Origin of the sequence: Haloprofundus halophilus, from assembly GCF_003439925.1 — an archaeon.
Classification (GTDB): Archaea; Halobacteriota; Halobacteria; order Halobacteriales; family Haloferacaceae; genus Haloprofundus; species Haloprofundus halophilus.
In genome coordinates this window covers 167,722-611,605 of sequence record NZ_QQRR01000001.1, presented here as the reverse complement: position 1 = coordinate 611,605, position 443,884 = coordinate 167,722, and the positions used below count along the sequence as shown (strand labels likewise).

At 66.8% G+C, this 443,884-nt stretch carries 452 protein-coding genes and 2 tRNA genes (1 of these 454 cut by a window edge); 203 read left to right on the top strand and 251 right to left on the bottom strand.

The window, feature by feature from the left end; translation table 11 throughout:
* The 16 genes from DV709_RS03030 to DV709_RS02955 all read right to left on the bottom strand — a co-directional run.
* Positions 1–109 carry the 5' portion of a CBS domain-containing protein gene (locus DV709_RS03030; RefSeq protein ID WP_117591634.1) on the bottom strand. 674 nt of this gene lie to the left of the window's left edge, so the window shows 109 of its 783 coding nt (coding positions 1–109); its start codon is at positions 107–109; its stop codon lies off the left edge, out of view.
* 69 nt (positions 110–178) lie between these two features.
* Positions 179–1,645: a DHH family phosphoesterase gene (locus tag DV709_RS03025; protein WP_117591632.1), complete on the bottom strand. Its 1,467-nt coding sequence runs from the start codon at positions 1,643–1,645 to the stop codon at positions 179–181.
* 240 nt (positions 1,646–1,885) lie between these two features.
* The gene (locus DV709_RS03020; RefSeq protein ID WP_394338680.1) at positions 1,886–3,421 is read right to left on the bottom strand and encodes an NADH-quinone oxidoreductase subunit N; all 1,536 of its coding nucleotides are present in this window, start codon (positions 3,419–3,421) and stop codon (positions 1,886–1,888) included.
* On the bottom strand, positions 3,418–4,953 hold the full coding sequence (locus DV709_RS03015) for a complex I subunit 4 family protein (RefSeq protein WP_117591630.1): 1,536 nt from the start codon (positions 4,951–4,953) through the stop codon (positions 3,418–3,420). Before DV709_RS03015 ends, DV709_RS03020 begins: the two co-directional genes overlap by 4 nt.
* Entirely contained in the window at positions 4,950–6,989 is a 2,040-nt protein-coding gene (nuoL, locus tag DV709_RS03010; RefSeq protein ID WP_117591628.1) for an NADH-quinone oxidoreductase subunit L, read from the bottom strand. The genes DV709_RS03015 and nuoL overlap by 4 nt, the downstream gene beginning before the upstream one ends.
* Positions 6,990–6,991: 2 nt before the next feature.
* Positions 6,992–7,294: an NADH-quinone oxidoreductase subunit NuoK gene (nuoK, locus tag DV709_RS03005; protein WP_117591626.1), complete on the bottom strand. Its 303-nt coding sequence runs from the start codon at positions 7,292–7,294 to the stop codon at positions 6,992–6,994.
* A complete protein-coding gene (locus DV709_RS03000) occupies positions 7,294–7,734 on the bottom strand; it encodes a hypothetical protein (RefSeq protein ID WP_174786380.1) in 441 nt (146 codons plus the stop codon). Before DV709_RS03000 ends, nuoK begins: the two co-directional genes overlap by 1 nt.
* Complete coding sequence (locus DV709_RS02995; RefSeq protein ID WP_058581408.1) at positions 7,731–7,991, bottom strand: NADH-quinone oxidoreductase subunit J; 261 nt, start codon at positions 7,989–7,991, stop codon at positions 7,731–7,733. Before DV709_RS02995 ends, DV709_RS03000 begins: the two co-directional genes overlap by 4 nt.
* A 79-nt stretch (positions 7,992–8,070) precedes the next feature.
* Positions 8,071–8,532, bottom strand: coding sequence for a NuoI/complex I 23 kDa subunit family protein (locus DV709_RS02990; protein WP_058581409.1), 462 nt, complete (start codon positions 8,530–8,532; stop codon positions 8,071–8,073).
* Positions 8,529–9,611, bottom strand: coding sequence for a complex I subunit 1/NuoH family protein (locus DV709_RS02985; RefSeq protein ID WP_117591624.1), 1,083 nt, complete (start codon positions 9,609–9,611; stop codon positions 8,529–8,531). Before DV709_RS02985 ends, DV709_RS02990 begins: the two co-directional genes overlap by 4 nt.
* Entirely contained in the window at positions 9,608–11,278 is a 1,671-nt protein-coding gene (locus DV709_RS02980) for an NADH-quinone oxidoreductase subunit D (RefSeq protein ID WP_117591622.1), read from the bottom strand. The genes DV709_RS02985 and DV709_RS02980 overlap by 4 nt, the downstream gene beginning before the upstream one ends.
* Positions 11,275–11,973: an NADH-quinone oxidoreductase subunit B gene (locus DV709_RS02975; protein WP_117591620.1), complete on the bottom strand. Its 699-nt coding sequence runs from the start codon at positions 11,971–11,973 to the stop codon at positions 11,275–11,277. Before DV709_RS02975 ends, DV709_RS02980 begins: the two co-directional genes overlap by 4 nt.
* Positions 11,970–12,383: an NADH-quinone oxidoreductase subunit A gene (locus DV709_RS02970; RefSeq protein ID WP_117591618.1), complete on the bottom strand. Its 414-nt coding sequence runs from the start codon at positions 12,381–12,383 to the stop codon at positions 11,970–11,972. The genes DV709_RS02975 and DV709_RS02970 overlap by 4 nt, the downstream gene beginning before the upstream one ends.
* 132 nt (positions 12,384–12,515) lie before the next feature.
* Positions 12,516–13,133, bottom strand: coding sequence for a 5-(carboxyamino)imidazole ribonucleotide mutase (purE, locus tag DV709_RS02965; protein ID WP_117591616.1), 618 nt, complete (start codon positions 13,131–13,133; stop codon positions 12,516–12,518).
* The gene (locus DV709_RS02960) at positions 13,130–14,320 is read right to left on the bottom strand and encodes a 5-(carboxyamino)imidazole ribonucleotide synthase (protein WP_117591614.1); all 1,191 of its coding nucleotides are present in this window, start codon (positions 14,318–14,320) and stop codon (positions 13,130–13,132) included. Before DV709_RS02960 ends, purE begins: the two co-directional genes overlap by 4 nt.
* Positions 14,321–14,497: 177 nt before the next feature.
* Positions 14,498–16,336: a flippase activity-associated protein Agl23 gene (locus tag DV709_RS02955; RefSeq protein WP_117591612.1), complete on the bottom strand. Its 1,839-nt coding sequence runs from the start codon at positions 16,334–16,336 to the stop codon at positions 14,498–14,500.
* 183 nt (positions 16,337–16,519) lie between these two features.
* Between DV709_RS02955 and ribH the strand changes: the two genes are divergently transcribed.
* Positions 16,520–16,924, top strand: coding sequence for a 6,7-dimethyl-8-ribityllumazine synthase (gene ribH, locus DV709_RS02950; RefSeq protein ID WP_117591610.1), 405 nt, complete (start codon positions 16,520–16,522; stop codon positions 16,922–16,924).
* Positions 16,921–18,075, top strand: coding sequence for a pyridoxal phosphate-dependent aminotransferase (locus DV709_RS02945; RefSeq protein WP_117591609.1), 1,155 nt, complete (start codon positions 16,921–16,923; stop codon positions 18,073–18,075). Before ribH ends, DV709_RS02945 begins: the two co-directional genes overlap by 4 nt.
* A 138-nt stretch (positions 18,076–18,213) precedes the next feature.
* On the opposite strand, the gene DV709_RS02940 is transcribed toward DV709_RS02945, so the two are convergent.
* Together DV709_RS02940 and DV709_RS02935 are read right to left on the bottom strand one after the other, a co-directional pair.
* Positions 18,214–18,543 carry a HalOD1 output domain-containing protein gene (locus DV709_RS02940; RefSeq protein WP_117591607.1) on the bottom strand — a complete coding sequence of 110 codons (330 nt, stop codon included), beginning with the start codon at positions 18,541–18,543 and terminating at the stop codon, positions 18,214–18,216.
* A gap of 395 nt (positions 18,544–18,938) precedes the next feature.
* Positions 18,939–19,571 (bottom strand): hypothetical protein, encoded by a 633-nt coding sequence (locus DV709_RS02935; RefSeq protein WP_117591605.1) that lies wholly within the window; start codon positions 19,569–19,571, stop codon positions 18,939–18,941.
* A gap of 141 nt (positions 19,572–19,712) precedes the next feature.
* Between DV709_RS02935 and DV709_RS02930 the strand changes: the two genes are divergently transcribed.
* Together DV709_RS02930 and DV709_RS02925 are read left to right on the top strand one after the other, a co-directional pair.
* On the top strand, positions 19,713–21,623 hold the full coding sequence (locus DV709_RS02930) for a DEAD/DEAH box helicase (protein WP_117591603.1): 1,911 nt from the start codon (positions 19,713–19,715) through the stop codon (positions 21,621–21,623).
* 169 nt (positions 21,624–21,792) lie between these two features.
* Positions 21,793–22,347, top strand: a complete 555-nt coding sequence (locus DV709_RS02925) for a DoxX family protein (RefSeq protein WP_117594045.1) — start codon at positions 21,793–21,795, stop codon at positions 22,345–22,347.
* A gap of 47 nt (positions 22,348–22,394) precedes the next feature.
* On the opposite strand, the gene DV709_RS02920 is transcribed toward DV709_RS02925, so the two are convergent.
* Positions 22,395–23,711, bottom strand: a complete 1,317-nt coding sequence (locus DV709_RS02920; RefSeq protein WP_117591601.1) for an oxidoreductase — start codon at positions 23,709–23,711, stop codon at positions 22,395–22,397.
* Positions 23,712–23,990: 279 nt separating this feature from the next.
* Positions 23,991–26,129 (bottom strand): S9 family peptidase, encoded by a 2,139-nt coding sequence (locus DV709_RS02915; protein WP_117591599.1) that lies wholly within the window; start codon positions 26,127–26,129, stop codon positions 23,991–23,993.
* Between the two features lie 223 nt (positions 26,130–26,352).
* On the opposite strand from DV709_RS02915, the gene DV709_RS02910 reads away from it, so the two are divergent.
* Positions 26,353–27,150, top strand: coding sequence for an inositol monophosphatase family protein (locus DV709_RS02910; protein ID WP_117591597.1), 798 nt, complete (start codon positions 26,353–26,355; stop codon positions 27,148–27,150).
* A gap of 49 nt (positions 27,151–27,199) precedes the next feature.
* The gene (locus DV709_RS02905) at positions 27,200–27,436 is read left to right on the top strand and encodes a hypothetical protein (protein WP_117591595.1); all 237 of its coding nucleotides are present in this window, start codon (positions 27,200–27,202) and stop codon (positions 27,434–27,436) included.
* A gap of 54 nt (positions 27,437–27,490) precedes the next feature.
* On the opposite strand, the gene DV709_RS02900 is transcribed toward DV709_RS02905, so the two are convergent.
* Positions 27,491–28,378 (bottom strand): DUF4349 domain-containing protein, encoded by an 888-nt coding sequence (locus DV709_RS02900; RefSeq protein ID WP_117591593.1) that lies wholly within the window; start codon positions 28,376–28,378, stop codon positions 27,491–27,493.
* A gap of 385 nt (positions 28,379–28,763) precedes the next feature.
* On the opposite strand from DV709_RS02900, the gene DV709_RS02895 reads away from it, so the two are divergent.
* The 3 genes from DV709_RS02895 to DV709_RS02885 all read left to right on the top strand — a co-directional run bounded on the left by DV709_RS02895 (position 28,764) and on the right by DV709_RS02885 (position 31,794).
* Positions 28,764–29,549: a DUF7260 family protein gene (locus tag DV709_RS02895; RefSeq protein ID WP_117591591.1), complete on the top strand. Its 786-nt coding sequence runs from the start codon at positions 28,764–28,766 to the stop codon at positions 29,547–29,549.
* A gap of 155 nt (positions 29,550–29,704) precedes the next feature.
* Positions 29,705–30,166 carry a PH domain-containing protein gene (locus DV709_RS02890; RefSeq protein ID WP_117591589.1) on the top strand — a complete coding sequence of 154 codons (462 nt, stop codon included), beginning with the start codon at positions 29,705–29,707 and terminating at the stop codon, positions 30,164–30,166.
* Positions 30,163–31,794 carry a PH domain-containing protein gene (locus DV709_RS02885; RefSeq protein WP_117591587.1) on the top strand — a complete coding sequence of 544 codons (1,632 nt, stop codon included), beginning with the start codon at positions 30,163–30,165 and terminating at the stop codon, positions 31,792–31,794. Before DV709_RS02890 ends, DV709_RS02885 begins: the two co-directional genes overlap by 4 nt.
* 47 nt (positions 31,795–31,841) lie before the next feature.
* On the opposite strand, the gene DV709_RS17575 is transcribed toward DV709_RS02885, so the two are convergent.
* Positions 31,842–32,012, bottom strand: coding sequence for a hypothetical protein (locus tag DV709_RS17575; protein WP_157972631.1), 171 nt, complete (start codon positions 32,010–32,012; stop codon positions 31,842–31,844).
* Positions 32,013–32,100: 88 nt separating this feature from the next.
* Entirely contained in the window at positions 32,101–32,448 is a 348-nt protein-coding gene (locus tag DV709_RS02880) for a VOC family protein (protein ID WP_117591585.1), read from the bottom strand.
* A gap of 112 nt (positions 32,449–32,560) precedes the next feature.
* Here DV709_RS02880 and DV709_RS02875 point away from each other — a divergent pair, with 112 nt between their 5' ends.
* The gene (locus tag DV709_RS02875) at positions 32,561–33,130 is read left to right on the top strand and encodes a hypothetical protein (RefSeq protein ID WP_117591583.1); all 570 of its coding nucleotides are present in this window, start codon (positions 32,561–32,563) and stop codon (positions 33,128–33,130) included.
* A gap of 22 nt (positions 33,131–33,152) precedes the next feature.
* Here the strand turns inward: DV709_RS02875 and DV709_RS02870 are convergent, their stop codons facing one another.
* Positions 33,153–33,809: a bifunctional 4-hydroxy-2-oxoglutarate aldolase/2-dehydro-3-deoxy-phosphogluconate aldolase gene (locus DV709_RS02870; protein WP_117591581.1), complete on the bottom strand. Its 657-nt coding sequence runs from the start codon at positions 33,807–33,809 to the stop codon at positions 33,153–33,155.
* 106 nt (positions 33,810–33,915) lie between these two features.
* The gene (gene coxB / locus DV709_RS02865; RefSeq protein ID WP_117591579.1) at positions 33,916–34,743 is read right to left on the bottom strand and encodes a cytochrome c oxidase subunit II; all 828 of its coding nucleotides are present in this window, start codon (positions 34,741–34,743) and stop codon (positions 33,916–33,918) included.
* A 204-nt stretch (positions 34,744–34,947) separates the two neighbouring features.
* On the opposite strand from coxB, the gene DV709_RS02860 reads away from it, so the two are divergent.
* Genes DV709_RS02860 through DV709_RS02850 form a run of 3 tightly spaced genes read left to right on the top strand, consistent with a single transcriptional unit; the run spans position 34,948 to position 37,317 of the window.
* Complete coding sequence (locus tag DV709_RS02860; protein WP_394338679.1) at positions 34,948–36,348, top strand: heme o synthase; 1,401 nt, start codon at positions 34,948–34,950, stop codon at positions 36,346–36,348.
* Between the two features lie 12 nt (positions 36,349–36,360).
* The gene (locus DV709_RS02855) at positions 36,361–37,017 is read left to right on the top strand and encodes a DUF7546 family protein (protein WP_117591575.1); all 657 of its coding nucleotides are present in this window, start codon (positions 36,361–36,363) and stop codon (positions 37,015–37,017) included.
* Positions 37,018–37,074: 57 nt separating this feature from the next.
* Complete coding sequence (locus DV709_RS02850; RefSeq protein ID WP_117591572.1) at positions 37,075–37,317, top strand: SelT/SelW/SelH family protein; 243 nt, start codon at positions 37,075–37,077, stop codon at positions 37,315–37,317.
* Between the two features lie 48 nt (positions 37,318–37,365).
* On the opposite strand, the gene DV709_RS02845 is transcribed toward DV709_RS02850, so the two are convergent.
* Positions 37,366–38,382, bottom strand: a complete 1,017-nt coding sequence (locus DV709_RS02845) for an aldo/keto reductase (protein WP_117591570.1) — start codon at positions 38,380–38,382, stop codon at positions 37,366–37,368.
* Between the two features lie 58 nt (positions 38,383–38,440).
* A complete protein-coding gene (locus tag DV709_RS02840; RefSeq protein ID WP_117591568.1) occupies positions 38,441–39,430 on the bottom strand; it encodes an aldo/keto reductase in 990 nt (329 codons plus the stop codon).
* Between the two features lie 114 nt (positions 39,431–39,544).
* On the opposite strand from DV709_RS02840, the gene DV709_RS02835 reads away from it, so the two are divergent.
* The 3 genes from DV709_RS02835 (at position 39,545) to DV709_RS02825 (ending at position 42,493) form a co-directional block, all read left to right on the top strand.
* Positions 39,545–40,609, top strand: coding sequence for a Gfo/Idh/MocA family protein (locus DV709_RS02835; RefSeq protein WP_117591566.1), 1,065 nt, complete (start codon positions 39,545–39,547; stop codon positions 40,607–40,609).
* 97 nt (positions 40,610–40,706) lie between these two features.
* Entirely contained in the window at positions 40,707–41,717 is a 1,011-nt protein-coding gene (locus DV709_RS02830; RefSeq protein WP_117591564.1) for an ABC transporter ATP-binding protein, read from the top strand.
* A complete protein-coding gene (locus tag DV709_RS02825) occupies positions 41,714–42,493 on the top strand; it encodes an ABC transporter permease (protein WP_117591562.1) in 780 nt (259 codons plus the stop codon). Before DV709_RS02830 ends, DV709_RS02825 begins: the two co-directional genes overlap by 4 nt.
* A 34-nt stretch (positions 42,494–42,527) precedes the next feature.
* On the opposite strand, the gene DV709_RS17950 is transcribed toward DV709_RS02825, so the two are convergent.
* The 5 genes from DV709_RS17950 to DV709_RS02805 all read right to left on the bottom strand — a co-directional run bounded on the left by DV709_RS17950 (position 42,528) and on the right by DV709_RS02805 (position 46,519).
* Positions 42,528–42,665: a hypothetical protein gene (locus DV709_RS17950; RefSeq protein WP_198665636.1), complete on the bottom strand. Its 138-nt coding sequence runs from the start codon at positions 42,663–42,665 to the stop codon at positions 42,528–42,530.
* Between the two features lie 60 nt (positions 42,666–42,725).
* A complete protein-coding gene (locus DV709_RS02820) occupies positions 42,726–43,781 on the bottom strand; it encodes a S1C family serine protease (RefSeq protein WP_117591560.1) in 1,056 nt (351 codons plus the stop codon).
* A 152-nt stretch (positions 43,782–43,933) separates the two neighbouring features.
* Positions 43,934–45,418 (bottom strand): cysteine--tRNA ligase, encoded by a 1,485-nt coding sequence (gene cysS, locus DV709_RS02815; protein WP_117591558.1) that lies wholly within the window; start codon positions 45,416–45,418, stop codon positions 43,934–43,936.
* A 168-nt stretch (positions 45,419–45,586) separates the two neighbouring features.
* The gene (gene gvpO, locus DV709_RS02810) at positions 45,587–45,904 is read right to left on the bottom strand and encodes a gas vesicle protein GvpO (RefSeq protein WP_117591556.1); all 318 of its coding nucleotides are present in this window, start codon (positions 45,902–45,904) and stop codon (positions 45,587–45,589) included.
* Positions 45,905–46,003: 99 nt separating this feature from the next.
* The gene (locus DV709_RS02805) at positions 46,004–46,519 is read right to left on the bottom strand and encodes a DUF7523 family protein (protein WP_117591554.1); all 516 of its coding nucleotides are present in this window, start codon (positions 46,517–46,519) and stop codon (positions 46,004–46,006) included.
* A 139-nt stretch (positions 46,520–46,658) separates the two neighbouring features.
* Here DV709_RS02805 and DV709_RS02800 point away from each other — a divergent pair, with 139 nt between their 5' ends.
* The 3 genes from DV709_RS02800 (at position 46,659) to DV709_RS02790 (ending at position 49,080) form a co-directional block, all read left to right on the top strand.
* Positions 46,659–46,898, top strand: a complete 240-nt coding sequence (locus DV709_RS02800; RefSeq protein ID WP_117591552.1) for a hypothetical protein — start codon at positions 46,659–46,661, stop codon at positions 46,896–46,898.
* Positions 46,899–47,083: 185 nt separating this feature from the next.
* Positions 47,084–47,959, top strand: coding sequence for a CbiX/SirB N-terminal domain-containing protein (locus DV709_RS02795; RefSeq protein ID WP_117591550.1), 876 nt, complete (start codon positions 47,084–47,086; stop codon positions 47,957–47,959).
* A complete protein-coding gene (locus tag DV709_RS02790; protein ID WP_117591549.1) occupies positions 47,959–49,080 on the top strand; it encodes a DR2241 family protein in 1,122 nt (373 codons plus the stop codon). The genes DV709_RS02795 and DV709_RS02790 overlap by 1 nt, the downstream gene beginning before the upstream one ends.
* Positions 49,081–49,277: 197 nt before the next feature.
* On the opposite strand, the gene DV709_RS02785 is transcribed toward DV709_RS02790, so the two are convergent.
* The 4 genes from DV709_RS02785 to DV709_RS02770 form a co-directional block, all read right to left on the bottom strand.
* Positions 49,278–49,874 carry a DUF7524 family protein gene (locus tag DV709_RS02785; protein WP_117591547.1) on the bottom strand — a complete coding sequence of 199 codons (597 nt, stop codon included), beginning with the start codon at positions 49,872–49,874 and terminating at the stop codon, positions 49,278–49,280.
* Between the two features lie 104 nt (positions 49,875–49,978).
* Positions 49,979–50,164 (bottom strand): methytransferase partner Trm112, encoded by a 186-nt coding sequence (locus tag DV709_RS02780; protein ID WP_058581454.1) that lies wholly within the window; start codon positions 50,162–50,164, stop codon positions 49,979–49,981.
* A gap of 84 nt (positions 50,165–50,248) precedes the next feature.
* Positions 50,249–51,088: a phosphatase PAP2 family protein gene (locus DV709_RS02775; RefSeq protein ID WP_157972630.1), complete on the bottom strand. Its 840-nt coding sequence runs from the start codon at positions 51,086–51,088 to the stop codon at positions 50,249–50,251.
* Between the two features lie 158 nt (positions 51,089–51,246).
* On the bottom strand, positions 51,247–52,581 hold the full coding sequence (locus DV709_RS02770) for an adenylosuccinate synthase (protein WP_117591545.1): 1,335 nt from the start codon (positions 52,579–52,581) through the stop codon (positions 51,247–51,249).
* 237 nt (positions 52,582–52,818) lie between these two features.
* On the opposite strand from DV709_RS02770, the gene DV709_RS02765 reads away from it, so the two are divergent.
* Positions 52,819–53,124, top strand: coding sequence for a hypothetical protein (locus DV709_RS02765; RefSeq protein WP_117591543.1), 306 nt, complete (start codon positions 52,819–52,821; stop codon positions 53,122–53,124).
* Positions 53,125–53,132: 8 nt separating this feature from the next.
* Here the strand turns inward: DV709_RS02765 and DV709_RS02760 are convergent, their stop codons facing one another.
* The gene (locus DV709_RS02760; RefSeq protein ID WP_117591540.1) at positions 53,133–55,418 is read right to left on the bottom strand and encodes a DUF7527 domain-containing protein; all 2,286 of its coding nucleotides are present in this window, start codon (positions 55,416–55,418) and stop codon (positions 53,133–53,135) included.
* Positions 55,419–55,628: 210 nt separating this feature from the next.
* Between DV709_RS02760 and DV709_RS02755 the strand changes: the two genes are divergently transcribed.
* Complete coding sequence (locus DV709_RS02755) at positions 55,629–56,564, top strand: class I SAM-dependent methyltransferase (RefSeq protein ID WP_117591538.1); 936 nt, start codon at positions 55,629–55,631, stop codon at positions 56,562–56,564.
* A 24-nt stretch (positions 56,565–56,588) separates the two neighbouring features.
* Here DV709_RS02755 and DV709_RS02750 read toward each other — a convergent pair whose 3' ends face one another.
* From DV709_RS02750 to DV709_RS02730, 5 genes are all read right to left on the bottom strand, one after another.
* On the bottom strand, positions 56,589–57,410 hold the full coding sequence (locus DV709_RS02750; protein WP_157972629.1) for a CDP-alcohol phosphatidyltransferase family protein: 822 nt from the start codon (positions 57,408–57,410) through the stop codon (positions 56,589–56,591).
* A 111-nt stretch (positions 57,411–57,521) separates the two neighbouring features.
* Positions 57,522–57,872: a hypothetical protein gene (locus DV709_RS02745; RefSeq protein WP_117591533.1), complete on the bottom strand. Its 351-nt coding sequence runs from the start codon at positions 57,870–57,872 to the stop codon at positions 57,522–57,524.
* Positions 57,869–60,322 (bottom strand): penicillin acylase family protein, encoded by a 2,454-nt coding sequence (locus tag DV709_RS02740; RefSeq protein WP_117591531.1) that lies wholly within the window; start codon positions 60,320–60,322, stop codon positions 57,869–57,871. The genes DV709_RS02745 and DV709_RS02740 overlap by 4 nt, the downstream gene beginning before the upstream one ends.
* Before the next feature lie 136 nt (positions 60,323–60,458).
* Positions 60,459–60,902 carry a DUF488 family protein, N3 subclade gene (locus tag DV709_RS02735; protein WP_117591529.1) on the bottom strand — a complete coding sequence of 148 codons (444 nt, stop codon included), beginning with the start codon at positions 60,900–60,902 and terminating at the stop codon, positions 60,459–60,461.
* Between the two features lie 128 nt (positions 60,903–61,030).
* Positions 61,031–61,888: a cytochrome c oxidase subunit 3 gene (locus DV709_RS02730; protein WP_117591528.1), complete on the bottom strand. Its 858-nt coding sequence runs from the start codon at positions 61,886–61,888 to the stop codon at positions 61,031–61,033.
* A gap of 134 nt (positions 61,889–62,022) precedes the next feature.
* Here DV709_RS02730 and DV709_RS02725 point away from each other — a divergent pair, with 134 nt between their 5' ends.
* On the top strand, positions 62,023–63,528 hold the full coding sequence (locus tag DV709_RS02725; RefSeq protein ID WP_198665635.1) for a hypothetical protein: 1,506 nt from the start codon (positions 62,023–62,025) through the stop codon (positions 63,526–63,528).
* On the top strand, positions 63,525–63,896 hold the full coding sequence (locus DV709_RS18165) for a C2H2-type zinc finger protein (protein ID WP_117591526.1): 372 nt from the start codon (positions 63,525–63,527) through the stop codon (positions 63,894–63,896). Before DV709_RS02725 ends, DV709_RS18165 begins: the two co-directional genes overlap by 4 nt.
* Positions 63,897–64,011: 115 nt before the next feature.
* Here DV709_RS18165 and DV709_RS02715 read toward each other — a convergent pair whose 3' ends face one another.
* Positions 64,012–64,218, bottom strand: coding sequence for a hypothetical protein (locus tag DV709_RS02715; protein WP_117591524.1), 207 nt, complete (start codon positions 64,216–64,218; stop codon positions 64,012–64,014).
* Positions 64,219–64,327: 109 nt separating this feature from the next.
* On the opposite strand from DV709_RS02715, the gene DV709_RS02710 reads away from it, so the two are divergent.
* Both DV709_RS02710 and DV709_RS02705 read left to right on the top strand, forming a co-directional pair.
* Complete coding sequence (locus DV709_RS02710) at positions 64,328–64,546, top strand: DUF1918 domain-containing protein (protein ID WP_117591523.1); 219 nt, start codon at positions 64,328–64,330, stop codon at positions 64,544–64,546.
* A gap of 31 nt (positions 64,547–64,577) precedes the next feature.
* A complete protein-coding gene (locus DV709_RS02705) occupies positions 64,578–65,009 on the top strand; it encodes an RNA-binding protein (RefSeq protein WP_117591521.1) in 432 nt (143 codons plus the stop codon).
* A 214-nt stretch (positions 65,010–65,223) separates the two neighbouring features.
* On the opposite strand, the gene DV709_RS02700 is transcribed toward DV709_RS02705, so the two are convergent.
* Positions 65,224–65,649 (bottom strand): EamA family transporter, encoded by a 426-nt coding sequence (locus DV709_RS02700; RefSeq protein ID WP_117591519.1) that lies wholly within the window; start codon positions 65,647–65,649, stop codon positions 65,224–65,226.
* 85 nt (positions 65,650–65,734) lie between these two features.
* Between DV709_RS02700 and DV709_RS02695 the strand changes: the two genes are divergently transcribed.
* Positions 65,735–65,929: a DUF7501 family protein gene (locus DV709_RS02695; RefSeq protein WP_117591517.1), complete on the top strand. Its 195-nt coding sequence runs from the start codon at positions 65,735–65,737 to the stop codon at positions 65,927–65,929.
* A gap of 50 nt (positions 65,930–65,979) precedes the next feature.
* On the opposite strand, the gene DV709_RS02690 is transcribed toward DV709_RS02695, so the two are convergent.
* Entirely contained in the window at positions 65,980–66,483 is a 504-nt protein-coding gene (locus tag DV709_RS02690) for a hypothetical protein (protein WP_157972628.1), read from the bottom strand.
* A 450-nt stretch (positions 66,484–66,933) separates the two neighbouring features.
* On the opposite strand from DV709_RS02690, the gene DV709_RS02685 reads away from it, so the two are divergent.
* The 6 genes from DV709_RS02685 to DV709_RS02660 all read left to right on the top strand — a co-directional run bounded on the left by DV709_RS02685 (position 66,934) and on the right by DV709_RS02660 (position 71,779).
* Positions 66,934–67,428, top strand: a complete 495-nt coding sequence (locus DV709_RS02685; protein WP_117591513.1) for an Lrp/AsnC family transcriptional regulator — start codon at positions 66,934–66,936, stop codon at positions 67,426–67,428.
* Positions 67,425–68,564: a pyridoxal phosphate-dependent aminotransferase gene (locus tag DV709_RS02680; RefSeq protein WP_117591511.1), complete on the top strand. Its 1,140-nt coding sequence runs from the start codon at positions 67,425–67,427 to the stop codon at positions 68,562–68,564. Before DV709_RS02685 ends, DV709_RS02680 begins: the two co-directional genes overlap by 4 nt.
* A 245-nt stretch (positions 68,565–68,809) precedes the next feature.
* Positions 68,810–69,184 carry a MarR family winged helix-turn-helix transcriptional regulator gene (locus DV709_RS02675; protein WP_157972627.1) on the top strand — a complete coding sequence of 125 codons (375 nt, stop codon included), beginning with the start codon at positions 68,810–68,812 and terminating at the stop codon, positions 69,182–69,184.
* Between the two features lie 101 nt (positions 69,185–69,285).
* Positions 69,286–70,212 carry a VOC family protein gene (locus tag DV709_RS02670; protein WP_117594040.1) on the top strand — a complete coding sequence of 309 codons (927 nt, stop codon included), beginning with the start codon at positions 69,286–69,288 and terminating at the stop codon, positions 70,210–70,212.
* Positions 70,103–70,597: a nuclear transport factor 2 family protein gene (locus DV709_RS02665; RefSeq protein WP_198665634.1), complete on the top strand. Its 495-nt coding sequence runs from the start codon at positions 70,103–70,105 to the stop codon at positions 70,595–70,597. Before DV709_RS02670 ends, DV709_RS02665 begins: the two co-directional genes overlap by 110 nt.
* A 324-nt stretch (positions 70,598–70,921) precedes the next feature.
* On the top strand, positions 70,922–71,779 hold the full coding sequence (locus DV709_RS02660; RefSeq protein ID WP_198665633.1) for an MBL fold metallo-hydrolase: 858 nt from the start codon (positions 70,922–70,924) through the stop codon (positions 71,777–71,779).
* Positions 71,780–71,973: 194 nt separating this feature from the next.
* Here the strand turns inward: DV709_RS02660 and DV709_RS02655 are convergent, their stop codons facing one another.
* Entirely contained in the window at positions 71,974–72,168 is a 195-nt protein-coding gene (locus DV709_RS02655; RefSeq protein WP_117591505.1) for a hypothetical protein, read from the bottom strand.
* A gap of 373 nt (positions 72,169–72,541) precedes the next feature.
* Between DV709_RS02655 and DV709_RS02650 the strand changes: the two genes are divergently transcribed.
* Together DV709_RS02650 and DV709_RS02645 are read left to right on the top strand one after the other, a co-directional pair.
* Positions 72,542–73,387, top strand: coding sequence for a ParA family protein (locus DV709_RS02650; protein ID WP_117594036.1), 846 nt, complete (start codon positions 72,542–72,544; stop codon positions 73,385–73,387).
* The gene (locus DV709_RS02645) at positions 73,384–73,782 is read left to right on the top strand and encodes a hypothetical protein (protein ID WP_117591503.1); all 399 of its coding nucleotides are present in this window, start codon (positions 73,384–73,386) and stop codon (positions 73,780–73,782) included. Before DV709_RS02650 ends, DV709_RS02645 begins: the two co-directional genes overlap by 4 nt.
* 38 nt (positions 73,783–73,820) lie before the next feature.
* On the opposite strand, the gene DV709_RS02640 is transcribed toward DV709_RS02645, so the two are convergent.
* From DV709_RS02640 to guaB, 3 genes are all read right to left on the bottom strand, one after another.
* On the bottom strand, positions 73,821–74,420 hold the full coding sequence (locus DV709_RS02640; protein ID WP_117591501.1) for a HalX domain-containing protein: 600 nt from the start codon (positions 74,418–74,420) through the stop codon (positions 73,821–73,823).
* A gap of 121 nt (positions 74,421–74,541) precedes the next feature.
* Positions 74,542–75,615, bottom strand: a complete 1,074-nt coding sequence (locus DV709_RS02635) for a TrmB family transcriptional regulator (RefSeq protein WP_117591499.1) — start codon at positions 75,613–75,615, stop codon at positions 74,542–74,544.
* A gap of 111 nt (positions 75,616–75,726) precedes the next feature.
* Positions 75,727–77,220 (bottom strand): IMP dehydrogenase, encoded by a 1,494-nt coding sequence (gene guaB / locus DV709_RS02630; protein ID WP_117591496.1) that lies wholly within the window; start codon positions 77,218–77,220, stop codon positions 75,727–75,729.
* Positions 77,221–77,708: 488 nt separating this feature from the next.
* Between guaB and DV709_RS02620 the strand changes: the two genes are divergently transcribed.
* Complete coding sequence (locus tag DV709_RS02620) at positions 77,709–78,701, top strand: DUF5794 domain-containing protein (protein ID WP_117591493.1); 993 nt, start codon at positions 77,709–77,711, stop codon at positions 78,699–78,701.
* A 36-nt stretch (positions 78,702–78,737) separates the two neighbouring features.
* Here DV709_RS02620 and DV709_RS02615 read toward each other — a convergent pair whose 3' ends face one another.
* Positions 78,738–79,262, bottom strand: coding sequence for a metal-dependent hydrolase (locus tag DV709_RS02615; RefSeq protein ID WP_117591491.1), 525 nt, complete (start codon positions 79,260–79,262; stop codon positions 78,738–78,740).
* Positions 79,263–79,360: 98 nt separating this feature from the next.
* On the opposite strand from DV709_RS02615, the gene DV709_RS02610 reads away from it, so the two are divergent.
* Together DV709_RS02610 and DV709_RS02605 are read left to right on the top strand one after the other, a co-directional pair.
* Positions 79,361–79,582 (top strand): DUF5795 family protein, encoded by a 222-nt coding sequence (locus DV709_RS02610; protein WP_117591489.1) that lies wholly within the window; start codon positions 79,361–79,363, stop codon positions 79,580–79,582.
* Between the two features lie 45 nt (positions 79,583–79,627).
* Positions 79,628–79,802, top strand: a tRNA-Trp gene (locus DV709_RS02605).
* A 105-nt stretch (positions 79,803–79,907) separates the two neighbouring features.
* Here DV709_RS02605 and DV709_RS02600 read toward each other — a convergent pair.
* Positions 79,908–80,102 carry a hypothetical protein gene (locus DV709_RS02600; RefSeq protein WP_117591487.1) on the bottom strand — a complete coding sequence of 65 codons (195 nt, stop codon included), beginning with the start codon at positions 80,100–80,102 and terminating at the stop codon, positions 79,908–79,910.
* A gap of 314 nt (positions 80,103–80,416) precedes the next feature.
* Between DV709_RS02600 and DV709_RS02595 the strand changes: the two genes are divergently transcribed.
* Positions 80,417–80,626, top strand: coding sequence for a hypothetical protein (locus DV709_RS02595; protein ID WP_117591485.1), 210 nt, complete (start codon positions 80,417–80,419; stop codon positions 80,624–80,626).
* Between the two features lie 227 nt (positions 80,627–80,853).
* Here the strand turns inward: DV709_RS02595 and DV709_RS02590 are convergent, their stop codons facing one another.
* The 4 genes from DV709_RS02590 to DV709_RS02575 are packed head-to-tail and all read right to left on the bottom strand — an operon-like array spanning position 80,854 to position 84,159.
* Complete coding sequence (locus tag DV709_RS02590) at positions 80,854–81,948, bottom strand: glycosyltransferase family 4 protein (protein ID WP_117591483.1); 1,095 nt, start codon at positions 81,946–81,948, stop codon at positions 80,854–80,856.
* Positions 81,949–82,326 carry a 6-pyruvoyl trahydropterin synthase family protein gene (locus tag DV709_RS02585; RefSeq protein ID WP_117591481.1) on the bottom strand — a complete coding sequence of 126 codons (378 nt, stop codon included), beginning with the start codon at positions 82,324–82,326 and terminating at the stop codon, positions 81,949–81,951. It abuts the gene before it with no gap.
* Positions 82,327–82,333: 7 nt separating this feature from the next.
* Positions 82,334–83,377, bottom strand: coding sequence for a zinc-dependent alcohol dehydrogenase (locus DV709_RS02580; RefSeq protein ID WP_117591479.1), 1,044 nt, complete (start codon positions 83,375–83,377; stop codon positions 82,334–82,336).
* A gap of 2 nt (positions 83,378–83,379) precedes the next feature.
* The gene (locus DV709_RS02575; RefSeq protein ID WP_117591477.1) at positions 83,380–84,159 is read right to left on the bottom strand and encodes a GTP cyclohydrolase III; all 780 of its coding nucleotides are present in this window, start codon (positions 84,157–84,159) and stop codon (positions 83,380–83,382) included.
* 167 nt (positions 84,160–84,326) lie between these two features.
* Between DV709_RS02575 and DV709_RS02570 the strand changes: the two genes are divergently transcribed.
* The 3 genes from DV709_RS02570 to DV709_RS18295 all read left to right on the top strand — a co-directional run bounded on the left by DV709_RS02570 (position 84,327) and on the right by DV709_RS18295 (position 85,990).
* A complete protein-coding gene (locus DV709_RS02570) occupies positions 84,327–85,115 on the top strand; it encodes an HAD-IIA family hydrolase (RefSeq protein WP_117591475.1) in 789 nt (262 codons plus the stop codon).
* A 74-nt stretch (positions 85,116–85,189) separates the two neighbouring features.
* Entirely contained in the window at positions 85,190–85,786 is a 597-nt protein-coding gene (locus tag DV709_RS02565) for a DJ-1/PfpI family protein (protein ID WP_117591473.1), read from the top strand.
* Between the two features lie 72 nt (positions 85,787–85,858).
* Positions 85,859–85,990, top strand: a complete 132-nt coding sequence (locus tag DV709_RS18295) for a hypothetical protein (protein ID WP_256360025.1) — start codon at positions 85,859–85,861, stop codon at positions 85,988–85,990.
* Between the two features lie 50 nt (positions 85,991–86,040).
* Here the strand turns inward: DV709_RS18295 and DV709_RS02560 are convergent, their stop codons facing one another.
* The 5 genes from DV709_RS02560 to DV709_RS17570 all read right to left on the bottom strand — a co-directional run bounded on the left by DV709_RS02560 (position 86,041) and on the right by DV709_RS17570 (position 89,349).
* Positions 86,041–86,436, bottom strand: coding sequence for an OsmC family protein (locus DV709_RS02560; protein WP_117591471.1), 396 nt, complete (start codon positions 86,434–86,436; stop codon positions 86,041–86,043).
* A gap of 212 nt (positions 86,437–86,648) precedes the next feature.
* The gene (locus tag DV709_RS02555) at positions 86,649–87,044 is read right to left on the bottom strand and encodes an OsmC family protein (RefSeq protein WP_117591469.1); all 396 of its coding nucleotides are present in this window, start codon (positions 87,042–87,044) and stop codon (positions 86,649–86,651) included.
* A gap of 98 nt (positions 87,045–87,142) precedes the next feature.
* On the bottom strand, positions 87,143–87,877 hold the full coding sequence (locus DV709_RS02550; protein WP_117591467.1) for a metal-dependent hydrolase: 735 nt from the start codon (positions 87,875–87,877) through the stop codon (positions 87,143–87,145).
* Positions 87,878–88,017: 140 nt separating this feature from the next.
* A complete protein-coding gene (locus DV709_RS02545; protein WP_117591465.1) occupies positions 88,018–89,130 on the bottom strand; it encodes a M24 family metallopeptidase in 1,113 nt (370 codons plus the stop codon).
* A 51-nt stretch (positions 89,131–89,181) separates the two neighbouring features.
* The gene (locus DV709_RS17570; protein WP_157972626.1) at positions 89,182–89,349 is read right to left on the bottom strand and encodes a hypothetical protein; all 168 of its coding nucleotides are present in this window, start codon (positions 89,347–89,349) and stop codon (positions 89,182–89,184) included.
* Positions 89,350–89,470: 121 nt separating this feature from the next.
* Here DV709_RS17570 and hisC point away from each other — a divergent pair, with 121 nt between their 5' ends.
* The 4 genes from hisC to DV709_RS02525 are packed head-to-tail and all read left to right on the top strand — an operon-like array spanning position 89,471 to position 92,288.
* A complete protein-coding gene (gene hisC / locus DV709_RS02540) occupies positions 89,471–90,553 on the top strand; it encodes a histidinol-phosphate transaminase (protein ID WP_117591463.1) in 1,083 nt (360 codons plus the stop codon).
* Positions 90,550–91,092 carry an adenylate kinase family protein gene (locus DV709_RS02535; RefSeq protein WP_117591461.1) on the top strand — a complete coding sequence of 181 codons (543 nt, stop codon included), beginning with the start codon at positions 90,550–90,552 and terminating at the stop codon, positions 91,090–91,092. Before hisC ends, DV709_RS02535 begins: the two co-directional genes overlap by 4 nt.
* Positions 91,089–91,703, top strand: a complete 615-nt coding sequence (locus tag DV709_RS02530; RefSeq protein WP_117591459.1) for a CDP-alcohol phosphatidyltransferase family protein — start codon at positions 91,089–91,091, stop codon at positions 91,701–91,703. Before DV709_RS02535 ends, DV709_RS02530 begins: the two co-directional genes overlap by 4 nt.
* Before the next feature lie 57 nt (positions 91,704–91,760).
* The gene (locus DV709_RS02525) at positions 91,761–92,288 is read left to right on the top strand and encodes a multiprotein bridging factor aMBF1 (protein ID WP_117591457.1); all 528 of its coding nucleotides are present in this window, start codon (positions 91,761–91,763) and stop codon (positions 92,286–92,288) included.
* Positions 92,289–92,294: 6 nt separating this feature from the next.
* On the opposite strand, the gene DV709_RS02520 is transcribed toward DV709_RS02525, so the two are convergent.
* Positions 92,295–92,522, bottom strand: a complete 228-nt coding sequence (locus DV709_RS02520; RefSeq protein ID WP_117591455.1) for a hypothetical protein — start codon at positions 92,520–92,522, stop codon at positions 92,295–92,297.
* A gap of 185 nt (positions 92,523–92,707) precedes the next feature.
* On the opposite strand from DV709_RS02520, the gene tpiA reads away from it, so the two are divergent.
* Positions 92,708–93,352 carry a triose-phosphate isomerase gene (gene tpiA, locus DV709_RS02515; protein ID WP_117591453.1) on the top strand — a complete coding sequence of 215 codons (645 nt, stop codon included), beginning with the start codon at positions 92,708–92,710 and terminating at the stop codon, positions 93,350–93,352.
* A gap of 115 nt (positions 93,353–93,467) precedes the next feature.
* Here the strand turns inward: tpiA and DV709_RS02510 are convergent, their stop codons facing one another.
* The 3 genes from DV709_RS02510 to DV709_RS02500 all read right to left on the bottom strand — a co-directional run bounded on the left by DV709_RS02510 (position 93,468) and on the right by DV709_RS02500 (position 97,779).
* Complete coding sequence (locus DV709_RS02510; RefSeq protein WP_117591451.1) at positions 93,468–95,510, bottom strand: helicase HerA domain-containing protein; 2,043 nt, start codon at positions 95,508–95,510, stop codon at positions 93,468–93,470.
* An 85-nt stretch (positions 95,511–95,595) separates the two neighbouring features.
* A complete protein-coding gene (locus DV709_RS02505; protein ID WP_117591449.1) occupies positions 95,596–96,237 on the bottom strand; it encodes a hypothetical protein in 642 nt (213 codons plus the stop codon).
* 63 nt (positions 96,238–96,300) lie between these two features.
* Entirely contained in the window at positions 96,301–97,779 is a 1,479-nt protein-coding gene (locus DV709_RS02500) for a DNA polymerase Y family protein (RefSeq protein WP_117591446.1), read from the bottom strand.
* A gap of 100 nt (positions 97,780–97,879) precedes the next feature.
* On the opposite strand from DV709_RS02500, the gene DV709_RS02495 reads away from it, so the two are divergent.
* A complete protein-coding gene (locus DV709_RS02495) occupies positions 97,880–98,194 on the top strand; it encodes a hypothetical protein (protein ID WP_117591444.1) in 315 nt (104 codons plus the stop codon).
* A gap of 29 nt (positions 98,195–98,223) precedes the next feature.
* Here the strand turns inward: DV709_RS02495 and lrpA1 are convergent, their stop codons facing one another.
* From lrpA1 to aroC, 4 genes are all read right to left on the bottom strand, one after another.
* Positions 98,224–98,652 (bottom strand): HTH-type transcriptional regulator LrpA1, encoded by a 429-nt coding sequence (lrpA1, locus tag DV709_RS02490; RefSeq protein ID WP_117591442.1) that lies wholly within the window; start codon positions 98,650–98,652, stop codon positions 98,224–98,226.
* Positions 98,653–98,802: 150 nt separating this feature from the next.
* The gene (locus DV709_RS02485; protein WP_117591441.1) at positions 98,803–99,741 is read right to left on the bottom strand and encodes a thiamine pyrophosphate-dependent enzyme; all 939 of its coding nucleotides are present in this window, start codon (positions 99,739–99,741) and stop codon (positions 98,803–98,805) included.
* Between the two features lie 2 nt (positions 99,742–99,743).
* A complete protein-coding gene (locus DV709_RS02480; protein ID WP_117591439.1) occupies positions 99,744–101,645 on the bottom strand; it encodes a 2-oxoacid:acceptor oxidoreductase subunit alpha in 1,902 nt (633 codons plus the stop codon).
* A gap of 242 nt (positions 101,646–101,887) precedes the next feature.
* Positions 101,888–103,045 carry a chorismate synthase gene (gene aroC / locus DV709_RS02475; RefSeq protein ID WP_117591437.1) on the bottom strand — a complete coding sequence of 386 codons (1,158 nt, stop codon included), beginning with the start codon at positions 103,043–103,045 and terminating at the stop codon, positions 101,888–101,890.
* 123 nt (positions 103,046–103,168) lie between these two features.
* Between aroC and DV709_RS02470 the strand changes: the two genes are divergently transcribed.
* Positions 103,169–103,642 (top strand): DUF6653 family protein, encoded by a 474-nt coding sequence (locus DV709_RS02470; protein ID WP_117591435.1) that lies wholly within the window; start codon positions 103,169–103,171, stop codon positions 103,640–103,642.
* A 217-nt stretch (positions 103,643–103,859) separates the two neighbouring features.
* Here DV709_RS02470 and aroA read toward each other — a convergent pair whose 3' ends face one another.
* Entirely contained in the window at positions 103,860–105,155 is a 1,296-nt protein-coding gene (aroA, locus tag DV709_RS02465) for a 3-phosphoshikimate 1-carboxyvinyltransferase (RefSeq protein ID WP_117591433.1), read from the bottom strand.
* Positions 105,156–105,265: 110 nt separating this feature from the next.
* Between aroA and DV709_RS02460 the strand changes: the two genes are divergently transcribed.
* The gene (locus DV709_RS02460) at positions 105,266–106,444 is read left to right on the top strand and encodes a M24 family metallopeptidase (protein WP_117591431.1); all 1,179 of its coding nucleotides are present in this window, start codon (positions 105,266–105,268) and stop codon (positions 106,442–106,444) included.
* A gap of 25 nt (positions 106,445–106,469) precedes the next feature.
* Here DV709_RS02460 and DV709_RS02455 read toward each other — a convergent pair whose 3' ends face one another.
* Entirely contained in the window at positions 106,470–107,315 is an 846-nt protein-coding gene (locus DV709_RS02455) for an SDR family oxidoreductase (protein WP_117591429.1), read from the bottom strand.
* Between the two features lie 37 nt (positions 107,316–107,352).
* The gene (locus tag DV709_RS02450; protein WP_117591427.1) at positions 107,353–108,360 is read right to left on the bottom strand and encodes an NAD-dependent epimerase/dehydratase family protein; all 1,008 of its coding nucleotides are present in this window, start codon (positions 108,358–108,360) and stop codon (positions 107,353–107,355) included.
* A 103-nt stretch (positions 108,361–108,463) separates the two neighbouring features.
* Between DV709_RS02450 and DV709_RS02445 the strand changes: the two genes are divergently transcribed.
* From DV709_RS02445 to DV709_RS02435, 3 genes are all read left to right on the top strand, one after another.
* Positions 108,464–109,636 (top strand): MFS transporter, encoded by a 1,173-nt coding sequence (locus DV709_RS02445; protein WP_117594034.1) that lies wholly within the window; start codon positions 108,464–108,466, stop codon positions 109,634–109,636.
* Positions 109,637–109,943: 307 nt separating this feature from the next.
* A complete protein-coding gene (locus DV709_RS02440) occupies positions 109,944–110,750 on the top strand; it encodes a prephenate dehydrogenase/arogenate dehydrogenase family protein (protein ID WP_117591425.1) in 807 nt (268 codons plus the stop codon).
* Entirely contained in the window at positions 110,747–112,153 is a 1,407-nt protein-coding gene (locus DV709_RS02435; RefSeq protein ID WP_117591422.1) for a small ribosomal subunit Rsm22 family protein, read from the top strand. The genes DV709_RS02440 and DV709_RS02435 overlap by 4 nt, the downstream gene beginning before the upstream one ends.
* Before the next feature lie 48 nt (positions 112,154–112,201).
* Here DV709_RS02435 and DV709_RS02430 read toward each other — a convergent pair whose 3' ends face one another.
* The 4 genes from DV709_RS02430 to DV709_RS02415 form a co-directional block, all read right to left on the bottom strand.
* Entirely contained in the window at positions 112,202–112,834 is a 633-nt protein-coding gene (locus tag DV709_RS02430) for an SDR family oxidoreductase (protein ID WP_117591420.1), read from the bottom strand.
* Between the two features lie 63 nt (positions 112,835–112,897).
* Entirely contained in the window at positions 112,898–113,947 is a 1,050-nt protein-coding gene (locus DV709_RS02425) for an ABC transporter permease (protein WP_117591419.1), read from the bottom strand.
* Positions 113,940–115,847: an ABC transporter permease gene (locus DV709_RS02420; protein ID WP_117591417.1), complete on the bottom strand. Its 1,908-nt coding sequence runs from the start codon at positions 115,845–115,847 to the stop codon at positions 113,940–113,942. The genes DV709_RS02425 and DV709_RS02420 overlap by 8 nt, the downstream gene beginning before the upstream one ends.
* Positions 115,844–116,758, bottom strand: coding sequence for an ABC transporter ATP-binding protein (locus tag DV709_RS02415; RefSeq protein WP_117591415.1), 915 nt, complete (start codon positions 116,756–116,758; stop codon positions 115,844–115,846). The genes DV709_RS02420 and DV709_RS02415 overlap by 4 nt, the downstream gene beginning before the upstream one ends.
* Before the next feature lie 165 nt (positions 116,759–116,923).
* Between DV709_RS02415 and DV709_RS02410 the strand changes: the two genes are divergently transcribed.
* A complete protein-coding gene (locus DV709_RS02410) occupies positions 116,924–117,136 on the top strand; it encodes a hypothetical protein (protein ID WP_117591413.1) in 213 nt (70 codons plus the stop codon).
* A gap of 24 nt (positions 117,137–117,160) precedes the next feature.
* Here the strand turns inward: DV709_RS02410 and DV709_RS17940 are convergent, their stop codons facing one another.
* From DV709_RS17940 to DV709_RS02395, 4 genes are all read right to left on the bottom strand, one after another.
* A complete protein-coding gene (locus tag DV709_RS17940) occupies positions 117,161–117,301 on the bottom strand; it encodes a hypothetical protein (RefSeq protein WP_198665632.1) in 141 nt (46 codons plus the stop codon).
* A gap of 318 nt (positions 117,302–117,619) precedes the next feature.
* Entirely contained in the window at positions 117,620–118,204 is a 585-nt protein-coding gene (locus DV709_RS02405; protein WP_117591411.1) for a flavin reductase family protein, read from the bottom strand.
* Positions 118,205–118,690: a VOC family protein gene (locus DV709_RS02400; protein ID WP_117591409.1), complete on the bottom strand. Its 486-nt coding sequence runs from the start codon at positions 118,688–118,690 to the stop codon at positions 118,205–118,207.
* 79 nt (positions 118,691–118,769) lie between these two features.
* On the bottom strand, positions 118,770–119,192 hold the full coding sequence (locus DV709_RS02395) for a DoxX family protein (RefSeq protein WP_117591408.1): 423 nt from the start codon (positions 119,190–119,192) through the stop codon (positions 118,770–118,772).
* 146 nt (positions 119,193–119,338) lie between these two features.
* On the opposite strand from DV709_RS02395, the gene DV709_RS02390 reads away from it, so the two are divergent.
* The 3 genes from DV709_RS02390 to DV709_RS02380 all read left to right on the top strand — a co-directional run bounded on the left by DV709_RS02390 (position 119,339) and on the right by DV709_RS02380 (position 120,934).
* Positions 119,339–119,716: a winged helix-turn-helix transcriptional regulator gene (locus DV709_RS02390; protein WP_117591406.1), complete on the top strand. Its 378-nt coding sequence runs from the start codon at positions 119,339–119,341 to the stop codon at positions 119,714–119,716.
* 100 nt (positions 119,717–119,816) lie between these two features.
* Positions 119,817–120,248 carry a hypothetical protein gene (locus DV709_RS02385; protein ID WP_117591403.1) on the top strand — a complete coding sequence of 144 codons (432 nt, stop codon included), beginning with the start codon at positions 119,817–119,819 and terminating at the stop codon, positions 120,246–120,248.
* A 128-nt stretch (positions 120,249–120,376) separates the two neighbouring features.
* A complete protein-coding gene (locus tag DV709_RS02380) occupies positions 120,377–120,934 on the top strand; it encodes a response regulator (protein WP_117591401.1) in 558 nt (185 codons plus the stop codon).
* Positions 120,935–120,992: 58 nt separating this feature from the next.
* On the opposite strand, the gene DV709_RS02375 is transcribed toward DV709_RS02380, so the two are convergent.
* Positions 120,993–121,955 (bottom strand): sensor histidine kinase, encoded by a 963-nt coding sequence (locus DV709_RS02375; protein WP_117591399.1) that lies wholly within the window; start codon positions 121,953–121,955, stop codon positions 120,993–120,995.
* Between the two features lie 83 nt (positions 121,956–122,038).
* On the opposite strand from DV709_RS02375, the gene DV709_RS02370 reads away from it, so the two are divergent.
* From DV709_RS02370 to DV709_RS02355, 4 genes are all read left to right on the top strand, one after another.
* Positions 122,039–122,743: a DICT sensory domain-containing protein gene (locus DV709_RS02370; RefSeq protein ID WP_117591397.1), complete on the top strand. Its 705-nt coding sequence runs from the start codon at positions 122,039–122,041 to the stop codon at positions 122,741–122,743.
* A gap of 261 nt (positions 122,744–123,004) precedes the next feature.
* Positions 123,005–124,537 carry a COG1361 S-layer family protein gene (locus DV709_RS17565; protein WP_157972625.1) on the top strand — a complete coding sequence of 511 codons (1,533 nt, stop codon included), beginning with the start codon at positions 123,005–123,007 and terminating at the stop codon, positions 124,535–124,537.
* 2 nt (positions 124,538–124,539) lie between these two features.
* The gene (locus DV709_RS02360) at positions 124,540–127,311 is read left to right on the top strand and encodes an efflux RND transporter permease subunit (protein WP_117591395.1); all 2,772 of its coding nucleotides are present in this window, start codon (positions 124,540–124,542) and stop codon (positions 127,309–127,311) included.
* The gene (locus DV709_RS02355; protein WP_117591393.1) at positions 127,308–128,102 is read left to right on the top strand and encodes a TrmB family transcriptional regulator; all 795 of its coding nucleotides are present in this window, start codon (positions 127,308–127,310) and stop codon (positions 128,100–128,102) included. The genes DV709_RS02360 and DV709_RS02355 overlap by 4 nt, the downstream gene beginning before the upstream one ends.
* 129 nt (positions 128,103–128,231) lie before the next feature.
* Here DV709_RS02355 and DV709_RS02350 read toward each other — a convergent pair whose 3' ends face one another.
* From DV709_RS02350 to DV709_RS02340, 3 genes are all read right to left on the bottom strand, one after another.
* A complete protein-coding gene (locus DV709_RS02350) occupies positions 128,232–128,441 on the bottom strand; it encodes a hypothetical protein (protein ID WP_117591391.1) in 210 nt (69 codons plus the stop codon).
* A 126-nt stretch (positions 128,442–128,567) separates the two neighbouring features.
* The gene (locus DV709_RS02345) at positions 128,568–129,062 is read right to left on the bottom strand and encodes an SRPBCC domain-containing protein (RefSeq protein WP_117591389.1); all 495 of its coding nucleotides are present in this window, start codon (positions 129,060–129,062) and stop codon (positions 128,568–128,570) included.
* A gap of 84 nt (positions 129,063–129,146) precedes the next feature.
* Positions 129,147–129,443, bottom strand: a complete 297-nt coding sequence (locus tag DV709_RS02340) for an acylphosphatase (protein ID WP_117591387.1) — start codon at positions 129,441–129,443, stop codon at positions 129,147–129,149.
* 92 nt (positions 129,444–129,535) lie between these two features.
* On the opposite strand from DV709_RS02340, the gene DV709_RS02335 reads away from it, so the two are divergent.
* The 5 genes from DV709_RS02335 (at position 129,536) to DV709_RS02315 (ending at position 136,295) form a co-directional block, all read left to right on the top strand.
* Complete coding sequence (locus tag DV709_RS02335; RefSeq protein ID WP_117591385.1) at positions 129,536–130,900, top strand: phosphomannomutase; 1,365 nt, start codon at positions 129,536–129,538, stop codon at positions 130,898–130,900.
* Between the two features lie 93 nt (positions 130,901–130,993).
* A complete protein-coding gene (locus tag DV709_RS02330; protein ID WP_117591382.1) occupies positions 130,994–132,136 on the top strand; it encodes a BMP family lipoprotein in 1,143 nt (380 codons plus the stop codon).
* A gap of 88 nt (positions 132,137–132,224) precedes the next feature.
* The gene (locus DV709_RS02325) at positions 132,225–133,925 is read left to right on the top strand and encodes an ABC transporter ATP-binding protein (RefSeq protein ID WP_117591380.1); all 1,701 of its coding nucleotides are present in this window, start codon (positions 132,225–132,227) and stop codon (positions 133,923–133,925) included.
* On the top strand, positions 133,922–135,238 hold the full coding sequence (locus DV709_RS02320) for an ABC transporter permease (protein ID WP_117591378.1): 1,317 nt from the start codon (positions 133,922–133,924) through the stop codon (positions 135,236–135,238). The genes DV709_RS02325 and DV709_RS02320 overlap by 4 nt, the downstream gene beginning before the upstream one ends.
* Positions 135,231–136,295, top strand: coding sequence for an ABC transporter permease (locus tag DV709_RS02315; protein WP_117591377.1), 1,065 nt, complete (start codon positions 135,231–135,233; stop codon positions 136,293–136,295). The genes DV709_RS02320 and DV709_RS02315 overlap by 8 nt, the downstream gene beginning before the upstream one ends.
* Positions 136,296–136,336: 41 nt before the next feature.
* On the opposite strand, the gene DV709_RS02310 is transcribed toward DV709_RS02315, so the two are convergent.
* Together DV709_RS02310 and DV709_RS02305 are read right to left on the bottom strand one after the other, a co-directional pair.
* A complete protein-coding gene (locus DV709_RS02310) occupies positions 136,337–137,146 on the bottom strand; it encodes an alpha/beta fold hydrolase (protein ID WP_117591375.1) in 810 nt (269 codons plus the stop codon).
* A complete protein-coding gene (locus DV709_RS02305; RefSeq protein WP_117591373.1) occupies positions 137,143–138,585 on the bottom strand; it encodes an FAD-binding oxidoreductase in 1,443 nt (480 codons plus the stop codon). Before DV709_RS02305 ends, DV709_RS02310 begins: the two co-directional genes overlap by 4 nt.
* A gap of 197 nt (positions 138,586–138,782) precedes the next feature.
* Between DV709_RS02305 and DV709_RS02300 the strand changes: the two genes are divergently transcribed.
* Entirely contained in the window at positions 138,783–140,153 is a 1,371-nt protein-coding gene (locus DV709_RS02300; RefSeq protein WP_117591371.1) for a geranylgeranyl reductase family protein, read from the top strand.
* A 198-nt stretch (positions 140,154–140,351) separates the two neighbouring features.
* Positions 140,352–140,495: a hypothetical protein gene (locus DV709_RS17935; RefSeq protein ID WP_168191262.1), complete on the top strand. Its 144-nt coding sequence runs from the start codon at positions 140,352–140,354 to the stop codon at positions 140,493–140,495.
* A gap of 28 nt (positions 140,496–140,523) precedes the next feature.
* Here DV709_RS17935 and DV709_RS02295 read toward each other — a convergent pair whose 3' ends face one another.
* Positions 140,524–141,798: an amidohydrolase gene (locus DV709_RS02295; protein ID WP_117591369.1), complete on the bottom strand. Its 1,275-nt coding sequence runs from the start codon at positions 141,796–141,798 to the stop codon at positions 140,524–140,526.
* A gap of 141 nt (positions 141,799–141,939) precedes the next feature.
* Between DV709_RS02295 and DV709_RS02290 the strand changes: the two genes are divergently transcribed.
* Both DV709_RS02290 and DV709_RS02285 read left to right on the top strand, forming a co-directional pair.
* A complete protein-coding gene (locus tag DV709_RS02290) occupies positions 141,940–143,484 on the top strand; it encodes a Na+/H+ antiporter NhaC family protein (RefSeq protein WP_117591367.1) in 1,545 nt (514 codons plus the stop codon).
* Entirely contained in the window at positions 143,481–143,819 is a 339-nt protein-coding gene (locus DV709_RS02285) for a DUF7513 family protein (protein ID WP_117591365.1), read from the top strand. Before DV709_RS02290 ends, DV709_RS02285 begins: the two co-directional genes overlap by 4 nt.
* A 48-nt stretch (positions 143,820–143,867) precedes the next feature.
* Here DV709_RS02285 and DV709_RS02280 read toward each other — a convergent pair whose 3' ends face one another.
* Positions 143,868–144,200, bottom strand: a complete 333-nt coding sequence (locus DV709_RS02280; RefSeq protein ID WP_117591363.1) for an uS10/mL48 family ribosomal protein — start codon at positions 144,198–144,200, stop codon at positions 143,868–143,870.
* A 271-nt stretch (positions 144,201–144,471) separates the two neighbouring features.
* Here DV709_RS02280 and DV709_RS02275 point away from each other — a divergent pair, with 271 nt between their 5' ends.
* Both DV709_RS02275 and DV709_RS02270 read left to right on the top strand, forming a co-directional pair.
* Positions 144,472–144,936 carry a bis(5'-nucleosyl)-tetraphosphatase gene (locus DV709_RS02275; RefSeq protein ID WP_117591361.1) on the top strand — a complete coding sequence of 155 codons (465 nt, stop codon included), beginning with the start codon at positions 144,472–144,474 and terminating at the stop codon, positions 144,934–144,936.
* Between the two features lie 80 nt (positions 144,937–145,016).
* On the top strand, positions 145,017–146,039 hold the full coding sequence (locus tag DV709_RS02270; protein ID WP_117591360.1) for a DUF5787 family protein: 1,023 nt from the start codon (positions 145,017–145,019) through the stop codon (positions 146,037–146,039).
* A gap of 51 nt (positions 146,040–146,090) precedes the next feature.
* On the opposite strand, the gene DV709_RS02265 is transcribed toward DV709_RS02270, so the two are convergent.
* Together DV709_RS02265 and DV709_RS02260 are read right to left on the bottom strand one after the other, a co-directional pair.
* Complete coding sequence (locus DV709_RS02265; protein ID WP_117591359.1) at positions 146,091–147,992, bottom strand: right-handed parallel beta-helix repeat-containing protein; 1,902 nt, start codon at positions 147,990–147,992, stop codon at positions 146,091–146,093.
* 135 nt (positions 147,993–148,127) lie between these two features.
* Positions 148,128–148,625: a DUF5797 family protein gene (locus DV709_RS02260; protein WP_117591358.1), complete on the bottom strand. Its 498-nt coding sequence runs from the start codon at positions 148,623–148,625 to the stop codon at positions 148,128–148,130.
* A gap of 180 nt (positions 148,626–148,805) precedes the next feature.
* Between DV709_RS02260 and DV709_RS02255 the strand changes: the two genes are divergently transcribed.
* The 5 genes from DV709_RS02255 (at position 148,806) to DV709_RS02235 (ending at position 151,298) form a co-directional block, all read left to right on the top strand.
* Positions 148,806–149,579 carry an enoyl-CoA hydratase/isomerase family protein gene (locus DV709_RS02255; RefSeq protein WP_117591357.1) on the top strand — a complete coding sequence of 258 codons (774 nt, stop codon included), beginning with the start codon at positions 148,806–148,808 and terminating at the stop codon, positions 149,577–149,579.
* An 88-nt stretch (positions 149,580–149,667) separates the two neighbouring features.
* Positions 149,668–149,883 (top strand): hypothetical protein, encoded by a 216-nt coding sequence (locus DV709_RS02250; RefSeq protein ID WP_117591356.1) that lies wholly within the window; start codon positions 149,668–149,670, stop codon positions 149,881–149,883.
* A gap of 129 nt (positions 149,884–150,012) precedes the next feature.
* A complete protein-coding gene (locus DV709_RS02245) occupies positions 150,013–150,270 on the top strand; it encodes a DUF5789 family protein (protein ID WP_117591355.1) in 258 nt (85 codons plus the stop codon).
* A 104-nt stretch (positions 150,271–150,374) separates the two neighbouring features.
* A complete protein-coding gene (locus DV709_RS02240; RefSeq protein ID WP_117591354.1) occupies positions 150,375–150,692 on the top strand; it encodes a transcription factor S in 318 nt (105 codons plus the stop codon).
* A gap of 3 nt (positions 150,693–150,695) precedes the next feature.
* Complete coding sequence (locus DV709_RS02235) at positions 150,696–151,298, top strand: hypothetical protein (RefSeq protein WP_117591353.1); 603 nt, start codon at positions 150,696–150,698, stop codon at positions 151,296–151,298.
* Between the two features lie 7 nt (positions 151,299–151,305).
* Here DV709_RS02235 and DV709_RS02230 read toward each other — a convergent pair whose 3' ends face one another.
* The 5 genes from DV709_RS02230 to DV709_RS02210 all read right to left on the bottom strand — a co-directional run bounded on the left by DV709_RS02230 (position 151,306) and on the right by DV709_RS02210 (position 154,159).
* Entirely contained in the window at positions 151,306–151,656 is a 351-nt protein-coding gene (locus DV709_RS02230) for a hypothetical protein (protein ID WP_117591352.1), read from the bottom strand.
* Complete coding sequence (locus DV709_RS02225; RefSeq protein WP_117591351.1) at positions 151,653–151,871, bottom strand: hypothetical protein; 219 nt, start codon at positions 151,869–151,871, stop codon at positions 151,653–151,655. The genes DV709_RS02230 and DV709_RS02225 overlap by 4 nt, the downstream gene beginning before the upstream one ends.
* A 50-nt stretch (positions 151,872–151,921) precedes the next feature.
* Positions 151,922–152,821 (bottom strand): polysaccharide deacetylase family protein, encoded by a 900-nt coding sequence (locus tag DV709_RS02220; protein WP_117591350.1) that lies wholly within the window; start codon positions 152,819–152,821, stop codon positions 151,922–151,924.
* 214 nt (positions 152,822–153,035) lie between these two features.
* Positions 153,036–153,755, bottom strand: a complete 720-nt coding sequence (locus tag DV709_RS02215) for a tRNA (adenine-N1)-methyltransferase (RefSeq protein ID WP_117591349.1) — start codon at positions 153,753–153,755, stop codon at positions 153,036–153,038.
* Positions 153,752–154,159: a nascent polypeptide-associated complex protein gene (locus DV709_RS02210; protein ID WP_117591348.1), complete on the bottom strand. Its 408-nt coding sequence runs from the start codon at positions 154,157–154,159 to the stop codon at positions 153,752–153,754. The genes DV709_RS02215 and DV709_RS02210 overlap by 4 nt, the downstream gene beginning before the upstream one ends.
* A 129-nt stretch (positions 154,160–154,288) precedes the next feature.
* Here DV709_RS02210 and DV709_RS02205 point away from each other — a divergent pair, with 129 nt between their 5' ends.
* The 4 genes from DV709_RS02205 to DV709_RS02190 all read left to right on the top strand — a co-directional run bounded on the left by DV709_RS02205 (position 154,289) and on the right by DV709_RS02190 (position 158,075).
* Entirely contained in the window at positions 154,289–155,569 is a 1,281-nt protein-coding gene (locus DV709_RS02205) for a PQQ-binding-like beta-propeller repeat protein (RefSeq protein WP_117591347.1), read from the top strand.
* Positions 155,566–156,345: a hypothetical protein gene (locus DV709_RS02200; RefSeq protein ID WP_117591346.1), complete on the top strand. Its 780-nt coding sequence runs from the start codon at positions 155,566–155,568 to the stop codon at positions 156,343–156,345. The genes DV709_RS02205 and DV709_RS02200 overlap by 4 nt, the downstream gene beginning before the upstream one ends.
* Before the next feature lie 57 nt (positions 156,346–156,402).
* Positions 156,403–157,197 carry a creatininase family protein gene (locus tag DV709_RS02195; RefSeq protein WP_117591345.1) on the top strand — a complete coding sequence of 265 codons (795 nt, stop codon included), beginning with the start codon at positions 156,403–156,405 and terminating at the stop codon, positions 157,195–157,197.
* 83 nt (positions 157,198–157,280) lie between these two features.
* On the top strand, positions 157,281–158,075 hold the full coding sequence (locus DV709_RS02190; protein ID WP_117591344.1) for a DUF4397 domain-containing protein: 795 nt from the start codon (positions 157,281–157,283) through the stop codon (positions 158,073–158,075).
* 79 nt (positions 158,076–158,154) lie between these two features.
* On the opposite strand, the gene DV709_RS17930 is transcribed toward DV709_RS02190, so the two are convergent.
* Entirely contained in the window at positions 158,155–158,700 is a 546-nt protein-coding gene (locus DV709_RS17930; protein ID WP_198665631.1) for a DsrE family protein, read from the bottom strand.
* A gap of 135 nt (positions 158,701–158,835) precedes the next feature.
* On the opposite strand from DV709_RS17930, the gene DV709_RS02180 reads away from it, so the two are divergent.
* Both DV709_RS02180 and DV709_RS02175 read left to right on the top strand, forming a co-directional pair.
* The gene (locus DV709_RS02180; protein ID WP_117591343.1) at positions 158,836–160,518 is read left to right on the top strand and encodes an acyl-CoA mutase large subunit family protein; all 1,683 of its coding nucleotides are present in this window, start codon (positions 158,836–158,838) and stop codon (positions 160,516–160,518) included.
* 256 nt (positions 160,519–160,774) lie between these two features.
* Entirely contained in the window at positions 160,775–162,139 is a 1,365-nt protein-coding gene (locus DV709_RS02175; protein WP_198665630.1) for a PQQ-dependent sugar dehydrogenase, read from the top strand.
* Positions 162,140–162,157: 18 nt separating this feature from the next.
* Here DV709_RS02175 and DV709_RS02170 read toward each other — a convergent pair whose 3' ends face one another.
* Positions 162,158–162,817 carry a rubrerythrin family protein gene (locus DV709_RS02170; RefSeq protein WP_117591341.1) on the bottom strand — a complete coding sequence of 220 codons (660 nt, stop codon included), beginning with the start codon at positions 162,815–162,817 and terminating at the stop codon, positions 162,158–162,160.
* A gap of 107 nt (positions 162,818–162,924) precedes the next feature.
* Here DV709_RS02170 and DV709_RS02165 point away from each other — a divergent pair, with 107 nt between their 5' ends.
* Positions 162,925–164,082 (top strand): MBL fold metallo-hydrolase, encoded by a 1,158-nt coding sequence (locus tag DV709_RS02165; protein WP_198665629.1) that lies wholly within the window; start codon positions 162,925–162,927, stop codon positions 164,080–164,082.
* Positions 164,083–164,127: 45 nt separating this feature from the next.
* On the opposite strand, the gene DV709_RS02160 is transcribed toward DV709_RS02165, so the two are convergent.
* From DV709_RS02160 to DV709_RS02150, 3 genes are all read right to left on the bottom strand, one after another.
* Positions 164,128–164,460 carry a 2Fe-2S iron-sulfur cluster-binding protein gene (locus tag DV709_RS02160; RefSeq protein ID WP_117591339.1) on the bottom strand — a complete coding sequence of 111 codons (333 nt, stop codon included), beginning with the start codon at positions 164,458–164,460 and terminating at the stop codon, positions 164,128–164,130.
* 1,170 nt (positions 164,461–165,630) lie between these two features.
* Positions 165,631–166,068, bottom strand: a complete 438-nt coding sequence (locus DV709_RS02155) for a universal stress protein (RefSeq protein ID WP_117591338.1) — start codon at positions 166,066–166,068, stop codon at positions 165,631–165,633.
* A 119-nt stretch (positions 166,069–166,187) separates the two neighbouring features.
* Positions 166,188–166,460: a hypothetical protein gene (locus DV709_RS02150; protein WP_117591337.1), complete on the bottom strand. Its 273-nt coding sequence runs from the start codon at positions 166,458–166,460 to the stop codon at positions 166,188–166,190.
* Positions 166,461–166,656: 196 nt separating this feature from the next.
* Here DV709_RS02150 and DV709_RS02145 point away from each other — a divergent pair, with 196 nt between their 5' ends.
* Positions 166,657–168,294: a flippase activity-associated protein Agl23 gene (locus tag DV709_RS02145; RefSeq protein ID WP_117591336.1), complete on the top strand. Its 1,638-nt coding sequence runs from the start codon at positions 166,657–166,659 to the stop codon at positions 168,292–168,294.
* A 225-nt stretch (positions 168,295–168,519) separates the two neighbouring features.
* Here DV709_RS02145 and DV709_RS02140 read toward each other — a convergent pair whose 3' ends face one another.
* On the bottom strand, positions 168,520–169,473 hold the full coding sequence (locus DV709_RS02140) for a transcription initiation factor IIB (RefSeq protein WP_058581587.1): 954 nt from the start codon (positions 169,471–169,473) through the stop codon (positions 168,520–168,522).
* A 419-nt stretch (positions 169,474–169,892) separates the two neighbouring features.
* Here DV709_RS02140 and DV709_RS02135 point away from each other — a divergent pair, with 419 nt between their 5' ends.
* A complete protein-coding gene (locus tag DV709_RS02135; RefSeq protein WP_117591335.1) occupies positions 169,893–170,291 on the top strand; it encodes a hypothetical protein in 399 nt (132 codons plus the stop codon).
* Positions 170,291–170,923 carry an METTL5 family protein gene (locus DV709_RS02130; protein WP_117591334.1) on the top strand — a complete coding sequence of 211 codons (633 nt, stop codon included), beginning with the start codon at positions 170,291–170,293 and terminating at the stop codon, positions 170,921–170,923. The genes DV709_RS02135 and DV709_RS02130 overlap by 1 nt, the downstream gene beginning before the upstream one ends.
* Before the next feature lie 6 nt (positions 170,924–170,929).
* Here DV709_RS02130 and DV709_RS02125 read toward each other — a convergent pair whose 3' ends face one another.
* The 4 genes from DV709_RS02125 to DV709_RS02110 form a co-directional block, all read right to left on the bottom strand.
* On the bottom strand, positions 170,930–172,687 hold the full coding sequence (locus DV709_RS02125) for a rhomboid family intramembrane serine protease (RefSeq protein ID WP_117591333.1): 1,758 nt from the start codon (positions 172,685–172,687) through the stop codon (positions 170,930–170,932).
* Positions 172,688–172,753: 66 nt separating this feature from the next.
* Positions 172,754–173,914 (bottom strand): M24 family metallopeptidase, encoded by a 1,161-nt coding sequence (locus tag DV709_RS02120; protein ID WP_117591332.1) that lies wholly within the window; start codon positions 173,912–173,914, stop codon positions 172,754–172,756.
* Positions 173,915–173,981: 67 nt separating this feature from the next.
* Entirely contained in the window at positions 173,982–174,260 is a 279-nt protein-coding gene (locus DV709_RS02115; RefSeq protein WP_117591331.1) for a UPF0058 family protein, read from the bottom strand.
* Between the two features lie 67 nt (positions 174,261–174,327).
* Positions 174,328–174,540, bottom strand: a complete 213-nt coding sequence (locus DV709_RS02110; protein ID WP_117591330.1) for a DUF7120 family protein — start codon at positions 174,538–174,540, stop codon at positions 174,328–174,330.
* Between the two features lie 201 nt (positions 174,541–174,741).
* Between DV709_RS02110 and DV709_RS02105 the strand changes: the two genes are divergently transcribed.
* The 3 genes from DV709_RS02105 (at position 174,742) to DV709_RS02095 (ending at position 178,302) form a co-directional block, all read left to right on the top strand.
* Positions 174,742–175,335, top strand: coding sequence for a sulfite oxidase-like oxidoreductase (locus DV709_RS02105; protein WP_117591329.1), 594 nt, complete (start codon positions 174,742–174,744; stop codon positions 175,333–175,335).
* Between the two features lie 779 nt (positions 175,336–176,114).
* The gene (locus DV709_RS17560) at positions 176,115–176,699 is read left to right on the top strand and encodes a hypothetical protein (protein WP_157972624.1); all 585 of its coding nucleotides are present in this window, start codon (positions 176,115–176,117) and stop codon (positions 176,697–176,699) included.
* A 259-nt stretch (positions 176,700–176,958) separates the two neighbouring features.
* The gene (locus DV709_RS02095) at positions 176,959–178,302 is read left to right on the top strand and encodes an isochorismate synthase (RefSeq protein ID WP_117591327.1); all 1,344 of its coding nucleotides are present in this window, start codon (positions 176,959–176,961) and stop codon (positions 178,300–178,302) included.
* 41 nt (positions 178,303–178,343) lie between these two features.
* On the opposite strand, the gene DV709_RS02090 is transcribed toward DV709_RS02095, so the two are convergent.
* A complete protein-coding gene (locus DV709_RS02090; RefSeq protein ID WP_117591326.1) occupies positions 178,344–178,574 on the bottom strand; it encodes a hypothetical protein in 231 nt (76 codons plus the stop codon).
* 122 nt (positions 178,575–178,696) lie between these two features.
* On the opposite strand from DV709_RS02090, the gene menD reads away from it, so the two are divergent.
* From menD to DV709_RS02075, 3 genes are all read left to right on the top strand, one after another.
* Positions 178,697–180,472, top strand: a complete 1,776-nt coding sequence (gene menD / locus DV709_RS02085) for a 2-succinyl-5-enolpyruvyl-6-hydroxy-3-cyclohexene-1-carboxylic-acid synthase (RefSeq protein ID WP_117591325.1) — start codon at positions 178,697–178,699, stop codon at positions 180,470–180,472.
* Between the two features lie 88 nt (positions 180,473–180,560).
* Positions 180,561–181,082, top strand: coding sequence for a hypothetical protein (locus DV709_RS02080; protein ID WP_117591324.1), 522 nt, complete (start codon positions 180,561–180,563; stop codon positions 181,080–181,082).
* 78 nt (positions 181,083–181,160) lie between these two features.
* A complete protein-coding gene (locus tag DV709_RS02075) occupies positions 181,161–182,072 on the top strand; it encodes a 1,4-dihydroxy-2-naphthoyl-CoA synthase (protein WP_117591323.1) in 912 nt (303 codons plus the stop codon).
* Between the two features lie 134 nt (positions 182,073–182,206).
* On the opposite strand, the gene DV709_RS17555 is transcribed toward DV709_RS02075, so the two are convergent.
* Positions 182,207–182,380 (bottom strand): hypothetical protein, encoded by a 174-nt coding sequence (locus DV709_RS17555; protein WP_157972623.1) that lies wholly within the window; start codon positions 182,378–182,380, stop codon positions 182,207–182,209.
* A gap of 38 nt (positions 182,381–182,418) precedes the next feature.
* Here DV709_RS17555 and DV709_RS02070 point away from each other — a divergent pair, with 38 nt between their 5' ends.
* The 4 genes from DV709_RS02070 to DV709_RS02055 all read left to right on the top strand — a co-directional run bounded on the left by DV709_RS02070 (position 182,419) and on the right by DV709_RS02055 (position 187,114).
* Entirely contained in the window at positions 182,419–183,366 is a 948-nt protein-coding gene (locus DV709_RS02070; RefSeq protein WP_117591322.1) for a 1,4-dihydroxy-2-naphthoate polyprenyltransferase, read from the top strand.
* Between the two features lies 1 nt (position 183,367).
* Positions 183,368–184,438: a mandelate racemase/muconate lactonizing enzyme family protein gene (locus tag DV709_RS02065; RefSeq protein ID WP_117591321.1), complete on the top strand. Its 1,071-nt coding sequence runs from the start codon at positions 183,368–183,370 to the stop codon at positions 184,436–184,438.
* A gap of 248 nt (positions 184,439–184,686) precedes the next feature.
* A complete protein-coding gene (locus DV709_RS02060) occupies positions 184,687–186,261 on the top strand; it encodes a long-chain-fatty-acid--CoA ligase (protein ID WP_117591320.1) in 1,575 nt (524 codons plus the stop codon).
* The gene (locus tag DV709_RS02055; RefSeq protein WP_117591319.1) at positions 186,254–187,114 is read left to right on the top strand and encodes an enoyl-CoA hydratase/isomerase family protein; all 861 of its coding nucleotides are present in this window, start codon (positions 186,254–186,256) and stop codon (positions 187,112–187,114) included. The genes DV709_RS02060 and DV709_RS02055 overlap by 8 nt, the downstream gene beginning before the upstream one ends.
* 30 nt (positions 187,115–187,144) lie before the next feature.
* On the opposite strand, the gene DV709_RS02050 is transcribed toward DV709_RS02055, so the two are convergent.
* The 3 genes from DV709_RS02050 to DV709_RS02045 form a co-directional block, all read right to left on the bottom strand.
* Positions 187,145–188,365 carry a carboxylate--amine ligase gene (locus DV709_RS02050; RefSeq protein ID WP_117591318.1) on the bottom strand — a complete coding sequence of 407 codons (1,221 nt, stop codon included), beginning with the start codon at positions 188,363–188,365 and terminating at the stop codon, positions 187,145–187,147.
* A 359-nt stretch (positions 188,366–188,724) separates the two neighbouring features.
* Positions 188,725–188,880 (bottom strand): hypothetical protein, encoded by a 156-nt coding sequence (locus DV709_RS17925; protein WP_198665628.1) that lies wholly within the window; start codon positions 188,878–188,880, stop codon positions 188,725–188,727.
* A 254-nt stretch (positions 188,881–189,134) separates the two neighbouring features.
* The gene (locus DV709_RS02045) at positions 189,135–190,064 is read right to left on the bottom strand and encodes a hypothetical protein (RefSeq protein ID WP_117591317.1); all 930 of its coding nucleotides are present in this window, start codon (positions 190,062–190,064) and stop codon (positions 189,135–189,137) included.
* Between the two features lie 159 nt (positions 190,065–190,223).
* Here DV709_RS02045 and DV709_RS02040 point away from each other — a divergent pair, with 159 nt between their 5' ends.
* Positions 190,224–190,664, top strand: a complete 441-nt coding sequence (locus DV709_RS02040) for an ester cyclase (protein ID WP_117591316.1) — start codon at positions 190,224–190,226, stop codon at positions 190,662–190,664.
* A 299-nt stretch (positions 190,665–190,963) separates the two neighbouring features.
* Here DV709_RS02040 and pyrI read toward each other — a convergent pair whose 3' ends face one another.
* The 5 genes from pyrI to gdhB all read right to left on the bottom strand — a co-directional run bounded on the left by pyrI (position 190,964) and on the right by gdhB (position 196,297).
* A complete protein-coding gene (pyrI, locus tag DV709_RS02035; RefSeq protein ID WP_117591315.1) occupies positions 190,964–191,428 on the bottom strand; it encodes an aspartate carbamoyltransferase regulatory subunit in 465 nt (154 codons plus the stop codon).
* Positions 191,425–192,351 (bottom strand): aspartate carbamoyltransferase, encoded by a 927-nt coding sequence (gene pyrB / locus DV709_RS02030; protein ID WP_117591314.1) that lies wholly within the window; start codon positions 192,349–192,351, stop codon positions 191,425–191,427. The genes pyrI and pyrB overlap by 4 nt, the downstream gene beginning before the upstream one ends.
* Before the next feature lie 406 nt (positions 192,352–192,757).
* Positions 192,758–194,014 (bottom strand): Glu/Leu/Phe/Val family dehydrogenase, encoded by a 1,257-nt coding sequence (locus DV709_RS02025; protein WP_117591313.1) that lies wholly within the window; start codon positions 194,012–194,014, stop codon positions 192,758–192,760.
* A 72-nt stretch (positions 194,015–194,086) separates the two neighbouring features.
* A complete protein-coding gene (locus DV709_RS02020) occupies positions 194,087–194,932 on the bottom strand; it encodes an HpcH/HpaI aldolase/citrate lyase family protein (protein ID WP_117591312.1) in 846 nt (281 codons plus the stop codon).
* Between the two features lie 87 nt (positions 194,933–195,019).
* Positions 195,020–196,297 (bottom strand): glutamate dehydrogenase GdhB, encoded by a 1,278-nt coding sequence (gene gdhB, locus DV709_RS02015; protein ID WP_117591311.1) that lies wholly within the window; start codon positions 196,295–196,297, stop codon positions 195,020–195,022.
* A 226-nt stretch (positions 196,298–196,523) separates the two neighbouring features.
* Between gdhB and DV709_RS02010 the strand changes: the two genes are divergently transcribed.
* The gene (locus tag DV709_RS02010) at positions 196,524–196,997 is read left to right on the top strand and encodes a MaoC family dehydratase (RefSeq protein WP_117591310.1); all 474 of its coding nucleotides are present in this window, start codon (positions 196,524–196,526) and stop codon (positions 196,995–196,997) included.
* Positions 196,998–197,174: 177 nt separating this feature from the next.
* Here the strand turns inward: DV709_RS02010 and DV709_RS02005 are convergent, their stop codons facing one another.
* The 6 genes from DV709_RS02005 to DV709_RS01980 all read right to left on the bottom strand — a co-directional run bounded on the left by DV709_RS02005 (position 197,175) and on the right by DV709_RS01980 (position 204,478).
* Positions 197,175–197,555: a DUF5658 family protein gene (locus tag DV709_RS02005; RefSeq protein ID WP_117591309.1), complete on the bottom strand. Its 381-nt coding sequence runs from the start codon at positions 197,553–197,555 to the stop codon at positions 197,175–197,177.
* A 135-nt stretch (positions 197,556–197,690) separates the two neighbouring features.
* Complete coding sequence (locus tag DV709_RS02000; RefSeq protein ID WP_117591308.1) at positions 197,691–199,445, bottom strand: acyl-CoA carboxylase subunit beta; 1,755 nt, start codon at positions 199,443–199,445, stop codon at positions 197,691–197,693.
* 154 nt (positions 199,446–199,599) lie between these two features.
* Positions 199,600–201,810: a PAS domain S-box protein gene (locus DV709_RS01995; protein WP_117591307.1), complete on the bottom strand. Its 2,211-nt coding sequence runs from the start codon at positions 201,808–201,810 to the stop codon at positions 199,600–199,602.
* Positions 201,811–201,991: 181 nt separating this feature from the next.
* A complete protein-coding gene (locus tag DV709_RS01990) occupies positions 201,992–202,879 on the bottom strand; it encodes a class 1 fructose-bisphosphatase (RefSeq protein ID WP_117591306.1) in 888 nt (295 codons plus the stop codon).
* Positions 202,879–203,709 (bottom strand): class I fructose-bisphosphate aldolase, encoded by an 831-nt coding sequence (locus DV709_RS01985; protein ID WP_117591305.1) that lies wholly within the window; start codon positions 203,707–203,709, stop codon positions 202,879–202,881. Before DV709_RS01985 ends, DV709_RS01990 begins: the two co-directional genes overlap by 1 nt.
* Before the next feature lie 145 nt (positions 203,710–203,854).
* On the bottom strand, positions 203,855–204,478 hold the full coding sequence (locus tag DV709_RS01980; RefSeq protein WP_117591304.1) for a DUF7409 domain-containing protein: 624 nt from the start codon (positions 204,476–204,478) through the stop codon (positions 203,855–203,857).
* A 159-nt stretch (positions 204,479–204,637) separates the two neighbouring features.
* Here DV709_RS01980 and DV709_RS01975 point away from each other — a divergent pair, with 159 nt between their 5' ends.
* Positions 204,638–205,495, top strand: a complete 858-nt coding sequence (locus tag DV709_RS01975) for a 3-hydroxyacyl-CoA dehydrogenase family protein (protein WP_117591303.1) — start codon at positions 204,638–204,640, stop codon at positions 205,493–205,495.
* A 6-nt stretch (positions 205,496–205,501) separates the two neighbouring features.
* On the opposite strand, the gene DV709_RS01970 is transcribed toward DV709_RS01975, so the two are convergent.
* Both DV709_RS01970 and DV709_RS01965 read right to left on the bottom strand, forming a co-directional pair.
* Positions 205,502–205,867 (bottom strand): 2Fe-2S iron-sulfur cluster-binding protein, encoded by a 366-nt coding sequence (locus DV709_RS01970; RefSeq protein WP_117591302.1) that lies wholly within the window; start codon positions 205,865–205,867, stop codon positions 205,502–205,504.
* 183 nt (positions 205,868–206,050) lie between these two features.
* On the bottom strand, positions 206,051–207,346 hold the full coding sequence (locus tag DV709_RS01965) for a DUF7405 family protein (RefSeq protein WP_117591301.1): 1,296 nt from the start codon (positions 207,344–207,346) through the stop codon (positions 206,051–206,053).
* A 141-nt stretch (positions 207,347–207,487) separates the two neighbouring features.
* Here DV709_RS01965 and DV709_RS01960 point away from each other — a divergent pair, with 141 nt between their 5' ends.
* The 4 genes from DV709_RS01960 to DV709_RS01945 all read left to right on the top strand — a co-directional run bounded on the left by DV709_RS01960 (position 207,488) and on the right by DV709_RS01945 (position 210,814).
* On the top strand, positions 207,488–207,820 hold the full coding sequence (locus DV709_RS01960) for a DUF7471 family protein (protein ID WP_117591300.1): 333 nt from the start codon (positions 207,488–207,490) through the stop codon (positions 207,818–207,820).
* Positions 207,820–208,332 (top strand): winged helix-turn-helix transcriptional regulator, encoded by a 513-nt coding sequence (locus DV709_RS01955; RefSeq protein WP_117591299.1) that lies wholly within the window; start codon positions 207,820–207,822, stop codon positions 208,330–208,332. Before DV709_RS01960 ends, DV709_RS01955 begins: the two co-directional genes overlap by 1 nt.
* A 78-nt stretch (positions 208,333–208,410) precedes the next feature.
* Positions 208,411–209,454, top strand: a complete 1,044-nt coding sequence (locus DV709_RS01950) for a DUF7350 domain-containing protein (protein WP_117591298.1) — start codon at positions 208,411–208,413, stop codon at positions 209,452–209,454.
* A 58-nt stretch (positions 209,455–209,512) separates the two neighbouring features.
* A complete protein-coding gene (locus DV709_RS01945; protein WP_117594030.1) occupies positions 209,513–210,814 on the top strand; it encodes an MFS transporter in 1,302 nt (433 codons plus the stop codon).
* Between the two features lie 12 nt (positions 210,815–210,826).
* Here DV709_RS01945 and DV709_RS01940 read toward each other — a convergent pair whose 3' ends face one another.
* Both DV709_RS01940 and DV709_RS01935 read right to left on the bottom strand, forming a co-directional pair.
* Positions 210,827–211,801 carry an aldo/keto reductase gene (locus DV709_RS01940; RefSeq protein WP_117591297.1) on the bottom strand — a complete coding sequence of 325 codons (975 nt, stop codon included), beginning with the start codon at positions 211,799–211,801 and terminating at the stop codon, positions 210,827–210,829.
* Between the two features lie 77 nt (positions 211,802–211,878).
* Positions 211,879–212,154 (bottom strand): hypothetical protein, encoded by a 276-nt coding sequence (locus DV709_RS01935; RefSeq protein ID WP_117591296.1) that lies wholly within the window; start codon positions 212,152–212,154, stop codon positions 211,879–211,881.
* Here DV709_RS01935 and DV709_RS01930 point away from each other — a divergent pair.
* Entirely contained in the window at positions 212,153–213,769 is a 1,617-nt protein-coding gene (locus DV709_RS01930) for an acyl-CoA synthetase (RefSeq protein WP_117591295.1), read from the top strand. The two genes, DV709_RS01935 and DV709_RS01930, sit on opposite strands and share 2 nt — an antisense overlap.
* A 33-nt stretch (positions 213,770–213,802) precedes the next feature.
* On the opposite strand, the gene DV709_RS17550 is transcribed toward DV709_RS01930, so the two are convergent.
* The 4 genes from DV709_RS17550 to DV709_RS01915 form a co-directional block, all read right to left on the bottom strand.
* Entirely contained in the window at positions 213,803–213,973 is a 171-nt protein-coding gene (locus DV709_RS17550; protein ID WP_157972622.1) for a hypothetical protein, read from the bottom strand.
* Positions 213,974–214,311: 338 nt separating this feature from the next.
* Positions 214,312–214,506, bottom strand: a complete 195-nt coding sequence (locus DV709_RS01925; RefSeq protein ID WP_117591294.1) for a cold-shock protein — start codon at positions 214,504–214,506, stop codon at positions 214,312–214,314.
* A 132-nt stretch (positions 214,507–214,638) separates the two neighbouring features.
* Positions 214,639–217,317 carry a heavy metal translocating P-type ATPase gene (locus DV709_RS01920; protein WP_117591293.1) on the bottom strand — a complete coding sequence of 893 codons (2,679 nt, stop codon included), beginning with the start codon at positions 217,315–217,317 and terminating at the stop codon, positions 214,639–214,641.
* Between the two features lie 89 nt (positions 217,318–217,406).
* Positions 217,407–217,997, bottom strand: a complete 591-nt coding sequence (locus DV709_RS01915; protein ID WP_117591292.1) for an AsnC family transcriptional regulator — start codon at positions 217,995–217,997, stop codon at positions 217,407–217,409.
* A gap of 127 nt (positions 217,998–218,124) precedes the next feature.
* Here DV709_RS01915 and DV709_RS01910 point away from each other — a divergent pair, with 127 nt between their 5' ends.
* Positions 218,125–218,322 (top strand): heavy-metal-associated domain-containing protein, encoded by a 198-nt coding sequence (locus tag DV709_RS01910; RefSeq protein WP_117591291.1) that lies wholly within the window; start codon positions 218,125–218,127, stop codon positions 218,320–218,322.
* Positions 218,323–218,719: 397 nt separating this feature from the next.
* Here the strand turns inward: DV709_RS01910 and DV709_RS01905 are convergent, their stop codons facing one another.
* Positions 218,720–219,301 (bottom strand): peroxidase-related enzyme, encoded by a 582-nt coding sequence (locus DV709_RS01905; RefSeq protein ID WP_198665681.1) that lies wholly within the window; start codon positions 219,299–219,301, stop codon positions 218,720–218,722.
* Positions 219,302–219,379: 78 nt separating this feature from the next.
* Positions 219,380–219,889: a metal-dependent hydrolase gene (locus DV709_RS01900; RefSeq protein WP_117591289.1), complete on the bottom strand. Its 510-nt coding sequence runs from the start codon at positions 219,887–219,889 to the stop codon at positions 219,380–219,382.
* A 158-nt stretch (positions 219,890–220,047) separates the two neighbouring features.
* On the opposite strand from DV709_RS01900, the gene DV709_RS01895 reads away from it, so the two are divergent.
* Positions 220,048–220,242, top strand: a complete 195-nt coding sequence (locus DV709_RS01895; RefSeq protein ID WP_117591288.1) for a hypothetical protein — start codon at positions 220,048–220,050, stop codon at positions 220,240–220,242.
* 179 nt (positions 220,243–220,421) lie between these two features.
* Here DV709_RS01895 and DV709_RS01890 read toward each other — a convergent pair whose 3' ends face one another.
* The 4 genes from DV709_RS01890 to DV709_RS01875 form a co-directional block, all read right to left on the bottom strand.
* Entirely contained in the window at positions 220,422–221,219 is a 798-nt protein-coding gene (locus DV709_RS01890) for an aldo/keto reductase (RefSeq protein ID WP_117591287.1), read from the bottom strand.
* A 101-nt stretch (positions 221,220–221,320) separates the two neighbouring features.
* Positions 221,321–222,931, bottom strand: coding sequence for a uracil-xanthine permease family protein (locus DV709_RS01885; RefSeq protein ID WP_117591286.1), 1,611 nt, complete (start codon positions 222,929–222,931; stop codon positions 221,321–221,323).
* A gap of 88 nt (positions 222,932–223,019) precedes the next feature.
* Positions 223,020–223,976 (bottom strand): carbohydrate kinase family protein, encoded by a 957-nt coding sequence (locus tag DV709_RS01880; RefSeq protein ID WP_117591285.1) that lies wholly within the window; start codon positions 223,974–223,976, stop codon positions 223,020–223,022.
* Between the two features lie 88 nt (positions 223,977–224,064).
* Positions 224,065–224,853, bottom strand: coding sequence for a sugar phosphate isomerase/epimerase family protein (locus tag DV709_RS01875; protein WP_117591284.1), 789 nt, complete (start codon positions 224,851–224,853; stop codon positions 224,065–224,067).
* Positions 224,854–224,875: 22 nt separating this feature from the next.
* Between DV709_RS01875 and DV709_RS17545 the strand changes: the two genes are divergently transcribed.
* Complete coding sequence (locus DV709_RS17545; RefSeq protein WP_157972621.1) at positions 224,876–225,082, top strand: hypothetical protein; 207 nt, start codon at positions 224,876–224,878, stop codon at positions 225,080–225,082.
* Between the two features lie 54 nt (positions 225,083–225,136).
* Positions 225,137–225,658, top strand: a complete 522-nt coding sequence (locus DV709_RS01865; protein WP_117591282.1) for a GNAT family N-acetyltransferase — start codon at positions 225,137–225,139, stop codon at positions 225,656–225,658.
* 55 nt (positions 225,659–225,713) lie between these two features.
* On the opposite strand, the gene DV709_RS01860 is transcribed toward DV709_RS01865, so the two are convergent.
* The gene (locus DV709_RS01860) at positions 225,714–227,867 is read right to left on the bottom strand and encodes a histidine kinase N-terminal 7TM domain-containing protein (protein ID WP_117591281.1); all 2,154 of its coding nucleotides are present in this window, start codon (positions 227,865–227,867) and stop codon (positions 225,714–225,716) included.
* Between the two features lie 86 nt (positions 227,868–227,953).
* Entirely contained in the window at positions 227,954–229,096 is a 1,143-nt protein-coding gene (locus DV709_RS01855; RefSeq protein WP_117591280.1) for an acyl-CoA dehydrogenase family protein, read from the bottom strand.
* 143 nt (positions 229,097–229,239) lie between these two features.
* Between DV709_RS01855 and DV709_RS01850 the strand changes: the two genes are divergently transcribed.
* Entirely contained in the window at positions 229,240–230,037 is a 798-nt protein-coding gene (locus tag DV709_RS01850; RefSeq protein WP_117591279.1) for an RIO1 family regulatory kinase/ATPase domain-containing protein, read from the top strand.
* A gap of 60 nt (positions 230,038–230,097) precedes the next feature.
* On the opposite strand, the gene DV709_RS01845 is transcribed toward DV709_RS01850, so the two are convergent.
* Positions 230,098–230,532, bottom strand: coding sequence for a DUF4112 domain-containing protein (locus DV709_RS01845; RefSeq protein ID WP_117591278.1), 435 nt, complete (start codon positions 230,530–230,532; stop codon positions 230,098–230,100).
* 207 nt (positions 230,533–230,739) lie between these two features.
* Here DV709_RS01845 and DV709_RS01840 point away from each other — a divergent pair, with 207 nt between their 5' ends.
* Positions 230,740–232,272, top strand: coding sequence for an aldehyde dehydrogenase family protein (locus tag DV709_RS01840; protein ID WP_117591277.1), 1,533 nt, complete (start codon positions 230,740–230,742; stop codon positions 232,270–232,272).
* Positions 232,273–232,359: 87 nt separating this feature from the next.
* Here DV709_RS01840 and DV709_RS17540 read toward each other — a convergent pair whose 3' ends face one another.
* Entirely contained in the window at positions 232,360–232,503 is a 144-nt protein-coding gene (locus DV709_RS17540; protein ID WP_157972620.1) for a hypothetical protein, read from the bottom strand.
* An 86-nt stretch (positions 232,504–232,589) separates the two neighbouring features.
* On the opposite strand from DV709_RS17540, the gene DV709_RS01835 reads away from it, so the two are divergent.
* Positions 232,590–233,234, top strand: coding sequence for a hypothetical protein (locus tag DV709_RS01835; protein ID WP_137049093.1), 645 nt, complete (start codon positions 232,590–232,592; stop codon positions 233,232–233,234).
* Between the two features lie 108 nt (positions 233,235–233,342).
* Positions 233,343–234,419, top strand: a complete 1,077-nt coding sequence (gene gfo6, locus DV709_RS01830) for a D-xylose 1-dehydrogenase Gfo6 (protein ID WP_117591275.1) — start codon at positions 233,343–233,345, stop codon at positions 234,417–234,419.
* A 258-nt stretch (positions 234,420–234,677) separates the two neighbouring features.
* Here the strand turns inward: gfo6 and DV709_RS01825 are convergent, their stop codons facing one another.
* The 4 genes from DV709_RS01825 to DV709_RS01810 form a co-directional block, all read right to left on the bottom strand.
* Positions 234,678–235,484 carry a nitrilase-related carbon-nitrogen hydrolase gene (locus DV709_RS01825; RefSeq protein ID WP_117591274.1) on the bottom strand — a complete coding sequence of 269 codons (807 nt, stop codon included), beginning with the start codon at positions 235,482–235,484 and terminating at the stop codon, positions 234,678–234,680.
* A gap of 3 nt (positions 235,485–235,487) precedes the next feature.
* The gene (locus DV709_RS01820; RefSeq protein WP_117591273.1) at positions 235,488–235,925 is read right to left on the bottom strand and encodes a CoxG family protein; all 438 of its coding nucleotides are present in this window, start codon (positions 235,923–235,925) and stop codon (positions 235,488–235,490) included.
* 37 nt (positions 235,926–235,962) lie between these two features.
* Complete coding sequence (locus DV709_RS01815) at positions 235,963–236,187, bottom strand: DUF7123 family protein (protein ID WP_058581661.1); 225 nt, start codon at positions 236,185–236,187, stop codon at positions 235,963–235,965.
* Between the two features lie 71 nt (positions 236,188–236,258).
* Positions 236,259–236,444 carry a DUF7525 family protein gene (locus tag DV709_RS01810; RefSeq protein WP_117591272.1) on the bottom strand — a complete coding sequence of 62 codons (186 nt, stop codon included), beginning with the start codon at positions 236,442–236,444 and terminating at the stop codon, positions 236,259–236,261.
* A gap of 98 nt (positions 236,445–236,542) precedes the next feature.
* Between DV709_RS01810 and DV709_RS01805 the strand changes: the two genes are divergently transcribed.
* Together DV709_RS01805 and DV709_RS01800 are read left to right on the top strand one after the other, a co-directional pair.
* Positions 236,543–237,889: an LEA type 2 family protein gene (locus DV709_RS01805; protein WP_117591271.1), complete on the top strand. Its 1,347-nt coding sequence runs from the start codon at positions 236,543–236,545 to the stop codon at positions 237,887–237,889.
* 50 nt (positions 237,890–237,939) lie between these two features.
* Positions 237,940–238,338 carry a DUF7528 family protein gene (locus DV709_RS01800; RefSeq protein WP_117594028.1) on the top strand — a complete coding sequence of 133 codons (399 nt, stop codon included), beginning with the start codon at positions 237,940–237,942 and terminating at the stop codon, positions 238,336–238,338.
* 57 nt (positions 238,339–238,395) lie between these two features.
* Here the strand turns inward: DV709_RS01800 and DV709_RS01795 are convergent, their stop codons facing one another.
* The 8 genes from DV709_RS01795 to DV709_RS01760 all read right to left on the bottom strand — a co-directional run bounded on the left by DV709_RS01795 (position 238,396) and on the right by DV709_RS01760 (position 245,093).
* Positions 238,396–239,427 carry a PhoU domain-containing protein gene (locus DV709_RS01795; RefSeq protein WP_117591270.1) on the bottom strand — a complete coding sequence of 344 codons (1,032 nt, stop codon included), beginning with the start codon at positions 239,425–239,427 and terminating at the stop codon, positions 238,396–238,398.
* A gap of 123 nt (positions 239,428–239,550) precedes the next feature.
* A complete protein-coding gene (locus DV709_RS01790; protein WP_117591269.1) occupies positions 239,551–240,615 on the bottom strand; it encodes an ATP-NAD kinase family protein in 1,065 nt (354 codons plus the stop codon).
* 269 nt (positions 240,616–240,884) lie between these two features.
* Positions 240,885–241,172: a HalOD1 output domain-containing protein gene (locus DV709_RS01785; RefSeq protein ID WP_198665627.1), complete on the bottom strand. Its 288-nt coding sequence runs from the start codon at positions 241,170–241,172 to the stop codon at positions 240,885–240,887.
* 320 nt (positions 241,173–241,492) lie between these two features.
* Positions 241,493–242,200: a competence/damage-inducible protein A gene (locus DV709_RS01780; protein ID WP_117591268.1), complete on the bottom strand. Its 708-nt coding sequence runs from the start codon at positions 242,198–242,200 to the stop codon at positions 241,493–241,495.
* 97 nt (positions 242,201–242,297) lie between these two features.
* Complete coding sequence (locus DV709_RS01775) at positions 242,298–243,092, bottom strand: DUF5803 family protein (protein WP_117591267.1); 795 nt, start codon at positions 243,090–243,092, stop codon at positions 242,298–242,300.
* Positions 243,089–243,763 (bottom strand): DUF2110 family protein, encoded by a 675-nt coding sequence (locus tag DV709_RS01770; RefSeq protein ID WP_117591266.1) that lies wholly within the window; start codon positions 243,761–243,763, stop codon positions 243,089–243,091. Before DV709_RS01770 ends, DV709_RS01775 begins: the two co-directional genes overlap by 4 nt.
* A complete protein-coding gene (locus tag DV709_RS01765) occupies positions 243,763–244,287 on the bottom strand; it encodes a transcription factor (RefSeq protein ID WP_117591265.1) in 525 nt (174 codons plus the stop codon). Before DV709_RS01765 ends, DV709_RS01770 begins: the two co-directional genes overlap by 1 nt.
* 269 nt (positions 244,288–244,556) lie before the next feature.
* Positions 244,557–245,093, bottom strand: coding sequence for a tRNA (cytidine(56)-2'-O)-methyltransferase (locus DV709_RS01760; RefSeq protein ID WP_117591264.1), 537 nt, complete (start codon positions 245,091–245,093; stop codon positions 244,557–244,559).
* 196 nt (positions 245,094–245,289) lie between these two features.
* Between DV709_RS01760 and DV709_RS01755 the strand changes: the two genes are divergently transcribed.
* Positions 245,290–246,234, top strand: coding sequence for an NAD-dependent epimerase/dehydratase family protein (locus DV709_RS01755; protein WP_117591263.1), 945 nt, complete (start codon positions 245,290–245,292; stop codon positions 246,232–246,234).
* Between the two features lie 12 nt (positions 246,235–246,246).
* Here the strand turns inward: DV709_RS01755 and DV709_RS01750 are convergent, their stop codons facing one another.
* The 3 genes from DV709_RS01750 to DV709_RS01740 form a co-directional block, all read right to left on the bottom strand.
* On the bottom strand, positions 246,247–246,591 hold the full coding sequence (locus DV709_RS01750; RefSeq protein WP_117591262.1) for a BsuPI-related putative proteinase inhibitor: 345 nt from the start codon (positions 246,589–246,591) through the stop codon (positions 246,247–246,249).
* Positions 246,592–246,628: 37 nt separating this feature from the next.
* Entirely contained in the window at positions 246,629–247,783 is a 1,155-nt protein-coding gene (locus DV709_RS01745) for a S8 family peptidase (protein WP_117591261.1), read from the bottom strand.
* A 110-nt stretch (positions 247,784–247,893) separates the two neighbouring features.
* On the bottom strand, positions 247,894–249,096 hold the full coding sequence (locus DV709_RS01740; RefSeq protein ID WP_117591260.1) for a S8 family peptidase: 1,203 nt from the start codon (positions 249,094–249,096) through the stop codon (positions 247,894–247,896).
* 205 nt (positions 249,097–249,301) lie between these two features.
* Between DV709_RS01740 and DV709_RS01735 the strand changes: the two genes are divergently transcribed.
* The 3 genes from DV709_RS01735 (at position 249,302) to DV709_RS01725 (ending at position 252,231) form a co-directional block, all read left to right on the top strand.
* On the top strand, positions 249,302–250,087 hold the full coding sequence (locus tag DV709_RS01735) for a DUF2797 domain-containing protein (RefSeq protein ID WP_117591259.1): 786 nt from the start codon (positions 249,302–249,304) through the stop codon (positions 250,085–250,087).
* A gap of 120 nt (positions 250,088–250,207) precedes the next feature.
* Positions 250,208–251,620 carry an NAD(P)/FAD-dependent oxidoreductase gene (locus DV709_RS01730; protein WP_117594024.1) on the top strand — a complete coding sequence of 471 codons (1,413 nt, stop codon included), beginning with the start codon at positions 250,208–250,210 and terminating at the stop codon, positions 251,618–251,620.
* A gap of 152 nt (positions 251,621–251,772) precedes the next feature.
* Complete coding sequence (locus DV709_RS01725; RefSeq protein WP_117591258.1) at positions 251,773–252,231, top strand: hypothetical protein; 459 nt, start codon at positions 251,773–251,775, stop codon at positions 252,229–252,231.
* A 27-nt stretch (positions 252,232–252,258) separates the two neighbouring features.
* Here the strand turns inward: DV709_RS01725 and DV709_RS01720 are convergent, their stop codons facing one another.
* Together DV709_RS01720 and DV709_RS01715 are read right to left on the bottom strand one after the other, a co-directional pair.
* Positions 252,259–253,371 (bottom strand): glycosyltransferase, encoded by a 1,113-nt coding sequence (locus DV709_RS01720; protein ID WP_117591257.1) that lies wholly within the window; start codon positions 253,369–253,371, stop codon positions 252,259–252,261.
* A 72-nt stretch (positions 253,372–253,443) separates the two neighbouring features.
* Positions 253,444–254,502 (bottom strand): glycosyltransferase family 4 protein, encoded by a 1,059-nt coding sequence (locus DV709_RS01715; protein ID WP_117591256.1) that lies wholly within the window; start codon positions 254,500–254,502, stop codon positions 253,444–253,446.
* 210 nt (positions 254,503–254,712) lie between these two features.
* Between DV709_RS01715 and DV709_RS01710 the strand changes: the two genes are divergently transcribed.
* The 3 genes from DV709_RS01710 (at position 254,713) to DV709_RS01700 (ending at position 256,238) form a co-directional block, all read left to right on the top strand.
* Positions 254,713–254,994, top strand: coding sequence for a ribonuclease P protein component 4 (locus tag DV709_RS01710; RefSeq protein WP_117591255.1), 282 nt, complete (start codon positions 254,713–254,715; stop codon positions 254,992–254,994).
* Between the two features lie 84 nt (positions 254,995–255,078).
* The gene (locus tag DV709_RS01705; protein ID WP_117591254.1) at positions 255,079–255,324 is read left to right on the top strand and encodes a YhbY family RNA-binding protein; all 246 of its coding nucleotides are present in this window, start codon (positions 255,079–255,081) and stop codon (positions 255,322–255,324) included.
* Positions 255,324–256,238, top strand: coding sequence for a mechanosensitive ion channel family protein (locus DV709_RS01700; RefSeq protein WP_117591253.1), 915 nt, complete (start codon positions 255,324–255,326; stop codon positions 256,236–256,238). Before DV709_RS01705 ends, DV709_RS01700 begins: the two co-directional genes overlap by 1 nt.
* A 39-nt stretch (positions 256,239–256,277) precedes the next feature.
* Here DV709_RS01700 and DV709_RS01695 read toward each other — a convergent pair whose 3' ends face one another.
* Both DV709_RS01695 and DV709_RS01690 read right to left on the bottom strand, forming a co-directional pair.
* Positions 256,278–257,960, bottom strand: coding sequence for an NADH-quinone oxidoreductase subunit D (locus tag DV709_RS01695; RefSeq protein WP_117591252.1), 1,683 nt, complete (start codon positions 257,958–257,960; stop codon positions 256,278–256,280).
* A 263-nt stretch (positions 257,961–258,223) separates the two neighbouring features.
* Complete coding sequence (locus DV709_RS01690; RefSeq protein WP_117591251.1) at positions 258,224–259,366, bottom strand: acyl-CoA dehydrogenase; 1,143 nt, start codon at positions 259,364–259,366, stop codon at positions 258,224–258,226.
* Positions 259,367–259,485: 119 nt separating this feature from the next.
* Here DV709_RS01690 and DV709_RS01685 point away from each other — a divergent pair, with 119 nt between their 5' ends.
* A complete protein-coding gene (locus tag DV709_RS01685; RefSeq protein ID WP_117591250.1) occupies positions 259,486–260,562 on the top strand; it encodes a phytoene/squalene synthase family protein in 1,077 nt (358 codons plus the stop codon).
* Between the two features lie 73 nt (positions 260,563–260,635).
* The gene (gene mvaD, locus DV709_RS01680; RefSeq protein ID WP_117591249.1) at positions 260,636–261,607 is read left to right on the top strand and encodes a phosphomevalonate decarboxylase MvaD; all 972 of its coding nucleotides are present in this window, start codon (positions 260,636–260,638) and stop codon (positions 261,605–261,607) included.
* A 196-nt stretch (positions 261,608–261,803) separates the two neighbouring features.
* On the opposite strand, the gene DV709_RS01675 is transcribed toward mvaD, so the two are convergent.
* Positions 261,804–261,938, bottom strand: a complete 135-nt coding sequence (locus tag DV709_RS01675; RefSeq protein WP_117591248.1) for a zinc-ribbon domain-containing protein — start codon at positions 261,936–261,938, stop codon at positions 261,804–261,806.
* 456 nt (positions 261,939–262,394) lie between these two features.
* Here DV709_RS01675 and DV709_RS01670 point away from each other — a divergent pair, with 456 nt between their 5' ends.
* Entirely contained in the window at positions 262,395–263,534 is a 1,140-nt protein-coding gene (locus tag DV709_RS01670; RefSeq protein WP_117591247.1) for an NAD(P)/FAD-dependent oxidoreductase, read from the top strand.
* Between the two features lie 166 nt (positions 263,535–263,700).
* Here DV709_RS01670 and DV709_RS01665 read toward each other — a convergent pair whose 3' ends face one another.
* The gene (locus tag DV709_RS01665) at positions 263,701–264,501 is read right to left on the bottom strand and encodes a BtpA/SgcQ family protein (RefSeq protein WP_117591246.1); all 801 of its coding nucleotides are present in this window, start codon (positions 264,499–264,501) and stop codon (positions 263,701–263,703) included.
* 100 nt (positions 264,502–264,601) lie between these two features.
* Here DV709_RS01665 and DV709_RS01660 point away from each other — a divergent pair, with 100 nt between their 5' ends.
* Together DV709_RS01660 and DV709_RS01655 are read left to right on the top strand one after the other, a co-directional pair.
* On the top strand, positions 264,602–265,216 hold the full coding sequence (locus tag DV709_RS01660; protein WP_117591245.1) for an HD domain-containing protein: 615 nt from the start codon (positions 264,602–264,604) through the stop codon (positions 265,214–265,216).
* A gap of 61 nt (positions 265,217–265,277) precedes the next feature.
* Positions 265,278–265,985, top strand: a complete 708-nt coding sequence (locus DV709_RS01655; protein WP_117591244.1) for an HNH endonuclease — start codon at positions 265,278–265,280, stop codon at positions 265,983–265,985.
* Between the two features lie 46 nt (positions 265,986–266,031).
* Here DV709_RS01655 and kynU read toward each other — a convergent pair whose 3' ends face one another.
* Positions 266,032–267,309, bottom strand: a complete 1,278-nt coding sequence (gene kynU, locus DV709_RS01650) for a kynureninase (RefSeq protein WP_117591243.1) — start codon at positions 267,307–267,309, stop codon at positions 266,032–266,034.
* A 114-nt stretch (positions 267,310–267,423) separates the two neighbouring features.
* On the opposite strand from kynU, the gene DV709_RS01645 reads away from it, so the two are divergent.
* The 3 genes from DV709_RS01645 (at position 267,424) to DV709_RS01635 (ending at position 270,221) form a co-directional block, all read left to right on the top strand.
* The gene (locus DV709_RS01645) at positions 267,424–268,488 is read left to right on the top strand and encodes an AIR synthase family protein (RefSeq protein WP_117591242.1); all 1,065 of its coding nucleotides are present in this window, start codon (positions 267,424–267,426) and stop codon (positions 268,486–268,488) included.
* Positions 268,489–268,589: 101 nt separating this feature from the next.
* Positions 268,590–269,783, top strand: coding sequence for an MFS transporter (locus DV709_RS01640; RefSeq protein ID WP_117591241.1), 1,194 nt, complete (start codon positions 268,590–268,592; stop codon positions 269,781–269,783).
* Positions 269,784–269,837: 54 nt separating this feature from the next.
* Positions 269,838–270,221, top strand: a complete 384-nt coding sequence (locus tag DV709_RS01635; RefSeq protein ID WP_117591240.1) for a tautomerase — start codon at positions 269,838–269,840, stop codon at positions 270,219–270,221.
* Positions 270,222–270,289: 68 nt separating this feature from the next.
* On the opposite strand, the gene DV709_RS01630 is transcribed toward DV709_RS01635, so the two are convergent.
* The 3 genes from DV709_RS01630 to DV709_RS01620 form a co-directional block, all read right to left on the bottom strand.
* Positions 270,290–270,667 (bottom strand): VOC family protein, encoded by a 378-nt coding sequence (locus tag DV709_RS01630; RefSeq protein ID WP_117591239.1) that lies wholly within the window; start codon positions 270,665–270,667, stop codon positions 270,290–270,292.
* A 56-nt stretch (positions 270,668–270,723) separates the two neighbouring features.
* Positions 270,724–271,704, bottom strand: a complete 981-nt coding sequence (locus tag DV709_RS01625; RefSeq protein WP_117591238.1) for an alpha/beta hydrolase — start codon at positions 271,702–271,704, stop codon at positions 270,724–270,726.
* Positions 271,705–271,827: 123 nt separating this feature from the next.
* Entirely contained in the window at positions 271,828–272,043 is a 216-nt protein-coding gene (locus DV709_RS01620) for a hypothetical protein (protein WP_198665626.1), read from the bottom strand.
* A gap of 299 nt (positions 272,044–272,342) precedes the next feature.
* Here DV709_RS01620 and DV709_RS01615 point away from each other — a divergent pair, with 299 nt between their 5' ends.
* Both DV709_RS01615 and DV709_RS01610 read left to right on the top strand, forming a co-directional pair.
* Positions 272,343–272,576, top strand: coding sequence for a hypothetical protein (locus DV709_RS01615; protein ID WP_117591237.1), 234 nt, complete (start codon positions 272,343–272,345; stop codon positions 272,574–272,576).
* Between the two features lie 180 nt (positions 272,577–272,756).
* Complete coding sequence (locus tag DV709_RS01610; protein WP_117591236.1) at positions 272,757–273,359, top strand: LURP-one-related/scramblase family protein; 603 nt, start codon at positions 272,757–272,759, stop codon at positions 273,357–273,359.
* 279 nt (positions 273,360–273,638) lie between these two features.
* On the opposite strand, the gene DV709_RS01605 is transcribed toward DV709_RS01610, so the two are convergent.
* Positions 273,639–273,713, bottom strand: a tRNA-Arg gene (locus tag DV709_RS01605).
* Positions 273,714–273,810: 97 nt separating this feature from the next.
* Between DV709_RS01605 and DV709_RS01600 the strand changes: the two genes are divergently transcribed.
* The 4 genes from DV709_RS01600 (at position 273,811) to DV709_RS01585 (ending at position 276,246) form a co-directional block, all read left to right on the top strand.
* Positions 273,811–274,662 carry a geranylgeranylglycerol-phosphate geranylgeranyltransferase gene (locus DV709_RS01600; protein WP_117591235.1) on the top strand — a complete coding sequence of 284 codons (852 nt, stop codon included), beginning with the start codon at positions 273,811–273,813 and terminating at the stop codon, positions 274,660–274,662.
* A 137-nt stretch (positions 274,663–274,799) separates the two neighbouring features.
* Positions 274,800–275,402: an RAD55 family ATPase gene (locus DV709_RS01595; RefSeq protein ID WP_117591234.1), complete on the top strand. Its 603-nt coding sequence runs from the start codon at positions 274,800–274,802 to the stop codon at positions 275,400–275,402.
* A gap of 55 nt (positions 275,403–275,457) precedes the next feature.
* On the top strand, positions 275,458–275,880 hold the full coding sequence (locus DV709_RS01590; RefSeq protein ID WP_117591233.1) for a CoA-binding protein: 423 nt from the start codon (positions 275,458–275,460) through the stop codon (positions 275,878–275,880).
* 66 nt (positions 275,881–275,946) lie between these two features.
* Positions 275,947–276,246 carry a hypothetical protein gene (locus DV709_RS01585; protein ID WP_117591232.1) on the top strand — a complete coding sequence of 100 codons (300 nt, stop codon included), beginning with the start codon at positions 275,947–275,949 and terminating at the stop codon, positions 276,244–276,246.
* 32 nt (positions 276,247–276,278) lie between these two features.
* Here DV709_RS01585 and DV709_RS01580 read toward each other — a convergent pair whose 3' ends face one another.
* The 5 genes from DV709_RS01580 to DV709_RS01555 all read right to left on the bottom strand — a co-directional run bounded on the left by DV709_RS01580 (position 276,279) and on the right by DV709_RS01555 (position 280,206).
* Complete coding sequence (locus DV709_RS01580) at positions 276,279–276,944, bottom strand: hypothetical protein (protein ID WP_117591231.1); 666 nt, start codon at positions 276,942–276,944, stop codon at positions 276,279–276,281.
* Entirely contained in the window at positions 276,941–277,561 is a 621-nt protein-coding gene (locus tag DV709_RS01575) for a hypothetical protein (protein ID WP_198665625.1), read from the bottom strand. The genes DV709_RS01580 and DV709_RS01575 overlap by 4 nt, the downstream gene beginning before the upstream one ends.
* A 186-nt stretch (positions 277,562–277,747) precedes the next feature.
* The gene (locus DV709_RS01570) at positions 277,748–278,380 is read right to left on the bottom strand and encodes a GAP family protein (RefSeq protein WP_117591230.1); all 633 of its coding nucleotides are present in this window, start codon (positions 278,378–278,380) and stop codon (positions 277,748–277,750) included.
* 268 nt (positions 278,381–278,648) lie between these two features.
* Positions 278,649–279,629, bottom strand: coding sequence for a PLP-dependent cysteine synthase family protein (locus DV709_RS01565; RefSeq protein WP_117591229.1), 981 nt, complete (start codon positions 279,627–279,629; stop codon positions 278,649–278,651).
* A 205-nt stretch (positions 279,630–279,834) separates the two neighbouring features.
* Positions 279,835–280,206, bottom strand: a complete 372-nt coding sequence (locus tag DV709_RS01555) for a DUF5798 family protein (RefSeq protein WP_117591227.1) — start codon at positions 280,204–280,206, stop codon at positions 279,835–279,837.
* 118 nt (positions 280,207–280,324) lie between these two features.
* On the opposite strand from DV709_RS01555, the gene surE reads away from it, so the two are divergent.
* Both surE and DV709_RS01545 read left to right on the top strand, forming a co-directional pair.
* Positions 280,325–281,113: a 5'/3'-nucleotidase SurE gene (surE, locus tag DV709_RS01550; protein ID WP_117591226.1), complete on the top strand. Its 789-nt coding sequence runs from the start codon at positions 280,325–280,327 to the stop codon at positions 281,111–281,113.
* A gap of 106 nt (positions 281,114–281,219) precedes the next feature.
* Complete coding sequence (locus DV709_RS01545) at positions 281,220–281,675, top strand: VOC family protein (RefSeq protein WP_198665624.1); 456 nt, start codon at positions 281,220–281,222, stop codon at positions 281,673–281,675.
* 10 nt (positions 281,676–281,685) lie between these two features.
* Here DV709_RS01545 and DV709_RS01540 read toward each other — a convergent pair whose 3' ends face one another.
* Positions 281,686–282,762 carry an aminotransferase class I/II-fold pyridoxal phosphate-dependent enzyme gene (locus tag DV709_RS01540; RefSeq protein WP_117591225.1) on the bottom strand — a complete coding sequence of 359 codons (1,077 nt, stop codon included), beginning with the start codon at positions 282,760–282,762 and terminating at the stop codon, positions 281,686–281,688.
* A 128-nt stretch (positions 282,763–282,890) separates the two neighbouring features.
* Here DV709_RS01540 and DV709_RS01535 point away from each other — a divergent pair, with 128 nt between their 5' ends.
* Together DV709_RS01535 and DV709_RS01530 are read left to right on the top strand one after the other, a co-directional pair.
* The gene (locus DV709_RS01535) at positions 282,891–283,571 is read left to right on the top strand and encodes a carbonic anhydrase (protein WP_117591224.1); all 681 of its coding nucleotides are present in this window, start codon (positions 282,891–282,893) and stop codon (positions 283,569–283,571) included.
* A gap of 128 nt (positions 283,572–283,699) precedes the next feature.
* Positions 283,700–284,680 (top strand): arsenic resistance protein, encoded by a 981-nt coding sequence (locus tag DV709_RS01530; protein WP_117591223.1) that lies wholly within the window; start codon positions 283,700–283,702, stop codon positions 284,678–284,680.
* A gap of 63 nt (positions 284,681–284,743) precedes the next feature.
* Here DV709_RS01530 and DV709_RS01525 read toward each other — a convergent pair whose 3' ends face one another.
* The 5 genes from DV709_RS01525 to DV709_RS01505 form a co-directional block, all read right to left on the bottom strand.
* Positions 284,744–286,075 carry a hemolysin family protein gene (locus DV709_RS01525; RefSeq protein ID WP_117591222.1) on the bottom strand — a complete coding sequence of 444 codons (1,332 nt, stop codon included), beginning with the start codon at positions 286,073–286,075 and terminating at the stop codon, positions 284,744–284,746.
* A 226-nt stretch (positions 286,076–286,301) separates the two neighbouring features.
* Positions 286,302–287,210 carry an alpha/beta fold hydrolase gene (locus DV709_RS01520; protein ID WP_117591221.1) on the bottom strand — a complete coding sequence of 303 codons (909 nt, stop codon included), beginning with the start codon at positions 287,208–287,210 and terminating at the stop codon, positions 286,302–286,304.
* A gap of 258 nt (positions 287,211–287,468) precedes the next feature.
* Positions 287,469–288,101, bottom strand: a complete 633-nt coding sequence (locus tag DV709_RS01515; protein WP_117591220.1) for a LysE family translocator — start codon at positions 288,099–288,101, stop codon at positions 287,469–287,471.
* A gap of 50 nt (positions 288,102–288,151) precedes the next feature.
* Entirely contained in the window at positions 288,152–288,469 is a 318-nt protein-coding gene (locus DV709_RS01510; RefSeq protein WP_117591219.1) for a chorismate mutase, read from the bottom strand.
* Entirely contained in the window at positions 288,462–289,343 is an 882-nt protein-coding gene (locus tag DV709_RS01505; RefSeq protein ID WP_117591218.1) for a shikimate kinase, read from the bottom strand. The genes DV709_RS01510 and DV709_RS01505 overlap by 8 nt, the downstream gene beginning before the upstream one ends.
* Before the next feature lie 118 nt (positions 289,344–289,461).
* Between DV709_RS01505 and DV709_RS01500 the strand changes: the two genes are divergently transcribed.
* Positions 289,462–289,893: a DUF5796 family protein gene (locus DV709_RS01500; RefSeq protein ID WP_117591217.1), complete on the top strand. Its 432-nt coding sequence runs from the start codon at positions 289,462–289,464 to the stop codon at positions 289,891–289,893.
* Positions 289,894–289,959: 66 nt separating this feature from the next.
* Here DV709_RS01500 and DV709_RS18290 read toward each other — a convergent pair whose 3' ends face one another.
* Positions 289,960–290,094: a DUF7128 family protein gene (locus DV709_RS18290; RefSeq protein WP_256360026.1), complete on the bottom strand. Its 135-nt coding sequence runs from the start codon at positions 290,092–290,094 to the stop codon at positions 289,960–289,962.
* A 160-nt stretch (positions 290,095–290,254) separates the two neighbouring features.
* On the opposite strand from DV709_RS18290, the gene DV709_RS01495 reads away from it, so the two are divergent.
* Complete coding sequence (locus DV709_RS01495) at positions 290,255–292,489, top strand: AAA family ATPase (RefSeq protein WP_117591216.1); 2,235 nt, start codon at positions 290,255–290,257, stop codon at positions 292,487–292,489.
* A gap of 10 nt (positions 292,490–292,499) precedes the next feature.
* On the opposite strand, the gene DV709_RS01490 is transcribed toward DV709_RS01495, so the two are convergent.
* Entirely contained in the window at positions 292,500–293,276 is a 777-nt protein-coding gene (locus tag DV709_RS01490; RefSeq protein ID WP_117591215.1) for a class I SAM-dependent methyltransferase, read from the bottom strand.
* A gap of 149 nt (positions 293,277–293,425) precedes the next feature.
* Between DV709_RS01490 and DV709_RS01485 the strand changes: the two genes are divergently transcribed.
* Positions 293,426–293,809, top strand: coding sequence for a DUF7522 family protein (locus DV709_RS01485; RefSeq protein ID WP_117591214.1), 384 nt, complete (start codon positions 293,426–293,428; stop codon positions 293,807–293,809).
* Positions 293,810–293,917: 108 nt separating this feature from the next.
* Here the strand turns inward: DV709_RS01485 and DV709_RS01480 are convergent, their stop codons facing one another.
* A complete protein-coding gene (locus DV709_RS01480; RefSeq protein ID WP_117591213.1) occupies positions 293,918–296,785 on the bottom strand; it encodes a DEAD/DEAH box helicase in 2,868 nt (955 codons plus the stop codon).
* Positions 296,786–296,923: 138 nt separating this feature from the next.
* On the opposite strand from DV709_RS01480, the gene DV709_RS01475 reads away from it, so the two are divergent.
* The gene (locus DV709_RS01475; protein ID WP_117591212.1) at positions 296,924–297,175 is read left to right on the top strand and encodes a hypothetical protein; all 252 of its coding nucleotides are present in this window, start codon (positions 296,924–296,926) and stop codon (positions 297,173–297,175) included.
* An 11-nt stretch (positions 297,176–297,186) separates the two neighbouring features.
* On the opposite strand, the gene DV709_RS01470 is transcribed toward DV709_RS01475, so the two are convergent.
* Genes DV709_RS01470 through DV709_RS01460 form a run of 3 tightly spaced genes read right to left on the bottom strand, consistent with a single transcriptional unit; the run spans position 297,187 to position 301,114 of the window.
* Positions 297,187–297,969: a metallophosphoesterase gene (locus DV709_RS01470; RefSeq protein ID WP_117591211.1), complete on the bottom strand. Its 783-nt coding sequence runs from the start codon at positions 297,967–297,969 to the stop codon at positions 297,187–297,189.
* Positions 297,969–299,822, bottom strand: coding sequence for a hypothetical protein (locus DV709_RS01465; protein ID WP_117591210.1), 1,854 nt, complete (start codon positions 299,820–299,822; stop codon positions 297,969–297,971). Before DV709_RS01465 ends, DV709_RS01470 begins: the two co-directional genes overlap by 1 nt.
* Positions 299,819–301,114 (bottom strand): Single-stranded DNA binding protein, encoded by a 1,296-nt coding sequence (locus tag DV709_RS01460; protein ID WP_117591209.1) that lies wholly within the window; start codon positions 301,112–301,114, stop codon positions 299,819–299,821. The genes DV709_RS01465 and DV709_RS01460 overlap by 4 nt, the downstream gene beginning before the upstream one ends.
* 221 nt (positions 301,115–301,335) lie before the next feature.
* Between DV709_RS01460 and DV709_RS01455 the strand changes: the two genes are divergently transcribed.
* On the top strand, positions 301,336–301,710 hold the full coding sequence (locus tag DV709_RS01455; RefSeq protein WP_117591208.1) for a DUF7510 family protein: 375 nt from the start codon (positions 301,336–301,338) through the stop codon (positions 301,708–301,710).
* A gap of 49 nt (positions 301,711–301,759) precedes the next feature.
* Here the strand turns inward: DV709_RS01455 and DV709_RS01450 are convergent, their stop codons facing one another.
* Positions 301,760–302,785, bottom strand: coding sequence for a glycosyltransferase family 4 protein (locus DV709_RS01450; protein WP_117591207.1), 1,026 nt, complete (start codon positions 302,783–302,785; stop codon positions 301,760–301,762).
* 147 nt (positions 302,786–302,932) lie between these two features.
* Here DV709_RS01450 and DV709_RS01445 point away from each other — a divergent pair, with 147 nt between their 5' ends.
* Together DV709_RS01445 and trxA are read left to right on the top strand one after the other, a co-directional pair.
* Positions 302,933–303,595: a 2,5-diamino-6-(ribosylamino)-4(3H)-pyrimidinone 5'-phosphate reductase gene (locus DV709_RS01445; protein WP_117591206.1), complete on the top strand. Its 663-nt coding sequence runs from the start codon at positions 302,933–302,935 to the stop codon at positions 303,593–303,595.
* Between the two features lie 66 nt (positions 303,596–303,661).
* Complete coding sequence (gene trxA, locus DV709_RS01440; RefSeq protein ID WP_117591205.1) at positions 303,662–304,000, top strand: thioredoxin; 339 nt, start codon at positions 303,662–303,664, stop codon at positions 303,998–304,000.
* A gap of 20 nt (positions 304,001–304,020) precedes the next feature.
* Here trxA and DV709_RS01435 read toward each other — a convergent pair whose 3' ends face one another.
* The 4 genes from DV709_RS01435 to DV709_RS17530 form a co-directional block, all read right to left on the bottom strand.
* The gene (locus DV709_RS01435) at positions 304,021–304,818 is read right to left on the bottom strand and encodes an inositol monophosphatase family protein (protein WP_117591204.1); all 798 of its coding nucleotides are present in this window, start codon (positions 304,816–304,818) and stop codon (positions 304,021–304,023) included.
* Between the two features lie 266 nt (positions 304,819–305,084).
* Entirely contained in the window at positions 305,085–305,390 is a 306-nt protein-coding gene (locus tag DV709_RS01430; protein WP_117591203.1) for a NifU family protein, read from the bottom strand.
* Positions 305,391–305,433: 43 nt separating this feature from the next.
* On the bottom strand, positions 305,434–306,354 hold the full coding sequence (locus DV709_RS17535; protein WP_157972619.1) for a hypothetical protein: 921 nt from the start codon (positions 306,352–306,354) through the stop codon (positions 305,434–305,436).
* Complete coding sequence (locus DV709_RS17530; protein WP_157972618.1) at positions 306,351–309,692, bottom strand: PKD domain-containing protein; 3,342 nt, start codon at positions 309,690–309,692, stop codon at positions 306,351–306,353. Before DV709_RS17530 ends, DV709_RS17535 begins: the two co-directional genes overlap by 4 nt.
* A 210-nt stretch (positions 309,693–309,902) precedes the next feature.
* Here DV709_RS17530 and DV709_RS01420 point away from each other — a divergent pair, with 210 nt between their 5' ends.
* Positions 309,903–310,628, top strand: a complete 726-nt coding sequence (locus DV709_RS01420) for a ribosome assembly factor SBDS (RefSeq protein ID WP_117591201.1) — start codon at positions 309,903–309,905, stop codon at positions 310,626–310,628.
* Positions 310,629–310,671: 43 nt separating this feature from the next.
* Here the strand turns inward: DV709_RS01420 and DV709_RS01415 are convergent, their stop codons facing one another.
* Entirely contained in the window at positions 310,672–310,986 is a 315-nt protein-coding gene (locus tag DV709_RS01415) for an FUN14 domain-containing protein (protein WP_232819684.1), read from the bottom strand.
* A 175-nt stretch (positions 310,987–311,161) separates the two neighbouring features.
* Between DV709_RS01415 and hflX the strand changes: the two genes are divergently transcribed.
* Together hflX and DV709_RS01405 are read left to right on the top strand one after the other, a co-directional pair.
* Entirely contained in the window at positions 311,162–312,448 is a 1,287-nt protein-coding gene (gene hflX / locus DV709_RS01410; RefSeq protein WP_394338678.1) for a GTPase HflX, read from the top strand.
* Between the two features lie 152 nt (positions 312,449–312,600).
* Entirely contained in the window at positions 312,601–313,926 is a 1,326-nt protein-coding gene (locus tag DV709_RS01405) for a 5'-deoxyadenosine deaminase (protein ID WP_117591199.1), read from the top strand.
* Positions 313,927–314,086: 160 nt separating this feature from the next.
* Here DV709_RS01405 and moaC read toward each other — a convergent pair whose 3' ends face one another.
* A complete protein-coding gene (gene moaC / locus DV709_RS01400) occupies positions 314,087–314,716 on the bottom strand; it encodes a cyclic pyranopterin monophosphate synthase MoaC (protein WP_117591198.1) in 630 nt (209 codons plus the stop codon).
* The gene (locus DV709_RS01395; protein ID WP_117591197.1) at positions 314,713–316,161 is read right to left on the bottom strand and encodes an NAD(P)H-hydrate dehydratase; all 1,449 of its coding nucleotides are present in this window, start codon (positions 316,159–316,161) and stop codon (positions 314,713–314,715) included. Before DV709_RS01395 ends, moaC begins: the two co-directional genes overlap by 4 nt.
* Before the next feature lie 121 nt (positions 316,162–316,282).
* Between DV709_RS01395 and DV709_RS01390 the strand changes: the two genes are divergently transcribed.
* The 4 genes from DV709_RS01390 to DV709_RS01375 all read left to right on the top strand — a co-directional run bounded on the left by DV709_RS01390 (position 316,283) and on the right by DV709_RS01375 (position 322,229).
* Positions 316,283–317,473 carry an MFS transporter gene (locus DV709_RS01390; protein ID WP_117591196.1) on the top strand — a complete coding sequence of 397 codons (1,191 nt, stop codon included), beginning with the start codon at positions 316,283–316,285 and terminating at the stop codon, positions 317,471–317,473.
* A 100-nt stretch (positions 317,474–317,573) separates the two neighbouring features.
* The gene (locus DV709_RS01385) at positions 317,574–318,179 is read left to right on the top strand and encodes an ArsR/SmtB family transcription factor (RefSeq protein ID WP_117591195.1); all 606 of its coding nucleotides are present in this window, start codon (positions 317,574–317,576) and stop codon (positions 318,177–318,179) included.
* A gap of 47 nt (positions 318,180–318,226) precedes the next feature.
* Positions 318,227–319,666, top strand: a complete 1,440-nt coding sequence (locus tag DV709_RS01380; RefSeq protein WP_117591194.1) for a S8 family serine peptidase — start codon at positions 318,227–318,229, stop codon at positions 319,664–319,666.
* 232 nt (positions 319,667–319,898) lie between these two features.
* Complete coding sequence (locus tag DV709_RS01375) at positions 319,899–322,229, top strand: ATP-dependent DNA helicase (protein ID WP_117591193.1); 2,331 nt, start codon at positions 319,899–319,901, stop codon at positions 322,227–322,229.
* A 71-nt stretch (positions 322,230–322,300) separates the two neighbouring features.
* Here the strand turns inward: DV709_RS01375 and DV709_RS01370 are convergent, their stop codons facing one another.
* Complete coding sequence (locus DV709_RS01370) at positions 322,301–323,665, bottom strand: CRTAC1 family protein (RefSeq protein WP_117591192.1); 1,365 nt, start codon at positions 323,663–323,665, stop codon at positions 322,301–322,303.
* 117 nt (positions 323,666–323,782) lie between these two features.
* Positions 323,783–324,229 carry a luciferase domain-containing protein gene (locus DV709_RS01365; RefSeq protein ID WP_117591191.1) on the bottom strand — a complete coding sequence of 149 codons (447 nt, stop codon included), beginning with the start codon at positions 324,227–324,229 and terminating at the stop codon, positions 323,783–323,785.
* A gap of 273 nt (positions 324,230–324,502) precedes the next feature.
* Between DV709_RS01365 and DV709_RS01360 the strand changes: the two genes are divergently transcribed.
* Positions 324,503–324,721: a DUF7511 domain-containing protein gene (locus DV709_RS01360; RefSeq protein ID WP_117591190.1), complete on the top strand. Its 219-nt coding sequence runs from the start codon at positions 324,503–324,505 to the stop codon at positions 324,719–324,721.
* A 45-nt stretch (positions 324,722–324,766) separates the two neighbouring features.
* Here DV709_RS01360 and DV709_RS01355 read toward each other — a convergent pair whose 3' ends face one another.
* The 5 genes from DV709_RS01355 to DV709_RS01335 form a co-directional block, all read right to left on the bottom strand.
* Entirely contained in the window at positions 324,767–326,047 is a 1,281-nt protein-coding gene (locus DV709_RS01355; protein WP_117594018.1) for an amidohydrolase, read from the bottom strand.
* Positions 326,040–327,140, bottom strand: a complete 1,101-nt coding sequence (locus DV709_RS01350; protein WP_117591189.1) for a threonine ammonia-lyase — start codon at positions 327,138–327,140, stop codon at positions 326,040–326,042. Before DV709_RS01350 ends, DV709_RS01355 begins: the two co-directional genes overlap by 8 nt.
* A gap of 134 nt (positions 327,141–327,274) precedes the next feature.
* Positions 327,275–329,023: a DNA mismatch repair protein gene (locus DV709_RS01345; protein ID WP_117591188.1), complete on the bottom strand. Its 1,749-nt coding sequence runs from the start codon at positions 329,021–329,023 to the stop codon at positions 327,275–327,277.
* 59 nt (positions 329,024–329,082) lie between these two features.
* Entirely contained in the window at positions 329,083–329,322 is a 240-nt protein-coding gene (locus DV709_RS01340; protein WP_117591187.1) for a UPF0058 family protein, read from the bottom strand.
* A gap of 161 nt (positions 329,323–329,483) precedes the next feature.
* The gene (locus tag DV709_RS01335) at positions 329,484–330,287 is read right to left on the bottom strand and encodes an N-acyl homoserine lactonase family protein (protein ID WP_117591186.1); all 804 of its coding nucleotides are present in this window, start codon (positions 330,285–330,287) and stop codon (positions 329,484–329,486) included.
* A gap of 85 nt (positions 330,288–330,372) precedes the next feature.
* Here DV709_RS01335 and DV709_RS01330 point away from each other — a divergent pair, with 85 nt between their 5' ends.
* Both DV709_RS01330 and DV709_RS01325 read left to right on the top strand, forming a co-directional pair.
* Positions 330,373–330,708 (top strand): hypothetical protein, encoded by a 336-nt coding sequence (locus DV709_RS01330; RefSeq protein ID WP_117591185.1) that lies wholly within the window; start codon positions 330,373–330,375, stop codon positions 330,706–330,708.
* Positions 330,709–330,771: 63 nt separating this feature from the next.
* Positions 330,772–332,067, top strand: a complete 1,296-nt coding sequence (locus DV709_RS01325) for an MFS transporter (protein ID WP_117591184.1) — start codon at positions 330,772–330,774, stop codon at positions 332,065–332,067.
* A 13-nt stretch (positions 332,068–332,080) separates the two neighbouring features.
* Here DV709_RS01325 and DV709_RS01320 read toward each other — a convergent pair whose 3' ends face one another.
* The 5 genes from DV709_RS01320 to DV709_RS01300 all read right to left on the bottom strand — a co-directional run bounded on the left by DV709_RS01320 (position 332,081) and on the right by DV709_RS01300 (position 338,104).
* A complete protein-coding gene (locus DV709_RS01320) occupies positions 332,081–333,271 on the bottom strand; it encodes a winged helix DNA-binding domain-containing protein (RefSeq protein WP_198665623.1) in 1,191 nt (396 codons plus the stop codon).
* Positions 333,272–333,380: 109 nt separating this feature from the next.
* Positions 333,381–334,529, bottom strand: coding sequence for an acyl-CoA dehydrogenase family protein (locus tag DV709_RS01315; protein ID WP_117591182.1), 1,149 nt, complete (start codon positions 334,527–334,529; stop codon positions 333,381–333,383).
* A 192-nt stretch (positions 334,530–334,721) separates the two neighbouring features.
* Positions 334,722–336,674 (bottom strand): o-succinylbenzoate--CoA ligase, encoded by a 1,953-nt coding sequence (gene menE, locus DV709_RS01310; protein WP_117591181.1) that lies wholly within the window; start codon positions 336,672–336,674, stop codon positions 334,722–334,724.
* Between the two features lie 138 nt (positions 336,675–336,812).
* Positions 336,813–337,196, bottom strand: a complete 384-nt coding sequence (gene mce, locus DV709_RS01305) for a methylmalonyl-CoA epimerase (protein WP_117591180.1) — start codon at positions 337,194–337,196, stop codon at positions 336,813–336,815.
* Positions 337,197–337,273: 77 nt separating this feature from the next.
* A complete protein-coding gene (locus DV709_RS01300; protein ID WP_157972617.1) occupies positions 337,274–338,104 on the bottom strand; it encodes an SDR family oxidoreductase in 831 nt (276 codons plus the stop codon).
* A gap of 179 nt (positions 338,105–338,283) precedes the next feature.
* Here DV709_RS01300 and DV709_RS01295 point away from each other — a divergent pair, with 179 nt between their 5' ends.
* The gene (locus DV709_RS01295; protein WP_117591178.1) at positions 338,284–338,790 is read left to right on the top strand and encodes an MOSC domain-containing protein; all 507 of its coding nucleotides are present in this window, start codon (positions 338,284–338,286) and stop codon (positions 338,788–338,790) included.
* A 13-nt stretch (positions 338,791–338,803) separates the two neighbouring features.
* Here DV709_RS01295 and DV709_RS01290 read toward each other — a convergent pair whose 3' ends face one another.
* The 3 genes from DV709_RS01290 to DV709_RS18285 form a co-directional block, all read right to left on the bottom strand.
* On the bottom strand, positions 338,804–339,766 hold the full coding sequence (locus DV709_RS01290; RefSeq protein ID WP_117591177.1) for an acetamidase/formamidase family protein: 963 nt from the start codon (positions 339,764–339,766) through the stop codon (positions 338,804–338,806).
* 406 nt (positions 339,767–340,172) lie between these two features.
* Positions 340,173–341,411, bottom strand: a complete 1,239-nt coding sequence (locus DV709_RS01285; RefSeq protein ID WP_117591176.1) for a mandelate racemase/muconate lactonizing enzyme family protein — start codon at positions 341,409–341,411, stop codon at positions 340,173–340,175.
* A gap of 116 nt (positions 341,412–341,527) precedes the next feature.
* Positions 341,528–341,656, bottom strand: a complete 129-nt coding sequence (locus DV709_RS18285; protein ID WP_269801684.1) for a hypothetical protein — start codon at positions 341,654–341,656, stop codon at positions 341,528–341,530.
* Between the two features lie 230 nt (positions 341,657–341,886).
* Between DV709_RS18285 and DV709_RS01280 the strand changes: the two genes are divergently transcribed.
* Together DV709_RS01280 and DV709_RS01275 are read left to right on the top strand one after the other, a co-directional pair.
* Complete coding sequence (locus DV709_RS01280; protein ID WP_117591175.1) at positions 341,887–342,975, top strand: hypothetical protein; 1,089 nt, start codon at positions 341,887–341,889, stop codon at positions 342,973–342,975.
* A gap of 251 nt (positions 342,976–343,226) precedes the next feature.
* The gene (locus DV709_RS01275) at positions 343,227–344,108 is read left to right on the top strand and encodes a hypothetical protein (protein ID WP_117591174.1); all 882 of its coding nucleotides are present in this window, start codon (positions 343,227–343,229) and stop codon (positions 344,106–344,108) included.
* Between the two features lie 86 nt (positions 344,109–344,194).
* On the opposite strand, the gene DV709_RS01270 is transcribed toward DV709_RS01275, so the two are convergent.
* The 3 genes from DV709_RS01270 to DV709_RS01260 all read right to left on the bottom strand — a co-directional run bounded on the left by DV709_RS01270 (position 344,195) and on the right by DV709_RS01260 (position 346,832).
* Entirely contained in the window at positions 344,195–344,773 is a 579-nt protein-coding gene (locus tag DV709_RS01270; protein ID WP_117591173.1) for a DUF7344 domain-containing protein, read from the bottom strand.
* 342 nt (positions 344,774–345,115) lie between these two features.
* On the bottom strand, positions 345,116–345,499 hold the full coding sequence (locus tag DV709_RS17920; RefSeq protein WP_198665622.1) for a hypothetical protein: 384 nt from the start codon (positions 345,497–345,499) through the stop codon (positions 345,116–345,118).
* A 70-nt stretch (positions 345,500–345,569) separates the two neighbouring features.
* On the bottom strand, positions 345,570–346,832 hold the full coding sequence (locus DV709_RS01260) for an HAD family hydrolase (RefSeq protein ID WP_117591172.1): 1,263 nt from the start codon (positions 346,830–346,832) through the stop codon (positions 345,570–345,572).
* A gap of 175 nt (positions 346,833–347,007) precedes the next feature.
* Between DV709_RS01260 and DV709_RS01255 the strand changes: the two genes are divergently transcribed.
* Positions 347,008–347,454, top strand: coding sequence for a DUF5799 family protein (locus DV709_RS01255; protein ID WP_117591171.1), 447 nt, complete (start codon positions 347,008–347,010; stop codon positions 347,452–347,454).
* A gap of 37 nt (positions 347,455–347,491) precedes the next feature.
* Here the strand turns inward: DV709_RS01255 and DV709_RS17915 are convergent, their stop codons facing one another.
* The 11 genes from DV709_RS17915 to DV709_RS01205 all read right to left on the bottom strand — a co-directional run bounded on the left by DV709_RS17915 (position 347,492) and on the right by DV709_RS01205 (position 358,658).
* Positions 347,492–347,641, bottom strand: a complete 150-nt coding sequence (locus tag DV709_RS17915; RefSeq protein ID WP_168191266.1) for a DUF7557 family protein — start codon at positions 347,639–347,641, stop codon at positions 347,492–347,494.
* A 97-nt stretch (positions 347,642–347,738) separates the two neighbouring features.
* Positions 347,739–349,445, bottom strand: coding sequence for a phosphoenolpyruvate--protein phosphotransferase (gene ptsP / locus DV709_RS01250; protein ID WP_117591170.1), 1,707 nt, complete (start codon positions 349,443–349,445; stop codon positions 347,739–347,741).
* 7 nt (positions 349,446–349,452) lie between these two features.
* Entirely contained in the window at positions 349,453–349,758 is a 306-nt protein-coding gene (ptsH1, locus tag DV709_RS01245) for a phosphocarrier protein HPr (RefSeq protein ID WP_117591169.1), read from the bottom strand.
* Between the two features lie 306 nt (positions 349,759–350,064).
* The gene (gene leuB / locus DV709_RS01240; protein ID WP_117591168.1) at positions 350,065–351,048 is read right to left on the bottom strand and encodes a 3-isopropylmalate dehydrogenase; all 984 of its coding nucleotides are present in this window, start codon (positions 351,046–351,048) and stop codon (positions 350,065–350,067) included.
* Positions 351,041–351,670: a 3-isopropylmalate dehydratase small subunit gene (gene leuD, locus DV709_RS01235; RefSeq protein ID WP_117591167.1), complete on the bottom strand. Its 630-nt coding sequence runs from the start codon at positions 351,668–351,670 to the stop codon at positions 351,041–351,043. Before leuD ends, leuB begins: the two co-directional genes overlap by 8 nt.
* Positions 351,667–353,088, bottom strand: coding sequence for a 3-isopropylmalate dehydratase large subunit (leuC, locus tag DV709_RS01230; protein WP_117591166.1), 1,422 nt, complete (start codon positions 353,086–353,088; stop codon positions 351,667–351,669). Before leuC ends, leuD begins: the two co-directional genes overlap by 4 nt.
* The gene (locus tag DV709_RS01225) at positions 353,081–353,383 is read right to left on the bottom strand and encodes a hypothetical protein (protein ID WP_117591165.1); all 303 of its coding nucleotides are present in this window, start codon (positions 353,381–353,383) and stop codon (positions 353,081–353,083) included. Before DV709_RS01225 ends, leuC begins: the two co-directional genes overlap by 8 nt.
* Positions 353,380–354,438 carry a ketol-acid reductoisomerase gene (gene ilvC, locus DV709_RS01220; protein ID WP_117591164.1) on the bottom strand — a complete coding sequence of 353 codons (1,059 nt, stop codon included), beginning with the start codon at positions 354,436–354,438 and terminating at the stop codon, positions 353,380–353,382. Before ilvC ends, DV709_RS01225 begins: the two co-directional genes overlap by 4 nt.
* Positions 354,435–355,181, bottom strand: a complete 747-nt coding sequence (gene ilvN, locus DV709_RS01215) for an acetolactate synthase small subunit (RefSeq protein WP_117591163.1) — start codon at positions 355,179–355,181, stop codon at positions 354,435–354,437. Before ilvN ends, ilvC begins: the two co-directional genes overlap by 4 nt.
* Entirely contained in the window at positions 355,178–356,938 is a 1,761-nt protein-coding gene (ilvB, locus tag DV709_RS01210) for a biosynthetic-type acetolactate synthase large subunit (RefSeq protein WP_117591162.1), read from the bottom strand. Before ilvB ends, ilvN begins: the two co-directional genes overlap by 4 nt.
* A gap of 466 nt (positions 356,939–357,404) precedes the next feature.
* Positions 357,405–358,658, bottom strand: a complete 1,254-nt coding sequence (locus DV709_RS01205; RefSeq protein WP_117591161.1) for a LeuA family protein — start codon at positions 358,656–358,658, stop codon at positions 357,405–357,407.
* A gap of 398 nt (positions 358,659–359,056) precedes the next feature.
* On the opposite strand from DV709_RS01205, the gene DV709_RS01200 reads away from it, so the two are divergent.
* On the top strand, positions 359,057–359,347 hold the full coding sequence (locus DV709_RS01200) for a DUF5779 family protein (protein WP_117591160.1): 291 nt from the start codon (positions 359,057–359,059) through the stop codon (positions 359,345–359,347).
* Positions 359,348–359,374: 27 nt separating this feature from the next.
* Here DV709_RS01200 and DV709_RS01195 read toward each other — a convergent pair whose 3' ends face one another.
* From DV709_RS01195 to DV709_RS01180, 4 genes are all read right to left on the bottom strand, one after another.
* The gene (locus DV709_RS01195; RefSeq protein ID WP_117591159.1) at positions 359,375–359,857 is read right to left on the bottom strand and encodes a cupin domain-containing protein; all 483 of its coding nucleotides are present in this window, start codon (positions 359,855–359,857) and stop codon (positions 359,375–359,377) included.
* 52 nt (positions 359,858–359,909) lie between these two features.
* Positions 359,910–360,680 carry a VOC family protein gene (locus DV709_RS01190; protein WP_117591158.1) on the bottom strand — a complete coding sequence of 257 codons (771 nt, stop codon included), beginning with the start codon at positions 360,678–360,680 and terminating at the stop codon, positions 359,910–359,912.
* Positions 360,681–360,761: 81 nt separating this feature from the next.
* A complete protein-coding gene (locus DV709_RS01185; RefSeq protein ID WP_117591157.1) occupies positions 360,762–361,373 on the bottom strand; it encodes a TetR/AcrR family transcriptional regulator in 612 nt (203 codons plus the stop codon).
* A 94-nt stretch (positions 361,374–361,467) separates the two neighbouring features.
* Entirely contained in the window at positions 361,468–361,938 is a 471-nt protein-coding gene (locus tag DV709_RS01180; protein WP_157972616.1) for a zinc ribbon domain-containing protein, read from the bottom strand.
* Positions 361,939–362,165: 227 nt separating this feature from the next.
* Between DV709_RS01180 and DV709_RS01175 the strand changes: the two genes are divergently transcribed.
* Together DV709_RS01175 and DV709_RS01170 are read left to right on the top strand one after the other, a co-directional pair.
* Positions 362,166–362,849: a hypothetical protein gene (locus DV709_RS01175; RefSeq protein ID WP_174786386.1), complete on the top strand. Its 684-nt coding sequence runs from the start codon at positions 362,166–362,168 to the stop codon at positions 362,847–362,849.
* A complete protein-coding gene (locus DV709_RS01170; protein WP_394338677.1) occupies positions 362,846–363,331 on the top strand; it encodes a hypothetical protein in 486 nt (161 codons plus the stop codon). Before DV709_RS01175 ends, DV709_RS01170 begins: the two co-directional genes overlap by 4 nt.
* Before the next feature lie 55 nt (positions 363,332–363,386).
* On the opposite strand, the gene DV709_RS01165 is transcribed toward DV709_RS01170, so the two are convergent.
* On the bottom strand, positions 363,387–363,596 hold the full coding sequence (locus tag DV709_RS01165) for a ribbon-helix-helix domain-containing protein (protein ID WP_058581891.1): 210 nt from the start codon (positions 363,594–363,596) through the stop codon (positions 363,387–363,389).
* Between the two features lie 79 nt (positions 363,597–363,675).
* Between DV709_RS01165 and DV709_RS01160 the strand changes: the two genes are divergently transcribed.
* On the top strand, positions 363,676–364,002 hold the full coding sequence (locus DV709_RS01160; RefSeq protein ID WP_117591155.1) for a DUF5789 family protein: 327 nt from the start codon (positions 363,676–363,678) through the stop codon (positions 364,000–364,002).
* Positions 364,003–364,040: 38 nt separating this feature from the next.
* On the opposite strand, the gene aglJ is transcribed toward DV709_RS01160, so the two are convergent.
* Positions 364,041–364,997 carry an S-layer glycoprotein N-glycosyltransferase AglJ gene (aglJ, locus tag DV709_RS01155; RefSeq protein WP_117591154.1) on the bottom strand — a complete coding sequence of 319 codons (957 nt, stop codon included), beginning with the start codon at positions 364,995–364,997 and terminating at the stop codon, positions 364,041–364,043.
* A gap of 108 nt (positions 364,998–365,105) precedes the next feature.
* On the opposite strand from aglJ, the gene DV709_RS01150 reads away from it, so the two are divergent.
* Genes DV709_RS01150 through DV709_RS01135 form a run of 4 tightly spaced genes read left to right on the top strand, consistent with a single transcriptional unit; the run spans position 365,106 to position 369,650 of the window.
* Positions 365,106–366,248 carry a glycosyltransferase gene (locus tag DV709_RS01150; RefSeq protein WP_117591153.1) on the top strand — a complete coding sequence of 381 codons (1,143 nt, stop codon included), beginning with the start codon at positions 365,106–365,108 and terminating at the stop codon, positions 366,246–366,248.
* Between the two features lie 14 nt (positions 366,249–366,262).
* Positions 366,263–367,345, top strand: coding sequence for a glycosyltransferase family 4 protein (locus tag DV709_RS01145; protein WP_117591152.1), 1,083 nt, complete (start codon positions 366,263–366,265; stop codon positions 367,343–367,345).
* Positions 367,342–368,736, top strand: coding sequence for a sulfatase-like hydrolase/transferase (locus tag DV709_RS01140; RefSeq protein WP_117591151.1), 1,395 nt, complete (start codon positions 367,342–367,344; stop codon positions 368,734–368,736). The genes DV709_RS01145 and DV709_RS01140 overlap by 4 nt, the downstream gene beginning before the upstream one ends.
* Positions 368,733–369,650, top strand: a complete 918-nt coding sequence (locus DV709_RS01135; protein WP_117591150.1) for a hypothetical protein — start codon at positions 368,733–368,735, stop codon at positions 369,648–369,650. The genes DV709_RS01140 and DV709_RS01135 overlap by 4 nt, the downstream gene beginning before the upstream one ends.
* Before the next feature lie 15 nt (positions 369,651–369,665).
* Here DV709_RS01135 and DV709_RS01130 read toward each other — a convergent pair whose 3' ends face one another.
* The 3 genes from DV709_RS01130 to DV709_RS01120 all read right to left on the bottom strand — a co-directional run bounded on the left by DV709_RS01130 (position 369,666) and on the right by DV709_RS01120 (position 373,699).
* Positions 369,666–371,024 (bottom strand): sulfatase-like hydrolase/transferase, encoded by a 1,359-nt coding sequence (locus DV709_RS01130; RefSeq protein WP_117591149.1) that lies wholly within the window; start codon positions 371,022–371,024, stop codon positions 369,666–369,668.
* A gap of 71 nt (positions 371,025–371,095) precedes the next feature.
* On the bottom strand, positions 371,096–372,640 hold the full coding sequence (locus tag DV709_RS01125; protein ID WP_117591148.1) for an alkaline phosphatase family protein: 1,545 nt from the start codon (positions 372,638–372,640) through the stop codon (positions 371,096–371,098).
* Between the two features lie 24 nt (positions 372,641–372,664).
* Positions 372,665–373,699: a glycosyltransferase family 4 protein gene (locus tag DV709_RS01120; RefSeq protein WP_117591147.1), complete on the bottom strand. Its 1,035-nt coding sequence runs from the start codon at positions 373,697–373,699 to the stop codon at positions 372,665–372,667.
* A 116-nt stretch (positions 373,700–373,815) separates the two neighbouring features.
* Here DV709_RS01120 and DV709_RS01115 point away from each other — a divergent pair, with 116 nt between their 5' ends.
* The 6 genes from DV709_RS01115 to DV709_RS01090 all read left to right on the top strand — a co-directional run bounded on the left by DV709_RS01115 (position 373,816) and on the right by DV709_RS01090 (position 384,411).
* Positions 373,816–375,300: a sulfatase gene (locus tag DV709_RS01115; protein WP_117591146.1), complete on the top strand. Its 1,485-nt coding sequence runs from the start codon at positions 373,816–373,818 to the stop codon at positions 375,298–375,300.
* A gap of 81 nt (positions 375,301–375,381) precedes the next feature.
* Positions 375,382–377,001 (top strand): alkaline phosphatase family protein, encoded by a 1,620-nt coding sequence (locus DV709_RS01110; RefSeq protein WP_117591145.1) that lies wholly within the window; start codon positions 375,382–375,384, stop codon positions 376,999–377,001.
* A gap of 54 nt (positions 377,002–377,055) precedes the next feature.
* Positions 377,056–378,615 (top strand): alkaline phosphatase family protein, encoded by a 1,560-nt coding sequence (locus DV709_RS01105; protein ID WP_117591144.1) that lies wholly within the window; start codon positions 377,056–377,058, stop codon positions 378,613–378,615.
* A gap of 32 nt (positions 378,616–378,647) precedes the next feature.
* Complete coding sequence (locus DV709_RS01100) at positions 378,648–380,078, top strand: oligosaccharide flippase family protein (protein WP_232819683.1); 1,431 nt, start codon at positions 378,648–378,650, stop codon at positions 380,076–380,078.
* Between the two features lie 57 nt (positions 380,079–380,135).
* The gene (locus DV709_RS01095) at positions 380,136–383,423 is read left to right on the top strand and encodes an oligosaccharyl transferase, archaeosortase A system-associated (RefSeq protein ID WP_117591142.1); all 3,288 of its coding nucleotides are present in this window, start codon (positions 380,136–380,138) and stop codon (positions 383,421–383,423) included.
* Between the two features lie 4 nt (positions 383,424–383,427).
* Complete coding sequence (locus DV709_RS01090) at positions 383,428–384,411, top strand: DUF368 domain-containing protein (RefSeq protein WP_117591141.1); 984 nt, start codon at positions 383,428–383,430, stop codon at positions 384,409–384,411.
* A 50-nt stretch (positions 384,412–384,461) separates the two neighbouring features.
* On the opposite strand, the gene DV709_RS01085 is transcribed toward DV709_RS01090, so the two are convergent.
* Both DV709_RS01085 and DV709_RS01080 read right to left on the bottom strand, forming a co-directional pair.
* On the bottom strand, positions 384,462–385,016 hold the full coding sequence (locus DV709_RS01085) for a class I SAM-dependent methyltransferase (protein WP_117591140.1): 555 nt from the start codon (positions 385,014–385,016) through the stop codon (positions 384,462–384,464).
* Between the two features lie 221 nt (positions 385,017–385,237).
* The gene (locus tag DV709_RS01080; protein ID WP_117591139.1) at positions 385,238–385,558 is read right to left on the bottom strand and encodes an EthD family reductase; all 321 of its coding nucleotides are present in this window, start codon (positions 385,556–385,558) and stop codon (positions 385,238–385,240) included.
* Between the two features lie 155 nt (positions 385,559–385,713).
* Here DV709_RS01080 and DV709_RS01075 point away from each other — a divergent pair, with 155 nt between their 5' ends.
* Together DV709_RS01075 and cutA are read left to right on the top strand one after the other, a co-directional pair.
* Positions 385,714–385,905, top strand: a complete 192-nt coding sequence (locus tag DV709_RS01075; RefSeq protein ID WP_117591138.1) for an HEWD family protein — start codon at positions 385,714–385,716, stop codon at positions 385,903–385,905.
* Between the two features lie 21 nt (positions 385,906–385,926).
* On the top strand, positions 385,927–386,241 hold the full coding sequence (gene cutA / locus DV709_RS01070; protein WP_117591137.1) for a divalent-cation tolerance protein CutA: 315 nt from the start codon (positions 385,927–385,929) through the stop codon (positions 386,239–386,241).
* A 16-nt stretch (positions 386,242–386,257) separates the two neighbouring features.
* Here the strand turns inward: cutA and DV709_RS01065 are convergent, their stop codons facing one another.
* Positions 386,258–386,923, bottom strand: a complete 666-nt coding sequence (locus tag DV709_RS01065; RefSeq protein WP_117591136.1) for a phosphoglycolate phosphatase — start codon at positions 386,921–386,923, stop codon at positions 386,258–386,260.
* Between the two features lie 127 nt (positions 386,924–387,050).
* Here DV709_RS01065 and dhaK point away from each other — a divergent pair, with 127 nt between their 5' ends.
* From dhaK to DV709_RS01045, 4 genes are all read left to right on the top strand, one after another.
* On the top strand, positions 387,051–388,052 hold the full coding sequence (gene dhaK / locus DV709_RS01060) for a dihydroxyacetone kinase subunit DhaK (RefSeq protein WP_117591135.1): 1,002 nt from the start codon (positions 387,051–387,053) through the stop codon (positions 388,050–388,052).
* Between the two features lie 245 nt (positions 388,053–388,297).
* Positions 388,298–389,041, top strand: coding sequence for a dihydroxyacetone kinase subunit DhaL (dhaL, locus tag DV709_RS01055; protein WP_117591134.1), 744 nt, complete (start codon positions 388,298–388,300; stop codon positions 389,039–389,041).
* Positions 389,042–389,428, top strand: coding sequence for a dihydroxyacetone kinase phosphoryl donor subunit DhaM (gene dhaM / locus DV709_RS01050; protein ID WP_117591133.1), 387 nt, complete (start codon positions 389,042–389,044; stop codon positions 389,426–389,428).
* Between the two features lie 268 nt (positions 389,429–389,696).
* Positions 389,697–390,374 (top strand): helix-turn-helix domain-containing protein, encoded by a 678-nt coding sequence (locus DV709_RS01045; protein WP_117591132.1) that lies wholly within the window; start codon positions 389,697–389,699, stop codon positions 390,372–390,374.
* A 73-nt stretch (positions 390,375–390,447) separates the two neighbouring features.
* Here DV709_RS01045 and DV709_RS01040 read toward each other — a convergent pair whose 3' ends face one another.
* Together DV709_RS01040 and glpK are read right to left on the bottom strand one after the other, a co-directional pair.
* Positions 390,448–391,524, bottom strand: a complete 1,077-nt coding sequence (locus DV709_RS01040; protein ID WP_168191282.1) for a hypothetical protein — start codon at positions 391,522–391,524, stop codon at positions 390,448–390,450.
* Between the two features lie 57 nt (positions 391,525–391,581).
* Entirely contained in the window at positions 391,582–393,120 is a 1,539-nt protein-coding gene (gene glpK / locus DV709_RS01035; RefSeq protein ID WP_117591131.1) for a glycerol kinase GlpK, read from the bottom strand.
* Between the two features lie 289 nt (positions 393,121–393,409).
* Between glpK and glpA the strand changes: the two genes are divergently transcribed.
* The 4 genes from glpA to DV709_RS01015 all read left to right on the top strand — a co-directional run bounded on the left by glpA (position 393,410) and on the right by DV709_RS01015 (position 399,100).
* Positions 393,410–395,158: an anaerobic glycerol-3-phosphate dehydrogenase subunit GlpA gene (gene glpA, locus DV709_RS01030; RefSeq protein ID WP_117591130.1), complete on the top strand. Its 1,749-nt coding sequence runs from the start codon at positions 393,410–393,412 to the stop codon at positions 395,156–395,158.
* Positions 395,158–396,432, top strand: a complete 1,275-nt coding sequence (gene glpB / locus DV709_RS01025) for a glycerol-3-phosphate dehydrogenase subunit GlpB (protein ID WP_117591129.1) — start codon at positions 395,158–395,160, stop codon at positions 396,430–396,432. Before glpA ends, glpB begins: the two co-directional genes overlap by 1 nt.
* A gap of 4 nt (positions 396,433–396,436) precedes the next feature.
* Positions 396,437–397,744, top strand: a complete 1,308-nt coding sequence (locus DV709_RS01020; protein WP_117591128.1) for an anaerobic glycerol-3-phosphate dehydrogenase subunit C — start codon at positions 396,437–396,439, stop codon at positions 397,742–397,744.
* A 108-nt stretch (positions 397,745–397,852) separates the two neighbouring features.
* Positions 397,853–399,100, top strand: a complete 1,248-nt coding sequence (locus DV709_RS01015; RefSeq protein WP_117591127.1) for an FAD-dependent oxidoreductase — start codon at positions 397,853–397,855, stop codon at positions 399,098–399,100.
* A 17-nt stretch (positions 399,101–399,117) separates the two neighbouring features.
* Here the strand turns inward: DV709_RS01015 and DV709_RS01010 are convergent, their stop codons facing one another.
* The 3 genes from DV709_RS01010 to DV709_RS17910 form a co-directional block, all read right to left on the bottom strand.
* Positions 399,118–399,621 (bottom strand): SHOCT domain-containing protein, encoded by a 504-nt coding sequence (locus tag DV709_RS01010; protein ID WP_117591126.1) that lies wholly within the window; start codon positions 399,619–399,621, stop codon positions 399,118–399,120.
* A 76-nt stretch (positions 399,622–399,697) separates the two neighbouring features.
* Positions 399,698–402,868 (bottom strand): isoleucine--tRNA ligase, encoded by a 3,171-nt coding sequence (gene ileS / locus DV709_RS01005; protein WP_117591125.1) that lies wholly within the window; start codon positions 402,866–402,868, stop codon positions 399,698–399,700.
* A gap of 161 nt (positions 402,869–403,029) precedes the next feature.
* The gene (locus DV709_RS17910) at positions 403,030–403,266 is read right to left on the bottom strand and encodes a hypothetical protein (protein WP_198665621.1); all 237 of its coding nucleotides are present in this window, start codon (positions 403,264–403,266) and stop codon (positions 403,030–403,032) included.
* 69 nt (positions 403,267–403,335) lie between these two features.
* On the opposite strand from DV709_RS17910, the gene DV709_RS17905 reads away from it, so the two are divergent.
* Positions 403,336–403,491, top strand: a complete 156-nt coding sequence (locus tag DV709_RS17905; protein WP_198665620.1) for a hypothetical protein — start codon at positions 403,336–403,338, stop codon at positions 403,489–403,491.
* A gap of 59 nt (positions 403,492–403,550) precedes the next feature.
* Here DV709_RS17905 and DV709_RS00995 read toward each other — a convergent pair whose 3' ends face one another.
* Positions 403,551–404,009, bottom strand: a complete 459-nt coding sequence (locus DV709_RS00995) for a hypothetical protein (RefSeq protein WP_117591123.1) — start codon at positions 404,007–404,009, stop codon at positions 403,551–403,553.
* Between the two features lie 164 nt (positions 404,010–404,173).
* On the opposite strand from DV709_RS00995, the gene DV709_RS00990 reads away from it, so the two are divergent.
* From DV709_RS00990 to DV709_RS00980, 3 genes are all read left to right on the top strand, one after another.
* Complete coding sequence (locus DV709_RS00990; RefSeq protein ID WP_117591122.1) at positions 404,174–404,737, top strand: sugar O-acetyltransferase; 564 nt, start codon at positions 404,174–404,176, stop codon at positions 404,735–404,737.
* 58 nt (positions 404,738–404,795) lie between these two features.
* Positions 404,796–405,251 carry an acyl-CoA thioesterase gene (locus tag DV709_RS00985; RefSeq protein ID WP_117591121.1) on the top strand — a complete coding sequence of 152 codons (456 nt, stop codon included), beginning with the start codon at positions 404,796–404,798 and terminating at the stop codon, positions 405,249–405,251.
* Between the two features lie 98 nt (positions 405,252–405,349).
* The gene (locus DV709_RS00980; RefSeq protein WP_117591120.1) at positions 405,350–409,000 is read left to right on the top strand and encodes a PAS domain S-box protein; all 3,651 of its coding nucleotides are present in this window, start codon (positions 405,350–405,352) and stop codon (positions 408,998–409,000) included.
* 91 nt (positions 409,001–409,091) lie between these two features.
* Here the strand turns inward: DV709_RS00980 and DV709_RS00975 are convergent, their stop codons facing one another.
* The 3 genes from DV709_RS00975 to DV709_RS00965 form a co-directional block, all read right to left on the bottom strand.
* Positions 409,092–409,547, bottom strand: a complete 456-nt coding sequence (locus DV709_RS00975) for a bifunctional nuclease family protein (protein ID WP_117591119.1) — start codon at positions 409,545–409,547, stop codon at positions 409,092–409,094.
* A 134-nt stretch (positions 409,548–409,681) separates the two neighbouring features.
* The gene (locus DV709_RS00970; protein ID WP_117591118.1) at positions 409,682–410,296 is read right to left on the bottom strand and encodes an ArsR/SmtB family transcription factor; all 615 of its coding nucleotides are present in this window, start codon (positions 410,294–410,296) and stop codon (positions 409,682–409,684) included.
* Positions 410,297–410,393: 97 nt separating this feature from the next.
* Positions 410,394–411,743, bottom strand: coding sequence for a glycerate kinase type-2 family protein (locus tag DV709_RS00965; RefSeq protein ID WP_117591117.1), 1,350 nt, complete (start codon positions 411,741–411,743; stop codon positions 410,394–410,396).
* Positions 411,744–411,869: 126 nt separating this feature from the next.
* Between DV709_RS00965 and DV709_RS00960 the strand changes: the two genes are divergently transcribed.
* The 4 genes from DV709_RS00960 (at position 411,870) to DV709_RS00945 (ending at position 417,190) form a co-directional block, all read left to right on the top strand.
* On the top strand, positions 411,870–413,546 hold the full coding sequence (locus tag DV709_RS00960; RefSeq protein WP_117591116.1) for a TraB/GumN family protein: 1,677 nt from the start codon (positions 411,870–411,872) through the stop codon (positions 413,544–413,546).
* Entirely contained in the window at positions 413,543–414,142 is a 600-nt protein-coding gene (locus DV709_RS00955; RefSeq protein WP_117591115.1) for a metalloprotease, read from the top strand. Before DV709_RS00960 ends, DV709_RS00955 begins: the two co-directional genes overlap by 4 nt.
* Positions 414,143–414,215: 73 nt before the next feature.
* On the top strand, positions 414,216–415,616 hold the full coding sequence (locus DV709_RS00950; RefSeq protein WP_117591114.1) for an NAD-dependent succinate-semialdehyde dehydrogenase: 1,401 nt from the start codon (positions 414,216–414,218) through the stop codon (positions 415,614–415,616).
* Positions 415,613–417,190, top strand: coding sequence for an acetolactate synthase large subunit (locus tag DV709_RS00945; protein WP_117591113.1), 1,578 nt, complete (start codon positions 415,613–415,615; stop codon positions 417,188–417,190). Before DV709_RS00950 ends, DV709_RS00945 begins: the two co-directional genes overlap by 4 nt.
* 14 nt (positions 417,191–417,204) lie before the next feature.
* Here DV709_RS00945 and DV709_RS00940 read toward each other — a convergent pair whose 3' ends face one another.
* Complete coding sequence (locus DV709_RS00940; protein ID WP_117591112.1) at positions 417,205–417,456, bottom strand: hypothetical protein; 252 nt, start codon at positions 417,454–417,456, stop codon at positions 417,205–417,207.
* 347 nt (positions 417,457–417,803) lie between these two features.
* On the opposite strand from DV709_RS00940, the gene purM reads away from it, so the two are divergent.
* Positions 417,804–418,772 carry a phosphoribosylformylglycinamidine cyclo-ligase gene (purM, locus tag DV709_RS00935; protein WP_117591111.1) on the top strand — a complete coding sequence of 323 codons (969 nt, stop codon included), beginning with the start codon at positions 417,804–417,806 and terminating at the stop codon, positions 418,770–418,772.
* 201 nt (positions 418,773–418,973) lie between these two features.
* Here the strand turns inward: purM and DV709_RS00930 are convergent, their stop codons facing one another.
* Together DV709_RS00930 and DV709_RS00925 are read right to left on the bottom strand one after the other, a co-directional pair.
* On the bottom strand, positions 418,974–419,513 hold the full coding sequence (locus tag DV709_RS00930) for a CBS domain-containing protein (RefSeq protein ID WP_117591110.1): 540 nt from the start codon (positions 419,511–419,513) through the stop codon (positions 418,974–418,976).
* Positions 419,514–419,616: 103 nt separating this feature from the next.
* Entirely contained in the window at positions 419,617–419,973 is a 357-nt protein-coding gene (locus DV709_RS00925) for a DUF555 domain-containing protein (protein WP_117591109.1), read from the bottom strand.
* 282 nt (positions 419,974–420,255) lie between these two features.
* Here DV709_RS00925 and DV709_RS17900 point away from each other — a divergent pair, with 282 nt between their 5' ends.
* Together DV709_RS17900 and psmB are read left to right on the top strand one after the other, a co-directional pair.
* On the top strand, positions 420,256–420,429 hold the full coding sequence (locus DV709_RS17900) for a hypothetical protein (RefSeq protein ID WP_168191267.1): 174 nt from the start codon (positions 420,256–420,258) through the stop codon (positions 420,427–420,429).
* 184 nt (positions 420,430–420,613) lie between these two features.
* A complete protein-coding gene (gene psmB, locus DV709_RS00920) occupies positions 420,614–421,339 on the top strand; it encodes an archaeal proteasome endopeptidase complex subunit beta (protein ID WP_117591108.1) in 726 nt (241 codons plus the stop codon).
* A 63-nt stretch (positions 421,340–421,402) separates the two neighbouring features.
* On the opposite strand, the gene DV709_RS00915 is transcribed toward psmB, so the two are convergent.
* The 3 genes from DV709_RS00915 to DV709_RS00905 form a co-directional block, all read right to left on the bottom strand.
* Positions 421,403–421,906, bottom strand: coding sequence for a redoxin domain-containing protein (locus tag DV709_RS00915; protein WP_117591107.1), 504 nt, complete (start codon positions 421,904–421,906; stop codon positions 421,403–421,405).
* A 91-nt stretch (positions 421,907–421,997) separates the two neighbouring features.
* Positions 421,998–423,530, bottom strand: coding sequence for a hypothetical protein (locus DV709_RS00910; RefSeq protein WP_117591106.1), 1,533 nt, complete (start codon positions 423,528–423,530; stop codon positions 421,998–422,000).
* 68 nt (positions 423,531–423,598) lie between these two features.
* Entirely contained in the window at positions 423,599–424,360 is a 762-nt protein-coding gene (locus DV709_RS00905; RefSeq protein ID WP_117591105.1) for an FxLYD domain-containing protein, read from the bottom strand.
* 144 nt (positions 424,361–424,504) lie between these two features.
* Between DV709_RS00905 and ligA the strand changes: the two genes are divergently transcribed.
* The 4 genes from ligA to DV709_RS00885 all read left to right on the top strand — a co-directional run bounded on the left by ligA (position 424,505) and on the right by DV709_RS00885 (position 428,826).
* Complete coding sequence (gene ligA, locus DV709_RS00900) at positions 424,505–426,250, top strand: ATP-dependent DNA ligase LigA (protein WP_117591104.1); 1,746 nt, start codon at positions 424,505–424,507, stop codon at positions 426,248–426,250.
* Between the two features lie 89 nt (positions 426,251–426,339).
* Positions 426,340–427,041: an MBL fold metallo-hydrolase gene (locus DV709_RS00895; protein ID WP_117591103.1), complete on the top strand. Its 702-nt coding sequence runs from the start codon at positions 426,340–426,342 to the stop codon at positions 427,039–427,041.
* A 6-nt stretch (positions 427,042–427,047) separates the two neighbouring features.
* Positions 427,048–427,887, top strand: coding sequence for an alpha/beta fold hydrolase (locus DV709_RS00890; protein WP_117591102.1), 840 nt, complete (start codon positions 427,048–427,050; stop codon positions 427,885–427,887).
* A 117-nt stretch (positions 427,888–428,004) separates the two neighbouring features.
* Entirely contained in the window at positions 428,005–428,826 is an 822-nt protein-coding gene (locus DV709_RS00885) for a zinc ribbon domain-containing protein (RefSeq protein WP_117591101.1), read from the top strand.
* Positions 428,827–428,832: 6 nt separating this feature from the next.
* Here the strand turns inward: DV709_RS00885 and DV709_RS00880 are convergent, their stop codons facing one another.
* The 3 genes from DV709_RS00880 to DV709_RS00870 all read right to left on the bottom strand — a co-directional run bounded on the left by DV709_RS00880 (position 428,833) and on the right by DV709_RS00870 (position 433,388).
* A complete protein-coding gene (locus DV709_RS00880; RefSeq protein ID WP_117591100.1) occupies positions 428,833–429,738 on the bottom strand; it encodes a DMT family transporter in 906 nt (301 codons plus the stop codon).
* Between the two features lie 127 nt (positions 429,739–429,865).
* A complete protein-coding gene (locus tag DV709_RS00875) occupies positions 429,866–430,966 on the bottom strand; it encodes a DNA topoisomerase IV subunit A (RefSeq protein ID WP_117591099.1) in 1,101 nt (366 codons plus the stop codon).
* A 1-nt stretch (position 430,967) separates the two neighbouring features.
* Complete coding sequence (locus tag DV709_RS00870; RefSeq protein WP_117591098.1) at positions 430,968–433,388, bottom strand: DNA topoisomerase VI subunit B; 2,421 nt, start codon at positions 433,386–433,388, stop codon at positions 430,968–430,970.
* 443 nt (positions 433,389–433,831) lie between these two features.
* Between DV709_RS00870 and gyrB the strand changes: the two genes are divergently transcribed.
* Positions 433,832–435,748 (top strand): DNA topoisomerase (ATP-hydrolyzing) subunit B, encoded by a 1,917-nt coding sequence (gyrB, locus tag DV709_RS00865; protein WP_117591097.1) that lies wholly within the window; start codon positions 433,832–433,834, stop codon positions 435,746–435,748.
* Positions 435,749–435,756: 8 nt separating this feature from the next.
* Positions 435,757–438,267 carry a DNA gyrase subunit A gene (gene gyrA, locus DV709_RS00860; protein WP_117591096.1) on the top strand — a complete coding sequence of 837 codons (2,511 nt, stop codon included), beginning with the start codon at positions 435,757–435,759 and terminating at the stop codon, positions 438,265–438,267.
* Here the strand turns inward: gyrA and DV709_RS00855 are convergent.
* Complete coding sequence (locus DV709_RS00855; protein ID WP_117591095.1) at positions 438,162–439,547, bottom strand: DUF389 domain-containing protein; 1,386 nt, start codon at positions 439,545–439,547, stop codon at positions 438,162–438,164. The two genes, gyrA and DV709_RS00855, sit on opposite strands and share 106 nt — an antisense overlap.
* Positions 439,548–439,616: 69 nt before the next feature.
* Positions 439,617–440,525 carry an arginase gene (gene rocF, locus DV709_RS00850; protein WP_117591094.1) on the bottom strand — a complete coding sequence of 303 codons (909 nt, stop codon included), beginning with the start codon at positions 440,523–440,525 and terminating at the stop codon, positions 439,617–439,619.
* 132 nt (positions 440,526–440,657) lie between these two features.
* Between rocF and DV709_RS00845 the strand changes: the two genes are divergently transcribed.
* Complete coding sequence (locus DV709_RS00845; protein ID WP_117591093.1) at positions 440,658–442,016, top strand: DUF389 domain-containing protein; 1,359 nt, start codon at positions 440,658–440,660, stop codon at positions 442,014–442,016.
* On the opposite strand, the gene DV709_RS00840 is transcribed toward DV709_RS00845, so the two are convergent.
* Positions 442,013–442,930 carry an NAD-dependent epimerase/dehydratase family protein gene (locus tag DV709_RS00840; protein WP_117591092.1) on the bottom strand — a complete coding sequence of 306 codons (918 nt, stop codon included), beginning with the start codon at positions 442,928–442,930 and terminating at the stop codon, positions 442,013–442,015. The two genes, DV709_RS00845 and DV709_RS00840, sit on opposite strands and share 4 nt — an antisense overlap.
* Positions 442,931–443,132: 202 nt before the next feature.
* Here DV709_RS00840 and DV709_RS00835 point away from each other — a divergent pair, with 202 nt between their 5' ends.
* Positions 443,133–443,666: an Rrf2 family transcriptional regulator gene (locus DV709_RS00835; RefSeq protein ID WP_117591091.1), complete on the top strand. Its 534-nt coding sequence runs from the start codon at positions 443,133–443,135 to the stop codon at positions 443,664–443,666.
* Positions 443,667–443,884 lie beyond the last annotated feature (218 nt).

Here is a 443,884-nt window from a genome sequence, read left to right as displayed (position 1 = left end):
GGCCGTCGCTCTCGACGATTCGGCGGGCGACGTCGGCGACGGTGTCGTCCGGCGAGACCGTCGACACCTCTCGGGTCATGTACTCCTTCACCGTGGCGTTCCCGGACATGCTGGAGGGTACGCGAGCGGGCGGCAAAAAGCGTGGTGTCGCCCTTGTCGAGCCGTACCGACGCTCAGCTCAGTTCCGCTCGTCGATGGGAAACTCCAGCGTCAGCTCTTCGGTATCGCCGACGCCGAGGGAGGGCGCGGTGTCGAGCGTCTCGAAGAACCGACCGCTGACGATACCGCGGACCACTTCGGTTAACGGCTCCTTGGCGTCGTCTTCGACGTTCTCGAGGATGCCGAGCGGGAGCTGCGCGCCCGCCATGTCGGCGTGACCGCCGGCGCTGCCGATCTGTCCGAGGGCGTCTCTGAGCGTCTCGCCGAGGTCGATGTCCGTGCCGCGAGCGCGCCCGGAGACGTAGACTGTTCCGCCCTCGAAGCCGTAGACGAGAGAGACCTCTACCCCCTCCATGTCGAGCAGTCGCTCGGCGGCCTGCGCGAGCGCGTCGCGGTCGGTTATCTTGCCGACGCAGGAGGCGAGCGCCGTGCCGCGAACCTCGCGGTTGCGGATAGCGCGGGCGATGGTCTCGAACACGTCGGCGCTCATGCTCGGCGTCTCGACGCGCTCGAGAACCGAAGCGTCGACGCGCTCGAGCAGGTACGCCGTCGCCTCGAAGTCCATCTTCGACACCTCTCGGGTGAAGTCCTTCGTGTCGACGCGGATACCGTACAGCAGCGCCGTCGCGACCGTCCGGTCGAGGTCGCGGCCGAGTCGTTCGAGGTAGTCGGCCAACAGCGTGCTCGTCGCGCCCACCTCGCTTCTGAGGTCGACGAACCGCGCTTCGACGGGGGCCCGCGGCGGGTGGTGGTCGATGACGATGTCGACCAGCGTCTCGGGGTCGAGGCCGTCGTTGACGCCGGGGCGCGAGTGGTCGACGAGCGCGATACCGGCGTACGGTTCCAGGTCGTCGTTCGACTCCAGATTCCGGAGCTGGAGGTCCAGCAGGTTGACGAGCGCGCGGTTCTCCTGGTGCGATATCTCGCCGAAGTAGCACGCGTCGGCCTCGACGCCGACCGTCTCGGCGATCCGACAGAGCGCGACGGCGCTGGCGATGGCGTCGGGGTCGGGGTTGTCGTGGGTGACGACGGCGAGCGGACCGTCCAGTTCGCGCAGCACCGTGAGCAGTCTGCGGAGACGGCGGGCGGGTTCGTGGTCGACCATCCCGACGACGTGGTCTGTCAGCACCGACGTCGCGTCGACGACGCGGTCGGCGCTCGCGTGGAGTCGCTCGACGAACTCCGGGTCGGCGTCGACGCCCGCGTACGTCGTCACCTGCGCGTCCGGATACCGGCGACGCGCGCTCTCGACGGCGGCGAGATTTCGACCGGCGTCTTCACCGACGACGAGGATGAGTTCGGCCGTCGTCGGATAGCTCTCGGGGTTGGTCGGGTCGGCGTGTATCGCCCTGACGCCCTCCTCGCGCAACGACGTCACGCGCTCGGGGTCGTCGGTGATCACTTGAACGCGGCCGGAGCGCTCGGCGAGCATCTCGAGCATCGCGTGACCGACTGGGCCGCAGCCGAGCAGCAGCCACCTCACCATACCCGACTCTCGGTCGCCTCGGGGGAAAACCCTACCGTCCTCGCGGCGGACGGGGCGGCGATACGGGTGTCGTCGAGTCGGACGTCGGCGCGTCGGACGTCGGCGATACGGGTGCGTCGAGTCGGGCGTCAGGTCGGACGCCGGCGTCGGGTCGCGCCTCGCGCTTCGAGCGTCGTCACTCCCGGAGGCGGAACCACAGTGCGAAACGGAGAAAACGAAAACTCGGCGGTCGAGGCGAGTTCAGGCGAACAGCGTTCCGGCGACGGTCTGTGCCGTCTCGATGACCGGCGCGAAGCCGGGCAGGAGCAGCAGCGTCCCGACGGCGGCGATCATGACGGCGGCGTACAGCCCGACGGGCTGGCTGCCGAGGTCGAGCGACCCGCTCGGGTCCTCGAACCACATCGCCCGCACGACGCGGCTGTAGTAGAACAGCGACAGCACGCTGTTGAGCGCGCCGACGGCGGCGAGCCACCAGAAGCCGTTCTCGATGGCCTCGAAGAACAGGAAGTACTTCGAGAAGAAGCCGCCGAACGGCGGGAGGCCGGCGAGGCTGAACATGAAGACCGACATCGCGACGCAGGCGACCGGTGCCTGCGTCGCCAGACCGTTGTAGTCCTCGAACGTCCGGCCGATGCCCCAGCGCTCCACCATCGCGATGAAGAGGAACGCGCCGGTGTTCATGAAGCCGTAGACGAACAGGTGCGCCATGCTCGCGCCGAGCACGTTGCCGTTGGCGCTACCGCCCGCCGAGAGCGCCGCGAGGCCGATGAGCGCGTAGCCGGCGTGACCGATGCTGGAGTACGCGAGCATCCGCTTGACGTTCTCCTGTGTCGCCGCGGCGAAGTTGCCGAGCGTCATCGTGGCGACGGCGAGAATCTGGAACGCGAGCACCCAGTTGATGCCCTCCGGAACCGTCGCCAGCGGGAACGCCTCGACGAACACGCGGAAGGCGACGGCGAACCCGGCGGCCTTCGAGGCCGACGAGAGGAACGCCGACACGGGCGCGGGCGCGCCCTCGTACGCCTCCGGCGCCCAGAAGTGGAACGGGACGGAGGCGGTCTTGAACGCGAAGCCGCCGAGAACCATCAGCATGCCGAGACCGGCGAGGCCGACGAACTCTCCGCCGCTAAGAGCCTCCGCGACGTCCGCGAAGATGAGCGATCCGGTGGCGGCGTACACGAGGCTGACGCCGAAGGTGAACACCGCCGCCGAGAGTGCGCCGATGAGGAAGTACTTCAGTCCCGCTTCGACACTGCCGCGGTTGTCCTTGAGGTACGCCACGAGCACGTACGACGGGAGCGAAGCGAGTTCGAGGCTGACGAGCACTGTTGCCAGCGAGTTCGCCGACGCCATCAGCGCCATCCCGCTGGCGGCGAACAGCACGAGCGAGTAGAACTCTCCCTGGTGCTTGTGGTCGCGCAGGTAGTCGTAGCTGGCGATAGTGACCATCACGACGACGCTCGTGAAGATGGCCGTGAAGAACAGGCTCATGCCGTCGACAACGAGCGCGTCGGCGAACAGCGAGATCGCGCCGTTGTCCTGACCGACGCCGGTGGCGAGCGACCACGCGGTGGCCGCCAGCGCGGCGGCGGCACCGAGCGTCGAGACGCCCGCCAGTAGCGCGCTGTTGGTCGTGTCCGCGTCGATACTGTCGATGAGCAGGAGTACGAGCCCCGTCACCGCGAGGATGAGCACCGGCGCGAGCGCCGCCCACTCGGGCAGTTGGCCCATCTGGAGCGGCGACGCGAGCGCGGTGAGTGCGGCGGGTGCCGTCATTGCAGCACACCTCCGATGACCGGGTCGACTGCGTCGGTGATCATGCTGAAGAATATCTCCGGAGCGACGCCGAGAGCGATGATGCAGACGAGCAGCACCGCCAGCGGCAGCGTGTCGTGCAGCGGCGCCGGACCGACCTCGTAGTCGGTTTCGAGACGGAACGGTCCGAACAGCGTCCGCTGCATGGCGAACAGCAGGTAGCCCGCGACGATGACGATGCCGAACATCGCCGCCGCCGTGAAGATCGCGAGGCCGTTACCCGCGATGACCGTCGACTGGAACGCGCCGGTGAAGATGAAGAACTCGGCGGCGAAGCCGGCCATCAGCGGCAGGCCCATGTAGCCGAACGCGCCGGCGATGAGGATGCCGGTCGTGACGGGCATCCGGTCCGCCATGCCGGACATGTCGCCGACCATCCGCGTGTGGGTCGTGTTGTAGATGACGCCGACCGCCATGAACATCAGCCCCGAGATGAGGCCGTGGGCGACCATCTGGAACGTCGCGCCGCCGACGCCGTAGGCGGTGTAGGCGACGAGACCGAGGATGACGTACCCCATCGACGAGACGGAGGAGTACGCGACGATGCGCTTGAGGTCCTGCTGTGCGAGCGCGAGCATCGCGCCGTAGATGACGCTCAGCACCGCGATGGCCGCGATGAACGGCGCGTACTCGACGGCGACCTCGGGCAGCATCGTGAAGTTGAACCGCAGCAGGGCGTACGTCCCCATCTTCAGGAGGACGCCCGCCAGCATCACCGACACCGGCGTCGGCGCTTCGACGTGAGCGTCCGGCAGCCAGGTGTGGACCGGGACGACGGGCACCTTCACGGCGAAGCCGAAGAACATCGCCGCGAAGGCGACGACTCGGAGCGTGCTCGCGTCGAGGCCGTAGAACGACCCGAGTTCGCCGGCGCGCAGCGCCTGTGCGACGTCGGGCAGCGCGAACGACGACGTCGAGTCGCCGAGACCCAACACGAGCGCCATGAAGCCGATGAACATGATGAGCGACGCCGCGTTCGTGTAGACGAAGAACTTGATGGCGGCGTACTTCCGGCGTGGACCGCCCCAGACGCCGATGAGGAAGTACATCGGCACGAGGACGGCTTCCCAGAAGATGAACCAGAGGAAGAAGTCCAGCGCCGTGAACACGCCGAGCAGGTTCGCCTCCATGAACAGCATGAGGCCGAAGAACTGCGACTGGCGGTGCTGGATGGGCGTCCACGCGCTCACGATCGCGAGCGAGGTGAGCACCGTCGTCAGCACGACCAGCGGCAGGCTGATGCCGTCGACGCCGACGTACCACGAGATCTCGTAGCCCGCGACCTGGAGCCACGGGACGACTGTCTCGAACGCGGTCTGACCGCCCTGCAGGAGGGCGTTGCCGGACGCGTCGAACTGCGACCACATGTAGAGGCTCCCGACGACGGGAACCAGACTGAGAACGAACGCGCCGCGACCGGCGAGTCGGTCCGGAAGGACGAACGCGACCAGTGCGGCGACGAACGTGAATGCGATGAGCGCTTCGATTATCATACGAACCAACCTCCTTCGAGACCGAGGATGACCAGCAGTGCGACGAGTCCGAGCGTCAACAGCGCCGCGTAGTTGCTGACCACGCCCGTCTGGACGCGGCGGACGCGACTACCCGACAGCAGGCTGACGCTGGAGATGCCGTTGACGACGCCGTCGACGACGCCCTGGTCGAACTTGTCAGCACCGCGGGAGATGCCGCGGGCGACGTCGTTGGCCAGCCACACCTGGTACTCGTCCTGGTAGTAGTTGTTGAACAGTACGTCCTTGGCGCCCCCGAGGCGGTCGGTGTGCTCGACCGGCGACGGAACGTTGTACAACGAGTAGGCGAGCGCCGACCCCGCGAGCGCGAGGCCCAGCGAGAGGCCGCCCGACAGCAGTACCGTCGTCAGTTCGCTGCCGATGGCGCCCGTCGAGTAGCCCGCGTACTGGCTCGTGAGTTCGCCGTAGTGCTCGCTCGTCAGCCCCGAGGGGCCGTGCGCGAGCCAGTCGTGCAGGAACTCGATGTGCAGTCCCGTCAGTTTCGCCACCGGAACCATGTTGATGAAGCCGGCGACGACGGCGAGCACGCCGAGGACCACGAGCGGTCCTTTGACGTTCCAGCGGACGCCGTGGGGGTTGCGCGCCGTGTCCGTCCGGGGCTCACCGTGGAAGGTCAAAAAGACCATCCGGAAGGTGTAGAACCCGGTGAAGAAGACGGCGAGGAGGCCCATCGCCCACGCGGCCAACAGCAGCGGACTGCCGCCGAGGCCGTGGGCGAGCGCCTCGTAGAGCACCTCGTCTTTCGACCAGAAGCCCGAGAACGGGAAGATGCCAGCGAGCGCGAGCGAACCCGCGAGGAACGTGTAGTACGTCGTGGGCATGCGCTCTTTGAGGCCGCCCATGTCCCACATGTTCTCGTTGTGGTGCATCGCGATGATGACCGACCCCGCACCCAGGAACAGCAGCGCCTTGAAGAACGCGTGCGTCATCAGGTGGAAGGTCGCGGCGATGTAGCCGCCCGAACCCAGCGCGAGCATCATGTAGCCGTACTGGGAGATGGTCGAGTACGCGAGCACCTGTTTGATTTCGCGCTTGACGAGCCCCATCGTCGCCGCGAACAGGGCGGTGAAGCCGCCGATGAACGCGATGATGGCGAGCGTCGTCGGGGTGAGCGCGTAGAAGCCGTACATCCGCGCGACGAGGTAGACGCCGGCGGCGACCATCGTCGCCGCGTGGATGAGCGCCGACACGGGGGTCGGGCCCTCCATGGCGTCGGGCAGCCACGTGTGCAGCGGGAACTGCGCGGACTTGCCCACGACGCCGCCGAGGACGAGCAGGCCGACGACGGTGAACCACGCCTGCGGGTCGAGACCGAACAGCGTGTTCACGTCGCCCGCGCCCTCGCCCGCGAGCGCCGCTTCGGCGAGCGCCGGGAAGCTTCCCTCGCCGGCGAACGCCGCCGTGCCGAACGTGGCGAAGACGGCGACGACGCCGATGAGGAAGAAGTAGTCACCGAAGCGCGTGACGAGGAACGCCTTCTTCGCCGCGCTCGGCGGCGCTTCCTCGCGGAACCAGAAGCCGATGAGCAGGTACGAGCAGAGCCCGACCAGCTCGAAGAACATGAACGCCATCAGCAGGTTGTCCGCGACGACGAAGCCGAGCATCGACGCCGTGAACAGGCCGAGTCCGGCGTAGTACCGCGGCAGGCCGGTCTCGCCCTCGTCGTTCATGTAGCCGAGCGAGAACACGTGGACGAGGAACGCGACGAGCGTGACGATGAGCAGCATCATCGACGACAGCGGATCGATGAGCAGCCCGAACGTCAGTTCGTACGGGAGCTCCTCTGCGCCCGCCCACGTGTACAGTGTCTGTCGAAGCGTTGCGCCGCCCGCTACCGTTAGAACCGTCCATATCGAGAGCAACAGCGACCCCGCGGTGGCCGTGATGCCCGCGAGCGCCCCGCCTTTGGGCATGTACTTGCCCGCGAAGAGCGCTATCAGGAACGAGAAGAACGGCAGGAGAACGATCGCCGGAACGAAGTCGAATGCACCTACCATAGTTACCACCTCATCGACGCTGCGTCAGTCACGTCCACGTCACCGAAGTTGCGGTAGAGCGTGAGGATGATGCCGATACCGATGGCGACCTCCGCGGCCGCCAGCGCCATCGTGAACAGGCTCAGCGTCTGGCCCGTTACGTTGCCCCAGTACACCGAGAAGGCGACGAGGTTGATGTTCGCCGCGTTCAGCATCAACTCGACCGACATCAGGAACAACAGCGCGTTCCGACGCGTGAGGATGCCGAACAGGCCGATACAGAAGACGGCGCCCGCGAGGAGCAGGTAGTACTGCGGGGGCACCATCAGTGATCGCCTCCTGTCGTCGTGTCGTCCGCGACGCCACCGTCCGCTCGCGCGGCGGGCCCGCGTCCGTCGGTCGGTTCCCCGCCGCTGGTCGGGTCGTCGCTGCGAACGTCGTCGACGAGCGCGGTCACGACTTCGCCGGCCTCCTCGCGCTTTGCGAGGTAGACGGCGGCGTCGATGGCGACGTCGAGCGCGATGGCCATGATGAGAAACGCCGCGAGGAAGCCCTCGGCGCTCACGATCTGTTGCTGCAGTTGGTCCGCCGAGATGTCGAACATCGCGTAGCCGATACTGGCGACGATGCTGACGTCGGCCGGGAACCCCTGCGGTTCACCGAACTCCGCCTGCAGGAATACGACAGCCATCACGACGAACAGTCCCAGAGCCGCGAGCCCCGGGAGGAAGTTCGAATCGTCGTTCAACTGCGGTTTGGTCGTCATGTGCTACTCACCTCCGGGTCGGTCCGCGTGAGCATCACGGCGAACGTGATGAGGATGAGGACCCCGCCCACGTAGACGAGAATCTGCATCGCTGCAAGGAACTCCGCTTGCAGCATCACGTAGTGCACCGCGACGCTCAAGAGCGCGCCCCCGAGCAGGAGTGCGGAGTGCCAGATGTCCCGCACGAGGACGACGCCCAGGCTGCAGCCCACGGTGACGAGGGCGAACAGCGCGAACGCCAGGGTTTCATAAACCATTGTGTGTGTCTCCTTGAGGTATCCGTTTGAAGGTTTCGAGAACGTACGACGCACCCGACTTCGGGCGCGTCGCTCTCGATTACTGGTAGTCGACCTCGCCGTCTCCCTCGCCGACCCACGCGTCCCGGTCGGGGTTGCGCGAGTTGAGGGGGTCGATTCCTTTGTACCAGGGGACGTTCTTGAGCTGTTCCTTGTTGTAGACGAACTCGTTTTTCGTGTCCGCCGTGAACTCGAAGTTCTGCGTCAGCAGGATGGCGTCGACGGGGCAGACCTCCTCGCAGAGTCGGCAGTAGATGCACTGACCGATGTGGAGGTTGTACTGCTCGCCGTTGCGCTTGTCGTCCTGCACGATCTGAATCGTGTCGTTCGGACAGACGTTTTCGCACTGGCGGCACCAGATGCAGCGCTCCTGGCTGAACTTGTGCACGCCGCGGAACCGCGGACTCACCTCGGGGGCGACGTCCGGGTACTCGACGGTGAACGTCTGGCCGTCGAGGGCGTGTTTCATCGTCGTTGCCATCGATTTCAGGATTCCGATCATGCTATCACTCCCACGATGATGGCCGTGAGAACCAGGTTAGCGAAGGAGAGCACGAGCATCCCCTTCCAACCGATGTCGAGCAGCTGGTCGATGCGGACGCGCGGAATCGCCGAGCGCGCCCACTGCGTGAACAGGAACACCGCCCAGATCTTGATGAGGAACCAGACGAAGCCCGGAATTACGTTGAGCGCCGCGATGGGCGCGGCCGGGCCGCCGAGGAACAGCGTCGCGATGAGCGCGCCGCCCAGGAAGATGTGCAGGAACTCCCCGAGGTAGAACAGCACGAAGTAGACGCTGGAGTACTCGGTCTGGTAGCCGGCGACGATCTCGGTCGGCGCTTCCGGAATGTCGAACGGGTTGCGACCGATCTCGGCCATGTTGGCGACGAGGAACAGCACGAACGCGAACGGGTTGACGAACGCGAACCACTGCGGAATCGTCAGGCCGCCGCCGAGAGCGACGAGCGGCTCGCGCTGGACGGCCACGATCTCGCTCATCTGGAGCGTGCCGGTGAAGATGACCACCGACGCCGCCGTGACGATGAGCGGAATCTCGTACGCGATGTTCTGTGCGACGGCGCGCAGACCGCCCATGAGCGAGTACTTGTTGTTCGACGCGTAGCCGCCCATCACGAGCGACAGCGACGCGATGGAGGCGACGGCGAACGCGAACACCAGCCCCGTCTCGGGGTCGGCCAGCTGGATGCCGCTGCCCATCGGGATGACCGCGAAGCCCAGCAGCGCCGACGCCGGCAGGATGATGGGCGCGAGGTCCCACGCCGGGCGGTCGACGCCCTCGGGAACGATGAGCTCCTTCGAGAGCAGACGCACCGCGTCGGCGATGATGATGAACAGGCCGAACGGCCCGATGCGGTTGACCGCGATGCGGTCGGTGAACGCCGCCGTGATCTTCCGTTTGGCCCACGGACCGGCGACGGCGGTCATCGCCAGCATGATGTTCGCGATGAGGAACGCGGCGACGAGTCCGCCGACGACCTGTCCGAGCAGGCCGTCGCCGAGACCGAGCAGGTCCGCGATGCGCTCGGGGAGCAGTACCGGTCCTTGCTGCAGCGGCGTCATCGGTCGACCTCACCGAGTACGATGTCGAGGCTGCCCAGCGACGCGATCATGTCCGGGACGTACTCGCCGTTCGACATCTCCGGCAGCGTCTGGAGGTTCGAGAAACACGGGCTTCGAATCTTGAAGCGCCCGGGTTTCTCGGTTCCGTCGGCGCGGATGTAGATGCCGAGTTCGCCCTTCGCGCCTTCGACGGCGCGGTAGATCTCGGTGTCGTCGTCGGGGCGGAGCGTCCGCGGCACGTTCGCCTGGATGTTCCGCTCGTCCTCGGGCCAGTCCTCGAGGATGTCGATACACTGTTCGATGATCTTCGCCGACTCCTCTACCTCCAGCATGCGCACGAGCAGCCGCGAGTAGTTGTCGCAGCCGTCCTCGACGACGACGTCCCAGTCGAGGTTCTCGTAGTAGCCGTAGGGGTCGTCGCGGCGGAGGTCGTAGTCGACGCCGGAGCCGCGGAGCACCGGTCCCGTCGCGCCGTAGTTCTTCGCGACTTCCGGCGGCAGGACGCCGGTGCCGATGGTGCGCGACTGCAGAATCTCGTTGCCGGAGATGAGGTCGTGGAACTCCTCGAGCGCCGCCGGCAGCTCCTCGAGGAAGTCGCGCGTGTTGTCGAAGAACTCCTCTCGGGGCTCGGGAAGGTCCCAGACGACGCCGCCGAGCCGGAAGTAGTTGAACATCAGCCGCTGACCGGTGAGGTCCTCGAGGATGTTCTGGGCCTTCTCCCGCTCGCGGATGGCGTACATGAAGATGGCCGTGAAGTCGCCGTAAACGTCGAGAGCGAACGTGCCGACCGCCAGCATGTGGGCGGCGATGCGGCAGAGTTCCGCGCCCATCGTCCGGATGACCTGCGCGTACTCGGGTACCTCGATGTCCGCGAGGTCTTCGGCCGCGCGCGCGTACGCCCACTCGTTGAGTAGCCCCGCCGAGATGTAGTCCCAGCGGTCCGGGTACGGCATGATCTGGTACCGGTACGTACCCTGCTGGCACATCTGCTCCTCGCAGCGGTGCAGATAGCCGATGTCGGGGTCGACGTCGGCGACCTGCTCGCCGTCGAGCGTCGCCTTCAGGTGGAGCACCCCGTGGGTCGCCGGGTGGTGCGGCCCGATGTTGAGGTACATCGTCTCCGAGTCCTGGTCGTCCTTGTGGTCCTCCTGGAGCGGATTCGCGTGCTCGCGGAGGGGGACGACCTGCGGACGTTCCTGGTCGTAATCCTTCGCCAGCGGGTGTCCCTGCCACGTCTCAGGCAGCAGGATGCGCCGCATGTCGGGGTGTCCTTCGTACTCGATTCCGACGAGGTCGTACGCCTCGCGCTCGTGCCAGTCCGCCGTCCGGAAGACGGGTTCGGCCGTCTGACTGACCGGTTCGTCCTTCGCCGTGGGGACGACGACGCTGACCTCCTGGGTCGGGTCGTCGAACTTCTTGAGGTGGTAGATGGACTCGTAGCGGTCGGCGCGCTCCTCGGCGGTGACGCAGGAGAGGTGGTCGAACCCCGCTTCGCTCTTCAGAAGCGAGAGCGTCTCCTGGACCGAGTCCGGCCGGATGACGTATCCCGGCGCGTTGATGTGCTCCTCGCGTCCGATGACGAGGTCACCGAGCAGGTCGGCGAGTTCGTCGGCGCTGTGCCGCTCGACGCTCGCGCCCTCGGACGCCTCGGGACGTTCCAGGCTCATGGCGAATCAGCCCAGTTGTAGCGCATGACGAGGTCGTCGGTGTCGATCTCCTCGGCGAGTTTGTCGACGACTTCGTCGCGTTCGAGGTCGCCGAACTGTTCGAGTTCGTACGGTTTGACGACGACCGGCGAGCTCTCGCCGTTAGCGATGCGCTCCTGGAGTTTGACGACGCCGTAGATGAGCGCCTCGGGGCGCGGCGGGCAGCCGGGGATGTGGATGTCGACCGGAATGACCTCCTCGGCGCCCTTGACGACGTTGTACCCCTCTTGGAACGGGCCGCCCGAGATCGTACAGGAGCCCATGCCGACGACGAACTTCGGCTCGGGCATCTGGTCGTACACGCGCTTCATCCGCGGCGCGAACTTCGAGACGATGGTGCCCGGCACGATGATGACGTCGGCCTGTCGCGGCGACGCTCGCGGCACGCCCGACCCGAAGCGGTCGAGGTCGTGTTTCACCGCGTACGTGTGCATCATCTCGATGCTGCAGCAGGCGATACCGAACTGCAGCATGAACATCGAGGAGCCGCGGACCCAGTTCATGAACTTGTCGAACTTCGTGAGGATGAACGGCGAAGACCCGAACGCCTCCCGAAGTTTGGAGTTGAACCGGTCGTCTGCGCCCGCTAAGCGGGCGTCGCGGGTATCGGTCAGTACTTGTGAATCGTCTGTGACGAATGGCTGGTCGCTACTCATGATTGCCTCTCAGTCTTCCGACGGGTCGCGCGCGGGCTTTTAACCCACTCGACCGCGCCGTTGCGCCACGCCCAGAGGAGACCGACGACGAGGATGCCGACGAAGACGAGCATCGGCGTCAACACCGCTCCGAGACTGACACCCTGCTCCAGCGCGGAGCGATAGATGACGGTCCACGGGAAGATGAGGACGGTTTCGATGTCGAAGACGACGAACAGCAGCGCAACCATGTAGTACTGGATGTTAAACTGGATGCGCGCGCTCCCCGTCGGGATCTCACCGCTCTCGTAGGTGGCGCTCTTTCCTTGTTCCGGCACACTCGGGCGTAGGAGCGCCGACACCGCCATCATCCCAATCGGGATGCCGATGCCGACGACCGCCAGTGCGCCAATGGCTATCCATGGATTCATACCGGAGTTTCCAACGTCCGGCGGTTGGGTGTGCTACCCTATAAGCGTTGATTGTTGCTTTCTCGGGCGAAAACGAGGCCGTCGAGTCCCGAGGCCGCGATTCGGCGAGGAGTGGCCGCCGACGCGTCGGTATTAGCCCTTTCGGCCCCTGTAGCCGTCGAGGCCGAGTCGGTGGAGGTCGCGGGAGGCCTCGGCGACGTCGCTCTGGAGACCGTCGTGGTACTCGACGAGTCGGTCTACAAGTTCTTCGTGCGCGCGAGAGAGAATCTGGCCCGCCGACAGTCCCGCGTTGAACGACTTTCCGGCGTCGACGGCGACTATCGGCGCGCCTGTGGGCATGCCGATGACCGAGTCCACGGACTTCTCTTGGACCGGGACGCCGATTACGGGGAGGGGGTAGGCGATGGACGCGGTCATGTTGGGCAGGTCCGCGGACTTCCCGCCCGCGCCGGCGATGATGACTTCGACGCCGCGCGCGGCGGCCGTCTCGCCGTAGGCGTACATCAACTTCGGCGTCCGATGTGCGGAGACGACGTAGCTCTCGAACGAGAAACGCGAATCGGGGGCGTCGTCGTACTCGGTCTGCTCTTCGAACCCCAGCGTTTCGAGCGCTTCGTACGCGCCGGCCATCACGTCGAGGTCCGAGTCCGAACCCATGATGATACCGACGTCGGGCGTCTCCGCGGCCGGTTTGTTCTCTTCGGCCTCCGCTTCCAACTGGTCGATGAGGTCCCGTATCTCGTCGGTCATTCTCGCGTCTCCGTGGTGTCTCCGAATCCGCCGTCGCCGAACGTTAGCTCGTCCGCGAGGCCGCGTGCGGTTTCCAGCAGGTCGTCGGTCGTCGCGTCTCCCCGCTCGTCGTCGACGAGCGTCACGTGGCCCATCTTCCGTAGCGGGCGGACCTCGTGCTTACCGTACCAATGGAGGCTCGCACCCGGCGTCGACAGCGCCGTCTCGACGCCGCGAAGCTCGGCTGGTTGCGTCTCCTCGACGTCGCCGAGGAGGTTCGCGCTGACGGCGACACCCCGTCGGTTCGTCGCACCCAGCGGCCACCCGAGCACCGACCGAGCGTGCTGCTCGAACTGCGAGGTCAGCGCTCCCTCGATAGTCCAGTGGCCGGAGTTGTGCGGTCGCGGGGCGATCTCGTTCACCGATATCTCGCCGTCGGACTCGAACAGTTCGATGCCGAAGACGCCGCGGCCGTCGAGCAGCGACAGCACGTCGTGAGCGACTTCCTCGGCGCGCGCTCGAACGTCGTCCGTGGTCCGCGCGGGAACGACCGTCTCGCGCAGAATCTCGTCCTCGTGGACGTTCTCGCCGGCGGGGAACGTTTTCAACTCCCGGTCGCCGCGGACGGCGATGACCGACAGTTCCCGCTCGAACTCGACGAACGACTCGGCCATCGCGGGCGCGCCGCCGAGTTCCGCCAGCGCGTCTTCGGCCTCGTCGACGGAGTGGACGGGGACGTTCCCTCGTCCGTCGTAGCCGCCGGTGCGCGCCTTCAGCATCACCGCGCCGAACGCCTCGACGGCGGCCTCCAGGTCGGAGACGTCGTCGACGCGGCGGAACGGCGGGACCGGAACGCCGGCGTCTTCGAGCGTCCGCTTCTGGACGAGTTTGTCCTGAATCGTCCGCAGCGTCTCCGGCGAGGGGTGGACGGCGACGCCGTACTCGTCTCGCACGGACTCCAGAATGTCTGGGTCGGCCAGTTCAATCTCGAACGTCAGCACGTCGGCGCGCTCGGCGAGTTCGCGGACGCCCTCGGGGTCGTCGAACGAGCCGTCGACCTGTTCGGCGACGACCGACGCGGGGCAGTCCGGCGTCGGGTCGAGGACGACGACGTCGACGCCGAGGGGAGCGGCCGCCTCCGCCAGCATCCGGCCGAGTTGCCCGCCGCCGACGACGCCTATCGTCGGACCGGGAAGCGTGAGAGTCACGGTCGCTCGGTTGTGGATGTTACTGCATAAACGTTGCTCACTGTCTGTCGAAATAGACACGAACGTGTGCACCGATGCGCGGCGTACGAACGCCTGTGGTGACGGTGCGCGATGGGGCGATGCGTGTCGCAACGATGCGCGGTAAGGCGATGGTCGTCCACGCTCGCGGCGGACGCGTCACTCCTCGGGTATCGCCGACTCGTCGACGAAGACGACGACTTCGTCGCTCCAGAGGCGGAACAGATGTCTGTGTTCGGTGTACCCCGGCAACTGCTCGCGGAGGTTGTCGGCCTCCCACTCGTAGGCGACGACGACGGGCGGCGGGTTCTGTAGCTCCGTTCCGTTCTCGCTGGGCTCGGTGCTCGTCACGTTCGCGTCGACGCGTTCGAGATACCACGGCAGCGGCAGGCGGCTGTGCCACGCCGGGCCGCCGGGCGGCATCCGTTCGAGACTCTCCTCGTTCTCGACGTACAGCAGCGTCTCGTCGGTCGTCGGGTGGTAGCTGCCGTAGAACAGCACGTCGACGCCTTCGTTCGTCTCGGCGATTCGTCCGACCGTCTGCATCGTCGCCTTCAGATCGTTGTCGGGTTGCGCCCACTGGAGCACCTCCTTGTCCTCCTGACTGGTGCTGTCGATGTAGGCGGCGTTCGCCCCGACGACGCCCGACAGCGCCGCGACGACGACGATGGCGGCGAGTCCGACGCTGACGGTGTCGCGGGCGACGACGGAGGCGCGCGTCTCCCGATAGAGGTAGGCGATGCCGACGCTCGCGGGGAACGCCAGCGGGACGACGACGTGGACGGCGGCCCACGGGGCCTCGATGTCGGTGGCGATGGGGTAGCCGACGAGGCTGGCGACGCCCCAGTAGAGGCCGAACGCGACGAGCCACCGGCGGCCGCGGCGGCCGCGCCCTCCGCCGTCGCCCCCGCCGTCGACCTGTGCGCTACGACTGCCGTACCCGTCGACGGCGAGGCCGACGACGGCGAAGACGAGCGTGAGCCCCGCGCCGTAGACGAGCGTCTCCGAGAGGCCGTAGAAGAACGGTAGGTACGGGTGGTCCTGGTGGTCGCCCGACCCCCAACTGTCGTAGAACGACTCGGCCGCGCCGACCGTCGCCTCGTCGAGCACGCCGGGCAGCGCCGCCGGATTGCCGAGCGCCTGCCCGAGCTCCGGGCGCGGCGCGTAGAAGAACGCCACGATGGCGAGGAACACGAGGAGCGCGCCGACGACGTTTACGGCGAGGACGCCCGCGCCGTACTCGAACGTGTTCCACCGGCTCGTCAGCCTTCGCTTGGCCCACGCCGGTCGCGAACGGAGGTAGCTCCCGACGGAGTCGCCACGAGCGGCGAGTTCGACGAGCCGGTGGTCGAACACCAGCACCGCCGCCCCGAGGTAGCACGCGATGTAGAGAATCGCGTTTCCTTTCGTCGTGAACGCGAGTCCCATCGACACAGCCGCGAAGTACAGATAGCGGAGTCTGCCGGTGTCGACGGCGCGGACGACGAAGCCGAGCGCGAACACGGAGAACGCGGCGACGAGCACGTCGTTTCGCATGAACCGCGAGTAGTAGACGAGGAGGGGGTTGGCCGCGAGGACGAGCGCGAGGCCGACGACCTCTGTGTCGTCGAGGTGCTCGCGGAACAGCCACGCCGCCAACGGGAAGAGGCCGCCGACGACGGCGACGACGAGGCGGGCGGAGAAGTCCGAGACGCCGACGAGCGTGAACACCCAGTCGTTGACGACGGGGATGAACGGGCCGTGGATGATGGGGCGGTAGAAGAACTCGCCGTTCTCGTGGTAGCGCAGCGCCCAGTAGCCGACTCTGCCTTCGTCCCAGTGCATGATTCGCGCGCCGAGGCCGACGACGCGTGCGAGGAGGGCGAGGGCGGTGACGGCGAGGACCGCGTAGAGCGTCCGAGCGCCGGCCAGTAGCGGCTCCGGCGTCGCCGTCTCCGATTCCGAACGGCTGACGGCGTTCGTCGGTGCCGACGCACCGACCCCGTCGTCGCTAGTCATACCTCGCCTCTCGCACACGGGGCATAACAACTCTTGTGTTCGTCGCCAGACCGACCGGCCCCCGAGCGGCCACCGACCGGTCCGACGAATCGAACCGATAAACCGAGTCGACGAACCGTGTCGACCGCCGCAATCGCGGCGGCTAACGGTAGGTCTTTGGGCCGGCCTCTCCACCTCACCCGTATGGTCACACTCGGACTGGTGGCGGCGAGGTTCAACTCGTCGGTCACCGAGGAGATGGAGGCGACCGCCCGCGACGCGGCCGAAGCGCGCGGCGCGACGGTCGCCGAGACGGTCCACGTGCCGGGCGCGTACGACGCCCCGCTGGCGGCGGACCGACTCGCTCGCCGCGACGACGTCGACGCCGTCGCCGTCGTCGGCGCGATCGTCACCGGCGACACCGACCACGACCGGGTCATCGCCGACGCGACGGCGCAGGGGCTCACGCAGGTGAGCCTCGACCGCGACGTACCCGTCACCTTCGGCGTCAGCGGTCCGGGTATGAGCGGCGCCGAAGCGCGCGAACGCGTCGGCAAGGGAGCCGACGCCGTCGACGCCGCACTCGACCTACTGGAGGAACTTCCATGAGCTACGAATTCGATTTCTCTGACCGTGTCGGCCGTGTCGAACCGAGCGCGACGCTCGCCATCAGCAACCTCGCGGGCGAACTCGAAGCCGACGGCGTCGACGTCGTCGACCTCTCGGTCGGCGAACCCGACTTCCCGACGCCCGAGAACGTCGTCCAGGCGGGACAGGACGCGATGGCCGCCGGACACACCGGCTACACCTCCTCGAACGGAATCACCGAACTCCGCGAGGCTATCGCCGAGAAACTCCGCGGCGACGGCATCGACGCCGAAGCCGGGGAGATAATCGTCACGCCCGGCGGCAAGCAGGCGCTGTACGAGACGATACAGACCGTAGTCGACGACGGCGACGAGGTCGTCCTCCTCGACCCGGCGTGGGTCTCCTACGAGGCGATGGTCAAGTTGGCCGGCGGCGACCTCTCACGCGTCGACCTTTCGCCGCACGAGTTCCAACTCGAACCGGCGCTCGACGAACTTGCGGACGCTGTCTCCGACGATACTGAGCTCTTGGTCGTCAACTCCCCGAGCAACCCCACGGGGGCCGTCTACTCCGACGCGGCGCTCGAAGGCGTCCGCGACCTCGCGGTCGACCACGACTTCGCGGTCATCTCCGACGAGATATACGAGCAGATCACGTACGGCGTCGAACACACGAGTCTCGCCACCTTGGAGGGGATGGAAGACCGGACCATCACCATCAACGGCTTCTCGAAGGCGTACTCGATGACCGGGTGGCGTCTCGGCTACCTCCACGCGCCCGAAGAACTCGTCTCCGAGGCAGGAAAGCTCCACAGTCACTCGGTGTCGTGTGCGGTGAACTTCGTCCAGCACGCGGGCGTCGAAGCCATCACGAACACCGAGACGGCGGTCGACCAGATGGTGCAGGCGTTCGAGGAGCGCCGCGACATGCTCGTCGAGATGTTCGACGAACGCGGCGTCGACGTTTCCGTCCCCGACGGCGCGTTCTACATGATGATTCCCGTCGCTGACGACGACCAGCAGTGGTGCGAGGACGCGATTCAGGAGGCGCACGTCGCCACCGTCCCCGGCAGCGCCTTCGGCGCACCCGGTTACGCTCGCATCTCCTACGCGGCGAGCAAGGAGCGACTACAGGAAGCCGTCGAGCGGTTGGACGACGGCGGGATGCTGTAGGACGGCGCGCTCGACGGCGGCTCTCCGTCGTTGCGACATCCGAACGACCGACTCGACTTGTCCGGTGCAGAGCGCGAACGAGCAGTGGCGGTTCTCGATTTCGACGACTCGTAGAACGACAGCACGGACGAATCGAGGTCAGTCGCCACTCGGAGATTCGGCCACGTCGACGGCAATCGTGCCGTCGGTCGTAATCCGGACTTGGTGACCGTCGTAGTCGAAGACGAGGCGACCGTCGGTGTCGCGGGGGCGACCATCGGCGCGATTTCGAAAGAGGTTGTCGAGGGCGTCGGGGTCGACGGAGTCCGCGAGAACCGGCAGTTCGGTCGGTTCCGAGTTCGTCAACTCGGCTACTGCCTTGACGAGCTCTTCACTTACTGAGTCTGTCTGCCAGTCGAACGTGTGTCGGTAGGCGGTTGTCGATTTACATTGCTGGTCGTCGCCGTTCGGCGTATGCTGATTGGTCATAGGCAAAGCGGCGCGAGTCTGGACTGCGTGATACGCTCCATATGGGTGTAACTAACGACGCAAACGGTGAGGTCACTGTCCTACTCGTGTCGATCGAGACAATGGACGTACAGTGCGTACTTTCTCACTCGTTCGGTAGATGCTCGATAGGGAAAAGGGAGGTTTTGACCCAGTTAATCACACACAAAAACAACAGCTTCCGTTCACTTCCAGATGTCGATTTCGCAACGAGTCTGGAACTCAAACGTGCCCGTTCGACGCGAGTCCAACGTCCGGGATGCGAAAAAGCGGGCCCGCGAGAGAGGAGTCCTCTCGATTCCGCACGACAGTTCTGTTACGTTCTGAGGGCTCCTGCCCCAGTAGAGTCCTCTTTCGAGGAGCCACCACCCGTCTCGCTACGCGTCAGCGACTTCTCCGGTCGGCGTCGACGCCGTGGCACGTCTGCCCGCCACCAACCCGCCTATGCTCCCGAACACCAGCGGATACACCAGACCGAGGAACACGGACGGAAGCCCGGCGGGTGACGCGACGGTCCGCGCGTCCGCCGCGCCGACGGTGAAGACGAACGCCCCGAGAAGAAACAGCGGGAAATAGCCGGCGACGACGCTCGCCCCGGCGTTTCGCGCGCCGTTCTCGCCGGGCGTTTCGCTCGTCCGAACGACGACGTAGCCCGCCGCGAGGAGCAACAGCGGCGGCAGCAGATACAGCGCGTACAGCGGTCCGCCGAGAGTCGCCAGAAGCGAACGGTTCGTCAACCCGCCGAGTCCATTGACGGCGTCGGCGATGGGGACGCTCGTCGGGACGAGATGGGCGTTGTAGAACAGCCAACCGGAGGTGATCCACGACGCGGGGTCGACACCCAAAATCTCGCCGAGCGGGGCGGCGTCCGTCGTCTCACCAGCGACTTCGACGGCGGCGACCGCACCAGCGTATCCGGCGGTCGCAACGAGCGCCACCGCGTAACCGACCGCGTACACGACTGCACCGACCGAGGCGGAGCGGCGCAGCGGGAGGTGTGTGACGGGCATTGCTTCGACGACAAACCCGGCGAACATAGATGTTTCCCCCGAGTTGACACGAACGGCCGTCGACCGATGCGACGTTCCGAGTCGCCACACTCTCGCTCCGCGGCGTACCTTTTTACCCGAAGCCGGAGACAGAGAGTGACAATGCGAGTCCGGGACCTGCCGCTATCCGACGAGTTGGTCGCCCACTACGAAGCGCAGGGTATCGACGAACTCTACCCGCCGCAGGCGGCCGCGGTGGAGGCGGGCGTCTGCGACGGCGGCGGCGTCGTCGCCGCGATTCCGACTGCGTCAGGAAAGACGTTCATCGCCGAACTGGCGATGCTCACGGCCGACGGTCCCGGCCTCTACGTCGTCCCGCTGCGGGCGCTGGCCCGCGAGAAGTACGAGGCGTTCGCCGAACTTCCGGGAGTCGAGGCGGGCATCTCCACCGGCGACTTCGACTCGCCCGGCGAGGAGCTCGCCGACTACGACGTCGTCGTCGCCACGAGCGAGAAAGTCGATTCGGCGATTCGAAACGGCGCGTCGTGGGTCGAACGGCTCGCCTGCGTCGTCGTCGACGAGGTCCATCTGTTGGGCGCGGAGGGCCGGGGTCCGACGCTGGAAGTGACGCTGGCGACGCTCCAGCGCCGCGCTCCGGGCCTGCAGATCGTCGCGCTGTCGGCCACCGTCGACAACCCCGAGGACATCGCCGACTGGCTGGACGCCGAACTCGTCCGGAACCGGTGGCGGCCCATCGACCTCAGAACCGGCGTCTACTGCGATGAGCGAGTGAACTTCGACGACGGAACGAACCTCACCGTCGACTGCGACGCGGGGGAACTGCCGCCGAGCGCCGACGCCGACACCGAAGCGACCGCGGCCTTGGTCGCCGGCGCCGTCGACGACGGCGGGCAGGCGCTCGCGTTCGTCCGGTCGCGCCGCGAAGCCGAGTCGCTCGCGCGGCGACTCGCGCAGGATGGGTTGGGGTCGGCCTCCGGCGTCGCCGACGCCGTGCTCGACGCGGTCGCGACGGAGACGGGCGAACGGCTCGCCGACGCGCTCGACTCGGGGGTCGCGTTCCACCACGCGGGCCTGCGGAGCGACCACCGCGTCGCCGTCGAGAACGGCTTTCGGAGCCGCGAGATATCGGTCATCTGCGCGACGCCGACGCTCGCCGCCGGGGTGAACGTCCCCGCGCGGCGCGTGGTCATCCGCGACCAGAAGCGGTACACGGGTTCGGAGATGGCGTGGCTACCGGTGCTCGAAGTTCACCAGATGTGCGGGCGGGCGGGCCGCCCGCATCTCGACCCCTACGGCGAGGCCGTCCTCGTCGGCGACGAGAACACCCGCGACGAGTTGCGGACGCGGTACGTGGAGGCGGAGCCCGAAGCGGTGGAGTCGAAGCTCGCCGACCGCGAGGCGCTGCGGACGCACGTGCTGTCGGTCGTCGCAAGCGAGTTCGCCGACTCGCGCGAGAGCATCCTCGACCTCCTCGGCGCGACGTTTTACGCGCACCAGACGCCCGACATGGACCTCTCGGGCGTCGTCGACGCGGTCATCTCGGATCTCGTGGCGATGGAGATGATCGCGGACGAGAAGACGCTCGCGGCGACGGAACTCGGCGCACAGGTGTCGCGGCAGTACCTCTCGCCGGAGACCGGCGCGCGAATCGTCTCGGGGCTTCGCATCGCCGCCGGGATGGAGACGACGACGGAGCTGACGGCGTTGGAAATCGTCTGCGACACGCCCGACATGCACGGGACGTACCTCGGCAACCGCGAGCGCGCGGCGATGTACCAGTACGCGACGAAACACGCCGCCGAGTTCACGACGAAGATGGGCGAGACCGAGAACTTCGAGCGGTGGCTGGAGGCGGTGAAGACGGCGCGCATCCTCCACGACTGGGCCGAGGACGTGCCCCCCCGCGACATCGTCGACGCCTACCGGATCGGTCCCGGCGACCTCGAATCGCGAATCGAACGCGCCGAGTGGTTGCTGGGCGGCGCGGACGCGCTCTCGAACGTCGTCGGCGTCTCGATGCCCGAACTCTCGTCGGTGCGCGCGAGGCTGTAGACCGAGGCGACTTCGCAGTTCCGAGAGTTCGCTCTCGACTCTCGGACGCCGTGACAGGTGTCGGAACCGGCTGGTTCGTGCCACCCTCCTGCACGGTTCTCACTCGCCGGGAACGAGATGTCATTTATATGGGGTTGCCGGACAATGGTACAACTGTAAGGTGAAGACGATGACCCAAACGACCCAAAACACGTTCCAGAGCAGTATCGGCGGCTACACCGTGACCGGTGAAGCCCACAGCCTCAGCGCCTGGTTCGTCCTCGCGCTCCGCCTCATGATGGGTGTCGCGTTCGCGTGGGCGGGCGTCGAGAAACTCGTCGTCCCCTTCGACGCGGGCGGCTACCTGACGAACGTGGCCGCGACGAACGGCAACCCGCTGGCGGGGCTGTTCGCGTGGATGGGCAGCACGCCGTGGTTCGTCGACTTCGTCAACGTCGCCGTCCCGTGGGGCGAACTCCTCATCGGCCTCGGACTCATCTTCGGGGTGATGACCCGCCTCGCGGCGTTCTTCGGCGCGCTCATGATGCTCATGTTCTACTTCGGGAACTGGAGCATCGAACACGGCGTCATCAACGGCGATTTCGCCTACGCGCTCGTGTTCCTCGCCGTCGCGGCGTTCGGCGCTGGCCGCATCCTCGGCCTCGACGCCTACATCGAGCAGTACGAGGTCGACGGGCAGCCGCTCATCGAGAAGTACCCGAAGCTCGACTACGTCCTCGGCTGAGCGGACCGCTGGACGAACCCAGCGCCGACGTTCCCGCTCTCCTCTCGTTACTTCGGCCGCGACGGGTCGTTTCGCTCGTACGCGCCCGCTTTCCGTAACTCGCCCACTCGCCGGAGAACCGGCGGCGTTCGACAGATCCCCGGTTCGCCGGTCGCTTGCGGCACCGCGCAGTTGTTGCAGCTCTCGCAGACGACGCGAGTCTCTCTCGTCGCACCGTCGAGCAACCGCGCGGGTAACTCGGGTTCGGCGTAGAACGGCCGCGCCATCCCCACTGCGTCGCAGTCGCGACCCAGCAGTCGGTCCATCTGTCCCCGCTCTCGAATCCCGCCCTCGGCGAGTACCGGCACGTCCACTCGCTCTCGTACCGCGCGACAGAGTTCGGCGTTCCACGCCGGTTCGAAGTCGTACGCGAGCGACTCCACCCAGTTGCCGAGTTCGACGAGCGCCGCTCGCGTCCGACCGCCGAACGCCTCGGCGTATCCCTCTCGGTATCTTTCGTCGCGCCACGCTCGCGTCGGAAACTCGCCGCGGACGATGCTCATATCCCAGAACACCGAGGCGTTCACCGGAACGAGCGCGTCGTAGCCCATCTCGTCCAGTCGCTCGCAGATTCGGACGGCGTCGACTGCGGAGAGCCGATTGCGGACGAACGGCGGCGCTTCCGTCTCCGCGGGTACTTTCGTCATGAGAGGCACGTCGCCCGCTCGCTCGCGAACCTCGTCATGGACGAGTTCGAGAAAGCGCACGCCGTCCGCGAACTCGTCGGTGCGGCGGTTGTAGAACGGCGACAGGAACTGCTGGACGATGCCCATGTTCGCCCCGGCGAGGTGAACTGCGTCGTAGCCGGCGTCGACGGCGTACGCCGCCGACCGGCCAAAGTCAGCCGCCAACTCGTACACGTCGTCGGTCGAGAGCACGCGCGCATCGTAGCTGAGAAAGCCGAGCGCATCGAGCAACCGAAGCGGCCACGGCGGCCGCGAGACGGCCAGTTGTTGCAGTCCGGGGTTGGCGGCGCGGTAGCCCGCGTGCCACGTCTCCATGCTCCGCAGGCCGCCGTGTTCCAGTTGGATGGCGATGGTACTCCCGTGGGCGTGAACGGCGTCGGTGAGTTCCGAGAGTTCGGCCACGAAATCGGGGTCGTGGACGCGCGTCATCCCCGGGGCGGCGCAGCCGCCCTCGCCGCGGACGATGGTCGCGCCCTGACACACCAGCCCCGCCCCCGACGCGGCGGCGGGTTCGAGGTCAGAAACGAGTGTCTCGACGGCGTCGTCCTCGTTGCCGGCGCACTCCAGGAGCGGCGCTCGATAGAGGCGGTTGGGGAGGGTGAGGCCGCCGATGTCGAGCGGGTCTTCCAGCCGCAGCATGACTCACCGTTCCTCGGGAGGCGGCAAAACGCTGTGGTCGACGGTGAGCGCCGTCCGCCTGCTCGGCGATGCTTCAGACCGTCGGTCGCTCGTCCGAGACGACATTGCTCGCGTCGCCTCGGACGACTCGGGATTTCGTATCGCGGTCTTTGGTTTCTGTCGCAGAACTGTCGTCAGTGGTCGACTACCCCTACGCCCGATAGACGAGGAGACCGGCGGCGAGAAAGAACGCCGGGAAGCGGTACCTCGAGCGTAGCCGTCAGTGAGTCACTCGCCGAGTCACTCCGACGCCGGGTCGTGCCGCTCGTACCAGTCGAGAATCTCCGAAATCCGGTGAATCGCGCGGTCGGGGTCGCCGACGTTGTGGTGTTCGCCCGGGTAGAGGACGAACTTCGCGTCGACGCCCTGCTTCTTCGCGCTGACGTACAACTGCTCGGACTGCGACGGCGGACAGCGCCAGTCCTCCTCGCCCGCCATCACGAGAAGCGGGGTCGAGAGCTCGCCGACGTCGAGGATGCTGGAGGAGGCGTCGAGCGACTCGCCGGCCTCCCACGGGACGCCGTACTCCGTCTCGGTCCAGATGTGGCTGTCGTCGGTTCCGTAGGCCGAGCGGAGGTCGTAGAGGCCGTGCTCGGGTGCGGCGGCCGTGAGCAGATCGGTCTGCGTGACGAGGAAGCCCTGCGCGATGCCGCCGTAGGAGAAGCCGTGGCCGAAGACGCGCTCGGGGTCGGCGTAGCCGCGGTCGACCATCTCCTCGATGCCGGCGGCGATGTCCTCTACCTCGACGGTGCCCCAACGCCCGCGGAGCGTCTCGGCGAACTGCCGGCCGTAGGAGGAGCCGCCGCGGTAGTTGGGCCGGAACACGACGTACCCGCGGGAGGTGAACGCCGCGTGCGTGAAGCGGAACTCGGGTTCGTCGTAGGAGATGGGGCCGCCGTGGATGGCGACGACTAAGGGGTGTTCCTCGGGATTCTCGAAGTCGAACTCGGGTGGCGCGTAGACGATTCCCTCTATCTCCCACCCACCGGGAGACTCCGTCTCCCGAGCGTCCGAGCGTCGCTCGGACACATCCGAGTCGTACGTCACCCACCGAACCTGCGGCATCTCGTACTCCTCGGTGAACGCGCCGTTGACCCGCGAGAGGCGGGTGAACGACGCCGGTTCGGTCTCGGACTCCGCGCCGAGGTCGGCCACGTCGAGTGCGAACAGGTCCTGTCCATCACTCGGGTGCGAGAGCAGGAACCCCGCGGCGTCGCCGCCGATGTCGAATCCTTTCACCGCGCGGTCGTCGCCCTGTGCCTCGAAGGCGCGCTCGACGGTTCCGTCGGTGCCGACGCGAACCGGTCGCGTCTTGCCCTCGTCGCCGACGAGGACGTACAGCGTCTCGTCGCCGGCCCACTGCGGACTCGCACCGCGGGCCAACGTCCGGTCGAGCTCGGCGGTGAGCGACTCGTACTCGTCGCCGTCGTGGACGAACAGCTGCGAGGGAACGTACCAGTTCTCGGGGTCGCTGCCGACGAAGGCGAGCGAGTCGCCGTCGGGCGACCACGTCGGCGAGTTGATAGCGAGATCCGAGTCGGTCCACCGTTCGAGGTTCCCGCCGTCGGGGTTGACGGCGTACACGTCCCGAACCATCGTATCGTCGGGGTTGTCGAGGCGGCAGGAGGTGAACGCGATTCGGTCGCTCGGCCCCCACGCGGGGTTCATCCCCGTCAGGGGCTCGAACGCGCCGCCGCCGTAGGCGTCGTCGAGTCGCTCGCTGTCGCCGGACTCCGCGTCGACGACGAACAGGTACGTCGTCACCGAGTCCAGATACCCGACGCCGTCGGCTTTGTGCTGGAGGCGCTCGGTCTCGACCGGGCCGCCGTCGCGGCGGCGTTCGAGGTACTCCCGTTCCTCCTCGGTGGGGTCGCGCGCGGAGACGACGAGGCGGTCGCCGTCGGGCGACCAGTCGAACTCGCGGACGCCCTCGTCGAACTCGGTCACCTGTCGGGCGTCGCCGCCGAGCGAGAGGTCGAACAGCCACACTTGGGATTTGGGTTCGTCACCGTTGTCGCCGTTGTTACCGTTGCTGGCGTTGTCGTCGGCGTCGCTCTCCGTCTCCCCGTCTTCCTCGTCCTCGTCGCGTTCCTGCCAGCCGACGCGTCGCTCGGTGTCTTCCTCGCGTGCGGCGACGAAGGCGAGTCGCCGGCCGTCGGGACCCCACTTCGGCTGACTGCCGCCGGGGACGCGGGTCAGTCGGTGCGGCTCTCGGCTCCCGTCGGTCGGGACGACGAAAAGCGAGGTGAGTCGTTTCTCCTCCGCTTGGTCGGACTCGGCGGTGACGAAGGCGAGTCGCTCGCCGTCCGGCGAGACGTCGAACGCCGTCGAAATCTGAGTGAAGTCGTAGAAGGATTCGAGTGGGATGGGCTCGCTCATCGGTCGTATCTCTCCGGGGTCCCCGAAATACGTTGGCCAATCGGCACGTCGCGTGCGACGGCTGTCCGCCGCATTTCTGTAGAGATTTCTGGAAAGATATATAGATAGATATCTAAACAGCCACCCGTGCGTACGTCCGGCGGGCCACCCGTCCGTCCCGCCGGCCGGTTCGACGGCCGAAGCACTCCGAACCGCTCATACCGTTCGCCCCGCATCGGCGACCATGGAAGCAGTCGACGCCGACGACCTGGCCGCGGTGGCCGAGCGGGCGGTGCGCGCGGGCGGGGAGTTTCTCCGCGACGAGTTCCGAAACGGCACCGTCGACGGCGAGTTCGGCACCGACGACGTGAAGGCGGCCGCCGACTGCGCCGCCGAAGCGCGGGTCGTCTCCGTGATTCGCGAATCGTTCCCCGACCACGCCCTCCACACCGAGGAGGCCGGACGCTCCGGGTCGGGCCGCTACGAGTGGGTCGTCGACCCGTTGGACGGGACGAACAACTTCGCCGCCGGACTGCCGATGTTCGCCTCCGCCGTCGCCGTCGTCGACGACGGAGAACCCGTCGTCTCGGCCATCTACGAACCGCTCCCCGAGTCGCTGTATCTCGCCCGCAGGGGCCGCGGCGCGACGGTGAACGGCGAACCGATTCGACTCGGCGGCGGGAGCGACCTGCCGCTCGAACACGGCACCGTCTCGTTCGTCCTCGGCCTCCCGGCAGTCCGCGACGCTGAGTTACGTGAACGAGGCGAGGAGATGATAGACGCGCTCGACGGCGTCTGCAAGCGGGTGCTGGAGACGTGGTCGCCCTGCGTCGACTGGGGCCTGTTGGCGACGGGCCGAATCGAGGGGCTCGTCTCGTTCCACCCGGACGTGTACGAACAGTACGCGGGCTCGCTGCTGGCGGCCGAGGCGGGCGTCGAGTCGGTCGAATCCGAGCGCACGTACGTCGCGGCGGGCGACCGGGAGACGCTCGAAGCGCTCGTCGGGGCGCTCCCGCCGGCGGTGCGACCGAAATTGGAATGACGGGGCTGGGTCGTCCGCCTTTTGTCCGCCGAGCGCGTATCGTCGGCGCATGGTTCGGTCACGGACGCTGACGGCGCTTCTCGGACTCGCCGGCAGCCTCCTCGTCAGCGCGCTGCTGTGGTGGTACTTCGACAGTCTCGTCTTCTTACTGTTTCTGCCGTTCGTCCCGTTTCTGTTCCGCGGCGCGACGGCCGCGGGAGCGACCCGGCGGTGTCAGACCTGCGGTTTTCGGACGGACGACGATGCCTACGAGTACTGTCCGCGGGACGGCACGGAACTCGAGTAGCGACGCGAGCCGAGAAGGCGAAAACGGAGGGGCCGGGGACCGGTCGACGGTCGCTCAGCCGCGGACGCGTCGGTACAGGAGCGCTACCGCGCCGACGAGCGGCAAGCCGAACACCAGTAGATACGGGGCGGCGTAGGCGACGCCGACCACGAGCGCGCGGAGCGTGACGCCGACGCCGCTGACGGATTCGAGAAACGCCGCGAGCACGCCGGTGTCGTACCACGCGGCGCGGTCGTAGAGGCCCTCGGGCCGCGGCTCTTCGAGGTAGACCGTGAGCGTGGAGTACGCGACCCGCTGTTCGAGCGACTGGAGTCTCCCTTCGAGGCGCTCTATCTCCGTCTGGACGTCCGAGAGTTCGCGCTGGACGGCCAGCACGTCCTGGGTCTCGTTGGCCTGCTGGTAGAGTTCGCGGAGGCGGTCGCGCTCGGCCCGGAGGTTCTCCAACCGCGCTTCGAGGTCGACGACCTGGTCGGTCACGTCCTCGGTCGTCGTCTCCTCGAACTCGACGGTTCCCTCGGTTCTGGCGGCGTCGACCATCGAGGAGTAGTTCTCCTGCGGAACGCGGAGGACGATACGACCCTCGGACCACGTCTCGTTACCCTCGCCGCGGTTCGAGACGCTCGTGTCGCTGACGTACCCGCCGCGGGCCTCGACGGCCGCGGTGAGGTTGTCGCGGGCCGTCTCGAACTCGTCGACCTCCATCCGGAGTTCGCCGGTGCGGATTAGCTCGCGCTGCTGGGCGAACTGGGCGTCGCTGTCGGCGTTCGCCGTCTCGCCTTCGGCGGCCGCGTCGTTCGCCGACCCGCCGTCGCCGCCGCCGGCCGACGTGACGAGGTCGGTGCTCTGGCCGCCGGCGTCGCCGCCGCTGCTGGCCGAACACCCCGCCGTCACCAACAGGAGTGCGACCGCCAGCGTCGCAATCGTTCGGGAACTGATACGCATGGCGAACAGATACGAGCAACATTTAAAGAAACTTCCCAAGGGACAAACAGGTGTTTGACCTACCGCCCTCCTCTCGCGGTCGGACGCGGAGGCGGCGGGCCGTAGCAGACGTTTCGGGCGGTGGACTGCGACCCCCTCGAAACACCGTTACATGTTAGCACAGAAGGATGTATAGGTCTATAGAGCGGTAATTATTTCAATTCGACCGGTGGCCGATATTTTTATCTCGGTGGCAGGCGTTCGTGAGGGCGATGAGACGAGAGCGCGTGAGCGGCGAATATCCTTCTTCTGACGGGGGCGTGCGTATCGAACTGTCGGCGCGGACCGGGCGGTCGCGGCCCGACCGGCGGATGGCGTTCGGCACCCACACAGAGGACGTCGGGCGATGACCGAGCGGGCCCCGACGCTCGACGCCGTCGGGCACACGGTTCGAGACGCCCGCCAGATCGTTCGCAAAGAGCGTCGTCGGACCGTCGACGAGCGCGAGGCGTTTCGCGCGTTCGGCGACCGACTGGCGCAGATACAGCCGGCGAGCGCCGGCCGCACGGTTCCGGCGACCGTCAGAGGTAGCGGCGTCGGCGAGGGCGGACCGAACGCGACGCGGCGCGTCCTGAACGCCTATCAACGGACGGTGATGGCCGTGCCGCACTACGAGAGCGAGTACGGCGACACCGTGGGACGAAGCATCGTCGAGGAGTTCGGCACCGGCGTCGGCGGCGCGCTCGTCTCGACGGACGGACTGACGCCGGAACTGCAGCGCGTCGTCGCGGAGGCGGCGAAGGAGGCGGCGGCCGACCGCGAGTCGTTCGTCGCCTTGCTCGACGAGGAGGCCGAGTCGCTGGGGACGGTACTCGACGGTATCGACGCTGTCGTCGAACGACTCCGCTCGCTCGACGACCGCCCGCTCCCCGAGCGGTCGTTCGACGACCTCCACGACCTCAGAGAACGCGTTTCGGCGCTCGAACGACGGGCGGGGTCGCTCCACGCCGAGCGCCAGTCGAAGATCCGGAGCCACCGCCAGCGACTCGGCGTCACCGACGTCGACCTCCCCACGTTTCTCTATCACGACCGACCGTACACGTACCCGGCGTTGTCGGCGGTGACGACGCTCGTCGACGCGGTTCGACGCGCCCGCCGCCGCGTCGAGCGACGGCTGGCCGCGACGGCCTGACCCCGACGGGTACCGGGATTTATACTCGCTCCCTCGAAACGACCGGCGATGAGCGGCTTCCGGCCGACGGCAGCGTCGGCGAGACGACGACGGGACGACGAGGTCGAGCGAGCGAAGAGCGAACCGCACCTCCGGGGGGACGGGGTGCGTCGTCGATGATGCGACTCCACCCCCGCGTGCGACTGCTGTGGTCGCTGCGGGCGGTCGTCGCCGCCACCGTCGTCGGCGCGCTCGCCGCCGTGTTCGACCGATTCGTCCTCGAGCAGGGGCTCTGGCTTCCGGTCGCCGTCTTTCTCGCCGTGCTGTTCTTCGGAGTCACCGTCGCCCTCCTCCGGTACCGCTACTGGCGCTACGAGGTCCGCGACGACTCGCTGTATCTGGAGCGCGGCGTGTTCACTCGCGTCCGAACGGTCGTCCCGTTCGTCCGTATCCAGCACGTCGACTCCTCGCGGTCGCCTGTCGAACGTCTCGCCGGGCTGGCGACCACCGTCGTCTACACCGCCGGGTCGCGTGGCGCGGACGTCACCATCCCCGGTCTCTCGGCGTCTGGCTCGGACGACCTCCAAGAGCGTATCAAGCGACTGGCCATCCGCGCCGAGGGTGACGACGCGGTATGAAGCTCTCGCCGCTGTCGATACCGTACCGCGTCGCCCAGAAGGCGGGGAGTCTCCTGTTCTCGCTTCTCATCCTCCTGTTCACGGGGGCGACGGGACTGCTGGAGGCGTTCGGCGCGGGCGGCCTCCTCGTCGCGCTCGGCCTGCTCTTGGCCATCGGCTTCGCGCTCGTCGGGTACGAGGTAGCGTACTACCGACGCTACGAGTACGACCTCACCGCCGACACGTTCGACATCCGGTCGGGGGTGTTCTCCCGCCGGACCCGCGAGATTCCGCTCGCCCGGATTCAGAACGTCGACATCCGGCGGAACGTCTTCCAGCGGTTTCTCGACATCGCGGCCGTCGACTTCGAGACCGCGGGCGGCAGCGAGACGGAGGCGGCGATACGGTACGTCAGCTTCGCGGAGGCGAAGCGCCTCCAGCGGGATATCGGCCGCCGAAAGCGAGGCGAGACCGAGGACGCCGACGGGTCGGCGACCGACGAGACCGACCTCCTGTTCGCGCTTTCGGACCGCGAACTGGCGCTCGTCGGCCTGCTCTCGTTCGACCTCCGGGTACCCGGTGTCGTCGCCTTCCTCGCCTCCAGTTCGGTGCCGATTCTCTCCTCGCTGGTCCCGTCGCTCTCGGAGCTGACCGTGCTCGCCGTCGGCGGCGTCCTTCTGGCCGTCGGTATCCTGCTGTTCTCGTGGCTCGTCGGCGTCGTCGTCGCGGTTCTGAACTACTACGGGTTTCGGCTCTCCCGGACGAGCGACGAACTCCGGTACGAACGCGGCCTCGTCCAGCGCTACGACGGGTCGATTCCGTTCGACAAGGTGCAGACGCTCACCGTCGAGGACAACCCCCTGAAGCGACGGTTCGGCTACGCCACCCTCGCCATCGAGACGGCCGGCTACGCGCCGGGACAGGGCGGCAGCTACGGGTCGGAGGCCGCGGTGCCGCTGGCGCGCGTGGACCGAGTTCTCGCACTGGCTCGGGACATCGACGAGTTCGGCGAGTTCGACTTTCGACGACCCCCGAAACGCATCCGCCGGCGCTACGTCGGCCGGTATCTCATCGCACTCGGCGTCCTTCTCGCGGCGCTGTACGGCGTGAACTACGCGCTCGGCGGCGACTACCCGTGGTTCGTCCCCGCCGTCATTCTCCCCCTGATTCCGGTCGCCGCGCACTACAAGTGGAAACACCGCGGCTACTGGCTGGACGAACGCCACGTCGTGACGCGGAACGGCTTCTGGAACCGCCAGACGCGGATCGTCCCCTACCACCGCGTACAGACCGTCATCGACACGCGGACCGTCTTCCAGCGCCGCTGGCGGGTCGCCACAATCACTGCCGACACTGCGGGGTCGCGCTCGCTCTCGGCCCGCGACGCTGCCGCCGTCGACATCGACAGAGCGGAGGCGAAGCGGCTCCGCTCGGCGCTGGAAACGCGGTTGCAGGCGGCGCTCGCGGCGCGACGACGCGAGGCAGCCGAAGACCAGAGCGACGACGACGGGAGCGAGAGCGAGACGGCCGGGACCAGCGAGAACCGCGAGAACAGCGAGGCGGTATCCGACGATTCGGCGTACTCTGACGACTCGACGGACGCTGACGAAAGCGAGTCGCCGAACGACGACACCCCCAGTACGACTTGACGCGAAGACGAACTGCGGACTCGTCGTCACGGCGGGTCGAGACGGACTCAGTCGCCGAGGACGAGTTCGAGTGACGCGAAGGTGACCGCGAACACGACGGCGTACAGCGCGGCGCTGCGCAACCCGGTTCCCGCTCCGACGACGTACATCACCAGACCGCCGCCGACTCCGCCACCTACGCTGCCGACGAGTCCACGGCGAACCGAACTGTCGTCCATGTGGGGGAACGAAACCCGCGCGACGTTTGTTCTGCCGGTTCGTCTTCGCTCTCCCCTCGCACGACCGTTCGCGTCGGAACTCGTCGACTCACAGGTCGACGGGGTGCAGAAACGCCTGGAACTCGACGGTCCGCCCGTCGGGGTCGTCGGCGAAGAACTGGTAGATGTCGTATCTCTCGTTCTCGTGTGGTTCCTCGCGGGCGGCGTCGCCGACGGTAGCGTGCATCTCGTCGACCTCTGCGCGCGAGTCGTAAACGAACGTGAGGATGCCGCAGTCGTCGGTCGCGTCGCGGTCGCAGAAGCCGAACAGCATGTTGCCGTGCTTCAACACCGTGCAGTCCGGTTGTTCGAGCCACACCTCTGCGCCGACCGTCTCGGTGTAGAACTCGACGACGCTGTCTTGTCGCTCGGTGCGGAAGAAGACGATTCCGGACATACTCCACGCTCTCGGTCCGAGGAGATAATCGTGCCGTCTCCCCGAAGAAGTCGGAGAAACAAACACTCCTCTCTGGCGGAAAGTACTTGTGTGCAGGCCGGAGACTGAGGATATGAACCGTCGCGGGCTCCTCGCCGGTGCGGCAGCGGGAACGGCAGCGCTGTTCGGCGTCGGCGCGCTCGGCCTCCGGTCGACTGGCGGTCCGGTCGAGACCCGCGAGTTCGAGCGTCGCTCACCCGACGACGACGAACACGCCGCGGAACGACCGTCGGTGACGTTCGAGCCACAGCGGAGCCGAATCCGCGTGACCGGCGCGCTCGTCGTCGGCTCGGGCGCCTGTCTTCGCGTCGCGCTGGCGTCGGCGACGTACGACGCCGAGGGAGGGACGTTCGAGATGGTCGTCGCCGCCGAACGCGACGACGGCATCGACGGCTGTGCCGGCACCGCGACGGCGTCGGACGACACCGTCGTCACCGGCGACACGGACGAAGAAAACGGCTCGTTCTCGGCGAACTGGTCGGCGAACGACTCGAACCCGCAGTCGGTCCCCGAACGCCTGACCGTCGACGGCTACGACGCGGTGTTCGACTTCGAAGACGAACTGCCCGCCGTCGTCGTCGTCACCGAGCGCGACGAGGTGTACGGCGAGCGGACGACCCGCGTCGAGTGGGCGCTCGGCTGACCTTTCTCGTCTCTCGCGTCGATTACGAGTTGCGCGCCTCGTCGACGACGTCGCTGAAGCGGCGCGCCTGCTCGGTGATGGCCTCGAAATCGCCCTCGGCGACGGCGTCGCCGTCGACGAGCGCCGACCCCGCGCCGACGACCATCGCGCCCGCGTCGACGAAGTCGGCGGCGTTGTCGACGTCGACGCCGCCGGTCGGCATCATCGGAATCTGACCGAGCGGCCCCTTCATGCTCTTGAGGTGGCCGGGGCCGAGCGTTGACGCCGGGAACACCTTCACGAAGTCGGAGCCGGCCTCCATCGCCCGAACCGCCTCGGTGGGCGTCATGACGCCCGGCGCGACGACGGCGTTGTAGCGGTTGCACGTCTCGACGACGTCCGGTTCGAAGTTCGGGCCGACGACGAACTCCGCGCCCGCGAGCAGGGTGCTTCGCGCCGTCTCGGCGTCGAGAACGGTGCCCGCGCCCACGATGACCTCGTCGCCGAACGCGCCCGAGACGTCTCGGATCATCTCCATCGCGCCGGGGTTGTCGGCGGTGATTTCGATGGCCGAGACGCCGCCGCGTTCGAGCGCTTCGGCCGTCTGGATGAGCGAGTCGGCGTCCGCGCCGCGCATGACCGCGACGACGCCGCTGTCGACGATGCGTTCGAGATTTCGGTGTCGGTCGCTGGAACTCATTCGTGCGCTACTGCGCCGACGCGAGTAATAAAGGCCGGCACTGCGTCGCGGTTTGCGGGCGCCGACGCTCGGCGGCGGAAAGATAGAGAACGGGGGTCGTTCGTATTCAGTGCTCGGCGGCGGTCAGTTCCGCTTGGGCGCCGACTGCGGAGGCGTTCGAGGCGTTGCCGGAGTCGTTGCCGGAGCCACCCGAGTTGCTACCGGAGGACTGCTCCTGCAGCCACTGCTCGTACTCGTCCTGCGGGACGACTTTCACCTGGAAGTACATCTGCGAGTGGGCGACACCGCAGAACTCGGCGCAGTAGCCCTGGTAGACGTTATTCTCGTTCTCCTGGTAGTGGGCCACCGTCTTGATGGTCTGGTTCTGCCCGGGGAACGCGTCTATCTTCAGTCCCATCTCCGGGACGTGGAACGCGTGTATCACGTCGCGCGAGGTGACCTCGAAGTAGATGTCTTGCTCGGCCGGGATGACGACGGGGCTGGCCTCGCTTCCGTCTACGGTGACGTTCTCTTCGGGGTAGGTGAACTCCCAGCCCCACTGGTACGCCTCGGCGTGGACGAGGACGCTGTCGCCCTCGCCGGGCGCCTGTGCGCCGGGCTCTTCGGCGTACGTGACGTTGGGGTTCGCGAGCACGCCGTAGGAGGCGACGCCGACGAACAGCAGGATGATGGCCGTCGCGACGGTCCACGTGATCTCGAGCCGCCGGTTCTCTTTGGTCGGTTGCGGGTCGTCGTTGTTGCGGAACTTGATGACTGTGTAGATGAGGATGACTTCGACCAGAAGCGTGATCGGAATCCCCAGATACAGCAGTTTCCCGTTGAGCTCGTTGATGAGCTCCGCAGTCGCCGACGGCTGAGCCGCCGCCGGGACGGCGACGAGCGCCAGCGCCACTGCGGAGAACAGCGAGACGAGTGCGATGCGCGTACGCTTCATTGCTACTGCGGAGTTGGGAAAGCCGACGTAAATACCTGCTGACTCCCCGTTCGCCCGACGGGACGTCCCTCGAAGGACAGATTTCCGGGTTCGACGTTCGAACCACGAACCTCGGGGGGTTGCACGCCGCTGACCCGCCGTCGAGGCCCCGCAAAGCGCGGTGACTAAGTACCGGGCTTCCTAACTTCCGTCAGTGACCTACTAGTGGAATCGACAGACACTCCCGACCGGTTTCCGGCACTCCTCGCCGCCACCGCGATGGGCGTCTATCTCCTCCTCGCCGTCGGCGCGACGACGACGCTCACCGACGCGGCGACGGCGTGTGCGGCGTGGCCGGCCTGCGGCGACGGCCTCTCGCTGCCGTCGTCGGCGATGGGCTACGTCGCGCTCGGCCACCGGGCCGTGGCGCTCGTCGTCGGCGTCCTCGTCGCCGCCACCGGCGTCCTCGCGTGGCGACGCGGCGAGTCGACCCGCATCAAAGCGGCGCTCGGACTCTCGCTGCTCCTGTACCCCGCCCAAGCGGTTATCGGCGCGTTCGTCGCGACGAACGGGACGACGGCCACGCTGTCGGCCGTCCACCTCGTCGTCGGTATGACCATCTTCGGCGGACTGGTCGCCGCGCTCGCGTGGGCGCTCGAAACCGAGACCGGCGACCCCGACGACCGACCCGACCGGATGCCCGAGCGGGACCTCCCGCCCGCCGAGGAGCGACATCCCGAGATTCCGTCGTCGACGCTCGCCCGGGCGAAGGCGACGGCGAACGCCTACTTCCGGCTGATGAAGCCGCGGCTGATGTGGCTCCTCTGTCTGGTCGCCGGCGCCGCGATGGCGCTCGCCGGCGGCCCCGGACTCAATCCGACGACCGTCGCCGCGACGCTCGGCGGCGGCGCCCTCTCTATCGGCGCGTCGGGCACGTTCAACCACGTGCTCGAACGCGACATCGACCGCCGGATGAACCGCACCAGCGACCGACCGCTCGTGACCGACCTCGTCCCCGTCCGCAACGCCGTCGCGTGGGGCGTTCTCCTCTCGCTCGTCTCGCTGGCGCTGTTCGCGTCGGTGAACCTGCTGGCGGCGGCGCTCGGCCTCGCGGCCATCCTCTTCTACAGCGTCGTCTACACGCTCGTACTCAAACCGAACACGGTGCAGAACACCGTCATCGGCGGCGCGGCGGGCGCGCTCCCCGCGCTCATCGGGTGGGTCGCCGCCACCGGCGAGGTCGGCCTCGGCGGCCTCGTCCTCGCCGGCGTCATCTTCCTGTGGACGCCCGCGCACTTCTACAACCTCGCGCTGGCGTACAAGGACGACTACGAGCGCGGCGGCTTCCCGATGATGCCCGTCGTCCGCGGCGAGACGGTCACCCGAAAACACATCCTCTGGTACCTCGGCGCGACGCTCGTCGCCGCGGCGGCGCTCGCGGCGGCCGAGACGCTCGGATGGCTCTACGTCCTCACCGGCGTCGTCTTCGGCGGCGTGTTCCTCTGGATGGTCGTCCGCCTCCACTACGAGCAGTCGGAGTCGGCGGCGTTCCGGGCGTTCCACGCCTCGAACGCCTACCTCGGCGCGCTGCTCTTGGCGGTCGTCGTCGACGCGCTGGCGGTCTAACCCGACTGACCCATGAGTACTCTCGCCCGCTCACTTCCCCGACCCTCGCACGACACGCTCCTCTACGCCGGCGTCCTGTTCAACGTCGAACTCGCCGCGCTCCTCGCGTACGGGCTGTTGACGCCCGGAACGCTGATTCCCGCTCGGTACACAGTGTACGGGTTGCTCTGGCTAAACGTGGGTGTCCTCGCGGTGGCGAAGACGTCCGTCGCGCCCGCGTCGACCCGGACGAAGCGCCGCGCGGCCGTCGTCGCCGCCGCCTACTTCGCGGCGCTGGCCGTCGCCGGCGGACTCGTGACGCTCGCCGCACCCCACGGCGGCGCGGGCCTCCGCATCGGCTGGCTCCCGCCGGGATGGGGACCGGCGCTCATCTACGGCGGCGAGACGCTCAACGTGATTCTGATGCCCGGGCGCGTCGTCGGCTACGTCGCGCTGACGTACCTCGTCTACGCGACGGTTATCGACGCCGCGGGCGCGGCCGTCTCGGGCATCTTAGGTCTCCTCTCCTGCGTCTCCTGTTCGTGGCCGATTCTCGCCTCGCTGGCGACGGCCGTGTTGGGGAGCGGGTCGGCGCTGGCCGCGTCGACGACGGCGCTGTCGTACGACCTCTCGACGGTCGTGTTCGTCGTCACCGTCGCGCTGCTGTACTGGCGACCGTTCGGCCGATAGCCGGAGACGGCTCCCGCTCGCCGGAGATTTAACACGATAGCTGGCGAACGTGTACACATGACAGCCGTCGAAATCGAGTACTGCGTCCCGTGCGGCTACCTCGACCGGGCCGAACAGATTCAACACCAGTTGCTGGAGGAGTTCGGGCGGGAACTCGACTCGGTGGCACTCGTCACCGGCGACCACGGCGTCCTCCGCGTCACCGCCGACGACGAGGTCGTGTTCGACAAGGACGAGGGCGACGAGTACGACGTCGACGCCATCGCCGAGGGCGTCCGGAGCCGCCTCGGCGAGGCCTGAGGCGGCCGGTGCGGTCGTACGGGGACTCCGTCGGGCGAGTGCCCCGACTCAGTGGCCCCAGAGGTTCCCGCTCTCGTCGTATCGGGCGTCTCGTATCCGGTCGTGTTGCTCCCGGGTGAGACTCACGTCGACCGCGCCGAGGTTCTCTTCTAACTGCTCCTCGGTGCGCGCGCCGACGATGGGGATACAGGTGAACTGCTCTATCTGCATCAACCACCGCAGCGCGACCTGCGCGGGCGAAGCGTCGACTTCGTCGGCGACCTCCCGAATCGCGTCGAGCACCTTCCAGCCGCGTTCGGAGACGTAGTAGTCGCCGAAGCGCTCGTCGATGTTCGCCCGAGAGCCGTCCGGTCCCCTGACGGCCTGCGGGTCGTCCTCGTCGGCGCGTTCGTACTTCCCGGTGAGGAATCCCCCAGCCAGCGGCGAGTACGGACAGACCGCGAGGTCCTGGTCGGCGCAGACGTCGAGATACTCCTTCACGTCCTCGTAGTAGCCCGCGTGAAACAGCGGTTGCGTCACGTCGAAGCGCGCGTAGTCGTTGACGTCGGACTTCCACAGCGCCTTCGTCAACTGCCACGCCGCCATCGTCGACGCGCCGAGGTAGTTGACGCGGCCGTCCTCGACCAAGCCGTTCAAGGTCTGGAGGGTCTCCTCGACGGGGGTGTCCTCGTCCCAGCGGTGGATGTAGTAGAGGTCGAGGTAGTCGGTGCCGAGCCGGTCGAGCGTCCCCTCTATCTGGTTTCGGATGTGGGTGCGCGACAGGCCTCGTCCGTTGGGGTTGTCCTCGTCGAAGGGGAAGTACACTTTCGAGGTGAGAACGTAGTCCTCGCGGTCGCGCTCGGCCAGCCAGTCGCCGATCCACTCCTCGCTCGTCCCGTTGGGGTCGCCGTAGACGTTCGCGGTGTCGATGAAGTTCCCGCCGCGCTCCGCAAACGCGTCGAGCAGGTCGTGCGCCTCGCTGCGCTCGGTCTCGTTCGTCCCGTCGGTCTTGCGCCCGAATCGCCACGTGCCGTAACAGAGCGCGGAGACGCGCGTCCCCGTCGCTCCGAGCTGTCGGTACTCCATACGGAGCCTTCGGAGGCGAAAACGAAAAGTGTAGAGTCGGCGGTAACGGGTTCGGAGACTACTCCTCGTCGCCGGTGCGCGCGTCGGCGATGCGGTCGTACTGGTCGTCGGAGAGGCTCACGTCCACCGCACCGAGGTTCTCCTCCATCTGGTCGACGGTACGCGCGCCGACGATGGGGATGCAGGCGAACTCGCGCTGGTCGACGAGCCAGCGGAGCGCGACCTGCGCGGGCGTCGCGTCGACTTCGTCGGCCACCTCTCGAATCGCGTCAAGCACCTCCCAGCCGTGCTCGGAGACGTAGGCGTCCTGGAAGTAGTCGACGAGGTTCGCGCGCGACCCGTCGGGACCGACGGCGTTGCCGTCGTCGTCGCGCTCGTACTTGCCGGTGAGGAATCCCCCGGCCAGCGGCGAGTACGGACAGACCGCGACGTCCTGGTCCGCGCAGACGTCGAGGTAGTCGTCGACCTCGGTCTGCGCCGCGTGGAACATCGGTTGCGTCACGTCGAAGCGCGCGTAGTCGTTGACGTCGGATTTCCACAGCGCCTTCGTCAACTGCCACGCCGCCATCGTCGACGCCCCGAGGTAGTTCACCTTGCCCTCTTCGACCAATCCGGTGAGCGTCCGCATCGTCTCCTCGATAGGCGTGTTCTCGTCCCAGCGGTGGATGTAGTAGAGGTCCAGATAGTCGGTGCCGAGCCGGTCGAGGGTGCCCTCGATTTGATTTCTGATGTGCGTCCGCGACAGGCCTCGTCCGTTGGGGTTCTCGCTGTCGAAGGGGAAGTACACTTTCGAGGCGAGCACGAACTCCTCGCGGTCGCGCTCGGCCAACCAGTCGCCGATCCAGTCTTCGCTCGTCCCGTTGGGGTCGCCGTAGACGTTCGCGGTGTCGATGAAATTCCCGCCACCGGCCTCGTAGGCGTCGAGTAGTTCGTGGGCCTCCCCGCGGTCGGTTTCGTACTCGCCGTTGCTCTTCATGCCGAATCGCCACGTGCCGTAACAGATGGACGAGACGCGCGTTCCCGTCGCTCCGAGTTGTCGGTACTCCATACCGACCGCTCGGACCCGTCGGTCAAAAGGCTGTGAGTACCGGAAACCCCCGAGCGACTCGCTCAGTCGCGCCGACTCCGACGGATTGATACTCGCTCCCACGCTCCACCGGCCGTGAACGTCGTAGGAATCGGCCTCGGTGACCTCGGCCGCCTCGAACTCCGAACGCTCGCCGCCCTCGACGGGGTCGACCTCGTCGCCGGGGCGGACGTCTCCCCGGACGCCCGCGAGGCGTTCGCCGAGGAGCACGACGTCCCGACGTACGAGTCGTACGAGGAGCTGCTCGACGCCGAGGACGCCGACGCCGCCTGTATCGTCACGCCGCACACGCTGCACTACGAGCAGGCTCGCGCCTGTCTCGACCGAGGCGTCCACGTCCACCTGGAGAAGCCGATGGTGACCGACCTCGACCACGCCCGCGACCTCCAGAAGCGAGCTGACGAGGCCGGCCTCGTCCTCGCGGTCGGCTACCAGCGACACGTCGACTGGCGCTTCCAGAAGATTCGTCGCCTCGTCGACGAGGGCGCAATCGGCGACCTGCACATGGCCGTCTGCTTCCTCGAACAGGTGTGGATATCGTTCGCCGAGGAACAGTGGCGCGGCAACCCCGCGCTGTCGGGCGGCGGGCAGCTGTACGACTCCGGGTCGCACCTGCTCGACGCGCTGCTGTGGACGACGCGAACCGACCCCGTCTCCGTCGCCGCCGCGGTCGACGACCGCGGTCACGACGTCGACGTGAACAGCGCGCTGGCGGTGACGCTCGACCGCGACGGCGACCGAGTGACCGCGAGCGTCGGCGTTTCGGGGGCCGGCCGGAGCACGCCCGCTCCCGGCGAGGGCCTGCACTTCTGGGGGACCGAGGGCCGAATCAGCCTCGCCGACGACACGCTGACCGTCGAATCCGGCGGCGAGGTCGACGTCGAGGACGCCCACGAACCCCAGTTCGAGGAACTGACCGAGGCGAAACTGGAGAACTTCGTCGACGCCGTCCGCGGCGACGCCGAACTCGCCATCCCGGCGAGCGACGCCGTCCGCGTGACGGCGCTCACGGAGGCGGCGTACGAAGCAGCCGAGACCGAACGAACCGTCGGTATCGACGCGTTCGACGAGGACGAGGCCGCATCTCTCGCCGCTACGACCGAGGCGACGGGGGCCGTCGACCCCGGAGACGACGACTGAGCGGACGCGCCGGGCCGTGTCCGACGGGCCGCCAGCGCCGCGTCGCGTGACGAAGCGGAATCCGAATCCTTACGGCCGGAACGCTCCGAGTCCGACCATGGACGAGGTACTGGTCGCCGACGACGTACGGAAACGGTACGGTGACACCGTCGCGCTCGACGGCGTCTCGCTGTCGGTCGGCGCCGGGGAGGTGTTCGGTCTCATCGGCCCGAACGGTGCCGGGAAGACGACGCTCGTCCGCGCGCTCACTGGGACGACCCGCGCCGACGGGACGGTTCGCGTCTTCGACGGCGACCCCGAGGACGCCGACGAGCAACGCGTGAGCCTGCTTCCGCAGTCGTTCTCGCCGCCAGCGCGACTCACCGCCCGCGAACTCGTCGCCTACTACGCCGGCCTGTACGACGAGTCGCGGGACCCCGACGCCGTGCTGGCCGACGTCGGCCTGACCGACGCCGCCGACACGTGGTACGAGAACCTCTCGGGCGGCCAGCAGCGCCGCGCCTGCGTCGGCATCTCGCTCGTCAACGACCCCGACCTGCTCTTCCTGGACGAACCGACGACCGGCATCGACCCCGCGGGTCGCCGGTCGCTCTGGGCGCTCCTGGAGGGGCTCGCGGCGGGCGGGACGACCGTCTTCCTGACGAGTCACTCGATGGCCGAGGTCGAACGGCTCTCGGACCGCGTCGGCCTCCTCGCCGACGGGAAACTCGTCGCCGTCGGGACGCCCGACTCGCTGGTTGCCGAGTACGGCGGCGAGAGCCGACTCGTCGTCCGTCCCGAAACGTCGCCGTCCGCCGCGGCCGAGGCGCTCTCGAAGGCGACCCCGGCGTTCGACCTCGCCGTCGACGGCGAGGAGCTCGTCTTCCGGGACGTCGAACCCGAACGCATCGGCCCGGCCGTCGACGCGCTCGACTCCGCCGGCGTCCGCTACGACGCGCTGACGTGGAAGCAACCGAGCCTCGAAGACGTCTACCTGCACCTCACCGGCGACGAGTTCGCCGCGTTCGACCGACCGACCGCCGCGGGACGTACCGCCGACGCCGGCGGCGCGGAAGAGACTCAGACCGTCGACGCCGGCGCTCCCGCCGGCTCGGGAGGTGAGCGATGACAGCGACCGGGCGGGTCCGCGCGGAGTTCGACGCGGCGTGGAACTCTTTCCTCCGCCGGCGGACGGCGGTGTTCTTCACGTTCTTCTTCCCGGTCATCCTCGTGCTCATCTTCGGCGCGCTGGTGCAGACCCAGCCGACCGGCGGGGGCCTGTTCGCCGAACCGCAGACGTACTACGTGCCGGGCTATCTGGCGACCGTCGTGCTGTTCACGCCGCTGTCGCGCGTCGGCAGCGAAATCGCCCGTCACCGCGAGGGGAGCCGCTTCGAGAAACTGGCGACGACGCCGCTGTCGCGCACCGAGTGGTTGCTCGCGCAGACGCTCGTCAACGTCGTCATCATCGGCCTCGCGGCGCTGCTCATCCTCGCGCTGATGGTCGTCGTGACCGGCGCGGAGATTCCGCTCACTCCCGGCCTGCTACTCCTGGTTCCGTTCGTCGTCCTCGGCGTCGTCGTGTTCTGCGGCCTCGGGACGATACTCGGCAGCGTCGCCGACTCCCAGGACGGCGTCATCGCCGCGAGCAACACTATCGCACTGCCGCTTTTGTTCCTCTCGGAGACGTTCGTCACGCCGGAGTTGCTGCCGGAGTGGTTCGGGCCGATAGTGAACCTCTCGCCGCTGACGTACTTCTCGCGCGGCGTCCGGGCGCTGACGTACGAGGGCGGGTGGGAGTTGTACCAGGCACACATGACGGTCTGGTTCAACCTCGCCGTGCTCGCCGCGCTCGCCGTCGTCTTCTTCGCCGCCGGGGCGTACGCCATCCCGCGGACGGACTGACGGCCTCGGCGCCGACTCGCTCACGTCGACGACCTCAGACGCCGACTCGACTGACGCCGAGAATCGCGCCGCAGGACGAACACTCCCAGACCGTCCCGTCGCTGAATCGGAGGTCGGTGTCGCTCTCGACGAGTTCTCGCTGTTCCGTCTCGCAGTGGGGGCAGTGGCCCATGGCGCTCGAATTTCGGCCGCGAAACTGTAGCAGTTTCGAGTAATCCGGCGCTCTCTCGGCTCAGTCGATGGGGATGCGCTCGCCGCGTCCGTCGCGTCGCCGCGGGCGTCTCCCGCCCGGCGTCGGGCGCTCACCGAGAACCACGCGTAGCGTCTCCGCCTCGCCGTCACGCTGCACGTCGATTTCGACCGGTTCGCCCGGGCGCGTCTCCGTGATGAGGTAGTGCATCAACTGCTCGTGGGAGTTGACCGCGCGGCCGTTGATGCCGACGATGACGTCGCCGCCGACCGGCACTTCCCGCCCGCGGACGGTCCGCGAGTAGCGCGACCCGCGGAGCGCGTCGCCGCCGGTCGGTCCGGCGGCCACGTCGACGACGAGCACTCCCCGAGGCTCGTCGAGGCGGTTCGCCCGCGCGACGGTGGGGGTCACGTCGAGCGTCCGCGTCCGGAGGTAGGAGTGGCGGTACGAGCCGTCCTCGACGAGCCCCGGAACGACCTGCGAGACGATGGCCGGCGAGACGGCGAAGCCGATGTTGTCGCCCTGTTTGGCGCGGTTGACGCCGACGACTTCGTAGGAGAGCGTCGTCGAATCGCCGTTCTCGCCTCCGCCGTCCGACTCGCCGCGGCCGTTCAGCGCCACGAGCGGCCCGCCGCTGTTGCCGGGGTTGATGGGCGCGTCGGTCTGGACCACGTCCGGAATGGCGAAGCCGCCGGAAGTGGGCATCGACCGACTCGACCCGGAGACGATGCCGACGCTGATGGAGCCGTCGAGCCCCATCGGGTTGCCGAGCGCCGCGACGGGGCGACCGGGTCTCGGGTTCTCGGTGGCGACGGGGAGCGGTACGGCCGTCTCGGGCAAGCGCTCGACGCGGACGACGGCGAGGTCGGTGTAGGCGTCGACGCCGACGACCTCGCCCTCGCGCCACTGGCCGTCGCTGAACCGGAGTTCGACCCCGTCGCCGCCGCGGACGACGTGTTCGTTCGTCACGACGTGGTTCCGGTCGTAGACGAAGCCGGACCCAGCGCCGCCCATCGGACCGCGCTCGGCGACGTAGATGGAGACGACGGAGGGGATGACCTCCTCGTACAACCGTTCGTAGTCGATGTCTGACTTCATGGGGTGGTGCGCCGACGCCGACCGGCGACGCCCGCGCTTACCGGAGGTTAGGCGTCCCAGTAGATATGAGAATGTCGGATGTTGTCATGCCGCAATGGAGAAGAGGCTGTCGGTTCGCGTGACAGCGACACGACGAATCGAAATTTGGCCGCTCAGTACCGGAACGTCGGCCCGTCGTCGCTGTCTTGCACTTCGACGCCGATGGCCTCCAATCGGTCCCGGAGGTCGTCGGCGCGTCCGTAGTTACCCGCCTCGCGCTCGGACTCGCGGACCTCCAGGACGAGTTCGACGAGGTCGTCTGCGAGGCTCACGTCGCCGCCCGCTTCGTCGCCGAAGGCGAGTCCGAACACGCCGCCGCCGAGTTCCTCGAACGTCTCGACGGCCTCTCGCAGTCCTCGGTAGTCGTACTCGTCGTGACGCTCGACGTGGCGGTTGACGCCCGCGGCGAGCTCCAGGAGCGCCGCCATCGCCTCGCGGACGTTGAAGTCGTCGTTCATCGCCCGCGTGAACTCCTCGCGCGCCTCGTCGACCGTCGCTCGCAGTTCGTCGTCCTCGACTTTCGTCCGCGCACTGGTCGAGTCGAGGCGGTCGGTGGCCGTCTCGTAGGCGCGCTCCAGCCGCTCCCAGCGCTCTCGGGCTTCGGCCATCGCCTCCTCGCTGAACGTCTGTTTCGAGCCGTAGCCCGTCGAGAGGTAGAACGTCCGGACGATGTCGACACCGAACTCGTCGAGCGCGCCCGAGACGGTGAAGAAGTTGCCGAGGCTCGAACTCATCTTCTCGCCCTTGGTCTCCAGCAAGCCGGTGTGGAGCCAGTACCGGGCGAATTTTCTCCCCGTCGCGGCCTCGCTCTGCGCGATCTCGTTCTCGTGGTGCGGGAACACGAGGTCGTGACCGCCGACGTGGATGTCGAGCGTCTCGCCGAGGTGCGTCATCGACATCGCCGAGCACTCGATGTGCCAGCCCGGACGCCCCTCGCCCCACGGCGACTCCCACGTCTCGCCGCGGTCGGTCGAGTCGTCGACGGGGCGGTCATCCTTCCGGTGTTCGGCGATGGCGGCGTCACCGACGCCGTCGGCTTTCCAGAGCGCGAAGTCGGCGGGGTGGCGTTTCTCGCTGCGCTCGTCGGCTTCGCCCTGTGCTTCCATCTCCTCGACGCTCTGGTTCGAGAGTTTCCCGTAGTCGGGGAACTCGGTCACGTCGAAGTACACCGAACCATTGGACTCGTAGGCGTAGCCCTTCTCGACGAGCGTCTCGATGAGGTCGATTATCTCGGGGACGTGCTCCGATACTCGGGGGTAGACCTCCGCGCGCAGGAGGTTGAGTCCGCGCATGTCCTCGATGACCGAGGCCATGAAGTGTTCGGCGACCTCGTGCTCCGTGTCGCCGAGGCCCTCCTCGCCCGCGCGGGCGGCGATCTTCTCGTTCACGTCGGTGAAGTTCTCGACGTGGCGGACGCCGTAGCCCTCGTGGGCCAGCCAGCGGTGCATCACGTCCGAGTGGGTCCACACCCGGGCGTGGCCGAGGTGGGCGTCGTCCGAGACCGTCAGCCCGCAGACGTACAGCAAAACGTCGTCGGGGTCGCCCGGCTCGAACTCTTCGCGTTCGCCCGTCAGGGTGTTGGTCACGGACAGCGTCATTGGCGGGGATTGTCCGGGACGGGATTTAGACCTTTCAGAACTGTGCGAGAGGGTGGCGGCGGTGCGTGTCGTTCGGCCCCTTCGCCGAGTCGTTCGCTCGCGATTTCTCTCGGCGATGTCTCGGACGCAGTCGTACGGAGCGACGGTGCGCGCCCGGCGAAACGCGGCTCAGTGAGCGAACGAAATCCGGTCCCCGCGACGGTACCGCTGCAGTCGCTCGAACGCCACCGCGTTCCCCTGGCCGTCGAACTCGATTCTGTACACGCCCAAGATATCTTGCGTATCCGGCACCGACCGTCGCTCTACCACGTCGACGAGCGTGCGCCACCGCTCCGCCTCGTCGTCGTACTCGACCGCGTGAACGCTGTCGAGCGGACGCTCGGTGAGCGCTTCCGTGCGGCTGGCTGCGCGCTGCCGGATACCGTCGAGGTCGTACTGTCCCCGCTGTTCTGCCGTGCTGCCGGTATCTTCGCTTGTCGTGCTCATGTTCCCATCCGCGCCCCCGGGGAGAGTCAGACTCTGTTTCGATAACTGTTGTGTCGTTTACCGGTTCCGACACGTCTCCGGAGCGACGCGGACCGTCGTCTACCGAGTGTTCGCGACCGAAACCGCCTCCAGTGCCGCCTCGACGACCTGGAGCGCGTTCACGCCGTCGCGACGCCCCACGACGACGAGCAACGAACCACCCGCCGTCGCCGCCGCGTCGACCGGAATCTCGGCGGTCTGTAACCGTCCGAGCACCGTCGTCAGCGCGTCGGCGTCCACCTCGCCGGTGGCCAAGATGGCCGTCTGCGACCCGTCGCCGGCGACGACCGCTCGTCCGCCGAGCGTCAGCAACGCGTCTCCGTTCGCCGACTCCGCGTCCGCGGCGTCGACGACGCCGACTCCGCTCTGCATCGTCACGCGAGCGTCCCGTGGTTCGGTCTCCAGCGGCGGCAACTCCTCGGCGTACCGACGGAGCGCGGTGGCGATAGCGTCCGTCTCGCCGTCGACGTCGAGATGCGACGCGGCGGCGGCGTAGTTGACCACGCCCGCCCGGAGCGCGGTCAACAGAAACGGTCGCTCGCGGGCGGCGTCGCGGGCGTCTGCGGCCAGTGACATGGCCGCGGGTCACGGGGAATGTACAAAAACCCGGAGGGTCCCTGCCGCGCCGCCGACTGAAGCGAATTTCAGTAACATCGCGTACAGAAATATCATTCAGATCATCCTTATCGCTTCGGCGGTCCACTCTCTATCTGTGATGAGAACACACCCGGAACCGCTCCCGACGACGGTCGAATCGGTGGTGCAGACGTTCGTCTTCCTCCTCGTCGCGTTCGCCGCGATGGTCGTCGCCTCCTACCCGACGGCGACCCTCCTCGTGTTAGCGGGCGTCGGCGCGGCGACGCTGGTGACGGTCGCCGTGCTCGCCGCGCGCCGCTCGCTGGGTCGCCGCAGCCACGTCTGCATCCCGCGAACCGGCGTCTGCATAGAGGCCTGAACCGTCAACGGTCGACGAACCGCACGCGAACCGCACTCGAACAGCACTCGACCCGCACGCGAACCGACTTCCCGCTGACGCCTCCCCTCCCGACCGCCGCAGAACCGCACGAGAACCACCGCAACGAACCGGGTCGGACTGCCGGACCCGAAGTCCCTAAGAGCGTCGCGCCCTCAGCGTCGGACATGCAAGCGCTGGTCATCGTGGCCCACGGGTCTCACCTGAATCCGGATTCGAGCGCCCCGACCTACGACCACGCGGACACCATCCGCGACGTCGGCGCGTTCGACGAGGTGAAGACCGGTTTCTGGAAGGAAGAACCGTCGCTCAGAGAGGTCCTCAGGACCGTGGAGTCCGACGAGGTGTTCGTCGTCCCGATGTTCATCAGCGAGGGCTACTTCACCGAGCAGGTCATCCCCCGCGAGCTTCGCCTCGACGGCTGGGACGTCTCGGAGTGGGACTCCGACGGCCTGAGCGCCAGTCACGCGACGCTCACCGCCGCAGACACGAACCAGCGCGTTCACTACTGCGGTCCCGTCGGCACTCACGAGTCGATGACCGACGTGCTCGTCCGCCGCGCCGAGTCGGTGACGGGCGACCCCGAAGTGGGAGCGGGGTTCGGCCTCGCCGTCGTCGGTCACGGCACCGAGCGCAACGAGAACAGCGCGAAGGCAATCGAGTACCACGCCGAGCGCATCCGCGAGATGGACCGTTTCGACGAGGTGCAGGCGCTGTACATGGACGAAGAGCCCGAGGTCGACGACGTGACGGAGTACTTCGAGAGCGACGACGTGGTGGTGGTCCCGCTGTTCATCGCCGACGGCTTCCACACACAGGAGGACATCCCCGAGGATATGGGACTCACCGACGATTACCGGACGGGATACGACGTGCCCGCCGAGGTCGACGGCCACCGCATCTGGTACGCCGGGGCGGTCGGTACCGAGTCGCTCATGGCCGACGTGGTGCTCGAACGCGCCGCGGAGGCGGGTGCGGACGTCGGTGACGCCGTCGAAACCGTCCGGGAGCGAACGCGGGGGTCGCCCGCGGCGGGTGACTGATGCGCGCCGGACAACTCGACGCGCTCGTCGAAGCCGTAGCGGCCGACGGAGGCGTCGAGTTCGACGGGCTGAACGCGAACCACCGGGACGACGGCTACGGGTTCCGGACCCCGCACACCGAGCGCACCGGCCTCTCCGAGGCCGAGTTCCGCGAGGTGGCCGAGTCGAACCCGTGGTTCGTCTCGAACTGGTTCTACTGGACGCGCGAGGTCGGTCTCGGCGACCGGGAGACGGGTGAGGCCGATTCCGGCCGACGCGACGGCGCCAGCGCGCGCCGCGCGTTCCTCCGATGGGCCGAGCGCGCCGACGACCACGGCGTTCCGGAGCGGTACGAGGCGCTCGCCGACGGCGTCAGCCGCGAGTGGGGACAGCTCTGCGTCACCGCGACCGTCGCCGACCACGGCGAGCGTCGCTACCACCTCCGTCACGTCGCCGACGCCGACGCGGACCTCTCGTCGCTGGATGTGTACACCGACCCCCTGGAGGCCCGCGGCATCGCCACGTACGACGAGAGGGGACGGTACCGACCGCTGAAGACCGCGCCGACGCTCCGCGACGGGTGGGCGTTCGCGGACCTCGACGGTCGGGCGCTCGTCGAGGCGGTCGACGTCGTCTACCCCGCGACCGTTCCGAACTGGTACCGGGAACGGGAGGGTCGTCTCGACGTGAGCCACTGGAACGAGACGGCCGAGCGCCAGACGGGTATCTACGACGTCGTCGACGAACTCGACGAGGAGGCCGTCGAGTGGATTGCGGAGTCCTGTTGCGTCGACTCGCAGTGCCTCAAGCGCCGGATGTGGGACGCCGACGAGGAGACCGAACTCGACGCCGACCGGGGCGACGGCGTCTTCCCGTGCAGAGAACCCTGCTCGCTCGTCGTCGCCGCCGCCCGCAAGTGGACGACGCTCGAGCGCGAGGAGTCGCGGACCTACGAGTTCGAGCTCACGCCGAGCGAGAAAGAACAGGTCGAGGAGATAATCGACGCCGTCGCCGACGGCCGAACCGACGAGATTCGGGAGGCCGACGTGTACGAGGGCGCGAATCGCTACCGAGCGCGGTTCCTGCGGGCGAAGCGTTTCGACGACGAGGGAAACTTGTCGGGGACGCCGACCGACGAGTGAAGCGTTCGGCGGTTTTTGGTCCAGCTTTTCGAGGGAGCGGAGCGACCGAAGAAAAGGTGGCTGTGTGATTTGTCGGGGACGCCGACCGACGAGTGAAGCGTTCGGCGGTTTTTGGTCCAGCTTTTCGAGGGGGCGAAGCGACCGAAGAAAAGGTGGCTGTGCGATCTATCGGGGACGCCGACCGACGAGTGAAGCGTTCAGCGGAGTTCGCTCGCGGCGAAACTGAGCGCGACGCCGAGGACGACGCCGACGGCGACGAAGACCACCGGACTGTTGAGCACCAACCCGACGCCGAGCGCGACGGTCAGCGCGACGACGCCGACGCCGACGAGCGGGAGGACGCCCACGTCGCCGACGCTGTCACGGACGTCGTCGAGCGTTCCCGCACCTGTCGTCGTTCCCGATTTCGACGTCTGTTCCGCGGTCGGCGGGCGACTGAGGCGTTCGTCGACGTCGACGCCGGGGTCGTCCTCGGGCGGTTCGACCGTCACGCTGACCGTCGTCTTCTCCGCACCGTAACCCGCCGATATCTCGACGGTGTCGGTCACGCTTCGGTCGAGCGACTCGTCGACGGCGATGTGAATCGGGAGGTTCGTCCCGCGTTCGACGTAGTGGTTGCCGCCGTCGAGTCGGGCGACCCGAGACAGCGCCTCGCCGAGGCGCAGGTGGACGTGGACCGCCTCGCCGCGGTTGACGAGGTCGACGACGAACGACCCTGCCGTCGTGAACTCGCTGGGCGCGTCCACGGCGTGGAGTCGCTCACCGTTCACTTCGACGGGGAGCGTCTGTGACATGTCTCCTCACTTAGTACGCGACGGCAAAAAGATACAGGGCGTTACAGCGACGTATCGGGCGGGTTCTTCGGACGAGTGCCGCGGAAACTCCCGTCGCGAGCCGCTCAGTCGTCGCGCATATCCGGCGGCAGCAGGTTCGGGATGCCGTCCTCGATGGGGTACACCTCGCCCGTCTCCGTCCCGATGAGTCGGCCTTCGAGTATCTCGTCGTCGTCTCGCTCGTCGACTTCCAGTTCGAGGTCGCTCTTGTCGAGCGGGTCGCAGAGAATGTCCATGAGGGATTCCTTCATCGTCCGAACGGTGGGATGCGTCGGATAAAAAGCGTGCGGGTTACCCGACGTTTCTGAACGACGGTCTCGCGGAGGGTAGCGCGCTCAACGGGACGCGACGCCCGTCTTCCCACCGAGCTCCGTGACGACCACCGGAAACGCGACGACGAACCCGACCAGCAGCACGCTGAGTGCGAACACCGCCGGAAAGAGCGTCCCGACCGCCTCGGTGGCGACGCGGATGCCGACGACCGCGGGAAGGCCGACGAGCGCGAGCGTCGCCCCTTCTAGTCGAGAGGCCGGGCGCGCGGTCGGTTCGAGCGCGTACCACGCCAGCGCGCCGCCGACCGCCGCGCCGAAGACAGTCACGGCGTTGACTGTCGGCCCGGCGAGCGCGTAACCGACCGCGCCGAGACCGGCCGCGAGGACGAACGCCCGCGAGGGTTCTCTCCGGGTGATTCGGAGTGCGATCCACAGAAACGCCGCCGCCAACGCCACGCCCGCGAGCACGTCGCCGACGTAGTGGACGCCGATGACGACCCGCGACAGCGAGACGACGAGGACGAGCGCGGCGGCGGCCGCGTAGCGAACCGCGCGACGACCGGCGTCGACGAGCGCCGCGAGACCGCCGTACAGCACCGTTGCGATGACGGCGTGCCCGCTCGGGAACCCGTAGCCCGTTTCGACGACCAGCGCCGTCTCCACCGGCGGCCGCGGGAGCGCGAACGCGCCCTTCAGTCCGACGACTAGCGCCGCCCCGCCGAGAACGAGCGCCGTCAGCGTCGCCGCTCGCTCGCGGTCGGTGAGCCAGTACAGCAGACAGAGGAACCCGACCGAGAAGGCGACGCCGCCGAGTTCCGTCAGCGGGACGAACCAGTCGACCAGTTCCGGGGGAATCGCCTCCCGAACCGTCTCCGAGAGGTCGACGAGGCGAAACGCGTTCACCGTACCTCCCCGAGCGACGCCGACCCGCCGCTCGCCGTCGATGAGACGAACATAGCGGCCGGACTCCGGGAAGGAGTAAGAGCGTGTCGGTTCGGAGAGCCGTCGTGCGGTTCTACGGAGAACACGGCGGCGACGGTCGGTTCGCCGCTCTCGACCGTCTACTGCGACTCGAACGGGTTCGCCAGTTCGACCGACTGCTCGCGGTCCGGACCGACGCCGACGGCGTAGACGGGCGCGTCGACCTGCTCGCTCAGGTAGTCGAGGTAGTCGCGGGCGGCCTCGGGGATGGCCTCGTACCCCGCTTCGGCGACGTCGCTCCAGTCGACCTCCGGCCACGGCTCGAACTCCTTGAGCACGGGGTCACAGCGCGCCCACTCGTCGGTCGTCGAGGGAATCGTACGAATCTCCTCGCCGTCGAGTTCGTAGGCGTGGCCGACCTTCAGTTCGTCCAGGCCGGCGAGCACGTCGACGTGGTTGACGGCGATACCGGTGAAACCGCTCGTGCGCGAGGCGTGGCGGAGCATCGGCACGTCGAGCCAGCCGATGCGGCGCGGACGACCGGTGACGGTGCCGAACTCGCCGCCCTTCTCGCGGATGAAGTCGGCGAGTTCCTCCTCGCGCTCGTCGCCGTCGAGCTCCGTCGGCAGCGGCCCCTCGCCGACGCGCGAGAGGTACGCTTTGACGATGCCGACGACTTCGCCGCGGCCGACGACGGTCGGCCCGACGCCCGAACCGACGGCCGCGCCGCCGGCCGTCGGGTTCGAGGAGGTGACGTACGGGTAGTTGCCGTGGTCGATGTCGATGAGCGTGCCCTGCGCGCCCTCGAACATCACGTTGTCGCCCTCGTCGCGGCGGCGGTAGAGGAAGTCGCCGCAGTCGACGAGCATCCCCTCCTCGGCGAGTCGGCGGCCGTACTCGGTGCACCGCTCGTGGAGCGCGTCGACGTCGAGTTCGTCGCCGGCTTCGAGTCCGTAGACGTCCTCGACGATGGCGCGCTTCTGCGGGACGACGTACTCCAGTCTGTCGCGCAGAATCTCGGGGTCGAGCAGGTCGCCGACGCGGATACCGCGGCGGCCCGCCTTGTCCTCGTACGTCGGGCCGATGCCGCGGCCGGTCGTGCCGACCTTCACGCCCGAGTCGGCCTTCGCCTCCTCCTCGATGCCGTCGAGTCGGCGGTGATACGGGAGGATGACGTGCGCTCGCTTGGCGACGCGAACGTCGGGGTCGAGGCCGCGCTCGCGTAGCGCGTCCATCTCCTCGAACAGCGTCTCGGGGTTGACGACGCAGCCGTTCCCGAGAACGCCGATCTTGTCGCGCACGGCACCGCTGGGAACCAACGAGAGCTTGTACTCGGTCCCGTCTTCGACGACGGTGTGTCCGGCGTTGTCGCCGCCCTGATAGCGGACGACCACGTCGGCGTCGCCGCCCCAGAGGTCGACGAGCGCGCCCTTGCCTTCGTCGCCCAACTGCGAGCCGACGATTGTGACAGTCATAGTCGCCGATTCTGCGGCACTCGCTAAACCGGTTACGGTCCGTCGTCGAAAAATGAACACGGGTGCGCACAGGCGACCGCCGACCTCAGGAGAGTTGAACACGAACGTGTATCTCCCTCCGCCTCGTGGCGAATCCAAACGGTTAACAATAGACGTGTTGTACAATGACAATCCCTACCGTTCTCGCCGGACCGGACAGCAACTTTTAAAGGGAGCGAAGACAAGTTAACAAATGGCATGATAGACAGACTCGAAAAAGAGGTGGACATGCTCGAACGACACCTCCAAGTCCTGAAGATGGTCATCGAGAACGAACCCATCGGTATCGTGAAGATGTCGAACGAGACCGGCTACCCCCACCACAAGGTCCGCTACTCGCTGCGCGTCCTCGAGGAGGAGAACCTCATCGAGCCGTCGAGCCAAGGTGCGATCACGACCGAGCGAACGGCCGAGTTCGTCGACGAACTCGACGGCAAACTCGACGAGATCGTCGACAAGCTCGACACGATGAAAATCGAAGACGCGGTCGAAGTCGAAGGGTAGCTGTTCTCTCAGAGCTCCGGAACGTTCAGATGGAAGTCGCCGTTACGGGTCTCGACGAGACAGAGGTGGAATCCCCGCTTTCTGGTGAGTCGGACCAGACTCTTTCGCTTGCCGCGACTGAGCAGTCCACCGCCCGTCGCGTCGGCGGCCGTCTCTAACGCTTCCGGCTCGAAGTAACTCGTCGTCACGAGGAACGACGCGCCCAGCGAGTCGCTCGTCTCGGCGACCTGTCCGGCGTTCTGGACGAGCGAGGACATCATCGCCTCCGACGCCGCCGCCCGCGAGTCGTTGACGTCGGCGACCAGAAGCGGGTTGCCCATCCGGTCGCGCAGCACCACGTCGAACGTCCGCTGTTCGCGGTGTTCCTCGCCGTTCTCGGTGAACTGCACCGAGACATCGCCGCCGAGCTCGGCCCGGTCTATCTTCGGAATCGCGTCGAACAGTTCCTGCATCGCGGCGACGTTGCCAGTGTCGCGGATCTCGTACAGCAGGTCGTCGACGACCCACTTCACGAAACCGTGCTCGACGGTGCCTTCGAGGAACTCCTCGTAGGACTCCCCTTCGACGTGGAGTCCCTCGGTCTCGAAGCGCGTGTGGTGCTCGAGCCGAAGATTTTCGATGACCTCGGGGCGGTCGACCTCGCCCGCGTGAGCTTTCTCCAGCGTCCCGCCGCTCTTGGTTCCGTAGCGGACGAACAGGTTCGTCCCGTCGAGCGCCTCTTTGCGGCCCATCGTCCGCTCGGGCGCGGACCCGTCGTCGCTCCCGGCTTGGGCGGCTTCGAGTTTCGCTTCGAGCGACTCGACCGTCTCCTCCAACCGCTCGACCGACTCCGCGAGGCGGTCGGCGCGCTCGCGCTGCTCCTCGCGTTCGGCTTCGACCGTCGAGAGCCGCTCCAGCGCCTGTTGGCGCTCGGTCTCGGCGGTCTCCTTCGCCGCAACGGCGCGTTCGAGGCGCTGTTCGAGTTCGGCGCTCGCGGCGGTCGGTTGCTGCTTCTGCGCGGCCGCCTGCCGGGGCTGACCGCCCTTCGAGCGCCGCGCGGCGGCGTCCTCGTCGGGGGTGCGGTCGGTCTGCGCGGCCTGTCGACGACGTCTCCGCCGCCGCCGTCCGTCGTCGTCCGCGTACTCGTTCACCTCGGTCTGTTCGGGGTCCAGCGCCGGTATCGACTTCGCGTTCCGCCACTCGGCCTCCTCGGAGAACACGTCGGGGTCCACGGCACCGTCGGCCGCGTTGGCGTCCTCGCCCGCGGACACGGCCGCGGAGTCACTCGAAGGCTCGCGCGGCTCGGGGTGCGTCTGGGCGGTCGTATCGGTCCGCTGGTGGTCGCTGTCGTCGCCGTCGGCGTCGTCGTTCTCGCCCCTGCCGACTTCGGGAGTCCCCGTAGAGGCGCCTCCGGCGTCAGCATTCGTCGGTTCGTCGCTCGCCGGTTCGTCGCTCGCCTGCTCGCTGGCTGCGTGCGCGGCGGCCTCGGCTTCGGCCGGCGTCGGGTCCGTCGGCGTCTCGGTCTCGGTGGCGACCTCTTCCGTCTCGGCGATGGGTCCAGAGAGCCGGTCATCCGACTCCGAATCGACCGCCGCTCGGTCCGCGGTCGAGTCCTCTTCGGCTCCGGCGTCGGTCGCGTTCGCCGTCCCGTCCGTCGCGTTCGCCGGCTCGTCGGTCGCCGCCTCGGACTCGGCGCTTCCGACCGCGCCGAACGTCACGTCTCCCTGGTCGTCCTCCGCGGCGGACTCCTCGGGCGCTGGCTCCGGTTCCGGCTCGGGCTCCGGAATCTCGACGACGTCGACGTCGGCGGTTTTCACCTCGAAGATGCCCACCTCGTCGTCGGCGCGTTCGAACGCCTCCTCCCCCGTCAGGAGCGTCCGGTTGTTGCCGACGAACGCCGCGCTCATCGACTTGCCGCCGTGGTAGACGACGTAGTAGTCGCCCGAGAGCACGTTCTCGGAGAGTTCGATGTAGCCCGTGAACTTCCCCGACTTCAGCGTGGCGTCGGCCTCCGAGATCGACGTCTCGTTCGTGTAGTAGCTCGCCCGCGTCTCGCCGCCCTGCTCTCGCATCGTAAAGAGCAGCGGTAGCGAGGGGTCCGGTGCGGTGTAGGCGGTTCCCTCGGCGCTCTCGAAGGACTCGATGGTACCCCCGAAGACGCCGACGACGCGGCCATTGACGAAGAACGCCCACGCCATGTCGGCGCTGACGGCCCCGGTGAACCCCGCGGCCGCGAGGTCGGAGAGACCGGCGTACCCGCCGTCGAACGGTCGCTCCTCCCACCCGGTGACTGTCTCGATTACGTCGCTGTCCATTTGATGCTACTTCACCACACCCGAAGCAAATACTTTCCGGACGCGCAAGTACGTGTCAGTCAGCCGTCTGACGGCTGTCAGCCATCGGCCGACCGCCGCCTCCTTTGGGGCGGCTTTTCGGGTGACCGCTGCCGATTTTCCCTCCGGCTACGACCGCCGCTCTCTCGCCCTCGTCAGTAGCTCTTTGATTCCCGCGACCGACGTACGGCCGTGTCACGTCCCCAGTCGTACTCGTTTCAGCGCTATCTCGCGGCGAAAGAGCGCGTCGACGACCGGGCGCTTCACCGCCCGACGCTCGACGCGGTGACCGCGGACCTCGCGGCCGTCGCCGACGCCCGCGACGAGGTCCGCGTTCTCGACCTCGGCGGCGGTCTCGGCTCGATGCTTCGCCGGCTGCTCGACTGGAACCGCCTTCCCGACCGAGTCTCGTACACGCTCGTCGACAGAGACGGGACGAGCCTCGAACGCGGCCGCCAGCGGTGCGTCGAGTGGGCGTCGGAGGCGGGGTACGCCGTCGACGGCGGCGACGAGAGCGGCGAGAGCGACGAAATCGAGAACGACGCGGGACACGACCTCGTACTCTCGACCGCGACCGAGGAGATCGGCGTCTCGTTCGTCGCCGCCGACGCCTTCGACTTCCTCGAAGCCACCGAAAGGCGGTGGGACCTCGTCGTCGCCGCCGCGTTTCTGGACGTCGTCGACCTCGACTCGGCGCTCCCGGCCATCTTCTCGGCGCTCGCCGCCGACGGGCGCTGGTACTTCCCGGTCACCTTCGACGGCGAGACGGGGTTCGCGCCGACGCCGGAGCCCGAACTGGAGGCCCGAATCGTCGACGCCTACCACGCGAGTATGGACGCCCCGAACCGTCCCGGCGGAAGCCGAACGGGCCGTGAGTTGCTCGCGGCCGCCCCCGAGGCCGGCGGCGAGCTGCTCGCCGCGGGCGGCTCCGACTGGGTTGTAACGCCACCGTACGCGGGCGACGAGGCGTACTTTCTGCACCACCTGCTCTCGTTTTTCGAGGACTCCGTGGGAGAGAGCGGCGAAATCGACGGCTTCGACGCGTGGGCCGACGAGCGCCACGCGGCCGTCGAACGCGGCGAACTCTCGCTTGTCGCGCATCACCTCGACGTGTACGGTCGATGCTGAGGGAGCCCGTCGTCGCCGGACCGCTCAGTCGACGACGTGTTCGGTCGGTTTGGTCGCGCCGTCGCCGACGCGCCCGGAGACGTAGAGCCAGTCGCGGGCGAACCCGAGCAGCAGCGCGCCGCCGAACGCCACCGCACCGACGGCTCTCGCGCGCTGGTCGGGCACCGGCGACAACGCCACGGCGAGAAACGCCATCTGGAGCCCCGCGAGCAGGCGGCGACCGACGCGCGGCGGCAGGTCGTAGACGGGTGCCCCGCGGCGACGGCGCAGGTCGCGTGCGAGGCCGAACGCGTAGCGTGCGAAGCCGACCGGGAGATACCAGACGGGCAGCAGCCCGGCGGCGACACCGACCGAGCAGGCGACGAGCACGCCGAGGGCGTCGTATTCCAGGTCCAACGTGGTGCCGAAGCCGGTGACGCGGTCGTTTCGTCGCGCGAGCGTCCCGTCCAGCAGGTCGAGCGCGGCGGCGGTTCCGTAGAGTGCGGCGGGTATCCACAGCAACGCGGCGGTTTCGGCCCAGTCGACGACGACGAACGCGGCGACCCACGCCAAGAGCACGCCCCGACCGAGCGTGACGAGGTTGCCGGCTCCGAGACGAGCGAACAGCGTCTCACCCGCCCGACGGTTCCGGTCGAGCTGTCGAAGCGCCCACCAGAGTTCGACTGCGAGAACCGCGGCGGCGACGAGGAACCAGGTTCCGACCGCCGCGGTCGTCGCGGCGCGAGTCGTAGAGAGCGCGCTGGCGACGAACAGCGTCGCCAGCGCGGCGACGCTCGCGAATCCGCCGAGACGGCGGCGGAGACTGGCGAGCGCGCTCTCGCGGCGGACGCGATTGCTCCCGGACACATGCACATATGCGGTGCTCGAAATATAGTTCTATGCCGCGCGGTCGTCATCTATGCCGCGCCGTTATCTTCTATGCCGCGCGGTCGTCCGGTCGAAGCGAGGGCGTCGTGTTCAGACGAGCGCCCGAACCGCGACGGCCGCCGCGAGCGGCAGTGCGAACGCCGCTACGACGGCCAGCACGCCGATCTGACCGGTCTGGAGCGCCGTCGAGAGCGCGCCTTCGTACAGCAACCACGCGGCGAAGGCGAACAGGACGACCAGGCCGAACGTGAGACCGTTGACGACGGCGCGCGAGAGCGAGGTGGCGACGAGGCCGACGAGCACGCCGCCGACGACGAGGCCCGTCCAGTGAACCGTCGTCGCCGCGACGCCGACGGCGGTGGCGAGAATCAGCGCGAGTTCTGCGTACCGACCGGTGCGTATCGGCGCGAGCGCCGAGTCGGCGCGCGTACCGGTGCTCACGACGAACCCTCCGCGACGAACACGAGGTCGGGGTCGCCCCCGGGCGAGTCGAGCGTCATCGGTTTGTACTCACCGTCGGCCCACATATCAAGTTGGTCGTCGTACTGCGGCGACCACGGGTTACCGGAGTTGCCGCCGGGGATGCTCGCCGATGAGTCGTTCTCGAAACTGACGACCATCCGCAGACTGCTCCCGACCTGCCTCTCGGTTCGGAAGTTGAACACCGTGTCCGGCGACCCGTCCATCGCTCGCTCGGGGTAGTCGAGGAACGCCTGCCCGAACGGGTGGTTCAGGTCGAGTCGGTTGTAGTCGCCGTACGTCTCGTAGCCCCTTTCGTCGATTCGCTCGGCGGTCCGGTTCATCGCGATGGCGGCGATCTCCGCGCGCGTCTCGACCGCTCTCGTTCGATTGTCGTCGTACCAGTCGCTGTCCTCGGCGAACCCCTGCAGAACGTAGTCGCGCGGGTAGTACCCCTCGTCGAGGCCCTGCGCGCCGAACTCGTCGGCGAACGTCGCGTTCGTGAACTCCTGCATCCACACGGCGTAAATCAGCGCCGCCTCCGAGTCGGCGCGCATCGACCCGTTCCACCCGCGGAGCGTTCGGGCGTCCTCGCGTGCGGCCGCCGAGAGACCGACCGAGGCGTTCGTCGACGACAGAGCGTACTCGGTGAACGCGGCCGCTCGTTCGCTCTCCACGTCGCGTTGAATCTGCTTCATGTCCTCCGGCGTCATCGGCGTCCCCGCGTTCGCGCGCTCGTCGAGCAGTTCGTAGATTCGCTGCCCGCGATACGGGTCGGCGAACGTCATGCTCGTCCCGACGTAGAACGGCGGGTCGTCGACGACGCGCTGGTTCGCCGTGGCGACGTAGTCGGGGTTGTCGAGGTGCGGGATGGCGTCGAACGGGGCGAAGCCGGACCACGACGACGTACCGTACGGTTCGTAACCCCGCCACTCGCCCTCGCCCGCGGAGCCGTTGAAGATTCGGTTCCCGCGGACGACGTCGCCGTCGGTGCGGCGAATCGGGTACTTTCCGGCGGGGTAGTACAGCGTCTCGCCGGCGCGGTCGACGGCGACGACGTTCTGCGCCGGCGCGTCCCAGATTTCGAGCGCCTCCTCCACGTCGCTCATCTCGGACGCGTGGTTCAACCGGTAGACGCCCAGACTCTCGTTGGTCGCCGAGAAGCCGGGCCAGGCGACGCCCACCTCGACGCCCTCGCGTTCGACGACCGGCCCGTGGACGCTCTTTCGCACCGTAACCGTGCGGTCCTCGCCGTCGGCGACTTCGATGGTCTCGGTCGTCGTCTCGAACGGTCGGTACTCGCCGTCGTACAGGTACTCGCCGTCGCGGGTCTCGTAGGTGTACTGGTCGGTGAAGTCGCCGCCGACGTTCGTCAGCCCCCACGCCACGTCCTCCGTCTGGCCGATGACGACGAACGGGATTCCGGGAAAGGTGACGCCACGGACGTTCGTCTCGTCGGTCGTGAGGTGCATCTCGTACCACAGCGCCGGCACCGTCAGTTGCAGGTGCGGGTCGTTCGCCAAAAGCGGCGACCCCGACTCGGTGAGGTTCCCCGAGACGACCCAGTTGTTCGAGCCGACTCCGGGTTCCGACTCGTACGCCCGCACCCAGTCGTAGAGGCCGGCGACGTCGGCGGACTGCGATGCCGGTGTCTCGGTTCCGGCGACACCCGCCGACTCGTCACCGCCGAACGATTCGGAGACGTTCCCGTCGGGCGCGTACGGTACCGCGTCCGACTCGCCGCGGACGTTCGGCGTCTCGTGGTCGAGCGCGTCGGGATACAGCTCGGCCGCCGCGTCCGCGCCGAGGCGCGAGCGAACCGTCTCGCGGCGCATGTCGGCGAAGTTGCCCGAGAGCGTCCACGAGATCTGCTTGCCGACGAGCAGCGTGTCCACGGGCGTCCACTCGTCGGGTTCGTAGCCGAGCATCCCGAACTCCGGCGGCAGCGGTTGCGTCTCTGCGTAGTGGTTGACGCCCGCCGAGAACGCTTCGACGCCGGGGCCGGCCTCGGTGTCCCGCACCGACTCCCAGGACGCCTCCGCCGCCGCCTCGAAGTCCATCGAGCGGTGGAACTCGTCGGATTCGACGGCCGCCTCGCCGACCGCAGCCGACAGCTCACCGGAGATAAGCCGCCGCTGGAGGTCCATCGCGAAGAGGCGGTCTCTCGCCTGCACGTAGCCGACCGCGAAGTACAGCGCCTCCTCGTTCTCGGCGTCGACGTGGGGGACGCCGTACTCGTCGTACGTCACCGTCGCCTCGCCGTAGGGGTTCTCGACGCGCTCGCCGTCGCCGACGCCGCCGTCGACGCCCTCGTAGACGCTCCCGGAGAACGGGGCCGAAAGCGAGAGGTACGTCCCGCCCAGCACCGCCGAGGCGACGAGCGCCCCGGCGAGGACGACGCTGAGCGCGACTCGCCGCGGATTCGAATGCATAGTGAACGCGTGTACTGTTGCCGAATAAGTGTTACGCGGGTGATGAGAACGGCGCGTCGCACTGCCGCTCTGGTCGGAGCTAGTAACGCTGTCCGGAACTATCTGCTCTGACCGAAGCTAGTCGTTCCGCCCGGAACTACTGTCGGAGGCGGTCGGCGAGCACGTCCCGAAGAACCGTCCGATGACACCGCTTCTTCTCGGTGTTCTCGTAGCAGACGAGCGCCGCGTCGTCGCCCGCGCGGAGTTCGGCCGCGAGCGACTCCAGCGCCGCCCGCGGCTCGTCGGCGTCGAGATACTCCCGATAGCGCTCCCCGAACCCGATGTTCTCCCACGCGGCGTTGTGCGCGCCCTCGTCGCAGAGACCGGCCATCTTCAGGTCGTCGCGCTCCCGCGAGAACTCGTCTAAGAGCGTCTCCGGCGGCGCGAGCGACGGGCGGTTTTCGTCGACGGCGGCGTGAAACCACCGCGTCGGCCGGCGGACGACGCCCAGCAGACGCACGCCCTCGGGGAGTTCGACCAATCCGTGCTGGAGCGCGGCGACGTACGTGTCGTACAGCTCTCCCGTCTCCTCGCTGCTCATAGGTCACCTCCTCGCTCGTCCGTGAGAACTGTTTCGGCGAACGGCGCGCGCCGGACGGCTCGCGTCGCGCCCGCGGCCGGCGCTCGAAGATGGGATGCGAAAAACGTGTGTCGTGTGCCCGTCCGGCGTTACGCGCCGCCGACGACGGCGCCGGCGTACAGCACGACGACGAGGAAGATCCAGACGATGTCGACGAAGTGCCAGTACATCGAGGCGGTGCTGACCGAGACGTGACGGTCGGCGGAGTACTGCCCGGCGAGCGCGCGGACGAGGACGATGCCGAGGAGCACCGCGCCGAGGCTCACGTGCAGGCCGTGGAGGCCGGTGAGTCCGAAGAACGCGCTGGCGAAGATGCCGCTGGTGAGCGTGAAGCCCTCGTTGACGATGAACTCGTAGTACTCGAGCACCTGTCCGGCGATGAAGACGACACCGAGCACGAGCGTCACGACCAGACCGAGAATGAACTGGCGGCGGTTCTCGCGGCGGATGGCGACGTGCGCCCAGTGGAGCGTGAAACTCGACGCGATGAGCAGCGCCGTGTTCGCCAGCACGAGCGAACCGAGCAGGTGCGGTAGCTCCTGCGGCGGCCACGTCCCGGCGCGGATGAAGAAGTAGTACGTGAACACCGCGCCGAACGTCGCGAGTTCGGAGCCGAGGAACGCGACCATCCCCCACTTGAGCGCCATCGACCCGTTCGCGTGCGTGTCGCGCGACCAGAAGTGGCTCACGAAGGCGTGGTACACCCAGCCGTAGATGCCGACGAGGAACAGGCCGACGCTGCCGACGAAGACGGCCGGTCCGGCGATGGCCGGCAGCAGGTCGGGGTTGCCCGCCGCGATGATGTACAGCGCCGCGCCGACGTACAGCCCCGCGCCGCCGACGGCGGTGACGAACGGCCACCACGACGCCTCGCCGAACCCTCGCGGCCAGTCCTCGACGGCCGGGAGGTGGTGCCCGTGGTCCTCGTGTGATTCTTGCGTACTCATGCCCGTGAGTTGCCGTCGGTCCACTAAAAAACCTCCCTACTTGCGGCGCGGAGTAATCGCCTGCAGTTGGTTCGACCGTCGACGGGTGGCGCGAAGTCGCAACTTACTCGTGGCGACTCGCCCTACTCTCGGCGATGGCTCCACGCCCCCGCTCGGCCGGCCGTCGAAGCCGCGACGACTCCGCCCCCTGCGACGGCGACGCCGGGACGACCGACCGCAACCGCCGGTCGGCGTCTCGACTCGTCGGTTCGCTCGCTGCCGCTCTCGTCGCCGCCGCGTTCGCGCTCTCGGCGTTCGTCGGCGTCGCCGCCGCTCACGCCGGGGCGGTCCGCAGCGCCGCCCCGGGGACGCTCGAGATTCCGACGTGGCTCTTCCTGCTCACCGGCGGCGGGGCCGTCGGCGCGTCGTTTCTCCTCGCCAGTTTCGTCACCGACCGACGCTTCATCCGCTCGATTCACGACTGGGGCGGGACGCTCTCGTCGCCCGGTCGACTCCTCCGCGCGGCGGGGAGACTCGTCGGCGTGGGCGTCCTCGCCCTCACGGTGTACGTCGGCTTCGTCGGCCCGGATACGCAGCTCAGAAACCTCGCGATTCTCGTCGTCTGGGTCGGCTGGTGGGGCGGCTACGTCGCCTCCGTCTACCTCGTCGGCAACACGTGGCCGACGCTGAACCCGTTCCGCGTGCTCGCCGAACTCCTCCCGTCGCTGAACCGCGAGTACCCCGAGCGCTACGGCGCGTGGCCCGCCGTCGCCGGGCTGTTGGCGCTCATCTTCGTCGAGGTCGTCGCGCCCATCGGCGACGAACCGCGGGCGCTCGCGGCGGTCATCGTTGCCTACGCCGGCGTCTCGGTGCTCGGCAGCGTCGTCTTCGGTCCCGACCGATGGTTCGGGACGGTCGACCCCATCTCGCGGGCGTTCGAGTTCTACGGCCGCGCCGCGCCGCTCGACCGCACCGACGACGGCGTTCGATTCCGCCTGCCGGGGGCGGGCCTCTCGGAGGCGGGGCTGGTCGTCGGCCGCGACCAGGTGGCGTTCGTCGTCGCCGTCGTCTACGTCACCACCTACGACGGCTTCGTCGGGACGAACCTCTGGGCGTGGTTCGTCATCGAACTCGTCGGCCTCGGGACGCCGCCGCTTCTCGGCTACCTGCTCGTCTACCTGCTCGGGTTTCTGCTCTTCCTCCGGGTGTACTGGTGGTCGGCGCGACTCGCCCGCCGTTACGCCGAGACGTACCACAGCACCGAGTTCCTCGCCGAGCGGTTCGCGCCGTCGCTGCTCGCCATCGCGGCGGGCTACCACCTCGCGCACAACCTCGGCGTGATGCTGTCGCTGTCGCCCACGCTCCTCGACGTCGGCGGTTCGACGCTCGTCGACCTGGCGACGCTCTCGACGCTCGCGCCGCCGCAGAACCCGCTCACGCTGGCGTCGCTGCCGTCGTGGTTCGGCGGCCTCGAACTGTTCTTCGTCCTCTTGGGCCACCTCGTCGCCGTCTGGGTCGCCCACGCGGTGGCGTACGAACTGTTTCCCGACCGTCTGCAGGCCATCCACAGCCAGTACGGCGTCACCGTCGTGATGGTGCTGTACACGATAGTCAGCCTCTGGATCGTGAGCGAACCACCCGCGACGCCACCCTACATATGACCGACTCGAACTCGACGCCGCGACCCGACCGAACCGAAGACCGCGAAGACCGCGACGACAGCGGCGCGCCGAACACCGAGCCGTCGAGTAGTAGCGACGTCCCCCACGCAGCGGGCCGACGGCGCGTCGACGACGGCGAAGCCGCTTTCCGCTGTCGCCACTGCGGCGACCCGTTCGTCGAGGAGCGGCATCTCGCACTCCACCGCGGACTGAACCACGCCGACGCGCTCTCCGCGGCCGAAGTCGAAGCGTACCGGGACGCCTACGCCGCCGAGGAAGCCGACCTCAAGCGATTCCGCCTCATCTCGCTCGGTGCACTGGTCGTCCTCTACTTCGGGTTCCTGTTCGTCTACGCGGTCGTCACCTGAGTTTCGAATACGAGGACGTCCACCGGGACCGTGCGCTGCGTACCGACCGCGGTCGAACGAGGCCGGAGCGCGGCTGCCCGACCGCGGGGTGCGTCCGACGCCGGTCGCCCGTTCGCTATCGTTCGCCGGAGCCACCGCCGTGTATCACCGGAAACGAGGCGTCGCACGCCGAACACGTCGCCGTCGTCGTCTCCAGGTCCGTGCGTTCTTCGCCGTCTCCGACCCCCTCGCCGGGTTCGGCCGTCACGAACCGACGACCGGCGGGAAGCGAGACGTACACCGACGCGCCGCAGGCGGGGCAACTGACGCTGACGAGAGACACGTCTTCGGAGGGGTCGCGGCCGGTGAAACGCCTGCCGGTCCGCGCGGCGGCGCTCGACCGACGGGCGTCGAACCATCGTCCTTTTACGCCATCGACGGGAACGGAGGGTATGAGCTTCGAAAAAGACGACCGCGTGGTGTTCCACGACAAACACAGCGAGTTCGACGGCGACGTCGGTACCGTCACGCAGGTGATGGAGACGATGTTCGGCGAGGCGACGTACACGGTGAGCTTCGAGGACGGCCAGGAGACGGGCGTCTCCGCCGACTCGTTGGAGGCGACCGAGGAGAGCGACGCCGACACCGACACTGACGCCGACGAGGAGTAGGGCTTTTTTCGGTTCCCCGAGTACCCCGTCCATGGCCAGCGTTCCGTTTCACTACATCGACGTTCGGAGCTTCTGCTACGCGACCGAGGACGAAAAGCGAGTCGAGGAGGCGCTCCGGACGTTCCTCCCCGAAGAGTTCGAAGTCGAGCGCGTCGAGAACAAAGGGTATCACGGCGACCGTATCGTCGTTCTCTCGGCGCGCGTCGAGAACGCCGACGACCTCAGGCACGTCCTCTCACAGCTGAGCGAACTGGACGAACTCGACCGCCTCCTGGCGGAACTGGACGACAGAGTCGACGACAACTGCTCGTTTTTCGTCCGACTCGACAAACAGGCGGCGTTCAGAGGTGAAGTCCGCCTCGGCGAGGGAATCACGCTCCGGGCGAAAGTCGAAGCGTATCCCGCAAAACGCGACGCGGCCATCGAGAACGCGCGGAACGCACTCGAAACCGCGAGGGCGTAGCCGAGACGAGCGCGACGCTCACCCCTCGTCCACACGGCACTTTTCGACGGCGTTGGTCGACTCCGCCGGGACCTCATCGGTCCGCGTTCCCCGACGGCAATTCGAATAGCTATCTGGGTATCTATCCGGCTATCTATACGGATAGCTACACTGAGTCACCGAAGAGAGCGCCCACCGTACCGGTTCTGTCGCGTCCGGAGAGCGAGGGGCCGACTCACTCGACGGTGACGAGGTAGACGGCGACGACCGCGAGAGCGATACCGGCGGCCTTCCGGGCGGTGAACGACTCGTTGAGGAAGACGATTCCGAGTATCGAACTCGTCACGAGGAACATGCCGAAGACGGGGGTGACGACGCTCACCTGTCCCAGGGAGAGCGCCCGGTAGTACGAGAGGATGCCGATGGAGAGACAGAGACCGGCGGCGTAGATGTACGGCGACTTCGGATGGGTGATGTAGTTGACCGCGTTCTCGTTCGTGAACGCGACGAGACCGAGCGTGACGAGAACGAGAATCGTGTTCGACATCAGCGTCGCGACGTTGCTCGGGACCGCGGAATCCCCGGTCGTCGCGAAGTTCATCAGCGGTGCGACGAGCGTGTACGTCACCAGCGCCAGAAGCGCCCACGGGAGATAGTTCATGCTGTAGAAGGGTCGCTAGGGGCGGTATAACGTTTCGATGCGAACCGTCGGAGTATAACTACCCCGGGGCTGTCGTGTCGCTACCGTGTACACTCCGCACATCTCGTATCTGACGCGCGCGTGGGCGGACCCGTCTCGCTGTCCGTTCTGTCTGTCGACGCTCGACGACGGCGTCGACGCCTTCCCGGCACATCTCTCGCAGAGCCCGCACTGTTCGGTCGAGTTCGACGACTGGGAGGAACTGGTCGGCGAACTCGTCGGCGACGGGTGGGTCGCCTGAGCGGTTCGATCGCGTCCGAAAAAGAGAGTCCGACGTTCAGGGTCCGACGCTCAGGCGGGAGCGTTCGTCTCCTCGGTCGGTTCCGACTCGGTCGTCCCGCGGGCGTACGCGTAGACGCCGCCGAGGACGAGACCGTACAGCAGGTGCGTGACCACGCCCATCGGAACCACCAGCGGGACGGGGAGTGGTCCCGCGCCGACCGCGTTCGCCCAGATGGGCAGCGCGAACCAGCCGGCGACGACGGTGAGGACCGCACCGTAGGCGAGTCCGAGGCCGACCGTGCCGAGCGTCGTTCGACCGTAGCGTGACAGCGACGTGCGCGTGATTATCGCCGCGAACGTGAGCGCGAAGACGACGCTGATGACGAGGTGGAGAACCCACCCGCCGACGACGGTCGGTTGCCCGACGAGCGCCCCGATGAGAGGCATCGCGTTCATGACGAACTGCATGACGAGACCCATCGCAATTCCGGCGACGAGTCCCGCCAACGCCGACGCGGTCCAGACCCGAGAGCCTGTCTCGGTCGGCATCCGAGAGGGGTATGCTTGTGCCATCGTGTACCACCTGTCGAGTCAGTAGGTCGCACGGACGGATAGCCTCAGCGCGGTGGTGCAGTCCGGCCGCCAACACCACCTCAATACTGCGGTTTCGCGGCCTCACCGCTCGGTCGAGACTTCACAAGACCGGCGGCGCGAGCGACGGGCGTCCTCCGGCGTGATATGTGGGCCGACTCGAATCACCGTCGAAGGCGGCCTTCTCGGATGATAGCGACCCGAACCGACGCGGCCGCAGGATTTCGGCCTCAACGGTAACGGTCGCGTGCGAACTCTCGCGGAAACGTTCGTCTTAGAACCATGCGCGCGATTCGGCTTAGACACTGTACCCGACCGACTTTCGTTGCTGTCTCACCAGCTGTTGCGAGAGGACACCCAAAGTCCGTATCGCGCTATTCGGTTTATTGCGTCGGGCGTAAACCCTTACATCGATGGCGATAACGAGGCCGTATGGACCAGCGACGGAAGATTCTCGACCTTCTGCTGTCGAACGCTCGGGAGAGCACGACCGACATTGCGCGACAGACCGGTCTCGACGAGGCGACAGTCGAGGAAACGATCACCGAACTCGAAGACGATGGCGTCGTCAGGGGGTATCAGGCGGTGGTCGATTGGCAACAGTTGGCCGACGACGACGAACACGTTCAGGCGGAGGTCGAACTCAACGTCGAACTCGACCGTGAGACGGGCTACGAGGACATCGCTCGCCGTATCGTGAAGTTCCCGCAGGTGTCGTCGTTGCGGCTGTTCTCGGGCGACTACGACTTCGCAATCCTCGTGGAGGGCGAGTCGATGCACGACGTCTCGCAGTTCATCTCCGAGCAGATCGCGCCCATCCCCGAGGTGACGCAGACGGTGACGCACTTCGTGATGGAGACGTACAAGGACCGCGGCATCGTCTTCGGCGACCGAGACGACGACGACCGCCTCTCGATCTCGCCATGAGAATCGCCGACCGCGTCGAACGCGTCCCGCCGTCGGGGATTCGGCGCTTCTTCGAACTCGCCGAGGAGAAGGAGGAGGTCATCTCGCTGGGCGTCGGCGAACCGGACTTCAGCGCGCCGTGGGCCGCCAGAACGGCCGCCATCGACTCGCTCGAACGCGGGCGAACCTCGTACACGGCGAACCGCGGCATGCGAGAACTGCGGACGGAGATAGCCGACCACGTTCGGCGGTACGACCTCGACTACGACCCCGACGAGGAGATTCTCGTGACGACCGGCGCGAGCGAGGCGCTCGACGTGGCGATGCGGGCGTTCGTCGACCCCGGCGACCGCGTGGCCGTCCCTCAACCGTCGTACATCTCGTACGTTCCGGGCGTCGTCTTCGCCGGCGGTGAGCCGCTGGCCGTGCCGACGCGGGTCGAGAACGACTTCGCGCTCACCTACGAGGACCTGACGAACGCGGGGGCGGAGGACGCCGAGCAGTTGATACTCTGCTATCCGAACAATCCGACCGGGGCGACGATGAGTCGCTCCGAACTCGCCGAAGTGGCGGAGTTCGCCGTCGACCACGACCTGATGGTACTCTCGGACGAGATCTACGCCGCGCTCACGTACGAGGGCGAGCACGCCTCCATCGCGACGCTCCCCGGGATGCGCGAGCGAACCGTAGTGTTCAACGGTTTCTCGAAAGCCTACGCGATGACGGGACTGCGGCTCGGTTACGCGATGGGACCGCCGGAGGCGATTCGAGCGATGAACCGCATCCACCAGTACTCGATGCTCTCCGCACCGACGACGGCGCAGTACGCCGCACTGGAAGCGCTCAGGTCGTGCGACCAAGAGGTAGTCGAGATGCGCGACCAGTACGACCGCCGCCGGCGGTTCGTCCTCTCGCGGTTCGACGAGATGGGGCTGGACTGCTTCGAGGCCCGCGGCGCGTTCTACGCGTTCCCGCGCTGCGGCGGCGACGACGAGCGCTTCGCGGAGGAACTACTTCGCCAGGAGGACGTGGCCGTCGTCCCCGGTAGCGTCTTCGGCACCGGCGGTGAGGGTCACCTCCGCGTCTCCTACGCGACCGGTCTCGACGAATTGCGGACGGCGATGGACCGCATCGAGCGGTTCGTCGACGCTCGGTGAGCGACCCATAAACTACACTTTGCGATACCGATTCTGCCCAACCGGGATAGGCCGTACATTTTCGGAAGGCCGACGCAGGATCCGCGGGAGGTGTGTTCGACCGCGAACGGTTTCAGCACTCTCTGAGCGAGACACCGGTCCGTAGATGCGAATCGTGAGCGCACACTCTTCAACTCGTCTCGTTTCGGCACGAACCAAACCGACAGGACAGATACGTGTATATGCACGTGCCGCGTACCACCCGCGTGGACCTCTCCGCCACCAAGAACTGCCACTGTCTCGCCGCACGGAAACGAGCGCGTGAAATCACGCGGCTCTACGAGGAGAAGCTTCGTCCCCACGGCCTACGGGCGACGCAGTTCTCCATCCTCGCTGCGTTGGCACAGACAGAACCGACTCCGTTGGGGGAACTCGCCGACCTCCTCGGACTCGACCGGACGTCGCTCACCCGGAGTGCGAACCGACTCGAAGACGAAGGCTGGATCGACGAGGCAGAGTCAGACGACGACCGGATGCGCAAACTGAAGCTGACCCCGACCGGCCGCGAGAAGATCGAGCGCGCCTACCCTGCCTGGGAGGAGGCCCAAGACGAAGTCGAGGAGCAACTGGAGACGGAGTGAGACCACGAACGGAGACCAACGATGCCACCAATAGACCGTCAAGCCGAGCAGAAAACGCGAACGACCGACCCCGTATCGTCGAGATACCGGGAGGCGTGACCGTGCAGAAGATCACTCCGAACCTCTGGTTCGGCGGCGACGCGGAGGAGGCGGTGAACCGGTATACGAATATCTTCGACGACTCGTCAGTCGGCGCCATCAGTCGGTACGACGAGATGTCAGCGGAGGCTTCGGGCCGACCGGAAGGCAGTATCCTGACCATCGAGTTCGAGCTCGAGGGACAGTCGTTCCTCGCGCTCAACGGTAGCCCTCGATTCGAGTTTACCCCGGCGATCTCGTTCGTCGTCAACTGTCCGACGAGGGAGGAAGTCGACGAGCTCTGGGCAGAGCTGTCGGGGGGTGGCGAACCGCTGATGCCCCTCGATTCGTACCCGTTCAGCGACCGGTACGGCTGGACCGAGGACGCCTACGGCGTCTCGTGGCAGGTGATCCACGCCGACGACGTTCCGGACCGAACGATCGTTCCGTCCCTGATGTTCGTCGGCGAACGGTGCGGCCAGGCGGAGGACGCGATGGCGTTCTACGCGTCGGTGTTCGACGACGCCGGGGTCAACGACGTGGCTCGCTACGGCCCCGACCAGCCGCCGGACGAGGAGGGAACGGTGATGTTCGCCGACTTCACGCTCTGCGACCAACATTTCGCAGCGATGGACAGCGCTCAGGACCACGACTTCGGCTTCACCGAGGCGATCTCGTTCCTCGTCGACTGTTCCGATCAGGACGAAGTCGACTACTACTGGGACGAACTCGCCGCGAACGGCGGGGAAGAGGGCCGGTGTGGCTGGTTGAAAGACAGGTACGGCGTCTCGTGGCAGGTCGTCCCGTCGGTCCTTACCGAACTCCAGAGAGACGAGGATGTTGAGAGGGCGGGGCGGGTCACTGAGGCGATGCTCGGGATGCAGAAACTCGACATCGAGACGCTGGAGGAAGCGTACGCCGGCACGGCCGACGAGGACGTCCGAATATGACGACGGTCACGTCGGGGAGGACTGCGGAAACGCCCCAAAGAAGGCGCTCCTCAAGGAGTTCAACGTCGCGTTCGCCGAAAACGATGTCGAGTGTCTCCTCGATACAGTCACCGACGACGTCGAATGGACCATCGTCAGCGACCGAGAGATCAGCGGACGAGACGACTTCGCCGACGCCGTCGAGGAGATGGTCGACGTCGACACGACGGCGCTGACCATCGACCACGTCATCACGCACGGAGCGACCGCGTCGGTAGACGGGACGGTGAACCTCGCCGACGGCACGGTGTACGCCTTCTGCGACGTTTACGAGTTCAGTAGCCACGCGAAGGATGCGAAGATCCAGACGATGACGTCCTACGTGGTTGAGGTCGACGGTTCGTAACGCCCGAGAGCCTCGAGCAGGAGAACAGAGTCGACTCATTATTTGGACCGTCCGTCGTCGACCGTGACGGCGAAGCGTAGTTCGAGGGAAATCTCTCCATCGGTAGTTGATCTGTTGCAGGGCCAGTTGCTACTCCGGCTCCGAGCGCGACTGCAGTTCCTGTGCCCTCGTCTCACTCCGAAGCCATCTACTCATTCTTCGGGAGGCTAGCGACAAGTGCGTTCTTGCCACGTTCCGTCGGGAGACTCGGCCTAGAGCGCGTACGGGACCGCACGTCGGGTAGAGGCACGAACATACAAAGGCGAAGCTGTGGTACGCTCTTCCATGGAGATCACCCTCGTCGGGACTGGAAGTCCTGTTCCGATTCCGGAACGTGGCGGCACGAGCCTCGTGATCGACGTCGCAGGCGACACGGTGATGGTCGACTGCGGGCCCAAGACGGTCTACGGCCTGATGGACGCCGACGTCGATATGGGAGAGATCGAGACGCTGTTTTTCACTCACCATCACATGGATCACAACGCGTCGTTCTTCCACTTCGCCTTCACGAGCTGGACCGAGGCCGGTCGTGGATCGCTCACGGTGTACGGCCCGGACGGCACCGACCGGCTCGTCGACGCGCTGTACGACGTTTACGCGGAAGACATCGAGTACCGCAAGGATATCTACCCGACGGACGGCATCTCCGGTATCGAAACCGAACTCGTGACGGACGGGTTCAGTCGCCAGATGGACGGCTGGAAGATAGACGCAGTGTCAGTCGAGCACTCGGTCGAGACGTACGCCTACCGGTTCGAGGAGCACGAAACGGGGTCGTCGATCGTCTTCTCCGGTGACACACGGAAAATCCCGTCGCTCGCCGAGTTCGCCGACGGCGCGGACATCCTCGTTCAGGACTGCAACACCGCCCCAGTCGATGAAGACCGCGTCCCGAACGCGGACGAGCAGTTCGTGTGGCCACAGCATGCAGCAGGAGAAGAAGGACTCGACAGGTCTACGTTGACCGCCAATCACTGTGATGCGACAGACGCCGGTGAGATCGCGCAGGACGCCGGCGTGCAGACGCTCGTTCTCACGCACATCATGCCGTACCGCGACCTCGACGCAATGCAACGCGATGCCGAGTCGGTCTTCGACGGCGACGTAGTCGTTGCCGAAGACGGCCTCACGCTCGCACCGTAGGCTGCTGACCCAGCGACAGTCCAGAGCGGTGCAGTAGCCAGGTCCCGGTCCCGCTCGGCGTTGCCGGCTCTGGGATCGGACCGGATTTCAGTTCACACGGGCGTCGGGTCGTTGAAGTTCGACGAAACTGTGGAGGTGACGAGACCGTCGAGGCAGCCCGCATCTGCATCGGTGTCGACTTCCCGAATTCGAGGTCACTGCCAGAGTCGCATACCGATCACGACGGTGAGCACAAGCGCCGCGAGAGAAAACACGACGGCGAGAGTACTATCGCCGCCGAACTGGAGCGTCCCCACGGCGACGAGAAACGCGACGAAGAATCCGAGCGAGATGAGTCTCCGAAGTTTGTACTCACGGATCGCTTTCTGTACGCGTGCAGAGTCCTGCATGGGGCGAATCGAGACGCCGCCAGAATAACTGTTTTCGAAGCGCCGGTAGAACGACGGCGGAGCCGGCGTACGAGGAAATGCTCACCGGCTACACAGACGGCCGAACGCCGTGAAAGCAAATCGACGACGGTCGACACGAGGACGAATCCCCTTCCGAGCAGAAACAGCGTCCGGCCTCCGAGAGGAAGGGTCACCTGAGGCGGGGACGCCGTCTATCGAATTTCCACACAGATATCTGGAAATCTACCCGGATTGATTTCCAGACATATTTCCAGATATATGTCTAAGAAGGTATGAGCGGAGCTATCCAGCGGGTTTCGACGGCGCGATTGTCTGACGGAGATTTATGTACGGCTCTGCGAAAGCGCAGGCCATGAAACGGGCAGTGACGATGTGGAGCGAATCCGGCGGCGTCGGGAAGACGACGATGGCGACGAACACGGCGGCCGCGCTCGGGCGGCGGGATGCGGACGTCCTCGTCGTCGATTTGGACCCGCAACTCGGTAGCTTGACAGATCACGTCGGCTTCGGCGACCTGAAGACGACCGACGACGACCACCTCGGCGACGTTCTCCTCGACCAGGAACGCGACGCGTCCGAGCTCGTCGTCGACGCGGGTGACTTCGACCTGATTCCGTCTCACGAGGGGTTGGCGAACATCGAGAGCGAGATGGCCGCGCGCAACACCTCGCTGCGCGAGTTCCAGTTGCGCTCGTCGCTGTCGCCGCTGGCGGGCGAGTACGACTACTTCCTCGTCGACCCCCCGGCGACGCTGAACGTCCTCGTCGACAACGCGCTCGTCGCCGCGCGAGACGTGGTCATCCCCATCGAGCTCACGCGGAAGGGAAGCGTCTCCATCGACGGTCTGGAGGATACGCTCGACAGCATGGAACGCGGGTTCCGGACGTTCGACGACGCGTTCGCGCTCGGTATCCTCGCGGTCGTCCCCAACGAGGTCGGCGACTCCAACATCTACCGGGAGGTCCGCGAGGAACTGGAGACCGACGGCAAGCCGGTGACGCCGTTCGGCGTCCGCAAGCGCGACGTGCTGAAGGAGGCGTGGCGCAACCACATGAGCGTCTTCGAGTTCGCCGACAGCGCCGAGACCAGAGACCTCCGTCCGTACGAGGAGGACCTGCTCGACCAGTTCGACACCGTCGCCCGCATCGTCGAACGCGGGAGCGTCGAGGCGGCGCTCGACGTGGAGGTGGCGCAATGACCAAAGACGACCGGTACGGCGCCGCGGGCGACACCTACGGCGACGTCCCGGCGAACGTCGAGAACGGTGCCGAAACGTCGACGCCCGACGGAGAGCCGGACGCCGAAGCCGAGTCCGCTGCCGACCGAGCCGACGCGTCGGCCGGTTCGGACGCCGTCGAACTGCCGTTCATCTTCGCCCGTCGAACGGTGAAAGCCGACCGCGACGCGCTCCCCGTCTACGTCCGACCGACGACCGCCGAACGGCTCGACGCGCTCGAACGCGAACTCGCCGACCGATTCGACGGCGACGACGTGATGTCGCTGGACGTGCGCGAAGCGGTCGTCACGGCCGGGCTCAGGAACGTCGGCGACGTCGTCGACGTGATGGAAGAGTGGGGCTACGGGCGGCGATAACCGGCACCGAGGCGGAAGAACTGACCAGAGAGGGTCGATTACTCGTCGAACTCGTCGAACCCGAACGAGTCCTCGCGGTCGATATCTCGGTACATCCCGACGAAACTGTCGTGGTCGACGCCCTGTAACCGTTCGTCGAGATTCGACCGCACCTCGCTGAGTCGCGCGTCGAGTTGCCGGTACTCGGGGGTCTCGGCGAGCGTCGACTCGTCTTTTTCGGCCTCCAGTACGGCCTTCTTCGAGGCGAGCGCGAACAGTTCGCGGACGCCGTCGTCGTACTCGCTCCGAAGGAGGAGGTCCGAGACGGTCCCCAGAAGCGACTCGCGGGTGACCGGTTTGACGAGGTAGTCGTCGAACCCCATCTCGACGATGTCGAAGTCGGGTTCGACGGCGGTCACCATCGCGACGCGACAGTCGATACCCCGGTCCCTGACGGCGTCGAGAACCTCGTCGCCCGAGAGACCCGGCATCCGTCTGTCGAGAAGCACGACGTCGACGTCGTCGTCCAACTCCGAGAGCGCCTCGTGACCGCCGTACGCGGTACGGACTCGGTACTCGTCGTCCAACCACGCCACGTAGAGGTCGGCGAGGTCGGCTTCGTCTTCGACGACGAGCACCAGCGGCGGTTCGTCGGTCATCGGCCTCCCCTCGTTGCCCGGCAAACGCCCATATCACCTCCATGGCGGACGACGCTATATCAAGATACCTCTTGTGAGTGAAATAGCAGCTGCGCTGTTGTAAGAAATCTGTCCTCTTCGGCTACGGAACCGATTCGACGGTCAGCCTGTTGGCCTCGATATCCTCGACGACCGCTCCCCAGCCACCGACGGTTCTGGTCTCGCCGTCGACGTCCACCGTGAGTGCGGTTTCGCCCGCCAGCTGCGACAGCGGCGGCTCGCCGTTCGTCGACGTTCCGGCGTACGAGACGTCGACGAGCGTCCCCGTGAACGACGTCGCCTCCCCGTTCTGCGTGTCGAACCCCTCGACTCGGACCTGAATCGTCGCCCCGTCGTCGAGCAACGGCTCCATCTCGCGGACGAACCGTCGGATGTCGGCGTAGACGAGCGGCGGTTCGGTCGGGCGCGCATCGTACACTGTCTCCCACACCTCCCAGAGACACGTCTGGAAGTACCAGTGGAAGACGTACGTGAGCGTGTAGTCGTCGACGAGCACGCCGTATCGGTTGACCGAGCGCGCGTGCGGCGTGAAACAGGTCTGGCTCCGGTCGACGAGGACGATGAACGGCGCCGGCAGCCGCCGGTGGCGGACCTCCGTGGCGACTCCCTCGTACGCCCTCGCCTCGGGCAGGGCGTCGGGGGTCGTCTCCGAATCGGTGTGAAGCGAAACGCTGACGACCGCCCCGTTGTCGTACGCCGCCGAGAGCGCGGGCCGAAGCCGCCTGAACTGCTCGGCGGTCGCCGACACCTGCACCTCCGTCTCCGCCTCGCGGACGATGTCGCGGGCGCGGTCGAACACCGTCTCGAAACGCTTGACGATGCTCACCATGTGGTCGTCGACGGCGGGTTGCTCCCAGCGCTCCTCGATTTCGGCGGCGGCGGCGGTGAACCGCTCGGCTTTGCCCCGAAGCGAGGTGAGCACGGCCTGCGGTTCGTTCGCGCGGGCGTGGAGACTATCCTGCTCGTACGTCTCGATGTACCCCTTCGCCTCCAGGTCGCGGAGAACGTCGTAGATTCGGGCGGTCGGAACCGAACAGGCGTCGGCGAGTTCGGTAGCGCTGGCCGAACCCAGTCGGAGCAGCGCCGTGTACGCGTCGGCCTGGTACTGCGATAGCTCGGCGTCTTCGAGCGCTCGACGTAACTCCGCGGTGTCCATCAGAGTCGAATCGACAACATAACGATTAATAACTGTTCCTTCGTTCCGACCGACCCGTCGTAAAATCGACTTCGCCGTCCGGCGTCGAACGAAGCGCCGGCGTCCGGCCGTTTACTCCTGCGGACTGTAGTTCGGCGCTTCGTCGGTGATCATCACGTCGTGGGGGTGGCCCTCGGTCTGGCCCGCCGAGGAGACGCGGACGAACCGGGCGCGCTCTTTGAACCCGGGGAGCGTCTCCGCGCCGACGTAGCCCATCCCGGACTTCATGCCGCCGACGAGCTGGTGGAGCTCGGAGGCGAGCGTCCCCTTGTACGGGGTGGCGGCCTCGACGCCCTCGGGGACGAACTCCTCGTCCTCGTCGGCGTCTTTGAGGTAGCGGTCGCCGCCGCCCGAGCGCATCGCGCCGACGCTGCCCATGCCGCGGTACTGCTTGTACTTCTTGCCGTTCATCGTGATGACGCGGCCGGGCGCCTCCTGGGTCCCCGCGAAGTAGGAACCGAGCATCACCGCGTCCGCACCGGCGGCGATGGCCTTGATGGCGTCGCCGGAGTAGCGAATCCCGCCGTCTGCGATGACCGGGACGTTCTCCCTGCTCGCGACGTCGGCGACTTCGGCGACGGCCGTTATCTGGGGCATCCCCGACCCGGTGACGACCCGGGTCGTACAGATGGACCCCGGCCCGATGCCGACTTTCACGCCGTCGGCGAAGTCGACGACGGCCTCGGCGGCTTCTCGGGTGCCGATGTTGCCGACGACCACGTCGGCGTCGACCTCGGATTTGATGCTACGGGCGCTGTCGATGACGTTGAGGTTGTGCGCGTGCGCGCAGTCGATGAACAGCACGTCCGCGCCCGCCCCGTCGGCGGCGACGGCGCGGTCGGTCTCGAACGGGCCGACGGCGACGCCGCAGACGAGTCGCCCCTCGTCGTCGCGGGCGGCGTGCTCGTGCTCGCGGCGCTGGAGGATGCCCTGCATCGTCACCAGTCCCACGAGGCGGTCGTTCTCGTCGACGATGGGGACGCGCTCGATTTTGTAGTCGTACATCAGTTCGAGCGCGTCGCGGGCGGTCACGTCCTCGCCGGCGGTGATGACCTCGTCGGTCATCGCCTCGCGGACCTCGTCGCTCTCGCCGACTTCGAGGTACGGACGGATGTCGGTGCCGGAGATGATGCCGAGAACGATGTCGTCGTCGTCGACGACGGGCGCGCCGCTGACGCCCTCGGACTCCATCATCGCGTCGACCTCGCGGACGGTCTGACTCGGGTGCGCCGTGACGACGTTCTCGCGGCGGATGACGAGCTCGTCCGCGCGCTTGATGCGTTCGATCTCGGCGACCATCGCCTCGACGGGCATGTTCCGGTGCAGTACACCGAGACCGCCCTCGCGGGCCATCCCGATGGCCATGCCGCTCTCGGTGACGGTGTCCATCGCCGCCGAGAGAACGGGGATGTTGAGTTCGACGTTTTTCGAGACTCGCGTCGCCACGTCCGCGTCGTCGGGTTCGACGCGGCTCTCCATCGGTCGCAGGAGGACGTCGTCGAACGTCAGCGCTTCCGGTACTCGTAGTTTCTCCGAGAACGTGTCGTCGGGAACGTCGTTCGCCATGTAAGGGGTCCCGGCCGTCCGGACAAAAACGTTGCGAGATAGCATCCACTTGCGGATGTTTCTCACTGTAATCGCGAGTACTATACATCTATGTGTATATATTTGGGCGTCACGGCGGACGGTTCGCCGTTCGGTGCAATATTTACCCGATACGAAGCGGTCCGTCGTGGATACTACAGCAAAACGAGTAACTATTCGTCAAATCGTAGGTTCGGCTTATAAATTAGAGTGCGAGTACGCTGCCGTATGCACTCGCTTCCCACACAACACTTAATAGTTCTGTCCGAATTAGTTCAGCCATGAACTCCGAGAGTTCAGCCGCACTGCGCACTGCCGGTCGACCAGACTGCAACTCCGGCACCCTCTTTACAGCGATGTGGCTCACAATTAAATCGGGGTTTGTAGGCGGAGGACGACCGTGGTGGTCCGCGTCCTCGGGCTTGCGCTCGTATCACCGTCTGGCCGAAGGTGACGGCCGTTAGTCTCAGATGAGTGTCTCACAGCACCCGATTGCGCTGCGCTTAGAGCAGCAGGTCGGCGGCGCGACGCGTCTCCTGGCGACCGTGATGGCGCTGCCGCTCGTCGACGGTATCTTCCCCGCGCTCGTGTTAGCGGGGGCGCTGACGACGACGACCGCCAGCGGCGCGACGATGTTCTCACCGGTGGGAATCGTCGAGACGGGGCTTCTCATCTTCGGCGGCTCCGCGACGATGGCGGTCATCCTCGCGGAGATGGACGGGACGCGGCGCGAACAGATACAGTCGGTGCTGCTCTTGGGCGCCGTGTTGATTCCGCTGGCGGCCGTGGAGGCCGCCCTCGCGGGAACCATCGAGAGTCTGCTGAACATCGCCATCTTCGAGCGCTTCGCCGGCGTCGTCATCATCGCTATCGCGGCGAAGACGGCGAGCGCCGAGGTCGGCAAGTATCTGCCGGGTCCGGCGGTCATCATCGGCCTCGGTCTCGTGGCGAGTTTCGACCCCGCCGGCGCGCAGTTGGTCGTCGACCTCGACCCCGTGACCGTGCTCGCGGGCGCGGCCGCCGCGGGCGTCGGCGTCGGTTTCGCGCTCGGCGTCGCCGTCTTCGGCGACCACCTGCGCGGGAAGGTCGACATCGACCTGTTCCGCTTCGGGAGTTCGGTGGCGCTGGCGATGCTGGCGCTGTCGGTGCTCGGCATCATGAACACCCACTACCCAGTCGCGCTCGGCGTGCTCTGCGTGACGGCTGCGTTCTCGTACGACCCCAGCGCGTCCGACGACGCCGACGCCGCGGAGACGGGCGAACCGAGCGACTACGACGACCGGCCGCCCACCGGCCGGGTGTCCGACGACCGGCGTTCGGACGGCCGAGTCGCCGACAACCCGGTCGCCGACGGCGGCGACGCCCCGCGGTCGGCGGTCCACGGGGACGACGACCCCGAAGAAGAGTCCGGTCCCGCGTACGGCTACCCCGGCGAGGACGACTCGCGCGCGCCGTGGCTCTGAACGCCGACGGTTCACCGCCCCGTTTCGGCTCCGACGCTACTTCCGCCACCACCAGAACCCGACGTTGACCAACACGCCCGCGGCGAGCAGTCCGAAGTTCACCGGGTTCGAGTTGTAGTAGACGACGTCGATGCCGACGCTCCCCGGAACGAGCGGCCACAGCGGTTCTATCGGCTGTGAGATGTCAGGTGCCGAGAGGATGTCCCCGAACACGTGAGCGGCCCCGCCGACGAACACCGCCAATCCGGCGAACGTCGACGGTCGGTCGAGTGCGTCCGCCGCCCGCGACAGCGACCCTCGGTCGGCCAACCACGGGACGAGCGTTCGACCCAGAAGCGGACCGAGCACGGCACTTACGATACCCACGAACAGAAGCGTGTGGGTGACCCCGTGGTGCTGGACCGTCGCGACCGCCTTGCTCAGGTACAGGTCGATATCAGGTAGCATTCCGAACGGCGTTCCGAGGGCGATGAACGCCACCGCCGACTCGCGGTCGACGAGAAACCACGCCGGTGAGAGTGCCAACAGTGCGATTCCGATGTGTCCACTGACGTCAACCATAGCGTACAGTTCGCTTCGTAGATTGGTAAATCTCGGGGCCGATGGCGGTGTGTCGACGAAGACAGAGAACTTAGGTGGGTTCGTCGTCTGGGAGACGTATGAGCAATCGCGTCGTTGAAGGCCGGATGGTGACGGCCGAACGACTCGCCGAACTGGTCGAGGGCGAACGCCCGATGGAAGCCGACAGCATCGACGACGCCGACTTCGACTGCCCGGAGTGCGGCGGCAACGTCCTCAGCGTCGGGTACATGCCGAGCGTCACCGAGTTCGTCACCGGCTACAAATGTCAGGACTGCGAGTGGGCCGACGACGACCGGTAACCGAATCGAAACCCCTTTAGTGGTTTTGCGACAATGAGAAGACGAGGGGTCGTGGCCAAGCCCGGCATGGCGACTGACTCCAGAGGCGACGCCCGGGACGAAACTCCAGACTGATATACCGAGCGACCGACTGATCATCGGTTCGCGACGACGACCCTCTGGAGTTCCGAGGCGGACCGGAGATATCAGTCGATCGGGGGTTCAAATCCCTCCGACCCCACTAACTCCTCGCGACACCCACCGTCGAGCAGTGCGTGCGCACTCCCCGAAGGCGGTTTCCGGTAACCATCCGCTCCGACCGGCGCTTCTCGACTGCGGCCGGCCGCTACTCGTCGCGCGACTTCGGCTCTCTGTCGCTCCTCCGAGCGTCGACCAACCGCTGAAGCCACGCGATCTGTTCGTCGCTGATTCCGTCTTCGACGGCGGTGGTCGGCGGACTCCCCAGTTTCAGTTCCCGGCTCGAGTGCTGCGAACCCTCGCTCTGACGAGTCGACTTTCGGAACGGACCGGTCGTGGACATCAAGATACTCGGTGAACTCTCTAATAATAAGCTTTCTCCAAGTTACTACCAAAAACTGCCGAACGGTAGATTATCAGCTCTCGGCCGGCGTCTAGCGCCCGGCATCGACGCCGAAACTGTGACCCCCGAGAGCGCATCGAAGTTCGCCTCTTCGGGAGGCGTACCGACGTACCGCCGCAGTCGACAGTCGTCCGTTCGACGGGGAGAACGCGGAGCCGAGTCCGAGCCCCTCCTACCACTGAATCCGCAATCACAAAAAAGAAGGTTTACATACGGAGACACGTAGGCGTCCCCATGGACGGGAGAGAGCGGCGATGAGCGACCGACCCAGAGGCGAACCGTACAGGTACACCGGACCGTGCCCGGTCGACGGCTGTGACGAACAGTTCGTCGCCGTGGGCGTCCCGAACCTCCGACAGCACGTCCGCGAGGTACACGGTCCGCTCGCCGTCCACGAGCAGGTCCCGGAACTCGAACTCGTCTCGGGCACCGACGCGCAACGCCGCCACCGCGAGCGGAAGTAGCACGCCCGACCGCCGCTCTCCGCCGCCACCGCTCGCGGACTACTGCTCTCCGCCGTCGTTCTTCGCCGCCGCCGCTCGCCTGACTACTGCTCTCCGCCGCCGTTCTCCGCCGCCGCTCGTCCTTCGCTCTTCGACATCGACCGCGGTCTCCCGACGACCGTCCTACCGTCGTCTCACCGACGCAGCCGTTCGGCACGACCCGGCCGGCGCCGAGTCGAACCGGCCGCTCAGACCGAATCCGAACCGACGAGCGAGTCGAGAAACGCCGCGATGCGCGCGCCCGTCTCTGCCCACGTCGGGTGCGCTCCGTACGTCGCCAACGCCGCCAACCCCATCCGCGCGAGGCGTTCGCGGTTCCGACACAGCGGGGCGACGGCGTCCGTCACCTCCGTCGGGTCGGTGGGGTCGACCAGATAGCCGTTCGTTCTGTCGGCGACGAGTTCGCTCGCGCCGCCGGAGGCGGACGCGACGACCGGGAGTCCGAACCCCATCGCTTCGACGTAGGCGATGCCGAACCCCTCGTACGTCGAGGGCATCGCGAACAGGTGGCTTCGCTCGTACAGCGCCGCCAGTTCCGCGTCCGCGAGTCGGCCGGTGAAACGGACGCGGTCGGCCAGCCCCGCCCGGTCGACGGCGGCGCGGAGTTCTTCGACGTACTCGGGGTCTCCGGTGAGACTCCCGGCGACGACGAGTTCCCAGCGTTGGCGGACTCGCGCCAACCCCGCCAGGAGCGTCTCCACGTTCTTGCGTCTCGTGACGTTGCCGACGCAGACGACGCGAAGCGGGCCGTCGCGTGCGCGCTCTCGGACGCGAGCGCCGGTGACCGTCGTCCCGAAGCGGTCGCCCGCCGGGTAGGCGACGACCGACGGTTCGGTAGTCCCGGCCGAGCCGTCGCCGACGAGCGTCGAGACGGCCCGGCGCGTCGTCTCGCTGTTGCAGACGAACGCGTCGACCGACCGGAGATACGCCCGTTCGAGACGCCGAACGAGCGCGTTTCGCCACGTCGGGCGCGTCTCGTCGACGCGGAGGTGGTGGACGACGGCGACGACCGGTGCGTCGACGCCGAGTCGACGGTTGAACCACGCCAGCGACGGGTGGCAGAGCTCGTCCTGTAGCAGGACGTCGAGGTCGGCAGCGCGGATTCGGCGCGACAGCGAGGTGTCGACGTTGTCCGCCAGAGAGGGGAGATATCCGCGCTCGGGTAGCGAGAACACGACGACGTCGTCGCCGCGTTCGCGCAGGTGGTCGACGAGCCGGCGGTCGTAGAGAAAGCCCCCGGAGCGTTCGTCGAGGTCGCCGTAGACGAGGAGGCCGACGCGCATTCAGAGCGCCGTCTCGTACGCCGCCGCTGCCTCCTCGTCCTCCCACGCCGTCACGCGGACCCGTTCGGGGCCGTCGAGCGTCGCCTCGTCGACGACCGCCTCGCAGAGAATCCGCGCGAGTCGCTCGACGCTCGGATTCTCCTCCTCGAACTCCGGGAGATCGTTCAGCGTCGCGTCGCGGTACCGCTCGACGACCGGCGACAGCGCCGCCTTCACGTCGTCGATGTCGACGAGGTAGCCGTACTCGCTCAGCGTCGGACCCTCGAACCGGAGTTCGACGTCGAAGCGGTGCGAGTGCAACTCGCCCTCCGGGCCGGGGTCGGGGACCGTCAGGAAGTGCTGGGCGATGAACGACCGGCGGACGGTTACCGAGTACATACTCTCGTTACGGGTCGCGGTACGTAAAGAGGATACCCACGGCGGCTTCGGCGTTCGAATCGAGCAACTCGTAGGCGCGTTCGGCGTCGCCGACGGGAACACGGTGTGTGAGCAGGCGTTCGACGTCGAGTTCCGCGAGGTAGTCCCACGCGACGTCGAGGCGTCGGTCGTTGTCCCATCGGCCGCGAAGCGGCGGGTCGAGCGTGCTCACCTGGCTGTTTTCGAGTCGGATGCGACTGCGGTGAAACCGCCCGCCCAGGTCGAGCGTCGCCGGTTTCGTCCCGTACCACGACCCGACGACGACGCGGCCGTCGTACCCCGTCGCGCCGACGGCGGCGTCGAGCGCGGCGGGGTTCCCCGACAGCTCGAACGTCAGGTCCGCGCCGTCGCCGACGCGTCCGCTCGCACCGCCGTCCAGTGGCCCCGACGGGTCGAATCGCTCGCCGACCTCCTCGGGGGCGATGCTCTCGTCGGCGCCGAACTCTCTGGATAGCTGCCGTCGTTCGCCGATCTCGTCGACGGTGACGAGTTCGTCGAGCGGAAACGACGAGAGCACGGCCGTCGTCAGCAGACCGACCAGCCCCTGCCCGAAGACGACGACGCGCTCGCCGACCATCGGTCGGCCGTCCATCGCGAAGTTGACCGCGCTCTCGACGTTCGGCAGCAGCGACGCCGTCGCCATCGAGCAGTCGTCGGGCACCGCGTGGAGTTCGCTCGGCGAGGCGCAGAAGTGGCTCTCGTGGGGACGAAACGCGAACACGCGCCGGCCCGTCCACGCCTCGTCGACGTCGGCGCCGACGGCGGCGACGGTACCGACGGCCGCGTACCCGTACCGGAGCGGGTAGTCGAGCGAGCCGTCGAGCGCGCCGATGGTCTCGTCGGCTCTCAGCTCTCTGGGGGCGTCTCCGCGGTAGATGAGCAGTTCCGTCCCCGGGCTGATAGCCGAGTACGTCGTCTCGACGAGCATCTCGTCGGGGTCGGGCGTCGGAATCTCGGACTCCGTGACGCGGACTTCGCGCGGCGCGGTGAACGTCACGGAGCGTGCGGGCATGGTCAGTCGTCGCCGACGTGCGCCGGTGCGGCCGCGAACTCGACGTCGGTGCCGCGGTGCCGACAGTCTTCGAGCGCGTGCTTGGCCGCGAAGCCGGCGACGTGGGCGCTCTCGCCCGCGCCGACGCCGACCTTCAGTTCGACGCCGACCTCCGACTCGACGTGTTCGATGGCGCTTCGGTACTCGCTCTCCGACAGCGAGGGGCAGACGGAGATGATGTTGTCGCCGCCGACGAAGAAGGAGAGCGCGCCGTGCGCCTCGCGCATGTGGCGCATCAGGCTGGCGTAGCCCTGCTCGATGTGGATGAACGAGTCGAACTCGTTGAGGCGGTCGGTGTACTTGCCGGTGGCGTCGTTGACGTCGAAGTGGGCGATGTTGAGGTCGTCGGTGCCCGAGGAGGCGCGGAACTCGCCGCCGAGCACCTCGCGGCGGTCGCCGTCCTGGGCGCTGCCGGCGAGCTGAATCTCCTCGGTCGCCCGTTCGAGGGCCTCGACGGGCACCTCGTCGACGCCGACGCCGAGGCTCAGGGTGACTGGATAGCGGTTCCGAATCGACTCCTGCATGAGCTCGTGGTCGGCGCGATCGAGGCCGTTGGTCACCGCGACCATGTTGTCGAAGCGCGTGAAGAAGGCGTAGCCGTCGCGGCTGCCGACGAACTGCGCGAGGTCCGCAAAGAGGCGAGACTGCAGCGTCTGGAGGTCCATCTCCCGTCTCGGTTCGGGGGTGACCGTCCAGGGTCCGTAGTTGTCTATCTGGATGAGCGTCAACTGCGTGTTCGTCACGGTGTCCGATAGAGGGGTTGGGAGTACATTGTTCTTTGGTTCGACTCCGACTCTCGCCGTGAAAACGCCCCGCACGGGGACGGATGCGACCGAACGCTGTTCGTCGGCGGCGGTGCGACCGTTCGGCCACCGCCGGGTTCAACATCGCGGACGGCGTACGAGGGACGATGGAGTTTCGCGGGGCAGTACTCGACGTCGACGGGACGGTTCTCAGGGGTAACGAGCGGATACCGGGAGCGACGAGCGGACTCGACGCCCTGCGTCGGGCGGGCGTCGACCGCGTCTTCTTCTCGAACAACCCGACGAAAGCGCCCCCGGCGTACGCCGAGCGCTTCGCCCGCGCCGGCGTCGACGTCGGCCCCGACGAAGTGCTCACCTCGGGGACGGCGACGACGGCGTACCTCGAAGCCGAGCACGCGAACGACTCGCTGTTCGTCGTGGGCGAGACCGGCCTCACCGACCAGTTCGAGGACGCGGGGTTGACCGTCACGGCCGACCCGACGGCCGCCGACGCCGTCGTCGTCTCTATCGACCGCGGGTTCCACTACGACGACCTCGTGGCGGCGATGGTCGCGCTCGAAGACGAGTCGGTTCCGTTCTTGAGCACCGACCCCGACATGACCATCCCGGCGGTCGACCGCGACCTGCCGGGGTCGGGCGCGATGACCCACGCCGTCGCGGGCGTCGTCGGTCGCTCGCCCGACGCGACGCTCGGTAAACCCTCCGCGCACGCCCGCCGGTTGGCCCTCGACCGCCTCGGTCACGACGCCGAACGGTGTCTCGTCGTCGGCGACAGACTCGACACCGACATCGCGCTGGGCGCGTCGGCGGGGATGACGACGGTGCTCGTGAAGACCGGAATCGCCGACGACCGCGCGCTGGCCGAGTCGGCGGTCGAACCCGACTACGTCCTCGACTCCTTCGCCGACATCGAGCGGGTCGTCGGCGACCGGTAGCCGGACTTATCGGAACCGCGACCGGTTCGCCCCGACGAAACGTTATCTCCCTGCGTGAATCACTCTCACACGCCATGTCAGGCAAGAAACTGCTCATGATAGTCGGCGACTTCGGCGAGGACCTCGAGATAATGGTGCCGTTCCAGGCCCTGCAGATGATCGGTCACGAGGTGGACGCCGTCTGCCCCGAGAAGGAGGCCGGCGACCGGATCAAGACCGCCGTCCACGACTTCCGCGGCGACCAGACGTATCTGGAGGAGCGCGGCCACGACTTCACGCTCAACGCGACGTTCGACGACGTCGACCCCGCGGAGTACGACGGCCTCGTCGTCCCCGGCGGGCGCGCGCCGGAGTACCTCCGAACGTACGACGCGGTCCTCGACTACGTCCGCCACTTCTTCGAGGAGGGAAAGCCCGTCGCGTCGCTCTGTCACGGCCCCCAAATCTTGGCCGCGGCGGGCGTCCTCGACGGCTACGAGATGACCTCCTACCCCGCCGTTCGCGCCGAGTGCGAGGCCGCCGGGTGCGCGTGGGTCGACGAGGTGACCACCGACGGCAACCTCGTCACCGGACACGACTGGTCGGACCACCCCGAGTGGCTCTCGCAGTTCCTCGACGTGCTCGGGACGACAGTCGACCACGAGTCCGCGTCCGTCGCGGCCGACGACTGAGTCGACCGCCGAACATTCGTGGTTCGTGAGAACACCCCTCACAATTTTGTACGGGAACGACGAACGGGGGGTATGGAAGGCGACGACAGTCCCTACCGCTTCCGCGACGAGCGGACTCAGAGCCCCGTGTACGACCCCGAAGAGCGCGAGACGGTCATCGTCGACGGACAGGCGATGAGCTATCGAAGCTACCGTCGACAGTAGCGACTCTCCGCCCTCCAGTTCCGGAAAAATCGGCGTTTACGAGCGCGCGCTCAGAACGCGCCGTCGTTGACCGCGACGTCGGCGTGAAGTTCCTCGCGGAGCGCCGCGTGGACGTGGCAGATGTCCTCTGCGCGCGAGACGACTTCGTCGACCTCGTCGCCGAGGTCGGCCTCGACGTAGATGTCGAAGCGAATCGCCGTGAGGTCGTCGTCGCCGTCGAGGTCGGCCTCGGCGTCGATCTGGAGTTTGCCGAGGTCGTCGAAGCCGCGCTGGGAGCCGCCGACGCGGAACGCGGGGAGGAAACACGACGCGTAGTCCGCGACGAGAACCGAGTTCGGGTCCGGCCCCTGCTCGTTGGTGGCGTCGATGGAGAGTTCGAAGTCACCGACTTCGCTGGTGCTCGCGTAGCCCTCTTCGCTGACTGTCGTCGTCTGGATGTCCGTCATACGTACCGAACGTGGAACTGGAACGTCCTAAAGATTGCTTCATCGGCGACCAACTGATACCCCGCTCCGCCGGAAAATACTCGCTCGTTCTCGGTAACGGTTCGGCGGTTCTCGCCGGGAAATATCGCCGACGGACCGGCACCGGTCGGACCGATACCGGGCGGGGGCGACGTGACGTGACGACGCGACGACCCGGACCCGGCCGTCGCGCGTTAGTCCGACCCGCCCTCGATGGTCGTCTCCGCGTGGAGGCTCTCCTTGAGCGCGTCGTGGACCTTACAGAGCTCGAAGGCGCGCTCGAGGATCTCCTTGCCCTGGTCGTCTTCGAGCGCCGGTTCGACGCGGACGTCGAAGGCGACCGACTCGAGTTTGTCGTCGTCGTTCAACTCCCCAGTCACGTCGATCTCGATGCGCCCGAGGTCGTCGACGCCCCGCTGGCGCCCGCCGACGCGGAGTGCCGGGACGAAGCAGGACGCGTACGCCGCGAGCAGGCTCTCGAGCGTGTCGGGGGCGTCCTCGCCATTCGAGTCGATATCCACCTCGAACTCCCGTATCTGACTGGTCGCGCTGTACCCTTCCTCGGAAACGGTGTGTACCTCTTTCGCCATACATCTCTCTCAACCACTGCCGTTCACAAAAATGGTCGTTTTAGCGGGGTGAAAGACGCGAAATCCGGACAGTCGCGAACGCCGACCTTCCCGGCGGTTCAGTACCCCTCTTCGAGGGTGAACGACTCGTCGGCTTCGGGGACGACGACTTCGGCGTCGGACCCCGTCGCCTCCACTTCGCGCCGGAAGTCGTCGGTGTCCTGTTCGATGGGCGGGAACGTGTCGTAGTGCATCGGGTACGCGTAGTCGACGTCGAGCCAGTCGGCGGCGATGGCGGCCTGCCACGGGCCCATCGTGAAGTGGTCGCCGATGGGTAGCGCCGCGGCGTCGGGTTCGAGGTACGGACCGATGACCTCGCGCATCTCGGTCATCAGGCCGGTGTCGCCCGCGTGGTAGAAGGTGGTCGACTCGTCGTCGGACACCTGCGTCGGCTTGGTGTCGGAGATGACGAACCCGCCCGGCATCCCGACGTCGTACTCGTAGCCGGTGTTGACGCCGTTGGTGTGGTCGGCGCGGTGCATCGTCACGTAGGCGTCGCCGCACTCGACGGTGCCGCCGATGTTCATCCCCATGCCGCCGACGGCGTCCTCGAAGCCCATCTCCTCTTTCGCGTAGGAGACGAGCTCCGGCACCGCGACGAGCGTTGCGTCGGAGAACTCGCCGGCGTGGCCGATGTGGTCGGCGTGGCCGTGAGTGAGGAGCACGTAGTCGGGGTCGTCGACGTCCGACGGGTCGAGCGACGTCTTCGGGTTGTCGAAGAACGGGTCGATGAGCAGGTCGGTGTCGCCGACGGTGACGTACCACGTCGAATGTCCGTGCCAGGTGAGTTCCATAGCGTGCCGTTCTACGGAGCAGTTACGCATAAAAATACGTCCGGCGGTCGGACTCGCTGGCGACAAAACGATGAAAAAGGAACGCCGGCGCCGCGGTCCGACGCTCCGGCCGACGAGTCGCAGACTCGCTCCGCCGGGCGCTACAGAACTCGCAGGTCTCGCGGCGTCTCGGTCAGCACTTCCGCTCCGTCTTCGGTCAACAACACGTCGTCTTCGATTCTGACGCCGCCGACGCCGTCGACGTAGACGCCCGGTTCGACGGTGAACGCGTTGCCGACGGTGAGCGTCGCGTCGTTACCTTCGACCAGGTACGGCGGCTCGTGACCCTCCAACCCGAGGCCGTGGCCGAGTCGGTGGGGGAAGTAGTCGCCGTAGCCGGCGTCGTCGACGACCTGCCGCGCGGCGCGGTCGAGTTCCTGATACTCGACGCCCTCGGCGACGGCCTCGCGCCCGGCGCGAGCCGCCTCGCGGACGACTTCGTAGATGTCGCGGCACTCCTCGCCGGGGTCGCCGACGGCGACGGTGCGGGTGATATCCGAGAAGTAGCCGTCGACCCGGATGTAGAAGTCTATCATCACGAGGTCGCCCTCCTCGATTTCCGTGTCGCCGGTGTTCGCGTGCGGGAAGGCGGTACGTTCGCCGGCGGTGACGATGCCGCCCGCGTAGCCGTCGGCGTCGCTGTCGATGACGCGCTTTTCGATGGCTCGCTCCACGTCGCGTTCGGTCGTGCCGACTTCGATGTCCTCGAACGTCTCCTGCAGCACTCGGTCGCTGATGCGCGCCGCCTTCCGCATCGAGTCGCGTTCGGACTCGTCCTTTCTGGCCCGGAGCGCCGCCGCGGCGGGTTCGAGGTCGCGTATCGACTCGGGGTCGTGGTAGTCGGTGAGGAGGGTGTACTCCAGCACCCGGGTCGACCGAAACTCGACGGCGGCTTCGCCCGACAACGCCCTGTCGGCGGCGAGCCGGTCGAACGCCTCGCTCGCCGCCCGCGTCGGGTCCGTCGCGTCGCCGTACGTGTAGAACGGCACGTCGTCGCCGAGTGCGTCGGCGGCGCGGTCGGTCTCCAGTTCCGGGAGGACGGCCGCCGGTCCCGCCTCCCGCGAGAGCACGAGCAGCGTCGGTCGTTCGCTCTGGTGCATCGACAGCCCCGAGAGGTAGCGAAGCGTCTCGCTGGGGGCGACGTACACCGTCTCGACCGACTCGGGGAGTTCCTCGAACAGCGCCGACCGGCGGTCGGCGTATCTATCTGTCATTGGTGAGCGAGACGCACGACGCTTACTAAGTGTATGGCTTTCGGTGACCGACTACGGATTCTCGTCGGTCACCTCGACGACGACGGCACCGTCGACGTACTCCTCGTCGCCGCCCTTGCGGAGTTGCATCGTCTCCGTGAGGGGCGCACCGTACACCCGCCTCGACCCCGTCGCGGCGTAAGTCAGTTCACGGAAGCGGGTGGTCCCCTTCTCGGTCATAAACTTTCGAGGTCTCGTCCCGACCGACGGCCCCGTCTGTAGGCCGGCGGACTCCCGTCGTCGTCCCCGCCTCTCGTCCGGTGTAAGCACCCTTAAGACCCGCCACAAACACGTACCGAACATGGAACCACGGGACCTCTCCGCGAACTCACCGTACGTCCCCGGCCGGGGAATCGAGGAGGTCGCCCGCGAACTCGGTCTCGACCCCGACGACCTCGTGAAACTCTCGTCGAACGAGAACCCCCACGGGCCGAGTCCCGACGCGGTCGACGCCGTCGAAGCGGCCGCGCCGGACCTCGACGTCTACCCGACCACCTCCCACGCCGACCTCACGGAGAAACTGGCGTCGAAGTGGGACGTGGCCGCCGAACAGGTGTGGGTCAGCCCCGGCGCCGACGGCGCCATCGACTACCTCCACCGCGCGATGCTCGACCCGGGCGACGGGATTCTCGTCCCCGAACCCGGCTTCGCCTACTACTCGATGAGCGCGCGGTACGTCCACGGCGATTCGTCCACCTACGGTCTCTCGAAGGGCGACGACTTCGCGCAGACCGCCGAGAACGTCCTCGGCGCGTACGACGGCGAGCGCGTCGTCTACCTCACCTCGCCGCACAACCCGACCGGGTCGGAGTTCCCCCGCGAGGAACTCGTCTCGCTTCTCGCGGCCGTCGACGACCACACGCTCGTCGTCGTCGACGAAGCCTACGGCGAGTACGCCGACCAGCCAAGCGCGGTCGGCTTGCTCGGCGACCACGACAATCTCGCGGTCCTCCGCACGTTCTCGAAAGCGTACGGTCTCGCCGGCCTCCGTATCGGCTACGCCGTCGTGCCCGAGACGTGGGGCGACGCCTACGCCCGAGTCAACACGCCGTTCGCGGCGAACGAACTCGCCTGCCGCGCGGCGCTCGCCGCGCTCGACGACGGCGACCACGTCGAGAAGAGCGTCGAGAGCGCACGCTGGGCGCGCGAATACCTGTACGAGAACCTCGACGCGCCGACGTGGGAGAGCGCGGGCAACTTCGTGCTCGCCGAGGTCGGTGACGGAACCGCCGTCGCAGACGCCTGCCAGCGAGAGGGCGTCATCGTCCGCGACTGCTCGAGTTTCGGACTCCCCGCCTGCATCCGCATCTCCTGCGGTACCGAGGAGCAGACGAAACGCGCGGTGGAGACGCTCAACCGCGTTCTGACCGAGGCCAAAGCATGAGAGTCGCCGTCACCGGCACGCCCGGCACCGGGAAGACGAGCGCCACGGCGCTGCTCGAAGACGAGTTCGCCGTCGCCCACCTCAACGACGAGGTGCGCGACCGTGAGTTCTGGACCGAACGCGACGAGGAGCGCGACTCGCTGGTCGTCGACGTCCAGAAGTTGGCGGCGTGGGTCGACGAGGAGTACGGCGAAGCGGGCGACTCCGACGACGACGGCGGCGACGTGACTGTCGTCGAGTCCCACCTCGCGCACCTCCTGTCCGCAGACCGCGTCGTCGTCCTCCGCTGTCGGCCGGACGTGCTCGAATCTCGCCTCCTCGACCGTGGCGAAAACGAGGCGAAAGCCGCGGAGAACCGAGAGAGCGAAGCGCTCGACGTGATTCTCGCCGAAGCGGTCGAAGAGAACGGCGTCGACTCCGTGTACGAAATCGAGACGACAGACCGGTCGCCGGCGGCCGTCGCCGAGGCGATTCGCGCCGTCGTCGCCGGCGACCGCGAGCCGTCGGCCGGCACGGTCGACTACCTGGAGTATCTATGACGCTCGACCAACTGCGCCCCGTCGCCGACCGGCTGCTCGACCCGCTCGTGACGGGCGCGAACAAGTTGGGACTGACACCGGACGGCGTGAGCGTCATCGCCTTCGGCTTCGCCGTCGCCGCCGGCGGGGCGTTCTGGGTCGCGTCGCCGGACGCGACCGTCTGGTACGTTCTGGGCGCGTTCTTCGTCTTCGTCAACGGCTGGCTCGACCTGCTGGACGGCGCGCTCGCCCGCGAACAGGGCGTCGCCTCCTCGGGCGGCGACCTCCTGGACCACGTTCTCGACCGATACGCCGACATCGCCGTGTTGGTCGGTTTAGCGGCCGGAATCGGTCGCTACGGCCTCGGTCTCGCGGCCGTGACGGGCGTGTTGATGACTTCCTACCTCGGGACGCAGATTCAGGCGGTCGGCCTCGGTCGCCAGTACGGCGGCCTGCTGGGTCGCGCGGACCGACTCGCGCTCGTCGGCCTCGTCGGCGTCGTCGCCGCCGTCGTCCCCGGACCGCTCGTCGCCGGTCTCTCGCTGGTCGGGTTGCTGCTCGTGCTGTTCGCCGTCGTCGGTCACTTCACCGCGCTCCAGCGCTTCTGGGGCGCGTGGTCGGACCTGAACTGAACCGGGCGTCGACACCGCCGTCGTGTATTTTATACCACGTCGTCGTCTACGGGGCGTATGCCACAGTGCGAGATGTGTGGTGCCGAGCAGGCATCGCTCACAACCACGAAAGTCGAAGGTGCCGAACTCGAACTCTGTGAGAACTGCAAAGGGTTCGGGACCGAGGTCCGCACTGAATCCACCAGTTCCGCCTCGACGAAGTACTCCACCTCGTCGAGCGGGAAATCGGACGCTTCGTCCAGTTCCTCCTCGTCTTCGTCCTCGTCCGGAGGGTCTCGCCGTCGCCGGCGCGACATGTTCGACGATATGGACGAGATCGCCGGCGACTACGACGACCGAATCCGGGAGGCCCGCGAGGCCGAGGGTCTCAGCCAGGAGGACCTCGCCAAGCGACTCAACGAGAAGGCGAGTCTCATCCGCAAACTCGAACGCGGCGACATCCTCCCCAGCGACGCCGTGCGGAACAAGCTGGAGCGCAAACTCGACATCTCGCTCACCGAGGGCGGGAACACCGACGACGCGGACTGGTCCGGCGGCGGGTCGACGACGACGACGCTCGGCGACGTCGTCAAACGGAAAGACTGAGTCGAGTTACCGGTTGTGGCGGTGGCCGACGACGAGCGCTACCAGGTTCAACAGCAGTAAGGCGAGAAACCAGGTTCCCCGCTCTCCTTGGAGTCCGGGTTTCGTGACGACGAGTCCGATGAGAACCACCGGTATCACCACCGCCGTCCAGAACGCGACTCTCCGTACGACGGGCCCGAGCGTCTCCAGCGCCTCCAGTACCTCCTCGACCTGCGGCGAACTTCCCGTGCTCATCGTCTTCCTCCCGACATACTCTCACGTAGGACGGGAGCGAATATAGCTATAGCTCGCCTACTCGCTGTAAGTCGTGGATACCGCCGACGATAGCTCGAACCGTCCCCCGACGCAGCACCGAAGCCGGCGTTCGCTCGGTTTCGGGAAGACGAACCTATTTGCCGCCCCCGACGCCTCTTATCGGTATGTTCATCCTGGTGAACCTGAAGGCGTATCCGTGCGACCCAGTCGAAGTAGCGTCGGCCGCCCGCGACGTCGCCGACGACTCCGGCGTCCGCATCGCCGTCGCGCCGCAGGCGGCGCACCTCTCGCGCGTCGCCGAGACCGACGTGGAGACATGGGCCCAGCACGTCAGTCCCGTCGAGTACGGCAGCCACACCGGCAGCACGCTCGCGGAGGCCGTCGCCGAGGCCGGCGCGACGGGCACGCTCCTCAACCACTCGGAGAACCGCCTCAAACTCGCCGACATCGACGCGTCGATGCAGGCCGCCGAGCGCGCGAGCCTCGACACTATCGTCTGCGCGAACAACCCCGAACAGTCCGGTGCCGTCGCGGCGCTCGGCCCGGACGCCGTCGCCGTCGAACCGCCGGAGCTCATCGGCGGCGACGTCTCGGTCAGCAGCGCCGACCCCGACATCGTCCGCGACGCCGTCGACGCGGTGAACGCCGTCGACGACGGCGTCGACCTGTTCTGCGGTGCGGGCGTCTCGACGGGCGACGACGTGACCGCCGCCGCAGAGTTGGGTGCGGAGGGTATCCTCCTCGCTAGCGGCGTCGCGAAGGCTGAGGACCCGCGGGCGGCGCTCGAAGACCTCGTCTCGGAACTGTAAGGGCCGCCTAGACGGGACCGTCGTCCGGCAACGTCCGGTTATCGGCGGTCGGACCGGCGGAGAGTCGAGAGCGAATCGGTCACCGGTCGGAAACGGGTCAGCCACCCGACGACGGTCACTCGATTATCTCGGCGTCGTCGGACGGCGTCGTCTCCCCCTCGGCCGCCGTTTCGACGCCGTCGGACGCTTCGGCTTCGTCGTCTGAGAGCCCGTCCTGTACCGCCTCGGACACTTCGGACTCCGCATAGTTCTCGACGATTTCAGCGTTCTCGAGTTCGTGTCCGACGACGCCCGGCGTCGTTCCGTTTGCCGTCGAGGCAGCCGACTCCGCCGGCTCCGCCGACTCCGACGGTTCGTCGTCTTGCCGGGTGTCCGCTTCGTCGGTCGCGTTCTCGGTTGTCGTCGCAGGGTCCGAAGCCGATTCGAGGGGTCCGTCGGCGTTGCCGTCCCCGCCGACTCGACCGACCGAGAGGTCCGAAAACGACGATTCGACGGCAGCGACGGTCGCCGCGAACTCGCCCTCGGCGAGTCTGTCGGCGTACTCGTCGCGGACGAGTTCGGGGAGCGTGTACCGGTACCGACCGCGGCCGACGTGCTCGATGAACCCCGCCTTTCGGAGCGCTCGGTTCCGGCCGTAGGCGAGCTGCTGGTCGCCGGAGTGGCCCGCGCCGACGTGGGCGTCGACGGGCGTGCTCAGGTCCTTCGCCCTGTAGTACGCGAGCATCTCGCGGGTCACGTCGTCGAGCGATTCGACGACCTCCCGGAGTTCGTCGACGATGGCGCGCCGAGAGCCGCCGGACGGCCTGCCGTCACCGTCTCGGGTCGCGTCTTCGCTTGGAGCCGGTGCCGTCGATGACTCCGACGCGGGTTCGTCGGGTCGACCGTCGGCTCCGTCTCCCTCGGTCGTTTCTGCGACACTCGCTTTCGTCTCGTTCGTTGCGGACGTTTCCGCCGCCGTCGCGTCCCGCTGACCGTTCTGCGTCGCGGCCCCGGAGTCGACCGGACCGACCATCGCCGGCGTCTCGTCGGATTCGTACTCGCCGAGCGCCGCTTGCGCGTGCTCGGGCCGAGCGAAGTTCCGACCGTCGCCGCCGCGGTACGGCGCTTCTGCTTTCTGGAGCAGCGCCTGCGCGAACTGGTCGGCCATCCGACTCAGGTCCTGCGCCTCCTCCAGTTCCTGCTTGAGCCGCCGAATCTCGGCGTCCTTCTTCTCTAACTCCTGTCTGAGGTCGGCGATGGTGCTCTCTTTCTGGGCCTCCTCGTCGGAGATGTCGCGCAGTTCCGAGACGAGGTCGCCGCTAACGGATTTGAGCTCCGGGCGTTCGAAGTCGTCGAGGCCGGGCGTCGCCCCCGCGTCGAACGTCTGCTTGCGGCGGAACTGGACCCGGCGGAGCGTCTCGCTCCAGTCGGTCATCATGAACGCCTCGCCGTCGTTCATGCTCTCGATGGCGTCGGCGTACTCCTTGCCGAGGATGCGACCGACGACTTTCGTGTCGTTACCCCACGTGAGACGGTGCCACACCAGCCAGTCGCACTGGGTGATGTAGTCCTTCTTCACGTCGGCGGGGCGCTGGCTGATGCCGACGATTCCCAACCCGTGTTTCCGCCCGCGCTTGCCGATTTTGATGAGCATCTTCCCCGCTTCGCCCATCCCGCCCTTCTCCGGGATGTACTCGTGGCACTCCTCGACGAGCATCAGGAAGGGCTTCTTCAGTTTCTTCTCCTTGGCGAACAGCTGTCGCGCCGTCTGCAACAGCATCTCCTCGGCATCGTTCTCGTCGAGGTAGCCCGACACGTCGAGGATGATGGGGACGTTCTGTTCGAGCGCGAGCGTCGCTATCTTCTCGGCGTGCTCGGGACTGACGACGATGTCGCACTCCTCGTCGGCGCCGGCGTGGAGGATTTCGTACTCCTCCTTCAGCCCGTAGTACTCGCCGTCGGTGTCGACGATGAGGACGGGGAACTGCGAGTCGAGCAGCTTCTCGATGACGACGCTCGCGGTGTTCGACTTCCCGGACCCCGACTTGCCGGTGATGAAGCCGCGTCCGGTGAGAATCTCGACCGCTGGAAGGCGGACGGTCGTTCCCGGTTCGGCGTCGTCGGTCCCGCCCGGTCCGTCGCTCACGTCCGCGACGGTGATGGTTTCTACGTCCGTCATGTTGGTCGTTGGTGGCTACCTCAGAGGCGGACCCTATAGTTCCTGCTGTCGTACCCCCTCTCGGACGCGGCGGCCGTATCCCGTTTCAGGGCTGCGTCGACGCCCGTTCGACCGTCTGCAACGAGAACCCCCACCCGGTCGCGCGCCGCTCGTGGTCGTCGAAGACGAACTCGCCGCTCGTGAGCGACCCGCCGTCGATTCGGGCGGTGCGCTCCGTTCGCTGCGTCGCTCCGTTGGCGAGGCGAAGCGTCGCCTCGAACGCGATGTCGACGGCGAACTCGTGGTCGTTTCTGATGACGTAGTTGATGGACACCTCCTCGCCGGGCTCGTCGCCGACGCCCGTCGAGGTCGTGTGTACGTCTATCTTCTCGCGGAGGTTCTCCGGTTCCGTCGTCGGCTGGGACGTTGCGGGTTCCTCCGTCGTCGTCGCGGTTGTTGTCGTCGGTTCGTCGTCGGCGCTGTCCGCCTCCGTTTCAGCCTCTCCGTCGTCGACCGACTCACCGGACGACTGTCCGGCTCTCTCGGTCTGCGAGGACGACGCCGCGGGCGTCTCCCCGCTTCTCTCGTCGACGGGGGCGTCGGTATCGTTCGCCCCGTTCGTGCCGTTCGCCCCATTCGTACCGTTCGCACCGTCCGCGTCGTCGCCGCTGCTCAGAAACACGAACGACGCCGCTGTCCACCCGACGGTGGTTCCCGCGACTAGACCGAGGATCCCCCGTCGCTTCATGATTCGATTCCGAAACGTTCGCAAATAAGAGTGTCGGATACTGTCATCCGGATGGCTGTTCGGTCACTCGAACTCGGTCAGGGAGGCCTGACCGTCCGTCGATTCGGTCGATCTCTCGCCGGAGTCGGCGTCTCTCCGCCGTTTCGAGTCGGCGTGGTCGGCCGCCCAGTCGCCCAGGGTCCGCTTCGTCCGGCCGTCGTTCGTATCAGAGTCGTTCGTCTCGGAACCGTCGCTCGCGGTGCTCGTCGCGGGGTCGTTCGACCGGGACGGCGACGTTTCGGTCTCTTCGACGGCTTCGCCGGTCGCGTTCTCCCACCCGTCGAGGCTGGCCTGGTCGCCCTCGGCGAAGTCGAGGTTGGAGACGCGGACGCCCAGTTTTCTGACCCGGCTCCCGTCGAACTCCGTCAACAGCTCCAGCGCGACCGACTCGACGAGCCCGGGGTCGTCGACCGGTCCGGGAAGCGACTTCGCGCGGGTGTTCACCTCGAACGGCGGTTGGACGACTTTGATGCCGATGGTGCGGTAGAGCGCCCCGCGACTCTGCGCGCGCTCGGCGACGTCCGCCGCGAGCGCGCGCACTTTCTCGCGCATCGCCTCGCTCTCGGAGGTGGGTCTCGTGAACGCCGACTCCCGCGAGAGGCTCTTCGGGAGCCCCGTCGGCGTCACTGCCCTGTCGTCGTCGCCGCGGGCGCGGCGGTGGAGTTCGCGACCCCGCTCGCCGAACGTCTCTCCCAGGCGGTGCGGGTCCGCCGCTGCGAGGTCGCCGGCGGTGTCGATACCCATCTCGCGGAGTTCGCGCGCGGTGACGGGGCCGACGCCGTGGACTTCCTCGATGTCCAGCGGGTCGAGAAACGACCAGACCTCCTCGGGGCGGACGACGACGAGGCCGTTCGGCTTGTCGTAGTCGCTGGCGACTTTGGCGACGCTCATGTTCGGGCCGACGCCGACGCTGGCGGTGACGCCGACTTCGCGGTCGATTCGCTGCTTGACGTGGCGAGCGTACCCCTCCGCGAGGGTCCGCTCGCTTCCGTCGTCGTTACCTCTATCGCTGTTCCCTCCATCGCCGCTCCCTCCGCTCACTGTCTGCCAGGCGGTCCGCTCGGTCACGTCGAGGTACGCCTCGTCGATGCTCACCTCCCGAACCACGTCGGCGCAGTCGTGGAGAATCTCTTTGACCTGCGCGCTCACCTCCTTGTAGTACTCCATGTCGACGGGGCGATAGTAGCCGACCGCCGGCACGTCGGGGTCCGCGGGGTTGCCGTCGTCGTCCAACTCGGCGTCGGCGGCGCGGGGGAGCGCGTCGAGCGCCTGCGTGATGGGTTGGGCGCTGTCGACGCCGTGGGCGCGGGCCTCGTAGCTCGCGGTGGCGACGGCGCCGTGGCCCTCGCCGGGTTCGTACCCCATCCCGACGACGACGGGCTCTCCGTCGAGTTCGGGCTCTTTGAGCCGCTCACAGGACGCGTAGAAGCAGTCCATGTCGACGTGGAACACGATACGCTCCTCGGCGTCTCCTCTCGCGCCGGGAAGCGTCTCGCCGCTCATCGTCTCGGAGTTGACCTCGGGGCGTTCTTAGTGTTTCCCAACCGGAGTGAAACTGGTTCGGGTCCGAACGTTCATATCAGTGTGGGAACCAGTGAGGGCCATGGTCGGTGACTGGGTGACGGGAGTGACCCTGCTCGTCGCGGGCGGGTTCGTCGTCGGAGTGGGCTACCACATCGTCTTCGCCGACGGCGACGAGCACTTCCGGGACGCTCGGTCGCGGCGGACGGCCGACGGCGAGCGGGCCTCGTATCTCGCCGGTGGGTTCTCGTTTTTCGTCGGCGTCGTGACGGTGGTGTACGGCGTTCTCGAACTGACGAGCGGGCTGAATACGCCGCTGTGGGTTGGCTACGCCGTGACGGTCCTCGTCGGGTCGGCGGGCGTCGCCGTACTCGCGGGGCTCGGCCGTCGCTACTGAACGCTCGCGGGGCTCGATTCGTCAGTCGGTCACTTCAGACGCTCTTGGAGGAACGAAGGGTGAGCGGCGGTGACGCCGTCGATGCTCAGAATGTGGTCGCTGATCACGTCGCCGAGCGAGTCGCCGTCTTTCGCGCGCACCTCGGCCATCAGCATGTGGTCGCCCGACGAGGTGTACAGCGCCTCCACCGCGTCGAGGTCTTTCATCGCGCGCGTCGCTTCGACGTAGCGTTCGCTCTCTACGTCGACGCCGACCAGCGCGATCGACTGTCCGGAGAGTTTCTTCGGGTCGACGTCGGCGGAGTACCCGACGATGACCCCGCTGTCCTCCAGTTTCCGGATGTACTTCCGGACGGTCGGTTTCGACACCCCCGCTCGTTCCGCGATGTCGGCGTAGGAGGCTTGCGCATCCTGCTCCAAGACGGCGAGGATGCGGTCCTCCGTGGATGTGGCTCCCATGTGCGTTTATTTCGGTTCACGGCAAAAATATGTTGCGAACGCGAAATCAGTTCTTCGGGATGTGAAATACCGACCGAGAGACCGCTCGCTCTCGGGACGCGGTCGAAAGAAAAGACGGCGAGTCACGCGACGACGCCGCGGTACTCGCGGTTACTTGTGCTTGTCGAGGAACTGGTCGTACGAGCGCTCCCACTCGTAGCTGTCGTCGAAGTACCGCTCGGCCAGCGGTTCCTCGGGCATCTCGCCGATGCGCTGTTTCTCCTCCTGGTAGGACGGGCGGTCGCTGTCGACGTAGTAGCGGCCCGTGAGGACTTTCCCCTCGTGGAGGGCGTCCTCGGTCTCGTGCATCATCTCCGCCGCCTCGCGGCGGTCGGTGTTGTCGAAGTCGTAGTCCTCGGAGTCCTGAACGTCGATGTACGGGACGTACTGCCGGGCGTCCTTGTTCCACGTCGGACACTGGGTGAGGAAGTCGACGTGCGAGAAGCCGTCGTGCTCCATCGCCTCGACGATGATGTCTTTCGCCTGGTTCGGGTTGACCGCGGCGGTGCGCGCGATGTACGACGCGCCGGAGGTCAGCGACAGCGACAGCGGCCGGAGCGGCTGCTTGGCGCTGCCGTGCGGCTGCGTCTTCGACTTGTGGCCCATCGGGCTCGTCGGCGAGGTCTGGCCCTTCGTGAGGCCGAAGATCTCGTTGTTGAACACGATGTACGTCATGTCGTGGTTCTCGCGCGCGCTGTGCATGAAGTGGTTGCCGCCGATCCCGTAGCCGTCACCGTCGCCGCCGGCGGCGACGACTTCGACGCCAGGGTTGGCGAGCTTCGCCGCGCGAGCGATCGGCAGCGAGCGGCCGTGGATGGTGTGGAAGCCGTAGCTCTCGAAGTAGCTGTTGAGCTTCCCCGAGCAGCCGATACCCGTGACGAGCAGCATCTCGTCGGGCGACTTGCCGAGCTCCGCGGCCGCGCCCTTCAGCGCCTTCAGGACGCCGAAGTCACCACAGCCGGGACACCACGTGGCCTGCGGTTCGAGTCCGGGCGTGTAGTCGTTGCGGTCGATTTCTTTGCCTTCTCCGATTGCGCTGAATGCACTCATGATTAGTCACCCGCTGCTGGTACGAACTTCGTTCGCGTGTGGGGATGGTCGTCGTTTTCGACGATGTTCACCTCGAAGCCCTCGACGATGTCTTCGGGCTCGAAGGGGTTTCCGTTGTACTTCAGGAGACTCGAGAGCTTCTCGCCGTACTGTCCGATCTCCTTCTGGGTCAGTCCGCGGAACTGCGCGGAGGCGTTCATCTCGACGACGAGCACCTCGTCGACGCTCTCGATGAACTCCTTCACCTGCTCGACCGGATACGGCGCCATCTCGCTGACGCCGAGCGACTTCACCGAGTGGCCCGCGTCGTTGAGGCGGTCGACCGCCTCTTCGACGGTGCCCTGGGAGCTCCCGAAGGTGAGGAAGCCGTACTGCGCGTCTTCCTCGCCGTGGAGCGTGTTGTTGACGCCGTCGCCGTCGAGTTCCTCGCGGATGGCTTCGAGTTTGCGCATCCGTTTGTCCATCTGGAACACGCGGTTCTCGGGCGACTCGCTGATGTGGCCCTCCGGCATGTGCTCGTTACCGGTGGCGAGGAAGCGACCGCCCTTCTGACCGGGGATCGACCGCGGCGCGACGCCGTTGTCCTCGGGCGTGTCGTAGCGGAACCGCGAGAACTTGCCGGACTCGTCGTGCGGCGCGTCGGCGATCTCCTCCTCGGTGAGCGTCGACCCGAGCGACGGGTTCGGGTCCTCGTCGAAGTGGCTCGCCGGGACGTTCACGAGTTCGCCGCCGAGCTTCTGGTCGTAGAGCACGATGCTCGGAATCTGGTACTCGTAGGCGATTTTGAACGCTTTCCGCGTCTGCGTGTACGCCTCGGTGACCGTGCCGGGCGCGAACACGATGCGGTGGGAGTCGCCCTGCGAGGTGTACAGGACGTGTTCGAGGTCGCCCTGCTCGGGTTTCGTCGGCATCCCGGTCGACGGACCGGCGCGCATCGCCTCAACGAGGACGACGGGCGTCTCGGTCATCTCCGCGAGGCCGAGCGGTTCGGACATCAGCGCGAAGCCGCCGCCCGAGGAGCCGGACATGGCTTTCACGCCCGCGTGGCTCGCGCCGAGCGCGAGCGCCGCCGCCGCGATCTCGTCTTCGACCTGCTCGGAGATGCCGCCGAGTTCGGGCAGGTTCTGCGTCATGATGGTGAACACCTCGGTCCACGGCGTCATCGGGTAGCCCGCGATGAAGCGGCAGCCCTCGTCGATGGCGCCGTAGGCGATGGCGTCCGACCCGGACATGAGCACCTGCTCCTCGTCGTGCTCGCCCTCGGGAATCTTCACGTCGTGGGCGTCGACATCGTACTCCTCTTCGACCATGTCGTACGCCTCGTGAAGGATTTCGAGGTTCGGCTCGAGAATCTTCTCCGGCATCGCGTCGGTCATCAGCTCCTCGATCCACTCGAGGTCGATGTCCGCGAGCGCGCAGGTCGCGCCGACGCCGGCGGTGTTGCGCATGACCTCGCGGCCGTGTTCGCGGGCCATCGTGCGCAGGTCGAGGTCGTAGACGTGCCAGTTGTTCTCCTCGACGCGCTCGTCGAAGTCCTCTATCTCCGACGCGTCGAGCAGGCCGGAGTCGTAGATGATGACGCCGCCCTCGCGGAGTTCGTCCAGGTTCTCCGAGAGCGGTTTGATCTCCTCGTTGCCGTAGTAGGCGTTCTGCTGGGGGTTCCGGGCGAACGAGTCGCCCAGCGCCAGCAGGAAGTTGTAGCCGTCCCCGCGGGACTTGACGGGGTCGGCGGAGGCCCGAATCTCGGTGTACGTGTGACCGCCGCGAATCCGCGACGGGTAGTGTCGATGCGTGAAAACGTTGAGGCCCGAGCGCATCAGGGCCTTTGCGAAGTTCTGGCTCGTCGAGGCGATCCCGTCCCCGGACCCCCCTGCGATTCGCCAGATAAGTTCGTCGTTAGTCATATTTGAGTCCTGGCCCGTGTCGGGCCGCCAGTGTGCGATTGTAGCCAGCGTCGAAGTAAAGTCTTTGCTATAGGTTGTCATAGAATGATTATGAAGAATTGCAGAATCGCCCGTCGGTTGCCGGAATTTGCGGTCGTTTACAACTACGAACCGAGTTCCTTGTTTACAAATGTATTCGTCGTCCGGTCACTAGAAATATCAGTCACGGCGACCGGACGCTAAGAGCGCCGAGCGCTTCGACGCTACTCGTTCTCCGGACTGTTCGGGTGGTACTCGGTGTCGTACTCTCCCACGCGCCCGTCCAACCTGTCCGGGTTGATGCGCCCCGCGAGCAGCATGAAGTCGAGCACCGTCACCCAGAGCATCGCCTCCACGACGGGCACCGCGCGCGGCGGCAACACGGGGTCGTGGCGGCCGACGACCTGCACCTGCTTCTCCTCGCCGGTCTCCCAGTCGACGGTCGTCTGCTCCTTCGGAATCGACGTCGGCGCGTGCCACGTCGCCTCGCCGTAGATGGGCTGACCCGTCGTGATGCCGCCCTGAAGCCCGCCGTGTTTGTTCCCCACGGGGACTGGGTCGCCGTTTTCTCCAAATTCCCAGTCCTCGTTTCGGTCGTGGCCGGTCCACTCGCTGGCCTCCTTGCCGAGACCGTACTCGACGCTCGTCGTCGCCGGAATCGAGAACATCGCTCGGCCGAGGCGGGAGGGGAACGACTCGAAGCGCGGCGCGCCCAATCCTCGCGGAACGCCGCGCGCCTCGAAGTAGATGCTCCCGCCGATGGAGTCGCCCGCCTTCTGGTACTCGTCGGTGAGTTCGCGCATCTTCTCGGCAGTCTCGGGGTGTGCACACCGAACGTCGTTCTCCTCGGTGTGTTCGAGCATCTCCTCGAACGTCACCTCCGGCGCTTCGACGTCGCCGATCTTGTTGACGTGCGCCTTGATCTGGACGTCGTACTCCGACTGCTCTAACACCTGCCGGGCGACCGCGCCCGCGGCGACCCAGTTCACCGTCTCGCGCGCCGAGGAGCGCCCGCCGCCGCCCCAGTTGCGCGTGCCGAACTTCGCCGAGTAGGTGAAGTCGCCGTGCGAGGGTCGCGGCGCGGTGACGAACGGTTCGTACTTGCCCGAGCGCGCGTCCTTGTTCTCGATGGTCATGCCGATGGGGGTGCCCGTCGTGTAGCCGTCCTGCAGGCCGCTGTGGATGGACACCTCGTCGGGTTCGCCCCGACTCGTCGTTATCATCGACTGGCCGGGTTTGCGCCGGTCGAGTTCGCGCTGAATCTCCTCCTCGTCGAGTTCGACGCCCGCGGGACAGCCGCTGACGACGACGCCCATCGCGTCGCCGTGGCTCTCGCCGTACGTCGAAAACTGGAACAGTCGTCCGAAGCCGTTGCCGTTCATTACCGGGGGGTCGGTGTCGCGGCCATTTAGTGTTTGTAGAAAGGCGCAATCGTGGCGGCGAGAGGCGAGACTTCGCCCAGTGCGGGGCGAACCCTCATCTCGGCGGGTCACGTACGCTCCCGCATGACCGACCCCGCCTCGGTCGACTCGTCGAACGTCGACCAGCGCTCGCTACGTGCGCGACTCGAAAACTGGTTCTGGCGCAGACACTCGAATCCGTGGAGCGCGGGGACGCGCTTCGCCATCACGCCCGTGTTGATGTACGCCATCTACCGCCGAAAGTGGCGGCTGCTCGCCGCGGTCGTCGCGTTCACCGTCGTCAACCCGGTGCTGTTCGGCGAACCGAAGCGCACCGACAACTGGTTCAGCGAGGTCGTCCTCGCCGAAGAAGCGTGGCTGAGCGACGGAAAGGGTACGATGGATTTCGGCTATCCGAACGTGCTCAACGTAGTGAACGCGGTCTCTGGAACCGTGGCGCTCGTCTCGGCGATTCGGCGAAAGCCCGTCGGCACCGTCGTCGGCACCGCCGGGATTCTCGTCTTCAAGACGTGGTGGGTCGAAGCGATTCGGCGGCGGACGGGCGTCGGAGAGCGGTAAATCGGCTGTCTGTGGCCCTTCCACGCCCGCGTGACGACACCGTTCTCGGCCGGATCTTTTTGTACGAAAGCGGGGCCAGACCCCCCGTGATTTGACGAATCGCCGCGAACCGGCCGAGGCGGGTGTACGGCGTCCCGGTTCGCGTCAGTCGCCACATTCGACGCGCCGTCTGTTAGCCAACTCGATTACGCGACCGACTCGCCCCCACCGCGTCGCGTTACTCCCGCAGCCGAACGTCCGCGCCCAACTCGGTGAACACGTCGAAGAAGTTCGGGAAGGAGACGTCGACGTGCTCGGCGCCTCGGACGCGAGTCGTCCCGTCGGCGACGAGTCCGGCCACCGAGAGCGCCATCACGATGCGGTGGTCGTGGTAGCCGTCGACCGTCGTGCCCGACAGCGAGGTTACGTCGCCCTTCACCGTCAGCACGTCCCGTTCTTCCTCGACGAGAGCGCCCATTTCGGTCAGTTCGTCGGCCATCGCGCTCACGCGGTCCGTCTCCTTGTAGCGGACGTGCTCGCAGTTCTCGATGCGCGTCTCGCCGTCGGCGATGGCGCCGAGCGTCGCGATGGTCGGGAGCAAATCGGGCGTGTCGCCGACGTCGACGGTGACGCCCGAGAGTTCGGACTTTCTGACCGTGATGCGGCCGCTCTCGCGGTCCCACTCGATAGCCGCGCCCATCCGTTCGAGCACGTCGACGATGGCGGCGTCGCCCTGCGCGCTCGGGTACGCACCCTCGACGACGAGTTCGTGGTCCTCGTCGGCGGCGACGGCCCCCGCGGCGAGCAGATAGGAGATCGACGAGAAGTCGCCGGGGACGTGGTACTCGCCGTCGGTCGGTTCGTACGACTGCCCGCCCGCGACCGAGAACCCGCGCTCGGTCGCCTCCGCGCTGACGCCGAAATCCCGCAGGACTTCGAGCGTGATATCGACGTACGGCGCGGATTTCAGTTGCGTTTCGAGGTCGACGTCGATCCCCTCCTCGGTCACCGCCCCGGCCATCAGAAGCGCCGAGATGTACTGCGATGACACGTCGCCCGGAATCGCCACTCGTCCGCCCGAGACGGGCCCCTTCAGCACGAGCGGCGCTTGCCCGTTCCCGCGGGTGCTCTCGGCGCGGCCGCCGAGCTCCGAAATCGCGTCGAGCAGCGGGCCCTGCGGGCGCGAACGGAGCGAGTCGTCGCCCGTCAGTACGGTGATGCCGTCGGCGAGCGCCGCGCACGCGGTGACGAGACGCATCGTCGTTCCGCTGTTCGCACAGTCGATGACGTCGTCCGGAACGCCGGAACGGCCGCCGAAGCCGTCGATGTCGAGCGTGTCACCTTCGCGGGTCACGTCGCCGCCGAACGCCTCGACAGCGCGCATCGTCGCCTTCGTGTCGGCGCTGACAAGCGGGTCGTAGACGGTCGCGCCGTCGCTGTAGCCGGCGGCGAGAATCGCCCGGTGGGTGTAGCTCTTCGAAGGCGGTGCGCGAGCCGTGCCGCGCACCCGAGATTGAGAGAGTTCCGCGTCCATACTCGCCACTCTGTGCGGGCCGGTATCAGGGTACCGGACGCGGTGACATTCCGTTCCGACTCTCTTCCGGGAAGCCAACCACTTTACCGTCGCGGCGTCCCCTCGGAGATATGGAACCGAACCTCTCCTCGCTCGCAGCACACCTCGATTCCGAGGGTTTCGACGGCTATCTTCTCGACGCCGACAGCGGTGACTCCAACCAGTTGTACCTCTCGGGATTCGACGCCCCCGACCCGTTCGTGACCGTGTTCACCGGCGTCGAGACGCGCCTGCTCGTCAGTGGCCTGGAGTACGGCCGCGCGAAGAAGGAGAGCCGCGCCGACGCCGTCTCCCGCCTCGCCGAGTACGACTTCCGACGACGCGTCGCCGAGTACGGACCGAAAGAGGGCCGTGCCCGGACCATCGCGGCGTTTCTCGACGACGCGGGCGTCGAGTCGGTGCTCGCGCCCGAGCGCTTCCCGCTCGGCACCGCCGACGGCCTCCGCGAGCAGGGCGGCGACGTGACCGTCGAAGAACGCGACGTGCTCGGCGACATCCGCGCCGTGAAGACCGCGGAGGAAGTCGACAACGTCCGCGCCGCCCAGAAGGCCAACGAAGCGGCGATGAGAGCCGCCGAGGACCTCATCCGCGCCGCCGACGTCGCCGCCGACGGCACGCTCGTCTACGAGGGCGACCCGCTGACGAGCGAGCGCGTGCAGCAGGAGATAGAGATCACGCTCCTCCGCGAGGGCTGCGCGCTCGACGAGACCATCGTCGCCTGCGGCGAGCACGCCGCCGACCCCCACGACCGCGGCAGCGGCCCGCTCCTGGCGAACGAGTCCATCATCATCGACATCTTCCCGCGGAGCAAATCGACCAAATATCACGCCGACATGACGCGGACGTTCGTGAAGGGCGAACCCTCGGCGGAGATTCGCGAGTGGTTCGAGCTAACCGCCGACGCCAAGGACGCAGCGTTCGACGCCCTCGAACCCGGTGCGACCGGTAAAGACGTCCACGACGCCGTCTGCGACGTCTACGAAAACGCGGACCACGCGACGTTCCGAAGCGACCCGACGACCGAGACGGGCTTCATCCACAGCACCGGCCACGGCGTCGGCCTCGACGTCCACGAGGGCCCCCGCCTCAGCAGCGACGGCGAGGAACTGAAACCCGGCCACGTCGTCACAATCGAACCCGGCCTCTACGACCCGGCGGTCGGCGGCGTCCGCATCGAGGACATCGCCGTCGTCACCGAGGACGGCTACGAGAACTTCACCGACTACCCCGTCGAACTCGTCGTCGACTGAGACCGTTGCCGGCAAATCGCGGTAGTTACTCGCTCTGCCCGTATCTCGAATCGAACAGCTGCGCCGATGTCGGGCCGGGGTCGGCCCCATCGACGACGGCGTACCGCGCGAACTCCGAAACGCCGGCCTCGCGGAGCAGTTCCTCGTCGTAGAACTCGTTGCCCGTACACTCGGTCGGGTCGCGCGTCACCAGTTCGAGCATCGCGTCGACGACGACCTGCGGCTTGCGCCAGTCCTCGGGTCGGCCGAGTTCGAAGTGGCGCGTCGCCTCCGTCTCGATGGCGGAGACGGGCCAGACGCTGTTGACGGCGACCTCGTCGCTCCGCAGTTCGTCGGCGAGCGACCGCGCGAGAAACGTCATTCCGTACTTCGAGAGCGCGTAGGCCGCTTTGCCGGGCGCGGGTTCCATCGTCGTCGGCGGCGAGTTCATCACGACGTGGGCGTGGTCGCTCTCGCGGAGGTACGGCAGCGCCGCGCGCGTCGTCACGTACGCCCCGCGGGCGTTGACGTCCATCAGGAGGTCGAAGCGCTTGGCGGGGATGTCGTCGACGCCGCCGAACTGAATCGCGCCCGCGTTGTTGACGACGAGGTCGATGCCGCCGAACTCGTCGACGGTCTCCTCTATGGCCGATTCGACGTTCGACTCGTCTCGGACGTCGAGTTGCAGCGCGATGGAGTCGCCGCCGCGCTCGCGTATCTCCTCGGTGGTCTGCGTGACGGTTCCCGGCAGTCGCTCGTGTTCGTCCATCGTCTTGCCCGTCGAGACGACGGCGGCCCCGGCGTCGGCGAAGGCGAGCGCGAGCGCTTTCCCGATGCCGCGACTGGTTCCGGTGATGAAGGCGACGCGTCCGTCGAGCGGTTTGTCGGTCATGGGCCACGTTCACGCGGTCGCACCTTCACTGTTCGTGTCAGCGTCGCTCCAGCACGCCGTTCGTCGAACCGTCGACGGACCCCGCCCGGAGCGCGTCGAGCGTCCCGTCGCCCTGCCAGCGGTCGACGACCTGTCGGAGTCCCTCGCGGTACGTCGGATACGTCGGGTCCCACCCCGTCGACTCGCGGAAGCGGTCGTTCGTCGTCGGCATCGACGTGGTGAACTGCGAGACGGCCGCCGGGCCGACGGTCATCCGGACGACCCACGCGGGGAGCGGAATCGGTCTCGGCGCGTCCAACAGCGCCGCGAACGTCTCGAGGAACTCCCGAGTCGACACCGGTTCGTCGTCGACGACGTGCCACCGTCCGGTCGCCTCCGACTCGGCGGCGGCGACGAACGCGCTCGCGGCGTCGTCGGCGTGAAGCGGCGCGATGACGACCTCGCCGCGGCCGAGCGGCCCTCGACTGATGGCGGGTAGTCGCCGCCGCAGCAGCCGTTCGGCGTACTGCCGGGTGTGGACGGCGTCCGGCGCGTAGAAGACGCCACACCGCAGTATCGACGCCGAGAACGGCGCCGTCTCGCTCGCGGCCATCGCGATCTGCTCGGCGTCGACGGCCGACTGCGTGAGGCGCGTCGGCTGCGGCGGCGACGACTCGTCGAAGAAGTCGCCCCGAGAGTTCGCGGCCACCCAGACGACGCTCTGTTGGAGATACTGCGTCGCGCCGACGGACGCGGCGGCGGTCGTGAGCGCGCGGGCTCCCTCCCTCCGGACGCGGTCGTTTCGCTCCCACTCGTTCTCGGCCGCCAGCGGATCGGTCGGAATCGACGTCGCGGCGTGGACGACGACGTCGGCACCTTCGGCGGCCAGCGCCAGCGAGTCCGCGTCGAAGAGGTCACCCCGATACGGTTCGCCGCCGCGGTCGGCGACGAGGTCGTCGCCTTCGGCGTCGCGCGTCAGGCCGACCACCTCGTGTCCGCGGTCGGCGAACTGCGAGACGAGTCGGCGGCCCAACACCCCCGTCGCTCCGGCTACGAATACGCGCATAGGATGGAAGCCGAACGCACGGGCAAAAGTGTTTCTCAGGCAACAGTCTTCCGCCCGCTGCCGGTATCCGAACCCACTTGCTCCGGTGTCGACAATTCCCGGCGTGAACTGGCGCTACCGGAACACGGTGCTCGTCCTCTGTACGCTCGCGTTCTTCGCGACGATGGTCGCGCGCCTCGCCATCAGTCCGGTCGTCCCCGACATCACAGCCCAGTTCGAGGTGTCGAACGGCGCAGTCGGTCTCGCCCTCGCGGGGATGTGGGCCGCCTACGCGACGATGCAGTTTCCCAGCGGCGTCCTCGGCGACAGGTTCGGCGAGCGTCGCGTCATCCTCGCCGCCGTCGGCCTCACCGCGGTCGGTAGCCTCCTCCTGGCCGTCTCGCCGTCGTTTCCGACGTTCGCGCTGTTCACCCTCGCGCTCGGCGCGGGCGCGGGACTGCACTACACCGTCGCCACGACGTTCATCTCCAAGCAGTTCTCGAACATCGGTCGCGCCATCGGCGTCCACGTCGCGGGCGGGCCGCTCGCGGGGCTCTCCGTGCCCGTCGTCGCCGCCGTCGTCGCCGCCCGCTACGACTGGCGCGCCTCGATGCTGCTCGGCGCTATCGCCGCGGTTCCGGTGTTCCTCCTGTTCCAGCGGCGTATCGAACCCACGACGCCGGAGCGACCCGACCAGCCGATGCGCGAACGGTTCGCGTTCGCGTCGCTGTTCGAGCTGCTCTCGCGCCCCGAAATCGTCTATACCACGATTCTGGCCGTCGCCGGCGCGTTCACCTGGCAGGCGACGGCCTCGTTCCTCCCGACGTTTCTGGTCGCATACCACGACCTCTCGGTGGCGACGGCGAGCGCGCTGTTCTCGCTGTACTTCGTCGTCCACGGCGCGACCCAACCCGTCATGGGCTACTTGTCGGACCGGTTCGACCGCGACGCCGCCGCCTCGCTGTCGATGGGTCTCGGCGTCGTCGGCTACGCCACGCTCATCGAGGGGTCGACGCTCCCCGTCTTCGTCGTCGGCGCGTGCATGGTCGGCGTGGCGATGAGTTGGGGCGCGCCCATCCAGTCGCGCTTCATCGACAAACTCTCGGCGGAGGAGCGCGGCGCGGGGTTCGGCCTCGTCCGGACGGCGTACATGCTCCTGGGAGCGACCGGCAGTTTCGTCGTCGGCGCGCTCTCGGACGCGGCGGGGTGGGCCGTCGCCGTCGGCCTGCTCGTCGGCGTGATGGGCGTCGGCTTCTCGGTGCTCGCGGTGAATCGAGTGTTGAAGTTGGGGTTGTGAGGGCAGGAGATACGGATTGGCAAACGGTATACAGAACACGACAAACTCCGCTTTCGGTAGTAGTTGTCATCGGTTGATGGTGAGAGAAGTGGGTTGTGCTGTGGTCTCGGATTGGAGCGATTCCGGCGGGAATTTGGCCGCTGTACGCGAGCGAACGAAGTTCTCGTGAGCCGAAGGCGAACGAGAGCTCGAGAGAGCGAGCGCCTTTTTGGTCCAGATTTTTGCAAGTGGGGTGCGCGAAGCGCACCCCCGCAGCAAAAAGGTGGCATCGAACGCCTTTTGCGACGGCGTTGGCAACGAACGCGCAATGAAACTGCTCATCGTCGGTGCGGGCGCGATGGGTCGCTGGGTCGCCGACACGCTCTCGGCGGAGGTGGCGTTCGCCGACACCGACTCCGAGGCCGCCGAAGCGGCGGCCGCGGCCCACGACGCCCGCGCCGTCTCGACGGACACCGACGAACGCTTCGACGCCGTCTGCCTCGCCGTCCCCATCTCCGCGGTCGAGTCGGCCATCGCCGCGCACGCGCCGAACGCCGACAGGGCCGTCTTCGACGTGACCGGGGTGATGGCCGGGCCGCTGTCGGCGCTGCGCGAACACGCCGCCGACTGCGAACGCGCGAGCTACCACCCGCTGTTCGCCCCCGAGAACGCGCCGGGCAACGTCGCCGCCGTCGTCGACGAGGGCGGGCCGACGCTCGACGCCGTCGACGAGGCGTTCGCCGCCGCCGGCAACGACGTCTTCGAGACGACCGCCGGCGAGCACGACGGCGCGATGAAGACGGTGCAGTCGGGCGCACACGCCGCGGTGCTCGCCTACGCGCTCGCCGCCGAGGATGTCCGCGAGGAGTTCGCCACCCCGGTTTCGGCCGCGCTGGACGACGTCGTCGACACCGTCACCGGCGGCACCCCGCGCGTGTACGCGGAGATTCAGGAGACGTTCGACGGCGCGACGGGCGTCGCCGAGGCGGCGGCCCGAATCGCCGACGCCGAGGGCGAGGCGTTCGAGAAACTGTACCGGGAGGCGGGGCGCCACGAGACCGCGGACCCCGAAGAACTCGGGCGCAACGCCGGCGACGGCGACGACAGCGCCGACGACGGAGGTGAGAACCGATGACCGACCGCGAGGCCGTCGTCTCGAACGCGAAGTACCTCCGCAACGTCCGCCCCATCGACCCCGAGGAGATAGCCGAGTACGTCGAAGGCTACCCGCACCCGGCGGTCGTCAAGCAGACCCTGCGCGAGGAGGCGTTCGACCTCGGGTTGGTCGAACAGGCGGACGGCACGTTCGTCCCCGTCGACGACGCGCCGGTTCCGGTCCGCGACTGGCGGCCGACGACACTCCCCGAGGCCTACTCGTTCGCGGTCGAAGACCTGCTCGTCGGGCGCTACGGCGCGAACTGGCACACGGGGGAGTCGGGCGACGAACTCCGCGAGGCCGTCCGTCGGCTGAAGGAGGACTACTACTACCAGAACGACGTGGAGTACGACGAGACGGCCGCGCTCGGCTACGCCGTCTACCACCTCGCGGACTACTACGCCGAGGTGGGCTACGTGCTGAACGACCTCGCCGAGAACGGCCTGCTCCCGAGAACGCTCCGCGTCGTCGACGTGGGCGCGGGCGTCGGCGGTCCGGCGCTCGGCCTGCACGACTACCTGCCCGACGACTGCCTGGTCGACTACCACGCGGTCGAACCGAGCCCCGCCGCCGACGTGCTCGAACGGTTGCTCGACGAGACGAACGAGAACTTTCGGACGACGGTTCACCGCGAGACGGCCGAGGCGTTCGACCTCGACGCGCTCGGCGACGCGGACCTCGTACTGTTCGGAAACGTGCTCAGCGAGGTCGACGACCCGGTCTCCGTCGTCCGTCGCTACCTCGGCGCGCTGGCCGAAGACGGCTCCGTCGTCGCGCTCGCGCCCGCCGACCGCAACACGAGCATCGGACTTCGAGAGGTCGAACGCGAAGTCGAATCGGAGGCGGGCGCGACGGTGTACTCGCCCGAACTCCGCCTGTGGCCGGGGATGACGCCCTCGGACCGCGGCTGGTCGTTCGACGTGCGCGACGACGTGGAGCCGCCGGCGTTCCAGCGCCGCCTCGACGAGGGCGGCGCGAGCGACGGCACGTTCACCAAGACCTCGGTGCAGTTCTCCTACAGCATCCTCCGGAGAGACGGAAAACGACGCGTCGACCTGCGCGCCGACCGGAGCCGACACGCGCGGATGGCCGAGATGGAAGCCCACGTCACCGACCGCATCGACCTCCTGGCGGTGAAACTCAGCCACGACCTCGCCGACGACGAAGGCCGGAACCCGGTGTTCAAAATCGGCGACGGCAGCCAGTCGGTCGACCACTACGCCGTGCTCACGCGTGAGTCGGCGCTGAACCGCGAGCTCGCGGAAGCAGCGTACGGCGCGGTGCTCGGGTTCGAGAACGTGCTCTGTCTGTGGAACGACGACGAGGCGGCGTACAACCTCGTCGTCGACGCGGAGACGGTCGTCGAAATCGTCGCCCCCTGAGCGCGAACGGACGCGCAGCGACGCCGACCGCCCGCCGCGCCACTCCGCTCAGTCCAAGCTCTCCAGCGCCCTCTCGATGGGGTCGTCGCCGGCGAGAATCTCGAACGTCTTGCCGACGGTGTTCTCGACTTCGAACGCCGCGGCGAGCGTCCCGGCGACGTCGTCTCTCGTGATTTCGCCCGGCCCGTCGAGTCGCTCGTCAGCGACGATTCTGCCCGTCCCGTCTTCGTTCGTCAGCGCCCCCGGTCGGACGACGGTGTAGTCGAGTTCGCTCTCGCGGAGGTAGCGGTCGGCTGCGGCCTTCGCCTCCAGGTAGTCGCGCAGCTCCTCCGGGCCCGACTCGGGGTCGTCCGCGCCCATCGAACTGAGCATGACGTAGCGCGACGCGCCGAACGCCTCGGCGGCGTCTATCGTCCGAATCGCCCCGTCGCGGTCGACGCCCTCGACGTCCTCGCCGCCGGAGCCGGCGGCGAACAGTACCGCGTCGCACCCGCGGACCGCACGCTCGACGTCGTCGTCGCTCGTGAGGTCGGCGACGACCGTCTCGACGCCGTACGACTCCATCTCGGGGACCTGCGCTTCGTCTCTGACCATCGCTCTGACCTCGTGGTCGCTGTCGCTCAGGAGGTCGGTGACGCGCGTTCCGACGCCGCCGTGGGAGCCGGCGATGAGTATCCGCATGGTCGAGTAGACGAGCCGAAGTTGCAAAAAATCAGTCCCGCCGGTGCGAGTCGTGACGGCCGGTCAGACGCTCGTCGCGTCGAACCGACCGACCGCCGTGCGAACGCCGCCGTAGGCGACGACGGCGAGGACGACGTAGCCGGCGACGACGAGCGTCACCGTCGCGTCGGCGCTGCCGATGGCGAGGCGGGCGACGACGTTCGTGGGACTCAGCGGCGAGAGCGTCGCGCCGGCGAACGCGAGGAGAACGCCCAGCGAGTAGAGCAGCTGGGCGGTCCGGCGCTCGGCGGCGACGAGCGAGACGACGACGCCCAAACCGGCGGCGAGCACCGCCAGCGCGGCGACGAGCGCGAGGAGTCGTCCCGCGCCGGAGACAGCGGTGCCGTTGAGCGAGAGCACCGCGAGCCACAGCGCCGCCTGCGCGGGCGCGAGGCCCGCCGCAGCCAGCAGTTTTCCGTCGACGATGTCCGAAAGCGACAGCGGGGCGACGCGGAGCAGTTCGAGCGTGCCGCGCTCGAACTCCTCGGTCACCGAGTCGACGACGAGCGACCCGCTGATGAACACGGGGAGAAAGAGCAACAGCGGAATCAGCGCCGTGTAGGTGAAGCCGTGGTACGGGCTCGACGCCGGCGCGTCCGGTAGCTCCAGCGGAGTTCTCGACAGCGACTCCGAACGTTCGAACCGTTCGCGGCGCTCGAATTCCCGCAGCGTGTCGCGTACCTGCGTGACGGTCACCGTCGTCCGAACGTTGTCGTCGGGAACCGTCGCCGTGACGTGTACGCGCCCGCCGCGGCGGTCGGTGTGGAGAATCGCGTCGACCTGTCGACGGTCGAACGCCTGTCGGGCGGCCGTCTCCGAGTCGAAGAGAACCGGCTGCGCCCCCGAGACGCTGTGAGCCGCGTAGACGAGCTCGTAGCGAGCCTCCCCCGAGACGCCGACGTCGACGTCGTACCCCTCCGAGCTGCCGGGGTCGTACAGCGAGACGAGTCCGACGACGAGAAACGACGAGAACGCCGCGATGAACAGCTGGATGAGGAGCGCCAGCACGATAGTCTTCTCCGAACGCAGCACCGAGAGTTCGCGGCGCGCGATGGTGAGTCGTCGGTCACGCAAGGGAGACCACCACCGCGAGGTTGTAGAAGGTGTGAACGGCGACGGCGACCACCAGCGACGCCACGTAGAGCAGCCGGTTCCTGCTCGCGCCGATAGCCGTGAGGCTCGCGGTGACGACGTGCAAGAGCAGCGGTGCGAGGAGGAGGCCGACCGCGCCCGCCGGGCCGATACCGGGGAGACCGGAGGTGGCGAACGCCGCCCGTCCGAGCGCCAACTCCGGCAGGCCGACGAGTTGGACGACGGCAGTCACTTTCTCGCCGGCGAAGAAGCCGACGGCCGACAGCGAACCCAACACGACCGCCGTCGGCACCGACCGCTCGAAGCGGTTCTTCTCGAAGCCGGCGTAGACGTGGACGCTCTTGGCGAACTCCTCGACGGCGGCGATCGACGCCAGGAGAAGCGGCATCGAGAGCTGAACCGGGAGCGCGAACAGCACCGCGACCGCGAGCAGTTCGGCGACGAAGACGAACGGGATGAACAGCGCGCTCAGCACCGCGACGGAGCGCTTCCCCGAGAGGCGGCTGTCGAGCGCGTCGAGGAACTTCAGCGGGACCGACCGCTGGGTGAACAGGTCCTCCTCGCGGTAGACGCCGACGCCGAGCAGGAACAGCACGCCCGACCCGAAGTAGAACGAGCCGGTGGCGAAGGCGTACTCGCCGGCCGACACCGCCGCGCCCTGCAGGTCGCGGACGACGAGCGTCAGCGGCGAGATGAGCGCGATGGGCGTCACGTCGGTGAAGATAGCCGGGACGAACGCGTACGTCGTCAGAAACACCGACAGCGCGACGGTGACGAACGTGAGTTCCTTGAACGAGCGCGCGAACATCGCGCCGACGAACGTCGCCGCCAGGTACGCGAGCGCGAGCGGGAACACCGCGGCGACCGAGAGCAGTCCGCCGCCGACGAGGGCGGCGATGAGCGTCGTCACGCCGAGAATCGCCAGTGCGTAGGGCAGCGTCTTCCCGGCGACGATGCTCGTCGGCGACAGCGGCGCGACGAGAAGCAGTTCGCCGCGGCGGTTGATGCGCTCGTTCAGCATCGTGCTGCCGTACGACTGGACGACGAAGTTCACCGGAACGAGGAACGCGAACGCGAGCACGAGCGACCCGAAGGGAAAGGGCGGCGCGATGTCAGCCGGCGACCCGGAGCTCTGGCCGCCGAAGAGGGCACCGCTGCCGCCGACGTCGGGGACTGCGAGACCCCCGTCACCCTCGGCGTTGTCCGACTCGTCGGCTCCGGCCGACTCGCCCGTCCCGCCCGAAGCACCCGACTCGCTCTCGGCGTTCGACGACTCGTCGCCGCCCGACGACTCGTCACCGCCCGACGACTCGGTGTCGCCGCCGACGTCCGTCGCGGCCGACCCGCCCGACGCCTCCCCGCGGTCGGCGTACCGTATCTCGACCACGACGGGGAACGCCGCCGACTGGTTCTCCTCGGCGAGCATCCGGCGGTCGTTGTACGACTGCACCGCCGACCGATAGGCGGCGGCGGCCGCGCGGCCGCGCTCGGAGTCGGCGGGTTCGACTCCGTTGCCACGGACCAGCGCGTCTATCTCGCCGTCTCTCAGCGCCGCTTCGTCGGGCGGACGCGCTGCGAGCGGGGGGCTCTCCGCCACCGCGTCGTAGTAGGGACTGTCGGCCGCGATGCCGACGCGGTAGATGTTCTCGTCGAGGGCGACGCCCGCCCCGCCCGTCGAGAGCGCGGCGGCGCCGAACGCTCCGACGAGGAGCGCGGCGGCGAACGCTGCACCGGCGGTCTTCCGGTCGAAGACGCCCGCCGTCCTGGCGGCCTCCCAGCGGGCGACGCGGAGCGTCTTCCGGGTCCAGTCGACGAGTCGAGCGACCGTCTTCCGGGTCCAGTCGGCGGACCGAGCGGCGAGCGTTCTCGACGAACCGCTCACGACTCACCTCGGGCGGGCGGCGAAACGGTTCCGCCGCCGGCGATGTCGAGAAAGAGGGCTTCGAGGCTCGGTTCCTCGGTTCGGATGTCGACCACTTCGCCGCCCCTCGATTCGGCCTCGCTCCGGACGGCTTCGACGGCGACCATATCGTCGACGACGCGGCGATAGCGCGCCGCTCCGTCGGGCGCCTCCTCGACCCGGTCCGCGCCGTCGACTGCGACGGTCGTGAACACGTGGTACGCCGTTTCGCCGTGTCGCTCTCGAATCTCGGCGACGGTGCCGCGGGCGACGATCTCGCCGCGATTCATGATTATGATGCGGTCGCAGACGCTCTCGACGTGGTAGAGGTTGTGCGCGCTGAACAGCACCGTCTTGCCCGCCGCGGCGAGTTCCTTCGTGAACTCCAGCACGTAGTTCGTCGTCAGCGGGTCGAGGCCGCTGGCGGGTTCGTCGTAGATGAGGACCTGTGGGTCGTTGACGAGCGACCGCGCGATGGCGACCTTCCGTTTCATCCCCTTCGACATATCGCCGAGGCGGCGGTCGCGGTGCTCCAGTTCGAGGCGGTCGAGCGTCTCCTCGCTCCGCCGAACCGCCACCTCGCGGGGTACGTCGTAGAGGTCCGCGAAGAAGCGGAGGTACGACCGCGGCGTCATGTCCTCGTAGAGCGGCGACTCCTCGGGGAGAAAACCGAGCGACGCCCGCATCGCCGGGTCGGCGGCGTCGTAGCCGGCGACCGTCGCCGCCCCGCTCGTCGGTTCGACGAGCCCCGAGAGCATCTTCAGCGTCGTCGTCTTCCCCGCCCCGTTGGGACCGACGACGCCGAATATCTCCCCCTCGTCGACCTCGAACGAACTCCCCTCGACGGCGACGAAGCCGCCGTACTCCTTTCTGAGGTCCTCGACTGTTATCACGGGCGAGTCGAAGAACAACGACGTGATAAAATTATTGAGTATTTTTGGAGACTTCTATCGTCAGACTAGTTGAAGATAAGATACGTTCGACGGTAACTGTACCTCGATATGTCGAGTTGTTCACTCGTGCGACCTTTTACTACGCGAAAGGTCGTGGTGGGGGACGTGGCATACGGTGACGACCTAACCCCGCGCTCGACGCTGCTCATCACCGGAGCGGTCGCGCTCGTCTGCTTCGCCGCGGCGGCGACCCTCTCGTTTCTCGGACCGGGACTGCTCGGGACGACAGTTCTCGTCGGTGTATTCGTCGTCCTCGGCGTCGCCATGTTCGCCGGCGGCGTCGCTGGTGCAGTGTATCTCGTCGTTTTCGGAGAGTAAGAGAAGTTCGTCGTACTCGCGCGGTTACTCGTCGTCGCGGTCGGATTCGTCTCGGTTACCGCCGCGTCGCCAGACGTTGTCCGCGGAGACGCCGTTCGGCGCGGTGTGGCTCACGTCTTTCATCGTTCGTTTCTCTCCGTCTCGTGCGTCGGTGCTCCGTGACATCTTGGACCACGGTAGCCAGCGACCCTTCTTAACGCTTTCAGGGAGGGAATAATAACATTCAATACCACACTTACGTCCTTATATTCTCCTCCGACCCGCCGGTAGTCGCCTCCTGCGGGTCGACGACGGGACTTTCGCGCCAGCGACCGAGCGCGGGAGGCGGGCGAGACGCTAGAGGCAGGCGGGACGCGGGAGGCAGGCGAGACGCTGGAGGCAGGCGGGACGCTGGAGGCGGGCGGGACGCGGGTGACGACACGACGGACGCCGGACGAAAGCGACTCGTCGTTCGACCGACGCGCTACGCGGCGCGTCCGCGGTTCACGGCGGCCGTTCCAGCGAGAACCGCTCGTCGGTCGTCGCGTACTGACTGCCCGAGAGTCGACCTACTGCGTCGAGTTTCGTCACGTCCATCTTCCCGTCGGTGAGCAGTTCGTCGGCGACGTGGGCGTGGACGACCTCGCCGAGAATCATCGTCGACCGACCGACCTCGTGGGCGTCGTAGAGGCGGCACTCGAAGGCGACTTTCGCGTCGGCGACGCGGGCGGCGTCGACGGTCGTCGCTTCCACTTTCTCTAACCCCGCGTGGTCGAACTCGCTCTCGCCGCGTTCGAGCGTCGCGCTCGTCGCGTTCATCGCCTCGGCGAGGTCGCGGGTGACGACGTGGACGACGAACTCCTCGGTGGCGAGGACGTTCTCCGTCGTGTCCTTTCGGTCGTCGCCGACGCCGACCGGCGAGAACATCACGACCGGCGGGTCGGGCGTGACGACGTTGAAGAAGCTGTACGGCGCGAGGTTGTCAACCCCATCCTCGCTGCGACTGCTCACCCACGCGATGGGGCGCGGAACGACGGACCCCGCGAGCAACCGATAGGAGGAACCGAACGCGTCGGGCGCGCCCTCCATTCAGTCGTCACCGTAGCCCTTCTCGAACGGATCTATCTCGTCGCTCCCCGGCTCCGCCTCGTCGTAGGTGAACCCCGGTTCCATCGTGGCGAGTTCGAAGACGAGGCCGTCGGGGTCGGTGAAGTAGATGCTCTCGAAGTACGTCCGGTTCTTGACGTTCGAGACGCGCACGCCGTGGTCGACGAGGTGTTCGCGCCACTCATCTAAGGTCTCCCTGTCCTCGACGCCGAAGGCGAAGTGGTGGCTCGCTCCCGGGCCGGGGACGCCGCGGGAGTCGGGGTACTCGAAGTAGGTGACGTTCGTCCCCGGCTCGCCCTCCGGCGTCGACGAGAAGTAGTAGTGCGGCGTCCCCGGGTCGTCGTAGTTCTGGGTCATTTTCACGGTGTGCCAGCCGAGGACGTCCTCGTAGAACGCCTTGGTCTCCTCTATGTCGGTACAGATGTTCGTCACGTGGTGCAGTCCGGTCGTCGGTGGTGCGTCTGTCATGGGTGTCGTCCGTCGTTGGTCCGAAAGTCGGTTAACGGTACTGGAGGTTCGGGGTCGTTCGAGGTGGTTTGCCGTCGGCTCAGAGCGCGTACGGCCACGGCACGGCGCTGAGGCCGAGGAAGACGAGCGCGCCGCCGAGCATGGCGACGTTCTTCAGAAAACTCGTCATCTCGCTCTGCCGTTGCTCCGCGGGCGCGGCCCAGAAGTCGTGCATGAGCGGCGTCGTCACGAGCAGGAAGACGACGAGCGCCCCCGCCGCGAGCGTCGGGAGCAAGCCGAGGGCGACGCCGACGCCGCCGAACAGCAGCATCCCGCCCGTGAACGGGACGGCGATCCCCGGCGCGGGGACGCCTTTGGCCCGCGCGTAGCCGATTAACTGGTCGCCGTTGAGGAAGTGGTTCAGGCCGTTGAACGCCAAAATCGCGCCGAAGAGGACGCGCCCGAGCAGGAACGCGAGTCCCGCCGGGCCGTCGAACGCGACGGTGCTCTGTAGCACCGTCATCGCGCTCGCCCCGCTATCTGGCCGCGTTCGGTCGGTGAACGATCCGTTTCTGCTATCTGATTGAAACGTGGTTGCATCACGTTACCTGGTATTCGATACGAACCTATATATCCGTTCGCGGACATAGACGTGACCAGGTAACACCGATGTCATCCAATCTCGACACCGAGAAGCCGCTGGCGGTCTGTCCGGTCATCGACTCGCTCGAACAGATCGGGTCGCAGTGGCGACTCATCGTGCTGCACGACCTCCAGGAGGGAGAGAAGCGGTTCAACGAACTGAAGCGCTCGACGGACGCGAGTTCGCGCACGCTCTCGCGCGTGCTCGACGACCTCCGGGAGATGGGGTTCGTCGACCGGCGACTGGAGGAGGACGCGCCGGTGGCGACGTACTACAGCCTCACGCCGAAAGGGCGGTCGCTCTGCCCGGTGTTCGAGGAGATCGAGTCGTGGGCCAGCGAGTGGCTCGCCGCCGACACCGAGTCACCCGTCGAGTCGCCCGTCGAGTCGCCGCCGCAGCAGTGACGAACCGGGACGCGGTCGGTTCGTCGACGAGGCTCACCCGTCTCGCACCGCCGCCCCGTTCGCTCGACACGTCCAACTTCACGCGGTTCCAACCGGAGGTATGTACACGGGCAAAACCGAGAGGCCGTGCTGTCTCTGCGGCGAACGAGAGACCGTCGCCCGACTCGACCTGCCGCCGCGGGCGGTGACGCTGATGCGCAACGGCGACCCCATCGCGTGGCGCGACATCGTCGGCGAGGTGTCGATTCACTTCTGCGACTCCGACTGGGAGACCGTCACCGACTTCGTGTCGAACCTCGGGATGAGTCCCCTCTCGCGCTGCAACGTCGCCTACGCGTCGTTCGACCTCCGCGAGGATTTCGAGGCGTTGCTGAACGCGACGCGCGACGAACCCGACCAGACGAAGACGGAGCGACGATTCCTCGAAGAGACCGACCGCGTGCTGACCGACGCCGACGCCGAGACGCGGGCCGTCGTCGAGGCGAAAATCGTCCGCTGGGCGCTCGAAGATCTCGGTGTCACCCCCGACTGACGCGAGTTCGTCCCCCGGCGCGAGGAAGCGCCTCGGCGTCTGACGATATTGTCAACTCGTTTGACTGTGATGTATTACCAAAATATTAACACGCTGGAAAGAACACAGTCGACAAAGAGAGGCGCACTATGGACCACACCGTACTCGTCGTCGACGACGACCCCGACATCGCGCACGGCCACGCCGAGCGCCTGCGAGACCGCTATCGCGTGCTGACCGCTACCAGCGGCGCGGAGGCGCTCGAACTCGCCGACGACGCCGACGCCGTCTTACTCGACCGTCGAATGCCCGGTATGTCGGGCGACGAGGTGCTCTCGGCGTTGCACGAACGCGAGAACCCGCCGCAGGTGGCGATGGTCACCGCCGTCGACCCGACCACCGATGTCGCGGAGATGCCGTTCGACGAGTACCTCGTCAAGCCCGTCCGCCGCGACGACCTGTTCGCGGCCGTCGAAAGTCTGCTGGTCCGCGCGACGTACGACTCGCAGTTGCAGGAGTTCTTCGCCGTCGCCTCGAAAGTCGCGCTCTTGGAGACCGAACACAGCGCTCGCCGGCTCGAATCGGACTCGAACTACGAACTGCTGAAGCGGCGGCTCGCGACGCTCCGCCGACAGACCACCGACCAGTTGGAGGAACTGGGCTCCGAGAGTTACGCCGTCGCCATCGGCCCCGGCGACGCCTCGTAGTCGGAGCGCCGTCCGCGGCGTTCGCTCGGTTTCTCCCCGCTCCTCGAACGCGTTCTCGTCACTCGGTTCGAACGTCGAGCACCGCCCCGCCGTCGTTGTACGCGGTGACGGTCCAGTCGTGCGCGTCGGCGATGCGAGCGACGATACCGAGTCCCGTTCCGGAGCCGTTTCCGGTGGTGTGCCCCCACTCGAACAGCCGCGCGTCCTCGGGGAACCCGGGCCCGTCGTCGGCGACGGCGAACCCCCGCGGCGTCGTCTCGACGCGTACCGTCACGTCACGGCCGCCGTGGCGGACGGCGTTTCTGAACACGTTCTCGAAGAACAGCACCAGAAGCAGCGGGTCCGCCTCCAGCGAGCGGTCGGCCTCGACGACGAGGTCCGCGTCGGACGCCTCGACGCGGTCCCAGGCGTCGGCCGCGACGGCGTCGAGTTCGACCGTCTCCGGCGCGGCGGTCCCGCGGCCGACCGCTTCGGCCTCGTCGGCCAGCCGTCGGAGGCGCGAGAGCACCCGGTCGAGTCGTCTCGCCTCGTCTCCGTCGGACGCCGAATCAGCCGCGAAGTCGAGTTTCATCAACTGGTTGCCCAGTTCGTGACTGACCGTCGAACCGTACGCGCCGACGGAGTCGGTCGTCGTCGACGCGGGGACGTCGTCTACGGCCGAGTCGAGCAACGCCCGACGGACTCGCGTCGTCGCGTGCGTCGTGTCCGCCGGAACCTGCTCGACCGCCGGCGGCAGTGCGGCCGTCTCGTCGCTCACGTACAGTCCCGGTGCGGTCGTCCGACTGCGCGCGAGCGAGAACAGCTCCGACGCCGGCGTCGGGAGCGAGCCGTCGGCGACGACGACGAAACAGTCGACGGGTCCGTCGCTGAGCGCGGAGAGCGCCGCCGCCGCCTCGGTGGCGTGCGCGGCCGTGACGGCGGAGTCGCGGAGCGTCTCCACCAGTTCGTCGGCGAACTCGCCGCGGCCGAGGACGACGACCCGACGCCGGCCGGCCCCGGTCTGTGCGACCGGCTCTGTCATCTATCCTGACATTATTCTCAGAGGATATATCTCTTGTCACTCCGACGAACAACTCATTTAGACGCCGAGAGAGTACGGGGGGTATGTCGCTGAGAGCAGTGATAGAGGGGGTGGAGAGCCGGGAGAAGACGCTGACGGTGTTCGACCCGGCGTCCCCGTCCGTCGTCGAGGAACTGGAGGCGTACTTCGCCTCCCAACGAGTCTCCGTTCAGGAGGGGAGCGCCGCGGGCGGCCCCGGCGGGTTCGCGGTGCTGAGCGAGGATGGCGACGTGCTCACGGCTGTCGATTTACAGTCGCTGACCGCGCCGTTTCGGCGCGGAATCGGCGAGCGGACCGGGTTCAGTAAACTGCTCGAACATCTCGACGGGACGACGTTCACCTCGTACGACGTCGGGCAGATGGTCGCGGCGTCGAGGGAGATCGAGGACCGCGCCTGGCGGTCGAAATCGGGGGCACTCCACGCCGGCTTCCAGCGCGTACGCGCCCTCGAAGCCCAATCGGACGTGTACGCGCAGCTCGGGAGTACGACCCTCGACGTCCACGTGTACGCCGCCGAGGGCGGCGAGTCCGCCGAGATAGCCGGCGTCACGCCGCACGTCGTCGATACCGAGGAGATTGCGGACTCGTGGTTCGTCGTCTACGACGGCGGCGACGTCGCAAGCGATAGCTGCGCGCTCCTCGCGGAAGAGCGCGGGAACCGGGAGTTCTACGGTTTCTGGACGTACGACCCGTCCATCGTCGACCGCATACTCGGCCATCTCGACGCCCGGTACGCCACCGCCCCGTAGGCTCGTTCCGTTGTCGGCCGACTCGGACCGCTCTCGACTCTCTCGCCGCTCCCGCCGCTCCCCCTCCGTCCGCCGATTCGTTTGGGAGGGCGTCGCACGTCGGTGTCCGAACGAATCGATAGGTAGTTTGTAGAAATTTACAACAACTTATGTAGTAGCGGCGTATACGGTGGAGCGAAGCCAGTCGACCGCGAGCGTCGACACCGACCGAATCCCCCGGCATCGGTCGCTCGGCGCCGCCGTCCGGACACTACTCAATACATGCGCAGAAAAGTACTCAGCGTCTTTCTCGTCCTCGCACTGCTCACGACGCCGGCGACGGTGTCGGCCATCGAAGACCCCCGGTTCGAGGTGTACGTCCCCGAACCGACGCTCACGCCCGGCCAGCAGTCGAACCTCTCGGTGCAACTCGTCAACGACGCCGAAGACGTCGACGAACAGGCTCGAAACGCCCGTAACGTCGAGGCGAGGCTGAAGTCGGGTGGGACGCCCATCTCGGTCCGTTCGGGGACGCGTCTCGTCGGCACGATGCAGGACGGCCAACCGACGAACCTCGACTTCCGGGTCGGCGTCCCCAACGACATCGAGTCGGGGACGTACGACCTCGACCTCGAACTCACCTACGAGTACGACAACGACGAGCGGACGACCGAAACCGTCGACGTGACCGTCCGCGTCGACGACCGCGCGCGCTTCGTCGTCACCGACGTCGAGACGGACGCACCCGCCGGCGCGAGCGGGACGATGAACGTCACGATGCGGAACGTCGGCGAGAGCGTCGCCCGCAACGCCTCCGTCTCCGTTCAGACGACGAACGCCGACGTCCGCTTCGGCGAGAGCGAGTCGGCGAGCCGGTTCGTACAGCGCTGGGAACCCGGCGAGACCCGGACGCTGCAGTACGACGTGACCGTCGCCGACAACGCGAACCCGGAGGCGTACACGATGCGCGCGACCACGTCCTACGAGAACGAAAACGGCGAGAGCGCAGAAACGCCCCCCGTCTCCTTCGGCGTGACGCCGCTCGCCGAACAGACCTTCGAGTTGGAGAACGTCGAGGGGTCGCTGCACGTCGGCGAGGAGGGGTCGCTGTCGGGCGAACTCGTCAACACCGGCGAGACGACCGCCGACAACGTCGTCCTCGTCTTCGAGAGTCGGAACTCGAACGTGAACCCCGTCGAGACGGAGTACGCCGTCGGGACGCTCGAACCGGGCGAACGCGCGGCGTTCGACTTCTCGACCGAGGTGACCGACAACGCCGACGCCGGCCCGCGGCAGTTCTCGCTGGAGGCGCAGTACCGGACCGGTGACGGCACTCAGCGCACGAGCGACCCGCTCGACGTGCGGGTCGACGTCGGCGAACGGCGCGACGAGTTCGGTCTCGAAGGCGTCAACACGACGTTCGCGGCGGGCGAGAGCGGCGAACTCGTCGTCGAGGTGACGAACAACCGCGACGAACCGCTCCGCGAGGTGTCGGCGAAGGTATTCCCCGAATCGCCCATCAGCGCCGACAACAGCGAGGCGTACGTCGACGAACTCGCGCCCGGTGAGAGCGCCAAACTCGTCTTCGGCGTCAACGTCGGCGGCGACGCGCTGGCGAAGACGTACCCGGTGAAGATGGACTTCCGATACGAGGACGCCTCCGGCACCGAACGGATTTCGGACACGTACCAACTGCCCGTCGAGGTTGCGAACGACGACGGCGGAAACGTCCCGCTGACGCTCGTCGGCGTCGGAGCCATCGCCCTCGTCGGCGTCGGCGCGGTACTGTACCGCCGACGCTCCGGCGGCCTCTGAGCATGGCGCTGGACCACCAGCGCGCCATCGACTGGGTAGACGAGCGCATCGTCGAGCGGTCGGGACGCGTCGTCGTCCTGTTTCTCGTCTTGACGCTCGTCTTCACCGCCGGGCTCGGCAACGTCTCGACGGAGTCGGGCACCGAGCAGTTCGCCGAGGACATCCCCGCGAACCAGGCGCTCGAGGACATCAACCGCGAGTTCGGCGCGTCGTTCGAGAGCGAACCCGGGTCGACGCAGTTGATCCAGCGCAGCCAGAACGTGCTGGCGAAACCGGCGCTCCTGGAGATGCTGCGGACGCAGGACGCACTCGAAGACCGGACCGACCTCCGCGTCTCGTCGACGAGCAGCGCCGCGAGCGTCGTTGCACAGACGCTCGACCCCGAGGCGGAGACGCTCGACGCGCAGATAACCGCCGTCGAGCGGGCCTCGCCCGGCGAGATTCGGACTGCGGTCAGGGAGAACGCGAACAACCCCGGGCTCACCGGAACGCTGAGTAACGACTTCAACCGCCGGTCGGCGTCGGCGTCGGCGACCATCGGCGTCGTCCAACACGACGTTCCCGGCTACGAGTCGTCGGCCGCCGGCCAGGGCGGGACGAGTCCGCTCACGCCGATTCAACAGCAGGCGCAGCGCGTCGTCGCCGCGACGAGCGACGACATCACCGTCTTCGGCAGCGGCGTCACCGCAGACGAGTTCAGTTCGGTCATCACCGACTCGCTTCTCATCGTGACGCCCGCGGCGGTCATCTTCATCGTGTTCTTCCTCGTCGTCGCCTACCGCGACCTCGTGGACCTGCTCTTGGGCGGGTTGTCGCTTCTCATGGCCGTCGTCTGGACGTTCGGGTTCCTCGGCCTCGCCGGCATCCCGTTCAGTCAGATGATGATCGCGGTGCCGCCGCTACTGCTCGCGGTCGGCATCGACTTCGGTATCCACGCCATCAACCGCTACCGCGAGGACAGAGCCGACGGCCACGACATCGACGGCGCGATGCGACTGACGACCGACCAACTGCTCGTCGCGTTCTTCATCGTCACCGGGACGACGGTCATCGGTTTCCTCTCGAATCTCGTGTCCGACCTCCCGCCGATTCGGGACTTCGGCGTCGTCGCCGCCGTCGGTATCGTGTTCACGTTCCTCATCTTCGGCATCTTCCTCCCGGCGGCGAAGGTGTGGATAGACCGCCGCCGCGAGGACTGGCCGGTTCCGACGTTCAGCGAGTCGCCGCTGGGCGCGGAGGGGTCGCGCTTCGGCGAGGCGCTCCGCGGCGGCGTCGTCGTCGCCGGGAAGGCTCCCGCGTTGTTCCTGCTCGCCGTCGTGCTCTTGAGCGCAGTCGCGGGCGCGTACGCGACGGGCGTCGACACGAGTTTCTCCCAGGAGGACTTCCTCCCGCCGGAGGAGACGCCCGACTACCTCGACGCGCTCCCGGAGCCGTTTGCGCCGTCGGACTACTCGGTCGTCGCGACGCTGAACTTCCTCGAAGAGAAGTTCGAGACGACGCAGGGCGGCAGCGCGACCGTCTACTGGGAGACGAACATGGAGCGGGACACGGCGCTCGAAGAGCTTCACCGCGCCGGCGACGACCCGCCTGACTCGTTCGTCCAGTCGGGCGGCCGCGCCGACTCCGAGAGCATCGTGACGGTCATCCAGTCGCAAGCCGCCAGCGACCCCGAGTTCGCGGCGGTGGTCGACCGCAACGACGCCGACGGAAACGGCATTCCCGACCGAAACCTCGGCGACGTGTACGACGCGCTGATGGACACGCCGGCGAGCGCGCAGGCGCAGGAGTATCTCTCGGACGACCGCCGGAGCACCCGCGTCACCTACTCGACGAAGGCCAGCGCCAGCCAGACCGCGGTGACCGAGGACGCCCGGAGCGTCGCCGAGAAGTTCCGCGGCGACGGTGCTATCGCCACCGGCAACACGGTCGTGTTCAAGGCGGTGTCGGACCTCATCCTCCAGTCGGCGATTTCGAGCCTCGCCTTCGCCCTCGTCGTGACGGTGGTGTTTCTCGTCTTCGTCTACTGGCTCGTCGAGGGGTACCCCTCGCTGGGAGTCGTCAACACCATTCCCATCGGCGTCGCCGTCGCGCTCATCGCGGGGACGATGCGCCTCCTGGGAATCTCGTTCAACGCGTTCACGGCGACGATTCTCGCCATCACTATCGGTCTCGGTATCGACTACTCGGTCCACGTCGTCCACCGGTTCGTCGACGAGCGGCGGACGCACTCGCTGTTTACGGCGCTCGACCGAACCGTTCGCGGGACGGGCGGTGCGCTCGCGGGGAGCATGCTGACGACGACGTTCGGCATCGGCGTGCTCGTGCTCTCGGTGCTGGACGTCCTCGGACAGTTCGGCGTGTTGACCGCGCTCAGCATCGCGTACTCGTTCTTCGTCTCGCTGCTCGTGCTCCCGTCGGTGCTCGTGCTGTGGGACCGGCACCAGGGCAACGACCCCGCCGTCCCCATCGGTCACGGGGCGGGCGCTCCGGACCGCGGCGACGGCGTCGCGACGGATGGTGGGTTTGTGAGTGTAACGAGCAAACCTACGTCACGAGCGAAGCGAAGTGGCGGTAGTGTCACGAACGTAGTGAGTGACACCTCGTCGCAAGTGAAGTGCCGCGACGGTGGGTTTGTGAGTGTAACGAGCAAACCTACGTCGCAAGTGAAGCGAAGCAGCGGCAGGTTCGCAACCGAAGCGGACGAACGAAGCGACCGACCGGCCCGCCCGGAAACGAAACAGTCGAAAGGGCGGGAGACGAGGGAGGAACGATGACCGACGACAGGCCCGACGAACGCGACGTCGAGGAGGCGCTCGAACGCCTCGGTCTCTCGAACTACGAGGCGCGGGTCTTCGTCGCGCTCCACCGACTCGGCACCGGCACGGCCAAGGACGTCCACGACCTCGCGGGCGTCCCGCGCTCGCAGGTGTACGGCGCGGCCGAGGACCTCGAAGCGCGGGGTCTGGTCGAACTGCAGCAGTCGACGCCGAAGCGGTACCGCCCGGTCAGTTTGGAGGCGGCGAAGGAACTGCTGACCGTTCGCCTCGAACGCGAGCGGGACCGCGCCTTCGACGCCCTCGCGGAGCTCCGAAGCGAGGAACACGGCGAGGAGACCCGCGACGACGTCTGGACCGTCCGCGGCCGCAGACCCATCGACGACCGGACCGTCGACCTGGTCCGCCGCGCGGAGCGACGAATCCTCTTCGGGGCCGACTCCGTCGACTTGCTCGACGACGACGTGGTGGTCGCGCTTCGGGAGCGAGCGGACGCGGGAGTGGACGTCGACGTCGTCAGCGCCAGCGCCGCCGTCCGCGAGGTGTTCGCCCGCGACGACGCCGTCGACGTCGCCGCGCCCCCCGCGGACGCGCCCGGCGACTTCACCGGCCGGGTAGTGCTCGCCGACGACGACATCTTCCTGCTCTCGGTGCTGTACGAGGGCGAGGGGACCGAACCGCCGGAGGAGACGGCCATCTGGAGCGCGGGAACCGCGATGGCGGCGGTGCTGACCCGCGCGGCCGGGAGCGGTATCGAGGCGCTCGTCGGTAGAGCGGACTCCGATTCGTAGCCGCCAGCACGGCTCGGGCCCGAGTCGGCCGAACCCCTGTTTTCGAATGCTCGTCCGAGAGAGGCATCCTCGACACCGAATACGCCGTTTCGGCGCACGGTCGTCGCCGACAGCGACTCCGGCGGGGAGTCAGAACAGGACGACGCGCGCCAGTTTCGACCCGCCGAACGCGAGGGCGATGATGGCGGCGATGAAGCCGCCGGTGGCGACGAGAAGCGAGAGCGGGTCGAGCGTCGGTCCGCCGAAGAACGGGCCGCGGACGATGAGAAAACCCGTCGAGAGGGTGGCGACGAGTCCGACGACGGTCAGAATCGTCCACGGAATCGCCGCGACCCTCACGGGCGGCCTCCGGCGGGAAGAGGGGGCAGGCGACGGACGGTCTGTGCGCGACGTGGCGACGAGTTACCGAGGTGCATCGGACCGGTTCTCACGCGGTCACGGTATGAACGTTTCTCTCGGGAAGGGTCAGGTCGCCGACTCTCCGGTACCGGCGGTGATATTCGAATCCGCGCTGCCCACTCGGTCGGCCCACAGCGCCTCAGCCCGCGCTTTCAGCGCCTCGTTCACGCCGCGGAAGTTCGCCTCCGTGTCGGCTCCGATGCGTCGGAGAATCGGTCCCGCGAACACCCCCGAGAACGACTCCGACTGGACGAGTCGCGAACGGTCGTCGTCGCGAGACTCGACCACGAACCGGTGTTCGCCGTCGAAGAGGCCGCGGACGTACAGGTGGCCGATCCACCGGAGTTCGCGGTTCGGGTCGGCGCGGAGCACGCGCGGTCGGAACGTCGGCACACGCCCGGCCTCCGGGCCGGGCGAGACGCGGAGCCGTGTCCCCTCCTCGGCGCGGCCGGAGACGACGGTGTAGGGGTTCCAGTCGGGGTAGCTCTCGAAGTCGGTGAGGACGCGCCAGACCGTCTCGGGCGGTGCGTCGATGTCGACTGCGGTGGTGATGTCGTTCACGAGAGTGGATGGTGCGGCGAGGAGATAGCCTTCGCGTGACAGACGCTCCCCACGCTCCCCGCTTCTCTGCCTCTCCGCCGCCGCTCAGCGTCGGACCTCGAAGCCGTCGAGCCCTTCCGGCTCCTCGTACTCCGCTTTCACGTCGTCGACCTCGGCGTCCGAACTGCCGCTCTCGCACCACTCGACCATCGAGTCGACGGCGTCGGGAACGCCCTCGAAAACGGCTTCGACGCGGCCGTCGTCGAGGTTGCGAACCCAGCCGTCGACGCCCCGCTCGTTCGCCGTATCGCGGGTGTTCGCTCGGTAGAAGACGCCCTGGACGCGGCCGGTGACGAAGACGTGCGCGCGGGTTCTGTCGGAGTCGGACGGTGTCTCGCTCATGGGCGACGTTCGCGGGCGACCGGCAAAATACGTCGGGCCGCGGGCGCGGCCGAATCGGGACCATCTAAGTACACCGCCCGATACCTCCGCGTATGGAACTGTTCGGAACTGCCGGAATCCGGGGAAGCGCGACCGAGCGCGTGACGCCCGAACTCGCCCTCGCCGTCGGCCGCGCGGTCGGTCGGGACGGCGCGGAGTTCGTCGTCGCGCGCGACGGACGAGTGACCGGGCCGGCGCTCGCCGCCGCCGTCGAGGCGGGACTGTTGTCCGCCGGTGCCGGCGTTCGCCGCGCCGGGATGCTGCCGACGCCCGCGCTCGCGTTCGCCTCGCGGGGTCGGCGCGGCGTGATGCTCACCGCGTCGCACAACCCGCCGACGGACAACGGCATCAAGGTGTTCGACGACGGCGTCGAGTACGACCGGACGGCCGAGCGGGCGGTCGAAGAGCGCGTCGCCGGCGACGAACCGCCCACCGCGTGGGACCAGTGGGGCGACAGCGAGAACGAGGCGGTGCTCTCGGCGTACCGCAGCGCCGTCGTCGACTACGCCCGCGGCCGCGGTGCGCCGCTCGCGGGGCTCCGCGTCGCCGTCGACTGCGGGAACGGGATGGCCGGTCTCGCCACCCCGCAGGTGCTTCGCTCGCTCGGCGCGGAGGTCGTCACGCTCAACGGGAACGTCGACGGGCACTTCCCCGGCCGCGAGAGCAAGCCGACGCCCGAGTCGCTCCGGGACCTCCGGACGTTCGTCGCCGACGCCGGCGACGACGGCGACCCCTTCGCCTTCGGCATCGGTCACGACGGCGACGCCGACCGAATCGTCGTCGTCGCCCCCGACGGCGAGGTGGTTCACGAGGACACCGTCGTCGCGATTCTGGCCGAACACTACGTCCGCAGCGTCAACGCCGACGACCCCGTCGTCGTGACGACGCCGAACGCCTCCGCGCGCATCGACGAACGCGTCCGCGAGGCCGGCGGCCGCGTCGAACGCGTCCGCCTCGGCGCGCTGCACGAGGGCATCGCCGCCGCCGAGAACGCCGGCGGCGACGTCGTCTTCGCCGCCGAGCCGTGGAAACACATCCACACGCAGTTCGGCGGGTGGATAGACGGCGTCGTCTCCGCGGCGGTCGTCGGCCGACTCGTCGCCGACGCGGGTCTCGACGCGCTGCGCGACCCCGTGACCGAACGCCCCTACCGGAAGGTGAGCGTCGACTGTCCCGACGAGGCCAAGCGCGAGACGATGGCCACGCTCGAACGGACGCTTCCCGACGCCTTCCCGGAGGCGAGCGTCGACACCGAGTACGGCGTCAGACTGGAGTTCCCCGACAGTTCGTGGCTGCTCGTCCGTCCGAGCGGCACCGAACCGTACGTTCGGCTCTACGCCGAGAGCGACGACGTCGACTCGCTCGTCGCTGACGCCGGTGCCGTCGTCGAACGCGCCGTCGAGACGGCGAAGAACTGACCACCGTCGGGCGTTCGGGGCGTCTCTGAGCGCCGTCCGGCGCAAACGACGCCTTTATGCCTATTTCGCCGCCACCTTCGTCCAGACGTAGTCATGAATGTGGATAGGCGGACACTCCTGAAGGCGACGGGCGCGGCGGGAATCGCGGGACTTGCCGGCTGTACCGGCGGTCCGACCGAAGACGACGGCAACAACGAGAGCAGCGGCGGCAACGACAGCGGCTCGGGCAACGAGTCGAGCGACGGCGGCGCGGGCGCTTCCGGCAGCGCCGACGTGAGCGTCGGTATGGTGTACGCGACGGGCGGCCTCGGCGACGGTTCGTTCAACGACCAGGCGCAGACCGGCGTCCAGCAGGCGGCCGACGAGTACAGCGTCACCCACGACAACGTCCAGCCGAGCGAGGTGACGGAGTTCCAGACGTACCAGCAGCAGTTCGCCCAGAGCGGCGAACACGACCTCATCTGCTGTATCGGCTTCCTGCAGGCCGAAGCGCTCGCGGAGAACGCCCCCGACTACCCCGACCAGAACTTCATGATCGTCGACAGCGTCGTCGAGGAGCCGAACGTGGAGAGCTACGTGTTCGGCGAAGAGGAGGGGTCGTTCCTCGTCGGTCAGATGGCCGGGCTGCTCACCCAACAGGAGTTCAGCGCCGGCGGCGGCGAGACGACCCCCGACCAGTCGTCGGTCGGCTTCGTCGGCGGCGTCGAGGGCGACCTCATCGGCAAGTTCGAGGCGGGCTACCGCGCGGGCGTCGCCGAGGTGAGCCAGGACATCGACGTGCAGGTCAGCTACGTCGGGAACTTCAACGACACGCAGGCGGGTAACGAGGCGGCGACGGCGATGTACAACGACGGCGTCGACATCGTCTACCACGCCGCCGGCAACGCCGGGACGGGCGTCTTCCAGGCGGCGCAGGACGCCGGCAAGTTCGCCATCGGCGTCGACCAGGACCAGTCGCTCACGAAATCCGGCTACGCGGACGTCATCCTCGCGAGCATGGTCAAGCGCGTCGACACGGCCGTCTACACCTCCATCGAGAGCGTCGTCAACGCCGAGTTCGAGGGGGGCAGCGTCACGACGCTCGGCCTCGAACAGGAGGGCGTCGCGGCCGTCTACGGCGACAGCATCGGCGGCGAGATTCCCCAGGACGTGAAGTCCACCGTCGGCGAGACGCGACAGGCCATCATCGACGGCGACATCTCGGTGCCGGCCGATCCGTCGGAACTGAACCTGTAACTCGGTCCGTCGGGGACCGAAAACGGTTCGATAGTCGAACAATCCGCGAAACCACGCTCTTAAGCACACACTCAACAAGCCACTACCAATGGAACCGGCCGTCCATCTCGACGGAATCACCAAACGTTTTCCCGGCGTCGTCGCCAACGACGACGTCGACTTACTCGTCGAACGGGGGTCGGTACACGCGCTCCTCGGCGAGAACGGCGCGGGGAAGACGACGCTGATGAACGTCCTCTACGGACTGTACGAACCGACCGAGGGCGACGTTTACGTCGACGGCGACGGACTCGAAGCCGACGACGAGACGACCCACCGATACGTACAGCCACCCAGACGCTTCGACTCGCCGGGCGACGCCATCGACGCCGGCGTCGGGATGATCCACCAGCACTTCATGCTGGTCGACCCCATGAGCGTCACCGAGAACATCACCCTCGGCAACGAGCCCCGGAAGTGGGGCGGGCTGGCCGTCGACGGCACCCGCGCCCGCCGCGAGGTGGTCGAGCTCTGCGACCGCTACGGCTTCGACGTCGACCCCGACGCGACTATCGCCGACGTGAGCGTCGGCGTCCAGCAGCGCGTCGAGATTCTGAAGGCGCTCTACCGGGGCGCTGACGTCCTCATCCTCGACGAACCCACCGCGGTGCTGACGCCGCAGGAAGTCGAGGACCTCTTCGCCGTCTTCGAGGAGCTCACCGCACAGGGCAAGACCATCATCTTCATCACCCACAAGTTGGGCGAGGCGATGCACGCCGCCGACGACATCACCGTCCTCCGCGACGGGAGGAACGTCGGGACCGTCGCGGCCGCCGACGTGACCCGCGAACGGCTCGCGGAGCTGATGGTCGGCCGCGAAGTGTTGGAGACCGTCGAGAAACCGCGCGTCGAACGCGGCGAGACGGTCCTCTCGGTCGACCGCCTCTCCGCGGAGGACGAACGCGGCGTCGAAGCCGTCTCGGACGTCTCCATCACCGTCCACGAGGGGGAGGTGTTCGGCATCGCCGGCGTCGACGGCAACGGGCAGTCCGAGCTCGTCGAGGCCATCACCGGCCTCCGAAAGCCGACCGCCGGCACGGTCACTTTCGGGCGCGACGACATCACGGCGTGGTCGCGCCAGCGCCGCATCGACGAGGGGATGGCGTACATCCCCGAGGACCGCCACGAACGCGGCCTCGTGATGGAGTTCGACCTCACCGAGAACGGGCTGCTCGGCAGCCAGCACAGCCGGCCGTTCGCCGAGAACGGGCGCATCGAGTGGAACCGAGCGCGGACCCACGCCCAGGACATCATCGACGAGTACGACGTTCGCCCGCCGAACCGCGACGCGAAGGCCGCCGCCTTCTCGGGCGGCAACCAGCAGAAGTTCATCGTCGGCCGCGAGTTCGAGCGCGACCCGTCGCTCGTCGTCGCCACCCACCCGACCCGCGGCGTCGACATCGGGTCGACGGAGTTCATCCACGACCGACTGCTCGACCTGCGGTCGGCCGGCAAGGCCGTACTGTTGGTCTCCTCGAAACTCGAAGAGGTTCAGGGGCTCTCGGACCGCCTCGCGGTGATGCACGACGGCGAGATAATGGACGTCGTCGACCCCGAGACGGTCACCGAGGAGGAGATCGGCCTGCTGATGGCGGGCGAGCAGTTGCCCGAGGAGTCGTCGGCGACGAGCCTCCGTGCCGCCGACGGCGGCGAGAGACCGGGCAGCGGGGCCACCGACGACGCGGGGCCGGGCGACCGGACCACCGACGACGACAACGCGGGCGCCACCGCCGGGGGTGAGAGCCGATGAGCGCCGGCGACTGGCGCGCGCGCGGTCGGAGCGCGCTCGAGCGACTCGTCCGCGCCTCGGCGTTCGAGCGGGTGCTCATCAGCACCGCCGCGCTCGTGCTCTCGATGTTCGTCGGCGTCCTCATCGTCCTCGCCGCCGGTCGGATGACGACGTGTACGACCGCGGCGACGACGTTCTTCGGCGTCGGCTTCTGTTACGACCCCTTCGCCGTCTACGACAGCCTCTTCCTCGGCGCGCTCGGCAACCCCATCAACCCGCTGTTCCAACCCCTGCAGGGGCAACTCGCGCCGCCGTTCCGCGAGGGGTGGACGCCGCTGAACGGACAGATGGCGGTCACGCTCCGCGAGACGACGATTCTCATCTTCACCGGCCTCGGCGTCGCGCTCGCGTTCCGCGCGGGCATCTTCAACATCGGGATGCAGGGTCAGTTGGTCGTCGGCGCGCTGGCGACGGCGCTCACCGTCCTCTGGGCCTCCTCGCTGGTCTCGGGTCTCGTCGGCACGCTCGTGCTCGTCCCGTTCGGCCTCGTCGTCGGCGCGCTCGCCGGCGGCCTGTTCGCCGCGATTCCGGGGGCGTTGAAGGCGTACGCCGACGCCAACGAAGTCATCACGACCATCATGCTGAACTTCGTGGCGACGAGCGTCGCGCTGTTCCTCGTCGCGAACCCGTTCAAGGACCCCGAGAGCCCGGCCAACGAGACGGTCGGTCTCCCGGAGTTCGCCACCATCCCGCCGATTCTGTACGAACCGCGCGACGACTTCTCGATTATCGCGCTCGGAATCGCGCTCGCGCTCGTCGGCGCGTCGTACTACCTGCTCGAACACACGTCGTTCGGCTACGACATCCGCACGAGCGGCATCCAACCCGAAGCCGCCGAGTACGGCGGCGTCGACGCCGCGCGGACCATCGTCTCCAGCATGACGCTGTCGGGCGCTATCGGCGGCGTCGGCGGCGCGATGTACGTGCTCATGATTCTCGGCAACTACCAGACCGGCGTCCCGGCGTACGGCTTCGACGGCATCACCGTCTCGATTCTGGCGGGCAACAACCCCCTCGGCGTCGGCTTCGCCGCGCTGCTGTTCGGCATCCTGAAGAGCGGCTCCATCATCGTCGACGTGAGTACGGACGTGCCGCCGCAACTCGTCGGCGTGCTCCGGGGGCTCATCATCCTCTTCGTGGCGATGCCGGAGTTCTTCCGACTCATCGGACAGAAGTTCGTCGTCGACAGCTCCGACGAACGCCCCGTCGCGACCGATGGAGGGGTCGTGACCGACGACTCGGCCGCGGCGACCGGAGGTGAGCGAAATGAGTAACGCGACGCTCAGCCGCACCTCCGACCTCTCGACGCGGCGCATCGCGGGCATCGTCGCGCTCGTCGCCGCCGCCGTCTTCGTGCTGTGGGGGCTCGTCGCCCCGGCGTCGACGCCGGGGCGCATCCTCGGCGTCATGTTCACCAAGAGCGCGCTCTCGGCGACGCTTCGGCTCTCGGTTCCCATCGCCTTCGCGGCGCTGGGCGGCATCTTCGCCGAGAAGAGCGGCGTCATCAACATCGGCCTCGAAGGGCTGCTCATCATCTCGGCGTTCGTCGGCGTCTACGCGACGGACGTGACGGGCGACATCTGGCTCGGCCTGTTCGTCGGCGTCGTCGCCAGCGTGCTGTTGGCGGCGCTGTTCGCCGTCGTCTGCATCGAGTTCCGCGCCGACCAGATCATCGCGGGCCTCGCGGTGTGGCTCATCGCGCTCGGACTCGCGCCGTTCGCCTCGCAGGTCATCTACGGCGGCCCGAACACCACGAGCGTGCAGACCTTCGGCACCGTCACGGTGCCCGGCCTCGCGGGTATCCCCTTCTTCGGCGCGCTGTTCGACACGTCGCCGATAGTCTACCTGATGTTCGTCGCCACCGCGGCGTCGTGGTACACGCTGAACCGCACGTCGTTCGGCCGCTGGGTCGTCGCCAGCGGGGAGAACCCGCAGGCGCTCGACACCGCGGGCGTCGACGTGAACCGCGTCCGCTACGCGGCAGTGCTCATCTCCGGGTTGCTCGCGGGCATCGGCGGTGCGGCGCTGTCGCTCAGCCTCGGCCAGTTCGTCGGCAACGGGCAGACGATGGTGAACGGGAAGGGGTTCATCGCCATCGTCGCCTACCTGTTCGGCAACTACAACCCCGTCGGCGCGCTGCTGTCGACGTTCCTCTTCGCCGGACTGGACGCGCTGCAACTGCGCCTGCAGGCGGCGGCCATCATCGCCGTCCCGCAGTCGCTCGTGCGGACGATTCCGTACGTGGCGGTCATCGTCGTGCTCGCGCTGTTCGGGAAGACGCGACTCCCGGAAGCGGCGGGCGAACACTACGAGTCGGGCGAAGACCGGTAGCCGTCGCAGCGTTTCTTTCGTCTCCCCTTTGCTCCACGTGCTCACCCCGGAGAGCGCAGCGACTCGACCACCGTCTCGACGAACGATTCGGGCGCGGTGTTCATCGCCTCGTGGCCTGCCCCCGGAAGCGTGACGACTCGGGTGTTCGGCAGGGCCTTGTCGACGAGCGCGGTCGCTCGCTCCATGAACGGCGGGCTTTCGCCACCGGACAGAAGCAGCGTCGGGACCGTGAACGCCGCGAACCGGTCGGAGTCGAATCGGTAGTCGTCGATGGCGCGAATCTCCCGCGGAATAGTGTGCGCCGTTTCGAGGCCGACGCCCCACGCCGGAGCGGCTTTCAGGGCCTCGATATCCTCCCGCGACTCGCCGGCGGCCTCCCGAAGAAACACCGTGAACGCCTCTTCGCGGTCACCGTCGTCGAGGTGAGCTTCGATGCGGGCAACGGTCTCTGCGGGGACGAGACGCTCTCCGACCTCGGCAATCGGCGGTTCGTACAGCACCAGCCGTTCGACGTTGTCGGTTCGCAGCGTGGCTTCCAGCGCGTAGAGCGCCCCGGCGGAGTGACCGAGCAGGACGACCGGTTCGTCGACCGAATCGACGACCGCAGCGACGTCTTCGAGCTCCCGTTCGAGCGCGTACTTCGCGGTGTCGACGCTCTCACCTCGGCCGCGTCGGTCGAGCGCGTAGACGGCGAACCGTTCGTCGAGTGCCGGGCGCACTCGCTGCCAGTCGGTGTGGTCGCCGGCGGTCCCGTGAACCAAGACGAGCGGTGGCCCGTCGCCGGTTCGTTCGTACGCGATTTCGGTCCCGTCGCTCGACGTTGCGCGGTCTGTCGACGCGACGCTGGTCATCGGACATCCCCGGTCGCCGGTTTCGGCGCGACGTTCTGGTTCAGCCTGAACACGTTCTCCGGGTCGTACTCGCGCTTTACCTCGACTAACCGCTCGTAGTTCTCGCCGAACAGCGTCCGCGCGGGGTCCTCGCCGAAGCCGGGGAAGTTACCGTACGCGCCGGCGGCGACGTCCATCTCTCGGAGTTCGGCGAGGCCGTTTCGAGCCCACGCGACGTTCGCGTCGTCGGTCTCGGGGTCCTCCCAGTTCGCCTCGAACGTGACCATGAACGGCGCGTCCCGGTGCCAGAACGCCGTCTCCTCGGGGGCGACGTCGGAAATCGCGCCGCCGAGGTGCCAGACGTCGACCGTCGACAGCGTCGACGGACTCTCGCGTCCGTATCGAATCACGAGGTCGACGACGTCGTCGGTGAGTTCCGTCACGTAACTGGCCTTCCAGTAGTAGCGGAGTCCGTCGGGGTAGTCCTCGTCGAGCATCGACTGAAGCGCCGTGTACGCCATCACGCCGCTGAAGTCGACCAGCGGGTCGACGACGGTTCGCAGCGTCTCGAACTCGGCTTCCGCGTCTTCGGCCGGACCGTCGTAGCAGCCGAGGAACACGACCGCCGACTCGCCCCGCGCCTCCTCCGGGAACTCGTCGAGTTCGGGAACCGTCGCGTAGAACGGGACGACGCTGCCGTCTCGGGAGGCGTCGGCGGCGTAGTCGCGGAAGGCGTCGAGCACCGCTCGCGCGTCGTCGCCGCGGTGCCAGACGAACAGTCCGAACACCTCCGGTCCGACCTCGTGGAGTTCGTACTCGAAGGCGGTGACGACGCCGAAGTTGCCGCCGCCGCCGCGAATCGCCCAGAAGAGGTCCGGGTTCGCCGACTCGCTGGCGGTCACCACCGAGCCGTCGGCGGTGACGAGTTCGACCGAGACGAGGTTGTCGAGCGAGAGGCCGTACTTCCGGCGGAGATGTCCGACCCCGCCGTTCAGGGTGAGTCCGGCGATACCCGTCTCGGAGACGACGCCGAGTGCGGTGGCGAGACCGAACAGCAGGGTCTCGCGGTCGACGTCGCCGAGCGTCGCGCCGCCCTGCGCGCGGACCCGCCGCGCGTCGGGGTCGACGAACACGCCGTCCATCCCCGAGAGGTCGACGACGAGGCCGTCGTCGCAGACGGCGGTGCCCGCGACGTTGTGGCCGCCGCCGCGGACCGCGAGCGGGAGGTCGCGCTCGCGGGCGAACCGCACCGCGGCGACGACGTCGGCGGTCCCCGAGCAGCGAGCGATGACCGCCGGACGCTTGTCTATCATCCCGTTCCAGATGCGGCGCGCGTCGTCGTACCCCGCGTCGGACGGGAGCAGTATCTCCCCGCCGAAGGCGTCGGCGAACGCGTCGAGAGCCTCGGGACCGAGCGTCGGCCGTCGGTCGTCTGTCGGGGGTCGTCCGTGCGAAGACATAACGAGTAGAGTACGTTTCCGGGGAGGATAACCGCGTATTCGGGGCCGACGAGTAAGTCGTTTCGTCGGTACGGTGAACCGACTGTACGTGAGGATATCCCGTGCCGGCGGAACTCGCGCGGGGGCAATTATGTCGGGGGTCGAAGGACAGATTTGGGAATAAAGAGTTTTGCTTCCGCCTACGAGACTCACGACTAATGACTACGCACGAGTACGATGTCGTCGTCGTCGGCGCGGGGACCGCCGGTTGCTACGCCGCCGCGACGGTGGCGAACGCGGGACTCGACGTCGCTATCGTCGAGCGGAAGGACGAGGAAGAAGCGGGACACATCGCCTGCGGCGACGCGCTGAAGGGCGCGGACGCGTTCCCCGAGTCGATTCCGAAAGCGCAGATTCAGCCCGCGTTCACCAACACGGACGTCGACCACGGCCGCTTCGAGATACCGAGCCACGACACCGTGCTCGAAATCCCGGTCCCCGGCGAACTCGCGGTCATCGACCGCTGGGAGTACGGTCGCCTCCTCATCGAAGGTGCCGAAAACGCCGGCGTCGAGTTCCACTACGACACCGTCGTCCAGGACGTGACGCAGGCCGACGACGGCACCGTCACGGGCGTCCGCGGCAAGCACAAGGGCGACGTCGTCGAGTTCGAGGCCGACGTCACCATCGACGGCGCGGGTTCGCTGTCGCTTCTGCAGGACAAAGCCGACCTCTCGGGGGCGACGTTCGACACGAACGTCCGCTACTCGCAGTTCTGTTCGGCGTACCGCGAGATCGTCGAGGTCGACGAACCCGTCGAGTGGGACGACGCGCTCGTGTTCAAACCGACGAAGCGCGCGGCGGGCTACCTCTGGTACTTCCCGCGCACGTCGACGACCATCAACGCGGGTCTCGGTTTCCAGATGAACGAGCAGCCGATGAAACTCGTCGAGGACCTCAAACAGGACCTCCGCGCGCGCCCCGAGTTCGAGGGCGCGACGGTCACCGACAAACTCGGCGCGGCGCTGCCGACCCGCCGACCGTACGACTCCGCCACCGCGCCGGGGTTCATCGCCGCGGGCGACGCCGCGGGTCACGTCAACCCGACGACCGGCGGTGGCATCGCCGGGGCGGCCTACGCCGGAAAGTACGCCGCCGAGCAGGCCGTCCGCGCCATCGCGGACGGCGACGTATCCGAGGACGCGCTCTGGCACTACAACGAGCGCGTGATGGACCACTTCGGCGGCCGCTACGCCGGCCTCGACGTGTACAACGTCCTCTCGACGGCCGTCGACGTCGACGATCTGATGGGGCTGCTCGCGGCGCTGCCGGGCGAGAAACTCGCCGAGGCGCTGTACTCCGGCAAAACGTCGATGAGCCCGCTCCTGATGGCGCAGACCGCGTTCAAGAGCGCCGGCTACTGGCGGGAGATAAAGACGTTCTACCAGACGAAGCGACTCGCCGAGCAACTGATGAACCACTACGACCGCTACCCGACGCGCCCGAGCGCGCTCTCGGGGTGGCAGATCCACCGCGACGACCTGATGGACCGAATCTACGAGACGACCGGCGCGGAAGCGAAGTACTAGAACGCACCTTTTTGCTGCGGAGGGTGCGCTTCGCGCACCCCCGCTTGCAAAAATCTGCACCAAAAAGGCCGCTCGCTCGTTTCACTCGCTCGCGGCGCAGAGCACGAGTGAGTACCGCAGACCGCACCGGAACCGCATTCGGCCTCGTCCGCGACGGACCGCCCCCACCACTATCAGTCTGCGCGTCGTCACCACTGTATGACGTACCGAACTACCATCGGCTGGTCGCTTCTCTCTTCAGGCATCGTCACGCTGATTCTCGCGTACCTCCCCGGCGATTCGCTGTGGTACGGAATCGCGCTCCTCGTCCTCGGAATCGTGACGTTGGTCGTCAGGCGATAGGGCGGGAAGAGGAGGTGAACGCGTCGCCCTACGGCCGCGTCGCCGCGACTTCGAGAATCGAGTCGGCGAGCACCTCGATACCCAAGTCGAGGTCGTCTTCGTTCACGTCGAACGTCCGGGTGTGGTGGCCGCCGGGGTGGTCGGTGCCGACGCCGACGTAGGCGGCCTTCCCGCCGTTGTCCTGTACTTTCTGCATGAGGAACGTCGCGTCCTCGCTGCCGCCGAGCGCGTCGCGTTCGACGAGCGAGGTGACGCCGTCGTTGTCGCCTGCGACCGCGGAGACGACGTTCACGAGTGCGTCGTCGCTACGAGCGCTGGGGGCCTCGCCCTCCGTCGTCAGCGACACCTCACAGCCGTGCATCTCCGCGGCCGCCTCCATCACGCGGTACGCCTTCTCCTGCATGTACTCCATCAGTTCGGTCGTCTCGCCGCGGACCTCGCCGTCGATGAACGACTCCTCGGGGATGATGTTCGTCGCCGTACCGCCGCCGACGAGGCCGGCGTTGATTCGAGTCGCGCCGTCGGCGTGTCGGGGAATCGCGTAGAGGTTCTGAATCGCGGCGGCCATCGCCTGCACCGCGTTGTCGCCCTCCTCGGGGCGCGCCCCGGCGTGGGCGGGGTGGCCGGTGAACTCCGCGCGGAAGTGGTGGACGGCCAGAAAACCGTCGACGCCCGCGACGATCTCGCCCGAGGGGTGGTCGAGACCGATGTGGACGGCCAGCAGGTAGTCCACGTCGTCGAGGTGGCCGCTGTCGGCCATCGGGCCGCCGCCGGAGACGATCTCCTCGCTCGGCTGGAAGAACACCTTGAACGTCCCCGAGAAGTCGCTGTCGATGATCGCGTCGAGGACGCCGAGACCGATGGTCGCGTGGGCGTCGTGGCCGCACGCGTGCATGAACCCCTCGTTCTCCGAGCGGAAGTCACCCGAGACCGGCGCGTGGTCGTCCTCGTCGGCCTCGGTGATGGGCAGCGCGTCGATGTCGACGCGGAGCGCGACGGTCGGCCCCTCGCCCTTCTCGACGACGGCGACGGCGCCGGTGTAGCCGCCCTCCAGTTTCTCGAGGACGTCCTCGCGCGCGCCGGCCTCGCGGGCCCGCTCGAACCACTCGTCGAGTTCCGCGTCGTCGGGGACGCCGGGGCGGTCGTCGGCGAGCGCCTCTCGGCCGACGAACAACCCGTCGAGGTCGCGTTTCTCCAGTTCGTCGACGATGCGGGCGGTGGTGTAGAACTCTCGCCACGCCGGTTCGGGGTGGCGGTGCAGGTCGCGGCGGAAGCCGACGTAGTCGAACTCGCTTTGGCTCATGTCGCGGAGATTGGGAGGCGTTCACATAAAGCCGGAGAAAAGGGCAATCGGAACGGACCGTCGCCGGACGGACTGGTTCGCTGGTTCACAGTTCGCCGAGACGTATCGCTTATTTGTCCGGCCCGAGTCGACAGAACTGATATGAGTCGTGCGGAACTCGGCGACGACTCCGAGGGCCCGCCGCTACGTTTCCGCGGCGGTCCCCTCGCGAGCACCGTCCCGATCGCGTTCTTCATCGTATGGGCTATCGTACAGAGCGGTCTCTTCGGCATCGGCGACACGACGGGGTTGGTCGCCGGGATGCTCCTCGGCCTCATCCTCGGAATGTTGTTCGTGAAGGGAGACTGGAAGCACTACGCCAACGCGCTGTTCGAGGGGATGACCCAGCGCGTCGCCGTCACCGCCATCGTCGCGTGGCTGTGGGCCGGGATGTTCGCCGAGACGATACAGGTCGGCGAGTTCGTCTCCGGTCTCGTCTGGGCGGCCGACGCGCTCAGCGTCGGCGCGGCGCTGTTCCCGGCGCTGACGTTCCTGCTCGCCGCGGTGCTGGCGACGGGTATCGGCACGGGTTACGGCACCGCTATCGCCTTCACCGGTCTCGTCTTCCCGGCGGGCGTGCTCCTCGGCGCGAACCCCGTACTGCTGTTCGGGGCCATCCTCTCGGGGGCGGTGTTCGGCGACAATCTCGCGCCCGTCAGCGACACCACCATCGTCAGCGCCGTCACCCAGAACGCGGACATCGGCGGCGTCGTCGCCTCGCGGTTCAAGTACGCCGTCATCGCCGCCGTGCTCGCCTTCGCGGCCTACCTCGTCGCCGGCAGCGCGATGGCCGGCGAACCCATGTCGGTCGGTGCCACCGTCATCGAGGACGCGACGGCGCTCGGCCTCGTCCATCTGCTCTCCATCGCCGTCGTCATCGTGACGGCCGTCTCGGGCCGACACATCGTCGAGGCCATCTCCTGGGGGCTCATCGTCGCAATCGTCCTCAACCTCGCGCTCGGCCTCGCGCCGGCCAGCGAGATGCTCGTGTTCAACGCACCCGCCTCCTCCGGCATCGCCGCCGCCTTCGCCGACGCACCCGTCGTCGGGGCCGTCGTCGAGACGATTCCCGCGGGGGCCGACGCCGACCCGTCGGTCGGCGGGAGCATCTACAGCGGCGCGGCGGGCTTCTTCCCGCTCATCGTCCTCGTGTTGCTCATCGTCGCGGGCGCGAAGGTGCTCCAGCGCGGCGGCGGCTTCGAGGCCATCCAGGACGTGCTGTTGAACCGCGTCGCCACCTCGGTCCGGCGCTCGGAACTGACGATGGTGCTCGGCACGGCGCTGGTCAACGCGATGATAACCATCAACACGGCCGCCGAAATCGCCATCGCGCCGTACGTCTCGACGCTCGGCCGTCGGTTCAACATCAACGGCTACCGTCGGGCCAACATCCTCGACGCCAACACCTCGGCGCTCGGTTACATCTTCCCGTGGGGCGGCGGCGTGCTCGCGGGCTACTCGGTGATGCTCGGCCTGCCCGAGGAGTACGAGTGGTTCACGCAGGCGATGCTCGTCAACCCCGCCTCGGTCTGGCCGTACGTGTTCCACGGCTGGTTCCTCGTCGGCGTGTTCGTCTTCGCGGCGGTCACCGGCTACGGCCGCGAGTACGTCCCCGACCGCGTCTCCGAGGAGGTGAGTCGCGTATGAGCGACCGCTCGTCGCAGCGCGACGCGCGGACCGACGGCGGTGGGGCGTTCCGAAAGCTCCTCGCAGGGTGGACGTTCCGGACGAGCACCCCCTCGTACGACGTCGGCGACCGACTGGTAGCGTACGTCACCGGCGTCGACGGCGACACCCCGGTCGTCCGCATCGGCGACACGGTGTTGCGACTCGCGACGACCGCGGACGACGTCGAACTCGACCCGGACGGGGAACTCCTCGACCGGAAAGTGCGCATCCGCGTCGACTCCTTCGACGCCGCGTCGCATCGGGGCACCGCGGAGCTGCTCGCGGTGCTCGACAGGTCCGAGGCGTCGTTCTGAGACGGACGGCGACCGTCGACGAGAAGATACCAGTTCCGCCGGTGCAGGTCAGTTCTGGCGGTGGCCGAGCGGTTTCTTCTGCTCGATCTCGATTTCGACGTGGACGCTGTCGGGGAACTGCCGCTCGGCGACGCTGCGGGCGATCTGGTCCGCGCCGTGGATTTCGAGTCGGCGCGTGTACACCGTGTACGACCACGGCGAGAACTCCCGGCCGCGCGTGAGAGTTCGGTACTGCGGGACGCTCAGTCGGTCCGGCGACGAGGAGTGCGGACCTTTGCACTCCGCTCCTTTCCGTTCGAGCAGCCGTTTGAGTCCCGTCACCACGTCGTCGAGCACGGCGCGGTCACCACTTTCGAAAGTGAGTTTGGTTACAAAAGTCATGAGCTGGGGGGTTACTCTCAGTTTCGCACGCGGAGCGGTAAAAACGCATCTACAGCGTGCGGCGTGCGTGACTGTTCCGCACGGGGACTCGCCTCTCGGTCGACGGAGCCGCCGCTCCGCACCGTCGACGCGCGCGAACCGGTCGACGACGGCGGGTCACTGATAAAGTCGGGTACGTTTCCGCAGAAATCGCGCCGTCGAGCGTCGACTGTGCGAGACTGTGCCGACGCCTCCGATATTCTCTTAACACGGGATGGTCTACGTGGATACAATGACGGTCGAAGCGGTCAGTGCTGGAGCCATCCTCTTCCGCGACACCCGCGGCCGACGGGAGTATCTGCTCCTGAAGAGCCGACCCGGGGACTGGGAGTTCCCGAAAGGCGGGGTCGAAGGCGATGAGGAACTGCAGCAGACGGCGATTAGAGAGATCGGAGAGGAGGCGGGCATCGACGACTTCCGCCTCGTCGACGGGTTCCGCAGAGAGTACGACTACGTGTTCGAAGCCGGTGGCAAGACCATCCACAAGACGGTCCACCTGTTCATCGCGCGCTCGTTCGAGGCCAGCGCGGAGCTGTCGAGCGAGCACCGCGACCTGCAGTGGCGCGACTACGAACAGGCCATCAACACGATCACGCAGGACGGCCCGCGCGAGATTCTCGAAGAGGCGCACAACTACCTCAACGAACTCGTCTCGGAGAACGGCGACGACGAACCGGAGCGAAAGTACCTCGCGTGACCCGCGGCGGGTGAGGCGGGTCGGCGCGCGCTCGCGCCGCGTTCCGTAACACGAATAGCGACTGCGCTCGCAGTGCGGCCGTGAGCTATCCGGCCGACTCGGAGTTCGTTTTCGAGCTTCTGACCTGCCGGTGGGCCGAACGCGCGTGGCCCCCGGAGAGCGACCGCGAGTCGGCGCTCGTCGTCGCGCGGCAGCTCGGCACGAAGCGACGCCGCTGGGACACCGTCGTCGTCGAAGCCGACCCCGAGGCGCTCGCCGCGCGCGCGGCGTTCGGTGACGACGAACTCGACTCCGACCTCCTGCACGTCGTTCGCCACGCACCTGCCGAGTGGACGTGGTACCGCGACGCGCTCCCCCATCCGGGCTACCCGTGGCGCTACGTCCTCGCGGCGATCCACCGCGCCGCCGCCCGCGGCGTCGTCGAGAAGCGACGTAAAGGGCGGAGAATCGAGATTCGCCGCATCGCGCCGTACCCCGACTGGGTTCGTCGCATCGTCGCCATCGAGAACAAACCCGACCTGGACGCCAGCGCCGCGCGCGCGCTCTCGGGGCAGTTGGAACACGACGTGGAGACGGCGCTGGCCGACGAGGTGTGGCTGGCGACAGCGGCGACCGACGCGGCCGTCGAACCCGCGCTGCTCGAGAGCATCCCCGTCGATGTCGGCATCCTCGCGCTCGACTTCTCGGCCGGGGTCCGAGCCGACGCGGGCGAGGTGGCGTGGTACCCGAGTTCGCTGTCGCCGAGAGCGGACGGAGACGGAGTCGACAGCGGCGACTGCGGCGACCGAGCGGAGACGCGTCTGCGACTCGCAGAGCGCGCCTACGGCCGCGGCTGGCGGTCGTACCACTCGACGATGCGCCAGGACTGTCGGCACTTCGAACTTCGACGCGCGGGCGACGCGCTCCTCCCGTGGTGCGCGGCGAAAGGTCGCCACCAGACCGCCGCCGAGTGCGCGGGGTCGTGCGGTTCCTTCCAGCCCGAACCCCCGCAGTGGCGGACGAGAGGGTGGCCGATAGAGGGCGGTCCGGGCAAGGGAATCGAGCGGTTGCTCGAACGGCGGCGTGCGCGCGTCCGCGAGCGGTCCGCGCCCGACTCCCGATAACCGTCCGCACCCGACTCCTGATAACCGTCCGCGCCCGACTCCTGAGACCCGTCAGACCGAGTCGTGGTCGATTCGGCCGAAGGGGTGCCACGTACCGGGGTCGCCGCCGTCGACGCAGACCCAACCCATCGCGCCTCCGGGCGACGGTTCGACGTTGCGGACGCGGCATCCGACGTCGAAGCGTCCCTCGGTCGGCGGCGCGCGGCCCGGGAACGTCAACGTCACGTCGGCACAGTCGGAGCCGACGCGAACGTCGGCGTGTGGGAGCTGCCCCTCGATATCGGTCGACCCCGTGAGAACCGTCGACCGCGCGAAGCCGTCGGCGTCGTTGTCGCGGAAGCGGAGCTCCTCGCAGCCGTCGAGGAGATAGCCGACCTCCCCGTCGTCCCCGTCGTCGCCTCCGCCGACGACGTCGGTGTCGCGGAAGAAGACGCGGCGGACGCCGAGGAGTTCGACCCCGCGGTCGACCCGTCGACAGTCGTTCCCGTCGAGGCGGTGGTCGAAGCCGCCGCGGAGACGGATGCCGCACTGCGAACCCTCCCGGCCTTCGAGCGTGTTGGCCGCGACCCGCACTCGGGCGGTCGGCGTCGGGTCGGAGACGGCGAGCACGCCGACCTCGAAGTCGAACAGTTCGTTCGCCGTGACCGCGACGTTGCGGCCGCCGCGAACGACGAACCCGACGCCCGCGACGGCGCGACAGACGTTGTCGGTGACGGTGACGCCGTCGCCGCGCTCGACGACGACGCCCGACGGTTCGTGGATCGGACGGCCTCGAAGGCTCCCGTCTTCGCGGCCCTCGGTCGAGCCGTCACGCCGACTCCCGCCGATTCCCACGTCGTAGACGTAGTTGTCGGCGACTTCCCCCGAGGCCCGGCGGAGCGCGATACCTGCACCGCCGACGCACTCGATGGTGTTGTCGGAGACACTGACGCCCTCGGCGACGGCCTCCTCGAACTCGTCGGGCCCGTCGGAGACGTCGCCCGCCGCTCCGTGGCCCCCGGGGTGAACCGTGATGCCGTCGCCGCCGTGGTTCCTGACGGTGTTGTTCTCCACGGAGATGTTTCGGTAGCGGCCGTCGAGGCGGATGCCGGTCGACGTCTCCGTTCCCTCGACGATGTTGCCGGTGATGCGTACGTCGTGCCAGTCGGTGCCGTCGTCGCCGAGGATGCCGACGTCGGTGCAGCGTCGGATCTTGTTCCCGTCGACCGAGAGGTCGTGGCCGCCGCTGCGGTGGAGGTGCACGCCGCGCGCGCAGTCCTCGGCGACGTTGTTGACGATGGCGACGTTCTCGTTGGCGGAGCCGTCGACGGCGGCGTTCTCGACGCCGCCTCCGGGCGGGGCGACGACGAGGCCGCCGCGCTCGGTGAGGTTGTCCGCCTGGTAGGCGGCCGACCGGAGACCGACCGCGTAGCAGTTCCGCACGAGCACGTCTTTCCCGCCCGCCACGTCGACGAGGTGCCAGCGGAGGTTCTCGCCCCGACAGCCGCGGACGGTGACGTCTTCGGCGTGGGCGACGCCGATACCGTTCCCCTTCGCGGGGTCGACCGAACCGAGGGTCAGTCCGTCGACGACGACCTGTCTCACCCGTTCGCCGCCGCCGTAGCTTCGCGGGACGAGCGCCGTCGCGTCGGGGTCCGGCGGGTCGAACAGGAGCGTCGCGCCGTGACCGTCGACGACGAGGTTCGAACCGTAGAGCAGCGAGCGCTCGTGGCGGTACGTACCGGGCGGCAGCGTTACGGTTCCGCCGCCGCGGTCGGCGGCGGCGTCGAGTGCCGCCTGCAACGCGGGACCGTCGTCGGCGTCGCCGTCGCCGACCGCGCCGAACGCGTCGACGTGTACCGTCCCCGGGCGAGCGCCGGGGCCGCCGTCTCGGTCGCGTTCGGGCGTTCGGCCGCTTCCTTCCGACGTCGCGGCAGTCGACTCGTCGGCGTCGTCGCCCTCGTCGTCTCTCATCGGGGTGCGTTAGGGGGGAGCGCTCGGATGAACGTTTCGGCAGGGGGTGTGTGTATGGCCGGACGTCGCCAGCGGCCGGACGTCGCCAGCGGTCGTGGGCGTGGTACAGGACGCGCGGGCGGCCGCGTCTCCGACTCAGACGACTTCGACGTCGACCTCGTCGCGGTCGACGGCGAGTTTGAACGTCGGCACCGTCCGGTAGGTGACCTCGACGACGCCCTTCCGCTTGAGGCTCTGCAGCGCCCGGCGGACGTCGGCGGCCTCGGGGTCGACGTCGAACCGCTCGCGGAGCTTGTTCAGCACGCTGACGACGCTCTCGGAGCGCTCGTCGGGTCCGGCGACGACCTCGAACACCCGCGACTCGAGTTCGGGGACGCGAAGCACGCTCGGCGCGCCCTCGTCGCGTTCGTCCTCGACCGGCGGGTCGATGCCGAGCAGCTCCGCGGCCTCCGTCGTCGCCCGGATGAGGCTGTTCTCGTCGCGGTAGTAGTACTCCTTGAGCGTGCCTTCGAGGTAGCGGTGGACCTCGCTGCCGCTGTCGAGGTCCCAGCGGTCCTGCAGTTCCTTGTTCTTCGTCGGTTGGAGTTTGACCACGTCCGCCAACCGCTCCTTGTCCTCGTCCGAGAGGGTCATTGCCGGGTGTTCGGGGAGGGAGGATATCGGTGTTCTGGAGTGTGGCCGGGACCGCGGGCTGAGATGGCGTACCGCGCTCTCGGCGTCACCGATGCGAGCGAAGACCGTTCGTCGACCGGAACTCGCCGCTGTATCGACCGCGGGCCGAACGATTATCCCGAATCGGCGTGACCCACGAGTATGGCGGAGACCGTACTCCTCGACATCGACAGCGACGACGTGGCGACCATCACCGTCAACCGACCGGACCGACTCAACGCGCTCAACGTCGAGACGCTCGAAGCGCTCGAAGACGCCCTCGACGAGGCCGAGGCGGCCGACGCGCGCGTCGTCGTCCTCACCGGCGCGGGCGAGAAGGCGTTCGTCGCCGGCGCGGACATCTCCTACATGAAGGAGCTCTCGGTGCCCGAAGCGCAGGAATACGCCGAACTCGGTCACCGCGTCGCCGACCGCCTCGAAACGTTTCCCGCCCCCGTCATCGCCGCCATCAACGGCTACGCCTTCGGCGGCGGCTGCGAACTCGCGCTGGCCTGCGACCTCCGGGTCGCCTCCGAACGCGCCGTCATCGGCCAGACCGAGATCGACCTCGGCATCACGCCCGGATGGGGCGGCAGCCAGCGACTGCCGCGCCTCGTCGGCGACGAACTCGCCCGGCGGATGATCTACTTCGGCGACCGCGTCGACGCGACCGACGCCCACGAACACGGCCTCGTCGGCGAAGTCGTCGCCCACGACGAACTCGACGACGTCGTCTCCACCCGCGCTGCCGAACTCGCCGCGAAACCGAAGTTCGCGCTGCAGACGGCGAAAGAGACCATCAACGCCGTTCACGAGGAACCGCAGGGCGCGGGCCTCGTCTACGAGCGTCGGGCGTGGAGCGGACTGTTCGGCACGCACGACCAGCGAGAGGGGATGGACGCGTTCCTCGACAAACGAGACCCCGACTTCGAGTGAATGTCGTCCGATTAGATAGTCACTAACGAGTTACTCTACCGTTTTTAGTACATTCATAACAATGTTATAATCTTCCTTTCGCAGAGGTATGAACCCGTTCGCGGCCATCGCCGACCGCCTCTCCGAGAGCGGCGAGGCGAACGGCGGGCCGTACAAGTGTCGGGGGTGCGGCGAGACGTACTCGGTCGAGTACCACGTCTGTCCGACCTGCGGCGGCTACTCCGTCGAGAGCGACTACGACCCGGTCGTCTGCGACGCGGATTCGCCCGTGGACGGCGACACAGACCGCTTAGAGACGTCGTAACCGCTCGCGTGTCGTCCGAGCGCGAACCCGAAAATCGTGTCACCGAATCGCAGACTGCGCTGCGCCGGAAACTCACCGTCCCGCGGCGGGGACGCCGAAGCTATGTGTCTCGAAGGCGATATAGAACCCATGAGTGAGACGATAAAACTGAGTCGAGTCGACACCGCCTTCGAGCGGCTCTCGTACCCGGTCGCCCGCGACGAGGCCGTCGCGGAGTACGCCGACACGACCGTAGCGCTCGCCGATGGGGAGGCGAACCTCGGCGAGTTAGTTTCGGAGACGCGCAGCGAGAGGTTCCGCAGTTCCGAAGAGCTGTCCGAGGAGTTGTACAACGTCCTGCCCGTCGAAGCGCTGGGAGAACCGGGACAGTCGGAGGGCGACGCCTGACAGCGCCGGATGCCGTCGCCGTCCCGAGGACGCGGACGCGCCGTCGGGCGGTTCCGACGCCGAATCCCGACGTTTAAGTAGCCGAGTACGCTGATATCACTCCTATGGAGTTCTGCGACGAATGCGGTTCGATGATGCAGACGCAAGGCGACAACTGGGTCTGCACGAAGTGCGGTCACGAGAAACTGCGCGACCAGGCCAAAGAGCAGGCGATGGTGACGACGCAGGCTCAAGAGGAGTCCGAAGTCATCGAGTCCGAGGGCGGCACGAGCGGCCTGCCGACGACGACCGCACACTGCCCCGAGTGCGGCAACGACACCGCCTACTGGTACATGCAGCAGATTCGCTCGGCCGACGAGTCCGAGACGCGATTCTTCGTCTGTACCGAGTGCGAACACAAGTGGCGCGAAGACGACCACTGAACGATGCGCGTGCCACCCCCGGCGGTCCCCGAGGACCGCCTCGACGGGTGGCGACAGGTCGAGTCGAGCGTCGAACGCCCCTTCGACGCCGGACTCGTCCGCGTGACCGCTCACACGGTCGTCTACGAAAACGCGACGCTCGCCGAGCGCCTCCCGCGACGGCCCGATTCGACTCCGGTCCGCCGCTTCTTCTTCGCGAGCCGACTTCGACTCGCCCCGAAACCACCCGCGTCGCGGACGCTGTTCCGGCTGGTCGCCGACCGGTCGATGGCCGGCTTCGAGACGAAGCTCCGCGAACGCGGCTTCCTCGCCGTCGACAGAGCCTCCGAGCGACGGTTCGACGTTCGCGGGACCGAGGCCAGACTCGCGGGGTACGACGCCCGCGCCCGGGCCGGCGGAGCGGTCGTCGGCGTCCGGGGGTGGCTCGCCGCCTGGCCGACCGACGCTCGCGGCGAGTTCCTGCTCGCCGGCGGCGCGTACCCGACGAACGTCGCTGAGGACGACTCGATGGAGGCCGACGCCGGCCGCTCGCCGTCGCTGGCGGACGCGTTCGACCCCGAACGGTTCAGAGAAGAGCTGTTCGCGCTGATTCGGGCGACGCGGTAGCCCGCGGCTACCGCCGGAGCAGCGCCAGCGCCGCTCCGCCGAGGGAGAGCCGGGCCGGCGCGACGCCGACTCTCCTCGACAGGGCGTCCGGCCGGATACCCGGTCCGAGACGGGCGACGCTCACCCCGTCGACGCGCACGTCGACGGTCACGTCGGCCGCGCGGACGTTCTCGCCGAACCGCTCGGTCGGCAGTCGTCCCGTCCCGCGGAGGAGCGCGAGCGCCCCGGCGAGGGAAGGAGCGTCGACGACGACTAACTCCCCGTATCCGACGACGCGGACGTCTTCGTCCTCGACCGTCAGCGTCAGTTCGGCCGTGACGTCCAGCGGGCGGCGCGCGTCGGTCACGTCGTCGGTCACTCGTCCGGTTCGCGGGTGCTGATGCGGAGCGTGCCGTCGAGTCGCCAGTGGGCGTGGTCGGCGTCCTCGCCGGTCTTGCTCGGCACGTCCACCTCCATATCCTCGAACTCGTACGTTATCTCCGCGCCTCGCCCGGTCAACCGCTCGTAGAGGCCGAGGGCGAGTTCGGGCCACGTTCGCGTCTCGTCGATCTCGGACATCTCGTCGGTGCTCATGGCGTGAGTTCTGTTGGGAGGCCGTCGACTTAGTGGTTCTGCGGCGGCCGCTACACGTACGCCCCCTCGGGTTCGTAGATCGACGGGTCGTCCCGGTACTTGCGCGCAATCTCCTCGAGCGTCCTGAACTCGGCGTCCTCGTGGCTCCGAACGTAGCCGATGAACTCCTGCAGGAGCGAGATCATGTGGGGTAGCCCGTGGAGGTCGGGGTGGATGGTGAACGTGTACACCCCGGCTCCCCGCCGGTCGTAGAGGTAGTCGAACTGCCGCTTGTAGTACTGTTCGTACATCATCTCCGGGTCCTTGTACCCCGCGTGGTAGCTGGGCTGCTTGATGAACAGCATCGGCGGGATGTCGTCGCGGTACCAGCTGATCGGTATCTCGACGACGTCGGTCTCCTCGCCGTACCGGTACGGCTCCGTCCACGTCTCGGGTTCGCTGTCGTACTGTATCTTCTCCCAGCTGTCGCCCTTCCGCATCCACCCCGGCTCGAACTCGCGCTCCATCAAGCTGCTGTCGTAGAGGAAGCCGTGCTCTTCGACGAGTTCGGGCGTGTTCTCGCTGAACTCCCACCAGCTCGCCCGGTGGCCGACCGGCTCCTCTCCGGTGACGTCCTCGACGAGCTCCTTCGAGAGTTCGAGAATCTCGTCTTCCTGCTCGCGGGAGAGGTCCGTCGGGTTCTCGTGAGAGTAGCCGTGGACGCCGATCTCGTGACCCGCGTCCGCGACGGCCTGAACCTCCTCGCGGAACGTCTCTATCGTGTGACCGGGGATGTACCACGACGTGTCGATTCCCTCGTCCTCGAACAGCTGCACCAGTCGCGGAATGCCCTCGTTCCCGGCGGAGAGCCCGCGCGAGAGGTCCGCCGGCGAGTCTGCCCCGCCGTACGACCCTAACCAGCCAGCGACACAGTCCGCGTCGACGCCGATTGCTACGTCTATGTCTCCCATGTTTCTACACGACAGTGCCCACGCGGACACACATATTTCTCACCCGGCGTCGCCACGCGTTCCGGTCGAAAGATATCAGAAATTTTGGCTAACGGCCGATATTTTGGGCAGGAACGACCCGCGTCGTCGCAACCGGCGCTCGTTGGTCGTGTAGAACGCGGCGCTCGTCGGCGAAGTCGAACGCGGCGTTCGATGCGCGAACTCCGTGAACCCGCTACTCGTTGCGGGCGAACGTCAGATAGCCGGTGTGACCGACTCCCGCCGTCGACGGGCGCGACCCCCGGTCGCTGAAGTCCATCTCTCGTTGAATCGTCTCGAGCGTCTCGACGCCCGTGAGACCGACTTCGCGGGCCGTCCGCACCGTCTCGTGGGAGTTCTCGACGAACGGCGAGTAGACGGCGAGAAAGCCGCCGGAGACGAGGAGGTCGGGCGCGTGGGCGACCACCTCGGGGGCGTCGCCGGTGTCGAGCGTCAGGAGGTCGAACCCCGACAGCGAGTCGAGTTCCTCGGTCAGGTCGCCGGTCCGCACGTCGACTCGCTCGTCGACGCCGGCGAGTTCCATGTTCTCGCGCGCGACGTCGGCGAACTCGGGGTCGCGCTCGTATGTCGTCACTTCCGCGCCGAGGCGAGCGAGATACGCCGAGAGGACGCCCGTGCCGGTTCCGGCGTCGAGCACTCGGTCGCCGGCGGCCGCGCCGGTGTGGCCGACGATGAGGCCGACGTCGCGCGGCATCATCGGCGCGCCCGTCCGCTCGAAGTGGTTGAACAGGTCGGGGCCGCGCGGTTCGCGGACGAGGAACTCCTCGCCGAGATGCGTCTCCAGGACGTCGCCCGCCGAGACGTCCTCGGGGACGGTGAGCACGCCGAGGTCCGTCTGCAGTTCGTCGCCGGGGCCGCGCAGGTACTCGCGGTCGCCGTGGACGAGGAGTATCACTCCAGGCGCGAGATCGCCGCGGCGAGGTCGCCGTTCTCGGCTTCGAGCGCCTCTCGGGCCTCGTCTTTGCTCGCACCGGCGCGCGTCGCGACGATTTCGACGTCCGACTCGGGAATCTCCTCGCTGCCGGCGTCGCTCGCTTCGACGTCCACGGTGTCCTCGGCACCGGCGCCGCCCGCGCCGGCGTCACCCGCGCCGAGCGCTCTCGACTCGGGTTCGCCGACGATCTGGTACGTTTGCTGTCCCTGTGCGTCCATCTGCGTCACTTGCGCGTCGCTGAAGACGAGTTCCTCGTCGGCTGTTCGGATGATGACCTCCTCGGCGTCTATCTCGGAGACGTCGATGCCCATCTGCTTCATCATCTGCTTCATCTTCCGCGGGTTCATACCGCCGCCACCAAACATACCCGGAGCGTCGTGGCGGGCGGGCAAAAACGTGGCGAACGCCGGCGAGAACGCGAGGACTGCGCGGCGAGTCGCGGCGATGGTGTCTCGACAGCAACAGTTTTGCGGGTCGACTCGTTCGCTCGATGTATGGTCTCCGACTCGCCCTCCCGACGAGGCTACCTCAGCGCGCTCGGTGTGGCCGGAATCGGCGCTATCGGTGTGAGGAACACCGGTAGTGCCGACGACGCCGCGGCCGCCACGGGAAGCGGTTCGCTCACCGACTGGCCGATGCCGCGGTACGACGCCGCCGGAACCGGGTACGTTCCCGACGCTCGCGGCCCCGGTGAGACCGTCGATTCGGTGTGGAGCCACGACCCCGAAGACCTCTCCAGTACGTTCTCGCCGCCGATTCTCGCCGACGACCGACTGTACCTCGTCAGCAACTCGGTCGCTGTGCTCGACGCGTTCGACGGTGAGGCGCTGTTCACCTACGACGGCAGTTCACAATCGAATCCTGCTATCGTTCCTGTGGACGCGTACACCAGCGACACGCTCGCCCTCGCCGGGGTCGAGGGACTGGTCGGCTTGAACGCCGACGGCGGCTACACGATTCTCGGCCGACAGTTCGGCGTGCGGCGGTGGCGGCAGGACGGAGAGAGTCCCAGTTCGTCCATCTTCGGACCACCGACGATGCCGCCGCCTATCGCCGTCGGTTCGACGCTGTACTGGGCAAATTCGGGAACCGACCACCTCTACGCCGTCGACGCCAGCAGCGGGCGGATGCTCTGGGAGCGCGAACTCGGCCGCGAGGGCGCGCTCGGAGAGCCCGGACGTCCGGCGTACCTCGGCGGAACCGTCTACGCCTCGTACTGGCCCTACGCTGTGGGCGCGTTCGACGCCCAAACCGGCGAGATGCTGTGGGAGACGGAAGTAACGGACCAGTTCGTGCTCCCCGTCACCGCCACGTCGGAGGCGATTCTCGTTCCAGGCCGCGAGGGCGTCACCGCACTCGACCCCGCAAACGGCGACGAACTGTGGCGATTCGACCACGGCGGCAACCAGACCGAGGGCGCGGTGGCGGTGGCCGATGTGTCCGCAGATGACGATTCGAGCGGGAAGATGGTGTACGTCGTCGGCGAAGTGTTCGACCAGCAGGCAGACAATCGTCTCTACGCTGTCGACCTCGAAACCGGCGAACAGCGGTGGTCTGCAAGCGGTCGCTGGCGCGAGACGACACCCGTCGTCGGGGACGACACTGTGTATATCTCCGAATTCGACACCATCGCCGCGTTCGACGCTTCGACGGGCGACTTGCACTGGCGATTCGAGATCGACAGTCCGCTGTCGACGCCCATCGTCAGCGGCGAGATGCTGTTCTGTACCTCGTTCAAAACGGTCCACGCGCTGGGGCCGGGGGAAGCGAGATGAGCGACCGGAGGGCGCTACTGGGGTCGAAGTTCGGTGAAAAGGAACCGGAGCTTTCGGTGTGGTCGGCGCTGTGGACCGCCCTGCACCGCATCCGGCGCGACCCCGGACTGGTCGTTCCGTTCTTCTTCGCCGGCGTCGTCGTCACGATAGTCGATTACCTCCGTCGCCGTGACCCGGTCCCCGTCAACGTCGTCGACCGGATGGGCGGGGGCGGCATCGACATCAGTTATCTCGTCTATCCGACCGGGAGTCGAGCGACGACGACGCCGCTCGGAGCGTTGGTCGACCTCAAGGTAGCACCGCTTTTCACGACGCTCGGTCTCGAACTGACGGCGTTTCTCGCCGTCGGTGTCGCCGGATGGTTGACGCTGTCGCGCGTACTGGGTGGCCGCGCGAGGAGCGCTCAACTGTTTTCGTATCTCGGACTGCTCGCGCTACTCCACGTCGCATTTCGGCTGCTCGGCCTCGTCGGCACCGTCAGTGGCCCGATAGGGTTGCTGTTGTTCGTCGGGACGCTCGCGGTGTTCGTCCGCGTGTTCCTCGTTCCGGTTCTCGTCGTCGCCGGCGAGGACATCTCGACGGCGTTCGGTCGAAGCGCCCGCCTCACCCGTGGTCACCGCTGGACGGTGTTCGGTCTCGTCCTCGTCGTCGGTCTCGCAACGTTCGCGCTGGGCAGCGTCTCTCCCGTCGGGCCGGTACTCAGTGCGACGCTGGTCGCTCCCGTCCACGCAGTGGCGTTGGTGGTCGTCGCCGAGCAAACCGACGGGACCGACTGACCCGACCGGTTCCGTACCGACACCTAACTTCTTGCACCCGCCGCCCCACATCCGACCATGTACGTCGCCGACCAGACGTGGCCGGAACTCGGAGAGTACGTCGCCGAACAGTCGCTCGCGGTCGTTCCGCTCGGTTCGACCGAACAGCACGGGCCGCACCTCCCCCTTGCGACCGACCACCTAATCGCCGAGTCGCTGGCGCGGGCCGCGACCGAACGCACGGGCCACCTCTGCACGCCCACGATAAACGTCGGCGTCAGCCCCCACCACCGGCAGTTCCACGGCACGATGTGGGTCGACCCGCCCGCCTTCCGCGACTACGTCGAGAGCCTCACGCGCAACCTGACGTACCACGGCATCGACCGGGTCGTCTACGTCAACGCCCACGGCGGCAACGCCGTCCACCTCCGGGAGGTGGGGCGTCGCCTCCGCGACGACGGCGAGGCGTACGCCATCGAGTGGATGTGGGACGAATCGATTCCGGACCTCGTGAACGACATCTTCGAGCACAACGGCCCTCACGGCGGGCCGAAGGAGACGGCGATGATCATGCACATCGCCCGCGAACTGGTCCGCGAAGGGGAACTCGAATCGGCCCGCGACGGCGGCGTCGTCAGCCTCGCGGACGCCGACCCGCGGAAGTTCGGGGCGCGCACGTTCTACGACGCCGCCGACAACACCGAGAACGGGGTACTGGGCGACCAGACGGACGCGACGCCCGAGAAAGGAGAGAAAATTTTCGAGGCGGCGACGGACCAGCTCGTCCACCTCTTGGAGTGGCTCGACGCCCAACCGTTCGAGTCGCTGCTGCCGGAACCGCACGTCGACCCGCAGCCGGGCAGCCGACGGTAACTCGTACTCTCAGCGTACAGTTCAATTTCACTACTTGATAACGGGGGAAACGTTGAGATATTCGGAGAACTACTGAGCGGACGATGCCCGACTCACGTCGCCGACGGTTCCTGCACGCCAGCGGCGTCGCCCTCCTCTCGGCGCTCGCCGGTTGCGGCGGGACGCTCTTCGAAGACGAGATGCCGCCGTCCACCGCCGAACCGACACCGGGAACCGAGACGCCGCCCGGCACCGACGCCCCGACGCGGAGCCCGACGTCGACCGACGGCGGGGCGAACCTCCGCGTCGTCCACGCCGTCCCGAACGCGCCGAACATCGACATCGTCGTCTTCGGCGACGCGGCGCTGAAAGACGAGACGTTCCGACAGATCAGCCAGTACCTGTATCTCGGCGCCGAGCGGACCGACATCAGCCTCGTGGCGACCGGCAACCCCGACCGGGTCTTCTTCGAGGACGCCATCGACTTCGAGGTCGGGAGCTACACCGGTGTCGTCCTCGGCGAACTCGGAGAGAACACCGACAGACCGGTCGAATTCCGCCTCTTCGACGAGGACCTCTCGCTTCCGGAACGGGGGAGCGCCCGCCTGCAGTTCGTCAACGCCGCGCCCGACAGCAACGCGCTGCGGGTCGTCCGCGACGACGGCGAGGAGACCCTGTTCGACGGCGTCGGCTACGCTCGAACGGCGACCGCGACGCTCCCCGCCGGAACCCATCGACTGGCTGTCCAGCGGGCCGACGGCGGCGACACGGTGACCACGACCGAAGTGACGCTCGACGACCGGGGCGTCTACACCGCGTTCGGAACGGGATATCTCGCGCCGGGCGACGCGCCGACGAACGCGCCGTTCGAGGTTACACTCGCCGAAGACGGCGACTGAGCGGACGACGGGGCGACTGAACGGACGACGGGGCGACTGAACGGACGACGGGGCGACGGAGAGTCGAACGCCCCGGTTTCTACGGCGTCTTGATGTACGCGTAGCCCTCGCCCGCCTGTAGCTTCGTCAGTTCGCCGACGCCGGAGGGGACCGTCTCGACGCCGTCGACGAGGTCGTCCTGTGTCGCGCTGAACCGATCCATCGTGTTCTCGCAGGCGCGAATCGACACGCCCTGTTCCTGAAGTTCCTGCAGTTTCTCGGCGTGTTCGGTCTGCTCTTCGTAGACGAGTTTGAACCCCGACCCGTTGACGAGGAGGACGACGTCGTCGAGGTCGACGGTGTCGTCGGCGAGCAGGTTGCTGACGTTTCCGAGCGCGTGTTCCTGGTGCGATACGTCGTCGGTGAAGTGAAAGACGGTACTCATAGTGGGGTCGGGAGTCTCGGTTTGCGTCTCGGTCTCGGTTTCGGCCTCCGTCGGCGAGTCGGTCGACTCGGGCGTCGACGACGCGTCGCCGCCCTCCGACGCCGGCGCGTCGGTGCCGCCGCCGACACAGCCTGCGAGCGCGAGGCCGGTGCCGACGCCGGCGAGTTCCAGAACCCGCCTCCGGGTGTGCTCCGAATCCATCTCGGTCGAACGAGACGGCGGCGAGGGCTTTATTATCGACGTGCTAAGCGGGCATCGACTGGAGTCTCGACGGCGCGGCGGCAACCGACGGCGTCTCTCGAACGCTTAAGGTACCGCCTATCTTCATCTTCGACTATGTTCGACCCCGACGATTTGGAGCGCATTCGTTCCGCGAAGGCGGAGTGGGAGGAGGAGACGCTCGGGCCGACGCTGGAGCGGTTCGGGGAGCGCGAGGAGACGTTCACGACCGACACCGAGGGCAACGAGGTCGACCGCCTCTACACGCCCGACGACGTCGCCGACACCGACTACGTCGACGACATCGGCTTCCCCGGCGAGGAGCCGTACACCCGCGGCGTCTACCCGACGATGCACCGCGGGCGACTGTGGACGATGCGACAGTACGCCGGTTTCGGCACCGCCGCGGAGACGAACGACCGATACCAGTATCTCATCGACAACGGCCAGACCGGTCTCTCCGTGGCCTTCGACCTGCCGACGCAGATGGGCTACGACTCCGACGCCGACATGGCCGCGGGCGAAGTCGGCAAGTCGGGCGTCGCCATCGACTCGCTGCGCGACATGGAGACGCTGTTCGAGGGCATCCCGCTCGACGAGGTGTCGACCAGCATGACCATCAACGCGCCCGCGGCGGTGCTCTTGGCGATGTACGTCGCCGTCGGCGACCAGCAGGGCGTCGACCGCGACCAGTTGCGCGGCACTATCCAGAACGACATCATGAAGGAGTACGTCGCGCGCAACCTCTACATCTACCCGCCGGAGCAGTCGATGCGGCTCATCACCGACGTATTCGAGTTCTGCGCGTCCGAGACGCCGAAGTTCAACACTATCTCCATCTCGGGCTACCACATCCGCGAGGCCGGGTCGACGGCGGCCCAGGAGGTGGCGTTCACGCTCGGTAACGGCATCGAGTACGTCCAAGCGGCCATCGACGCCGGCCTCGACGTCGACGAGTTCGCGCCGCAACTGTCGTTCTTCTTCAACGCGCACAACAACGTGCTGGAGGAGGTCGCAAAGTTCCGCGCCGCCCGCCGCATGTGGGCCAAGATAATGGAAGAGCGCTTCGGCGCGGAGAACCCCAAGTCGAAGCAACTGAAGTTCCACACGCAGACCGGCGGGTCGACGCTCACCGCCCAGCAGGTCGAGAACAACATCGTCCGCGTCTCGTATCAGGCGCTGGCGGCCGTCCTCGGCGGGACGCAGAGCCTCCACACCAACGGGAAGGACGAGGCGCTGTCGCTGCCGACCGAAGAGAGCGTCCGCACCGCCCTGCGAACCCAGCAGATTCTCGCCCACGAGTCGGGCGCGGCCGACACTATCGACCCTCTCGCCGGGAGCTACTACGTCGAAGCCCTCACCGACGAAGTCGAGTCGGACGCCTTCGACATCATCGACGAGGTGGACGAACGCGGCGGGATGCTGGACGCGGTGAAAGAGCAGTGGGTCCAGCGTCAGATTCAGGAGGTCGCCTACGAGCGCCAGCGCGAGATCGAACAGGGCGAGCGCGTCATCGTCGGCGTCAACGAGTACCAGGTCGACGAGGAGGCCCACGTCGACATCGAGGAGGTGTCGGAGGAAGACGAGCGCCGGCAGGTCGAGTCGCTGCGGGAACTGAGAGACGACCGCGACGCGGAGGCCGTCGAAGACGCGCTGGAAGCGATTCGAGACGCCGCCCGCGGCGATGCGAACCTGGTGCCGCTCATCGTCGACGCGGTGAAAGTGTACGCGACGGTCGGCGAAATCTGCAACGTGCTCCGCGACGAGTTCGAGGAGTACCACCCCAACAGCGCCGTCTGAGCGCGGGTGTCGACGGCGCGGTCCGCGAACTGGGCGACGGTGTCGTGGCTCGGTGACCCTACTCGTAGCCTCGACGACGCCGTTCACGGACTGGACGACGCTGTTCACGGACTGGACGACGCTGTTCACGGACTGGACGCGACGAGTCACCCGCCGAGACCGTCCCCGTACGCCGGAGTACGCACCCGAGGGACAGTCGCCGAAATTATCAGAATTCGCATGTAATTACTTCTCACTCCGTTCGCTTTACACCGGTGTGAAACCCTCATCGAGTCGGCGGGAGTTGCTCAGGACGGCGTTCTCGGGCGCAGTAGTGGGTATCGTCGCCACGGCGGCGGATACCGGCGTCGCCGCAGGGGCGTCGACAGAGCGGTCGCTCGGAGCGGCGGCCGACCCGTCGGAGGTCGAGTCTGCGCAGGGGACGGCGATTCCCGATTCGGTCGGCATCGAGACGGTCGCCGACGGGTTCGAGATACCGCTGGACGTCGCGTTCGTCCCCGGTTCCGACCAGCGGTACGTCGCCGAGCAGCGCGGCGTCGTCTCGGTCGTCGAAGCCGGGAGGGTGCGGGACCGACCGCTTCTCGACCTGCGGGACGCCGTCGAGGTCGACCTGGAGAAGGGGCTGCTCGGCATCGCCCTTCACCCGAACTTCGCCGAGAACCGACGGCTGTTCGTCCGTTACAGCGCGCCGCGGCGGGCGAACACGCCGCGGAACTACAGCCACACGTTCGTGCTCGCGGAGTTCGCCGTGAGCGACGATGGCCGACGGGCCGACCGCGACTCCGAACGCGCGATTCTCGAACTCCCGGAACCGCAACCGAACCACAACGCTGGAGACCTCGCGTTCGGACCGGACGGCTTTCTGTACGTCGCCGTCGGGGACGGCGGCAACGGCGGCGACGTGGGGCCGGGTCACGTCGACGACTGGTACGACGCCGTCCCCGGCGGCAACGCCCAGGACGTGCGTCGCAACCTCCTCGGGAGCATCCTGCGCATCGACGTCGACGGCCGCGAGGACGGCAAACCGTACGCGACTCCCGACGACAACCCGCTCGTCGGCCGTCCTGGCCTCGACGAACACTACGCGTGGGGCTTTCGCAACCCGTGGCGGCTGTCGTTCGACGCCGAGAACCTCTTCGTCGGCGACGTCGGCGAGAGCGACTACGAGGAGGTGAACCTCGTCACGGCGGGCGGCAACTACGGGTGGAACGTCAAGGAGGGGACGCGCTGTTTCGCGGCGGAGTCCTGTCCGGACCGGACGGCCGAGTCGGTCCGCGGCGGCGAACGCCTCGTGGACCCCATCGTCGAGTACTCGCACGCCGAGGGGCCGCTCACCGGCAACTCCGTCATCGGCGGCTACGTCTACCGCGGGACGGCGCTTCCCGCGCTAGAGGGTCGGTACGTCTTCGCCGACCTGGACGCGCAGAACGAGTTGTTCGTCGCGACGCGACCCGAGGGCCAAGGGATGTGGCCGACGCGCGTCGTCGACGTGGTCGGTGAGGGAAGCGAGAACCTCGGACGCGTCTTCTCGTTCGGCCGCAACCCGGCGGGCGAACTGTTCGTGCTCGGGGGAACGTTCGACGGCGGTGCGCTGTACCGAATCGTCCCCGCGAGCGGGTGAGACCCGTCTCTCGACCCGTCAGCACACCGACTTCGGGTTCAGACCCAACTCGCCGAGCGCGTCGGCGTAGTCGTCGTACGCCAACTGGACGACGTACTCCGCCGTCGCCCGCGCGCGCTCCCAGTCGTCGTCCGTCTCACAGCCGCCGTCTAAGAGCTCCAACCCGCGTTCGAGGGTGTCCTTCGTCTCGTTCTTCAGGTCCCGGAAGAGGTCGGCGCGTTTCTCGTCGGCTTCGTTGACGAAGAAACTGATAATCTGGGTGTGCGTCCGCAGCGAGACGAGCGACCGGCCGACCATCCCGCCGGCGACGCGCGAGACGGTGTCGTCGCGTCCGCGGAGGTAGGCGTGCATCGGGCCGCTGTCGGCCTCGGCCGCCGCCTCGACGCTCTCCGCGGCGTCGCTGGCGTGGTCCATCGCGGCGACGACGCGCTCGTAGTGTTCGGCCTCCTGCTCGGCCACCGTCTCGAACGCCTCGCGGGCCGCGTCGTGGTCCTCAACCTCGGCCCACGAGGAGAACGTCCCGTAGGCGGCCGCCTCGCTTCCGGCGGCGACGCGGAGCACCGACTCGGCGTCCAGTTCGGCGTCGGTCAGTGCGACGAGCAGTTGGCTCGAACCCAGCCTGTCGAGTTCGGTTCGCTTCGACGCTTCGACCGTCTCGCGGAACTCTGTGGCGTCCATACCTGTCGTGACGGGTGCTCGCGGGTTCAACGTTCGCCTCACCGCGCGTCGGGGGAGTTCGCTCTCGCCGCCGCGGGCTTTTGCCGTCGGAGAGCGTACGCCGACCCGTGAGCAGCGACGAGACCACACTCTCTCCGGCGACGCTGGCCGAGACGCTCCGCGCCGGCGGGCGAGTCCGAGTGTTAGACGTTCGAAACCGCGACGAGGCCGACCGGTGGCCGCTCGGCGGCGGCGACGTGGAGACGACGCACCTGTCGTACATGCGGTTCGTGCAGGCGCAGGCGAGAGAGGAGGTCGGCGACCTCGCCGACGAGTTCGACGACGGCGAGCGCGTCGTCGTCGTCTGCGGGCGCGGCGAGTCGAGCACGACGGTCGCCGCGGCGCTCCGCGAGCACGGCGTCGACGCGGTGAACCTCGAAGACGGGATGCGCGGGTGGGCGCGGGTGTACCACAGCGAAGAACTGGACGCCGACGCGGACGGCGCGCGGGTGTTTCAGTACCAGCGCCCCGCGAGCGGCTGTCTCGCGCATCTCGTCGTCTCGGGCGACGAAGCCGCCGTCGTCGACCCGCTCCGACTGTTCGCCGACCGGTACGTCGATGACGCCCGCGACCGCGGCGCGGCGCTCCGGTACGCGATAGACACCCACGTCCACGCCGACCACGTCAGCGGTGTGCGCGACGTAGCCGAGCGGAGCGACGCGACCGTCGTCGTTCCCGAGGGCGCGGCCGACCGCGGACTCGCGTTCGACGCCGAACTGATCGACGACGGCGACGAACTCCGCGTCGGCGACGCGACGCTCGAAGCGATGCACGTCCCGGGACACACCACCGAGATGACCGCCTACCGAGTCGGGGACCTCCTCCTGGGCGGGGACCTGCTGTTCACCGAGGGCGTCGCCCGTCCGGATTTGGAACGCGGCGACGAGGGAGCCGAGGAGATGGCGCGGCAGTTGCATCGGACGCTCCACGAGCGAGTCCTCACGCTGCCCGACGAGACCGTGGTCGCTCCCGGTCACTACAGCGACGGCGCCGAGCCCGCCGGGGACGGCGCGTACACCGCGGCGCTCGGTGAGTTGAGGTCGCGGTTGGAAGCGCTCTCGATGGACGAACCGGCGTTCGTCGACTACGCGCTGTCGGGGATGCCGCCGCGACCGAACAACTTCGCGGAGATAATCGAGGCGAACCTCGGCCGCGACGCCGTCGACGACGAGGAGGCGTTCGAGTTGGAGCTGGGCCCCAACAACTGCGCGGCGGCCGCCGACTGACGCCGTCGGCACTGGCGACCGGAGAGAACGAGAGAGTGGAGTCGGTCAGTCGTCGTCGGCCGCGGCGGCGTCGCCCGTCGCCTGTGCGTCGCTCTCGATGCTCGGCGGGTACTTCCCGCGGTCGAGCTTCAGGTCGCTCTGGGGGCGAGCCATACAGGTGAGCGCGTACGTTTCGGCTTCCTCTTCGGTGAGTCCGCGCGCGGCGGGCTGTGTGACCTCTCCTTCGACGATTTCGGCCGAGCACGCCAGGCACATCCCGACGCGGCAGGAGTACTCCTGGGCGATTCCCTCGTCGATACAGGCTTTGAGAATCGTCTGCTTGTCGGAGATTTCGATGGTCTCGCCGGTGCCGACGAACTCGACGGTGTATTCGGGCATACTCGCCGGTACGAAAAGCCCGGAGAAAACTCTTTATGGTAGATACTGTCGCCTCGAAAACGACGGAATAGGGCGCCGAGACACGCTCGAAGACGCAGCGGCGAGATACCCGCCGGTCGCGGTGTAGCGGTCGGACGGAAAGTGACCGTGTGATTGTCGGGGCCTCGCGTGCCGACGAACCTGTGGCGTACCCGTCCGCACGTCCGACAATCGCTCTCTGGTTACTCTGCCCGATTCATAATCGACCTGCTTGTGGCTACCGGGTCGAAGCCGCAGTCGTCGACCGTCCGACTCCGTCGCGTCGCTGTCGGCTCGGTGATCGGTTTCGGAGAAGGTGGTGTGTCAGGTGTGCCAACAGACGCCCGCTAAGCACGATTGCTGTCCGGGGGCTTCTGTAGCAACGACTGGGGTATCAAACAGGACATTGATAAAACTTTCTATATTTTCACCGAAACGGATACTGTCTTCTCCCTATAGTTACCTACGGTCGGGTCGGTCTCCATACAGACCGCGCGGTAATCGCGGTCACGACCGGGCTCCGAAAAGGTCCGATTCAGGGGGAGTGCACTGAACCGGGAATCGCATCCGGACGCGAACCATGCAAGCTCACTGACGGTGCCGAAGTCGCACCAGGGGGACGGTGCGGCGGTCGGCGTCGTCTCTGTCTGGATGCACTCTCACCGAGGGACTACACACCCAAAGTAACGTGCAGCCAAATGGCGAACAAGCCGGTATTTCCCGACGCTCGGGCAGTATCACGGCCATCGTAATCCGTTTCACGCTCGATTACGCCGAGATTGTAGTTCCGTAGGCCCTTCGTGTCCGTTCGGCCAGACAGACTGTTCGAGGAGACGGCAGGTAACGGAGAGGTCTCCGAACCGCGTCGTTCGGACTGCTGTCGCGTCGATACGGCGACCAGACGGGGTCAGTCTGGGAAACAGTTATACGTGGAACGCGCGTGCTCTGTACCGGTTGTCGGCGTAGCCGGACGCTCCCGTGTCCGGACGTTCCACCGGCCGCGACGGCCGCAAACGCCGTCGCCTGCGCGGCGACCATGCCTCTGATTTCGGGACCGGTCCTCACCGGACCGAGTTCCTTCGAACGACGTCGAGCGGACGCACTCTTCCCGCCCATCGGCGGTATCGACGACTTACTCGGTGTACGACGACGTTATTCGGCGTCCGTGACGTACCTCACGGTGAGCACCGGCGCGTCGGAACCCCGGACGACCCGCTCGGCGACGCTGCCGAGCAGATATCGGTCGAGTCCGCGTCGGCCGTGCGTCGCCATGACGACGAGGTCGACGTCGTGGTCCTCGCTGTAATCGACGATGATACTCGCCGGCGAGCCCGACTCGACGGCGGTGACGACGTCGAGGCCGGCGTCTTCGGCCCGGGAGCGGAGACGCTCGACGGCGGCATTGCCCTCCTCTTCGAGCATCGTGAGAACCCTCTCGGCACCCAAGTCGACGGTGGCGAGCGTCCGCGTGTCGACGACGTAGAGCACGTGGATTTCCGCACCGTACGTCTCGGCGAGTTCGAACGCGTCGGGAGCGGCCGCCTCCGCCGCCTCGCTTCCGTCCGTCGGCAAGAGGATTCGGTCGTACATACGAGAGTGTACGCAGACCAGTGATTAGAACCCTCGCCCGAAAACGCCCCGAGAGTCTCTCCCGACGCGGTGACCCGACCGCGTCGGGGTCGGCGTCGTTTTTCGAGTTCGGGTGGCGGTCAGGCGCGGAGCGACCGAGCGCTCTCCTCGCACCGCTTGAGCGCTTCGTACCGCTCCACCTCGTCGAGCGACACGGTGTCCGCGGTTCGCCATCCACCGTCCTCGCCGCCGAACACGAGCGCCTTCACCCACGACTCGGTCGCCAACAGCAGCGCCTCGGTCGGCCCGCCGTCGTCGACGGCGATGGCCAACTCCACGGCGTCGGCGCGGTTCAGCGAGGCGAGTTCGGCGTCCGACAGCGGGCGACTCGGCAGCGAGTCGAGTATCGACATACGACGCGGTACGTCGTTGCGCCTGTTGACGGTTGCGAACCGCCTCGCTGCGAACACGTATCGACGCTACGAACCCGTACGGACGCTACGAACCCGTACCGACGCTGCGAACCCGTACTGACGCTACGAACACGTACCGACGCCGCGAGCGGCGAAACCCGAAAGGCTTCTACCCCAGGGTGCGGCAGGAAGGGACATGACACCTCGCGGCGACGCCCGCTCCCGGTTCGACCGCGCGACGCTCGCGGTCGCCGCGCTCGCGGTCGTCGGTCTCGTCGCCCGTCTCGCCGGACTCGGCGCGAGGGCGTTTCACTGGGACGAAGCGCGCGTCGGCTACTGGACGCTCCGCTACCTCGACACCGGCGCGTTCGAGTACCGCCCCGTCGCCGGCGGGACGTTTCTCCCGCTCGTCAACCGCCACGTGTTCGCGCTCTTCGGCGCGAACGACTTCACCGCTCGCCTCGTCGTCGCGCTCGCGGGCGGGCTGCTCCCGCTCGTCGCGCTCCTCTACCGAAGCCGACTCCGCGACGACGAGACGGTCGCGTTCGCGCTCGTCCTCGCCGTCGAACCGGTGCTGCTCTACTACTCGCGGTTCGCCCGCGGCGAGTTGCTACTGACCGCGTTCTCGCTGCTCGCAGTCGGCTGCTTCCTCCGCGCCGTCGACGCCGACAGTCGCGGGTCGCTGTACGCCGGCGTCGCCGCAGTCGGTCTCCTGCTCTCCACGTCGGGCTTCGCGGTCGTCACGCTCCTCTGCTGGGCGCTGGCGGCGGTGCTGACGTTCGACCACCTCCGCGTCCGCGGCGATTCGAACCCGGTCGCGGCCGCCGGACGCATCCGGCGCGGACTCGTCTCGCGGGCGACGCCGCTGGCGCGCTCGACGTTCCTCCTGCTCGGCGTGGTGTTCGTCTTCTACGCGCCCCGCGCCGGCGACGCCGACGGCGTCGGCCTCTGGAACCTGACGACGCTCCCGGCGACGGTCGAGTCGGCGTTTCTCGGGTCGTTCCGGAAGTTCTGGGCCGTCCGCGTCGACTACCGGCGGACGGACGGCCACGAACTGCTCCCGTACGTCCTCGACTACGCCGAACTGCTCGTCACCGCGTCGCTCCCGGTGCTCGGTCTCGCCGTCGGGGCGTTCTTCTACGACCGCTATCTGACCGGCGGGCGGCGACCGCTGCTGCACTTCTTCGGCTTCTGGGCCGGCGTCTCGCTGCTTCTCGTGCCGATGCTCGCCGAGCAGTTCGCGCCGTGGCTCGCCGTCCACACGGTGACCGCGCTGACGCTTCCGGCGGCGCTCGGCGTGGCGGCGCTCGCACGGATGGGGCGTATCGGACTCGAACGCGACCGAGCGGCCCGCGTCGGCGTCGTCGCACTCGTCTCGCTCGTCCTTCTGGCGCACGTCGGCGGCGTCGTCGCCGCGAACGTCTACGGCCAACCGGGCCCCGACGACGACCTCGCGCAGTACGCACAGCCCTCACAACCGCTCGAACCGATGCTCGAAAACGCCTCGGCGGCGATGGAGCGCACGGACGGCCCCGACGTCGTCTACGTCGGTGAGGCGTTCTACACGCTGAACGCCGACAGCGACCGCCGGCCGCCGGTGTCGGACGCGTGGGGGAACCGGCTCCCGCTCCCGTGGTACTTCGAGCGCCTCGACGCGCGACAGACGAGCGTCGCCGACCCGAACGGGTTGACGATGGTCGCCGGCGAACCGGCGGTCGTCGTCGCGGACGGGGAGAGGCGGAGTCAGGTCGCTCGGCGACTGGAGGGGTACGAGTCGACGCGCTACGAACTCGGACTGTGGAACCGGGAAGTGTTCGTCTTCGTGAAGCAGTAGTCACTCGCGGATAGCGCGGGCCGTCCGGATACGCGGGACGTCCAGTCGGAATACGGTCCGGGCGTCGGCTGCGACTTCACCTTCGCTCGGCGCTGCGTCGTCGCGCACGGCGCACTCCGGCGAGGCCAACGGCCACACCGCTCCCGAGTGCGTGGAGGATTGCACGGCGGTTCACGTCACCGCCGTCGAGAACGCGAGATAAATACTTTCAGGTCAGCCGACAGCTCAACGGAAGCCCATCGCTTCGATCTGTTCCTGGTACCGGTTGCGGATGGTGACCTCGGTCACCTGCGCGACGTCGGCGACCTCGCGCTGGGTCTTCTTCTCGTTGCACAGAAGCGACGCCGCGTAGATGGCGGCGGCGGCGAACCCGGTCGGCGACTTCCCCGAGAGCAGGCCCTGCTCGGCGGAGACGTCGATGATTTCGGTCGCCTTCGCCTGCACCTCCTCGGAGAGTTCGAGCGCGGAGGCGAAGCGGGGAACGAACTGCTTGGGGTCGACGGGTTTCAGCTCCAGACCGAGTTCCTGCGAGATGTAGCGATAGGTCCGACCGATCTCCTTCTGCGGTACGCGGGATACTTCGGCGACTTCGTCGAGGCTTCGCGGAATCCCCTCCTGTCGGCAGGCCGCGTAGAGCGCGCTCGTGGCCACACCCTCGATTGAGCGCCCGCGGATGAGGTCCTCGTTGAGCGCGCGGCGGTAGATGACCGACGCGACTTCGCGAACCGACCGCGGGACGCCCAGCGCGGAGGCCATCCGGTCGATCTCGCTGAGCGCAAATTGGAGATTACGCTCGCCGGCGTCCTTGGTTCGGATGCGTTCCTGCCACTTGCGCAGTCGGTGCATCTGACTGCGCTTCTCCGAGGAGAGCGAGCGCCCGTAGGCGTCTTTGTCCTTCCAGTCGATGGTCGTCGTCAGCCCGCGGTCGTGCATCGTCTCGGTGATCGGCGCGCCGACGCGGGACTTCGACTGACGCTCGGAGTGGTTGAACGCCCGCCACTCCGGTCCGCGGTCGATAGAGCGCTCGTCGATGACGAGGCCGCAGTCGTCGCAAACGAGTTCACCCTGGTCTGCGTCCGTGATAACATCAGTAGAACTACATTCCGGACACTGCAGGGTCTCGTCCGACGTCTGTTCCGCTTGCTGCTCTCGCTGACGCTGCCGACTCGGACGTTCCATAAAAAGCTTGTGGGCAACGGAAGGTTTAAACCTTTGTAACAGAACTTTGACTGACAATTCGTAACAAGGCGTCGCCTTCTGCCATGTTTGGTAAATTATATATAATGTAATACAAATTTGGAGGTCGCTCGTAGTGTTGTCTACTAGGTTGAAGTTCCCGCTCGGAATCATACGACAGGGAGTTCCGGTGTCCACGACGTGAGACGCGTTTCGCGGTCGGTAGACACCGGATTCGAGGGGAGTGGGGGTTGGAGCGTGTGACCCCCATGAGTCGTTATGTCAGCATCGGGTATTAGTGTTCGTGAGGTCCGTGCGAATCTCCATCTCGATCCTCTCCCGACGGCGCTCGACGCCGGATAGTTATGCGCACTGTGCATTCACAAAGGTTTTTGTATAACCAAAAGGTATGCGGTGGTAGCATGAGTACTACTCACTCTCACGACGTTCGACAGGCGCTCGACGGGTGTCGCCCGGCGGACGTCACCCCGGTTCGTCTCGACGCGACGGTGCTCGATTCGACTGCGCCGTCGTACCTCCGCGACCTGAAAGCGGAGCTCGGCGAGGAAGGCTACCAGCCGGCGACGCTCGTCGTCGAGGCGCGTTTCGACGAGGACTGCTCGCTGGCGACTCAGCGGGAAGCCGACCGTCTCCGCGACCACGTCCGCGCGGCGGCGTTCCTCGGCGCGGGTCGGCTCGACGTCGTCGTCGACGAAGTGGCTGCGACCGAGAAGGTCGAACCCGCACTCGCGGCGCTCCGCGAACGCGCCGAACAGGAGGGCGTCACGCTTACGCTCTCGGGGGACGCTACTCTCGCCTGATGGGAGACAGGCGCGCGCTGGAGACGCAACTGGCCGTCGTCGCCGGGTTCGATAACCCGCAGGTCCGTCTCGAACAGTATCCGACGCCGCCGGATATCGCCGCCCACGTCGTTCACCTGGCGGACTTGCAGGGCGACGTCGACGGCCGGACGGTCGTGGACCTCGGCACCGGCACGGGGATGTTGGCGCTCGGGGCGGCGCTTCGCGGCCCCGACCGCGTCGTCGGCGTCGAACTCGACGCCGAAGCGCTCGCCACCGCCCGCGACAACGAACGCCGGGTCGGAACCACGACGCCGATTCACTGGGTTCGCGCCGACGCGACGCGCGCCCCGCTGTGCGTCTCCGACAGCGCCTCGAAGACGACGGTGCTGATGAACCCGCCGTTCGGAGCGCAGAACGGCAACCGCGGGGCCGACCGAGCGTTTCTCTCCACCGCGGCGGCACTCGCCGACGTCTCGTACTCGATTCACAACCGGGGGAGCCGGGAGTTCGTCGAGTCGTTCGCCGCCGACGAAGGCGGCGAGGTCACCCACGCCTTCGGCGCGACGCTGACGCTGGAGCGACAGTTCGACTTCCACGACGAGGCGACGAAGGACCTCGACACCGAGGTGTTCCGGATTCGGTGGTCGTGAACTCGCTCACCGGTACCGCTCTCTCGACGCGACTCGCACCCGGGTCCCGTTCGTCTCGGCGTACAGTTTTCCGTCTCGGTTCGTGAACCGAATCTCTCTGAGCGTCACCGACTCGTTCGTCCGGGGGACGGGCGCGGAGACGGTGTCGTTCTCGGTGCCGACGACGAGGCGGAAGCTCTCGTTCTCGGCCGCGATAGAGACGTTCTGTCCGGCGACGACCGGTTCGGCGGTCGCCGGCGGCGACGTGTACGCCGTCGTCTCGTCGCCGTCGACGGCGAGCGTCACTCGATAGCTCGCGTTGCTGCCGGCGAGCGACCACCCGGTTCGGTTCGCGACGACCGTCTCGCGCCACCCGACGCCGCCGACGCGGACCGCCGACCGCCCTCTGAACGCGAGTTGCGCTTTCGACACCTCTCTCGTCCAGATGTTTCGGTCGGGGTTGCGCACGACGACGCCGGAGGTAGTGACGCTCGTCGACTCGCCGAACCCTTCGAGGTCGAGCACCGACACCATCCCGTTGGTCACGTTCTCGGCGTAGGTCACCTCGTAGCCGCGGACCTGCACCGACTCCCCGGGCGAGTCGTCGCCCGCCGTCGTCACCATGTTGACCGCGATAGCCGGCCCGGTTATCGCCGCCGCGCCGACCAGCAGCAGGGCGACGGCCGCCTGCCGGCCCGTCACCGACCGGAGTCCGTTTCGTCCGCCGCTTTCGCCGCCCCTCTCGTCCCCGCTCTCTCGCGTTCGACGCCCCGAGCCGTCACCGACGACGTCGCCGGCCCGCTCGCGAACCGACGCGCCGACCCGGCCGAGGAGCGGACGGCCGCTCGCACCGACGGCGGCGGCGACGAGCGTCGCCAAGAGGAGGACGAGGGCGAGACCGACTGCGCGAAAGAGCACGTAGCTGTCGCCGCCGCGGTACCAGTACACCGCCCAGAGCGACTGCGAGACCGAAAAGAGGAGCACGCCCGTCCAGAGTCGCAACGCCGAAGGGAACTCGTCGCCGCGGCGGTCGACCAGCCACAGCGCGAGAAACACGCCGGCGAGAAGCCCGATGGCGTGCCCCTGAATCGCTATCTGCGCCCACCACGGGGAGACGATGGTCTCGCGCGAGGACGCGACGGTCGTCGGGTCGACCAGCGAGTCGTACAGGAGGTCGACGACGCGACTGGCCGACAGCGCCAGGACGGTGGTGAGCGGGTAGTAGACGAGCGCGAACCCGGCGAACGCGAAGACGACGCCCGAGAAGCCGACGATGGGGCCCACCGAGAACAGGGCGGTGAAGAGACCGACGGCGACGACGGCGGCGGGGAAGAGGAGAAACGCGCGGACCCGCGGGTCGGCGCGCCACTTCGACGACCCGAGGCTCTCACCCTCGCGCGCCGTCGGATAGTGACCCCACGCGTACTCGACCAGCGGCGCGAGCGTCAGCGTCCCGAACAGATTGCCGAGGAGGTGGCCCGCCCCCGAGTGCGAGAACGCGGCCGTGAGCATGCCGGTCGGGTAGAGATACGACCACGCTCGGAAGGGGACGACGACGGGCCGATACCAGTACTGGTACCCACCCTGGACGACGAGGTAGACGGCGAGCACGAACAGCGCCGAGACGAGCGTCCCCCACGGCACCCCGTAGAGCAGCCGCGACCGAAGCGCGGCGACTCGTCGTTCCCGGCGGTCGTCCAACCGCCACGCGACGTACAGACAGGCGACGGCGACGGCGACGAGCGCGAGTCGAGAGAGAGGGAGCCACGACGGAACCGCGAACATACCGACTCCAAGGCGGGCCGGAGTATCAAACCCGATGCTCGGTGCGCCGTGTGCGCTCCCTCTCGGTCACAACGACCGCAGTTCCGTCTGCGGGTCGACCACCCACTCGGTCCCCGTCTCGGTTATCTCGACCATCTCCTCTTGGCCGACGTAGCCCCACTCGGTGTCGACGCCGAGCTCCATCGTGTATATCTCGCCGACGCGAACCTCGCCGTTCGGAGCGTCGCCGTAGCGGTCCCAGAGCGGACCGAGCAACGTCCCGCCGTCGTGGGCGGCGCGGCCGACCTGGTGGCCGAAGGCGTGCTCGAAAGCGGGCCACCCGGCGTCGGTCAGCGCCTCCCGCGCCGCGGTGTCGACTTCGTGCCCTTCCACTCCCGCTTCGAGCACCTCGTGGCCGGCGTCGATGGCCGCGCGAACGTCCTCGAACGCCGACCGGAGGCCGTCGGGCACGTCGCCGCGGACGTACAGCCGCTGGATATCCGCCGAGTAGCCGTCCTGACGGACGCCGAAGTCGACGTGCAGGAGCTCGTTTCTCGGGACGCTGCGGTCGCCGGGTAGCGTGTGGCCGACTTCGCTCGCCCCGCCGGCGTGGACCGTCGGGCAGTACTCCCAGCTCCACGCGCTGCCGAGGTCACGCTCGGTCATCCGCGCGTGGAGCCAGTCGACGATTTCGGCTTCGGTCCACGAGGGGTCCCACGCCTCGACCATCGCGGCGAGCAGCTCCTCGGTCGTCTCGGCGGCGGCGTAGATGCGTTCCCGCTCGGTCGCGGACTTCAGCCCGCGGACCTCGCGGACGACGTCGCCCGCGCTCGCGAACTCGTACTCGTCGCCGATGGCGTCCCGGAGTTGGAGGTAGAGACCGTGCGTGAGGCCGTCGGCGACGTTGTCGTCGCGGTCGAAGTTGACGGCGACCGTCTCGGCGTCGGCGGCGACGGAGTCGAGCGCCTCCCGGAGCGCGGGGACGAACGATTCGTCGTAGGGGTAGACGTCGTGGACGCCGAGCCGCTCGGCGTTGGGTGCGTCGTGGCGGCCGAGAACGACGGCCGACGCCTCGGGACCGACGACGACGGCGGTGGGCCAGACGACGTCGAAACCCAGGATGTAGGGGAGACACGGTTCGTCGACCTCGTCGGTTTCGCGGCAGAAGGTGATCCAGCAGTCGGTGTCGTCGGAGGCGACGGCGGCGCGGGCCTGCTCGACTTTCCCGGCGATGAGCGTCCGGTCCATGGCGGACGCTCACGGGGGAGGACGATAGTCGTTAGCGTGGCGGAACGACGGGCGCGTCGAAAACGGGTTATATCTTCGATTCGGCGTCGTTGGCCAGTTCTTCCATCCGCTTGCCGACGCGGCCCGCGTTGGAGAACTCGTCGTCGCTCATCGCGCTCGCCAGCGCGTTGCCGAGGACGAAGACGGCGTGTTTGTGCTCGCTCTTGGACTTGTGGACGTGCGAGGGCTCGACGCTCAGTTCGTCGTAGGGGTCGAACAGCGACGAGTCGACGCCCTCCTGGGAGCGGAAGTACTCCATGATAATCACCATCTGTTCGTGTAGTTCGAGCAGGTCGTCCTTGTGCATAGAAATCGGTAGGTCTGTTTTCGTTTTAAGGGTTATTGCGGCGTTCTGCCACACCGACACGAGTGGCTCAGAAGACGTACTCGTCTTCGTGGCCCATCATCCCGTCGTCTTCGAAGCCCGGTTCGTCGTTGTCCATCGGTCCGCTGGTCTTGTAAGCCTTCATACCGGTCGAGAGCAGTTCTTCGACCGCCTCCTCGCGGTTGACGAACTCGCCCTGTTCGACGAGTTGGGCGATCTGCATCTCGATGTGCTCGGGGATGTTCATCTTTACTTTGGGCATTTATCGAACGTGGGTTTGGATACGCCGTATTTAAAGTTGACGCCGAGTGAAACGTTCGCAGGCGCCCTACGGTACGAGCTATCACGATGACGGTCGTGGAGCCGCAAACGTCGGTTTCGTTTTCGCGCATCCACCAGCGCCCCTGTACAAATTCACGGAGAGAGTCGACAACGATAGGTGAGTGGCGACGAACGATGCGGTATGAGCAAGAACGTCACCGGTCTCTACGAGGAGTTCGGCGGGGATAGACTCCCGCCCGGCCAGCGCAAGACCGAGCGGTTCCCGGTGCTCTCGAAGAGCGGGACGCCCTCGTGGGACCCGGCGTCGTGGCAGTTCGACGTCTGGGGCGCGGTCGGCGAGCAGTTGCAGTTCTCCTACGAGGAGTTCAAAGACCTGCCCGCAGAAACCCATATCCAGGATTTCCACTGCGTCACCGGGTGGAGCAAGTTCGACTGCGAGTTCACGGGCGTGACGTTCCCGACGCTCGCGAAGATGGCCGGCGTCGACGACGACGCGGTCCACGTGATGTTCCACGCGCTCGACGGCTACACGACGAACCTCTCGCTCGAAGAGTGCATGCGCGACGAGGTGCTGTTCGTCTACGAGTACGACGGCGAACCGCTCCCGGCGGACCACGGCGGCCCCCTCCGCGTCGTCACCCCGCACAAGTACGCCTACAAAGGGGCCAAATGGGTCGAGGGCGTTGAGTTCCTCACCGAAGCCGAGCGTGGTTACTGGGAGAAACGTGGTTACTCGAATACTGCTAATCCGTGGAACGAAGAGCGGTATAGCTGATAACGGCTCTGTTGAAACCCTCAAGCGGTGATAGATTTCAGGATTCGTGCTGAATACAGGGCGCGAGTCGGTCACTCGACCCCTGCTAGTCTTGGTGTTAAATACAGGTAGTTCTCATATTCAATAAAAGCAACTGTATATACTTCTTTAGTTCAAAATGAGGCTGAGTGTCTTACTAAATATCACATACATAGCTAGAGTTACTACAACCCGACTTAGAATACCGAGTCCAAAGAAATCGCCCACAAGAAAACCAAGGACGACGGTGAAAACCACCGCAAGATAGGTGGCCCACCCCGGAAGTGTCTCGGCTATAGCGTCGTGCATATTGAACTGTCTACTGTATGTCTGTGATGCGACCTATATCCTCCGGAGCAGACAGCGGTGCGAGATTGAAGCGGTAAATGCACACTACCTGAGGGCTGTTTCATTACTGGCTGAGTGAAACAAACATCAATGGCTTGCTGAATACATCCCTCTGTATTCAGCACGCCACATCTGTCATCGGATGAGGGTTTCAACAGGGCCCTGATAACGTAGTTTCGTCGAATTCCACGGCAGTAGCTACCTGACGAATTTGCACTAGATAGGGAGCTGATGTTCCACGAATGCCCTATGTTTTGGACTTGTTAGCCCAAACGATGGACGCTAGAAAATACTATAATCCGATACTACAACACCCATTGTAAATGGACAGTATATCGTATCAACACATTCTCTATTATTCGCCCTCACACATTCAACAGTTGTTCTTCGATCGAATTGATGATACCTCGAAAGTGGTCAGAGAAGAGGAAGAAAGAAGCAAACTTCGGGCTGGACTGAGTGCGTTTTTACCCGGGAATATCCAAGGAGAAAAGCAGACTAGAGAGAGTGTTATGAAGACGGTGAACCACAGCGAGGATTATATTCAAACAAAACGTGTAGTGAATGACCTTCTTGATGACAACACGATACCACGAATCAAAGAACTAGATATAGACAATATTTCAACATTGTATCGTTTTTCTTGTGAATGCCAGTTACTCCCCGCAGATGACTCACCAGAGGGAGCCAACTTGGTTGAAGTTATTGGACGAGAAGGCGATTTTTCATTTGAAGGCATCACGTCTCTCGATAACTGGAGTTCATTGAGTGATACACTATTTGCTATTCGAAATGACATTCCGTACCCGCTTGAGGGAATTATACAGCTTAGAGACATTGAAAATCAAATCATCAGCGATGAGATTGATTACCAAGTTCTTGAGCAAGCGGACTGCAAGGTGAATTTCATCTTCATCTGCCAATCAAACCGAGAAGAATTCCAAAAGTGGTTGAATCGACGCACTCTTATGAACGAATACTACGAGAGGGGGAACTAAAGAGGCGCTATGTGCTGTTTTTCCGATTGAAAGCTGTTCTCCGCGAGCGAGGCGAAGCCGAGCGAGTGGGCCGAGGAACGAACGGAGGCGGCGAAGCCGCCGAAGTGAGTGACGAGTGCTTTTGGTCCGAGAGCAGACGCTTCGCGTCTGCTAAGCCTTCGCGGTTTCACCGCGAAGACAGCTTTTGCCGAGGGCGCGCGAAGCGCGCCCGCAGCGCAAAAGGTGGGGTTCAAAAGCCCCGCGTCCTAACCCCCCTTAGATGAACCCGGCGCAGCGCAACCAGCAGACGACGGCGTCGCACGCCGAGGCGACGCTCGTGAGTCGGTCCTGCGAGATTCCGGACGTTTCGTTTCGGGCCTTCCTCGCCGACCAGACCGCCCCCCGAGTCCACTGGGCGTCGCCCGACGGCCTCGAACTCGTCGGCGGCGGGGCGGCGGCGCACCTCAGCGCGTCGGGACCGGAGCGGTTCGACCACCTCCGCGACGAGGCGGCCGCCGTCTTCGACGACGTCGACCACGAAGGGCCGGCGGCGACGCGGCCGCGGATGCTCGGCGGCCTCTCGTTCGACGCCGGTCACGAGGAGACGCCGCCGTGGACCGGCTTCGCGGCGGCGACGTTCGTCCTCCCGCGCGTGCAGTTGACCCGCGGCGACGACGCGACGTGGCTCACCGTCGTCGAGTACGGGCCGGACGCGACGCCCGAAACGGCCGACTCGGCGCTCGACGCCGCGCGCGATTCGCTCTCGGAACTGCCGATGATGCGACCCAGCGGCGGGTCGCCCGGCGTCGTCGACAGACGCTGGCGGACACCCAGAGACGAGTGGGTCGCGCAGGTCGAACAGGTCACCGAACGCATCCGGTCGGGCGACCTGCTGAAAGTCGTGTTGGCGACGGCGCTGGACCTCGAACTCGCCGAGCGAGTCGACATCCCGGACGTGCTCGAACGGCTGCGCCGGACGTACCCCGAGTGTTATCGCTTCCTCGTCCAACCGACCGACGAGGCCGCCTTCTTCGGCCCGCCGCCGGAGCGCCTCGTCAAGCGCGACGGCCGAACCGTCGAGACCGAGGCGCTGGCGGGGTCGATGCCGCGCGGCGAGACGCCCGAGGACGACGCCGACTTCGCCGCGTCGCTGCTGGAGAGCGAGAAACTCCAGCACGAACAGCAACTCGTCGCCGACACCGTCTGCGAGCAGTTAGAGAGATTCGGCGACGTGACCGCCCGCGACAAACGCATTCGCAAACTGAGCAACATCCAGCACCTCTGGACACCCATTTCGGCGACGCTCGACGACGACACGCACGTGCTGTCGCTCGTCGAGGCGCTGCACCCGACGCCCGCCGTCGGCGGCCTGCCGCTGGAGGCGGCACTGGAGACGATTCGACAGACCGAGTCGTTCGACCGCGGCTGGTACGCCTCGCCCGTCGGTTGGTTCGACGCCGAAGGCGACGGCGAGTTCGCCGTCGGGATTCGCTCCGGAGTCGCGGGCGGGACGCGGGCGACGCTGTTCGCGGGCAACGGCATCGTCGGCGACAGCGACCCGGAGGCGGAGTGGGAGGAACTCCAGCCGAAAGTGCGACCGATTCTGGACGAGTTGGAGCGGTAGTCTGCGAGGCGACCCGTTACCCGTTCTTCTCCCGCCGTTCGTCACTCGTCGTCGACGGCCGCTCGACCGGACTCCGAGGGCGTGTAGTCCCACTTGTCGTACTCCTCGGCGAACTCGGCGTAGTAGTCCGCCTTCCGCCGCAGTCGAGGGACGAGCTCCCGCAGCGTGTACCCTTCTCGGCGAAGCCGGCGGACGAGGTGGAGAATCTCGCGGTCTAACTGGTCTTCCGAATCGATGTCGTGCTGTTCGACGAGGGCGTGTTCGTCGTTCACGGTCGCCCGTCGGCGCGGTCCGTTATAGGTCTCTTGAGCGAGCGGCGACGACCCTTGCGAAGCGAGGAGCGGTACGAGGCTATCGCGCCGCCTATTTGACGGCGCGCGCCAAGGTCTGAACGATGATTGCGCCGAACCGAAACACGCTGTGGGCGCGCGTGCTCGTCGACGAACTCGCCGAGGCGGGCGTGTCGGCGGTCTGCATCGCTCCCGGCAGTCGTTCGACGCCGTTGACCGCCGCGTTCGACCGTCACGACGACATCCACGTCTTCTCGCACCTCGACGAACGCTCGGCGGCGTACTTCGCGCTCGGCCGGGCGCGACGAACCGGCGACGTGACGCCGCTCGTCTGCACGTCGGGCACCGCTGCTGCGAACTTCCATCCCGCAGTCGTCGAGGCCTCGCAGGCGCGCGTCCCGATGCTCGTGTTGACCGCCGACCGCCCGCCGGAGCTCCGCGACTCGGGGGCGAACCAGACTATCGACCAGGAGAAGCTCTACGGCGACTCCGTCCGCTGGTACAAAGACCTCCCCGAGCCCGAGGCCACGGACCGAAAACTCCGCGGGCTCCGGACGACGGCGCACCGCGCGCTGGCGCAGGCGACCGGCACGCCCTCGGGTCCGGTTCACCTGAACGTCCCGTTCCGCAAGCCGCTGGAACCCGTACCGGTCGACGGTGACGTGCCCGCCGACCTCCCGCCGCTGGCCGCTCACGGCCGCGAGGGGGGTAGCGGCGGCGACCACGACGGCGCGTACGTCCGGACGACCCGCGGCGTGCCGCAGTTGGACGACCGGGAGCTGCAGCAGATAGCCGAACTGCTCTCGGCCGAGCGCGGCCTCGTCGTCGCCGGACCCGCCGACCCGCCGGGCGTCGACCCGGAGGCGGTGGCGGTTCTGGCGCACGGCACCGGGTTCCCGATTCTGGCCGACCCGCTCTCCGGTCTCCGGTTCGGCGGCCACGTCCGGACGACGCCCGTCGTCGGCGGCTACGACGACTTCCTCGCGGCCGAGGCCGTCGCCGACTGGCCCGACCCCGAGGTCGTGCTTCGGATCGGCGCGTCGCCCACCTCGAAGCCGCTCAGGAAGTACCTCGCGCGGACCGGCGCCCGGCAGTTGGTCGTCGACCCCGCCGCCGAGTGGCGAGAAGCCGAGTTCGCGGCGTCGGACCTCGTCGTCGCCGACCCCTCCCGCCTCGCCGCCCACGTCGCCCGCCTCGTCTCCGGTCCCGACAGCGCTGCGTGGCGAGACCGGTGGCTCGCGGCCGACCGCGAGCACTGGGAGACGGTCGACCGAGCTGACGAGCTGTTCGAGGGGAAGGTTCTGGAAGACGTGGCCGACCTCGCGCCGGACCCGTCGACGCTGTTCGTCTCCAACAGCATGCCGGTCCGCGACCTCGACCGGTTCGCCCGCCCCTCCGACAAGAACGTCACCGCGCTCGGTAACCGCGGCGCGTCGGGCATCGACGGCATCGTCTCGACGGCGCTCGGCGCGGGCAGCGCGACGACCGACCCGCTGACGCTCGTCCTCGGCGACCTCGCGTACTACCACGACATGAACGGTCTGTTGGCGCTCGGACGGTGTGAGGTGGACGCCACGGTCGTCCTCGTCAACAACGACGGCGGCGGCATCTTCCACATGCTCCCTATCGAGGAGTTCGACCCGCCCTTCACCTCGCAGTTCAAGACGCCGCACGGCCTCGACTTCGAGGCGACGGGCGACCTCTACGACCTCGACTTCGAGCGCGTCGAAGCACGAGAGGAGTTCCGCGAGGCGTACGCCGAATCCGTCGCGAGCGCCGGCACGCAGGTCATCGAGGTTCGAACCGACGCCGAGGAGAGCCACCGAACGCGGGAGGCGCTACACGAGCAGGTCGTCGAACGCGTCGCCGACCTCCACTGACGGAGAGTCTTCGTTTCCGACGACCGGACACCGTCGCCCGACACCCGCCGAGCAGAGATTTACGTACTTCCCGACGAACGCCTAACGCATGTCCTCACCGCGCCGCGGCACGGACCCGTCAACCGAGCAACGGCAGCTTCGCCCGCGCGAGGAGCCGGACGGACTCGGCCGCGTCCTGGAAGACCTCTTCTCCGGCGGCGGTTCGGTGGCCGTCCTGACGATACCCGCCACGCTCTGGCTGCTCTCGGTGACGGCGGGCCGAAGCCTCTTCGCCGCCGCCGACGTCGTCTTCGTCTTCGGCGTCGCCTTCGTCTCGCTCGCCGTCTCGGTGAGCGCGTTCCGCGGCGACTGGGTCGGCGTCGGTCCGGCGTGGCCGCCGCGGTCGTACGCGCTGGCCGGCCTCCGCGTCGTCGGCTACAACGTCGCCCTGTGGGCAGCGACCAGCCTCGCGCTCCTCCCGGGGCTTCCCGCCGGCCCGCGCATCGGCGTCGGCGCCGTTTCCGGTGACTTCGTCGGCGTCGTCGTCGCCGTCGCCGTTCCGCCGCTGGCAGTCGCGGCGCTGCTTCGGGCGTGTCACGCCATATACGAGTTTAGAACGGCGAGTGCGTGAACCAGCGGCGGACGCACCGAGGCGAACGCGCGGCCGCCCGACGGCAACCTTTTTCGCGGCTCCGGACCCGCGTTCGGTATGGTCTCGGAGCTCTTCGACCCCGACCGCTGGGAGGTCGTCTCGACGGATTTCTCGGACATCACCTACCACCGCGCCGTCGACGCGCCCGTCGTCCGCATCGCCTTCGACCGCCCCGAAGTGCGCAACGCGTTCCGCCCGGGCACCGTCGACGAACTCCACGCCGCGCTCGACCACGCCCGCAAGCAGGCCGACGTGGGCTGCGTGCTCCTGACCGGAAACGGCCCCTCGGAGAAGGACGGCGGGTGGGCGTTCTGCTCCGGCGGCGACCAGTCGGTCCGCGGCGGCTCCGGCTACGAGTACCGCGGCGACGACGAAGCCGCCGAGGACGACGACCCCGCCGTCAAGACGGCGAAGGCGGGCCGTCTGCACATCCTCGAAGTGCAGCGACTCATCCGCTTCATGCCCAAGCCGGTCATCGCCGTCGTCCCCGGTTGGGCCGTCGGCGGCGGCCACTCCTTACACGTCGTCTGCGACCTGACGCTCGCCTCCGAGGAACACGCGAAATTCCTCCAGACCGACCCCGACGTCGCCTCCTTCGACGGCGGATTCGGGTCGGCCTATTTGGCCCGGCAGGTCGGCCAGAAAAAAGCTCGCGAGATTTTCTTCCGCGGGAAGACCTACTCCGCCGAGGAGGCCGTCGACATGGGGATGGCCAACGAGGCGGTTCCGCACGACGAACTGGAGGACGTGGCGTTCGAGTGGGCAGAGGAGATCACGAGCAAGAGCCCGACGGCGATTCGGATGCTGAAGTTCGCGTTCAACGCCATCGACGACGGGATGGTCGGCCAGCAGGTGTTCGCGGGCGAGGCGACCCGTCTGGGTTACATGACCGACGAGGCGAAGGAGGGCCGGGACGCCTTTTTGGAGAAGCGGGAGCCGAACTTCTCGGACTACCCATGGCACTACTAACCCACCTTTTTTAACGGGGTCCTCACGCCGCTTCGCGGCGCTCGAACCCCGCCAAAAAATCTGGACCAAAAAAGACCGGTCGCGCACGGCGCGACCGGTGAACCGCGCTCACGACTCTGTCGTTCGCGCGGATGCTACACCGTTGATTTGCTCAGCTTTTTACTCTCGGCCTTGCTCAACACTGCCTCCGCGAACTTCCGGTCGAACGTCTCCTCGGGCAGTTCCTCGAACCACGCCGCTCGCTCGATGTTCTCGTCGGCGACGCCGAGGTCGGTGCCGACTTCCGAGTCGAGGTGCCGACCCGACATGCCAAATTTGACGACTCCCTAGCACGGAGACGGAGCCAATGAGTACGCAGAACATCTCGCGCCGGAAGGCGTGGGTCATCGCGGCGCGGCCGCAGACGCTCCCGGCCGCCGCCGCGCCGGTCGTCGTCGGCGTCGGACTCGCGTTCCACGACTCTGTCTTCGCCTTCTGGCCCGCCGTCGCCGCGCTCGTCGGCGCGGCGCTCATCCAGATCGGGACGAACTTCGCCAACGACTACTACGACGCGATGCAGGGCGCGGACACCGAAGCGCGCGAGGGCTTTACTCGGGTAACCGCGGGCGGTCTCATCGACCCCGAGGAGGTGAAGCGGGCGATGTATCTCACCTTCGCCGCCGCCATCCTGCTGGGCACGTACCTCGTCTACGTCGGCGGCGTCCCCATCCTCGTCATCGGTCTCCTCTCGGTCGCCAGCGGCATCGCCTACACCGGCGGCCCGTACCCGCTCGGCTACCACGGGTTGGGCGACGTGTTCGTCTTCGTCTTCTTCGGCCTCGTCGCGGTCACGGGCACCTACTACGTCCAGGCCGCCTCGATTCTCGCCGACCCCCTCGCGGTGGGCGTTCCGGCCGGAACCGTTCCCCTCGAAGTGATTCTCGCCTCGCTGCCCGTCGCGGCCATCTCGACGAACATCCTCGTCGTCAACAACGTCCGAGACAGGGAGGAAGACGCGACGACGGGCAAGCGGACGCTCGCGGTCCGCTACGGGTACGGCTTCGCGCGGGCGGAGTACGTCGCCATGTTCGCGCTGGCCTACGCCGTTCCCGCCTACTTCTGGTTGGCGGCGGACTACGCGTGGACGGTGCTCCTGCCGTTTTTCACGCTGCCGCTCGCGATTCGGCTGACCCGCATCGTCGTCACCGAGACGAAAGGCGAGAAACTGAACCCCGCGCTCGAACGGACCGGGAAACTGCTGGCGGCGTACGCGGTGTTGTTCGCCGCCGGGGTGGCCGTCGGGTCTGTGATGTGATATGCGGGGTGTGAGAGTCGAACCGTTCTCGCTTCGTCTCCGGAAGCCGCTCGGCACGGCGAACGGCGAGATACGAGAACGCCGCGGTTTCCTCGTCGGCGTCGAGACCGACGACGGCGTCCGGGGCGTCGGCGAGGCGACGCCGCTCCCGGGGTGGACCGAGTCGTACGTCGAGTGTCGCGCCCGGTTGGAGGAGTTGCAGGACGCCGCAGACAGGGGCTACGAGTTCGACGCCGCGACGCTCGGACCGGCGGCCCGTCACGCGGTGAACCTCGCGCGGATGGACGTCGAGGCTCGCGCACGGGAGGTGGCACTGCACGACTGGCTCGCCGAGCAGTTCGGGACGCGGCGCGGCGGAGCCGCTCGACCGGCGACCGTCCCGGTCAACGCCACCGTCGGCGACGGGGCGCTCGACGAAACCGTCTCCGCGGCCGAAATCGCGGTGGAAGGCGGCTTCGACTGTCTCAAACTGAAAGTCGGCGCGCGACCGTTCGAGGCCGACGAGAAGCGGCTTCGAGCGGTGCGCGACGCCGTCGGCGACGACGTCGTTCTCAGAGCCGACGCCAACGGCGCGTGGGACCGCGGGACGGCCGAGCGGGCGGTCGACCTGCTCGCCGACCTCGACTTCTCGTACGTCGAACAACCGCTCCCCGCCGCCGACCTCGACGGGCACGCGGGGTTGAGAGGTCGCGGCGTCGGCGTCGCCCTCGACGAGACGCTGTACGACTCGTCCGTGTCGCTGCCGCTGAACATCCGCGACTACGCCGACGTGCTGGTTCTGAAACCGATGGCGCTGGGCGGCCCGGGACCGACGCTGTCGCTGGCGCGGTATCTCCGCCGATGCGACGTCGAACCGGTCGTCACGACCACCGTCGACGCCGCCGTCGCGCGCGCCGCCGCCGTCCACGTCGCCGCCGCGCTCCCCGGGGTTTCGCCGTGCGGTCTCGCTACCGGCGACCTGCTCGCCGAGGACCTCGCCGACGACCCGGTTCCGGTGATAGACGGGGAGAGTTCGGTCCCCGAGGGACCGGGTATCGCGGGCGTAACGTTCGACTCTCTGTTGCGATACTGAACGGGTCCCGTCACTGCCGAGCGAAGCGCGACGAGTTTGACGAAGTGCGACGAGGTGTGACGGAGTTCGACGGAGCGCGGTGACTGCGACGGAGTTCGACGGAGCGCGGCGAGTGCGACGGAGTTCGACGAGGTGCAACGGAGCGCGACGAGGTGCGAGGCGACGGGGAAATCGACACCCGTCGTCGGTTTACGAGCGTTGTTCGAAACAAACCTTTTAGCGACGGCGGACATGTGGTGAGATGGCACATGACAAATTTAGTCACAAACATCGCCTCGACGGTGGAGGAACACCCCGAGAACCTCGCGCTGAGCTTCAAGGGCAACGACGTGAACTATCGGGAGTTCTGGGGACAGACCGGCGCGTTCGCCTCCGGTCTCGCCGAGGCCGGCGTCGGCGAGGGCGACCGCGTCGCCATCTACCTGCCCAATCTCCCGCAGTTCGTCGTCGCGTTCCACGGGACGCTCCGAGCCGGCGGCGTCGTCGTCCCGATGAACCCGCAGTACAAAGCCCGCGAAATCGGCCACCTCCTGGCCGACAGCGGCGCGAAAGTCGTCGTCGCGCTCTCGGACCTCGTGCCGTTCGTCGAGGAGGTACAGGACGAGACGGACGTCGAACACGTCGTCGGCGTCGGCGGCGAGTCCGCGGGCGCGACGTCGTTCGAGGCCTTCTGCGGCGACCCGGAGTTCGAGACGGTCGACCGAGACGACGACGACGAGGCCGTCCAGCCGTACACGTCCGGAACGACGGGACAACCGAAGGGCGTCCTCCTGACGCACCACAACCTCGCGTCGAACGCCGAGCAGTCCATCGCCATCGTCCCCGACGGCATCCGCGCCGACGACAAACAGCTCGGGGTACTGCCGCTGTTCCACATCTACGGCATGACCGTCGTGATGAACGCGACGCTGTTCGGCGGCGGCGCGTACTACCCGTTACCGTCGTGGGACGCCCAGGAGGCGATGTCGCTCGTCGCCGACGAGGGGCTCACGCTGATGCACGGCGTCCCCGCGATGTACAACGACGTCATCAACCAGCCGAACGCCGAGGAGTTCGAGCTCTCCTCGCTTCGGCTCTGCGGCGTCGGCGGTGCGGGCATCCCGGTCGAGGTTCTCAGAAAGTTCGAGGAGCTCTACCCGGTCGAAGTCTACGAGGGCTACGGCCTCACCGAGACCAGCCCCGTCACCCACTTCAACAGCCCCAAGGACGGCCGCCGCGTCGGCAGCATCGGGAAGGCGCTGCCCGGCATCGACGCGCGCATCGTCACCGAGGAGTTCCAGGAGATCGGCCCGGTCTCGGAGGGTCCGGTCGACGAAGACGAGGTGGATTTGGACGAAATCACGGGCGAACTCGTCATCAGCGGGCCGAACGTGATGAAGGGCTACTACAACCTCCCCGACGCGAACGCCGAGGTGTTCACCGAGCACGACGGCAAGCGCTGGTTCCACACCGGCGACCTCGGCTACCACGACGAGGACGGCTTCTTCTACGTCGTCGACCGCGCCAAGCACATGATAAACACCGCGGGCTACAACGTCTACCCGCGCGAGGTCGAGGAGCTGCTGTTCGAGCACGAGGCCGTCGCCGACGTCGCCGTCGTCGGCATCCCGGACGACCGCCGCGGCGAGACGGTGAAAGCGTTCGTCGTCCGCGCGCCGGATGCAGACGTGAGCGCCGACGATATCCGCGAGTACTGCCTCACCAACCTCGCGGAGTACAAACACCCCCGAGAGGTCGAGTTCGTCGACGAACTGCCGCGGACGACGACCGGGAAGGTCCAGAAGTTCGAACTCGTTGGCGAGGCCGAGGCGTCGGATGACTGAGGGCGACTCCGACGGCGACGACGACGCTACGGAATCCGAAATCGGCACGGACGGCGGTACCGACGCCGTGCTCCTCGACAGAGACGCGGAGACGGGCGTCGCCACCATCACGCTGAACAACCCCGGTCTGCGCAACGCGCTCACCGTCGACGTCGCCGACGGTCTCATCGACGCGCTCGACGAGTTGGAGGGGTCGGACGCTCGCTGCGTCGTCGTCACCGGCTCCGAGGGGTCGTTCTCGGCGGGCGGCGACGTGAACGCGATGATGGAACTGCAGTCGGGGAGCTGGTCGCTCGACGAAGCCGTGCGACACATTATCCAGAACACGGGGAGATGCGTCCAGCGACTCGCCGAGTGCGAGTTCCCCACGGTGGCGAAAATCGAGGGCGTCGCCGTCGGGGCCGGCGCGAACGTCGCCATCGCCTGCGACGTGCAACTGATGAGCGAGGAGGCCCGGATGGGCTTCGGTTTCCGGCAGGTCGGCCTCGCCGTCGACTCCGGTACCTCCTATCTCCTCCCGCGACTCGTCGGCGACAACGTGGCGAAGGAACTCGTCTTCACCGGCGAACTGCTCGACGCGGAGCGAGCGCTCGACCTCGGCCTCGTCAACCACGTGTACTCCGACGAAGAGTTCGACGAGCGGGTCGACGCGTTCGTCGAGAAAATCGCCGAGGGACCGACCGTCGCGCTCCGGACCTCGAAGCGACTGCTCGACCAGGGCTGGGAACTGTCGCTCTCGTCGGCTATCGCCAACGAGGCGGGCGCGCAGTCGGCGGTGTTCGAGACGGCGGACCACACCGAGGGCGTCGAGTCGTTTATGGGTAAGCGCTCGCCCGACTTCCGCGGCGAGTAGCGGAGGCGGACACGAACGACGCCGACGCGCTCACAGCGCGTTCTTCATCTGCCCGAGCGAGACGTTGAGCGCGCCGCGGACGAACGGGAGCGGGTCGTCGGCGCTCAGGTAGTCGATACCGCGGTGTTTCGGCCGGTACATCGACTTGGCCATCCCGACGGCGGTCGAGGCGAGCGTCGGCGGGTCGACGAACGACTCCTCGTTCGTGAGGATGCTCGTGAGGTGTGCCGCTTCGCCGCGGAGCAGGTGGGTCGCGACGTCGACCTCGTAGGGGTTCTCCGGGTCGATGTCGACCGGTCGACCGGTGGCCGTCTGCCAGTAGTACAGCGGGAAGTCGGCTCCGGCGCGAACCGAACAGGGAAGCGACACCCAGACGCGCGGGTTTATCTCCATCAGCGTGAACTCGCCGGACTCCGGCTCGCGCTTGAACTGCACGGAGGCGAACCCGTGCCAGTCGAGTTCGTCCAACAGCGCGCGCCCGGCCGCTTCCAACTCGGGCAGTCGGACCGTACGGCGGTAGACGCTCGTGCCGCCGGCGTAGTTCCAGCCGCGAAGTTGGTGTTTCTGACACGTGGCGACCGGTTCGCCGTCGTCGTACAGCGCCCACAGCGCGTACTCGTCGCCGTCGACGAACTCCTGTGCGATGGGGTCGTGTCGCATCTCGCCGCGGATCGACGCCACGTCGGGCTCGGTTCCCGCTTCGAGATAGCTCGTAGAGCCGGGGTCGAGCAGTTTCCGCGGCGGCACCGAGGCTTCGTACTCGTGGGTCAGCACCGAGTACCGACCTTTCACGATGCGGTTTCGGTCCCTGTCGTCGACTTCGCTCAGCAGTTGCGTCTCGGGTGCACTCACGCCCGCGTCGGCGGCGACTTCCACGAGCCTTAGGCGGTCGTGGACGGTCCGGAGTTGCTCGAACGACGGCCACAGCGTCGAGACGTGGTCGGCGAACCGCTCTCGTCGGCGAGCCAAGACGAACACGTCCGCCTCGCGCATCGGCACCAGCGTCCGAACGTCGGAGCGTTCGGCCAGCGAGAGGAGCGCATCCTCGTACCCCTGAAGGTCCTCGCCGGGTCCGGGGACGACGTGGCTCTCGGCGCTGTAGCGGGACGAGAAGCCGGAGGCGGTCTTCCGTTCGGAGACGGTTATCGGACGAACGTCGCGGCGGCCCAGCGACCTGACGAAACTGACACTGCTCGGTGCACTTATCGCCGGAATCACTATCGACTCGGCTCCCGGCCCGGGGGTGCTCATGGCCGAACTATCGGTAAAGCGGTTATTCAATCCGAGTATATGCCCTATTTCAGTAGAGTTTATCTGCCTAACACCATCTCCGCATCGGGGGACAAAATCGCCGAGCACAGATGTCTGTACGGGGTTCGTTCTGTCCGGCTGTCGCGCTGAGGAACCTGACCCGGACGACGATATCGGTAGTGACAGACTACAATCTACTCGTCCCGCCGAACCCGTGGTGCGGTGTTGCTCGGGACGACTGGGGCGGACGGGGCGGCGGGAGCGGACGGCGGGAGCGGACGACGGGAGCGGCTCGGACCGCGAAAGCGGGAGCAGCCCGGCCAACGGGGGCGGATGCGGCGCCCGCTGGACCCTCCCATCTATCGTCCGCTCATGACGTTGGTCGACCCGCACCCCGGACAGCGCGTCATCTCGCCTAATCGCGGTACTTCGACGCGGTCCCACTCGTCTCCGCCGGACGGCGCCTCGAAGCCGCAGTTGAGACACCGCGAACGCGCACTCTGTTTGGATGCCATAACTCGTGTTACCTTGCATCACGGTCGGGGAAAACCGTTCCGCCGAACTCGGCCCGAGGTCGACGGGCGAGCGAACCACCTCCGTCGGTTCCCGAGCGGAGACGTGGCAGAGCCGAGAGAAACGGGCGGTCGCACGCTACTGACACTCGTCGCGCTCGCGGTGTTCGTGACGCTTCTCGGAATCGCTGTCGTCTGGGCGGCAAGCTACGGACCACCGTGACCGCCCGGAAGGGAGACCCGGCCGGTCGTCGGGGTCACTCGTCGCCGTAGGTGACACCCTCGCGGGCGTCGGCACGTTTGCGACGCACGGCGGCGGCGGCGTTGCTCGCGTCGTAGCCGAAGAACACGTCGTTCGCGTAGGCCTCGGCTACTTCCGTCGCGTGGACGAGGTCGTCTACGTCTACGTTGACGGCGTAGAGTTCGATGGAGAAGGGCGTACCCGTGCCGTCGCCTCCGCCGGAGGGCGGCGTCGACTCGTCCGGCGTCCAGTTCAGTCGGCTCTGAAAGCCCTTGGCGATGGATTCGAGCCAGTACGTCGTCGCGTAGTGGATGTCGTACAGGGGGACGACGAACTCGTCGACGTGCTCCGCCAAGGCCTCGATGTCGAGGCCGGCGCGCGTGTAGAGATGCCCCGGATACGGGTCGGGGTAGAGGGTGAGATACGTCTTCCCAGGGATGCGCTCCGTGGCCTCGGCGACGAACTCGGTGATGACCGACGCGCGCCAGGCGAACCAGTCGTCGCCCTCGTCACCTCGCGGACGAGACCCGCTCGGTTCTTCGGCGGAACGCTGTTCCGCCCACTCCGCGTACTGCCGCTCGCAGCGCTCGCAGTGACAGTACCCCTCGCGCGGGAACCCCACGTCGTCGAGGCGCACGTCGCCGTTCTCGGCGGCGCAGTCCTCGATGATTTCGAGCAGCCCCTCGCGGTACTTCTCGTTCGTCGGGCAGATGTACGCCCAGTCGAAGTACGTCCGGTCGCGAGTGGCGAGTTCGCCCTCTCGGTTCACGGGAACGAGCTCGGGATTCTCGTCGGCGGCGGCGTTGTCGCCGAAACACGAGACCATGTTGACCGCGTTCGGAAGCGGCGCGGCCGCGCGACCGGTGACGTCTTTGACCTCGTAGAACCCGGCGTCGAAGTCCGGCCACTCGACTTCCTCTGCGTTGCGCGTGACGACCCCGTACATACCCGCCGGTTGGCGGTGACCGTCCCTAAGTCGTTCGTTCTGACGGAGACGGCGTACCCACTCCGCGAGGACACTGGCTCGTCGAACTGTCCGATGTATTAGCGAGAATACTAATCTTCGCGTGCGACCTACTGACACCCTGCGAACGAGGTGAGGAAGATGGTACTGAAACCCGAAAAACGGGAACGAAACGAACGGACGGTCAGACGCTTCTTCGACGAGCTGGTCGGCGGCGGTGACTACGGTGTCGCCGACGAGGTGTTGACCGAGAACTACGTCCGCCACGAGCTGGGACCGAATCCGGATATGACGGGCCGTGAAGCGTTTGTCGAGTTCGTCGATGGGTTCAAAGACGCGTTCGGCGACGCTCGCGTGGATATCGACGAACTCCTCGTCGTCGACGACTACGTCGTCGTCAGAGCGACGGAGCGGGGAACCCACGACGGCGAGTTTATGGGCATCAAGCCTACCGGCAACGAGTTCGAGATCGGCGGCATCGTCATCCACCGCCTCGAAGACGGGAAGATCGCCGAGACGTACGCGTGTTGGGACTTGCTCGATATGCTGCGGCAACTCGGTGTCGACCCGGTCGCGGGGTAGTCGAGCGCACCCGAGTCGAGGAGAGCGTCGGCTCACCCCTCGGCGATTCGAAGAGTCGGGGACCGAAACTCGCGGGTTACGCTTCGACTTCGACCTCGACGGGTTCGGCTCCGCCGGAGGCGAAGACGTAGACGAGCGTCATCATCGCCAGTACGAGCACGAGTTTTGCCTTTCCAGACATGGCCACGGATACAGTCGGGTGGTACAAAGGTATTGTGACCAAACCCCCGGATATCGCGTCCCTATCTGCGGGTTTGCCGGACTCGGAGAACCGCGTTCGAGCGGTGGTCGTCGCCGCGCTACGTCTGCACGTCGAGATGGGCGGCGATGTCGTCGCGGACGATCTCTCCGCAGTAGGCACAGCGCACCCCGTCTGCGACGACGGTGAACTTCGAGGCGATGGGTTCGTCGTCGTTGGTGATGCAGTTGCGGTTCGGACAGGAGAGCAGGCCGGTGACGGTCTCGGGACGGTCGACCCGACTCTTCTCGACGACGTCGTAGTCGCGGATGATGTTGATGCTCGCCTCCGGCGCGATGAGCGACAACACCTCGACCTCCGACTGACTCAGCTCTCTGTCCTCGACTTTCACCACGTCCTTGCGACCGAGACGGTCGCTCGGGACGTTCATGCCGATGCTGACCCCTTCGCCCTCGGAGCCGTCGATGCCGAGGATGGCGAGGACGTTCAGCGCCTGTCCGGCGGTGACGTGGTCGATGACGGTCCCGTTGCGAATCTTCGAGACGCGGAGTTCGTGGTCGCTCATCGGCTACCCTCCTTGGCCCGCGCCAGCAGCCCGTCGAGCAGCGCCATCCGGACCGGAATCCCGTTGTGCGCCTGCTCGAAGTACGTCGCGTACTCGGTCTCGTCCACCTCGGGTGCGATCTCGTCGACCCGTGGCAGCGGGTGCATCACGCTCAGGTCGTCGCGGGCGGCCTCCAGCGTCTCCTCGTCGATTCGGTACTGTCCGGCGACGGCGCGGTACTCGTTCTCGTCGGGGAAGCGTTCGCGCTGGATGCGCGTGACGTACAGCACGTCGAGTTCGGGGAGCACCGCCTCGAGGTCGGTGTGCTCGCGGACGTGCGCTCCCGCCTCGTGCAGGTCGAAGCGGACGTTTCGCGGCAGGCGGAGGCTCTCGGGGCTGATGAAGTGCTGGCGGACGTCGAAGTTCGTCAGCGCGTGCGCGAGCGAGTGGACCGTCCGACCGTACTTGAGGTCGCCCATGATACCCACCGAGAGGTCGTCCAACCCCGCTCGTTCGCGGATGGTGTAGAGGTCGAGGAGCGTCTGACTCGGGTGCTGACCCGCGCCGTCGCCCGCGTTCACGAGCGGGACGTCGACGAACTCGGAGGCCATCTTCGCCGCGCCTTCGGAGGGATGCCGGAGGACGATGGCGTCGGCGTACCCCTCGACGACGCGGACGGTGTCGGCGAGCGTCTCGCCTTTCTTGACCGACGACGACTCGACGGTGCCCATGTCGACGGTCGTCCCTCCCAGGCGTTTCATCGCGGTGTCGAAACTCATCTTGGTGCGCGTGCTCGGTTCGAAGAAACAGAGCGCGAGCACCGCCCCCGCGTGTCGCTGACGGTACGCGGCCGGGTCGGCGTCGATGGCCGCCGCCCGGTCGAGCACCGCCTCGATGCTCTCCCGTGACAGGTTCGCCGCGGAGATGAGGTGGTCCTGACGCATTACGTACAGGCGGGTAGTGCAGCGACTTGAATCAATCGGGAACGTGGTTCTGAGAACTATACAGCATCGTGCGGATTCAGTCGGGGCCAGTTTCGAAATTCGAACCGGTGACGACCGTCAGTGGTTCCGGAGGCGAGAAGCGAGGCTGTGACGTCGGAACCAGTCGGGAGAACCGGACACGGATTCGCGTAGACCGGGGTCGCTGGAGTACGCTACGACCGGGGGTGGGAGACGAGAGGTGGAGGGGAGAGACGGAGTGAGTGGTGGGTGGGGCGAGAGGACGAAGGAGAGAGACGGGTGGGTGGGGCGAGAGGACGAAGGAGAGAGACGGGTGGGTGGGGCGAGAGGACGAAGGAGAGAGACGGGTGGGTGGGGCGAGAGGACGAGGGGAGGAGACAGCGAGCGTCTACGGCCAGTTACCGCCCTGTTCGTAGGCGTCGACGACGCGCTGGATGGCGACGACGTACGCGGCGGTGCGGAAGTTCGGCACGTCGTTGGACTCGTATGCGTCGACGAGGTCCTCGAACGCGTCGACGATGACCGTCTCCAGTTCGTCGTTGACGCGCTCCTCCGACCAGTGGAAGCGCTGGCGGTTCTGGACCCACTCGAAGTACGAGACGGTGACGCCGCCGGCGTTGGCGAGGATGTCGGGGAGGACGGCCACGTCGCGGTCGGTGAGCACGTCGTCGGCCTCCGGCGTCAGAGGTCCGTTCGCCGCTTCGACGACGACGTCCGCCTGCACGTCGTGGGCGAGGTCGCCGTCGATGGCGTTCTCGAGCGCGGCGGGGACGAGGAGGTCGACGTCGAGCGTCAGCAGGTCCTCGTTGCTCATCTCCTCGGTCGCACCGTCGAAGCCGCTGAGGCTGCCCGTCTCGGCTTTGAACTCCTTGGCCTCCCGCGCGTCGAAGCCGTCGGCGTTGTAGACGGCGCCGCTGGAGTCGGAGGCGGCGACGACGTTCGCGCCGAGGTCCTCGATGAGGTACGCCGCGATAGACCCGGCGTTGCCGTAGCCCTGCACCGCGACCGTCGCGCCTTCCATCTCCTTGTCGAGGTAGTCGAACGCCTCGCGCGCCGTGAACATCGTCGAGCGACCGGTCGCTTCGACGCGGCCCTCGCTGCCGCCGGAGTCGATGGCTTTGCCGGTGATGACGCCCGGTGCGGTCGTGTTCTCCAGTTTCTCGTAGGTGTCTTTGATCCAGTTCATCTCCCGCTGACCGGTGTTGACGTCGGGTGCGGGGACGTCTCTGTCCTCGCCGATTATCGGACGGAGTTCCGTGGCGAACGACCGGGTGATGCGTTCGAGTTCGCTCTCGCTGTACTCGTTGGGGTCGATGACGATGCCGCCCTTCCCGCCGCCGTAGGGGATGTCGACGACGGCGGTCTTGTACACCATCCACCCCGACAGCGCCTTCACCTCGTCGCGCGAGACGTTCGGGTGGTAGCGGATACCGCCCTTGTAGGGGCCGCGGTCGCCGTTGAACTGCGAGCGATACGCGCGAAACACTTCGAGCCGTCCGTCGTCCATCTCGACGGAGAGGTTCGCTTCCAGGACGCGTTCGGGGTTCTTCAGGCGTTCGAGTACGTCGGGCGAGACGTCCAGATACGCGGCCGCGTCGTCCACCTGCTCCTGTAAACTCTCGAACGGGTTGGCCTCCTCAGACATATGCTCTGAGAGAGGACTCGGAGAACGATTAAAGCTTGCCGAAGCAACAGCAATCGCCACCGCTACTCGTGTTTACAGCTTCCCCGCCGCCTTCGCCCGCGCCAAGATGCGTTCCGCCTGCGCGACCAGCGGCCCGTCTATCATCTCACCGTCGACCTGGAAGACGCCGCGACCCTCGTCGTCGGCTCTCTCCTTGGCCGCGACGACCTTCCGTGCCCACTCGATTCGGCCGTCGCTCGGCGTGAACGCGTCGTTTATCACCGGTACCTGCGCGGGGTGGATGGCGAGCTTCCCGTCGTAGCCGAGGGTGAGCCCGAACGACGTCTCCTCGGCTAACCCCTCCGGGTTCTGGAAATCGGTGTACACCATGTCGAGGGCGTCGACGCCGGCTGCACTCGCCGCGAGAACGACGTGCTGGCGGGCGTAGAGCACCTCCGTCGCCTCCTCGGTCCGCGTCGCGCCGATATCGGCGGCGAGGTCCTCGGCCCCGAACGCCAACGCGTCGGTCGCATCGACGGCAGCGATGTCTTCCGCCGCGAGGACGCCCGCGGCGCTCTCGACGAGCGCGAGCACCGGGAGCGTTCGGCCGCGCTCGTCGAGAAGGTCGGCCGCTCGCTCGACGTCCGCCTCCGACGCGACCTTCGGGAGCATCACGGCGTCGAGCCGAGCGTCGTCGGCGAGAATTCGGTCGAGGTCCGCACCGAGATCGACCCCGCTGAGGCGGACGCAGACCTCGGCGTCGGGGTCGAACTCGGAGTCCGAGAGCACGTCTCGAATCGCCTCGCGGGCGTCGGCCTTTCGCTCGGGCGAGACGGCGTCTTCGAGGTCGAAGACGATGGTGTCGGCGTCGCTCGTCGGGGCTTTCCGCATGAGCTCCGGGCGGTCACCCGGCGAGAAGAGTACGCTACGTCGGGACATACCTCGAACGATGCGGAGCGACGGTTTAAGTTCCGCCGGTCCGGGTCGACTCGAATCGGTTCGGCGACGATACGGCGGGCGAACGCGCTACGGCCAGAGTCCTCGAACCTCGTGGGCCTCGGCGACGCGAGAGAGCGCGACGATGTAGGCGGCGTCGCGCCACGTGACGCCCCGCTCGTCGACCTCTGCTCGGACGGCGTTCCACGCCTTCAGCATCTCCGTCTCGAGTTCGTCGTTGACGCGTTCGAGCGGCCACGCGCGGCGATTGATGTCCTGAAGCCACTCGAAGTAGCTCACGGTGACGCCGCCGGCGTTCGCGAGGATGTCCGGAATCACGGGGACGCCGCGCTCCTCGAAGATGGTGTCCGCGGCGGACGTCGTCGGTCCGTTCGCGCCCTCGACGATCATCTCCGCCCGCACGTTGTTCGCGTTGTCGGCGGTGAGGACGTTGCCGACGGCCGCCGGGATGAGTACGTCTACGTCGAGTTCCAGCAGTTCTTCGTTGCTGAGCGTCTCCGGCGCGTCGTAGCCGGACACCATGCCGGGTTGCTCGTCGTGACCTTCCACGTCCTTCGTGTCGAGGCCGTCGGGGTCGTAGATGGCGCCGTCGACGTCGCTGACGGCGACGACCTTCGCGCCGAGGTCGTCTAAGAAGCGCGCCGCGTTCGCACCGACGCTGCCGAAGCCCTGGACGGCGACGGTCGTCTCCGCGGGCTCCCAGCCGTAGTAGTCGATCGCCTCGCGGGCGATGATGCCGACGCTGCGGCCCGGCGACTCCTCGCGGCCGTGGCTGCCCCCGATGACCGGCGGTTTGCCGGTGACGACGCCGGGTGTCGTCTCGCCCTCCTGCATCGAGTAGGCGTCCATGAACCACGCCATCGTCTGCGGGCCCGTCCCCATGTCGGGGGCGGGAATGTCGTGCATCGGACCGATGATGTCGCGGAGTTCCTCGGCGAGGCGACGCGTGAGTCGCTCCTTCTCGCCCTCGCTGAGCGTCTTCGGGTCGACGACGACGCCGCCCTTGCCGCCGCCGAAGGGGATGTCCATCACGGCGCACTTCCAGGTCATCCACATCGAGAGGCCGACGCACTCCTCGGCGCTCACGTCGGGGTGGTAGCGCAGACCGCCCTTGAACGGCCCGCGGACGCTGTCGTGCTGGGCTCGATAGCCGGTGAACACCTCCAGTGACCCGTCGTCGCGACGGAGTGGAATCGACACCTGGTGGACCTTGTCCGGGTACGACAACCGCTCGATGATTCCCTGGTCGACATCGACCTGTGCCGCCGCTCGTTCTAACTGCCGCCGGGCGGTTTGGACCGCCGACTCCGATTCTTCTTCGACCTTCGATGTACCTTTAGCTGCCATAGATGACTCTCTCGTGTCTGTGATTCGCAGTCGCACGCTTCCGGTGCGACAGGACCGGAGCGTCCGCCGGCGAAGGGCATCTCCGGAGCATTCGTCTGCGCTTCCGTTCCGAACAACATAATTGTTGTTAATGTCTTTTGGTCCGGTCAGATATTGCGGAGGCGGTCGGGGGAGAACCTCAGCATCGACCGGTAAGATTTTGCGCCGACCGGCCGACGCGGCGAGCATGACCGGACGCTACTACGAGGAGTTCGAGGTCGGCGAGACCATCGAGCACGCGACGCGCCGGACCGTGAGCGAGGGAGACAACCAGCGCTTCTGCGACATGACGATGAACCAGCAACCGCTGCACCTCGACGCGGCGTTCGCGGCCGACACGCAGTTCGGCGAGCGCCTCGTCAACGGTCTCTACACGATGAGTCTCGCCGTCGGCGTCTCGATTCCCGAGACCACCGACGGCACTATCGTCGCCAACCTCTCGTACGACGACGTCTCTCATCCCGCGCCGGTGTACCACGGTGACACCATCCGAGCGCAGTCGACGGTGACGGAGAAACGCGAGACGAGCGACGGCGAGCGCGGCGTCGTGACGATGCACGTCGAGGCGTTCGTCGTCGGCGACGAGGAGCGGGACGAGGAGCTGGTCTGCGAGTTCGACCGAACGGTGCTGTCGCTGAAGCGGCCCGAGTCCGACGGGTAGGAACGAGCTATCGGGGAGTAGTGGCGAGCAGGCGGCCGCGCTACATCGTCCGCGGTCGGATGGCCGCACACCCGCCTCGTCGGAACCGCGGTGACGGTCAGGTCACGGGCGGGCATGGCCTCGTTGTCACTCAAAAAGATACGGGGAGAACGAGCCGAGAGAGAGAGAGGTGACCGGCTACAGCAGCGAGACGATGAGGGAACTGTTGATTCCGACGGCGATCCACGTCGGCAGCGAGAGTCCGGCGGGGACGACGAACCGATACAACGCCGGGAGAATCTTCCAGCCGACGAGGGCGACGGCCAGCGAGAACGTTTTGAGCAGCAGCATCGCCTCGACGACGCCGACCGTCTCCATGAGCGTCCGCGCGAGCGGGTTCATCTCCGCGAGCCCCAGCGAGAGACCGTAGGCGGTGAGTCCCACGTCGAGGGCGAACCCGAGCAGCGCGAACGCCCAGAGGTGCGGCTCGAACCGCGCGAGTGTCGTTATCGGTGAGTACGCCGCGACGGTCCCGTTCGCTCCGGCGGCCCCGAAGCCGCTCACGTCCTCTCTGCTCATTACCACCGAAGACGCGGGAATGAGCCTTGGTAATCCGCAGCGTACTCGTCGACAACGAGTCGCTACCGGTCACTGGCTATTGTCGAAAACGCAGAACGCACCGCCTACGCGGCGTTGTTCGGCGGTAAGCCGAGATTACAGCACCGTGCCGTGCTTCTTGTCCGGGAGCTCTTTCTGCACGTCGGCGTAGAACTCGAAGCGGTTCACGAGTTCCCGGCGGAGGTCGCTCGGCGGCACGATTTCGTCGACGACGACTTCGCTCGCCATGCGGTGGATGTCGATGTCGCGGCGGTACTCCTCGCGGAGCTCCTCGGTTCGCTTCTTCCGTTCCTCGGGGTCCTCGATGGCGTCGAGTTTGTTCCGGTAGACCGCGTTGATGGCGGCTTCGGGACCCATGATGCCGATCTCACCGGACGGCAGACCGATGACGCTCTCGGGGTCGTAGGCGGGGCCGCCCATCGCGTAGATGCCCGCGCCGTACGCCTTCCGGACGACGACGGTCTGTTTCGGGACCGTCGCCGACGACGTCGCGTAGATGAACTTCTTGCCCTTCTCCAGAATCGCATCCTTCTCGACCTGCGACCCGGCCATGAAGCCCGGCGTGTCGCAGAGGTACAGGAGTGGAATCTCGTAGGCGTCGCAGGTCCAGATGAACTCCGCGGCTTTCTCGGCGGCGTCCGGGAAGATGGCCCCCGAGCGCTCCGTGGGTTGGTTGGCGACGACGCCCACCGGTCGGCCGTCGATGCGGACGAACGCCGTGACGATTTCGGAGCCGTACGCCGACTTTATCTCGAACACCGACTCCGCGTCGGCGATGCGCTCTATCAGGTCGAGCACGTCGTACGCGCGGTTCGGCGATTCGGGGATGAGTTCGTCGATACCCTCGGGACTGAATTTTGGGGGTTTGGGTTCGCTCCGCGGCGGTTTTTCGCCCGCCTTGTTCGGCAGGTACGTCAGGAGGTCGGAGACGAGTTCGCGGGCGTGTTCCTCGTCGCGGGCGACGAGGTCGGCGCTTCCGGAGTGCTCGGCGTGGACCTCCGGACCGCCGAGGTCCTGCATCGAGATCTCCTCGCCGGTGACCATCTTCACCATCCGCGGCGACGCGATGGCCATCGCCGACATCTCCTCGACCATGATAGTGAAGTCGGCGAAGACGGGCGTGTACGCCGCCCCGGCGATGCAGGGTCCGTAGAGCACGCAGATCTGGGGTACGTACCCGGAGAGCATCGAGTGGTTGTAGTAGTACTTCCCGATGCCCTCGCGGTTGGCGAAGAAGCCCGACTGCTGGTCGATTCGACCGCCAGAGGAGTCCATCAGGTAGAGGACGGGTCTGCCGCTCTTGAGCGCGCGCTGCTGCATCCGGAGGAACTTCTCGACGCCGAGGCGGGCCATGCTCCCCGCCTTGACGGTGAAGTCGTTCGCCATGAAGTGGAGGTCGCGGCCCTCGAACTCGGCCGCGCCCGTCAGCAGGCCGTCGCCGGGCAGGCGGTTGCCAGGGTCTCCCTCCTCAACCTCGGGGCTGTCGGGATGCCACTCGTCGAAGGCGGCGAACTTGCCGTCCTCGAACTTCAGTTCGCTCTCGTCGTCGCCGAACCAGAGGTCGAGTCGGTCGCGGACGAACAGTTTCCCCTGCTCGGGCAAGCGCTCCTTGTACTTCTCGGGACCGCCGCCGAGGATGTCCTCGATTTCGGCACGGAGCGCCGCCTCGCGTTCGCCGGGTTCGAGGTCGTCCTCGATGGGGTACGCGTCGGCCGGGGTCGTCGCTTCCGCGACCGGGTCGTCGCCGTCGCCGACGTGGACCGACACGTCGGTTCGGAGGTGCGTCGCCAGCGCTCGGGCGATAGCGTTCGCTTCGTCGTCGCTCGCGCCCTCGCCGATGCGGACTTTCATACGCTCGACTGCGTAAGGTGGTCGCAAATTGTTTTCCATGTAGAATCGCCACCGAACCGAGAGCGGGGCCGCGGTTCGGAGGCCGAACCACGGCTCAGGTACGGAGACGGCGGTTCAGGTACGGAGACGGCGGTACAGGCGCGAAGACAACGGCTCAGGTGCGGAAGTCGAACCGCGCACCGCCGCTGTCGCTCTCGGAGACGGTGACCTCCCACCCGTGAGCCTCGGCTATCTCGGCGACGATGGTGAGACCGAAACCCGTACCCGACTCGTTCGTCGAGTAGCCGTACTCCAACACCGCGTCGCGTTCGTCTTCGGGGATGCCCGGACCGTCGTCGGCGACGTAGAAACCGTCCGAGGACGCACCGACGCGGACGGTCACCGTCCCGTCGCGCTCGCCGTTGGACTCCGCTCGGCTGCCCGCGGAGCCGCCGTCCGCGTCGTCAGCTTTCGCCCGACCGCGCGGCGAGCCGTGTTCGACCGAGTTCCGAAAGAGGTTCTCGAACAGTTCGCGCAGTCTAGCTTCGTCGGCGTCGACGGTGTGGCTGCCGTCGACTATGAGCGTCGCCCCGTTCGTCGGAACGTACCCCCAGGCGCGTTCGGCGGCGCTTCGCAACTCGACCGATTCGCGTTCGTCGACGACTCGGCCGTTGCGCGCCAGCGACAGCAAGCCGTCTACGAGGTTCTCCATCCGGTCGACGGCGCGTTCCATCGCGTCGAAGTGGTCCTCTTCGCCCGTCTCCCGAGCGAGTTCGAGATAGCCGTCGACGACGCTCAGCGGGTTCCGGAGGTCGTGGCTGACGACGCTCGCGAACTTGTCGAGCCGTTCGTTCTGTCTGCTGAGCGCTCGCTCGCGCTCGATGCGTTCCGTGATGTCGCGGACGATGCCGACGGAGCCGTCGAACCGTCCGTCTTCGTCGGTGAGCACCGAGATGTGGTCCTCGTATCGGCGTCGCTCTCCGTCGGCGTTCTCGATTTCGAACTCGAAGCGCCCCGAGAACCGGCTCTCGTCGGCGAGCAACGACTCTATCACCCGTCGACCGCGGGCGATTCCCTCCTCGCTCAGGTACTGGCTGACGTGCACGCCGACGGGGTCGTTCAGCGAGTCGCCGGTCCCCTCGGTGTGAGCGTCGTTTACCATCTGGATGTAACCATCGGCGTCTAACACGTACGTCGCGTCCGGAATCGTCTCGACGACCGTGCGATACTGTTCGAGTTCCTTCTCGCGTGCGCGTCGCTCGGTCACGTCGCGGGCGATGCCGCAGGCACCGATGAGGCCATCCGCTTCGTCGGTCATGCGAACCGCGCGCACCTCGAACGGGACGAGTTCGCCCGACTTCGTCAGCAATTCGCCGTCGAACGTCACGGTCCCGTCCACGAACAGCGCCTCGACGGACTGCTCTACGCAGGCGTCGTCGGCCGGGAAAAAAGCGCTCGCCGGCATCCCTTCGAGTTCGGCGTCGTCGTAGCCGGTCACCTCGTTCAACTGCCCGTTCCAGCGGGTGAGGCGGCCGTCGGTGTCCACCACGAAGAACACGTCGTCGAGGGCGTCCAGCGCGGCTTCGGTGAACTGCTTTTCGCGCTCGAACGCCCGCTGCGTCCGCTTGAACTCCGTGACGTCGTTCAGGACTATCTGAGCGGCGTCGGCACCCTCGAACGTGATCGGCGCGGTCGCCAACACGGCGTGTAGCGGTCGTCCGTCGAGGCCGCGGAGGTGGAGCTCGGTCGGTGCGGCCACCGCGCGTTCTTCGAAGACGCGCCGGCTTCGTCGTCGAGCCAGGTCGAAGTCCGAGTCGTCGACCAGTTCGAATATCGACCGCCCGACGAGGTCGTCCGTGTCCTCGGCGCCGAAGTAGCCGACCGCCGCTTCGTTGACGTACGCGAGGCGGCCGTCCTCGGTGTAGATGCCGATCGGCGACGGCGACGTCTCGACGAGTCGTCGGTATCGCTCCTCGCTCCGGTCGAGCGCCCGCTCGGCGCGGTACTGCGAGACGTAGTTGGCCGCGCGGTTGGCGAGCAACTCGAACTGGTCGGCCCCGCCGTTCTTTCTGATGTAGTCGGTGACGCCGGCCGAAATCGCCCTGCTCGCCAGGTCCTCGCTGCCTCTCGCGGTGAAGAGGACGAACGGCAGCGCGTCGTATCGCGCTCGCACCGCCTCGAGCAGTTCGAGACCGTCCATCTCCGGCATCTCGAAGTCGCTGACGATTCCGTCGAACTCCGCTTCGGCGAGCGTGTCAAGCGCGGACGGCCCGTCCGGGGCGGTGACGACCGAGAGCCCCTGTCGTTCGAGGTGCGCCGTCGTCAACGCGCGAAGGCTCGCGTCGTCGTCGACGCAGAGCACGCGCGACGGACGGGTCTCACTCATGCCGCGGACTGGGCAGCAGCGACATTAATACGTTACGGACGGTTTTATCACGAAGAGTTACAGGTCCCGGTCGACTGTCCGAATCGTCGACGTCGCAACCGCAGTCAGCGTCGCGGCCGCGGCCGCGGCCGACGCTACGGCCCAGTCGACGCCGCCGCGCGCGGCGTGTCCGAGCCGATGCTTACGAGGAGAGCGCCGACTCCAGTCGGTCGACGAGCGACTGGTTACCGACGTACACCGGGACGCGCTGGTGGAGGTCGGTCGGTTCGACCGTCATCAGCGACCGGGCGCCGTCGGTCGACGCGCCGCCGGCGCTCTCCACGATGTAGCCGATGGGCGTCCCCTCGAACTGGAGGCGAAGTTTTCCGTTCGGCGCGGAGTTCAACGCGGGATACGCGAACACGCCGCCGTAGGTGAGCACCTGGTTGATGTCACCGATCATCGCGCCGCCGTAGCGCAGTTTCAGCGACTCGTCGGACTCGACCTCGCGCGCGTACGCCTCGAAGTCGTCGGGCCAGTCGGGGACCCGACCGCCGAACCCGTAGACGCCGGGGTCCTCGGGCAACCGAACGTTCTCGCGGACCGCTTCGAGTTCGCCGTCGTCGACGACGTACTCCGTCACCGTTCCCTCGACGGCGGCGACGAGCGTCGTGATGGGTCCGTAGAGCACGTATGCCGCGGCGACGAGGTTCTCGCCGCGCGCGGGCAACGGCGCGTCGTAGACGCCGACGATGGTGCCCATCGTGTTGTTCGACTTCAGGTTCGAGGACCCGTCGAGCGGGTCGACGGCGACGGAGAGTCCCTCGCCCGTCTCGACGACCGACTCGCGCTCCTCGCTCGCGTACTCGCCGACGTTGTCGAGGCCGCCGAGGCCCTCCTCGAACAGTTCGTCGGCGTACACGTCGGCGGCCATCGGCGTCTCGCCGCTGGGGTTTTTCGTCTCGCTCTTCTGGCGGCGACCGGGTAGCGAGTCGCGGACGGTCGGCGCCAGCTCGGCGATAGTTTCGAGTATCTCGCGGACCGTCCGGTCCGTCGGCCCGTTCGACCCCGTGTCTGCGGAGCGTCCCATCAGTCGTCGGAGGCGGTCGCGCGGTTGCCGTTCGAGGAGGGCATGAGTCCGAGCGCCTCGTCGGCGGTCTTCTCGTCGAAGATGACCGCTTCGAGCGCGTCGAGTAGCTCCTTCGGGTTCTCGCGCTGGAACACGTTGCGTCCGACGGCGAGTCCGGAGCCGCCGGCGCGCATCGCCGTCTCCACCGTCGAGAGGAACGCTCGGTCCGACGTCTTCGACCCGCCGCTCATCACGACTTTCGACCCGGCGGCGGACTCACAGGCCCACTGCATCGCCTCCGCGGAGCCCGGATACTTCACCTTCGTGATGTCCGCGCCGAGTTCGAGGCCCATCCGCGACGCGTACGCGATGGTGTCCGCGGAGGTGTCGTTCTTCAACCCCTGACCGCGGGGGTACGACCACATGACGACCGACATGTCGTGTTCGCGGGCGGCCTCGTGGGCCTCGCGGAACTCCTCGACCATCTCGATTTCGTTGTTCGAGCCGCCGTAGACGGTGAATCCGATGGCTTTCGCGCCGAGTTCGGCGGCGTAGTCGACGCTGCAGTTCACCGCGCTGTTCGGTTCGCCCATCCAGAGGTTCGACGTGCCGTTGAGCTTCAACAGCAGGTTCACGTCGTCCTCGTAGGAGGGGTAGTAACCCTCGGCGATGCCTTTCTGGACCGCCAACGCCGTGACGGCGTCGTGCGTCGCGATGTCGAACACCGTCTCCGGGTCGGTCGTCTCCGGTACGTCCTCGAAGTCCACCGGACCGTGCTCTAAGCCGTGGTCGTACGCGAGGATCAACGCTTTGTCGTCCCGGGTGATGGCCGCATCTGCCGATGGAATCATCGGTTCAAAATCCGGTGAACTGCTATATAAATCCTCGGTCCGAAACCGCCAGAAGCGAAACCGGAGACATCGCCCCGATAGGCGCTGAAAGCGGACGAGAGCGGAGTTCACCGATTTCAAAACTTACTACTCTATGAGTAAATAGTCACCGGCGATGCCGACAGGCGGCGGCGTGCCACCGACGGACGGTCGTCGCGTCGAGTTCGAGCACGTCGGCGACGTGTTCGGGGTTCGCGGTCGTGAGGCTCCGAACCGAGACGATCCCGGCCTCCGCGAGCAGCGCCGCGTCCTCGTCGTCGACGGAGTCGAGGACGGTCAGCGGCGTCGGACGACTCTGCGCGCGCCACGCGGCCTCGGCGGCCGCCGACTCACCGCTGCCGTCGGTCTCGGCGACGTCGAACGTCGGCGGCTCGCTCCGAGGCCACTCGTCGTCCGAATCGTCCGCGGCAACCTCGTGGGACTCCCAGTCCCCCGAACTCGCCGCGACCCACGCCCGTTCTGCGTCGCCGAGACCCCGAACCTGCGCCGACCGGCGTTCGAGGTCCTGTCCGCTCGACTCGAACGACCACGACAGCGAGTGCGCGCGGCGGATACGCGCGGCGACACCGGGGTTGACGCCCGCGTCGACCAACTCGGTGTAAGAGACGCGCTTGCGGCGGACGTCGTCGTCGGTCACGTCGGCAGCGTCCAACGCGTGCGCCGTCTTGGGCCCGACGTGGTGGAGCGCGAGCAGGTCTCGAACGTTACTTGATTCGGGACAGTCTGCCACGGCAATCAACTATCTCTTTCGGTACCGTCACTTCAACGTTTCTGTAGGTGTCGGTCCAGTGGAACGAAACGAGGCGCGGAGGGACTCGCGCGTCCCGTCCATGGGCGTTCGCGACGACGCTCCGCTACGCTTAGGTGACTCCCCGAAGCAGACGGAACTATGCGGAATATCGATGACATTCGGACCGTCGGCGTCGTCGGCGCGGGAACGATGGGTAACGGCATCGCCCAAGTCGCCGCCACCGCCGGCTACGACGTGGTGATGCGCGACCTGAAACAGGAGTTCCTCGACCGCGGCTTCTCGGCCATCGACGACAGTCTCTCGCGGTTCGTCTCGAAGGAGAAGATGGACGCGGACGAGGCCGAGGCGGTTCAGAGCCGAATCGAGGGGACGACCGAACTCTCCGACCTCGCCGACTGCGACCTCGTAATCGAGGCCGCGGTGGAGAACATGGACATCAAACAGGACATCTTCGCGGACCTCGACGAGGTCGTCCCCGACGACGTGGTGCTGGCGACGAACACCTCCACGCTCTCAATCACGACCATCGCCAGCGCAACGGACCGACCGGGGCTCGTCGTCGGCCTGCACTTCATGAACCCCGTCCCCATCATGACGGGTGTCGAAGTCGTCCGCGGCGAGAAGACCGACTCGGACGTCGTCGACTTCGCCTACGAGTTCTCCGAGGAGCTCGGCAAGGAGACGTGGGAGTCCGACGACAAACCGGGGTTCGTCACCAACCGCATCCTGATGCCGTGGCTCAACGAGGGTATCCGCGCCTACGACGAGGGCGTCGCCTCCAAGGAGGACATCGACAAGGGGATGAAACTCGGCACGAACGTCCCGATGGGCCCCCTCCAACTCGCCGACCACATCGGTCTCGACATCTGTCTCGACGCCAGCGAGACGCTGTTCGAGGAACTCGGCGACCGCTACAAACCCGCCTACCTGCTGAAGCGGAAGGTCGACGCGGGCGACCTCGGCAAGAAGACCGGCAAGGGCTTCTACGAGTACTGAGCGCGTTCAGACGCGGTTAGCCGCGTCGTCGTGCTCCTCCGAGACGACGCGTTCACCGTCGACGTGCTGACCCCAGAACCCCTCGTGTTTCGTCACCCGCACGTCGCCTTCGACGCGGGTCTGACAGGAGAGTCGAAGCCCCGAGTCGAGGCTGTGCGGCGGGAGCGAGAGCCGACGCCGTTCCCGCTTCTCCATCTCGCTCACGCCGCCTTCCACCTCGACGGCGCACGTTCCACACGTTGCGTGACCGCGACAGTTCAACTGCTGTGCGCGCCCGTTGTGCGGCGACAGTCCGGCCGCCAGCAACACGTCGCGCAGCACCTCACCCTCCTCGCAGTCGATGTCGCGTCCGCGGAACTGTACGGTGGGCATGTGTCGATCTACGTGCCGTGTGAACAAGTAACTATCACCGGATATCTACCACTGGATTGTGTGTTCCGCGCTCGACGCAGCGCGGCGGTCGTCTCCCACACGCCGCTTTCGACGCTGATGGTCGGGTACGCGGTGTTATCGCTCTGGGTCATCTCGCGGCCGGTCGCGGTCTGAGCTGCCCCGTTACAGCCCCGGAACCTCGCCGGTCGGCGTCGGCAGCGCGCGCAGGCGACGCGGCGGGACGAGGAAGTTCCCGCGATTCTCCACGAAGATGTACTCCAAAATCCCGTTGTTCACCCGCTGTCGGATGGCCGGTTCGTCGGTGAGGTCGGTCCCGTTCATCGCCCGTCTCACCTCCTCGAAGTCGGTGATGCGCCGCTGCAGCACCGGGAAGTGGAGGCTCGCCTCGTCGTCGTCGGTCGACTCGACGTGCCGCCGGAGGAGGCGGACGTTCCCCTCCTCGTCGCGGTTGGCGCGGGCGGCCTTTTGGGCGTGGCCGACCCGGCCGTACTGCTGGGCGTGCTCGCGGATGCGGTCGACTATCTCGGGCGTGACGCCGCTGCTGTCGCCGAGGTTGTCGCCGACGCCCTCGACGAGTCCCTCGGCGGCGTGCTCGGGGCTGAACATCTCGGCCACTCGGTCGTCGAACTCCTGCTCGACGTACCAGTCGTCGAGGCGCTGACGGAGCTTCGAGACGTGTTTCGTCGTCGCGCCCGCGAACGGGCCGTCGGGGATGGTGACGTACTCCTCGGTCGCCTGGTTCCCGGCGAATCCGGCCTTGAATCCCATGAACAGCGGCGACTCCTCGGGCACCGGTTTACCGTCGGGGACGCCGCCCACGTCCTGTCGCTCGGCGGGCATGCCCTTCCCGATGAACCCCGTCCGCCGGGAGTCGACGGAGAACGCGGCCGACAGCGGCGTCTCCATCGTCACCCCGTTGACGGTGTCTCGCTCGCCGGTCAGCGCCTCCTCGGCTTCCAGCAGCGCGTCGGCGCGGTCGCTGACCAGATGTAAGAGGGCGTCCTGTCGGTCGAACGCGGGGGTTTCGAACGGCGATAGCGCCCGTGGCTCCGGCAGGTCGACGTTCTCCGGAAGCGGGTCGTCGAAGCGCGAGAAGTACGCCGGGGAGAACGCCAGCGAGTGAATCAGTCCCTCGTTGCTCCGCTCGTAGGCGCGGTCCAGCGTCGTCAACGCGTTCTCGACTGCGCGGCGGTCGGCGGTCGTCGGCGTCCCGTCGCGGTCGAGCGTCAGATACAGAAACGTCTGGTGACGCGGGAGTTCGACGTTCTCCGCGCCGTCGCGCGCGAGCAAGTCGTTCCAGGCGTGCTGCCGCTCCGGCAGCGTCGAAAGGTCGGAGGTGCCCTCCGGGACGGGTTCGTCGGCCAGGTCGAGACAGGCCGAGAGCGCGCCCGCGCCGCCGACGGCGACGGCGGCTTTCAGCACGTCTCTTCGACTCCACTCGTCGGTCCCCGGACTCATCGTCGTTTCTATGCCCGTTTCGCGGATAGGGGTTCTGGTGTGGCCGTCGAACCGTCCACAGCACCGAAGCGAGAGCGTTCGCTTTCGAGAACCACACCAATCAAGCCATAACCGTCGAGGCGTAACCCCGACCAGATAGAGATGCACACGTTCTCAGCACACGCCGCGCCGACGATGAGCGCCCCGGAGGTGGCCGCCGTCGTGCTGGCGGGGTTCAGTTCGACGCTCATCGTCGCCGTCGGACTCATCGCGCTGTTACGTCGGCAGTCGCGGTCGCACACGCTCGTCGTGTTAGCACTCGCGGCGCTTCTGGCCCGAAGCGGCGTCGCCGTCCTCACTATCGGCGGCGTCATCCCGTTTCCCTCCCACCACGCCATCGAACACGCACTGGACTTCGTGATGGTCGCGCTCGTCATCGCGGCGGTGTACTACGCACGCAGTATCGAGCGGGCGTCACCGACGGGTGAGCGATAGTGAGCGCGACGCGCAGCCGTATCGCGGCGCACGTCCACCACAACCCCGGCGTCCACTTCAACGAACTCGTCCGGGCGCTCGACCTCGCGCCCGGTCAGGTGCAGTACCACCTTCGACGACTCGGCCGCGACGAACGGGTCGCGGAGACGCACCTGTACGGCAAGACCCACTACTACCCGTCGACGTTCGACGAGTGGGAACGCGGCGTGCTGGCGCTGGTGCGACGTGAGACGGCCCGCGACGTGCTCGGCGTGCTGCTCGAACGCGACGAAGCCACCCCGGCCGAGGTCGCCGACGAAGTCGGCATCGCCAGGAGCACGCTCGCGTGGCACACGAAACGGCTCGAAGAGCAGTCGGTCGTCGAGAAACGTTACGACAGTCGCGGCCGGGTGACGCTTGCGCTGGCGCGGCCCGAAGCGACCGCCCGCCTGCTCGCGTCGGTGTCGCCGTCGCTCCCCGAACGGTTCGTCGACCGATTCACGCGACTCGTCGACGGGCTACTCGAACCCTGAGGCGGGACCGCCGACTCGGGGACCCGCTTCGAGAAGCGGACCAGAACCCGTAACCGTCGCACCCGCCTAGCCACGCGCATGAGACGACGGACCCTCCTCGGCGCGGTCGGTGTCGGCTTCGCGGGCTCGCTGGCGGGTTGTACGGACCTGTTCGAGACGACGGCGAGCCGCGAACCGCCGGTCGTCGAGAACCGCCCGTCCGCCTCCTACATCCCCACTCACCAGGAGGGGATGGAGATGGTCGGGATGGCGAACGCAGGAGATCTCACCGTCGGCGTGATGTACAGTTGGCCGCACCGCTTCTGGACCGTTCAGGGCCGACAGACCGAGCGCGTCGACGTCGGGCGCAACGACGCGATTCACCTGATGGTGAGCGTCTGGGACGCCGAGTCGGGCGTCACCATCCCCAGCAGCGGCGTCACCGTCGAGACGACCGACGGCGACGGGAACCGCGAGGAGGAGGTCGTCTACGAGATGCTCTCACAGCGGATGGGCTTTCACTACGGCGACAACTGGCCGCTGCCGGGCGACGGCAGCTACACCGTCCGCGTCGACGTCGGCGGGACGAACATCCGCCGGTTCGGCGAGTTCGAGGGGAAGTTCGGCGAACCCGCCAGCGTCGAACTGGAGTTCGAGTACAGCGAACGCGAGCGAAACGACATCCCGTACACGATACTCGAAGACCGCCAGGGGAACCCCGGCGCGCTCGAAGCGATGGAGATGGAGATGCCGAACGGGGCGACGATGCCCGTCGGGAGAGCGCCCGCCCCCGACGCGCTGCCGGGCGAGTCGTTCGGTACCCAGACGAGCGGCGACGCCGTCTTCGCCGCCAGCGCCGTCTCCGGCGGTCGCTTCGGCGACCGTCCCTACCTCCTCGTCTCGCCGCGGACGCCGCAAAACGGGCTCGTGATTCCGAGCATGGGGCTGTCGGCGACCGTCGGCGGGACGGACGTCGCGCTCGAAGCGGCGCTGGACCCCGAAGTCGGATTCCACTACGGCGCGAACGTCGAGGGGCTGTCGGCGGACGACGACCTCGAACTCGTCGTCGACACGCCGCCGCAGTCGGCGCGTCACGAGGGCTTCGAGACGGCGTTCCTCGACATGCCGCCGATGACGTTCTGAACTCGAACTCGCGGACGCACAGAGACAGCGCTTTCCGACATCGATTCGAATGACCGATATGAACGACTCGGCGCGACGCGAACGACTCACGCTCGCGCTCTCGGTGTGGGCGGTGTTGGTCTCGCAGGTGCTCCTCTACCCGGGCGTCTCCGACCTCGTGCGAGCGCTCGGCGGCGCCGGCGATCTCGACGCGGGGATGTGGTTTCTCGTCTCCGAGTACGCGGCGTTCGTCGTCTTCGCCGGCCTCTGGGGCGCGCTCAGCGACGCGACCGGCCGTCGCGTCCCGCTCATCGTCGTCGGCGCAGTCGGCGGCGTCGCCTGCTACCTCCTCTTGAGCGCCGTCCCCTCGCTCGGCGTCGGCTTCGGCGGCGTCCTCCTGATTCGCGTCGTCGGGGGCGCGTTCACCATCGGCGCGTTCTCGCTGTCGATGACGATGCTGATGGACCTCGGCGGCGGCAACGGCCGCAACATGGGCGCGGCGGGCATCGCCATCGGCCTCGGCGCGGCCGTCGGGTCGGTCGTCGGCGGCCGACTCTCGACCGCCGACCCGCTCGCGCCCGTGTACGGCGCGGCGGTGTTACTCGGCCTCGTCGCGGTCCTCACGGCGACGGTGACCGACCGCTCGCCGGGCGCGGAACGGAGCGGGAGCGGCGCGAGCGACGTCGCCGCCGCCGACACCAACAGCCGCGACGACCTCGGCACCAACGGCCCCGACGGCACCGACGAACGCGCCGGGGCGCGTAAGGTTCTCCGGAAAGTCGTCGACAGACCGGCGCTGCGGGTGCCGTACGCCTTCGGCTTCATCGACCGCCTCACGGCCGGATTTTTCTCGCTCGTCGGCATCTACTACTTCCGCGACGTGTTCGGCCTCGACGCGTTCGGGGCGGGACTCGTGCTCGCGATGTTCTTCGGCCCGTTCGCGCTCCTGCAGTATCCGATGGGGGTGCTCTCGGACCGAATCGGACGCTTCCTCCCGGTCGTCGTCGGGTCGATACTGTACGGCGTCTCCATCGTCGTCGTCGGCGCGTCGCCGTCGCTGACGCTCGCGGCGGGAGCGATGGTGCTCGTCGGTGTCTTCGGTGCTCTGGTCTCGCCGGCGACGATGGCGCTCGTCACCGACATCGCCGACGCCGACGAGCGAGGCGCGGCGATGGGCGGGTTCAACATCTTCGGCAGCCTCGGCTTCCTGACCGGGTTTCTCCTCGGCGGGTCGTCGGCCGAACTGCTCGGTTACTTCGAGGCGTTCGTCGTCGTCGGCTTCACTGAAATCGGTATCGCGCTGGTCGCCTCGCGGGCAGTGCGTCGGTTGGCGACGGGCGAGTCCGTGGCCGTGCCGGGGGTCAGCGAAGCCGACGACTGAGGACGGCCGTCGCTACTCGTGACCCGAGACGCGTACCGGCTGGTACGGTTCTTCGAGATACTCCATCTCGCTCGAACTCAGGTCGATGTCGAGCGCCTCGACGGCGTCTTCGAGGTGTTCGATGCTCGTCGTCCCGACGATGGGCGCGTCGACCCAGTCCTTGTGGAACAGCCACGCGAGGCCGATCTGGGCCATCTTCACGCCCTTCTCGTCGGCGAGTTCCTGCACGCGCTCGTTGACTTCTCGGCCGCCGCCCTCCAGATACGGGTGACCGTGCGCGAGGCTGTCGGTCTCGCCGCGCTTCGTCGAGCGGGCCTCCTCGTGCGGACGGGCGAGCCATCCGCGGGCGAGCGGCGACCACGGGATGACGCCGACGTTCTCCTTCTCGCAGAGCGGGAGCATCTCGCGCTCCTCTTCCCGGTAGAGCAGGTTGTAGTGGTTCTGCATCGTTACGAAGCGGTCGTAGCCGAGCAGGTCGCTGGCGTACAATGCTTCGGAGAACTGATGGGCCCACATCGAACTCGCGCCGAAGTAGCGAATTTTTCCTCGTCTGACCGCGTCGTCGAGCGCCGCGAGCGTCTGGTCGATGGGCGTGTCGTAGTCGTATCGGTGCGTCTGATACAGGTCGATGGTGTCCATCCCCAACCGGTCGAGCGACGCGTCGAGCTGCTGTTCGATGGCTTTGCGCGACAGCCCGCCCGAGTTGGGGTCGTCGTCGTCCATCGGGAAGTACCCCTTCGTGGCGACGACGGCCTCGTCGCGGCGGCCCTCCAGTGCCTTCCCGAGGATGCGCTCGGACTCGCCGTTCGAGTACATGTTCGCGGTGTCGAAGAAGTTGATACCGAGGTCGATGGCGCGGTCGACGAGTTCCAGTCCGGCCTCCTCGTCCAACACCCACTCGCGCCAGTCGCTCGTCCCGAAGCTCATACAGCCGAGGCAGATTCGCGAGACGGTCATCCCCGTGTCGCCGAGGGTGGTGTACTCCATGCGAGTCACTCTCTCGGAGGGGACAAAAACCCACGCGAACGGGTGCGGTCTGCCTGAAGAGCTATCCGTACTGAATCCTACTCCTCCTTCGGGCGCGAGTCGAACCACGTGCCCGGCCGCTCTCCACGAACATCGTATCGACCGTCGACGAACTCGTCCAGTCCGTCAGCGATTTTCCCGCGTCTCTCGGAGCGTATCGCGCCGACCGGTCGGAGCGCGGCGTCGGCCATCGATTCGACCGTCGACGCACAGATTCGTCGTACTGTGCCGACCGCCGCCGGCTCTGCACCGCCCGACCCGCCGACTGCGACGACCCGAATGATTATCCGGTACGGTTCCGACGTGGCGTGCATGGCACTCACGTACGATGACGAGCTCGCGTCGTTCGAGTGGGATATCCCCGCCGACTACAACCTCCCGGCGGTCGTCGAGTCGCACGCCGACGAGTTCGGCGACCGAGTCGCCCTCCACTTTCTGAACGAGAGTGAGCGCGAGGAGCGGACGTACGCCGACCTCCGCGACGACATGAACCGCTTCGCGAACGCCCTCGAATCGCTCGGCGTCGGCGAGGGCGACCGGGTGATGCACCTCCTCCCGCGACACCCGGACGTGTTCGCCATCCAGTTGGGCGCGCTCAAACGCGGCGCGCTCTTGGTCCCTTGCTCGTCGATGCTCAAGCCGAAAGACCTCCAGTTCCGCGCGAACGACTGCGAGGCGACGACCGTCGTCGCCCACGCCGACCTCGCCGAGATGGTCGACCCCGTCGTCGACGACTCGCCGCTCTCGAACCTCGTCTGCGTCGGCGGGGAGCGCGAGGGTTGGCACTCCTACTCGGAGCTCGTCTCCGAGGAGTCGACGGAGCACGACGGGCCCGAACTCGCCGCCGAGGACCCGATGTCCATCAACTACACCTCCGGGACGACGGGCCAGCCGAAGCCCGTGCTCCACAGACACCGGTGGATGCGCTGCTTCGAACTCGTCAACGCGCCCTACTGGTGGGGCGTCACCGCCGATTCGGACATGAGCGACGAACTGCTGTGGGCGACCACGGGCACCGGCTGGGCGAAGTGGTTCTGGAGCCCCGTCGGCGTCGGCGTGACGACGGGCGCGACGCAACTGCTGTACGACGGCGAGTTCGACCCCGACGCGTTCCTCGAACTGATGGCCGACGAGGGCGTCACCCGCCTCTGCGCCGTCCCGACGCAGTACCGGATGTTCACCCAGACGGACCTCGACGAGTACGACGTGGAGCTGAAGGCGGCGCTCTCGGCGGGAGAACCGCTGAACCGCGAACCCATCGAGATGATAACGGAGGCCTTCGGCGTCACCCCGCGAGACGGCTACGGCCAAACCGAAACCGTCGCGCTCGTCACGAACTATCCGGGAATCGAGGTGAAGCCCGGCGCGATGGGCAAACCGACGCCCGGCCTCGGCACCACGATAATCGACGAGAACGAGGCGGAGGTCGACGACGGCGAGATCGGCGAAATCGCCGTGCCGGTCGACTGTCCCGGCATCTTCGACGGCTACTACGAGAAACCCCACCTCGACGAGAAGACTTTCGCGGGCGAGTACTACCGCACCGGCGACCTGGCCTCCCGCGACGAGGACGGCTACTTCTTCTTCGAGGGCCGCGCCGACGACATCATCCTCTCGGCGGGCTACCGCATCGGTCCTTTCGAGGTCGAGGACGCGCTGGTGTCGCACCCGGCGGTCGCGGAGGCCGCCGCCGTCGGCAGTCCGCACGCCGAGCGCGGCAACGTGGTGAAGGCGTACGTCATCCTCGCCGAGGGATACGACGGCGACGATGCGCTCGTCGAGGAGATTCAGGAGTTCATGAAGGAGGAGACGGCCCCCTACAAGTACCCGCGGCGGGTGGAGTTCGTCGACGAGTTGCCGAAGACGTCGAGCGGGAAGATTCGTCGCATCGAACTCAGAGAGCGCGAGGAACAGTTGTTCGGGGAGTAGACGCGCGTTTCGGAGGAACTCGCTGATTCGCGTTCAGTTAGTACTTTTCGTTGGTTGCTCGCCGTAGTAAGACAACCCGGCGACGAGACCGCCGAAAAGTCCTACCGCGACAATGACCAGGGCTAGTGTGGTGAACCCGAGCACGTGAGCGGTCAGGAGCGCGGCGATGTAAACCAAGAGTGCGGTCTGGAGGGTCTCTGACATGTCCGCGTCGACTCGGAGACTTCCCAAAACTGTTCCGACGCGTACCGCGGCGACGAAACTGAACGTACGGTACTGAGAAACGGTTCCGAATCGGAGCACTCTCGGTGACTCGTCGAACCGCGGGGACAGGTCGCGCCGCTTTAGGAGGCGGCGCGACGGCCGGTAGTCGAGTTCGAAACAGCGTGCTAGACGCCGGTCGGCGTCGACTGATTTCGTCGAGTGATGTGCCGCAGTCGAACGCGGCAGGTGGTAGCACGGGTCGGGGGTTTAAAACGGTACTTCTCCGACAGCCGCGGCTGTCCGATCGCTGTCGACGGGGTCGACGCGGTGGTCGCTCCTTACAGCCGTTCGAGGTTCACCGCACGCGGGCCTTTCTCCGCCGCCTCGATCTCGAACTCCACTTCCTGCCCCTCTTCGAGGTCGGGACCGTCGACGTCCTCCATGTGGAAGAACACGTCCTCCTCGGAGTCGTCGGTCTCTATGAAGCCGTAGCCGCCGGTGTCGTTGAAGAACACAACCGTTCCAGTCGCCATCGTAAACTGATGGACGCGTAGGGTCTCAATAAGGATTACGTGCGTCACTCGACGCGGTCGGTCACGGCGAGTGAGAGGTGGTCGCTGCGACGCGCGTCGAAACCGAGGTGGCGGAGCCGAACCCGACGGCGGTTACCGCAGGAAGCCGAGGAGGCGGTACTCGCTGTCGGGGTCGTAGCGCCGGAACAGGAGGCTGTTCGTGAGCACGGAGACGCTGGAGACGGCCATCGCCGCCGCCGCGAGGACGGGCTGGAGCAGGCCGAGCGAGGCCAGCGGAATCATCGCCGTGTTGTAGCCGAGCGCCCAGAAGAGGTTCTGCTTTATCTTCGAGAGCGTCCCCTCCGAGACGCGCATCGCGCGAACGACGTCCACCGGGTCGTCGCGCATCAGCGTCACGTCCGCCGCCTCGATGGCCACGTCGGTGCCGCTGCCGAGCGCCGTGCCGACGAACGCCGCCGCGAGCGCGGGCGCGTCGTTGACGCCGTCGCCGACCATCATCACGCGACGGCCGTCGGCCTGAATCGACTCGACCTCGTCGGCCTTCTCGTCGGGCAGCACCCCCGCGCGGACGTTCTCGGGGTCGATGCCGACGCGCTCGGCGACGGCGCGGGCGGTGCGCTCGTTGTCGCCGGTGAGCATGAACACCGAGACGCCGCGCTCGCGGAGCGTCGAGACGGCTTCCTGCGCCGACTGCTTCACCTCGTCGGCGACGGCGAGCACGCCGAGCAGTTCGCCGTCGAGAGCGACGAGAATTGCCGTCTTCCCCTCGGATTCGAGGTCGCTCATGACGTCGGCCGCGGGTTCGGGGTCGACGTCGTACTCGCGCAGCAGGTCGGGTTTGCCGACGACGGCGGTACCGCGGTCGATGCGGGCGCGGACGCCCTTCCCGGCGACGTTCTGGAACGCGGCGGGGTCGGAGACCTCGACACCTCGCTCCTTCGCGCCGTCGACGACGGCCTCGGCGATGGGGTGTTCGCTGCCCGCTTCGGCGGCGGCGGCGACTTCGAGGAGGAGTCGCTCGTCGGTCTCGGACTCGACGGCCGTCCCCGCGCTCGCTCCTGCACCGTCGGCGCGAACGTCACCGTCGGTCGCGCGGACGTCGCCGCCGGGACCGTTCGAGTCGCCGCTCCCGTCTGCGGTCGGCGAGACGACGACGGCGTCGGTCAGATGCATCTCGCCCTTCGTGAGCGTCCCCGTCTTGTCGAAGACGACGGTGTCGACGTCGCGGACGCGTTCGAGCACGTCGCCGCCCTTGAACAGGATGCCGTGCTTCGCGCCGATGGTCGTCCCGACCATCGTCGCCGCGGGCGTCGCCAGACCGAGCGCGCAGGGGCAGGCGATGAGGACGGCCGACGCGAAGACGACGACGGCGAACTCGAACGCGGAGAGCGCGGCGGGACCGCCGCCGACGAGACCCCACAGCGGCAGCGACGTGACGAACCCGGAGAGCGCCTCGGGGAACAGATACCAGACGACCGACCAGAAGACGGCGTTGGCGATGACCGCCGGGACGAAGTACGCGCTGATGCGGTCGGCGAGGTTCTGAATCTCCGGTTGGCGGCTCTGGGCGTCGCGCACCATCTGGACGATCTGCTGGAGCGCCGTCTCGGAGCCGACTTTCGTCGCGCGGACGTACAGCAGGCCGTTCTCGTTGATAGTCGAGCCGACGACTTCGTCGCCGGGCGATTTCTCGACGGGGACGGACTCGCCGGTGACGTTCGACTCGTCGACGGCGCTCTCACCCTCGACGACGACGCCGTCGGTCGGCACTTTCTCGCCCGGTCGGACCTTCATCACGTCGCCCTCCTCGACCTCGTCGAGGGGGACCTCGCGCTCGTTCTCGAACTCGGGGTCGTCGCTCGTCTCCGACTCCACCTCGTCGACGACGGTGGCGTCGTCGGCTTCGAGCTCGAGCAACTGGCGAATCGCCTCGCCGGCCTGACCTTTCGAGCGGGCTTCGAGGTAGTTACCGAGCGTGATGAACACGAGGATGAGCGCCGCGCTCTCGAAGTACAGTTGCCCCACGTCGAGGAGGCCGAAGAGGACGACGACGCTGTAGAGGTACGCCGTCGTCGACCCGAGCGCGATGAGCACGTCCATGTTCGCCGTGCGGTTCTTCACGAGCGCCTTGTAGGAGTTGACGTAGAACTCCTTGCCGAGGAAGTACTGGACGGGCGTCGCCAGAACGAGGGCGACCCAGCCCATCTCGACGCCGAGAATCGACTCCGGAACGGGGAGTCCGACGAGGTGACCCATCATCAGGACGGAGAGCGGAATCGCCAGCGCCGCGCCGAACAGCGTCAGATTGCGCTGGTGACGGAGTTCGGCTTTCCGGGCGTTCTCTCGGCGGTCGCCCTCGCTCTCGCCCGCCCCGTCGTCGCTCGCATCCTCGCGCACCGGCGAGTAGCCCGCGTCCTCGACGGCGTCGTAAACGTCCGAGCGCGACACCGCCTCCGGGTTGTACCGAACCGTCGCCTCGTCGGTGGCGTAGTTGGCGTCGACCGAGAGAACGCCCGGCAGGTCGCCGACGGCGCGCTCGACCGTCTGCACGCAGTTCGAGCAGGTCATGTCCGTGATGCCGACGTTGACCTCCTCGGCGACCGGGTCGTAGCCCGAGCGTTCGATGGCGTCGTACACCTCTGCGAGGCTCACGCGGTCGGGGTCGTACTCGACGGTCCCCTCGTCGGTGGCGTAGTTGACGTTCACCTCCCCGACGCCGTCGAGCTCCTCGACGGCTGACGTGACGGTAGACGAGCAGTTCGCACAGCTCATCCCCCTGACTTCGATTCGGACGCGTTGCAGTTCACTCATTGATTCGATATACGTGCCCCGCACTCATGCGACTTGTGCCTTCGATTCGAAGGTAAGTTCGGAATCGGGATTCGAAAAATGGGCTGAGTTCAGACGCCGCTTTGGAGTCTGTCGTACCGTTCCCCGAAGTTCGCCAGACAGGAGTCGCAACAGAAGTGGTACAGTTCGTCGTCGAAGCGCGCGGACTCGCCCTCGCTGGTGACGGTGTTGCCGCACTCGACGCAGGAGAGCGCCAGGTCGGCGTCGCCGAGTCCGGGCGTCCACTCGTCGTCGACGACGAGGTTCGCGTCGATGTCGCGGACGTCGTCGAGGTCGACGACGCTGTCGAGGAACGCCGTCACGTCTCCCTCGCGTATCGGCGCGCGGAAGACGACGCGGGCGTCGGCGGTCCGGAAGACGTGGTCGGTTCGCTCGTGCGCGGTCAGCGCCTCGGCGATGTCCTCCGCGGAGGCGGGCCGAACGTCGAGTTCGACCAGCATCGGCATTCCCTCCCGAAGCAACGACCGGTCCACGTCGACGGTGAACCGTCTGATGACGCCGATCTCGCGCAGTCGGTCCACGCGGTCGGAGACGGCGGGCGCGGAGAGGCCGACGTGGTCGGCGAGATCGCTGTACGGTCGCCGGGCGTCGTCCAAGAGGAGACGCAGAATCTGTCGGTCGGTGTCGTCGAGGGTTCGCATGGGAAGCACTTCGACGTGAAGAGGTAAGTGAGTTCGGTGACCGGTTTCGATTCCAAAGGTGAAATCGCGGTTTCGGCCTCGGTTCGAAAGGGAAAGGTGAAAGAGTCGACGGCGAGTACGACGGGACATGACGACGACACTCACCGTCGAAGGAATGAGCTGTGATGGCTGCGAGAAAAGCGTCGTAGAGGCGCTCGAAGACGTCGACGGCGTCGAGAACGCGAGCGCGGACCACGAGTCGGACACGGCGAGCGTCGAGGGCGACGCCGACCCACTTGACCTCGTGGTCGCCGTCGACGATGCGGGCTACGAGGCGAAGGCGTAACTCGAGCTAGAGGCCCCTAGTTGTGCGATTTCTCCGTGTGAACCGAGACGTGACGTACCGCCCGTCTCGCTGCGAACAGTAGCCTCGATGTAATTATATGCGGGAATGTCGTATCCGTGACCAGAATGGTGTTGAACCGCCCGGTCTGCACGAACTGCCAGAGTAGACTGGTTCTAAAGATGCGGACCGAAGGTACCTTCGCACCGCAGGCAACCGATTATCAGCCCGTGTATCGGTGCTACCGGTGCTTCAGCTCTTTCCAACTAGGCGCTGACGAGTCGTAACGAAAGCGGATTGTTCCTTATCTCGGTTGCGTCGTTCGCATCTGGACACCCCGACCGAAGCGCATCAGTTTCGCAGCGAACTCCGAACAGAGAGCCCGGACTACCGTCCCCTGTTACTCTTCTCTCGGCTGCCGCCCCAGCGTGTGGAACTCATCGTTCGGGCGCATGTCCGCGAACATCGCCATCCGGTTCGAGAGGTTGAACATCGACGTGACCGCGCCGATGTCCCAGATGGCCTCCTCGGAGTAGCCCGCGTCGCGTAACTTCTCGAAGTCCTCCTCGCCGACTTTCGCGGGCGCTTCGGTGAGTTTCACCGCCACGTCCAGCATCGCCATCCGCTCGTCGCTCACGTCGGCCGTTCGGTAGTTGGCGACGAGTTGGTCCGCGAGCAGGGGGTCTTTCGCGTAGATGCGGACGAGCGCGCCGTGGGCGACGTTGCAGTAGTAGCAGTGGTTGACGCCGGAGACGGCGACGATTATCAGCTCTATCTCCTCGCGGTCGAGCGCCGTGTCGTCGACGAGCGCGTCGTGGTACTCGAAGAACGCTCGGAAGTGCGAGGGTTTGTACGCGAAACCCGAGAAGACGTTCGGGGTGAACCCAGCGCGTTCTGTCTCCTCGGTGATGCGTTCCTGCAGGTCCTCGGGCAGTTCGTCGAAGTCGGGTACGGGAAAACGGCGCATCGCGTCGTCGTCCAGCGCGGGGGTCGAGTCGTCCGTCATACCCGCGGATTCGGTGAGACCGTACTTAATCGTACGTCCGAATCGAGACCGCGTTCAGACGACGCCGAGGGCGGCGCTGACCCACGCCGCCGTCACGAAGACGCCGAGGACGAACAGTCCGTAGTTCCAGACCGCGCTGTCCGCCGTCGTCAGCGACAGCGAGTACCCTCTCCCCGACAGCGGCCAGAGGAAGTTGACGCCCATCGGCGTGAGCGCGTCGCCGACGAGGTGACCGACGACGGTCAGGAAACCGACGACGAACGCGAAGACGGCGAGGCCGACGCTCGCGCCGCCGAGCGAGACGGAGAACGCCCCCAGAGCGTCGGTTACGACGGCGGCGACGCCCCAGAACAGACCACCGACGAGTCCCGCGAACAACAGCGTGTGCGTCGGCCCGCGGTGGGAAACTCCGGGTAGCTTGTGGTCCACGTCCGGCAGCATCGACAGCCAGAGCATCGTCGCGCCGAGGGCGAACGCGGGGGTGACGGCCCCCGCGCTGACGAGCGTGTAGCCGATGGGCGCGAAGACGAGCAGCGAGACGCCGTAGTGGCCCGTTCGGAACATACCGCGGCATCTCACCGCGGGCGTAAAATCGGTCCGTTTTCGGTCGACGAAGCGGCTTCGGCGGTTCCGTCGGTCTGGCGATTCCGTCGATTTAGCAGTTCCAACGATTCGGCGACTGACCGGAGAGTTAACCCGGTGGCCGACGTATCGCGGGTACCGTGGCTCCCGTCGTCGCATCCTTCGAGTGGCGAACGCCCGCCGAATTCGTGCTCCAACTCGGTCCGGTAGATGCGCTGATTTCGACGTTCGGCCCGTTCGTCGTCCCGGTTCTGATCTTCGCCGTCGGTACCGTCGGATACCTGATTCTCGTCACGCTTGGACGGGCGGGGTTGGTGAGCGGGGACGAACGGTAGTCACCCGCGACCGGACGCGGCGCGAAACTTCAAATACGGGGATGGAACCACCCATCTCCGTGCTCTAACGTGCGGTCGCGGGGGGAGTCGAGGCGGGTGTGCGGCGCGCTCCTCCGCGACACGGATTTGCGCCGCCTGTTCGCTAACTCACGGTCGAGAGGCGTCCCGCTCGACTCGACTCAGTTCCACGGCCCGTGGTCGGGGTCGATGATGCGCTTCTCGTGGTCGATGCCGTCTATCTTCGCCAGGTCGTCGTCGTCCAACTCCAGCTCTCGGGCGGCGAAGTTCTCGGCGACGTGTTCGCCCGTCGACTTCGGAATCGGGACGATGACGTCCTGCGCCATCGACCACGCGAGGCAGACCTGCGCGACGCTCGCGTCGTGTTTCTCGGCCACCTCAACGAGTTCGGGTTCGTCGAAGATTTCGCCCCGTCCGAGTGGGGTGTACGCGACGAGCGAGTAGCCGTGCTCGCGGGCGTCGGCGCGCAGTTCCTCCTGAGGGAGTAGCGGGTGGCACTCGACCTGGTGGGCTGCGATGGGCGAGTCGAGAGTCTCTCGCGCTTCGTCCAACAGTTCCGGCGTGAAGTTGCTGACGCCGACGTGGTCGGTCAGCCCCGCTTCGCGCAGTTCGTCGAAGACCGGCAGCGTCGTCTCAGCGTCGTAAGCGTGGGTCGGCCAGTGGACGTACAGCAGGTCGACCGAGTCGACGCCGAGTCGGTCGAGACTCTCCTCCGTCGTGCGCCGAACGTCCTCGGGTGCGAGGTTCTTCGGGTGGACTTTCGTCGCGAGAATCGCGTCATCCGGGTCGACGTCGCTCTGTCGGAGACCCGCTCCGACGGGTTCTTCGTTGTCGTACATCTGCGCGGTGTCGACGTGGCGGTAACCGATATCGAGCGCCGCGGCGACGGTGCTCGCGCACTCTTCGGGGTCTTTGTTACCGGAGGTTCCGAGGCCCATCGACGGCAGGTCGAGCGTCATGCTCGATTCGAGGGGTTCGGCACAAAAAGAGGTAGGGGAGGCGGCAGGCGGGCGTCGAAGACGCGCGTCTCGGACGACGTTGGCCGATGTTCGGACGGCCCTCAGTCGGCTTTCGTCTCGTCGCCGCGGACGAACCGGTCGTAGGCGGAGGCGAACTCCTCGTCGGATTCGGCCGCTTCCTCCCATGTCTCCAGACCGCGTTCGGCCCGCGTCCCCTCGATGGTGTTGTCGAGGAAGAACGCGACGAGACCGCCGACGGCCATCCCGGTGCTACCGACGACGTAGAGCACGTCGCCGACGAGCTTCGTTCCCAGGATGGGACCGACGAGCGCGACGTTCTGCAGGCCCTGACGGAACGCTTCCGCGCCGCTGAGGTCCGGGTTCGCGGCGGCGACGTTGCCCATGTAGGCAGGAATCGCCAGTCCGGCGAAGAGCGCGAAGCCGACGATGAACACATTGCGAGAGGAGTCGAGGTCGACGTATTCGAGGTTCGAGAGGCCGACGGCGACGATTTGGCCGAACATCGCCAGAAAGAGGCCGCCGACGATGGGGTCCGGAATCGTCGCGACGAGTTGGCCGAAGTAGCCGACGAAGCCCACGACGAGCATCAGCGCCGCGCCGACTTGAACGACGTAACGGGAGGCGACCCCCGTGATGCCGATAGCGCCGATGTTCTCCGAGTAGGAGGTCGACCCGCCGGCACCCATCACGCCAGCGAACACGTTCATGATTCCCTCCATCCCGATGCCGTGGTTGATGCGCTTCTCGCTCGGTGCGCCGAGACCCGAGAGACGGGCGACAGCGTGGTAGTCGCCGAAGCTCTCGACCATCGACGCGGCGACGCCCGCGAGCATCCCGACGACGAACGAGAGCGTCAGTTGCGGGACGCCGAACGCGAGCGGCCACCCGACGACCGGAACCGTCACCGCCACGGTGTTCGCGCCGCCGGCCATCCCCCACTGGAAGGGGTGAATCGGCATGAACGCGGGGGCGGCGAGCACCTCGCCCAGCGGGACGTAACCGGGCATCCCGGCCTGATAGACGCCGACGACGCTCAACGCGGCGGCGAGCGCGTACGCCGTGACGACGCCGAGGAGGACGGGGAAGAGCTTGAAGATGCGAGCGGACGTGTCGAGATACTGCGAGAAGAGGACGATGAGACCGAGCGTCAGTCCCAACAGCCACCAGTCGTTCGTGACTGCAGTGATCTGCGGTGTGTCGAACAGCGAGAGGCCGATGAGCGCGATGGTAGGCGCGATGACCACCGGCGAGACAAATCTCCGAAGACGGCCGAACAAGCCGAGATAGCCGACGACGATCTCGGCCAGCGAGGCGGCGATAATCGCTCCCTGTAACTGCAGCAGCGCGTACTGCCAGTCCGCTCCCGGCGGGTTCCCCGTCTGTGCGACGGCGATGACCGCCAGCGCGGGCGCGAGCATCGAGAACGGTGCGCCCTGCACGATGGGGTAGCGGTTACCGAACGTCGTCTGCGCCAGCGTGGCGACGCCGGAGACGACGAAGAACGTCCCGACGAAGCGCGGAACGAGCGAGTCCGGAATCCCGAGTGCGGCCGCGAGGATGAGCGGCACGGCGATGTTCGCGCCGACCATCGTCAGGTAGTGCTGCAGGCCAAGCAGCAGCGACTCGCCCAATGGCGGCTTGTCTTCGATACCGTACTCTACGAACTCCGATTCCGTCCGTTTGCCCGTCATGGTGCCCCGACCATTGGCGCAAACAAATCGCCGTTCGGTACTTATGCGGTCCGCTTTCGTCGCGCCCGTGCCGACGGAAACCCGGCGGCTACTCGTCGGCTCTGAACGTCTCGACGGCGTTCCGGTCGGGAAGCGCCGTCATCGCGCCGGGTTCGGTCGTCGTCACCGCGGCGACGGCGTTGGCGAACGCGAGCGCTTCGGCGAGCGACTCGCCCGCAGACAACGCCGCGACGACGCCCGCGGTGAACGCGTCGCCCGCGCCGGTCGTATCGACCGGGTCGACGGGGTAGCCGTCGTGCGTCGCCTCGACCTCCCCGCCGTCGCTCCACGGTGCCTCCGGCGTCGCGTAGGCGTACGCCCCCGCGTCGCCGAGCGTGATGACCGCGGTGTGCGGCCCGAACGTACAGATTTCGCGGGCCAACTCCGCCGCGTCGCCGGTGAGTCCAGCCTCACGGAGGTCCTCTGGCGTGGCTTTCACCACGTCGACGAGCGCGAACCCCTCACGAACCGACTCGCGGTAGGAGAACTCCGTCCAGCGTTCGGGTCGGGCGTTCGGGTCGAACGAGACCGTCACGTCCGTCTCGGTGGCGCGTTCGAGCAGGTCGAGCACGGCGGTTCGGGACGGTTCGGTATCGAGCGAGAGCACGTCGGCGTGGAGCCACTCGAACTCGGCGAGGGCGTCGTCGTCGACGGTGCCGGGTTCGAGTCGGGCGTCGGCGGCCGCGTCGCGGTAGAAACTGAACTCCCGGTCGGCGTCCTCGCCGAGGCTGACGAACGCGAGCGTCGTCTTCCCGTTCGGGTCGCGTTCGACGTACTCGTCGGAGAGACCGTGGTCGGCCAGAAACTCGGCGAGGTAGTCGCCGAACGGGTCGGTGCCGAGACGCGTCCAGAAGGAGACGGAGGCGTCGAGATGCGAGAGCGCGACGGCGACGTTCGCCGGAGCGCCCCCTGCGCGTCGGGAGAACGACTCGACCGACGCGAGGCTCCCCGACGCGTCGGGGATGAAGTCGATGAGCGCCTCGCCGGCGACGAGAATCCGTGTCATACGCGACGGTAAGCGAGCGGCTACCATCAATCCGGGCGATTCCGTCAGGATTCGACTAGAGGTCGGCTACGTCGTCGACGGGCAGTACTCAGCGCTCGTCGAGGAGCGCGTCGAGATGTACCTTGCTCGTCTCGATGTAGTCGAAGCCGAACGTGAACACTTCGAGCGAGAGCGTCCCCGTCCAGTCGTCGGGGAACGCGCCCAGGATGCGCTCGAAGTCGAGGTTGCCCGCGCCGAACGGCAGGTGTTCGTCCGAGGCCTGCCGCGTGTCGTTGAGGTGGACGTGGCTGATACGGTCGCCGTGTTCCTCGACGAACGAGGCGATGCCGCCGGAGTCGCGGCCGTCCATCCGCGCGTGGCCGGTGTCGAGCGTCATCGACGCCTCGGTCTCGGCGAGCAACTGGGAGAACTCGTGGGTCCGGAAGAGGCTCCGGGGGATGTTCTCGACGCAGACCTCGAACTCGCGTTCGTCCGCGTGCGCGACGAGTTCGCGTATCGAGTCGAGCGCGTTGTCCCGCAGCGACGAGGAGTCCCACGCGGGCGACCACGCGCCCGTCGTCGGGTGGAGGACGCCCTTCTCCGCGCCGAGCGCGGCGGCGGTATCGATTGCGGCTTTCTGCTCGGCGACCGACCCCGCTCTGACGTGCTCGAACGGCGACCCCAGGTCGATACCGCCGAAGGGGAGATGGACCATCAGGTCCAGCTCCCGGTCGTCGAGCGCCCGCCGAACCTCGTCGGCCCGCTCGTCGAGTCGATGGCGCTCGGTGTCGCCGTCCATCATCGCCTCCACGTAGTCGAACTCGTACTCGGCGGCCGCCTCGATAGCCGCGTCGAGGTCCATGTTCATCTGGGTGACGTACCCGGTGCGGGCGTCCATAGCAGGCCCTCCGTGCGCGAACGTGTTAGGTGGTTCCCCGAATCCGAAGCTCTTCGCGCCCCTCTCCCCCCGTTCGAACGATGACGCGCGACCCTCTCTCCGGGTCGACGCCGACGTCGGCGACAGTGCCGAGACGGGTGCGCTCGGCGACGAGAACGACGAGAACGACGAGAACGACGAAAACGACGAGAACAACGACCCGACGGTTCTCGTCCGTCTCCGACGATGAGTACGATTCGCACGCCACCGAACGATTCAGTAGCGCGCGCCGAGAGCGTCAGCTATGCCCGGACCGGTGTTCCTCCGAGGGGAGCGCGTCGAACTCCGAACCGTCGAGAAGGCCGACGTCGAGTTCGTCCAACGACTCGTCGACGACCCGGCGGTGTGGCCGACGCTGGGCTCCTACCGACCGAAGAACCGCACCCAGGAGATGGAGTGGATCGAATCGATCGGCGACGACACCGACGACCAGTTTCTCGTCTGCGACGACGGCGACCCGGTCGGTCTCGTCGGAGTGACTCCGAACGAGACGTGGGGTACAGCCGAACTCGGCTACATGATCTCCCCGGAAGCGTGGGGCAACGGCTACTGCACCGACGCCGTTCGAACCGTCTCGCGCTACGCGTTCGAGGAGCGCCGGATGCACAAAGTCGTCGCCGAGGCGTACGACCACAACGTCGGTTCACAGCGCGTGCTGGAGAAGGTGGGGTTCACGCTGGAAGGGACCCACAGAGAGGAGGCGTACGTCGGCGGCGAGTACCGCGACCTGCTTCACTACGGCCTGCTCGAAGGCGAGTTCGCGTGAAGGCGACCACGGCACGCTCTCGGCGTGAGTGCGAATCCGATTCGCTACCGAGCGGTTAGAGCCCCGACTCCGGCGCTTCGTCCAGAACTTCGTCGCGCTCGTCGTATCCGTGAACTTCGTCGCGCTCGTCGTGTCCGTGAACTTCGTCGCGCATGTCGTTCCGGTCGCTCTCGTCACACGCCGACGGAGCCTCGCGAAAACGGAGTGTGACGACGCTCCCTCGGGGGTCGTTCTCGTCGAAGCGGAGTTCGCCGTCGGCCTCGGTGAGAATCCAGTTGACGAGCCACAGTCCGATACCGCTGCCGTGTTCGAGCGGGGTTTCGACGCCCGACTCGACCACGCGCTGCTCTTCGGCCGGGATACCCGGCCCGTCGTCGGCGACGGACAGTTCGACGAACGTTCCGCCGTCGTCGGTGGCGGTGTCGACGGCGACGCGAACGGTAGGCGACTCCCGGTCGTGGTGTTCGACGGCGTTTTCGAGGAGGTTCTCCACGGCGACGAGAATCCGTTCGCCACCGTAGACCTGATACCGACCTGAGACTGACGCGGTGAACGTCGCTTCCGGGAACCCCCGGCGAGCGTCGGTGAGCGCGTCGTCGACGAGCGCCGTCAGGTCGACGGTGCCGAGTTCCTCGGACGTCCGTTCGAGCGTCCGGTCGACGAAGCGGGTTCGGTCGGCCACGTCGACCAGCGAGGTGGCGCGGTTCCGAATCATCCGCGCGTACTCTCGCACCTCCGGAGAGTGCGGGTCGTTGTACACGAGGTCCGCGTAGCCGAGGACGACGTTCATGTCGTTTCGCAGGTCGTGGCGGAGGACGCGGTTCAGTACCTGCAACCGCTGTTCGTACCGGCGACGCTCCGTCACGTCGCGCGCACTGATGACGATTCCCTCTACCGCCGGGTCGTCGAGGAGACTGATGCCGACGGCCTCGAACGTTCGCCAGGAGCCATCGGCGTGACGGTAGCGGTACTCGGCGCGTTCGGGCGTTCCGGATTCGATAGCGTCTTGCAGCACGGCCGTCGCTTGCTCGCGGTCGTCGGGATGGATGTAGTCGAACGGGCTCTCGCCGACGTGTCCGTCGGGGTCGTAGCCCATCACCGTCTCCATCGACGGACTGACGTACGCGTACGTCGCCGCCGCGTCGAGGACGACGATGATGTCGTGCGAATTCTCGATGAGCGCGCGGAACTGTCGTTCGACCTGTCTACGCTCGGTGATGTCCCGAAAGACGAGTATCGCGCTCCCGCGCGGGCCGTCGGTGGTCGCGGTCACGTCGAGAATGGAACTGTCGCCGTCGTCGGACACCGTGACCTCGAGGTGGTCGTCGTCTCCGTCGAGCAGCGACCGGATTTCCGCGGAGTCCGGAACTACGGTCGCTGCCGGTCGACCGACGGGCGCCCGTTCGAATCCGAACGTCTCGCAGGCGGCGGGGTTCATCGCGGCGACGCACCGGTTCGGGTCGAGAACGACGATACCGTCCTCGAGTCGTTCGAACAGGTGTGCGCGCGCACCGGGAACCACGTCCAAGAGCCGGTACCGGCGCAGTGCTAACAGAATAAGGCTGTTGTTCACCCAGAACGTCATCGGCGCGAAGTCGAGGGAGGTGACGCCGAGGGCGAGCGGGAGCGCGCCCACGAGCGGCACCACACCCGACAGAATCAGTACGGCGACCTGCTTGCGGTAGAACTGCTCCGACTGGCGGAGGAGGTGGACGAGCACCGCGAGTGCGGCGACGCTCAGTCCGAACGAGTAGACGAGGTGCGTGGCGTACAGCGGCCCCGGGGCGACGACGAGCGTCGTGTATCCGAGCGTCGTATCGACCGCCGTCGCGTCGATGAAAAGCACGCTGTCGGTGAGCGCGAAGCCGACCATGACGAGCGGTTCGGCCGCGAGGACGGCGAACGCGCCGCGCGACAGCAGTCGTTTGTACCCGCTGTAGGCGATTACGAACACGAACCAGAACACCGGCGACAGCGTCGCAGAGACGAGTATCAGCCGAAACCACGGGAGCATCTCGACTCGCGTCGGTGCCAGCAGCAACGCCGCGTACGCGACGGCCCAGACCGCACCCGAGAGCGACAGCGCCGCGAAGGGGTACCGCGTCCACCGCGAGTACGCGGCCGTCCCGCTCAGAACGGAGGCGGCGACGGCGGCGCACACGACCCCCGAGAACAGCAGAAGTGTGATTGATACGATGTGGATGACCATCTGTGTCCGGCGAGTCGAGAAGCCCGCTCTCTGCTACGTGACGAAGAACCGGAGTATAAAATGTACTGATACGAAAAGCGCCGATTTCAGAGGCCGAGTTGCCGGCCGAGTACGAGGTGCTGAATCTCGCTCGTTCCCTCGCCGATCTCCATCAGTTTCGCGTCGCGGTAGAACCGCTGGGGGGCGAAATCCTCGGTGTAACCGTAGCCGCCGAGCACCTGCACGGCGTCCTCGGCGACCTCGCGGGCCGCCTCGCTGGCGTCGAGTTTCGCCAGCGCCGACTCCGTCGTCACCGACTCGCCCGCGTCGTAGCGGACGGCGGCTTTGTGCGTCAGGAGCCGCGCGCGCTCGGTTTTGCGGTACATGTCGACGACTTTGTCGCGGATGGCGTCGAACTTCGAGATGGGCTGGCCGAACTGCTCGCGTTCGCCCGAGTACTGTTTTGCGGCTTCGTACGCGCCCTGCGCGAGCCCCGTCGACAGCGCGGCGATGGAGATGCGCCCGCCGTCGAGCGTCTTCATCGTCTGCTTCCAGCCTTCGCCCTCCTCACCGAGCAGGCGGTCCTCGGGGACCCGCACGTCGTCGAGCGATATCTCGCAGGTCGGCGAGCAGTTCAGCCCCATCTTGTCCCAGACGGTGGTGACCTCGAACCCGTCGTCCGCCTCGGGGTCGACGATGAACGTCGAGATGCCGTCGTAGCCTTCGCCGGGGGCGGTGACGGCTTTCACGAGGACGCTGTCGGCGACGGAGGCGTTCGTGATGAACTGCTTCGTGCCGTTGAGGACGTACTCGTCGCCGTCCTTCACGGCCATCGTATCCATGTCGCTGGCGTCGCTGCCCGAACCGGGTTCGGTGAGTGCCCACGCGGCCATCGCCTCGCCGGAGGCCAGCGGCGTGAGCCACCGCTCCTTCTGCGCTTCGGTGCCGAACATCTCGATGGGTTTCGACCCGAGCGAGACGTGTGCGGCGTAGGAGAGACCGATACCGCCGGAGACGCGGCCGAGCTCCTCGGTGACGAGCGCGTACATCAGCTGGTCGCCGCCGAGGCCGCCGTACTCCTCGGAGATGGGGACGCCCATCATGTCGAGTTCGCCGAGCTCCTCGAACACCTCCGCGGGGAAGCGGTGCTCGTTCTCGACCTCCTGGGCGATGGGGGCGATCTCCTCCTCGCAGAACTCCCGGACGCTGTCGCGAATCATCCGGTGCTCCGCAGAGAGTTCGAAGTCCATACCGACGACTGCGGGGAGACGAGTGATAAAGTCAGCGAACGACCGTGAGGAATTCGAAGCTGTCGGCTCGGCTACTCGATTCAGTCCCGTCTCGCCCGCACACAGGGCGCCACTTATTGCGCTCGCCCGCGTCTCACACGCCGATGGAACTTCGCCGTCTGGTCCGCGGCCGAATCGACTGGGACCGTCTCGAAGGGGTCGTCCGCACGCTCGCGGAGCGACTCGACCGAGAGGAGGTCCACGTCCGGTTTCTCGACGCGGACAACTGGCTGTCGACGCCGTTCGTTCTAGACGACGAGTGGTTCGTCAAGGTCATCAGCCGACAGAACTCGCTGGTCCACGCCATCTTCACGACGGGGCGAAATCTCGGCGCGTTTTCGAGCGGTACGGAGGGATTCTTCGAGCATTTCGGGACGCCGTACCAGATGGCCGAACACGAACTGGAAGCGACGAAGCGGATGCGCGAGATCGGTATCAACGCGCCCGAACCCGTCGAAGCGCTCGAAATCGACGGTCTCGGCGTCGTCGTCCTCGAGTATCTCCCCGAGTTTCGGTCGCTCGACGAACTGGACCGCGAGCGGGAGGCTGCGCTCGCCCCGGACCTCTTCGCGGCGCTGAAGGAACTGCACGACAACGGACTCGCTCACGGGGATTTGCGGGGAGAAAACGTGCTCATCCTCGACGGCGAACTCTACTTCATCGACGCGACGAGCGTCCGCGAGGACGGCCGCGACGACGCCCGCTCGTACGACATCGCCTGTGGATTGGCCGCGCTGGAACCGCTCATCGGCGCGCAGGAGACCGTCGACGCCGCGCTCTCGGCGTACTCGACGGAGGACGTGCTCGCGGCGCTGGAGTTTCTGGACTTCGTCAACATCCGCCCGGACCACGACTTCGACGCCGCGGCGGTCAAAGGCGAGATCGAAAAACGCGCGTCGTGACCGTTGTGACCGTTCTCCTCGACGCTCGACGGCGACTCGAAGGAGTCCGGCCGAGCGCGACTACTCCTCGTCGATCTCTATCTTCACCGGGTCGCGCCCACGACCGTCCGAGCCCGAGGACTCCGCCATCGATTCGAGGTGGTCTTCGACTATCTCGACGTTCTTCACGTTCGCCTTCCACACCGCGTCGAACAGCGTCCCGAGAACCGGAACCGAGCCGACGACGGTGTCGACGGCGACGTTAGCCAACATCCGGATGAGTCGGTTCAGCGGCACGCCGAGGTTCGCCGCCTCCGCGATGATGTAGATCGAGAGCCCCGCCGAGACGAGGTCGCCGGCGACCGGAAGCGCGCCGAGAATGGGGTCGGCCCCGATTCGGTACCCGATTCCCGGAATCCTCACTGACTCGTCGAGGAAGGTAGCGACCGCCCGAATCCGTCTCAAGGCGGGTTCGTCGAGCGAGTCCGGCGCGTTTTCGATGGAGTGTTCGTCCATGTTCCGACAGTCGTCGCCCAGACGTATGACGGCTATGCCTGTTCAGTGCACGATCCGTCCGCCGAGAGGACTGTTCAACGCACGACTTTGTTCGTTGTCTGACTTGTCCGACTTGTCCGACGGGCGGACCGTTCGTCCGGCGACCCGGCGACCCCTTCCGTGACCGGGTGTATTTTTAAGCTGTCCCTTCGCAAATTTTGTCACAGTATGAGCCAACAGACGGGCGACATCCGCCAGCAGTACATCGCCGGAGAGTGGACCGACGGCGAGGGAGAGGAGACGTTCGAGAGCACGAACCCGGCGACGGGCGAGACGCTCGGTGAATTCCGGCGCGGCACCGAGGCGGACGTGGACCGCGCGCTCGAAGCCGCCGAGGAGGCGTTCGACGAGTGGCGCGCGCTCTCGCACATCGACCGCGCGGAGTACCTGTGGGACATCTACCACGAACTGGGCGAGCGCACCGACGAACTCGGGGAGATCATCACGAAGGAGTGCGGGAAGGAGATCTCGGAGGGGAAAGCCGACGTCGTCGAGGCCGCCCACATGGTCGAGTGGGCCGCCGGCGACGCTCGGCACCCGAAAGGCGACGTCGTTCCCTCCGAAATCCCGAGCAAGGACGCCTACATGCGCCGCAAGCCGCGCGGCGTCATCGGCTGTATCACCCCGTGGAACTTCCCCGTCGCCATCCCGTTTTGGCACATGGCCGTCGCGCTCGTCGAGGGGAACACGGTCGTCTGGAAGCCCGCCGAGCAGACGCCGTGGTGCGGCCAGGTCATCGCCGAGATGTTCGAGGAGAGCGGAATTCCCGACGGCGTGTTCAACATGGTGCAGGGCTTCGGCGACGCCGGCGCGGCCATCGTCGATGACCCGCGCGTCGACACCGTCCTCTTCACGGGCAGCGCCGAAGTCGGCCACGAGATCGCCTCGAAGGTCGGCGGCGAACCGGGCAAACTCGTCGCCGCCGAGATGGGCGGCAAGAACAACATCGTCATCACCGAGGATGCGGACATGGACACCGCCGTCCACTCCGCCGTCATGTCGTCGTTCAAGACGACCGGCCAGCGCTGCGTCTCCTCCGAACGCCTCGTCGTCCACGCCGACGTGTACGACGAGTTCAAGGAGCGGTTCGTCGACATCGCCGAAGACGTCGCCGTCGGCGACCCGCTGAGCGAGGACACGTTCATGGGGCCGCTCATCGAACCGGAGCACAAAGAGAAGGTCTCGAAGTACAACGAACTGGCGAAGGAGGAGGGCGTGAACGTCCTCGTCGACCGCACGGAACTCGACGAGTCGGAGATTCCCGACGGCCACGAGGACGGCAACTGGATCGGACCGTTCGTCTACGAGGCGGACCCCTACGACGACCTGCGCTGCACGCACGAGGAAGTGTTCGGTCCCCACGTCGCGCTCCTGAAGTACGACGGTGACGTCGAGGAGGCCGTCGATATTCAGAACGACACCGAGTACGGACTCGCCGGAGCCATCATCTCCGAGAACTACCGCCAGATCAACTACTTCCGCGACCACGCGGAGGTCGGTCTCGCCTACGGCAACCTCCCGTGCATCGGCGCGGAGGTCCACCTGCCGTTCGGCGGCGTCAAGAAGTCCGGCAACGGCTACCCATCGGCCCGCGAGATAATCGAGGCCGTCACCGAGCGCACCGCGTGGACGCTCAACAACTCCTACGACATCCAGATGGCGCAGGGGCTGTCGGCCGACATCAAGACGAAAGACGAGTAGCGACGGAGACGGTACGACCGGAGGCGGAGACGCGAAGTCGAGCGCCGTCCGAGACGGCCCGTCTCTCGGTGCGTCCGGTCTGAGGTCTCACCGTACGTTCGACACGCCGACCACACCGACTGCGCCGACCGCGCCGACCACGCCGACCACACCGACCACGCCGACTACGCCGACCACACCGACCACGCCGACTACGCCGACCACACCGACCACGCCGACTACGCCGACCACGCCGGCCGGGCGAATCGGTCGCGGATTTATGGTCCTACCAGCCCAACGTTCGAGTAGTTCCCACCGAGTGATTCGGTTGATACACCGTGGCCAATACAACCATCTCAGACAGGGAGAACCGCCGGTCGAATCCGACGTCGCGGCGCATCGGGGGTGCCGCAGCGTTGCTCGGCACGCTCCTCGTCACCGCGGGCCTGCTCCAGCAGGCGCTCACCGACGTGACCGCCGGTGGCGACGTCGTGTTCGACGTGCAGAACACCGTCTTCCTCGTCGACCAACTCGCGCTCGTCGCGGGCATCCTCCTGCTGTTCGTCGCGCTCGTCGGGTTCGTCCTGTACCACGAGGAGGCGGGCGGCATCTACTGGTGGTTGGGCGTGCTCGGCACCGGCGGCGGGATGGCGTTCAGCCTCGCCAGCGCCGGCGCGCAGTTCGCCTTCGAGATGGCCGGGATGGCGACGCTCGCGCAGTACGCCGCCTACGGCTTCCTCGCCGGTAACGTCGGCTTCATCGGAGCGTCGCTGCCGCTGGGCATCGCGCTGCTTTTGAGCGGGTGGGCGAAGGCACCCGAACTCCGACTCGCGGGCATCGCGTTCGCCGGTACCGGCCCCTCCATCTCGCAGGGGGCGATCTTCTTCGGACTCAACGGCCTCTTCGGCGGCCTGCTGTTCGTCGGCGCGTACGCGACGGCGTGGCTACTGGTGGCGTACAATCTGCTTCGCGCCGACTTCTGACCGAGCCGACCGGATTTTTCCGGCGTTACACGTCGTTCGTCTCGACAACCGAGTCGATCCGACCGGTCCTCGAAGTATCACTTTTGTACTGGCCCCCGTACGCGGCGTATGCAGATTCACGAGTACTTCGACGAGTTCGCACGACGCGATTGGGACACCGGCGCGGACGGAACCGTTCGGTTCGCCGTCGTCGGCGTCGGCGGGTTCGCCCGCAAGGCGGCGCTCCCCGCCCTCGCGGACGCCGACTACGCCGAGGCGACGGTGCTCGTCACCGGGTCGCCCGAGAACGCCGAAGACGCCGCGAGCGAACACGGTATCGAACGCGTCCTCACCTACGAGGAGTACCACGACGGCGCGGCGACCGACGCCTACGACGCCGTCTACGTCGTCACCCCGAACGCGCTCCACCCCGAAGCCATCGAGACGGCGGCGGAGAACGGAAAGGCGGTGCTCTCCGAGAAGCCGCTGGCGGCGACCGTCGAGGGGGCCGAACGCGCCGTCACCGCGTGCGAGGACGCCGACGTGCCGCTGATGGTCGCCTACCGGATGCAGTTCGACCCCGCGGTTCGCCGCCTCCGCGAGTTCGTCGGCGAGGGCGGTATCGGCGACGCGCTCCAGCTGCACGGCGGGTTCGCCTTCGACGTGATGGGCGGCGGTCGCGGCCCCGACCAGTGGCGTCTCGACGCCGACCTCGCGGGCGGCGGCGCGCTGATGGACGTCGGCGTCTATCCGCTGAACGCGGCGCGGTATCTCGTCGACGCCGATCCGGTGGCGGTCACCGCGACGACGCGCGGCGAGGGCGTCTTCGCCGACGTGGACGAGCAGATCGCGTTCCAACTGGAGTTCCCCGACGGCGTCACCGCCTCCTTTACCGCCGGGTTCTCCGGGTACACCAGGAGCCACCTCTCGATTCGGGGGACCGAAGGTTACGTCGAACTGAGCGACTCCGCGTTCGGCACGGAGGACCCGCGACGAGTGACCGTCCACCGAAACGACGTGCGGACGACGGTGGACGGACCCCAGACGGGCGAGATACGCGAGGAGTTCGACTACTTCGCGCACGCGATACTGACCGACGGGGAGATCGGCCCGGACGGAGAGGAGGGGCTGCGGGACGTACAGGTGACGACGGCGGCGTACGAGGCCGCGGAAACCGGCGAACGCGTCGAGATACGGTACTCGTGAGTCGGGTGTCGTGAGGAACTTCGGAAGACGAGGCGGGAGCGCTCCCCCACCGGGCTAGGGGAGCGATGCGGCGATGGCCACAGTGGACCCCTCACTGCAGCGTGGTGCGGCGGTTGATTTGTGCCGAGTCGTCGACGAGAAAAGCGTCGATATCGTCGGCGAATTCGCCTAAGGAGTACGCCTCAATAAAGGCATCGACACGGTGAACTGATGCCGCTAACGGGTCTCACGGTACCGTGGAACGTGGCCCTCGCCTCGTCACCGCCGGTCCGCGAGCGCCGGGAACTCCTCGCGGACTCGCGTCACCTCGTCGGGGTCGAGGTCAGCAGTGACGTGTGCGGGACGGTCACCCGCGCTGGCCAACGCCGTCCCCCACGGGTCGTACACCGTCGACCGTCCGAGCAGCGTCGCCGACTCGAACGCGCCGACGCCGTTTATCGCGCCGAGATACCAGAGGTTCTCGATAGACCGCGCTCGCGTCAGCGTCTGCCAGTGTTCGACGCGGGGGTACGGCCACGCGCTCGGCACGAGGAGCAAGGTGACACCGTCGTCGACGAGTCGACGCGTCAGTTCCGGGAAGCGGAGGTCGTAGCAGGTACAGGTCCCGACGGTGAAGCCGTCGAACTCGAACGGTTCGAGACGCTCGCCCGGCGTGAGCAGACGCGCTTCGGCGGATTCGTATCCGAACAGGTGGTGTTTGCGGTACGTCGTCCGCAGCGAGCCGTCGCGGTCGAAAAACGTCGTCGTGTTCGCCAGCCCCTCGTCGGCGGGGACGTCGTAGCCCGCGGCGGCGCTCGCTTCGAGGTCCTCGACGTGGCTGCCGGCGAGGAGGCCGACGTCGTGGTCGACCGCCATATCGCGGAGTCGGCCGAACGTCGGCCCGTCCAGACCTTCGGCGACTCGGGCGTACGATTCGAACGCGAAGTAGCCGACGGCGAACAGTTCCGGGAGCGCGACGAGGTCCGCCCCGTCGGCGGCCGCCGCTTCGACGGTCGTTTCGGCGGCTTCGAGGGCGCTCTCGACGCTTCCGGCGTCCTGTTCGAGTTGGGCGAGGGTGAGACGCATCGGTCAGCGCTCCGCCTCGGCGAGCTCGCGTCGCAGCGCCCGTTCTAAGTTGTCGAGTTCGCGGTCGAGATTTCGCTTGAAGAAGCTCTCGACCCCGGGCAAACTGCCGTCGACGACGAACTCGTTGACGAGGCGGGAGCCGTTCTCCGTCCCCTCGACGGTGTGTTCGCCGGTGACGCGGAGCGCGCGCGAGCGGCCGACGAACTTCACGTACCGGGGGGCGTCACGGGTCACGTCTTCGGTCTCGACGGGTATCGTCGACCTGACAAGGGGAATCGGGAGTGCGACGTGCCACGTCGCTTTCCGCTCGTCGGTCGGGTGAACGTCGTAATCCTCGACGACGCTTATCGCGCCCGCACGTTTCTCGGGGTCGGAGATGAACGCCCACACGGCCTCCGGTGGGTGGTCGAACTCGAAGGTCCGCGTAACCCTGACAGTCATGGGGTCATATCAGGCGGAGAGGGCAAAAATCCGTGGATTAACTGCGGGTGACACGCCACGTCGTCGAGCGCGCGCGACCCCACTTCTCGATCTCGACGTCTTCGGATTTCTCCGCGAGACGCGGCAGGCGCGACCCGACCTGCTTCGCCGAGAGGCCGATCGCCTCGGCGATGTTCTTCGCCCGGAAGTACCGCTCACCGCGAGTGACGCTCTCCCGGAGGTAGGCGATAATCCGCTGTTCCTCGTCGGTGTATTCGGTCATCGACGTTCCTCCTACGTGTCTGACGATAATAACGGTTACTCGGTCGGACGAGCGAACCGCAGTTAGGTAGGTTAGTTAGCGTACACGTGCACGGCGACGACCGCCAGCGACGCGGCGACCATCGCGCCGGCGAATCCCCACGCCTGCGTCAACTGATCGGGTCCGACGAGCATCACCGCCGCGCCGACGAGCGCGAGCACCGAAAACAGCATCGCCACGCCGATGCCCATGTCCGTCTGAGTCGTCTGCGTTGCCATACCACCCGGTTCGGTGGCGTCCACTTAGTTTATTCGACAGTGGTCGGTCTCTCCCACCGAGCCATATCGGCTAAGTAGCCCGCGGACACTGGCCTCGTATGGAACCGAGTGCGGCGGACCGTCCGGACGCGACGAGCGTGCCGGAGACGTTGCGGTCGCGCATTTCGAGGGGCCGGTCGGGTCGAATCGCCGTCGTGCTCGTCGCCGTGACCGTCGCCCTCGTCGTCGCCTCCGCGCTCGGCTTCGTCGGCGCCCCCGAAGTCACCGAAATCAGCAATCGAATCGTCGCCGTCGACAACGACACGACGACTATCGAGACGAACGTCACCGTCCGGAATCCGAACCCGCTCGGGGTCAGCATCGACGGCGCGACTATCGACTACGGCGTGCGGATGAACGACGTGCCGATGGCCTCGAACCGCAAGAACGGCCTCCGCATCGGCCGCGGCAACACGACGCTCTCGTTCCGGACCGAGATGCGAAACGAGCGCATCTCCGAGTGGTGGGTGACGCACGTCGAAAACGGCGAGCGAACGACGCTCCGAGTCGACGCCGACGCCGGGTACCGCGGCGTCGAAGCCACCTTCGAGGGGCCCACGGTCGAGCGCGATATCCAGACTGATATCGTCTCGGCGTTCAACTCGACGGAGACCCGAGCCATCGACGCGAACCGACCGCTCGTCTCGGACCCGGTCCTCTACGTCAACGAGACGAGCGCACGGTGGGGCGACGCCAACGAGTCGGCGACGCCGATTCGCACCTCGTTCGTCGTCTACAACCCGAAGCCGGTCCCGCTGACGCTGAGCGAACTCGGCTACGACATCCACATGAACGGCGTCCGCGTCGGACGGGGGTCGACGAACCGCGAGTACGTCGTCGGGCCGAAGCAGACCCAGCGTATCGAGGCGACCGCCGTCATCGAAAACGACCGACTCGACGAGTGGTGGGTGACGCACGTCCGCCGCGGGGAGGTGACGACGCTCGCCATCGATTTCTCCGCCGTCGTCCGCCTGCCCGGCGGCGTGAGACTCGACCTTCCCCTCCAAGGCGTCCGGTACACGCAGACGATTCAGACCGACGTGTTCGGAACGGAGACGAACGTCGGGCGGTCGAACGGTACCGAATCGGCCGGAAACAGTACCGAATCGGCCGGAAACAGTACCGAGTCGACCGGAAACAGCACGGAAACGACCGGAAACAGCACCGAAGCAAAACGAAATCTGGCGACCGCAGACGGGCATCGTCCGACCGCGGACGGGAGTCACTCGACCGCAGGTCGAAATCGCTCGCCAACCGGCGAGGGTGGGCTGGTCGCGTTCGTCTCGCCAAACCTGCACCTGCCGACAACGTTTTTACCCCGTCCGTCCGTGTATCGAGTACATGCAACGGAGTACCCACTCTCCTGGTCGAGTTCTTCTCCCGCGATGAGAACGCCGTCTCGGTGACGAGCGACGACGAATCGATTCTGCTGCGCATCGGCGACCGCACGTGCGAACTGTCGAGAGCCGACGCTGCGGAACTGCAAGACAGCATCGGGACCGCGCTGACCGAGAAACGCGAGTTCTTCCGCACCGCGGGCGAGCACCGCGACGACGGCAGTTACGTCGTCTCGCGGCGCAGCGCGGAGTCGGCGGGCAACGCGAAAGTGTTCGAGAGCTTCGAGAGTCTGCGCCGCCTGTACGACCGTCTCCCCCGCGAGTTCACGGCCGAAGACGTCGGTCGGACCGGTATCACCGGGTCGCGCCGCCACATGCTGATTCGGCACTTCGGCGAACATCCCGCCTTCGACTGCCGCATCACCCGGCGGAATCCGCTGACCGCCGAACGGGTCGATGCCGACGCCGGAAGCGCCGGTGGCGACGTGTTGACCGAGGCGGACGCGACGGCCGACTGAGTCGGTGGTCGCGGCGGGACCGGAGGGAACCCGGCCGACCTCCCCCCGTCTCGTCTCTCAGGAGATGGTGACGTGCTCGGACTCGGCGTTGAGCGCGAGGTTCGCCGCGATTTCGGCGTTTCGCATCGCGTACTGGGCGGTCTGCTGGAGGCTGACGAGCACCTCGCGGATTCGAAGGAGCTCCTCGTTCGACACCTCCGGAATCTCCGAGAGGATGTCCTGCTCGCGGTCGGTGAGTTCGCGGAACTGCTCTCGCACCTCGATGGTGAGGTCGTAGTCGCGGTCGACGACCGACCGGACCGCTTTGACCGTGATGTCGTCGACCTGGTCGGTGAACTCGCGGATGCGGCGCATCGTCGCCGAGTCGACGTCGATGGTGTGTCCTTCGGTGTTGAGGACGATTTCGGCGATGTCCTCGGCGTTGTCGGCGGTGAGTTCGAGGTTCTTCGCCACCGAGCGGTAGCCGATGAGCGGAAAGCCCGATTCGAGGCCGACCGCCCGACAGAGGTTCGGGTTCTGGTAGGCCGTGAAGATGAGGCGGAGCACGAGGACGAAAATCTTGTTCGCCTGTCGCTCGCGGTTGAGCGCCCGCTGTGCGAGGTCCGGGTTGCCGTGCGCCAGCGCCTTCACCGCCTCGCCGCGCATCGTGCTCCCGGTGTTTTCGAGGCGTTCGAGCAGGTTGTCGAGCGTGAAGTCCTCGGGGTCGACCGAACACCGGATGGCGATTCGCTCGGGCGTCTCCTCGATGACGCCGAGGCCCATCAGCTGCGTCTCCGCCTTGTAGACGGCGTTGATGTGTTCGCTGTCGAGCGCGCCCTCGGACTTCTCGACGTGAATCACGCGTCGCCCGAGAACGTACTGGGCGACGATAGCGCGTTCGAGTCCGTCCGCGTCGAGGTTGTCGGCGTGGATGACCGCCTCCGAGTCCTCCGTCGACGCCGACTCCGGCAACACGGTGAGCGTTCCCTTGCCGCCCATCCGAATCGACACCTCGTCGCCTTTGTTCACGCCGTGTTCTTTCGCCCACTCCGCCGGGAGCGTCATCGCCAGCGTCGAGGGACCGAGCCGCTGGACTTTCCGCGTCTCCATGGCATTCCGTATCCCTTCTATGACCTTAATCTTCACTATAGGGAGATAATACATCATAAATCGGGAGAATTTGGCTCGGAGTCGCGACGGGACTCGACGGGTGACTAAGGGCAGCGCGGGCGCTCAGACGACCTTCATCATCCGGCGCTCGAAGCGGCCGACGCGGACCTTCGTCCAGCCTCGCAACTCCGCGTCGAGTTCGGGGTCGTCGGTGTCGACGCGCAGCACCGAGATACCGTCGAGTTTCGAGCGCGAGGCGACGACTTCGACCGAACAGCGACGGACGACCGCGGGCGACAACTGCGGGTTGCCGCGGCCGAACACAAACCCCTGTCCCCCGATGGGCGAGACGACGACGACGTTCTCCTCGCCGAGCGCATCGAGAATCTCCGACTCGCCGGCGTCGCGGACGAGCACCTCCCCGTCTCGCCACACGTCGACGCCGATGGGCGACCCCTCGAACCCCAGCGCCTCCTTCACCGCGCCGACGGTCGAACCGGGACCGAGCACGTAGGTGACGCCCGGTTCCACGTCGGCGGCGACGCCCTCGGCGAGCGCCTCGACGGTACCGCCGCTTAGCTGTTTCGAGGACTGCAAGTCGTCGGCGACGGGGACGGCGGCGACGGCTCGGAGTTCGGGGTGGACCTCGCCCTCGCGGTAGTCGTCCTCGTCGATGTCCATCACCTCGCGGCGCTCGGTGCGCTCGAAGGAGGCGGCGATACCCGCGGCGTCCTCCGGAGAGACGGCGAACACCGACGAGTACACTTTGACGCCCGCGGGGACGCCGAGCATCGGCGTCTCGCTCCCCGACTCCGAGAGGGCCTCGGCGACGTCGGCCGCGGTACCGTCGCCGCCGACGAAGAGGACGAGGTCGACGCCGGCGGCGACGAACGCTTCGACGGCGCGCCGGGTGTCGTCGGCCGTCGTCTCCTCGTCGCTCGGCGCGCCGACGACCTCCGGGTCGAAGCCGACCGCCCGGGCGGCGTCCTCGCCCATCTCGCCGCCGTAGACGACGAGCGCCGCGTCGGGAACGCGTTCGCGGAGTTCGGTCAGCGCGCGGCGCGCTCGCTCCGGTGCGCGCGGCTCCGCACCTCGTTCTCTCGCCTCAGCGACCTTCCCGTCCGTCCCTTTCAGTCCGACTCGCCCACCCATCCCGGCGATCGGATTGACGACGACGCCGATGCGCATACTCGAAGGCTGCGGCGGCGACGCCAAAAGCACGCCGACTCCACGGACGAGTCGTGTCGGTTTCGCGGACGAACCGTCTCGACTTCGCGGACGAACCGTGTCGATTTCGCGGACGAACCGTGTCGACTCCGCGGACGAATCGGTGACTGTCTACCGCACTGGCGAATCGGCGCTCGCGACGTCGACTCGGCGCTCGGATATCGAATCGGTGGTTACGATGTCGAATCGACGATTACGATGTCGAACCGATGGTCGCGTCGTTCCGCCCGCTATCGGCCGTACTCCGGGATGCTCTCGAAGACGAGCACTCGGCCGCCGCTCGTGACGAGCACTTCGTATCCCGAGAGGTCGAACGCGACGGACGACGCCGACTGCTTAGCGAACAACGCGTCGAGGGCGTCCGGGTCGACGGCCCGGTAGAGCGGTTGCATCTCGCGGGGGTCGACGTCTTTCACTTCGGCCACGGCCACCACGGCGGCGGTGCTCGGGGGCATCGTCTCGTCCCACGAGGCGGCGTTTACGGCCACTTCCGTCAGTGACGCCGCACGGTCATCCATGGTCGTAGCGCACCTCGGCAACGTAGTTCAAGTTTCCCATGTCTGTTGGCTCTCGGTAGACTGACCCGCTCGAACCCGACACTCTCGGGTTCGTGTCCCCGGTCTCGGCTCGACGGCTGTGTCGTCCGATACCTACGAGTGCAAACCGCGAACAGTTAAACGGCGTGCCTGATAACGTGTCGCTCATGTACGTACTCGCGTCCGAACAGTCGCTGCCCATCGCCGAAACCGGCGGCGTCGTGCTCCTGTTGAGCCTGCTCATCACCGTCGGCTGGCTGCTCTACCTCTACCGCTGAGCCGACGCCGTGTGCGACTGCGACTCAGTCGTCCGCGGCGTCGACGTCGATGACGTTCGCGTGTTCGCGGAGCCATCCGGCCGCGTCCTTCGCCGCCCCCGCGTCTGCAGCGCTGATTTTCACGCGGACGCCGTCGCCCGGATGGCTTCCGACGGTGACGTCGAAGCGACGCTGTAAGTCGACTAACCTGTCGGCGAGTGCACTCTCCGGTTCGTCGACGAGGACGCGCTCGACGTACGTCTCGGTTCCCGTGAACTCGTTTTCGACGCGTCCGAACATCGCCTTCATCTCCGCGGGGACGCCCGGCAGCACGTACACCGACTCGACGACGGCACCCGGCGCGACGCCCTCGTCGTTCGGGAGAAAACGCGCGCCCGCCGGGAGTTCGACCGTTCGCGGGTCGCCGTCGTCCGCCGAGTAGCCGCCGCGGTCGGCGAGCCACGCCGACGCCTCCGCGTGCGGTTCCAGCGACCTGCCGACCGCCGCCGCGACGCCCTCCATCGTCACGTCGTCGTGCGTCGGTCCGAGACCGCCGGTGACGACGACCGCGTCGTAGGCGGCCAGCGACTCGTTGACCACCTGGGCGATGTCGGCGAGGCGGTCGGGCACCGTCGTCACGCGTTCGACCGTCGCGCCGCGCGCGGCGAGCCGTTCGCCGAGCCACGCGGCGTTCGTGTTCACCGTGTCGCCGACGAGCAGTTCGTCGCCGACGCTGACGATTGCGATTCGCATCGCTCGAAAGAGGGGCGGCGCGTCGAAAAGTCCCGCGTTCTCGTCGGCGACGGCGTCGATGCGAGCTCCGGGGTTCCGGAGTTTCGCAGCGACGGCGTCACATCCCCGGTGGCGGGCGACGACCGGTGTCGTCGGACGTGTCGACGTCCAGTCCGAGCTCCTCGCGCTGTCGCCGGAGTTCCGCGATACGCCGGCGGTAGTAGAGACCGCCGACGAGCGCGACGAGCGTGGAGACGCCGAGTATGCCGCCGAAGATGTAGAGGTCGCGTTCGAGGTAGAACCGGACCGAGATCACGTCGCGCTGAACGTCGTCCCAGTGGAGGTGGACGCGACCGTCTTCGAGGCTCTGTCGGTCCGCACTCGGCCGCGTGCTACTCAGAATCGGCACGTCGACGCGGCGGTCCTCCGGCAGGACGATCTCGTAGGAGCCCTTCACGAACGTCGGCAGCGAGAACTGCTTCGGGGTGCTCTGGCCCGTGAACGCTAACTGGCCCGCCTCGTTCGACGGCGCGTCCGCCGGCGGTTCGACGACGACGGCGTCTCGTTGCTCTTCGATGGAGCCGCCGCGCTCGATGAGCGTCGTCCCGTTGACGACGGTTCCGTTCGGGTAGCGGTAGCGAACCGCCTCGACGTAGAGGGGACTCTCGGTGCCGAGGCCGTCGTTACGGTACAGGCTCAGTTCGTCGCCCTCGAAGCGGTACACCGCCTGATACGTCGCCCGCTCGGAGACGTTGATGTAAACGTCGGCGTCGGCGTCCCAGTTGTACTCGCCGGTGACGTTGCCGTCGAGGCGGTCGGGCGGAATCTCGTTGTCGCCGAAGAAGCCGAGACACCCCGAGGTGGCGACGAGCAGGACGACGGCGGCCGAGGCCAAAAGCAGTCGACGGTTCATGGGATGACACAGCGCAGCTCCGACGGCAGATACGAGCCGATGCTTGCCAGAAGCCCCGGCGGGTCGGTCCCCTCGGCGCAGATGATGCTCTGCTCGAGGAGGCCGAGTCGTTCGACGGTGACGATGTCGTTCGCGTGTCCGGCCCGGTTCACCGTCGCGCGAACCTCGCCGCGGGTGGCGCTGTTGACGTTGACCCGTCCCGCCCCGCGCCGCCAGTCGTACAACTGGTCGCGCGTCTCGTCGGCCAGCCGCGACGGTTCGTCGTCGCCGCCGTAGACGAATTTGAGGCGCTGGTGCTGGACCAGTCCGAACCGCTCGCGAATCTGTGAGGGGGTACCTCGCCCGAGCCCGATCTCGGCGCTCGGGATGCGAATCTCTTCGCCCACGTCGAGGACGAACCCGTCGTCGTCCCACGATTCGAGCGTGCCGACGTACGTCTCTCCGGCGTCGAGATGCGTCGGAATTTCGCCCCACTCCTCGCGGAGCGCGTTGCGTGCGACCGTCTCGTCGTCGCCTTCGACGGTGACGGCGACGAACTCGTCGTGGCGGACGCCGACGGTGAACTCCACGTCCAGCGAGCCGATCTCGTTCGCGACGAGCGACCGGAGACTGTCGAGCGTCCGCTCGCGGGCGTCACCTTCGACGTAACATTTGGTTGCGAGAACGACCATCAGCCGGTCACGTCGGCGTTCAGTTCCTCGCGGAGTTCGTCGACTCGTCGGTTCATCGCGTCGACGAGGCGGTTGTTCTCCATCGACTCCAACGGGGAGCCGCACTCGGGACACTCGAAGCCGAAGTCCATCGCCTCGCCGAACTCGAAGCGGATCGAACAGACCTCGCAGAGGTAGAACTCGTGGGTCTGTTCGTACTCCTGGCGCTCTTCGAGCGCGTCGAGCAGGCGGTGCATCTCCTCTTCGAGGTTCTCGGGGATGTTGTCGTACTCGAACGTCCAGAGATAGGTGAGCCACCCGGAGTCCTCGTCGCGGACGCGGCGGTACGTCGCGAGGTCGTTCTCGTAGAGGATGAAAAGCGCGCGACGAACGTCGTTGAGTTCGAGACCGAGCTCCTCGGCGAGCTCCTCGTCGGTGACCTCCCCGTCCGGCGGCGCGGCGGCGACGGGCATTCCCGTCGGACCGACCAGCTCGTGGAGGTACTTCTGAATGACAGGGTCTCCCAGCAGGTCCTCAAAAGCCATTACCCTATCCTCTGTCGCAGAATCGTTTAAAAGCACCGGATAGCGGCGTCGACGGGACGCTTCGGCGACGCGTCGGTTTTAGACGCCCCCGAGGTGCCCGGGCCGAGGTTTTTGTGCGGTGACGGGACCAGTTCGCGCCGTGAGTTGAACGCCGTCCGCGGTCGGTCGAGGCGGGTGTCCGGCGCGCCGCCGCGGAACCCTACAGCGCCGGCTGTCCGCCATTCGGTTCACGCGGTGAGTCACCCCCGGGCGCGGCGACGCCGACGGCCTCACTCGACTTCTTCGACGCGCTTGCCCGTCTCCATCGGAATCACCTCGCGCTCGGCGTCCTCCCACTCCCGTTCGAGTTCCCGGCCCTCGAACAGGCGGTCGAGGAACACCGCCAGCGCCGCCACCTCCGAGTGGGGTTGGTTCGTCACGCCGACGTTGAAGTCCGCGTAGTCGTACACCTCGAACGGGACCTTCTCCGCGCCGACGACGACGAGAATCGGTTCCTCGGCGTGCGCGGCTCTGACGTCGTCCTCTACGTCCTGAACGCGCTCGCCGTACATCGTGAGGTGGACGACCGTCCCCCTCCAGTCGCGGACGATATCGCGGTAGGAGTCGACAACTTCGACCTCGAACGGGCCGCCGAATCTCGTCGTGATGTCTCGCACCGTCGTCTCCGACTGGCTCGCGTCGCCGACGAGGAGCGCGCGGTCCGCGCCGAGCGCCCGCGCCGTCAGCCCGATGTGCGTCGTCATCCGGTCGTCGCGGCCCGGTCGGTGCCCGAGTCGCAGGACGACGACTTCGGATTCGTCTTGCATGCGCTGTCCGAGGCGAGCCGTCGGTTAGGGGGTTTCGGAACTCGACGCAGTGCGCTGCTGGTGCGACGACTTCGGTGCTGCCACGACGGCTCCGATGCCCCCGCGACGGTCCCGGTGCTTCCACGACGGCTCCGACCGACTCTCGAAACGCGCGAGCGACCACAATCGACTTACTGCCGTCGGCGGAGGTTGGAGTATGAACCTCGTAGACAAGCGAGTCGTCGTCACCGGCGGGGCGGGTCTCGTCGGGTCGCACCTCGCGGCGAAACTGTCGACCGAGAACGACGTGGTCGTCGCCGACGACCTCTCGAAAGGAACCGAGTCACGCGTCCCCGACGACGTCGAGTTCGTCCAAGCGGACATGCGCGAATCGGCCGACGTGGCCGAGGTAATCACCGAGGACGTCGACGTCGTCTTCCACCTCGCGGCGTACACCGACACGAACTACGAGGACCCGAGAAAACTGTTCGAGGAGAACACCGAGATGACGTACAACGTCCTCGAACGGATGGACGAGGCCGGCGTCGACGACGTCGCGTTCACCTCCTCCTCGACCATCTACGGCGAGGCCCCGCGGCCGACGCCCGAGGACTACGCACCCATCGAACCCATCAGCGCCTACGGCGCGAGCAAACTGGCCGACGAGGCGTTGATGTCGACGTACGCGCACTCGCACGGCTTCACCGCGTGGGTGTTCCGCTTCGCCAACATCGTCGGGCCGAAGCAGCGCGGCAACGTCATTCCGGACTTCATCGAGAAACTGCTCGGCGACCCCGAAACGCTCACCATCCTCGGCGACGGCCGCCAGGAGAAGTCGTACCTCTACGTCGAGGACTGCGTCGACGCCATCTGTCACGTCGTCGAAAACGCGGACAAATCGATGAACACCTACAATCTGGGGACGCGGACGACCACCTCGGTCAACCGCATCGCCGACATCGTCGCCGACGTGATGGGACTGGACCCCGAGTACGAGTACACCGGCGGCGAGCGCGGGTGGAAAGGCGACGTGCCGAAGATGCGCCTCTCCGTCGAGAAACTCTCCGCGCTCGGGTGGGAGCCGTCGACTGCCAGCGACGAGGCGGTCGAACGCGCCGCAGAGGAACTGTACGACGAACTTCGCACCGAGCGCGAGTCGTAGTCGGCCCGTCGGTCACACCGACTCCACCGAAAACTTCGTCTGCGCCTCCGCGTCGGCGTCGACGGCCGCCAGTTCGCCGACGGCGACGTAGTCGCCCGGTTCCGGGTCGTCCCAGACGCCCTCGAACGTCGTCGACTCGCCGGGGTCGAGCGTCTCGCTCCCGAGCATCTGCGCGAACATGCGGCCGTCGCTCCAGCGCCACACTTCGCCGTCGCCGCTGGCGTCGCTGACGACGAACTCCGCGCGTTGAGCGTCACGGAACGAGAGCGTCGCGCGCTCGTCTCCCCGGTTCTCGACGGTCAGTCCGAACTCTACGAGGTCGTCTCGCGGCGTCGCGGTGAGCGTTGCTGTGAACATACGTTGGGTACGAAAAAGCGAGGAATAACGTTCGGGTTTACAGGTCGTCGGAGGAGTCGAGACCGAGCGCCGCCGCGGTGTCGAGCAGTCCGGCGCCCTGTTCGTTCGACGCGAGACCGATATCCTCGGCCGTCGAAGCGAGTCGGTCGCGCGCCTCGGTGTTGGTGTACCCGTTGGCCATCAGCTGCGCACCCGCGCCGGCGACGTGCGGGCACGCCATCGACGTACCCGAGAACACGTCGTAGCCGCCGCCGGGGACCGTCGACTCCACGTCGACGCCGGGCGCGGCGATCTCGACCTCCGACCCGGTCGAGGAGAAGGAGGCGAGGTCGTCGTTGCTGTCGGTGGCGCTCACGGCGACGACTTCCGAGTAGGCGGCAGGGTAGCCGACGCAGTCGCTGCACGGCCCGTCGTTGCCGGCGGCGGCGACGAGGAACACGCCGCGGTCGTAGGCGTAGGTACAGGCGTCCTTGATGGTCTGCGACCCGCTGGACGCGCCGAGACTCATGCTGGCGACGTCCCAGCCCTGGTCGGCGGTGTACTCGATACCCGCCGCGATGTCGGAGAACGACCCGCTGCCGCGCTTGTCGAGCACCTTCACCGCGTGGAGCGTCGCCTCCGTGCTGACGCCGACGACGCCCTCGTCGTTGTCGACAGCGTCGGCCGTCCCGGCGCAGTGAGTGCCGTGGTCGTTGTCGTCGTCCCACGACTCGTTGTACGGCCCTTTCGCCGAGACGAACGCCTTGCCTTCGCCGAGGTTCGCCTGCAGGTCGGGGTGGTCGGAGTCGATACCGGTGTCGAGGATAGCCACGTCGGCACCTGCGCCGGTCTCGCCGTTGTCGTGGGCAACGTCCGCGTCGACGCGGTCGATTCCGTACGGCGTCGACTGCGCGAACGCGTGCATCTGACCGTTGGCCTCGACGTAGCGAACGTCTCCGCGTTTCCGGAGGCCCTTCACCGCGTTCTCGTCGACCTCGATGGTCATCGCGTCGAAGTTGAACCGTCGGACGACGCTCGATGCGGCGTTTTCAGCCGCTCGTCTGCCGCTCTGCTCGCTATATCCGAGATTGACTTCGACGAGGTTGTCGTTACCTTTCGCCGTCGCCAGTCCGCCGAGTCCGCCGACACCGACCGCTACGCCCGTCGTCTTCAGCACGTTACGCCGAGTTACACCCGTGGTATCATCCGACATTGCGAACAGTCAGAAGAATTAATCTATTTTATAACTTCAGGAATTGAACTATTTTGCCGATAAATTACACTCTTGATGTAGATATTTACTAACAGTATTGAGCTGAGGAATCAGTCGTCACCGAGGTCCAGCGCGGCCGCGACGTTTAGCAGACCGGCACCCTGTTCGACCCGTCCGAGCCCGAGGTCGTCGGCGGTTCCGACGAGTCGCTCGCGGGCTTCGGTCGTCGAGAGCCCGGTCGAGACGAGAAGCGCCGCGGCTCCGGCGACGTGCGGGCACGCCATCGACGTTCCAGAGTACGTCCTGTAGCCGCCCGGAACCGTCGAACGAACGCCCGTGCCGGGAGCTGCGATGTCGATTCGGGGTCCCGTCGACGAGAAACCCGCGAACCCGCCGTTACGGTCGACGGCGCTCACCGCCAACACCGTCGGCAGCGTCGCCGGAAACCCCACGGTGTTCGGCCGTGAACGGCCGTTTCCGGCGGCGGCGACGAGTAACACCCCTTCGTCGGCGGCGTACCGACAGGCGTCGCGGACGAGGTTCGTCGGACGCTGCGAGCCGAAACTGAGGCTCCCGACGGCCCAGCCCCTGTCGGCGACGTACTCGATTCCGGCGGCGATGTCGGAGACCAGCCCGACCCCGGCGCAGTATATCACTTTCACCGCGTGGAGCGTCGCCTCGGGAGCGACGCCGACGACTCCTTCGTCGTTGTCGAGGGCTCCGACGACGCCCGCGCAGTGGGTTCCGTGGTCGTCGTCGTCGTCCCAGTTGGTCTTGCAGGCGTTCCCGTTGCCGGTGACGCGGCAGAGTCGCGGCCGACCCCGGCAGTTGACGAACGCCCGCCCGTCCCCGAGGTTCTCGCGGAGGTCCGGATGGTCGGAGTCGACGCCGGAGTCGACGATAGCGACGTCGACGCCGTCGCCCGTGACGCCCGCCTCGTGGGCGAGTCGCGCGCCGATGCGGGAGACGCCCTCCGGAACCGTCTGAGACGCCGACTGCTGATACGTTCGCATCGTCCTGTCGGGTTCGACGTACCTGACCTCGGGGCGTCGCCGAAGCGTCGCCACGGCCTCCCGCGGCAGTTCGACCGTCAGCGCGTCGAAGGCGAACTGCCGGACGACTCGGGTCGCGACCCGGCGGACGACGTCGCAACCGAGGGCTCCGGCTGTCGCGTCGATCCCGACGTTCACCACGGCGGTGTCACCGGCGTTTCCGCCTCCTCTCCGAGCGCCCCCCGCCGCGAGTCCGGTCGCCGTGCCCCCGCCGACTGCCCGCAACACCCCTCTGCGCGTCGCCGCTGACTGTCTCGACATCCTTCGAGTGGTTCGAACCACTATCGCTTATCTCTAATTTCGACCGACACGACCGTCGCGAGAGCCGTTCTCTCACCGACATCAGACTGTCAGATGGGGGAGAGATTTGATCGAATGGAGAGAGACGCGGCCGAAACTGCGTCGGGTGCGACGGTACGCGCCGCCGAGAGAGACGCTTTTACCGTCGGACCGGATACTGGGAACCGTGCAAGTCGTCGGTTACGATTCACTCGACGGAGGACTCTATCTCGCGCCGAGCGGCGGGGCGACACTCGGTGACGGGACACCGACAGACCCGACCGAAGTCGAGTATCTCCCGCTCGACGCCGGCGACGAACTCGCGTACCGACTCGGGGGGCGACACTGCGCAGGCACCGTCGCCGACGAGGGCCACTACGCCTGCGAGAACGACGACGCCCCCCACTGCGAGTACCACCGGAGCACGTGGGTCTGCGCGCGCTGCCGAGGGACGTGTCTCAAAGACGAGATGGACTGTTTCGACGACCACGCCGTCTACCTCGCGGCGTTCGCGCCGGACGTGTTCAAGGTCGGCGTCACCAAGGAGTGGCGACTCGACACCCGCCTTCGAGAGCAGGGTGCTGACAGGGCCGCCCACCTCCGAACCGTCGAAAACGGCCGCATCGCCCGCGAAATCGAGTCCGAACTCGCCCGAGAGCTGACCGACCGGGTGCGCGTCCCGACGAAGCGGGCGGGTCTCCACCGACGGGTCGACGCCGAGCAGTGGGAGTCGCTTCTCGCCGAGTTCGACCCGCTCGACAGCTTCGCGTTCGACTACGGCTTCAGCCTCGACAGCCGACCGATGGGCGAGACCATCGCCGCCGGGCGCGTCGTCGGCACGAAGGGGCGACTGCTCGTCCTCGAAAACGCGGGGACGACGTACGCCGTCGACATGCGCGACCTCGTCGGCTACGAGCTCCGCGAGGGCGAGAGCGACCGAGAGCTACAGTCGAGCCTCGGCGCGTTCGGGTGATTACCGCACCGGCGGTTCGAGAGGCGAACCGGCCGGTTTCCGGGTATGTCCTGCCTTCAGTGGTGTGTGGTAACAGCTAACACACCACTGCGCGAACTCACGCTTTGGAGAGTGACGACGATGACCTTAGCAACGGTCCCACGGTACGACAGCGAGCGGGCGTCCGAGTGGGGAGAACGGGCGGTAGTGGTCGGAGCGGGCGTCGCGGGACTACTCGCGGCGCGCGTTCTCGCCGACGGGTTCGACGAGGTGGTCGTCGTCGAGCGAGACTCGCTCCCGGACGAACCGGTCGCCCGTCGCGGCGTGCCGCAAGCGCGCCACGTCCACGTTCTCCTGAAAGGAGGCGAATCGACGATAGAAGACCTCTTCCCGGGCTACGGCGAGGAGCTGCTCTCGTCGAGCGGCGTCGTGTTCGACGGCTCTCGGGACGTCCACTTCTACCTCGAAGGAGAGTACCTCGCCGACGGTCCGCAGCGCATCCCCCAGTACGGGGCGACTCGCTCGCTGTACGAGCAGTTACTCCGCCGTCGCGTCGCCGACCTCGACGGCGTCGAACTCCGACCGAACTGCCGAGTCGTCGACTACCGCCTCGACGACCGAGGGACCACCGTGACGGGCGTCGCCGTCGAAGACGAGGAGTCGGGCGGAGCGGTGCTCGCTACCGACCTCGTGGTCGACGCTTCCGGTCGGACGAGCCGAACGCCGGCGTGGTTGGAACGCATCGGGTACGAGTCACCTCCCGTGGACGAGGTGTACATCGACCTCGCGTACAGCACGACCCTCATCGAACGGCCGCCCTCCGAGCGTCGTTCGTACGTCGTCGCGGCTTCGCCGGCGTGTCCCCGTGGGTCCGGGATGGTCCCTATCGAGGGCGACCAGTGGCTGGTGACGCTGTACGGCGTCCACGGCGAGCGACCCCCGACGACGTTCGAGGAGTTCGAGGCGTACGCGGCGACGCTTCCCGTCTCAGACGTAGCCGACATACTCCGCGAACACGACCAGACGGCCGACGACGTCGTCCACTACCGGTTCCCGTCAAATCGGAGACGCCGGTACGAGGACCTCGACCGATTCCCCGACGGCCTCGTCGTCGTCGGCGACGCGATCGCGAGTTTCAATCCGATATACGCGCAGGGAATGTCGGTCGCGTCGCTGGAGGCGGTCCTCCTGCATCACGCGCTCGCGGCGGGCGGCCGCGACGACCTCGCCCGACGCTTCTTCGCGCGGGCGTCCGACGTCGTCGACATCGCGTGGACGATGGCCGTCGGCGGCGACTTCCAGTTCCCGGAGACGACCGGACCGAAACCTCGGGGAAACGACCTCGTCGGTCGGTATCTCTCCCGACTGTTCCGGAGGGCTCACACCGACGGCGTATTGCGAGACGCCCACTTCCGCGTGGTGATGATGGAGCAACCGCCGACGACGCTGTTTCGACCCGCGATCGCGTGGCGCGTACTCAAACCGAGCGGCGGCGTCTCGGCCTACCGTCCGAAACTGGCCCGAGTCCGGGAGTCGCCGCATCTCAAACAGTGAGTCGCTCTCTCGTCCCCCTTTGCGGAGGGTACCGAGGCCAACTGCGTCAGTGTGTCCGCCGCCCGGCTCCTTGGTCCGTCGAAATCGCCAGACGCCGCCGCTCCGTCGCCCGAGTGCCAACGCTTTTCGGCGTGGCGTGCGAACGGCGACTCATGCCAGAAGACGAACCCGACGAGTCGACAGAATCTGAGGACGTGAACGTCGAAGCCGAGGAGAACGTCGACGCCGACTCCGGCGACTCCGAGGAGGAAGAGAAATCGTTCCGCGAGCGCGTCGAGGAGATTCGAGAGCGGCGCGCCCAAGAGCGAGAGGAGCGCGGGGAAGAAGGCGAGGACCCGATGGCCGAGATGATGGGCGGCGGCGGTCCCGGCGGTATGGGCGGGGGCCCCGGCGGTATGGGCGGCGGCGGCGGCAACCCGTTCGCGCAGATGATGAGCGGCATGATGGGCGGCGGCGGTCCCGGCGGTATGGGCGGCGGCCCCGGCGGTCGGTCCGAGGAGAAAAGTGACGACAACGAGGCGCTCGTCCGCGAAGTTCGACAGCTCCGCGACGAGGTCCGCGACCAGACCCGACAGCTCCAGCGCATCGCCGACGCGCTCGAAGACCGGTAGGCCGACTTCCGACTCCGACTTTTCTCGCTACGCCTCCGCCGTGGCTCCGTCGTACACGTCCGCGAGGCGGTCGACGGCGTGCTCGACGCTCATCGACTCCCGGCGGTCGAGACACCGCCGTTCGAGCTCTCCGGCCTCGGCGAGCGTCCGCTCGATAGCCGCTCTGAACCCCGCCGTGTCGCCGAGGTCGTAGTGATAGCCGGTGACGCCCTCCTCGATAGTGTCCGAGAGCGCGCCCTCGTCGACGCCGACGACGGGCGTTCCGCAGGCGTTGGCTTCGAGCGCGACTAATCCTTGCGTCTCGACCGGACTCGGAAACAGGAACGCGTCGAGCGAACTGTAGAACGCCGGGAGCTCTTCGCGGTCGAGAAAGCCGAAGAAGCGGGCGTCGACGCCGCGTTGGCGCGCCCTGGCTTCGAGGTGCTCGCGCGCGGGGCCGTCGCCGCCGAAGACGACCGTCGCGTCGAGTCCGTCGACGGCTTCGACGATGTCGCTGAGACACTTTTCGTAGCCGTGTCGGCCCGTGTAGCCGACGAGCGTCCCCGCATCCGTGAGACCGTGTCGCTCGCGGAACGCCGTCGCGTCGACGGGGCGAAAGCGGTCGGTGTCGACGCCGTTGGGGACAACGCGGATGGGTGCGTCGTCGGCGATACGGCTCTGTAGGTCGCGCTTCGTCGCCTCGCTCGGGACGACGACGGCCGCCGCGTGACCGAGGAACCACCGCTCGTACGACTCCGAGAGGCGCTCGATGCCGGATTCGAGGCGTTCGCGCGAGGTGAGATACGAGGCGTACTCGCTGCTCGGCGTGTGGTAGGAGACGACGAACGGCAGGTCTTCGCGGCGGGCGAGGCGGAGGCCGCCGAGCCCGAGCGCGAACGGCGTGTGCGCGTGGACGACGTCGACGTCTCGCACCGCCCGGGGGACGCGCGGGAGTCCGAACCGGAACCCGTCGTAGAAGGGAAACGGGAGGCTCCGGATGGGGTACTCGCCGTCTCCCGGGTCGTAGCCGTCCGAGCCGGGGTAGACCACGTCCATCCGCCCGCCGCGGGCCTGCCAGCGGTCGCGCCACGACTCGACGGTGTAGGTGACGCCGTTGACGGTGGGCAGGTAGGTGTCGGTGAACGCGACGACCGAGTGCATTGTCACGAGATTCGGAGACTCGCGGTTAAGTCGTTGTGACTTTCGCCGTCGGCCGAGAGCCGTCGGCGACGCTCAGGCCCGGCCGGCCGAGACGTCTTCGTACGCTCGCACGAGTTCCTCGCCGACGCGTTCCAGACTGTGTTCGGCCGCCGTCGCTCTGGCGTTCTCGCCGAGTCGCTCCCGGAGGTCGGGGTCTTGCGCCAAGAGGTCGAGCGCGCGGCGAAACTCCGCGCGGGTCGAGCACTTCAGACAGTCGTGGCTGTGGGTGTAGAACTCCTCGAAGACGGGGATGTCCCGGAGGACGACCGCCTTCCCGCAGGCCATCGCCTCGAGGACGGCGATGCCCTGGTTCTCGTTCTTCGTCGGGAAGAGGTAGACGTCGCCCGCGCCGAACGCGCCGCGCTTGTCGTCGACCCAGCCGGTGAAGGTGACATTCTCCGGGGGATTTTCGGTCCAGTGCCGCACCTCCGTCGACGCCTGCGGCCCGGAGTCGTACGGGCCGAACCACGCGAACTCGTACTCGGTCTCCTCGGCGAGCCTGCAGAACGTCGTCAGCCCCTTGCGCTCGAAGACGTTGCCGACGGTGAAGACGACGAGGCCGTCGAGTCCGAACCGCTCGCGGTACTCCTCGCGGAACCCCTCGAACCCGTCGAGCGATTCGACGTCGACACCGTTCGATATCGGCCGGATGGGGGCGTCGACAGGGTACGATTCGAGGATACCTTTCGTGTACTGACTGGGACAGAGCACGAGGTCCGCCTGCGAGTAGAACCACCGGAGGTAACGCCGCAGCGGCTTCGCGGCGAGGTTCGACCCCCGGAAACTCTCGGCGAAGTCCTCGCTCGTGACGTGGCTGTGGAGCACGAGCGGCTTGTCGTAGTGTTTGGCGTGCCGAGCGACGGCGAGGCTCCCTGGTCCGATGAGGTTGCAGTGGGCGACGTCGAACTCCACGACGGGGTTTCGACCGCCGAGCGCGCTGAGGGGGATTCGGGCCGGTGACCCGCCGCGCCACGGCGAGGTGACGACCTCGACGTCGGTCGCTTCGAGCGCGGCGCGCTGGTGGTCCGTCGACGTGCCGATGCCGCTTCGGTGGAGTCGTGAAGCGAGTTCGAGGTAGTTGAGGACGCGCACTGCTCCGTCGGTTCGCTGGAGACGGCTTTTAGTGTAGCGGCTTCGGGTGGGTGAGAGGTGGAGCGGGAAGTACGAGGGAGTAGTCCCGTTCTGACGAGACCTCGAAAATCCCACCAGCGATTGCCGGACGAACCACCATTGGGTGCAGTTCCACCAGTTGACGAACGCTTCGGAACACCTTTCAGAAAACCCCGACCCACTACAGGACGAATGCCGAGCATCGCCGAGGAGCGCATCGCGCGATTACACGAACTCGCCCGCGAGGCGACCAAAGAGCGCGAGTTCGACCGCTCCCGCGAGTACGTCCGCCTCGCTCGCCGCCTCTCCGAACGGAACCGCTGCGGCCTCCCCCGCGAGTTCAAGCGCTTCTCCTGTGACGCCTGCGACGTCTATCTCGTGCCGAGCGTCAACGCTCGCGTCCGCCTCCAGGACGGCCACGTGGTGATTCGCTGCGACTGCGGTCACATCGCCCGCTATCCGTACCGCGACTGAGTGCAGTCTCGATGGCTTTCAGCGACCGGTAACGTCGGTCCGTAACTAAAGGTTCAAACCTCCCGCGTCGTTACGACGGGACAGATGGTAGACGACGAGTTACGCAAAGAGGCCCACGACCTCGACGTGACGGTCTGGGTCGGCAAGAGCGGCATCGAAGCGGTGACCGAGGAACTGCGCGACCAACTCGACGACCGGAAACTCGTGAAGGTGAAGTTCCTGCGGGCGGCCCGCGGTGGAACGTCGACCGACGAACTCGCCGACGAACTCGCCGAGGCGGTGAACGCGAAACTGGTGGAGACGCGGGGGAACACGGCGGTGTACCACTGATGGGAACCCCGCTGCAGGTCGATCCGCGCGGGCCGATTTCGAGATTTCTCGTCAACACGTTCGGCCTCGACGAGAGTGTCGCGTACGCCAACACCGTCGACTCGGCGATTACGTTTCTCATCGTCTTCGTCGCGGTGTACCTCATCGGCCGACTCCTCCTCCTGCCGGTCGTCGGCCGCCTGCTCGACAACCGAGGGCTGGAGGCGCACGCCCAGAAACCGCTGCGGAAACTGTTCGGCGTCGTCATCGTCTTCGTCGCCGTCGGCGTCGCCTTCGCCGCCGCCGGGTTCGGCAACATCCTCACTGCGCTGGCGACGATCGGTGCGGCGGCGACGCTCGCCATCGGGTTCGCGATGCAGGACGTCATCGCCAACTTCGTCGCGGGCGTGTTCATCTTTACCGACAGACCGTTCCGCATCGGCGACTGGATCGAGTGGGACGGCAACTCCGGCATCGTCGAGGACATCAGTTTCCGCGTCACTCGGGTTCGGACGTTCGACAACGAACTGCTGACGGTGCCGAACTCCCACCTCACAGACGGCGTCATCAAGAACCCCGTCGCGAAGAACAAACTCCGCCTGCAGGTGCCGTTCGGCATCGGCTACGGCGACGACATCGAGAAGGCGACGGAGATCATCCTCGAAGAGGCCCGGAAGCGCGACGACATCCTCGCCGACCCCGAACCGTCGGTCCGCCTGACGGAACTCGGCGACTCGGCGGTCGTCCTCAAGTCGCGCATCTGGATTTCGCAACCGAGTCGCGCCGACTTCGTGAAGACCCGCGGCGAGTACGTCACCTCGGTCAAACAGCGGTTCGACGCCGAGGGAATCAACATCCCGTTCCCGAACCGCACCCTCTCCGGCTCTCTCGACATCGAGGGGTTAGACCGCGTGATGGCCAGCGCCGACGACTGAATCGGCGTCGGAGCGTCCGCCCGCGCTCTCTTTTGCTCCCTATCGGTCTACGGATCCGAGGACGATGTCGAGACTGCCGAGCGACGCGATGAGGTCGGGGACGTACTCGCCGTTCGACATCTCCGGCAGCGAGTGGAGGTTGTTGAAACACGGACTCCGAATCTTGAACCGCGCGGGCGAGTCGGTGCCGTCGGCGCGGACGTATATCCCCATCTCCCCTTTGGCCGCCTCGACCGCCTTGTACGTCTCCGTGTCGTCCTCCGGACGGAGGGTCCGCGGCACGTTCGACTGGATGTTCCGTTCGTCCTCGGGCCAGTCTTCGAGCAGGTCGATGCACTGGCCGACGATCTTCGCCGACTCCTCGACCTCGCGCAGGCGGACGAGCAACCGCGAGTAGTTGTCGCAGCCGTCTTCGACGCAGACGTTCCAGTCGAGTTCCGGATAGTAGCCGTAGGGGTCGTCTCGGCGCAGGTCGTAGTCGATGCCGGAGGCACGGGCGACGGGACCGGTGACGCCGTAGTCCTTGGCGACCTCCGGCGGCAACACCCCGGTACCGACGGTGCGCGACTGCAGAATCTCGTTGCCGGTGATGAGGTCGTGGTACTCTTCGAGCGTCGGGGGGAGCTCTTCGAGGAAATCCCTGACTTTCTCGAAGAATTCGTCTCGGGGCTCGGGAAGGTCCCAGACGAGACCCCCCAGACGGAAGTAGTAGAACATCATCCGCTGGCCGGTGAGGTCCTCCATGATGTTCTGGACCTTCTCGCGGTCGCGGACGGCGTACATGAAGATAGCGGTGAAGTCGCCGTAAACGTCGAGCGCGAACGTGCCGACGGCGAGGAAGTGGCCGAGCATCCGCCCGAGTTCGACCGACATCGTCCGGAGGACGTCCGCGTACTCGGGCACGTCGAGGTCCGCGAGGTGTTCGATGGCGCGGGCGACAGCCCACTCGTTGGGGATGTTCGCCGTGTAGTCCCAGCGGTCCGAGTACGGGATTATCTGGTAGCGGTACGTCCCGTTCTGACACATCTGCTCCTCGCACCGATGCAGGTAGCCGATGTCGGGGTCGACGTGGGCGACCTGTTCGCCGTCGAGGATGCAGTTGAGGTGGAGCACCCCGTGGGTCGCCGGGTGGTGCGGCCCGATGTTGAGCAGCATCGTGTCCGTCTCCTGGTCGTCTTCGCCGGAAACGCGGCGGTCCGGCTGTAGGGGGTTCCTGCTCTCGCGGAGCGTGACTATCTGGGGTCGGTTCTGGTCGTAGTCGAGCGACAGCGGGTGACCTTGCCACGTCTCCGGCAGGAGAATGCGCCGGAGGTCGGGGTGGCCTTCGTACTCGATACCGACGAGGTCGTACGCCTCGCGTTCGTGCCAGTCGGCCGTTCGGAACACCGGTTCGGCCGACTGGCTGACCGGGCGGTCGCTCGGCGTCGGGACGACGATGCTCACCTCGTCGGTCGGGTCGGCGTACTTCTTGAGGTGGTAGATGGACTCGTAGCGGTCGCCGTACTCCTGCGCGGAGAGACAGGAGAGGTGGTCGAACCCCGCCTCGTCCCTCAGCGTCGAGAGCGTCTCTTGGACCGTGTCCGGCCGGATGACGAACGCCGGGGCGTTTTTGTGCTCGTCGCGGTCGACGACGAGGTCGCCGAGCAGGTCGGCGAGCTCTTCCTCAGTGGTCTGCTCGACGGCGGGCGTCGTCGCCTCCGGCTGCGACTCTTCGAGACTCACGACGCCGCACCACCCGTCGTGGGTCTACTCGGTCGCGCGGTACGTCGGTTCGGCCGCGAACACGGCGGTTCTGAGTTGCGTCGTGTCATCGGTGGTCTCCCGGGCGCTGACGACCTGACTTCGAGCAGTTCTCGGACGACCGAGGGCCGTCGGCGACTCGTCTCCGTCGACTAGCGTGCGCGGCGACCGCTGAAAAGGATTATCTGTAGTTGACACGAGTGTCCGCTGAGAGAGACGGATATCTGAGGGAGAAAACGCGGCGCTCAGTCCAGCATCTGCGCCGCGATAGTGTTACGAAGGATTTCGCTCGTCCCCTCGTAAATCTCGTTGAGTTTCGCGTCGCGGTAGTAGCGCTCGGCGGGGAAGTCCTTGGTGTACCCGTAGCCGCCGTGAATCTGGATGCCCTCGTTCGCGACTTCGCGGCTGATTTCGCTGGCGTACAACTTGGCCTGCGCGGCCTCCTTGATGAAGTTCTCGCCGCGCATCTTCTTGTCGGCAGCCTGGTGCATCAGGAGTTTCGCGGCCTGTATCTTCGTGTCCATGTCGGCCAGTTTGTGCTGGATGGACTGGAAGCGGGCTATCTGCTGGTCGAACTGCTCGCGCTCTTGGGCGTACTGCAGGGCGTCGTCGCGGGCGGCGCGAGCGATGCCGATGGAACGCGCGGCGATGGTGATGCGACCGCCGTTGAGCGTCTTCAGCGCGTGGACGAAGCCGTCGCCCTCCTCGCCGAGCAGGCGGTCCTCGGGGATGCGCATGTCGTCGAAGCGGAGTTCGGCGGTCGGACAGCCCTTGTCGCCGAGTTTGTGCTCGGTGCCTTCGACGACGAAGCCGTCGTCCTCCTCGGGACGGACGATGAAGGAGCTAATTCCTCTGTTGCCCGCTTCGGGGTCCGTCTTCGCGAAGAGGGTGACCGTGTCGGCGACCGAACCGTTCGAGATCCAGAGTTTGCCGCCGTCGACGACGTACTCGTCGCCGTCCCTTTCTGCTGTTGTCGTCATCGAGGGCACGTCGCTGCCCGCACCCGCCTCCGAGAGCGCGAACGCGCCGATGTCCTCGCCGGTGTTCAGCGGCGTGAGGTACTCCCGTTTCTGTTCCTCGTTACCGAAGGCGTACACCATGTTGCCCGCGAGGCTCGTGTGGGCGGCGACGACGGTTCCCAGGCCGCCGCTGCCGCGTGAAATCTCTTCGAGGCCGATAGCGTAGGAGTGGTAGTCGAGGCCCGCACCGCCGTACTCCTCGGGGAACGGCATCCCCATCAGGCCGAGCTCGGCCATCTCGGAGACGAGGTCGGCGGGGAACTCGTCAGATTCGTCGATGTCGGCGGCGACGGGCCGAACCTCCTCGTCGACGAACTCCGCGACCATGTCCCGGATCTGCTTCTGCTCCGCGGAGAGCTGAAAGTCCATACTCCGGTTTTTCACCGTCGACCGTTTAGGTTTTCCGGGTGTAGAGCGTGAGCTGTTCACATTTGACGGAAGTGCCACGAGGCTTTTTATGTCTCCTTCCGTAAGCACGGTTACTTCGGATGCCTGAAGACGCAGATGCCCGCCCGCCCGGGAACGACGCAGACTTGCAGTGGTGTCACGACGCCGTCCAAGGCGTCTCGCGGACGTTCGCACTCACCGTGCGCGTCCTCGACGAGCCGATGTCATCGTACATCTGTCTCGGCTACCTCGTCTGCCGTATCGCCGACACCGTCGAGGACGCCGAGCACATCCCCGCCGACGAGCAAGCCCGCTTGCTCCGTCTGTACGACGCGGCGCTCGACCCCGCAGACGAAACGACCATCGACCAGTTCACCGAGGCGGTCAGCCCGTGGGTGCCCGCTCCGGACGCTCGAAACGACGACTGGGAGGTCGTCGCCGAGTCACCCCGCGTCTTCCGGACGTTCGAGGCGCTGCCCGCCGACGTCCGAGAAGCCGTGACGCCGCCCGCCCGCGAACTCGTCCAGGGGATGGCGATGTTCGTCGAACGCTACGCCGACACGGATGGCCTCCGCATCCAGTCGCGCGAGGAACTCGAGGAGTACTGCTACTACGCCGCCGGAACCGTCGGCAACCTCATCACGAATCTCGTCACCCGCGGCGACATCGACTCCGAACGCCGCAAGCGCCTCTACAACACCGCCGAGGAGTTCGGCCTCCTCCTCCAACTGGTCAACATCTCCAAAGACGTCTACGACGACTACACCGAGGAGAACAACGTCTACCTCCCGGCGGAGTGGCTCGAAGACGAGGGTATCCCCCAAGACGACGTGGTCGACCCCGCGAACAAAGCCGGTTCGACCACCGTCGTCCGGCGGACGGCGGACCACGCCAGGTCGTTCCTCGACGACGCGCAGACGTACCTCGAGACGGTTCCGACGACCGACGGCAACACCCTCGCCGCGTGGGCGATTCCGTTCCTCCTCGCCGTCGGCACGCTCCGCGAGCTGTCGGCGAACCCCGAGGACGCGCTCACCGGCCGCGGCGTGAAAGTGTCCCGGCAGGAGGTGTTCGCCGTCGTCGGCGCGATGACGAGTGGCGGACGACACTCGCTGGCGGAGCTCCGCGAGGCCATCGCTCGCGCGCCGTACCACCGCGTCGCCCAGCAGGCGGACTGAGCGTCGTAACCGGGGCCGCAGAACGCAGCGGACTTCCGGGACGTTTAACCCGGAGTCGCGCACGCCTTCTGGCATGAAAGCCACCGCGCGAGCACACCCGATTCAGGGCCTCGTGAAGTACCACGGGATGCGCGACCCGGAACTTCGACTGCCGTACCACGACAGCATCAGCGTCTGCACCGCCCCCTCGAACACGACGACGACCGTCGAGTTCGACCCCGACGCCGACGAAGACGCGTTCCTCATCGACGGCGAGGAAGTCGAGGGCCGCGGTGCCGAGCGTATCCAGGCCGTCGTCGACCACGTCCGCGACCTCGCGGACGTCGACCACGCCGTCCGCTTCGAGAGCGAGAACAACTTCCCCGCGAACGTGGGCTTCGGTTCCTCCTCTTCGGGCTTCGCCGCCGCGGCGATGGCACTGTCGGAGGCCGCCGGTCTCGACATGACGCGCCCCGAGATATCGACCATCGCTCGCCGCGGCTCCTCCTCGGCCGCCCGCGCTGTCACGGGCGCGTTCTCGCACCTGTACACGGGACTGAACGACGACGACTGCCTCTCCCGGCGTATCGACACGGAGCTGGAAGACGAACTCCGCATCGTCGCGGGACTCGTGCCGGCGTACAAGGAGACCGAACAGGCCCACGAGGAGGCCGCCGAGAGCCACATGTTCCAGGCGCGGATGGCCCACATCCACGGCCAGATCGCCGAGATGCGCGACGCGCTCCGCAACGCGGAGTTCGACCGCGCGTTCGAACTCGCCGAGCACGACTCGCTGTCGCTGACGGCGACGACGATGACGGGTCCCTCCGGGTGGGTGTACTGGCAACCGGAGACCATCGCCATCTTCAACGCCGTCCGCGACCTCCGCGACGAGGGCGTTCCGGTGTACTTCTCGACGGACACCGGCGCGAGCGTCTACGTCAACACGAAAGCAGAGTACGTCGACGAGGTCGAGCGGGCGATTTCGGACTGCGGCGTCGAGACGATGGTGTGGGAAGTCGGCGGCCCCGCCGAGATTCTCCCCGAGTCCGACGCGCTGTTCTGAGCCGAGAGCCGCTAAGTCGGAGTGGTCTTTATCGGACGACTCTGCTACTGGAGCTTGTCGGCCGAGGGGCGGGAGAGACGAGAGAACAGACGTGTGTCGGTCGAGGGGCGGGAGAGACGAGAGTGGAGAGACGAGACGTGCAGGAGTGCGCCAGTATCGGTCGGTAGTCCGTTCATCTGTGCGCGGGCGGCGTCGGTCAGACGAACCGTTCGCGGCGACGAGTCAACCGACCGGGTCGGAAGTAGTGGTTGCATTTCGGACACTGGACGTTCGCGCGAACGTACTCGGGTACCTCGAAGCGGTTCTTGCACTCGGCACATCTGACGATCATTGTCTCACGTTACCGTGACGAGGGGCAAATAATAGTTGGTTGAAGAACGCGACTGTCCGAAACTGCTGTAGGAAACAGCCGAACGTAGCGTCGGAACGGCGGGGCCGACACGAGAAGTGAGAGGTACGGAAGGAGAGCGAGGAGAGAGGATTCGAGCGGGTCGGTCGATGCACCGCTATATCGTTGCCGTCGCGAGCGTCGAGAAATTCGAGTCCTCGCAGACGGCGCAACGTCGCGGCGGGGTGGGCGACGAAGTCGCCATCACGACACCGCAGTGTCGACAAACGTGTGTGTACTGTCGGTCGGCCATAGGCACTCCCCAAGGTGTGGTAACGGCACGCACGGAGATAACGTGTGTAGATTACAACAGTACACGGATTGCATCGAACGACTCGACACCGGGGACGGTCACGAGGGGCCCACATCCTCTTTGCTTCGTGGTCCCAACCGCCGAGTATGAGAGTTGCCGTACTCGGTGCCGGTTACGCGGGTCTCGTCCTCGCGCAGCGTCTCGAACGTCGACTCCCCGCGGCCGTCGACATCGTCGTCGTCGACGAGTCGCCGACGCACCTGGTCCAACACGAAGTCCACCGCGTGATTCGCCGCCCGAGCGTCGCCGACGCCATCACCCTCCCGCTGGACGACGCTCTCGACCGCGCCGAGATAGTCACCGAGCGCGTCGAGCACGTCGACGCCGAGGCGGGCCTCGCCGAACTCGCCGACGGGACGGAGCTCGACTACGACTTCGGAGCGGTCTGTCTCGGGTCGGAGACGAACTTCTACGACCTGCCGGGCGTCGAAGAACACGGGCTGCCGCTGAAGCGCGTCCGCCACGCCGAGGCGATTCGCACGCGGTTCCTCGACGTCTGCGAGGCCGGTGGCACCGTCGTCGTCGGCGGGGCGGGGCTGTCGGGAGTGCAGACGGCGGGCGAACTCGCCGCCCTCGCGGGCGAACGCGACGCGACCGACCGCGTCGACGTCGTCCTCCTCGAACAGTTCGACAGCGTCGCGCCGAACTTCCCGGAGAACTTCCAGCAGGCGGTTCACGACGAACTGGAAGCCCGCGGTGTGGAGATACGAACCGACACGCCGGTTCAGCGGGCGGACGCCGACAGTATCGAACTCGCCGCAGGTGCCCAGCCGTACGACCTGTTTGTCTGGACGGGCGGCATCCGCGGCGCGGACGCGATGGGCGGCGAGCGTCCGGTCGTCCGCAACGACCTCCGGCTCACCGAGAGCACGTTCGTCGTCGGCGACGCCGCCCGCGCCGTCGACGCCGACGGCGAGGCCGTCCCCGCCAGCGCCTCCGCGGCGATTCGAGAAGCCGGAGCGGCCGCTCGAAATATGGCGGAACTCGTGACTCACGAACTCGACGGCGACGGCGCCGACTTCGCCCCGCGACTGAAACCGTACCGCTTCGACGTTCCGGGGTGGATCGTCTCCGTCGGCGACGGCGCGGTGGCGCAGGTCGGACCGACGGTCGTCACCGGGGCGGCGGCGAAAGCGATGAAGACGACCGTCGGAGCCGGCTATCTGAGTTCGGTGAAGGCGGTCGAGAAAGCGGCCGAACTGGTCGAAGAAGAACTGAACGCGTAAACTCGGAGCCGCCCCGGTCGGCGAAGGTTCATACCCGATGCCGGGACCACTTCGTCGGGTGACGTGACTACCGGCCGTCGGCGGTGAGCGGGTGTGCGGCCACCCGCCGGCGGGTCGTCGACCGCTCGAACGGCCGCCTGTTCGCCCACTTGCTCGAAGCGCCGAGTTACGACTGTCCCGCCTCGACCAGCTCTCGGACTCGGCTCTCGTCCACCGAATTCGTCGTCTCTCCGCCCGACTTGAGCGCCGTCCCGACGATGGCCCCGTCGGCGACGGCGAGCAGGTCGGCCACGCTCTCGACGGTCGTTCCGCTCCCGACGACGACCGGCGCGTCGAGACCGAGCTCGTCGCGGCGAGCCACCACGTCGCGGAGGCCCTCGCGGTCGACCGCCTCGCCAGTGCCGACGCCGGAGACGACGACGCCGTCGGCGAGGCCGCGTTCGAGCGTTTCGGCGACGACTTCGTCCGTCTCCCTCGGAGTCATCGGTGCGGAGTGCTTGACGTCGACGTCGGCGAGAACCGCCACGTCGGCGTCCAGTCGCTCGCGGAGGCGCATCGTCTCGTGGGCCCGACCGGTGACGACGCCCTGGTCGGTCACCCGCGCACCGGTATGGACGTTCACGCGGACGAACGACGCACCGGTCGCGGCCGCCACCGACAGCGCCGCTTCCGCGTCGTTGCGGAGGACGTTGACGCCGACGGGGACCGACACCGCCTCGGAGACCGCGCCGACGAGCGCCGTCATCGACGCGACGGTGTGCTTCGGCACGCCGTCGGGGTAGAAGGGAACGTCGCCGAAGTTCTCCACCATGACGGCGTCGACGCCGCCGGATTCGAGCGCCGTCGCGTCGGACAACGCTCGTTCCCGGAGTTCGTCGCGGTCGCCCGCAAACTCGGGTGCTCCGGGGAGTGCCGGGAGGTGAACCATGCCGATTATCGGCGCGTCGAGCGCGAGGAAGTCGTTCATACGCGTCGCTCGACGGGCGGCCTCAAAGAGGCGGCGAGTTCCGGCCGCCGGTCGGGTCGAACCGACGCGTATAATTCGCGCTTCGAGAGACGACTGTCCGATGGCCGAGACGATTCGATTCGAGGAGAACGCGTTCACCGCGGTCTGCGAGCGACTGCCGGAACTCGCGCTCGTCGACGACACGGAGTTGATGCGCGAGGCCGCCGCCGCCTTCTTCGAGGGTCACGAGGACTACTTCTGGACCGCGCCCGCCGCCTCCAGCTACGCCCACCACAACCTCTACTGCTGCGGCGAGCGCGGCCTCTGGACCCACACGAAGATGGTGTTCGCCGCGTACGAGCGCCTCGTCGACTCGTATCTCGAACAGGGACTCGTCACCGAATTCGAGCGGGATCTCGGTCGCGTCGCCTGCCTGCTCCACGACGTGAAGAAGTACGGCGAGACGTACGAGGAAGGCGATCGCGCCGACCGCGACCACGACGTGCAGGCGGCCGACCTGCTCCGAGCCGAGACGGAGTTGGACCCGCGCGTCGCCGACGCCGTCGAGCGACACATGGGCCCGTGGTACGACGGCCCCGAACCGGAGACGCCGCTGCAGCGACTCGTCCACCTCGCGGACATGACCGCGTCGACGAAGAACGCCACCGTCGGGGTGTACCAACCGCACGAGAAGATTCGGTCGCTGTATCCGTCGATTCCGGAAGCGACGTTCTGATTCGGCGGACGGAGCGGCGGAGCCGATACGATCAAGATCCGGGGATCCGTCGGAGTCGGACGTGTCCCGATGGAGACGCGTCGTCCGACGAGAGCTTCGCAGATACCGCGACCAGACGGGAACCGACGTCGTCTCGCGGCAGGACCTACTGGACCAGTCGCTCCCCGTTCTTCGAGCGGAGTTCCCCGATGCCGCGACGCCCGGACAGACGCTCAGCCGCGTGATGCAAGAGCTACGAGACCGAGGGGAGGTCGACTTTCTAACCCCCGGAGTCTACCGAGTCGCCGACCTCGGCAGGGCGGCGGAAGAGACCGCTTCGACCCCCGAGCCGAGCGACGGCGTCGACGCCGAGTTTCCGGCGTACGAGGCACGAACGTACCGGACGACCGTCGGCGCACGCTCGATGCCGGCCGCGTTCCGCGAGGCGATTCTCGAACGATACGCGGAGCGGTGTCCCGTCTCCGGCGTCGACCGGCCGGCGCTTCTCGACGTCGCACACGTCCTCCCGTGGAGCGACTACGAATCGGTTCGGACCGACCCCGAGAACACGCTGCTCCTGAGCAAGACGCACCACGCCGCCTTCGACGCCGGACTGTTCACCCTCGACGGCGACTACCGACTCCACGTCGCGCCGAACTTCACCAGCGAGAGCGACGTTCTCCGGCGAACGCTCGTGAAGAGCGACGGCGAACGAGTCGACGTACCGGAGTCGGCAGGGCTCTCGGCGGCTCACCTCACCGAACACAACGAGACGCTCGATTGGTGGTAGCGGTGGTCGACGCTCGCCTCGGCCGAACCCGGTTCGGCGGGCAGGGCTACGTCACGCCGCCGTCCTGTCGGTCGAACTGCTCGTACGCCGCCTCGTCCAGAATCGTCCGGAGTTCGTCGACGACTTCCCAGACGTCCTCGTGGCTGTTGTACAGCGGCGCGGGGCAGATTCGGACGACGTTCGGCGGCCGGTAGTCGACGACGACGCCCCGCTCTTTGAGCGCGAGGCTCACCCGATACGCTTCGGGGTGTTCGACGGCGACGTGGCCGCCGCGGCGGTCGGGGTCTCGGGGAGTGCCGACGTCGCAGTCGTAGCCCGCCTCCGAGAGCGCGTCGACGAGGTCGACGAGGTGGGTCGTCAGCGAGACCGACTTCTCGCGGACGGTCTCGATACCTGCCTCCTCGAACATCCGGAGCGAACCCTCCAACGGCGCGGCGCTGAGCATCGGCACCGTCCCGATCTGCCACGCGCCGGCGTCTGCGGCGGGCGTGAACGTGAGGTTCATATCGAACTGCGTCTCCTTGTCGTGACCCCACCACCCGGCGAGGGCGGGCGTTTCGCCGAAGTGCTCGCGGTTGACGTACAGCCCCGCGATAGCGCCGGGACCGCCGTTGAGGTACTTGTAGCCGCACCAGACCGCGAAGTCGACGCCGACGCCCGAGAGGTCGTGGTCGACGGCACCGACCGAGTGCGCGAGGTCGAAACCGGCGAGAATACCCCGGTCGTGAGCGGCCTCGGTGATTCGCGCTACGTCGAGCAGTTGACCGCTTCGGTAGAGCACCGACGGCAGGAAGACGATACCCGGGTCGTGTTCGTCCATCGCGTCGACGACGTCGTCTTCCTCGATTGTCCGGCCGTCCCGGCTCTCGACGGCGACGAGGTGCTCGTCGGGGTCGTAGCCGCGCTGACGCAACTGCGCGCGAATCGCGTAGTGGTCGGTCGGGAAGTCGAGGTCGTTCACGAGCACCGTCGGCGAGTCGACGACGTCGAGGAAGGTGCCGACCAGCGTGTGGATATTGACGGTGGTCGAGTTCGCGACGACGACTTCCGCTTCGTCGGCGCCGACGAGCGGCGCGGTCATCGACCCGAGTCGCTCGGCGTAGGTGAACCACGGTTCGTCGGCGTCGGTCCACCCGCGGATGCCGAGTTCGCGCCACTCGTCGACGACGCGGTCGAGGCTGCGTTCGGCGTCCTCGGAGATGGGACCGAGCGAGTTGCCGTCCATGTACTGGCCGTCGGGAATCTCGAAGCGGTCGACGAACCGCGAGAGGGGGTCGTCGCGGTCTAACTCGCGGGCCGTCCGGCGGGGCGGGAAGTCGGTCATGGACGAACCTGTGTGTCAGTGACTATAGAGATGGCCGATGCGGAAAGCCGGACGGCCGCGGCGAACCGGTGACGGCATCGGATTAGTTTTACTCGCGGCGTTCGCACGCCCGGTATGTCCGACCTCGGGAAGATAGACCCGGAGTTCTTCGACGAGTTCCTGTACCCCCGACTCGGGGCGACCCGCGACGACGTCGCGCTCGGGCCGAAACACGGCGTCGACTTCGGGATGCTCGACGTCGACGGCACCGCCGTCGTCCTCGCCACCGACCCCCTCTCCGTGCTCCCCGACCTCGGCTTCGAGCGCGCCGGACGGTTCGCGCTCCACATCGTGCTCTCGGACGTTGCCGTGTCGGGGCTCGCGCCGTCACACCTCGCCATCAGTTTCTCGCTCCCGCCCGAGATGTCCGACCGGGAGTTCGCCGAACTCTGGACCGCCATCGACGACGAGGCCGAGAAGTTGGGAATCAGCATCGTCACGGGCCACACCGCCCGCTACACCGGGTGTTCGTTCCCGTGGGTCGGTGCGGCGACGGCGTTGGCCGTCGGCGACCACGACGACGTCGTTCGCCCCGACGGCGCGCGTCCCGGCGACGTCGTACTCGTCACGAAAGGGCCGGCCGTGGAGGCGACGGGACTGCTCACGACGCTGTTCGGCGACCGGATGGCGCTGCCCGAGGAGACGCTCGACGAGGCTCGAAATCGGCTCGACGAGACGCGGACGGTGCGCGACGCGCGTGCTATCGTCGACGCAGTCGACGCGAGCGGCGCGGGTGACGACAGCGGCGACGTGACCGACGTGGGCGGCGTAACCGCGATGCACGACGCGACGGAGGGAGGCCTCCAGGGCGCGCTGTGCGAAGTCGCCGGGAGCGCCGGCGTCCGTCTCGACGTCGAGCGCGACGCGGTACCGCTGCGGCCGGGCGTCGCCGAGACCTGCGAGTATCTCGACATCGACCCGTGGCACGCGACGAGTTCGGGGACGCTCGTCGTGACCGTCGCGGAGTCCGCCGTCGACGACGTGGTTTCGGCGCTCCAAGCGCGGGGAACGCCCGTCGGCGTCGCCGGAACGGTGTCGGCGGGTGAGGGTGTCTACCTCGACGGCGAGCGGGTCGAACACCCGCGGGTCGACCCCTCGTGGGCGGTGTACGAGGCGTTCGCTGAAGGCGAGTCCGACTGAGGTGAGAGACGTGACGGTGCGCGGCGACACGCGGTGACACGCGGCGGACGGTTGCCGCGACACCCACCGTTATAGTTCGCCGCCGAATCTCCGGAGACCAAATGGATGTTCGCCGCGTCGTCTCGCTCGTCTTCCTCTGGCAGCTAGCGGCGAGCGTCTGCTACTACGCCGTCTTCGCGGCGACGCCCTTTTTCCGCGACCAGTTCGGCCTCTCGGGGACGGCCGTCGGCCTCGTCGTGACGTCGCTGACGCTCGGCTACGCGGTGTTTCTGCTCCCGCTCGGCGCGCTCACCGACCGCGTCGGCGAGCGTCGAACGCTGACGGTCGGCCTCCTCGGCCTCTCGGTGGGGGCGCTGCTCGTCGCCGGCGCGTGGTCGTACGCGACGCTGCTCGTCGGCGCGTTCCTGCTCGGGTCGCTGTACGGGACGGCGATGCCGGGGACGAACAAGGCGATATTCGACAGCGTTCCGACCGGCAGACAGAACCTCGCCGTCGGCGTCAAGCAGGTCGGCGTGACCGCCGGAAGCGGCGTCAGCGCGCTACTCGTCACGGGTATCGCGGGCGTGCTCTTCTGGGAGGCCGGGTTCTATATCGCGGCCGGCGGTGGCCTGCTCGTCGCCGCGCTCTTCTGGTTCGTCTACCGGGGTGCCGACACCGGCGGCGACGCCGAGTTTCCGAGTTTCCGTCGACTACTCCGCAACCGACCGTACCGTTCGCTGACGGTGGCGGGCGCGTTCCTCGGCGCGGGACTGTTCACGACGACCGGGTACACGATTCTCTACGTCGAGGAGTCCATCGGGGCGTCCATCGCTCTCGGCGGTCTCGTTCTCGCGGCGTTACAGGTCTCCGGCAGCGTCGGGCGCGTCGTCACGGGGTGGCTGAGCGACGCGCTCTCGGGCGACCCCCGGCGGCGCATCGCTAAAATTCTGCTCGTCCAGGCGATGGGGAGCGCCGCGCTGTTCGTCGTCGTCGCCTTCGTCGACACGACGGCCGCCGCCGCCGTCGCGTTCGTCGTTCTCGGCTTCTTCGTGCTCGGCTTCACCGGCGTCTACTACTCCTGCATGGCGACGGTCGTCTCCGCCGAAGAGATGGGTGGAGCGACCGGCGGCGGACAGCTGGCACTGACCTCCGGCGCGCTCGTCGCGCCGCCGGCGTTCGGCTACCTCGCCGACACGTTCGGCTACCGGGCGAGTTGGCTCATGCTCGCGGCGCTCGCGCTCGCCGCGACCGTGTTCGTCGTGCAGGTCATCCGGACCGAACCGCCGGCGGACGTCGCCGCCGCCGCCGCGGACTGAGTCTCTACCTCGACCCGCAGAAGCGTTATTCGGGCGGAGCGTGACGGACCGTCGATGCCGTCTCTCGCACTCGACACCACGTACGAACCGGCCGCCGACGAACGACGCGCCTGCACGGAGTCGCTGACGGAACTGTACACCGAGAAGATGTCGACGACCGCCGGCCACGTCGCCGTCGTCGTCAGGGAACACCCGCCGACGGCGATGTCACTCGGTCGCGCGGTCGACGGGCCGATAGCGGTGTTGAACGCGGACATCCGACGCGGTCGCTCGTTCGAGCGCCGTCGAGCGTTCGCGCTCGCGGTCGTCGACTGGCTGGAGGCGGCGTGGGGCGTTCCGCGTCCGAACGCGAAGGTGGTCTTCACCGAACACGAGGGCCACGACCTGATGGGTGCCGACCGCGTCGGCGGCGAGTGGTCGCCCGAGGAGGAGCAGTAGCGAGGGGCAGCGGCGAGTGGTCACCCGAGGAGAAGCAGAACGAGGAGCGACGGTGAGGCGACTGCCGCTCAGACCCGCTCGACGAGTTCGACGACGTAGCCGTCGGGGTCCTCGACGAAGGCGACGCGGCGGCCGATATCCTCCATCGTCGTCGGTTCGGTCACGACCGACGGGTCGCTGTGGTCGACGAGACGCTCGAACGTCTCGTCGGTGCTGTCGACGCCGACGGCGAGGTGGTCGAAGCCGCCGGCGGGGCCGACCGGGTCGTCACTGTCGGGGTCGTACTTGAACTGGAACTCGCCGTCGTCGCCGCCGACGTAGACGTTCCGAACGCCGTCGCTGGTGAACTCCCAGTTCAGTTCGAGACCGAGGCCGTCGACGTAGAAGTCGAGCGTCGCGTCGATGTCCGAGACCCGAAGCGCCGTGTGGATAACGTCGTTCGTCACAGTAGCCCGCTCTGCGCCGATTACATAAACGCTGTCGCTACCGGGACGATTCCGGGCTACTGACCGAGCGCCCGCCGAACGTCTCTCGCTACCGCGGTCATCGCTTCGTCGGCGACGTCGACGTCGTCGGTCAGACTGAGAAACCCGTGGACCATCCCGGGGTAGTGGCGGTGTTCGACGTCGACACCGGCCGCCGAGAGCCGGTCGGCGTAGGCGACCCCCTCGTCTCGCAGCGGGTCGAAGCCGGCGGTGACGACCGTCGCGGGCGGCAGGTCCGAGAGGTCGGCGGCGCGAATCGGTGCGGCGAAGGGGTTGTGCGCGTCGACCGGACTTCGGAGGTACTGTTCCCAGAACCAGCGAACGTCCCGCGTAGAGAGCAGATACCCGTCGGCGTTCTCCGCGTAGGAGCCGCGGTCGAACGCTCGCGATATCATCGGGTACAGGAGCGTCTGGTGGCCGATTTCGGGTCCGTCGAACTCCCGGGCGCGCAGCGTCGTCACCGCCGCTAAGTTGCCCCCCGCGCTGGTTCCGGCGACGCCCAGTCGGTCGGGGTCGCCGCCGAACGTCCCCGCGTGGGCGGTGACCCACTCGACGGCGGCGTAGGCGTCGTCGACGGCCGCGGGGAACGGGTGTTCCGGCGCGAGGCGGTAGTCGACGGAGACGACGACGCAGTTCGCCCGCCGGGCGATCGCCCGACAGACGCCGTCGATGGAGTCCAGCGTCCCGAGCGTCCACCCGCCGCCGTGGTAGTAGACGAGCGTCGGAAACGGTCCCTCGCCCTCGGGTCGGTAGATGCGCACCGGAATCTCTCCGGCGGGTCCGTCGAATCCCAAGTCGCGGACGAACTCGATGCCGTCGTCGTTCGGCGGTCCGTCGGGCGTGAACAGGTCGTCTTCGACGCGGCGGGCGCGGTCAACCGACATCGCGTGCCACCGGGGGACGCCCAGTCGCTCGATATCCTCGACGACGGCTTCGACCTGGGGGTCGAGTGCGTCTCGTCTCTGTCGGGCCTCTCGCACGTCTCGCCGTTCTCCCATATCTCGCGCTCACGGGCGGCGCTCTTAGTCGTCGGGGTGTCAATTAGTCGTTGAGGTCTCAGAGCCGACGAAGTCTCATCTCCCGCCGGTCGTCTCGCCGCGAAAAAGCCGAAACAGGGAGTGTTACCGGCTCGGGAGACCGCGCTGCGCCGACGCCGCGATGATGAACACCGCGAACAGGGCAACGACGAGCCACTGGCCGGTCTGCGACGTCAAGGCGTCGGCGACGACCCCCAAGAGGTCGAACCCGACCGCCTGTCCGAGTGCGAACAGCAGTAGCACGAAGCCGACGAGTGCGAGGCCGCTCCGAAGTGCCGCCTCCGCGAACCACGACGACATGCGCTCGAGCGCACCCGGACGCTCCGTCCGTCGTTCCGTAGTCGCTGACGCGCGAGCATCGGCCGTTTTGTCGGCGTTTGCTTGGTTGTCTGCGGTACCGGACTGACGGGCGTCGTTCCGTCCGTCTCCGCTATTTCGTGCTCGGGGCATGTTGTGTTCCCCGGTCGGTGGAGACGACCGACGGGCAATAGTATGCGCAACTTAACGGAGAGTCGTGGGGCGAATACTGTCAGACGGGATGGAGTACGAGCGAGACACCGAAAGAGCTACACCGGCACTCTCGGAGTCGGAAACGACAGATGACCACCTCCGACCCGACGGAGACACTCGCCGCGGCCTCCGGTTTTCGTCCCGTCGACGCGCCGTACGTCGGCGCGACGCTGTGGCTACTCGGTACGCTTCTCGCGAGCTACGCCGGCTACGAACTACTCGTCAACCAGTTGCAGTACCCGACGCTGTGGGGCGTTTCGGTGGTGCTGCTGGTGTTTTCCGTGGTCGTTCTCGGTCAGTACGTCGCTCGGACGCGGGGTTGAGTTGCGCACGTCCCGACCCGACTCGGTCTCGTACCCTCACTACGCACTCGAACCGTGTCTCGCCGACCGTTTCACCCTCTGTCCGACTCAGTTGTCCAGCAGAACGAGGAGCACCTGCCGTCGAGTGGTCCGGTAGCGTCGACAGAAGTTTTTTCCCGGAACGTGGTCCACGTGTTATCGATGTCTGAGCCCTCCGCGTCCGATTCGCCGTCGAACCGTTACGATATCTCCACGGTCGAACTCGACGACGACCACTACGAAGTCACGCAGTCGGTGATTCGGAACAAGTACGTCGTCCGCGACAGCGCCGGCGATGTCGTCCTGCGCGGGAAGCAGAAACTGTTCAAGATGAAAGAGGAGTTCCCGTTCGTCACCGGCGACGGCGAAGACGCGTTCACCGTGAAGGCCGGCGGCATCATCGATATCGCGGGGAACTACGCCATCACGGACGCGGGCACCGGCGAGGAAGTCGTCGTCCTCGACGAGGACTTCTCGCTGTTCGTGGAGAACTGGACGGTTCGCGACCCCGACACGGGGGAGGCTCTGGCGACTATTCGGTCGAAGAGCAAGCCCCTCTCGGCGCTCCGGCACCTCGTCTCCGTCGCGAATCTCGTCCCGAACAAGTACGAGATATTCGATGCTGATGGCGACCACGTCGGCGATATCGAGGGGAAGTTCTCGCTGCGAGACGCCTACACGGTCAGTATCGACGACGCCAGCGACGTTCCGAAAGAGGCGGTCGTCGCCTCCGCGTGCATCCTCGACGCCCTCGAAAACCAGTAGGTCGACATCCCGTACGCCGCGGTCGCACGCTCGACTGTCGAACGAATCGACTCAGCGCCGAGATGTCGTCCCGCGAGTGAGGCCGAAGGCCGAACGAGCGGCCGTTTTCGGTCCAGCTCTTTGCGAGGAGCGGTCCCGCTTCGCGGGACCCGACGAAGTAAAACGGTGGATGGGCGCTGCAGGATTTGAACCACGGTCGTTCCGCTCGCTTCGCTCACTCCCTGATTCAAACCCTTCGCGGTAGATGCTTCTCCGCGTACTTCGTTCGCGGAAGAACCATGGGCGCTGCAGGATTTGAACCCACGGCAACTTGGTCCGAAGCCAAGCACTCTGTCCAGACTGAGCTAAGCGCCCTTCACTCTACTCGAACACGGCGGAGTGTTTAAATGCCGTGGTTTGCCGTCACGCTCACTTCGCGCGATTTATCAGCGCCGGTGTAACAGTCCATGCTATGTCTCTCGGCGAGCGCCTCCGCGGTTTGCTCGACCTCACCCGACCGGGCAACACCGTCGCGGCCGCCCTGCTGACGGCGACCGGCGTGTTCGTCGCCGCCCCGGAAGCGATACTCGGCGGGCAGCGAGAGGCGTTGGCTGCGGTCGCGGCGACGGCCTGCGCGACCGCCGCGGGCAACGCCGTCAACGACTACTTCGACCGCGAAATCGACCGCATCAACCGCCCCGACAGAGCGATTCCGCGCGGGGCGGTGTCGCCCCGGGGTGCGCTCGTCTTCAGCCTCGCACTGTTTCTGGCCGCCGTCGTCGCCACCGCCGCGCTCCCGTTCGTCGCCATCGCCATCGCGGTGACGAACCTACTGGCGCTCGTCGCGTACACGAAACTGTTCAAGGGGCTTCCGGGCGTCGGCAACGCCGTCGTCGCGTACCTCACCGGAAGCACGTTCCTGTTCGGCGCGGCGTCAGTCGGATGGGTCTCCGACGCCCTCGTGTTGTTTCTGCTCGCCGCGGTTGCGACGTTCACCCGCGAAGTCGTCAAGGACGTCGAAGACGTCGATGGCGACCGAAAGCAGGGGCTCCGGACGCTCCCCATCGTCGTCGGCGAGCGGCGCGCGCTGTGGATCGGCGTCGCGTCGATAGCGCTCGCCATCTTGGCCAGCCCCGTTCCGTACGTCTCCGGGACGCTCGGAATCGTCTATCTCGTGCTCGTGGTCCCGGCCGACGCGCTCATGCTCGGGGCTGCGCTCCAGTCGTTTCGCGACCCCAGCGCCGGACAGCGACGGCTGAAACTCGGGATGTTTCTGGCCGCCGGCGCGTTCATCGCCGGACGAGCGACCGGGTCGCTGCTGTGAACGGCGGGGCGGTGGTTCCAATCAAAAAGAATAATATCGGCACACTATATGGTCTCACCATCTTATGACTCCGGGTGAGGTGTTGCGCCCTGCCGACAGCGACCCCCGACTCGAACGTCCGGTGGTGAGCGGCGCGGATGTATGACCTCTCACCGGCACTCGACGGGGCCGTCGACCCGGGGACGAACCTGTTGGTTACGGGGCCGCCGCTCACCGGGAAGCGCGCGCTCACGCTGGATATCCTCGCCGCCGGTGCAGACGCCGGCGACGGCAGCATCTTCGTGACCACCAAAGACAGCGCCGCGCGGGTCCTCGATGAGTTCGGCGACAGAGCCGTCTACGAGGACCGCCCCGTCGCCGTCGTCGACTGTGTCACCCGGCAGCGCGGCGTCGGTGACGTCCGAGACGACGGCCGGGTGAAGTACACCTCTTCGCCCGTCGACATGACGGGCATCGGTATCAAGCTCTCCGAGTTCCTCCAGACGTTCTACGCCGACCAGCACGTCGAGCGAAACCGCATCGGCGTCCACTCGCTCTCGACGCTCCTGATGTACTCGAACCTCCAGACCGTCTTTCGCTTCCTGCACGTTTTCACCGGGCGGATTCAGAGCGTCGACGGTCTGGGGCTGTTCTGCATCGACTCGACGGTTCACGACGACCGGACGCTGAACACGCTCAAGCAGTTGTTCGACGGCATCGTCGTCACCAGCGAGGACGCACCGCCGACGCTCCGTCTCTGAACCGCGTCCCCCTCCGCGCCAAGGCTTTTGCTCGCAGGGCGGCAACCGTCTATCTATGCCCATCACCGACGACGAGGGACTGCGAAGGCTACTCGAACACGACACCGTCGCGGTCGTCGGGTGTTCGTCGACGCCCGGGAAAGACGCCCACGACATCCCGGCGTACCTCCGGGACCACGGCTACGACGTGATTCCGGTCAACCCCTACGCCGACGAGATTTTCGGCCGGGAGGCGTACGACTCGCTGGCAGACGTCGAGGAGGAAGTCGACCTCGTCGACGTGTTCCGCCCGAGCGAGGAAGTCGCGGGTATCGTCGACGACGTCGTCGCCCGCAAGGAGGAACGCGGCGACGTGAAAGCCGTCTGGCTGCAGCTCGGTATCACCGACGACGAGGCGGCCGCCCGCGCCGAATCGGGGGGGCTCGAAATCACCCAAGACCGCTGTATGAAAGTCGAACACGGCAGACTGGTGGCGTAAACGCGGGCCGCGGGCGGCGGAAGCGGAACCACCGCGCTCATCTTCCCGCCGACGCTACCGTCCAGTATGAGACCGTTCGAGTCGCTGCCAGACCGGGCGCTGACCGACGCCGAACTGCGAGCGCTCCGCGAGAGCGACGCCATCACCGAGGCGGCCCCGATGGCGCTCGTCGCCCACGAACCCGGAATTAGACTGCTCGCGCTCCAGCGAGACGAGACGCTGTACGGACTCGGGTACGACCCCGAGGAGGGGTGGACCGTCGTCACCGAACGAGGGGCCGACGACCCGAAAGACCTCGAAGCGGTGCGCGACGTCCTCCGCGGGTGGGCCGACGGCGTGTATCGGGACGCGACCCACGTCGACTGACCGCTCCGGCGACCGCCTATTTTACCGACCTCCTACTCCGTCGACCGCAGTTCGAGACGTTCGACCAACTCGTCGCTCACACCCGTCAGGTGGGCGGTGCCGAAAACGGCGACGAGCACGCCGCCGAGCGTGTTGTAGAAGAGGTCCAACACCGTGTCGTCGAGTCCGTACTGGGTGAGGATGGTCCCACCCCCGAGGAGGTAGCCGACGACGGAGATGTAGAACTCCAGCAGTTCCCAGAGCACGCCGAACGCCATGACGAACATCAGCAAGTAGACGAACAGGAATCGAGAGGGCATGCTGATGGCGTCGGTGTACTCGTCGAACGCTCGAAGCGTCGCGTAGGCGGCACCGGCCACGAGCGACGACGACAGCGCGTGCGTCATGTGGTCCCACCACCACGTCGCGCCGTAGGGGCTGAGAAAGTCCAGCGCCGGAAGGGGAACCGTCCCGAAGGCGTGCAGGAACATGGCGACGGTAATCCACAGCACCAGGGCGACGTCCATCGTGAAGTCGTACCGGCGGTTCAGCGCCGCCGGGAGGAACGTGACCGCGAGGCCGACGCCCGCGTTGACGGTGATGCCGGAGTGCCCCAGCCAGAGACCCAGCGCGAGGATGAGTGCCATACACAACTGGAGTACCCTGACGAGAACGCCTTGATTCCGCGTCGAGAGGTGCAGCCGAGTCCGGACGCTCATGCGAACTCACCGCCGGCATCTGCGACGGCTGTCTCGGCAGCGTCGGTCTGGTCGCGTCCGAGTCGCCGCCGGAACGTCCGCCTGAAGGCCAGTCCGGTGCCAGCCCCACCGAGCGCCGCGGCGGTGAAAACCGTCATCAACTGGTCGTTCGAGTCGACGAACGCCGTCCCGAACACCGACGCCGACGCCGCCGACCCGACGGCCCAGAGCCCGGTCACCGCCAGCGTGGCGATGGTGACGAAGACGACGGCGAACGAGGGTGTCATCCGAAGCGTCGTCGTCATCTGCAGCGCCACGACGCCGAGCAGCGCGAGTGTGGCGAGACCGACGCCGACGAGAACGTCTGCGACGAAGTCGAGTCCGAACAGGCCGAGCGCCTGCGGAAGCGACGCGAGAAACACCAGCGGCCACGGCATCGCGTGCGTCCACGAGCGGTCGACGAGCGCGGGCACTACTGCGACCGCGACCGCGACACCGGCTATCGCTGCCTGTGCGAACAGGTTCTGCAAGACGCTTCCGACGACGGTCACGGCGAGAAGCCCGACGAGCAGCCACGCGAGTATCGCGTTCGCCCGTGTGCTTCTCACGAACCAGTTCGGTTGCAATTGCTGACTCATCGACGAGTATCCCCCACCAGATTCCGGGAAACACGTATCCTGTCCCACCGGAGTCTGTGTAGTTGCCGTCACTACGTCGGCCACAACAATCAACAATCTGCCACTTCTTCGAGACTGTCGCCGTTCCGTGTCGGTCGATACGGACGCTCGTCGCGGCCGATTTTCGACCCGACGACGGTTTCTCGTTCACCCGAGGAGATTGTCGAGCGTCAAGACGACGAAGAGGAGAAGCACCGCCTCCGAGACGACCCACGAGTTGTCGTTCATCCAATCGCGGATCTTCGGCAGCGCGGTCTCCGCTCGGTCGCCGAGTGCGAGCACGCTGAGTGACGGAAGCGCCAGCAACAGGAGGGTGACCGCGACGAATCCCGCCGCGTCGGTTACCGGAGCGCCGTTCGCCGCGAGGAAGGTACCGACCGTCACCGAGGTGACGATGTCGGTGGGAAAGAAGCCCAAGAGAAGGAACCCCAGTTTCAGCGAGAAACGCGGCGTCGCAGTCGCCAGCGTCCCCATCCACTTCGGGGGTTCCGACACGTGGCGCGTTCGGTAGGTGTCGAACGCGACGTACACGAGGAGGGCGAGGACGACGACGTTGAGAACGGTCCGCGCTCCCGTCCCGAGGAGAGTCCCACCGCCGCTGACCCTGCTTCCGAGTAAGTACGCGACGACGACGACGAGGCTGATAGAGAGCGACGCCCCGAGGACGAACGCCGCCGAATTTCGTCGCCACTGCTCGCTCGTCGCCAGAAAGATTGCGCTGAGTATCTGTGGACCCGCCACCATCACGACTGCGAGCGGAAGGACGGTGACGAGGCTCATCGGCCGTCCTCGGGTCGCTCCGATTCGGCAGTCGGTCCGAAGCGTCCGTCGTCGAGATCCCCTTCGATGCCACGCTCGAAGTCACACATTGGCAACTCCTGCGCGGAGACCGACTGTACCCTCCGCTGTCGTTGGAGAGTACGTCCTGTCATACCAGAGAGAGAATCGCCCACCAGAAGAATGAATGTTCTCAACGGACGGTGAGTCGGTAAATCGCACGCCCCGATAGGTCAGCAGCAGAAAACCACACAACGGAACGGTCAGCGAGTCAGCCTTCCCACTCCTCGAACGACCCGTAGACGCCCTTCGAGAGGTAGCGCTCGCTGGAGTCCGGGAAGACGGTTACGACGGAGTCGTACGGCGCGTCGATTTCACCCGACCGAATTCCTTCGGCCACGTCGCGCGCGACGAGGGAGTTGGCGGCCGCGCTGGAGGCGACGAGGTGCCCTTCCTCGGCGGCGAGTCGCTGCATCTCCGCGTGGGTGTCTCGGTCGGCGACGGCGACCACGTCGTCGACCAGTTCGGGGTCGAACAGTTCGTTCGTGCTCGGGTCGTGCGTGCCGATTCCTTCGGTTTTGTACTCGCCTTCCTCGGCGTCCATCCCTTTGAACGTCCGGTAGAGCGACCCCTGCGGTTCGACGGCGACGACGTACGTGTCGGGGTGCAGCTCGCGACCGTACCGGGCCATCCCCATGAGCGTCCCCGCGGTGCCGCAGCCGGCGACGATAGCGCCGACTTCGCCGTCGAGCGCGTCGTACACTTCGGGACCCGTCGTCTCGTAGTGGGCTTCGGCGTTGAGAGGGTTCGAGAACTGCTGGGGGACGACGGCGTCGTCGAGTTCCTCGGCGAGTTCGTGGGCGCGGTCGATGGCGCGACCCATCCCGTCCTCGCTGGGGGTGTTGACGACCTCCGCACCGAGCGCGCGCATCAACTGCTGTTTCTCGACGCTGAAGCGCTCGGGAACGACGAAGACGGCGTTCAGGTCAAGCCGCCCCGCGGCGACGGCGATGCCGATGCCGGTGTTACCCGCCGTCGGTTCGACGACCGTCCCGCCGGGGGATACGTCGCCGCGTTCGAGCATCCGTTCGAGCATGTACTTGCCGATGCGGTCCTTGATGCTCGCACCGGGGTTGAACGACTCCAGTTTGGCGTAGACGGGCACCTCGTCGGGGGCCGCGTGGACCGATACCAGCGGCGTCTCGCCGATGGCCTCCAGCACCGAATCGAGCGGAGCGGCGTGGTTCGTCATGCGCTGGCAAAAGTTGCCCCCGAACCTTAGTGTTGTTATCGCTCACGGTTCGGCAGTGCGGCGGTGCGACGGTCCGGTGATGCGGCGGTTCGAAGATGTGGCGGTTCGAAGATACGGGGGTCCGGCGATGCGGCGGCTCGGCGACGCGCAGAGTGACACCTTCGTACGGGTGGCACCCTCGGATAGCGTCACGCCTTCGGACGGCTCACGCGCTGTCGGAGGTGGTCGCGCCGTTCTCCTGGGCGGAGGCGTCGTCGTCGGGGACTTCCGTCTCGTCGGAGTCCGACGTCCCGTCGCCGGACTGCTCGGCCTCGGCGTTTGCGATGCGTTCGGCTTCGGTGATGTGCGCCTCGGCGGTCACCGAGTCCACGTCGACGTCCAGTTCGTCGGCGACCGCTTCGAGAATCGCGCGCTGTTCGGCGACCTCCGTTTCGAGACTGGCGACGCGAGCCTTCGTCTCGGCGACGGTGTCCTGCGTGGCTTTCACCTGTTCGCGGACCTCGTTGAGCCGTTTGTACACGTCCTCGCCCATGTCGGCGACTTTCTGCAGCGTTCGTGCCGTACTTCCGAGTCCCATACGGTGTTCATGCGTCCGCTGCTTTGTGTGCGTTCCGACTCGCGTCGGTCTCCCCGCCCTCGATGACGCCGAGAACGACGAGCGGAGGGCTTTTGCGACCGCCGCGTGAGTGTTCGCCATGGATAGGCCTCGCATCCTGTTGACGAACGACGACGGCATCGAGAGCGTCGGGTTCGTCGCGCTGTACGACGCGCTCTCGGCGGTCGCCGACGTCACGGCCGTCGCTCCCGCCGACGACCAGAGCGCGGTCGGTCGGCAACTGTCACGTCGCGTCGACGTGGCCGAACACGAACTGGGCTACGTCATCGAGGGAACGCCCGCCGACTGCGCCGTCGTCGGTCTCGAATCGCTCTGTCCGGACGCGGACATGGTCGTCGCCGGCTGTAACAAGGGCGCGAACCTCGGCGCGTACGTCCTCGGTCGCTCCGGAACCGTCAGCGCCGCCGTCGAAGCCGCGTTCTTCAGCGTGCCGGCCATCGCCGTCTCGTTGTACATCCCCGCCGGCGAAGTGTCGTGGGAGGAGGCCGCGACGGAACCCGACGACTTCCGGGAAGCGACCGACGCCGCCGTCTATCTCGTCGAGAACGCGCCCGAGGCGGGCGTCTTCGAACAGGCCGAGTATCTGAACGTCAACGCGCCGCTGCCGGGCGACGACCCCGCGCCGATGCAGGTCACCCGCCCGTCGACGATGTACGAGATGACCGCCGACCACGACAGCGAGAACGGGCACATCACCCTCACCGACAACGTCTGGACGCGGATGCGAAACGACGACATTCCGGACCCCGACGGCACCGACCGACGCGCCATCGTCGACGGGAGAGTCAGCGTTTCACCGCTGACCGCGCCGCACACGACCGAACACCACGAATCGCTCGACGGGTTGGCGGCGTCGTATCGGCGGTAGCCCGGCGAACTCCCGGCGATTTCGTTCTCGCCGCGCGTCCGACTGCGGCGCGAAGTAGCACACCTACGGCGTAGTTATCCCTACTCCCGGAGTACCGGAGTCGGGTATGGAGACCGACCGCGAGATATATCCGATGCCGCTGTTCTGCCAGTTGGCCGTCACCGACCTCGACGCGTCGACGAGATGGTACGAGGCGCTCGGATTCGACGTCGTCTACTCGATGCCGGTGATGGCGCACGTTCGGTACCGCAAGTACGCCGACGTGATGCTCGTGGCCGACGAGGCGAAACTGGGCGACCGACCGCCCGGCGTCGCGAGACGAGGAACGGGCGTCTCGATACACGTCGGCGTCGAAACCGAGTCCGTCGACGACGTGGCGAATCGGGCGACGGAGTACGGCGCGGACGTCGTCGAAGGACCGTACGAGACGCCGTGGAACACTCGCGAACTGGTCGTCTCGGACCTCGACGGCTACGAACTGGTCTTCTCCGAACCGGTCGACACCGAGAGATCGTTCGAAGAAGTTATCGGTGCGAGCGAGCGCGGAACGTCGGAGGAGTGAGACGGCCGAGTCAGTCGTCTCGGACGGCTTCGACGTGTCGGCCGATACGTTCCAGGCCTTCCTCCAGTTCGTCGGTGTGCAGGCCGAAGCCGAGGCGGAATCGGTCGGGGTAGCCGAACACGTCGCCCGGCGCGAGAACGACGCTCTCGGCCTCGAAGACTGACCGACAGAACTCCTTGCCCGATTCGAACCCGTCCGGAACCGTCGGGAACGCGTTGACGCCGACCGGTTCGAACCACTCCAGGTCGTACTCCTCGACGAACGCCGCGACGCGCTCTCGGTTCCGTCTCGCGTGCTCGCGGTTCTCGCGGAGAATTTCGTCCTCCTGTTCGCCGAGCGCCTGCTTGGCGATGTGCTGGCCGAGCATCGGCGGCGAGATCGTCGTGTAATCCTTCCACTTCCGGACCGCGTCGGCGAGTTCGGGGTGGGCGACGACCCAGCCGAGTCGCGCTCCCGCGAGGCCGTACGACTTCGAGACGCCCGCGGCCGAGATCGCGCGCGGGCCGAGCGCCGCGGCCGGGGGATGAGGGTCGTCGGCGAGCATCCGGTACACCTCGTCGACGAGCAGGTAGGCGTCGTTGTCGGCCGCGAGGTCGTACAGTGCCCGCATCGTCTCCGGACCGAGGTACTTGCCCGTCGGGTTGCTCGGGTTCGTCAGGACGACGAGGCGCGTCTCGGGGCGCATCGCGTCCGCGACGGCGTCGACGGAGAGGTCCCACTCCGGCGGTTCGGTTCGAAGTTCGGTCACCGACCCGATGGAGTCGGGGACGCTCTTGAGCGACTGGTACGTCGGCGAGACGACGACGGTGTGGTCGCCCTCCTCCAACAGCGCCATGAACGTCAGGTAGTCCGCCTCCTGCGTGCCGCAGGTCAGGACGACTTCGTCGGCGCTTCGACCGTATCGCTCGGCGATATCGGCTCGGAACTGCGGGTCGCCGTCGGTGGGGATGACGTAGCCGAGTTCGCCCACGTCGAGGTCGAATCGGTCGACTGGGAGACTTCTGACGCCGCTCTCGGCGAGCATCAGGTCCGCTTGCGGTTCGTACTCGTCGAGCCAACGCTCCAACTCGAACGGTGGGAGTTCCATGCAGGTGAGACGGAGAGACAGGAGTTACCAGTTCTGGCTGCGGCGGAATGTGCTCTCGGCAACGGCGACCACAGGCACGGTTTGCCGGATTGTCCGAGGTTCTTCGGACCGGAATCCGACTAACCGGTATGCAGCGGCGATTCGTTCACCTGTTACAGCGCAACGCAAACCACGCGGAGTCGTTCCGGTCGCGGTTCGACGACGTGCAGGACTCCCAACACCCCGAGGCGGTCACCGTCTGCTGTTCGGACTCCCGCGTCCTCCAGGACCAGATCTGGGGGAACGAGGAACCCGGCCACATCTTCACCTGCAGCAACATCGGCAACCGCGTCGTTCAGCGGACCGACACCGGCGACGTCGTCTCCGGCGACGTGCTCTATCCCATCGCCCACACCGGAACCGAGCTCGCGGTCGTCGTCGGCCACACCGGGTGCGGCGCGGTCACGGCGACGTACGACGCCCTGACCGACGGCGTCTCCGACGCTCCCGGCATCGAACACTGCCTCGATATTCTGAAACCGCGCCTCGAAGCGGGCGTCGACGCGCTTCCCTCGGACGTCGAGCGCGCGGAGGCGATAAACCGACTCGTCGAGTACAACGTCGACAGACAGGTCGAGTTCCTCGTCGAGAGCGACGACGTGCCCGAGAGCGTCGATGTCGTCGGCGTCGTCTACGACTTCCAGGACGTCTACTCGGAACGACGCGGCGAGGTCCACGTCGTCAACGTCGACGGCGAGACGGACGTCGAGACGCTCAAACGGGAGCATCCGGACGTCGAATCGCGTATCGACCGTCTGTGGGAGTACTGAGTACGACCGACTCCGGCACACGTGCGGCGGAACGGTTATGTTTCGGCCTGCCGGCGTAGCGGCAGGCTCGCGCTCACGCACGTCAAGAGCGACGGCGATTTACCGGGGACGTGCGGAGTAGGGGGTAGATGTCCTCGAAACGGTGGCTCCAGCGAAATCAGGTCGCCGTCTACGCGGTGTTCGTTCTCCTCGCGGTCGCCGTCGGACTCGGTCGCCCCGACTCGGTTCCGTTCCTCGAACGGCTCATCGACCCGGTGTTGGCCCTCCTGCTCTACGTGACGTTTCTCGAAATCCCGTTCGTTCGGCTCCGGCGGGCGTTTCGGAACGGCCGATTCGTCGCGGCGGCGCTCGGGTTGAACTTCCTCGTCGTCCCTGTCGTCGTCTGGGGACTGACTCGATTCCTCCCGCAGCGGCCAGTCGTCCTCGTCGGCGTGTTTATGGTACTTCTGACGCCGTGTATCGACTACGTCATCACCTTCACCGAACTCGCCGGCGGCGACGCCGAGCAGATCACCGCGACGACGCCCGCCCTGATGCTCGTCCAACTGCTGTTACTCCCGGCGTTCCTGTGGCTGTTCATGGGAGAGGAGGTCGCGGAGGTCATCGAACCGGGGCCGTTCGTCGAGGCGTTTCTCGTCATCATCGCGCTCCCGCTGACGCTCGCGTGGCTCACCGAACTCTGGGCGGAACGGTCGTCGAAGGGAGCCGTATGGCAGGAGACGATGGGGTGGTTGCCGGTGCCGATGATGGGCGCGACGCTGTTCGTCGTCATCGCCTCGCAACTGCCTCGGGTGCGCAACTCCATCGACCAGATTGCGTCCGTGGTTCCGGTGTACGTGGTCTTCCTTCTGATTATGCCGGTACTCGGACGACTCGCGGCGGAGGGCCTCCGGATGGACGTCGGCGAGAGCCGGGCGCTCGTGTTCACGTCGGTCACCCGTAACTCGCTGGTCGTACTGCCGCTCGCGCTCGCGCTCCCGGCCGGTTACGAACTCGCACCGGCCGTCGTCGTGACGCAGACGCTCGTCGAACTAGTCGGAATGGTGGTGCTCACGCGCGCCGTCCCGGCGTGGCTCGTCCCCGTTCGGAGTTCGTCGAACGCCTCGTAGGTCGAACGCCTCCGAAGCGGACTCTTCGGGTTCGAGGGTGGACGTTTCGTTCCCGACTTTCACTCAGTCGACGGTCGAATCATCGATATCCTTTCCGTGGACTCGTACCGTCGAAATACGGGCCCCCTCGACGCTCGTCACCTCGACGACGGAGCCGTCGATCTCGACGCGGTCGCCGAGCGCCGGCGCGCGGTTGAGTCGTCCGAGCACCAACCCTCCGATCGTTTCGACCTCCTCGCTTTCGAAGTTCCCTTCGAGAGCGTCGTCGACTTTCGACAACGGGACGCCCCCGTCGATGTCGTACCCCCCGTCGTCGCGCGGGCGTATCGAAGGCTCGCGCTCGTCGAGGTCGAACCCGTCCCGGAGGTCCCCGACGAGGGCCTCGACGATGTCTTCGACGGTCGCAACCCCCTCGAACGCTCCCCACTCGTCGATGACGCCGGCTATCTGCTGGCGGTCATCCCTGAACTGTCTCAGGAGGTCGCTGATCGTCATCGTCTCCGGAACGATGAGAATCTCGTGGGCGATGTCGCCGACTCTCTCGGCGTCCCCGCCGTCCACCTCCGCTCGCAGCACGTCCTTGACGTCCACGAATCCGACCACTTGGTCGCCGTCGTCGGCGTCCAGAACCGGGTAACGTGTGTGACCGGCCTCGAAGACGATCGACTGAAGTTCGGGTAACGAGGCGTCCGCCGGAACGCTCACCACGTCCGGTCGTGGGACCATGACCTCCCGTACTACGATGTCGTCGAGGTCGAAAACGCGCTCGATCATCGTCACCTCCGCCACGTCGATGTTTCCTTCCTCGCCGGACCGGGTGAGTACCCGAAGAAGCTCCCGCTCGCCGAGCGTCTCGTCCGTTTCGGAGGCGGGCGGTACACCGATCGACCGCGTGAACGCGTTGGCCGCTCCGTTGAAGACGACGATCCCCGGATAGAGGACGTAGTAGAAGAACTTCATCGGCGGGGCGAGGAACAGCGAGAGCCGCTCGGTTTTGGCGATTGCGAGCGTTTTCGGCGCGAGTTCCCCGAAGACGACGTGGAGGAACGTGATGAAACTGAAGCCGACCGCGAAGGCGACGAGATGGATGAGACCCGCCGGGAGAACCGGTTCCAACACGGGTTCGATGAGCGACGCGACGGCGGGTTCGCCGACCCACCCCAGTCCGAGCGAGGCGATGGTGATGCCGAGTTGCGTCGTCGCGAGGTAGTCGTCGAGGTTCGTCATCACTTCTTGGAGCGTCCCAGCGCCGGCCCGTCCCTCCTCGGCGAGCCGGTCGACCGAGGTTCCTCGAATCCGAACGAAGGCGAACTCGGCGGCGACGAAAAAGCCGTTCAGCACCACGAGAAGCAGCGCAAGGACGAGCTGTGTCACCGAGAGCACGACGTCTACCATCGGGGCCTCCGGAACGTACTGCTGTTCGATTGTAGTGTGTCCATAGCTACGTATCTCGTTCCAAGGACAAAAACTATCTAAACAGTCGACGGATGAGCGACACCCCTCGCGGACGACCCGAACCTCCCGTCGTTCCGCGGGTGAACCAGCGTCGTGGCCCGTCGAGACTGTCGCGTTACACCGTACGCGACTCCCCTGCAACGAGAGCGGAGCCGAAGTCGGGCCGCTACTGGCTACGTTTCGAGGCGATCCGGGCGAGGAACTCCCGTACCGCCGTCGAGAAGAAGTCGGGGTTGTCGATGTTGGAAGCGTGACCAGCATCCGGAATCACGGTGAACTCGACGTCTGCGTTGGTGAGTTCCTCCGCGAGTCTCCCGTGCATGTCCCGAAGCACCGCTGGCGAATCCTCTCCGTGCATGACCAACGTGGGGACGGTGATCCGTGACGCGTCGAGGTCGCTTCTCGGGAAGCGCGCCATCGAATTGGCGATTTTGACGAACTCCCTGTGAGATATCGTCGGCGCTGCTTCCATGAGCCGTTGTGTAGTCGTGCCGTCACCGGCGACTCCCGGTGATAGCCGATTTCCCACCCAGGTTTGGAACCGGTTCAGCGTCGTGTACCGAACAAATCGGTCGAGCAGGCCGAAGAATCGGAGATTGGCGAAGATCAGTCGGCCCGTAAACGGGAGCGGGGCCGCGGTGAACGTATCGGACACCACGAGGCCGGCCACCTTTTCGGGATACGTCGCGGCGTACATCTGGGCGATACAGCCGCCCATCGAGAGCCCACAGAGAACCGGGTTCTCGACGTCCAGCGCCGCGAGAAGCGCATCGAGGTCCGCCGCGTACAACTCCATGGTGTACGAGTCGCGGTCGGAGCCACCGGTGTGCCCGTGACCGCGCACGTCGTACGCGACCACGGTGTACTCGTCACCGAGAGCCTCCATCTGCGGTTCCCACTCGCTGGCGCTCATCGCCATGCCGTGGATGAAAACGATGGGAGGACCGTCCCCGCGACGCACGTAGTACGTCTCGATGTCGTTCGTTCGAACAGTTCCCGACTCGCTTGTAGCGGAGCTCTCGATAAGGCGATTCTCTACACGTTCCGTCTCGGCGCCGAGGTTCTGTTCTTCCATCCGAGTTGTAGGTTGCCGGTGGGGATAACTCCGTCAGTGACCGCGTTTCACCAACCGAGGAACGGATAGACGACAGCCGAAAGAAGAGTTGGCCAACCGTCCGGTGTCGGAGGACACGAAACGCTCGCGTTCGGCTACCTACTGCTCCGTTGCTCCACCTTGTTCAGGTTCTCAACTGGTGTTACAGATTTTAGCTATTTTGCCGCTTTCTTCCCAGCGTCCGAAATGACGGTGGGTAACGCAAGTTCTCTCTGGAACCTACGATGGGGTTCGCCGTTCGAGCGCCAGTTTAACTCCAAACCCGACGAGAACGCTGCCGCTGGCCACGCGAAGGACAGTTTTCACGAATTCGCGCTCAGTAATCACTCGTCGTGCTCGCGCAGAGAAGACCGCGAGTATCGCTTGATAAACGAATCCGAGACTCGCAAACAACACGCCAAGCGAGAAAATCTGTAGGGCGGAAGAACTTCCCGGCTGAACGAACTGTGGAAGGAAGGCGAGGAAAAACACTGCCACCTTGGGATTCAAGACGTTAATCAGCAGGGCGCTTCGGAACGACTCGCTCGGCGTGTAGCTGGTGCTGTCTGGTGTAATTTCGAATTCTTCCGAACTCCTGAACGCCTGAACGCCGAGATAAACGAGATACGCCGCACCGACGAATTTGACGACAGTAAACGCCAACGCGGACGTTTGCAGAATTGCCGAAAGCCCGAGCACGGCGGCCGTCGTGTGTACGATACTCCCCGTCGAAGACCCGAGCGCGGCCGTGACACCGGCGGTACGTCCGTCGCTGATACTCCGAGTTAGCGTGTAGATACTATCTGGCCCGGGTGAAACGATGAGAGCGATTGCGACGGAAATGAACGCAAGGACGGTGCTTGGTTCTAACATGCACTAGCGGTCAAGGGCAGACGTCTTAAATCCAGATTTATTGTGGTATGCTACCGACTCTCCCTCTGTTCGACCTTGTTCAACTCGATGAGCAACCGGAAGATCGCCTTCACCAGATTCGCGTCCACCTCGAACGTCTCGGCGTTCTCGCCGGCGCGCTCCATCACCTTATCCTCCTGGGCCTCGTCGGTCGTCGGCAGATTCTGCTCGTCTTTGACCTGCGCGATGGTGTCGGCGACGTACGTTCGCCGGGCGATGAGTTCGACGAGTTCGCGGTCGATATCCTCTATCTCCTCGCGGAGTTCGTCGAGGTTCATCTCGTCGGGTTGCGGTCGGGTCGGGTCGGTCTCTGTGAGTTCGTCAGTCATGGATGCGTGCTCCGTCAGGTCGTGTTCCGGTCGAAATCGTCGTTCCGGGCCGTTCCTCCCACCGCTTCTGGACGCGTTCGAGCGCCGCCGCGTCGCCGACGGCGACGACGCTGGGGCCGGTCCCCGACAGAGAGACGCCGGCCGCGTCGGGCAGCGCCTCCACCGCGGGTTCGGCCGAGAATCCGAGCGCCGCCGAGAAGGCGAAGCCGTTGACGGTCATGGCCTCGGTGTACCGGCCCGCGAGCGCGAGGTCGGCTACCGTGTCGGCGACGGACGCGATTCGGGTACAGCGGTCGGCGTCGGCGTCGGCGCTGTAGGCGCGTTCCGGCGGCGTCCAGACGAGAACGTTCCAGTCCACCTCGTCGCGGGCGAGCAGTTCGTCCTCGCGGTTGTCGGTGACGGTGACGCCGCCGAGCATGCTTGCGGAGGCGTCGTCGAACGCCCCGGTCACCGTCACACCGGCGTCGCGGGCCGCCTCGACGCCGATTCGGCAGGCTTCGAGCCGTGTCACCGTCGAGTTATCCGCGTCGCCACCGTCGTCGACCTCGACATCGAGTGCCGAGAGCGTCGCCAACACCGTCGCGTTGGCGGCGGCGCTGGAACTCTTCAGTCCGGCGGCCATCGGAACGTCGCTCTCGGTGCGGACGGTTCCGCCCTCGCCGTCGCCGAACCTGTCGACGCAGCGTTCGACGCAGCGCTCGACGAGTCGCGTGTCGGCGTCGGGGTCCTCGGCGACGGCTCCGCGGACGACGCCGGAGTCGTCGAGTTCGACGGACGCGCGCGTCTCGACGTCGATAGCGAACGCGGAGCCGACACCCGTCGCGAGCGCGTTCAGGACGGTTCCCGCCCCGAGGGCGGACGCACGGCCGTGCATAGCGAGAGGCGGCGACGAACCGCATTAGGTGTGGCGGTCGGTGCCGATTTCGCTTCTATCCGGGGGAACCGCGCCGCCGAGGCGCGACGCTTTTCCCACCTCCGTCTCTACCTCGGGTATGAGCGCGCGAAACGACGTCCCTCCGAGTACGCTCGGCGTCGAACTCCTCGACATCGGCATCGAGGTGGAGTATCTCGACGGCCGAACGACGCTGTACCGCGGCGTCCCGAAGAAACACGGCGGGCCGCTCCGCACCGGCCCCGGAAAGGAGACGCACGTCCTCGTCACCGACCCCACCGAGACCGAGGGCGTGATGATGTACGTCAACGACCTGAAGACGCACGACGACATCCTCGACGACAGCGGCGTCGGTCGAATCATCCTCGGCGACGGCGACGAGGAGGAGCTGTTCCCGGGCGTCGTCGTCCGCCGCGTCGGCGGGATGCGCACCGAGGTCGAGGCCGACCCGGAGGTCGCCCGCGGCCGCGTCTTCGTCTTCGTCGAGGACGACTGGGGCGAGCAGAGCTTCGAGTTAGTTTCGGAGGAGTAGTCGGCCCGACAACCGGGGCCGCGGCGGTTCGCTGCAGGCGCGGCGGTTCACTGCAGGTACGGCGATTCACTGCAGGTACGACGGTTCCTCTGCGTCGCAACTCGACTCGTGCTGTTTCGCGTCCGTCTCGTTCTCGAAGAGGAACCCGCACATCTCGCACTCGTACCACGTCATCTCGTCGCGTTCTGTCGTGGCGACCATACGCTGAGAGAGGGTAGCAATAGACAAATGCGTTACTCGGCGGGAGTCACGATACCGCGGCGCGACAGTCCCGCCGTCGGCGCCGACGACGCCGGTGACCGGTCGTTTCGACGGCCACCCGTGAGGAAGGGTAAAGAGCCGTCACTGCAAAGGCGGTTACATGAGCGACGACTCGGGCATCGAACTCACGGTCCGCGCCGCAGAGAAGCGCGACGCCGGCCGTGGCATCGCCCGCCTCCCCGACTCCGCTCGACGGACGCTCGGCGTTCTCAGCGGCGACACCGTCGTCATCGAAGGCGAACGCGAGACGGTCGCCAAAGTGTGGCCCGCCGGTCCGACCGCCCCCGCCGGCACCGTCCAGGTCGACGCCGACACCCGCACCAACGCCGGTGCGAAGGTCGGAGAGACCGTCCGCGTACGGAAGGTCGCCGTCGAGACGGCCCGCTCGGTGACTATCACCGCCGCCGCGAGCGTCGGTACCGACGACGAAGACCTCCTCCGCCGCATCCTCAAGCGCGCACTGCTCGACCGCCCCCTCCTCCAAGGCGAGCAAGTGCACGTCGAACAGCTCGGCGACGCGCCGTTCGTCGTCAGTGAGACCAGTCCCGACGGTACCGTCCGCATCGCCGACTCGACGACGGTCCGCGTCGACGTCGAAGCTGACCAGAGCGGAAGCGACGTGTACCGTCCTACCGACCGCGACGCCGGGCGCACAGCCGGTTCGGGAGCCGGAGCCGGCTCCGACGCGGATTCCGACACCGGCGCGAGCGCCGCACCCGCACCCGCGCCCGTCAAGCCGGCGACCGGAATCAACTACGAGGACATCGGCGGGCTGGACGAGGAACTCGAACTCGTCCGCGAGATGATAGAACTCCCCCTCTCCGAGCCGGAGGTGTTCACTCGCCTCGGCGTCGAACCGCCGAAGGGCGTCCTGCTGTACGGCCCGCCCGGAACGGGCAAGACGCTCATCGCCAAGGCCGTCGCCAACGAGGTGGACGCGCACTTCGTCACCATCTCCGGCCCGGAGATAATGTCGAAGTACAAAGGCGAGTCCGAGGAGCGCCTCCGCGAGACGTTCGAGGAGGCCCGCGACAGCTCGCCCGCAATCGTCTTCTTCGACGAGATAGACTCCATCGCCCCCAAACGCGACGAGGGCGGCGACGTGGAGGACCGCATCGTCGGCCAGTTGCTCTCGCTGATGGACGGACTGGAAGCCCGCGGCGAGGTCATTGTCATCGGCGCGACGAACCGCGTCGACGACCTCGACCCGGCGCTGCGCCGCGGCGGGCGGTTCGACCGCGAGATTGAAATCGGCGTCCCCGGCGAGACGGGTCGGCGCGAGATTCTCGACGTTCACACGCGGAACATGCCGCTTGCCGACGACGTGGACCTCGACCGCATCGCGTCGCGGACCCACGGCTTCGTCGGCGCGGACCTCGAATCGCTCGGCAAGGAGGCGGCGATGATCGCGCTCCGTCGCTCGCGGGAGGGGACGGACCCCGTCGCACTCGACGACCTCGAAATCACCCGCGCGGACTTCGAGGGCGCGATGGCGGCCGTCGACCCGAGCGCGATGCGCGAGTACGTCGCCGAGACGCCGACGACGACGTTCGAGAACGTCGGCGGTCTCGACGAGGCGAAAGCCGTGCTCGAACGCGCGGTGACGTGGCCGCTGACGTACGCCCCGCTGTTCGAGGCGGCCAACACCGCGCCGCCGTCGGGCGTCCTCCTCTACGGCCCGCCGGGGACCGGGAAGACGCTTCTCGCACGGGCAATTGCGGGAGAGAGCGGCGTCAACTTCATCCACGTCGCCGGGCCGGAGCTCCTCGACAGATACGTCGGCGAGAGCGAGAAATCGGTCCGAGAGGTGTTCGAACGCGCTCGACAGGCTGCCCCGGCCATCGTCTTCTTCGACGAGATCGACGCCATCGCCGGCGACCGAGACATGGCGGGCGGCGACTCCGGCGTCGGCGAGCGCGTCGTCTCGCAACTGCTGACTGAACTCGACCGCCTCAGCGACAACCCGAATCTGGTGGTGCTGTCGGCGACGAACCGCCGCGACTCGCTGGACCCGGCGCTGCTCCGACCGGGCCGACTAGAGTCGCACGTCGAGGTTCCCGCGCCCGACGAGGCGGGTCGGCGCGCGATTCTCGACGTCCACGTCCGAGACAAGCCAATCGACGACGAGGTGGATTTGGACGCCGTCGTCTCGCGGATGGACGGCTTCACGGGCGCGGACATCGCGGCGGTCTGCCGGGAAGCAACGCTGCTCGCGATTCGGGACGTCGCCGACCGGTACGAGGGTGCGGAGGCGAACGAACACGCCGACGAGGTGCTCGTCACCGACGACCACTTCGACGCGGCGCTGGAAACGGTCGAACCGTCTCTCCGGTGAGCATCGAACACTACCTTCGCTTTTCGAGCACCGCTCTGTAGTACGGGTCGCCGTCGCGGCGACGAACCCCGACGACGTGCCACGGCGTCCCCACCAGCGCGTCGGCGAGTCGGTTGGGTGAAAAGAGCAGAAACGAGAGCGCCCGGCCGACTTCTCGCATAGCCCCGCTGGACTCTCCGCTCTCGCTGTCTCGGTACTCGACGTGAAACGCCCGTCGAGCGACGCCCCGCCTCGGGTCCGACCGGTAGCCGAAGAACGACTCGGCGTCGAGACGGGTCGGGTCGTAGCTGTCGACGACAGCGACGCCCGACTCGTCGGTGACGCCCGCGAGGTCCGAGAGGAACGCTCGGATACCTGCAAACGACCCGGCGAGGCCGAGTTGCGTGCCGTTGACCAGCGCCGACCGAAATCGGTCGCGGGGGAAGTCGAGCGCGAACATATCCATCACACGGGCGTCGACGACGCCGCCTTCGCGGGCAGCTTCGACCGCTCCCGGACTGGCGTCGACGGCGACGACTTCGCGGTCGTCCTGGAGAAACAGCGCGTACTGTCCGGCACCACAGCCGACATCGAGCACTGGACCGTCGAGCGAGTCGAGAAGTAATTGCCATCTCTCGGGCCACTCCGTCGGCGGCGCGAAGTAGTGGTCGGCGACCTGCGCGTCGGTCCGCTCCGCGCCGTCGACGTACTCGCAGACGCCGCGAAGGCCACCCCGTCGGTAGTCGAGCATCGCGCGTCCGAGAGGGTCGGCCTCGATCGGTTGCTCGTCAACTCCGTCGAGGGGCATCGCAGGGCTCGAATCGCGTTCCGTCACAATATGTCACAGACTACCATCTGTGATAAATACGCAACGAGATTCGGTACCGGCTCCCGTGGTCGCGCCGGTCGATTGCGCTCGTCGTCGCTTATTTGTGAGTTGGTGTCACAGAGGCGGGTATGAGTGATGGCTTGCTCACCGAAAAAGCGCGGGACAGACTCACGACGACCTGTCGAACGGCCGTCGGCGACAGTTTGCGGTCGGTGACGTTCTTCAGCCGATTCGACTACGAGCAAGTGTATCTCCGAAGTGACTTGGAGCAAGACGCCGACCTGAGTTCGTTCATCGGCAACGAGTGGCACGACTTCAAGACGACGCAGGACGCCTACCACAACTCCGAGTTGGGCGAGTATCGATACACGATTCGCGTCTTCGACAACGGCTTTCTCGTCCGCATCACCACCGAGAACACGGGTGTGTTCATCACTACCGACGGCATCACGATGAAGGACTTCGAGTCGCTCGCGGCGGCGGTCGAACCCGTTCTCGAAGACTGGGTCTGAGACGGTTACGCGGCCTCCGGCCGCGGTTATCGCCGTCTGATTCGACGGGGCCAGTTTACAAACCTGAGAGGTGAGACGAGAAACGAAGGTCCGAGACGGAGTTCGGAGTCAGTCCCAGAACGACTGCGTCCGGGCGTACTGGCGCTCCTGGGCGAGGATGTCGCGGTAGAAGTCGTCCTCGTCCTCGCGGAGTTTGGCGATGATTCGGGCGGCGTTGTGCGGGCCGACGCCGCGGGCGGCCATGGCGACGACGGCACGCTTGCCGTGGCTCTGGACGAGATTCGCCGACCGGTACGCTCGTCGCGTCATCTTCTCCTGTTCCTCGTCTTTGTCGTTCGAGCGAACCGCCTTCACGACTTCGTCGGCCCACGGGTTCAGCGAGGCCACGCGCGTCGACCCGCAGTTCGGACACTCGGGTTGGTCGGCGACGCGTCGCACCTTCGTCTTGCGGTGCCATTCGGTGCAGTGCAGACAGAAGAGGATGACGCGGTCGTTTCGGATACGCTCCCGAATCGCCTCGATGACGCTCGCGTCGGCGTTCTCGGGGACGAGGAACTCGCGGCCGCTCGACCGTCCGGCGACGCCGACGGGGGTTCGCTCGCGGGCGACGGCGAGTTCGATATCGCCCGACTCGATTCGTCGGAGCACGGCGACCGCGTTCGGCACGTCCAGGTCCCGGTGGAACACCTCCCGTACGGCTTCGTCGTAGACGGGCGTGTCTTCGAGCGCAGCGAGCAGGCGGTCTGCGCCGAAGCGGTTGTTCCCCTGGTAGCGCTTGAGCGCGCCGAACTTCGCGGCGACCTGCGCGAGCGTGAACTTCAGGGTGTCCGAGTTCTTCAGCGCGAGTTCCAACAGCCCCTCGACGTGGTCCGGGTCGGTCGACTCCAGCACCTCGACGAAATCGGCCGGTCGAACCTTCGGCGGTACCTCGAACTCGATGCGATACGGGCTGACCTCCATTCCCACGGAGGACCCGGTTCGCTGGCCGACGAGCGCCGACAGCAACCGCCCGAGGGTCTCGTTGACTTGATGGCCGAAGCAGGCGTTGACGACGACGCTTCTCCCCTGGCCTTCGACGACGATTCGGTCGGCCGTCGGCAGCGGTTCCCCCGTCTCCGCGTGACGGTCGAGCAGCGTCATCGCCTCCGTCACCGTGTGTTCGTCGGTCGGATAGCGTCCGAGGAAGTCGCGGGCGACCGACTCGACCGACGCGCCGGACTCGAACTGTGGCCCGGCGACGGCGCGCATCTCGCCGACCTCCTGGGCGACGGCCATCGGCACGGGAATCTCGCGGCCGGTCCACGAGGGAACCTCTCCGGCGGGGTTCTCGATGGGCGCGACGTTCACCCGCGTCTCCTCGTCGTCGATGTCGTTGATGCGCCACATCTCGCCGCGCTGGATGAACACCTCGCCGGGTTGCGCGAAGTTGACGACGAACCGCTCGTCGAGCGTCCCGATCTGTTTTCGGGAGCTCATGTCGTGGACCTCGTACGTCTCCTGGTCGGGAATCATCGAGAGGTTCGCGTAGAAGTACTGCCACGTCCCGCCCGATTTCTCCAGGAGGTCCTTCTCCTCGTCGACCCACAGCAGACGGTTGCCAGACAGTTCGCGGACGACCTGCCGGAACTGCTCTTCCTCCAAGTCGCGGAAGGGGTACGCCCGCCGAACCAACTCGTACGCGCCGCGGGCGCTCACCTCGCCGGTGTCCATGACGACTCCGACGATCTGGTTCGCCAACACGTCGAGACTGCCGTGGTGAATCTCGGCGGGTTCGACGTCGCCGTCGACGGCGCGGCGAGCGATAGCCAGCGCCTCGAACGTGTCGTCGGGGTCGCTCGTGACGATAGTGCCCCGGGAGACGGCGTCGCGGCGGTGTCCCGCCCGGCCGACGCGCTGGAGCAGGCGGGCGACCTCTCGGGGGCTCCCGTACTGGACTACGTGGTCGACCCGGCCCACGTCGATGCCGAGTTCCATCGACGACGTGCAGATGAGCCCGTCGATGTCGCCGGCTTTGAACCGATCTTCGATGTCGATCCGCGCCTCCTTCGAGAGCGACCCGTGGTGGACGCCGACGTTCGCGCCGAGCGTCTTGAACCGAGAGCCGAGCGCCTCGGCGGTCTGTCGAGTGTTGACGAAGACGAGCGTCGACTCGTGGTCACGAACGAGGTCACGGATCGTCCGGACGTGACTCGCTATCTCGGCGTCGGTGGCGAGCTTCCCCGCGAGACGTTCGTCTTCGGGCGTTACCTCCGGACGCGTCACGGTGAACTCGACTTTGCTTCCGACATCCACTTCGACGATTTCGAAGTCGCGGTCGCCGAATTCCGTCGACGGGCCGACCCCAACCAGAAACTTCGCGACCTCCTCGGGCGAGCCGACGGTCGCCGACAGCCCGATTCGCTGGAACGGTCCCGCGACCTCGCGGAGGCGTTCGAGGCCGACAGTCAACTGCGCGCCGCGCTTCGAGGAGGCGAGTTCGTGGACCTCGTCGACGACGACGTGTTCGACGTCCGCCAGCGCCTTTCTGAGTTTCTTCCCCGTCAGCATCGCCTGCAGCGTCTCCGGCGTCGTCACCAGCACGTCCGGCGGGTCGTCGGCCTGCTTGCCGCGCTGGTACTGCGTCGTGTCGCCGTGGCGGACCTGGATGTCGAGGTCCAGCGTCTCGCCCCACCAGTCGAGGCGCTCGCGCATGTCGCGGTTGAGCGCCCGGAGCGGTGTAACGTACAGCGCGGAGATGCCGAACGGCTTCTCGCCGTGCTCGACTATTGAATCGAATACCGGAAGCATCGCCGTCTCGGTCTTGCCAGTCCCGGTTGGGGCGATGACGAGCGCGTTCTTCCCGGCGGCGAGCGGCGGAATCGCCCGACGCTGCGGCTCCGTCGGTGTGGTGAAGCCGCGTTCGGAGAGGGCCTCGCGCACGGCGTCGCCGAGCGCGGTGAAGGCCCGAATCCCCGTCGCGGCCTCCGACTCGGACATTAACCAGATTAGCGGCGCGAGGGGGTTAAGGCCTACGCTTGTGGCGGTCTTCAGGTGTTCGTGTCCCCGTTCGGAGGCCATCGAATCGCGCCAATACTGTCGGAGTGTTTATACTGCGTTCGTGTGTTTTCTGCGACGATGAAGCGTCGTCGGGTCCTGAGGGGTGCGCTGATACTCTATGGTCTGAGCGGTATCGCAAGCGGTGTGACTCGGATGAACGAAGTAACCGACGTACTGACGTGGGCCACAATCGCGGCTGGTGCCGTTTTCATCGTCGTCGCAGTGATGTACGATGGTTCGATGACAGAGATGGAGCGGACACCTTACTTCCAGTTGGTGGTCGGTGGTGGACTCCTCTATACGGCCAGTACTGCCTTCGGATTTGTATAATCGTCTTCGACTCACACCGACCGATAGTCGCCCAACCGCGTCCCGTCGAGCAGGTACAACTCGCCCGACTCCAACCCCCCGGGCAGAAACGGCGAGAGGAACTCCTGCCCCTCGACGTTCACCCACGTCCCGCCGGAGCGCTCGTTGAACACCGGGAAGACGACGAGTTCCGGGTCCGCCCACTCGAAGTCGTCGGAATCGTCGCCTTCGACGCCGAGATGCTCGGCGAACACGTCGCGGCGGAGCGGTCCGCGGAGCCACGCCGGTTCGACGCGCCCGCCGCCGACCGAGTCCTGCAGTTTCACCGTCACGTGCTCGTGACCCATACAGATGGTCTCGGCGCCGAGCACCTCCCGGTTCGGCCACGTGTGCCCGTGGAGGAAGCCGACGTTCCCCATCCGCACGCCGTCGCCGGGCGTCGCGTCGATGCGGTCCTCGAACGCGTCGGCGACGCCCCCGTCGTGGTTTCCGGTGACGAGCGTCAGCGGCACGTTTCGAGAGTCGAGCGCGTCGAACAGCGCCTCCAGTTCCCTGTGTTCCTCGCCTTTCGGGTCGCCGATGCGGTGGCCGATGTCGCCGAGGACGACGACGCGGCTCGCCCCGGTGCTGTCGAGAAGCGAGAGCAGCCGCTCGCGGCGAGCGTCGGCGTTACTCGCGAGTTCGACACCGCGCTCGTAGCGCAGTCCGACTTCGATGCCAGCGTGGTAGTCGGCGACGACGAGCGCCCGCTCGTCGCCGAGGTCGGCGGTCGCCGCCGGTTCGCCCGGCACGGGTTCGACCGCGGGTCGCGTCATCAGATGGCTTTCAGCTTCCCGTCGGCGGGCTCGTAACACTGTCCGCTCATCAGCGCATCCTGGATGGCGTCCTCGACGTTTCCGGGGTCCGCGCCGTGTTCGTCGACGACGGCGGCGACGACTTTCTCGCGGTCCGCCCCGTCGCCGTCGTCCAACTCGGACATGGCGTCGACGGCCGCGGCTTTGAGGTCCGCCTCGTCGAGCGGTTCGTCCGCCTCCTCGGCGTCGGTTCCGTCGTCCGTGTCGGTGGACGCTGCGTCCGTCTCCGGGGCGGCCGCCTCGGCGGGTTCGGCCGCGACGTCGTCCGCCTCCTCGGCAGTTTCGTCGACGACCGAACCGGTCGAACCGGCGGCGCTCGTTTCGGCGGCGACGGACTCTTCGGCGTTCTCTGCGCCCGCCTCGTCAGTCGGCACGTCGATATCCGCGTCGCCGGGGTCGTCGACTTCCGCGCCGCTCGTGAACTCGGTGCCGAACTCCTCTTCGACCTCCTGGCGCTCGTCCTCGTCGAGTTCGTACATCCCGTCGTCGAAGTCGTCGAGGTTCTCTCCGCCGGTTTCGTCGGTCGGTTCGGTTTCGTCGGTCGGTTCGGTTTCGTCGGTCGATTCGGTCGATTGGTCGAAGTCGCCCGACGCGTCGTCGAAGTCGCCGAGCCCACCCGAGCTGTCGGTCTCGGTCGGCTCGGAGTCGGTCTCAGAGTCAGTGTCGACGATTTCAGCGGACCCGGAGTCGGTCGCGTCCGATTCGGCCTCCGTCGACGCGGCGGTCGTCTCCTGTCTGTCGGGAGCGGTCGCCTCGGCGGGTTCGGCGGCGGTGTCAGCCGTCGATTCGTTCGTGCCGACCATCGTCTCGGTGGACGCTGCGGCAGCCGACTCCTCGGCGGCTGGTTCAGTCTGCTCGGTTGATTCGGTCGATTCGGTCGATTCGGTCGACTCGGTCGTCTCAGTCGAGGCGGCCTCGGGGTCGGTACCGGCGGTAGTTTCGGTACTCGACTCGGTGCTGTGGGTCGCTTCGACGGTCTCCGCAGGTTCTGTGGAGTCGTCGCTCTCGGGGTCGCTGGCTTCCTCGGCTTCCTCGGCTTCGGACGTTTCGCCGGCTTCCTCGACGGCGACGTCCGAGAGGTCGGGGCGCTCGATACCCGCCGGAAGCGGGCCGAGTTCCGTCGGTTCACCCTCCGCGGGACCGACGGTCAGCGGGCGGACCTCGTCGCGGTCGCCGGCGACGACCTCCAGCGCGTCGACGGCCAGCCGTCGAATCGCTTCGAGGTACGCAGTCGTCGTCCCGTAGTGGTCGATGGCGCGCGGGATGCCCGCGGCGAGCGTCTCGTCGACGCCAGCGGCGAGGAGCGCGCGCTCGAGGTCGTCGCCACGTCGGTCGTCGGCGAGCGCGGCGTCGAAGGCGGCGACGCGACGGAGCGTCGCCTCGGCGGTCGAGACGACCCAGCGGTCCCGGGTGTCGGCGTCGACGGCGTTGACGCTCTCGGGGCGGACCGAGGTGAACACGCGGTCGGAGTCCTCCGGTTCGAACGTTCTGGCTTTCCCCGTGAGCGCGACGAACGCCGGTGGCGTCGTCCGGTCGATGAAGGCCATCGCCTCCGGTTGGTACTGCCCGGCGTAGGTGACGAACGCACCCGTCGGGTCGGCGACGCGGCCCCGAAGCACCTCTTCGTTGACTTGTTCGACTTCGGTCAGCACGCCGACGGCGAACAGGCGGTTGACCCGCGCCCCCGTCGGCGTGACGACGTAGTTCGGCGCGCGCTCCTCGTCGCTCTCGGAGTACGACAGCGACGCGTCGTCGTACTCGGCCGCGAAGAGCCGGTAGGCGACCTCGCGTCGCCCCGGGGCGTCGGCGCTCATCGCGCCACCTCCTCGTCGGCGGCCGGAATCTCTGAGAGCAGCGTCCGGGCGCGTTCGGCCGGGTCGTCGTCGGTCTCCTCGAACTCGCTGGCGTCGAGGTTCGCGCCGTACTCGTCGACCGAGAGGTTGCCGCGGACGCGGTGTTCGAGGCCGACGAGTTTCTCGCGGATGTCGTCGGCGACGACCTCTTTGTCCATCGCGTCGCGGGCGGCCTGCTTCGCGTCGTCGATACCGCCGCCGTACACCTCGCTCGTCGCCTCGGCGTCGAGGACGACGGTGACGGTGTCGGTGCCGTCGTCGAGAATCGCCTTCACGCGCAGGTCGTCCTCGCCGTCGACGTTACCGTGACTGCGGCACTGGCCGTTCTGGACGACGCGGCCGCACTCCGGACAGCGCTCGATGAGGCCGGAGCCGTCGCGGACGGCGATGACGTTGCCGACGAGTTCGACGTCGAACATGCCGCCAGCGTCGACGGCCTCGTCGATGGGGAGCCGGGGAGCCGCGTCGCGGACTTCGACGGGGTCGGCGAGTTCGGTGACGGTGGTGAACTCCGAGAGGTTCACCGAGGGAACGCCGCGGAACTCGCGGATGTACACGTCCTCGATGCGGAGGTTCGCACCTTCTGTGACCTCGTCGCGGGGGTTCCAGTCGGTGAAGGGCAGTCGGGCGGTTTCGTCGGCGAGGACGCCCGAGAGAATCTCGGTTTCGCCGTCGCGTCCGTCGATCGTCCGCTCTTCGACTTCGAGCACCTGTACCTCGACGTTGCGGCCGCGGTCGCCGGGTTCGAGCGCCAGCAGGGTCGAGTCGCCGCCGACCTCGTAGTCGGTCGAAACCGACTCGGAGGCCACGGCGACGCTGCTGCTCTCGCCGAGGTTCAGTTCGGGTCGTCCGTCCCACTCGCGGACGTTCGCGTTACCGATGGTGACGGTGTCGCCCGCCTCGAAGCCGAAGTCGGTCCACGCCGTGTACGAGATTTTCCCCGACTCGTCGGCGAGTTCGCCCTCGCGAATCGTCTGGTCTTTGCCCTGGTAGCGAATCGAGCGCGTGCCGACGGTGAGCACTTTCGCAGTAACCGTGACGCTGCCGTCCTCGGGGGTGATTTCGGCGACGTTCTTCGAGGTGGGCGCCGCGCCGCCACCGCCGCTGCCGCCACCGTGTTTTCGGCGGATGCTCTGTTTGGCCTCCTCGATGGGGACGCTGTACTGCAGCAGGTTCTCCAAGTCGCGTGTGACCTCCTCTTTGTCGACGCCGAGAGCGGAGGCGAGCTCCTCGGCATGGTCGTCTACTTGCATCGGGGAAGGTTTCGACCCGCTGTGTTAAAAACCGTTGCACGCGCGGGCGCGATGGAACCAGATGGTCGCACGGGCGCGATGGAACCAGATGGTCGCACGGGCGCGATGGAACTAGATGGTCGCACGGGCGCGATGAACGACGGCCGCCCGGAGCGACGAAGGAGAGCTGACGGAGCGGGAATCGGACGAACGCCTAAGTAACGTCGCCGAGAGTGTGCGCTATGGACGAGTTCACGTTCGAGACGCACATCGACGAGGACGGCGACACGACCATCGACGTGGTCGGAGACCGAGCCATCGCCGTCGTCGTTCGCTCGGAGTCGGGAGAGCGTATCTACCTCCCGCCCGAGGGGTTCGACCGACCGCGACAGGACGACAGCCCCTACCAGTCGCGCGATAGCCCGTATCAGAGTAGCGCCGACAGTCCGTATCAGAGCAGCACCGACAGCGATAGCCCCTACCAGAGCAGCGCCGACAGTCCGTACCAGCGGAGTAGCGCGCCGAAGAAGAAGGGCGTCTCGTTGACCGCCGACGGACTGCGGATTCGACACCCCGAACCCGTCACCCACGTCGAACTCTACCGCGGCGGCGACTGAGCAGCCAAGCCGCGGCGACGACCGAGCGTTCGAGCGTTTCGGAGCCGTTTCAGGCGATTTCCCGGTAGTACTCCGCGGTCTCTTCGACGACCTCGTCCCACCCGCGACGCTCGTACTGCGGCGGTCCGTCGCGCGAGAGCGCCTCCTCGATGCCGTCGGCGATGGAGTCCGAGTCCGGTTCGACCTCGACGAGACAGTCGTCGGGCAGTATCTCGGCGACGCCGCATTCGGTGGCGACGACCTGTGTCCCCACCTCCAGCGCCTCGGTGATAGTGATGCCGAACGGTTCGGCGAGCGACGGCGAGACGAACACGTCCGCCGACGCGTAGTAGTCGCCGAGCGCCTCCTCGGGCACGTAACCGGCGAATATCACCTGGTCTTCGACGCCGAGCAGTTCGGCGAACCGCTCCAGTTGGTCGGTCAGGTGACCCTTTCCGCCGATGACGAGCGTCACCTCGGGGTCGCGGAGCTTCTTGATGGCGTAAAGCAGGTGAGCGATACCCTTCTGGTCCGTGTGGCGGCCGACGTACAACAGCATCGGCCCGTCGATGCCCAACTCCTGTTTGTAGTCGCGGCCGGTCGTATCCGGTGTCGAGAAGCCGTTGTGAATGACGGTCGACTCGCCGCCGTACTCCTCTTTCAGGTTACGAGCGAGGAGATGACTCACCGACAGGAGGTGGTCCGAGCGGTCGGTGACGCGGCGTTCGGTCTCCAGTTCGCGCTGCGGTGGGTCGATGTTGCGGTCGGACGAGAGCGAGTGAAAGGTCGTCACCCACGTCACGTCGGTCTGCTGTTTCGCACGCGAGGCCGGACCGTAACCGAACCAGTCGTGGGTGTGAACGATGTCGAACTCGGATGCGCGCTCGGCGAAGCGCTTGCTAATACGACCGATTCGCGTGACGATGTCGCCGTCGCCCGTCGGCACGCCGACGATGTTCTCGCGGCCCTCCGGGGCGTACTCCGCCGGGAGCAGTAGTTCGATCTCGATGTCGGTCTCCTCGAGGCCGTTGAACAAGGCACCGACGTGGGTGTCTAGGCCGCCGGCGACGTTCGGTGGAAATCCCCAACCGAGCATGAGAACGCGTGGTGGCATTGTACACGATTCTCAGAGACGATACTTAGTGTTTTGCTGAATGCGGCGCGTCGACGGTCGACTGGGTCTGAGAGGCGTCGAAAACGCGCATCGAAAGGAGCATCTTATCGGCCACCCCAGTGACACGACATGCACGTGGTGGTCAACGCGGCGACGAGCGTCGACGGGAAACTCTCCTCGCGGCGACGCGAGCAGGTCGTCATCAGCGGAGAAGACGACTTCGACCGCGTCGACCGCCTCCGCGCCGAGAACGACGCCGTCATGGTCGGCGTCGGCACGGTTCTCGCGGACGACCCGCATCTCGTCCTCGACGCCGAGCGTCGCCGAACCGAGCGCCGTGAGAGCGGTCGGTCGGAGAACCCTGCTCGTGTCGTCGCCGACTCGCGCGCGCGGACGCCCCTCGAAGCCCGGATTCTCGACGACGAGGCTCGCACCTACCTACTCGTCTCCGAGGCAGCGTCGAAGAGTCGTCTGGACGATCTACGCGCCCAAGGCGCGACTATCGTCGTCGCGGGCGACGACCGAGTCGACCTCTCGGCCGCGTTCGACACACTCGAAGCCGAGGGCGTCGACCGACTGATGGTCGAAGGCGGCGGCGAGCTCATCTTCTCGCTGTTCGAGGCCGGGCTCGTCGACGAGCTCTCGGTCTACGTCGGGTCGAAGGTAATCGGCGGCCGCGACGCCCCGACGCTCGCCGACGGCGACGGGTTCGTCGACGAGTTTCCCGCGCTCTCGCTCGACTCCGTCGACCGCGTCGACGACGGCGTCCTGCTCCGATACTCGGTGCCCTGAACGGTATTGCGAACTCCGAGACAAACTGCTCAACGCTTATGAGCGGTGGACGGCTAACCAGAGGTGATGAGTACACCAGAGAGCGCAGAGAAGCCAGTACACGTCGAGGACCAGAGCCACCTCGAATCGCTCGTCGCCGAAAACGACGTCGTCGTCGTCGACTACTACGCCGATTGGTGCGGCCCGTGCAAGATGCTCGAACCGACGCTCGAAGAGTTGGCCGCCGAGACGGACGCCGTCGTCGCAAAACTCGACATCGACGAACACCAGCAACTCGCCCAGTCGGCCGGCGTTCGGAGCGTGCCGACGCTGGAGTTCTACGCGAACGGCGAGGCTGCCGAACGAGTCGTCGGCGTCCAGGAGAAATCCTCGCTCGAATCGATGGTTTCGCAGCTCTCGTCGTAACGAGCCCGCCGAGTCGAGCTTTACACTTTTCCGAGCGCTCCGAACGCGTCGACGAGTTCGTCGTGAGCGGCCCCGTTCGAGGCTATCAACCCCTCTGAGTCGTGTCTCCACGGGTCACCCGACGGGTCGGTGACGACGCCACCGGCCTGCCGGACGAGAAAGACGCCCGCAATCGTGTCCCACGGGGATAGTTCGACCGTCGAAACCGCGGCGTCTAACTCGCCGCTGGCAACCATCGACAGCGTCGTTTGGCCGCTCCCGACTCGTCGAAGGTCGCCGAACTCGGTGACGATTTTCTCCGCGACGCGGGCGAGCGCCCGGCGTTCGGGGCGGCTCAGCCCGAAGATAGGGTCGATGACGAGCGTCTCCGAGTCGGACGCGCCACTCACGCCTACCGGGTCGCCGTCTCGTCTCGCCTCGTCGCCCGTCGCTACGTAACGTTCTCCGAGCGCCGGAAGGTAGTTCACTGCGGCACGCGGTTCACCGTCCTCCACGAGTGCGACGCTCGTCGCCCACCGTCTGTCCCCGGCGACGTAGTTGTTCGTTCCGTCGATCGGGTCGATCACCCACGCGACACCGTCTTCGGGGACGCGTTTTGCCGCGTCGTCTTCTTCGCCGACGATGTCGTCTTCGGGGAACCGTTCGGAGATTCGCTCGACGATGTGGCGTTGCACGTCTCGGTCGACTGCCGTGACGGCGTCCAGCGGTCCCGCCTTCGTCTCGACGGCGAGTTCCTGTCGGAACGAATCGAGCGCGAGCTCGCCACCTTCGTGTGCGACATCGACGACGAGACGTTCGCGCACTTCGAGGTCGTCCATATCGTTCCGTCGAAGGCGAGAGTGAAAGGATTATGCAATTCTCCAGTAGGTGATCCGATGACCGAGACGAGCGCCGTGCTCGGCCGACAGTTTCGGCGCTGCGGACTCACTCGCGGTGAGATGCTCGGTTCGGCAGGCACGACAGACGACGTGGTACGCCCGCTCGTTCATCTACGGCGTCGTCTGCGACCCACTGCATAGTTATCCGTCTCGCTCCAACTCCCGAGCAGTGCCTGTGGCCCCGGTAGAGGCACGTTACCGGATGCTCAGAACGGGACGTCGGAGAAGTCGTCGTCCGGAGTCGAACCGAAGCCACCCATTCCCGTGGAGGCGTGAACGGCACTAATCTCGTCGAACTCCGAGACCATCCGGCTCTTCAGCGCCTGAACGGTCATCGGCGAGATACCACACCCCGAGCACGCGCCACCGAGTGCAATCCACACTTCGCCGCTCTCCTCGTCGAGGGCTTCGATAGCGGCGCTACCGCCGTGCATCTGAATCTGTGGGAAGTTGCGCATCATGAACAACTCGATGCGGTCTTCGAGGCTCTTTTCGGCGTCTATCGTGCTCATACGATGGGAGAAGGGGTGAGGGGGTATAGCGTTTTGTACCGAGTCAGACGACACGTCGCGTCGCTAGCCCGGCCGCGAGAACGCCGCCAGCGAGTGCGGCGAGCCCGGCGGGAGATTCGAGTGGGTCAGCGGGGAGCGTGCCGTGGAGTAGGTTATCCTCTTCGCCGTAGTGGTACGGATCCTCATCCCACGACGCTTGGACGACGGTGTACGACTCGTTCCGGTGCGTGGTGGGGCCGTCTGCGGAACCGTTGAACTGGACCTGGTCGTATCCCTCCGAGACGTTTCCGTCGTTCAGTCGCAGTTCGCCTTTAACTCTCGTACCGGGTGCCTCGTCGACCGGGATCTGGATGGTCGAGGTGTCGTTCGGACCGGTCGAGGCGAGCTGGTAGGTCGAGGTCTCCTCAGTGCTCGCGAGAAGTACCATCGGATACGGGTGAATTGTCGGGTTCGAGACAGTTGCGTTGATGACTGTCGTCTCTTCGCCGTCGATGACGGCCGTTTTGACTTCGACTTCTGTTATTTCGGGTGTAGGGACGGGTCCGGAGTCGGTGTTGTTGACCTTGTGGGTGAAGTTGTAGGTTGTGTGGTCGCCGAAGGTTGAGATGGTGACTGTGTGGTTAGTCTGACTGGGTTTGACGTATTTAGTGACGTTTGCTGTGAATGTTCTTGTTGAACCTTGGTTCATGACAAAATCTTCGTTCAATACATCATATTTATCAACTGTAACTGCGAATCCTGTCTGTACTTTTGCCCCAAATTCATTTTCCACCTTTATAACAACTGAACCATTTGGACAAAATGTGGATGTATAAACTACATCACTTGTCGAAACCACATCATTAAGATTAACACAGTTTGATGTGTTCAACTGTTGGTCTGATTGTGCAGCGCCCAGAGAGACTAAGGATAGCACTATCAGAATAAAGCAAATTATTGTTGTCACACTAACGTATCTATTCATATTACGCCTCCACATTTCCCACACTCTGCATTACTCTTTGACGAAGTAATTTCGTCAAAGACCTCAGATTTTGTATACGACCCAGATTTAATGAATTCCTCTTTAAACTCACCTGTTATCTGAGTGGTCGTCTCCCCTGTTACTGGATTCATGAACGTCTGTCTAATCTCCCCAGTGACTGTCCCGCGCGTTCGAATCACGTCATCTGCATCGTCGTATGTATCTGAAGTTTCTTTCGACTCTCCAATCTTCTTTTTCATGAACCAACGTCGAATCTTCGATGTCGAACCAACACGGAATCCGTCGCGGCGAGTGATCTGGTCGACACGGGGGCCGCTGGTTGTCGTTTCGTAGTGGACCCAGTCGTACTGTGCCGGACGCACCTGCTCACGTTTTTCGGCGATATACGTCGTAGTGGTTTCTTCGTGACGTTCGCGGTACTCGTACTGGTACTGTCTCTCGTACTCGGCGGGGGCCGTCTGTACCCGCCGAACGTTTCCAGTGTGACGGTGGTCACTTCCAAATGGTTGTGTCGACCAGTAAGTCTCGGTCTCTGTCGTATAATACGAGTATGTCTCGGTCGTTGTTACTGTGTACGTCTCACGGTCGGTTACGGTGTATCGCTCAGTTGACTCGAAACATCCCCACTGTGTGCATCGAGTTACAGTGCGTTCTCGGACATCGGTGGTCGTCCGAGTTCTCGTTTCAGTGACCCTTCGCGTACCGGTTTTTCTGACCCGACGGTCGTATTCGTACTGTTTTTCCGTTCGGTATCGTGCTGGTTCGACTCGAACAGTTCGTGTGTCTCCGGTGAAGGTTCCCTTTCCGGCTCTGTTGTCTCTCCACTCAGTTTCGGTTGTGTGCCACACGTCGGTCGTCGTTTCGCTCCCGGCGGAGACCCAGTCGGAGTTAGCATCGAGGAGAAGTTCACGAGAATCGTATCTCTCGAAGTGGCGCTTCTCTGTCCTGTATTTCGCGGACTGGGTTTTCTTGTACTGTTGTACGTTGTATTCGATTCCTCTTCGGTCGGTACTGTCGACTACGTATCCATCGTTCCGATATCTCTGTAGAGTCGTATAGTCAGTCGCCTGCCGCCAGTCGTATTCTTCGTTGAGTACTGTATAGCGGAGGTTGTTGACTGAGGTATTGGTAAGTTGTGTGTTCGTTGTCTTATACACTGTCACTGATGGGAGCTTTTCAGACCGTATCGTGATATCTGGGTTTTCAGCGTTGTATATCTGGATTGAAGGGTTGTTTTTTCCGCTCTGAAGTGCTGAGGCGGGGAGTTCGATTATTCCAGACCACCGGTACTCTCCGTCGTAATTGTCATGAACGAATCCAGCATCCCGAGACCAATCCGTTATTGTTGCAGCTTCGTGTCCGGTAGTTTCAGCATGGATATTAAGCGGATTGGGGTCTCCGATACGAGTGTATTCTTCAGAGACGACTTCCAATCTCACTGTTTCATTAGGAAGATATATCTCCTTTCTATCAGAAATTGACACATCGGCAATTTTCGGAGTATAGTAACCCTCTAGTCCAGTTGTTTCCGTAATTGAGTTTCCATAGCCATCTATAATTGTCACTCTCATACTACCAAGGTCTGTATGAGACGTGAGATGAGTTCCATCTAAGACTGGGTCCATATCATTTCTCCATTTATATCGAATTGTCGTATAGTCAGGGTCAAAAGAATCAGTGGCGTCAACTGTAACTGGACGGTCCCCATTCACCCGTTTTTCATTGTTGTAGCTAATATTCACACGAAGTTCTGGAGGGCTTTGCTCCACTTTAAATTTGTTTGACGATTCTTCAAACGTGTCTAATTTGGGTCCATTGTTAGACCAAATTTCAGAATTAACCACATATGAACCCGGATATCGTCCAGCAATCCTTGATTCTATGACCAATACTCCACTTTCGTTTTTTGAGTGCGAATCAAGTACTAGAACGGAATTTTCCTTTTTAGGTTTCAATCTCCACGAAACGTCCTCCGGATCAGCCCCGTTTAGATCAATCTTCATCTCGTGGTATGCGATATATCGCTCCGGATCGATTCGTTCGTGATAGGAGTCAACAGGCGTGTTCAGAAACTGAGAACTGACAATCTCTGGCGAACCCGTTGGAGTGATGGTTCGCGAAAACACCCGCTCTTGGCCCCGTGCGTCGATAGCTGTCACACGGAGTCGGTGTTCCTCGTTCGGCGTTGCGTTCGCCTCGAAGGAGAGGTCGTTCTGCGAGACACCACTCCCCGAGTCAGTCCACGAAACGACCTGTCGCCCATCGAGCGACACAGTCATCGCACGGAGGTTTCCGAATTCGTCACTACCGACCGCAGTTCCGGAGACAGTCCCGTGGTCGAGACTCAGTCCAGTGACCGAAGCGTTGGGTCGGGGGTCCGCGACGACTGACGTCTCGCCGTCCTCGAAACGGGCGACACTGCGATATCCATCCTGGTAGTGAATAACCGCATACAGCGTGTGAGACCCCGGTTCCCATCGCTGCCGAAGTCGATGGCCGTGACCGACGAGACCGCGTTCACTGTACCACTCAACGTCGGCGACGTTCGTGAACGACGGAGCGTCGATGCGGTACGATCCTTCGAGCGGTCGCTCACCGGTGACAACTCGGTCACCCCTCACGATTGCTGGGTCCGAATCGAGCCCCGGCGGTGCCGTCGTCTCGTCGGCTCCAGCAGGACCCTGAGACGAAATTTGAACTGACTTCGAGTCTGTGTTCGATCGGTCGTCCGCGTCGACGACGGTAACAGAGACGTCCTGCGACCCCGTCGAACCGAACGGCATCTCGAGCGTGTCGGTGCGTGCATCGGGTGATAGTGAACGTCGGGAGACGACCGCGCCATCGACGCGCCAGACCGCTCTATCGAGCGGGGCCGACCCAGGTGTTATTTCGACGGTGAAGCGCTGGTCCTGACCGACGAAGCCGTCCTCGGGACCTGTGAGGTCTACCGACGGTGCATCTCCTGGTTCGACCGTTACGTAGAGCGTATCGGAGCTGGTCGTCCCGTCGTCGTCGGTCACGGTGAGCGTGACGTTGAACCGCCCGACCATGTCGGGAACGAAACTCGTGCGCGGTGCCGATTCGTTCTCCGGAACCACTGTTCGCCCATCCGGACCGCGAATCGACCACCGGTAGGCTTCGAGCGTTCCGTCGGGGTCTCGCGATCCGGTCCCGTCGAGGAGAACAGTCGACCCGCGTTCGACGGTCTGGTCGAGCCCTGCGTCGGCGAGCGGCGGTTCCGACGACGTTCCAACGACGTGAACCGGGGCCGTCGCCGAAACGACGAGCAGTGCAACGAAGAGTCGTCGTATAGTCATCGTGACGAGACGAGCATAATCCCCATACCGGTTATAAATATTTAGAATAAAAGTAGGAATACAACAGTGTATTTTCAATTTAACATTCTGTCGAGGCCGCTGAGGAATCCCAGAGACGAGACACGCGTAATCAGCGCGGGTAACGAATAAAGCGAAATCGTGTTCCGAAAGCAAGCAGTGCTTTTAACCCCAGAGGCAGTATCCCGTGGTATGATTTCGCTTGACGACGCCGTGACCGCGCGACTCGAATCACACGGAGCGCGCTTCGAGGTGCTCATCGACCCCGACGCCGCACTTGCGATGAAACGCGGCGAGTTCGACGGCGACCTGGAGGAGGTCATCGCCGCCGAAGACGTCTTCGAGGACGCCTCCCGCGGCGACAGACCCGCCGAAGAGGACCTGAAGAAGGTGTTCGACACGACCGATCCGATGCAGATCATTCCGGAGGTCGTCGAACGCGGTGAGATACAGATTACGGCCGAACAGCGCCGCGAGATGCAAGAACAGAAGCGACGCCAACTCATCAACCGCATCGCGCGCAACGCGGTCAACCCGCAGATGGACGACGCGCCGCATCCGCCCGAGCGCATCGAGCGCGCGCTGGAGGAAGCGGGCTTCCGCGTCGACCCGATGGAACCCGTCGAGACCCAGGTCGACGACGCCCTCGACGCGCTCCGGCCCGTGATTCCGATTCGGTTCGCCGAGGTGACCATCGCGGTCAACATCCCCGCACAGTACGCCGGCAGCGCGCAGGCGCGAGTCCGGCAGTTCGGTGACTTAGAGCGCGAAGAGTGGCAGAACGACGGGTCGTGGGTCGGCGTGATGACGTTCCCCGCGGGGATGCAGAACGACTTCTACGACCTCGTCAACGAACACACGAGCGGCGAAGCGGAGACGCAGATAATCAAGGATAAAGACGATTTAGCGACCCGCTGAGCGCTCGAACGACGAACCGACGAGAAGCGGCGAATCGACTGGGTTACCCTTTCTTGAAGCCGACGAGGAAGCCGCCGGTGAACCCGGCGGAGATGGAGAGTGTCGAGAGAATCGTCATCATCCAGTCGGGCGGCGTGCCCGTCGTCGCGGCTTCTCCGGTCTTCAGGAAGCCTGCGCTCAGTTTGTCCCAGTCGACGGAGAGAATCCCACGCGATTCGAGGAACTTGAACAGCGCGAGTTCGAGACCGACGAGGACGGCGATAATCTTCGCTACCTTCTTCGCCGCGAAGCCGATTATCGCACCGATAACGGTGCCGGTACCGGCTTCCATGGCGAGTTGTTGTACGTCTATTTCCATAACGACCGACAGTCCTCACAACTAACTTATTACCTTTGTGGATACGTGTCGGCACGGCGAGACGAACCTCGGGTCGAACCGACCCCCGACCCAGGAAAGTACAAAAGTGCGCACGACATACACCCGCACATGCGAACAGAGGTGGAGAGCACCCATCCCTGAAGACGGGACCGCCGTGGTCGCAAAGCGCGTCGACTCCGGGAGCGCCGACCTCGGAGAGATAACGGAACTGGCGCGCGCGGCCGGGTACAGAGTGGTCGGTGAGCTCACACAGAGCCGCGAGGAGGACCCCGCGTACGAGTTCGGAGAGGGGAAGGTCGACGAACTCGCGGCGTTGGTCCGCCGCAGCGACGCCGATACGGTCATCGTCGACAACCGACTGGGACCGTACCAGACGTACAACATCGGACAGAAACTCCCGGACGGCGTCGAAGTCGTCGACCGATTCACGCTCATCCTCGACATCTTCGGCCAGCGCGCGCAGACCCGCAAGGCCCAACTGCAGGTCGAACTCGCAGAACTCAGATACGAACTCCCGCGCGCGGAGGCGAAGGCGAGTCTCGCCAAACGGGACGAACGGCCCGGGTTCATGGGCCTCGGTGAGTACGACGAGAGCCGCGAACGGGACATCAAGGCCCAGATAGCCAACATCAAACGCGAACTGGACTCTATCGCCGACAAGGAGGAGACGCGGCGCGAGCAGCGCCGCGAGTCCGGCTTCGACCTGGTCGCGCTCGCTGGCTACACCAACGCCGGAAAATCGACGCTGCTTCGGCGACTGGCCGCCGAACTCGACGTCGACGAGAACGAGGACCTCCATCCCGACTTGGAGGCGACCGCAGAGTCCGAGGACCGCCTGTTCACGACACTCGGAACGACGACGCGCCGCGCCGAAACCGGAAAGCGGAACGTCCTCCTCACCGACACCGTCGGCTTCGTCTCGGACCTCCCCCACTGGCTGGTCGAGTCGTTCAAGTCGACGCTCGATTCGGTGTACCGCGCCGACCTCGTTTTACTGGTCGTCGACGCCTCCGAACCCGTCGAGGAGATGCGCGAGAAACTCGTGACGAGTCACGACACGCTGTACGAGCGCAACGAAGCGCCCATCGTGACGGTACTGAACAAGATAGACCGAATCGACGACGACGAACTCGAAGAGAAGAAAGCGGCGTTGACGGCGCTCGCGCCGAACCCGGTCGCCGTGTCGGGACAGACCGGCGAGAATATCGAAGCACTGCAGACGCGCATCGAGGCCGAACTCCCCTCGTGGGAGCGCGAGCGGTTGATGATACCCCTCGTGGACGAGACGATGAGCGTCGTCTCGTGGATTCACGACCACGGCCACGTCGAGACCGAGGAGTACGACGACGACCACGTGCTCGTCGAGTTCGAAGCGCGACCCGCAATCGTCGAGCAGGCGCGCGCGAAAGCCGCCGATTTGACCGCCGTCGAGTCGGCCTGAGGCTGCTCCCGTCGGTCTGAGTGAGCCTACGTCGGTCCGAGTCTGCTCGCGTCGGCCCGTGTCCACACTCGGTCGCTCGCGTTTTCGACTCGTCCGCCACACCGACGAAACGGAGGTTTATTGTTTCGGCTTCCCCTCCCTTGTCGGGGACAATGCTACTCTCAGGAACCGTCGTCGTCGACGCGGAGACCGTCATCGAGGACGGGGCCATCGTCGTCGACGACGACCGTATCTCGGCCGTCGGCGAGCGGGCGGCCCTCCTCGACGCCCACCCGGACCACGAGCGGCGGTCGTACGACGTGCTGCTACCTGGTCTCGTCGGCGGTCACATCCACTCGGTGCAGTCGCTCGGCCGCGGCATCGCCGACGACACCTCACTTCTCGACTGGTTGTTCGACCACGTGCTCCCGATGGAGGCGAACCTCGACGCCGAGGGGATGCGCACCGCCGCCGAACTCGGCTACCTCGAACTCGTCGAGTCGGGAACGACGACGGCCATCGACCACCTCTCGGTTCGGCACGCCGAGGAGGCGTTCGAAGCCGCCGGTCGGGTCGGCATCCGCGGCCGCATCGGGAAGGTGCTCATGGACAAGGAGTCGCCGCCGGGGCTCGTCGAGGACACGCAGGCCGCCCTCGACGAAACCGAGCGACTCATCCAGAAGTACCACGGCTCTTTCGGGGACCGCATCCGCTACGCGGTGACTCCCAGATTCGCTGTCAGCTGTACGGAGGAGTGCCTCCGTGGGTCGCGCGAACTCGCCGACCGCTACGACGGCGTCCGCATCCACACACACGCAAGCGAGAACCGCGACGAGATAGCCACCGTCGAGCGCGAGACGGGGATGCGAAACATCGAGTGGCTCGACGAGGTCGGACTGACAGGCGAAGACGTCATCCTCGCGCACTGCGTCCACACCGACGAAGTCGAGCGTGAAATCCTCGAAGGGACGGGCACGAACGTCACCTACTGCCCGTCGTCGAACATGAAACTCGCCTCGGGCATCGCGCCCATCGTCGACTACCTCGACCGGGGAATCAACGTCGCGCTCGGCAACGACGGCCCGCCGTGCAACAACACGCTCGACGCGTTCACCGAGATGCGGCAAGCGAGCCTCCTCCAGAAGGTGCAGACGCTGGACCCGACGACGACGCCTGCAAAAGTTATCTTCGAGATGGCGACGCGAAACGGCGCGAAGGCCGCCGGGTTCGAGAGGGTCGGGAAACTGAAGAAGGGGTGGAAAGCCGATGTCGTCGGCCTCACCACCGACCTCACGCGCGCGACGCCGCTGCACGACGTGCTCTCGCACCTCGTCTTCTCGGCGCACGGCGACGACGTGCGGTTCACCATGGTCGACGGCGAAGTGCTCTACGATGACGGCGAGCACGTCCGCGTCGACGCTGACGAGATTAGAGCGAGAGCCAACGAGTACGACGTCACGAAAGAACGCCGCGAGTGCGAACACGAGCACCCGGCGTAGTCGCGTCGAGTTGTTTTCCGTTTGTTCCCGTCCCGAGCGTTTATCACCGAAGACGGAACCATCCCGCCGCGTGCGCTGAGTAGCGCCGCGATTCGGGTGAGGCGGGAGTACGGCGACCCGGTCGCGGAACGGTCGAGAGTCCGGTACGCCGTCTGCTAGCCTACTGGTCTGGTGTCTCCAGCGTCTGCTTCTCCTTCGTAACGACTTCGACGTCACGAATCGAGGTGTCGGGATACTGCCCGTCGTCGTCCTTCTCGGCGGCTTTCACCATGTCCCAGACGACGTTCAGGCCGGTGGTGACGCCTTCGAGCGCCTCCATCTCGCAGCCGGTCTTGCCGGTGGTTTCGACGCCGACGGTCAACACCACCCGGTCGTCGCGCACGTCGAACTCGGTGTCGACGTTCGTGATGGGAATCTGGTGGCACATCGGAATCGTCTCCCAGGTGTGTTTGACAGCCTGCACCGCGCCGACGCGGGCGGTCGCCAGCACGTCGCCTTTCTCGATTTCGTCGCCGCCGATCGCGTCGATAGTCGATTCGCTCAGTCGAATCACTCCTCGCGCTTCGGCGCGCCGAGCGGTGTCCGGTTTCGCGCCGACGTCGACCATCTGGACGTTGCCTCCTTCGTCGGTGTGAGTCAGTTCGGAGCGGCTGCTCGTTCGGTACGTCTCGGCTTCGGGGTCGTCTTCATCGGGGTTGCTGTGGTCCGCAGGGTCGGCGTCTGCGTCGCCGGCGGCCTCGGCCGGGTCGCTGTGGTCGGCGGGCCCGGTCGGTCGTCCTTTCTCGGTCATACCTCTCCAACCTCGCCGCCGCGGTTCATCGCTTTCGGTAGGCGGTCGGGGAGGTCCGTCGCGACGAGGCCGTAGCCGCGCTCTTCGGCGGCGAGGTCACCGGCGCGACCGTTGGCCCACGCGGCGACGCACGCGGCGTCGAACGGGTCCTGGGTCGCCGCGAGCGCGCCCGTCACCCCGGCGAGCACGTCCCCGGTCCCACCGACGGTCATCCCGGCGTTGCCGGTTCGACTGGCTCTCGTCCGCTCACCGTCGGATATCACGTCGTACGCTCCCTTCACCAGAAGCGTCTGCCCGAGGTCGGCTGCGAACTCCTCGACCAGGTCGGCACGTGCTTCCCAGTCGTCGGCCGTCTCGCCGCCCATCTTCTGTAACTCCCCCTGGTGCGGCGTACAGACGAGCGTCGCGTCGGTGTCGACCTCGGGGACGACCTGTAAGGCGTCGGCGTCGACGACGGCGGTGCCGTCGAACGCCGAGAGGAACTGTCGGACGGCGTCGAGCGTCTCGTCCGCCCCGCCGAGTCCGGGACCGAGGACGACGGCGTCTTTGCTCTCGGCGCGGCCGAGCAGTTCGTCGACGTGGTCGGGACGGAGGTGGTCGCCGTCGAGGCCGTGGACGATGAAGTTCTCGCTGTAGCCGCGCACCGAGTCGGCGACGCTCTCGGGACACGCGACGTTGACGAGGTCCGCGCCCGCCCGGAGCACCGCGTGCGCCGATAGCGCGGGCGCGCCGGAGAACGGCCCGCCGCCGACGACGAGCACGTCGCCGTTGTCGCCCTTGTGGCTCTCGGGGTCGCGGACGACGACGTTCAGGTCGCCGGGGCCGACGAACCGCTCGGCGGCCGCCGGAATCCCGATGTCTGCGACGGTGACGGTCGAATCGAGGGTGTCGAGTCCGGGTTTCGCGTCGTGGAACGTCACCACGCGGTCGGCGTCGACGGCGACGCCCTCGGCCTCGCCGGTGTCGGCGTCGACGCCGGAAGGAACGTCGACGGCGAGCACCGTCGCATCGGCGTCGTTTACGGCTCTCGCCGCCGAGGCCTCGGGCTCCCGGAGTTCGCCCGTGACGCCGGTTCCGAGCATCCCGTCGACGACCAGCTCCGGTTCGCCGAGGTCCAGCGTCGTCGAGTCGGAGACGACTTCAGTGTCGTACTCGGCGTTCCGCAGCGCCTCCCAGTTCTCGCGGGCGATGCGGGTCGAAATCGTCTCCGAGCGACCGAGAAGGTGGACCGTCACGTCGTACGCCTGCAGAAATCGGGCGGCGACGAACGCGTCGCCGCCGTTGTTGCCGCGGCCGGCGACGATGGCCACCAACGCTCCCTCGTCGACGAGGGCGCGAACTTCGCGGGCGACGGCGTTACCGCTGGACTCCATCAGCTGTTTCCGTGGGACGCCGAGCGCCTCCGCGTTCTCGTCGACGGCCGCCATTCGACGGGACGTTATCATGCGTCGATGTTCGACGCCGCGGGCGAAAAGCGATAGGGTCGAACCGCTGTCGACGGCGCCGAGGAGACCTTCGATGTCCGCTTTCGTAACGCTTGACCCGGCAGCCGACGAATCCGCGGCAGTGACACGCCGTCTGTTCGGAACGCTCTGCGGGCTCGTCTTTTTCGTCAACCTCGGACGGACGGCGTTCGCTCCGTTAGTCGAACCGTTGCAGGCGGCGTTCGATGTCGGTCCAGCAGCCATCGGACTCGTCACCTCGCTCGTCTGGTTCGGAACCGCCGTCCCCCGGATTCCGGTCGGCTACCTGCTCACGCGCGTCCCCCGTCACCGCGTCGTGTTGGGAACCGGAGCGCTGCTGACGACCGCCGCGGCGTTCACCGCGACGGCGACGACCCTGCTCGCACTCCAGGTCGGCGCGTTCGCCATCGGCATCGCCTCCGGCGCGTACTTCGTCGCCGCGGTTCCGCTCGTCGGCGAACTGTATCCGGACGCCGTCGGGCAGGCCGTCGGTATCCACGGGACGGCGAGTCAGGTCGCCGCCGTCGTCGCCGCCCCCGTCGTCGTAACGCTTCTGGCCGCCGGCGAGTGGCGACACGTGTTCTGGCTACTCGCGGCGTGTACTGCGATGCTCACCGCCGTCCTCGTCGTGGTCGTCCGCACGCGGGAGACGGTCCCCTCGTCGGCCGGGGACGACCGTAACTTCCGCGAAGCGCTGTCGCACTGGCACGTCATCCTCACGGGGGTAGCGATGGTCGCCGTCGTGGGGTTCGCCTGGCAGGGGTTATTCAACTTCTACGTCCCGTATCTCACGGCGACGAAGGGGTTCACCCCGACGCAGGCGAACACGATGCTGACCGTCGTCTTCGCCGCCGGCGTCCCCGCGTTCTGGTTCAGCGGCCGCCTCGCAGACCGTCTGCCGCACCTGCCATACGTTCTCGGCATCGTCGCTGCGTTCGGCGCGTGCTTAGGTGCCCTGACGCTCGTATCCGACTTCGTTCCAGTGTTAGTCGTGACGGCGACGCTCGGGTACGTCGTCCACAGTCTGTTTCCGGCGCTCGACACGTACATGCTCGGCGCGCTCCCGGCGGAGAACCGCGGGAGCGCCTACGCCGTCTTCAGCGGCGTCGCTCTCCTCATCGAGTCGGGCGGGAGCGGTGCGGTCGGGTTCCTCACGGGGGCGGACGTCCCGTTCGACAGCGTGTTCCGACTGTTCGCGCTCGCGCTCGGCATCGAACTCGCGGCACTTCTGGCGCTCTACGCCGCGGGGCGACTCCCGAGCGACACGCGGCGTCTCGACGTCGTGACCGACTGACTTCCGCCTGATTCGAGGCGCCGACCGTCGAACCGATTGACCGGAACACGTAACTGAATCTGTCGAAGGGTTTACTAACCTGTCCATGGAATGAGAATCCATGTCAGGTCTGCTCCCGTCTGACAGAGACGCAGAGCGGGAGGCTCGAACCCCCCGCGTCCTGTGGCTCGACGACGACGACGCGGAGCAGCTCATCTCGTCGCTCTCCTCGGAGACCGCTCGGTCGGTTCTCACGGAGCTGTACGAGCGCGACGCGACGGCTTCGGAGCTGTCCGACGCCGTCGACACGTCTCTGCAGAACGTCCGGCACCACCTCGGGAACTTACAGGACGCTGGCCTCGTCGAAGTCGTCGACACGGAGTACTCCGTGAAGGGACGCGAGATGAACGTCTACGCGCCCGTCGACAGCCCGCTCGTCGTCTGCGCCGGCCAGGAGGACGACCGCGCGTCGGTGCTCGACTCCTTGCGGAAGTTCGTCGGCGTCGCCGCGTTGTTGGCCGTCGGCGCGGTGCTCGTCCAGTGGCTGTTCGGGGCGGCGGTGACCGTCTCCGACGCCGGCGGGCCGGGGACGGCCCCGCGAGTCGGCGACAGCGTCGCCGGCGGAATCGCCCCGCTTCTCGGGACGCTGCCCCCCGGCGTCGCGTTTCTGGCCGGCGGTGCACTCGTCCTCGCTGCAGTCCTCGTGCTGGAGGTCGTCGATAGGTGAACAGACCCGGCGACCGGCACCGCGAGCGTGCACACTGACTCTGGCCGATGAACCGACGACTCGTCGCGTGCGTGCTGGCCGTCTGCGTGCTCGTCACCGCGTCGAGCGCGCCACTGGCCGGGTCCGTCGCCGCGACGGTTCCGCTGCTTCCCGGAGAGGATTCGGCGACGACGGCCCCCTTCGGACAGGTGAGCCGGACCGGCGGTCACATCGTCTCGACGGAACGCGTTCACGAGCGGGGTATCACCGGCGACGGCGTCGCCGTCGGCGTCGTCGGCGCCTCGTTCGAACCGGAGGGGACGTCTCTCGACGGTCAGGTCGCCGGGCATCGACGCGCGCCCGACGAACGCGGGACCGGTGAAGTGCCCGTCGGCCCGCAGCGACGAGCCGACGGCCGACACGACACCGCCGTCGCCGCCGTCGTCGCCGAAACCGCGCCGGACGCCAAGCTGTATCTCGCGGCCGTCGGCGACGACCCGACGCCCGAAGAGTACGAGCGGGCTATCGACTGGCTGGTCGCCAACGACGTGACCGTCGTGGTCGACGCCGGAAGCTACTTCGCCTCGAACCCGGAGACCAACGAGCGCATCACCGCCGCGGCTGAGCGCGCCGCCGCCAACGGGACGACGTTCGTCACCTCGGCGGGCAACTACGCGAACAGCCAGTGGGTCGGCGACGGGCCGGCCGACGGCTGGGTGAACTTCTCGAACGAGACGCAGGGCAACCGATTGGCCGGCGGAGCGGTCACCGGCGGAGAGGTGTCGCTGCGGCTCTCCTGGAACACGTCCGCCGACTACGACCTCTATCTGTACCGCGAACGGGCGAACGGTCCGGACCCCGTCGTCGCCAAGTCCGTCCGCCGACAGAACGACTCCGCGGAGGCGTGGGAAGCCGTCGACGCGTCGGTGCCGCGCGGCCGGTACTACGTCGCCGTCGACGCGTACGACGCGAATCGAACGACCACCGTCGACGACGCGAACGAGGGTGCGAATCTGAGCGTCGACCGACGTTCGAACGCGAGCGCAAATCGGAGTCGGAACGCGAGCGCGACCCGTCTTCGGCTACTGTCGAGTCGCCACTCGCTCGAACACGCCGTCTCGAACGAGAGCGTCGTCGCCCCGGCGACGGGCGAGGGCGTCGTCGCCGTCGGCGCCGTCGACACCGACAGCGGTCGAATCGCGCCGTACAGTTCGCGGAGCGACTCGCTCGTCGACGTGTGGGGGCCGGCGACCGTCAGAACGGAGTCCGGAACGCTCGAAGGGACGTCGGCCGCCGCCCCGTACGTCGCCGGGACGGCGGCGCTCGTCGCCTCGACGTGCACGCGAGAACGGCGACCCGGCGAACTCGTCGAACTGCTTCGGAACTCTGCGACCGACGACCGATACACGCCGGACTCGTTCGCCGTCGTCGAGGCGACGAGAGCGGTCGAAGCCGCGGAGCGGCCCGGTCCCGACGGGCGTTCCTTCCAGTGTCACGACACCGAGTGACTCCACGTCGGCGTCGACACCGTGGCGTCGATACTGCCGCGTCGATACCGTGGCGTCGATATCGTGGCGTCGACACTGCCGCGTCGACACCGCCGCGTCGATACCGTGTCGTCCGCCGACGTCCGCCTCGACTTTTTGTGCGAAGACGAGCCCACCCCTTCGTACCGTGTCGACTCCAGACTCACAGCCTCCCTCCGACACCGATAAGCGTCCGCCCCGGCGAGAGTCGGACGTGACCTGGCGCGAGGTGTTCGGACACGACGAGCCGTATCCCGAGCAGGCCGACGGCATCGAAACCGCCGTCGAGACGGCCGAAGACGGCGGATTCACCGTCGTCGAAGGCGCCTGCGGGACTGGCAAGACGATGCTCGCGCTGACGGCGGGCATCGACCGGGTGCGCGACCCCGACTCGCCGTTCGAGCGCGTCGTCGTTCTCACCAGCGTCAAACAGCAACTCCGGCAGTTCGAAGACGACCTCCGGACCGTCAACGCGAACCTCCCCGACGAGTGGCGACCGGTGTCGGGGCTGACGCTCGTCGGCAAGTCCGACGTCTGCCCGTACAGCCGAGAGCGCGTCGCGGGCGTCGACGACTCGAACGTCTACGAGCGCTGCGAGGGCCTCCGCGAACGAACCAGAAACCTCGCTGCAGAGAGCGGACCGACCACCGCGTCGGCGTTGGCGGGCGAGGCGCGACGCGCCCAGACCGGCCTGGCCGACACCGGCGCGGGCGGTCCCTCGTACCTCCAGACGGCGGACGAACCGACGCCGTACCTCCCCGAGCTGCCCGAACACGGCGACACCGAGTTCTGCCCCTTCTACGCGCAGTTCCTCGACGACCTGCCCGAGGACGGCGAACCGGTCGAGGCGGTGCCGTTCGACTTCGAGGACGCCGGACTGCTGGAGCCGGACGACCTCGTCTCGCTCTCCGCGGGCTTCGGCACCTGCCCCCACTCGACGATGGGCGCGGTGCTCCCCCACGTCGAGGTCGTCCTCGGCAACTACTATCACGCGTTCGACCCGACGACGGTGGCGACGTTTACGGCCTCCCTGATCGACGAGACGACGTTTCTCGTCTGCGACGAGGCGCACATGCTCGAACCGCGCGTCCGCGACCTCGTCAGTTCGGGCGTCGGCGACCGGAGCCTCCGCGACGCCGAGAACGAGGTGACGCGCGTCATCCAACCCGTCGAGTTCGATGACGCGGGCAGAGAGACGCGCGGGTCGACCGCCGACGCCGACCTCGTCCGCGGCGAACTGAAGAAGAGCGACGTGACGCTTCGAGAGCTGAAAGAGACGCGCGAGTTCCTCCGCGACCTGCGCGAGGAACTCGACCGCCGCGTCGTCGAGCACCTCGACGGCGAGATGCCCGATTGGAGGGCGGACCTCACGAGGCTCGACGACGCCGAAATCCCGCTCCGAGACCCCGAATCGCCTGCGGTCGACGAGATAAGCGAGTGGGCCCAGGAGGCCGGCTACGACGGCGGGACGTGGGTGCGCGCCGAAACCGTGGGGGCCGTCGTCGGCCGCATCCTCAACTCGGCCGAGGAAGACGACAAGCAGCGGGCCGCGCCGAGCGTCGGCCGCGTGCTCGGCGAGTGGTACCGCTGCGACCACGAGCGCTACTTCCGCGAACTCGAACTGGAGCGGACGTGGGACGAGATGGAGCCGCCGGACTCGTGGCGGCGGGCGTACAACGCGCGCCTCGCGCTCTACAACTGCGTCCCCTCCGACGCCATCGGCGAGCGACTCGCCGAGTTCGGCGGCGGCGTCCTGATGAGCGCGACGCTCGCGCCGATGGATATCTTTCGGACCGTCTCGGGACTCGACTCGCTGGCCGAGTCCGGCCGCCCGGTCGAAGAGCGGACGTACGGGCTGACGTTCCCCGAGGAGAACCGGGCGAGTTTCGCCGTCGACGCGCCGAAGTTCACCTACGCGAACCGCGGCGCACCCGACGAGGAGAATCCGACGCGACAGGCGTACGAGGACGCCGTCTCGGAGGTCGCACGCTCGCCGGGCAACGTCCTCGTCGGGATGCCGAGTTACGGCGAGGCCGAGTGGATGGCCGGAGTGCTCGACCGCCGCGTCGACAAGCCCGTGCTCCTCGACGAGTCGAGCGACGACGGGACGACCGAGTCGCTGAAGGCGGAGTTCTTCGGCGGCGGGGGGAAAGTGCTCGTCACCAGCCTCCGCGGGACCTTGACGGAGGGCGTCGACTACCGGGGCGACCGCCTCTCGGCGGCGGTCGTCTGCGGCGTTCCGCTCGTGAACACGTCGAGTCCGCGGACGAAGGCGGTGAAGACGGCGTACGACCGCGCCTTCGAGGGGTCGGGCTTCGAGACGGCGCTGACGGTGCCGGCGGTCAGGAAAGCGCGGCAGGCGGTCGGCCGCGTCATCCGCGGCGACGACGAAGTCGGGGTGCGCGTGTTCGTCGACGCGCGTTACGCTCGCGAGTCGTGGAACGGCGTACGCGAGTACTTCCCCGAGTACGAACGCGAGGAGTTTCAGCCGGTGAGCCCCGACATGCTCGGGTTCGGGTTAGAGCGGTTCTGGTCGGGGCGGTGAGCCGGTTCCGTCGCAGACACGTCCAGAACGGTCGTCGTCCCCGCGGCGCGTGACTCGCTCGTCGGGAGGCATCACCCGGCCGGGTGCGCGACGGTTTGCTCGGTACGTGGGACGGGGTCGTCGTCGACGCGGACGCGGCCGTCGGGCCACCGCGTGACGAGACGCGACGGCGTCGCGTCGCCGAGACCGAAGTGCGCGACGGGTTCCGACTGGCTGTGGCCGCCGCTTCCGGCGTCGACGAGGCGGGACTGGACGCCGTCGGTCGTCTCCAGCGTGACGCTCGCGCCGCGGGCGGGCGCGCCCGCCTCGGTGAGCGGTCGGACTCTGAGCCAGTCGTTGTCGTTCGGCGCGCGGAAAATCGAGAGCGGTTGCGCCCCGGCCTCGCCGTGGACGACGAGCAGTTCGAGCGTCCCGTCGCCGTCGAAGTCTGCGGCGGTCGCGCCCGTCCCCAGTCCCTTCGGTTCGAGCGCTTCGCCGGCGCCGACGCGTCGCCACGTGCCGTCCGACCGCTCGAACAGCCGGTTCGGTGCGCCGAGGGCGTTGACGAACAGTTCGAGCGACCCGTCGTTGTCGAAGTCCGCGGCGACGACCGAACGAGTACGGGTCGGCTGTGCGAGTTCCGGCGGCGCGACGTCGCGGAATCGGTCGTCGGTTCGAGCGAACAGCCGCGTCGGTCCCTCCCAGTTGCCGCAGACGAACTCACCGGTCGGCTCGGCACCCGACCCGACGAAGGAGAGACAGCGAGCGTCGCAGGTGGCGTCGGCGACGCCGCTCTCGGCGGCCACGTCGGTGAACTGACCACCGTCGTTTCGCAGCAGACGGTTCGGGCCGCGTTCGGTCGCCGCGAACACGTCCATCCGCTCGGTGACGAGCGGCCCGCTCGCGAGCGCGCGGACGTTCGCTTCGACGTCCAGGCCGACCGACTCCGCCATGTCGGTCACCTCCCCGTCGTCACCGAGTTCGTAACAGCGCATCGGCGATCCGTCGCTCGCGACGAGCAGCCCGTACCGACCGGTGCCGTGCCGGTCGACGGCGGCGACCGACCAGCCGTCTCGTCGGTTGCTCCGTCCGGCGTTGACTTCCAGCGAGAAGGCGTCGATCCACTCGGTGCCGTCGCAGTCGAAGAGGCGGTCGACCGCGCCGCCCATCCGGCCGTAGCCGCCCGCGTTCTGAACGTACACCTCCTCGCGGCCGTCGCCGTCGACGTCGGCGGCGGCGACGGCGATGCCGCGTCGCTTTCTGTCGGCGATGATGCCGGTGGCGATATCGACGAGCGCGCCGTCGCCTCCCCCGTCCGCGTCCCATCTGAGCAGCCTGTTCGCACCGCTGCTGGAGGTGACGTACGTGAGCGGTCCCTGCGGTCCGACCGTGACCGCAGCGCCGTACCCCTTGAACGACGGATTAGTCGCGAGTAAGTCGGAGCGCTCCTCGAACACATCCGTTTCAGTGGGTCCGGCTATAAGAGTGAACGGTCTGGAGTGTCGTCGTCAGGTTGAAACTCGTCGCCGTCTTCGGGGGGTCGACAGAGGGACGGGCGTCGATTCACCCCCTCTTCAGTCCAGCACGCGGTCGAAGCTCTCTCGCACGCGTGGACTCGGACTCATCGCGTCGAGTTCGCCCTCGACGTCTACGTCGCCGACGACGCCGGCCAGTTCGGGCCGTCGACGCAACGTCGCCACGTGGTACAGATACGAGAGTCGCAGGAGCCACCGCGCGGGTTCGAGGTCAGCGCCGGTCCGAATGCGGAACGTCGTCCACCCGGAGTCGGGGACGACGTGGTGTTCGCCCGTTCGTCCCTCGTCGATGAGGGTGTCGCGGAGCCGTCTTGGGTAGTTGATGTCGAGGATACCGAATCGGTGGACGTGACCGACCTCGCGGGGGCCGAGCGTGAACTCGTTGCCCTCGAAGCGGTGCGGGGCGACTTCGATGCCGGGCCACGTCGCGGCGGTGGCGGTCAGTTCGTCGACGAGTTGCTCGCGAGACGGTGTGGTCGAACTCATAGCGTCGATACGTCGGCGACCGAGATAACGGAAGCGCGGTGGATAGTGCTCAACGGAGAACGCGCGTCGGGTACCGACGCCCGTGCGGAGATATCGAGTCAGCGCCGGAAGACGACGGTCTCGACGACGCCGACGGAAGAGTCGTCGAGTTCTCGCCCGTGAGAACCGCTCCGGGCCTCTATTCACCGATATTGCTCACTATAGAGTGGTCTTAGCAGCGGTTATGTACCCGACTGTGGGAGTTCTTGACACCCGGTAACGGGGAACCTCTCCATGAGCCTACACACGAGCGACGACCTGTCCGACGTTCCCGCTGCGCACGACTACCAACTGGACGGCCGCTCGTTCGACCTCCACAGCGTCACCGTTCGGTACGGAAACGACCCCGACCGGTGTACCATCTACCCCCGCGACACGCCCGTCGAAGAGCGAGTGACCGTCTGGCTCACCGCCGACCGCGACGCGTTCGTCGGCCTCGAAGAGATGCGCTAATCGGTCGTCGCCGCGCCAGCGCGTTTCGAACCGGACGCCGAACCGTCAGGAACCGAGCGTCGTCACCGCCTCGGAGACGACCTCGACGCCGATACTCAAGCTTCGTTCGTCGACGTCGAACCTGCTCGAGTGATGCGGCGCGGGGTGGTCGGTACCGACGATCGCGTACGAGGCCGTCCCGCCCCGTTCCTCGACGGCCTTCATGAGGTAGGTGGCGTCCTCGCTCGCCCCGAACTCGCTCGTCGCCGTGGCGTTCGTGACGGAGTCGTGTTTCCGCGCGACGTCGGCGATACTCCGGCTAAAATCGGGGTCGCTGTCGGCTCGTGGCGCTTCGCCCGTGATCTCGAACTCGCCGACGCAGGAGTGCATCTCGGCGGCCGCGTCGACGATTCGTTCCGTCTCCGCGCGCAGAAATTGGAGGAGTTCGTTCGTCTCTCCGCGGACCTCCCCTTCGATACGCACCTCCTCGGCGATGATGTTCGGCGCGGTTCCGCCGTCGATGCGGCCGACGTTGATTCGAGTCATCCCCTCGGCGTGGCGGGCTATCGAGTACAAGTTCTGGACGGCCGCTGACGCCGCTTGCATGGCGTTTCGCCCCCGATTCGGGTTCTTTCCCGAGTGAGCGGACTCGCCGTGGAATCGGGCCTCGAAGTTCGCGACGGCGAGTGGTTTCACGATTCCACCGACGACGTCCCCCGTCGGGTGACCCAGACCGACGTGGAGCGCGAGGAAGTAATCGACGTCGTCGACGTGTCGAGAGAGCGCCATCGGTTTTCCGCCGCCGGCGCGCTCCTCGGCGGGCTGGAAGATGAGCTTGAACGTCCCGTCGAACTCGTCGCTCCGCTTCACGGCGTCGAGCACGCCGAGTCCCAGCGTGATGTGCGCGTCGTGACCACAGGCGTGCATCACGCCCTCGTTCGTCGACCGGAACCCCTCGACTGCGGGCAGGTGTTCCGAGTCGTCCGCTTCCCGTTGAGGGAGCGCATCGATGTCGACGCGGAGAGCGACCGTCGGGCCGTCGGTGCCCTTCTCGAGGACCGCGATGCATCCCGTGTGTCCGCCCGCCGTCGATTCCAGAACGTCCAGCCGTGCTCCGGCGTCCGCGGCGCGGTCGTACCACTCTCGGAGCGTCGTGTCGTCCGGAACGGCCATCCGGTGTTCGCTCGCGTACGCCTCCGTTCCGACGTGGAGTCGGTCGACGCCGATTCGTTCCACCTCGTCGACGATGCGACTCGTCGTGTAGTACTCACACCACGCGGGCTCCGGGTACCGGTGGAACTGCCGGCGAAGCTCGCGCAGTCGATTCCGAACGGGCACGTCACTCATCGTCGAGTTCCCCGGCATCGGCGTCAGCGTCAGCGTCGGCGTCAGCGTCAGCGTCGGCGTCAGCGTCAGCGTCGGCGTCAGCGTCGAACGCCCACGCTAACTTCTCGTTGGCGATGTTTCGGCCGGACAGTTGGAGGACGACCGTCTTCCCGGCGAGTTCGTCGGCCGACGCCAACGCTCCCGCGACGCTCGCGGCCCCGGCACCTTCGAGGAGGATGTGCTCTCGTTCGACCATGGTCCGGACGGCCCTCCGTATCGCGTCGTCCGAGACGGTCACCATGTCCGTGAGCTTCTCACCGAGAATCTCGGAGGTCAGCGCGAACGGCACGCGCGACTGGAGCCCCTCCGCGAGGGTGTCCGCAGTCGGTTGGGGGTCGAGATGTCCCTCCTTCCACGCTCGGTACATCGCGTCCGCGTTAGACGACTGGACGCCGACGACGTCGGCGTCCGCCACGTCGCCGACGGTCAGGCAGTACCCCGACGCGCTGCTCCCGCCGCCGATGGGACAGAAGACGGCGTCGACGTCCGGGAGGTCGTCGAGAACTTCCAACCCCGCCGTACCGACGCCGGCGACGAGGAGCGGTTCGTTGGCCGAGTGGACGTACCGATAGCCGTGTTCGCTGGCCTGCTGCTCGGCCCACTCCCGGGCGTCGTCGTAGTCGCGGCCCACCCTGTGAACCTCCGCACCGAACCGCTCTATCGCCTCGACTTTGTCCTCGTTCGGCTCACCGGGAACCGCGATGACGACGGGGATATCGAACGTCTGTCCGGCGTACGCGACGGACTGACCGTGGTTCCCCGTACTCGCCGCTATCAGGCCGCGGTCGCGGAACTCGGGGTCGAGTCGGGAGCACAGGTTGAGACCCCCTCGAACTTTGAACGCGCCCGTCGGGAGGGTATCGTCCCGCTTCAGATACACGTCCGCGTCCAGTTCGTCGGAGAGGTACTCGCTTCGGACGAGCGGGGTCTTCGGGAGGTGGCGGTCGGTGACTCGTCGCGCTCTGAAGACGTCCGCGAGCGTCGGAGGTGTGAGGTCGTGGTAGGAGAACACCGTCGTTTCGTCCGGTGATTCAACCGGTTCGTACGCGGTCATGGCCGAGAATGGGCTATCCGGTTCATAGTTGTTTTCCCCGTCTCACGTCCTGTCGCAGTCAGATCACGTTCTGTTCCGGAGCTAGTTCCGCTCCCGCTTTCGGGTCCGTTCGCCTCCGCTTCGGGGTTCGACGCTCACTCCCGCCAGCGCGCGTCCGACAGCGTCTGTTGGACCGCCTCCTCGCCGACGGCCGCCGCGAGCGTCTGAAAGCCCTGTCGCTCGACGTTGTCCTTCGCGTTCGCGACGAGTCGCGAGACGATGAACTCCGGCGTCGATTTCCCGATCGTGCCGAACCGCGGTTGGTAGTCGACGCGGAGCTTCAGGTCGGGCGTCAGTCCCTCCGCGAAGATGCCGTCGATGCGCGCGGCCGCGGGCAGCGGACTCAGGTCCTCAGCGAGGTGGGTGACGTAGACGCCGACGGCGTTTCGGTCGACGGTCAGTCCGACGAGCCCGCCCAGCAGATCCGCCGCCCGACCCGGTTCGGTGATGGCCTCGAACTCGTCGACGAGCATCAGCGTCCGCCCCTCGCCCGACAGCGGCGGGACGATAGATTTGAGCGTCGACTCCAGCACGCCGGCGTTGAAACTCGCGTGACGGCGGTGGAAGACGACGGTGTCGAAGTCGCCGACCTGCGCTCGACTCGCCGGGACGGGCAGGCCCATCGCGGCCAGAAGCGCCACCTGACACAGCGTCTCCAACAGCGTCGTCTTCCCGCCGGAGTTCGCACCCGTCAGGACGGTCACCCGTTCGTCCGCGGGCGGTTGCGGCTCCGCCGAGAGGGTGTGGTGGCCGACGGCGTACGTCACCGGTTGCACGTCGTCGTCCAACAACAGATGCCGCGCGTCGACGGCGGCGACGCCGAAGGGGCCGTCGTCCCCGCCCAGTTCGGGGCGGACGAGGTCGTACGCCTCGGCGAAGCGCGCCAGCGAGACAGCGAACGCGCTGTCCTCGACCGCCTCGACGGCGGCGTCGATGTCGTCGCGGGCGGCCTCGATGGTCTCGCGGAGGTCGGCGGCGACAGTTTCCTCGCGCTCGTCGACCCGCTCGCGGAGGTCCGCCGCGAGCGCGCGAAGGGTGGTGCTGACGAAGTCGGCGGCGTCGACGGGGTCGTCGGCCGCCGCGCCGAGGACGTCCTCGCGAGAGAGCTCCGTCTCGGCGGCGACGTAGTCCGCCACCGCGTGCTCGAAGTCGTCGAGGTTGCGCGCGCCCGCCTCTCTGACCGTCTCCAGGAGGTCGAACGCGCCGGATTCGAGGCGCTCTGCGGCGTCTAACTGGTCGCGGAGGCGGTCGAGCTTCTCGTCGGCACCGTCGAGCACGTCGTCGCCGTCGACGTGACCGAGCGCGCCGACGGCCTCCGAGAGCGCCGCTTCGTCGACGTCGGCGAGCGGCGCGAACGGTCCGGTGTCGAGACCGATGTCGCGCAGGGCGAGCGCGGTTTCGACGGCGGCGCGCTCGGTGCCGCCCGACTCGTCGTAGGCGGCGAAGGCGGCGAGCACCCGGTCGCGGGCGTCGGCGTCCAACTCGGCCCACACCTCCCGCGCGGCCTCGATTTCGTCGAGTCGCGCGTCGCGGGCGGCGCGCTCCGGCAGCGGCGTGAGCACGCGGATTCGGTCACCCGCGTGGCGCGTCACGGCGTGGTCGCCCGCCAGCGAGAGTAACTCGTCGTAGACCGAGCGGGCGTCGCGCGTCCCGAGCGTCGCCATCCCGGCGTCGCCGTTGGCACGCCGGAGGATGCGCGTCGCGCGTCCGGCGGGGATTCCGGCTTCGGTCAACGCTCGCACGTCGGCGGATTCGATGGCCTCGACGGCGGCGGCGACGCCGAGCGTCTCCTGTAGTCGCTCGCTCGTCTTCGGTCCGACTCCCCAGTACTCCTGCAGTCGCATGGTCGTGGCTGACGCGGACGCGCCTTAGTGATACCCGTTCGCCGCCGGGAGACGCGAGTTCAGTCGAAGGCGACGGTCGATTCTCTCGTCGCCTCCGACACCGAGAGCGAAGCGAGGGTGCGAGCCAACGTCATCACCGCCTCCTCGTGGTCGGCACGCGAGGACTGCAGCGACATCGGCGTCACGCCGAGTTTTCGGTACGGTTCGAAGTCCGCTCGCGTGGCGTCGCCGCGGCGGATGTACTCTTGGCCGAGGAGGACGAGCAGGGAGTGGAACTGGACGAGTTCCTGCTTTTTCATTGCGAGTGCTCTTCGGGCCGAAGGCGTGTAAGCACCACGGTGAGGGGAGTGCGTGGGCGATTCACGAGTCGTGGTCCGCTTGGCTATTCAGAAATATTTCTGGATAGCTTTACAGATTTACAGAGATAGATACGTCGGCCGCGGTCGGTCAGTCGGTCGCGCTACCGGTTCCACCCGCCGTCGAACGACTGGAACCGTTCGAGGTCGTGGCCGTAGAGCACGTCCGCGTCGTGGCGGCGCTGGAGTTCCTTGAGGAGTTGGAGGCTGTCGAACCAGTCGCGGTCGCTCCAGAGCAAGCCGGGACCGAGCGGCACCTCGTCGGCGTAGTTGGCGTCGACGTAACACTCGTCGCCGGCGACGAGCACGGTTTCGCCGGGGAGGTCGAGTTTCGCGCCCATCACGCCGGGGGTGTGACCCGGCAGGTGGAGGAGTTCGAAGTCCTCGAAGAGGGTCGTACGGTGGCGGTGGACTATCTCCCAGTTCAGGTCGTAGTCGAAGTCAGAGGCGAGGTAGGCGACAGAGCCCTCTGTCGTCTTCGCGCTGTAGTAGGCGAACTTCAGTTCCTCCTCGTGGACGTAGACGGGAACGTCGGTGTCCGCGAAGTGATAGAGGCCGCCCGCGTGGTCGAGGTGGAGATGGCTCGTCACGACGGCGTCGACGTCCGAGAGCGCGTAGCCCGCGGCGTCGAGGTCGGATTCGAGGTCGTGGTCGGCGGCGTCGTAGTGTTCGAACGCGCCGTACAGCGGCGCGGGCCAGTAGCCGTCGCCCGCCTCCGGATGCGAGCCGGTGTCCCACAGCACCGTCGCCTCGGGGTGGTCGACGACGGCGCTCCAGACGACGAACTCCGTCATCTCGTGTTCGGGGTCGGGGTTGTCGGCGCTTCCCATCGCGTAGCCGTCGACGACGTAGTTCATGTCCGCGCGGACGCGACCCCGGTCGAGCAGGTGGATGCTGGCGTCAACCATACCGTCTGTTGGGTCGGCTCGGCGATAACTGTTCAGCACGCCGGGAGATGTAACGGCCAAGCCCTCGCGCGTCGAATACGGAGGTATGGACGAACCCACCGTCGCGAAGGACTGGCCCGACCGCCCGCTGACCGGCGACGAGACCCGAAATCTGGTAGATGCCGAAGTCACCACCGTACACGTGATGGACCACGAACCCGCGACGCGCGGCGTAGTTCTTCGAGACGACGACCCCGGCCCCGACGAGGCCATCATCGAACTCGTACTCGAAACCGACGACGAGTACCGGATGTACAGCTACACCCGCGACAACGACGGCGCGCGCTGGATGGACTACGGAACCGAGCAGAAAGGGACCGAAGGGGACGAACAGATGCGGACGACGCTGGAGAGCTATCGCGTGTTCGCGTCGGCGAAGTGAGAACTCGCGGAAACGCGGGCCGCCACCGAACCGTTCACGAGGGCCGCCGGAGAATCGGGCGTCGTGCGAACCCCCTCGTTGGACGCCGTGCGCGGCTTTCGTCGCCCCGTCTATCTCGTCGCGCTCGGTCAACTGGTCAACCTGTTCGGCTCCGGCCTCGTCTACCCGTTCGCAACCGTTCACTTCCACCTCGAAGTCGGCATCTCGCTCGGAGTCGTCGGCTTCGGTCTGCTTCTCAACAACGTCGCCACCGCCGTCGGCACCGCAGTCGGCGGGTTCGCCGCCGACCGAGTGGGGAGAAAGCCGGTGATGGTGACGAGCATGGCGCTGTCGACGGTGACGCTCGCCGCCTACGCCGCGGCGACAGATGGCGCCGGATTCGTCGCCGTCGCGACGGCCGCGGGCCTCACTTTGGGTCTGTTCCCCCCGGCGAGTCAGGCGATGATAGCCGACCTGACCGAAGGCAGCGAGCGCGACCGGGCGTTCGCACTCCTCAAAGTCGCCAACAACGCCGGGTTCGGTCTCGGGTTCGTCGTCGGCGGCGTCCTCTACAGCGTCGCGGAGTTGGCCGTCTTCGTCGCCGACGGCCTCACCTGCGGCGTCGTCGCCGTGCTGCTCTGGGCGACGCTTCCGCGCGTTCGACGGGGCGGCGACGCCGGTTCGGAAGCCGGGGCGAACGCCAAATCGTCGCTCGCGTCCGCGCTCGCCGACTGGCGACGCGCCGTCACGCGCCCGCGAATCGTCTTTCTCGCCGTTCTCAACGTCGGCTTCGCGGTGATGTACGCGCAGATGCAGGCGACGGTTCCGGTCGTCGCCACCGAGACGCTCGGTCTCACGTCGGCGGAACTCGGCACGCTCTACGTCCTGAACCCGCTCGTCATCGTCACGCTCCAGCTGCCGCTGGTCGCTGCTATCGGCAACTGGCGGCGCACGCGGGGACTGGTCGCCTCGGCGGGCTTCTGGGCGGCGGCGATGCTCGCCGTCTGGGTCGTCGCGCTCGGACCGCTCGTCGGCGTCTCGATCCCGGTCGTCGTGGGCGTCGCACTCGTCGGCGCGTTTCTCGTCCTCCGGACGCTCGGCGAGATTCTGCACTCGCCGCTGGTCTCCTCGCTCGCCAGCGACATCTCCCCCGAAGCCGAGCGCGGGTCGGGGCTCTCGCTCGTCGAAATCGCCAAGCGGCTCGGCTTCGGTATCGGCGCGGCGCTCGGTGGCGCGTTCTTCGACTTCGGTATCGGACATCTGCTCTGGCCGACGCTCGCGCTCGGCTGCGTAGGTCTCGCCGTCGGCGTGCTGGCGCTGGAGCGTCGGGTGACGCCCGCCGAGAACGGAGCGGCGGGCGCGACGGCGACGGCCGATTGAGGCGTCCGTCGGATTACGGCGCTCGGTTGGCGAACCGGAGTTCGACCGCGGTGTCGAGAAAGCGTCCGATAGCCTCGGCTTCGTCTCGGAGCGGCGCTTCGAGTTCGGGGTCGAACCGCTCGAAGGGGTCGACGACGAGCGCCGTCGTCGCTCGGTCGCGGTCGAGCCGCCACGTTCCCGCGACTTCGCCGTCGACGAGGAGCGTCGGGCGGATGACTCCGGCACCCGGCCAGATCTGCGACTCGTACCCCCGCGGGATGGGCCGGACCTCCTTCTCGTAGCCGAGGAGGTAGGAGTCGTAGCCGGGGAGCAACCGGACGCGGTCGGCGGTCTCGGTGTTGGATTCCGTCGCCGACTCGTACGCTTCGAGGTCTTCGGTGAGCATCGCCGCGTCGCGGTCGTCGACGACGACTTCCGTCGTCTCGTCGGCGACGAGCCCCCACGCGAGTTTCACGTCGCGCACGTACAACCCCGACCACGCCGCGAAGTCGTCTACGGAGGCGGGTTGAAACGCCCGCAGGTAGCGGCGAGCGAGGTCGACGAGCGCGGCCTGTCTGTCCGGCGGCTCGTCGACCGGCACCCACTCGTCGAGCAGGTCGTAAGCCGGCTTTCCCTCCTTCGGCGCGACTTCGCAGAGGATACCCGAGAGCGCCGCCCGGCGAACGAGGAAGTACGGTGCCTGGCTCTCGGAGTCGAGGTCGACGCCGCCCCGTCGAAGCCGCCCCGCTATCTTCCCTCGGGTGAGCGGCCCGTCCTCGCGGAGGGCGTCGCGAATCAGTTCCATCGCCCGGGCGATATCGCTCTCGTCGAGTCCCATCGATTCGAGTCGCTTCGGTTCCGGCCCGCGCGACGCGAACGTCTCGCCGAACAGCGAGAGATAGAGCGGAAGATCCGCAGCGGCGACGAGATGGAACGTCCCGCGCATGCACCACGTCCTGACGACCGACCGGTCCTCGTACAGCGCGCGTTCGAGGTTCGCTTCGGTCAGCGACTCGCTTCGGGCGCGGACGCCGAGCGCGGCCGCGGGTTTCTCCTGAGCTTGGATGCCGCAGACCGACGCGAGCAGTTCTGCAACCGATGTCTCGTCGTCGGTGCGCGGCGCGAGTCGTTGCGAGCGGAGGCGGTAGCGAGCGGCGTCAGCGGCGGTGAGTTCGAGCGGCACTGTCGGATTCCTTCGCCGAAGGTCGGTCGTGAGGGGAGTCACGTCCGTTCGGCGAGGCCGGAGACGACACGGACGCGACTAAGCGTTTTGTCGCGCTCGCTGGAAGGTAGCGAAGAGAGACAGAGAGAAAAAGAGGAACCGAAACGGTCGCTTACTTCGACTGCCGGTAGATGAGGTTGCGCTGAATCTCGTTCGCGCCCTCGTAGATGACCGGGATGCGCACGTCGCGGTAGACGCGGGCGATGCGGCGCTCGGTCAGGATGGAACGGCCGCCGTGGAGCTGCATCCCGCGCTCGGCGCAGAAGTTGGCGACCTCGGTCGACTTCGTCTTCGTCGCCGCCGCCCAGAAGCCGGCGTCCTCGTTGTCGGCGACCTTCTGCGCGGCGCGCCAGTTGAGCGCGCGGGCGGCCTCGAACTCCATGCGCATGTCCGCGAGGATGTGCTGGACGGCCTGGAACTCCGAGACGTTGCGGCCGAACGCTTCCCGGTCGTGGACGAACTCCCACGCCTCTTCGATGGCCGCGGCGGCGAGGCCGAGCCCGTGACCGCCGACGGCAACGCGGCCGTGGTTGAAGAAGTCCGCGAGCATGTAGAAGCCGCCGCCCTCGCTGCCGACGAGGTTCTCCTCCGGGACGACGCAGTCGTCGAAGACGATGTGACCCTGCTTGGAGGCGCGCATCCCCATCTTCTCGGGGATGTGCTCGGCCTCGTAGCCGTCGGTGTCGGTCTCGACGATGAACATCGAGTAGTTCGAGTAGCGGTCCTCGGCGTCGCCGGTCTTCGCGTAGACGGTGAGCCAGTCGCCCTCGACGGCGTTTCCGACCCAGTACTTCTCGCCGTTGAGGACGTAGCCCTCGTCGGTCTTCTCGGCGGTCGTCGTCATGCCGGCCATGTCGGAGCCGGTGTCGGGTTCGGAGACGGCGAGTCCCGAAATCTGCTCGCACTCGGCGACGGGGCGGAGGTACTCCTCCTTCTGCTCCTCGCTGCCGTAGTGCTCGACGATCTCACAGCCGAAACTGGCGAGCATGAGCGTGAGGCCGATACCGGCGTCGGCGCGGTAGAACTCCTCGGCGAGCGCGAGCACCTGGTACATGTCGAAGCCCTTGCCGCCGTACTCCTCGCCGATGTCCTGGGCGATGAGGCCGGCGTCCTGGGCCGCTTCCAGAATCTCCCACGGGTAGTCGCCCGTGCGGAAGTACTCCTCCGCGTTCGGTTCGATGTGTTCCTCGGCGAACTCCCGGGCCGCCCGCTTGACCTCGCGGGCGTGCTCCGGGACGACGCTGTCGTCCAGAAGGTCCATGGAGACACGTCGGTGGCACGTGGTAAAATAGCTCGTGGAACGGTAACTAACGTGCGCGAGGTTTACTCGGGGAACGACGCCGGCGAGGTTTATCCGTCGACGCTCCCGGATTGGACCTGTCTCACGTCGAAACCCGAGCCCCGGAAACGAAGTAAACCCGACTCGGGTGGTTTCTCGATATCCGCGCTGGCGTCACTCGTCGAGGTCCGACTCCCGAGCGTCGTCCGCGTCGTCGTCTACGTCCCAGAACGAGGCTTCGTCGGTGTCGTCGGCGTCGTCACCGACGCTCCCGCTATCAGTTTCGTCGGTGTCGTCGGTGCTGTGACCGTTATCGCTTCCGTCGCCACTGTCGCTCTCGTCACCACTGTCGCTCTCGTCACCACTGTCGCTCTCGTCACCACTGTCGCTCTCGTCGCTTTCGCCGACATTGTTGCTCTCGTCGCTACTGTCGCTCTCGCTGCTCTCGTCGCTACTGTCGCCATCGTCGCCGGGAGTGACGTCCACCGATTCGGCTTCTTCGACGACCGAATCGTCACCCTCGTGCGTCACCGTCCCGTCGACTTCCGTCGCGTCGGTTTCACCTTCCGCATCGGTCGCGTCGTCGAGTTTCCGCGTCGGTTCCGCCGACTCGGCGTCCTCGATGCGAATACCGTCGTCCAACCTGTCACGGAGCGCCCCTCGGTCGACGGTGCCCGAGACCGTTCGCGGGAGTTCGTGGTCGAACTCGATGGTTCGCGGGAGCTTGAACCCCGCGAGTCGCTCCCGACAGAACGCGTCGACGTCCTCGACGGAGAGGTCGGGGTTCTTCGGCACCAGAAGCGCCGCGACTCGTTCGCCCCACTCGTCGTCGGGAACGCCGACGACGGCGGCGTCGGCGACATCGGGGTGCGAGCGGAGCGTCTCGACTATCTCGCCGGGGTCGACGTTCTCGCCGCCGGTGATGATCCGGTCGTCGAGGCGGTTGAGCACGTAGACGCGACCCTCTTCGTCGCGGTAACCGACGTCGCCGGTGTGGAGGCCGTTCGGCCCGAACGCCTCATTCGTCGCCGTCTCGTCGCCGTAGTAGCCCGGCGAGACGGTCGGCCCGTCGACGACCAGTTCGCCGACCTCGTTCGGCGGAAGCTCGGTACCGTCCTCGTCGACGACGGTCAGCCGCGTCCAGTAGAGCGGGCGGCCGACGGTTCCGGGGTGGTCGAACGCTTCCTGCGGGCGAGCGGTCGCTATCTGCGAGGCCGTCTCGGTCATCCCGTACGTCGGGTGTACCGGGACCGAGTAGTCGCGGCAGCGTTCGACGAGCGACCGCGGGGCCGGCGCACCGCCGAGGAGGACGACTCGTAGCGAGTCGGCGAGCGTCCCGCGCGTGTCGAGCATCTGTGTGAGCATCGTCGGGACGAGCGAGACGCAGGTGATGTCGAACTGGCCGATGTCGTCGGCGGTCGACCCCGGGTCGTACTCCTCGCGGAGGACGACGGTGATGCCGTACAGTGGGCCGCGGAGAATCGGGCCGATACCGCCCATGTGGTACAGCGACAGCGGAACCAGCCAGCGGTCGTCCGGCGAGATGCCGAGGTGGAACGCCGAGGCGACGGCGCTCGACAGCACGTTTCCCATCCGGAGAATCACCGCCTTCGGGTCGCCGGTGGTCCCGGAGGTGAAGAGGAGCACGAGCGGGTCCGAGCGCTCCCACTCGGCCGGGACGAACCCCCTGGCGGTCACGTCCTTGAACGACGTGACGGCGTCGTGCTGCGGTTCGTCGACGGAGACCAGCGGAGTCGAGGCCGTCGAGTCGGCCCGCTCGACCGCGTCGACGGCCGTCTCCTCCGTCGTCTCGCCGCAGACGAGCGTCGTCAGGTCGGCGCGCGCTATCTGCGGTCCGAGTTCGGCGGCGGTGAGGCGGTCGTTCAGCGGCACGAGCGTCGCGCCGAGTCGCATCGAGGCGTGGACGAACAGCACGTACGCCACCCGACTGTCCATGAGGACGCCGAGGTGGTCGTCGGCTTCGACGCCGAGTGCCGCGAGACGGCCCGCCGTCTCCTCGACGGCGGCGTCGAGTTCGGCGACGGTCCACTCGGCCTCCGAGTCGGCGACGACGAGCGCCGTCGCCGTCGGAGACGTCCGTGCCCGGTGCGAGAGCCAATCGCGCATACCTCGGGATGGCGGGCGGGGCACAACTGTCTTTGCATCGGCCGCTCCCGGTATCGTCGGTCGCACCGCTCGGTTCGGCCGCGTAGCCGGAACCCGGCGAGACGGAACCGAATCGGACGAAACGAAGCGAGCGGTTCGTCAGTGCTCGACGAACTCGACGAGGACGCCGCCGGTCGATTTCGGGTGCAAGAAGGCGACCTGATGGCCCCACGCACCCGGTCTCGGTTCCTCGTCGATGAGTTCGACGCCCGCCGCTCTCGCGGTGTCGAGTGCCGATTCGATATCCTCCGTCGCGAGCGCGAAGTGGTGGAGTCCGGGTCCGGTGCTGTCGAGGTAGCGCGCGATAGCGCCGTCGGCGTGCGGTTCGAGCAACTCGAAGTAGCCGCCGTCGAGTTCGAGGAAGACGACGGTCATCCCGTCGAACTCCTCGCGGTGGACTTCCGGGGCGTCGAACAACTGACCGAACAACTCCGCGAGCGCGTCTGCGTCGCGGGTGGCGACGCCTGCGTGGTCGAACTGCATACCCGCGCTTCGTCGGACGAAGAGATAAATCCCCGAACGATAGTTCGACGGTGGAAGACTCTCCGGGAGTCGCGAACTCACCTCCCGAACACGCGCGATACGTTGCGAGCGACGCGCCACCCGGCGTCGCGCACCCACGCCGGGAGGTGTCCGCCGAGGACGAGCGCGCGGCCCTGCGTCCCCACGGGGTACCGCTCGCGCGGTTTCGGCGCACTCGCCGCGCGGACGATGGTGTTCGCCGTCTCGTCGGCGTCGCCGCCGAGGTCTTCGAGGTCCGGTAGCCAGTAGTCGAGCATCCGGTAGAGGTCGGCGTAGCGGCCGCCCTCGGCGGCTCGGTTCTCCACGTCCGAGAAGAGGTCGTCGACGAATCCGGTGCCGACGACGCCGGGTTCGACGAGTATCGCGTCGACGCCGAACGGTTCGAGCTCGGCGCGGAGCGCCTCCGTCCACCCTTCGACGGCGAACTTCGAGGCGGTGTAGGCGGCCATCCCCGGCAGCGGGTAGCGGCCGACGACGCTCGAGAGGTTCACGACGCGGCCGATTTCGGAGTCGCGGAGGTGCGGGAGCGCTGCCCTCGTGACGCGGTGCATCCCGACGACGTTCACCTCCAGGAGAGCGGCCACGTCCTCGGCCTCGGTCTCCTCGACGGCTCCGACGTGGCCGACGCCGGCGTTGTTGACGAGGCAGTCGAGTCGGCCCGCCTCCTCGACGACGTCGTCGACGACCGACTCCGCACCCTCGTCGGTCACGTCGAGCACTGCCGTCTCGCAGCCGTTGTCTTCGAGCGGTTCGAGCGCCTCCTCGTCGAGGCCCGTCGCGTAGACGGTCCAGTCGGCGGCGGCGAACGTCCGCGCCGCCCGTCGTCCGATACCCTCGTCGCAACCGGTGATGAGTACGACCCGTGTCACGTCTCCCGATACTCCCGTGCGGCACATAAAACGCGACGGGCGGTGGCACGGCGTGCAACTCGCGCCTTCTCCGTGCAGTCGATTCTCGTCGACGACGAGATTCGTCCACTGCTCGCCGGCGAATCGCCGAGACGTCGCCGCCGACGAACCGCTTTGTCGGTGGAGGCGCTACCGAACGTATGGCTCACGTCGAACGCGTCTTCGTCGCCCCCGAGGACAGCGCACCGATGGAGGAACTCGACAGCGTCGACGCCGTCGAGGGTGGTCTCAGCGGCGACCGCTACCAGACCGGCCGCGGCTACTACTCGCCGTACGACGTCTGCGAGGTGACCCTCATCGAAGCCGAGGCCGTCGACGAGATACGCGACGAGTTCGGCATCGACCTCACCGACGGCCGCCACCGCCGAAACGTCGTCACCCGCGGCGTGGAGGTCCACGACCTGCTACACACCACGTTCCGCGTCGGCGACGCGCTCCTCCGCGGGACGCGCCCGCGACCACCGTGTGCGCACGTCGAGCAGGTCGCCGGCGAGGAGGGCGTCGCGCGGGCGCTGAAGAACAAGCGCGGGGGAATCTGCGCCGACGTCGTCCAGCCGGGAACGATTCGCGCCGGCGACGACCTCGAAATCGTCGAAGCGGACCCCCGGACGATGGGGCGGAAGATAGCCGAACGGTTGGGTCTGTAGCCGGAGAACCGCTCTACTGCGGGAAGATGCTCTCGGGCAGGTACGCCGTCACCGTCCAGTTCGGCGCGTCGACGACTTCGCTTATCTTCAGGTCCACCGCGGCCGAGCAGAGGATGTACGCCTCGCCGCGCGTCAGGTCGCGTTCGGTGTGGAGATGCTCTATCATGTGTCGAATCGCCTTCTTCGTCGCCTCCATCAGGTCGCTGTCGATGCCCGTCGTCCCGTACATCCGTTCGTCCTGTCCCGTCGGCGTGAACGGGCCGTCGGTCTCGAACTGCGGTTGCTCGATGTCCATGTCTTTACGCACGTCGAAGCGGGCGGTGACGAACATCGGCGCTTCGATGCCGGTCACGCACACTTCGCCGTCACCCTGTGCCGCGTGGCAGTCGGCCGTCGAGAACAGCGCGCCCTCGGTTTCCACGGGGAGGTACACCGTAGACCCGGCGGTCATGTGCTTGACGTCCATGTTGCCGCCGGTGGCACTCGGCGGAAGCGTATCGTGCTCACCCGCCTCGCCCGGCGCGACGCCGATGATACCGGGAAACATGTCGAGCGGTACCTCGATGCCGTCGACGAACTCGGCGGTCTCCTCGCCGAGGTCCCAGATGTGCAACCCCGCCTCCTCGAACTCCTCGGGGAGGAGGCCGAGACCCATCTCGCCGGGCATGTAGCCGGTGAACCCCCAGCCCTTGTGCTCGAAGTCGAGCAGTTCGACGACGAGCACGTCGCCGGGTTCCGCGCCCTCGACGGCCACGGGACCGGTGAGCGGATGCACCGGGTCGAAACTCGCGTTGGCGAGGTCTTCGGCCGTCGAGTCCTGCGTCACCTGTCCGTCGAGGGCGTCGCGGCACTCGAATCGAACGACCTCTCCGGGTTCGACTCTCAACACCGGGTCGAGGCTGTTGTCCCAGACGTTGTGGATGTTCTCGTCGTCGTCGCTCAGTTCGTAGTCGACGGTGTAGTCGTGCTGCGCCATACAGTGACAGTAGCGTCGGACAGCTAAATAATACACTCCGGGAATCGGGACAGTGTCCGCGAAGGGACGGCCGGATTCGTTCAGACCACCTGTCCGTTCTGCGACGCCGCCGACGGATGTGCACTATAGCGACGAGCGGGGCCCCGAATCGAGCGTTTCATAGGTTTCTTCGACGCCGTATCGGGATTTGAGCCGGCTATAGCACGGTGAACGCGCGAAATCGGACGGTTCGAACGTGATTGAAGCGTATTTGTCGTCGCGACAGCGTCTTGCAGACCGCAAATCGGAGATTCGCTGGCTCGACGATGCTATGCTTCGTCGAACGTCGTGACGCAGGGCGTCACGTGCTCGACTTCGCTTCGCTCAGTCGAACAGAGCAAATCAGAGATTCGCTGGCTCGACGAAGCTATGCTTCGTCGAACAGCTCTTCGCCGTCGACCATGCGCTCTTCGACGACGTCCATGTCGAGCGTCAGGCCGAGGCCGGGCTTCTCCGGAATCTCGATGTATCCGTCCTCGATGACGTCCTCCTCGACCAGGTCCTCCCACCAGCCGAGCTCGTAGGAGTGGTACTCGACGGCCAGCGAGTTCGGGATGGACGCGCCGACGTGCGCGGAGGCCATCGTCGCCACGGGCGAGGAGACGTTGTGCATCGCCACCGGGACGTAGTAAGTGTCGGCCATGTCGGCGATCTTCCGCGTCTCGCGCATGCCGCCCACCTTCGGCATGTCGGGGGCGATGATGTCGACGGCCTGCTCTTCGAGGAGTCGGCGGTGGCCGTGCTTGCGGTAGACGTTCTCGCCGGCGGTGATCGGCGTCGAGGTGTACTGCGTCACCTCGCGCTGGACGTCGTGGTTCTCCGGCGGAACGGGGTCTTCGAGCCACCAGACGTCGTAGTCCTCGATTGCCCGCGCGAGGCGCTTTGCGCTACCCGCCGAGAACGTCCAGTGGCAGTCGAAGGCGACGTCGGCGCGGTCCTTCACGCGCTCGGTCACCTTCTCGACGATTTCGGCTTTGTGGCGTATCTCGCCCGGGCGGAGGTGGCGGTTCGCGCGGTCCTTCTCCAGCCCCGACGGAACGTCGAGGTCGAATTTCAGCGCGTCGTAACCGAGGTCCTCGACGACTCGCTCGGCCTCGTCGGCGCAGGCGTCGGGGTCGGCCTCCTCTTCGGTGTGGCAGTCGCAGTAGACGCGGACCTCGTCGCGGTACTTTCCGCCGAGCAGCTGGTAGGCGGGAACGTCGAGAATCTTACCCGCGAGGTCGTGCAGCGCGATCTCGATGCCGGAGATGGCGGTGACGGTGACACCGCCGATGGAGCCCTCGCCGGACATCTTCTGGACGAGGTGTTCGGTGATTCGGTCGATGTCGAGCGGGTTCTCTCCGATGACGAACGGCGTCATCCGCTGGACGAGTTCGGGGACGCCGGCGCCCCAGTAGGCTTCGCCGGTGCCGACGACGCCCGCGTCGGTGTAGACGCGGACGAGCGTCCACGGGAAGTTGCCGTCGATCATCGTCGTCTGAACGTCCGTGATCTCGACGTCGCGAGTCCCGCCCCGCTCGCCGGTGACGCCCATCGTCTCGGCGGAGAGGTCCCGCATCGTGTACTCCGCGTTCGGGTCGTGGAGCTCTGCGTAGTTTCGTGTCATGGTCTGGTATTTACTCGGTGTGAAGTAAAGGTTTTGAGACCCTCTCGAAGCGTACGGCTGTCGAGAGGGGCATCGTGACCAGATTCCGGCCCCGGAAGTATGAGCGTTCTGCCCGTTCATTCCGTTGTCGCCTCTCCGCACGGCGTCGTCTCGCTGACGACGGCCGCTTCGACCGACTGTCCTTCGACCGAGACGCGGACCTCGTCGTTCTCGCTATCGACTCGCCACACCGTGCCACATGCCATCTATCGAAAGCCGACGAACGCCACATCTGTAAGCGTCTGAGCTTCGGAACACGGTAGTGGCAATCCCCCGTCCGGCGGTCCTAAACGTGACGGTAGGGGTCAATTACTGGACTTCTGACACCGGTTGAACGGTATTCTGACAACCAGTGAGACATATCTCCTGGCTAATGAGTAAGTGGGTACCACCCCGAGTGGAAAGCAAGCCGGCAGGGACCGGCAAGACGCGAACCATGTCCAAGCAGAACAAGTTCAGTCGGCGGAAAGTCGTATCGGCACTCGGAGCAATCGGCGCGGTCGGAGTCGGCGCGGGATTCGCGAGCACTGCGGCCGCGGAGAACGTTGACGCAGCGTTCACGGTGAACGACCCGGACCCGGTCGTCAACGACGAGGGCGCCGTGACGCGCTACGTCGTCGCTGTGGAGGGGACCGTCACCTGGGACGGGTTCGACTCGCCCGCAGACTACGCGACGGTCACTCTCAGCGGCGAGGTCGAGGGCGATGATGAATCCAAAGAGATCGATTCGGTCAAACTCGAAGGGCTCACTAACACGCACGGTAGCGCCCCGTTCTCGCTGGAGGAGGACGTGACCGACGTGTTCGGCGACGAGGCGTTTTCGGTTTCGGACGACGGGGAGACGGTCACTTCCAATCTGAAACTCAGTCTGGGAATCGAAGTGACTCCCCGCAACGGCTCGGCAGTCTCGGCCAGCGAAGACGGAACGATGGCTCTCGAAGTGACGAACGAGAAGGAGACGGTCGCTTCCGAGAGTGAGGCTACTGGTTCGGCCGGTGGCTACGACTCTCACTACATCTCGCGGGCGAATCAGGACCTGAAGAACCCCGACAAGTTCGACCCCGAGTACACCGAGGGAGCGATGGAGCTGTTCATCTCCTACGTCTACGACGGCAACGACCTCTCGAAGGTCCTGTTCGACGTGGAACTGGAGGAACCGTGGTCCGACGAGGACGAACCGTCTGCGAACATGGCCCTCGGAATCAAGACGGACAGCCACCCGGCGTTCCAGATCGGATGGCACGCCTCCAACGGGACGTTCGCAAAAGCGGTCACGGACGGATCGTGGAACGACATTTCCATCCCCGAGATGGTCTCTATCGACAAGGACGGAGAGTCCTTCCACATCGAATTCGACGCCAGCGGTCTCGGCTTCGGCGAGGGAGACGCCTACCAGTTCGTCTGCAACAGCAGCTACGGCGGCGAGGGCGAACACGTCACCATCTCGAACGACCCGGACGGCAAGGCGGCGTGGGACGGGACGGACACGACGTACTTCCTCACCGAGGAAATCGTCCAGTCGTAGACGCCGACGCGAACGGGCGTTTCGGCGCGACACTCGTCGCACCGAAACCGCCTCGCATCGCACCCATCTCTCGACAACTACTCCCGCGCTGGCGTACGGCGGTTCGACTCCGCCGGCGGGTATCTCGTATGCACCCATCACGAACGGTAGCGACACCCGTTACTGGCTCGCCGAATGCCAGCGCGACGACCGACCGAACCCCGACGACGAGGGGTCCGTCGACCGCGGCGGGCGAGAACCAGGGGTAATCGATGCCGTTGAAATCCTCCGTCGCGGCGCTGGTGACCAAGAAGTCGATTTTCGCGCTCATCCTCGTCTCGACCGTCGCGTTGGGGGCGGGGTTCGGGGCCCTCGACTCCCCGTTCGGCGGCGATTCGTCGCAGCCGACCGACCAGACCGACCTGACGAACGCGACGTCGACGCCCGACCCGACCGTCACGCCGCCGCCGACGGAGACGGGCGACGACGAGGGGTCCGACCAGCAGCCGACGACGACAGCAGCGCCGTCTAACAGCACCGAAGAGTCGGCGGAGGCGGCGAACTCCGACGAGTCCGACGAGAGCGACGAGAACGACGAAAACGACCGCTCCGAACGCTCGAACGACCGGAGTGACCGGTCGAACGGGAACGACGAGCGCGACGCCGACCTCGGGCTCTCGGTCGGCGACGCCGCCGACGTCCGAAGCGACGACGGCTCCGTCGACGTCGTGAGAGGACACCTGTCCGGGACGGTCTCGTGGGAGCGAGCCAACGTCGACGCCGTCGTCTTCGTCGTGAGTGCGCGGACGGACGACGGCACGTGGCGAGAAGCGACGAGAGAGACCGTCGCGACCGAGGACGAACGCGAACTCGACCTCCGAACCGTGTTCGGCGACGACGCAGTCACGTACGCCGACGACGACACCACCGCGGCGTTCGCGAACGACGACGACGGAACGACCGTCGAGCGAACCGGACGCGTCGGAGTGACCGTCGTTCTCTTCGACGGAGAGCGAGAAGTCGCCCGCGTCACCGAAACCGGCGCGTACGCCTTCGACGTAACGAACGTCGAGGCGAGCGTCGGGGTGTCGGCCGAGTCGGACGCGACCGCCAGCGCGCTCGGGAGCGACGGACTCGCCGCTGGTTTCGCCTAACTACCGATAGAACCGAGGACGCGCCGAAAACCGAACGCGAGACCGACGCTGATTTTCGTCGATTCGAAACTGACAGTCGGCCGGCCTTATTCGTTATCCTGGTGCCGGAGCTCCGGCGGTAACCCGTCGCGACCGAGGCGCTGTCGCCGGCTGTGAAGCGTGTGAACCGCCGCCGACGCGACCAACAGTAACCCGGGGACGAGCGCGCCGACGAGCGACGGTATCGCGCCGAACGGCGGGAGACCGCCGACGACCGCGCCGGCGAACGAGAGCGAGAACGCGCCCAAGAGCAGATAGTAGACGCTCCAGGGGATGTCGTTTCCGGGGACTATTTCGAGATACACGTGGAGATTCGACGCCTCCGTCGTCGTCGAGATGATTCCCCGGTCGCGGTCGTACTCGACGACGCCGACGTCGTGCATCTTCGGGAGATGCGACTGCTGTAAGGCGTTGTACACTCGCCGACGCTCCTCGGAGGAGACCGCAGACGGCGACTGACCCGTCTCCCACGCCGCGACCTGCCGCGAGAGTTCGCCGAGTTCGACCGGCGCGTCTTCCTGGAGGAGCGCGTGTATCGCGTATCGTCGACGCCGATTGCTCAACGTCTCGAACGCCTCCTCCCGAGACAGTGTGAGCTCGTTTTCGTCTACTTCGGTGACACCCATCGCAGAGTAGTCAATTTGGATGATATTTAAAATCTGCGACCAGTATCTAGAGAAGGGTGTTCGGAGCGTGGATTTTTGCGGCGACACAGTCCATATCTGGGTCGGCATATGGGGTATCTCGGTGGGCCAGTAGAGCCCGCAGAGTGTATCGAACGGGCTTCTGAACGACGTTGTGGACGCTCAGTCCGGCGCGTAAACGGACGCTCCTCGTATCCGGGGCAGCGTGAGGCGTCACGGGACGACCGGACGCGGTCGAACGCCCGCGCAACGACGAACTCTCAGCAAATCGGTAGCAGGAATCGGAGTGCCGGGTCCGAATGCGGTGCTGGTGACCTCCGGTGTTCAGCCGAGCATCAATCGAACGTTGTAGACGGTGGTGAACGCCCCGACGAGCGTCAGCGCGATGGGCGGCGCGTAGTACCAGAGTCTGTCTCCGTCCCGAGCAGCGTCGAGGCTGAGCGCGAGGCACGCGAGGAACGCGACGAGTTTCAGCCCGACGAGGCCGCTCTGGCCGAACTCGGTGACGGCCCATCTGAGAACCGGATTGCCCTCGACGGTGGTCGGACTGTAGCCCATGAGCGCGATGGTGGTGACGGTGTCGCCGACGCCGTAGCCGAGGGCGGCGAGAAACCAGAGATTCGTGAACTCCCGTTCGTCGAACGGCGTCTCCGAGAGCGAGAGACGGTCACCCAGTGCGGACGCCGACGCGAACGGGAGCAGTCGCATCGTCCTGTCAGAATACGTGTTGAGAACATAGTACTTTCGACGCCCGTGAAACTCTCGTCCGAGGACTCGTTCACTCCAGTTTCGCCAGGAGGTTGAGGACGAATATCGTCTGGAGCATCTCCGCCGAGCGCCCTCGGTCGAAGACGAGTTCGTCGGTGTCCATCACGTGCGCGAGCACGTCGCGCGAGGAGTGGTCCGGGGCGGCGGCGAGTCCGGCGTCGGCGTCGGCGGCCCACCGCATCACTCTGAGGTCGGATTTGCTGTCGCCCATCACTAGAACGAACGGGTCGTCGACGCCGAGCACGTCGAGCGCGGACTCGACGCCCGCGGCCTTGTTCAGTTCGAGCGACCCGACTTCCGCGGCGTCGGCGTGGTAGTACGCCACGTCGATTCGGTCGAACCGGGCGGCGACGGCCTCGGGGACGGCGTCGACCGACAGTTCGGGAGCGGCGTGTTCGGATTCGAGCACCTCGCGGATCTCGTTGTCCGCGTCCCCGTAGTACGCCCGCGCCCACGACGGGCCGCGGTCGGGCTCCCCCAGTTCGCCCTCGTCGGCGTCCAACGAGTTGACGACCGCCTCGCCGACCAGGTCGAGCAGGTAGACGAGCCCCTCGTCGATGACCGCCGCGGCCCGCTTGCTCCCGGTCTCGAAATTCGGCTTGAGCGTGACGTTGAACTCGTTGCCCTGCAGGTGGACCGACCGCCGGAGTTCGTCGGCGGCGTCGGGCAGCACCCGCGAGCGAATCTCGGTGAACACCGACTGAATCTCGGGGTCGAGGTCCTCGTACAGCAACCGCTTGGTGTCGGAACCGTGGCCCGGCGTGAACACGCCGGTTCCGGCCTCGTAGACGATGCTCACGTCGCCGGAGTGGACGAGTTCGTTGCCGAGACCCTGAATCGCGAACCCCTTGACGTTCTCCAGCGTCTGGCCGGTGCAGATGACGATGGGCACGCCGGCGTCGTGGAACTCGGTGAGCATGTGCAGCGTGTCGCGCGGGATCTCATTGTCGGTGCGCCCCGCCGAGCGAAGCGTCTCGTCGACGTCCAACACCAGCGCGTTCACTGCCCGGTCGTACTTCGAGTGAAGGTCGAGGGCCGTAAACGCCTGCTCTCTGCTCGCCCGCGCGGCGACTTCGGCGTACGTCGCACCCATCGCGAACGCCGACCGAATCTCGTCTTTTCGCTCCTCCAGTTCGTCGTTGGCCTCCTGCCAGTGGTCGAGGGCGACCCGGGAGTCGACCGGCGGGAACACGTCGACGAAGTTCTGGTACTCCCGCAGCGTCTTCGTGTCGAACTCGTCGTACAGTCGATACAGCAGGTCGTACCGTTCCATACTCGGAGAGGGTGTGCCGGCGTGATAAGCGCGACGACGAGCGCGCCCCGACGAAACCGTCGTCGCTCGGGGAGAGAGTAGTGAACCCTGCGCGTTCGCGTCGCCGATGCGCTCCTAACCGACGGGTTCGCGGCGGGACACAACGCTGATACTCGCGGTGTGCCAAACGTCGGGCATGCAGAACTGGACCGACAGCATCGTCGGCGAGCGGATGACCGTCGACAGGGAGTTCAACCAGCGGATTCGGGACTCGGCGTTCACGAGCCAGGAGTGGGGGCTCGTCATGACCGCTACCGAGTTCGAAATCGAGAACGCCGACGACCCCGAGAACGCGCGCATCGTCGCCAACACCGAGAAAGTCCCGCAGATAATCCCCGAACTGGAGAACGTCCGCTCGCAGATGCAGTCGATGGGCGGCGCGCCCGAGCGGAGCAACCGCGGCGGTGGCGGCATCGTCGACTCGATAAAGGGTGCACTGGGACTCGGGAGCGGCGGCGGCGGTGTCGACCAGGAGAAACTCGAACGCGCCGAGCGGCTCACCCAGGAGTACGCCGACGAGCTACAGTCGCATCTCGAACAGAAGGGAAAGTGGCAGCAGGTCCGCGTCGCCTACCAGGAGTGAGCGGTTCGGACGCGTGAACGGAAACAGGACGGGGGTCTCAGATCTCGTCGCCGCCGTGGAACAGCGTCAGTTCGCCCGCTTCGTAGATGTTGATGAGTTCGTTGACTATCTCGTCGTACTCCTCGTCCTCCTCGCGGAGGCTGTCGAGTCGGCTGACGGTTTCGTCGTCGAGGTGGATCTCGGGCATGGTCGCATCTTCACGGGCCACGGGTATAAGCATCGGCCCGCGGTGAGCGGAACCGGAGGGAAAATCGCCTCCGAAACGACGGTGTCGGCGACGGAACTCAGTCCGCTGTCTCGTCGTCCAGCAGCCGTTCGACGTCGCGCTTGGTGCTCGCCCGGAGCGTCCGCGCCGCGAGTTCCCCGGCCGACTCACGGTCCGTCTCGGCGACGTTCGCCTTCACCTCCGGAATCGTGACGGCGCTCATGCTCAGTTCGTCGAGGCCGAGGCCGACGAGTAGTTCCGTGAGGTCGGGGTCGCCCGCCATCTCGCCGCACATGCCGACCCACGCGTCGGTTCCCTCCGCTCCTTCGACGGTCCGCGCGATGGCGCGCAGCACAGGCGGGTGTTGCGGGTCGTGCAGTTCCGAGACGCGTTCGTTCCCGCGAGAGGCCGCCATCACGTACTGCGTGAGGTCGTTCGTCCCGATGGAGAGAAAGTCCGCTCGGGCGGCGAACTCGTCGGCCATGAACGCCGCCGACGGCGTCTCTATCATCAGGCCGAACTCCGGGGTCTCGCCGTCGATTCCCTCGCTTTCGAGGTCGGCGGCGACCGAGTCGAGCCTCTCGCGCGCTTGCTCGAACTCCTCGACGGTGGCGACCATCGGCACCATCACCGCCAGGTCGCCCGCGCCGTCTGCGGCCGCCCGAAGGAGCGCGCGCAGTTGCGTCTCGAAGAGGTCGGCGTCGACGCCGAGCGAGCGCCGGATGCCGCGCTCGCCGAGGAACGGGTTCTCCTCCTCGGGCAGTTCGAGGTACGGGATGGGTTTGTCGCCGCCGACGTCGAGCGTCCGGACGACGACCCGGCCATCGGGGAAAGCGTCCAGCGCCTCGACGTACGCCTCGTACTGCTCCTCCTCGTCCGGCGACGACTCGCGTTCGAGAAAGAGGAACTCGGTCCGGTAGAGGCCGATACCGTCGGCTCCCTGCTCGACCGCGCCTTCCAGTTCGGCGGGTTGGCCGACGTTCGCCGCCACCTCGACGGATTTGCCGTCGGTCGTCGCCACCGGTTCGCGGCGAACCTCCGCGCGGTCGGTGTCGGCGGCCGCCGCGCGCGTCTCCTCGTTCGGGTCGAGAACCACGTCGCCGGTATCGCCGTCGACGACGACTTCCGTGCCTTCCTCGACGGCGAACAGGTCGTCGCCGACGCCGACGACCGCCGGGAGCGCGAGCGACCGCGCGAAGATGGCCGCGTGCGACGTTCTCCCACCCGTAGCGGTGACGAACCCCGAGACGACCTCGGGGTCGAGCTGCGCCGTGTCGCTCGGCGTGAGCCGCTCGGCGAAGACGACGCTCCCCTCGGGCAGCGCCGAGAGGTCGGTCCGCTCGCCGCCGACCAAGAGGCGAAGGAGTCTGTCGCGGATGTCGCGGAGGTCGTCGGCGCGCTCGGCCATCCGGCCTTCCATCCCCTCGAACTGCTCGATGGGGCCGGCGAAGCCCTCGCGGATGGCGTGTTCGGCCGGGAGTCCGCCGTCGAGTTCGTTCCCGACGGCGTCGCCGATCTGGGGGTCGTCGAGAAACTGGAGGTGCGCGTCGAAGATAGCGGCCTCCTCGTCGCCGACCCGCTCGCGGGCGCGTTCGCGCTCGGCCTCCAGTTCGTCGCGGGCGGCGTCTCTGGCCGCCTCGAAGCGCTCGCGCTCGGTCGCCGGGTCGACGGCGTCCGGTTCCGGCGGGTCGTCGAGTTCGAGCGCCTCGCCGGGGCGGTACCAGACGACGGTGCCGACGCCCGACAGCGGCGTCGCGCCGACGCCGGAGAGCGTTCGTTCGCTCACGGGGCGGTCACTCCCCGTCCCCGTCGTTCCCGTCGTCCCCGTCGTCGCCGGCTTCAGGAGTCGACAGTATCTCTTCGAGCGCGTCGAGCGCCGCCTCGGCATCGTCGCCCTCCGCGGCGAGTCGCACCTCGTCGCCGTGGGCCGCGTTGAGGCTCGTCACCGAGAGCATGCTGGCGGCGTTCACCGGTCCGCCGTCGCCGTCGATTTTCTCTATCGTCACCTCGGCGTCGTACTCGTTCGCCGTCTGCACGAACTTCGAGGCCGGACGCGCGTGCAGTCCCGCCTCGGGGACGATGGTGACGGTTCGCTCCATCACGCCATCGCCTCCTCGCCTGTCGGCCGGGCGTCTCCGCCGCCGGTTCGCTCGTCGAATGTTGGTTCCGCGGACGGGAGCCGCTCGATGTCGTCGATGTGGTCTCGACTCATGCCAGTGTGTACGGCGCGCAGCGAAAGCTACTTTTGGTCGGTCGTGTCGAGAAAGAGACCGGTCGTGACCGGGGACATCTCTGAACCGTTCGGCGCGTGGGTGGTTTAGGGCTGTCCGGCGCGTGGGTAGCTCGGGGCCGTCCGACGCGTGGGTTGCTTGGGGTCGTCCGACGAGCGGACCGAACGGGTGGCCTCAGAGCCGTTCGACGACGGCGCTCGTCACGTCCTCGGTGGACGCGTCGCCGCCGAGGTCGGGCGTCCGCGGGCCGTCTTCGAGGACGGACTCGACGGCCGACCGGACGTTCGTCCCGGCCTCGTCGTAACCCAGGTGTTCGAGCAGCATCGCCGACGAGAACAGCGTCGCCGCCGGGTTGGCGACGCCCTCGCCCGCGATGTCGGGCGCGGTGCCGTGGACCGGTTCGAAGAGCGCGCGCTCGGGGCCGACGTTCGCCGACGGCAGCAGTCCGAGCCCGCCGACGAGACCCGCCGCGAGGTCCGAGAGCACGTCGCCCGCCAGATTGGGACAGACGACGACGCCGAACTGCGTCGGGTCGAGACAGACCCGCGTCGCGAACGCGTCCATCAGCACCTCGTCGGTGTCGACGCCGCGTTCGTCGGCGACCGAGAGAACGGCCTCGCGGAACCGACCGTCCGTCTCGCGCATCACGTTCGCCTTGTGAGCGACGGTGAAGCCGCTGTCGTCGTACTCGCCCGTAGAGACGAACTCGCAGGCGTACTCGGCGAGTCGCCGGGAGGCGGAGTCGGTGACGACCCGGGTGAGCGTCGAGAGGTCGTCGCTGAGACGGTCCTCGTGGCCCGCGTAGACACCCTCGGTGTTCTCTCTGAGGAACACGAGGTCGGTCTCCGGGCGGAGCGCGTCGACGCCGGGGTGCGCCTTCGCCGGGCGGACGTTGACGAACGAGTCGACCGCTCTCCGGAGCGGGAGGATGACGTCCGCGGCCGTCTCGCCCGCCGCGCCGAACAGCGTCGCGTCCGCCGAGGCGACGAGGTCGTACGTCTCCTCGGGCAGTGCCTCGCCGGTCTCCTCCTTCACGCGGTCGCCCGCTTCGGCTTCGACGAACTCGAACTCGCCGACCTCGTCGAGCACGCGGACGGCCGCCGGGACGACCTCCTGACCGATGCCGTCGCCGGGGATGACGACTATCTGCTCAGTCATCCGTCTCCACGTACGGCAGCGAGTCGGCCGTCTCCTGTACGGCGTTCCTGTTCGACTTCATCAGCGCCGTCGTGTCCCAGACGCCCTCGACGAGCGCCTTCCGCTGGGCGTCGTCGACGTCGACTGCGACCTCGTTGCCGCCGTAGGTGACGGTCTCGGCTTCGACGTCGACGTCGATGTCGCCGTCGGGGTTCTCGTCGGCCCACGCCTGTAGGTCGGCGATGGTCTCGGAGTCGGCGGTGACCGTCGGGATACCGAGCGCGAGACAGTTGCCCGCGAAAATCTCGGCGAACGACTCGCCGACGATGGCGTCGATACCCCAGCGCATCAGCGCCTGCGGGGCGTGCTCGCGGGAGGAGCCACAGCCGAAGTTGGCGTTGACGACGAGGACCGAGGAGTCGCGGAAGCGGTCCTCGTTGAACGGGTGGTCCTTCTCCTCGTCGTCGTCGCCAAACCGCTGGTCGAAGAAGGAGAACTGTCCGAGGCCGTCGAACGTGACGACCTTCATGAAGCGCGCCGGAATTATCTGGTCGGTGTCGATGTCGTTGCCGCGGACGGGGACGCCCGCGCCGGAGACGTGCCGGACGGTGTCGGCCGGTCCGTCCGCTGCATCGGCGCTCATACCGTCGTCACCTCCGAGAGGTTCCGCACGTCGGTAACTCTCCCTTCGAGCGCCGCCGCGGCGACCATCTGCGGGTTCATCAGAACCGTCCGGCCGTCTTTGCTTCCCTGCCGGCCGATGAAGTTCCGGTTCGACGAGGACGCGCAGGCTTCGTCGCCCTCCAGCTGGTCCTCGTTCATCCCGAGACACATCGAGCAACCGGCGTTGCGCCAGTCGAAGCCGGCCTCGCGGAACACGTCGGCGAGGCCCTCTCTCTCGGCTCGTTCTTGAACACGCTGACTGCCGGGGACGACCATCGCGCGGACGTCGGGGTGGACCTGCCGCCCCTCGACGATTTTCGCCGCGCGGCGCAGGTCGGGCAGGCGGGCGTTCGTACACGACCCGAGGAAGGCGACATCGATCTCGTAGCCCTCCATCGTGTCGCCGGGTTCGACGCCCATGTGCTCCTGCGACATTCTCGCGGTCTCCCGCTTCTCCTCGGGTAGCTCTTCGGGCGCGGGAATCGACTGGGTGACGCCGACGCCCTGACCGGGCGTGGTGCCCCACGTGACGACCGGTTCGAGTTCGTCGCCGTCGACGACGACCACGTCGTCGTACTCGGCGTCGTCGTCGGAGCGGATCGACTCCCAGTACGGCTTCAGTCGCTCGAACTTCTCGGGGTCGTCGGCGAACTCGTCGGTCTCCGCCAACCACTCGTAGGTGGTCTCGTCGGGGTTGACGTAGCCCGCGCGAGCGCCGCCCTCGATGGACATGTTGCAGATGCTCATCCGCCCCTCCATGTCGAGGTTCTCGACGGCCTCGCCGGCGTACTCGTAGACGTAGCCGACGCCGCCGTCGGTGCCGAGGCGGCGGATGACTTCGAGGATGACGTCCTTGGCTTCGACGCCCTCGGAGAGTTCGCCGGTGACCTCTATCTTCCGCACCTTCTGCTTCTCCATCGCCACACAGCCGGTGGCGAGTACGTCTCGAATCTGGCTGGTGCCGATGCCGAACGCCAACGCTCCAAAGGCGCCGTGCGTCGAGGTGTGGGAGTCGCCGCAGACGATGGTTTTGCCGGGCTGGGTGATGCCCTGCTCCGGGCCGATGACGTGGACGATACCCTGGTCGCCGCTCGTCGGGTCGGAGAAGTCGATGCCCGCCTCGCGGACGTTCTCCTCCAGTTCCGCCATCATCTCCTCGGCGGCGGCGTCGCCGTAGGGGCGCGACTGGTCCGCCGTGGGGACGATGTGGTCGACCGTCGCGTGGGTCAGTTCGGGGTAGGCGACCTTCATCTCGCGCTCGCGCAGCATGCCGAACGCCTGCGGACTCGTCACCTCGTGGATGAGGTGGAGGCCGACGAACAGTTGGGTCTGGCCGGTCGGTAGTTCGGCGACGGCGTGGCGGTCCCACACCTTGTCGTACAGCGTGCCCTCACTCATCTACCGGTTCACCCTCGCTCCGTCGTAGGTCGCGTACGGTCTGTCGCTCGTTGCCGCCGCGCGCCCACACCTCCGAGACGTCCTCGCCGTGTCGGGGCGTGTGGTCCACGTCGCGCATCGTCTCGCCCCGTCGACCCGTTCGGCCTTTCGCACCGCCGTCGGCCATCGCTGGCCCCCGCTGGAACACCGCGCCGAACGTCTCGCGCGTGGTCGGATGCGTGTGGCTCACGTCGGCCATCGTTCGTTTCTCGGTCGTGCTCTGGTTTCGTCCGCTTCGTCGGTTTCGTTCGCTCATGCTCTCACTCGCGATTTCTCGTCTTCGTCCTCGTCCGTCGTCTCGCTCTGTTCCTCCTCCGCCCACGCGAACAGGCCGCGCAGTTCCTCGCCGACGGCCTCGATGTCGTGGTTCTTCTCGGACTCGCGCAGTTGCTCGTAGCTCGGGCGGCCGGCCTGGTTCTCGACGATCCACTCGCGGGCGAACGTCCCGTTCTGGACCTGTTCGAGCACCTCCTCCATCCGCTCGCGGGCGTGGTCGTCGACGACGACGTCGCCGCGGGTGAGACCGCCGAACTCGGCGGTGTCGGAGACCGAGTCCCACATCCCGCCGAGCCCGCCCTCGTACATCAGGTCGACGATGAGTTTGAGCTCGTTGAGGCACTCGAAGTACGCCATCTCGGGGCTGTAGCCCGCGTCGACGAGCGTCTCGTAACCCGTCTTCACCAGCGAGGTGACGCCGCCGCACAGCACCGCCTGCTCGCCGAACAGGTCTGTCTCGGTCTCCTCGCGGAACGTCGTCTCGACGACGCCCGCGCGAGTGCAGCCGATGGCCTTCGCGTACGCCAGCGCCTCGCCTTTCGCGTCGCCGGTCGTGTCCTGGTAGATGGCGACGAGACCGGGCGTGCCCTGGTCGGCCTGGTAGTTGCGGCGGACGAGGTGGCCCGGCGACTTCGGCGCGACCATCGTCACGTCGATGTCCTCGGAGGGCTGAATCTGGTTGTAGTGGATGTTGAACCCGTGGGCGAACTGCAGCGTGTCGCCGGGTTCGAGTTCGTCCTCGATGGCCTCGTACACCGACGGCTGGACCGTGTCGGGTACCAGTACGGAGACGACGTCGGCGGCGGCGGCCGCCTCCACGGGCGTCGCTACCTCCAGGCCGTCGTCTCTCGCAGCGGCGCGGGAGGCCGAGTCCTCGCGCAGTCCGACGACCACGTCGACCCCGCTGTCGGCGAGGTTCTGCGCGTGGGCGTGGCCCTGACTGCCGTAGCCGAGTACGGCGACCGTCTTGCCGTCGAGGTACGTTGCGTCTGCGTCGTCGTCGTAGTAGATCGTCGCGTCGAGTTCGTCTGTCATGGTTGGTGTGTCAGTTGGTTTTCGTCGTCGTCGTCGGTTTCGTCGCGATACGTCGAGTCTTTCGGCTCGGTGGAGTGCCCCGGCTCCTCGCCAGGCGTCGTCGGCGTGTCGCCGCGGGCGAGCGCCGTCTGTCCCGTCCGCGCGATCTCGATGATGCCGAACTGTCGGAACGCGTCGACGGCGTCGTCTATCTTCTGCTGGTCGCCCGTGATCTGGACCGTGATGGTGCGCGGGCCGGCGTCGAGCGTCTGGCCCTCGTACATCTGGGTGATCGCGTGGACCTTGTCGGGTTCGTCGCCCCGAACTTTCAGCAGGACCAGTTCGGCGCGCACGGCGTCGTCGTCGAGTTCGCCGACCTGGATGACGGGTTTGAGCTTCGCCAGCTGCTTTTTGACCTGGTCGATGCCGGCGTCGGTCTCCTCGACCACGAGCGTGATTCGCGCGTGGCCGTCGACGGTCGTCTTCCCGACGGTGAGGCTCTCGATGTTGAACTGCCGCCGGGAGAACAGTCCCGAGACGCGCGAGAGCACGCCCGGTTCGTGTTCGACCAGAGCCGAGACGACCGCCGTCCGGTGTCGCGGCTTCGCCTCCGCCTCCGGGTCGATTCGGACGCCGTGGGTGTTGCGTCGGCCCTCCGGGTGGGGACGCTCGTCTGGAGCGGGACCGGGCATGCCGGGTCCGTCGAGTTCGTATCCGCGCTCGGTTTCGAACTCCGGAGCGTCCGTCGAGTCCTCGCCGCTCATAGCTGGTCCTCCGAGAGCGCGAACTTGCCGTTTGCACCGCCGCTGGCGACCATCGGGTAGACGTTCTCCGCCGGGTCGACGCGGAAGTCGACGACCGACGGCCCGTCGTAGGCGAGCGCGTTCTCGATGGCGTCGGCGGCCTCGTCGTAGTTCTCGGCGCTGAAACCGCGCGCGCCGAACGCCTCGGCGAGTTTGGCGAAGTCCGGACACCAGTCGTACTCGGCGGCCATTCGGCGGCCCTCGAAGAACGCGTCCTGCCACTGGCGGACCATCCCGATGTACTCGTTGTTCAGGACGGCGACGGTGATGTCGAGTTCCTCGCGGACGGCCACGGAGAGTTCCTGAATCGTCATCAGGAAGGAGCCGTCGCCGTCGACGCAGACCACGTCCTTGTCGGGTGCGGCGAGTTTCGCGCCGATGGCCGCGGGCAGCCCGTAGCCCATCGTGCCGAGGCCGTGCGAGGAGACCCACGTGCGCGGGTTCGTGAACGTCCAGAACTGCGCGGCCCACATCTGGTGCTGGCCGACGCCGGTGGTGACGATGGTGTCGTCGGACGTCGCCTCGTCCAGCGCCTCGACGACGAACTGCGGTTTCAGCGGCTCGTCCTCGGGAGTTTTGTACGCCAGCGGGTACTCCTCTTTCCACGTCTGGCACTGCTGTCGCCACTCGCGGGCGTCGGGCGCTTGGCCGACTTCCCCGGCCAGTTGGTCGAGGACGGCCTTCGCGTCGCCGACGACCGGGTAGTCCGCGTGGACGTTCTTCGAGATTTCCGCCTCGTCGACGTCGACGTGGACCACTTCGGCCTCGGGAGCGAAGGTGTCGACGCCGCCGGTGAGGCGGTCGTCGAACCGGCAGCCGACGGCGACGAGCAGGTCGCAGTGGGTGACCGCCATATTCGCGTAGCCGGTGCCGTGCATCCCCGCCCACGACAGGCAGAGCTCGTGGTCCTCCGGCATCGAGCCGATGGCGGGCATCGTCGTCACCACGGGAATCCCGTTGTCGACGGCGAACGCCCGAGCCTCCTCGGTGGCGTTGGCCTTGACGACGCCGCCGCCGAACAGGAGGAGCGGTTTCTCCGCGCGCTCGATGGCGGCGGCGGCCGCTTCGACCGATTCGGCGTCGGCCTCCGTCGGGGGCGTCGTCGTCTCCGGCGGCCTGGCCGGACCGGGTTCGCGGTCGGTCTCGGCCATCGTCGTGTCCTTCGGCAGGTCGACCAGCGTCGGCCCCGGTCGTCCCTCCGCGGCGAGCGCGAACGCTTCGCCCACCGTGTCGCCGACGGTGTCGGCGTCGCTGGCGAAGTAGTTGTGTTTCGTGATGGGCGCGGTGACGCCGGTGGTGTCGGTCTCCTGGAACGCGTCGGAGCCGACCATCGTCGACGGCACCTGTCCCGTCAGCGCGAGCATCGCGTCGGAATCCATGTCGGCGTCGGCGATGCCGGTGACGAGGTTCGTCGCGCCCGGCCCCGAGGTTGCGAGGCAGACGCCCGGTTCACCTCGAACGACGCCGTAGGCGTCGGCGGCGTGCGCCGCGCCCTGCTCGTGCGCCATCGTCACGTGGTGGATGTCCGAGTCGTACAGCGCGTCGTAGATGGGCATTATCGCGCCGCCCTGCACGCCGAAGGCGGTTTCGACGCCCGCGTTCTCGAGCGCGCGGACGGCCGACGACGCGCCGGTCGTGATCGGCGTCTGCGTCGTCTCGGCCGTCCGGTCGTCCTCGGTTCTCTCGTCGGTGGCGGGGGTGGTCTGTTGTTCGCTCATGCTGTCCCTCCTCTCTGGTCTGCGTCGTGTGTGGTTGGTGGGTGCGGTCGCATCGGTGGTGTGCGTGTGGCTTGGTGTCGCGGAGCGCGCGAACCGGTCGCGCGGCTCGCTCTCGAAAACGGTGCGAAACGGAGTCGGAAGAGGGGGTGGTGAGGGGCTAGGCGGCCCCTACAATAATGAGCGAACCGAGGACAGCCTCGCCGCGCAGCGACGGCTCGGGAGCCGTCGCGGACGTGCGGCGCGTCACTGACTGTCGCATCTCGTTCGCTCCGTATCACCGGTGGGTAAAAACCCTTTCGCGCCGTGCAAACGTTGCCCGAACGGGTCGCGTTCGCACGGGACGGGAGTTCCTCGGTGGGTCGCCCGCGGGGCGGTGCTCCGGCCCCGCGGAACGAATCGTAAACGCGACTGCTCGCCGGGTGGTACACCCGTGGCTCTTCGGAGCCTGCGACGCCGCGCCGGGACATCAGGCCCGGACCTCCTCCGGTCTCTCGACACCCGCGTCGTGAGCGAACTGTTCGAGGACGCTCACCGTGACGCGCCCGCCGTCCGCGCCGTAGTCTTTGACGCGACGGGTGACCTGTCTGACCTCGGCGTCCGTCGGCGAGTAGCCCGCGTCCTCCAGCCGTTTCCGAACCGAGTGCGCGCCGGTGTGTTTACCCAGCACGAACTCGCGTTTCGCGCCGACCATCTCCGGCGTCATCACGCCGGGTTCGAAGGTGTCGGCGTTCTCGATGACGCCCGCCGCGTGGATGCCGCTCTCGTGCGAGAAGGCGTTCCGGCCGACGACCGGTTTGTTCGCGGGAACCGGGATGTCCGACTTCTCCTCGACGATGCGGGCGAGTTCGGTGATTCGCGTCGTGTCGACGCCGGTGTCGACGCCGTAGACGCTCTCGGCGGCCATGACGACCTCTTCGAAGGCGGCGTTGCCGGCGCGCTCGCCGATGCCGTTGACGGACACCTGCGCCTGCGCCGCGCCCGCCTCGAACCCCGCCAGCGCGTTGGCGGCGGCGAGCCCGAAGTCGTCGTGGGTGTGGACGTCGATGCGCGCGTCGGTGTGCTCCGTGATGGACCCGATGAGGTCGCCGAAGCGCGTCGGCGTCGCGACCCCGCACGTGTCGGGGACGTTTATCCAGTCGACGTCCGCCTCGGTGACGGCCTTGATTATCTCGTAGAGGAACGCCTCGTCGGTTCGCGTGGCGTCCATCGGCGAGAACATCACGTCGACGCCCGCCTCCTTCACTCGTTCGACCGATGCGACCGCTCGTTCGACCGCCTCCTCGCGGGAGGCGTGCATCGAGTCCTGTAGCTGTACGTCACTGGTGCTGACGAACACGTGTACCATGTCGACACCGGCGTCCAGCGCGGCTTCCACGTCGCCGTCGACGACGCGGGCCAAGCCGCAGGTGGTCGTCTCCGTCGCGGCCGCGATGTCGCGGACCGCCTCGAACTCCGCGTCGGAGTTGACGGGGAAGCCAGCCTCGACGACGTGGGTGCCCATCGCGTCGAGGATCGACGCGATCTCTCGCTTGTCGTCGTAGCTGAACGAGGTGCGCGGCGACTGCTCGCCGTCGCGCAGGGTGGTGTCGAACAGTCGTACCGTCTCGATTTCAGATTCGCAGTTCAGTGTGCCGTCGAAGAACTCGACCCGCCGGGGTAGCCGACGTGTCCTCCGTGTCGTTGTGAGACATCGTGTGCCGTGCTCGGGGTGACCACACATATAAAAGTTCCTCTCAGACAGATTCGTGGCGAAATCAGGACGACATCAACGTTCGTGAACGACCGGCGAATCGCACGACTGCAACGTCCTTTCATACGACCCCATTCCTTATATCCGATAATATTGTCGGAGGTCGACAGCCCGCGCCGGCTGGACAAAATTGCCACCAAACGGCGGCGATTCGCCGTGCTACCGAGTCGCGCGCGGATTGTCACGTGAGGTGACGAAAACTGGACGCGCGTCCGTAAGGGAGCGCCACAGAACGGGACAGGTGACCGATCGGTCACAACGAGTCGGGTCCGAACGCGCTCGGGGAGACGGGCGAGCCGAGAGAACAGCGAGGTTCGAGACCCGCCGAGAAGGCGAGGATTTTTGATACCCTCGCGCAAGTGCCGCGTATGAGCGATTTCGACCTCGACCTCCGAACTGCGGAATCCCACATCGAGAACGCCGAGATTCGCGGCGACGTCGTTCTCGGCGTGCTCGACGGGTCGACGGACCCGTCCGAGTGGGTCCGAAACGTCAAGGAAGGAAACGTGTTGGTGCTGTCGGTGCACGGCGACCTGAACAAACTCGCCGCCGGGTTCGCCCGCGAAGTCAAGGACATGGGCGGACAGCTGATGCACTTCCGGAAGTTCCTCGTCGTCACCCCGCCGGGCGTCGACATCGACACCGACCGACTTCGGTAACGAGCGCCGGGTCGAGTCGCGCGCGGCTCACTCGAAGCGTCGCGTCTCCACACCGCATTCCGCACACGAGAGGACGTACACCGTCCGACCGTCGTCTTCGACCTGCTCGTACGACCGGTCGGTCTCCTCGGCGCAGGCCGGACACTCCTCCTCGATGATCGCACTGTCGGCGTCTTTCGGCGCGCCGACGGCGACGAACCGACAGGGTTGCTCGCCCGCGGCGACGGCGCGGTTCGGCGCGTTCCGGGGGACGAAGAAGGCCTCGTCGGCCTCGACCAGGAAGTTGCCCTCGGGCGTCTCGACCCGGAGTTCGCCCGAGAGCACGTAGAACAGTTCCTCGTGGTCGGGATGGCGGTGGTAGCCCCACGGCACCTGCTCGCCGGGGTCGGCCGTGAACACGTTGAACCCGAACTCGCTCGCGCCGACCGCCTCGTCTAGCTCTCTCTTCTCGCGCGTCGGGTTCGGCGTGTTCGGCACCGACTCGACGGACACCTTGCGGTACTCGGGCATGGGTCGGCGTTCGCACTTCTCACCTTTACGTCCGCGGACCGCGGCAGAACTGTTACTCGCTCTCTGCGCCGACGAACGTCAGCACGTGCCCGTCCGGGTCGCGCAGTCGCCGCTCGTCACCGCCGCTACCGGTCGGTAGCGACTCGCAGGCGAACGCCGAGAACGTCTCGGCGGCCGCGTCGGGGTCGTCGACGGCGAGACCCAGTTCGACGTGGACGCCGCCGTGGGCGTCCGCGAGTCCCAACTGCGGCTCCCACAGTTCGAGGTCGAACGGACGGTACGACGAGCGCTCCCGGGCCTCGCCGGGTCCCCGAAGGCGGACGCGCCGTCGGTCGTCGCCGCGGTCGACCACCTCGAAGCCGAGTTCGCCGTACCGTCGCTCCGCGGCGTCGAGGTCGGTCACTTCGAGAACGACCTCGAAGATGCCCGTGAGCGAGAGTGAGGCGTCGTCGTCGGCACCGTCAACGCGGTCTGTCCTCGATTCGTCGTCGGTGCCGCCGATTTCGACGCAGTGGTCATCGGGGTCGTCGACGTACAGCGACCGGTAGGAGCCGAACTGTACCTCCTCAGGGGCCAGATTCGAGAGGTGGTCGAGCCATCGGTCGTACTCGTCGCCGGGCGCGGAGAACGCGTAGTGAGTGTGGAGACCGCCGCGCGGGACGCCCGTCGGGCGTCGAATCCGGAGGTCGACGGGGCCGACGGGGTAGACGAGAACGTCGTCGCCGTCGCTCGCGGCGTCGAGACCGAGGCGGTCACCGTAGAACGACCGCGCTCGGTCGAGATACTTCACTTCGAGGCCGAGGTGTGCGAGACCGACCAGCATGTGGGGTCGTACGCCCGTGACCGGCAAGAGCGCATCGGCGAGGAGGTAGCGAAAGAGCGCGTCGGCGACGGCGAAAGGAGACTACGCGTCGCCCTCGGGGCGGAGTTCGTCGACGAGATACGTGAACAGCGCGTCGCGGAGTTCGTCGGGCGCGCTGTCTTCGTCGAGCGTCACCCAGCGGACCCGCGCGCCCTGTAGCGCCGAGAGGACGAGCGTCGCGACCGCGTCGGGGTCGACTTCGCGGAACGTTCCCTGTTCGACGCCGTCGGCGACGATGTCGACGAACAGTTCGTGGATCGCGGCGTCGTTGGTCGCCAGTTGCTCGCGGAACGCCTCGTTGTAGGGCGCTTGCGCGCGGAGTTCGAGAAGCGTCGTCTGAAACGCCTTGTGCGCCTCGCGGTCCGGACCGAAGAGGAGCATGTCGACGAGCGTCGTCAAGCGGTCCAGCGGATCCGACTCCTCGTCGAGCGCGAGCCGCTCGTCGAGCTGCGCGAGCATGTAGTCGAGGAGCGCGACGAGCAGTTCATCTTTGGTGTCGTAGTGATAGTGCAGCAGCGATTTGCTCTTGTCGAACTCGTCGGCGATTTTCTGCATCGTCAGCCCCGCGTACCCGTGTCTGGTCAGAGCGCGGAACGTCGCCTCCATGATGGCGTCGCGCGTCGGCTGGTTCGCCGTTTCCTCGGTGTCACCCATCAGTCGGTTTGACTCGTCGAACGCGTCGCTTATATCTTCTGTCTCCGTGCCCCGCGTCCGTCGGTCAGCCGTCTCCGTGCCTCGCGTCCGTCGGTCAGCCGTCGGCGTCGGTGCGGGAGTCGATGCGCTCCGCGCACCACGGGCAGAACTCCATCTCCTCTTCGACGGCTTTGCCGCAGTTCGGACAGTTCCACGTGGCTTCGGCGTCGGACGGCCCGTCGTCACCCTCGCCTGCGGCGGCCGCGTCCTCGGCGCGGAGTGTGCGGAGGCCGACGAGAACGGCGTCGAGTGCGCTCGCTACGATGACGAACGAGACGAGCAGCAGTTCTTCGAGAACGACCGGTGAACTCGGGGCCTGGTCGGCGACGAACGGCGGCCCCTGCGAGACCGTCGAGTCGAGAAACGCGACCGTCTCCGGAGAGAAGAACAGTTCTCCGACGAGGATGACGAGCGCCATCCACGCGATAGCGCGTCGCCACCGCCGCAGGTACAGGTGGCCGAGTCCGGCGATGAACATCCCGAGCGCGCCGGCGATGAACGGCTTCAGCCGTCGGAGACTGACCATAGTCGGGAGAAATCGACAGTCGAACTTGAACGTTCTGTTCGGCAGAACGGATAGTTCGAACCGGCCGGAGGGGACTCGACCCCTCGGGACGAGACCACGCGGGACGAAACCACGCGGGAGGAGACCGTGCCGGAACCGGGCGAACGAAGTCGGGCGAACGAAGCCGAACGACGCGCCGCGGTGCGGCCGGAGCGTCATTTATCCGTCTTCCGCCCTAATCTGCGTCCATGCCGATGAAAGGCGGCCGCGAGGAACTCCGCGAGATAGACCGGTGGGACCACGGCGTCGGATGGATGGCGCACCCCGGCGAGGAGATGCAGCGCGCGAGTCACGCGCTGGAGCTCGACGGCGGCGTGTGGGTCGTCGACCCCGTCGACACGGACGGCGTCGACGAACTGCTCGCCGAGTTCGGCGACGTCGCCGGCGTCGTCGTCGGCCTCGACCGGCACAAACGCGACGCCGCGGCGCTGGCCCGTCGACACGGCGTTCCCGTGTACGTCCCCGACTGGATGAGCGGAGTCGCGAAGAAACTGAACGCCGAGGTCGAGCGGTTCGGCCGCGAACTCGGCGACACGGGCGTCCGCGCGCTCACCGTCCGCGACTCGTCTGTGCCGCCGTGGCAGGAGGTCGGCCTCTACGACGAGTCGACCGGGACGCTCGTCGTCCCCGAGGCGCTCGGGACGGCGCCGTACTTCCTCGCCGAAGGCGAACGCCTCGGCGTCCACCCGATGCTTCGGCTGTTCCCGCCGACGCGCGCGCTCTCGGGTCTCGACCCCGAGCGGGTTCTCGTCGGCCACGGCGAGGGTGTTCACGAGAGCGCGAGCGAGGCGCTCGCCGACGCGCTGGAGAACTCGCGGAGGCGGACGCCGTCGCTGTACGGGAAGACGCTCAAGACGATGGTCTCCGGGTGACGGAGCGACCGAACACCCCCTCGCACCGAGTCAACGAGGTTATATCACCGCACCCGGAACGGCCGCGCGTGGTCTACGCAACCCGCGGACTGGTCGACGTGCTCTTCGGCCTCGCCGAGGACGCCGAACCGGAGCGAGCGAACGTCGTGCTGGCGACGACGCCCGCGGGCGAGTTCGAGACGGAGCTCGGATTGGACCCCGAGACGCCCGTGCTGACCCACTTTTACCTCCCGGACGCCGGGCGGTCGGTCAACGCCATCTTCGGCGTCGACCTCGCGACGCCCGCCGGTCGGGGGCGTGCTCGCTTCGTCAGCCACCCGCAGGGAAAACTCGAAGTGACGAAGCGCGACGACCTCGCGGGCGTCGTCCTCGTCGCCGTCCCGCCGTGGGAAGACCGCTCGCTCGGGGCGTTCGACCGGGCCGGGGCGCGACTGGAACTGTCGATTCTCGACGCCGAACCGCCGCAGGAATCGTTCGCCTGAGTCGGGCGACCGGCGCGACGCCGGCGGGGCGGCGGTCGGGTCTCCGACCGCGACGCTACTTCAGGTAGCCGAGGTCGGTCAACTGGTCGGCGATCTCTTCGAACTCGGCTTCGGTGAGCTGTCCCTGCCGCTGGTGTTGGATGACGATGCTCCGGAGCAGGAACCGGACGAGATCGCTCGTACTGGAGAAACTCGTCCCCTCGATGGTGTCGTCGACGCGTTCGGCGAGTTCCTTCGGGATGGAGACGGTCGTGTACTCCGTCATACACGCCTTCAGGGACGGGGGTCGGATAAAGACGCTGGCTGCCGTTGGGGTTTTGTCCTTCGAGTCCCAACAGCGCGCCATGGCAGCGCGGCCCCCACAGCGCGATAGCTCCGAACCCGACCAGATCGAGTTCGGCATCGCCGCTCTCGACGCGCGACTGTCGGACGCCGGGGTACAGTTCCCCGCGACGAGCGACGAACTCGTCGCGGCGATCGACGAAACCGAGATTCCCTGCGACGCGTCGGGGAACACGCTGCGCCTCTCGGAGGCGCTGGACCGAGTCCACCAAGACCGGTTCGAGAACAAGACCGAGTTGCTCGACAAACTCCACCCGGTGTTCGAAGAGGAGCGCGCGGCCGTCGGAAAGAGCGTCTTCGGTCGCCTCCGCGCGCTGATTCCGTTCTGAATCGGTCGCGCACCGCTCGGCCGACCTTCGCGGCGGCGTTATCGCTTCTGTCTCGGTTTCCGTTTCGGAGCCGAGGCGTCCGTTCGCTCGTCGAGTTCCTCGATTTTTCGGAGCTGCTCGCGGTGGAACGTGAGAATCATGTCCGCCAGCACGCCGAAGATGAGCAGTTGGACGCCGAAGAGGATACCCGCGGCCGCGCTGACGGCGATGACCTCGTGCGAGACGCGGGGCGGGACGAACCACTCGTAGGCGACGTAGAGCGTCAACAGCAGTCCCGTCAACGTCGAGAGAACCCCGACGCTGCCGAAGTAGAACAGCGGGTTGTTCGTCTTCGCGCGGCGGTACAGTTCGAGGAAGATGATGCTGCCGTCGCGGAACGGGCGGAGGTTCGTGTCCGACCCGTCCGGACGGGGGTGGTAGGTGACCGGGACGACGGCCGTCGGAACGTTCCGCTTCGCGCACTCGACGGACATCTCGGTCTCGATACCGAACCCGTCGGAGGTGAGGTCGAGTCGCTCGAACGACTCGCGGGTGAACGCGCGGTAGCCGCTGAGGATGTCCGCGAAGTTCTCGCCGTGGATGTACGCGAACGCCCGGTTGACGATGCGGTTGCCGAGTTTGTTCAGCCCCGTCATCGCTCCGGGACGCATGTCGGCGAAGCGGTTGCCGACGACGTGTTCGTAGCCGTCGTCGAGCGGTTCGAGCATCGCCGCGGCGTCGTTCGGCGGGTTCGTTCCGTCGCCGTCGGCCATCAGCACGTACGGCGCGTCGATGTACTCCATCGCCTCGCGGATGGCCTGTCCCTTCCCGGTCCCGGACTGGGTCTCGACGCGTGCGCCGTGCTGTCGGGCGATGTCGCGCGTGCCGTCCGTGGAGCGGCCGTCGATGACGAGGACGTCGGAGAAGCCCTGCTCGCGGTAGCCGTCGACGACTTCGCCGATAGTCTCGGCCTCGTCGTACGTGGGGAGGAGCACACAGACGTCGGCGCGGTCCATTGGCGTGACCTGTGTGAGGGTCGCATAAAAACGCTTCCTCCTGCTCTGAGAAGGGGTCGAAAGCCCACATCGCGGGGGTTTTTGTCACCCGGCCGGATACCGGCAGACATGAAGCGTCTCGCCCGGCTCGCCGGACTGCTGTTCTTCCTGGCCGGCCTGCCGTACGCGCTGTTCCTGTTGCTTTTAGGGTTGGTGCGACCCGAGGGCTCACCCGCCGAGAAACGCCCGCAAGAGCCGACAGTCAGCGTCGTGCTCCCGACGTACAACGAGGAGCGCATCGTCGAGAACAAGCTCGAAGACATCCTCGCGCTCGACTACCCGATGGAGAAAGTCGAAGTGGTCGTCGTCGACTCCAGCGACGACGCGACCCCCGACCTGGTCGAGGCGTTCTTCGCCGAGCGCGACGCGCCGACGCTGACGCTCCTGCGCGAGGACGAACGACGCGGACTCGCCATCGCGCTCAACGAGGCGTACGCGGCGGCCTCGAACGAGGTCGTCGTCAAGACCGACTGCGACTCCAAAATCGCGCCCGACGCGCTCCGCGAGGCGGTGGCGAACCTCGCCGACCCCGCGGTGCAGGGCGTCACCGGCCGCAACGTCGACGTGCTCGGCGGCAGCGAAGTCGAGGAGGGGTACCGCGACGTTCAGGCGCGGATTCAGACGCTCGAGTCGCACCTCGACTCGACGCTCATCTTCCACGGGCCGTTCTCGGCGTTCGAGCGCGACGCCATCGTCCCCATCGACGAGGACTCCATCGCCGACGACACCGAACTGGCGATGAAGATTCGGAAGAACGGCGGCCGCGTCGTCTTCGACCCGGCCATCCAGTATATGGAGGCGTCGCACTCGGCGTTCCGCAAGCGACGAAAGCAGAAGGACCGCCGCGCGATGGGCTTGGTTCGCCTGCTCTCTCGCAACCGCGACGCGCTGTTTCGCCACGGGCTGTACGGCTGGGTCGTCCTCCCGTTCAACTGGTGTTTCATGGTGCTGTCGCCGTGGGCCATCGCCGCGGGCATCGTCGCGTTCACGCTCGCGCTGGCGGCGTTCGGCGGCCCGCTCGCGCTCGCGGTTCCGGTGCTCCTCCTGTCGGTCGTCGCGCTCGGGTCGACGGAACGGCTCGGACCCGCACAGCCCGCGTACGCCCTGTTCGACACGCAGATATCGCTGTGGTGGGCGAGCGTCCGACTCCTCCAGGGCGAGGGCGGCCCCATCTGGGAGGTCGACGCCGAACTGCGCGAGCAGTACGAGTAGCGCCCCGCACTCCGATGAAGATTCTTCAAGTCACCCACCGTTATCCGCCCCGCGCGGGCGGCGTCGAGACGCACGTCCAGCGGGTCAGCGAGGAACTCGTCGCACGCGGCCACCGAGTCACCGTCGTCACCGCCGACGCCGGGTCAGACGTATCGCGACGCGAGCGTCGAAACGGCGTGAGAATCCGGCGGTGCCGGGGCGTCGCTCCCGGCGGCGCGTTCCACTTCGCGCCGGGCGTGGCGCGGGTCGTCGCCGACGCGGCCGCGGACGCCGACCTCGTTCACGCGCACAACTACCACTCGTTTCCGCTCGCGCTGGCTGCACTCGGCGCTAAGTCGCGGCCGTTCGTCGCCACGCCGCACTACCACGGTTCCAGCGCGGACGGCCTCCGCGACCGACTGCTCGGACTCTACCGGCCGGTTGGGAGAGAAGCGCTCCGCCGCGCCGACGCCGTCGTCGCGGTCAGCGAGTGGGAGAGGGAGCGATTGAAAGCGGATTTCGGTGTCGACGCGGCGGTGATTCCGAACGGCCTCGACGTGGACAGATTCGAGAACGCGACGCCGCTCGCCCGCGAGCGCCCACGGCCGTACCTGCTCGCGGTCGGCCGACTCGTCGAGTACAAGGGCGTCCAGCACGCGATTCGGGCGCTCGCCGCGCTCCCCGAGTACGACCTGCTCGTCGCCGGGAGCGGGCCGTATCGTCCGGAGCTGGAGACGCTCGCGCGCGACGTCGGCGTCGCCGACCGCGTCGAATTTCTGGGCTACGTCGACGACGACGACCTGCCGAACCTCTACGCGGGCGCGGCGGCGCATCTCGCGCTGTCGACGCACGAGGCGTACGGGATGACCGTCGCCGAGTCGCTCGCCGCCGGAACGCCCGCGCTCGTCAGGGAGGCGGGCGCGCTGGTCGACTGGGCCGGGCGGTCCGACTGTCTGGGAATCTCGCGCGTCGACCCCGAGACGGTGGCCGACGCCGTCCGGCGGGTGGTCGAACTCGACGCCCCTGCGACGCCGCTGCCGACGTGGGTCGAGGTGGTCGACGCGCTCGAATCGAAGTACCGTGCGCTTTTGTCCTCCGACGCGGAGGGTCGGCCATGAACGTCCTCCTCGTCACCGTCGACTCGCTGCGGGCCGACCGGGTGAACGACCGGGTGATGCCCTTCGCCCGGTCGTTCGCAGACGGCGCGCTGGAGTTCACCGACTGCGTCGCCAACGGGCCGTCGACGCCCGCGTCGTTCCCGGCGATTCACGCCAGTCGACACTTCGCCAGCATCGAAGGGCTGGGAATCCCCGAAGCGGGGGGAAACGACCGAGCCGAGAGCGTCGTCACGCTCGCCGAGCAGTTCCGAAAAAACGGTTACGCGACGGCGGGCTTCACGGACAACCACTTCGCCAGCGGCAGTTACCACTACGACCGCGGCTTCGATCTGATGCACGACGCCAGCGGGTCGGCGGAGGCGGGAAAGCTCAAGCAGTTCGTCCAGTCGAACCTCGACAAAGACGGTCCGCTCTTTCGCAGCATCGAGCGCGTCTACAACCGCGTCGACGCCGCGATGGCAACCGCGTCGAGCGGCGACGCCAGCGAGTACGAGCGCGCCGAGTCACTGAACCGGCGGTTCCTCGACTGGGTCGACACCGTGCCCGAGGAGCAACCGTGGTTCGCGTGGCTGCACTACATGGACGTCCACCACCCCTACGAGGCCCCCGGGGAGTACCAGCGGCGGTTCCTCGACTCCCCCCGCAGCGTCGCCGACTGTCGCCGGCTCTCGCGGAAGGGGACCCACCACCCCGAGGAGATGACCGACGCCGAGTGGGAGACGATTCGCCGCCTCTACGACGCCGAATGCGCCTACACCGACGACCAGTTCGAGGCACTCGTCGGCGCGCTGGAGGAGCGAGGAGTCCGCGAGGAGACCGCGGTCTGTCTCACCGCCGACCACGGCGAACTCGTCGGCGAACACGACCACGCCGGTCACCCGCCGGAGTTCTGGGAGGGCGTCGTCCGCGTGCCGTTCGTCCTCGACGGAGTCGGCGGCGACGAAACAGGAAAACAGACCGTCGACGGGCAGATTCGGCTGCTCGACACCGCGCCGACGCTCGCCGAGGCGGTCGGCGTCGACGCCCCGTCGGCGTGGCAGGGCGAGTCGGCGCTCGAACTCGCCCGCGGCGAGGTCGACGCCCGCGAGTACGCTTTCGGCGACGTGGGTCGGCAGGTCGACTACGGGCGCTGTTACGCCCGGCGTGCCGACGGCTGGAAACTGCTCCGCCACGCCGACGACGGCGAGTTCTTCTTCCAGATTCGGGAGACGCCCGAGGAGCGTCCGGAGGACGACCGCCGGGAGTCGAACCCGGCAGAGTACGAGGCGCTGAGCGAGGCGTTAGACGAGCACCGAGAACAGATGCGGCGCCTCCGCGGCGGCGACGTCGCCGTCGACGAGGACGACGAGATGGTCGAGAAACACCTGCGGGATTTGGGGTACATGGAATGACGCTTGGCGACTGGCTCTCCGACACGAGAGAAAGAGTCCGAGACGACGGCGTCGCAGGCCTCCGCGAGAGCGGCTACGAACTGTATCTCGGAGGCTTACGCCGCGTCAACGAGTTCTACCCCGAGGGAACGAACGTGTACGACCGCGAGTGGGACGCGCTAATTCTCCTCGACGCCTGTCGTGTCGACCTGATGCGCGAAGTCGCCGACGAGTATCCGTTCCTGAATCGTCCCAGTGAACTCGTGTCGGTCGGCAGTTCCTCTATCGACTGGATGGAGCGGACGTTCACCCAGGGGCGAGGAGAGGAGATGCGCCGGACGGCGTACGTCACCGGCAATCCGTTCAGCCACCGCGTGCTCTCCGAAGGCGACCTTTTGCGCCTTGACGACGTGTGGCGCTACGCGTGGGACGATGACGCCGGGACGATTCCGGCGCGACCCATCACCGACCGCGCCATCGCAGCAGGAAGAGAGACGGACGCCGACCGCCTCGTCGTCCACTACATGCAACCGCACTTCCCGTCGGTGCCGGACCCCCTCGGCGGCGGGATGAACAGCGAGACGCTCGGCGAGGGTGCCGGGTGGGACTCGCCGTGGGACCGGCTGCAACGCGGCGAACTCACCGAGGGGCGGGTGTGGGAGAGTTACCGGGAGAACCTCCGGTACGTGCTCGACGACGTTTCCCTCCTGCTCGAAAATCTCGACGCCGAGCGGGTCGTCATCAGCGCCGACCACGGCAACGCGAAGGGCGAGTGGGGCGTCTACGGCCACCCGAAAGTGCCCATTCCGTCGGTTCGGCGGGTGCCGTGGTACGAGACGACCGCCGAGGACGAGGGGACGCACGAACCCGAAACGGAGCGAAACGTCGAGCGCGGCGCTATCGAGGAGAAACTGGGCGCGCTCGGCTATCTCTGAGTGTCTAAGACGTTTTCAGTCGATGTAGCCGAGGTTCGTCAGCCGCTCCTGCACGTCACTCATGCTGCCGTCATCCTTCTCTCCGGTGACGGTGACGCCTTCTCTGTCGGCGAGGTGCGCGCGGAGCACCGCTTCGAGTTCCTCGGGGTGGTCGCCCCAGCGGTCCTCGCGCTCCAGCGGGTCGTTGGGTCGGAAGAAGGCGTGCCAGCCGGTGTCGGGGTGGTGAAGCACTTTCCACTCCTCGCCGACGGCGGCCGCGCGGGCGTCGCCCTCGCCCGCGAGATTCTCGACGACCACGGACCCTCTCCGTTCTCGCTCGTCGCCGAGCAACGACGGTCGGTCGGCGAGGCGTTCGTCGCTCCCGGCGATGTCGAGGATGGTGCTCCCGAGGTCGAGCAGCGTGTGCGGACCCTCGATTCTCCCCGTCTCGCCGACGTTTCGCATCACCAGCGGGACGCGGGTGAGCGTGTCGTACATCCGCTGGGAGGAGTGGCCGTACTCGCCGTGCTCGCCGAGTTCGTCGCCGTGGTCGCTGTGGACGACCAGCGCCGCGTCGTCGTTGTCCGTTTCTTCGAGGAGGCCGTCCAACTTCCGGAGGAACGCGTCGGCGTGGCGAATCTCGTTGTCGTAGGCGTTGACGATGGCCGGACGACGGTCGCCGGTCCGCTCGGGGTACCGTCGCATGACGTAGTTCCACGCGTGTGCGCCGCGGAACCCCGGTTGCTCCCACTCGCGGTACTCCGGCGGCGCACACCACGGGTGGTGCGTGTCGACGAGTAAGACCCAGAGAAACCACGGTTCGGGCGCTTCGCGGACGAACTGCTCCACGTCGTCCCACATCCGCTCCCACTCGACGTACGACGGCGTCTTCAGCGCGATGTTGCGGCCGTGGATGACCGCGCCGGCGACGCCGAGGCGGCGCAGCGTCGGCAGCAGTCGCTCTTTCTTTACTCGATTCCACCACTTCGCCGAGTCGGAGTCGCCGTCGGACTCGGTGACGACGTTGTCCTTGTACACGTCCCACCCGCGGTCCCAGCCGTAAAAGCGGCTCATGAGCGCGTTCGAGTGGACCGCACCGGTGTGGTAGCCGGCCTCGGAGAGCGCCTCCGAGAGCAGGCGGCGGTCGGCGTTGGCCGCCTTCCAGTCCGCGGGTTCGATGGACTGTTGGGTCGCGTCGGCGTGCGCGCCCGTGAACGCGCCGGTGAAACTCGTGATGGTACCGACGCCCGGTACCTGCGCGTCCTCGAAGACGAGGCCGTCGGCGGCGACGCTCGTCAGATACGGGGCGGTCTCGCGCTCGTAACCGTGCGTCGAGAGGTGGTCGGCGCGGACGCTGTCCCACGAGACGAGGAGGGTGTTCGGGCGGTCGGACATACCCGAGAGTCGTCGGCGTCTCGTTTGTATTTTGTGAGTTTCCGAGGAATCGTAGTCGTGCGCCCGCGAACTCAGTCCAGATATCCCAAATCGCGTAGCGTCTCCTGCACTTCGTCGCCCGCCGTGTCGCCGCCGCCGGACGTCGCCGTCGCCGGCCCCTCCTCGACGCTGCGCTGCTGGGGTTCGCCGATGAGAATCGCCCGCAGGACGTCGCCGTCGATGTCTCGGGGGACCGGCGCGCCGAACCAGTGGAGGATGGTCGGTGCGAGGTCGTACAGCGTGCAGTCGAACCGGCCGGAGCTGAACCCGTCGCCCCACGCACCGAAGACGCCCTGCCTGCGGTGCGTCGCCAACCACTCGGTCCGCTCGCCGAAGACGCGACCGCCGACGGCCTCGGGCGCGTCGACGCCCGTCGCGTACTCGACGACGAGGTCCGGCGCGCGGTGCAGCTCGCCCGTGTAGACGTCGTCGGGTTCGTGAACCGCCGATACAACGGGGTCGCCGTCGGGCGTCTCCAGCGACGAGAGCGCCTCCGACAGCGACGCCCGGTAGGTCTGTTTCGCCGCGTCGCTCTCGAAGGCGGCGTCGTTCAGGTAGATGGGGCCGCGGCCGAGCGAGATGGCTCTCGTCTCCGACCAGTCGATGGGCGCGTCCTGGATGGCGACGCGACCGCTCTCGCTGGGGAAGAAGCGCTGCAAGGATTCGGGAATCAACCCCTGCGCGAGGTTGACGAGGCCGAGGCGGTCGACGAGGCGCTTGAGTCGCTCGCGTGTGATGCCGACGGAGGCGAGCGCGTCGCGGCCGCCCGCGTCGTCGACGGCGAGGTCGCCGCGCTCTACGAGCCACTGGTTGACGAGAAACGTCTCGTCTATCTCGGTGAACCCGTGGTCGCTCATCAGAAACACCGCCTCGGCGTCCTCGCGGTCGAGCAGCGCCGCGATGCGGCGATCGATGCGTTCGTACAGTTCCCGAATCATCTCGGGCCGGTCCCAGAGCCGGTGCTGGACCGTGTCGGTGACGAAGACGGTGAGGTGGACGAGGTCGCACGCTTTCTCGTCGGCGAACCACTCGGCGGCGTCGAAGCGCTGGTCGGCGAGCGTCTTCGCCTCCGAGACGAGTTCCTCGGGCGACGCCTCGTCGAGGACGAGGTCGGGTTTCGTCCGGTAGTCCGGCACCGCGTCGAGGAGTTCGGTTTTCAACGATGCCGGTTTCGTGAACTCGCCGCGCTCGGAGGCGGGACTGCCGGCGACGGTCAGCACGCCGTCGTCGGTGTTCGGCGGGTGCGTCGTCGGCATGTTGACGACGGCGGGGGTGAATCCCTCGTCGGCCAACACGTCCCAGTACTCCCGCGAGCGGAAGTTCGAGGAGTCGTTCGTCGTTATCGACTGCGACTCGCGGTCGAAGCCGAACCACTCGTAGACGCCGAGCTTGCCGGGCGTCTTGCCGGTCGAGTAGCACTTCCAGGCGGGGAAAGTGATCGGCGGGAGCGTACTCTCTAAGTTCCCGGAGACGCCCTCGTCGGCGATACGGGCGAATCCCGGGAGGTCACCCGCGTCGATACCGTCGCGGAGCAACGACCAGTCGGCCCCGTCGAGTCCGACGACGTAGACGGTCATGTCCGGGCTATCGGCACACCCGCGTTAAAGTGCTTCGAGTACGGTATCGAACGCCTCAGCGAAGCCGTTCGTGCGGCTCTCGGCGTCGAACGTCGCCCCGCGCTCCCGAGCGCGCGACGAGAGGTCTCGTCGCTCCGAGCCGTCGCGCTCGAAGTACGCGACGACGCCCGCAGCGAGCGCCTCGGGAGCGGGGTCGACGACGAGTTCGGGCGAGAGCGCGCGGGCCTCCGACCGCGTCCCCGTCGTCTCGGTGACCAGCGGCGGCAACCCGGCTCGCATCGCTTCGAGCACGCTCACGGGGAAGGTGTCCATCCGCGACGGCTGAACGTACAGCGAGGCGGGCGCGAAGGCGTCCGCGAGGTTCTCGACGTAACCGCGGACCTCGACGCCGGGCGTCTCGGCGTACGACTCGGGGTGACCGCCGCCGACGACGTGCAGTTCCGCGTCGGGAACCGACTCGCGGACCGTCGGCCACGCCTCGACGAGCATGTCGACGCCCTTGTAGCGCCACGGGCGGCCGACGGTGACGGCGACGTCGTCGTCGAGCGCGGGGGAGACGCCGCCGAGCGCGTCGTACACCTTCGGTTGGATGAACGGGTGAGCGACTTCGATGGGCGTGTCGGGGCCGACGACGGGTCGCGTGAACTCGGCGGCGAACTCGGAGACGGCGACGACGCCGTCGATAAACCGAGAGCCGACCGCGCCGACGGCCGGTTTGCCGAAGCGACCGACGAGCGATTTGAACCCCGAACTCCCCTCGAACTCCGACTGGCCGAGGCTGTAGAGGCCGTGGTCGGCGCAGAGGTAGACGAGCTTCGAGCGACGGACCGCACGGTGGGCGAGCGCCGCGTACAGCGGCCGAGAGCCTTCGACGAGATACACGTCGTACGAGGGGTAACGAAGCCCGTTGTACACGTCGCCGACGAGGCTGTCGGAGAGCGGGCCGAGCGAGTGTCGCTGGAAGTCGACCAGGTCGGCATCGATGGCCTCGGCGAAGCCGCGGTGGGCGGGGTGGGGGTCCTGATACAGCATCGCGACCCGTGCGGTCCGTCGATTCACGGGAGAAGCGGCGAGCGAGAGGGGTATAAATCCGCTGGACTCCGCCGGACGCCGCCGCGCCGTCGACGGCGGTTCTGACACGCAAACGATATTACCGTTCCTCCGAAACGACCGTTATGGACTCTCCGCCCAACGTCCTCCTCGTCGTCTGCGACACCCTCCGCGTCGACGCCCTCTCCCGTTACGCCGACGACGCGCCGCCGACGCCGAACCTCGACCGCCTCGCCACCGAGGGGACGACGTTCGAGAACGCGTTCGCCGTCGGGTCGTGGACGCCGCCCTCGCACGGCGCGCTGTTCACCGGCCGGTATCCCTCCGAGACGGGGTTCGCCGGCGCGTGGCCCTCGCTGTCGGACGACGAGACCACGATGGCCGAACGGTTCCGCGACGCCGGATACGACACCATCGGGATTCCGGGGCCGTCGAAGATGGGGTCGCCGGTCGGTCTCGACCGCGGCTTCGACGAGTACTACGAGGTGTACGAGGAGATGGCGAAGCGACCCTCGCTGCGGTATCTCGGACAGCTGCTCACCGACGAGTTCGTCCGCCGCGACTTCGCGCGCCTCGCCACCCGCGGCAACGACTACTACACAGAAATCAAGCTGGAGAAGCTCCGCCGGTTCGTCGCCGAGGCCGACGCGCCGTGGTTCGCGATGGCGAATCTCACTACCGTTCACGCGCCGTACCGGGTGCCGAAGCCGTACATGCGCGAGGAGACGCCCGAGTTGCGCAGACCGTTCTTCCCGCTGCTGGAGGAGTTTCGCCCGTCGGCGGTGCGGTTCGACCGCGACGACGTACGGCCCGAGCGGCTGTTCGCGGCGGCCGACGGCGCGTCGGCGACCAGCATCGCGATGCGGCAGTACGAGACCGGCGAGTATCTCACGGACGCGGAGCTCTCGGTGCTCAGGGCGTGGTACCGCGCCTGCGTCCGGTATCTGGACGCCCGACTCGGCGACCTGTTCGACTGGCTCGACGAGACGGGCCGGCGCGGGGAGACCCACATCGTCCTCACCTCCGACCACGGCGAGTGCTTCGGCGAGCACGGAACGATGTACCACGGGTACTTCCTCCACGACGAGTTGCTGCACGTTCCGCTGGTCGTCAGCGGTCCCGAAGTCCCCGCCGGAGAGCGCCGCTCGGACCTCGTCTCGCTCGTCGACGTGTTCGACACGCTCTGCGACCTCTCGGGCGTCTCGGCCCCGGAGGCGACGAGCGGGCGGGCGCTGTTCGCCCGCGACGCGGACGACGGGAACGAGTCGAACGACGACGGGCGCGACGCGGTGTTCGCGGAGACGGCGGTTATGGACGAACGTGACCGGGAGGCCGCCGCAGAGGTGTCGAGGGAGACGCTTTCGGCGTTCGAGACGGGCAAGAAGTCGATTCGGACGGCGACACATCGCTTCGAGCGACGGTCGGACGGGAGCGAGCGACTGTACGACGTGCGGACTGGCGAAGAGACCGACGACCCGGCACTCGCGGATTCGTTGCGCGAGCGGTTGGTCGGGACGCTCGGCGAGGAGTTCGTCGTCGACGGGGAGGAAGAACGGGAGTACAGCGCGGGCGTCGAGCGGAACCTTCGGGAGCTCGGCTATCTCGAGTAGCCCGCCGTCGGTCGACCGGAGTGGACGCCTCCAACGAAGTAGATAGGGAACGTTTTAGCCACCAAGCCTGTGCGGGAAACCATGCGAACCCTGTTGGTCGGACTCGACGCCGCCAGTCTGCCCGTCCTTCGACCGCTGTTCGACGACGGGGACCTGCCGACGCTCCGCTCGCTGTTCGACGAGGGTGCGACCGCGCCGCTGGAGTCGCAGATTCCGCCGTGGACCGCGAGCGCGTGGCCCTCGCTGTACACGGGGAAGAACCCCGGGAAACACGGCGTCTTCGACTTCCTCTCCTTCGACGGCTACGAGTGGGACATCGTCAACTCGACGGACGTGAAGGCGCGGACGATGTGGGAGTACGCCGACGAGGCAGGCCTGACGAGCGTCGTCGTCAACGCGCCCGTCACCGACCCGCCGCGGGAGTTCGACGGCGCGCTCGTGCCGGGGTATCTGGCTGCCGAGAAACCGCGCTGTCACCCCGAGGGACTGCTCGACGACATCGAGGACGACGTGGGGCCGTACCGCGTCTACGCCGAACGAGAGACCGACGAACGCCGCAGCGACGAGGCGAAGTTCCGCGACTACGTCGAACTGAGCCACCTTCGAGGGCGAACGTTCCGCTATCTCGCCGACCGGTTCGACCCCGAGTTCGGCTTCGTTCAGTTCCAGAAAACCGACGCCGTCTTCCACGACTTCCCCGACGACCAGAGGAAAGTCCGCGACATCTACCGCGCCGTCGACGAGGAACTCGCCGAGATTCTCGACGCCTGCGACCCCGAGGTCGTCGTCGTCGCCAGCGACCACGGGATGGGCGAGTACGACGGCTACGAGTTCCGCGTCAACCAGTTCCTGAAGGAACAGGGCCGGGTCGTCACCGCCCGCGGCGGCCAGGACGTGCCCTCGTGGTTCCAGATCAAGGATAGCGAGTTGACCGACGAGTCCGAATCGAGTGAGGAAAACGGCGACAGCGGTACACAGCTACTCTCGGCCGTCGCCGCCGCCGCGGCGCGCGCAGGACTGACCTACCAGCGCGGAAAGGCGATTCTCGACCGCGTCGGTCTCGCGGAGTTCGTCGGCCGCCACGTTCCCGTTTCCGTCGTGTTCGCGGCCAGCGAGTCCGTCGATTTCGCCGCGTCGGAAGCCTATCTCCGCTCGCCCTCGGAGTTGGGGATTCGGCTCAACGTCGAAGGGAGAGAGCCCGACGGGGCGGTCCCCGCCGAAGCGTACGACGCGGTCCGCGAGGCGCTGATGGAGGAGTTGCGCGCAGCGACGACGCCCGACGGAGAGCCGGTGTTCGAGCGCGTCCTCCCCCGCGAGGAGGTGTTCGAGGGACCCTATGCCGAGGAAGCGGTCGACATTGTCACCGTCCCTACCGAATTCGAACACTCGCTGTCGGCACTCGTCGGCGAGCAGTTCGGCGACCCCGAACCGTGGAATCACAAACTCGACGGCGTGGTTTCGGTGTCGGGCGCGGACGTCGATGCCGACGCCGACCTCTCGGGCGCACATCTGTTCGACGTCGCGCCGACCGTGTTGGCGACGCTCGGTATCGCACCGGACGTCGAGATGGACGGCGAGACGCTCCCCTGTGTCTCCGGGCCGGAGCCGGAAGCGTATCCCGAGTTCGACGTGGGCGGACGGGCGCGGACCGACGACGACGAGGTGGCGAGTCGACTCGCGGATTTGGGGTATCTGGAGTGACTCGCCGCCCGAGAGACCGAACGGCTTTTACTCGGAACCCACATCGCTTCCGGCATGATTGTCCTCGGTCTGGACGGCGCGACCCACTCGCTGATTCGTCCGTGGGTCGACGCGGGACACCTCCCGACGTTCGCCCGCCTCTACGAGGAGAGCGTCCACGGCGACTTAGAGAGCACCATCCCGGAGATCACGGTTCCGGCGTGGCCCGCCTTCGCCACCGGTAGAAACCCCGAGCGACTCGACGTCTACGGCTTCACGCACTTCAACCGCGAGACGCGCGAGTTGGACCTGAGCCACGACGAGTTCGTCCCCGGAAAGATGTGGGACGTCGTCGACGACCAGGGCGGGCGCTGCGTCGTGTTCAACATCCCCGGGTCGTACCCGTGGCAGGCCATCGACGGCACGATAATCGCCGCCGCGCCCGAGTACAAAGAGAGTTACAGCTACCCCGAGGGGCGCTGGGAGGAGTTGGAGTCGGTCGTCGGCGACTACAAGCTCAGAAACGACGCGACCCCCGGAAGCCGGAACTACGTCGACCAGAGCCTCTCGCTCGTCGACAAACGCTTCGACGGCTTCGAGCACTTCATCGAGAAGGAGGAGCCCGAGTTGGCGGTCGGCCTCGTCCGCGCGACGGACCGCGTCGCCCACCACTACTGGGGGACGGACACGCTACCGCCCGCCGACGAGTCGAACCCGATATTCGAGGTGTACCGCCGCGTCGACGAGCGCCTCGGCGAGTTCCTCGACGCCCACGAAGACGAGGACGTCGTCGTGATGAGCGACCACGGCTTCGAGGCCGTCTCGAAGAAGTTCGCGCCGAACTACGCGCTGTCGCAGGCCGGACTCGTCCGCCTCAACGAGAGCGGCGACGGGAAGAAGCAGGCGCTCGGGAAACTCCGCGACGCCGCCAGCGACGCGCTCGGTCGGGTCGGCCTGCTGACGCTCGCGCGCAACGTCGTCCCCGAGAGCTACGTCGCCGACCTCCCGACTGGGTCGACGCTCGGCCTCGACAACGCCATCAGCCTCGGTCGCATCGACTGGGAGCGGACTCGCGCCGTCGCCGACGTCGGCCAGAAGACGACGATGGTGTACGCGCTCACCGACGACGCCGACGAGCGCGCTGAAATCGTCGCCGAAGCCCGCGAAGCACTCGTCGACTCGGCCGACGACGCCGGACTCGACGTGCGCTTCGTCGAACTCGACCGCGGCGGACCGCACACGCCGGACCTCACGATGGTCATCGAGACGCCCGAGGTCCACGCCTCCTCGCGGTTCGACGTGGAGTCGCCGCTGTTCGACGCCTCGACGAGCGGCCACGCTCGCAACGGCATCTTCTTCGCGCGCGGTCCGTCGTTCCGCACCGGCACCGTTGACGGCGCTCACATCACCGACATCGCGCCGACGGTGCTGCACGCGCTCGGCCGGGCGCTCCCGAACTCGATCGACGGCGACGTGCTGGACGTGTTCGCCGCCGGAAGCGACGCCGCGCAGCGAGAGCCCGAGTACTACGACTTCGCCGGCGAGAGCGCGGTCAACGAGGGCGGCGTCTCCGGCGACGACGAACGCGAGACGGAGGTCAAATCCCGCCTGCGTGAACTCGGCTACCTCGAATAATGAAGGTCGGCGCGGAGGTCTCGAAACGGTTTGTGGCGAACGTCTTCGGAACCGTCGCCGGATTCGCGGGGACGGTGTACTTCACGCGCCTCTTGGGGACGTCGGGTCTCGGCGTCTACGCCATCTTCACGAGTTTCCAGATGGCGGCGGCGACACTCGTGACGTTCGGGCTCTTCAGCGCGCTCACCAAGCGAGTCAGCGAGGGCGAGAACGAGGCCAAACACTTCACGAGCGGTGTCCTCATCGTCCTCGTCGGAACCGCCATCTCTGCCGTCGCGTTCGCGGCGGCCGCGCCGCTCGTCAACGGGATTCTCGACGCCGACGCCGCGCTGCTCGTCCCGCTCGGCATCCTCTCGTGGAGCCTCATGCGAGTGACCGGGGCGTTCCTCGAAGGGAAGGGGAAAGTGGCGCTGGTGGGCTTCATCGAGAACGGGCGCTACATCGTCATCGTCGGCATCCAGACCGCGCTGTTGCTCCTCGGGTACGAGGTGTACGCGCTGCTGTGGGGGCTCGTCCTCGGGCAGTTCGCGACGTTTCTCGTCGCCTACCTCGGCTACGCGCGCGTGATTCCCGCGTTCCCCTCGCGCGAACTCGTCGGAGACTTCCTCTCCTTCTCGAAGTACACCTACGTGCAGTCGCTCGGGTCGCAACTGTTCAAACAGGCCGACTACATCGTCCTCGGCCAGCTGTTCGGCAGCAGTGCGGCCGGGCTGTACAAGCTCTCGTTCACGCTGACGGAGGCGGCGATGCTGTTCTCGTCGGCGCTGTCGGACGTCTCGTTTCCGGAGTTCTCGCGGCTCGAAGCGAATGACCGCGCCGAGCGCATCCGCGAACTGCTCGCCAAGTCGGTGACGTACGCCGGCTTGTTCGCCATCCCGGCCATCGGCGGCGGCCTCATCGTCGGCAACGACATCCTCTCGGTTATCTACGACGTCGACCCCGGAACGGTCTCGCTCGGCGCCGTCGGCGCCGTCGGCGTCGGTAACCTCCTCATCGCCGTGCTGGCGCTGGCGAACCTCTCGAACGGCTACCGGAGCGTCCTCGAATCGTACTTCCTCGGGACGAACCGTCCGCGAATCAGCGCGCTGAGTTCGGTCGTGCTCATCGCGACGTACGCCGTTTTCGTCCTCCCGCTGGCCGAACTGGCCGGCACTATCGGACTCGGCCTCGTGACCACACTCAGCTTCGGCGGGAGCTGTCTGCTGCTGTGGTGGAGTCTCGAGTACAGACCCACTCGAGAACTGCTCGCCGACGTGGGCAGCCAGGTGGCGGCGACGCTGTCGATGATGCTCGTCGTCGGCGCCGTTTACGCGCTTCTCGGGGGCATCTCGGGACTGTTCACGCTCGGCGTCGTGCTCGGCGTCGGCGGCCTCGCGTACTTCGCCTCGTTGCTCGTGACGAACGGTCGACTCAGAAACGACGCGTGGTGGGTCGTACAGGACCTGAGAGGCGAGATTCGCTAACGCTCGAAGAGTCCCGTATCATAAGGCTTATGCGGGTTTTCCCAGTCCTTTCGGCCAATGAGTCATCGAACAGAGAGCGTCGAGGAGACTGAGAACTCCTACCTCGACCGCCTCGAAGACTGGTACCACGTCCCCGCCCTCCTGGGTGTGGTTGCCGTCATGCTCTACTACCGGTTGCAGGGCTACGGCAACTACATCGAGAACGGTACCGTCGTCTTCTCGGGCAACGACGCCTGGTACCACCTCCGCGAAGTCGAATACGCCGTCAGACACTGGCCCTTCACGATGCCGTTCGACCCCTGGACTTACTTTCCGTACGGCACCTATCAGGGACAGTTCGGGACCCTGTACGACCAGATCGTCGCCACCGTCGCGCTGGTCATCGGCCTCGGTAGCCCGAGCGACCAACTCGTCGCCAAGACGCTGCTCGTCGCGCCCGCGGTCTTCGGCGCGCTGACCGCGATTCCGGTGTACTACATCGGCAAACGGCTCGCCGGCCGGTTCGCCGGTCTGTTCGGCGCGGTCATCCTGATGCTGCTGCCGGGGTCGTTCCTCCGACGCTCGCTGGTCGGCGTCTCCGACCACAACGGCGTCGAGCCGCTGTTCATGGCCGTCGCCGTTCTGGCGTTCATGGTCGCGTTCACCGTCGCCGAGCGCGAGAAACCCATCTGGGAACTCGTCGACGCTCGCGACCGCGACGCGCTCCGCTCGCCGCTGAAGTGGTCCGCCCTCGCCGGCGTCGCCCTGGCGATGTACATGTGGGTGTGGCCGCCGGGCGTCCTCCTCGTCGGTATCGTCGGGACGTTCCTCGTCGTGAAGATGGTGAGCGACACCGTCAACGGCGAGTCGCCCGAACCCATCGCCTTCGTGGGCGCGGTGTCGATGGGCGTCGCGGGCCTCTTCATGCTCCTCCGCATCGACACGTTCGAGTTCAGCGCGACGCAGTTCTCGCTCATCCAGCCGGTGCTGGCGTTCGCCGTCGGTGCGGGGTCGGTGTTCCTCGCGTGGCTCGCCCGCGAGTGGGAGTCGCGCGACCTCTCTATCGCGCTGTACCCGGTCGCCGTCGGCGGCGCGATCGTCGTCTCGCTCGGCCTCATGGCCGTCGTGCTCCCGGACGCGTTCCAGCAGCTGACGAACAACTTCAACCGGATTCTCGGCTTCAGCGCCGGTGCGCGAACCCGGACCATCAGCGAGGCGCAGCCGTTCCTCGACCCGAACACCCTCTCGCAGTTCGGGACGACGGCGACGATGCAACTGCTCAGCGAGTACGGCCTCGCCATCTTCACCGGCGTCGCGGCGGCGACGTGGATGCTCGCGAAGCCGCTGCTGCGCGGTGCGGACCCGCGTAAGGTCGGGTACGTCGCCGGCTCCGTCGCCGTCGTCGGCCTCCTGTACCTCGTCCCCGCGGTGCCGAAAGCCGTCGGCGGCGCGCTCGGCATCGACCACGCCCTTCTGGGTCTCGTCGTCGTCTTCGGGCTCATCGTCGGTGCGACGCTCCTGACGACGTACCGGGCCGAACACCTGCTCGTCGTCGTCTGGGCGGCGTTTCTGACCGCGGCGGCGTTCACGCAGCTGCGTTTCAACTACTACCTCGCGCTCGTCGTCGTCGTGATGAACGCGTTCTTCCTCGGAGAGGTGCTCGGCTATCTCGGCCTTCGGAAATCCATCGCGCGCGCCACCGACGACATCGAAGCGTACCAGGTGCTCGCCGTCGCGACGGTCATCGTGCTCGTGCTCACGCCGGTGCTTCTCGTTCCCCTCGGGGGAGGCCAGGGCGCACAGACGGCGACAGCCCAGCAGATCGGGGCCGCGAACCAGCCCGGCGCGTACACGCAGTGGCAGGGGAGCCTCGAGTGGATGGCGAACAACACGCCCGCGGAAGGCGACTACGGCGGCGCTGGTAACGCCGACCAGTTCGGCTACTACGACCGCTTCGAGCGCCCCGCCGACGGCGACTACGACTACCCCGAGGGGGCCTACGGCGTCATGTCCTGGTGGGACTACGGCCACTGGATAACGATGGGCGCAGAGCGGATACCGAACGCGAACCCGTTCCAGCAGGGCGCGACCGCCGCGGCGAACTTCCTGCTCGCGCCGAGCGAGGAGCGGTCCGAAGAGGTGCTCGCCAGCCAGAGCACCGAAGGCAACCAGACGCGCTACGTGATGGTCGACTGGCAGATGGTGACGCCGGGCGAGAAGTTCGGCGCGCCGACCGTCTTCTACGACGACGAGGAGAACATCTCGCAGTCGGACTTCTACCAGCGCGTCTACGCCGAAGGGTTCAGAGGGAGCTTCTTCCTCAAGGACCAGCGCTACTACGACAGTACGATGGTCCGTCTGTACGAGTACCACGGCAGCGCGATGGACCCCCAGCCGTTCGTCGTCGACTGGGAGCCGACCCCCGCCGTGAACCAGCAGACCGGCGAGGAGGTCACCGTGCCGACGCCCGCCGGCGAGGGTGAGAACGCGACGCTGTTGCGGACGTTCGACAACATGAGCGCCGCCCGCGACTTCGTCGAGGAGGACGGCACCGCCCAGGTCGGCGGCGTCGGGCCGTACCCCGAAGAGCGCGTCGAGGCGATGGAACACTACCGCCTCGTGAAGGCCAGCGAGTCGTCGGCGACGCAGTCGCAGTCGTACTTCCGCCAACTGCTCAGCACCGGCCAGATAACGGGACTGAACGCGCAGTTCCTGACGCAGACGCCGCCGCAGTGGGTCAAGACGTTCGAGCGCGTCCCCGGCGCAACGGTCGAAGGTAGCGGCGCACCCGCCAACAGCGAAGTTCGCGCGGCGGTCCAGATGGAGATGACTGGGAACCAGACGTTCACCTACGTCCAGTACGCCGAGACGGACGCCGACGGCGACTTCGAGCTCACGCTGCCGTACTCGACGACCGGCTACGACGAGACGGGCGACGAATACACGAACGTCAGCGTCCGCGCGACCGGTCCGTACTACGTCAGCACGCAGGCGACCGAGAACGAGTCGGGCGATTCGGTCGTCTACGACGGGACGGTCGACGTCTCCGACGCGAAGGTCGTCGGCGAGGACGGCAGTCCCGCGACCGTCGAACTGACCGAGTCGCCTGTCCAAGACGGGGGCGACGACTCCGGCAACGAGACGGTCGGTAACGGGACGGTCGACAACGCCACCGGCGAGAACCCCTTCGGCAACGAGAGCGTCGAGGGCGAGTCGGGCAACGAGACCGGCAACTCGACCTCGTCGAACGAGTCGACCGCCGGTGACGACTCCGAGAACAGCACGTCGCTCGCCGCTTCCGACGCGACGACCGCTCGCGGCGCGGCGACCGCACTGGTGACCGCTCCGGCGGCGGTGTGGGGCTAACTCGATGGCCGACGGAGAGACGGTTTCGGACGTGAACACGGTGTCGGGAGGCCTACGCGGGTGGCTCGGCATCTACCTCAGAGGCGTCTGTATGGGTGCCGCCGACGCGGTGCCCGGCGTCTCCGGCGGCACCATCGCGCTCATCACCGGCATCTACAAGCGCCTCATCGACGCGGTGACGGCCATCGACGTCGACAACGTACTCCGCGTGCTCCGCGGCGTCACCGGCGACAGCAGCGACGCGTTCGCCTCGCTGCGGGAGATGGACGCCGCGTTTCTCGTGACGCTCGGCTTTGGTATCATGACGGCCATCGTCACTATCACGGGTCTCGTCGAAGTCGCCGTCGAGACCGTTCCGGCCCCGACGTTCGGGTTCTTCTTCGGTCTCATCGCGGCGTCGGCGCTCGTGCTCGTCACGGAGGTGTCGGTCGACACGCCCGGCCGAATCGCGGCCTCCGTCGCCGGCTTCGCCCTCGCGTTCGTCGTCTCCGGCGAGGCGCAGTCGGCGCTCGGACACAGCCCCGTCGTGACGTTCGTCGCCGGAGCCGTCGCCATCAGCGCGATGATTCTCCCCGGCGTCTCGGGGTCGCTGCTGCTGCTCATCCTCGGGCAGTACTTCTACATGACCGACACGCTCTCGACGTTCCGGGACGGCGTGTTCGGCCTCCTCGATGGCGGCACCCTCGACGCGCTGGCCGGTCCGTTCGTCACCATCGTCACGTTCTGTTCGGGCGCACTCATCGGCCTGTTCACCGTCGCCCACGCCGTCGACTGGGCGCTCGAACACCACCGCGAGGCGACGTTCGCGTTCCTCATCGCGCTCATCTTCGGCGCGCTCCGCGCACCCATCTCGCAACTGTCGACGAGCCTCGCCGAACACGGCGGGTCGTGGACGACGGACGTCCTCGTCGCGTTCGCCGTCGCGGCGCTCGTCGGCGGTGGACTGGTCGTCGTCGTCGACCGGGTCGCCGGCATCGACCTCGACTGAAAATCCGGATTTTTGCCCCTCTCGAGTCCTGACGCGGGACCGGGAGCGCTTCAGAGAGACACGACGCAGAGGAACGTCTCCGTCCGCGACTCGGCGCGGTCGACGGAGAAACCGGCGTCTTCGAACGCCGAGGCGGCGTCGCCGACGCTGTAGCGTTCGTCCCTCGGCGGACCCGCCCTGCCCGCGCCGGTCGCACTCCAGTCGACGGTGACGACCCGACCGCCGGGTCGGAGCACCCGAGCGAGCTCCGCGAGCGACTCCGCGCCTGCGAACTCGTGGTAGGTCATCGTCGAGAACGCCGCGTCGAGCGCGTCGTCGTCGAACGGGAGCGACGCCACGTCGGCGACGACGGTTTCGACCGACTCGGGGAGCCCCTTCTCGCCGTAGAGGTCGTGCATCGCCTCCTGTACGTCGACGGCGTAGAGGTGGCCGACGTGCGGGGCCACGTCGTCGGTGTAGAACCCGGTCCCGCTCCCGAGGTCGGCGACGGTCATCTCGGGGTTCGGTCGGAGCGCCGACAGTAGCTCTTCCGCCGAGAGGTGGCGGTAGCGACTCGCATCTTCCAGCGCGTCGGCGCGGTCGATATCGAACGTGTGGAAACCCATAGTGCCCGTTCGCGCGGCGGCGTAAGGAAAGTATCGGGTACGACGGGCGTACCGAGTGCGATGGGCGTACCGAGTGCGATGGGCGTACCGAGTGCGATGGGCGTACCTGGTGCGGCGAACTCGACCCGTGAGCGAAACGTCGAACCGCTCCGCCCGAGAGTCGGACCCGCGAACGTCGGAGACCGACGCCGCGAGGAGCCGTTCGGTTGGCGGTCGTCCGGCTACAGGTCGTCGAGCTGTATCGTCTCGTCGAGGACGAGCCGCGGCCCCGCACCGGTCTCCAGGAACTGCTCGGCGTCCGCGAGGGTTCGCTCGCCCGCCTCGGAGTCGAAGGCGGCCGACATCGCCTCGCTGTCCTCGAAGTACAGTTCGAGCACGCCGTCGTACTCGGTGCGTTCGGGGTCTTTCGGTACCGACGTGACGTACTTCTGCAGCCCCGGCATCTCCTCGGCGATGGGGCTGTGCTCGTTCAACCAGTAGTCGACGAACTCCTCGTGGCTCATCCCGTCGCGGCGCACCAGCAGTTCTACCAGTTTAATCATACAGGACCCTCCGTGAGGGACGACTTCCCTCTATCGGTTACAGTCGTCGGTGCCGGAGCGTTTTACCGGCGCGAGGACCCGTCGGCCTCGGCGAGTCGGGTTCGCTTGTACGCTCCGGGAATACGCTTAACTCGCTCGGCACGTTTCTGAGACGTATGAGCAGCGGTGTCCGACTCCGCCGACCGACAGACAGAACCTGTGAGCGCTGCGGCCGCCGCGAGGCGTGGAACGACGACAACGAGTCGTGGCGCGTCGTCGTCGACGACGCCGACGAACCGCAGACCGGCAGCGTCCACTGCATCCACGAGTGGGACATCAACGGAAACTTCCTCCCTATCGAGGGATAGCCGACGGTCTCCACTCCACTCATGCCCACAGCCTACATCACCGCCCCCGAGAGCGACGCGTCGACGCTCGCACGGGCGCTCGTCGACGAGCGACTGGCCGCCTGCGTGAACCAACTCCCCTGCGCCTCGACGTACCGCTGGGAGGGCGAGGTCGTCGACGAGGACGAAGTCGTACTACTGGCGAAGACGACCGACGACGCCTACGACGAACTCCGCGACCGGGTGCTCGAACTCCACCCGCACGAGACGCCCTGCATCGAGCGGTTCGACGAGGACGACGTGCTCGACTCGTTCGCGGCGTGGCGCGCGGGCGCGGTCGAGTCCGACGGGGAGTAGCCGAGCGGGCGGTTCGTCACCGGAGCGACTCTAACACAGAGAGCGTCCCGTCGCTGTAACTCTCTTCGAGGACCGTTCCAGCGGCGGCGCGCGCTCGCTCGTCGGCGTTGGCGACGGCGTACGACTCCTCGACCAGCTCGAACGTCGAGACGTCGTTCTCGCTGTCGCCGACGGCGACGAACGTCGTCGGGTCCAGAGAGAGCGTCTCGCAGACCGCCTTCAGTCCCCTGCCTTTCGAGACGCCCGGTGACTTCACGTGATAGGCGTAGCCGGTGTCGACGACCTCCATTCCGTACTCGTCAGCGACGATCCTCAGCAGTTCCTCGTCGGCGTCGACGTTGACCGCGATCTCGGTCTCGCGCCAGCGGTTCGCCGTGTCGGCTCTCCCCCACCCGAGGTCGCCGCCGCGGGCGACGAACTCGTCGGCGACGGCGCTCGCGCTCTCGCGGTCGCCGGTGAACGTCACCTCGTCGGCGGCGTAGACGACGCCGCCGTTCTCGGCGACCACCGTCTCAGGAATGCCGACGAAGTGACAGAGCGCGACCGGATAGGGGAACGATTTGCCGGTGGCGAGGACGACCGGTGCGTCCCAGTTTCGGAGTACGTCGAAGATTCGCGGGTCGACGGAGCCGTCGCCGCGCGTGAGCGTCCCGTCGATGTCGAGCGCGAGGGGGCGAGACATGCGGGGAGTTCGTCTCCGAAGGCGTAAATCCCGTTCCATCGGCACGCCCGGCGGTCGCACCGAGACGGGAACGACTCCGCGGGCGAGGAAAGCTTTTGCCCGGTTTCGCCCAACGTTACCACGAACCATGAAGAAACTCATCAACGACCCGGCAGATTACGTAGACGAGATGCTCGACGGAATGGTCGCCGCTCACCCCGACCGCCTCCGACGCCTCGACGGGACGAAAGTGCTCGTCCGCGCGGACGCACCGGTCGACGGGAAGGTCGGCGTCGTCTCCGGCGGCGGAAGCGGCCACGAACCGACGCACGCCGGCTACATCGGCGACGGGATGCTCGACGGCGCGGCGGCGGGCGAGGTGTTTACGTCGCCGACGGCCGACCAACTGGAGGATATGGTCCGCGCCTGCGACGCCGGCGAGGGCGTACTCTGCGTCGTCAAGAACTACGAGGGCGACGTGATGAACTTCGAGACGGCCGGCGAGATGGCCGAGATGGAGGACGTCGACGTCGCGGAAGTCGTCGTCGACGACGACGTCGCCGTCGAGGACTCGCTGTACACGAGCGGTCGCCGCGGCGTCTGCGGCACCATCTTCGTGCACAAGATTGCCGGCGCGAAAGCCGCCGCCGGCGGCGACCTGGAGGAAGTTCGGACGGTCGCCGAGAGAGTCGTCGACAACGTCGGCACGATGGGGATGGCGCTCACCTCCTGTATCACGCCCGAGAAGGGCGAACCGACGTTCGATCTCGGCGAGGACGAGATCGAGCTCGGCATCGGCATCCACGGCGAACCAGGCGTCGAGCGCACCGACGTGATGAGCGCCGACGAGGTGGCCGACCGCCTCACCGAACAGGTGCTCGACGACCTCGAAATCGACGACGGCGACGAGGTCGCCACCATCGTCAACGGGATGGGCGGCACGCCGCTGTCCGAACTGTACATCGTCAACCGCCGCGTCCAGCAGATTCTCGACGACCGCGGCGTCGAGACCTGGGACGCGTGGGTCGGCGACTACATGACCTCGCTCGACATGATGGGCTGTTCGGTCACCGTGCTCCGTCTCGACGACGAACTGAAGGAACTGCTCGGCGCGCCCGTCGACACGCCGGCGCTCAAACGCACGGACTGAGCAGTCGTCTGCACGACGGCGCGGAGCGCTCCGACCATCCCGACTGTTTTTGAACGATAAGGCGGCCAGAGCGTCCGTGACCTGACGAACCGCCGTGCGACGCCCCGCGGGAGTACGACACCGCGTCGCACGGAGCGGAAGAGGCTATCGGTCGTGTCGTCTGTACGCTATCCACTGCTCAGTCGCGTCCGCCGAGCGGTGCCACCGACGCAAACACTTTGCGCCGCGGGGCCCCTCTATCGGATATGACAGACGCGGAGATTCAGCGGGAGGCGATTCTGGCGGCCGTCGAGAACGTCGCCGCGCGTATCGCAGAGGAGAAGTCGTATCTGACCGACCTCGACTCGGCCATCGGCGACGCCGACCACGGGGCGAACATGAACAGGGGGTTTCAGGCCGTCGTCGAGGCCGTCGACGACGACGAGGTCGACGAGATGGGCCCCGACGAACTCGTCAAGTTGGTGGGCAAGACCATCATCTCGAACGTCGGCGGCGCGGCGGGGCCGCTGTACGGCGGGTCGACGATGCTCGCCAGCAAGGAGCTCGAAGGCGGCATCACCGCCGAGACGAGCGTGGCGTTCGCCGAGACGTATCTCCAGAAGGTGCAGGACCGGGGCAAAGCCGAAATCGGTGCGAAGACGATGGTCGACGCGCTCGTTCCGGCGGTCCACACGTACAAGAAGTCCATCGAACAGGACGACCTGCCACCGCTGACGGCGCTCTCGAAGGCAGTCGACGCCTGCGAGCGCGGCGTCCGCTACACCGTCCCGCTTCGAGCGCGAAAAGGTCGCGCGTCGTACCTCGACTGGCGGTCGGTCGGACATCAGGACCCCGGCGCGACGAGTACGCTGTTCGTACTGGAGGAACTACTCGAAACCGCAGCGGAGTACCTCGACGGCGAGGTGGTTCGAGACGCCCGGTCGCCGGACGTACCGAACGAGTCGCCCGAGGAGGCCGCGAACGAACCGCTCGACGAGGGGGACGAGTAGATGGTCGGCCTGGTCGTCGTCTCTCACAGCGGGAAAGCCGCCGAAGGAATCTGTGAGATCGCCGCGCAGATGGGCGGCGGCGACGCGCGTATCGAACCCGCCGGTGGCGGTCCCGACGGCGACATCGGAACGAGTGTCGACCGAATCGAGGCCGCCATCGCCGACGCCGCAGACGGCGACGGCGTGGTGGTCCTCGTCGACCTCGGAAGCGCCGTGATGAACGCCGAGGTCGCCATGGAGATGAGCGACTCGAACGTCCGTATCGCCGATGCACCGATACTGGAAGGAACGCTCAACGCCGCCGTCGAGGCGAGCGGGTCGAAGGCGACTCTCGATTCGGTCGTCGAAGCCGCCGAGGAAGCCCGAGATTATCGGAAGCTAAACTGATGTCGTGTAATCTCGTCTGATGCCGTCTGATCTCGCGGGGACGAGACAACGCGCGAAGAGGCGGCTCCGACGACGGGTCGAATAACGGAGAACCGGCCGAAGCGACGGCGTCGCTTCGACGTTGGTCCCGACGAACCCAGTCAGTGTCGGTGTATGTCTTCGATAGTCACAAAACTGCTTATCTCGCTACTCGTGGACAACTAATCGAAGGGAATCGAGGACTCCGGGCACTGTGAGACACCCGACACGACTTAGACAATTCACGGATATGACAACGATTGCAGAACTACGTACGCCGGCCGAACAGTTCGCTCTGGGAACGCTCTTCGAGCGACACTCGGAGGTCAGCACCGACGTTCTCCGGACTGCAGCAGACGGACAGAAGACGCCAGCGTCGCTCCTGTGGTTCAACCACGACGGGTCGGTGGACCTCGAGTCGGCTCTCGACCGCGACTCGTCGGTCGAGACCGCGACGCTTCTGGCGGAGTCGAACGGAAAGTGGCTCTATCAGATCACGTGGACGCCGTCGGTCCGAGACACCCTCGAGACGTTGCTCGGATGTGCGACACTGCTCGGTGCCTCGGCGGAGAACGGACGCTGGCAGTTCCGCGTACTGTTCCCCCGGCACGAGCAACTCGCCACGGCACACGACCGCTGGGAATCGAACGATTTGCAGATCACCGTCGAACGGATCACTGAACTCGACGAGACGTTCGGCGACAGCGAGTTCGCACTCACCGACGAGCAGAAGGAGGCGTTCGTCATCGCTCACCGGCGCGGCTACTTCAAGGTCCCGCGAGACGTGACGCTCACCGAACTCGCCGACGAGATCGGCATCACCCAACAGGCGCTCTCGGAACGGCTCCGCCGGGCGCACAACTCCTTAGCCGAGAGTACGCTCCACCTCACGGAACTCACCGAAGACGAAGTCGAACCGCTCGGGTGACTCGGCCGTCACCGTCTCTCCGGTTCGGCAACGCGTCCCGAGCGACCGGTTCGAAAGGAGAAGAAAAGTACAGTTAGATTTCGATTCCGAGCGTCGGCACGTACGACGAGTCCGGCAGGATGCCGAGGATGGCGAGCACCGCGATGACGAGCGAGCCGAAGACGATGGCCGCCGCCGGCGGGTCCCAGTGAGTGTCGCCGTGCGCGTAGAAGACGCGCTGGAACGCTTCGCCGAACAGCCCCGAGATGAGGCCGAAGAACGCGCCCGCGAGCAGTCCGACTACCGTCGCCCCCGCGGGGTCACCGCCGACCGCGGCGACCGCACCCGCGCTCCCGATGAGCGTGATGTGGTGGGTGACCGGAATCTGTTCGACGCCGCAGTTCAGGAAGACGAGCGTCGCCGCGCTGATGCCGAACCCGAGGAAGACGAGGCCGGTTTCGAGCGCGATGAACCCGCCGAGCAGACCGCCGAAGATGCTGAGCGTGGCCACGTTGACCCACTTGTACTGGTGGGGCAGCCACGGTTCGACCGCGAAGCGGGACTTGGTCACGGTGCCTCCGTCCGTCTGCGGTCGGTCGGTTCCGCCGTCGACTGCGGCTTCTCCGCCGCCGCTCGCGCGCATCTCCTCTCGCTCGAACGGCGACATGTCGAGCAGGCTGCCCCCGCGTACGTCGCCGATGAGCGGGTAACCGAAGGCGAGTCGGTGGATGAGCGCCGAGATGACGACGCCCATCGCGATGGAGTCCCACGGCAGGAGGAAGACGTTCGACACCTGGGTGATCCAGTAGCCGACGACGCCGAACACCGCGCCAACGAGGAGCACGTCGGGTTTCGTCCCCTGTGCGAAGGCGATGTTCTTCGCCTCGTGGTAGTCGAAACCGGTGTCCATGTAGCCCTGTTTGGCGGCGTACGCCGCCGCGGCCGCGCCACCGGCGAAGCTGATGGCCGGCGAGAACGGCGGACCGAAGGCGATAGCGCCGGTGATGCCGGCGGCCTCGGGGTTGACGTACTCCGCGACCTGCCCGGCGATGACCATGAAGCCGGTGAAGATGAACGCCGGGAGCGCGCCGAGCGCCGCGCCGAACGCGCCACCCGCGAGCGCCGCCAGAATCATCACCGGGTCGACGAAGACGCCGAAGCCGGTCTGCATCACCGGGACGAAACCGGAGAGACCGACCGCGGTGAGGGGTCCGAGTTTCAACATCGGTCAGTCACTCCCGTCGCGCGCCCAGTCGAGCGAGCGTTTGACCGCCTCTTGCCAGCGTTCGTGGCGTCTCGCGACGTTCTTGCCGTCCTCGGCTTCGAACTCGCGGTCGACCTGCCAGTTGTCTCGGAGTTCGTCGAGCGTCTCCCAGTAGCCGACCGCGAGGCCGGCGGCGTAGGCGGAGCCGAGCGCGGTCGTCTCGTCGACCTGCGGGCGGACGATCGTCGAGTCGACGATGTTCGCCTGCAGTTGACACAGGAAGTTGTTCTTCACCGCGCCGCCGTCGACGCGAAGCGTCGTCATCTCGATGCCCGAGTCCGCCTCCATCGCGTCGGCGACGTCCTTCGTCTGGAACGCGATGGATTCGAGCGTCGCGCGAACGACGTGCTCGCGACGCGTCCCGCGGGTCATCCCGACGATGGTCCCGCGAGCGCGGCCGTCCCAGTGCGGCGCGCCCAGTCCCGTGAACGCCGGCACGAAGTACACCCCGTCCGTCGAGTCGACGCTCCGAGCGAGCGTCTCGCTCTCGGAGGCGTTCGAGATGATCTCCATGTCTTCGAGCCACTCGATGGCTGCACCGGTGACGAAGATAGCCCCTTCGAGGGCGTACTGCACCGGTTCGCCAGAGCGCTGGAAGCCGACGGTCGTCAGCAGGCCGTGTTCGCTCTCGACGGCCTCTTCGCCGGTGTTCATCAGCATGAACGACCCCGTCCCGTAGGTGTTCTTCGCGTCACCCTCGTCGAAGCAGGTCTGGCCGAACAGCGCCGCCTGCTGGTCGCCGAACGCGGCTGCGACGGGCACCTCGCTGCCGAGGAAGCCCTCCGAGTCCGTCGTCCCGTAGTAGTTGTCGTCGGAGGACGGTCGGACCTCGGGGAGCATCGCCATCGGCACGTCGAACTCCTCGCAGAGTTCCTCGTCCCACTCCATCTCGTGGATGTCGAACAGCATCGTCCGCGAGGCGTTCGTGACGTCCGTGATGTGGTTGCCCGTCAGTTTATAGATGAGCCACGTGTCGATGGTGCCGAACAGGATTTCGCCGTCTTCGGCGCGCTCGCGGACGTCGGCGGGTCGCGCCCGCTGCATCTTCATCGGGTCGGCGTTGTCGAGCAGCCACTCGGCTTTCGTCGCCGAGAAGTACGCGTCGGCTTCCAACCCCGTCTTCCCGCGAATCCACTCGACTTTGTCCTCGGCCTCCAGTTCCTCGACGCGGTCGGTCGTTCGTCGGTCCTGCCAGACGATGGCGTTGTGGACCGGCGTTCCGGAGTCGGCGTCCCACAGCAGCGTCGTCTCGCGCTGGTTCGTGATGCCGATCGCCTCCAGCTGGTCGGCCGTCAGGTCGGCCTTCTGGAGCGCAGACGTGATCACCGACTGCGTTTTCTCCCAAATCTCGGCCGGGTCGTGTTCGACCCAACCCGGTTCGGGATAGATCTGTTCGTGTTTCTCGTACGCACTCGTGACGACGCGTCCGCTATGGTCGAAGACCATAAACCGGGTTCCCGTCGTCCCCTGGTCGATAGCGCCAACGTATGTTTCAGTTGCCATTGGTGTTTCTCCTTCGTGTGTCGGAGCTAGTCCCGCGTACTACGCTGACGTGCTAGCGCCCCACACCACAATGAAAAACCGTGCATGAAGATGATAAACGTTGCTCACTTTTCGACCGCGATACGGGGTCGAACGGTGGTTAATCTGATCGTTCGACACACACTCGTTTGGTTCGAAACGATTCTCTCCGAGAAATACAATCCGGAACTCGAACTGGTCTGCGGACGAAACCGTCCGCTTCGTCGAAGGTAGAGTGAAGTCGCCAGAAAACCCTCGTCACGGTAAACCGATGACAGATACACCCCACGTGGTCGTCGTCGGGGGCGGGTCGACCGGCTGCGGCATCGCGCGCGACCTCGCGATGCGCGGCCTCGACGTCACCCTCGTCGAACGAGGCAACCTCACCCACGGCACTACCGGCCGCATGCACGGACTGTTGCACAGCGGCGGTCGCTACGCCGTCTCCGACCAAGCGAGCGCGAGAGAGTGCATCGAGGAGAACCGCGTCCTCCGCGACATCGCCGCCCACTGCGTCGAGATGACGGGCGGGCTGTTCGTCCAGAAACCCGACGACCCGGACGACTACTTCGACGAGAAGCTCGAAGGCTGCCGCGAGTGCGGTATCCCCGCCGAAGTGCTCACCGCCGAGGAAGCCCGAGAGATCGAACCGTACCTCGCCAAAGATATCAAGAGAGCGATAAAAGTCCCCGACGGCGCTATCGACCCCTTCCGACTCTGCGTCGCCAACGCCGCCAGCGCCCAGGAGTACGGCGCGCGCATCGAACCCCACGCCGAAGTCGTCGACGTGCTCCTCGAAGACGGCGAGGTCGTCGGCATCGAAGTCGAACACGCCTCCGGCCCCGGCAAGCGCGTCCACCGAACTCCCGGCTCGACCGAGAAAATTCGCGCCGACTACGTCGTCAACGCCACGGGCGCGTGGGCCGGCCAAATCGGCGAGATGGCCGGCGTCGAAGTCGCGGTGCGTCCCTCGAAAGGCGTCATGACCATTATGAACACCCGGCAGGTCGACACTGTCGTCAACCGCTGTCGACCCAAGGGCGACGCCGACATCGTCGTCCCTCACGAGACCACCTGTATCCTCGGTACGACCGACGAGGAAGTCGAGGACCCCGACGACTACCCCGAAGAACAGTGGGAAGTCGACCTCATGATCGACACGCTCTCCGAACTCGTCCCCATCCTCAAAGAAGCCCGGACGATTCGTTCGTTCTGGGGCGTGCGTCCCCTGTACGAACCACCAGGGACCGGCACGACCGACCCCACCGACATCACGCGCGACTTCTTCCTGCTCGACCACGAGGAACGCGACGACCTCCCGGGCATGACCAGCATCGTCGGCGGCAAGTTCACGACCTACCGGATGATGGCCGAGAAGATCTCCGACCACGTCTGCGAGCAGTTCGGCATCGACACGGCGTGTCGCACCGCGGACGAACCGCTCCCGGGCAGCGAGGACTTCTCCGTACTACGCGATTACATGGACGAGTTCGGCCTCCGCTCGCCTATCGGCCGCCGCAGCGTCCAGCGACTCGGTTCGCGCGCCGACGAAGTGCTCAAAACCGGCGAGCCGAACCCCGTCGTCTGCGAGTGCGAGGCCGTCACCCGCGCCGAGATTCGGGACGCTATCGAGCAGTCCGGCTCGGACCTCAACGCCGTCCGAATCCGCACGAGAGCCTCGATGGGCAACTGTCAGGGCGGCTTCTGCTGTCATCGTATGGCGAACGAACTCTACCCACAGTACGACGAACCCACAGCGAGAGAGGCGCTCGACGAACTGTTTCAGGAGCGCTGGAAAGGCGAAGTCCACGCGCTCTGGGGCGAACAGCTCTCGCAGGCGATGTTGAACTACGCGCTGCACGCGACGACGATGAACCGCGACGGCGACCCCGCAGCGATGGACGGAGCCGTCGACTTCGCCGCTTTCGACGGCGGGGTCGGCGTCGACGCGAGTGACGGTGAAACCGGGCGCTCGGACGCGACAGCCGCGGATGGTGGAACGCGACGGGGTGAGCGCTGATGCCCATCCGAGACGACGTGCTCGTCGTCGGCGGCGGCCTCGCGGGCTCGATAGCCGCACTCTCGGCCGCCGAGGCGGGCGCGAGCGTTCGCCTCGTCTCCTACAAGAAGAGCACGCTCCGCTTCGCGAGCGGACTAATCGACGTGTTGGGTTATCCGAACGGCGACGGCCCCGTCTCGAATCCGTACGACGCGCTCTCGTCGCTTCCCGACGACCACCCGTACTCGCTCGCCGGCGAACAAGCCATCCGCGACGGACTCGACCTGTTCGACGAGGTGACCGCCGACAGCTACCGCGGTTCGCACACGGACGCGAACGCGCTCGTACCCACCTACGGCGGCACAGTCAAACCGACCGCCCGGTATCCCGAAGCGTCGGCGGCGGGCCTCGCCAGCGATGCGCGGTCGATGCTCGTCGTCGGCTTTCGGTCGCTCACCGACTTCGACGCCCGACTCGTCTCCGAACATCTCGAAGCCGCCGGCGTCCCCTTCGAGGTCCGCGGCGCGGAGCTCTCGTTCCCGGAGGAGTTCCGCGCTGACGCCAAAGTGACTCGGTTCGCCAACGCGCTCGACAGAGACGAGGAGATTCGCTTCGCGGGCCGGTCGGTCGGGGCACGCGAGGCGCTCGCCGAGACCGTCAAACCGCGGCTCAAAGGCGTCGAACGCGTCGGCTTCCCCTCGCTGTTAGGTGACGAGCACGCCGACGAGGTGCGCGCTGACCTCGAATCACATCTCGGTGTGGACGTGTTCGAGATTCCGATGGGACCGCCGAGTTTCCCCGGACTCAGACTCGAAGACGCGCTGTTTGCGGCGCTCGACGACGCGGGCGTGAGGATGAGTACGGGCAACCCCGTCGTCGACTACGAAGCCGACGGCGACGAGTTACAAGCCGTCCACGTCGACCAGAAACGCAGGAAGGTTCCGTACCACGCCGACGAGTTCGTGTTGGCGGCCGGTGGATTGGTCGGAAAAGGCATCGACTCGAACCGCTCGCGCGTCCGAGAGCCGATCTTCGAGTCGTACGTGCCGCACCCGTCCGACCGCTACGACTGGTTCGACACCGACGCCTTCGGCGACCATCCGTTCGCGCGCTTCGGCGTCGTCGTCGACGACGAAATGCGCGTTTTGGACCGAAACGACGCGCCGCAGTTCGCGAATCTGCGGGCGGCGGGCGCGGTCGTCGGCGGTGCCGACGGCGCGGCCGAGAAATCGAGTAGCGGCATCTCCCTCGCGACCGGCGTCGTCGCCGGCCGAGAAGCAGGAGCGAGTATCTAACCCAATGAGCGACGCAGAACACCCAGCAGACGAGAGCAACCCGAACGTAGCACAGGACGACTTCGAACCCGTACAGGTGTTTCCTGAAGCCGACGAAATGGACCTCAGACCGGGCGCGGACAACTGTTACAAGTGTACGACCTGCGACTCGGCGTGTCCGGTCGCCGAAGTCGACGACGAGTTCCCCGGTCCGAAGTTCCAGGGACCCGAGCAGTGGCGCCTCAAACGCAAGAGCGACGAGGACATCGACGCGTCGGTGATGGACTGCTCGAACTGCATGCGCTGCGACGACGTCTGTCCGTCGTCCGTCCCGCTGAGCCAGATGCACAACACCGCGCGAGGCGAGTTCGTCGACGAACGGATGGAGAAACTCTCCCGAGAGTACGTTCGTAACCGCATTCTCGCCAACTACCGGACGATGGCCGAACTCGGCAGCAAGGTTCCGCGACTGACCAACTTCGTGATGGGCCTCGGCGTCACCAAACTGTTCAACGAGAAGGTGTTGGGCGTCACGTCGGAGCGGGAGTTCCCCGAGTTCGCCACCCAAACGTTCAGAGAGTGGTGGGACGAGCGAGGAGGCCCGCAAGTTCGGTCGGAAGACAAGCGCGTGGCGTACTTCCACGGCTGTTACTCGAACTACAACACGCCCGAGGTCGGCAAGGCGCTGGTCCGCGTCTTCGAGGAGTTCGGATACGAGGTCGTCGTCCCCGTCCAGCGCTGTTCGGGGACGCCGATGTTCGCCAACGGGATGCTCAACGACGCGAAACGCGCCGCCGGCATCAACGTCGAGAACTTCTCTGGATTGATCGCCGACGGTTACGATATCGTCGCCTCGTGTACGTCCTGTTCGATGTCTCTGAAACAGGAGTACCCCGAACTGTTCGACTTGGACGGCATCGAGGACGTGTCGGCGCACACCTACGAGGCGATGGAGTACCTCCGCATCCACGAGGATTTAGAGGGTGCGCTCGCCGACTCGTCGGTCCCGGAGCAATCGTACGCGTATCACGCGCCGTGTCACGCCCGCAATCAGGGCCTCGACCGCCAAGCCGTCGAGTTGTTCCGCGAGTTGGACGGCGTCGAAATCGAGGACGTCGGGCCGTCGTGCTCGGGCATCTCCGGCACGTACGGCTGGAAAGAAGAGAAGTACGAGAAGTCGATGAAGATCGGCGAAGAGATGTTCGAGCACATGCACCACGCCGCCGGCGAGGTGGGCATGACCGAGTGTCCGACGTGTTCGATGCAGATGGAACACGGCACCGGCTACGAGATTCGACACCCCCTCCAGGTCCTCGAAGAGGCGATGGCGTAGCCGAAGTACACGATTTTTCGCCCTCGACGGCGACTCGCGCAGGGCTTTTGCGCGTCGGGTCCTAACCCGCGAGCGGAGACTGTGGGCGAGCAAACTCGCCCGACGACTATGACTATCCAGACTGAAGTCCTCGTCATCGGCGGTGGAGCAACGGGTGTCGGAATCGCGCGCGACCTGGCGATGCGCGGCGTCGACGTCGTCGTCGCCGAACGCGGCGGCCTCGCCAGCGGGACCTCCGGACGGTCGCACGGCCTGCTGCACAGCGGCGCGCGGTACGCACCGGACGACGAACTCGGCGCGGAGGAGTGTATCCGCGAGAACCGAATCCTTCGGGATATCGCAGGGCACTGCATCCGCGACACGGGTGGGTTCTTCGTCCAACTACCCGAAGACGACCCCGAGTTCTTCGAGGAGAAACTGGCCGCCTGCGAGGATATCGGCATCGAGGCGGAGGTGCTCGGCGACGAGGAAACCCGAGCGGAGGTGCCGGGGCTCACACCCGACGCGGAGCGAGTGATGAAAGTCCCCGACGGCGTCGTCTACCCCTCGCGTCTCGTCGCCGCCAACGCGGCGAGCGCGGCCGAGAACGGCGCGGAGGTGCTGACGCACGCGCCGGTCACGGACGTCCGCGTCGAAGACGGACGGGCGACCGGTGCGACGCTCGGCGGTGACGTAGACGAGACGGTCGACGCCGACTACGTCATCAACGCCGCCGGCACGTGGGCCGGTGAGTGCGCGGAACTCGCGGGCGTCGAGGTGGCGATGCGACCGACCAAGGGCGTGATGGTCTCTGTCGACTATCCGGGTCTCGGCCCGGTGCTCAACCGCTGCCGCCCGCCCGCCGACGGCGACATCGTCGTCCCCCACGAGACGCAGGCGGTGTTGGGGACGACGAGCATCGAAGTCGACGACCCCGACGAGTTCGACGAGGAACACTGGGAGATACGGAAGATGGTCGAGGAGTGCTCGAAGATGCTCCCCGAAGCGGCGAAGAGCGAGATTCTCCGCACGTGGTGGGGCGTCCGCCCGCTGTACGCGCCCGACGAGGCCGAGCGCGAGACGATGGACGGCGGCGAGGGCGACGCCCGCGGCATCTCGCGCGGCTTCTTCCTGCTCGACCACGAGCGAGAGGGCGTCGAGAACTTCGCCAGCATCGTCGGCGGCAAACTGACGACGTACCGGATGATGGCGGAGGCGACAGCCGACCACGTCTGCGAGGCGCTCGGCGTCGACGAACCGTGTCGCACCGCCGAGGAAGAGTTACCCGGAATCGACGACGAACGGCGGTTAGACGAGTTCGTCGCCGAGTACGACGCGCGCTCGCCGTCGGACGAGGACGTGCTGACGGCGGACTGAGCCGCGACCGATTCGGTTCAGTTCCGCTCTCGAAGCGTGCGCTTCGAGGCCGCGTTCTCGCCGTCGCTTCCGCGGCGAGCGACTTCGTCGGCGTCAAGCAACGTGTCCAACCGGCGCTCGAACTCCTCGTCGGAGAGTTCTCCGGCCGCGTACTTGCGTTTTAGAATCTCCGACGGGTCAGTGTCGGCGGCGCGCTTAGCGGCCGGCGTCGACGGTGAGCCCGTCCGACCGTACTTCTCCGGCGAGTCGACGTTGCCGATGAGCGAGAGGTACACCGGCCAGAGCGTCAGAACCGTCAGCAACGCGGCGACGACGCCGACGACCGCCGCGAGCACTCCCGTGATGAACCAGACGAAGCCGAAGGAAGCCAGTCCGAAGATCGCGAGCAGGAACGCGCCGCCGGAGAGCGCGCCCGTCACCGATGCGTGGAGGAGCCGGCCGAGCATCCCGTCGGGCGTGTAGTGTTCGACGAGGCGGTGCGACTGACGGAGGGTCGACTGTTCGGGCGGGTCGCCAACCATACAGCGTGATAACAGGTAAGCTGTAAAACAGTTCTGGAGCGGTCTCTCGACTGACTGTACGGAGGGTGCGCGCCGCTCAGTCGTCCTGCGCGGACGCGGACTGCTCGGCGACGCGGGCGATGCCGATGGTCACGTCGACGCCCTCGACGTCCCACTCCTCGCGGAGGTCGAACTCGTCGTCCTCGCCGACGAACTCGCTCGTGCGGGTCTCCTCGGCGATGAACTCTCGGTTCTCGTCGACGAACCCGGCGACCCGGTCGTCGGCGACGTCGACGTACGCCCGGATGTTCTCTTCGACGTCGAGGTCGAGTTGTTTGCGCATCTCCTGTATCCGGCGGACCACGTCGCGGGCGTAGCCCTCGGACTCGATATCGTCGGTCAGGCGCGTGTCGACGTACACCGTCCCGCTCTCGAACTCGGCGGCCGAGAGGTACTCGGGCGGTTCGGCGTGGAACTCGACCATCTCCTCGTCGAGTTCGTACGTCTCGCCGTCGACCTCCGCGACGAGCGTCCCCTCCCGCGTGAGTTCGTCCCGAGACGCGCCCTGTACCGCGCCCATGATTTTCTGGGCCTCGCCGCCGAAGGCGGGGCCGATGACGCTCATCTGCGGGTCGGCGCGCTCGACCAGTTCGTCGAAGCCGTCGACGACTTCGAGCGACCGACCGTTGACGCGTTCGAGCAGCAGCGATTCGAGCGAGCGAACCGAGTCGGCCACCTCGTCGGCGCTCGTCTCGATGACGACGCGCTGGACGGGCCAACGGAGTTTGCGGCCGCCCTGTTGGCGGGCGTTCGCCGCCGCCTCCTCGACGCGTCGGAGCACGTCCATGTCGGCCTCCAGTTTCGGCCGGTGGAGGTCGTCGTCGACCTCGGGGACCGAGAGCATGTGCACCGTGGTTTCGGTGCCGTCGAGATGCTGGTACATCTCCTCGGCGAGGTACGGTGTGAACGGCGCGATGAGGCGCACAGTTTCGAGCAACACCGTCGAGAGCGTGGCGTACGCGCCGCGTTTCGAATCGGAGTCCTCCTCCTCCCACATCCGCTCGCGGATGGCCTTGACGTAGAACCGCGAGACGTCGCCGACGACGAAGTCGAGCACCTCGTTGAGCGCGTCGTCGATGCGGAACTCGTCCCACGCCTCGTCGACGTTCGATTTCACCGACTGCAGGCGCGAGAGCACCCACTCGTCGACGACGGTGAGTTCACCGTCTTCGAGACTCGCTTCGGCGGGGTCGTAACCGTCGAGTCGCATGTACGGCAGCGGGAAGCGGAACACGTTCCAGAGGATGTTGAGCGTCGACTGCACGTCGCCGAGACCCTCCCACTCGAACGAGAGGTCGACGCCCTGCTGGTCGTGGCTCAGCAGGTACGCGCGAAGCGGGTCGCGGCCCGCGCGCTCGATGGCCTCCTCGGGCGTGACGATGTTGCCGACGGACTTCGACATCTTTCGTCCATCCTTGTCGTTGGCGAACCCGTGCATCAGCACCTCCTTGTACGGCACTTCGCCGACGGCGGCCGTCCCCATGCCGAGCTGCGACCAGAACCAGCCGCGGGTCTGGTCGTGCGCCTCGACGATGAAGTCGGCGGGCCACAGTTCCTCGTAGTCGGCCTCGTTGCCGGGGAAGTCGAGCGTCCCCCACGAAGCCACCGAGGAGTCTATCCAGACGTCGAACACGTCGGGGACGCGCTCGTACGTCGTCCCGTCCTCGGTGATGGTCAGCGGGTCCACCGAGGGTCGGTGCAGGTCGACCTCGTCGGGGTTTACGTCCTGGTCGACGCGTTCGGCGAGTTCCTCGCGCGTGCCGACGACGATGAGGTCCTCGGGGTCCGGCGTCGCGTTGCCCTGCGGCACCCAGATTGGGAGGGGAATCCCCCAGTAGCGCTGCCGCGAGATGTTCCAGTCGGGGGCGTCCTCGACGAAGTTGCGGAAGCGACTGTCGCGCGCCCACTGCGGATGCCACTCCGAATCCTCGATGTTGTCGAGGAGTTCGTCTTTGACGTCGGTGATAGTGATGAACCACTGGTCGGTGGCGAGGAAGATGATGTCCGTGTCGCAGCGCCAACACTGGCCGTAGCGGTGGCGGTGGGTGCCCGAGGCGAACAGGAGGCCCTTCGAGTCGAGGTCCTCGATGATCTCGTCGTTGGCGTCGCGGACGAACGTCCCCTCGTACTTGCCCGCTTCCTCGGTGAAGTCGCCGTTACCGCGGACCGGCGAGAACACGTCGAGGCCGAGTTCCTGACCGCGCTCGAAGTCCTCCTGCCCGTGGCCGGGCGCGGAGTGGACGAGACCCGTCCGGTCGGCTTCGACGTAGTCGGCGGTGTAGACCTCCCCCGCGCCCTCGAAGTCGGCGTGGCCGGGCACCTCGTCGGCGAGCGGGTGGTCGTACTCCCAGCCGACCATCTCCTCTCCGGTGACTTCGTCGACGACCTCGTAGTCCTCGTAGCGACCCTCCTTCAGGGCCTCCTCGACGACGGGTTCGGCGAGGTAGAGCACCTCGCTTTCTCCCGCTCTCTCGGCGCGAACGCCCAGGTAGGTCATCTCGCCGTCGACGGCGACGAACGTGTTCGCGGGGATGGTCCACGGCGTCGTCGTCCAGATGACGAGGTTCCCCTCTCTCCCTTTCAGCGGGAACTTGACGTAGATGCTGGGCGACTCGATCTCGTGGTACTCGACCTCGTTGTCGGCGATGGCCGTCTCGCAGCGCGGGCACTGGTTGACCGAGCGCTTACCCTGACTGAGCAGGCCGTTCTCGTGGACCTGCTTGAACGCCCACCAACCGGCCTCCATGTACTCCGGCGAGAGCGTCTTGTAGGGGTTCTCCCAGTCCATCCAGACGCCGATGGACTGGAAGTCCTCGTCCATGTTCTCCCTGTTGCGCTCGGCGAACTGCTTGCACTCCTCGATGAACGCCTCCATCCCGTACTCCTCGATGTCGCGCTTGGACTCGAAGCCGAGCTCCTGCTCGACTTTCACCTCGATGGGCAGGCCGTGCATGTCGTAGCCCGGTCGGTCGGTGACGCGGTGGCCCTCCATCCGCTTGCGTCGGATGATGGCGTCTTTCAGGGTCTTGTTCCACGCCGTTCCGAGGTGCATCTGACCCGAGGTGTACGGCGGGCCGTCGACGAAGAAGAAAGCGGGGTCGTCGGCGTGCGCCTCCTTCGTCGCCTCGTAGGCGTCCGTGTCGTCCCAGTGCGCCCGCGCCGAGGACTCCACGTCCTCCGGGGCGTACTGGTCTGCGACGTCTTCCATACAGGGTGCTGTCGCCCGGCGTATATCAAAACGGTGGTCCCGCGCGTACGGTTGTGAGACGGGTCAGCGCGCGGGCGTCACACAGTCGTCCGCAGTCGTCGCACGGCCGTCGCGCAGTCATCCAATCATCCGCAGTCGCCGCGCGGCCGTCGCGCAGTCGCTCACCGCCGAACGACGTTCGGCACTTCCGGACTCCCGTTCTCTATCTCCAGGTACACGTCCCAGACCAGGTCGGCCAAGAGGTGACCGTAGAGGACGACGGCCGTCAACAGCGCGAGCGCCGGACTCACGAGGACGAGCGCGGGAACCGCGACGCCGACGACGACGACGTGGCTGAGCAGTCGCCGGAGCGTCCCGACCTCCCCGTCTTCGAATATCTCGTCCTGTCCGGCGAACACCCGCGTCGGATTCAGGAGGCACTCGCGGGCGGCGCGCCAACTCCCGGTGTTGACGCGGGCGACGAGAAAGTGGTCGAAGTCGATGCCGACGCCGACGACCGCGGAGTACGCGAGGACGAACCAGAGCGGAAGCGAGGAGTCGACGGCGAGGACGAACAGCGCGCCGAGCGCCAGCGAGACGACGAGATGGTGTTTAGAGTAGATGACGAGTCACCTGTCGTGTGAGTCACGCGGCGAGGTGATGAATCCGGCGGGCGCGTCGGGGCGCTCGCCGAGTCGCGTCGTCAGTCGAAGTCGGGTAAGTCGTCGGGCGCTTCGAACTCGGCTTCCCAGTCGACGTAGTCGTCTTTGAGCACGTCGCAGACGACCTGCCCCAGTTCCGTGAGTCCGGCGTTGATAGAGGACACCTGCGACCAGCTGTCGAGGTCCGGGTGCACCGCTCGCTCCTTCCAGTCCTCGGGGATGCCCGGCGCATGGTAGCCGACCCGGTCGGCGAAGTCGTCCCAGAAGAAGTCGAACCGCTCGACGAGTCCGAGCTCCTCGACGATGCGCCACTCCGACTCGCTGACTTCGGCCGTTTCGGTCCACCGCTCGAACGACTCCGCCCACGCGCCCGAGTCGAGGAACTCGCCGAGTTCGTCGCGGCGGTAGTCGTCGTCCGCGATGACCTCGGCGTCGTCGTACTCGCTCGGGTCGACTGCGGACAGTTCCGGCGGGTCGGGGGTGGAAACGTCGAGTGCCATGGTTCGAGCGTCGCGGGCGAGAGAGAAAAGTACCGCGACGCCGGTCGCTCGTCGACCGGCGCTCCGTCGACAGCAGCACGTCGAGCATCCGCTCTCCGCCTCGTGCAGTTCCGTGAGCGCAACCCGAACCTACTTTCGCTCGCACACCGAGTCGGCACGCAGACGTGACCACCGAGAGGGAGAAGATGCTCCGCGGCGACCCCTACGACCCGTTCGACCCGCGACTCGTCGAAGAACGGAGCCGAGCCCGGTCGCTCACCCGCTGGTACAACGACACCGAGGAGACCGAGACGGAGACCCGCGCGGCGCTACTGGCCGAACTGTTCGGCACCGTCGGCGAGAACGCCTTCGTCGAACCGCCGTTCCGCTGCGACTACGGCTCGCAGATTCACGTCGGCGACGAGTTCTTCGCCAACTTCGGCTGCGTGATGCTGGACGTCTGCGAGATACGGTTCGGGTCGCACTGCCTGCTCGGACCGGGCGTTCACGTGTACACGGCGACGCACCCGCTCGACGCCGAGACGCGGCGCGAGGGCGTCGAGTTCGGCGACCCCGTCACCGTCGGTGACGACGTGTGGGTCGGCGGGCAAGCGGTGCTCAACCCCGGCGTCTCGGTGGGCGACCGCGCCGTCGTCGCCTCCGGGGCGGTGGTGACGGGAGACGTCCCCTCGGACGTCGTCGTCGGGGGGAATCCGGCGCGGGTGCTGAAGGAACTGGACGACCAGTAACGACTGTCACGAACGATTCGACGCCACGTTCTTGCAGTCTCCCGTCGAAACGTGACCCATGACCGACTTGATGGAGACGTACATCGAGAACCGGCACCTCATCCAGCCGAACGACACGAACAACTACGACATGGCCCACGGGGGCAACGTCCTGAAGTGGATGGACACCGACGGCGCGCTGGCGGCGATGCGCTTCGCCGGACAGACCTGCGTGACCGCCCGGATGGAGCAGGTGAACTTCGTCCAACCCATCCCGCGCGGCGACACGGCGCTGATACAGGCGTACGTCTACAAAGCCGGCGAGACGAGCATCCGCGTTCGCATCAAGGCGTTCCGCGAGAACCCACAGACCGGCGAGACGGAACTGACCACCGAGTCGCTTTTCGTCTACGTCGCCATCGACGAGAATCACAAGCCGTCGCCGGTACCGGAACTGACCGTCGAGAGCGAGGAGGGTGAACGACTCCGCGAGCAGGCGTTGGAAGCGGAGGCGGAGTTGGCGAACGGGCGATAGAGCCGACCGTCGAGCGGTCGCCGAGTTGTCAGTCCTCGCTACAGACCGGGGTTCTGTCCAGATAATTTATGCCTCGTAGTCGACTGTGAGCGACTAATATGTCTGGAGAGGGTGGGAGCGGGAGAGACGAGTCACAAACACGCGTAGAGAGGTGCCGAAAGCTCCGGCGATACGAGTCGGTCATCGAGACGGTCGGCGACGGAATCTATCAGCTGGACCTCTCGGGACGCTTCGTCGACGTGAACGACGTCCTCCTCGACGTCACGGGGTACTCTCGCGCGGAACTCGTCGGTGAGCACGTCTCCGTACTGTTAGACGACGACGACGCCGCTCGGTTCGCCTCGGATATTCTCGAACTCCTCCGCGAACCGACCGAGAGCGTTCGAACCCGCGAGATACCGATTCGGATGCGCGACGGCCGCGAGATTCCGGTCGAAATCAGGTTCGGGCTGCTCACCGACGAGGGCGAAGTGACGGGGACGGTGGGAATCGCCCGCGACATCACCGAGCGCCGCGAACGCGAAGGACAGCTCGAGCGAGAGCGCGACCTGCTGGAGAACGTCCTCGAGACGTGTCCCGTCATCGTCGGCGTCTTCGACGCGGAGAGCCGCGACCTCGTCCGCGCGAACGACGCCGCAGCGCAGGTGCTCGACGCCCACACGAACGGCTCGGAGGTGTTAGAGTACACGGCGGGCAGCATCCCGGTGTACGACGAGGAGGGCGAACCGGTTCCCCGCGAGGAGCGCCCGTACGCGTGGGCGCTGGAACGAGGCGAACCGGTGTACGATTGGCAGGCGCAGATGGAGCTCCCCGGCGGCGAGCGGCGCTGGTACTCCATCAACGCGATGCCGCTCCTCGACGACGGAGAGGTCGAGCAGGTCGTGGTCGTCGGCGACGACATCACGCAACTGAAGCGACAGACCGAGTGGCTGCGGCGCGAGCGCGACGAACTCCGGTCGGAGCTCGACGGACTGTTCACGCGGGTCACGGACGCGTTCATCGGTCTGGACACCGACTGGCAGTTCACGTACGTCAACGAGACGGCGGAGGCGGTTTTGGAGCGCTCGGCCGACGAACTCGTCGGCGCGAACGTCTGGGAGGAGCTCCCCGAAACGGTGGGGACGGCGTTCGAGACCGAGTACCGCCGAGCGATGGAGACGCAGCAATCCGTCTCGTTCGACGAGTACTACCCGCCGCTCGATACGTGGTTCGAGGTGCGAGCGTACCCCTCCGAGACGGGGCTGTCCGTGTACTTCCAGAACGTCACCGAACGCAAAGCGCGCGAGTTCGAACTCGAACGGTACGAGACCATCGTCGAGACGGTCGACGACGGCATCTACGCCGTCGACTCGGACGCACGTTTCGTTCTCGTGAACGACGCCTTCTGCGAGACGACCGGTTACGACCGCGAGAAACTGCTCGGTGCACACGCCACGATGGTCCACGACGACGCGGTCACACCGCAGGTCGGGCGGATGGCCGAGGAGGTGAGCGAGGGGAGCCGCGAGGAGGTAATCATCGAACTCGACCTCTCGACGAGAGACGGCGAGAAAGTGCCCGTGGAGAGTCGGGTCGCCCCGCTCTCGATGGCGGAGAGCGACGGCCGGTGCGGGGTCGTCCGGGACATCACCGAGCGAATCGAACGCGAGCGCGAACTCGAATCGCGGGTCCGCCAACAACAGGTCGTCACCGACCTCGGCCAGCGGGCGCTCGCCGAACGGGACCTCGACACGCTCGTGGAGACGGTCGTCGCCGCCGTCGCCGACACGCTCGAGATGGAGTACTGCGAGCTTCTAGAGCTTCACCCCGAAGGCGATGAGCTGATCCTCTGCGAGGGTGTCGGGTGGCACGAGGGAATCGTCGGCACCGCAACCGTCGACGCGAAGGAAAACTCTCAGGCGGGGTACACGCTGTGCTCGAACGAACCGGTCGTCGTCGAGGACCTCGCCGCCGAGACGCGGTTTTCGGGGCGGGGCCTGCTGCTCGACCACGACGTGACGAGCGGTATGAGCGTCGTCGTCGGCCCGCCCGACGACCCGTGGGGTATCCTCGGCGCGCACGCCACCGAGCGACGGGAGTTCTCACAGAACGACGTGAACTTTCTACAGAGCGTCGCGAACGTCCTCGCGACGGCCATCGAACGCGCCGAGCACGAGCGGGCGATGGAGGAGAGCGAGCGGCGCTACCGGACGCTCGCGGAACAGTTCCCCAACGGGGGCGTCGCACTCTTCGACGAGGAACTGCGGTACACGCTGCTCGAGGGAGCCGTCTTCGAGGAGTACGACATCTCGAGTGAGCGGCTGTTGGGGGCCGACGTCGCCGAACTCTCCTCGGACGTCGAACTGGGTGACGACCTTCGTCGATACTGTCGGGGCGCGCTCGACGGAGAGACGACTCGCTCGGAGTTCGAGTGGAACGGCCGGGTGTTTCAGATGTGGGCCGTGCCCATCGTCGGTGAACGTGACGAGCCGTACGCCGGCATGCTCGTGACACAGGAGATAACGGAACTGCGCGAGCGCGAGCGCGAACTCGAACAGCAGCGCGAACGGCTCGTCGCGCTGAACCACCTCAACCGAGTCGCCCGTGAGGTCACCGAAGCGGTCATCAGTCAATCCACGCGCGAGGAGATCGAACGCACAGTCTGTGAGGCGCTCACCTCCACGGATTCGTACCTCTTCGCGTGGGTCGGTGAGGTGGACGCCGAGACGGAGACGGTCTCCCTTCGCGAGGAAGCGGGCGTCGATGGCTACCTCGACGATGTAACTCTCTCCGTCGACCCCGACGACCCACGAAGTCGAGGACCGACGAGCCGGGCAGTGCAGACGCAGGAGATACAGGTCACACAGGATATCTTCTCGGATCCCCACTACGCGCACTGGCGCGAGCGGGCGACGATGTACGGCTACCGTTCCTCGGCTGCGATTCCTATCGTGTACGAAGGAAACCTCTACGGCGTTCTGAACGTGTACGCGGAGCGAGCGCTCGCGTTCACCGAGGAGGAAAGCGAAGTGCTGGAACAGCTCGGCGAGGTCGTCGGACACGCCATCACCGCCATAGAGCGCAAGCACGCGCTCACGAGCGACCAGCTCACCGAGATCGACCTCCAGATAGAGAACGTCTTCGACGAACTCGACCTGCAGGCCACCGCGACCGACGAGATTACGCTCGGCCAGTCGGTTCCCATCGGCGGTGGCGAGTACCTCGTCTACGGCACGGCGAGCGCGGACGACCTCGAAGTCGTGCGGGAGATCGTCGAGCGAGTACCGCACTGGATCGCCCTTCGCGTGCTCAGCGAGGGGTTCGGCCGGGCCAAGTTCGAGATCCGACTCTCCGAGCCGCCGGTGCTCTCGGCTATCGCGTCGCTGAGCGGCTACGTCAAGCACGCCAAAATCGAGGACGACGACTACCACATGCGCATCCAACTTCCGGTTACCGCGGACGTCCGCGAGTTCGTCGAGACCGTCCAGGAGGCGTACCCGGCCGCGGTGATGCGCTCGCAGCGTCAGGTCACGCGCACCGACGACGCCTCGAACCAAGCCGTGAGCGCGTTCTACGAGGACCTAACCGAGCGACAGCGTGCCGTCCTGGAGTCGGCGTACTACGCCGGGTTCTTCGAGTGGCCCCGCGAGAGCACCGGTGCGGAGGTCGCCGAGTCGCTGGGCGTCTCGGCACCGACGTTCTCCCAACACCTTCGGAAGGCGGAAAACAAGGTATTCGACGCCCTGTTCGCCGAGAACAGGGGTGTCTGAGCGCATCAGTCGCGCTCCAATGTCGTCGAGGCGGGATTCGAGTCGAGTCGATGCGACCGAGAAAAGCGAGAACGAGCGAATCTCGACGGATTCAGAACGTGTCGTCGTCGTCCGGCGAGAGGTCGATGGCGGAGGGTGGTCGTCCGGCGGCGTCGAGAATCTCGTCGGAGACGTAGATGGGGCAGTCGACGCGGACGGCGAGGGCGATGGCGTCGCTCGGGCGGGCGTCGAAGACGTAACTCACCGGTTCGCCGTCCTCGTAGCGTTCGGCGTCGAGTTTCGCGTAGAACGTCCCGTCCGTGAGGTCGTCGATGCGGACGCCGTCGATGGCCCCGCCGAACTCGGTCACCATCTCGACCAACAGGTCGTGAGTCAGCGGACGCTCGAACGGTTCGCCGGCGAGTCCGAGGCGGATCGTCTGTGCTTGGTCGGCCGTGACGAATATCGGAAGGACCTCTTCGCGGGCGCGGAGGACGACGGCGGGGACGTTCGTCCCGTCGGCCCCGACGCCGACGCCGATGCCCTCCACTTCGGCAGTGTGCTCCATGCTCACACGTTCGTCGTCGAAGGTAAATAGCTACCTGCGACCCGCAAATAGCGCGAACAGACACTACGGGCGGAGAGAAACGCGAACGGCACAATCGATTCTGCTGATAGCTCGACGGCGGAGCGTCGGAACGCTCACCGCCGGGCGTACCAGACCGCGAAGGCGAACGCCAGAACGACGAGGCCTCCGAGGAAGAAGGCCAGCCCCGGCGGGAAGGCGGGTGCCGTCGACGCAGTCGTCTCGACGGCGGAGGTCGTGAGCTCAGTTCCCCCATCGCCGCCGGACGCCGACTGCGCGAGAAACGGTACCTCGCCGGTGGCGACGATTTGGACGACGAAACTCGCGGCCGCGAGGATGCCGACGCTCGCCAGCAGACGCTTGAGCGCCGTCTTCAGACCCGCGCTCTCGGACTCGCGGCCGGCGAAGACGACGAGCGGGCGGTCTGCGGGCGCGTAGACGTTCATCTCGCGACCCTTCTCGGAGTAGACGGTGTCGACGACGTCGACGAGGCCGGCGCCCTCCAGTTTCTTGAGGTGGTACTGGACGTTCTGCAGCGAGGAGTCGACGCGCGACGCGAGCCCCGACGGCGTGTCGGGTTCGTCGTGGAGCTTCGAGAGGAGGGTGCGGGCGGTGTCGGAGGAGAGCGCCGACAGCAGGTCGTCGGCGTCCTCGCTGTCGACGCCGATGACCCGCGGCTCCGCCTCGTCGGCGGCGGAGGTGTCGGGCGTGGAGGGCAACAGTCTCGCCATACCGAGAGAGTATCCCACGGGTGGACTAAACCGTTTTCGTCGACGAGTCGTCCTCACTCGGCGTCAGCGACGACCTTACTCGGCGTCAGCGTCGACCTCACTCGTCCTCGACGACGAGCACTCGCAGGTCGTTGACGTTCGTTCCCGTCGGTCCCGTCTCGACGACGGCGTCGCGGGCGTCGAGGTAGCTGAACGCGTTGTTGTCGGCGAGGGCCGCTCGGGCCGCGGCCGCGTCGTCGACCGTCTCGTCGTCGACGACGGCTCCGGCGACGTCGGTTCCGCCGTCTCTGCCGTCGGTGTCGACGCAGGCGAGGACGACGTCGGCTTCGCCCCGCCACGCGGTCGCGAACTCGACGGCGGCCGAGAGCGCGAACTCCTGGTTCGGACCGCCAGTGCCGTCGCCGCGAACCGTCACCGTCGTCTCGCCGCCCGAGAGCACCACTGCCGGTGGGGACACCGGATTTCCGGTGAAAATTGCTTCTTCGGCGACTGCGGCGTGCGTCTTCGCCGCTTCGCGCGACTCGCCGCGGACCCGCGAGGAGAGGATACAGGTGTCGTAACCCCTCGTCTCGGCTTCGTTTCTGGCGGCGTCGAGAGAACTGAAATTGCTCCCGAGCAGGACGTTTCGAACGCGGTCGAAGGCGGAGTCGCCCTCGCGGGGCGTCTCCGAAATTCCACCCGCCGCGCCGCGTTCGAGTCGTTCGCGGACGGCAGCCGGGGCGTCGATATCGTACCGGTCCAGCACGTCGAGGGCGTCGGCGTAACTCGTCTCGTCCGGTGCGGTCGGCCCGCTGGCGATGACGCTCAGGTCGTCGCCGACGACGTCGCTGAGGACGAGACCGACCACCGTCGCCGGGGCGGCGGCGCGGGCGAGGCGGCCGCCTTTGATGGCCGAGAGGTGCTTGCGGACGGCGTTCATCTCCCGTATCTCCGCCCCGCTGTCGAGCAGCGCGTCCGTGGTTCGCCGGAGGTCGTCGAGGCTCACGCCCTCCGCGGGCGCGGCCAGAAGCGCGCTCCCGCCGCCGGTGACGACGGCGAGGACGAGCGTCCGTTCGTCGGCCGCCTCGGCGAGGTCGAGCAGGCGGCGCGTTCCCTCGACGCCGCGGTCGCTCGGAACGGGGTGGTCGCCGACAACGACGGAGACGCGAGCGAGTTCGGCGGCGTCGGGGACGACCACGACGCCGTCGGTGACTCGGTCGCCCAGTACGCCTTCGAGCGCGCGAGCGACGCCGACGCCCGCTTTCCCGCCGCCGAGGACGAGCACGTCGTCGAACTCGCGGAGGTCGTAGCTGTCGTCGCCGACGGTCAGCAGTCGCCCGTCGAGCGTCACCGCGTCGGCGACGACGCGTTCGGGGTTCGCGGCGTCGATTCCGGCGTCGAGACAGGCCAGCGCCGTCTCGCGGGCCTCGCTGCCGCCGAGCGCGGCGGCGTTGCGGACGAAGGTCATACCGGAGCGTCGCACGGGGGCGACAAAAGCGTAGATGGCGGGAGACGCTCACAACCGTCGTATTCGCCGAGAGATTCGTTCACGACTCCGACACTGATAACAGGGGTGAACTTGTAGCGGAGGTCGATGAGTAACAGAGCGGAGTCCGCCCCCGAAACGGGACGCGTGCGCGTCGTCGGCACCGCGCACGTCTCCGCCGACAGCGTCCGCGAGGTCGAAGAGACCATCGACGCCGAGCGACCCGACGTGGTCGCCGTCGAACTCGACGAGGGGCGCTATCGGCAGATGCAGGGCGAGACGCCCGACGACCTCGACCCCGGCGAACTGCTGCAGGGGAACACGGTCTTTCAGTTCATCGCCTACTGGATGCTCTCGTACGTGCAGGCGCAGATGGGCGAGAAGTTCGACGTGAAACCCGGTGCGGACATGCTCGCGGCCGTCGAGACGGCCCAGGGCCACGGCATCGACGTGGCGCTCGTCGACCGCGACATCCAGACGACCATCCAGCGGTTCTGGGCGCGGATGAGCTTCGTCGAGAAACTCCGGATGGCCGGCGGCCTCGCCTTCGGCGTCACCGACGCCCGCGTCGTCGGTCTCATGTTCGGCCTACTCGTCGGCTTCGTCGCGGGCCCGGTCATCGCGCTGTTCGGCGGCTTTCTCGGCATCACTGACGCGGTGTTCGTCCGGGCGCTCGGGTCCGCCTTGGCGGGCGTCGTCTCCGGCCTCGTCGTCTCGTGGGTCGCCTCCCTCGTCGTCGACGACGGCGACAGTATCTTCGCGGGTATCGCCGGCGGTCTCGCCGTCGCGCTGCTCGGCGGGGCGACGCTCGGCCTGACGGATCCGTTCGTCCAGTCGACGTTCTCCGGGTTCGTGATTCAGGTGGGCGGGAGCCTCGCGCTCGGCATCTCCGGGGGCGTCGTCGTCGGCCTGCTCGCCGGCTTCGTCCTCGCGGCGACGGGGATGGACCGCGGCGAGGAGGTCGAGGAACTCGACATGGCCGAACTCACCGACACCGACGTCGTGAGCGTGATGATGGAGGAGTTTCGGGCGTTCAGCCCCGGCGGCGCGGAGGCGCTCATCGACGAGCGCGACGCCTACCTCGCGCACAACATCGTCGCCCTCCGCGACCAGGGGAAAGACGTCGTCGCCGTCGTCGGCGCGGGGCACAAACGGGGTATCGAGAACTACCTCCGGAACCCAGAGACGCTGCCGCCGATGGAGTCGCTGACGGGCGTCGCCGAGAAACGCGGAATCCCGTGGATGAAGATAATCGGCACGCTCGTCTCCGTCGGCTTCGTCGCCTTCTTCGTCCTGTTGGCGATGGCGGGCGTCAGAGACGGCTTCCTGCTCCGCCTGTTCGGCGCGTGGTTCCTCGTCAACGGCATCTTCGCGGCCGGACTCGCCAAACTCGCCGGTGCGCGATGGTCGTCGGCGACCGTGGGCGGCCTCGTCGCCTGGATGACCTCTGTCAACCCGCTGCTCGCGCCGGGGTGGTTCACCGGCTACATGGAGCTGCGCCACACGGCGGTGAACGTCGCCGACATCGGTCGCTTGAACGAACTGCTCACCGACGAGGAGACGCCGCTGGGCGAACTGCTGGAGCAGATGTTCGACGTACCGCTGTTCCGACTCATCATGGTCGTCGCCATGACGAACATCGGCAGTATCATCGCCAGCCTGTTGTTCGTGACGTACATCCTGCCGCTGTTCGGCGCGGAGCTCGGCGGTGCCGAAGCCGTCAGCCGACTGATGCTGGAGGGCGCACGCAGAAGCGCCGAGCTCGTCTGGGGGGCGGTCGCGTGAATCTCACCTTCAGCGGCCGCGAGGTCCGCGACCTCGCCGTCGCGTGGCTCGTACTCGGCGTCGCCTTCGCGCTGTTTTTCGCCGGCGGCGACCCCTTCAGACTGCTCGAACGGGGACTCGTCTCCGGGCTCGTCGTCAGCCTCCTGACGGCGGGCGTCGGCTTCCTGCTGCACGAGCTCGGACACAAAGTCGTCGCCGTCCACTACGGGCAGGTCGCGGAGTTCCGCGCCGACTACAGCATGCTGGTTCTGGCGCTTCTGAGCGCGTTTCTCGGCTTCATCTTCGCCGCCCCGGGCGCGGTTCACCACCGCGGGATGCTCACGGAGCGAGAACACGGCCTCATCGCGCTCGCGGGACCGGCGGTGAACGTCGTGCTGGCGCTGGTGTTTCTGCCGCTGGCGCTCGTCGTTCCCACCGGCGGCTTCCTCGCCGAAATGGCGAACCTCGGCGTCATCATCAACCTCTTCTTGGCCGCGTTCAACATGATTCCGTTCGGCCCGCTCGACGGCCGAAAGGTGCTCGGGTGGAGCAAAATCGTCTACGTCGTCTTCACGGTGCCGACGATGGGCGTAACCGTGCTTCTGCTCTTCTTCTGAGGGGACAGGAGACGGCCGACGGGCCTTCGCTCGCCGGCGAACGACTAAGCGACTCGCTTCCGTTTTCGAAGCTATGGAGAGCGTCAACCCGGCGACCGGCGAGCGACTGGACACGTATCCCGACGACGACGAGGAGACCGTCGACGCCGCCCTCGACCGAGCGACGGAGACGTTCGCGGAGTGGCGCGAGACGAGTTTCGCGCACCGCTGTTCGCTCCTGAAGCGAGCGGGCGAGGTGCTCCGCGAGAACACCGACGAGTACGCCGAACTGATGACGCGCGAGATGGGCAAACCCATCGTCCAAGCCCGCTCGGAGGTCGAAAAGTGCGCGTGGGTCTGCGAGTACTACGCCGAGACGGCCGAGGAACACCTTCAGGACGAGGTTATCGGCACCGAAGCCGACGCCCACGCGTTCGTGAGCTACGAACCACTCGGCCCGGTTCTGGCCATCATGCCGTGGAACTTCCCCTTCTGGCAGGTGTTCCGATTCGCCGCGCCGAACCTCGCGGCGGGCAACGTCGGCCTGCTGAAACACGCCTCGAACGTGCCGGGCTGTGCGAAGGCCATCGAGGAGGTGTTCTCGGAAGCCGGCTTCCCCGACGGCGCGTTCCAGTCGCTTCTCGTCGGCTCCGACCTCGTAGACGGCATCATCGAAGACGAGCGGCTGCAGGGTGTGACGCTCACCGGCAGCGGCCCCGCCGGTCGGGCCGTCGCGTCGACGGCGGGCGAGAGCCTGAAGAAGTCGGTGCTGGAGCTCGGCGGCAGCGACCCGTTCGTCGTTCTCGACGACGCCGACGTCGAACGCGCGGTGAGGAGCGCCGTCTACGGGCGGACGCAGAACAACGGCCAGTCCTGTATCGCGGCCAAGCGATTCATCGTGATGGACGAGGTGTACGACGAGTTCGAGGAGCGATTCGTCGAGGAGATGGAGTCGCTCACTGTCGGCGACCCGGCGGACGAGGGGACGGAACTCGGCCCGCAGGCGCGAGAGGGCCTCGTCGAGGACCTTCACCAGCAGGTCGAAGAGACCGTCGACGCCGGGGCGACGGTGCTGACCGGCGGCGAGCCGATGGACAGGGAAGGAGCGTACTACCCGGCGACCGTCTTGACGGACATCCCCGACGGGACGCCGGCGGCCCACGACGAGATATTCGGCCCCGTCGCGTCGCTGTGGCGCGTCGACGGCGAGGAGGAGGCCATCGAGCGGGCCAACGACACGCCGTTCGGACTCGGCGCGAGCGTCTGGACCGGCGACCCCGACCGCGGCGAGCGATTCGCGCGAGCGTTCGACGCCGGCTGTTGCTTCGTCAACGAGATCGTCAAATCCGACCCGCGGGTGCCGTTCGGCGGCGTGAAGGACTCGGGCTACGGCCGCGAACTCTCCGAACACGGTATCCGGGAGTTCGTCAACCGCAAGACCGTCTGGGTCCAGCACGGCGACTCGAGCACCGGCCTGGAGTCGCTCTCGGAATGAAGGCTTCGGACCTTCTCGTCCGGTGTCTGGAGGCCGAGGGCGTCGAGTACGTGTTCGGGGTCCCCGGCGAGGAACTGGAGGACGTGCTGTTCTCGCTTCGGGACTCCTCGATACGGTACATCCCGGTCCGACACGAGCAGGGCGCGGCGTTCATGGCCGACGTGCACGGTCGTCTGACCGGCGACGCCGGCGTCTGCCTCGCCACGCTCGGTCCGGGCGCGACGAACCTCCTCACGGGCGTCGCCGACGCGCACCTCGATAAGTCGCCGCTGGTCGCTATCACCGGACAGGGCGGCCGCGAGCGACTCCACAAGGAGAGCCACCAGGCGCTCGACGTCGTCCACACGTTCGAGGCCGTCGTCAAGTGGAACACGCAGCTGAACGACACCGAGATAATCAACGAGTCCGTCCGAAAAGCGTTCAAACTCGCCGAGTACGAGAAGCCCGGCGCGACCCACCTCGAATTTCCGGAGGACGTCGCCGCCGAAGCCGTCGACTACGAACCGCTCCCGGTCCGAGAGAAGGTCCGTCGACCCGACCCGGACGCGGCGTCGGTCGAACGCGCCGCCGACCTGCTGTTGACCGCCGAGCGACCCATCGTACTCGCCGGAAACGGTGCGGTCCGAGCCAACGCCGCCGACCGCCTGCGGTCGTTCGTCGAGGCGACCGACGTCCCCGTCGTCTCGACGTACATGGGGAAGGGCGCGGTGTCGGACCGCAGCGCCCACTCGCTGATGACGCTGGATTCGGGACCGGACGGCGAGGCGGAGGCGGCGATGGAAGGCGCGGACTGCGTCGTCGCCGTCGGCTACGACATCGCCGAACACGACCCGAAGCGGTGGAACCCGAACGCCGACACTCGCGTCGTCCACGTCGACCACGAACCCGCCGAGGTGTACCAGCACTACAACCCGGACGTCGAGATCGTCGCCGACATCTCGCGGGCGCTGGAGCGCCTCGAAGCGACCGTCGAGGGAACGTGGGGGACGTGGTGTGCCGACACACACGAAGCGGTGCTCGCGGACGCCCTGGAGACGCCCGAGGACGACGAGCCGTTCTCGGTCGCTGGCGTGCTCCCGTACCTCCGAGACGCGATGGCCGACGACGACGTGCTCGTCTCCGACGTCGGGAGCCACAAGATGGCCATCGCGACGCAGTTTCCGACGTTCGAGCCGAACACGTGCATCGTCTCGAACGGTCTCGCCAGCATGGGCATCGGCGTCCCCGGGGGCGTCGCCGCCGACTTGGCGCTCGACTCGAACGTCGTCGTCGGCACCGGCGACGGCGGCTTTCTGATGAACGCCGCGGAACTGGAGACGGCGACGCGTCTCGGTCTCGGCTTCACCGTCTTGGTGTTCAACGACGACGACTACGGGCTCATCTCCGAGAAGCAGCGCGAACACACCGGCGAGGCGTTCGGAACGGGACTCACCAACCCTGACTTCGTCGCGTTCGCCGAGAGCTTCGGCGTTGACGGCTACCGCCCCGAGTCGTGGGCGGAGCTCGAAACGGTCCTGGACTCGGTGGTCGACGGAGACGAGATGGCTCTCGTCGAAGTACCGCTGGGAGGGTGACGCGTTCGGCGGCGTCACCGTCTCCGGTAGTTGTGCCCGACGACCAGCGCGAGCACGTTCACGCCGAGGAGGGCGACGAGCACCAGCGACCGGTCGCCGGACAGCCCGCCGACGACCAGCGCGAGCTGGCAGAACGGCAGTGCGACCGCCAGCCAGAAGGCGACGAAACGAATCGCCGAGACGGTGATCGCACGAACCGTGGGGCCGAACCGAACGTCCGCGGGGCGAGTGATACGGCGGTCGGCAGTTGAAGGCGCACTTGCCATGGACGGCGTTCTATTCGACTGCTTCAGTCCGCATATAAGCGGTAGTTCGTTCTGAACCGTTCTCGAGAGTTGTCACTGCCTACCGGTTCGTGCGAACGGCTATCACGGCGGGATTCGGGCGACCCCGACGCATTCCACTCGAGTAGGCGTACGGTCGTCGAAGCGACGTTTAGGCGGTCTCAACCGCGGCGTCGACCGCGTTAGGCGACCGCAACCGCCGGAGTTGAGGCTGCCTATCCCGAAAGTGGGACGGGGCACAGCCCTGTTACGTCCCGCGTACCACCACCCCGGCGAGGCGGCGACCCGCGAGCGGTGGGCTTTTGAGGAGCCACCGCGGGGGTTCGCGCATGGGAGACGACGAGGAACTCACGTACTCGGACGCCGGCGTCGACATCGGGGCCAGCGAGGCGGCGACGGCTGCGCTCGTATCGGCCGTCGGCGACAGCGAGGGCGACTACGCCGGACTGCTCGACATCGGCGACCGGTACCTCGCGCTGGCGACCGACGGCGTCGGGACGAAGCTGCTGGTCGCCGAGGCGCTCTCGGACTACTCGACGGTCGGCATCGACTGCATCGCCATGAACGCGAACGACCTCGTCGCCGCCGGCGTGCGACCGGTCGCGTTCGTCGACTACCTCGCGGTCGACGAACCCGACGAGACGTTCGCCGAACAGGTGGGCGAAGGACTCGCCGCCGGTGCCGACGAGGCGGACGTCGAACTCGTCGGCGGCGAGACGGCGGTGATGCCCGAGGTCATCAACGGACTCGACCTCGCGGGCACGTGTGCGGGCCTCGCAGCCAAAGACGACATCTTCGAGGGCCACGCCGAACCCGGCGACGCGCTCGTCGGTTTTCGGTCCTCCGGCATCCACTCGAACGGCCTGACGCTCGCGCGGAAGGCGGCGACGAAGAACCACGACTACGACGACCCGTTCCCCGGTGACGGCTACGAGACGGTCGGCGAGGCGCTGTTGGAACCGACGCGACTCTACACCGACCTGCTGGACCCGATGCGCGAGCACGGCGTCCGCGGCGCGGCCCACGTCACCGGCGGCGGGTGGACGAACCTCGAACGCCTCGGCGAGAACCGCTACGTCGTCGACGACGCGTTCGACCCGCAGCCCGTGTTCGAGTTCGTGCAGTCGGAAGGCAACGTCTCCGACGAGGAGATGCACCGGACGTTCAACATGGGCACCGGGTTCGTCGCGGCGCTCGACCCCGGGGACGCAGAAGCGCTGGCGGAGGCGACCGACGGGCGCGTAATCGGTCGCGTCGAGGACGGCTCCGGCGTTTCGATACGCGGGTTAGAGCTGTAGGCGTCCGGTCGGAGAGCCGACGCTCGAAGGGGAAAGCGGATGGCGAACAGACGGCGAATCGGGACTTCGGAGCGCAACGGGCTCGCCGTGCTCCCGCCTCGACCGCGCTGCGCCGACTCGTCAAGTCACGCGGCAGGATGGACCCGTCTTCGTACAAAAACGTCCGGAGCGGCGAACGGAGAGAGGGAGAGAGAGACGCGACTACGAGAGCTGCGCGGCCACGTCGGCTTCGGTGATGATGCCGACCGTCTCGCCGCCCTCGGTCACCATCACGGCCTTGTAGTGGTCCAGGAGGTTGCGAACTTCGTCGACGGTGGCGTCGCGGGCGACGGTGGGGAACGACTCGCTCATCAGTTCGCTCACCGGCTTGTCGCCGACGTTGTCGCCGCCGCGGATGACGTCCGACTGGCTGATGGAGCCGACCGGAATCCCCGACTGGAGCACGGGCAGTTGCGAGTACGCCTCCTCCTCCATCGCGTCGACGGCCTCCCGGACCGAGGAGTCCGGTTCGACGTGGATGACCGTCTCGTTCATGATGTCGCCGGCGCGGAGCACGTCGCCTTCGGCCTCGTCGAGCGCCTCGACGATGCGGCGGAGCGTCGACAGTCGGGGGTCGACGTCACCGCCCTCGATGCGGGCGATGAGCGGTTGGGAGACGCCGGCGGCGTCCGCCAGCGCGCTCTGGGTCAGCCCCAGCGTGTTCCTGCGTTCGCGCAGGTCCTGCGGCGTCGGGAGTTCCATGTCCGCCGATTACCAGCGGTTATTGAAAAGGTTTCGGCTATCCGCGCCGCGGCTCGCGGTGCGCGGTGCGTCGAACGAGCGGAGAGTCGACTTCGTCGCCGCGTTACTCGTCTTCCTCTTCGGTCTCGACGATGTCGATGACCGACAGCGGCACGTCGCGGAGCGCGCCGCCGACTTCGCTCTTGGCGATGCGGGCGGCGTGCTTCTCGCCGTCGGCGTTGAACACGTCGATTTCGAGGAGCAGGCCGACGAGCGCCGTGTTGGCCGCGATGAACGCCGAGTCGAACGGTTCGCCGCAGGCCGGGCACGGCGTCGCGCCGACTTCGACTTCCACGTACTCCTTGTTCTGCTGGTTGAGGCGCTTGCCCGCTTCGCTGACGGCGACGCCGATGGCGTCGTCGATGTCTTTCACGTCACGTACGAGCCAGGCCGCCTCCATCGCTACGAGGTAGTTGCTCATACCCGTAGGTAGGGATAGGGGGTTTCGTGTCTTGTGATTCGGTCGTGACCGAACGTCCGGCGCGGAGAGCGGTCGGAACCGGCCGTGTACCTCGGCGGATTATCTCCGTAAGTTATGCGTGATACAGTGATTGCCCACCCACCGTATCCGTCGTGGTTGCCAGAAAACCCACCCCAGTTGCGGAGAACACAACTTGAGTTTAATCGCAAGCGGGCGTCGACTTCGTCGGCTTGGAGAAGCGAGAAAGTTTATATACCACCGGGATGGAGCCCGGAGTAGGCAATGTTCGAGTCGCTGTCCCGTATCAGCCTGTTCGCCCTGTACCACCTGACGCTCGCACTGGGTATCGCGCTCCTCCCACTGACGCTCCTGGTTCGCCAGCTCGGCGTTCGACTCCCGGTCGGCCGTCTCGTCGAAACCGTCGGAACCGCCTACGAGAACGCCGCCGCACAGTAACCCCGAACCCGTCGACCCCACCCGGACCCGTCGACCCCACCCGGACCCGTCGACACCGCCCGTCTTTGTGGCTCTCGCTCGTCCAGCGGCGGCGCCCTCGCGCGACGGAGAACCGACCGCTGCGACGGCGGCAACGAGCGAGTGAAGAGGTGCATTTATCTGCGCGGCCGCGCAAGTGTAGGTAATGCGTCCACCGACATCGGATTTCTCCGGGAGCGACAGTCCCCTCGACGGTAACCGTTCACGAGTGTTCGGGCCGGAACTCGGCGAGTTCCCGAACGCCGAGCAGTCGTCGGAACCGCGCGAAGGCGAGATGAAAACCGGGACGACCACCGTCGGCATCAAAACCGAGGACGGCGTCGTTCTCGCGACCGACATGCGCGCCAGCGCCGGCTACATGGTGGCGAGCAAAGACGTCCAGAAGGTCGAAGAGATTCACCCGACGGGTGCGCTCACCATCGCCGGGTCGGTGTCGGCCGCGCAGTCGCTCATCCGCTCGCTCCGCGCGGAGACGCGCCTCTACGAGGCCCGCCGCGGCGAGGAGATGAGCATGACCGCGCTGTCGACGCTCGTCGGTAACTTCCTGCGCTCGGGCGGCTTCCTCATCGTCAGCCCCATCCTCGGCGGCGTCGACTCCGAGGGTTCGCACGTCTACAGCATCGACCCCGCCGGCGGCACCACCGAGGAGGAGTACACCGTCAGCGGTTCCGGTTCGCAGTACGCTCTCGGTGTGCTCGAACAGGACTACGACGAGAGCCTCTCGCTCGACGAGGCCAAAGACGTCGCGACTCGCGCCATCAAGAGCGCCGTCGAACGTGACCTGGCCTCCGGCAACGGCATCAACATCGCCGTCGTCACCGAAGACGGCGTCGACATCGAGCGACACAAAGATATCGAGTCGCTGCTGTAGACGGCGACGAGAACCGCGGCGACCGGTCACGGCGACCACCGACCGCTCGGACGCCGACTTTTCTCAGTCCGACGCGAGCGTGGCCTCCTCGACCGCCTCCCCCGTCTCGGAGACGAGCGTATCGAAGTCGGGGTTCTCTCCGTCCCGTACCCACTTGTACGTCACGACGCCGTCGGTGTCGACGACGAACACGCTCCGCTGGGCCACCTCTATCGTCCCGTACATGTCGTCGAGCACCACGTCGTAGGCGTGGATGACCTCGTGGTTCCAGTCCGAGAGCATCGGGAAGTTGATCGCCTCCTGCTGTATCCAGACGTTCTGCGAGAACGGTAAGTCGACGCTGACGCCGTACACCTGCGCGTCGAGGTCGTCGAACAGCCCCATCGAGTCCCGAAAGGCGCACATCTCCGCGGTACAGCCGCTGGTGAACGCCGCGGGGTAGAACACGAGCACTGTCGGCCCGTCCGCGACGGCGTCCGAGAGGGTGAACGCTTCGAGGTCGTTGTACGCCTCCCCGCCGGCTTTCGGTACTGTGAAGTCGGGTGCTTCGTCTCCGATGTCGACCATAGCCAGCAGTTGGGGCGCCCGATATTCACCGTTGCCCCCGTCGGCAAAAACGTACTCGGGCCGAACGTGCTACGCCCAGTCGGCGACCGTGCTACGCCCAGTCGGCGAACGTCCCTTCGAGGAGCGTCTCCTCCTGGGCCTCGATGTACGCTCGCTGCATCCCCGCGATGGCCTCGGCGAGCGACGCGCCGTCGTCGAGTCGCGTTCTCACCTCTCTGCGCTTCCACGTCGCTGGCGTCTCCTTCGCCTCCACGCGCCAGCGAAGCGGTGCGATGTAGCGCTCGGCCTCCGTCTCCGAGAAGCCGGAAACTTCGAGGCCGTGGCGGGCGTGCGCCAGCAGGTCCTCGTACAGTTCGACCGGGTTCGTCGTCTCCTGGCCGTCGTTCGTGATCCAGCGCTGGCCGCTGTCGAGTCCCATCCGCGTCGCGGCGGTGAAGTTCTCGCGCGCCTGTCCCCAGTCCAGCGAGAGCACGGGGTGTTCCCGGCGCGGCAGCGCTTCCATCAGCCCCGCGAACGCCGCCTGGAAGGCGATGGAGTCTCTGACGGTGGGCTGGGCGGGAATCGGCCGGAACTCGATGCGGGCGTTCGCCGCCGACCGGGTCGGCCCGTCGAACACCGGACGAACCCAGCGCCAGTAGGTGCCGTGTTTCGTTCTGAGCGTCGCAAACGAGTCGTCGAAGCGGTCGCCTCGCTCGACGGGCATCGGGACGAGCGTCGAGTCGACGACGACCCTGTCGACGGCCTCCTCGACGGAGTCGAGGTCCTCGGGGAACGCGACTTTGTCGTCGTCGTCGTCGTTCAGCACGGACTCGAAGACCGCGATGCGGTGCTCGTCCCAGGCGTCGGCGAGAATCGTCTCGGCGTCGACGCCCTCCTCGTAGAGGTCCGGCGGGAAAAACGGCGAGTTGACCCCGAGCGCGAGAAGCGGCCCCGCGATGCGGAGCGCGTAGTTGTGGTAGACGGGGAGGTCGGCGGCGTGGGCGACCTGGTAGTGCGGCTGGATGGAGGTGATGAGGCTCTCGGGCATCACCGTGTCCGCCCGCAGGTCGACGTTCGGCGCGTCGACGGCGAACGTGTCGGCCGCCTCGTCCGTGTTTGCCATCGCGTGGTAGCGGACGGAGTCGCTCATGTTGGTGGCGATGCGGACGCCGTCGTCGACGACGCTGTCGGAGAGATAGCTCCGGGCCGTCTCGCCCGCGGGCGGAATCGTCCACATCGCGTCGCTGACGAGGCGCATCCCCTCGGCGGCAGTGCAGTCGAGCGCGGCCGCGAGTCGCGCCTGAACCTCCGACTCCTGGGCGCGGATGCCGTACGGCCCGAACGGTTGTGGACTCGTCGACATCTCGGCGTTGTGCAGGCCCAGTTCCTTCTCGAACCCCATGAGTTCGAGCAGTCGCCGCGGGACGCGCATCAGTGCGTTCTCGTCGTCGGTCGACTCCGTCCAGCGGCCGTCGGCGACGGCGTAGAACTCGTACTCGAAGCCGACGATAGACTGGTGGTTGTCGAACGTGCCCGCTGCCAACTCTTCCTTGACGACTTCCCCGTCGGCGGCGGCCTGTGCGCGGAACGTCTCGGTGTCGACGCCGAGCACCGCCGACACCCGCTCCGCGAACGTCTTGTCCATACCGTCTCATGCGCGAGGGGCGTCTAAAAGTGCGACGGCCTCGGCCGAGTCGGCCCGCGCTCGGTCGGTCAGTAGGGGCTATCGACGACGTGTAACTCGTAGTCGGTGATCGGGCTGGCCCACTCTTCGTCGTACGGGAGGTAAGTGACCGTGAAGGACCACTCGTCTTCGGTTTCGAGGTTGGTCGTGCTCGCGTAGTTCGAGGTGAGGACCGTCGTCTCGTCGGCGTAGAACTTCGCCTCGGCTTTGAGGTACTCGAACGGTTCCTCGCCGACGTTGCGGAGTCTCCCGGTGAGTTCGGCCTTGACGGCCTCGGAGTCCTCGGTGTCGAGTTGGCTGTCGAGGAGTTCGATTCCCTCCGGAACGCGCGGGAGCGGTTCGACCTGGAACGCCGCTTCGAGGTCGTGCGATGCGACGTTCACCCCGTCGTCGTAGTACGGGATGTACGCCTTCCACGTCTCGCCGGGGTTGAGACCGATGAGGTACTCGGTGGCGACGTCGAGCGGGTTGTCGTCCTCGTCGAAGAAGCGCGCGGTCACGCGGATGCCCCCGGAAGGCGTCGGTCCGACGTTCTCCATCAGCGCGAGGACGGCCGCCGACTGACGGTAGGTGTCGTCGGTGGTGACGAGTTCGTGGGAGGTGACTACGATGTCGGGGGAATCCTCGTCGGTACTGCCGCCGCTGTCGTTACCCGCGAGCCGGTCGATGACGCCGTTTTCGGTCTCCGTCGGTTCGGACGTCGTGTCGACGGGTCGCGTATCGCTCGACGTACAGCCCCCGAGGCCAACGAGTGCACCGCTCGCGAGCGCCAGGAACCGCCTCCGATGCATACGGGTGATAAAGAGCGTTCCACATAAGAACGCTCCCACTCTCTCTCCCGGAGTAAAGTTTATCTAGTTTATACGAACCCCTCAATCGACCGCGTCGCCGCCGAGGCGAGGCAGTTAAACCGAGGACGCGAGTACCGCCCTGCGATGGAGTTCGCGGCGTTCGCAGACCGGGCGGCGGCTATCGAGGCGGAGTCGGCGGACCTCGAAATCGTCTCGCTGTTGGCGGAGACGTTTCTGGAGGCCGGGCCGGAGCTTCCGGTCGTCGCGCGGTTCGTCCAGGGGCGCGTCTTTCCCGCGTGGCGGTCGGCGACGCTCGACATCGGTCCGAGTCTCTGTTACGAGGCTATCGCGCGCGCCGCCGGCCGGAACGTAGACGCTTCGGACGTGGAGTCGAAACTCGCCGAGACCGGCGAAATCGGTGCCGTCGCCGCCAGTTACGAGTTCGGCGGCCAACGGGGTCTCGCCGCGTTCGGGACCGGGGGAGCGGCCGACCTGACCGTCGCCGAAGTAGACGAGACGCTCCGAGCGCTCGCGGCGGCGACGGGGTCGGGGAGCCAAGACCGGAAGGTCGACACCCTGTTCGGCCTGTTCAACCGCACGAGCCCGGAGGAGGCGCGCTATCTCGCGCGAATCGTCCTCTCGGAGATGCGCATCGGCGTCGGCGAAGGGGCGGTTCGAGACGCGATCTCGGAAGCGTTCGAGGTGCCCACCGAGAGCGTCGAACGTGCGCTCCAGGTGTCGAACGACTACGGTCACGTCGCCGAAATCGCCCGCGACGACGGCGTCGACGGCCTGAACGAGGTGGGTCTGGAAGTCGGCCGACCGGTGCAAGCGATGCTCGCGCAGGCCGGTACCGTCACCGACGCTCTCGACGAGTGGGAAGACGCCGTCGTCGAGACGAAGTACGACGGCGCGCGGGTCCAGATTCACCGCCGGGCCGACGACGCTGGCGACGACGGCGACAGTGATGGCGACAACGACACCGGCGACGAGAACGACGCCGGTAACGAGAACGACGCCGAGTCGGCTGCGGTGTCGCTGTTCTCCCGCAACATGGAGGACGTGACGGATGCCCTCCCCGAGATTGTCGAGTTCGTCGAACGCGCCGTCGACGCGCCCGCGATTCTCGACGGTGAAGTCGTCGCCGTCGACGACGAGGGCGACCCGCTGCCCTTCCAGGAGGTCCTGCGGCGGTTCCGTCGCAAACACGACGTCGCGCGGATGCGCGAGGAGGTGACGCTCAGGTTGCACGCCTTCGACTGTCTGCACGCCGACGGCGACGACTTGCTCGAAGAACCGCTCGTGACGCGTCACGACCGTCTCGCCGACGTCGTCGACGACGACGCGGCTGTCTCGACACTGCTTCGCTCGGCCGACGCCGACGAGATAGCCGCCTTCGAGGCCGACGCGCTCGACGCGGGTCACGAAGGCATCATGTTGAAAGACCCCGAGTCGACGTACTCGCCGGGCAACCGCGGGAGACACTGGCTGAAACGCAAACCGGACGTGGAGACGCTCGACCTCGTCGTCACGGGCGCGGAGTGGGGCGAGGGTCGGCGCGCGCAGTTTTTGGGGACGTTTCTGCTGTCGGCGCGCGACGAAAACGGCCGGTACCGCACGCTCGGGAAGGTCGCCACCGGCATCACCGACGAGCAACTCGCCGAGTTGACCGAACGCCTCGAACCCGAAATCGTCTCCCAGGACGGCCGCGAGGTGGAGCTTCGACCCTCGACGGTGTTCGAGGTCGGCTACGAGGAGATACAGCGGTCGCCGACGTACTCGTCGGGGTACGCGCTGCGGTTCCCGCGATTCCTCTCGGTGCGGGAGGATAAATCGCCCGAAGACGCCGACGCGCTCGCGCGGGTCGAACGACTCGCCGAGACGCAGTGACCGCAGCGCCGCGACGAGAGTCGGCGAGCGACTCACAGCGTCTGCGAAGACGTGCGAGATTTATCCCGGCGCGGTTCGACTCACTCTGTATGACGATTCGACACGACGGTCTCTCCGTCGATTGGTTCGGGTACGCGACGGTCAGAATCGAGACGCCCGAGGGGTTCGTCGCCTACCTCGACCCCGGTCGCTACGGCGTCCTCGACGGCTACGACGCCGGAGACGGTGATCTGGTCTGCGTCACGCACGTTCACCACTACGACCCCGACGCCATCGAACGCGTAGCGAAGGAGGACGCGACGGTCGTCGCTTACGGCGGTATCGACGCCGGCGATACGGACCGCGACGTGACGCCGCTCGACCGACTCGACTACGAGGTGGTGACGCTCGGTCAGGAGGACCGCTTCTCGGTCGACGGCGCGGACGTGTGGACGCTCCCGGCGTACAACGAACCGGGCGGCCCCCACACCCGCGAGGACGGCGAACCCTACCACCCGGAAGGGTTCGGCGTCGGCTACCTCCTCGCGGTGGGCGGCCGGACCGTCTTCTGGCCGGGCGACTCCGACGCGCTGGAGGGTCACGAGCAACTGGAGGTGTCGCTGTTCCTGCCGCCCATCGGCGGCGCGTTCACGATGGACCGCGGGGAGGCCGCCGACCTCGCGGAGACGCTCGACCCCGACCTCGTCCTTCCCATCCACTACGACACGTTCGAGGACTTGGAGACCGACTCGCGCGCGTTCGCCGCCGACGTCGCGTCGCGGGGCGTCCCCGTCGTGCTGGACGAGCGGTGAACGCCCGTGCGCAATCGCATCGACTACGGCCATCTCGACGGGCGACACCCCTACCACCGGGTCGGTAACGGCCCGCGCCGACTCGTCGTCTTTCCGGGTCTGAGCGACCCTCTCTCGGGGAGAGAGCCATCCCGCTTAGTCGCCGAACTGCTCGCGAACTACGCCTACCGTCGCTACACCGACGAGTACACCGTCTGGGTCGTCAGCCGTCCGCGGGGGATGCCCGCCGGGCACACGACCCGCGACATGGCCGCCGACTACGCGGAGGTGGTGGCCGATATCGGATCGGCGTCGATTCTCGGTCTCTCGATGGGAGGGCTGGTCGCCCAGCACTTCGCCGCCGACTACCCCGAGTTGACTCGGCGTCTCGTCCTCGGCGTCAGCGGCTGTTACGTCGGCCAACGCGGTGCCGACACGCTCGGGCGGTGGTCCTCCTGGGCCGAGCGGGGCGACTGGCGCGAGATTCTCCTCGACAGCGTCGCCGTGACGTACGGCGGCTATCGCTCGTTGGTCTACCCGCCACTGCTCCGGCTGGTCGGCGACGCGTCGGTTCCGGACCCTCTCGTCGGCTCGGACGTCTCCGTCTCCTGTCGTGCGTGTCTCGAACACGATACGCGGCGGCGACTCGTCGACGTCGACGCGCCGACGCTCGTCATCGGCGGCGCGCACGACCACTTCTTCACCGAGGAGATTCTGCGCGAGACGGCCGCGGGGATTCCCGACGGTCGACTCGCACTGCTCGGCGGCGTCGGACACGGCGCGCTCGAAGAGCGGCGGGCGACCGCCGACGCGACGATACGGCGATTCCTGCGCGACCGAAGCGAAGCGGTGGCGCAACTCGACTGAGCGACGAGTCGAGTCGCCCGAGTTCCGAGTCGCGTAACCGCGCGAGTTCCGGACTGCGTAACCGCCCGAGTTCCGGGTCACGTAAATTACTTGTCGCGTGCGTGTCGATTTTCGAACATGGTCCCCGAATCGGAGACACCGAACTTCTGTGCGGACTGCGGTGCCCGCCTCGCGGCGGGGGCGTCGTTCTGTTCGCGGTGCGGAACGGCCGTCTCGTCCTCCACCGAGTCGGCCGCGAGCGCGACGCTCTCCCCGTTCCGCCGGCGAGTCCGCGAGTACACCGTCCACGGCTGGGAGATAGAACAGGACTACGGCGACAGGGTCGTCGTCAGGAAGCGCGGGTTCGGGTCGATTCCGGTCCACGTCCTGTTGTTCCTCGTTACCGGCGGTGTGGGCAACGCCGTCTACGCGTGGTACCGCTACTCGCCCGGCGCGTCGCGGGCGGAACTGAGAGCCGACGGCACCGAGCGGTGGGTCGACGGTCGGTCGGAGAGTCGCTCGAAGTTCGGCGTCGACCTCGCGACGGCGGGCGGCTTCGTCGCCGGTATTCTGCTCGTGTTCGTGTCGCTCGCCGTGTTTTCGATAGGCGTCCTCGGCGTCGGAGATCTGCTCGTCGGACTGCTGCTCCTGACTGCGGGACTGGGGCTGCTGCCGCCGGTCCGAAAGCGACTCGACAGGGAGCAGTCGTTGACGACGTTCGGCCGAAACCGGAGCGTCGACACCGAAGCCGCCGGCGAGCGCGAGCGCTGCGTCGTCTGCGGCGAGCGCGCCCGCGGCGGCGTGAAGCGAACGTTCGCCGAGAAGACGTACCTCGCCGGGGTTCCGGTGAAGACGCACGAGGAGGGGTCGAACAGCTACTGTCGTCGCTGTGCGGCCGAGGAGGACGTGGGCGCGTCGGCCGTCGAGCGAGAACCGAGCGAACTCCGCGAGACAGCCTGAGAGCCGTCAAGACTCCGCGTGGATGAGCCAGACGCCGACGAGGACGAGCGCGCCGCCGACGAACGCCGCCGGCGGGAACGGTTCGTCGAGCAGCAGTACGCCGAGGACGACGGCGACTATCGGCTCGACCGTACTGACGAGACCGGCCCGCGACGCACCGATTCGCCGGATACCGCCGAAGAACGTCACGACGGGGACCACCGTCGACAGCACGGCGATACCGAGGACCGTCGACCAGGCGGTGGTCGTCGCCGGCAACGCCAGCGAGCCGGTGGCGGTCCCGTAGACGAAGAACGAAACCGCGGCCGCCGGGAGGACGTACCCCGCGAGCAGGAGACCGTCGGTGTCCGCGAGCGCGACCCGGCTGACGACGATGTAGCCCGAGTAGACGAGCGCCGACCCGAGGACGATGGCGACCCCGAAGGGGGCGACGCCGGCGGGGTCGACGCCCGCGACGAGCGCTACCCCGCCGAGGACGAGCGGGAGGGCGACGAGTCGCCGTCGCGTCAGCGGTTCGCCGAGAAACAGCGCCGAGAGCACGAGCACGAACGCCGGGTACGTGTAGAGCACGAGCGTCGTCACGCCGGCGGTGAGATACTCGAGCCCCCAGAAGAACAGCGCGCTCTGTCCCGTGTATCCGACGAGGCCGAGTCCGACCGCGACGGCGAGGAGTCGTCCGCGGAGTCGTAGCCGCCCGGACGCGTCGGACCGGCGTCGACGCGCGGCGAGGAGCGTCCAGACGAGAGCCGCCGCCAGCGCGAAGCGCAGCGCGAGCACCGACGAGATGTTCAACCCCGCGTCGAAGGCGAACTCCCCGAGAACCGCCAGCGTGCCGAAGCCGAACGCGGAGACGACGACCAACGTAACTCCGACGGTCTCGGAGCGAGAGTCCGGTTCGGCGTCTCCGCTCATCGAGCTACTCTTTTCGGGAACCGTAGAAGCGTCTACCGGTACGGCGTCGCCGGTTTCCCGACACCGGAAACGAGTTCGGTGTCGCTGTCGAACGCGACGCCGTGAAGCGACCGGCCGCCGCGTGTCCCTACAGGATACCCATCTCGCCGAGTCGCTCGGGGAGGTAGGTGTCGGTGACGAAGTCCAGCCCCCGGGACGCGAGCGCCTGCTGTTCGGCCTTCTTGCCGATGTCGAGTTGGAGCTCTATCTGTTCGGTCCAGTACTCCGTCTGGAACCGCGGGTCGTCCAACTCGCTTTCGAGCGCGTTGATGTCCGAGTCGCTGAGCGGGTCCGTCGGCAGGTCGTAGTCGACGATGTCCTGCGGTTGGATGCCGACGAACTTCGCCTCGGGCGTGGCGAGGTACTCAGAGAGGTGCGCGGATTTGATAGACCCGTAGGCGACGGAGCCGTAGATGCGGTACGACCACGGGTCGCCGTCAGTGAACACCACGACGGGTAGGTCGAGTTCGTCGTGCAGTCGCTTCGTGATGCGGCGGGTCGCGCGGGCGGGTTGGCCCTTCAGGTGGACGACCATCGCGCCGTGGTCCTCGTCGAAGCCGTTCTCGACGAGTCGGTCGCGCATCCCGCCGGTCTCCACGCAGAGGACGAACTCGATGTCGTGGTCGAGGAATTCGATGGTGTCGGGGTTGTTCGGGATCTGATAGCCGCCCTCGCCGACGTCCTCCTGACAGTGGATTTCGCGCTCTCCGCGCCGCGTCTGCTCGCGGATGCGGAGCGGCCCCATCAGCGTCGCGCCCGACTCCTCGGGGCGCATGTGGAAGTCCTCGCGGGTGACTTTCGAGACGATTTCGAGGTCCTCGACCAGCTGGTTCGACTCGTCCTGGTCGTTGAAGCCGGCCTCCTCGGAGTCCCACGACTCCGAGAGGTAGTACAACTCACGCAGCGTCGACGAGCGGTCCTCCTCCAACTGCTGGGCGAGGAAGTCGATGGTGTAGACGGCTTTGAGCAGTTTCCGCGCGCCGCGGACGCTGTTGGCGCTGCGGGTGCTCGTCCGGTCGCCGTACACCCAGACGTGGCTGTCCTCGTCGTACTCGATGTTGCTCTTCGTCCGGGTGGGCAGTTTCATCTCCGGAATCTGCCCGCCGGCGAACTGGTCGTAGAACTCCACCGCGAGGTCGATGAGACGCTCGCGGGCTTTCTCCTCCTGTAACTCCGTGTCTGAACTCATATTATGCGTTCACCGTAAGTCGTTCCGTCTCGACACCGTCGACGTCGATGTCGAACGTTGCATCCGCGCCGACCGTGTAGGTCAGCGTCGCCGTCTCGCCCGACGGAACCGCGGGTTTCCACTGGACGAACCACTCGCCGTCCAGGTCGACGACGCTCGCCTCGCCGTTGAGCCCCTGCGGTTCGACCGAGACGATGTCCGTGATGTCCAACTCCTCGCTTCGATCCGAGTAGTTGCGGACGCTGAGCGTCACTTCGTCGCCGTCGACGCGGCGTTCGACGCTCACGTTGTTCATGATGCGGGCCATCGCGCCGTCGATGTTCGGGCGCTCTCGTCCCGTCACCTCCGACACCTTGTCGGCCATCTCCGGGAGAATCTTCCCGAGGACGTTCTGCTTCTGGCGGCGCTGCTGCATCGAGCGCCGTTTCTTCAGGTACGATTTCAGTTCGCGGGCGGCCTCGCGGATGGCGAGCTCTATCTCGTCTTCGATGGCCGGGATGTTCGCCAGCGCGTCCTTCGACTCGCTCGTGAACGGGACGTTCGTCGAGGCGACGTGGACCATGATGACCGCGGGGCCGTTCGGCATCCCGCTGCCGCCGGGTTGGTCCAACCCGTAGTTTCGCCAGCCGATGCCTTTGACCACGTCCGTCGTGGCGCACGCGCCGCGCTGGTAGACCAGCGGGACGCGGTTGGCGAACCGGAGCAGGTCGACGCGTCCCTCTGCGGCGAGTTCGCCGCCGTAGGCGATACCGGCTTCGACGATGAACGGGTCGCCGCCGTGGACCTCCGCGTCGCGGGTGGCCGCCGCGTAGAAGTCGGCGTCGTACTCCTTCCGGAGTCCGGCCTCGACGAGTTCGGCGGTGATGGGCGAGAGACACTCCGTCGGCGGCGCGAGGATGTCGGTGACGCGCATCGCTTCGAGCAGGTCGCTCGCGGCGTCGCGGTCGTCTGCGACCTCGCGCACCGGCGGCGCGTCGTCGGGGACCGTCCGCATCGAGTTCCAGAGCACGTCGACGACGTTCTCGCGGGCCGTCTCGCCGAACGTCGCGTCGTCGTACTCGACGGTGGCGTCGGCGGCGTCGTCGACGAGCGCTCGAAGCGTCTTCCGCGAGAGGCGGTGTCTGTCGTCGTCGAGCGCGGCGAACTTCCGGGCGATGCGCTCTGCGAGGCCGTGAACCGTCGCGTCGTCTTTCTGCGTACTCGTCGCCTCGTCGACGGCGGCGTGTATCGAGGGAACCAGCGCCGACTCGGTACCCTCGTCGGTCTCCTCGTGGCGGGTCAGTTCGGCCCACGCGGCGCCGACGGCGTTCTCTCGAACCGTCTCGCCGAACGTCTTTCCGGTCTCCTCCTGCACCGTCTCGGCGACGTTGTCGACGATGTCGACGAGTTGGAAGTGGCTCGTCCGCTCGCGGGAGGTCAGCACGTCGGCGACGCCGCCGGCGAACTTCGCCGTCGCGTCCGGACCTTTCCCGGAGACGGCGTCGGCGATTTCGGCTTCGAGTTCGTCGGCGTCGGCGACGGCGGGCCACGACATCTCGCGGCCGAAGTGGTTGTCGCGGAAGTTGTCGAGCACCTTCGACGCCGTCTTCTGTCCGACGCGGGTGAACTCCTCCTGGAGGAAGCCCGAAACCGAGTACGAGTCCGTCGAGTCGAGCATCTTCAGCAACGTGCCGAGTTCGACGCCGTGGGGGTGCGGGCGAATCTCCTCGGTTTTGGCGGGGAGCTGGTCGGTCGCGCGCTCGAACTTGAGAGGCGCGTCGAGGCCGGGTTCGCGGAGCTCGAAGCGCGCGTGGGGGTTGACGACCGCCGTGTGCTTGATGTAGTCGTGGAGTTGCTGGCGCGCGCGCATGTTCGCCTCCATCTCCAGTTCGATGCGCGTGCCGTGCGGGCGGTCCCACGAGGTCTCGCGCGACTCGCGAATCTCGGGGTCGTTCTTGTCGGTGTCGACGACGAGTTCGAAGTACTGCGCCTCGGCGCTTCCCTGGGTTCGGGAGGTGATTTTGGCGGGTTTCCCGCTCGTCAACTGTGAGTAGAGGACGGCCGCGGAGATACCGATACCCTGCTGCCCGCGCGACTGCTCGCGGGCGTGAAAGCGAGAGCCGTACAGTAGTTTCCCGAACACTTTCGGCACCTGCTCTTTGGTGATGCCCGGTCCGTTGTCCTCGACGACGAGGCGGTAGTAGTCGCCCGCCTCGGCGATCTCGACGTAGATGTCGGGGGCGATTCCGGCTTCTTCGGTGGCGTCGAGGGCGTTGTCGACGGCCTCCTTGACGGCGGTGACCAGCCCTCTGGCCCCGCTGTCGAAGCCGAGCATGTGTTTGTTCTTCTCGAAGAACTCGGCGATGGAAATCGACCGCTGGTTCTGCGCCAGCTCGTCGGCGATTCCCGCCTCGTCGCCGAGTGTCGACTGAAACGAGGTCATTCTGTGAATCCAGTTATCGACGGGACGGTTAAAACCTGTTCGGGACCAGGGTGAAAGTGAAAATCGGAGTGAGAGCCGTTCGCACACCGAACGGTTCGCCTTCCGAAGTGTCTCGCACAACCGAGTAGTACGATATTCGAAGAGTGGCGTCGTCGGTGGTCTTCCCCCGGGGGTTCGACGCCCGAAACCACCTTCCGGACGGTTACGGGCGACCGCCGAAAGGCGACTCGGAGCGTCGGGTCGTTTCGTCGGTCGTACAGTCGAAAACTATTCGTAGGTCATCTCGGTATCGTCACAGCGAGCGGCGCTCGGACGCGACGAACGTCGTCCGTCCGCTCCGAACGCCGGGTCGTCGAACGTCGTCTCTGTGGTTTATTTGGTGTCCGCGCGCCCGCGCGTGCGAGGGCTTTAAGGAGGCCGGTATCTTAGCTGAGGTAGATTCTATGTCCCAAGACAGCGAGTACGGCGCCGGGCAGATTCAGGTCCTCGAGGGCCTGCAAGCCGTCCGGAAACGTCCGGCGATGTACATCGGTTCTACAGACGTTCGTGGACTCCACCATCTCGTCTACGAAGTCGTCGACAACTCCATCGACGAAGCCCTCGCGGGCCACTGTGACGCTATCGAGGTGACGATTCACGACGATGGCTCGGTGTCGGTCTCCGACAACGGCCGGGGTATCCCGGTCGACACCCACGAACAGTACGAGCGTCCGGCGGTCGAGGTCATCATGACCGTCCTCCACGCCGGCGGGAAGTTCGACAACAAATCCTACCAGGTCTCCGGCGGCCTCCACGGCGTCGGCGTCTCCGTCGTCAACGCGCTCTCTCACTGGCTCGAGGTCGAGATCAAGCGCGACGGCGGCGTCTGGAAGCACCGCTTCGACCGGGGCGAACCCGAACAAGGCGAGTTCGAGCGCGTCCGCGACCTCGACCCCGACGAGAGCACCGGAACCACCATCCAGTTCTGGCCCGACTCCGACATCTTCGAGACGACGGAGTTCGACTTCTCGACGCTCGCCACCCGTCTCCGCGAACTCGCCTTCCTCAACTCCGGCGTCGAAATCACGCTCACCGACGAGCGCTCCGACGACTCGGAGACGTTCTACTACGACGGCGGCATCCGCGAGTTCGTCGAGTACCTCAACGAGACGAAGACCGCACTTCACGACGACGTCGTCTACTTCGAAGACGAGGACCAGAACATCCAGGTCGAAGTCGCCATGCAGGCGACCGACGAGCTGCAGGGCTCCATCCACGCCTTCGCCAACAACATCAACACCCGCGAGGGCGGTACCCACCTCACCGGGTTCAAGACGGCGCTCACCCGCGTCGTCAACGACTACGCGAGCAAGCAGGGACTCATCGACGACCTGGACGACAACCTCCGCGGCGAGGACGTCCGCGAGGGACTCACCGCGGTCATCTCCGTCAAACACCCCGACCCGCAGTTCGAGGGGCAGACGAAGACGAAGCTCGGCAACTCCGAGGTCCGAGGAATCGTCGAGAGCGCGACGCACAAACGCCTCTCGACGTACTTCGAGGAGAACCCGGGAACGGCGCAGGCGATAATCCGCAAGGCCGCCGAGGCCGCCAAAGCCCGGAAAGCCGCGAAGAAGGCCGAAGAGCTGACGCGCCGCAAGAGCGCGCTCGAATCGACGGCGCTGCCCGGCAAACTCGCCGACTGTCAGACCCGCGACCCCGCGGAGTCCGAACTGTTCATCGTCGAGGGTGACTCCGCCGGCGGGAGCGCCAAACAGGGCCGCGACCGGCACAATCAGGCTATCCTCCCGCTCCGCGGGAAGATTCTCAACGTCGAGAAGCACCGTCTCGACCGGATTCTGGAGAACAACGAGGTGCGTGCGCTCATCACCGCCATCGGCGCGGGCATCGGCGAGGAGTTCGACATCGAGAACGCCCGCTACCACAAGATCATCCTGATGACCGACGCCGACGTCGACGGCGCGCACATCCGTACTTTGCTCCTCACGCTTCTGTACCGTCACATGAAGCCGCTTCTGGAGGCCGGCTACGTGTACGCGGCGCAACCGCCGCTGTACCGCATCCGCTACCGCGGCGAGACGTACGACGCGATGACGGAGGAAGAGCGCGAGCGCATCGTCGAAGAGAAGTGCAACGGCAACCCGACGCGCATCCAGCGGTTCAAGGGGCTCGGCGAGATGAACCCCGAGCAGCTGTGGGAGACGACGATGGAGCCCGAGAACCGCATCCTCAAACAGATAACCATCGAGGACGCCGCCCAGGCCGACCGCATGTTCAACGTGCTGATGGGCGACGCCGTCGAACCGCGAAAACAGTTCATCAAAGACCACGCCACCGACGCAGAGTGGGTGGACATCTAATCTGATACATGAGTTCAGAACTCCCCGACCCGGACGCGAACGCGGAGGCCGCGCGCGTCAAGACCGCACGAATCGAAGACGAGATGGAGCAGTCGTACATCGACTACGCGATGTCGGTCATCGCGGGCCGCGCCCTCCCGGACGTCCGCGACGGCCTCAAACCCGTCCACCGCCGCATCCTCTACGCGATGCACGAGGCGGGCGTCACCGCGCGCTCCTCGCACCGAAAGAGCTCCTCTATCGTCGGCGAGACGATGGGTGATTACCACCCGCACGGCGACTCCGCCATCTACGACGCGCTCGCCCGGATGGCGCAGGATTTCTCCATGCGCTACCCGCTCGTCGACGGCCAGGGCAACTTCGGTTCCGTCGACGGCGACCCGCCGGCGGCGATGCGGTACACGGAGGCGCGCATGTCCGCCATCGCCGAGGAACTGCTCTCGGACATCGAGAAGGACACCGTCGACTACCGCGCGAACTACGACGACCGCCTGCAGGAGCCGGACGTGCTCCCCGCATCGTTCCCGAACCTCCTCGTGAACGGCTCTTCCGGGATTGCTGTCGGGATGTCGACGAACATCCCGCCGCACAACCTCGCGGAGGTCATCGACGCGACGATTCACCTCATCGACAACCCCGACTGCACCATCGAGGACCTGATGGAGTTCGTCAAGGGGCCGGACTTCCCGACGGGCGCCAACATCGTCGGCCGCAACGCCGTCCACCAGGCGTACAAAACCGGCCGCGGTCGCATCCGCGTCCGCGCGGAGTACGAGGTCGAAGACGACGAGCGCATCGTCATCACCGAACTCCCGTTCCAGGAGAACAAGGCGCGACTCGTCGAGCGCATCGCCGACAACGTCAACGAGGGCAAGATAGAGGGCGTCCGCGACCTGCGCGACGAGTCCGACCGCGACGGTATCCGCATCGTCGTCGAACTGAAGCGCGACGCCATGCCCGAGGTTGTGAAGAACCAGTTGCTCGAACACCACCTCGAATCGACGTTCGGCGTCATCAACCTCGCGCTCGTCGACGGCGAACCCCGCGTGCTCACCCTCAAGGAGACGCTGGAGGAGTACGTCGACCACCGCCGCGAGGTCGTGCGCCGCCGCAGCGAGTACGACCTCGAGGAGGCCGAAGACCGCGCGCACATCCTCGAGGGTCGGTTGACCGCGCTCGAGAACGTCGACGACGTGGTCGACCTCATCCGCGACTCCGAGAACCGCGACGACGCGAAGGAGGCGCTGATAGCGGAGTACGACTTCTCGGAGGCGCAGGTCGACCACATCGTCGCGATGCAGCTCGGTTCGCTGACCTCGATGGAGGCCGAGGCCATCGAAGACGAGTACGAGGAGGTGCAGGCGACCATCGAGCGTCTCAACGAGATTCTCGAAAACGAGTCCGAACTGCTCGGCGTCATCAAAGACGAACTCCGCGACGTGAAGGAGGAGTACGGCGACGAGCGCCGGACGAGTTTCATCGAAGACACCGGGACGGTCACCCGCGAGGACCTCATCCCCCAGGAGGACATGGTCGTCGTCGTCACCGAGGACGACTACATCAAGCGGATGCCCGCCGCCGACTTCCGCGCGCAGGGCCGCGGCGGGAAGGGTATCATCGGGACCGACCTGAAGGAGGGCGACCGCGTCTCCTCCGTTTTCTTCGCCAACACCCACGACTACCTGTTGGTCTTCACCACCCACGGGCAGGTCTACCAACTGAAAACGTACCAGATACCGGAGATGGGTCGGACCGCCCGCGGGAAATCCGCGGTCAATCTGCTCGACCTCGACGCCGACGAGGAGATAACGGCCGTCGTCAACACCGACGAGATGGACGACGACGAGTTCCTCACGATGGTCACCCGCGACGGCTACGCCAAGCGGACCGCCGTCGACGACTTCGCCAACATCCTCTCGACGGGTATCCGCGCCATCCGCCTCGAAGACGGCGACGAACTCGTCGACGTCGAGGTGACAGACGGCGACCGCGACCTCGTCGTCGCCACCGAGGGCGGCATGAGCATCCGATTCGACGAGGACGAAGTCCGCGCGATGGGTCGCAGCGCCCGCGGCGTCCGCGGCATCCGCCTCACCGACGGCGACGTGGTGGCTGGCGTCGCTGCGGTCGACCCCGGCCAGCACGACTGGTTGCTCACGGTGACGCAGAACGGCTACGGGAAACGCAGCGACCTCGAAGACTATCGAAAACAGTCCCGAAACGGCAAGGGTCTCATCGACATCAAAACCAACGACCGCAACGGGACGGTCTGTGCCATCGACGCCGTCGCCTCCGGCGACCACCTGCTCGTGATGAGCGAGGACGGCCAGATAATGCGCACCCGCGTCGACGACATCTCGAAGTACGGTCGCAACACGATGGGGGTCATCGTGATGGACTTAGACGACGGCGACTACGTCGCCGCCGTCGACGTGATTCCGGCCGCGAGCGTCGGCGAAGAGGCGGAGTCAGATATCGAATCCGAAGAGACGCCGACCGCCGACGCCGACGACGAGTAGTTCGTCTGCGAGTAGTCGACGAACCGGACGCGGACGACGGGGTTCTGTCCCGTCTCGGCGCGTATCTCCCGCTGTATCTCGCTCGGAAGCGACGAGTACGACCGGTCGGTCGTCCGCGTGACCGTGACGGTCACCGTCTCTCGCTCCGCGAAGCCGACCGGGTAGGCGTACTGGACGCTGACGCTCGTCGCCTGCAGGTCGCTGTACCGCTGCTGCCCGAGCACCTCTTCGACCTGCTGGTTCACCGTCCGCTGGTAGTTCACCTGCTGGACCGTCCCGACCGTGACGACGCCCACTCCCGCGAGGAGAACCAGCGCCGCGAGCGCGACGGCGGGCACGTTGACGGCGTCGTTTTGCAGGTAGCCGCGGAGGCTATCGACGCTGGAGCGGTACCCCAAGAACGACAGCGTGGCGATCATCGCGACGTCGATAGCGAGCACCGTCGCGGCCAGAAGCAACAGCGTCCCGAGCACGAGCAGCGGCGCACCCCACGCGACGCCGATGCCGGTGACGCCCGCCGCGGGGATGAGCGCCGCCGCGACCATCACGCCGATGAGCGACAGCGGCCCCTTCGTCGTGACGCCGAACGTCGCCGCGGCCCCGGCGGCGACGCCGACGAGGATGGCGACCGAACTGGGGGCGAGGCGGAGGCTGACGAGTTCGATGCTCGCGGGGGCGAGCGTCGACGAGACGAGCGAGAGTTCCTTCAGCGCGAACGCGGTGACCGTCGCGCCGACGACGGCGACGCCGAGGCCGAGAACCTGCTGGCGGACGCCGGCGACGCACATCTCCCAGTTTCTCGTCGTCGCGCCGACCGTCGCGGTGAGTATCGGCCCCATGATGGGCGCGATGACCATCGACCCGACGACGATGGCCGGCGAGTCGATGAGCAACCCCGCCGTGGCGATGATGGCGCTGAGAAACAGCATCCAGACGTAGGAGTAGTCGTCGCGGCTCAACGACTCGGCTTTCGACTGGAGTTCGAACTCCGCCAACGGGGTGAAGTCCTGCGCGTACCGCTTCTGAAGCCGGTCGACGTTCGGCGTCAACACCGCCTCGGCGCTGCCGACGACGGTGTAGGTCCCCTCCTCTACCCCGGCGTCGTGAAGGTCTTCGAGCACCTCTCGAACCCCGTCGACGGGGACGGGAAACTGGAAGAGAACCTTCGCCTCGGTACCGCTGCCGTCGCTCGTGACGGCGTAGTCGACGTCGAGTTCCGAGAGCGTCTCTTCGACCGCCGGGCGCTCCTCGGCGGGGACGAAGATGTGGACGTGGCGCACGTGAAAAGTAGCGACGGAGAGCCGCAAAAACGGGGTGTCTGTGTATTCAGGGTGAGTGACGCTGTGTCGTCAGAGAATCGTCTTTCCGAGCGCGCTCGCGGCCAGTTCCGTCGCCAACTCGGCCGTCTCGTTGTGTTCGTCGAGGATGGGGTTCACCTCGACGACTTCGAGCGAGCGCATCGCCTCCGACCGAGCGACCGTCTCCAGCGCCGAGTGCGCTTCGCGGTAGCTGACGCCGCCGCGGACGGGCGTGCCGACGCCGGGGGCCTCCTTGGGGTCGAGCCAGTCCAAGTCGAGGCTGACGTGGACGCCGTCGGTGCCGTCGGTGACCACGTCGAGCGCGTCGTCGACGACGTCGGTGATGCCGCGCTCGTCGATGTCGGACATGGTGAACGCCGTGAGGTCGGTGGTGCGGATGAGTTCGCGTTCGGCGTCGTCGAGGCTGCGGAGGCCGACGAGGGCGACGTTCTCGGGGTCGAGCCCCGGCGCGTTCGCCCACTCGACGCCGCCGAAGTCGGCGATGCCGAGACCGGCCGCCAGCGGCATCCCGTGGACGTTACCGCTGGGCGTCGTCGTCGGCGTGTTCAGGTCGCCGTGGGCGTCGAACCAGATGGCCCCGATGTCGGCGTCGCGCGCGGAGCCGACGAGCGACCCGATGGCGACGGAGTGGTCGCCGCCGAGCACCAGCGGCGTCACGCCGTCGGCGAGGGCGTCGGCGACATCGTCTGCGAGGCGAGTCGAGACCTCCTCGGTCTCGCGGAGGAACTTCGCGTGTCCCTGCGACGGTTGGTCGACTTCCGGGTCGCGCTCCTCGGCGCGCGGAACCGGCAGGTCGCCCGCGTCCTCGGGGACGACGCCCGCGTTCTCCAGTTGCTCGGCGAGACCGGCGTAGCGAATCGCCGACGGCCCCATGTCGACGCCGCGTCGGTTCGCCCCGTAGTCGGTCGGTGCTCCGATGATTCGGACCGTTCGGGTCATATCCGAACGTTCGTGACCGAGCGGGTAGTGGTTCCGATTCCCCCTGCGGACCCGACAGTGACGTGAACACAACGTTTCGTCGTATGCGACTGTCCGCCACGCTCAAGGCGAGAAGGCGTGTTCTTGGAGTAGATGCGGCTCATCAAACTCCTCGTCGACGAGGCCAACAAACAGAACGTCGTCGACGTTTTGGAGACAGAGAACATCGACTTCGTCGTCACGAAGAACGCGACGGAGCGCGAGGACACGGTGCTCGTCGAGTTCCCGCTCCCGACGCAGGCCGTCGGCTACGTCATCGACGAGCTCCGCGACGCGGGCGTCGACGACCGGGAGTACACCGTCATCGCCAGCGCCGAGACGGCGAAAACCCGCAACTACCACGAACTCGAAGAACGGTTCGTCGCCGGCGTCGAGGAGGACGACGCGGTGGCGCGCGAGGAGATTCGCGCGAAGGCGCTCGACATGCACCGGAGCAAGCTGACGTACTACTCGATGACGATGTTCAGCGCCATCGTCGCGGCGTCGGGTCTGCTTCTGGATTCGCCCGCCGTCGTCGTCGGCGCCATGGTCATCGCGCCGCAGGTCGGCTCCGCGCTCATCGCCGGCGTCGGCATCTCGCTGAACGACCGCCGGATGATTCGTATCGGGTTCGCACAGCAGTTCTTCGGCTTCGGCGCGGCGATTCTCGGTGCGTTCGCGCTCGGACTGCTCCTGCAGTCCGGTCAGATAGTCACGTCCGTCCTCGACGTCTCGACGGTCAGCCAGATAAGCAAGCGAATCTCTCCCGGACTGCTCTCGCTGCTCGTCGGTCTCTGTGCGGGGGCCGCCGGGGCGTTCGGCCTCGCGACGGCACTGCCCGTCTCGCTCGTCGGCGTCATGATAGCCGCGGCGCTCATTCCGGCGGCGGCGGCCGTCGGCATTGGGTTGGCGTGGGGCCTGCCGAGCGTCTACCTCGGCGCGGGCGTGCTGCTCGTCGCGAACGCCGTGGCGGTCAACGTCTCGGCGTTTCTCGTGCTCTGGTATCTCGGCTACCGACCCGACTCGTGGACCGAGAACACCCGCGAGGTCAACAACGGTGACTCCGCCGAGACGGACGACCGCCCGCAGTATCTCGGGGCGGTGGTCGCACTGCTACTGCTCGGGGGTATCTTCGTCGGCGCCGGCGGCCTGCTCGTCGGTCAGATCGGGTTCGACAACGACGTGAACACCGCCGTCGAGCAGGTGCTGGAAGACGACCAGTACGACGAACTCGAACTCACGTCGATGCAGACGGAGGTCGGGATGGCACGCCACTTCGGACAGACGCCGGAGGTGACCGTCGTCGTGCTGCGGCCGGCAGACGAGTCGTATCCGAATCTCGCGGAGACGCTCCGCGAGCGGATTCGACAGGAGACCGGGCGTGACGTCGCCGTCTCCGTCGAGTTCCGCGAGGGGCAACAGGCCGGGCAGTCGAGTCAGTCGGTTCGCGGACCGAGACCCGTACCCGCTTAGTCGCCGAGGTACGGTTCGCAGACGCGGCGAACGCCCTCCTCGAAGCCGATTGTCGGCTCCCACCCCGTCTCCTCGCGCATCTTCGAGGCGTCGGCCATCGTGTCGTGGACGTAGACGTCGAGGGGGTTCTCGACGTACTCCGGTTCGACGTCGGTGCCGAGCACCTCGTTTATCATCGCCACCATCTCGTTGAAGTCGTAGCTCTCGCCGGTTCCGAGGTTGTAGGTGCCCTGCAGCCGGTGGTCGGCGGCGAGTTCGAGTCCCCGGACGATGTCGTCGACGTGGGTGAAGTCGCGTGTCTGCGAGCCGTCGCCGAACAGTTCGGGCCGCTCGCCGTTAGCGATTTTGTGTGCGAACTGCGCGACGGTGTTGGCGTACCGGCCCTTGTGTTCCTCCGCGCCGCCGAAGCCCTGATACACAGAGAAGAAGCGCATCCCCGCGAGCGACAGCTCGTAGTGGTTGTGGAAGTACTCCGCGTAGCGTTCGCGGGCGAGTTTCGACGCCTCGTAGCCGGTTCGCGCCTCGACGGCCATCGACTCGGGCGACGGTTCGGTTCGACTGCCGTAGATGGAGGACGTAGAGGCGTAGACGACGGTGTCACAGCCGTCCTGTCGAGCCTGGTCGACGGTGTTGACGAACCCTTCGACGTTGACGCGCGCGCCGCGACGCGGGTTCTCCTCGTGCATCGCGTACGACGAGAGCGCCGCGAGGTGAAACACCACGTCGACGTCGGTGGGCAGGTCGTCGTCGAGGACGCTCCCCTCGACGAACTCGACCGCGTCGGTGAGGTTCTCGGGGGTTCCGAGATAGAGGTCGTCGACGGCCACCACGTCGTTGTCGACGGCGAGGTGGTTCGCGAGGTTCGACCCGATGAATCCGGCCCCGCCGGTGACGAGAACTCGCTGATTCTGCATACGTGTACGGCCAGAGGTGGCGGTAAAGGCCTACCGATACGTTAAGGCGAAACAGAACGTTTCAGGTTGGACTGAGGCGTCGAACGTCACCGAACAGACATTCTCTGAAGAGACAGTCACCGAGTCAACAGCATCGCCATAATAATCACCAAAAAACCGGTTATCCGTCGAATTTAAGAACATCAATTACGAACGTTCGTTTATGTCGTCTATCGAGCTCACCCCGAGCCAGAAACAGATACTCACGGCCCTGATAAACCTCTACCGTCAGGCCGAGGACGCAGTGAAAGGCGAAGATATCGCCGCGGAGGTGAACCGCAATCCGGGGACGATTCGCAACCAGATGCAGAGCCTGAAGGCGCTGCAGTTGGTCGAGGGCGTCCCGGGTCCGAAGGGCGGTTACAAGCCGACGGCGAACGCCTACGAGGCGCTCGACGTCCAAGAGATGGACGAACCCGCGACGGTCCCGCTGTTCCACGAGGGCGAGCGCGTCGAGAACGCCAACGTCGAGGAGATCGACCTCTCGAGCGTCCACCACCCGGAGCTCTGCCGCGCGGAGATCCACCTCCAGGGCTCGGTCCGTGACTTCCACGAGGGCGACAACGTCACCGTCGGCCCGACGCCGCTATCGAAACTCGTCGTCGAGGGAACCGTCGACGGGAAGGACGACACGAGCAACATCCTCATTCTCCGCATCGACGACATGGTCGCTCCCGCGGAGGAGCCGGAACACTAACTGGTTCGGGGACACTCTACGTTTTTGCGGATTTCGTTCTCTGACCCGCTCGACGGAGCCACAGCGTTCGAGGTGAGCGTTCCGCGGCCACAGCGTTCGAGGCGAGCGTTCAGCGTCGACTCGCGTAGCCGCTCGGTCGCACGCGAGCGTCGTCGGGAGGTGAAAAGCGAGAGAGAGAGAGAGAGAGAAAGTGAGAGAGACCGGACGGGCCGCGCGAG

Excerpts from the sequence above, each read along its gene's own strand:
- DV709_RS03025 (WP_117591632.1), bottom strand. The coding sequence starts at position 1,645 with ATGGTGAGGTGGCTGCTGCTCGGCTGCGGCCCAGTCGGTCACGCGATG.
- DV709_RS03020 (WP_394338680.1), bottom strand. The coding sequence starts at position 3,421 with ATGACGGCACCCGCCGCACTCACCGCGCTCGCGTCGCCGCTCCAGATG.
- DV709_RS03015 (WP_117591630.1), bottom strand. The coding sequence starts at position 4,953 with ATGATAATCGAAGCGCTCATCGCATTCACGTTCGTCGCCGCACTGGTC.
- nuoL (WP_117591628.1), bottom strand. The coding sequence starts at position 6,989 with ATGGTAGGTGCATTCGACTTCGTTCCGGCGATCGTTCTCCTGCCGTTC.
- nuoK (WP_117591626.1), bottom strand. The coding sequence starts at position 7,294 with ATGGTGCCCCCGCAGTACTACCTGCTCCTCGCGGGCGCCGTCTTCTGT.
- DV709_RS03000 (WP_174786380.1), bottom strand. The coding sequence starts at position 7,734 with ATGACGACCAAACCGCAGTTGAACGACGATTCGAACTTCCTCCCGGGG.
- DV709_RS02995 (WP_058581408.1), bottom strand. The coding sequence starts at position 7,991 with ATGGTTTATGAAACCCTGGCGTTCGCGCTGTTCGCCCTCGTCACCGTG.
- DV709_RS02990 (WP_058581409.1), bottom strand. The coding sequence starts at position 8,532 with ATGATCGGAATCCTGAAATCGATGGCAACGACGATGAAACACGCCCTC.
- DV709_RS02985 (WP_117591624.1), bottom strand. The coding sequence starts at position 9,611 with ATGACGCCGCTGCAGCAAGGACCGGTACTGCTCCCCGAGCGCATCGCG.
- DV709_RS02980 (WP_117591622.1), bottom strand. The coding sequence starts at position 11,278 with ATGAGCCTGGAACGTCCCGAGGCGTCCGAGGGCGCGAGCGTCGAGCGG.
- DV709_RS02975 (WP_117591620.1), bottom strand. The coding sequence starts at position 11,973 with ATGAGTAGCGACCAGCCATTCGTCACAGACGATTCACAAGTACTGACC.
- DV709_RS02970 (WP_117591618.1), bottom strand. The coding sequence starts at position 12,383 with ATGAATCCATGGATAGCCATTGGCGCACTGGCGGTCGTCGGCATCGGC.
- purE (WP_117591616.1), bottom strand. The coding sequence starts at position 13,133 with ATGACCGACGAGATACGGGACCTCATCGACCAGTTGGAAGCGGAGGCC.
- DV709_RS02955 (WP_117591612.1), bottom strand. The coding sequence starts at position 16,336 with ATGACTAGCGACGACGGGGTCGGTGCGTCGGCACCGACGAACGCCGTC.
- ribH (WP_117591610.1), top strand. The coding sequence starts at position 16,520 with ATGGTCACACTCGGACTGGTGGCGGCGAGGTTCAACTCGTCGGTCACC.
- DV709_RS02945 (WP_117591609.1), top strand. The coding sequence starts at position 16,921 with ATGAGCTACGAATTCGATTTCTCTGACCGTGTCGGCCGTGTCGAACCG.
- DV709_RS02940 (WP_117591607.1), bottom strand. The coding sequence starts at position 18,543 with ATGACCAATCAGCATACGCCGAACGGCGACGACCAGCAATGTAAATCG.
- DV709_RS02935 (WP_117591605.1), bottom strand. The coding sequence starts at position 19,571 with ATGCCCGTCACACACCTCCCGCTGCGCCGCTCCGCCTCGGTCGGTGCA.
- DV709_RS02930 (WP_117591603.1), top strand. The coding sequence starts at position 19,713 with ATGCGAGTCCGGGACCTGCCGCTATCCGACGAGTTGGTCGCCCACTAC.
- DV709_RS02925 (WP_117594045.1), top strand. The coding sequence starts at position 21,793 with ATGACCCAAACGACCCAAAACACGTTCCAGAGCAGTATCGGCGGCTAC.
- DV709_RS02920 (WP_117591601.1), bottom strand. The coding sequence starts at position 23,711 with ATGCTGCGGCTGGAAGACCCGCTCGACATCGGCGGCCTCACCCTCCCC.
- DV709_RS02915 (WP_117591599.1), bottom strand. The coding sequence starts at position 26,129 with ATGAGCGAGCCCATCCCACTCGAATCCTTCTACGACTTCACTCAGATT.
- DV709_RS02910 (WP_117591597.1), top strand. The coding sequence starts at position 26,353 with ATGGAAGCAGTCGACGCCGACGACCTGGCCGCGGTGGCCGAGCGGGCG.
- DV709_RS02905 (WP_117591595.1), top strand. The coding sequence starts at position 27,200 with ATGGTTCGGTCACGGACGCTGACGGCGCTTCTCGGACTCGCCGGCAGC.
- DV709_RS02900 (WP_117591593.1), bottom strand. The coding sequence starts at position 28,378 with ATGCGTATCAGTTCCCGAACGATTGCGACGCTGGCGGTCGCACTCCTG.
- DV709_RS02895 (WP_117591591.1), top strand. The coding sequence starts at position 28,764 with ATGACCGAGCGGGCCCCGACGCTCGACGCCGTCGGGCACACGGTTCGA.
- DV709_RS02890 (WP_117591589.1), top strand. The coding sequence starts at position 29,705 with ATGATGCGACTCCACCCCCGCGTGCGACTGCTGTGGTCGCTGCGGGCG.
- DV709_RS02885 (WP_117591587.1), top strand. The coding sequence starts at position 30,163 with ATGAAGCTCTCGCCGCTGTCGATACCGTACCGCGTCGCCCAGAAGGCG.
- DV709_RS17575 (WP_157972631.1), bottom strand. The coding sequence starts at position 32,012 with ATGGACGACAGTTCGGTTCGCCGTGGACTCGTCGGCAGCGTAGGTGGC.
- DV709_RS02880 (WP_117591585.1), bottom strand. The coding sequence starts at position 32,448 with ATGTCCGGAATCGTCTTCTTCCGCACCGAGCGACAAGACAGCGTCGTC.
- DV709_RS02875 (WP_117591583.1), top strand. The coding sequence starts at position 32,561 with ATGAACCGTCGCGGGCTCCTCGCCGGTGCGGCAGCGGGAACGGCAGCG.
- DV709_RS02870 (WP_117591581.1), bottom strand. The coding sequence starts at position 33,809 with ATGAGTTCCAGCGACCGACACCGAAATCTCGAACGCATCGTCGACAGC.
- coxB (WP_117591579.1), bottom strand. The coding sequence starts at position 34,743 with ATGAAGCGTACGCGCATCGCACTCGTCTCGCTGTTCTCCGCAGTGGCG.
- DV709_RS02855 (WP_117591575.1), top strand. The coding sequence starts at position 36,361 with ATGAGTACTCTCGCCCGCTCACTTCCCCGACCCTCGCACGACACGCTC.
- DV709_RS02850 (WP_117591572.1), top strand. The coding sequence starts at position 37,075 with ATGACAGCCGTCGAAATCGAGTACTGCGTCCCGTGCGGCTACCTCGAC.
- DV709_RS02845 (WP_117591570.1), bottom strand. The coding sequence starts at position 38,382 with ATGGAGTACCGACAGCTCGGAGCGACGGGGACGCGCGTCTCCGCGCTC.
- DV709_RS02840 (WP_117591568.1), bottom strand. The coding sequence starts at position 39,430 with ATGGAGTACCGACAACTCGGAGCGACGGGAACGCGCGTCTCGTCCATC.
- DV709_RS02830 (WP_117591564.1), top strand. The coding sequence starts at position 40,707 with ATGGACGAGGTACTGGTCGCCGACGACGTACGGAAACGGTACGGTGAC.
- DV709_RS02825 (WP_117591562.1), top strand. The coding sequence starts at position 41,714 with ATGACAGCGACCGGGCGGGTCCGCGCGGAGTTCGACGCGGCGTGGAAC.
- DV709_RS17950 (WP_198665636.1), bottom strand. The coding sequence starts at position 42,665 with ATGGGCCACTGCCCCCACTGCGAGACGGAACAGCGAGAACTCGTCGAG.
- DV709_RS02820 (WP_117591560.1), bottom strand. The coding sequence starts at position 43,781 with ATGAAGTCAGACATCGACTACGAACGGTTGTACGAGGAGGTCATCCCC.
- cysS (WP_117591558.1), bottom strand. The coding sequence starts at position 45,418 with ATGACGCTGTCCGTGACCAACACCCTGACGGGCGAACGCGAAGAGTTC.
- gvpO (WP_117591556.1), bottom strand. The coding sequence starts at position 45,904 with ATGAGCACGACAAGCGAAGATACCGGCAGCACGGCAGAACAGCGGGGA.
- DV709_RS02805 (WP_117591554.1), bottom strand. The coding sequence starts at position 46,519 with ATGTCACTGGCCGCAGACGCCCGCGACGCCGCCCGCGAGCGACCGTTT.
- DV709_RS02800 (WP_117591552.1), top strand. The coding sequence starts at position 46,659 with ATGAGAACACACCCGGAACCGCTCCCGACGACGGTCGAATCGGTGGTG.
- DV709_RS02795 (WP_117591550.1), top strand. The coding sequence starts at position 47,084 with ATGCAAGCGCTGGTCATCGTGGCCCACGGGTCTCACCTGAATCCGGAT.
- DV709_RS02790 (WP_117591549.1), top strand. The coding sequence starts at position 47,959 with ATGCGCGCCGGACAACTCGACGCGCTCGTCGAAGCCGTAGCGGCCGAC.
- DV709_RS02785 (WP_117591547.1), bottom strand. The coding sequence starts at position 49,874 with ATGTCACAGACGCTCCCCGTCGAAGTGAACGGTGAGCGACTCCACGCC.
- DV709_RS02780 (WP_058581454.1), bottom strand. The coding sequence starts at position 50,164 with ATGAAGGAATCCCTCATGGACATTCTCTGCGACCCGCTCGACAAGAGC.
- DV709_RS02770 (WP_117591545.1), bottom strand. The coding sequence starts at position 52,581 with ATGACTGTCACAATCGTCGGCTCGCAGTTGGGCGACGAAGGCAAGGGC.
- DV709_RS02765 (WP_117591543.1), top strand. The coding sequence starts at position 52,819 with ATGATAGACAGACTCGAAAAAGAGGTGGACATGCTCGAACGACACCTC.
- DV709_RS02760 (WP_117591540.1), bottom strand. The coding sequence starts at position 55,418 with ATGGACAGCGACGTAATCGAGACAGTCACCGGGTGGGAGGAGCGACCG.
- DV709_RS02740 (WP_117591531.1), bottom strand. The coding sequence starts at position 60,322 with ATGCATTCGAATCCGCGGCGAGTCGCGCTCAGCGTCGTCCTCGCCGGG.
- DV709_RS02735 (WP_117591529.1), bottom strand. The coding sequence starts at position 60,902 with ATGAGCAGCGAGGAGACGGGAGAGCTGTACGACACGTACGTCGCCGCG.
- DV709_RS02730 (WP_117591528.1), bottom strand. The coding sequence starts at position 61,888 with ATGAGTACGCAAGAATCACACGAGGACCACGGGCACCACCTCCCGGCC.
- DV709_RS02725 (WP_198665635.1), top strand. The coding sequence starts at position 62,023 with ATGGCTCCACGCCCCCGCTCGGCCGGCCGTCGAAGCCGCGACGACTCC.
- DV709_RS18165 (WP_117591526.1), top strand. The coding sequence starts at position 63,525 with ATGACCGACTCGAACTCGACGCCGCGACCCGACCGAACCGAAGACCGC.
- DV709_RS02710 (WP_117591523.1), top strand. The coding sequence starts at position 64,328 with ATGAGCTTCGAAAAAGACGACCGCGTGGTGTTCCACGACAAACACAGC.
- DV709_RS02705 (WP_117591521.1), top strand. The coding sequence starts at position 64,578 with ATGGCCAGCGTTCCGTTTCACTACATCGACGTTCGGAGCTTCTGCTAC.
- DV709_RS02700 (WP_117591519.1), bottom strand. The coding sequence starts at position 65,649 with ATGAACTATCTCCCGTGGGCGCTTCTGGCGCTGGTGACGTACACGCTC.
- DV709_RS02690 (WP_157972628.1), bottom strand. The coding sequence starts at position 66,483 with ATGGCACAAGCATACCCCTCTCGGATGCCGACCGAGACAGGCTCTCGG.
- DV709_RS02685 (WP_117591513.1), top strand. The coding sequence starts at position 66,934 with ATGGACCAGCGACGGAAGATTCTCGACCTTCTGCTGTCGAACGCTCGG.
- DV709_RS02680 (WP_117591511.1), top strand. The coding sequence starts at position 67,425 with ATGAGAATCGCCGACCGCGTCGAACGCGTCCCGCCGTCGGGGATTCGG.
- DV709_RS02660 (WP_198665633.1), top strand. The coding sequence starts at position 70,922 with ATGGAGATCACCCTCGTCGGGACTGGAAGTCCTGTTCCGATTCCGGAA.
- DV709_RS02655 (WP_117591505.1), bottom strand. The coding sequence starts at position 72,168 with ATGCAGGACTCTGCACGCGTACAGAAAGCGATCCGTGAGTACAAACTT.
- DV709_RS02650 (WP_117594036.1), top strand. The coding sequence starts at position 72,542 with ATGAAACGGGCAGTGACGATGTGGAGCGAATCCGGCGGCGTCGGGAAG.
- DV709_RS02645 (WP_117591503.1), top strand. The coding sequence starts at position 73,384 with ATGACCAAAGACGACCGGTACGGCGCCGCGGGCGACACCTACGGCGAC.
- DV709_RS02640 (WP_117591501.1), bottom strand. The coding sequence starts at position 74,420 with ATGACCGACGAACCGCCGCTGGTGCTCGTCGTCGAAGACGAAGCCGAC.
- DV709_RS02635 (WP_117591499.1), bottom strand. The coding sequence starts at position 75,615 with ATGGACACCGCGGAGTTACGTCGAGCGCTCGAAGACGCCGAGCTATCG.
- guaB (WP_117591496.1), bottom strand. The coding sequence starts at position 77,220 with ATGGCGAACGACGTTCCCGACGACACGTTCTCGGAGAAACTACGAGTA.
- DV709_RS02620 (WP_117591493.1), top strand. The coding sequence starts at position 77,709 with ATGAGTGTCTCACAGCACCCGATTGCGCTGCGCTTAGAGCAGCAGGTC.
- DV709_RS02615 (WP_117591491.1), bottom strand. The coding sequence starts at position 79,262 with ATGGTTGACGTCAGTGGACACATCGGAATCGCACTGTTGGCACTCTCA.
- DV709_RS02610 (WP_117591489.1), top strand. The coding sequence starts at position 79,361 with ATGAGCAATCGCGTCGTTGAAGGCCGGATGGTGACGGCCGAACGACTC.
- DV709_RS02600 (WP_117591487.1), bottom strand. The coding sequence starts at position 80,102 with ATGTCCACGACCGGTCCGTTCCGAAAGTCGACTCGTCAGAGCGAGGGT.
- DV709_RS02595 (WP_117591485.1), top strand. The coding sequence starts at position 80,417 with ATGAGCGACCGACCCAGAGGCGAACCGTACAGGTACACCGGACCGTGC.
- DV709_RS02590 (WP_117591483.1), bottom strand. The coding sequence starts at position 81,948 with ATGCGCGTCGGCCTCCTCGTCTACGGCGACCTCGACGAACGCTCCGGG.
- DV709_RS02585 (WP_117591481.1), bottom strand. The coding sequence starts at position 82,326 with ATGTACTCGGTAACCGTCCGCCGGTCGTTCATCGCCCAGCACTTCCTG.
- DV709_RS02580 (WP_117591479.1), bottom strand. The coding sequence starts at position 83,377 with ATGCCCGCACGCTCCGTGACGTTCACCGCGCCGCGCGAAGTCCGCGTC.
- DV709_RS02570 (WP_117591475.1), top strand. The coding sequence starts at position 84,327 with ATGGAGTTTCGCGGGGCAGTACTCGACGTCGACGGGACGGTTCTCAGG.
- DV709_RS02565 (WP_117591473.1), top strand. The coding sequence starts at position 85,190 with ATGTCAGGCAAGAAACTGCTCATGATAGTCGGCGACTTCGGCGAGGAC.
- DV709_RS18295 (WP_256360025.1), top strand. The coding sequence starts at position 85,859 with ATGGAAGGCGACGACAGTCCCTACCGCTTCCGCGACGAGCGGACTCAG.
- DV709_RS02560 (WP_117591471.1), bottom strand. The coding sequence starts at position 86,436 with ATGACGGACATCCAGACGACGACAGTCAGCGAAGAGGGCTACGCGAGC.
- DV709_RS02555 (WP_117591469.1), bottom strand. The coding sequence starts at position 87,044 with ATGGCGAAAGAGGTACACACCGTTTCCGAGGAAGGGTACAGCGCGACC.
- DV709_RS02550 (WP_117591467.1), bottom strand. The coding sequence starts at position 87,877 with ATGGAACTCACCTGGCACGGACATTCGACGTGGTACGTCACCGTCGGC.
- DV709_RS02545 (WP_117591465.1), bottom strand. The coding sequence starts at position 89,130 with ATGACAGATAGATACGCCGACCGCCGGTCGGCGCTGTTCGAGGAACTC.
- DV709_RS17570 (WP_157972626.1), bottom strand. The coding sequence starts at position 89,349 with ATGACCGAGAAGGGGACCACCCGCTTCCGTGAACTGACTTACGCCGCG.
- hisC (WP_117591463.1), top strand. The coding sequence starts at position 89,471 with ATGGAACCACGGGACCTCTCCGCGAACTCACCGTACGTCCCCGGCCGG.
- DV709_RS02535 (WP_117591461.1), top strand. The coding sequence starts at position 90,550 with ATGAGAGTCGCCGTCACCGGCACGCCCGGCACCGGGAAGACGAGCGCC.
- DV709_RS02530 (WP_117591459.1), top strand. The coding sequence starts at position 91,089 with ATGACGCTCGACCAACTGCGCCCCGTCGCCGACCGGCTGCTCGACCCG.
- DV709_RS02525 (WP_117591457.1), top strand. The coding sequence starts at position 91,761 with ATGCCACAGTGCGAGATGTGTGGTGCCGAGCAGGCATCGCTCACAACC.
- DV709_RS02520 (WP_117591455.1), bottom strand. The coding sequence starts at position 92,522 with ATGAGCACGGGAAGTTCGCCGCAGGTCGAGGAGGTACTGGAGGCGCTG.
- tpiA (WP_117591453.1), top strand. The coding sequence starts at position 92,708 with ATGTTCATCCTGGTGAACCTGAAGGCGTATCCGTGCGACCCAGTCGAA.
- DV709_RS02510 (WP_117591451.1), bottom strand. The coding sequence starts at position 95,510 with ATGACGGACGTAGAAACCATCACCGTCGCGGACGTGAGCGACGGACCG.
- DV709_RS02505 (WP_117591449.1), bottom strand. The coding sequence starts at position 96,237 with ATGAAGCGACGGGGGATCCTCGGTCTAGTCGCGGGAACCACCGTCGGG.
- DV709_RS02500 (WP_117591446.1), bottom strand. The coding sequence starts at position 97,779 with ATGAGCGGCGAGACGCTTCCCGGCGCGAGAGGAGACGCCGAGGAGCGT.
- DV709_RS02495 (WP_117591444.1), top strand. The coding sequence starts at position 97,880 with ATGGTCGGTGACTGGGTGACGGGAGTGACCCTGCTCGTCGCGGGCGGG.
- lrpA1 (WP_117591442.1), bottom strand. The coding sequence starts at position 98,652 with ATGGGAGCCACATCCACGGAGGACCGCATCCTCGCCGTCTTGGAGCAG.
- DV709_RS02485 (WP_117591441.1), bottom strand. The coding sequence starts at position 99,741 with ATGAGTGCATTCAGCGCAATCGGAGAAGGCAAAGAAATCGACCGCAAC.
- DV709_RS02480 (WP_117591439.1), bottom strand. The coding sequence starts at position 101,645 with ATGACTAACGACGAACTTATCTGGCGAATCGCAGGGGGGTCCGGGGAC.
- aroC (WP_117591437.1), bottom strand. The coding sequence starts at position 103,045 with ATGAACGGCAACGGCTTCGGACGACTGTTCCAGTTTTCGACGTACGGC.
- DV709_RS02470 (WP_117591435.1), top strand. The coding sequence starts at position 103,169 with ATGACCGACCCCGCCTCGGTCGACTCGTCGAACGTCGACCAGCGCTCG.
- aroA (WP_117591433.1), bottom strand. The coding sequence starts at position 105,155 with ATGGACGCGGAACTCTCTCAATCTCGGGTGCGCGGCACGGCTCGCGCA.
- DV709_RS02460 (WP_117591431.1), top strand. The coding sequence starts at position 105,266 with ATGGAACCGAACCTCTCCTCGCTCGCAGCACACCTCGATTCCGAGGGT.
- DV709_RS02455 (WP_117591429.1), bottom strand. The coding sequence starts at position 107,315 with ATGACCGACAAACCGCTCGACGGACGCGTCGCCTTCATCACCGGAACC.
- DV709_RS02450 (WP_117591427.1), bottom strand. The coding sequence starts at position 108,360 with ATGCGCGTATTCGTAGCCGGAGCGACGGGGGTGTTGGGCCGCCGACTC.
- DV709_RS02440 (WP_117591425.1), top strand. The coding sequence starts at position 109,944 with ATGAAACTGCTCATCGTCGGTGCGGGCGCGATGGGTCGCTGGGTCGCC.
- DV709_RS02435 (WP_117591422.1), top strand. The coding sequence starts at position 110,747 with ATGACCGACCGCGAGGCCGTCGTCTCGAACGCGAAGTACCTCCGCAAC.
- DV709_RS02430 (WP_117591420.1), bottom strand. The coding sequence starts at position 112,834 with ATGCGGATACTCATCGCCGGCTCCCACGGCGGCGTCGGAACGCGCGTC.
- DV709_RS17940 (WP_198665632.1), bottom strand. The coding sequence starts at position 117,301 with ATGTCACGGAGCACCGACGCACGAGACGGAGAGAAACGAACGATGAAA.
- DV709_RS02405 (WP_117591411.1), bottom strand. The coding sequence starts at position 118,204 with ATGGAGGGCGCGCCCGACGCGTTCGGTTCCTCCTATCGGTTGCTCGCG.
- DV709_RS02400 (WP_117591409.1), bottom strand. The coding sequence starts at position 118,690 with ATGACAGACGCACCACCGACGACCGGACTGCACCACGTGACGAACATC.
- DV709_RS02395 (WP_117591408.1), bottom strand. The coding sequence starts at position 119,192 with ATGACGGTGCTACAGAGCACCGTCGCGTTCGACGGCCCGGCGGGACTC.
- DV709_RS02390 (WP_117591406.1), top strand. The coding sequence starts at position 119,339 with ATGTCATCCAATCTCGACACCGAGAAGCCGCTGGCGGTCTGTCCGGTC.
- DV709_RS02385 (WP_117591403.1), top strand. The coding sequence starts at position 119,817 with ATGTACACGGGCAAAACCGAGAGGCCGTGCTGTCTCTGCGGCGAACGA.
- DV709_RS02380 (WP_117591401.1), top strand. The coding sequence starts at position 120,377 with ATGGACCACACCGTACTCGTCGTCGACGACGACCCCGACATCGCGCAC.
- DV709_RS02375 (WP_117591399.1), bottom strand. The coding sequence starts at position 121,955 with ATGACAGAGCCGGTCGCACAGACCGGGGCCGGCCGGCGTCGGGTCGTC.
- DV709_RS02370 (WP_117591397.1), top strand. The coding sequence starts at position 122,039 with ATGTCGCTGAGAGCAGTGATAGAGGGGGTGGAGAGCCGGGAGAAGACG.
- DV709_RS17565 (WP_157972625.1), top strand. The coding sequence starts at position 123,005 with ATGCGCAGAAAAGTACTCAGCGTCTTTCTCGTCCTCGCACTGCTCACG.
- DV709_RS02360 (WP_117591395.1), top strand. The coding sequence starts at position 124,540 with ATGGCGCTGGACCACCAGCGCGCCATCGACTGGGTAGACGAGCGCATC.
- DV709_RS02355 (WP_117591393.1), top strand. The coding sequence starts at position 127,308 with ATGACCGACGACAGGCCCGACGAACGCGACGTCGAGGAGGCGCTCGAA.
- DV709_RS02340 (WP_117591387.1), bottom strand. The coding sequence starts at position 129,443 with ATGAGCGAGACACCGTCCGACTCCGACAGAACCCGCGCGCACGTCTTC.
- DV709_RS02335 (WP_117591385.1), top strand. The coding sequence starts at position 129,536 with ATGGAACTGTTCGGAACTGCCGGAATCCGGGGAAGCGCGACCGAGCGC.
- DV709_RS02330 (WP_117591382.1), top strand. The coding sequence starts at position 130,994 with ATGAATGTGGATAGGCGGACACTCCTGAAGGCGACGGGCGCGGCGGGA.
- DV709_RS02325 (WP_117591380.1), top strand. The coding sequence starts at position 132,225 with ATGGAACCGGCCGTCCATCTCGACGGAATCACCAAACGTTTTCCCGGC.
- DV709_RS02320 (WP_117591378.1), top strand. The coding sequence starts at position 133,922 with ATGAGCGCCGGCGACTGGCGCGCGCGCGGTCGGAGCGCGCTCGAGCGA.
- DV709_RS02315 (WP_117591377.1), top strand. The coding sequence starts at position 135,231 with ATGAGTAACGCGACGCTCAGCCGCACCTCCGACCTCTCGACGCGGCGC.
- DV709_RS02310 (WP_117591375.1), bottom strand. The coding sequence starts at position 137,146 with ATGACCAGCGTCGCGTCGACAGACCGCGCAACGTCGAGCGACGGGACC.
- DV709_RS02305 (WP_117591373.1), bottom strand. The coding sequence starts at position 138,585 with ATGTCTTCGCACGGACGACCCCCGACAGACGACCGACGGCCGACGCTC.
- DV709_RS02300 (WP_117591371.1), top strand. The coding sequence starts at position 138,783 with ATGACTACGCACGAGTACGATGTCGTCGTCGTCGGCGCGGGGACCGCC.
- DV709_RS17935 (WP_168191262.1), top strand. The coding sequence starts at position 140,352 with ATGACGTACCGAACTACCATCGGCTGGTCGCTTCTCTCTTCAGGCATC.
- DV709_RS02295 (WP_117591369.1), bottom strand. The coding sequence starts at position 141,798 with ATGAGCCAAAGCGAGTTCGACTACGTCGGCTTCCGCCGCGACCTGCAC.
- DV709_RS02290 (WP_117591367.1), top strand. The coding sequence starts at position 141,940 with ATGAGTCGTGCGGAACTCGGCGACGACTCCGAGGGCCCGCCGCTACGT.
- DV709_RS02285 (WP_117591365.1), top strand. The coding sequence starts at position 143,481 with ATGAGCGACCGCTCGTCGCAGCGCGACGCGCGGACCGACGGCGGTGGG.
- DV709_RS02280 (WP_117591363.1), bottom strand. The coding sequence starts at position 144,200 with ATGACTTTTGTAACCAAACTCACTTTCGAAAGTGGTGACCGCGCCGTG.
- DV709_RS02275 (WP_117591361.1), top strand. The coding sequence starts at position 144,472 with ATGACGGTCGAAGCGGTCAGTGCTGGAGCCATCCTCTTCCGCGACACC.
- DV709_RS02265 (WP_117591359.1), bottom strand. The coding sequence starts at position 147,992 with ATGAGAGACGACGAGGGCGACGACGCCGACGAGTCGACTGCCGCGACG.
- DV709_RS02260 (WP_117591358.1), bottom strand. The coding sequence starts at position 148,625 with ATGACCCTCTCGGACGAGGACAAGGAGCGGTTGGCGGACGTGGTCAAA.
- DV709_RS02255 (WP_117591357.1), top strand. The coding sequence starts at position 148,806 with ATGGCGGAGACCGTACTCCTCGACATCGACAGCGACGACGTGGCGACC.
- DV709_RS02250 (WP_117591356.1), top strand. The coding sequence starts at position 149,668 with ATGAACCCGTTCGCGGCCATCGCCGACCGCCTCTCCGAGAGCGGCGAG.
- DV709_RS02245 (WP_117591355.1), top strand. The coding sequence starts at position 150,013 with ATGAGTGAGACGATAAAACTGAGTCGAGTCGACACCGCCTTCGAGCGG.
- DV709_RS02240 (WP_117591354.1), top strand. The coding sequence starts at position 150,375 with ATGGAGTTCTGCGACGAATGCGGTTCGATGATGCAGACGCAAGGCGAC.
- DV709_RS02235 (WP_117591353.1), top strand. The coding sequence starts at position 150,696 with ATGCGCGTGCCACCCCCGGCGGTCCCCGAGGACCGCCTCGACGGGTGG.
- DV709_RS02225 (WP_117591351.1), bottom strand. The coding sequence starts at position 151,871 with ATGAGCACCGACGAGATGTCCGAGATCGACGAGACGCGAACGTGGCCC.
- DV709_RS02220 (WP_117591350.1), bottom strand. The coding sequence starts at position 152,821 with ATGGGAGACATAGACGTAGCAATCGGCGTCGACGCGGACTGTGTCGCT.
- DV709_RS02210 (WP_117591348.1), bottom strand. The coding sequence starts at position 154,159 with ATGTTTGGTGGCGGCGGTATGAACCCGCGGAAGATGAAGCAGATGATG.
- DV709_RS02205 (WP_117591347.1), top strand. The coding sequence starts at position 154,289 with ATGGTCTCCGACTCGCCCTCCCGACGAGGCTACCTCAGCGCGCTCGGT.
- DV709_RS02200 (WP_117591346.1), top strand. The coding sequence starts at position 155,566 with ATGAGCGACCGGAGGGCGCTACTGGGGTCGAAGTTCGGTGAAAAGGAA.
- DV709_RS02195 (WP_117591345.1), top strand. The coding sequence starts at position 156,403 with ATGTACGTCGCCGACCAGACGTGGCCGGAACTCGGAGAGTACGTCGCC.
- DV709_RS02190 (WP_117591344.1), top strand. The coding sequence starts at position 157,281 with ATGCCCGACTCACGTCGCCGACGGTTCCTGCACGCCAGCGGCGTCGCC.
- DV709_RS17930 (WP_198665631.1), bottom strand. The coding sequence starts at position 158,700 with ATGGATTCGGAGCACACCCGGAGGCGGGTTCTGGAACTCGCCGGCGTC.
- DV709_RS02180 (WP_117591343.1), top strand. The coding sequence starts at position 158,836 with ATGTTCGACCCCGACGATTTGGAGCGCATTCGTTCCGCGAAGGCGGAG.
- DV709_RS02170 (WP_117591341.1), bottom strand. The coding sequence starts at position 162,817 with ATGGACGCCACAGAGTTCCGCGAGACGGTCGAAGCGTCGAAGCGAACC.
- DV709_RS02160 (WP_117591339.1), bottom strand. The coding sequence starts at position 164,460 with ATGCCCGAATACACCGTCGAGTTCGTCGGCACCGGCGAGACCATCGAA.
- DV709_RS02155 (WP_117591338.1), bottom strand. The coding sequence starts at position 166,068 with ATGTACGACCGAATCCTCTTGCCGACGGACGGAAGCGAGGCGGCGGAG.
- DV709_RS02150 (WP_117591337.1), bottom strand. The coding sequence starts at position 166,460 with ATGTCGATACTCGACTCGCTGCCGAGTCGCCCGCTGTCGGACGCCGAA.
- DV709_RS02145 (WP_117591336.1), top strand. The coding sequence starts at position 166,657 with ATGACACCTCGCGGCGACGCCCGCTCCCGGTTCGACCGCGCGACGCTC.
- DV709_RS02140 (WP_058581587.1), bottom strand. The coding sequence starts at position 169,473 with ATGGAACGTCCGAGTCGGCAGCGTCAGCGAGAGCAGCAAGCGGAACAG.
- DV709_RS02135 (WP_117591335.1), top strand. The coding sequence starts at position 169,893 with ATGAGTACTACTCACTCTCACGACGTTCGACAGGCGCTCGACGGGTGT.
- DV709_RS02130 (WP_117591334.1), top strand. The coding sequence starts at position 170,291 with ATGGGAGACAGGCGCGCGCTGGAGACGCAACTGGCCGTCGTCGCCGGG.
- DV709_RS02125 (WP_117591333.1), bottom strand. The coding sequence starts at position 172,687 with ATGTTCGCGGTTCCGTCGTGGCTCCCTCTCTCTCGACTCGCGCTCGTC.
- DV709_RS02120 (WP_117591332.1), bottom strand. The coding sequence starts at position 173,914 with ATGGACCGGACGCTCATCGCCGGGAAAGTCGAGCAGGCCCGCGCCGCC.
- DV709_RS02115 (WP_117591331.1), bottom strand. The coding sequence starts at position 174,260 with ATGCACAAGGACGACCTGCTCGAACTACACGAACAGATGGTGATTATC.
- DV709_RS02110 (WP_117591330.1), bottom strand. The coding sequence starts at position 174,540 with ATGCCCAAAGTAAAGATGAACATCCCCGAGCACATCGAGATGCAGATC.
- DV709_RS02105 (WP_117591329.1), top strand. The coding sequence starts at position 174,742 with ATGAGCAAGAACGTCACCGGTCTCTACGAGGAGTTCGGCGGGGATAGA.
- DV709_RS02095 (WP_117591327.1), top strand. The coding sequence starts at position 176,959 with ATGAACCCGGCGCAGCGCAACCAGCAGACGACGGCGTCGCACGCCGAG.
- menD (WP_117591325.1), top strand. The coding sequence starts at position 178,697 with ATGATTGCGCCGAACCGAAACACGCTGTGGGCGCGCGTGCTCGTCGAC.
- DV709_RS02080 (WP_117591324.1), top strand. The coding sequence starts at position 180,561 with ATGTCCTCACCGCGCCGCGGCACGGACCCGTCAACCGAGCAACGGCAG.
- DV709_RS02075 (WP_117591323.1), top strand. The coding sequence starts at position 181,161 with ATGGTCTCGGAGCTCTTCGACCCCGACCGCTGGGAGGTCGTCTCGACG.
- DV709_RS17555 (WP_157972623.1), bottom strand. The coding sequence starts at position 182,380 with ATGTCGGGTCGGCACCTCGACTCGGAAGTCGGCACCGACCTCGGCGTC.
- DV709_RS02070 (WP_117591322.1), top strand. The coding sequence starts at position 182,419 with ATGAGTACGCAGAACATCTCGCGCCGGAAGGCGTGGGTCATCGCGGCG.
- DV709_RS02065 (WP_117591321.1), top strand. The coding sequence starts at position 183,368 with ATGCGGGGTGTGAGAGTCGAACCGTTCTCGCTTCGTCTCCGGAAGCCG.
- DV709_RS02060 (WP_117591320.1), top strand. The coding sequence starts at position 184,687 with ATGACAAATTTAGTCACAAACATCGCCTCGACGGTGGAGGAACACCCC.
- DV709_RS02055 (WP_117591319.1), top strand. The coding sequence starts at position 186,254 with ATGACTGAGGGCGACTCCGACGGCGACGACGACGCTACGGAATCCGAA.
- DV709_RS02050 (WP_117591318.1), bottom strand. The coding sequence starts at position 188,365 with ATGAGCACCCCCGGGCCGGGAGCCGAGTCGATAGTGATTCCGGCGATA.
- DV709_RS17925 (WP_198665628.1), bottom strand. The coding sequence starts at position 188,880 with ATGGCATCCAAACAGAGTGCGCGTTCGCGGTGTCTCAACTGCGGCTTC.
- DV709_RS02045 (WP_117591317.1), bottom strand. The coding sequence starts at position 190,064 with ATGTACGGGGTCGTCACGCGCAACGCAGAGGAAGTCGAGTGGCCGGAC.
- DV709_RS02040 (WP_117591316.1), top strand. The coding sequence starts at position 190,224 with ATGGTACTGAAACCCGAAAAACGGGAACGAAACGAACGGACGGTCAGA.
- pyrI (WP_117591315.1), bottom strand. The coding sequence starts at position 191,428 with ATGAGCGACCACGAACTCCGCGTCTCGAAGATTCGCAACGGGACCGTC.
- pyrB (WP_117591314.1), bottom strand. The coding sequence starts at position 192,351 with ATGCGTCAGGACCACCTCATCTCCGCGGCGAACCTGTCACGGGAGAGC.
- DV709_RS02025 (WP_117591313.1), bottom strand. The coding sequence starts at position 194,014 with ATGTCTGAGGAGGCCAACCCGTTCGAGAGTTTACAGGAGCAGGTGGAC.
- DV709_RS02020 (WP_117591312.1), bottom strand. The coding sequence starts at position 194,932 with ATGTCCCGACGTAGCGTACTCTTCTCGCCGGGTGACCGCCCGGAGCTC.
- gdhB (WP_117591311.1), bottom strand. The coding sequence starts at position 196,297 with ATGGCAGCTAAAGGTACATCGAAGGTCGAAGAAGAATCGGAGTCGGCG.
- DV709_RS02010 (WP_117591310.1), top strand. The coding sequence starts at position 196,524 with ATGACCGGACGCTACTACGAGGAGTTCGAGGTCGGCGAGACCATCGAG.
- DV709_RS02005 (WP_117591309.1), bottom strand. The coding sequence starts at position 197,555 with ATGAGCAGAGAGGACGTGAGCGGCTTCGGGGCCGCCGGAGCGAACGGG.
- DV709_RS02000 (WP_117591308.1), bottom strand. The coding sequence starts at position 199,445 with ATGAAAGTCCGCATCGGCGAGGGCGCGAGCGACGACGAAGCGAACGCT.
- DV709_RS01995 (WP_117591307.1), bottom strand. The coding sequence starts at position 201,810 with ATGAGTGAGACCCGTCCGTCGCGCGTGCTCTGCGTCGACGACGACGCG.
- DV709_RS01990 (WP_117591306.1), bottom strand. The coding sequence starts at position 202,879 with ATGGGACGCTCCGCAGACACGGGGTCGAACGGGCCGACGGACCGGACG.
- DV709_RS01985 (WP_117591305.1), bottom strand. The coding sequence starts at position 203,709 with ATGATTCCATCGGCAGATGCGGCCATCACCCGGGACGACAAAGCGTTG.
- DV709_RS01975 (WP_117591303.1), top strand. The coding sequence starts at position 204,638 with ATGCGGAATATCGATGACATTCGGACCGTCGGCGTCGTCGGCGCGGGA.
- DV709_RS01970 (WP_117591302.1), bottom strand. The coding sequence starts at position 205,867 with ATGCCCACCGTACAGTTCCGCGGACGCGACATCGACTGCGAGGAGGGT.
- DV709_RS01965 (WP_117591301.1), bottom strand. The coding sequence starts at position 207,346 with ATGAGTCCGGGGACCGACGAGTGGAGTCGAAGAGACGTGCTGAAAGCC.
- DV709_RS01960 (WP_117591300.1), top strand. The coding sequence starts at position 207,488 with ATGCACACGTTCTCAGCACACGCCGCGCCGACGATGAGCGCCCCGGAG.
- DV709_RS01950 (WP_117591298.1), top strand. The coding sequence starts at position 208,411 with ATGAGACGACGGACCCTCCTCGGCGCGGTCGGTGTCGGCTTCGCGGGC.
- DV709_RS01945 (WP_117594030.1), top strand. The coding sequence starts at position 209,513 with ATGAACGACTCGGCGCGACGCGAACGACTCACGCTCGCGCTCTCGGTG.
- DV709_RS01940 (WP_117591297.1), bottom strand. The coding sequence starts at position 211,801 with ATGGAGTACACCACCCTCGGCGACACGGGGATGACCGTCTCGCGAATC.
- DV709_RS01930 (WP_117591295.1), top strand. The coding sequence starts at position 212,153 with ATGGCACTCACGTACGATGACGAGCTCGCGTCGTTCGAGTGGGATATC.
- DV709_RS01935 (WP_117591296.1), bottom strand. The coding sequence starts at position 212,154 with ATGCACGCCACGTCGGAACCGTACCGGATAATCATTCGGGTCGTCGCA.
- DV709_RS17550 (WP_157972622.1), bottom strand. The coding sequence starts at position 213,973 with ATGTCAGAGACCCTCCAGACCGCACTCTTGGTTTACATCGCCGCGCTC.
- DV709_RS01925 (WP_117591294.1), bottom strand. The coding sequence starts at position 214,506 with ATGGCGACTGGAACGGTTGTGTTCTTCAACGACACCGGCGGCTACGGC.
- DV709_RS01920 (WP_117591293.1), bottom strand. The coding sequence starts at position 217,317 with ATGAGTGAACTGCAACGCGTCCGAATCGAAGTCAGGGGGATGAGCTGT.
- DV709_RS01915 (WP_117591292.1), bottom strand. The coding sequence starts at position 217,997 with ATGCGAACCCTCGACGACACCGACCGACAGATTCTGCGTCTCCTCTTG.
- DV709_RS01910 (WP_117591291.1), top strand. The coding sequence starts at position 218,125 with ATGACGACGACACTCACCGTCGAAGGAATGAGCTGTGATGGCTGCGAG.
- DV709_RS01900 (WP_117591289.1), bottom strand. The coding sequence starts at position 219,889 with ATGTTCCGAACGGGCCACTACGGCGTCTCGCTGCTCGTCTTCGCGCCC.
- DV709_RS01890 (WP_117591287.1), bottom strand. The coding sequence starts at position 221,219 with ATGACGCTCGACCTGCCGTCGATGGGCCTCGGAACCTCCGGTAACAAA.
- DV709_RS01885 (WP_117591286.1), bottom strand. The coding sequence starts at position 222,931 with ATGACGGGCAAACGGACGGAATCGGAGTTCGTAGAGTACGGTATCGAA.
- DV709_RS01880 (WP_117591285.1), bottom strand. The coding sequence starts at position 223,976 with ATGACACGGATTCTCGTCGCCGGCGAGGCGCTCATCGACTTCATCCCC.
- DV709_RS01875 (WP_117591284.1), bottom strand. The coding sequence starts at position 224,853 with ATGGACGCCCGCACCGGGTACGTCACCCAGATGAACATGGACCTCGAC.
- DV709_RS01865 (WP_117591282.1), top strand. The coding sequence starts at position 225,137 with ATGCCCGGACCGGTGTTCCTCCGAGGGGAGCGCGTCGAACTCCGAACC.
- DV709_RS01860 (WP_117591281.1), bottom strand. The coding sequence starts at position 227,867 with ATGGTCATCCACATCGTATCAATCACACTTCTGCTGTTCTCGGGGGTC.
- DV709_RS01855 (WP_117591280.1), bottom strand. The coding sequence starts at position 229,096 with ATGGACTTCGAACTCTCTGCGGAGCACCGGATGATTCGCGACAGCGTC.
- DV709_RS01850 (WP_117591279.1), top strand. The coding sequence starts at position 229,240 with ATGGAACTTCGCCGTCTGGTCCGCGGCCGAATCGACTGGGACCGTCTC.
- DV709_RS01845 (WP_117591278.1), bottom strand. The coding sequence starts at position 230,532 with ATGGACGAACACTCCATCGAAAACGCGCCGGACTCGCTCGACGAACCC.
- DV709_RS01840 (WP_117591277.1), top strand. The coding sequence starts at position 230,740 with ATGAGCCAACAGACGGGCGACATCCGCCAGCAGTACATCGCCGGAGAG.
- gfo6 (WP_117591275.1), top strand. The coding sequence starts at position 233,343 with ATGCAGATTCACGAGTACTTCGACGAGTTCGCACGACGCGATTGGGAC.
- DV709_RS01825 (WP_117591274.1), bottom strand. The coding sequence starts at position 235,484 with ATGCGTCTCACCCTCGCCCAACTCGAACAGGACGCCGGAAGCGTCGAG.
- DV709_RS01820 (WP_117591273.1), bottom strand. The coding sequence starts at position 235,925 with ATGACTGTCAGGGTTACGCGGACCTTCGAGTTCGACCACCCACCGGAG.
- DV709_RS01815 (WP_058581661.1), bottom strand. The coding sequence starts at position 236,187 with ATGACCGAATACACCGACGAGGAACAGCGGATTATCGCCTACCTCCGG.
- DV709_RS01810 (WP_117591272.1), bottom strand. The coding sequence starts at position 236,444 with ATGGCAACGCAGACGACTCAGACGGACATGGGCATCGGCGTGGCGATG.
- DV709_RS01805 (WP_117591271.1), top strand. The coding sequence starts at position 236,543 with ATGGAACCGAGTGCGGCGGACCGTCCGGACGCGACGAGCGTGCCGGAG.
- DV709_RS01795 (WP_117591270.1), bottom strand. The coding sequence starts at position 239,427 with ATGGAGACGCGGAAAGTCCAGCGGCTCGGTCCCTCGACGCTGGCGATG.
- DV709_RS01790 (WP_117591269.1), bottom strand. The coding sequence starts at position 240,615 with ATGCGCATCGGCGTCGTCGTCAATCCGATCGCCGGGATGGGTGGGCGA.
- DV709_RS01785 (WP_198665627.1), bottom strand. The coding sequence starts at position 241,172 with ATGGATGACCGTGCGGCGTCACTGACGGAAGTGGCCGTAAACGCCGCC.
- DV709_RS01780 (WP_117591268.1), bottom strand. The coding sequence starts at position 242,200 with ATGCGAATCGCAATCGTCAGCGTCGGCGACGAACTGCTCGTCGGCGAC.
- DV709_RS01775 (WP_117591267.1), bottom strand. The coding sequence starts at position 243,092 with ATGAACCGTCGACTGCTTTTGGCCTCGGCCGCCGTCGTCCTGCTCGTC.
- DV709_RS01770 (WP_117591266.1), bottom strand. The coding sequence starts at position 243,763 with ATGGTCGTTCTCGCAACCAAATGTTACGTCGAAGGTGACGCCCGCGAG.
- DV709_RS01765 (WP_117591265.1), bottom strand. The coding sequence starts at position 244,287 with ATGGCTTTTGAGGACCTGCTGGGAGACCCTGTCATTCAGAAGTACCTC.
- DV709_RS01760 (WP_117591264.1), bottom strand. The coding sequence starts at position 245,093 with ATGCAAGACGAATCCGAAGTCGTCGTCCTGCGACTCGGGCACCGACCG.
- DV709_RS01755 (WP_117591263.1), top strand. The coding sequence starts at position 245,290 with ATGAACCTCGTAGACAAGCGAGTCGTCGTCACCGGCGGGGCGGGTCTC.
- DV709_RS01750 (WP_117591262.1), bottom strand. The coding sequence starts at position 246,591 with ATGTTCACAGCAACGCTCACCGCGACGCCGCGAGACGACCTCGTAGAG.
- DV709_RS01745 (WP_117591261.1), bottom strand. The coding sequence starts at position 247,783 with ATGTCGGATGATACCACGGGTGTAACTCGGCGTAACGTGCTGAAGACG.
- DV709_RS01740 (WP_117591260.1), bottom strand. The coding sequence starts at position 249,096 with ATGTCGAGACAGTCAGCGGCGACGCGCAGAGGGGTGTTGCGGGCAGTC.
- DV709_RS01730 (WP_117594024.1), top strand. The coding sequence starts at position 250,208 with ATGACCTTAGCAACGGTCCCACGGTACGACAGCGAGCGGGCGTCCGAG.
- DV709_RS01725 (WP_117591258.1), top strand. The coding sequence starts at position 251,773 with ATGCCAGAAGACGAACCCGACGAGTCGACAGAATCTGAGGACGTGAAC.
- DV709_RS01720 (WP_117591257.1), bottom strand. The coding sequence starts at position 253,371 with ATGCACTCGGTCGTCGCGTTCACCGACACCTACCTGCCCACCGTCAAC.
- DV709_RS01710 (WP_117591255.1), top strand. The coding sequence starts at position 254,713 with ATGCCGAGCATCGCCGAGGAGCGCATCGCGCGATTACACGAACTCGCC.
- DV709_RS01705 (WP_117591254.1), top strand. The coding sequence starts at position 255,079 with ATGGTAGACGACGAGTTACGCAAAGAGGCCCACGACCTCGACGTGACG.
- DV709_RS01700 (WP_117591253.1), top strand. The coding sequence starts at position 255,324 with ATGGGAACCCCGCTGCAGGTCGATCCGCGCGGGCCGATTTCGAGATTT.
- DV709_RS01690 (WP_117591251.1), bottom strand. The coding sequence starts at position 259,366 with ATGGACTTTCAGCTCTCCGCGGAGCAGAAGCAGATCCGGGACATGGTC.
- DV709_RS01685 (WP_117591250.1), top strand. The coding sequence starts at position 259,486 with ATGCCTGAAGACGCAGATGCCCGCCCGCCCGGGAACGACGCAGACTTG.
- mvaD (WP_117591249.1), top strand. The coding sequence starts at position 260,636 with ATGAAAGCCACCGCGCGAGCACACCCGATTCAGGGCCTCGTGAAGTAC.
- DV709_RS01675 (WP_117591248.1), bottom strand. The coding sequence starts at position 261,938 with ATGATCGTCAGATGTGCCGAGTGCAAGAACCGCTTCGAGGTACCCGAG.
- DV709_RS01670 (WP_117591247.1), top strand. The coding sequence starts at position 262,395 with ATGAGAGTTGCCGTACTCGGTGCCGGTTACGCGGGTCTCGTCCTCGCG.
- DV709_RS01665 (WP_117591246.1), bottom strand. The coding sequence starts at position 264,501 with ATGAACGACTTCCTCGCGCTCGACGCGCCGATAATCGGCATGGTTCAC.
- DV709_RS01660 (WP_117591245.1), top strand. The coding sequence starts at position 264,602 with ATGGCCGAGACGATTCGATTCGAGGAGAACGCGTTCACCGCGGTCTGC.
- kynU (WP_117591243.1), bottom strand. The coding sequence starts at position 267,309 with ATGACCGACTTCCCGCCCCGCCGGACGGCCCGCGAGTTAGACCGCGAC.
- DV709_RS01645 (WP_117591242.1), top strand. The coding sequence starts at position 267,424 with ATGTCCGACCTCGGGAAGATAGACCCGGAGTTCTTCGACGAGTTCCTG.
- DV709_RS01640 (WP_117591241.1), top strand. The coding sequence starts at position 268,590 with ATGGATGTTCGCCGCGTCGTCTCGCTCGTCTTCCTCTGGCAGCTAGCG.
- DV709_RS01635 (WP_117591240.1), top strand. The coding sequence starts at position 269,838 with ATGCCGTCTCTCGCACTCGACACCACGTACGAACCGGCCGCCGACGAA.
- DV709_RS01625 (WP_117591238.1), bottom strand. The coding sequence starts at position 271,704 with ATGGGAGAACGGCGAGACGTGCGAGAGGCCCGACAGAGACGAGACGCA.
- DV709_RS01620 (WP_198665626.1), bottom strand. The coding sequence starts at position 272,043 with ATGTCGTCGTGGTTCGCGGAGGCGGCACTTCGGAGCGGCCTCGCACTC.
- DV709_RS01615 (WP_117591237.1), top strand. The coding sequence starts at position 272,343 with ATGACCACCTCCGACCCGACGGAGACACTCGCCGCGGCCTCCGGTTTT.
- DV709_RS01610 (WP_117591236.1), top strand. The coding sequence starts at position 272,757 with ATGTCTGAGCCCTCCGCGTCCGATTCGCCGTCGAACCGTTACGATATC.
- DV709_RS01600 (WP_117591235.1), top strand. The coding sequence starts at position 273,811 with ATGTCTCTCGGCGAGCGCCTCCGCGGTTTGCTCGACCTCACCCGACCG.
- DV709_RS01595 (WP_117591234.1), top strand. The coding sequence starts at position 274,800 with ATGTATGACCTCTCACCGGCACTCGACGGGGCCGTCGACCCGGGGACG.
- DV709_RS01590 (WP_117591233.1), top strand. The coding sequence starts at position 275,458 with ATGCCCATCACCGACGACGAGGGACTGCGAAGGCTACTCGAACACGAC.
- DV709_RS01585 (WP_117591232.1), top strand. The coding sequence starts at position 275,947 with ATGAGACCGTTCGAGTCGCTGCCAGACCGGGCGCTGACCGACGCCGAA.
- DV709_RS01580 (WP_117591231.1), bottom strand. The coding sequence starts at position 276,944 with ATGAGCGTCCGGACTCGGCTGCACCTCTCGACGCGGAATCAAGGCGTT.
- DV709_RS01575 (WP_198665625.1), bottom strand. The coding sequence starts at position 277,561 with ATGAGTCAGCAATTGCAACCGAACTGGTTCGTGAGAAGCACACGGGCG.
- DV709_RS01570 (WP_117591230.1), bottom strand. The coding sequence starts at position 278,380 with ATGAGCCTCGTCACCGTCCTTCCGCTCGCAGTCGTGATGGTGGCGGGT.
- DV709_RS01565 (WP_117591229.1), bottom strand. The coding sequence starts at position 279,629 with ATGACGAACCACGCCGCTCCGCTCGATTCGGTGCTGGAGGCCATCGGC.
- DV709_RS01555 (WP_117591227.1), bottom strand. The coding sequence starts at position 280,206 with ATGGGACTCGGAAGTACGGCACGAACGCTGCAGAAAGTCGCCGACATG.
- surE (WP_117591226.1), top strand. The coding sequence starts at position 280,325 with ATGGATAGGCCTCGCATCCTGTTGACGAACGACGACGGCATCGAGAGC.
- DV709_RS01545 (WP_198665624.1), top strand. The coding sequence starts at position 281,220 with ATGGAGACCGACCGCGAGATATATCCGATGCCGCTGTTCTGCCAGTTG.
- DV709_RS01540 (WP_117591225.1), bottom strand. The coding sequence starts at position 282,762 with ATGGAACTCCCACCGTTCGAGTTGGAGCGTTGGCTCGACGAGTACGAA.
- DV709_RS01535 (WP_117591224.1), top strand. The coding sequence starts at position 282,891 with ATGCAGCGGCGATTCGTTCACCTGTTACAGCGCAACGCAAACCACGCG.
- DV709_RS01530 (WP_117591223.1), top strand. The coding sequence starts at position 283,700 with ATGTCCTCGAAACGGTGGCTCCAGCGAAATCAGGTCGCCGTCTACGCG.
- DV709_RS01525 (WP_117591222.1), bottom strand. The coding sequence starts at position 286,075 with ATGGTAGACGTCGTGCTCTCGGTGACACAGCTCGTCCTTGCGCTGCTT.
- DV709_RS01520 (WP_117591221.1), bottom strand. The coding sequence starts at position 287,210 with ATGGAAGAACAGAACCTCGGCGCCGAGACGGAACGTGTAGAGAATCGC.
- DV709_RS01515 (WP_117591220.1), bottom strand. The coding sequence starts at position 288,101 with ATGTTAGAACCAAGCACCGTCCTTGCGTTCATTTCCGTCGCAATCGCT.
- DV709_RS01510 (WP_117591219.1), bottom strand. The coding sequence starts at position 288,469 with ATGACTGACGAACTCACAGAGACCGACCCGACCCGACCGCAACCCGAC.
- DV709_RS01505 (WP_117591218.1), bottom strand. The coding sequence starts at position 289,343 with ATGCACGGCCGTGCGTCCGCCCTCGGGGCGGGAACCGTCCTGAACGCG.
- DV709_RS01500 (WP_117591217.1), top strand. The coding sequence starts at position 289,462 with ATGAGCGCGCGAAACGACGTCCCTCCGAGTACGCTCGGCGTCGAACTC.
- DV709_RS18290 (WP_256360026.1), bottom strand. The coding sequence starts at position 290,094 with ATGGTCGCCACGACAGAACGCGACGAGATGACGTGGTACGAGTGCGAG.
- DV709_RS01495 (WP_117591216.1), top strand. The coding sequence starts at position 290,255 with ATGAGCGACGACTCGGGCATCGAACTCACGGTCCGCGCCGCAGAGAAG.
- DV709_RS01490 (WP_117591215.1), bottom strand. The coding sequence starts at position 293,276 with ATGCCCCTCGACGGAGTTGACGAGCAACCGATCGAGGCCGACCCTCTC.
- DV709_RS01485 (WP_117591214.1), top strand. The coding sequence starts at position 293,426 with ATGAGTGATGGCTTGCTCACCGAAAAAGCGCGGGACAGACTCACGACG.
- DV709_RS01480 (WP_117591213.1), bottom strand. The coding sequence starts at position 296,785 with ATGTCCGAGTCGGAGGCCGCGACGGGGATTCGGGCCTTCACCGCGCTC.
- DV709_RS01475 (WP_117591212.1), top strand. The coding sequence starts at position 296,924 with ATGAAGCGTCGTCGGGTCCTGAGGGGTGCGCTGATACTCTATGGTCTG.
- DV709_RS01470 (WP_117591211.1), bottom strand. The coding sequence starts at position 297,969 with ATGACGCGACCCGCGGTCGAACCCGTGCCGGGCGAACCGGCGGCGACC.
- DV709_RS01465 (WP_117591210.1), bottom strand. The coding sequence starts at position 299,822 with ATGAGCGCCGACGCCCCGGGGCGACGCGAGGTCGCCTACCGGCTCTTC.
- DV709_RS01460 (WP_117591209.1), bottom strand. The coding sequence starts at position 301,114 with ATGCAAGTAGACGACCATGCCGAGGAGCTCGCCTCCGCTCTCGGCGTC.
- DV709_RS01455 (WP_117591208.1), top strand. The coding sequence starts at position 301,336 with ATGGACGAGTTCACGTTCGAGACGCACATCGACGAGGACGGCGACACG.
- DV709_RS01450 (WP_117591207.1), bottom strand. The coding sequence starts at position 302,785 with ATGCTCGGTTGGGGATTTCCACCGAACGTCGCCGGCGGCCTAGACACC.
- DV709_RS01445 (WP_117591206.1), top strand. The coding sequence starts at position 302,933 with ATGCACGTGGTGGTCAACGCGGCGACGAGCGTCGACGGGAAACTCTCC.
- trxA (WP_117591205.1), top strand. The coding sequence starts at position 303,662 with ATGAGTACACCAGAGAGCGCAGAGAAGCCAGTACACGTCGAGGACCAG.
- DV709_RS01435 (WP_117591204.1), bottom strand. The coding sequence starts at position 304,818 with ATGGACGACCTCGAAGTGCGCGAACGTCTCGTCGTCGATGTCGCACAC.
- DV709_RS01430 (WP_117591203.1), bottom strand. The coding sequence starts at position 305,390 with ATGAGCACGATAGACGCCGAAAAGAGCCTCGAAGACCGCATCGAGTTG.
- DV709_RS17535 (WP_157972619.1), bottom strand. The coding sequence starts at position 306,354 with ATGAATAGATACGTTAGTGTGACAACAATAATTTGCTTTATTCTGATA.
- DV709_RS17530 (WP_157972618.1), bottom strand. The coding sequence starts at position 309,692 with ATGACTATACGACGACTCTTCGTTGCACTGCTCGTCGTTTCGGCGACG.
- DV709_RS01420 (WP_117591201.1), top strand. The coding sequence starts at position 309,903 with ATGATTTCGCTTGACGACGCCGTGACCGCGCGACTCGAATCACACGGA.
- DV709_RS01415 (WP_232819684.1), bottom strand. The coding sequence starts at position 310,986 with ATGGAAATAGACGTACAACAACTCGCCATGGAAGCCGGTACCGGCACC.
- DV709_RS01405 (WP_117591199.1), top strand. The coding sequence starts at position 312,601 with ATGCTACTCTCAGGAACCGTCGTCGTCGACGCGGAGACCGTCATCGAG.
- moaC (WP_117591198.1), bottom strand. The coding sequence starts at position 314,716 with ATGACCGAGAAAGGACGACCGACCGGGCCCGCCGACCACAGCGACCCG.
- DV709_RS01395 (WP_117591197.1), bottom strand. The coding sequence starts at position 316,161 with ATGATAACGTCCCGTCGAATGGCGGCCGTCGACGAGAACGCGGAGGCG.
- DV709_RS01385 (WP_117591195.1), top strand. The coding sequence starts at position 317,574 with ATGTCAGGTCTGCTCCCGTCTGACAGAGACGCAGAGCGGGAGGCTCGA.
- DV709_RS01380 (WP_117591194.1), top strand. The coding sequence starts at position 318,227 with ATGAACCGACGACTCGTCGCGTGCGTGCTGGCCGTCTGCGTGCTCGTC.
- DV709_RS01365 (WP_117591191.1), bottom strand. The coding sequence starts at position 324,229 with ATGAGTTCGACCACACCGTCTCGCGAGCAACTCGTCGACGAACTGACC.
- DV709_RS01360 (WP_117591190.1), top strand. The coding sequence starts at position 324,503 with ATGAGCCTACACACGAGCGACGACCTGTCCGACGTTCCCGCTGCGCAC.
- DV709_RS01355 (WP_117594018.1), bottom strand. The coding sequence starts at position 326,047 with ATGAGTGACGTGCCCGTTCGGAATCGACTGCGCGAGCTTCGCCGGCAG.
- DV709_RS01350 (WP_117591189.1), bottom strand. The coding sequence starts at position 327,140 with ATGACCGCGTACGAACCGGTTGAATCACCGGACGAAACGACGGTGTTC.
- DV709_RS01345 (WP_117591188.1), bottom strand. The coding sequence starts at position 329,023 with ATGCGACTGCAGGAGTACTGGGGAGTCGGACCGAAGACGAGCGAGCGA.
- DV709_RS01340 (WP_117591187.1), bottom strand. The coding sequence starts at position 329,322 with ATGAAAAAGCAGGAACTCGTCCAGTTCCACTCCCTGCTCGTCCTCCTC.
- DV709_RS01335 (WP_117591186.1), bottom strand. The coding sequence starts at position 330,287 with ATGGTTGACGCCAGCATCCACCTGCTCGACCGGGGTCGCGTCCGCGCG.
- DV709_RS01330 (WP_117591185.1), top strand. The coding sequence starts at position 330,373 with ATGGACGAACCCACCGTCGCGAAGGACTGGCCCGACCGCCCGCTGACC.
- DV709_RS01315 (WP_117591182.1), bottom strand. The coding sequence starts at position 334,529 with ATGGACCTTCTGGACGACAGCGTCGTCCCGGAGCACGCCCGCGAGGTC.
- menE (WP_117591181.1), bottom strand. The coding sequence starts at position 336,674 with ATGCGCGATTGGCTCTCGCACCGGGCACGGACGTCTCCGACGGCGACG.
- mce (WP_117591180.1), bottom strand. The coding sequence starts at position 337,196 with ATGCAGTTCGACCACGCAGGCGTCGCCACCCGCGACGCAGACGCGCTC.
- DV709_RS01295 (WP_117591178.1), top strand. The coding sequence starts at position 338,284 with ATGGCTCACGTCGAACGCGTCTTCGTCGCCCCCGAGGACAGCGCACCG.
- DV709_RS01290 (WP_117591177.1), bottom strand. The coding sequence starts at position 339,766 with ATGGCGCAGCACGACTACACCGTCGACTACGAACTGAGCGACGACGAC.
- DV709_RS01285 (WP_117591176.1), bottom strand. The coding sequence starts at position 341,411 with ATGACACGAAACTACGCAGAGCTCCACGACCCGAACGCGGAGTACACG.
- DV709_RS18285 (WP_269801684.1), bottom strand. The coding sequence starts at position 341,656 with ATGGCATGTGGCACGGTGTGGCGAGTCGATAGCGAGAACGACGAGGTC.
- DV709_RS01280 (WP_117591175.1), top strand. The coding sequence starts at position 341,887 with ATGTCCAAGCAGAACAAGTTCAGTCGGCGGAAAGTCGTATCGGCACTC.
- DV709_RS01275 (WP_117591174.1), top strand. The coding sequence starts at position 343,227 with ATGCCGTTGAAATCCTCCGTCGCGGCGCTGGTGACCAAGAAGTCGATT.
- DV709_RS01270 (WP_117591173.1), bottom strand. The coding sequence starts at position 344,773 with ATGGGTGTCACCGAAGTAGACGAAAACGAGCTCACACTGTCTCGGGAG.
- DV709_RS17920 (WP_198665622.1), bottom strand. The coding sequence starts at position 345,499 with ATGCGACTGCTCCCGTTCGCGTCGGCGTCCGCACTGGGTGACCGTCTC.
- DV709_RS01260 (WP_117591172.1), bottom strand. The coding sequence starts at position 346,832 with ATGGAACGGTACGACCTGCTGTATCGACTGTACGACGAGTTCGACACG.
- DV709_RS01255 (WP_117591171.1), top strand. The coding sequence starts at position 347,008 with ATGCAGAACTGGACCGACAGCATCGTCGGCGAGCGGATGACCGTCGAC.
- DV709_RS17915 (WP_168191266.1), bottom strand. The coding sequence starts at position 347,641 with ATGCCCGAGATCCACCTCGACGACGAAACCGTCAGCCGACTCGACAGC.
- ptsH1 (WP_117591169.1), bottom strand. The coding sequence starts at position 349,758 with ATGGAGCGAACCGTCACCATCGTCCCCGAGGCGGGACTGCACGCGCGT.
- leuB (WP_117591168.1), bottom strand. The coding sequence starts at position 351,048 with ATGACTGAGCAGATAGTCGTCATCCCCGGCGACGGCATCGGTCAGGAG.
- leuD (WP_117591167.1), bottom strand. The coding sequence starts at position 351,670 with ATGAGCGCCGATGCAGCGGACGGACCGGCCGACACCGTCCGGCACGTC.
- leuC (WP_117591166.1), bottom strand. The coding sequence starts at position 353,088 with ATGAGTGAGGGCACGCTGTACGACAAGGTGTGGGACCGCCACGCCGTC.
- DV709_RS01225 (WP_117591165.1), bottom strand. The coding sequence starts at position 353,383 with ATGAGCGAACGAAACCGACGAAGCGGACGAAACCAGAGCACGACCGAG.
- ilvC (WP_117591164.1), bottom strand. The coding sequence starts at position 354,438 with ATGACAGACGAACTCGACGCGACGATCTACTACGACGACGACGCAGAC.
- ilvN (WP_117591163.1), bottom strand. The coding sequence starts at position 355,181 with ATGAGCGGCGAGGACTCGACGGACGCTCCGGAGTTCGAAACCGAGCGC.
- ilvB (WP_117591162.1), bottom strand. The coding sequence starts at position 356,938 with ATGAGCGAACAACAGACCACCCCCGCCACCGACGAGAGAACCGAGGAC.
- DV709_RS01205 (WP_117591161.1), bottom strand. The coding sequence starts at position 358,658 with ATGTGTGGTCACCCCGAGCACGGCACACGATGTCTCACAACGACACGG.
- DV709_RS01200 (WP_117591160.1), top strand. The coding sequence starts at position 359,057 with ATGAGCGATTTCGACCTCGACCTCCGAACTGCGGAATCCCACATCGAG.
- DV709_RS01195 (WP_117591159.1), bottom strand. The coding sequence starts at position 359,857 with ATGCCCGAGTACCGCAAGGTGTCCGTCGAGTCGGTGCCGAACACGCCG.
- DV709_RS01190 (WP_117591158.1), bottom strand. The coding sequence starts at position 360,680 with ATGCTGGTCGGTCTCGCACACCTCGGCCTCGAAGTGAAGTATCTCGAC.
- DV709_RS01185 (WP_117591157.1), bottom strand. The coding sequence starts at position 361,373 with ATGGGTGACACCGAGGAAACGGCGAACCAGCCGACGCGCGACGCCATC.
- DV709_RS01180 (WP_157972616.1), bottom strand. The coding sequence starts at position 361,938 with ATGGTCAGTCTCCGACGGCTGAAGCCGTTCATCGCCGGCGCGCTCGGG.
- DV709_RS01175 (WP_174786386.1), top strand. The coding sequence starts at position 362,166 with ATGCCGATGAAAGGCGGCCGCGAGGAACTCCGCGAGATAGACCGGTGG.
- DV709_RS01165 (WP_058581891.1), bottom strand. The coding sequence starts at position 363,596 with ATGACGGAGTACACGACCGTCTCCATCCCGAAGGAACTCGCCGAACGC.
- DV709_RS01160 (WP_117591155.1), top strand. The coding sequence starts at position 363,676 with ATGGCAGCGCGGCCCCCACAGCGCGATAGCTCCGAACCCGACCAGATC.
- aglJ (WP_117591154.1), bottom strand. The coding sequence starts at position 364,997 with ATGGACCGCGCCGACGTCTGTGTGCTCCTCCCCACGTACGACGAGGCC.
- DV709_RS01150 (WP_117591153.1), top strand. The coding sequence starts at position 365,106 with ATGAAGCGTCTCGCCCGGCTCGCCGGACTGCTGTTCTTCCTGGCCGGC.
- DV709_RS01145 (WP_117591152.1), top strand. The coding sequence starts at position 366,263 with ATGAAGATTCTTCAAGTCACCCACCGTTATCCGCCCCGCGCGGGCGGC.
- DV709_RS01140 (WP_117591151.1), top strand. The coding sequence starts at position 367,342 with ATGAACGTCCTCCTCGTCACCGTCGACTCGCTGCGGGCCGACCGGGTG.
- DV709_RS01135 (WP_117591150.1), top strand. The coding sequence starts at position 368,733 with ATGACGCTTGGCGACTGGCTCTCCGACACGAGAGAAAGAGTCCGAGAC.
- DV709_RS01130 (WP_117591149.1), bottom strand. The coding sequence starts at position 371,024 with ATGTCCGACCGCCCGAACACCCTCCTCGTCTCGTGGGACAGCGTCCGC.
- DV709_RS01125 (WP_117591148.1), bottom strand. The coding sequence starts at position 372,640 with ATGACCGTCTACGTCGTCGGACTCGACGGGGCCGACTGGTCGTTGCTC.
- DV709_RS01115 (WP_117591146.1), top strand. The coding sequence starts at position 373,816 with ATGGACTCTCCGCCCAACGTCCTCCTCGTCGTCTGCGACACCCTCCGC.
- DV709_RS01110 (WP_117591145.1), top strand. The coding sequence starts at position 375,382 with ATGCGAACCCTGTTGGTCGGACTCGACGCCGCCAGTCTGCCCGTCCTT.
- DV709_RS01105 (WP_117591144.1), top strand. The coding sequence starts at position 377,056 with ATGATTGTCCTCGGTCTGGACGGCGCGACCCACTCGCTGATTCGTCCG.
- DV709_RS01095 (WP_117591142.1), top strand. The coding sequence starts at position 380,136 with ATGAGTCATCGAACAGAGAGCGTCGAGGAGACTGAGAACTCCTACCTC.
- DV709_RS01090 (WP_117591141.1), top strand. The coding sequence starts at position 383,428 with ATGGCCGACGGAGAGACGGTTTCGGACGTGAACACGGTGTCGGGAGGC.
- DV709_RS01085 (WP_117591140.1), bottom strand. The coding sequence starts at position 385,016 with ATGGGTTTCCACACGTTCGATATCGACCGCGCCGACGCGCTGGAAGAT.
- DV709_RS01080 (WP_117591139.1), bottom strand. The coding sequence starts at position 385,558 with ATGATTAAACTGGTAGAACTGCTGGTGCGCCGCGACGGGATGAGCCAC.
- DV709_RS01075 (WP_117591138.1), top strand. The coding sequence starts at position 385,714 with ATGAGCAGCGGTGTCCGACTCCGCCGACCGACAGACAGAACCTGTGAG.
- cutA (WP_117591137.1), top strand. The coding sequence starts at position 385,927 with ATGCCCACAGCCTACATCACCGCCCCCGAGAGCGACGCGTCGACGCTC.
- DV709_RS01065 (WP_117591136.1), bottom strand. The coding sequence starts at position 386,923 with ATGTCTCGCCCCCTCGCGCTCGACATCGACGGGACGCTCACGCGCGGC.
- dhaK (WP_117591135.1), top strand. The coding sequence starts at position 387,051 with ATGAAGAAACTCATCAACGACCCGGCAGATTACGTAGACGAGATGCTC.
- dhaL (WP_117591134.1), top strand. The coding sequence starts at position 388,298 with ATGACAGACGCGGAGATTCAGCGGGAGGCGATTCTGGCGGCCGTCGAG.
- dhaM (WP_117591133.1), top strand. The coding sequence starts at position 389,042 with ATGGTCGGCCTGGTCGTCGTCTCTCACAGCGGGAAAGCCGCCGAAGGA.
- DV709_RS01045 (WP_117591132.1), top strand. The coding sequence starts at position 389,697 with ATGACAACGATTGCAGAACTACGTACGCCGGCCGAACAGTTCGCTCTG.
- DV709_RS01040 (WP_168191282.1), bottom strand. The coding sequence starts at position 391,524 with ATGCAGACCGGCTTCGGCGTCTTCGTCGACCCGGTGATGATTCTGGCG.
- glpK (WP_117591131.1), bottom strand. The coding sequence starts at position 393,120 with ATGGCAACTGAAACATACGTTGGCGCTATCGACCAGGGGACGACGGGA.
- glpA (WP_117591130.1), top strand. The coding sequence starts at position 393,410 with ATGACAGATACACCCCACGTGGTCGTCGTCGGGGGCGGGTCGACCGGC.
- glpB (WP_117591129.1), top strand. The coding sequence starts at position 395,158 with ATGCCCATCCGAGACGACGTGCTCGTCGTCGGCGGCGGCCTCGCGGGC.
- DV709_RS01020 (WP_117591128.1), top strand. The coding sequence starts at position 396,437 with ATGAGCGACGCAGAACACCCAGCAGACGAGAGCAACCCGAACGTAGCA.
- DV709_RS01015 (WP_117591127.1), top strand. The coding sequence starts at position 397,853 with ATGACTATCCAGACTGAAGTCCTCGTCATCGGCGGTGGAGCAACGGGT.
- DV709_RS01010 (WP_117591126.1), bottom strand. The coding sequence starts at position 399,621 with ATGGTTGGCGACCCGCCCGAACAGTCGACCCTCCGTCAGTCGCACCGC.
- ileS (WP_117591125.1), bottom strand. The coding sequence starts at position 402,868 with ATGGAAGACGTCGCAGACCAGTACGCCCCGGAGGACGTGGAGTCCTCG.
- DV709_RS00995 (WP_117591123.1), bottom strand. The coding sequence starts at position 404,009 with ATGGCACTCGACGTTTCCACCCCCGACCCGCCGGAACTGTCCGCAGTC.
- DV709_RS00985 (WP_117591121.1), top strand. The coding sequence starts at position 404,796 with ATGACCGACTTGATGGAGACGTACATCGAGAACCGGCACCTCATCCAG.
- DV709_RS00980 (WP_117591120.1), top strand. The coding sequence starts at position 405,350 with ATGTCTGGAGAGGGTGGGAGCGGGAGAGACGAGTCACAAACACGCGTA.
- DV709_RS00975 (WP_117591119.1), bottom strand. The coding sequence starts at position 409,547 with ATGGAGCACACTGCCGAAGTGGAGGGCATCGGCGTCGGCGTCGGGGCC.
- DV709_RS00970 (WP_117591118.1), bottom strand. The coding sequence starts at position 410,296 with ATGGCGAGACTGTTGCCCTCCACGCCCGACACCTCCGCCGCCGACGAG.
- DV709_RS00965 (WP_117591117.1), bottom strand. The coding sequence starts at position 411,743 with ATGACCTTCGTCCGCAACGCCGCCGCGCTCGGCGGCAGCGAGGCCCGC.
- DV709_RS00960 (WP_117591116.1), top strand. The coding sequence starts at position 411,870 with ATGAGTAACAGAGCGGAGTCCGCCCCCGAAACGGGACGCGTGCGCGTC.
- DV709_RS00950 (WP_117591114.1), top strand. The coding sequence starts at position 414,216 with ATGGAGAGCGTCAACCCGGCGACCGGCGAGCGACTGGACACGTATCCC.
- DV709_RS00945 (WP_117591113.1), top strand. The coding sequence starts at position 415,613 with ATGAAGGCTTCGGACCTTCTCGTCCGGTGTCTGGAGGCCGAGGGCGTC.
- DV709_RS00940 (WP_117591112.1), bottom strand. The coding sequence starts at position 417,456 with ATGGCAAGTGCGCCTTCAACTGCCGACCGCCGTATCACTCGCCCCGCG.
- purM (WP_117591111.1), top strand. The coding sequence starts at position 417,804 with ATGGGAGACGACGAGGAACTCACGTACTCGGACGCCGGCGTCGACATC.
- DV709_RS00930 (WP_117591110.1), bottom strand. The coding sequence starts at position 419,513 with ATGGAACTCCCGACGCCGCAGGACCTGCGCGAACGCAGGAACACGCTG.
- DV709_RS00925 (WP_117591109.1), bottom strand. The coding sequence starts at position 419,973 with ATGAGCAACTACCTCGTAGCGATGGAGGCGGCCTGGCTCGTACGTGAC.
- DV709_RS17900 (WP_168191267.1), top strand. The coding sequence starts at position 420,256 with ATGTTCGAGTCGCTGTCCCGTATCAGCCTGTTCGCCCTGTACCACCTG.
- psmB (WP_117591108.1), top strand. The coding sequence starts at position 420,614 with ATGCGTCCACCGACATCGGATTTCTCCGGGAGCGACAGTCCCCTCGAC.
- DV709_RS00915 (WP_117591107.1), bottom strand. The coding sequence starts at position 421,906 with ATGGTCGACATCGGAGACGAAGCACCCGACTTCACAGTACCGAAAGCC.
- DV709_RS00910 (WP_117591106.1), bottom strand. The coding sequence starts at position 423,530 with ATGGACAAGACGTTCGCGGAGCGGGTGTCGGCGGTGCTCGGCGTCGAC.
- DV709_RS00905 (WP_117591105.1), bottom strand. The coding sequence starts at position 424,360 with ATGCATCGGAGGCGGTTCCTGGCGCTCGCGAGCGGTGCACTCGTTGGC.
- ligA (WP_117591104.1), top strand. The coding sequence starts at position 424,505 with ATGGAGTTCGCGGCGTTCGCAGACCGGGCGGCGGCTATCGAGGCGGAG.
- DV709_RS00895 (WP_117591103.1), top strand. The coding sequence starts at position 426,340 with ATGACGATTCGACACGACGGTCTCTCCGTCGATTGGTTCGGGTACGCG.
- DV709_RS00885 (WP_117591101.1), top strand. The coding sequence starts at position 428,005 with ATGGTCCCCGAATCGGAGACACCGAACTTCTGTGCGGACTGCGGTGCC.
- DV709_RS00880 (WP_117591100.1), bottom strand. The coding sequence starts at position 429,738 with ATGAGCGGAGACGCCGAACCGGACTCTCGCTCCGAGACCGTCGGAGTT.
- DV709_RS00875 (WP_117591099.1), bottom strand. The coding sequence starts at position 430,966 with ATGAGTTCAGACACGGAGTTACAGGAGGAGAAAGCCCGCGAGCGTCTC.
- DV709_RS00870 (WP_117591098.1), bottom strand. The coding sequence starts at position 433,388 with ATGACCTCGTTTCAGTCGACACTCGGCGACGAGGCGGGAATCGCCGAC.
- gyrB (WP_117591097.1), top strand. The coding sequence starts at position 433,832 with ATGTCCCAAGACAGCGAGTACGGCGCCGGGCAGATTCAGGTCCTCGAG.
- gyrA (WP_117591096.1), top strand. The coding sequence starts at position 435,757 with ATGAGTTCAGAACTCCCCGACCCGGACGCGAACGCGGAGGCCGCGCGC.
- rocF (WP_117591094.1), bottom strand. The coding sequence starts at position 440,525 with ATGACCCGAACGGTCCGAATCATCGGAGCACCGACCGACTACGGGGCG.
- DV709_RS00845 (WP_117591093.1), top strand. The coding sequence starts at position 440,658 with ATGCGGCTCATCAAACTCCTCGTCGACGAGGCCAACAAACAGAACGTC.
- DV709_RS00840 (WP_117591092.1), bottom strand. The coding sequence starts at position 442,930 with ATGCAGAATCAGCGAGTTCTCGTCACCGGCGGGGCCGGATTCATCGGG.
- DV709_RS00835 (WP_117591091.1), top strand. The coding sequence starts at position 443,133 with ATGTCGTCTATCGAGCTCACCCCGAGCCAGAAACAGATACTCACGGCC.